Genomic DNA, 328,319 nt, shown 5'->3' on the forward strand with positions numbered 1-328,319 from the left:
ATCGACAGCCACCATGATCGCGCTCAGACGGTTGGCACAAATGACTTCGCCAATCGCCTGTTTGGAGTCGAAGAATTTGTAGATATACGCCTTGGAAAAGCCGATCGCCTTCGCCAGATCGGAGACGGTCGTTTTTTCATAGCCGTAAAGACCGAAATACTCGGTCGCTGCCTCGACGATTTGATCTCGGACATCATGATCCGAAGGCCCCCGAAGTTGGGGCGCGGGAGAAGGTGTCTTAGTCATTGCATCAGCTTACTGCGAGGACAGAAGATTGACAACAAGTGACCATTTGGTATTATGGTCACAGCAAATCGCAACCCCAAGGATCATCATGCCTCCCCGTCGCTTTCTCGTTCTTTTGCTATTGGCCGGCGTGACGGCCGGTTGCGCGGTGGGCCCTGACTATCGCCGACCGGCTGCGCCTCTCCCGAGCCACTACATCGGGCAAGCGTCACCCGGACAAGGCCGCAGCATGTCTGCGGCCGAGTTAGCTGCATGGTGGCAAGGATTCGACGATCCGTTGCTGACGCGATTCGTGTCGTTGGCACTTGAACAGAACCTGGATCTGGCGCAGGCAGCTGCTCGCGTCACCCAGGCACGTGCAGGCCTTGGGGCAGCCAATGCGACCCTATTTCCGTCTGGCGTAGCCAGTGGCTCGGCCGCTCGTGCCCAGCAGTCAGTAGAAGCCCCGTTGGGACAGGTGCTCAATGCGACGCCTGGATATAACAGATGGGGAAATGCCTATGAGATCAATCTGGGTGCAAGCTGGGAAGCCGATGTATTCGGGGGGCTGCGGCGCGGTCAAGAAGCAGCGCAGGCGGACTACCAAGCCTCACAAGCCGGCGCCGTGGCGACACGGCTGTCGGTAGCCGCACAGACGGCGGACATCTACATCACCATCCGGGGCCTGCAGACCCGCCTCGACATTGCCCGGCGGCAGGTTAAAACCCAGCAAGACTTGCTGGAGAAAGTCGGCCTACTCTACGGGAAGGGACTGGCTGCCGAGTATCAAGTGCGACAGACGGAAGGTGCGCTGTCGCAGGTTCAAGCAACTGTTCCCGTTCTCCAGGCTGGCCTCGATGCGGCGATGAACGCATTGGATGTGATGCTGGGTGTTGCACCAGGCACGCATCGAATTGAACTCGAAGCTGCCGCACCGATTCCAGTGATGCCACCGATCACCGATATGGGGTCTCCCGCCGACTTGCTCCAACGTCGCCCTGACCTCATCGTAGCCGAACGCCGGTTAGCGGCGACCAACGCCCGGATCGGCGAGGCGGTCGCAGAGTATTACCCCAAGTTCTCGCTGAGTGGATTGTTGGGAAGCGCTACGACGATTTCCAGCGGCAATCTGTTCACTAGCGGCGCGAGCCAAGCAGTGGGCATCTTGGGATTGCGGTGGCGGCTTTTCGACTTCGGCCGCATCAATGCACAGATCGATCTCGCGAAGGGAAAGGAGGCCGAGGCATTGGCCGCATACCGTCAAGCCGTTCTGCGTGCGACCGAGGATGTGGAGAACGCTTTTTCGGCATTGACGAATCGCGGGGAACAAGCCACGACCTTGACACAAGGAGAGGTATCGTTTTCCCGTGCAAGGGGGGCCTCATTCGCGGCTTATCAACGTGGCGCCGCGAGCCTGATCGACATGCTGTACGCCGACGCGTCTCTTTTGCAGGCTTCGGACGCGAAGGCTCAGGCACAAACTGAATTGGCGCGTGCTGCCGTCGCCGCGTTCAGAGCGCTTGGTGGTGGCTGGCAGCCACCACCATCCGAAACCATGGCGGCCCGTTGATTATCCCTTGAACACGCAACCCGACGCTGCGCGTTCTTTGAGGCGCCATTACGCGTACATCGACGACGAGCAATCAATCCCCACGGCCCCGACCGCCGCGGTCTTCGCCACCCCGGTGGCCACCACGGTCGCCTCCCCGCTGACGTGATTCCTGAGAATGCCGCGCCTGCTGTTGCCGGGCCTGTTGCTGGCGCTGGGCTTGCTGTTGCTGCTGGCGCTGCTCGTGCTGCTGCTGTTGACGAGCTTGCTGCTGGCGCTGCTCGTGCTGCTGCTGTTGACGAGCTTGCTGCTGGCGCTGCTCGTGCTGTTGCTGTTGACGGGCTTGCTGCTGGCGCTGCTCGTGCTGTTGCTGTTGACGGGCTTGCTGCTGGCGCTGCTCGTGCTGTTGCTGTTGACGGGCTTGCTGCTGGCGCTGCTCGTGCTGCTGCTGTTGACGAGCTTGTTGCTGGCGCTGCTCGTGCTGTTGCTGTTGACGGGCTTGCTGCTGGCGCTGCTCGTGCTGCTGCTGTTGACGGGCTTGCTGCTGGCGCTGCTCGTGCTGCTGCTGTTGACGAGCTTGTTGCTGACGCTGCTCGTGTTGCTTCTCCTGACGAGCTTGTTGCTCGCGTCTGTCCGATCGCTGGTGTTCCTGATTGCGTCGACCGCCGTCACGATGGTTTGCGTCAGAATGTTCTCGCTGATCTGCACGGTCGTTCGGACGGCCGTCATGTGACGGACGGTCGTAGGCGGCGTCTCGGCGACGGTCTTTGTGATCGCGTGCCTCGGCGGCCCGACGATACTCGCGGTCGACCCTCATTTCCCGGTCAGTGGGGCGACGTTGAACACCGTCCCGGCCGCCGTAATAGCTGATGCGGCGGTTGTCGACGTGATGGACGACCTTGCGGTGGTAGACGTGTTTGACACGCCGTGTGTCGATACGGTTGTACTCGCGGTTGTAGTGGAAGTGTCGGTCCTTCCAGTAGCCGCCCGAATATCCCGAGCCGATATAGCCGAACCCATAGTTGATGCCGCCGTAATAGCCGACGTGCTGGCCCCAGTAGCCGGGATACCAACGATAGACGTTATTGACATAGCCCCAGTAGCCGGGGGTCCACAGCGCCCCCATAAAGGGCGGCAGACTCCAGGCGCCGGGCACCCAGTAATAGCCCCCCCGGTTTAGGGCCCAGTAGCCGGGCGTCCAGATATAGTCCGGACCCGGAATCATCGGCTGCTCGTAGATGGGCAGCGGTGGCGGTGGTTCGTTCCAGGCGTTGACGCCAATACTAATAGAAACGTCGGCGGCCGCTGCGGGTAGCGGGGCAAGTAATGCGACGGCCAGTGAGCCCGATATCAACACACTGGCAGATAGGCGTTTGAATGTCTTCATAGCGATCTCCCGTAGGGAAAATCTTTAGCGATAGTGGCGATAACGAGAACCGTGATGTCCCGAGTAATGTCCGCCGTGGTGGTGGCTCGGTTGTGCGTAGCCGTACCCGCCGTGGCCACGGCCGCCGTGACCGTGCGGAACCACAATGCATCCAGCCAAGGTCGTGGCGGTGATAAGCAATATGGCAAGGGTTTTCATGATGTCGCTCCTTCAGCAACGTACGGGTTGCTCCGTACAGACGCGCCTATTTAGGCATACGGCAAGGGGCTACATCGATTTCTGTAATCGTTTAGAAATCGTTTAATCGTGACGAATGCGCATATTCGTGACCATCTGTATAACGACCGTGACAATCGCCCGCGAGCGTGGTCGCACTCTCGATATGAGTGTAAGTGGACGTAAACAACCGATGGACTCAGGCGGGCTTTTTCGGGATTTTTCTTGCGCCGCTGTGGGTCTTTTTTGTGCTTTTCGTGGCTTTTGTGCCCTTCGCCCCTTTGCTTGCACGCTCTTTAGGGGCTGGGCTATTGGCGATTTGTAGCTGTTCTACCCAGCCCAGCGTGTCCAGATAGGACAAAAACTGATGCAGATAGCCCGGCGACACGTCGCGCATCATTGATAACGTACGGTGCACCAGATGATTCGAGTTGAGCGGGCCGGCGTTTTCGTGGACTTGCTCTTCGGATTGCCTGACTTGCCGGTTAGCACTGACGCGAGACCACGTGGCGCGAAATTCGTCCAGCACCGGCAGTTCGGGATAGCGCTCGCGCAGATTATTGACGCGACTTGCGAAGAGGTGATTGGTGCCTGGGGGGACGAGCGTCGCCAAGTGATTCACGAGCGTGCTGAGCGTGTCGTCTTGCCGTGCCTTGCGTGGCGTGGTGGCCGATGCGGCGGCGCTGTCCAGGTGCGTTCGATACTGTTGAAGCAATTCGCTCAGGCGCGCATCGAGAACTTTCCTGGCGTGGCCCTCAAGTTTGACGGCGCGCGTGGCCATGGCCTGAATAAACTGAAAGCGCACGGGATCCAGACGATCGGCACCTTGTTCGCGCCAAGCGTCCAGGGCGGCCTGGATGTCGGAATGAGTGGCATCAGTCACGGGCGGCGGCGGCCTCGTTCGAGGTCTTTGGAATGGGGGCGATTTCTACGCGCCGATTGCTGGCGCGGCCGTCGGGGTCGCCGTTTGATGCGACGGGACGTTGTTCACCAAAGGCCGCGGCAAACAAGATATCGGGCGAGATGCCATTACGGATCAATTCACGGGTGACGGTCAATGCGCGCTGGGCGGAGAGCTCCCAGTTATCGGAAAAATGACGGTTGTTTTCGTGGATCGGTTGATTATCGGTAAAGCCGCTGACCATCAATACTTCGTCGTGCGTTTGCAGATATTCCGTCAAGGGGGTGACCAGGCTTTGCAGTACTTTACGGCCTTCGGGCTGTAGCTGGTCGGAATTCAGGGCGAACAGCACGCTGCCGGCGATGCCGATGCGGCCGTCGATGAGCGTGACCTGTCCGGCGGCCAGAGGTACGGCCAGTGCGTGCTCCAGGGCCTCGCGGCGTTGGGTTTCTTCTTGACGCTGCTGGACTTCGGTTTCCAGTTTAGTGGAGAGCGCCAGTCGCTTTTTGACTTCGGATTCCAACTCGGTGGAGAGCTCGAGCTGCATGGCGATGACGCCTACCAGGATCAGCACAAACGCGCCGAGCAGCACCGTCATCAAGTCGCCAAAAACCGCCCACGCCGGGGCGGAGGGTTCTACACCAGCGTCGATTTCGTCTTTCATGACGCGGCTTCGCTATTGGCGCTGGCCTGTTGGTTGGCAAGCTGTTGCAGGTCTTCGATGATTTGCTTTTGCGACATGACGCTCAGGTCCACCACTTCGCGGGCTTGTGCGACGTAGTAGGCCAGTTGCTCGTCGCTGCGGGCCATCGATTTGTCGAGAGCGGTTTCGATGCGCTCGAGGTGCTCGACCAGCTTGTCGTTGGACTGACTGAAAAGCTGCACGGCCGTGCCGAAGGCTTCGCCCAGGCTGGCGACCTCGACGGCGCTGCCCGTAATGTGAGCTGCGGCGTCGGTCAGTTTGACGCTCTCTGTCTGGGCCGTGTTGGTGAATTGCGACCCCACGCGTTCAAAGAGCTCGGAGGAGTTGGCGATCAACGCGTCGACGGCGTCGCGCTGTTGTGTCGAGGCGTGATTTACAGCATCGAGCAGTGTGCTCAGCGTTTCCATCAGGCGACCGCGTTCTTCGAGCAACTCGTTGTCGCGGGCCATGCCATCGGACAAGCGTTGACGCAATTCGGAGATGACCGAGGCGGCTGCCCTGGGTGCCTCTGCGGCGGTTTGCACCAACTGGGCGACTTCTGCGATTGTGTCGCGCGCTTGGGTCTGGGTGTGGGTGGACAGTTCCTGCGCAGTTTGGGTCAGCGTGTCGCAGATTTCTTGCTGACGGAGGGCGGCCTGTGTGCTGGCCTGTTCCCATTCCTGGCGCAATGTAAGGGCGGTGTTTTCCAGGGAGACATTCAACGAGGACGCGATGTCGTCGAACGAGTTATGTAGCGTCGACGCGGTATTTTCCAGCGTGGTGCTTAGCGTGGTGGTAGTGCCTTGCAGTGAGGCGCTCAACGAGGCCGCCGTGTCTTCCATCGAGGCGTTCAATGAGTTGGCAGTGGTTTCGATCGATGTATTCCACGTGGACGCGATGTGATCGAGCGATGCCTTCCAGTTGTCCAGGCGTTGTTGGTCTTGTGCGATCAGTTGCGCTTGCAGGTCGGCGTGCGACTGACGGAGTTCGGCGATGACGCTGGCCGCGGCCTTGGGTGCCTCGGATACCGTGTGCAGCAACTGAGACACTTCGGTGATGGTGTCGCGGGCTTGCGCCTGGGTCTGCGACGACAATTCTTGTGCGGTTTTCGCCAAGGTGTCGCAGATGGTTTGCTGGCGCTCGGTGGCATGTGTGCTGGCCTGCGCCCATTCCTGGCGCAAGGTTGAGGCGGTGTCCGTCAGCGCGGTACTTAGTGACGATGTGGTGCCTGCTAAGGACGCACTCAAGGAAGACGCCGTGTTCTCCATCGACGTGTGCAGTGTACTGGCGGTGGCTTCCAGGTTGGTATTGAGCGCGCTGGCCGTGGTTTCGAGCGAGGTATTCCAATTCGACGCGATGTGATCGAGCGAGGCTTTCCAGTTGTCCAGGCGCTGTTGGTCTTGTGCGATCAGTTGGGCTTGCAGGTCTGCGTGTGACTGGCGGAGTTCGGCGATGACGCTGGCCGCGGCCTTGGGCGCCTCGGATACCGTGTGCAGCAACTGAGACACTTCGGTGATGGTGTCACGGGCTTGCGCCTGGGTCTGCGACGACAATTCTTGTGCGGTTTTCGCCAAGGTGTCGCAGATGGTCTGCTGGCACTCGGTGGCGTGCGTGCTGGCCTGCGCCCATTCTTGGCGCAGGGTCGACGCGGTGTCTGTCAGCGCGGCACTCAGGGACGATGTGGTGCCTGCCAGTGTGGTGTTCAGGGACGAAGTGGTGCCTTCCAGCGCGGCACTCAAGGACGATATCGTACTTTCCAGCGACGTGTTCAATCCGGTAGCGATGTGATCCAAAGCCCCTTTCCAGGTGTCCAGGCGTTGTTGATCATGCTCGGCGAGCTTGTTTTGCAACGCAGTGTGAGATTGATCGACACTGCGCAGCAGGGACGTGGCGTGTTGTTCCAGACCGGCGGTCGCGGCGATCAGTACACGTTGATTTTCCTCGGTCAGCTTGGCGTTGGTCCGCTCTTGTTGAGCGAGTGCCTGATTCCATATGTCGGCCACTGATGAGGTGGTGGCTTCGAAACGGCCGGACAGGCTTTCCAGTTGTTGGCGTATGGCGATGGCGAGGGTGTCTTGCCAGGCGCTGGTTTCGCGTGCCAGACCGGCCAGCGTGGATTGCACGGCAGGTTGGATGGCGTCGCCTGCTACGCGGGCGCTATCCATCACGCTTTGCTTGAGTGATTGCTCGATGGCGGTGGCCAGTCCGGTATAGGCCATCTCGGTTTTGCCGTAAAAGGCATCCTGGCTGGCGGCCAGGCGTTCGTGCAGCGTCTGGCTTTGCTTTTCCATGGCCGTCATCATGGCTTGTAGCCGTTCGACCAGAACGGGCATGGCCTCGGCCTGTTGCTGCATCAATTTGTACGTCTGCTCGCCCTGGTGGTTTTGCGAGTAAGGGCGCAGTGTGGTCGCGATCAGGACGTCCAGTTGTTGTGCGGCCTCGACGCGCGAGCGGCGGCAGAGCGCCGCCAGCATGCCCAGGGCAGCTGATGTTGCGACCCCTGCGACCGAGGTGCCAAAAGCAAAACCCAGGCCCTGGACGGGCGCTGCCAACGAGGCGCGGATGGCTTGCAGATCGACGGCGCTTTCAAGGGCGGCGCCAGTGCCTCGCAAGGTGGCGACCATGCCGAGGAAGGTGCCGAGCATCCCCAGCAACACCAGCAATCCCACTAAGTAGGGTGTCAGGCCGGGACCGGGCAGGGCGACACGCTGGCCCTCGATGCGCAGGCGCGTCGCGCCGCGCAAGCTGGGATGCAATTGGCTGAGCCAGCTATCCAGGCTGGAGGGGGCAACCGTCAGGCCGGACACGGCGCCTGACAGCGTATTTGTCCCGCGTTGATAGCGTTGCAGTTCAACCGCCCCGATCACATAGACCAGGCCGATCAGGAGGATGATCGCCAGCGCGAGCGGGTTGGTACCCAGGTAACCGGTACCGATCCAGCCTACAACGGCCAGACCGGCCAGGAAAACGACAAGGGAGAGAATGTTTCGGGTCATAGGGTACGGGTGGCACGGTCAACTGGTGCGCAGCGCGGCCAGCAAGCCTTCGATCGGTTGTAAACGGATGTCCAGTTCGGCCAGCAGCACACTACGCATATCTTTGCGAAAGGTGGCGAGCCAGAGGGGAATGACCGGCGCGACCGGTTTGCTGGCGCGAGGGTTCGCGCTAACACGGGTATTGGCCAATGGGACGGCGCGGGTCAGAGTCTGGACGGCGGGAGAGGGGGCAGCGAGCGCCGCCGCCTGTACCTCGCTGGATGGCGAGGCCGGGATAGTTGTTGCCGAGGCCTCGGCAGCCTTGACTGCGCGTTCTTGGGCCTCTTGCTCGGCTTTTTGGGCCGCTTGTTTCATGCGGTTGAAGTGTCTTTCCAGCAACTGCGGCACCGTGGCCAGTAGTTGGCGTTCCTGGATGCTCAACGAGCGCTCGACGATGGCGTCAACCATGGCCAGTCGCGCCCGCTCTGGCGTCTGGGCCGCGAGGATGGCGCGCAAGCTGCCTCGCAACTTGGCGATACTGGCCTCCATCGCTTGCTGGATCGTCTGATACCGTTTCCGGTAAATCGTGTAGTCGACGGGAATCTCTGGCACCGGGCCAGCGGTAACGGTCTTCGCGTCGCGTTGCGAGGGGACGAACACGTCCGCCGTGAACGCTTTTTCGTCCGCGATGGCATAGGCCAGCGCGGCGCGCATGCGTTCGTATTCCTGGAGCTCAGTGCTGTCCAGGGTGTTGGGGTTGGCGGCGACAGCCAATGGGCCTCGTTCCAGCACGGTGGAAAGGGCGATCGCATCCGTCCAGCCTAACCATAGGCTGAGCCGTTCTGAGAGAGGTTGGCGGGATTCAGAAACGTCAGCGTCCGTCAGACGAGCAAGCAGACGGATAAGCGTGGGGCCGCTGACACCTGTGCGCCGGGGTACTTGCACCATACGTGCCAGAGTCAAAATGCGCCAGTTTACAAGGTGTGCGGCGCACGGGCACGTTTTGCAACCGGTTTGCTGGTTTTTAGCCCCTGTCGGACTGAAAAAATCGATAAATTACGCATAATCGTGTCGGATGTATTGGGTTCTAGAGTTGCTGCTGCGCTTGGTCCTGCAGACATTGTTGTAGGTAACGCGCCGCATCGCTGAGCGCCCGATCGTGCGCCCAGACCAGGGCGAGCACAGGGTCGGACAGGGTCAGTAAATGCCGTGCCAACAGCCCTTGCCGCTGCGCGTAGCGCGCACCCAGGGTTTCGACAATCGCAATTCCCAGTCCTTCGCTGGCCAATGCGCAGGCGGTGGACGACTGGGCAACTTCGATGATCGGTTGAAAAACCAACCCTTGTCCTTCGGTGGCCTGCCGGGTGGCGCGGCCGGCGGGCAACGCGGTCGCCAGGACCACAGGCGAGGCGGCCGCCACCATATCGAGCGTCAATGCTGATCGTCCCGCCCAGGTATGGTCGGGACGCATTACGGCGTACAAGCTCAATGGACTGAGGGTTTGGCTGCCGACCCGGGTCAGATCCGCAGGCGATCCGATGATGATGCCCAAATCAATGCGGTGATCCACGGCCATTTCAATAATTTCCAGTGCGGTGCCCGCGCGTACGGTCGTGGTGACCGACGGATGTCGCTGGCGCATGGCGGCCAACGCGGGGGGCAGCAGGCTGGAGGCCGCTATTGCGACGGCGCCGACGGCCAGACGGGACAGCGCGCCCTGGCGGATATCGCCCGCCAAGCGGTCGACGGCTTCGATACCCGCCAGCGCGTTGAGGACTTCGGGGATCAGGGTGCGTCCCTGACTGGTGAGTTGCAGGCGACGGCTTTCGCGACTGAACAGCGCAAAGCCCAGACGAATTTCCATGTCGCGCAACAGGGCGCTCGCGGCAGGCTGGGTCATGTTGGATGCCGCCGCGGCCGCCGTCACGGTGCCGCGCTGGTACATGGCACGCAACAAGGTCAGTTCGCGTCGATTAAACATATGAAATTTGTATGAACTCAGTCTATCTATCTATTTGACCATATGATTGAGAGGTGACCACAATTCAGGCTGTCTTGTTTTCTGTGGCGGTGCGTGTCGCAAGCGATTGACGCATCGTTACGCTGAGTCTGGATGCCATGAGTGCCAATACGATTGTCTCTGTAACCTGCATCCCGATGCGGTTGCCTTTTTTTCACTGGAGTCCTCCCCCCTTGTTTGCGGGTCGTCCGCGCGACAAGCTCGATAGTGCGTTGGTGCGGGTGCAGACCCAGGATGGGATGGTGGCGTGGGGCGAGTCGTATTGCGTGGAGCCGCGTGCGCTGGAGGCGGTTTTCGATACCCTGATTGCGCCGCTGGCTTGCGGCAAAGACGCCGCAGATCAGACCTTATTGCCGGTTATGCAGCGCACGCTGCATAACCTGGGGCGCTCGGGGCCGGTCGTGCATGCCTTGGCAGGGCTGGACATCGCCCTGTGGGATTTACGTGCCAAACGCGAAAAGGTCCCGCTTTATAGTTTGCTGGGCGGCAAGCGTCGCGAGCGGGTGCGTGTCTATGCCTCGTTGCTGCAGTATTACGGTGACGCACAACGTCTGGACGATGTCGTGACGCGCGCGCTGGGCGAGGGATATACCGCAATCAAACTGCACGAACGCACGGCCGCGGCCTTGGGGGCGGCGCGCGTTGCGGCGGGTCCGCAGATCCCCATCATGGTGGATACGAATTGCGCATGGCTACCGGACGAAGCCCCCGACGCCATTGCCGCCATGATGCCGCATGACCCTTATTGGATCGAAGAACCCCTGTGGCCACCCGAGGACGACCAGGCGCTGATGCGATTGAAGCGAGCGTGTGCCGTGCCTTTGGCGGTCGGGGAGAACGCCAGTAGTGTTTATGCTTTGGCGCGTTTGATCGAGCAGCAGGCGGTGCAGTATGTCCAGCCCAGTGTGATCAAGCTGGGCTTGAGCGCGGCGTGGGCCTTGGCGCAGCAATGCCAGGCGACGACCGTATGCTGCGCACCGCAGGTGGCCTTTTTTGGGCCGGGATACTTGGCGAGCCTGCATCTGATCGCGGCCCAGCAGCAAGAGGTCTCGCTGGAGCGCCTGTACGTCGAACTGGCGCACGTACCCTATGGTGAAACGGTGCCGATCGAGGCGGGCTGGGTGAACGTGCCCGATACGCCAGGGCTGGGAGCGGATCCCGAGCCGGCGCTCATGCAGGGCAAGTACCGACAGTAAACGCATATATATAAAGCGGAATACCAATAACCGGATACGCAAAACAGGAGACACGATGAAATCATCACGCAGAACATTTATGGTGGGCGGCGCGGCACTCGGGCTTGGCGTGATCGCCGCCACCAGAGGGCGGCCCGCAGTGGCCGCGGACTATCCGGCTGATGCCGTGCGCATGATCGTTCCTTATCCTCCCGGTGGCGCGACGGATGTGCTGGGGCGCATGGCGGCCCAGACCTATACAGAGGCATTTGGACAATCGTTTGTCGTGGAAAACCGTGGGGGAGGCGGCACGACGATCGGGACGCGCGCGTTGGCGACAGCCAAGCCCGATGGCTACACGATCGGGATGGTGGACTCTACGTTTACGATCAATCCCGGCCTGTTGGGCGATCGTGTGCCTTATGACACCCTGAAAGACTTCTTGCCGATTTCCCTGATGGCGACAGCGACATTTGTCCTGGTGGTGCATCCGTCGGTGCATGCGCAGGATTTGGCGCAATTCATTCGCCTGGCCAAATCCAAACCAGCGAGTTTGTCCTATGGATCGGCGGGGGTGGGCAGCGGCCCGCACCTGGCAGGTGAGCAACTGCGGCAAGAGGCCGCGATCGATATCTTGCATGTCCCGTATCGAGGCGGTGGTACGGTCTTTACCGATTTGCTTGGGGGGCAGATACAGTTTGCGTTTGCCACGGTGCCGAGCATGCGCGCACATATTCAGGCGGGCAAGCTGCGGGCGTTGGCGGTGACCAGCGAGCAACGCTCATCACTATTGCCTGATGTACCGACTTTTAGCGAGCAGGGGCTGCCAGGCGTGAATCTTTCCCCATTGTTCGGTTTGATCGCACCTGCAGGCGTACCTTCTGCGGTGATCGATAAATTGTCGTCGACCGTGAGTACCTCAATCCGGTCGGGCAGCTTGCACAAGGCGTTGCTGGAAAAGGGCTTTAATCCGGTAGGGAGTACGCCGGCCGAGTTCGAGCAGCGTATCCAGGCCGACGTGGCCAAGTGGATCGAGTTAATTCAGCGTGGCGGGATCAAGGTAGAGTGAACGCAGCACGACCTGCTGCGTTCACCGATGTCCCTTCCCTGTGACGTTACTGATTGCCCGTTGCCTCACAGGCTGCCCTGTGCCCACAACTGCAGTTTGTTGGCGAAGATCTGCCGTACCCGAGCCGCGTTGCCGTCCGAAAACCCGGCGCTGTGAGGGGAGGCAATCACATTTTTCAAGCCCCAGATCGGGGAGTCGGCAGGCAGGGGTTCGTGATAGAACACATCGAGAAAAGCCCCGCCCAGTCGGCCGTCTTGTAGTGCGTGAACGAGTGCGGGCTCGTCGATGACATGGCCGCGCGCGACATTGATCACGCAAGCATGCGCCGGCAGGAGCGTCAGCAAGTCCGCACTGATCAACCCCCGTGTAGCGTCAGTCAGAGGGCAAGCCAGGATGAGCCAGGATGCCGTGGGCAATACCTCATGCAACTGGTCATAGCGCACGGTGCGCAAGTCCGGACCTGCGGGCTCCCCGCTGTGCCGGGCGACGGAGACCTCCAGGCCCAATACTTGCAGCAACTGCCCAATACGCTGTCCGATGCCTCCCCAGCCGACGACGACCGCATGTTGTCCCTGCAGGTCGCGCGGGGTCTTGCCTTCGCCCAGCAGGGGTTCCCATGAGTGCTGTTGCTGCGCCTGCAGGATCTGCGGGAGCTTGCGTGCCAGAGCCAGCAGACCCGTCAACGCGGATTGGGCGACGACCGCATCTGACGCACCGTGCGAGGCGGTCACACGCACCCCGCGCTGCTGTTGCTGTTGGTAAAAATCGCGATCGATCCCTGCGGAATGAACGTGCAGCCATTGCAGATTTGGCGCGGCACGCAGCGCCGTATAAAAACGCTCCGTATCGGGCATGATCTCGAACTTGGTCGAACGGCCTGTGACGTCCCGGGAAATAAAAGCGGCCTCGATGTGAGCCGCGATTTCGTCCCCGGGGTGGCACAACTTGATGGCGCGTTCCAGCGTCGGGAGCAAGGGCGCCAGGAGCGGCGCTTCCCGCTCTGAGCATAGGATATGCAGTGGCGCGGTATCGCTCACTGTGCCGCTACGTCCGCTTGCTCGACGATCTTCTTCCATTTTTCGTATTCGACATGAGTGAATTTATCAAAATCTTCTGGTGTGCCGCCCACGGCGATCGCACCTTCGCTCAGCATGTTGTCCTTGAGGCCGGATAGCGCATCATTGACGCCTTTGTTGATTTTTGCGATGACATCCGGCGGGGTGTCCTTGGGCGCGAAGAAACCAAACCATGAGCCCGCGTCAAAGTCTTTAAAGCCCTTTTCCTGGACGGCGGGCAGGTCAGGCAGCGAAGCCAGTCTCTTGTCCGTACTGACTGCCAGGGCACGCAGCTTACCGGCGCGGATTTGCCCCATGACCGAGGGCGCGGTCGCGAACATAAAGTCCAGTCGGCCGGCGATCAGATCGTTGATGGCATCGGCGCCCTTATAGGGAACGTGGGTTGCATTGGCCCCCAGGTGCTGCATCAGCAGATAGCTGGACAGATGCGAGGAGGTGCCGACGCCGGTCGAGCCATAGTTCAGGTCTTTTTTCGATTTGGCGTACTTGATGAAATCATCGAAATTCTTGATCGGCAGCTCTGGCGGTACAACCAGTACGTTGGGAACCGTCGCAATCTGGACGATGGGGGTCAAGTCGGTCAGCGGGTCGTAACTCAGCTTTTTCAGAGAGGGATTCACCGCGATCGGGCCGACCGAGTCGACGATCAGGGTGTACCCGTCAGGTTCCGAGCGCACCACATATTCGGTGCCGATATTGCCGCCCGCGCCAGGGCGGTTTTCTACGATGAACGACTGTTTCAGTGATTGAGCCAGTTTCTCGCTCGTGGCGCGCGTGAGCTTGTCGGTGGTGCCGCCTGCCGTGAATGCCACGATGACTTTGACGGGCCGATCGGGATACTCGGCGTGCGCGGGCAGGGCCGTGCCCAGGGCCAGGATACCGGCGCTCAGCAGGGAAATGCAGCTTTTCTTCATAAGGAGTCTCCTCGTTATTTTCTTTGTATTGCGTGGCGTCTACTGGAGAACCAGCGCCCACCGCTGTCGTACATCAGCCGCATCGGATGATGCGGCTGTGCTTGATGGCAAATCAGACCTTGCGTAAAAAAAACTGCATGCGAGCGCCCGACCCGCGGGGGACCGCTTAGTTGCGATAGCTGTTGTCCATCCGGTCCAGCTTGCGCAACAACGCCGGCCACTCCATGACGCCGTACGGGCGACGCGTGCCAGGCTGGTAGTTATTCCAGGTTTCTTCGAGGACCTCGGGCGAAATGGTCTGTAGGGGTTGTTGCGTCGCTTGGGCCGCCAGTTGTGCCCGGCAGGAGAGTTCCAGGCGATGCATCCAGTTGAAGGCCTCGCCCACGGTGCGGCCCACCGTCAAGGCGCCGTGGTTGCGCAGGATCAGGGCTTCCCCGTTGCCCAAGTCCTCAATCAACGAGGCTTGTTCTTTGGTATCCAGCACCACGCCTTGATAGTCGTGATAACCGATTTTCAGAAAGCGCATGGCGGTTTGCGTGGCCGGTACCAAGCCACAAGCCAGGGACGAGACGGCCATCGAGGCCCAGCTGTGCGTGTGAATGACGCAATCGACCTCATGGCGGGCGGCGTGTACGGCACTGTGGATGACGTAGCCGGCCTTGTTGATACCGTAGTCCAGATCACCAAAGTCGGGTTTGGACAGAATATTGCCGGCCAGGTCGACCTTGATCAGGCAGGATGCGGTGATTTCCTCGTACATCATGCCGTACGGGTTGATCAGAAAGGCGCCGTCTTCGTCGGGCACCCGAGAGGAGATGTGGTTGGCCATCATGTCGGCCATGCCATAGATTTCCACCAGCCGATAACAGGCGGCCAGATCGACACGTGCTTTCCATTCTGCTTCTGAACATTGATCCCGCATGGAAGGGATTTGCAGTACGCCGGTGTGACTCATGGTGATCTCTGGTTTTTCTGTGGCTTGAGGTGATCGCTGGCCGAAGGTAATGGCTTGTCTCGGGAATAAGTTACTACTGTAATGGTGATTGCCGGCTTGCGATATTGAAGATACCTAAAGAGGGCTTCACGGATGGTGAAGTGCGCGGGCGTGCCGTCGCGAATGGCGGCGCGTCCGAGCGCCAGGGCCGAGGCTGGGCAAAATGGGAGGGGCGCGGTACTCTGTATCATCCCGCAGGCTTGTATCAGTTTGCCCAATTTCCACGAAGGAATAGCCTCATGAAATACCGTCGTCTCGGTACCAGCAATTTGCGTGTTTCCCCATTGTGCCTGGGAACCATGATGTTTGGTGAGCAAACCCCGTTTGATGAGGCAGAGCGTATCGTTGCCTCGGCACGCGAGGCCGGGATCAACTTTATCGATACGGCGGACGTCTATAACGGCGGCCGGTCAGAAGAGGTCGTGGGAAAGCTGCTGGGCGGCCAACGCCATGATTGGGTGTTGGCGACCAAACTCGGTAACGCCGTTGCCAAGGCCCCCAACCATTCGCATTACTCCCGTCAGTGGGTGGTGCAAAGTGTGGAGACCAGTTTGGCCCGACTGGCGACGGATTACATCGATATCCTGTACATGCATCGCGATTTTCACGAAGAAAATCTCGAAGAGGCAATTCGTGCCTTGGGGGATTTGATTCGCGCGGGCAAGCTGCGCAGTTTTGGTCTTTCCAATTTCCGCGGCTGGCGGATCGCGGAGGTCGTGCGTTTGTGCCGTGAGTTGAACGTGCCGCAACCGGTGGTGTGCCAGCCGTACTACAACATGTTGAACCGGGGCCCCGAGGTCGAGATTTTGCCGGCTTGCGGCCATTATGGCCTGGGCGTGGTGCCCTACAGCCCCATCGCCCGAGGGGTGTTGACGGGGAAGTATGCGCCCGGACAGGCGCCGGCGGCCGACACCCGTGCAGGCCGCGGCGACAAGCGCATTCTGGATACCGAATTCCGCGAAGAGTCCCTGCGAATCGCCGCCGAGCTGACGGCGTATAGCGAAGGGCGCGGTGTCAAACCCGGTCATTTTGCGACGGCCTGGGTGTTGGCCAACCCGCTGATTTCCTCGGTGATCGCCGGGCCGCGTACGCTGGCGCAAATGCAGGACTACTATGCGGCCGTGGATGTACAGATCACGCCCGAGGAAGAAACCATGGTCAACGGATGGGTAACGCCGGGTCATGCCTCGACGCCGGGGTATAACGATCCTAGTTACCCATTTTATGGTCGGCCAGTGGCCATAGCCGGGTAAACCGCGACATCGCGGCCGGCACAAGCGGGGCCGGTGACGCCTTCGGCCCCGCATCTGGTCCCGTTACACTGATATCAGACGTCCTACATCACGCGGCTAGCTCGCGATTTGCCCCATCGGCTTGAAATACGCCAACTCGCCGCTATATACGTAGCATGGTTATGAGGGCAAGCTCATGAGATCGCGAGATTTTTCATCCTGGATCTGGGGCGATGCACAATCGCTGCTGGAGCACGCCGAGCGCCTGCATCGACAGTTGCTGCGCGCAGGACCCGCGGATGCACCCCACTGGGAACCCCCGGTGGACATTATCGAGACCGCTACCGCTGTTTTGGTTTATGTCGCGCTGCCTGGCGTACCGTCCGAGCGGCTGGTCGTGGCGTTCGATCCTGGCGGTATCACGGTTTCGGGGGTACGCCCCATGCCGTGTGCGGCCAATGCCCGCATTCACCGATTTGAAATTCCCTATGGCCGTTTCCGCCGCCGCATTGCGTTGCCGTTGCACGCGCTTGAGCCGGAATCCTCTACGCTGGCAGACGGCTGCCTGGTGTTGACGCTGACTAAAGTAAGGGAGGCTCCATGAGCGATACCCGTGTTTTGCCCGATGACGCACGCATCATCATTCCGTTGCGCGATGCGGTGTTGTTTCCGGGCGTGTTGTCGCCCGTGACGGTGCGACGGGAATCCTCTGTCGCGGCCGCGCAAGAGGCCGTCAAGACCGAGCGTCCCGTCGGTTTTCTGTTGCAGCGTGATCCGTCTAAAGACGAGGTGGGACCCAATGACCTGTGCTGGGTTGGGACCGAAGGTCCGATCGCCCGCTACATCACCGGGCAAGAGGGCGCCCATCACTTGCTGGTGCAGGGGCAGTCGCGCTTTCGTGTCCTGGAGTTCCTGACGGGTTGGCCGTTCATGGTGGCTCGCGTCGCCGAGGTCGAGGCGAGCGACACGCAGGACAGCCAGATCGAGGCGCGTTTTCTGCAACTGAAAGAGCAGGCGACTGACGCCATCACCCTGTTGCCCAATGTGCCTGACGAGCTCATCGGCGTCGTACGCGGTATCGAGTCGCCCGGCCTGTTGGCCGACATGGTGACGCACATGATCGACATCAAGCCAGAGCAAAAGCAGGACATTCTGGAAACGTTCGACTTGCCGACTCGTCTGGACAAGTCCATCGAACTGTTGGCCGGGCGCGTCGAAGTTCTGCGACTGTCCAAGGAAATCGGTGACCGTACCCGGGCGCAATTTGATGAGCGGCAGCGCGAGACCGTGCTGCGCGAACAATTACGTCAGATCCAGAAAGAACTCGGCGAAGTCGATGACAGCGCCGTCGAGATTGCGCGCCTGAAAGACGCCATCGAAGCGTCGGGCATGCCCGACGAGGTGCTGAGCCATGCCCGCAAAGAATTGGGCCGTTTGCAACGCATGGGCGAGACCAGCGGCGAGTCGGCCATGTTGCGCACCTACGTCGAGTGGCTGACGGAGCTGCCCTGGAAACAGACGCTGCAGCCGCCGATTGATTTGGCAGAAGCCCGCAAAGTGCTGGACGATGATCACTTTGGCCTGGACAAGATCAAGCGCCGTATCCTGGAATATCTGGCGGTGCGCAAGCTCAACCCGCAGGGGCGTAGCCCGATTCTGTGCTTTGCCGGACCACCTGGGGTAGGCAAGACCTCGCTGGGGCAATCCATTGCGCGGGCGACCGGGCGCGCCTTTCAGCGCGTGGCCTTGGGTGGCGTCCATGACGAAGCCGAGATTCGCGGTCACCGGCGCACATATCTGGGCGCATTGCCAGGCAATATCATTCAGGCGATGCGGCGTGCCGGGACGAATAATGTCGTGCTGATGCTCGACGAGATCGACAAGCTCGGCGCCGGCGGTTTTCATGGCGACCCGGGCAGTGCCTTGCTCGAGGTGCTGGATCCCGAGCAAAACCATAAATTCCGCGACAATTACTTAGGCGTGGATTTCGATTTGTCGCACGTGATGTTCATCTGCACGGCCAATATGCTGGACACGATTCCGGGGCCGTTGCGCGACCGGATGGAGATTATTCAACTGCCCGGTTACACGGAAGAAGAAAAAATCCAGATCGCGCGCCGCTATCTGGTCGCGCGTCAATTCGAGGCCAACGGCCTCAAGCCAGAGCAAGCTGAGCTGACCGATGCGGCCTTGTCATCCATCGTGGCCGATTACACCCGCGAGGCGGGCGTACGTCAGCTCGAGCGCGAGGTGGGTGCGGTGTTGCGCCATGCCGCCATGCAGGTGGCCGAAGGCAAGACCGAGCACATCGTCATTGATGCTGCGGACTTGCCCGATATCCTGGGCGCTCATCGTTTCGAAAACGAGGTCGCGCTGCGTACCAGTGTGCCCGGCGTGGCGACTGGGTTGGCCTGGACCCCCGTGGGCGGAGATATCCTCTTTATCGAGGCGAGCAAGACGCCGGGTGGCGGTCGTTTGATTTTGACCGGCCAACTCGGCGATGTGATGAAAGAGTCGGCGCAGACGGCGTTGACGCTGGCCAAAATCTGGAGCGGAGATGCGCTGGAGAAAACCGACGTGCACATACACGTTCCCGCCGGTGCCACGCCCAAGGATGGGCCTAGCGCCGGGGTCGCCATGTTCCTGGCGCTCGCGTCATTGCTGTCTGGGCGTCCGGTGCGTTCGGATGTGGCGATGACGGGTGAGGTCAGCCTGCGCGGTCTGGTGCTGCCGATCGGCGGTCTCAAGGAAAAAACCCTGGCGGCGCTGCGGGCGGGCATCACCACGGTGATGATCCCGCGGCGCAATGAGAAGGATATCGACGATGTCCCTGCCGAGGCGCGACAGAAGCTGAAGTTCCTGCTGCTCGATCGGATCGAAGACGCGATTCGCTATGCGATCGACGGGCAGGAAACCCCGGCGGCGGCCACCCCTGTGGCCGCTGCCCCCGTGGCCCAGGCCTAGTAGAGGGTAGGGGCTGGCAATGCAATCAGGGTGATGCCGCTGTTATTTCGGGATCACCCCGCACGCGATGCGGCCCGCCCCGCCGCCCAGCGGTTTGGGATGATCGCTGTGATTGTCGCCACCCGCATGCACCATCAATGCCCGTCCCTGGACGCCGGATAACTTCAGGCGCGGGGCAAGCACCGGCGTCGTAGCGGTGCCGTCCGCACCGACATACAGCGCTGGCAGGTCGCCACGATGGGCATCGTCATCCCAGGGTGTGCCGTGTTTTTTGGTGCCATCCGGGTCGTAATGGCCACCGGCACCGCCCGCTGGGACTGTCTTGCCGTCCTTTTGGGTGGCATCGCAACTACCGTTTTCATGGACGTGGAATCCGTGCACACCGGGTGGCAGATCCTTCAGGTTGGGTGTCAGCACCAGGCCGTACTTGCTCTCGGCCAGGCTGACCGAGCCGATTTCCTGGCCTGGGCCTTTGTCCGTGGTCAAGTGCACCGGCACCGTGACATCGGCATAGGCGTTTGCAGCCAGGCCAAGCAATCCGGCTAACAACGTGTTTTTCAGATGACGCTTCATAAGTTCCTCCAGCAAAGCACATAGGGCAGCGGCGAACGGCGAACACCCCTGTTGAAACTCGCAAGCAAGTATTTAGGGTACACACGCCAACCAATCCCCGGCAAGAAAATCGCCTGAGAATTTCAAGAAAAATAACGACAAAGCGTGACTAGGGAACGGTTGGCTGCGGTGGTTCAATATCCGGTATCAACCGTTTCCCCAGGCTGACGACCTCATCTTGCTGGAATGCCAGCTTTTTGTAAAACGCCACGACGGCGGCATTGCCGCTGCGCACTAACAGACTGATTTTTGGACAACCCATGGCCAGCAGTCGATGTTCGACTTCCTGCATCAATGCGCCGGCATAACCGCGTCGCTGATATGCCGGTGCCACCGCCAGATAGTTGACCCATCCCCGGTGTCCATCGTAGCCCGCCATGACGGCAGCCACGACATTGCTCCCCACTGTTCCGACCAGAAACATCTCGGGTTGTACCGTCATTTTGCGGGCAATGTCCTTGTAAGGGTCGTTCCAGGGGCGCGTCAGTTGGCAGTCGTGCCACAGTTGTACGACGGCATCAGCATCCGCAGGTTGAAAGGGCCGGATAGAAAACTCGGGGGCATGCATGCGTTGTTCCTTTAAGTTTCTACAATAATAGCCATATCGACAAAACGTAGAGAACGGAGACTTTGGATGGATGCGGATTTTTGGCTGGAACGTTGGCGTGATGGGCGCACGCATTTTCATCAGGCACGCGTGACACCGCTGTTGGCGAAATACTGGCCCACGCTGGAGGTGCCTGCGGGCGGCAAAGTGCTGGTGCCGCTGTGTGGCAAGTCGCTGGATATGGTGTGGCTGGCAGAGCAAGGGCATCAGGTGCTGGGCGTCGAGCTGTCGGCCCTGGCGGTGGAGCAGTTTTTCGCTGAAAACGACCTGCAGCCCGTCGCTCGCGATGCCGACCAGGGGCGTTATTTCATCGCGGGAAACATCGAAATTTTTTGCGGCGATATTTTCGCTTTGGGGGCGGACGTATTGGGGAATTGCGTGGGAGCCTACGATCGTGCCGCGTTAGTGGCGTTGCCCACGGAAATGCGCGAGCGGTATGCCAAGCATGTCTATGGTCAGTTATCCGACGCTTACCGGGGGCTGCTGATCACCCTGGATTATGAGCAAAGCCAGATGGAGGGGCCGCCGTTTTCTGTGCGCGACGACGAGGTGCAGGCGATATACGCGGCCCATTCGGATGCGATATTGATCGACCGGCGGGATATCCTGACAAAAGAACCGAAGTTTATAGAGCGGGGGTTAAAGCAACTGGATACGTTGGTGTTTAGACTGCAGCGACACATCGGCTAGCGTGCCGTATCGGAGAGGCCATGAGCGTTCGCATCGTAAGATTGGGATCACCACGTGCTGACCACGAGGGTCTGCGCATTGGCACGGTGCGGCGTCCGCCGCGCGGCGTGCCCAAGGCCGAATTCGCCAGTCGAAATTATTACGATGTCTGGCTCCCCATCTTGTCGCCTAGCCCCGAGCTAGTGACACAGGCGCTGGCCGTCACTAACGATACCCAATGGCGAGGCGTCGCTCGCAAAATGCAAGCCGAGCTCAATCACGGCGACGCAGCCAAAGTGCTGGATATGCTGGCGGCGTTGTCCGCCACCACGGATTTTTCTGTGGGTTGCTACTGCGAAGACGAAAATCGCTGCCATCGCAGCGTGCTACGCCAATTGCTGGCCGATCGCGGTGCCGTTCTGGCGTGACGCGTTGCCCCTCCCGGGGGCGTATCGAGCCATAGGTTGATTTTTATCAACGATTGAACATCGTTGCGCCCGGATGGGCGCGGGGCAGGCTTTATCGTCATGACTTGCTCGTGGACGAGCCTGTTGGGTGCTGGTGACGATGATTTGTGTCGATTATTGCGAATATTGACGCAATGTGCCGCGTGCAGTAATGTACCCAAGCTTTGCCTGTAAGTTGATCGTCGACAAGGACACCCTCGATGACATCTCTTTCGCGCAATCTTGTCAGGCCGCCTCCGTAGCGCCTAAGCATCTTGTAGCCCTCTACAAATGCCACCAGGAGCCTGACAATGAGTTATTTCCTCGATCGCCTCAAATACTTTACCCGCGCCAAAGAGTCTTTCTCTGATGGGCACGGTAGTGTGGTTCAAGAAGATCGGGGGTGGGAAAAAGCCTATCGCGATCGTTGGCAGCACGACAAGATCGTACGATCAACGCATGGCGTGAATTGCACAGGTTCCTGTTCCTGGAAAATCTACGTCAAGGGTGGGATCGTCACCTGGGAAACCCAGCAGACGGATTATCCCCGCACACGTCCCGGCATGCCGAATCACGAACCCCGCGGCTGTTCGCGTGGCGCGTCGTATTCCTGGTATTTGTATAGCGCCAATCGCGTCAAATATCCGATGCTGCGTGGCCGATTGGCCCGTCTGTGGCGCGAGGCCCGCAAGACGATGACGCCGCTGGCCGCGTGGGAACACATCTGTACGACACCGGGTCTATCGGATGACTACAAGCGCGTGCGCGGTATGGGCGGATTTGTACGGGCGACCTGGAACGAGGTCAATGAGCTGATTGCCGCCGCCAACGTCTACACCATCAAGCGCTATGGGCCCGATCGTGTCATCGGCTTTTCGCCGATTCCCGCGATGTCCATGGTGTCGTTCTCCGCCGGCAGTCGGTATCTGTCGTTGCTGGGCGGCACGATCCTCAGTTTTTACGACTGGTACTGCGACTTGCCGCCCTCTAGCCCGCAAACCTGGGGCGAGCAAACCGACGTTGCCGAGTCCGCGGATTGGTACAACTCGAGCTTTATCGTGATGTGGGGCTCGAATGTGCCACAGACGCGTACGCCGGATGCCCATTTCATGGTCGAGGCACGGTATCGTGGCGCCAAAGTCGTGTCGATTTTCCCTGACTATGCCGAGGGCGCGAAGTTCGGCGACGTGTGGCTGCATCCCAAGCAGGGCACCGATGCCGCCTTGGCGCTGGCGATGGGACATGTGATCCTCAAAGAGTTTCACCTGGAGGGCAAGAGCGACTATTTTCGTGAGTACTGCAGGCAGTATTCGGATATGCCATTCCTGGTGCGCCTGATACGCCAGGGCACACATTACGTACCCGAGCGCATGCTGCGCGCGTCGGACTTCCCCGACGGACTGGGACAAACAAACAACCCCGAATGGAAGACCGTGGCCTGTCGTGACGGGTCCGGCGAATTGGTCGTGCCGGGTGGGTCTATAGGCTTTCGGTGGGGGCAACAAGAAGGCGGCGATCTCGGCAAATGGAATCTGGATGCCAAGGATGCCGATGGCAATCCCCTGACGCTGGGCTTGTCCCTGGTCGGTCAGCATGACGAGGTGGTGCCGGTGGCATTCCCCTATTTTGGTGGCCGCCAACATGATTATTTCCAGGGTACCGACCACGCAGATGTCCTGGAGCGCAACATGGCGGTGCGGCGCATCCAGACCGTGGAGGGTGACGTCCTGGCCGTGACGGTGTATGACCTGTTGATGGCCAACTACGGATTGGATCGTGGTTTGGGCGGCGCCAATGTCGCCACGTCATACGACGATGACGTGCCCTATACCCCCGCCTGGCAGGAACGCATCACTGGCGTCAAGCGCAACGATGTCATTACGGTTGCGCGCCAGTTTGCGGAAAATGCCGACAAGACGCAGGGCAAGTCCTCGGTGATTCTGGGCGCGGGCCTGAATCACTGGTATCACATGGATATGGCTTATCGCGGCATCATTAATCTGGTCGTGATGTGCGGCTGTGTCGGCAAGTCGGGCGGTGGCTGGTGCCACTATGTCGGCCAGGAAAAGCTGCGCCCGCAGACGGGATGGACCACACTGGCCTTTGGCCTGGACTGGTGCCGCCCGCCGCGTCACATGAACGGCACGTCGTTTTTCTATGCCCATACCGATCAATGGCGCTATGAAAAGCTGAAGGTGTCCGAAATTCTTTCGCCGTTGGCCGATAGCGAGGCATTCAAAGGGGAATTGATCGATTTCAACGTGCGCGCCGAACGAATGGGCTGGTTGCCCTCGGCCCCGCAATTGCAGACGAACCCGTTGCAGGTCGTGCGCGACGCGCAGCAGGCGGGTCAGGTGCCGGCGGACTATGTGGTGCAGGCTTTGCGCGATGGCCGTCTCAAGCTGTCGTGCGAAGACCCCGATCATCCCGACAACTACCCGCGCAATATGTTTGTGTGGCGCTCGAATCTGCTGGGTTCGTCAGGCAAGGGGCACGAGTATTTTCTCAAGCATCTGCTCGGTACCGATCATGGCGTCCAGGGCAAAGACCTGGGTGAGACCGGCGAGGACAAACCGCAAGAAGTCGCGTGGCATGACGAGGCGCCCAAAGGCAAGCTCGATCTGCTGGTGACTCTGGATTTCCGCATGTCGACGACGTGCGTGTATTCCGATGTGGTGTTGCCTACGGCCACCTGGTATGAAAAAAATGATCTGAATACGTCGGATATGCATCCGTTTATTCACCCTTTGTCGGCGGCCGTGGACCCTGTATGGGAATCGCGTAGCGATTGGGAAATCTACAAAGGAATTGCCAAGGCGTTCTCCGATATTGCACAGACTGAGCTGCCCGCAGCGCAGGACCTGGTGCTGACACCCTTGCAACACGATAGCCCGTCGGAATTGGGCAACGCTTTTGGCGTGCGCGATTGGAAGCAGGGGCAAGTCGAGATGATCCCCGGCAAGACGATGCCCGCGATAGCCGTAGTCGAGCGCAACTATCCGGATTTGTACAAGCAGTACACCTCGTTGGGACCGCTGACGCGCAAACTTGGCGTGGGAGGCAAAGGGATCAATTGGGCGGCGGGCGAGGAATGCGACCTGCTGGGTCAGTTGAACTATCAGGTGACCGAGGAAGGGATCAGCCAGGGCTTGCCGCGCCTGGACACAGATATCGATGCCGCCGAAACCATTCTGACGCTGGCGCCCGAGACCAATGGCGAAGTGGCCGTCAAGGCATGGAACGCATTGTCCAAGATCACGGGGCGTGACCATGCACACCTTGCGCTGCCTCGCGAACACGAGAAAATCCGCTATCGCGATTTGCAGGCACAGCCTCGCAAGATCATCTCATCGCCGACGTGGTCGGGTGTGGAGTCGGATCACGTGAGCTACACCGCGGGCTATACCAACGTGCACGAGTTGATCCCCTGGCGCACGTTGTCGGGCCGCCAGCAGCTCTATCAGGATCACCTCTGGATGCGCGCCTTTGGCGAGGCGTTGTGTGTGTATCGCCCGCCTGTGGATACCAAATCCATCGGGGCCATGAGGGATGGCCGCCACGATAACGGGAATCCCGAGATCGTCCTGAACTTTATTACCCCTCATCAAAAATGGGGGATCCACTCCACGTATACCGACAATCTGATCATGTTGACCTTGTCGCGTGGCGGGCCGATTTTGTGGATTTCGGAGAAAGACGCCGTCAAGGCCGGCCTGGTGGATAACGACTGGATCGAGGCCTATAACGAAAATGGCGCACTCGTGGCCCGCGTAGTGGTGAGTCAGCGGGTGCCCGAAGGCCTGACGATGATGTACCACGCGCAGGAAAAAATCGTGAACATGCCGGGTTCCGAGATCACCGGTGCTCGCGGCGGTATTCACAACTCGGTGACGCGCATCGTGCTCAAGCCCACGCACATGATCGGTGGCTATGCCCAACTGTCCTACGGATTGAATTACTACGGGACGGTAGGCTCGAACCGGGATGAATTTGTGGTTGTACGCAAGATGCGCAAGATCGATTGGCTCGAAGGGCAGCGCGCCGCGCAGCCCGCACCCTCACAAGCCTGAGCACCGGAGACGATGATGAAAGTACGCGCGCAAATTGCAATGGTGCTGAACCTGGACAAATGCATCGGCTGTCATACCTGTTCGGTGACCTGTAAGAACGTCTGGACGTCACGCAGCGGCATGGAATATGCCTGGTTCAACAACGTTGAGACCAAGCCCGGCATCGGCTACCCCAAGGATTGGGAAAACCAGAAACGCTGGAATGGGGGATGGAAACGTACCGCATCGGGCAAGATCGAGCCGCGTCAGGGGGGGAAGTTGCGTCTGCTGGCCAATATCTTTGCCAACCCCAATTTGCCCGAGATCGATGACTACTACGAGCCCTTTACGTTCGACTACGACCATCTGCAGAGCGCGCCAGAGTTACAGGCGGCGCCCACGGCGCGCCCGCGTTCGCTGATCACCGGCAAGCGCATGGAAAAAATCGAATGGGGCCCCAACTGGGAGGAAATCCTGGGAGGAGAGTTTGCCAAACGATCGCAGGACTACAACTTCGAGGACATCCAGAAGGACATCTACGGTCAGTTTGAAAACACCTTCATGATGTACTTGCCGCGACTGTGCGAACACTGCCTGAATCCCAGTTGTGTGGCGAGCTGTCCCTCGGGATCCATTTACAAGCGCGAAGAAGACGGCATCGTGTTGGTGGACCAGGACAAGTGCCGCGGGTGGCGGATGTGCGTATCCGGCTGTCCGTATAAAAAGATCTACTACAACTGGCAAAGCGGCAAGGCCGAGAAATGCATTTTTTGCTATCCGCGTATTGAGGCGGGGCAGCCGACGGTATGCTCGGAAACCTGTGTCGGCCGCATCCGCTATCTGGGTGTATTGCTCTATGACGCCGATCGTATTGAACAAGCCGCTTCCGTCCAGGACGAAAAGGACTTGTATGAGGCGCAACTGGATCTGTTCCTGGACCCCGAAGACCCTGCGGTGATTGCGCAGGCGTTGGCCGATGGCGTGCCGCAGGGTTGGCTGGACGCGGCGCGTCAGTCCCCGACGTACAAGATGGCTGTGCAATGGCGTATCGCTTTTCCCTTGCATCCGGAATATCGCACGCTACCCATGGTGTGGTACGTGCCGCCCCTATCGCCGATCCAGGCAGCGGCCAATAGCGGCCACATCGGGGCCTTTGGCGAGATTCCTGATGTGAAGTCGCTGCGGATTCCCTTGCGTTATCTGGCCAATTTGTTGACCGCCGGCGACGAGGCGCCCGTCGCGCTGGCTCTCGAGCGTTTGTTGGCGATGCGCGCGTTCATGCGGGCACGTACCGTCGATGGCGAGGAGCGTCCGGACATTCTGCAGCAAGTCGGCCTGAGCACCAGCCAGATTGAGGAGATGTACCGCTATCTGGCGATTGCGAACTACGAAGACCGATTCGTCATTCCCACTTCGCATCGCGAGTATGCCGAAGATGCGTTTGATACGAAGGGCAGTTGTGGGTTTTCGTTTGGCAATGGCTGCTCTGGCGGTGCATCTGAAGGCAGCTTATTCGGGAGTAAGCCACGCGGCGATGCACAGCAGGTGGTGTTTATGGAAATACAGCGCAACAAGGTATCGGGATAAGGAAGGACGATGCGTACTCAGTCTATGGAAACCCCTATGCCCCCGGCGAGAGACGTGTCCGTCTACAGCGTGTTGTCGGCCTTGTTGACCTATCCCGACGAAGCACTGTTGCAGGCCATGCCCGAGTTGCAGTCCTGTCTGAGCGCCTCGCATCAGGTGCAATTGGCACCTCTGTTCGCCGTGCTGAGCGAGGCTGATGATCTGATCAGTGTGCAGGAGCAGTATGTGGCGACGTTTGATCGGCGCCCCGTGCATTCCTTGCATTTGTTTGAGCACATTCACGGCGAGTCGCGAGATCGCGGGCAGGCAATGGTGGATTTGCGCGAAGAGTATTTCCGTCACGGATTGGTGCTGGATACGTCCGAGCTGCCGGACTATGTGCCATTGTTCCTGGAGTTCCTGGGCCAGATTCCACCAGACAGCGCCGCAGCACTATTAGGCGACGCGATTCATGTGCTGGCGCGCATTGGCGACAAGCTGTCGGAGTCCGGCAACCCGTACGCCACGGTGTTTGCGGTGCTGCGTGAGTTGACGCCGATCGCGCCGCAGCCTTTGCCAGAGCCACCCGAGGGCGATATGGAGGAATCCATGGTGACCTTTGGACCGCAAGCGGATGGGACGGAGCCCGCGTTGCGTGCCCGCACACAAACGTCGCAGCCCATTCATTTTTACGAAACGGATCCCCGGCATATGCCGGCCGCGTCCGGTTCCACTTCGTCGTAAGGAGATCCGCATGTCTGCCTATGTGCACGATTTCTTTTTCGGGGTGTATCCCTACATTGCGCTGGCCATTTTTTTGTTCGGCAGTCTGGCGCGTTTCGAGCGCGAGCAATACACCTGGAAGAGCGACTCTAGCCAGTTGCTCAAGCGTGGGGCGTTACGGTGGGGCAGCAATCTTTTCCATATCGGGATTCTTTCGCTGTTCTTTACGCATTTGTTTGGCTTATTAACGCCTCCGGCGGTCTATCACGCGATGGGCGTGTCGACCGAATTCAAGCAGTTGTTGGCCGTGGTGGTGGGTGCGATTCTGGGGGTGGTCTGTCTGGCGGGGCTGTTGATTTTGATCTACCGCCGCATCTCCGAGCCGCGCTTGCACGCAACGTCGCGCTTTTCAGATTGGCTGACGTTGTTCTGGATACTGATGGTGCTTTCGCTCGGGCTGTTGTCGATATTCACGTCGGCGCAGCACAAGGATGGTTCCTTGATGCTGGTGCTCGGCGAATGGGCGCAACGCATCGTGACTTTTCGTTCGGGTGCCGCAGAAGTGATGGCCGGTGTGCCCTGGGTCTATCAATGGCATATGGTGCTGGGAATGACTTTGTTCCTGATTTTTCCGTTCACCCGGTTGGTCCACGTGTGGAGCGGTTTTGCCTCGGTGGGTTATCTCGGCCGGGCCTGGCAATTAGTGCGTTCACGCTGAGAGGATGCGGACATGATTGTGGTGAACGGTGTTTCCATTGACGACACGCAGGTGCAGGCCGAAATGGCGCGACATCAGAGCGAGAGCGACCCTCAGCAAAGCGCTGGCCACGAGTTGGTGTTGCGCGAGTTGTTGTTGCAACGGGCCCGTGAGCTTGGGGTCGCGCAGCACGACGATGATGCGTCGATACAGGCCGTATTGGCGGCAGAGGTGCAAACGCCTACCGCAGACGAGGCCAGTTGCCGTCGATACTACGAGCAGCATCCCGATCGGTTTTTGAGTGGCGCGTTGGTCGAGGTGTGGCACATTTTGTTCCAGCTTACGCCACGCGTCGATCCACCGCGTTTGCGTGCCCGAGCGGGCGAAGTCTTGCAAGAAGTGCACCAGGCGCCCGCACAAGCTTTTGCGGACTATGCACGCCAATACTCCAATTGTCTTTCGGCACAAGAGGGCGGTCGCTTAGGCGACATTGGCCGTGGCGAGACGCTGCCGGAGTTTGAGGAAACTGTGTTTGCCATGCCCGCGCATACCTTGCTGAACAAATTGGTGCAGACCCGCCACGGCTTTCATATTGTGCGCACGGGCCGCAAGGCAGAGGGCTCGCTGATGACCTTTGACGCGGTGCACGCGCGCATCGCATCCTGGCTGAGCCAGACGTCCGAACGTCGCGCGACGCATCAGTATCTGCAATGGCTGGTCGGGCAGGCCCGCATCGAAGGCGTGGATATTTCGGGCGCGGATTCCCCATTGTTGCAGTGAGTGCCTCTGAGTCCGTGTTGATGTGAATCCGTTTGTCTATCGATCAGGAAGACCACAATGAGCACCCATCCTCGTGCCTATTCGGTGTTGTACAGCAGCACATTTGCGTTCATGGTGTGTTTTGTCGTGTGGATGATGTTCGGCGTGCTGGGCATCCGCATCCGGGAAGAACTCGGGCTCAATGCCTTCCAGTTCGGACTGCTGACGTCTACGCCGGTGCTGACGGGCGCCATTTTCCGACTGCCGTTGGGAATATGGACGGACCGCTTTGGGGGCCGCATCGTCATGACCGTGCTGTTGGTGGGGTGTGCGGTGCCGGTGTATCTGGTCAGCTATGCGCAGGTCTTGTGGCAGTTCTTGTTGATCGGCTTGTGCCTGGGATTGGTGGGTGCCTCGTTTGCGGTGGGTACGCCTTATGTCTCGCGCTTTTTCTCCGCAGAGCGCAAGGGCTTTGCCATGGGATTTTTTGGTGCGGGCACGGTCGGCGCGGCCGTCAATTTGTTTGTGACACCGGTATTGCTCGAGGCCTACGGATGGCGCATGGTGCCCAAGATCTACGCCGTTGCCTTGCTGGTGACCGCCGCCATCTTCTGGTTTGCCTCGGCCCCGGATCCCGGTGCGGGCAAGACAGGCGGCAAGCTGGCGGATCAGTTCAAGGTACTGAAAAATCCCAAGGTGTGGCGTTATTGCCAATACTATTCCATCACATTCGGGGGCTTTACGGCGCTATCGCTATGGATTCCCCAGTATTTCCAGGCCGAATACGGTTTGGCGCTAGTCGCCGCATCGGCGCTGGCCGCCGGGTTTTCCTTGCCGGGCGCGGTGTTGCGTGCGGTAGGCGGGGGTCTGGCAGATCGCGTTGGTGCTCACAAGATGACGTGGTGGTGTTTGTGGGTGGCATGGATATGCTTGTTTGTGCTGTCCTATCCCGACACGACGTTGACGGTCAAGACGCTGGATGGGGCCTCGTCGTTCCATCTTTATCTGCCGGTATGGCTGTTTACGCTTGTTCTGTTCGTGCTTGGCGCGATGTTTGCTTTTGGCATGGCATCTACGTTCAAGTACGTGGCTGATGATTTTCCTGAAAACATGGGTGTCGTGACGGGGATTGTCGGTTTGGCAGGGGGGCTGGGCGGATTCTTGCTGCCTTTGATGTTTGGCGCGCTGGCAGACCTGCTGCAGATTCGGTCCAGCTGCTTCATGCTGCTTTATGGCGTGGTGTGGGTGTCGTTGATCGTGATGTACTTCTCCGAGGTCAAAAAAGTACAGATTTCCGGAGAGCTGGCGGCCACGAAAGGTTAGCCAGGGCTAACCAGGGGTAGGGAATCCTACTAACTTGACCCCCGATCTACTGGTAGGTAACAATGGCGAGATGAATACCGCCACCACCCGCGAACAACTTTTAGAACACGCTGAGCTCCTGATGAGGCAGCGCGGCTGTAACGGCTTTAGCTATCGGGATCTGGCCGAACGGGTGGGCGTGAAAACCGCCAGTATTCATTATTACTTTCCCGCCAAAGACGATCTGTTGACCGAGGTCATGGACAAGTACACGGTCCACGTTCGCGCCGTCCTGCAGGGCATTGACCCATCCCTGCCCGCCAACGAAAAACTGGCGACCTATGCGTCGTTGTTTCGGAATGCTCCGACCGACAAAATTTGCCTCGGCGGCATGCTGGCCTCGAATGTCGCCTCGTTGTCGGATCGCGCGCGCGAATCGGTACTCGCCTTTTTTCGTTTGCACGAAAAATGGCTGTCCCACGTGGTTGCCGAGGGGATGAAAGACGGCACGCTAACGTTTTCTGGTGATCCCGAAGCCGATGGCCGCTGGCTGTTTGCCATGCTTCAGGGGGCAATCATCAGCGCGCGCCTGTTTCAGGATCCACAACGTCTGTGCGACGTCGTGGCGGCAGTGCAGTGCAGGGCACGCGCAACGCACTGAGCGTGTCTAGGCCGCGATGGCGGGAAACAGCTCGGCGACGCGCTCGCTCTCATTAAACAGACGTGCCCCCATCAGGCTGCCTTGCAGCGCGGAGTACAACGCACGTGCCGAGGCATGTAGATCACCAGGCACACGCAGGCTACCCTCGCGAGCGCCTTGTTCCAGCAGCTTGACGAGCCAGGCCTCATTGGCGGCATAAAAGTCCCGTAGCGCTCGCCGGGCACAGCCGGGCAACGAACCGAGCTCCGCCGAGAGCGCGGTACCCAGGCAGATACGTTCGGTCCCACAGAAGGCACGACGGTGCACGTCGACATAAGCACGCAGTTTGTCATCGGCCCTCAGGCCAGGATCGATACGTTGTATCGCTTCGTTCCAGTTCGTCTGGTATCGCTGGATGACTGCCAACAGCAAATCTTCTTTTTGCGGGAAATAGTAATGAATGCTGGATGTCTTGATGCCGATCAGAGCGGCCAAATCTCGGTAGCTAAAACCGTTGTAGCCGCCTGTCTGAATCAGGTTTTGAGCATGCTGCACAATTTTTTCGCGGGTAGTTTCTGTATTCATGATCGGGGCTATCGGTGGGGTTTCAGGGTGAAAGGACTGAAAGGGAGGGTGAACTCCTAAACGAGTGAAAGAAAGGCGGGCCGCCCTGGGTGGCGGCTCCGCAGGTTCGAACATGTGGTGACCTTAGATGTGTGAGGATGAAGTCACGTCATAGCTGGCTTGGTAGTCCAATTCGCCGAATGCATCCGATCCGTTGTCACGGGCGGCCTGAGCCTCGGCCCGAACTTCAGCGCGGGTGCGGGCGGGGCTCGCAGCGTAAGCGGCGGGCTGCTCCAGTTCACCGAAGGTCACTTGGCCGGCGGCCTTTGCGGCTTGTAATTCAGCCTGGACCTGAGCGCGGGTGACCGAGCTGGCTGCCGTGTTGACGGGCGGGTAATCCAGTTCGCCCGAAGGTTCGCCGGCATACGCGGCACCCATCATGGTCATCGACAACATCACAGCGGATACGAAGGTTTTCATGGTGCTTCTCCAAAGCGTTAAGTTTGATATTCAGCTATCTATGTATAGATAGGTTTCAAGTGAAATAAAAAGAGTTCAGGAAAAGAAACTTAGGCGCCGGTGTTGGGATAGCCGCGGCCGTCAAACGCGACAGAACCGTTGGGGCTTTGGTTGGCTTCTACGGCCTCGGCGTGAACCTGAGCGCGGGTCACCGTGCTGGAGGCGGTTTGCGTAGCAGGTTCGTCGATGTCGCCGAAGGTGACTTGACCGGCAGCTTTCGCAGCTTGCAGTTCAGCGATGACTTGAGCGCGCGTCAGGCTGCTGGTTTGGACGACTTCGGGCGGATAGTCCAATTCGCCGGAGGGTTCTTGTGCATAAGCAGCGGTGCCAACCAGGGAGGCGGAGATCAGGACGAGGGAAGCGAGGGTTTTCATGGTGAGTTCTCTTTAATAAAGTAAAAGTAGGTTTGTTAAATTATCTATGTGTAGATAGATTTCGAGTGAAATAAAAAGAGGGTTAGGAAAGACGCTCAGGCGCCAGTGTTGGGATAGCCGCGGCCGTCAAACGCGACAGAACCGTTGGGGCTTTGGTTGGCTTCTACGGCTTCGGCGTGAACCTGAGCGCGGGTCACCGTGCTGGAGGCGGTTTGTGTGGCGGGCTCATCGATGTCGCCGAAGGTGACTTGGCCGGCGGCTTTCGCAGCTTGCAGTTCGGCGATGACTTGAGCGCGCGTCAGGCTGCTGGTTTGGACGACTTCGGGCGGATAGTCCAATTCGCCGGAGGGTTCTTGTGCATAAGCAGCGGTGCCAACCAGGGAGGCGGAGATCAGGACGAGGGAAGCGAGGGTTTTCATGGTGAGTTCTCTTTAATGAAGTGAAAGTAAGTTTGTTAAACTATCTACTTATAGATAGATGAAGCGGGAAATAAAAAAGCGCTTGGATAAAAACCTGTTGCGCGGTGGCTGGATCGCTTTGTTCACCAACCATGGAACGAATATTACCTATCAGTAGATAGACTGGTCAAACGGAAAATTGTATCTAATTGTTTAAGGTGTGATTTGCTTCGGTAGTTCTCTTCGCTGGCAGGGAGAAGATTTGAAATGGGTTAGCCGCGCGATGCGTGCCAACCCAACGAGCTGTCAGGCGAATGCGCGAGGACGGAGTCCGGTATGGAACCAGGTGATCATCGAGTAAATGTCGTACACGGGCAGCCCAAGCTCTGCTTGCAATGCGGCGGCATAGGGGGGCATGTTGGTGCATTCCAGGACGATGGCGCCGACTTCGGGGTGTCGCCTGACCAAGTCCCGCCCAGCGTCCAAGATGTCTTGCTCCGCCAAGTCGATGTCCATGTCCTCTTTTTCGGCCTTGATCAGGACGCGAAAAAATTCTTTGCCGTTTTCGGTGCCGGCACTGGGAATGTCGGCAGGGACATTCACCGCTGCCAAGTGAGCGGGCGATAACGTCGATCCGCTGACGGTGACGATGCCAACGCGCTTACTGGGCGGTAGTGTGGCCTGTACCCAGGGCACTTGCATCAGGGAAGAGGTGGCCACGGGTACGCCCAGTGCTTGTGAAAATTCTTCCTGAAAAAGCGCCAGAAAGCCGCAGTTCGTCGTGATCGCTTCGGCGCCCAGGTCGACGAGTTCCCGGCCCGCGTCAATAAAGGCGTCTAGTGTGCCCGCTGCGCCTTGCAAGACGACTTTCTCTGGCGTCGCGCCGCGCACCACGCGATAGAGCACGGGGAAGGGCCAGGTTTGGCCATTACCCATGTCCCCGAGGATGCGGGGAAAGCGGGCGTCCAGCATCAAAATTCCTAGTGGAGCGCCATAAAGCGACTTGCCACCGCGAGCGATGCGGCCAGACGAGGAAGGCGTAGACATGGCGGGTTTCCTACAGAATGAGTGAGGTGAGCTCAGGCGAACCGACGGGGGCTGAATGGTTCGAGCGAAATCGTCGGGCTATGGTTTTGAAGAAGCTGTACAACGAGCTCTCCTGTGCGAGCCGATCCGACGAGGCCGACGTGTCCGTGGCCATAGGCGTGCACAATATCTTTGCTGGCCGATGCGGGGCCAATGCAGGGCAAGCCGTCCGGCATGCTGGGGCGAGAACCTTGCCAGTAATCGACGCGGTCTTCTGCGGGTTTGGCGGGGAGAGCCGGGTAAATCGAGACGAGCAGGTCTCGCAGGATATGTGCTCGCTGCCAATTCGGTGCGGCGTCAATATCGGCGATTTCGACTTGGCCTGCCACGCGCAGACCGGTTTCCATGTTGTTGACCACGACCCTGCAGTCGGCCAGCATCGTGGAAACACGCGGCGCGCCTTCGGGTTGCGTAATGACGGCGTGATAGCCACGTTCGGCGGCAAGCGGTACGCGGTCGCCTGCCTGGCGAGCCAGCTCGCGCGAGCGCATCCCGGTCGCGATAACGGCTTTATCGCAGGGGATATCGCCGTCGAGCGTATGCACAGCGCGTAGCTTTCCCGCCCGAATGTCGAAGCCCGTCGCGCGCGTGCGACGGAGATCGGCCCCTAATGACTGGGCCAGTTGAACCAGAGCGGCGACGTAGGCACCGGGGTTCCGGCAGTGGCCCGTTTCGGGCACGAGGACACCAAAGGTATAGCGAGGATGTAAATCGGGCTCCAGTGCATGAAGTGCGTCGTTATCCAGCTCTTCCCATTGAATCCCTTCGTTGCGGCGAATCTCCCAGGCACGACTGTCGGCACGAAAGTGTTGCTCCGATAGATAGGCGTGCAGCAAGCCGCGTTGTTCGATCAGATGGGGTACTCCGGCTTGCGCCGCTAGTGCCTGATGCAGGGCTGGGGCGCCCGCCAAGAGTGAACGCAGGGCGTGGGCGGTGTGTTCGACACGAGGCCAAGTCCAGGCCGAGGCTAGATAACGAACGAGCCAGGGAATGGCCCGCGGCAGATAGTTCCAGCGGATAGCCAAAGGTCCTAGAGGATCCTTCAGCCACCTTGGCAGGTTTTTCCAGACACCCGGCGAGGCCGGCGGCAGAACAGAGTGTGAAGATAGCCAGCCGGCATTCCCATAACTGGAGGCCTGAGGGCCGCCTGGGGAGTCTGGCTCGATCAATGTGACGCGTAACCCTGCGTTTAGCGCCTGAACGGCGGTAGCGGCGCCGACTGCGCCTGCCCCAATGATAACGATATGCTGGTCTGTGCTCATTGTGTTGCTAGCGTGAAATCGTGCACATGGGATGGGCCCCTAAGGCCGTTATAGGGCGCGTATGCGGCGCAAGGTCATGGATATCCCTGATGCCAATGCGTCATTTTCGGGTAATAAAAGCATAGCACTTGACTGTATACAAGATAATATTCAATATGTGTATGCCAATCAGTGTGCAGATAGGCATGGGGTTGCCTCGCCCATCCGCATGGCATGTCTTTGCCTGCAGTGGTGGCAGCGTGATTTTATTGATATTGATGTATGACCTCTGAAATTTCCGGTGCTCGTTCTCTTCCCGCCAGCCATGTCTACGATCGGATCAAGGCCATGGCGACGACTTTTCGTTTGCGGCCGGGAGACAAGGTCAGTGAGCTTGAGTTGGCGCGTCAGCTGGGGGTGAGCCGTACGCCGGTGCGCGAGGCGTTGAATCGCATCGCGGCCGAGGGTTTTCTGGTGGCGACGCCCAACCGTGGCTATACCGTCAGGGCGCTGGATGCCAAGCAATTAATGGCCTTGTATGAGTACCGGGCAACGGTTGAACTGGGCGTGGTGCGACTCGTCTGTGCGCGGGCGACCGATCAAGAGTTGGCGGATCTGGCCCGATTGGTCGACGATAGCCGCGATGAGCCGGATACCGATGCGCAGGCGTTGAAATTGTTGTCGCGTGATGAGGCGTTTCATGAGCACTTGGCAGGGCTGACGGGCAATCCGGAGTTCCTGCGATCTGTACGTTCGATCAACGAGCGCCTGCGTTTTCCACGCTGGATCGATCTGAGAGTGCGTCGCACTGAGACGCGCAATGATCACCCTGAAATCGTGCGTGCTTTGCAGACTCGTGATCAAGCCATCGTACATGCGTTGATGAGCCAGCATATCGAGAAACACCTGGATCATGTGGTCGAGCTGACGCGTGCAGGCTACGCCGAGATTTATACGGGCAATGCCTTGGCCGAGTATGCCGAGTCCCGCTTTACAGAGGCGGACGGGGACTCTGCGGTCTTGTGAGTTTTTATCTTTGTTCTTATTTCTGATTGTCGATTTAACGCTTACTTAGGATGTTTTTCTCATGAAAGCTATTTTTGTTGATGCGAATCCCACTTTGGCGGCTGTGGCCGAGCGCTTGCACCGCGCCGATGATCTGGAGTTGATCATCAACCGCCAACCCGATATCACGTCCGATCAATTGCCGGCCGTGTTGGGCGATGCGGAGATCGTCATTATTGACCATACCCATTTGCCTACCGATATCGCGCGTCAATGCAAAGGCTTGAAGCATGTGGTGTTTCTGGGCACGGGACCGCGTTCGTATATGAACCCGGAGGAGTTGGCCGAGATCGGCATCGATGTACACATCATCAAGGGCTATGGCGATACGGCCGTGGCCGAATGCGCATTTGCGCTGATGTGGGCGTCGGCCAAGAGCTTTGGCCATATGGATCGTGAGATGCGTGCCGGCAACTGGTTGCGCAGCGATGCGCTGCAATTGACAGGCAAAACCTTGGGCTTGATCGGTTTTGGCGGTATCGCGGCTGAAGTCGCGCGACTGGCCAAAGGCGTTGGCATGGAGGTCATTGCCTGGAACCGCACCCCGAAAACGCACCCGGGCGTACGTTTCGTGGCGTTGGAAGAGGTGTTGGCCAACAGCCATGTGGTGTCGCTGCATCTGTTGTTGACGGACGAGACGCGTGGCATGATCTCGCGCGAACGGATTGCTGGTATGCGTGACGGCGCGATTCTCATCAACACGGCGCGCGGTGCGGTGGTGGATGAAGACGCCATGATCGAAGCCCTGCAATCGGGCAAATTGGCTCACGCGGGCCTGGACGTGTTCGTGACCGAGCCGATGCCCAAGGATCATCCGTTGACCAAGCTGGAAAACGTGACGCTGTCGGCGCATTCGGCATTTCGCACACCGGAGGCCAGCGACAATTTGATTCAATCCGCATTGAATCATTGCCGCCGCATCTCGGGCAAAGGGGTGCAACAATGAGCGCCACGATTACCCGTCTGGACCAGAATGCGCGTCGTTCGCGCGCAGTGATCCATAACGGCACGGTTTATCTGGCAGGTCATACCGCCGATGACCGCAGCGCCGATGCCGCCGGACAGACACGCCAAGTGTTGGCCAAGGTTGATGAGATGCTGGCGGCTTCGGGCACGGACAAGTCCAAGCTATTGAATGTCACGATCTGGCTGCAGCATATGACGGATTTTCAGGCGATGAACGAGGTCTATGATGCCTGGATCGTGCAGGGTCAGGCGCCAGCGCGCTGTTGCGGGGCGATTGAGCTGGCCGCACCGGATATCCTGGTTGAAATCATGGTCACCGCAGCCGTATAAATCGATTTTTTAAGGTTAAAGAATCAGTATGTCTACCGATCATTCTCAGGCGCCGGCGTTTCGCCGTGCCAGTCGTATCTCTCGAATTGCGGTGTCAGGCATCTTGCGTATTGGGGCGCGTGCCGCACAACTCAAGCGCGAAGGGCGCGACGTCATTGTGTTGGGGGCAGGGGAGCCCGATTTTGATACGCCGGATAACGTGAAAGAGGCGGCGATTCGCGCGATTCATGCCGGTCAGACAAAATACACGTTGCTCGATGGCACGGTGGAGCTCAAGGCGGCCATTGCGCGCAAGTTCGAGCGTGAAAACGGTTTGACCTATGGCCCGGACGAAATCAATGCGGGCGCCGGCGCCAAGCAGGTGATTCACAATGCGTTGATGGCGACGCTGGACGAGGGCGATGAGGTCATCGTGGGCGTACCGTACTGGACGTCTTACGCCGACATGATTGCCATCGCTGGCGGCAAGACGGTCGAGGTCGCGTGTCGGGAGGCGAACGGTTTTCGTATGACCGCGGCCGATCTCGAGCGTGCGATTACGCCGCGTACGCGCTGGGTGATGTTGAACTCGCCGTCCAATCCGACGGGCGCGGCCTATGGCGAGGCGGATTTGCTGGCCTTGGCCGAGGTGTTGCTGCGCCACCCACACGTATGGGTAATGGCCGACGATATTTACGAGCATCTGGTTTATGGCGATTTCGTCTTCAAGACAATGGCGCAGGTCGAGCCGCGCCTGAAGCCACGCACCCTGACGATTAATGGGCTATCGAAAGCCTATGCGATGACCGGTTGGCGGTTGGGCTATGCCGGTGGACCGAAGGAATTGATCGGCGCCATGGCCGTGGTGCAAAGCCAAAGCACGTCGAACCCGTGCTCCATCAGCCAGGCCGCGGCGATCGAGGCGTTGGATGGACCGCAAGACGTGTTGGCTGAGCGCCAACAGTCGTTCCAGGTTCGTCGAGATCTGGTTGTGGACGGATTGAATGCCATCGAGGGCTTGAGTTGCCGTCGTCCCGAAGGGGCTTTTTATACGTACGCCAGTTGCGCGGGCGTGATCGGGCGGACCACGCCCAAGGGCAAGCGCCTGGAGACGGATGAGGATTTTTGCGAATACTTGTTGCAGGACCATGATGTGGCGGTGGTGCCGGGCACGATCTTTGGCTTGGCGCCGTATTTCCGTATTAGCTATGCCACCTCACAAGCTCAGTTGCAGACAGCATTGCAACGCATTGCCAAGGCTGTTGAACAACTGAATTAATGTTTCACCGTACGCACTTCACAAGGGGAATAATCATGAGGCGTATTTTGAGTATGACCGCGCTGGCGGCCGCGACATTGGCGGCCGCGATGCCGGCGATGGCGCAAGACACTAAATGGCCCACACGCGCCATTACGATCGTTGGCGGGTTTCCGACTGGCGCAGGGACAGACTTGTACACCCGCAAGTTGGGACAAGGCCTGACGGAAACATTGGGTGTGCCCATCGTGGCGGAAAACCGCACCGGGGCCGGTGGCAATGTGGCCTCGGATGCCGTCGCCCGATCGGCGCCGGATGGCTATACTTTTTTGTTCGGCACGGCCGGGACGCATGCCATCAACGCCTCGCTATACAAAACGCTGTCCTTTGATGTCTGGAACGACTTTACGCACATTGCGTTGCTGGGAGATGTGCCCAACGTCTTGCTGATCAATCCGAAAAAGCATCCCGACATCAAAACCTGCAAAGACCTGCTGGCGCTGGCTCGCAAAAATCCGGGAAAGATGAATTACTCATCGACCGGGAATGGGGCGTCAGGTCACTTGGCGGGGGCGCTGTTTACGCAGATGGCCGACGTCGACATCGTGCATGTGCCATACCGTGGGCAAGGGCCGGCGATGACGGCGTTGCTGTCGGGTGAAGTCGATTTTTTCTTTAATCAAAGCGCGCCCAGTATCGCAGCCGTGAACTCGGGTCAGGTGCGCGCGCTCGGGGTGACGGTCTCCAAACCGATCGAAGCGCTGCCGGGTGTGCCGTCGGTAGCCGAAGGTTGTGGATTGGCCGGCTATGAGAGCAGCACGTGGTATGGGCTGTTTGGGCCGGCCAAGTTGCCCGCTGACATCCAAAAGCGCATGAGTGACGCGGTGATCACGGAGATCACCAAGCCCGAATTCAAGCGCTGGCTGATCGATACGCAAGGCATCACGCCGCCGGCAGATCCTAGCCCGGCCGCGTTCGAGCGTGTGCACAAGGCGGATATCGCGCGTTGGGCCAAGGTTGTCGAAATGTCAGGCGCGAAGGTGGACTAAACGCCCGATGTATTGACCGGTCGATGACAGAGCCTGTCCGTGATGTCGCGGACAGGCTTTGTGCATTGAGATGGGTCGTTTTCAGCCCAGCACGATAAGAGCGATGGTCAGCAAGCCCAGTGCCAGATTAATAATCACCCAGGTTTTGATGGATGCCACGGCGGCACCGCCCGCGGGCCATTCACTGGCTTGTACTGCGCGGCGCAGGCGCGGGTAGAGCGCAAAGCGGATGTGTCCAAAAATGGCCGCCATGACGACACCCAGCACTGTCATGCCGATCCAGGCGTGGGGCATTTGAAAGGTGCCACCGGATTCCGAGACTTGGCGGGCGGCGCCACCGATCATCCACGCGCCGCTGACAATCACGATCAATACTGCACCGAGCACGGCGTTCAGAAAGCGGCCCAGCACGTCTTGCATCAGACGCAGCCGTTGGGGAGGCTCGAGGGCGGCGACGGCGGGCCGCAGAAAACAGTGTGCAAAAATCATTCCGCCCACCCACAGCACGATGGCCAGAATGTGCACGAGCTTTAGAACGCTGTAAAACATGGCAGAATTTCCTGTAGTGTGGTGTCGGAGAGGCACCGTTCAATAGGCATCATATCGCCGTGAATCGACTTACACTGCATACTCTGTACGGATGGCGGACCTTTTATGGATTCGGCTACCCTTGATTGACTCTTTTTTCATAGGTTTTGACCATGCCCAGTTTTGACGTGGTTTCCGAAGTAGACAAGCACGAACTCAGCAACGCGTTGGATCAAGCCAACCGCGAATTGGCGACCCGCTTTGATTTCAAGGGCACTGACGCCAAGTTTGAGCTCGAAGGTTTTGTGGTCACGCAGATCGCGCCCAGTGCGTTCCAGTTAAAGCAGATGCTGGACATTTTGCGTGGCCGTTTATCGGCGCGCAGTATTGATGTACGTTGCCTGGAGGTCGCAGACCCCCTCGAAAACCTGGGTGGCGCCCGTCAGAAAGTCACCGTACGCGAAGGGATCGAGCAGCCCATTGCCAAGAAACTGATCGCCGCGATCAAGGCCGCAAAGCTCAAGGTCGAGTGCCAGATCAACGGCGACAAACTGCGCATCAGCGGCAAAAAGCGAGATGATCTGCAAGAGGCCATTGCACTGCTGCGCAAGACGGATGTGGACTTGCCGCTGCAGTATCAGAACTTCCGGGACTGACTTTTTCGCTTGCTGGGCTTTTTGATTGAGGGGCGATTGCCAAAGGTGATGCCGGCGGATGCCGCGACGATGGCAATAATCGCCGCGTATTGCGTCAGCGACAGCGTCTCGCCCAGAAACATCAGCCCCGAAATGGCGCCAAAGACGGGCTCCAGGCTGAGTAGCGTGCCGAACACCCGGACCGGCATGCGGCGCAACACGCTGATTTCCAGCGCATATGGTAAGGCGCTGGAGAGCACCGCGACGCCAATCGCCCAGGGCAGGATGTCCAGGGAAAACAGGGCCGTGCCGGCGTGCGCCAGTCCGATGGGCAACACGAACAGGGCGGCGACGCTCGTCGCCAGCGCGATGGTCTGTGTGCCCAGGTGCATACCTGCCCGGCGACCCAACACGATATACAGCGCCCAGCATAGCCCGGCCGCCAGTGCAAACAATACGCCGACGGGGTCCAGGGTGTCGACGTCGGCACCATGCGGGATGAGCAGCAAAATGCCTGCCACCGCCAGGGTGATCCAGGCAAAATCAATCAGTCGGCGTGATGACAGCAGCGCCACCGCCAGTGGGCCGGTGAATTCCAGCGCGACTGCGATCCCTAGCGGGATGGTGTTTAGCGCCATATAAAACAGCAAGTTCATGGTGCCAAGCGATACCCCGTAGGCCGCTACGAGACGCCACCCTGACGCGGTCATGCGTACGCGCCACGGCCGGAAATAGACCAGCAGGAGCAACGCCGAGAGAAAGAGCCGCAGCGCGGCGGTGCCCTGTGCCCCGACCGCGGGGAACAACGTCTTGGCCAGGGCGGCTCCTCCTTGCAACGACAGCATGGCCACTATCAGCAGCAAGACGGGATAGAACGAGATGGCGGGCGATTGCGCGGTGGGCGTAGACATAAACTGCGTGAGATCAGGCGCTGGACGGCCAGCAGGCGCCCATTCTACGGTACCTCGCGCTCTTACCTGCACGCGCCTTTTTGGAGGAGCAGGAGGCCTTCGATCGGCTTAGGCGGTATTCGGTCGGCCCTGAATGCCAACGGCGCCGCGAGGTCATGACCTCGCGGCGCCGTTGGGGTGAGCCTGGCTCTTACTCTACGAGGCGCTTGGTGCTGTACAGCTCGACCGGCAGACGCTTCAGAACCGGCAGGTTCGTGTTGACGTCCTTGGTTTGCATGTCGATGTAGGTTTGCAGCACGTCGGCATCCAGCACGCCAATGTCTTGGCGGCGGTCGGCGGGTACGTTGGCCAGTGTGGTGTAGCCATCGCCACCCGTCGCATTGAAGCTCAGGACAAAGAGCTTGTAGCTGCGGGCAGGATTCAGGGCTTGCCAGCTGTTGGTGGCGGAATCGAACACTTCCACGTTGGAGACGCGATTGCCTTTGGATGCCAGGCTGTCCACCTCAAAACGCAAGCCGCCGGCGTAGGGGTACGGACCCGTCGAGCCGGTTGGACCGTAGACGGCTTCCAGGCCGTCTTCCAGCATGCCGAGGACTTCTTCGCCCGTGATGTCCAGGCGCCACAGCATGTTGCCGAAGGGCAAGACTTCGATGACGTTGGCTGCCGTCACGTTGCCTTGCAGCGGGATACGCACACCGCCGCCACTTTGCAGCGAGATGTCCGCGCCACCGTACTGGGCATTGGCGACCTCGAGATAGGCTTGGGCGACCAGTTGCTGAATGTCTCCACCGCGGGCGTTAACGCTGCCTTCGGCATTGCATTGGGCGCTGGAGCGACCATAGTCCACCGAGCCGGGACCGCCCGGGACACGTCGCGAGCAGAGTTCTTGCGGTACGGATGCCACAACGCTGCGGCTGTAGACGTCCACTTGTTCTTTGAACGGTTCCAGGGTGGCGACGGCGTTGGCATCGGGGGCCTGCACGCGCAGCGTGCTGCTTGCCTCGATGTCGGCCTGCATGGCGGCTTCGTCGGCAGGGTTGGGCGCGGTGCCGCCCACGGTCAGCGTCTCGCCGATCAGCACATGCGGGCGACCCTCGCAAGCGGTGACGTCACCATTTTCGTCAAAGCTGACTTTCAGTTCCCCGACGACTTGGGCGTATTCCCAGGCCTGCACGACGCAGACGCGCTTGCCGTCTTTATCGGTCAGCCTGGTGGGATAGGCTCCCGCCGGCGTGCCGATGCCGTAGTCGGCCATCGAGTCGGGGCCCAGCAAGCTGTGCGAGTCGCCGCCAACGATAACGTCTACGCCGCTCAGGTTGGCGGCTACTTCCTGGTCGTACCCATAGCCGATATGGCTCATCACAACGATTTTGTTGACGCCTTGGTCGCGTAACGCATCAATCTGCTGTTGAGCGGCTTCGGTTTCGTCGGAAAACGTCGTGCCCGGCGTGGGGCTGGAGGACTGCTGGGTTTTGTCCGCGATCGTCAAACCGATCAGGCCGATGGACTGGCCATCGCGCTGGACCGTGATCGAGGGCTGTACCCAGTCCGGTGCCTTGGCGGGGTTCAACGCAGAGTCGGGGCCAAAGCTGACGTTCGCGCTGAGCAGCGGGGTTTGGCAGGACCCGGCGTGCAGGAACTCGATGAACTGATACAGGCCGTCGTCGCCCTTGTCGAACTCGTGGTTGCCGAGCGTCATGGCGTCAAAGCACACCGTATTCATCATGGCGGCATCGGCTTCGCCTGCCTCGCCTGCGCGGTTGAAGTACAGCGTGCCCGTCATGGCGTCGCCCGCGTGCAGTTTGAGCACGTTGGGGGATTCCGCGGCCAATTCGTTGATGGCCGCGGTCACACGAGGGAAGCCTCCGGCGTCAACCGCAACATCGGTCGCTGTCCCGCTGGCATTCTTGAGCTGCAGGGTTTTGCTCTTGCTGTCGAGATTCGAGTGGTGATCGTTGACGTGCAGAATCGTCAAATCCATTGCCCGGCTGACGGCGGGCGGGGGAGGTGAGTCGTCATCGTCATCGTCGTTGCTATTACTACAACCGGCTAGCAGCGCCAAGCTGCTGAGCACTAGTACTTGGGTATTCCTCTTCCAGTTTTTCATAGCGTTTCATAATATGTCACCAGGAAACGGCATGATTGAGGATGCAGATGACCGTGGAATGAATACTCTATGACGATGCGATGACTCGTTTGTCAGTTGGCGATGGCAAGTCGCCACAACGAGGTGATTTCCGCGGCTCGTGCCATGTGCAACGGGTCAGTCGGATCCGTGGCACGGCCGTGTGTCGGACGTGCGTCGAGCCGATCGATGACGCGCAGGCCGGCCTGCGCGATGTGAGATGCCAGTTCACCGGGCTGGCGTAACCCAAGGTGCTCGGCCAGATCCGACAAGATCAACCAGCCTTCGCCGTCTGACAGCAGGTGTGCACGCAGGCCTTGCAAGAACCCGCGCAGCATGCGGCTGTCCGGGTCGTAGATGGCGTATTCCACGGGTGCGCTGGGGCGCGCGGGGAGCCAGGGCGGGTTGCAGACGATCAGGGGGGACTGTCCGTCCGGGAAAAGGTCAGCCTGACGTAGTTCGACATGGGCTTGCAGGCCCAGGCGGTTCAGGTTTTCCTGTGCGCAATGGAGGGCGCGCGGATCCTGGTCTGTCGCAATGACATGATCGACGCCGCGCTGCGCCAACACGGCCGCCAGGACGCCGGTGCCTGTGCCAATGTCGTAGGCCAACGCCGGGTGGCCCCCCGGCAAGGGCGCGCGCGCGACCAGATCGATGTATTCCCCTCGTACCGGCGAAAACACGCCATAGTGCGGATGAATACGCGCATTCAACGCGGGGATCTGCACCCCTTTTTTGCGCCATTCGTGCGCGCCGATAATGCCCTGCAGTTCCCGTAATGAGGCAAGGTAGGGACCGGATGACGGCCCATAGGCCTCGAGGCAGGCTTGTTGCACGTCAGGTGCCCGACGCAACGTCACTTGATGATCTGAATCAAAGGGGACCAGGACGCTGCCCAACAGGCGTGCGCGTTGCGATTGCGCCTGCCGATGACGATTAAAGGCGTCCAGTGGTGTAGCGGCGGGTTTGCGAGGTTTTTTATCAATCCGCCGAGCCAGCGCCTGCAATAACTGCCGTGCGTTATGAAAATCTCCGCGCCAGAGCAACTGCGTACCCTCGCAGATCAGCCGATACGCGGCATCCGCCGATAGCTTGTCGTCGGCAATCTGAATGCGCCCCGGCGGCGGGGCTGCGGATTCAGAGCGCCAGAGGGCACTGTGCGGCTGGCCGGATTCGGTCCAATGAACGAGGGGTAAAGCAGGCATGGGCATAGCAAAGAGTGAATGCCTCGCAATGTAGCAGTTTCCAGGACAAGCAGGGTCTCGAGACGCTTGGCCCGAATAACGCGGCGAGCGTGGGCAACTAATCTATCTGGGCACCAGATTGTTTAACGAGCTCTGCCCATTTGACGATTTCATCCTGGGAGAATTTGTTCAAGTCGGTGGTGGCCAGATCGCGTTGTTCTACCCCTTGGCTACTGAGCTTCGTCTTGACGGCCTGGGTGGAAAGCGCTGTGTGAAGAGCCTTTTGCAATGCGTTGACCGCCGGTGCGGGCGTGGAGGCCGGCGCGTAAATCATGAACCAGGCGACCAAATCGAACTCTCCGTCTATTTGCTCGGCAATCGTTGGTGTCTCGGGGGTGGAGGTGCTTCGCGTCGCGCTTGAGACGCCCAGTGCTCTGAGCTTGCCAGACTTGATATGGGGCAGGGTTGCGGCTGGGTGATAGAACATGAACTGCGTTTGTCCTGAGATGACGTCTGTGACGGCCATGCCTCCTTCTTTATAGGGGACATGTGTCATCTCGCCACCCAGACGCGCTTTCAATAGTTCACCGGCGAGATGCCCCGATGTACCATTTCCGGCAGATCCAAAGCTGATACCTCCAGGCTTTGAGGCAGCGACGGCAAGATCCTCGAGCGATTGAAACGGCGAATCCGCTTTGACGATCAGTAGCGTAGGGGTCTGGCCTACCAGTCCGATGGGCACAAAATCTTTTATCGGGTCGTAGCCGAGTTTCTTGTAAAGGGTCTTGTTGATCGCATGGGTACCGACGGTTCCCATCAGGATGGTATAGCCGTCCGCAGGGGAACGAGCCACCTGTTCCGTGCCGATCGTGCCACCCGCGCCGGCTTTGTTTTCAACGATGATGGATTGCCCCAGCGACTCAGACATCGCATTGGCCATGACACGTGCGACGGTGTCGGTGGATGTCCCGGGGCCAAAGGGGACGATCATTCTGATGGATTGCGTGGGGTAGTCCTGGGCGTGAACGGGACTGGAGAACATGCTAAACAGGCAAACGCCTACTGTCAGCGCCGCCGCTTTGCATCGCAATGTCATGAATCGAGTCTGATGGAAAATAGTTGGCATGATGTCTCATCCTGGGTTTTTGTTATAAGTGGTGTTTACGATTGATCTGAACCAAAGCCAGCGGGGAATTCTCCGTCGTACTTCAGTTCCCGAGTCGCCTGATAGGACAGCGCAAATCCGATGGACTGTTGTAGTTCTTCGTTGAGATGCGCGATCAAGCCCGCTGTCCTAGCCAGAATCGGAACGCCCTTTAATGCTGCAAGCGGAAAGCCCACGCCCAAGAGCACGGCGGGGATCGCCGCGGAGACGTTGAGCCGAAGATCCTTGCCGATGATGGCGGGTATTTGTTTTTCTATTTCTTCCGCAATAGCAATGTAGCTGAGATCGGCGCCACTGATCCGGGCGACGTCGAGTAGTCTCGCGACGCGTGGATCTCGCGTTTTATGTAGTGGATGCCCATAGCCTGGAATGGCTTTGCGGGCAGCGTGAAGCGCTTGCAGCTCTGCCTGTACGGCGGCCTCCAGCGTCGCGCCGCTAGCCTGGCGATCTTGAATGTCGACGAAAAGTCGCCCGGCATTCTCCGACGCGCCAAGAATGACGGAGCCACATCCTAGGATGCCGGCCGCAACGGCGCCTTGGAGCGCATCCGGGGCCGCGGCAAGTGTCATCCTGCTGGCCTGGACGCTAGGGACAAGGCCATGTTCCGCGATGGCGACAAGTGTGGCGTTCAGTACGGCGGTTGCCGCTGGGGAGGGGCGTTTGCCTGTGACTAATAAATGGAAATAGTCCGTGAAGGAAATCTTGCCGATGAGGTCCTTGCACAGGTCTTCGCCACGTACGACGATGGTGTGTTCGTCGGAGGTGCAGATTGCACTATGAGGGATAGTTGCTTTGCCGATTTTCATGAGGCTACCTTAGGTTGGGCATCGTTCCGGAAGGGAATAGAGCGCTCGGAACTCAGGTTCGCGCAGGTGCGAGACAAAAATCGAATTCCGCGCACCAATAAGGAGTCGCCATTTCCCGACCGTCAGGCGCGGCGCCAGGGTTTTGATAATGGAAATCGACGATCAGGCTGTCACGCACGCCGAATACCACATCGGAGTCGATATAAGGACTATTCGCGACGAATAAATGGGTGGTGATATCGACGTAGCCAGGCGCTGAAAGCTTGAAATGGATGTGGCCGGGACGATTCGGGTGTTGGCCAATTTTCTTGATCATTACGCCGACGGGGCCGTCCATGGGGATGGGATAGTAGCTGGGTCGGATCGACCAGAACGCATAGCGTCCGTCCGCATCGGTCACGAAGCGTGCTCGCGCCAGCATTTCCGTTTGTCCCTCGACTTGCATGTCGTAGACTCCTTCGCCGTCACCCGACCATACGTCCAGGACCACGCCGGACATCGGGTTGCCTTGTGGGTCGGTGACTCGGCCAGCGTAATACGCCGGCTCACCCGCAACGTCCTGTGCAATGTTGCTGCCCATTTCTCTCTGAGGCGCACCGGCCCAATAATAGGGGCCCTGGACGGTGGCTTCTGTCGCGGCAGCGGCCACCACCGGTGTGGCCGAGGCACGGGCTTGCGCGGCCATGACAACCTGCATAGACGCGCCGAGCGTGTCGGACAGCAAAATGAATTCTTGGCGTTTCTCCGTACACGTTTGGCCTGTTTTTGTTAGAAACTCGATCGCGGCCATCCATTCGTCCGGTGTTAAATCGACTTCGCGGATGAATTCATGCAGTTTGGTGATCAGTACAGTCATCAAGACCTTGAATCTTGGGTCCTGCGTGTCGGCCAATCGCTCGATGACCGTCTGGGTCAGTTGTAGGCTTTCTTGTTGATGCATCGATATTCTCCTGATGTTTTTTCTTACCGGGTCATGTGAATCATGATTGCCTGTCCAGGCGCGCACTATTGACCCAACGCACGCGCATGGGTTTGAGCACAAACAGAGCGAGCAGCGCGGCGAGAATATCCAGTCCGGCAATGCAATAAAAAATCAGATCCCAGGATTGAGTTTTCTCGTACAGCAGTGCTGCGAACGGCCCGCCCAGGATAGACCCCACGGCGGTAGCGATCAGGAGATAGCCAAAGTTTTTTGCTGCATGTTTTGTTCCGAACGCGTCGGCCTGTAGCGACGGAAACAAGGAGTAGATTTCGCCCCATCCAAAGAAAACGACGGCAGAAAGCACGACGAAAGCGACTGGGTTTGATCCAAACTTCAGTAGCAGCAGGATGGATGCCGCCTCCATCAGAAATGCGATCAACATGGTCGGCTCCCGACCGATTCTGTCGGAGATCCAGCCAAAAAAAGGCCGCGTCAAGCCGTTGGCGGCTCGATCCAGGGTCAGGGCGAGAGGAAGCGCGGCCATCCCCAACACAAGTGTGGTGTCGGATATGCCGAAGTGTGTCGCCAGTGCCCCCAGTTGAGATATGGCCATGAGTCCACCCGTGGCAACCATGGCCATGATGAAAAACATGAGCCAAAAAAGTGGGGTGCGCAACATCTCACGCGAGTTGAAGTGTGCCGCCGATGTTGTCGTGGGTGAGGCGTTTTCCTCGGATAGGTTCGTGGCCGTTACGCGTTTCATGCCCAACGATGCCAACACGATGATGGCTGACAGCACGACGCCGAAGACTACTAGCGTGGTTTGCAGACCGTGATTCCGAATGCTTGACGCGATGGGAAAGGTGGTGACAATTGCGCCCAGCCCATAACAGCCGGCCGCCATGCCGACGGCGAACCCTCTACGACGCGGAAACCACTGCACCATGAGTTCGATCACGGCGACATAAACCCATCCCGTACCGATGCCGGAGAGCACGCCGTATGTGATGTACAAGAGCGGAAGCGAGGTGACGTAGGCCGAACTAATCCAGCTGAGTCCCACAAGCAGGCCGCCCGCGGCGGCAAAGGTGCGCGATGAGAATCGGCTGGCGAGTTCGCCATGTAGTGGACCGATTCCGCATTGAAAGATGCTGAATAATGCGAACGTGACCTGCAGCGCCGAGAGAGAAACGTCAAGCGAGCTTCTGAACGGTTGGACGAATAGCGCCCAGACATACTGAGGGCTGGAGATTGCCATCATGGCAATCATGCCGAGTACGAGCTGGATCCATGGTTGTCTTGTCCTGATTTGATCCAGCCCGGCTGGGCTGGCAGGGGTCGGGGCGAGTGTAGACGTCGAGGCGTGAGTCACTGTTGTCTCCAATAATTATTTTGTCAGGAACATCAACTCAGGGTTTGCGTGTTTTCTGCTCCGTTAGCAGCGATGCGCGGATGTCGGCGCTGTGTTCACCCAGTAAAGGGGGAGGGATGACTTCCAAGGGTCTTTGCCCATCGAAACTCACCGGGGAACGAACGGTTTTCCACGCGCCGAGGGTGGGGTGCGTACCTTGAATCTCCAATTGCATATGCTTGGCCTGCGGGTCTTGCAGGGCTTCACTGGTGTCATAAATGGGCGCATGGGGGACATCCTCCGCTGCGAGGCGCTCGCACCATTGCGCTCGTGTGCGGGTGATGAAAAGGGAGCCCAACAACTCAATCAATATCGCTTGGTGATGAATACGCGCCTCACGCGTTGCGAATCGCTCATCCTTGAAAATGTCGGGGCGCTCGATCGCTCTGGCTAGACCTTGCCAGAACTTTTCTGGCGACGACATGTGTAGCGCCACCCATTTGTCGTCCGCGCATTTCAAGGCATAAGATTGTGAGACGCTTGGACGACTATAGGGGCCCATGACCTCGTTTTCAGCGAAGAAATGCGTGAAGGCATCCAGGTTGAAGTGGCTCATCGCCTCTAACATCGAGACTTCTACGGATCGGCCAACACCGGTGTGGTTTCTTTCTACCAACGCCCCCAGAATCCCGTAGGCAGCGTAAAAACCGGTAAGCGCATCTGCGATAGCGGGGCCGACAACGCGGGGATTTTCTGGGTTAATCAGCAAGTTCAGAAAGCCACTCGCCGCTTGCGCCACCGTATCGTAGGCCGGGCGCCCCGATGCCGGCCCTGTTTGTCCAAAACCGCTGATTGCGCAGTAAATCAGTCTGGGATTGAGCTGGCGTAACCGCTCCTCACTGACACCAAGGCGTGCGGTGGTACCCGGGCGAAAGTTCTGTATATAGACATCCGCTTTTCGGATCAGCGCATCGAATACCTCGGCGTCGTCCGCCTGTTTTGTATTCAACGTGATGCTGCGTTTATTGCGGTTATACGTTTGGAAGTGCGGGCTATAGAGTCCGCCTTTGAATGCCCGGAATGGATCGCCCGTTTCGGGTTGCTCGACCTTGATGACATTGGCGCCCAGGTCGGCCAGCAGCATTCCCGCCGCAGGTCCTGTGATGAACGTGCCTTGTTCTATGACGGTAATGCCATCCAATACTTTCGCCATGCGTGTGATCCTCATTCGTGACGGGAAGCGCACCGTCGGACCGCTGAGAGCGTCGTTTTCTCAGCCATTCCCCGCTTATGGGGAGTGAGCGCAAGACTAAATGACCCGGACGAAAGATGAAAATGATGATTTTCTTCCGTTATCATTGATGCCATCGATTAATGGGAGGTCGTGTGGAGCTGCGCCACCTCAGGTATTTCATTGCCTTGGCCGGCACGTTGAACTTCACTCGCGCTGCCGAGAGTGTTCATGTGACGCAATCGACGCTGTCTCACCAGATTCGCCGGCTTGAGGACGAGATTGGTCAACCTCTCTTTGCTCGGGTCGGGAAACGGGTTTTCATCACGGAGGCGGGCGAGGCCTTTTTGACCTATGCCTCTCGTGCGTTATCGGAGATCGATCAAGGCCTGGGTGAGTTAAAGGCGCGGGACGTGTCAATGTCTGGCGTGGTTCGCGTCGGGACGACCCATACGTTTAATCTTGGGTTCATCCCCGAGTGCGTGGCTCAGTTTCTGTTGCGCAACATCACCGTGAAAGTCGTGATTGAAGAGTTGCCCGCTGACGCGATCGCAGCCAGCCTGGATGCTGGCCAATTAGATATCGGCGTGGCCTATCGCCCTGAGTTGCGTTCTGGGTTGCGTTTTGAACCCTTATTTAACGAGGAGCTTGTCCTGGTCGTTGCCAACTCGCATCCCTGGGCCGGCAGGAAACGTATCCGCATGATCGAGCTGCATCGAGAACCTCTGGTCATGTTGCCCAGTAGTTTCTCCACTCGGCGCATGCTGGACGAATTCTTGACTGCGGCAGGGGCTTCACCGAACATCATTGCGGAGATGAACACGGTAAGTGCCATGCTTGGACTTGTCTCCCGGATTCAAGTCGGCGCGATTGTGGCCTCTAGTGCGATTAACGAAAACAGCGGATTGTGCGCCTTACCGATCGAGGGGCCAACGCCTATGCGAACGCCAGGGTTGCTGTTCAAGGAGGGTCAGGCTCAGTCAAAGCCCGTGCGGGCATTTGCCTCATTAATTCGAAAAACGGCAATGATTTCGACGCTACGGCCCAGGAAATCAAAGAGATGATTTTGTTTGTTGCGTGATCGCGTATGCAACGAAATCACTGACGTCCACGATAAGATGCCGTCAAAAGAACAGGAACGTCCAGGAAAATCCCAGACGTCCCCATTGGCGCCAATGCCGAGGCACCGTTAGAACAACACAGCCGTCTTTTGCAGCGTTATCCAGATCCCCCAGATCAGCGGGATCCCGACGCAAGCCCAAGCAAACCACACCACCGCGAGGGGTGTTTTGAACGTGGAACTGGAGAACCCGTGGACCTCGGCCGCGGCGGCACGCTCATGGGCGAGTGCCTTCTCGCGTGAGAGTTCTTCCTCGCCCATGAAATACTTGGGGTTCACCGGCCGTATCGCCAAGTTGCACAGGAAACCCAGTACGAGCATGCCGGCCAGCACATACATGGTGATGTCGTATACCTGCGCACGGGGCACACCGATAGAGAGCTGATATTCGCGAATGTAGTTCACGAGTACCGGACCAAAAATCCCTGCCGCCGACCATGCCGTCAGAATCCGCCCGTGGATGGCGCCTACCATCTGTGTGCCAAACAAGTCTGCCAAATAGGCCGGCACCGTTGAAAACCCGCCGCCATACATCGAAATGATGACGCAGAACGCGCCGACAAACAGCGCCAGTGCGCCTAGGTGGGCCGACCAGGGGACCGACGAATACAGCACAAAACCCAGTACCAGGAAGACAAAATACGTCATCTTGCGCCCGAGCTTGTCCGATAGCGTAGCCCAGAAAAAACGTCCCCCGATATTGAACAGGCTCAGCAGTCCGGTAAATCCGGCAGCGGTGGCGGCGATGACGGCCAGTTGCGTCTTGTCCAATTGGCCATAGAGCAACTCGGGCTGCCCGAGCAGCGTGCCGCCGAATACTTCTTGCAACAGCGGCGAGGCCATGCCGAGAATCCCGATGCCTGCTGTCACGTTCAAGCACAGCACCAGCCATACCAGCCAGAACTGGGGGATACCCCACACACGCTTCACGTGCACATGGCCCTTGGTGATCATGGCATTGTTGGCGTGCTTGACGGGTTCCTTCCAGCCTTCGGGTTTCCAGCCGGTAGGCGGGACACGGTAGCCTAGCGCGCCCGACACCATGAACACAAAATAGATGATGGCCAATGCGATGAATGTTTGCGCGACACCCAGACCGTCCGGCGTGGCAAAGTGGCGCATCAACATGTCTGCCAAGGGGGCACCGATCATGGCACCTCCGCCGAAACCCATGATGGCCATCCCGGTCGCCATGCCGCGCCGATCAGGAAACCATTTGATCAGGGTGCTCACGGGCGAGATGTAGCCCAACCCCAGCCCGATGCCGCCGATCACTCCGGAGCCTAGCCACAGCATCCACATCTGGTGTAGATGAATGCCTAGTGCAGAAATGAGGAGACCGCCGCACCAGCATACCGCCGCGACGATGCCGGCTTTGCGCGGACCTGCACGTTCCAGCCAGCCACCCCACAATGCCGCGGCGCAACCCAGCAACACGAAAAAGAGAGTAAACATCCACCCCATTGTCGAAATGCGCCAGTTGCACTGTGTGGTGAACAACTCTGCAATCAGGCCGACATCTGCCGAGCAGGTTGCGACGGACGTACCCAATGCCTTGGATAGGGGCAGCCAGAATACCGAGAATCCGTAGGCCATCCCGATACATAAATGGATGGCCAAGGCCGCGGGCGGCACTAACCAGCGATTGAAATTTGGTCCTGCAATCGTGCGCTCTTTATCTAAAAATCCCGGGCGCATGCCCGGCAAATCCAGTGTGGCAGTGTTGCTCATAGTGTCTCCTCTCAGGGGGAACGGCTCACGGGCCGATAGGGACGCTCGCGGATGAGTGCGGCGCCTCTGGGTGTTGTTATGGGGTAAGACGGGGTCGAGCGGTCTTGCGTTAAGCAGGTTGGGCCGGTGTCAAACGAGCGCGGTTGCGGGTAATGGCTTCGAGCATCAGCGCGTGCAAGCGGACGTCGTCGGCCTGGCCGTCCGCGTGTTGATCCAGAAAGCCCAGCAAGGCGATACGCATGCGAGGTTCCCAGGATTTCTGAATATGCGTGGCGGCGCTGTCCAGCGCTTCTTCGCGGTCGGGCAGCGCATCGAAATACTCGCCGATGCGATTGGCCATGCGGATAAGATTGGCGATGTCCATGACGGTTAGCTCTGAATGCGTTCAGCGTGTGAGTAAATGGTGGCGTCGGCATGGCGTACAAAACCGAGCAGCGCCACATTGGTGTTCTGCGCGAGGCGGATCGCGAGCGCAGTGGGGGCCGAGACCGCTGCCAGGATGCCGATACCGGCGGCGGCGCATTTTTGCACCATTTCAAAGCTGGCGCGGCTCGATACCAGTACCAGGCCGTTTTGCAGAGCTTCATCGCGTCGGGTCAGGGCGCCGATCAGTTTGTCCAGGGCGTTGTGGCGCCCAACGTCTTCGCGCACAACCTGCACCTGTCCACTGGCGTTGGCCCAGGCGGCGCCATGGGTGGCGCCCGTCATGTCGTGCAGGGTCTGGCGCGCGCGCATGGCGCGCATGGCGTGCAGAATGGCAGGGAGTGAAATCGGCGTGGCATCGGGCACGGCGGCGACTTGGCGCAGGACCTCCGGTAGCGTCTCGACGCCGCATAGTCCGCAGCCGGTGCGGCCCGCCATGGCGCGTCGACGCGCTTTCAGCCGGGCTTCGCACGCGCTGGAGATTTCAAGTTGCACCACGATGCCGTTGTGCTGCGGCACGATGTCAATGCCGCGTAGATCCGAGGGCCGATCAATAATGCCTTCGGTCAGAGAAAAACCCAGTGCGTAATCTTCGAGATCGCTGGGCGAAGCCAGCATCGTGGCGTGGCTAATCCCGTTGTATTCCAGCGCGATAGGCGTTTCTTCTGCAACGCGGTCGGTTTGCGTACTGGCTTCGAGCGCTCCTCCGCGCACGCGCAAGACGGCCGCCTCGGCGTAGTCCGAGCGGTGTTGGGTGAAATCGGGAAGATGATCCATAACGTTATTGGATTGTGTCGACGTTACTTACTGACGAGGGTGGCTTCGGTTTCACGGGCGCGTTCGCGCAGCAGTTTTTGCTGGATGTCGCTAAAGCGCGACCATTGCCGTTGCCACTCGGAGGGTTGCGAGACCCGCATCACTTGCACGGCGGTGACCTTGTATTCCGGGCAGTTGGTGGCCCAGTCGGAGTTATCCGTCGTGACCACGTTGGCACCGGACTCGGGAAAATGGAACGTGGTGTAAACCACGCCCGGTTGTACCCGGTCCGTCAGCGTGGCGCGCAGCACGGTTTCACCCGCACGGCTTTGCACCCCCACCCAATCGCCTTCGGCGACGCCGCGGTCTTCGGCGTCTTGCGGGTGGATTTCCAGGACATCCTCGTTATGCCAGGCGACGTTGGGGGTACGGCGGGTCTGCGCGCCGACGTTGTACTGAGACAGGATGCGCCCCGTCGTCAACAACAGCGGGAACTTGCGCGTGCTGCGCTCATCCGATGGGACGTATTTCGTGATCATGAACTTCCCCTTGCCGCGTACGAATTCGTCAATATGCATAATGGGGGTGCCCTCGGGCGCCTCATCGTTGCAGGGCCATTGCAGGCTGCCCATGCGATCGAGTTTTTCGTAAGAGACTCCGTTAAACGTTGGCGTAAGCCGGGCGATCTCATCCATGATTTCGCGGGGATGACGGTAGTTCATGGGGTAGCCCAGCGCGTTAGACAGTGCGACCGTGACTTCCCAGTCGGCCATGCCGTTGCGGGGTTCCATGACCTTGCGCACGCGTGAAATGCGTCGTTCGGCGTTGGTAAAGGTGCCGTCTTTTTCCAGGAACGATGAGCCGGGCAAGAACACGTGAGCGTACTTGGCGGTTTCGTTCAGGAAAAGGTCCTGGACCACGATGCACTCCATGGCCGCCAGCGAGGCGGCGACGTGCTGGGTGTTGGGGTCGGACTGGACAATGTCTTCGCCTTGGCAGTACAGGCCCTTGAAGCTGCCCGCCAAGGCCGCCTCGAACATATTGGGAATGCGCAAGCCGGGTTCGGACTGCAGGGTGACGCCCCAGTCTGCTTCGAACTGGGCCCGTGTCGCGTTATCGGAAACGTGACGATAGCCCGGCAACTCGTGGGGAAACGAGCCCATGTCGCAGGAGCCTTGCACGTTGTTCTGGCCGCGCATGGGGTTCACACCCACGCCTTCGCGACCAATGTTGCCCGTCGCCATGGCCAAATTGGCAATCGCCATGACGGCCGTTGAGCCCTGGCTGTGTTCGGTGACGCCCAAGCCGTAGTAGATCGAGCCATTGTCGCCGGTGGCATACAGGCGCGCCGCGCCGCGTACATCGTCCGCCGGGACGCCGGTGTCTTCTGCAGTGGCTTCAGGAGAGTTTTCGGGGCGGGCGACAAAGTCGCGCCATTGATTGAATGCTTTGGTTTCGCAGCGCTGGGCGACGAAGTCTTCGGCGACCAGGTCTTCGGTCACGATCACGTGGGCCAGCGCGGTGAGCAGCGCGACGTTGGTGCCGGGACGCACGGGCAGATGATAGTCCGCCTTGACGTGAGGCGAGTTGACCAACTCGATACGGCGCGGATCGATGACGATCAGCTTGGCGCCCTCGCGCAGCCGGCGTTTGAGGCGAGACCCGAATACCGGGTGGGCGCTGCTGGGGTTGGATCCCATCAGCACGACGACGTCTGTGTGCATGACGGAGTCAAAGGTCTGCGTGCCGGCGGATTCGCCCAGGGTTTGCTTCAGGCCGTAGCCGGTAGGCGAATGGCAGACGCGTGCGCAGGTGTCGACGTTGTTGGTGCCAAAGGCCGCGCGCACCAGTTTTTGCACCAACCAGGTTTCTTCGTTGGTGCAACGCGAAGAGGTGATGCCACCAATGGAATCGCGGCCGTACTTGTCCTGCAGGCGGCGGAACTCAGAAGCGGTATAGGCGAGGGCTTCGTCCCATGAGACTTCGCGCCAGGGGTCGGTGATGTGCTGGCGAATCATGGGCTTGAGCACGCGCTCTTTGTGCGTGGTGTAGCCCCAGGCAAAGCGACCCTTGACGCAGGCGTGGCCGCGATTGGCCTGGCCGTCTTTCCAGGGCGTCATACGCACGACTTCTTGGCCCTTCATCTCGGCCTTGAATCCGCAGCCCACGCCGCAGTAGGCGCAGGTGGTGATGACCGAGTGCTCGGCCTGACCCATCATGATGACGGATTTTTCTTGCAGGGTGGAGGTGGGGCAGGCCTGCACACAGGCACCGCAGGACACGCACTCACTGTCGAGGAAGGACTGATCCTGGCCGGCCGCGACGCGCGAGGCGAAGCCCTTGCCCGAAATCGTCAACGCGAATGTCCCCTGGGTTTCTTCGCAGGCCCGGACACAGCGGTTGCAGACAATGCACTTGGATGGGTCGTATGAAAAGTAGGGGTTCGAGTCGTCGGTTTTATCTTTCAGGTGATTGGCGCCATCATAGCCATAGCGCACGGCGCGTAACCCCACCACGCCGGCCATGTCCTGCAGTTCGCAGTCGCCGTTGGCGGGGCAGGTCAGGCAGTCCAGCGGATGGTCGGAGATATACAGCTCCATGACGCCGCGTCGCAGTTCATGCAGTTTGGGGGTTTCGGTGTAGACCACCATGCCGTCTTCGACCGGCGTGGTGCACGACGCGGGATAGCCGCGACGCCCGTCGATCTGCACCAGGCATAGCCGGCAGGACCCAAAGGGCTCCAGGCTGTCGGTGGCACAGAGCTTGGGGATATTGATGCCGGCTTCGGCCGCGGCACGCATGACGGAGGTGCCTTCGGGGACGGACATTTCCTGGCCATCAATGGTCAGGGTGACAAGGCGGGCGTTGGTGTCGCGGGCGGGAGTGCCCAGGTCGCGGTCGCGCTTGATAACGGTTTCGAGCATGGCAGGTCCCGTTCGAATCAGGTCGGTTGAGAGGCGGCTTGGGCGCCAGCCGTGGCGGATGTGTTCAGGCCGAAGTCTTCTGGGAAGTGCTCTAACGCTGAGAGGACGGGATAGGGCGTCATGCCGCCCAGCGCACAGAGCGAGCCGCCCAGCATGGTGTCGCACAAGTCGCGCAGCAGATGGATGTGCTGCTCGTGTTGCGGCCCGCCGGCACGGATCTTGTCCAGGGTTTCCGTCCCGCGCACCGCGCCGATGCGGCACGGCGTGCATTTGCCACAGGATTCGACGGCACAGAATTCCATGGCATAGCGGGCCATGCGGCTCATATCGACCGTGTCGTCAAAGGCAACGATACCGCCATGGCCTACCATGGCCGAGATCTTGAGGTAGGACTCGTAGTCCAGCGGCACATCCCACTGCGATTCGGGCAGGTAGGCGCCCAGCGGACCACCGACCTGTACGGCACGCAGGGGACGCCCCGATGCGCTGCCGCCGCCATAGTCGTACAGCAGCTCGCGCAATGTCACGCCAAAGGCGGCCTCGACCAAGCCGCCATGTTTGAGATTGCCAGCGAGTTGAAAGGGGAGCGTACCTTGGGAACGGCCCATCCCGTAGTCGCGATAGTATGCGGCGCCGCGCGCCAGAATGATGGGGATCGATGCCAGCGAAATCACGTTGTTGATGACGGTGGGCTGGCCGAACAGGCCGGCAATGGCGGGTAGCGGCGGTTTGGCGCGCACCACACCGCGCTTGCCCTCCAGGCTTTCCAGAAGCGAGGTTTCTTCGCCGCAGATGTAGGCGCCCGCGCCTTTACGGACCTCGAGATCAAAGCGCTGGCCACTGCCTTGAATATCGTCGCCAAGCCAGCCCGCCTGACGCGCCTGGTCGATGGCTGCGTTCAACGTCGCGATGGCTTGCGGGTACTCTGAGCGAACGTAGATATAGCCATAGGTGGCGCCCACAGCCAGGCCGGCGATCGCCATGCCTTCGATGAGAACAAAGGGGTCGCCTTCCATGATGAGACGATCGGAGAACGTCCCGGAGTCGCCTTCATCCGCGTTGCAGACGATGTACTTCTGCGTGGCGGGCGTGGTCAACACGGTTTTCCACTTGATCCCGGTGGGAAAGGCTGCACCGCCGCGGCCGCGTAAACCCGATGCGGTGACTTCGTCGACGATCTGTTCGGGCGTGAGGGCCAGCGCGCGCTGTAAGCCCTGCAAGCCCTCGTGCGCGAGGTAATCCACTGTTGACACCGGGTCGGTGATGCCGACACGCGCGAAGGTCAGCCGTTGTTGATTTTTTAAATACGGAATTGCCTCGGTCAGTCCGAGATGCAGCGGGTGGTTGCCGCCATGCAGCCAGTCTGCGTCGAATAGGCCGGGCACATCGTCGACCTGTACGGGGCCGTAGGCAACGCGTCCCGCGGGGGTGACGATTTCGGCGAGCGGTTCCAGCCAGAGCAGGCCCCGCGATCCGTTACGTACCAACCGGATAGCCAGGTGACGGCGTTGCGCTTCTTGCTCGATCGCTAGAGCGACATCATCGGCGTCGACCGCGAGGGCCGCCGCATCGCGGGGCAGATAGATCGTGACGGGGGCGTTCATGGTTGCACCGCCCGATCGTGTTCGGTGGCTCGCTGCAGAATGCGGGTGAGCTTGTCAGGGGTGACGCGCGCATGTGGCTTGCCGTCCAGCATCACGGCCGGTGATTGGGCGCACAGGCCCAGGCAATATACGGGCTCAAGGGTGACGGCGCCGTCGGCTGTGGTGTGATGGAAATCGCAGCCGAGTGTGTGGCGCGCATGTTCGGCAAGATGCTCCCCGCCCATCGCCTGGCAGGATTCGGCACGGCAAACCTCCAGCACATGCCGGCCCGCGGGCTCGGTGCGAAAGTGCGGATAGAAACTCAACACGCCGTGGACTTCGGCGCGGGACAGGTTCAGGGCCTCGGCGATGGTGGGCACCGCGTCGGCCGGAATACAGCCCAGTTCATCCTGTATCTCGTGCAGCAGAGGCAGCAGCGCGCCAGGTTGATCCTGCCATTGCGTGGCGGCCTGTGCCGCAGCCGCCACCGTGGGGGTGGTGGACTGACGCGCGGCCGATAAGGCCATATCGCCGCCGCGTGCACCGCCGCCGCCGGGCGGATTGGGCTTTGCCTGCGAAATAGGCATGCTTGTCTCCTGGTGACGACCCTCGCGTAAAGATGGGGCCGCATTGTTCTCTAGTTGTTGCCAGCCGATTGCATTGATAATATGTTTTTTAAAACATATAAAACTGTGCTATCTATCTGATGTGCGTACTCTAATCGCCAAATCTGCCACGTTCAATAGGAAATAAATGACATATAAATTTCGTATCGGACTGCGCCCCCAATGGCTGCTGGAGGGCGATGCGGAACATCCCGGTCAGGCGTTGCATGACATGTTGGCGCTGTTGGCGGCCATTGATGCGACGGGCAATATCGCCGGCGCATGCCGGGCCTGTGGCCTGTCGTATCGGCATGCCTGGGGGGTGCTGCGGCGTTTTGAGGGGCTGTTCGGTACGCCGTTGTTGATTACCAAGCGGCGTCAAGGCACGCAGTTATCGCCCTTTGCACAACGTTTGTTGTGGGCAAATCGCCGCATCGAGGCGCGTTTGATGCCGACGCTGGAAAGCATGGCGTCCGAGTTGCAAGAGGAACTGGAAAAGCTGCTGCCCGAGACAATTCCGCATTTGCGTTTGCACGCGAGCCATGGCTTTGCGGTCGAGGCATTGATGCAACATATGAGCGATCGCGAGCCGGGTCTGGAGCTTCGCTATCGCACGGCGATCGAGGCACTGGCCGCACTGGAACGCCACGAATGTGATCTGGCGGGCTTTCAGGTGCCGAGCGGCACGTTTGAGGCACCGATCATGGCGCGTTATGCGCAATGGTTGTCGCCAGACGATTATCTGCTGATCCACCTGGCCGTACGTAATACGGGCCTGTTTGTCGTGCCGGGCAATCCGAAGCACATTCGCGGCATGGCGGATTTGTCGCGCAAGGATGTGCGGTTCGTGAATCGGCAAATTGGGTCCAGTACGCGTTATCTGGTAAGTCTGATGCTAGAGCAGGCGGGCGTGTCGATCAGCGATGTGCAGGGCTATGAAACCAACGAGTTCACCCATATGGCGATCGCGGCGCATATTGCCAGCGGGATGGCGGACACCGGGGTGGGCGTCGAGACAGCAGCCTGGCGTTTTGGCTTGGACTTTATTCCGCTGGTGCATGAGCGTTATTTCTTTGCGATTCGCCGCGCGTCGCTGGATACCCCTGCCATGCAAGACCTGTTGAACATCATGCGGGGCCATGAATATCTGGGGTATGTGCATCAACTGGTGGGCTACGACGCCACGGATACGGGCAAGTTGCAGACGCTGGAGGAAGCCTTTGGGTGACGTCGACATCCGCATGCAGACCTCAATAATCGGAGGCGGGCTAGTGAGGGCCGACTCATTGCGCGATATGATGCTCAGATGAGTAAAGTTATTTACCTGACCGATCATTCTGCGCAGCATCTGCCGCCGCTGCCGCAGTCGGCGCTGCCGCCCGCTGGGCAACCGGTGCAGGATGCGTTTGCGCGGCCGATGCGTGATCTGCGGATTTCGGTCACGGATCGCTGTAATTTTCGATGTACGTACTGCATGCCGCGCGAGGTGTTCGACGGCAACTATGCCTTTTTGCCGCATTCGGCACTGTTGTCGTTCGAAGAGATCACGCGCATCGCCCGCTTGGGCGCCCAACTGGGGGTTGAGAAAATCCGCCTGACGGGCGGTGAGCCGCTACTGCGCAAGAATATTGAAGCCTTGATCGGTATGCTGGCCGAATTGCGCACGCCTGACGGTCGTCCGCTGGAGCTGGCGCTGACCACTAACGGCACGTTGTTGACGCGTAAGGCCGTGGCCTTGAAACAGGCAGGTTTGACGCGGGTGACGGTCAGTCTGGACACGCTGGACGCGGAGATGTTTGCCCGCATGAGCGACAGCACGTTTACTCCCGACGATGTGTTGCGCGGCATTGATGCTGCGGCCGACGCGGGGCTGGCGCCTGTCAAGATCAACATGGTCGTGCGTCGCGGCCTGAACGATGGTCAGATAGTGCCGATGGCCGGGCACTTTCGCCATACCGGCCATGTGCTGCGTTTTATCGAGTACATGGACGTGGGCACCACCAACGGCTGGAATTTGAAAGAGGTCGTGCCGAGTGCCGAAGTCGTCCAACGGATCGGCGAGGCCTACCCCTTGCGGGCCATCGACGCGCAGATCATGGGGCGTGTGGCCCAACGTTGGTCTTATGGAGACGGCGCGGGCGAGGTCGGCGTGATTTCGAGCGTGACCGAGGCGTTTTGCGGCGGCTGTACGCGTGCACGCCTCTCGCCGGAAGGCAAAATTTTCCTGTGCCTGTTTGGGTCTCATGGCCATGACCTGCGCGGGCTCCTGCGCAGCGCAGCAGACGATGATCAGGTCGCGCGCGCCATCGCCGGTATCTGGACGCAACGTGACGACCGGTATTCCGAGTTGCGAGGCCGGGGTGCGGCGCTCGCCCATCAAGGCGAGCGCAAGATCGAGATGAGTTATATCGGCGGGTGACAGCGCCGTGGCGCTACGCCAGCCAGTGCGCCAGATCGTAATATGCCACGATGTCCCCGTCATTTACCGTGACCCCGGCGGGGGTACGCGCCAGCCCGGTGGCCCAGGGCAGGGAACTGATGACCGAAGAGTCCTGGTTCCCATAAGGCACCAGCTCTGGTGCGCCGTCGGGATTGGGACGCCACTGGACACGCAGAAATTCTTCGCGCTTGTCATGGTGGGGGCGCGGCGTGCGCAGCGGGGCGGCGCTGACGGCCGGAAAGACGGCTGTGCGTCCCTGCATGCGGCGCACCAGGGGCGACACCAGCACGGCGTAGACGGCATAGACTGAGACGGGATTGCCCGGCAGGCACACAATGGGTTTGCCGTCGATATGCGCTAGGGCGACGGGCTTGCCCGGTTTCATGCGGACTCGCCATAGCGCCAGTGTGCCGCCCAGGGACTCCAGGACCGGCTTGACCAGGTCCTTTTCGCCCACCGAGACGCCGCCGATGCTAAGCAGGAGATCGCAGTCGGCCAGCATTGTGCCGATGGCAGCGCGCAATTCCGGTTCATTGTCACGTGCGTGCAGCACGTGCACCGCTTGGGCGCCAGCCTTTTGGACCAGGGCGGCCAGCATGACGCCATTGCAGTTGTAGATTTGTTGCGTCGCGCGCTCGGCACCAGGGGGCACCAATTCATCGCCCGTTGTCAGGATGCCAATACGCAGCGGCGCGTAGACCTGCACATGCGTCAAGCCCTGCGAAGCCAATGACGCGATATGTGCGGCATCCAGCAAGGTGCCCGCGGAGAATAGGGGTTGGCCCGCCGACGTGTCCATGCCGCGCTTGCGTACGAATTCGCCGGCCTTGGGGGCTTGCAGGATTTGCACCTGGCCGTTGGCCTCGCGGGTGTTTTCCTGAATGACGATGGTGTCAGCGCCTTCGGGAATCAAGCTACCCGTAAACAGGCGCGTGGCCTGGCCCGGGATCAGCGCGGCGGGCATGTCGCCAGCATAACTGCGCTGTTGAATGGGCAGGGTGACGTCAGGCCGGTAGTCTGCAAAGCGAATGGCGTAGCCATCCATGGCGCTGTTGTCGGCGGGGGGCAAGTCCAGCGTGGCGGTCAGGTCGGTGGCCAGCACGCGGCCGATTGCGTGTGCCAACGACACCTCTTCCCGGCGACCAATCGGGTCGGCGGCACGGGCCAACAGTTCTTGAGCGCGTTCAAAATCGAGCAGGTCGTTGTTCATCGATGATGGGTATGAGAGGTGGATTGCGCAGCGGCATCGCCCGCATCCCAGGCGTGGGTGCGGTCGTGATCGGTCTGGCGTTGTTCGACCCAGAAGCTGTTGCCATCGGACAGAGTCTCGCGTTTCCAGAAGGGCGCGCGGGTTTTTAGCGCATCGATCATGTATTCACACCCTCGAAACGCATCGCCGCGATGCGCACTCGCGGCCGCGACGAAGACGATCTGGGCGTTGCGGGGCAAGGCGCCGACGCGATGGGCGATGACGGTGCCGGCCAGTTGCCAGCGTTGGCGGGCGGTGTCGGCGACGTCTTGCAACTCGCGTTCACACATGCCGGGGTAGTGTTCCAGGAACAGGGTTTGTGTCGCCTGATTCGGGGCGAAGTCGCGCACATAGCCGGTAAACGTGACAATGGCGCCTGCCTGGGCGCCGACCCGTTCGCGCAGATCGGCGAGCAAGGTGGCGCCGTCAAAGTCGGCTTCTTGAACGATAACCATATTGTCAGCCTCCGGTAACCGGCTCGAAAACCGCGATTTCGTCACCCGGTGCAATGATGGCGGATGGCTTGGCATGCGTCTGGTTGATCGCCAGCTTCAGACGTGCGGCGGGCGCAAGTTGCGGATAGCGGGCTTGCAGGGCCTCTAGCAGTTGGGTACCTGTCGAGGGTTCGGCCAGCGGCCAAGCTTCGCTGCGTTTGCCGACGAGCTCGGCGACACGGGCAAAGTACAGAATATTAAGGGTTGCGCCACTCACCGCTTTTACCTCCCGCCTTATATTCAAGACGTATTTGTTCAATCACAATGCCCTTGTCGGCCGCCTTGCACATGTCGTAAATGGTCAGCGCGGCGACGCTGCAGGCGGTCATCGCCTCCATTTCGACACCCGTTTTATAGCGGGTCCGGCACGTCGTCCTGATGTCGACGGTATGCGTGTCGTCGTCTAACGAAAACTCAACGCCGACAAAGGCCAGGGGCAGGCTGTGGCAGAGCGGAATCAGCTCTGCGCAGCGTTTGGCCGCCAGGACGGCTGCTACGCGTGCGGTATTGAGCACTTCGCCTTTGCCTTGGCCGGGTTGGGTCAACAAGTCATAGGCTACCGCGTTCATTCGTACACTGCCACGGGCGATGGCAATGCGGTCCGTTTCGGTCTTGGCGCCGACGTCAACCATGCGGATTTGGCCAGATTCGTCCAGGTGGCTAAGCGTAGGGGCAGAGGATGGCATGATAGGAAAAGTGTTAACGATTGAAAACGAGCGCGGCTTTTTGCTAAAGTGGGCCACGCTTGCGTCCTATCATAGACGAGCTCTGGCTACGCGTGAAATTACCGTCGCCGCTGCTCCGCTATCCGAACCAGGAGACTACGCATGGCCCTTACGATGCCCAGGTTGAGATTCACTCGGCGTCTTGGAAAAATTCTCCTGGCGATCATAGCCACGATCCTGATTCTATTCGGGGTGGCCGCGTGGCAGGTTCCGAACCTGTTGCGGTCGGTGTTGACCGAGGATGTCGCTGAGCTGCTGGGCCGTCCGGTGCAGGTGGGCGAGATCAGTTTTAATCCTTTTACCCTGTCGGTGCGCGCGCAGGATCTCGTGATCGAGCAGCCCGGCGGCGAGGCGCCCTTGCTGAATGTCGGCCAGATGGACGTCAGCGCGTCGTGGAAGTCATTGTTCTGGTTTGCGCCCGTGGTCGATTCGGTACGCTTGCAGCGTCCGCAGATCGCGTTGGTTCGCGAGGACACCACGACATTCAATTTCTCGGATATCCAGAAAAGACTCGCGGACAGGGCGGCGGCTCAGCCCGCGCCCGAGCCAGGCGAAAAGGACGACGATGCCCTGCCGCGGTTTTCGTTGAACAACCTTGTGCTGGAGGGCGGGGCCATTACGCTGGATGACAAGGTGACGGGCCGCAAGCAGGAAATCGACGAGATCGCGCTGGGCGTTCCCTTTATTTCGTCGTTTGGCTATGCCACCGACATCGATGTGGAACCGCTGGTGCATCTGCGCGTCAATGGCAGTCCCTTCGATATGAGAGGCGTGGCGAGGCCATTTGATGTCGTGCCGTCGTCGACCTTGAATCTGGATTTTCGCGGGCTGGAACTCGAAAAATGGGCCGATATTTGGCCCATCGCGATACCCATCAAAGTCGAACGCGCCTTGCTGGATTCGAATCTGAAGCTGGTGTTTGAGCAGCCACGCGATGCGGATGCCAAGATCTTGGTGACCGGCGACGTGGGCTTGCGAGAGTTGAATCTGCGCGAGACGTCGGGCGCGCCCTTGATCCAGTGGAACACCCTGGAGATTCAGCGGGTCAAGCTGGACATGCTGGCCCGCCAGTTCTCGATTGGCCAGGTCGAGATGTGGTCGCCCGTGTTGCAGGCGAGCAGGGATGCCAAGCAGCAACTGAATTGGTTGCGGGTGATCGACAAGCTCAAGGCCATCGGAGGGGCAGAGGGCGGTAGCAAACAGACCGCCAAAGCGCCAGTCTCAGCCAAGGCAGCGGCGGCCGAGGCAAGCAAGACAACCGCCAGTGAGCCGCTCGTTGCGCAAGCCGATGCCGGCACGAACGGCAAGACGCCTGACAAGGCGGTCGACGACAAAGCCACAGACAAAGTAGCCACAGACAAAGCTGCCGCGGCCCTCCAGGCGACATTGCCGAAAGCATCGTCTGACGAAGCCGCCTCCGCCGTCGCGCCGAAGTCAAAGACCCCTGATGAATGGCAGGTCGCGGTGGACGCGATCAACATTCATGACGCCCGGCTGCACGTACAAGACGCGGCCACCAAGCTGGACACCACGTTGGCCGGCCTGGCGATGACGGCGGAGAACGTGCAGTTCCCGCAGCCGGCGGATCAGCCGATCAACCTGTGGCTCGACATGGATAACCTTGTCGACGATAGCTGGATACGCGCCAAAGGGCCGTTGATACTTAGCCCGCTGGCGTTGACGCTGGAGTTGCGCGCCGGCCATCTGGGCTTGGCCCCGTACGCGTCCGCAGTACGTAGCCAGGCGCCGATTCAGTTGCTCGACGGTTTTCTGGGCCTGGAAGCCAACGTCAAGGTCGCCCAGCAGGCAGGTGCCACGCAAGTCGTGGCGACTGGCGTCAAGCTCGATGTCTCGCAATTGGCGGCACGCGACGAGTCGCAGAAACCGGCGGTGGATTTGAATATTGGCCAGTTGGCACTGGCAGCGGACCGTGTGGCACTGGATGCCACGCCCACGCCATTTACGTTGCAAGCCAAGAGTATTCAGGGTGATGGCAGTCTCGCGCTGCAAGGATCCTTGACGACGCAGCCTCTGGCGGTGCAAACCCAGGTCGACTTGCAAAACTTGAACCTGGCCTCGTTGGCACCATATGTCGCGTCCAGTCTGAATGCGACCGTGCGTTCCTTGAGCGTGGGCGCACGCGGCGAAGCCGTGTTTTCGGCGGCGGCGGGTGAGTCGCCGATGAAAGGCAGTTGGAAAGGCGGCGTCGACGTCCTCGATTTGCATCTCGCTGATCGCGTGAACCAGAATGACTTCCTGAAGTGGAAGCAACTGAATCTCAGCGGCATGCAGGTGTCTGTGGACGGTGATCAGTTTGCAGCCAACCTGGGCGACATTACGCTGGATGATTTTTATGGCCGGGTCTTGCTCAGCGCGGAGGGCCGCCTGAATGTGATGGACTTGCTGGCCGAGCCTGGTCAGGCGGGCGGGTCTATCACCGAGGATACGCAAACCCGCGGTCGTTCAGCCCGCGCGGCCAAGGCCGAGAAGACAGGCCAGATGCCTGATGTTGCCTTGAACAGCGTCACGCTGAAAAACGGCCGCATGACGTTCACCGATCACTTCGTCAAGCCGAACTATACCGCCGAGCTGTCGCGTATCGAGGGGGGCCTGTCTGCGGTGTCCTCGCGTAACCCGAAACCTGCGAAGGTCAACGTGAAGGGTCGCGTCTACGGCACGGCCCCGCTGTCTATTGACGGGACGGTACAGCCCTTTGCCGAGTTCATGTCGCTGGACCTGAAGGTGTTGGCCAAAGGCGTGGATCTGCCGCGTTTTACAACGTATTCCGCCAAGTACGTGGGCTATCCGATCAAGCGAGGCAAACTGTCGGTCGAGTTGGCCTACAAGCTGGAAGACCGCGCCTTACAGGCCTCCAACCACGTTGTGCTTAATCAACTGACGTTTGGCGAGAAGACCAACAGTCCGGATGCCACGACCTTGCCGGTGATGCTGGCCGTGTCGCTGCTGAAAGACAGCAAGGGCAATATCGATATCAACCTGCCGATTTCCGGTTCGCTGGATGACCCCGAGTTTTCGGTAGGAGGCATCATTTTGCGGGTGCTGGGCAACTTGCTGGTGAAAGCTGTGACCTCGCCGTTTTCTTTGCTGGCCTCGGCATTCGGCAGTGGCGAAGAGCTGTCATATATCAATTTTGAGCCGGGAAGTGCCGAACTGGCGGCGCAGGCCGATGAAAGTATCACTACCCTGGCCCAGGCCCTGAATGACCGGCCCGCGCTGAAGCTGGATATCATCGGCCGCGCCGATCCGGTCACCGATGGCGAGGGTTTGCGCCAGGCATGGCTCGAACGCCAGATTCGCCGCGCCAAGGTGGAGGACACGTCAGGCAAGGATAAAAAGACCGATTTGTCCCGCGTCACCCTCACCGATGCAGAGCGCGCGGAATACCTCGAAGAGGTTTATGACGATACCGACATCGAGGAAAAACCGCGTAATTTCATTGGCTTCGCCAAGTCGGTCCCCACCGATCAAATGACTGCCATGCTGCTAAAGGCCGCGCCTGTGAATGAGGAATCGTTGCAGAAACTGGCCGAAGCACGCGCAGACGCCATTTACGAGAAGCTGCAAAAAATCGGCCCCGCCGACCGGATTTTCATCGTGGCGCCGGCGATCGACGGTGAGGCAGGCGAGGGGGACGCAAAACCCTCGCGGGTGGATTTCGCGCTGCAGTGACCGTGGTGGCGTGCCGCCGATCGAGGATGTGGCGCATGGGCAACGCACCGCGATGCGCTACCGTCCTGCGGCGAGCAAACAAATAGGGGATAGCCCTAGGTTGGCACTATGATGAGGGTTTGCCGGGCGACTCACGCCCGGACGCCTTTGCGTTTACCTGGAGATGCATATGACCATCAAAGTCGGCGACCGTGTACCGGACGGCACCCTGAGCGAGTTTTTTGAATCCGAAGCCAATGGTTGCTCCCTCGGGCCCAATGCATTCCAGGTCGCCGATCTGGTCAAGGGCAAGACCATTGCCCTGTTCGCGGTCCCGGGCGCTTTCACATCGACCTGCTCGACCAAGCACCTGCCGGGCTACGTGGCACAAGCTCAGGCCCTGAAAGACAAGGGTGCGGACGAAGTTTGGTGCGTATCCGTCAACGATGCCCATGTCATGGGCGCGTGGGGGCGTGATCAACAGACCGCAGGCAAAGTACGCATGCTGGCCGATGGTTCGGCTCTCTGGACGCGCGCCCTGGGTCTGGAACTGGACCTGATCGAGCGCGGCATGGGTGTGCGTTCACAGCGCTACTCGGCAATCTTGAAAGACGGCGTCGTCACGCATCTCAACATCGAGCAGCCCGGCAAATTCGAAGTCAGCGACGCTGCCACCCTGTTGTCACAGATCTAACTTATTTTGTCGTTCCCGCCGTGGGCGCATCGTGCGCCCACGGCGTTTCCTAGTGTGACGGCTGCCAGCCGTATCCCATGTTAACCACGATTTACTCTTTCTCGTCGCTCTACATTGCGACGCTGCTAATGCTGGTTGGCATTGGCTTGTACAACACTTTCATGGGGTTGCGGCTGACCGCCCTATCGGTCAGCGAGATCTGGATCGGTGCGCTGATCGCCGTTTATTACCTGGGATTGGTCTGTGGCGCGCGGCTGGGTCACAAACTGATCATTCGCGTCGGCCATATCCGGGCATTTGTCGCCTGTGCCGCCTTGTCCACCAGCATGATCCTGGCGCAGATGGTGGTCGACTCCATGCCCGTCTGGCTGGTATTTCGACTGGTGTCGGGCATCGTGATGGTGACCGAGCTGATGGTCATCGAGAGCTGGCTCAACGAACAAACTGAAAACCACCAGCGCGGCCGCGTGTTCTCCGTATACATGGTGGTGTCGGGTCTGGGCACGGTAATGGGCCAACTGGTGCTGACAGTCTATGGCTCGCTGAGCCAGGAGCCCCTGATCCTGGTGGCCGCCTGTCTGGTGCTATGCCTCGTGCCTATCGCGCTGACCGCGCGTACCCACCCCCCAACGCCGCTGCCCGCGCCGCTGGACCTGCGCTTTTTCGTCCAGCGCGTCCCGTTGTCCCTGACTGTGCTCTTCGTCGCCGGCAATTTGTCCGGGGCATTTTATGGCCTGGCCCCGGTGTTTGCCGCTAAATACGGCCTGACAACCTCGCAGTCGGCCGTCTTCGTCGCGGCTGGCGCGACCGCAGGTTTGCTATCGCAATGGCCCATCGGCTGGCTGTCCGACCGCATCAACCGCGCGGGTCTCATCCGCTTTAATGCCTGTCTGCTTGTGCTGCTGCCCGCCATCCTGTGGGGATGGATCGTCCTGCCATTCTGGGCACTGGTCCTGTTGTCGTGCATATTGGGCGTACTGCAGTTCACCCTGTATCCCCTGGGCGCCGCATTTGCCAACGATCACGTTGCCTCAGAACGTCGAGTCAGCCTGAGCGCCATCCTGCTCATGACCTACGGCGTCGGGGCGTGCCTGGGCCCCATGGTGGCAGGTATCCTGATGTCGCTGGCAGGCCCCAACATGTACTACGTCTTCGTCTCCGGATGCGCCTTGATCCTCGTATGGCAAGTACGTCCGGCACGTGTGACCGGCGCGCACCAGGTCGACGAGGCACCAGTGCACTTCGTGCCCATGCCCGACAACCTGCAAAGCTCTCCGGCCTCGGTTGCACTCGATCCACGGGTCGATGCAGAAGGCGATTCGGCAGTGGAGATGGTTTCGCCGGAGCCGGACGTTGTGCAAGTGCCGGAGTCCGCGATTGAGGCGGAAACGGTTGTGGAGGGTGATACGGCGTCTGCTGATGCCGTCGATGAGGTGAGCTCGGGTGCAGGCGCGGATCGGGGGCATACCGTAGGTTAAGGTTCTTGAGGCGCAGGAGGCTGCCGTGTAAAAGCCCCGGCGGCCCTATCGCCGCGGCTCGGCCCAACCAGGGGCCTCGGCCCGCGCTGCGCGCGGGCTGCCCTTGCTCAACGGGCCGCCGGGGCTTTTACACGGCAGCCTCCTGCTCGCACAGTTTCCCATTTACGGATGCTATTGGTGCGTTGGGCGTGGCAAGCTAAAGCAGCCTGCGTATGCCACGATTGTGAGCCCCTGTCCGGCATCTGAGAGCCCAGGCGGTCCGTTGAGGCGCGGGAAGCCTCGCGCAGCGAGGCCGAGGCCCCTGGTTGGGCCGAGCCGTGGCGATAGGACCGCCTGGGCTCTCAGATGCCAGACAGGGGCGCCTCAATAGAGACACCCTTCGCGCCACGCATTGAACGTCTACTTCACGCTGATCATCCAATTCGCAAAGAGGCTGAATGGCAATGTGGCTGCGCGTGCCGGATGGCTGACGAGGTAGTAGCCGTCGCCGCTGCGGGCGCTGTGCGCTAGCGGTTGCACCAACTGACCGGTGGCGAAGTCCTGAGTGACATAGGCGCGCTGCGTCACGGCGATGCCGAGGCCCTCGGCGGCTGCCTGCAGGCAGAGCACGGCGTTCGCTAGCGGGAGGAAGCGCGTGTCGCTGTTCGCGGTTAACCCGGTCGACAGCAGCCAGCGATCCCAGAAGTCTGGTGCAATCATCGAATTCAATAGCGTTTCGCCCAATACGTCCTCGGGCGTGTGTAGGCGTTTGGCCACTGACGGCGCGCAGGCGAGCACGAGTTCATCGGGGAACAGCAGGTCGGCGCGCAGCCCCGGCCAATCGCCGTTGCCGCGGCGTACGACGAAATCGGCGTTGTGCAGATCGGTGTCATCGGCGCGGGCGACGGTGGCGACTTCGAGGTCGATGTCGCTGTGCTGCGCGTACAGCGAACCCAGTCGGGGCATGAGCCATTTGATAGCGAGGCTGGGAATGACTTTGACCCGGATACGGCGATTGGCGCCGGCCTCGGATGCTTTGGACAGCACCGACTCGAGCTGGTCGAACAACTGAGCGGCTTGTACGGCCAGCTCCGTGCCCGCTGCGGTGAAGCCAATGTCGCGGCCGTCTTTTTGCACCAATTGCACACCCAGTTCGGCCTCCAGCCGGCGCAACTGATGGCTGACAGCGCTTGGCGTGATATGCAGGAGGTCGGCGGCTCGGCCGACGCCGCCACTGCGGTGCACGGCATCCAGTACGCGTAGCGGGCCGAGGCGGTTTCTCAGTTTGTGCATTGTTGAAATCGATTCAATGATTGACGAATAAGTTTCCACAGACATACAGAAGGAAGCGGCCTACAGTCTGTCTTATCCAATAAAACCAAATCATGTGTCGGGTCAATGACCGCGTTGCGGTATTGCTGTCAGTCATCCTGACACGAGGAGACATAATGACCAAGCTATATCGACGCAAGGCGATAGCCTGCGCGCTGTTTTCGCTCGCCTCCGTAGCCATGTGGGGCGCGCGCGCCGAAGCGGCGTATCCCGATCGGCCCGTCAAACTCATCGTGCCCTATGCCGCTGGTAGCGCGGCCGATACGTTGACGCGGGTGGTCGCCTCAGCATTGGCCGAGCAACTCGGTCAGCCTGTCGTGGTGGAAAACAAGGGCGGGGCAGGTGGCACCATCGGCACGACGGACATCGCCCGCGCCAAGCCCGATGGCTACGCCCTGGGTATTGCCGCGCAGGGTACCTTTGTCAACAACCAAGCGCTCTACAAGTCGCCCGGGTACGACTCGATCAAAGACTTCACTTTCATCAGTGAGATCGCCGATGTACAGAACCTGTTGGTTGTGTCCGATAAGTCGCCTTACCAAAGCGCGCCGGCGTTGCTGGAGGCGATCAAAGCCCAGCCGCCGGAGACCTTCCGCTACTCATCCAGCGGCGTGGGCACCAGCCACCATATCGCCGGCGCCACCGTGGCGAAGTATCTCGACAAGCCGATCATGCACGTGCCCTATACCGGCGCCCAACAGGGCCTGGCCGCCATCATCAGCGGCGACGTGGACATGGGCCTCTACAACATGCCCGCGGCCATGGGGCTGGTGACGTCTGGCAAACTCCGGCCGCTGGCGGTCACCGGACCCAAGCGCTCCAGTTTGCTACCGGATGTCCCTACCCTGGACGAGAGCGGCTTGAAGGATTACTCGGTCACGCTCTGGTGGGGTCTGGTGGGACCAGCCGGTCTACCGGCCGATGTTTCCACGCGCCTCTATACCGCGCTAAACAAGGTCATGAGCACTCAAGCGCTGCGTGACAAGCTGATCAGCTTGGGCTTTACCTTGCCCGATACACCGATCCCCCAGCCGGCCGCCTTTCAGGATCTGGTGCGCCGAGACCTCGCCCAATGGGTCCCGGTCCTTAAACAACTGGGTACGGCGGCGCAGTGACACGACAATAACCCATTCACGAAGGAACTCCTGACGTGCAATCCTCTTTAGTGACGCTGCCTTTGGCGCGTCAATTGGCCGACTTCGTCACGTCCACCCGTGACTGCGACCTCCCGGCATTGACGCTCGAGCATGCCAAGATGAGCTTGGCCAGCACGCTTGCCAGTGCCGCCGTGGGATACGGTATTGAATCGGCTCGCATTATTCGCGAGCTTGAACTCGCCGATGGCGGCACACCGGAGGCAACTGTGTGGTTCGACGGCGGCAGACTACCGCTGGCGAGCGCCGCACGCGTCAATGCGGTGGCAAGCGATGCCGCTGCGTCGGATGACAGCGACATGCGCAGCATTGCACACATCGGCACCATCGTCTCCAGCGTGGCGCTGGCGGTGGGCGAGCATGAAGGATCGAGCGGCCAGCATGTGTTGGCCGCCATGGTGCTGGGTTATGAAGTCGCCGGACGTATTGATGAGTCACTGACGCCGGGACGCATGCAGCGTGGTTTCCATGGGTCGTACTCCACGGTGTTCGGTGCCTGCGTTGCCGCCGGCGTGCTGCTGCGGCTGGACGCGCTACGGTTGGCGCACGCGATCGCGCTCTCGGCAACGTCAATCGGCGGCATGGCGATCGCGGCTGACACGAGTTGCGCGAGGGAATATCACGCTGGCCTGGCCGCCAGCACGGGTATACGCGCCGCGCTGGCGGCGCAGCGCGGTTTCGAGGGCGAACTGGGTGTGCTGGAGCAGCCTCGCGGTTTTCTGGATGCGCTCGGCGGCCAATCGCGCGACGACATCGTGCGCGACTGGGGGGGGTCTTGGGACATTGTGACCGATATGGCCATCAAGCTCATGCCGGGGGCGCATCCCTTTCATGCGACGGCTGAGGCCGCGGCCGATGCCGCACGCGTCGAGGGGCGTATCAAACCCGACGATATTGCGCGCATCGTTGTGTCGGCGGCAGTGCAGTGGACCGACTTCAAGGGCGAGCCCCATCCGCGCAACCTGGTTGACGCGGCCCACAGTCTGCATTATTTCGTCGCGGCGGCGATCGCCGATGACGGCTTTTCCTGGCAACACATGGACGTGGCCAAGATGACCGACCCTGTCATTGCCATGCTGCAAGACAAGGTCGAGTTCGATCTCAATCCGGCGCCATTGCCCGATCGCTTTCCCCATCGGCATGGCGGCACGGTCACGATACATATGAAAGATGGCGCCGTGCATCGAGGCACCTGTGTCACACCGCGTGGTGCTGGCGCGCGCGGTATCGACCGTCGGGATGTGGAAAACAAGTTTTTGCATTTATTCCCGCGGGCGGGATTGCCGGCGGACACGACCGCAGCTTGTCTGGAAGCCGTCATGCATTTGGAGCATGTCGATTCTATTGGTTCGCTGGTACGCTTGCTGAGTAGGCGTTGACCGGCGTTTTTTGCTAACTCAATGACCAAAGCGGGACCGGTCATCACGCAGGGAGACAACATGAAACGACGCATCGCATCCGCGCTTGCCGGCATGGCTTTGTGCCTGGGTTTGAATCATACGGCCGCAGCCGCCGACGACAGCTTTCCGTCCAAGCCCGTCACCATCATCGTGGGCGTGGCGCCCGGTGGTAGTCTGGATGCGCTGGCCCGCTTGTTGGCGAACGAACTGGGAAAGGTCACGAATAATACCTTCGTGGTGGAGAATGTGACGGGTGCGGGCGGACTATTGGGTTTTCAGCGTCTGACCCGGTCCGCGCCAGACGGTTACACCCTGATGTTTAGCAACCAGTCCATGGTGTTGATTCCGCTGCTTTATCCCAAGGCCGACCTGAACATTGTCAAGGACACGACGGCAATCGGTACGGTTGCCAACGTTCCCATGGTGCTCAGCGTGAGCAACAAGAGCGGTATCCAGGATCTGCCTTCTATGCTGGCAGGTATGCGTAGTGGCGAACTCAAACTGTATTTCGGTTCGGGGGGCCCCGGTACCACCGCTCACTTGGCCGAAGCACTGTTTCTACGCATGGCCAATGTACAGGCTGAACTGCTTCAGTACCGCGGCTCGGGTCCCGCCATTACCGACCTGATGGGGGGCACCATCCAAGCGGTGCTCGATCAGACCGTCACCATGCTGCCCCTGCACAAGGGCAAGCAAATCAAGGCCATCGCGGTAGCCTCTAAGGAGCGCCTGCCGCAGATGCCGGACGTGCCGACTTTCGCCGAGGGGGGGCTGCCGCAGTTTGACCTGCAGATATGGAATGGTTTGGTCGGGCCCAAGGATATGCCCAAGGAGGTGGTCGACAAATTGGCCGAGGCAGTGACCAAGGCGATCCAGACCCCCGCGTTTCGCGAACGTATCGACACGCTGGCCGCGCGGATTCCCTCGCCCGAGGAGCGCAGCCCCGCAGGCTTTGCGAGCACGCTGCAGCGCGACCAGAAACAATTCGCTGAGTTGGCTAAGCAGATCGGCCTGAAGCCCCGCTGAACCCCTGCCGCGCTCAGGCGCGGCTCTTCTTTTTAGTCGAGGATGGAAATGAGCGAGACGATTTACGGATTCATTGGGTTGGGTAACATGGGTGGGCCCATGGCGGGACGCCTGCTTGACGCGGGCCATGTGCTCCATGTGACCGATAGCGACCCGGCGGTGATGCAGCGCTTGGTGGCGCGTGGCGCGGTGGCTCACGATAGCGCGCAGAGCGTGGGCGACTCGGCCGATGTCGTATTTCTGAGCCTGCCCGATGGCAAAGTGGTGCAGAGCGTGCTGAGCGGTGAGCACGGTTTGGCACGGTCTAGCCGTGCGAAGTGCGTGGTGGACTTGTCGACCATTGGTCCCGCAGCAGCGCAGCGCGCGTTTGAAATTCTTGCCGAGCAAGGCATCGAATATGTCGATGCGCCTGTCAGTGGTGGCGTGACCGGGGCCGAGCGTGGCACGTTGGCAGTCATGGTTGCGTGCCTGCCGGCGCGTTACGAGGCGCTGACACAGGTGCTGGGAAATTTCGGCAAACTTTTTTATCTCGGCGCGCAAGCCGGCCAAGCTCAGGTGATGAAGCTGGCGAACAATCTTCTATCGGCGACTGCCGTGGCCATTACGTCGGAAGCCATGGCACTCGGTGTCAAGGCCGGGTTGGATGCGAGCGTCATGATCGACGTCATCAACGCGGGTTCGGGTCGCAATTCCGCCACCATGGAAAAGTTCCCCCGGGCAGTGCTGACCGGCACATTCGATGTGGGCTTCGCCGCCCGCTTGGCACACAAGGATGTGCGCTTGTGTCTGGAGGAGGCCGAGCGCAATGGTGTGCCGATGGTAGTGGGCTCGTCGGTGCGCGAAATGTTGGTGATGACCACTGCCATCCGCGGCCAGAACGCGGACTATTCCGATGTGGCCCGAGTCGTGGAAGACTGGGCGGGTGTGAAAGTGCGCGCCAAGTCATAGATGGATGCGTGGCGCACGCCAAAGGCGTTCAGCCCGGGGGCGGCGTTTCGTTGGCGCCGCGTAAGATACGAATCGCGACGGCGGCGGCGTTGCGTACATGCAGACAGCCCGCCGCGCGCGCGGCCGCACCATCGCGCAGTTCGAGTTGCGTCATGAGTTCGGCCAGTTCGGCCAAGCTCTGGGGCGCCCGGCCCGGCGCCTGTATCGATGTGGAACGCAGCAGCATGACACGCGAGTTCAGCAAGCGCAGCGTCGTGGTCAGCGCTTCATTGCCGGCCCCTTCAAGCAGGCATTGGTAGAAGAAATTTTTGGCCGTCAATTGCTCCAGTGGGCTGCCATGGGTGAAGGCATGTTTGAGGCTCTGGAAGGCTTTTTTCAAGTCCTTGAGTGCTTGGGCCGAGGCATGTTCGGCAAAGAGCTGGCAGGCTAAACCCTCGAGTTCCTCGCGAACCTGATAGATGCCTTCGGCCTGGTCCGGGAGCACTCGGTCCACGACCGGGCCGCGATAGGGGATGACGTGGATCAACCCTTCGGATTCCAATTGCCGCAAGGCCTCTCGCACCAGCGTGCGGCTCACTCCCGTCATCTCGCACAGTTCCCTTTCGGGCAAGCGTTCGCCGGGTCGAAAACGTCCCAACAGAATGGCGTTGCGGATGCTCTCGGTCACGCTGTGCCGCAACACGGAAGCGGCGCGCTGCACTTTGAAGTCTGCCGACGGGGGAAGGGCTGCTTTCATTGATGTCCTGAGTGGTGATTCCTCTCGGTGATTTTAGCTTTCATCTTTTTTCAAGCCTGGCCAACGTGATCGGGATTCCGCTTGCACGATTCAGGGTAAATCCTTAAGCAAAACCATAATTCATTTGACATTCAATCATACAATCAGTCTATAGTACACACATACAAAATATCTACAACGCCGACACATCGATAACGCAGCGATCAGGAGCGGGAAAAGGAGACGGTATGGGAGTGCTGGAAGGAAAAGTCGCCATCATCACCGGAGGTGCCGGGGGCATTGGTCGAGAGATTGCGCGAGCCTATGTCCGCGAGGGCGCCAAGGTGGGGTTGCTGGATATCAATGCGGAGCTGCTGGCCGAGGCCGAGCGCGAGTTTCCGGGTGCCCAGGCACTACCCTGCGATGTGTCTGATCGCGAGCAAGTACGGCGCGTGATCGACGCCTATGCGAACCAATCGGGCGGGTTGGATATTTTGGTGAACAACGCGGCCTATTTCTATTACGCACCCCTGGTGGACATGCCCGAGGACAAGGTCTCGAAGATGATCGACGTGGGACTCAAGGGCGCGTTATGGTCGTTGCAGGCCGCCACGCCGCACTTGATCGCACGTGGGGGTGGCGCGATCATCAATCTGTCATCGGTAGCCGTGTCGGTGTCTATCAAGAACGCGGCGGTCTACAGCGCCATCAAAGGCGCGCTAGACACGCTGACCCGACAACAGGCGGTCGAGCTGGGTGGGTATGGCATTCGTGTCAATGCTTTGGCACCGGGACCTGTGGTCACGCCGGGCGCGAGTTCTGTGATTTCCGAGGAAGGCTGGGCCACGCGCCGTCGCCGTACGCCGCTAGACCGGTTGTCCACTGGGGCCGATATCGCCGAGGTTGCCGTGTTTTTGGCGTCGGCGGCGAGCTCGACGGTGGCGGGTGTGACGCTCAAGGTGGACGGCGCGATGACCGTTCTTGGTTACTGACGCGGCTTCGCGCGTTCCCTGGAGAGCAGGATCATGCATCCTGACAGACAAGACGTAAGCACGGCGCGGGAAATCGTGCGTAGGGCGTTGAGCGAGATCCCGCAAACGGAAGCAGTCACGGCGCGGGCCAAGCAATGCCTGCTTGATTATCTTTCATGCGCCTTTGAGGCGCGGTCATTGCCATGGAGCGAGCAGGCCGCTCAGTTGGCCGCGTCCAACGAGGGCGGCGCGCATATTGTCGGCCGTTCCGGAACGTATGTCCTGGCGGATGCGGCTTTTGCCAATGCCGTCGCGGGTCACGGCCTAGTGCGGGAAGATATGCACGCAGCAAGCGTGGCGCACCTGGGGGTGGTGGTATGGCCCACGGTGCTGGCGTTGGCCGAGCGCCACGAGGTGCCGGGCGCGCGGGCGTTGAGCGCGGCCGTGGTCGGTTATGAGGTTGGCGCGCGCATCGGCCGCGCGCTGATCACCCCGTCGTTGGCGCGTTTATTCCGGCCCACCGGATTGGTGGGACCTTTCGCGAGCGCGATGGCGGGTGCGCGTCTCTTGGGTCTGGACGAGGGCCAGGCGTTGAACGCTTTCGCATTGGCTGGCAATGCCTGCGCAGGACTGAACGAGTGGGCGCATACGGGTGGCAGCGAGATGTACTTTCACCCGGGCTTCGTGGTCCGCAATGCGATCGCCTGCCTGGATCTGGCGCGTCAAGGTGCACAGGCGTCGCCGTCCATCCTGGAGGGAGAGGCAGGTTTATTCCGGGCCTATGCGCGTGCGCCCATGCCTGGGCCTATCGCCTTATTCCCACAGGGCGACGCCGACATCCTGAAGGTTTTCAACAAACCGGCGCCGGCCTGCAATTTTGCTCAGTCACCTTGCCAGGCGGCCTTGCGTGCCTGGCGGCTCGTGCCCTCGGGCCGGCGCATTGTCGCGGTGCGCGTCGAGACCACCCATGCGGCGCTGGCGTATCCAGGGTGTAGCGCCATGGGGCCGTTTGACTATGCATTGCAGGCCAAGATGAGCATCGCATTTGGCGTGGCGGCTGTGCTGGCCCGGGGCGCTATCGAGGAGGAGAACTATCGTCAGCTCGACGATGCTGAAATCGTGCGGTTGATCGCACAGACCGAACTAGTGCCGGATGACGCTTACACGACGGCCTTCCCGGCTCGGCAGGGAGCCCGTGTGATCCTCCGACTGGACGATGGATCGACAGTGCGGGCCGAGCTGGATGATGTGGTGGCGGCCGATGAGGCACTCATCCGTGCGCGATGGCGCCGCGCCGCGCAGGTGGTGCTGGGAGACGAGCAAGCCGAGCGCATCGAGGCCATGGTGGATGGCTACGAACGTGAGCCTGACGCGGGACTGCTGGCGCGTTTGTGCGCCTTGCGGCCGGATACGACACAGACTTGAGACGAGGCCTGACACGATGGACATGACAGAACTGCAAATTCATCTCGAAGCGTTCCTGCAGGCGCTCGCTGCTGGCGTGCTGGTGGGTGGCCTGTATGGATTGATGTGCGTCGGATTGGCAATGATCTTCGGCATTATGCGCGTCATCAATTTCGCCCAAGGCGACTTCATGATGCTCGGGATGTATGTGACGTATTACTTCTTCATCTTGCTGGGCGGGCATTGGCTGGCGGGCTCCGTGTTGGGGCCCTATGTGTCGGTGTTGCTGGCCGTGCCTGTGATGTTCGCGGTGGGGTATCTGGCACATCGGCTCCTGATCTCTCGCGTTACGGGCCGGCGTGGTACCGCGCTCGATGGCGACGGCCATTACGCTCAACTGGTGCTGACGCTGGGCATCGCCTTGATTCTGCAGAACGGCGGCATGATGTTGTTCGGACCGCAATTGGTGTCGTTGCGTACGCCGCTATCGAGCAGCGCCTGGGAGATCGGACCGCTTTGGGGAGACTACGTCAGCGTGTTTGCCAACAAGGGCCGGACAGTGGCCGCGCTGATATCGGTGGCCGCCATCGTGGTGCTGGGCGCGTTGATCGCACGCAGTCGGCTGGGCAAGGCCTTGCGGGCGTCGGCCGACAACCCGATCGCCGCTTCCTACATGGGCATTGACGTCAATCGTTCGTACCGCATCGCCTTTGCCCTCGGTACCTGCGTGACTGCGTTGGCCGGTGGTCTCTTGGCAACTAATTTTCCGTTTCATCCCTTTGTCGGTCTGGAGTACGTGATCATCATGTATGCCGGTGTGGTGCTGGGCGGCATAGGCAGCATCTTCGGCGCGTTCTGGGGAGGCATGGTGATCGGCTTGGTGCAGCAGCTCTCTTCGCTGGTGTTGCCCACGCAGTTGCAGAACGCGGCAATTTTCGTGTTCTTTCTGTTGATCGTGATGTTGCGGCCGCAAGGACTGTTTGGCCGCGTTTCGGAGCGAACCTGATGAAGCGATGGCCGACTTCCCTGACGTTGCTGCTGGTCGCGGTGATCTATCTGGCTGCCGCGTTGCTAGTGAGCAATGCATACCATCAACTGATCTTCACACTTGTGCTGGTGTGGGCATGCTTTGGCCTGTCGTGGAATATGCTGAGCGGCTATACCGGCCTGGTCTCATTCGGTCACGCGGCGTTCTTCGGCCTGGGCGCCTATGCGGCAGTGTTGGGACAGGTCTACCTGGGCTTGTCGCCCTGGGTGATGTTGCCGCTGGCCGCCGTCATCGGCGCCGTGGCCGGGATCTTGGTAGGGTTGCCTACATTCCGCCTGCGTGGGCACTATTTTGCGCTAGCCATGTTGGCGTATCCGCTGGCCCTGCTGTATGTGTTCGAGTGGCTGGGGTTGCAGGAAATGACCTTTCCGATGCAGCGCGAGCATCCGGGGCTGTTCATGCAGTTTTCCGACCGGCGCTATTACATCGTGATTGGCCTGATCATGCTGTTGGTGTTTGCGCAGATCACGCTGTATGTGGAGCGAACGCGTTTCGGCATGGCGCTCATCGCCATCAAGCAAAACGAAGCGGCCGCCGAGGCTGCGGGCATCGATACGCTGCGCTGGAAATTACGGGCTATCGCGTTGAGCGGCGCCATCGCGGGTGCCACGGGTGCGTTCTATGCCGTGGTGTTGCTGGTGGTTACACCGGTGTCGGTGTTTGGCATGCTGGTGTCGGCGCAGGCGCTCACGGTATCCATGTTCGGTGGCGTGGGATCAGTATGGGGGCCCATCATCGGGGCGGCTATTCTCGTGCCGCTGGGCGAGATACTGCATGCCGAGCTAGGTTCGACCTATCCGGGCATTCAGGGCGTGATCCTGGGCATGGCCATCATCGCGGTGATTCTGGTGGCGCCGGAGGGCGTGTTCTGGAAATTGCGCGATGTCCTGCAACGTCGCAAGCGCGCGACGACATCGGCCGCACCGGCGGAACAGACTGAGTCGATAGAGCAGACCCGGTCGACGGTACAGGCCAAGTCGACGCCGATGCCCGCCCATTCGACTCGGCCTGTACGGCCACCGACATCCGCCGACGACATCATCCTGGACGTGCAGTCGGTATCGCGCAGCTTTGGCGGACTCAAGGCTGTGCAGGACGTCAGTTTCTCGGTGCGCCGGGGTATGATCCTGGGCATTATTGGTCCTAACGGCGCCGGCAAGACCACGCTGTTCAACCTGCTCAACGGCTTTTTGCAGCCGGATACAGGCAAGGTGATGGTGAACGGCGTGGACATGGCGGGCCGCAAGCCGCATGTGCTATGTGCAGCAGGTGTGGGGCGCACTTTCCAGATCATGCGACCCTTCATGCGACTGACCGTGGCGCAGAACGTCAAGGTGGGCGCCTATGTGCGCGCCAAAGATGAGGCGCAGGCCGAAGCACTCGCGGCGCAGGCCATCGCGCGGGTTGGCTTGTCCGACTGCGCCAACAAAATCGCCGCGCTGCTTACCACCCGCGAATTGCGCCTGATGGAGCTTGCCCGGGCGGTGGCCGGGCAACCCGAACTGTTGCTATTGGATGAAACTCTGGCTGGTCTGGGACATGGTGAGGTCGACGATATCGTCGACGCGATTCGCGCGCTTTCGGCCGAGGGCATCACCGTTGTCATCATCGAACACACCATGCAGACCATGGTGCGCCTGGTCGATGAGTTCGTGGTGTTGGATCATGGCCAAGTGCTGACGCGAGGCGACCCACAGTCGATCACCCAAGATCCCCAAGTGGTGCAGGCCTATCTGGGTAAGAAGTGGAGCGCGCAACATGCTACTTGAAATCCATCAACTGGAGGCGGGTTATTCCGCGGTGCCCGTTCTGAAAGGTGTCTCGGTAGAGGTCGGAGAGGGGCAGTTCGTCTCCATCGTCGGGCCCAACGGCGCGGGGAAAAGTACCTTGTTCAGGACTATTTCGGGTAGCGTGTCGGCCCGCTCGGGAAGTATCCGCTTCGATGGACAGGATTTGCTGGCTGTGCCCATCGATCGACGGCCACATTTGGGCATTGCCCACGTGCCCGAGGGTCGGCAGGTATTTGCCTCGATGAGCGTATTGGAAAACTTGGAAATGGGGGCTTATACCGAAGCCGGCCGACGCGATTGGACTCGCAATTTAGAACGTATCTATGCATGGTTTCCCATCCTCAAACAGCGCAGCCGGCAATTGGCCGGCACGCTGTCGGGGGGCGAGCAGCAAATGGTGGCCATCGGCCGTGGTCTGGCATCGTCGCCGCGTTTGCTGATGCTCGACGAGCCATCGATGGGGCTGTCGCCGGCTATCGCCGACTTTATCTTTGAACGCCTGATCGACATTCGCCGGGAAGCGGGTCTGACCCTCCTGCTGGTGGAGCAACGGGTGGCGGAGGCGCTGCAATACGCCGATCGGGGTTACGTGTTGGAAACCGGATGCGTGGTGCTGGAAGGCACGCATCAGACGCTGCAGGCGGATGATCGGATTCGCCGCGCATATCTTGGGATGTAGAACATATACCGCCCCGACCAAGGCGGAAAAACCGAGGAGATCAACATGAAAACGAAGTCTGCGGTTGTCAGTCTCATGAGCGTGGCGTTGGGTGCCAGCTTGTTGCTGGGCGGTAGCGCCGTGGCCGAACCCACCCCCGTGAGCGTCGGGCTTATCGCGCCCATGTCAGGTATTTACGCGCGTTATGGCCAAGTGATGCGTATGGGTGCCGAAATGGGGGTCAAGGACATCAACGACCAGGGCGGCATCAAGGCGCTGGGCGGCGCCAAGCTCAAGCTGGTGGTGGTCGATTCGGGCGACTCCACCGAGAAGGCCAAGAGCGCGGCGGAACGGATGGTTGCCGATTACCCCAATCTGGTCATCGCGACGGGCGCCTACCTGAGTTCATTCACCTTGGCCGTTACCGAGGTAACGGAGCGGGCCGCGCTACCGATGCTGACGCTGTCGTATTCCGATCTGATTACGTCGCGGGGGTTCAAGTACGTCTTTCAGACGTCGGCGCCGGCTGGCAAGCAAGCCGATATCGCGCTGCCCAGCATTCTGGCCCTGGCGGAGAAGGCCTCGGGCAAGCGGCCCAAGACCGTGGCCATCGTGACTGACAACACGGCCGCCTCGCTATCCACGGTCAAGGCCCTGAAAGATGGTCTCTTGAAGAAGAACGGGTTGGAGCTGGTCGTCGATGAAACCTTCACGCCGCCGCTGGCGGATGCGTCGTCATTGATTCAGCGCGTGCGTTCGCGACGTCCCGACCTGCTGTTCTTTCTTCCTACTGTGATCTCGGACGCCAAGCTCATCCTCGAGAAGATGAGTGAGACCAATGTGAAGGTGCCGGTGATTTCTTTCGGTATCGCCATCGCCGAACCCGAGGTGCTCAACACGGTCAGCCCGGCGTTGCTCAATGGTGTCATGTCGGCCGTAGGCAACTGGGGCGCCAAGGGACAGGAAGGCCTGATCAAGCGCATGAAGGCAGAATACAACGAGCCTTGGATGACGCAGAACGCCATCTCGACGTATGGTGATATGTGGATCATGAAGGCGGCCTTGGAGAAGGCCGGCAAGGCTGATCGCGAGGCCGTCGGACAGGCGATGCGCGCCCTGGACGAGGGGCCCAGTCCGTATTTCCCTGGCGGTGTGCTCAAGTTCGATGAGGCGGGGCATCGCGTCGACGCGACGCTTACGGTCATTCAATGGCAGAACGGCGTACCCGTGACCGTGTTCCCGGAGGCGCAGGCCGTCGCCCAGCCCATTTGGCCTGGCAAATAAGGGGTGCTCGCGCCGCTGCGGTACGCACTGGCGCAAACCAAGAGGAAACATCAATGGATAAGAAGCGAGTCGGCTTTATCGGCCTAGGCAATATGGGTGGGCGCATGACGCGTCGGTTAGTCGATGCCGGTATCTCGGTGCTGGGATACGACACCGATCCGACGAGAGCGGCCGAGACTGGAGCCCGGGCGGCTGCGACGATAGGCGAGGTTCTCGACGATGTTGATGTCGTACTGCTGTCGCTGCCGGACAGCAAGGTGGTAGAGGCGGTGGTCGAAGGAGACGGTGGTCTTTTGGCGGCCTGCCGGCCCGGCCAGATTGTGGTTGACTTGAGCACAGCGGCGGCAAGCTCTACCGTGCGCCTGAGCGCGCGCTTTGCGCAGCAGGGCGTCCAGTATGTCGACGCGGGCGTATCGGGCGGCGCGGCCGCCGCGGAGAAAGGCAAGTTGACGCTGATGGTAGGCGGGGACGCGGCCACCATCGAGGCCATCGACTGGGTGTTCGCGCCTATCAGCACCAAAGTCGTGACCATGGGCGGCAGCGGCGCGGGACATACCACCAAGCTGCTCAACAATTTCCTGAACGCCGTCAGCCTGGCGGCGACTGCCGAGGTCATGGTGGCAGGCAAGAAAGCCGGGCTGGATCTGCATCGCTTGCTCGAGGTGATCAACAGCAGCAGCGGAGTGAACTTCGCTTCGCTCAACCGCTTCCCGTTCATTGTCGATGGCGACTATCTGGAAGGGGGGTTGACCAGCAAGCTCATGACCAAGGATGTGGTGCTGTATGTGGACATGGTCCGCGAATTGGGCGTGGCGTCGCTGAACGCCGCTGGCCCTGCGGCCTGCTTTGGCCTGGCCACCGCGCTGGGTTATGGTGACCAGATCAGCAATCGTGTGGTGGATGCCATCGGCGACGTGTCGGGCGGCGTTCGTTTGAAAAGCGCTTAAACAAAAGGAGTAAGGTCATGCAAGTATTTCACGGCCGCGACCAGGGCAAGCCGTCGGAGCAACGCGGTGCGACATTCACCGGCGTGGTCTGGGCTGATCCAGTCATGCCCCCCGCGGACAACGTTGGCATCAATCACGTATTTTTTTCTCCGGGCGCGCGCACGTTCTGGCATACCCATGAGTATGGCCAGGTTCTGCACGTGACGTCGGGCCGAGGCTGGATATGTCGCGACGGTGATGAGCCCCAGGAGATCCGCCAGGGCGATGTGGTCTGGATTGGGCCTAATGAACGCCACTGGCACGGTGCGGCGGCCGATACCTTTATGACGCATCTGGCGATCTCGCTGGGCAAGCCCGATTGGCAGGAAGAACTGGCCGAATCCGAATATTCCAAAGCGGGTCGCTGACCCCCTATTTGATACCGCAAGGAGACCCCATGATTATTGAAATGCGTATTTATCATTGCCTTCCCGGCCGCATGCCGGCGCTGAATGAGCGCTTTAGCAAAACGACGCTGGATTTTTTCAAGAAATACGGCATCAAGCCTGTCGGTTTCTGGACGACGCTGATCGGCCCGAGCAACCATGCGCTGACCTACCTGCTGGAGTGGGAAAGCCTGGAAGAACGCGAGCGCAAATGGAATGCTTTCCAGGCTGATCCGGAATGGATCGCCAAGCGGAACGCCAGCGAAGCGGAAAAATCTATCGTGGAGCGCGTCGAGAATATTTTTCTCAGCCCGACCGACTATTCCCCCATGCGTTGAACCGCCGCGTCATTCAAATGGGCATCATCAGCACGATGGCCAACAGTGCTAGCCCTAGTCCAAGCAGGTTTACACGGCTGAGATGCTCTCGAAAGACCAGGGCGCCGACGAGGGTACCCAGGGTGATGACGCCCATGTTCATGGCTGAGAACACCAAGGCGGGGTGGCCGGGCAGGGATTGATGGGCGCGGATGTAGGTGACGATGTTGCCGAAGTTCGCGATGCCCAACACGATACCGGCTAGCAGGTGACGGGCCCGCCACGTGACGCGTTGCCAGAGCAGGTAGCCGGCTATGACGATGCCGGCCAAGATAAAGGCGATCAGGAGCGCGCCGGAGAACGCCGAGCCTGCTTTGGCGATTTGTTTAAACAGGATATCTACAAGACCGTAGGCAATCCATACGCCCAGGGGCCAGCGCCAGGCGTGCGGGTCCAGTGGCGTATGACCGGTGGGTCCGCGCCGTAGCAGGATGCAAAACAGGGCGGTGAAGGCCAGTGCAATCGCCGTGGATTTGCGCCAGGTGAGGCTTTCTCCAAACAGCAGAAACGCGGCCAGCAGGGGTAGCAGTAACGACAAGCGTTGAGCCACGTCGCTGCGGACGATGCCCACCTGACGGACCGATTGCGCCATGGCCATGAACCCTGTGGGTAACAATACGCCCAAGGCCAGTAGCAGGGGCCAGGCCTGGCCGGCGGATACCAGTTGATCGGTAGAGGGCCTCAGCATAAGTCCGCTGAGTACGGCAGTGACGGCGTAATTGGCGGCGATGGCTTGGCGGATGTCGATGTCGTATTGGCGGGCCAGTTTCAGTAGAACGGCGACCGTGACGCTGCAGGCGACGCTGGCTAGCAGGTATAGCAGTCCAGAAGTAGGCTCGGGCATGGGTAGTGAGTGGAGGAACTGAGGGTCAGATGCCAGGAGCGCCAGAAATTCGGCACCCGGTGGGATGTGCCGGGTATTGCGGCGTTGGGCGGGTCAAGTCACTTGGCTTCGGCGTATAAGCCCAGGCGTTTCATCAGGCGTTGATCGGCTTGTACCTGAGGGTTGCTGGTGGTGAGCAGCATCTCGCCGCAGAAAAGCGAATTGGCGCCTGCTAAAAAGCACAGGGCCTGCAACGTGTCGCTCATGGTTTCGCGGCCGGCAGATAGACGGACGTGGGCGCGAGGCATGGTGATGCGGGCGACGGCAATGGTGCGTACAAACTCAAAGGGATCCAAGGCTTCGGTGCCTGCGAGCGGCGTGCCTTGGACTTGCACCAGGTTGTTGATCGGCACGGATTCAGGGTAGGGATCCAGGTTGGCCAGTTGTGCGATCAAGCTTGCGCGCTGGTCGCGTGATTCGCCCAGGCCGACGATGCCGCCGCAGCAGACGTTCAGACCTGCGTTGCGCACGCGGTCCAGCGTGTCCAGCCGTTCTTGGTAGGTACGGGTGGAAATGATCTGGCCATAGAACTCCGGCGAGGTGTCCAAATTGTGGTTGTAGTAATCAAGTCCGGCGGCTTTGAGTTTTTCTGCCTGACCGTCGTGCAACATCCCCAAGGTGACACACGTTTCCATGCCCAGTGCTTTGACGGCACGGATCATTTCGGCGACGGCGTCCAGGTGCCGCGGTTTGGGGCTACGCCAGGCGGCGCCCATGCAGAATCGTTGGGCCCCACCTTTTTGGGCCGCACGGGCGGCCTGCAAGACGTCGTCCAACGGGATCAGTTTGTCTGCCGTCAGGCCGGTGTCGTAATGCGCGGATTGAGGGCAATAGGCGCAGTCCTCGGGACAACCTCCCGTCTTGATCGATAGCAGGCTGGACAGTTGGATGGCATTGGCATCGAAGTGTTGCCGATGGATCTGTTGAGCACGGTAGAGCAGATCCATCAATGGCAGCGCGAATAGCGCTTGGATGTCACTGGAATGCCAGGCGCCAGCGATTGCGGGGGCAGGCCTGACGATATCGGAAACGGGGATGCTGGTGGTATGCATGACGATCCTTTTGCGGCAAATCAGTGCGGCGTCAATGGTCGCGACCGGTTCTGTAGCAGCGGATCGTAAGAACAAGGTTGGAAAATGGCAATGGGCAGATTTTTGCCGAAATTAGGCGTGTCTTACGGGCTATAGCTGAATTTTCGCCACGCGTTGATCTGCGCGGGGCATTAACGTGTGGCGATCTTCCGTGATAAATTTGCTCTTCTTTTTATGTGTCTTGTTGTAACATTAAAGGATCGAGAATAGCCCGCTGCGCATGCGGAGATCGATTCGTCGAGTGTTTCTGCGTATTCGTCGAAAAAATCTGGCCCGCATACAGATCTGGGCATACCGTGACGATGCTCCGTGACACTCAGGCCATGGCGCGGCGCAAACGTTGCGAGGCGGTACGGCCCAATACGATGGGGGCGACATCGTTGATGAATGTGATTTCGGTTTGCTCACCGAGCCGCTGTGAAACGTGGGCGATATGATCCAGATTAATAATCATCGACCGGGATACGGCGTAAAACGGTGGAGAGGGCAATTGGGGCACCAGACGCTTGAGGGTGATATGCATCAACTCATTGGTAGACGTGGCGCCGTGCAGGCGAACATAGTCGCCTTGGGCTTGAGCGATGGTCAGGTCATGGATCTTGATGATGCGCGTGCCGTTTCTGCTGCGGGTAGTCAGATAACTATTGGTGCGCGGTTGCAGGCGCGTCAGGGCCTGGGCCAGTCGGTCGGGGCTGACCGGTTTAAGCAGGTAGTCCACTGCCTCGACATCAAAGGCGCGTGCGCCATAGTCGTCGTGCGCGGTGACAAAGACCACCGCGGGGGCGGGCTCCAGATCTGCCAGCAAGTCAAAGCCCGTGCCGCTGGACAGTTCAATATCCAGAAACAAGACGTCAGGACGGTGTTCGCGGATCATTGCCTGGGCCTGAGCCAGGGTGGCGGCTTCGCCTTCGATTCGTACGGACGGGCTTTGCTCGAGCAATCGACGCAGGTAACGTCGGGCAGGGGCTTCATCGTCAATGATCAGCACGCGTAACATCGGTTCTCCTTGGGTACCAGATGGCGCCGGGCAAGCCGTACGCGAACGGCGACAGCAGGCAGTGAAGGCCGCAAGTTTCGCAGCGACTAAGACTATAAGACAAGTTATAGGACATGTCTGTCCGGCCGTGACGCCGGCGCAGCCAGCAGGGTGAACTGTCGATGGTATTTGCGGAGAGGTATCCATGATTTTCATACCCATCGGTCAAGCGCTGAGCTTGGGAGAGTCCTCGGCTGCGTTTTGGCGCGCACAGGTGGCGGGATGGGTGGTGCTGGCGACCATTGGCTTCTGTTCGCGCTGGGTGGTGTTCGGCAATGGGACGGTGGCGTTTTGGGTCACGATCGGCGTAGAGCCCGTCGCCTTTGCCATGACCAGCGCAGCGGCGGTGTGGCATGGGCGTCATCCCAGACCCTATGCCTCTATCCAGGTGCTGGCGAGTTCTCTGCTCCTGTGCGTGGCGGCGTCGGCCGCTCTGGCGGGCATCGCCTATGCCATTCATCAATTGTTTGAGCCCGGTGCCGTAGCGGTGAGTCCCGGCGAGCAGTATCGGCTAGGTTTCATCTATTACATGGGGCTGTTGTCGATCTGGACACTGATTTATTTTGGCGTGTCGGCCGAGTTGGCGGCGCGTGCCGAGCGTATCTCCAAGATGAAAGCCGAGACGCGCGCCTTGCGGCTAGAGCTGGAATATCTGAAATTACAGATCGAGCCGCATTTTCTTTTTAACGCCCTGAACACGATCGTGGTGGAGATTGCGGATCGACCCACGGTGGCAGAGGAAATGACGCGCGGACTCGCTTCCTATCTGCGTTACTCGCTTGATCGGCGCGGGCGCGGCATGTGTCGGCTGGACGAGGAAATCGAGGCGGCCGAGACCTATATCCGTATTCAGGCGTTGCGTTTTGACAAGCAGCTTGCGTACCGGTGTCACGTTGATCCGGCGTCGCTGGAATTACTGGTCCCGCATATGACCATGCAGGGACTGGTCGAGAATGCGATCAAGCACGGCATGCGGTCCGAGTACGATCAATTTCTGATCAATATCCGGACTCGTGTGCAGGGCGACGAGTTGATTATCGAGGTCGATAATCCCGGCGAGTTGCATGCCCCCTATGATTTGGCCCGCAGTGGAGGCGGGCTGGGAAATCTGTGCCGTCGCTTGGCCCTGCGTTATCCCGAGCGGCACACGTTTTCACTCGAACAGCGCGACGACAAGATCGTTGCGGAGGTTCGCATCAAAGGTGAGCCGCTCTCGCTGCTTTAGATCCCGAATGCTTCGCCTTTTTCAACGATGCGCTGTGCCTGCTTGACGACAGGCGCGTCGACCATGCGGCCTTCGAAAGTGCAGGCCGAGCGCCCTTTGGCTTCTTCTTCCTTGAAGGCCGCGATGAGCTTGCGGGCGCGTTCGACCTCGGTGCGCGAGGGGGAAAATGCGGCATTCGCGATGGCGACTTGCGCGGGGTGAATGCAAAACGCGCCTTCAAAGCCCAATGCCGCGCCACGCTCGACGGTTTTCTGAAACGCCTCGCGATCCGCAAAATCCGCGACCGAGCCTACGAACCCGATCGGCGCAATGCCCGCGCGTCGACACGCCGCCACCGCCAGGACATTGGGCATGTAGAGCGTGTCGGCGGTGACGGCCATCTGCAGGGACACCGCCAGATCTTCTGCGCCCACGATCAGGCCGCATAGACGCGGGTGCGCGGCCGCGATTTCGTTCATGTTGTGCAGACCCTCGGCATCCTCGACCATGGCAATCAGGCGCGTCGTGCCGGGCGCCATGCCTTGTTCGATCTCCAGTTCGTCAATGATTTCGGCCACGGCCTGGACAAAGGCGGCGTTCGGGACTTTGGGCAGTGTCAGCGCTTTGACATGCGGGCCGACGCTGGCTTCGATATCGCGCACCAGATGCCGCCAAGGGCGATTGATGCGCACGATGACATCCTTGCCTTGCTCGTGGCACAGCGCCGCGACGCTGGCGACAAGCTCGCGCGCCTGGGTTTTTTGTTCCAGGGCGATGCTGTCTTCCAGATCCAGCTGAATCGCGTCGGCGGGCTGTCGCAAGGCGCTTTGGACGAATCGGTCGTTGATGATCGGGACGAAGAGCATTGAGCGCCATGCAAAAACCTGACTCATGGGGTTTCCTTGGGAAGTAGGCAATGTCAGAGAGGTGATTAGGATCGTACCGCGATGCGGAGCAAGCTGCGCCTAGTCCAGCGAGACCTGTTCCAGTTCTGCCAGAATATCGACGGTATGCTCGCCTAACTTGGGCGCGGGCCGACGGAATCCTCCGGGACTGGACGACAGGCGGGGAATGATGTTGTGCATGGGCACGCTACCCATCTCCGCATCAGGCAGGTTGACGATGGCCTGGCGCCCGGTGACATAGGGGTGATCGACCAGATCCGCCACGGAATAGACGGGGCCGGCCGTGACGCCCGCCTGTTCAAACAAGGCCAGGTTGTCTTCCTGCGTGCGGCTCCCCACAAAACCCTGGATGATCTCGTCCAGTAGATCTTTGTTTTTCACGCGCACGTCGTTGTTTTCAAAACGCGGATCGGTCTTGAGTTCGGGCATGCCGATGGTGTCGAAAATCCGCATGGCCATCGATTGCATGGAGCCCGACATCGCGATGTGTTTGCCGTCTTTGCAGACGTAGACGTTGCGCGGTGCGGTGTGTGTGGATTGATTGCCGGCGCGCAGCGTAGGCGTGCCCGTTGCCTGGAATTTCCCGGCCTCGGATGAGATTAGCGAAAAAATCGGTTCGAACAGTGACAGATCTACGATCTGGCCTACACCCGTTTTCTCTGCCGAACGCAGCGCAGTCAGCACCCCTGCCGCGCCGTAGATGCCCGCGATCATGTCCGCCATGGCCAAGGGGGGCAGGGCAGGTGGCTTGTCGGGGAACCCATTCAGATAGGCGTAACCGGACATGGCCTCAACCAGCGTACCAAATCCCGGCTTGTGGCTGTAGGGCCCCGTCTGGCCCCAGCCGGACACGCGAGCGATGACGAGCGCGGGATTCAAAGCGTGCAGGACCTCGGGTGACAGGCCCATTTTTTCCAGGCCACCGGGGACAAAATTTTCGATGAGTACGTGTGAACATTTGATCAGCTTTTTGAGCTGTATCAGTCCGTCTTCGGATTTAATGTCCAGCGCCAACGAACGCTTGTTGCGGCCATAGACTTTCCAGTACACGGCCTGGCCGCCTTCACGCCAATGCCGCAGATCGTCGCCTTTTTCGGGGCGTTCGACCTTGATGACGTCGGCGCCAAAGTCAGCCAGAAATACCGACAGCATGTTCCCCGCTACCAGGCGCGACATGTCGACGACTTTGATGTCTTTGAGCGGGCCTTCTTGCTCGGGGGTAAAGGCTTGAGTATTCATGGCGTGCTCTGTGTGGCGGAGGATGTCCAGGGGGCGTACACGGTGCGGGTCGCCCCGTTAGTCGATCGGAAACGGCGTAACTCAGTTGGCTTTCGCACCGGAGGATTTGACGATGCCGCTCCAGAGTTTCAAGTCGTCGTTCAGGCGTTGCGCCAGTTGCTCCGGATTGTCGCTCAATGGCTCGACCCCCAATTCCGCGTACTTCTTTGTGACGTCGGCATCGGCCAGCGCGATCTCCGTGGCTTTGTAGAGCGTGTCGATAACGTCTTTAGGCGTGTTTTGAGGCACGTACATGGCGATCCAGAGTTCGCCGCTATAGCCGGGGATTTGTTCACCGATGGCTGGGACATCCGGCAGCGCCGGGTTGCGTTCTTTGGTGCTGACGCCCAAGGCCCGGAGTTTGCCGGCTTTGATCGTGGCGATTGATGAGGGCAAACTGGCGAACAGCATGGGGACTTGTCCGCCCAACACGTCGGTCATGCCAGGGGCGACACCGCGGTAGGGGATGTGTTCCAGTTTCAGGCCGCCTTTTTCGTCCAGCATGGCGCCCAGCAGGTGATTGAGCGAGCCATTGCCGGCCGAGGCATATTGATATTTGCCAGGATTCGCTTTGACCAGAGTAATGAATTCGGCGAGCGTATTTGCCGGGAATGACGGGTGGACGCAGAGCACGTTGGGAACGCTGCCGACCGCTGCGACGGGGGCGAAATCTTTCACCGGGTCAAAGCCGGGGTCCTTGAAAATGGCCGGGCTGATCGCCTGGGCGCTGCTGACGGTGAACAAAATGGTATAGCCGTCCGCGGCCTCGCGCGCGACCTGGGCAGTACCGATGTTGCCGCCCGCGCCGGGCTTGTTTTGTACGACGAAGGGCTGGCCGAGTTGTTGAGCCAGCTTGTCAGAAATGAGGCGCGCCACGATGTCGTTGGTGCCGCCCGGCGATTGCGGGACGACCACGGTGACAGGTTTATCGGGATAGGCGGCGAGGGCATTTGTGCTGGTTACGCCGAGGCCTGCCACAACAGCCAGGCCGGCTGCCAGTTGCTTGAAGAACATGATGGGTGTCTCCTGAATATTTTTCCATATTCTTCACGCAAAATTTATATAGGTAAAATAGTATAAAAATATGGTTTACATACATTTTTATATATAGTTGGTTTTGTCGACTCGCGTGCTGTACTCCGCCTTGCTTTACTTAAGGGTAATGGGGGTAATCGCGTATCACGCGATTGGATACAACGATCTTGCCTGAACGAGAAACCCATGACGCTGACCCAACTGCGGTATTTTCTGGCGGTGATTCGCTGTGGCAGTATTTCAGGCGCGGCGGTCCAAATTCATGTGGCGCAGCCGGCGATTTCACAGCGCTTGCGGCAGCTCGAAGAGGAACTGGGCCAGACGCTCTACAAGCGACTCCCCCGCGGCATTGAACTGACGCCCGCAGGTCATCATTTAAAGGCCCATGCGCTGGAGATACTGCGCCGAGTGGACTCAGTACAGGATGATTTCAAATCCTCGGACGTGAATCCCATCGGTCGTGTGACACTGGGCATGTCGACCGCGATCAACAGCAAGTTTTGTGTCGCGGTGCTCGAACACGCCAGCCGTAGCTATCCCAACATCAAACTCACGTTGACCGAACATATGAGCGGCACCCTGCTGGAGTGGGCGGAGACTGGGCGAGTGGATCTAGCCGTGGTGTACGACGTGCCCAGCAATACACCTTTGTCCACGCATAGCCTGGGCAAAGAAAATCTTTATTTGGTGACTGACCTGGCGTTCAAACAGCGCCTGCCCGAGACGGTATCGTTGGTCGATATCCTGGAAATGGCGTTGATCCTGCCGGCGTTCCCGCAAACGCTGCGCTTAATGATCGAACGGATTTTTTCAGAACGCGTGGGCAGAGCGCCCAAGGTGTTGCTCGACGTCGATTCTACGTACGCCATCAAAAAACTGGTGGCTGCCCGTAAAGGCCAAAGCATTTTGTCCATTCACTCGGTTGGCGACGAGCTTCGACATGGGGAATTGGCGATTACGCCGATCGCGGACCCTCCCGTTAGCCGCACCATTAACCTCGTTACGTATCGCCCGCGCGCCAACGATGCAGCGGTGAGAGCGGTGCATCGCGTGGTGGAGAGCGTGTTGGCGGGGTAGGCAGGCCGGGGGTATTGCAGATCGGATTCGCGATTGCCACGAGATTGGTGAAAGCGGGGTATCGCGTTGGGCTGGAAATACTGGAAAGCCAGTAAGATGCAGTGATTGTTGTTTGCTTTTCACCATGCCTCATGCCCCTGTCTGAATCCCAGTCCACAGATGCTCCCTCAGGGCAGCCCCAACTGCGACGGACGCGCGATGCGCTCTTAATGCAGTTCGCTGGGTCCGCTTCGGTGCAAAGCAGCATGTCCCTGCTTAACCCGTATTCTCTCGACCTCGAGTACACACGGTTGATGATGGGTTTCCTGTTGTTTGACAGCGGCCCTCGGCGTCTGTTGATGATTGGTTTGGGCGGTGGGTCGTTACCGAAATTTTGCCATCGCTATCTACCGCAAACGTCGATCGATGTGGTTGAGATCGATCCTGATGTCATTGCGTTGAGAGACGATTTTCATGTTCCGCCCGATGATGCGCGCTTTCGTGTGATCGCGGCCGATGGAAGAAACTATCTACAAGCCGACCCCGACCCAGTAGATGTTTTGTTGATCGACGCCTACGACGGGCAGGGCATGCCGACGGCATTGTGTGAACAGACGTTCTTCGAGGATTGCCTGGCGACCCTGTTGCCTGACGGCATCCTGGTGGTGAACCTGCATCTCGAGAGCGTTTCGTATCCGGTTTGCCTGGCACATCTGCGCGAGGTATTCGGTACGTCGTTGTTTGAAGTCATCGACGACGACATGACCAACAGCATTGTGTTTGCCTGTAACGGCGAGCGTTTTGGCCATACGGATCTGCGCAGGGCCTTGCGAAAGCCAGAAAATCTCAGTAAAGACGCCTGGCGACAATTGCAGCCGACGTTCAAGCTCATTGAGGCCACACTCATCTTGCGTTGACGCAATGCGATGTCTGCACTCAACGCTCACAGCAGGCACATCCCCGGAAATCGTTGCGCGTTTTATCGGACATGACAACATGTCCACAATGAAATCCGACCTTACTTGATCACAGATATGGGCACACGATTTGGCAGCCACCACGAGACCTTTCTACCTATCACGGGCTTACATTGCGGACACGCTTTCCTTGATTCTGTTCTTTACCACGACGGGCGTATTGAATGAACGCCTGATTGCCGGGATGACATGGGATCAGGTGTTGCACGCGCGCCTGATCGGCGCGGCGTTGATGATCCCGGTCGGGCGGCCTTATGGGATGTGGCGCGACTGGATGATGGGTCACGCCAAGGAAACGCGCGCATCCCGGGTGCTTTGGGACAGCCTGGCCCTGATGAGCTTTCAGGTGCCTATTTATGCCGCGATCATTGCGTTCAGCGGCGCGACGGGCGATGGCTTGGTGTTTGGCGTGCTGGGGGCAGCGGTGATGATGCTTTGCCTGGGTCGTCCCTACGGCGCATTTCTCAACGGAATCAGACGCCTGTTTGGTCTGCCGCCGGGGGGTGAGAAGCCGATGTCACTTAACGATTCACGGAAAAGCACCTGATTGGTGTGGGCAGAACGACGTTGTATAAGTGCAGACACCAGTCGCTTGACGAAGGGCCACCTGTATCAAGGGGCCACGTGGTTCACGGTGTATTGAGTTTGCATTGCGGCAACTGCGCATGGACGTAAGTATTCACTGGCACTGACGTCCGTTCGCTCTTGGGCCGATAGTAGAGGGCTCGCTTAACAGCCCTCACGAAATGCTTTATGGCCCAACGCCCGGACTACGATAGTGCCTGGAAAGACACATTGTCTGCGTATTTCCCCGAATTCATGCAGATGCTGCGCCCAGACACGCACGCCCATATCGACTGGGCATATCCGCCGAAGTTCATGGACAAGGAGCTGCAGGCGCTTATGCGCAGCACCGCGCGTGGGCGTCGGCATGTCGATAAGTTGGTTTCCGTGCGCATGCTGGACGGCCAGGACAAGATGCTGTTGATTCACGTCGAGATTCAAACGCGATGCGATTCGACGTTTTCGGCACGTATGTTTGATTATCACATTCGGCTGAAATCGAAATATCCTGGTGATCGGCTGCTCAACCTGGCCGTGCTCACCGGACAAGGCGGCAGCCGGGATGAGGATAGCGCCGAGCGGGTATCAAACCTGATGTCTTACGCTTATCAGGACGAGGACTGTGGTTTGTGTTTTACCTTTCCGGTCATCTGGCTGGAAGGTTGGCGCCCGCGCATGGTCGAGCTGCAGAAACTCGCTCCGTGCAACCCCTTTGCGGTGATCGTGCTCGTCCAACTGGAGGCCAGCGCGCTGCGCCTTGGCCCCGACCGTCTGGCACGCAAGATCGAGCTCGTTCGGCATTTGGAACAATGGGGATTCACGCGCGATAATAGGCGTACGCTATTTCGGGTCATTGATGCCATGCTGTATCTGCCAGATGACCTAGAACCCGTATTCGAAGCCGCCGTCATTCAAATCGAAGAGGAACACCAGATGACTTACGTGACCAGTATCGAGCGCGTGCGGCTCAAGCGCGAACGCGCTGAGGGCTTGGAAGAAGGTCTGGAACAAGGTCGAGAACAAGGTCGAGAACAAGGCCTGCAGAAAGGCAAAATTACAGGCGCTGCCGAATTGCTGACGACGCAAATCACCAGTAAATTTGGCATGCTGCCGGATTGGGCGCACGCTCGCATCGTCGAGGCTGATGAAGTCACGCTGAACCAGTGGGCACTGCGTATTCTGCAAGCTGAACGTCTCGAAGACGTGTTTGCCTGAGTCGAGATTACGTCGTTTGGTGGTGGTTTGGATGCCATCGCATATAGGCGCACCGTAAAGCATCAAGGACATCATGGCTAGCTCTTCTCGTAGCCAAGCCCGTTTGCGGCACCTTATGGATGCCGACAAGCCGGGCGTTTGCAGGAAAATGCGAGAGACAGACTTGCTTGACTTGCATATAAATTTGAACAAAAAAAGCGCTTACTTTTCGTAAGCGCTTTTTTGATCGAATTCTTTGGCGGAGCGGACGGGACTCGAACCCGCGACCCCCGGCGTGACAGGCCGGTATTCTAACCAACTGAACTACCGCTCCGCAGCGGTTTATTACCTTACTACTGCCAACTAAAAAAGCTGGCGTCCCCTAGGGGATTCGAACCCCTGTACTCACCGTGAAAGGGTGATGTCCTAGGCCTCTAGACGAAGGGGACTTGGATCTGCTGTACTGCAACTTCGCTATCGACTGGTGGAGGTAAGCGGGATCGAACCGCTGACCTCTTGCATGCCATGCAAGCGCTCTCCCAGCTGAGCTATACCCCCAAACGTCCTGTCACTGTGGTCTGCAACTCGGGTCAACGTGACCTGTTTTGCCGACACGGTTTCCGTATATCGTTTAGCGAACGGGGCCGAATTATGCACCATTTTTTGTCGCGTGTGTGGCGACTGTGGAAATTAATGCATAAACCAGCGATTTTTTAAATTGTGCGCTGAAAACTGAAAAGGCCAGCGATAATAAGCGCTGACCTTTGGAATTCTTTGGCGGAGCGGACGGGACTCGAACCCGCGACCCCCGGCGTGACAGGCCGGTATTCTAACCAACTGAACTACCGCTCCGCAGCGGTTTATTACCTTACTACTGCCAACTAAAAAAGCTGGCGTCCCCTAGGGGATTCGAACCCCTGTACTCACCGTGAAAGGGTGATGTCCTAGGCCTCTAGACGAAGGGGACTTGGACCTGCTGTACTGCAACTTCGCTATCGACTGGTGGAGGTAAGCGGGATCGAACCGCTGACCTCTTGCATGCCATGCAAGCGCTCTCCCAGCTGAGCTATACCCCCGTTTCCCTAAAACAAGCTCGCAATTTCCGGTGTTTTATGCCCGTCGTTGCCAGTTTTTTAGTGCCGTTGGCGAAGAAACGAGATTATGCACGAGTTTTTTTCGACGTGCAAGTCGACGGCGGAAAATGTTGGTGCAACGTCCATGTTTCCTCCCGACAGGTCTAGCGCCTGCCTTTTTTACGCCCTAGTGCCGCTGCCGCAATGAGCAGCAGGGCAATGATGACGAGTACTGGTTTGTCGCCGAAACGGGCGTAGGGGGTCAGGCCTGTCATGCCCTGCACGGAGACGGGAAGGATGCCTGCCTGGAGGGCCGGCAATTGGGCGGCGACGCGGCCCTTGGCATCGATGGCGGCGGTGATCCCGGTGTTGGTCGCGGCCAGCATGGGACGGGCGGTTTCCTGGGTGCGCAAGCGGCCGATTTGCAGGTGCTGACGCAGTGCCCAGGTGTCGCCGAACCAGCCCAGATTGCTGACATTGACCAGAATCGTGGCGCCAGGCTCACCGTTGGCGCCGGGCCGCAGGGCGGGCAGGAGCTCGATGCCGAACAGGTCTTCGTAGCAGATGTTGAAGGCGACGTACTGGTCCTTCACGTGAAAGGGCGTTTGCCGTTGTTCGCCGCGATCGAAATCGCCTAGCGGGATGCTGAGCATGTCGACGAACCAGCGAAAGCCCGGAGGCACGTACTCGCCCCAGGGGACGAGGTGGTGTTTGTCGTAGCGTTGTGCCGTGGTGCCTAGCCGTAGTTGTTCCAGCGGGGTCTCGGCGTTAAAGCCGATGACGCTGTTGGTATAACTGTCGTTGCCGTCGCTGCCCTGCGTGCGCAGGGGGACGCCCATGGCGATGGTGGCGGCGTTGCGTGCCGCGAGGTTGCGCCAGGCTGTCCAAACGACGGGATCTAGCTTGTCTTGAAAGATGGGTAAGACGGTTTCGGGCAGGATGATCAGATCGGCGGGCGGCGCGGGCAGGGCGGCCAATTCCAAGTGGCGGCGTATGCCGAACTCCAATAACTTGGGATCGAATTTTTGTGATTGCTCGACATTGCCCTGTATCAAGCGGACCTGTAGCGGCTGGCCGCTGGGCTGTGACCAGGAGATGCTGCGTAGTGGCCAGCCTGCGATGACCAGCAACAGCGCCAGTGCGCAGGCTAGATTGCGGCGTGCGTTGGCCTGTTTGCCCAGCCCGCCGGGTGCGCGCATGGCCTGCCATAGGCCGGCCAGCGCGGCGGCGGCAAAGGCCGACAGCAGGGCGATGCCGTGGACGCCCAGCACGGGTGCCCAGCCGGCCAATGGACTATCGACGTGGGCGTAGCCGATATTCAGCCAGGGAAATCCGGTGAGCAAGGTAGCGCGCAACCATTCGAACAGCGCCCAGGCGGCCGCCCAGGCCAGCGCCGTGATCAACATGCGCCGGGCGGGCGATGGATTGGGTTCGCCATCGGTCGCGGGAGGGCACAACCAGCGCGCCAGTACGCAGGCAGCAGCGGGATAGAGCGCCAGGAAGGCCGATAGCGCCAGGACGCCGGCCACGGCCAAGGGGGCTGCGAGGCCGCCGTAGTAATGAAGGCTGACGAAAATCCAGGAGAGACCCAGCGAGTAACTCGCAAAGTTGAACAGCCAGCCGCGCCAAAATGCCCGGCCCAGGCCGGGCGCGCGCAGCGTTGCATGTGCGACGCAGGCTAATGCGAGGATCTGTACCAGGGCCAAAGCCCAAGCGGGCAGTGGACCCGGCGCGAAGCTCAGCGCGTGGACGGCGCCCGCGAGCACCAGGCCCAGCGTTGCCCAGGGCAGGGTACGGCCGAACCTCATGAGGCGGATGGGCCCGCGTCTGCTGCGGTATCGGTATCGGCGTTAGTGTCAGGGGTGCGCTTGGCGCGCAGCCAGAGTGCGCGCCGTGCATCGGCCCGTATGACTTCGATGGTCAGGTCGCGATGCGATGCGCTGTCGCCGCGACGGGGAATACGCCCCAACTGGCCACCCAGCCACCCGCCGACACTGTCGTATTCGTCGTCGGGCAAATCGGTGGCAAAGGCTTCATTGAAATGGCTGATTTCAGTCGTCGCCATCAGGCGCCATTCGTTTTCGTTTTCGGGGAAGATGCTCTGTTCGTCGTTGTCGTCGAATTCGTCTTCGATGTCGCCAACGATTTGTTCGAGCACGTCTTCCATGCTGACCAGACCCGAGATGCCGCCGTGCTCGTCAATGACGATGGCCAGGTGATTGTGGCTGGCGCGAAACTCGCGCAGCAGCACGTTCAAGCGTTTGGCTTCGGGGATGAAAACCGCGGGGCGGATCAGAGAGCGCAGTTCAATATCGGGCTCTAGCATGCCGCGCAGCAGATCTTTGGCCAGCAAGATGCCAATGATGTTGTCGCGGTCGTCTTCGTAGACGGGAAAGCGAGAGTGTGCCGTGTCGATGATGAACGCGAGCTGCTGCGGCAAGGGCAACGACACATCGAGCAAATCCATGCGCGAGCGCGGCACCATGATGTCGGAGACGGTACGTTCGGAGACGGAGAGTGCGCCCTTGATCATGCCGTACGCCTCGACGTCCAGCAGGTCGCGGTCGTGGGCGGCATCAAGCACGGCTTTGATACCTTCGCGGTCTTCGGGCTCGCGCCGTACAAGGGCCAGAATGCGGTCCAGCAGGGATTTGGTGGGTTTGGGCGTGCGCGTGGCAGTCGCCTCGGTAGTAGGGTAAGGGTCGGACATCGTCCTAGCGGACAAGTTAGAGAACAATCAGCATAACCGAATATCGGCTGCGAATTTGTTACGAGTCAGTCGGAGAGCGGGGCATTTCACCGCGCGGCGGGGCCCTCAAGCGTACGGGTCGGCGATGCGCATGTCGGCCAGGACGGCCGTTTCCAGGGTTTCCATGCGACGTGCGTCGCGCGCTTTGAGGTGGTCGTAGCCTAGCGCGTGCAGCACGCCGTGGATGGTCAAATGGGCCGCATGGTCGAGCAGGGTCTTGCCTTGCTCGCGGGCTTCGCGCACCAATACGGGAATGCAGATGACGATATCCCCGCGGGCGGTGCCCAGTGGATCCGTGCCGTATTCAAAGGTGAGAACATTGGTGGCGTAGTCGCGTTCGCGATACGCGCGATTGAGTTTACGACCCTCGGCTTGCCCGACTAAGCGCAGGCTGAATTCGGCACGCGTGCAATCCACCAGGCCGTCTTGTGCCGCGGCATCGAGTGCGCGCCGCGCCCAGCGACGCAGTCGCCAGCGCGGCAGGCGGGGTTCGGCAACGCCGTACTGCACCGCCAGGGAAAGTTCGGGCGGCGAGGGCTCAGGCTTCATCTTCGGCGGCTTTGTCATAGGCGTCGACAATACGGGCGACCAGCGGATGACGCACCACGTCGCGGCTCGTGAAACGGGTGGTTGCGATGCCCTGAACGTCTTCGAGGACGCCAACCGCATGCGCCAGGCCGCTTTGCTGACCGCGGGGCAGGTCGACCTGCGAGGGGTCGCCCGTAATCACGGCCTTGCTGCCAAAGCCAATGCGGGTCAGGAACATCTTCATCTGTTCGGGCGTGGTGTTTTGCGCCTCGTCCAGGATCACAAAGGCGTGATTCAGCGTACGGCCGCGCATGTAGGCCAAGGGGGCGATTTCGATGGTCTGTTTTTCGAACAGGCGCTGGACTTTGTCAAAGCCCATCAAGTCGTACAGGGCGTCATAGAGTGGACGCAGATAGGGGTCGACCTTTTGCGCCAGATCGCCGGGCAAAAAGCCCAAACGCTCGCCCGCCTCGACGGCAGGACGGGTCAATACCAGGCGTTGTACCGAGTCGCGCTCCATGGCATCGATGGCGCAGGCTACCGCTAACCAGGTCTTGCCTGTGCCCGCCGGGCCGACGCCGAATGTAATGTCGTGCTTGAGGATATTTTCGAGGTATTCGCGCTGGCGTGGGGTACGCGGGCGCAAATCGTTGCGCCGTGTGCGCAGGGTAATGCCCTCATCGTCGCCGGCCGTGGGGATCGCTTGGGTATCAATGGCGCGCGGATCGGCGGGGGGAGAATCATTGCGTCCCACGCCCATCTCGACCAGACCGAGCTGAATGTCGTCGACGGACAGCGGGCGGTGCACGGCCTGATCATGAAAGCGCAGCAAGGCGCGACCCGCCAGATCGGCGCGTTCGCCTTCGATGGTGACACGACTGCCACGACGACCCAGGCTCACCTCCATGCCGTCGGCCAACTGACGCAGGTTTTCGTCCAGCGGGCCACAGAGATTGGCCAGGTGGGTGTTGTCGCCCTCCAGATTGACGATGGTGGGCATCGTGCGGCGGGTGCGGCTGCGAGCTGCGGTCATTCGTTGCCTTGTGTGGAGTCTTGCAATACGGCGGTGGGAGCATCAAATTCCGCGCCATCGACATCGACGTCGGCCACGCGGGCACGCAGCGAGTTGGGATAGGCGTCGGTAATGATCACGTCCACCATCTGCCCGATCAATCGGGTCGGGGCAGGGAAGTTGACGATACGGTTGTTTTCAGTGCGGCCCATCATGTCGTTGGGGTCGCGTCGCGACGGGCTTTCGACCAGTAGACGCTGACGCGTGCCCACCATCGATTTGGCAATCTCGGCCGCCTGCTGATTGATCAGTGCCTGAAGTTGTTGCAGGCGACGCAGCTTGACGTCTTGCGGGGTGTCGTCGGTCAAGTCGGCCGCGGGCGTGCCCGGACGGCGCGAGTAGACAAACGAGAACGAGGTATCAAAACCTACCTCTTCGATCAGCTTGAGTGTTTTTTGGAAATCCTCTTCAGTTTCGCCGGGGAAGCCCACGATAAAGTCCGAGGACAAGGTCAGGCCGGGGCGCGCCGCGCGCAGGCGCCGCACGACGGATTTGAATTCCAGCGTGGTGTAGCCGCGCTTCATGGCGGCGAGCACGCGGTCGCTGCCGGCTTGGACAGGCAAGTGCAGGAACGACACCAGCTTGGGCAGGCGCGCGTAGGCATCCACCATCCGTTGGGTCATTTCCTTGGGGTGCGACGTGGTGTAGCGAATGCGTTCGATGCCTGGAATTTCATGTACGTATTCCAGCAACATGGCAAAGTCGGCGATTTCGCCGGTGTCGCCCATGGTGCCTAGATAGGCGTTGACGTTCTGGCCCAGCAGGGTGACTTCTTTGACGCCCTGGTCGGCCAAGTCAGCGACTTCGACCAGCACGTCGTCAAACGGACGCGAGACTTCGGCGCCGCGCGTATACGGCACGACGCAGAAGCTGCAGTATTTGCTGCAGCCTTCCATGATGGAGACGAACGCCGTGGCGCCGTCGACGCGGGGCGGGGGCATGGCGTCGAATTTCTCGATCTCGGGAAAACTGATGTCGACCTGCGAACGGCCCGATGCACGGCGGCGGCTGATGAGATCGGGCAGGCGGTGCAGCGTTTGCGGGCCGAAAACGACGTCGACGTAGGGCGCGCGCTTGACGATGGCTTCGCCTTCCTGGCTGGCCACGCAGCCCCCTACACCGATCACGAGATTCGGGTTGAGCTTTTTCAGGTGTTGTACGCGACCCAGGTCCGAGAACACTTTTTCCTGGGCTTTTTCCCGCACCGAACAGGTGTTGAAAAGGATGACGTCGGCGTCTTCGGGGTTAGGGGTGATTTCCAGGCCCTGGTCGCCACGCAGCACGTCGATCATCTTGTCCGAGTCATACTCGTTCATCTGACAGCCAAAGGTGCGGATGTAGAGCTTGCGCACGCCGGTCGTGGCCGTTTTGTCAGATTGGGGCGCAACGGGCTGGGAGGCGGAGGTCGTGGCCGGCGTCGCAGCGGCGCCAGCGCGTTTGAGAGAAGTTTCTTGCATGATATGCGCCGTGACGGGTGTAGATCCCGGGGGCAGAAGGGAAGGAAAACGTGGATTTTAACGCGTGCGGGTATTTCGGTCTTGAGGGACTGTGTTTTCGCCTTGGGGCGGCCCAGCGGCAATGAATACCCCCACGCTGCGCCTTCGGCTTGCTGCCTCCGGGGGGCGTTTTTGCCTTGGGGCGGCCCAGCGGCAATGAATACCCCCACGCTGCGCCTTCGGCTTGCTGCCCCCCGGGGGGGCGTTTTTGCCTTGGGGCGGCCCAGCGGCAAAAAACCGGGCGTCTGAGAAAACTCAGACGCCCGGTTTTTTTTGAGGCCAGCTTGTGGTGATCAGACGATCTCTGGGTCGCCTTCTTTTTTGACTGGCTTGATGAGGTCTTCGCGCTTGACACCCAGCCACATGGCGAGCGCGGCGGCCACGAAGACCGACGAGTAAATACCGAACCAGATGCCGATGGTCAGTGCCAATGCGAAGTAGTGCAGCGAGGGGCCGCCGAAGAACAGCATGGCCAGCACCATCATTTGCGTGGAGCCGTGGGTAATGATGGTCCGCGAGATGGTTTGCGTGATGGCGCTGTTGATGACTTCTTGGACGTCCGCTTTGCGGTACTTGCGGAAGTTTTCACGGATACGGTCCATGATCACCACGGATTCGTTGACCGAGTACCCCAGGACCGCCAATACCCCGGCCAGTACCGACAACGAGAACTCCCACTGAAAGAAGGCAAAAAAGCCCAGAATGATGACCACGTCGTGCAGGTTGGCCAACACCCCGGCGACCGCGAACTTCCATTCGAAGCGGATCCCCAGGTAAACCATGATGCCCACTACCACGACCAGCAACGCCATCAGCCCGTTATGCAGCAGCTCTTGGCCGACTTGGGGTCCGACGAATTCGACGCGGCGCAGATTCGCCGAGGGATCGGCAGCTGTCAGGGCGGTCATCACGGATTCGCTTTGCGTGGCCGAGGTCTGACCCTCGGTCAGAGGCAAGCGGATCATGATGTCGCGCGAGGTGCCGAAGTTTTGTACCTGAAAGTCGGTATAACCGAGTCCCGATACGGCAGTACGCACGCTGTCCAATTGCGCGGTTTGCGCGTAATTGACCTCCATGACCGTGCCGCCCGTGAACTCGATCGACAGGTGAAAGCCGCGAAGAATGATGAAGACCACCGCCGCCAGGAACGTGACCAGGCTGATGATGTTCAGCACCAGCGCGTGGCGCATGAACGGGATGGTGCGGTGGATACGGAAAAATTCCATGTTTCGCCTTGCTTATGCTTGTTAGGTCAGTTTGCCTTGGGTTTCCAGATGGTGCCGATGGACAGACTGGCGAGCTTTTTCTTGCGGCCATACCACAGGTTGGCCAGTGCACGCACGCCGACGACTGACGAGAACATCGAGGTCAAAATACCCAGGCAGTGCACCACGGCAAAGCCGCGAATGGGGCCGGAGCCGAACGCCAGTAGCGCCAGGCCCACGATCAGGGTGGTCAGGTTCGAGTCCAGAATCGTGCCCCAGGCGCGTTCGAAGCCCTGATGAATGGCCTGTTGCGGCGAAGCACCATTGCGCAGCTCTTCGCGGATCCGTTCGTTGATCAGCACGTTCGAGTCGATGGCCATACCCAGGGTGAGTGCGATAGCGGCGATCCCGGGTAGCGTGAGCGTGGCTTGCAGCATCGAGAGCAGCGCCAGCAACAGCAGCACGTTCATCGTCAGGCCGATGGCCGAGAACACCCCGAACAAATGGTAGTACAGGACGATGAACACCACGATGGCCAGGAAGCCGTACAGCGTGGAATGGAAACCCTTGGAAATGTTGTCGGCACCCAGACTCGGCCCGATGGTGCGCTCTTCGATGATAGACATGGGCGCGGCCAGGGCGCCGGCGCGCAGCAGTAGCGCAGTATCGGCCGCCTCTTCGGCGCTCATGCTGCCCGAAATTTGCACTTGGCCACCCGCGATCTCGCTGCGGATGACCGGCGCCGTGACGACTTCGCCTTTGCCGTTTTCGAACAGCAGGATCGCCATGCGCTTGCCGACGTTGTCGCGGGTGACGTCGCGGAAAATACGGGCGCCCTTGCCATCGAGCGTCAGGTGAACGGCGGCTTGCTGAGTTTGCGAGTCGCGGCCGGGTTGAGCGTCTTGCAGATTTTCGCCGGTCAGGACGACCTGGCGGCGAACCAGCAGCGGACGTCCATCGCGCTCGGTGTAGCGTTCGAGTCCGAAGGGCACCGTACCGCCGGCCAGGGCAGTTTGCGCTGCGGGAGAGTCGTCCACCAGACGGATTTCCAGCGTCGCGGTACGGCCGAGGAGTTCCTTGGCCTTGGCGACATCCTGGACGCCAGGCAACTGGACCACGATGCGATCGGTGCCCTGTTGTTGAATCACCGGCTCGGCGACGCCCAACTCGTTAATACGATTGTGAAGCGTGTTGATGTTTTGCTTGAGGGCAGAGTCCTGGACGCGGGTGACCGCGGCGGGGCTGAGCATGCCGGTCAGCGTCGCGCGGTTGCCGTCTTCGCCGGTGGTGAACTCCAGGTCGGGCAGTCGGCTGCGCAGGATGCTTTGGGCGCGGTCACGGTCGTCGGCGTTGCTAAAGGTGGCGACGACCGATGAGCCGGCGCGTTCGACGCCCTGGCTGGGGGCTTTTTCGTCGCGCAGCGTGGTCCGGACGTCCGCTGCCAATGAATCATAGCGGGCCTGCAGGGCGCCCTGCATATCGACTTGCAGCAGGAAGTGCACGCCACCGCGCAAGTCCAGGCCCAGGTACATGGGCTTGGGCTCGAACCAGCCCAGGGCGCGCATCCAGGGAGGCGAAGCGGGCAGCAGGTTCAGCGCGACGGTGTACTGCGGGTCGCCCGGCGTGGTGTTCAGGGATCTTTCAAGTAGATCGCGTGCTTGTAGTTGCACGTCGGTGGACGGGAAGCGGGCACGGATGGTGCCCAGCGTGCCGTTTTGCTCGTAGTACAGGCTTGAGGCGGGGACGTTGGCCGCCGTCAGAATTTGTTCGACGCGGCCGAGCATGGCCTGGTCGACTTTGATCGTGGCTTTGGCGCTGGATACCTGCACGGCAGGAGACTCGCCGTAGAAATTGGGCAGGGTATAAAGCAGGCCAATAATGACCGCGACCAGCACCGTGATGTACTTCCAGAGGGGATAGCGGTTCATTGGCAGCTAGTTCATGCGAAATAACGGAAAAAACCCTCTTTGGGTAAAGAGGGTCAGGTAAGACGCTTACAGGGCCTTGATGGTTCCCTTGGGCAGCACGGTCGAGACTGCAGTTTTCTGCATTTGCACTTCGACGGGCTTGTCGGCCAGTTCGGAGACTTCGACGGTGATGTAGGTATCAGTGACCTTGGAAACTTTGCCCAGTATGCCGCCGGACGTCAGGATTTCGTCGCCTTTGGCGAGATTGGCCACCAGATTACGGTGTTCTTTTTGGCGCTTCATCTGCGGACGGATCATCAGGAAATAGAGGATCACAAACATCAGCACGATGGGTAGCATACCCATCAGCGCGCTGCCTCCCTCGGGCGCAGCCTGGGCCAGAACAATGCTGGCGGTGTCGATAACGGACATGGAAAATCTCCTGAATGAATAGTTCGGGTCGAGTTATACAGGGTTGTAGTCTGCGCCCGTCCCCGCGCGAGCCTTGGACAGGGCAAGCCGACTATTGTAGCGAGGTTATCGCGCGCCGCATCTATTCGATGCCGCGAGCCCGGTCAGCGGCAAACTTGGCCCGCCAGGCCTGGAACGTCCCCGAGGCGATTGCTTCGCGCATCTCTGCCATGATGGTCAGGTAGAAATGCAGATTGTGCAAGGTGTTCAGGCGCGCGCCAGTAATCTCATTGGCGCGTTGCAAATGGTGCAGGTAGGCGCGCGAGAAGTGGGCACAGGTGTGGCACGTGCAGCTTGGGTCCAGCGGCCGGGTGTCGTCCCGGTACTTGGCATTGCGGATCTTGATGTCGCCGTAGCGTGTGAATAGCCACCCGTTGCGGGCGTTGCGGGTGGGCATGACGCAGTCGAACATGTCGATACCGCGGGACACGCCCTCGACCAGGTCTTCGGGAGTGCCCACGCCCATCAGGTAGCGCGGCGCCTGCGTGGGCAGGCGCGGCGTGACGTGCGCCAGGATGCGCATCATGTCCTCTTTGGGCTCGCCGACGGACAGGCCGCCGATCGCATAGCCATGAAAACCGATATCTGTCAGGCCTGCCACGGACTCGTCGCGCAGCGATTCGTACATGCCGCCCTGGACGATGCCAAACAAGGCATTAGGGTTAGCGAGGCGATCGAATTCCTCGCGCGAGCGACGGGCCCAGCGCAATGACATGCGCATCGAGCGGGCGGCTTCTTCAGTGGTGGCGGGGCGGCCATCGATCTGGTAGGGCGTGCACTCGTCGAACACCATCACAATGTCGGAATTCAGCGAGCGCTGGATGCGCATGGATTCCTCGGGCGTCAAAAAGAGCTTGGCGCCGTCGATCGGGGACGCAAATTTCACGCCTTCTTCGGTGATTTTGCGCATACCCTGCAGGCTAAATACCTGAAAACCGCCGGAGTCGGTCAGGATGGGCTTGTCCCATTGCATGAATCCATGCAGACCGCCGTGACGATCCAGGATTTCCGTGCCCGGGCGCAGCCACAAATGAAAAGTATTGCCCAGCACGATCTGCGAGCCGATTTCCTTGAGCTCGTGCGGCAGCATGGCCTTGACGCTGCCATAGGTACCAACGGGCATGAAAATGGGGGTTTCGACCACGCCGTGGTTCAGGGTGACGCGGCCCCGGCGGGCTTGCCCGTCGGTGGCCAGGAGTTCGAAATTCAGTCCGGTCATGGTCAAGAATGGGAAGATTCGATAAACATCGCGTCACCGTAGCTGAAAAAGCGGTAGCGTTCGGCGACAGCGTGTGCGTAGGCGCGGCGGATGGGGTCGACACCGGCCAGGGCCGATACCAGCATCAGGAGCGTGGATTGCGGCAAATGAAAGTTGGTGATGAGCGCGTCAACCACTTGATAGCGGTAGCCGGGCGTGATGAATAGACGCGTGTCGCCCTGTACGGGCATCAATGGGGCATCGGCGCCCGCCGGGTTTTGCGCGGCGGCCGATTCCAGGGCGCGTACGCTGGTGGTGCCGACGGCGATAACCCGCCCGCCCCGAACGCGTGTGCGCGCGATGGCGTCGATCACGGATTGGCCGACGGTATACCACTCGGCGTGCATGATGTGATCCGCCAGATTGTCGACGCGCACCGGTTGAAAGGTGCCGGCTCCCACGTGCAGGGTGACAAAAGCGCGTTCCACGCCCAGGTCCGCGACGCGATCCAGCATGGCCTGGTCAAAGTGCAGGCCCGCCGTGGGCGCGGCAACCGCGCCCGGCTCGCGTGCGTAGACGGTCTGGTAGCGCGACTCGTCGGTGGCATCCGCCGCATGAGTGATGTAGGGCGGCAACGGTGTGGCGCCATGGGCGTCCAGCAGATCCAGTACGGGGGCCGGGAAACGCAGGTCAAAAAGCTCGCCCTCCCGGCCTAGCACGGTGACGTCGAATGCCTCGGCCAGGTGCAGTGTCATGCCGGGGCCGGGCGATTTGCTGGCGCGTACATGGGCCAATGCGCGGTCGGATTCGATGATGCGCTCGACCAGGACTTCGACCTTGCCGCCGGTGGCCTTTTGGCCGCTGAGGCGGGCCTTGATGACGCGCGTATCGTTAAAAACAAGCAGATCACCCGGGCGCAGTAGATTTGTCAGATCGGGGAACACCCGATCGTGCAAAGCGCCCGTGGCATCCAGGTGCAGCAAGCGGCTGCCGTCGCGCTGTGCCGCAGGGGTCTGGGCAATGAGCTCGGGGGGCAGGAAATAGTCGAAATCGGAAACAGAAAAGGTCGAGGACACGCGGTGCAATTCAAGTAAGGCGCCAGGGAATGCCCGGGGAATCAGCCAAGGGCAGGCGCGAATAGGGCCATATTGTAAGTGCTGATCGCGAAACGCCCATGTTTCGGTATGCTTGCGTCTTTGATTGGATGGGTATCGTGGCGAGCGGAGCATGACAAGGCGGGCGGACAAGCGAAACGGATGGGTGAGGCGATGGTTGGCGGCGTGCGCCCTGTTGGGGGCCGCTGTGGCGGTGCAGGCTCAGGGCGTGATGCCCGATGAGTTGAGCCGCGCCTGGCGGGCCTCGGGATTGCCGGACGAGTCCTTGTCTTTAATCGTCCAGGAGCTTGGCGGGCCGCGCATGATGGCCATCAACGCGACGGAGCCGCGTAACCCCGCCTCGGTGATGAAGCTAGTGACCACGTGGTCCGCCCTGGCGGAACTAGGGCCCAACTATGTATGGCGTACCGATTTTCTGGTTGCGCCGGGCGTGCGACCCGACGCGCATGGCGCGCTGTCGGGGCCGTTGTACCTGCGAGCGGGCGGTGATCCCTATTTGTTGATGCAAGACATGTGGACTCTGTTGCGTGAGCTACGGCTGCGCGGGGTCAAGAAAATCGGTGATCTCGTTATCGACCGCAGTATTTTTGGCCAGGTCGCGACTGACCCCGGGGCGTTTGATGGCGCGCCGGACCGGGCTTACAACGCGAGCCCGGATGCCTTGATGGTGGGGTTTGGCGCGCTACGCCTACTCTTCACGCCTGACCAGGTTGCACAAAAATGGGTGCCGATCGTTGATCCTCCTCTACCGGGCTTGCGGCTGGAGGGGGAGGTGCAATGGAGTTCGGCGCGCTGCCCCGGTCCGCCGATCGTGACCACCGATCCGGTGCTGACGCAGCAAGGAGTGACGATCCGCCTGGGAGGCACCGTGGCGGGCTCTTGCGGCGAGTTCAGTCTGTATCGGTTGGCGCTGTCGCAGCCGGAGTTTGCGGAGTCCCTGTTCCGGATGTTGTGGAGAGAGCTGGGCGGTACGTTCACGGGCAAGATTCGGGCAGGAAAAGTGCCTTCTGACGCCGTGGTGCTAGCGTCGCACGAGTCTGCCCCGTTGGGCGAGGCGATCCGTCAGATCAACAAGCGAAGTAATAACGTCATGGCCCGTACGGTGCTGTTGACATTGGGCGCCGAGCGCGGTGCGCGGCCGGCGACCACGCAGACGAGCGAGGCCGTGGCCAAGTCGGTGCTGTCCTCGCAAGGGCTGAATATGCCCGAACTGATCATGGATAACGGGGCGGGTTTGTCGCGCGACGCGCGTGTGTCGGCGGAAAGCCTGGCATCGATGTTGACGCTGGCCTGGCACTCGCCGCTGATGCCCGAGTTTATATCGTCGCTATCGATCGCTGGCGTAGACGGGACGATGCGGCGGCGCTTGAAAGGGGACGAGACGGTCGGGATGGCTCACCTCAAGACCGGTTCGCTGCGTGACGTCCGTGCGGTGGCGGGCTATGTAATGGGCGTCAGTGGCAAGCGCTACGTGGTCGTCAGCATGGTCAACGATCCGAACGCGGGTAAGGTGCGCGCCTTTGATGACGCGCTGATCGCCTGGCTGGCGGCTCAGTAAAATCTCAACAAGGGGTCGCCTGGCGCATGGAGGCCGCGTAAATGACCGGCATCAAGCCGGCAAACGGTTTACGATTGCGCTATCTGGCAACCGGGCGGCATGGCCGTGATAAGGGCAGGACACAATACTCCCGTATATTGCCCCGCTCCGACCCGCTTGAATTGCTGCCCTTTGTTTCCTGGAGATTTCCGCTCATGCCCGTGCATGAAATCCGTCATCCGCTGATTCGCCACAAGCTTGGCATCATGCGCCGCGCTGACCTCAGCACCAAAAGTTTCCGTGAATTGTCCCAAGAAGTCGGAGCGCTGCTGACGTATGAGGCCTCGAAAGATCTGCCTCTGGCGGCGTCTACCGTTGAAGGCTGGTGCGGCACCGTCGCGGTCGAGAAAATCGCGGGCAAGAAAGTGACCGTGGTTCCTATCCTTCGGGCAGGGATTGGCATGCTGGATGGCGTGCTAAGTTTGATCCCCGGCGCCAAAGTGAGTGTCGTCGGCGTGGCCCGCAATGAAGAAACCCTGCAGGCCCATACATATCTGGAGCGTTTGGTGGGCGAGCTGGATCAGCGCCTGGCGCTGATCGTTGACCCCATGTTGGCCACGGGCGGTTCGATGGTCGCCACCATCGATATGCTCAAGCGCGCCGGCTGTCGCGAGATTCGGGCGCTGGTGCTGGTGGCAGCACCACGGGGTATTCAGGCCGTGTTGGACCTCCACCCGGACGTCCATATCTATACCGCTTCGATAGATGAAGGCCTGAACGAACACGGCTACATCATTCCCGGCTTGGGCGATGCTGGCGACCGCATCTTCGGCACGAAGCAAAAAACCGAGTAGGGCTGCGCAGGCAGTAAAGGAGGGCGGGTGCCCGATGTCGCGTCTGCGCCAGAAAGCACCCGTTTGTCAGCCTGGCCTCGGCCCAGTGTCTCAGCTCATCACCGTCGGCGCGTCGCCCTCAGCACGTCACCCTCAGGCGGCGAGCGCCTCACGCTGGCCTTGTTCGTAGCGGCCAAACCAGTGGAGTTGCCGAGCGAGGCCGGCGACTTCGCCCACGATCAACAGGGCCGGAGAACGCACCTCGTGGCTGCGCGCCACCGCGGCAAGTTCGGCCAGTTGGCCGGCCACGACGCGCTGTTCGGGACGGCTGCCGTTCTCGATCAGGGCAAAGGGGGTATCGCCCGCGCGGCCATGGCTGATCAGGCGGTGGGATAGGGTTTCCAGTTGCCCCACCCCCATATAGAACGCCAGTGTTTGATGCTCGCGCGCCAATCCGGCCCAGTCGAGCGTGTCTTCGTCTTCGCGGCAATGCGCGGTGACCAGACGCACGGATTGCGCATGATCGCGATGGGTCAGTGGGATACCCGCATAGGCGGCACAGGCCAGGGCGGCCGTAATGCCGGGCACGACTTCGTAGGGCACACGGTGCGCGCGCAGATACTCGAGTTCTTCGCCGCCACGGCCAAAAATAAACGCGTCGCCGCCTTTGAGGCGCACCACGCGGCGACCCGCTTGAGCGTGTTCGATCAGCAAGGCGTGAATGCGCGCCTGGGTGGCGTTGTGGTCTTCGCCCGGAAGTTTGCCCACGGAGACGCGGTCGGCATCGCGGCGGGCCAGCGCCAGCACGGCGGAGCTGACCAGTCGGTCGTACAGGATGATGTCGGCCTCATTCAATGCGCGCAAGGCTTTCAGTGTCAGCAACCCGGGATCGCCTGGCCCGGCACCCACTAGCACCACACTGCCACGGCTGGTGGCTTGCGGGGCGTCGAGTTCGGTTTTCAATACGCGTTCGGCTTCGGCGGGTTGCTGTTGGCGCAGCAAACTCGCCACAGGGCCATCGAGCAGCCAGTCGTAAAAATGACGACGCTGTTTCAGGTCTGGCCGACGCTCGCGGATGCGAGGGCGGTAACGCGCGGCGAGTGCGGCCAAAGATCCCAATGAATGATCAAAGAGGGATTCAATTCGCTCGCGCATTCGTCGCGCCAGCACTGGCGCGACGCCCGATGACGAAATCGCCACGATCAGGGGTGAGCGATCGACGATGGAGGGCACTTGAAACGACGATAGCTCAGCATCATCGACCACATTACTGAAAATGCGACGAGCTTGTGCCGCTTCGGAGACTGCGGCATTGACTGCCCGGTCATCGGTGGCCGCGACGACCAGCCAGGCGTCATCCAGCCATTCCGGCTGAAACGCGCCCGCCAGGACATGGATGCGGCCTTGTGCGGCCCACTGCGCCAACGCGGGCGTCAGCTCGGGTGCGCCGACCTGCACCTCGGCCGAGGCTTCAAGCAGCACTTGAACCTTGCGTTCGGCGACGTCTCCGCCGCCGACGACCAGTACGCGTCGACCCTGCAAGTCAGCAAATAAGGGGAAAAGCTTCATGAAGTGATCAGCCTGGCGGGACGTACCCGCATACATCAACGATCATAGGGACAGCATTACATCTCTACAACTTTTGATTTATTGGATTGATATAACGACAAGTGATTAAGCGACGCCTCCCGGCTTGCCGCCCAGCCATTGCGCCATGTCGACGACTTCGCGCGCCACATCGCCCAGACGCCGTTGGCTTTGCATGGCGCGTTCACGCAGCAGCCGGTGCGCTTGTTCTTCGGAAACGCCGCGTAACTCCATCAGCAATCCCTTGGCACGCTCGATGGATTGGCGATCCGCCAGCCGCAGGCGCGCGTCGGCCAGTTCGCTGCGGCGCGCGCGTTCGACCGCACCGCGTTCGATGGCCACAGTCAATAGCAGTTGGATGCGTTCGGGGGGCACGGCGCCCACCACATAGGCGGCCACGCCGGCTTTCAAGGCGGCACGGATCGTCTCACGGTTGCCGTCATCGGTAAACATGACAACGGGTCGCGCGCTGTATTCGCTGGCGACACAGACGTCTTCCAGCGTATCTCGGGCCGGGGCATCGGCGTCAATGAGCACCACATCGGGTTCAAGTTGATTAATGGTCTCGGCCAGATCCATGCCCGCGGGACGCTCGGCGACGACGCGCACGCCGGCCGCCGCCAGCGTTTCTCGCAAGGACGCGGTGCGCCCGTCTCCGTCGGTGAGAAGCATGACCTTAAGCATGATGACTCCTGTTCATCCGGATAGATGCAAGATCCGTGCCATCAGGTGACCGTTGTCCAGTCGGTGCGTTCTACGCGCGTCGAAAACACCCCAGTCGGGTAAAGGCACTGCGGTCGACGCGTGTGTTTGCCCACAGATGGGGCGGTGGGCACGGAAACGGTGAGTTGCGCTGCGGTTTATGCGCCAGTGTGGTGCATGAGCGAGTCCATGCTCGAAGCCTGCTCGCGAAAACCGCAGTTGGCATGATGTTTGCTTCTTGATGCCTGGAGGCCAATGGCGGTCTCCGATCGTTGGCGCGAGACCTTCCGCTGGTCTGTCGCGCGGCGACTCAATATGAACAATGGCGTTCTGCACATCCCGTCAGGTGGTTACCTGCGGGTGCAGGACGCTTTTTTTTGGAGTCCCCAATGACCGGCATGCCCCGCAAGATTGATCTGGCTACCGCCCCCATTGAGCAGGTAGGCGCTGCGAATGCGCAGCGTCGCAAATGGTTGGGCAATACGGCCAAGGCCGTGGCGGGTGCGGGGCTGCTGAACATGGTCGACCCATTGGTGCGGGCGGGGGCGTGGGCGGCTGGTACGGACGCACCCGAGAAAACCGAGGTGCGCATTGGCTTTATCCCCCTGACGGATTGCGCGTCTGTGGTGATGGCGTCGGTATTGGGTATTGATCAAAAGTACGGCGTGAAGATTGTTCCCACCAAAGAAGCCTCATGGGCGGGCGTGCGCGACAAACTGATCAATGGTGAATTGGATTTCGCACACGTGCTGTATGGCTTGGTGTATGGCGTGCATCTGGGCATTGGCGGTCCAAAGAAAGAGATGGCGGTCCTGATGAGCCTGAGCCAGAACGGCCAGGGCATCACGCTGTCATCCAAACTTCACGAGGCGGGGGTGACAGATGGCGAGTCGCTGCGACAGCTGATGCAGACCGACAAGCGCACCTATACCTACGCGCAGACGTTTCCCACGGGCACGCATGCCATGTGGCTGTACTACTGGCTGGCGGCCAATGGAATTAATCCGATGCAGGATGCGCGTGCGATCACGGTGCCGCCTCCGCAGATGGTGGCCAATATGCGCGTGGGCAATATGGATGGCTTTTGTGTGGGCGAGCCTTGGGGCGCACGCGCCATCATGGATCGCATCGGTTTTACGGCGGCGACGACGCAGCAGATCTGGGCCGATCATCCCGAGAAAGTGTTGGGCACGACATCAGCGTTTGTCAGCACGAATCCAAATACCGCTCGCGCCGTGACGGCCGCCGTGATCGAGGCGGGAAAGTGGATTGATGCTTCCCCTGACAATCGTCGCAAGACGGCCGAAACGATTGCGGCAAAGTCCTATGTCAATACGGCTGTCGATGCCATCGTTGATCGCATGCTGGGTCGATATACCAATGGCCTGGGCAAGACGTGGGATGACGCGCATGCGATGCGCTTTTACGGCGACGGTGAGGCGTCCTTTCCCTATCTGAGCGATGGCATGTGGTTCCTGACGCAGCACAAGCGCTGGGGTTTGCTAAAGGCGCATCCGGACTATCAAACGGTGGCGCAGGCGATCAATCGCATCGATGTGTATAAGCAAGCCGCGACGGCCTCGGGGGCGTCGCTGCCCGATAGCGAGTCGCGCGTGTCTGTCTTGATGGACGGTGTGCGATGGGATGGCAGCAATCCGGTGGCTTACGCCGATAGTTTCCAGATCAAAGCTTGATAAGGGGCATGTGATGTCGACGACTTTGGCCACCGAGATGTCGTCTCGCCAGATCGCCTGGCGTGCGGCGATGGAGCGTCTGTTGCGTGTGGCGGTTGGACCGCTGGCGGGTTTCGCGTTGCTAGTGCTGATCTGGCAGGCCATTGCCATGTCGATCCCGGAGATTCCCACACCCGGTGTGACCTGGGATGCCGCGCGGGACCTGTTTGCGGATCCGTTCTATGACAACGGTCCCAACGATCAAGGCATCGGTTGGAACGTATTGGCGTCGTTGCAGCGCGTCGCGATTGGCTTTGGCCTGGCGGCGCTGGTGGGGATTCCCGCGGGATTCGTGATGGGACGCTACGCGGCGGCCAGCGCCATGTTTTCGCCGATTGTCAGTCTGTTGAGACCCGTATCGCCATTGGCGTGGTTGCCGCTGGGGTTGTTGTTGTTCAAAGGGGCAAATCCCGCCGCGATCTGGGCGATTTTTATCTGTTCGATCTGGCCCATGGTGATCAACACCGCGGCGGGCGTGGCACGTGTTCCTCAGGACTACTTGAACGTCGCGCGCGTGTTGAATCTGTCGGAATGGCAGGTGGTGACCAAAGTTCTGCTGCCGTCGGTGTTGCCGCACATCTTGACCGGCGTGCGTCTATCGATTGGCACGGCCTGGTTGGTGATCGTGGCCGCCGAAATGTTGACAGGCGGCACGGGGATTGGCTTTTGGTTATGGGACGAGTGGAACAACCTGAAGGTCGAACACATCGTCATCGCCATTTTCGTGATCGGCATTGTCGGGTTGCTGCTGGAGACCGCGTTGGTGCGGCTGGCGCGTCGTTTTGCTTACACCGAGGAGTGACATGATGGAAAAGTTTGTGCGTATCGAAAACGTCGGCCAGACTTTTGTGACGTCTCGTGGGACGTTCGTCGCGCTACGCGATGTCAATCTGACTGTGGCGCAAGGCGAGTTTATTTCCCTGATTGGCCATTCGGGCTGCGGTAAATCCACGCTGTTGAATCTAGTTGCGGGTCTGACGCGGCCGACATCAGGCGTGTTGCTGTGTGCCGAGCGCGAAATCGCCGGGCCTGGCCCGGATCGCGCGGTCGTGTTCCAGAATCATTCGTTGTTGCCATGGCTGACCTGTTTTCAAAACGTGCATCTGGCGGTGCAGCGTGTCTTCGGCGCGATCGAAACCAAAGCTCAGCTCGCGCAACGCACCCATGCCGCCCTGGAACTAGTGGGCCTGGCGCATGCGCAAGCCAAATTGCCTGGCGAAATATCGGGGGGGATGAAGCAGCGCGTGGGCATTGCCCGCGCGTTGGCCATTGAGCCAAAAGTCTTGTTGATGGATGAGCCTTTTGGCGCGCTGGATGCCTTGACCCGCGCCCATTTACAGGACGAGTTGCAGAAGATCGTGGCGGCCACGCGCAGCACCACCATCATGGTGACGCACGATGTCGACGAGGCAGTCCTGCTGTCCGATCGTATTGTCATGTTGACGAATGGACCGGCAGCCACGATCGGCGAGGTCTTGACGGTGCCGCTCGCGCGCCCGCGTGATCGCGTGGCCCTGTCGGGTGATCCGGCGTATCTGGCTTGCCGTACCGCGGTGGTGGATTTTCTGCATCGCCGCTACGGCAATCCGACTTTGTCACACAAGTCCACCGTGGTGGCGAGCGTAAGCGAGCCTGACGAAACCCTCGAAATCGCCAGCGGTTGAGGCCGCAACGCAAAACAAGCAACGACGCAATACGAGTAACACGAGAGACATCATGGAAAAGAAACTGAAACTGGTGATGGTGGGCAATGGAATGGCCGGCGTACGTACGCTGGAAGAACTGCTGAAAATTGCCCCTGATCTGTACGACATCACGGTGTTCGGCTCCGAGCCGTATCCCAATTACAACCGCATTCTGCTCTCGCCGGTATTGACGGGTGAGCAGACCTTGAAAGATATCGTACTCAATGATGTGGACTGGTACCAATCCAATGGGATCGATCTGCGCATGAACTGCAAGGTTGAACGCATCAATCGCGCGCGCCGCATCGTGATTGGAGAAGACGGCAGCGAGGTGCCCTACGATCGCCTGTTGCTGGCGACGGGCTCGAATCCGTTCATCTTGCCCGTGCCCGGAAAGGATCTGGAGGGCGTGGTGACGTTTCGCGATATCCGTGATGTCAACTTGATGATCGAAGCCGCCCGCACACATAAGCGCGCGGTGGTGATCGGCGGCGGGTTGCTAGGCCTGGAGGCGGCCAGCGGTCTGGCCGCGCGCGGTATGGATGTGTCGGTGGTGCACTTGGGACCAGGCTTGCTGGATCGTCAGTTGGATCCGCAGGCGGCTTTGCTGTTGCAGCGGAGTCTGGAGTCTCGTGGTTTGAAATTCTTGATGCCGCGCCAGACCGAAGCCCTGCTCGGCAGTGACGACGGTCGTGTGCGCGCCGTGCGCTTTGCCAACGGTGAAGAGATTGAGTCGGATCTGGTGGTGATGGCCGTCGGTATCCGTCCTAACACCGAGCTGGCCGAGAGTTGCGGGCTGTATGTGAATCGTGGCGTCGTGGTCAGCGACACCCTGCAAACCTATGACCCTTTGATTTATGCGGTGGGCGAGTGCGTCAGCCATCGCGGCACGGCCTATGGTCTGGTGGCACCCTTGTTCGAGCAGGCCAAAGTCGCGGCCAACCATCTGGCGTTGTATGGCATTGGCCGATACGAAGGCAGCGTGACCTCGACCAAACTGAAAGTCACCGGGATCGATGTGTTCTCGGCGGGAGATTTTTTGGGTGGCCAGGGGACGGAAGAAATCACCCTGGCCGATCCTGTGGGCGGCGTCTACAAGAAATTGGTGCTGAAAGACGACAAGCTCGTCGGGGCCTGCCTATACGGCGACACGGCCGACGGCGCGTGGTATTTCCGGTTGATACGCGAAGGCAAGCAACTGGAGTCGATGCGCGATCAACTGATGTTTGGAGAGAGCGCGATCGGTGGCGATACGGGTCATTCCGGCGAAAACCGTGCGATCGGCATGGCCGATACGGCGGAAGTCTGCGGCTGCAATGGCGTATGCAAGGGCACTATCGTCAAGGCGATCCGTGACAAAGGTCTGTTTACAGTGGATGAGGTGAAAAAGCACACCAAAGCGGCCAGTTCTTGCGGGTCGTGCACGGGGTTGGTCGAGCAGATCCTGATCAATTGCGTGGGTGGCGCGGCCGACGTCAAACCCAAATCCGCCAAGCCCATTTGCGGTTGCACGGATTTGACCCACGGCGAGATACGCAAAGCCATCCGCGACCATCATCTCGTGACGATTCCCAACGCCATGCATTTCATGGATTGGCGTACGCCCGATGGCTGCACGACATGCCGCCCGGCGCTGAACTACTACTTGTTGTCCACCTGGCCCGGCGAGGCCCGCGACGATAGTCAGTCGCGATTGGCCAACGAACGTATGCACGCCAACATCCAGAAAGATGGCACGTATTCGGTGGTGCCACGCATGTGGGGCGGGGTGACCAACCCGTCCGAACTGCGGCGCATTGCCGACGTCGCCGACAAATATTCGATCCCGATGGTCAAGGTCACGGGCGGTCAACGCATCGACTTGCTGGGCGTGAAAAAAGAGGACCTGCCCAAGGTCTGGGCCGACCTCGACATGCCTTCTGGCCACGCGTACGGCAAGAGTTTACGTACCGTGAAAACGTGCGTGGGCAGCGAATTTTGCCGTTTCGGCACGCAAGACTCCACTGGCATGGGCATTGCGCTGGAAAAAGACCTGGTAGGCATGTGGAGTCCGCACAAGGTCAAACTGGCGGTCTCCGGATGTCCGCGTAATTGCGCCGAGTCTGGTATCAAGGACGTCGGCATCATCGCCGTGGACTCCGGTTGGGAGCTCTACGTAGGAGGCAATGGGGGCATCAAGACCGAGGTGGCGCAATTTTTCGTCAAGGTCAAAACGGCCGAAGAAGTCCTGGAATATAGCGGCGCATTTTTGCAGCTGTATCGCGAGGAAGCGTTCTATCTAGAGCGTACCGTGCACTACCTGGCGCGCGTGGGCCTGGAGCACGCGAAGGCTCGCGTGGTCGAAGACGCGGCCAATCGTGCGGAACTCTACTCGCGCTTGAAATTCGCCATTTCCTTCGAGAAGGATCCTTGGGAAGAGCGGCGTGAGACTCAGCCTGCCGCACGCGAATTCCAGTCGCTGACTGTCTAACTTTTTCCTGGATGACTGACATCATGTCGCAAGCCGCTACCTGCCAATGGCGCAGCATTTGCCATATTAATGACATCCCTCCGTTGGGCGCACGCGTCGTCCAGCGGCCCGGCCAAGAGAACGTGGCGATTTTTCGCACGAGTGACGATCAGGTTTTTGCTGTGGTCGATCGGTGCCCGCATAAGGGAGGCCCGTTATCGGCGGGCCTGGTGCATGGCCATTCGGTGGCTTGCCCTCTGCATGGATGGGTGCTGGACCTGACCAGTGGTCAGGCCCAGGCGCCTGATGAGGGCTGTGTACAGACCTTGCCGATCAAGATCGATGGCGGTGCGATTTCTCTCGCGCTGGACGAGGACTGAGGCGCATGGATACGGTGTCGCTGCATCTGGGGACGCGCGCGGGGGCGACGGGCGAGCGCACCGTGAGTTCGGTTTGCTGCTATTGCGGCACGGGTTGTGGGGTACGTGTGACGGCGCAGGACGCGCGCGTGTTGCGTGTCGAGGGAGATCCCGATCACCCGGCGAATCGCGGAAAACTGTGCAGCAAGGGCCTGATGCTGGCCGATACCGTTCGGCGTGACGAGGCCCGCGTGCTGCGTGCGCAATGGCGCCCCGAGCGCGGTCGCGAGCGCTCGCCGGTCCCATTGTCGGATGCCCTGGATCTCGCGGCAGGCAAGCTGGCGACTGCCATTCAGTTGTACGGGCCCGACTCGGTGGGGTTTTATCTGTCGGGTCAATTGCTCACCGAGGACTACGCGGTTTTCAATAAGTTGGCGCGCGCATTGGTCGGTACGAACAACATCGATACCAACTCACGTTTATGCATGTCCAGCGCGGTCTCGGGCTACAAATTGACGCTGGGCGCTGATGCGCCGCCTGCCTGCTATGACGACCTGGAGTTGGCCGACACGGTGCTGATTGCGGGTTCCAATATGGCCTATGCCCACCCGGTGCTGTTTCGCCGGCTCGAGGTCGCCAAGGCTGCGCGCCCAGAGATGAAGATCATCGTGATCGATCCACGTCGCACCGATACCACGGCGCTGGCCGATCTGCATTTACCTATCGTGCCAGGCACGGATGTCGCGCTGTTCCATGCCATGTTGAATGTCATGGTGTGGGACGGGTTGATTGATGCGGCGTATATCGCCGCGCACACGGCAGGTTTTGATGCCCTGAAATCCCGCGTGCAGGAGTTCACGCCGCGGGCAGCACAGGACGTGTGCGGCGTGCCCGCGGCCGATATCGCGCTGGCGGCGCGCTGGTTTGGTCAGGCGGGTGCGGCGCTGTCGCTGTATACGATGGGACTGAATCAATCCAGTAGCGGCACGGCCAAAAACGGCGCGTTAATCAATCTGCATCTGGCGACGGGGCAGATTGGCCGTCCGGGGGCGGGCCCATTTTCCCTGACGGGGCAACCCAATGCCATGGGAGGGCGAGAGGCCGGCGGGATGGCGACGTTGCTGCCAGGTCATCGAGACCCGGGTATATCGGCGCATCGCCAGGAGGTCGCCGCGTTGTGGGGCGTAGACCAATTACCCGAGACGGCCGGCAAGCCCGCATTGGAAATGTTCGACGCGGTACTCGACGGGCAGATCAAGGTGCTGTGGATCGCGGCCACCAATCCAGCCCAGTCACTGCCTGATCAAGCCAAGGTGCGCGCGGCGCTGCAAAGGGCCGAGTTCGTGATCGTTCAGGAGGCCTATGCGGGCACTGAAACGCTGGCCTATGCTGATCTGGTGCTGCCTGCGGCGACCTGGCCGGAAAAATCCGGCACGTTGACGAATTCCGAGCGTCGTATCAGTCGCGTGCGCAGCGCCGTGCCGCCGCCCGGTGATGCCCGGCCGGATTGGCAATTGGCCGTGGGGGTGGCGCAACGTTTGGCGCGATTGATCGCGCCCGGTAAGGGAGCTTTGTTCGATTATGCCGATGAAAGCGCGGTGTTTGCCGAGCATGCGCGTACGACGGCAGGGCGCGATCTGGATTACAGCGCGGTGGACTACGCCTTGCTGGATCGCACGGGACCCGTGCAGTGGCCGTATCGCGATGGCGTATCGACGGCGCGTTTGTACACCGATGGGCAGTTTGCGACAGCGGATGGACGCGCGCGCTTTTACGATACGGGCTATATGCCCGTCGCCGAGGCAGTGTCGGCGCCTTTCCCTTTGCGATTAACGACGGGCCGATTACGCGATCACTGGCACACCATGACGCGAACAGGCTTGTCCGCGGCGCTGACGCGGCATGTCGAGGAGCCCTGGTTATCGCTGCATCCGATTGACCTGGAGCGCGCCAAGTTGCAAGCAGGTAGCCTGGCGCGCGTGAAGTCGCGTCGCGGTTCGATGGTGTTGCCGGTGCGTGCCGACGATGCGCTCAGACCAGGCCATGTTTTCTTGCCGATGCACTGGGGCAGTGCCTTTATGGCCGGCCTGGGCGTGAATGCATTGACGAATCCCGCTCGCGATCCCGTATCTCGCCAGCCCGAGCTCAAGCATGCGGCGGTGGCCATCGCGCCCGCGCATTTGCCATGGCAGGTCATGGGATGGCTGGCGGGAGACCCATCGGTGTTGCGAGCGCAATTGGCGCCCTGGTTGCGTCGTTTCGATTATGCCGTGGTGCTGCCCTGCGCCGTCGGACCGGGGGTTCGATTGCGTTTGGCAGCCGATTCGCCGCCGCCCGACCATGTGCTGGATGCCCTGGCCCAGGCGCTGGGACTGGAGAAGCCCGACGCGGCATTTGACGACCCGTCGCGTGGCGTCCTGCGACGGGTGCGGTTGCAGGATGGCCTGCCGACGGCATTTTTGCTGGCGGGCGATGTGCGCGCCCATGATGGCTTGCTGGCCTGGGCCGAAGGAGGCGCGGCACCGGCCAGCGTGGCCATGCTGCTGATGGGACGTAACCAGGCGGTGCCGCGTTCGCGTACGGTGTGCGCCTGCGTCGGTGTGACGGAGCAGGAGATCCTGGCGGGCACGCAATCCGGCCTGGATGCCGAGGGCCTCACGGCCAAATTGGGGTGTGGCACGGGTTGCGGCTCGTGCATGCCGGAAGTTCGTCGTCTTGCTGCATTGCATACCGCCTGAATTACACACGGCTTGAAACGTGAAACATGCGTAAACGGTGTAGCATCAATCCGTCTGGTATTGGTGCCACGACTTTTTTTTGCGTTTCCTGGAGTCTTGCGTAGTGACACGAAATTTTTCTTTTTGGGTCTTGGCGGGATGCGCCAGTCTGGTCACGCCGGCCGCGATGGCCGGGGTATGCGATGCCCGCTTTATGCATGACGGGGGCGCCGTACAGCTCACCGGATCGGGCAATCTCAAGCTGGGGGCCGATCTGGGGTTTACAGAGGTCTCCAAGACGGACTCGGCAAACTGCCGCGCGCGGGTACAGGGGACGGCCATGTTCAGCTATGCCGGTTTGCCGGCCAGCCAGTCCAAGCTCGATTATCTGATGACGATCAAGCAAGGGCAAGCCACCTTTGTGCGATATGCCCAGGCGGGCGAGCAGCCGCGGTCCGAGGGGCAATTTGATTTACGGATGCTGGGGTTGTTTGCCTACGACCGGCAGATCACGGGGCAGGGGCAACGCATGCCCGGCGCCACCTATCGGCTCAATATCGGTAAAGAGGCGCCCGTAGGCGGGCAGCCCAGTACCGTGGTGCGCATCGGCGAGAAAACCGTCGGCGCAAAGGCCTCGCTGGATACGGCATTGGGGCGCCAATCGTGCTGGCCGATTCGTTATAGCCGTGATACCGATCCCACGATGGCCACATTCAAGGGATTGACACTACCCATTCCCGGTATGAAGACGACGGTAACCGACTGGTATTGCCCGGACGTGAGCCTGGTGATGCGCCAGGACATTGACCAGAGTGGCGTGAAGTCTGCCGTGGAAATTACGCAGGTCAGATAGCGCAAGATTGAAGGGGGGCTTGTGATTGGCGAGGGTGCCCCTATGTACAAGGTGGAAGGTTGGACGTCATATTTGTCTTGCAGCGAGCGCGCTGGCAGGCTGGTATGATGAACTCATCGCGACATACTCAGAGGAGCTTTTATGACTACACGACGTTCAGACGAAGCCGCTAAAGAAAAACTCATCGACAGCGTGAAAAGCAGCCTGAGCGATGCAGAAGACCTGCTGCGCGAGGCCGCCTCCAGTTCTGGCGACAAAGCATCCGAGTTGCGTGATCGGGCGATGGTGTCGCTCAAACGTACCCGCGAAGCCCTATACGATGCGCAAGACGCCGTGCTGGAACGTGGTCGCAAGGCGGCGCGTGCCACCGATGATTACGTGCACGACAATCCCTGGCAGGCGATTGGCGCCGCCGGTATGGCGGGCCTGTTGCTCGGCCTGTTGATCGCTCGCCGTTAAAGACATGGGCCGGCCTTGATCGGCTGGCCTGGTCTTGTCTATTTATGGGATTGCGTACCTCTATTTCTGGCGTAGGGAGCACCCTGCTTGGGTTGCTGCGCACGCGTCTGGAATTACTCTCTCTTGAGGCCGCCGAAGAAAAAACGCGGCTGATCAAGTTGCTGGGTATGGCGTTTGCCTCCTTGCTCTTTGTGACCTTGGCCGTGTTGGTGTTCACGGTCACGATCGCGGTGGCGTTTTGGCCCACCGAGGACCGTTATGTGGCGCTGGGCCTGCTGGCGGGGGTGTATGCCCTGATCGGCATCGTGCTGTTATGGCTGATACGCCGCGAGCTGTTGTTCGGTGCCACGCCGTTTTCGGCCACTATTGAAGAACTGGGCCGCGATGCCGATCTGCTGGACCGTGTGCGGGCTGCTCAGGCCGAGGCGGATCACGCCGAGCAGGCCGAAAAAGCCGAACAAGAAGCACAAGACGAACGCGAGTTGCAGGCTCGTCGCGTGACCTCTCGACGAGGGCGGAGCTAAACGATGGCAAAATCTCCGACCGCCATGGATCGCGCTGTCCGTATTGAATTGCTGCGCGCGCGTGCAGCCTTAGAGCGAGAGTCCCTGGCACAAGATATCGCCGCGGCGAGTCGCTCGGTCCGGCCGGGCAGTTTGCTCAAGCGCTGGCTGCCGAGCCTGGCCAAAGGCAATGTGTCGCGTCTGATGTGGCAAGGCTTTACGCTGGCGCGGCGCTATCCTTTTGTCAGCTCTACGTTATCCGCCTTGATCATGGGGCGCGGTAAACGTGCGGGCTTGTTCAAATTGGCAGGCGGCGCCTTACTGGGTTGGCAGGCCTTCAAGGCTTGGCGCGGCAGCAAGCTTGAGGCCGGGGCCCACGCCGACCGCGACGCCTAGTGGCACTAAAGTAGGCCCTTATAAAGCAGGCCGTTGTCAATCAGGCCACTACAGCCCCAGTTCTCCCCACATCGCATCCACGCGTTGTTTGACGTCTGCGTCCATGGTGATGGGGCGACCCCATTCGCGGTCGGTTTCACCTGGCCATTTGTTGGTCGCGTCCAGCCCCATCTTGCCGCCCAGGCCGGATACCGGCGAGGCGAAATCCAGGTAATCAATCGGGGTGCGTTCCACCATGACGGTGTCGCGCACCGGATCCATGCGCGTAGTGATGGCCCAGATGACTTCTTTCCAGTCCCGGGCGTCGATGTCTTCGTCCACGACGACGATGAATTTCGTGTACATGAACTGGCGCAAGATACTCCATACGCCGAACATCACCCGCTTGGCATGGCCCGCGTATTGTTTGCGGATCGACACTACTGCCATTCGGTAACTGCAGCCCTCGGGCGGCAGATAGAAATCCACGATCTCGGGTAATTGACGACGCAAGAGCGGCACGAACACCTCGTTGAGCGCGACTCCCAGTACCGCCGGTTCATCGGGCGGCTTGCCCGTGTAGGTCGAGTGATAGACCGGGTTGCGGCGCAGGGTGATGCGATCCACTGTAAAGACGGGAAACCAATCCTGTTCGTTGTAATAACCCGTGTGGTCGCCGTAGGGGCCTTCGAGGGCCATTTCGTAGCCGGTCTGCGGCGGGGGCGTGACCCCTTCGGGGACAGTCGGCGCGACCGCGCGCGGATCGGTCGTGGGGAGCAGATGGCCTTCGAGCACGATCTCGGCCCAGGCGGGCACGGAAAGCTCGCTGCCCAGGGCCTGGGCGACTTCGGTGCGAGAGCCTCGCAACAAGCCGGCAAACTGGTATTCGGACAGACTGTCGGGGACGGGTGTGACGGCTCCCAGAATGGTGGCGGGATCGGTGCCCAGCGCCACGGCAACTGGAAACGGTGTGCCCGGATAGGCGCGTGCATGTTCGCGAAAATCGAGCGCGCCGCCACGATGCGACAGCCAGCGCATGATCAGCTTGTTGGGCGCAATCGGCTGTTGGCGATAAATCCCCAGATTCTGGCGGCGGGCATGAGGGCCGCGCGTGATGACCAGGCCCCACGTCAAGAGGGGCGCGACGTCACCGGGCCAGCAGGTCTGGATGGGCAGTCGGCTCAGATCGACATCGTTGCCTTCCCAGACGATCTCCTGGCAGGCGGGGCTGCGTATGCGCTTGGGGGCCATGTCCCAGAGCGCGGATTTCAGCATGGAGATTTTCCCGAAGGCGTCGCGCAGATTGCGCGGTGCCTCGGGTTCGCGCAGCGAGGCCAGTAGTTCCCCAGTTTCACGGAGCGCGCTGACGTCTTCGGCACCCATTCCCCAGGCAACACGCTTGGGCGTGCCAAACAGGTTGGCCAGCACGGGCATGCCGGCGGGCGCGCCATGGTGCGTGGCGTTTTCGAACAGCAGGGCGGGGCCCTCGGCACGCAGGACACGGTCGGCGATCTCGGTCATTTCGAGGTGCGTCGAGACCCGCGTGGCGATGCGTTTGAGTTCGCCCCGTTGCTCTAATTGCCGTAAAAAGTCTCTCAAGTCGCGGTATTTCACTACAGATCCAGGTCAATTCGTTACATTTTCGAGCGTAAACAGAGGTTAACATCCAACGTTCTTCTCTTTACGCGGGAGGCCTTCATGCCCGATGCGTCAGTGGCCGGCATCTTTCATCAGCCGGCCCAAGGAGTGCACCACCGTATTGCTGAATGGTTGCGTATCTGCTGTACCTATTTGGGTATTGCGGTCATTGTGACTGTCAGTATGAGTCTTGCTGTGCCCGGTTTGCGCGACCAGGCCTTGCAGGTGCACAAAGCCTTGTTGACCGCCCTAGCGCCTACATCCATGCCGTCCGGCTCGCTTGTCGATGCCAGTGGCGATCCCCTTGTCTATGACACCCCTTCGGCGATTGTCATGGCGATTCCTGCTGCGCCGTCCAGTAACGCCACTGGTTTTCTGGGTCCGCTACGCACGGATTTTCCCCCGGCTCCATCCAAAAAGGTGGCACGTAATACGGTGTCCAGTCCGCAGGCGGAGGCATTGCGCAACTATATCTCGCGCAAGTACCGCGTGGCGTATGACGCGACAGGTGTTTTGATCAATACCACCTACAAGGTGGCGCGCGAAAAAGAGCTGGATCCGCTGCTGCTGTTGGCGGTGATCGCGATCGAGTCTCGCTACAACCCCTTTGCGGAAAGCTCCGTAGGGGCTCAGGGCCTGATGCAGGTCATGACGCGTGTGCACAAGGACAAATTCGAGAAACTGGGTGAGGGCGCGACTGCGCTTGATCCTACGTCGAATATCCGGGTCGGCAGTACCATTTTGAAAGACTGCATCACGCGACGTGGTTCGGTCGACGCTGGTCTGGCCTGCTATGTCGGCGCGACCGGCCCCAGTGATGGCGGCTATGGTGCCAAGGTGCAGGCAGAACGTCGCCGGCTGGCGTTGGCGGCCGGTATTGCCCTGGCGCGTGATTGATCACGCGCTTTGAATCTGGTTTGCACCAGATTCAAAGCGAGCACTTTTTACGCGTTTTCCCTGCGTTTCAGAGCACGGTGCCGATGCGGCGCACGGCTTCCTGCAAACGGTCCAGTCCGGTAGCGTACGAGAATCGCATCGTGTGGTTGCCGTGAGCCGGACCGAAGTCCAGTCCGGGGACCGCCGCGACGCCGGCCTCGTGCAGCAATCGCTTTGCGAAGATCACGCTATCGACACCTTGCGCGGCAATATCTGCATAGATGTAGAACGCGCCGTCGGGTTTGACGGGGACATGCAGCCCCATGCGCTCGAATTCGGGCAGCAGATAGTCGCGACGCTGTTTGAACGCCTCGCGACGATGTTCGTAAATCTTGAGTGTGTCGGGCGCAAAGCACGCCACGGCGGCGTGCTGTGCCAGTGTTGGTGCGCAAATCGCCAGACTGGCGGCCATTTTTTCGATGGGTCCGGCCAGGCGCTCGGGAACGATCATCCAGCCCAGGCGCCATCCCGTCATGTGAAAGTACTTTGAGAAACTGTTGATGACGATGATGTCATCGTCCAGCGTCAAGGCAGAACGCGCCTGGTTTTCATAGCTGAGCCCCAGATAAATCTCATCGACGATGGCAAAACCCTGGCGTTCGCGTACGGCGTGCAGCAAATCGGCCAACTCATCGCGCGCGATGCTGGTGCCGGTGGGATTGCTGGGCGAGGCCACCAGGACGCCGCGTGTCTCGGGTGTCCAATGGTCTCGCACGTCTTGTGCCGATAACTGGAACCGCTTTTCCGCGGTACTGGGGATCAGGCGCGGGCGACCACCCGCGGCCAGAATGAAATTGCTGTTGGCCGGATACGAGGGGTCAGGCATGAGGACTTCCGCCCCGGTGTCGACCAATGCTGCGCAGGCGAGCGACAATGCGCCCGAGGCCCCGGCGGTGACAATGATGCGCGCGGGGTCGACCTTGGCGCCGAATTCCGTTGCGTAGAATTGGGCAATGGCCTCGCGCAACGCGGCCAGACCGGCCGGGGCACTGTATCCGCTCAGGCCGGCTTGTGCCGCACGCTCCAGGGCTTCCACGACTTGTGGGGGCGCGGTAAAGTCCGGTTCACCAATCCCGAGGCTGATGATGTCTTTTCCCATGGCTTGCAGCGCCTGGGCTTCTTTAAAGACCTCGACGGCGTGAAAGGTGAGGAATTGTTGGACGCGTGATGCAAGGCGCGACATGGTAGTTCTCGTAACGAAAAAGGAATTGTAGATGCAGCCATCGCGGCGCGCATTTTTGTTTGGCCGGCAAACGCCGCTGACGCCCTGGCAAGCCTTTCGCGAGCGTCTGGCGCGCGGGGTGCAGGGGCGGGTGCAGAGCCTGGGGAATGAATCGGCGTGCCGTCTCCGGCTGGTACCGGCCTGGCTCGATGATGTACGCCATGCACGAGCGCTGTGCGCCGAGTATGGCGTGACATTGTTACTGGACGGCCTTGATGACGCCGGCGCCGCGCTCGCATCTACGGTCCCGGGTCCTATATTTGTCGATCCCGCACGCACCGCTCCCGCGTTTACTGATCTCACACCCGAAGATCCCGCCTCTGCTGACTCCCCTTCTGCTGATCCCGCTCCGTTGGATCCTGTTCTTGACACGCAAGACGGCTCCCCGGTGCTATACGTCGATCCATCATTGTTGAACACGCTGACGTCCGAGTCCGACGCCGGTCAGTGGCTTGCGCAGCCCGGATGCCGATTAGGCGATCTCGCCGACGCCGGCTTGTCTCAGTTCCGCGGCGCGCCTGCCGAATTGACCCTGGCGGCCTGGCTGGCGCATGCTCATGGTTGGGTGCCTGGCAGGACGGCCGCGAGCGGTCTGGTGGGCGTCGATGTGCTGTTGTCGGACGGTACGACCGAAAGGCTGGGACCGTTTGGTGCGTCCGATTTGCGTCCCCTGCGTTCAGCAACCGTGCAGCGTTTGGTACCGGCGCTGTTTCAGCTCTCGAACTCGCCGGATAGTGTGACTTGTCGCAATGCATCCCGTTGGCCCTGCCGCTATCGGCTGGATGCATTACTGCCTGCCGAGTCCGCTGAGGTCAACTTGGCGCATTTGCTGTTGGGGCACGGTGGGTCGCTGGCCTGGGTGGAGTCGCTGGTATTGACGCCGGGCGAGGCGTGGGCAGGGCCAGCCGCTGGCCAGGGGACGGCATTACCTCCCGTGCCAGCCGACGCCGTCGGGCCGGCCCGCCGGCTGGAAAGACGCATCAAGACCGCGTTCGATCCCCTGGATTTGTATGGGGATTGACGGTTGCGCTGCGGGTTCGCGCGACGGGAGAGTAAGATTGTTGCCTACTAAGCTAGAATCCCCCACTCCCGTGGATTAACCGAGTAGCCCTGCCTTATGGATGCCAATTTTCGCAAAGCCGCACTTGAATATCATGAGTCTGGCCGCCCCGGCAAAATCTCCGTCACCCCGACCAAGCAGTTGTCCAACCAGAGAGATCTGGCTTTGGCCTACTCGCCTGGTGTCGCGGCGGCGTGCGAAGAGATCGTCGCCGACCCCGTTAATGCCGTGCGTTACACCGCACGCGGTAACCTGGTTGGTGTGATTACCAACGGTACCGCAGTGCTGGGCCTGGGCAACATCGGCGCGCTGGCTTCCAAGCCCGTCATGGAAGGCAAGGCCGTCCTGTTCAAAAAATTTGCCGGCCTGGACGTATTCGATATCGAAATCAACGAAACCGACCCCGATAAACTAGTCGAAATCATCGCCGGCCTGGAGCCGACGTTTGGCGGGATCAACCTCGAAGACATCAAAGCACCGGAGTGTTTTATCGTTGAGCGCAAACTGCGCGAACGCATGAAAATCCCGGTATTCCACGATGACCAACACGGAACCGCCATCTGTGTGTCGGCCGCCTTTATCAACGGTCTGAAGGTTGTGGGCAAAGATCTCGACAAAGTCAAAGTCGTGACCTCTGGCGCCGGCGCGGCCGCGCTGGCGTGTCTGGACCTGATCGTCGATCTGGGCGTGCCCGTCGAAAACATCTGGGTGACTGACCTTGAGGGCGTGGTGTATCAGGGTCGCGTTGCCTTGATGGACCCCGACAAAGAGCGTTTCGCGCAAAAAACCGATTTGCGCAAGCTGTCCGAGGTCATCGAGGGCGCCGACGTGTTTCTGGGCCTGTCGGCAGGCGGTGTGCTCAAGCCCGACATGGTAGCGGCCATGGCCGCTCGCCCGGTCATTCTGGCGCTGGCCAACCCCAACCCGGAAATCATGCCCGAAGATGCGCATGCCGTGCGCGATGACATCATCATGGCGACTGGCCGTTCCGATTACCCGAACCAGGTCAATAACGTCCTGTGCTTCCCGTATATCTTCCGTGGCGCGCTGGACGTCGGGGCCACCACGATTACGCGTGAAATGGAAATGGCGGCCGTGTACGCCATTGCCAAACTCGCCCAAGAAGAGCAAAACGAAGTGGTCGCGGCGGCCTATGGCATGTACGACGTCAGCTTCGGTCGTGAATACCTGATTCCCAAACCCTTCGATCCGCGCCTGATTACCCGCATCGCACCTGCCGTGGCCAAGGCCGCTATGGATGGTGGTGTGGCGACCCGCCCGCTGGCCGACCTGGAAGCGTACGTCGAGCAATTGCAGCAGTTTGTGTACCACTCGGGCGCATTCATGAAGCCCCTGTATTCGACCGCCAAGAGTCTGGTGCGCGATGGCGGCAAGGCTCGCGTGGTCTACACCGAGGGCGAAGACGAGCGCGTGTTGCGAGCCGTCCAGGTCGTGGTCGACGAAGGCCTGGCTAAGCCCATCCTAGTGGGTCGTCCGGCCGTGCTGGCCGCCCGCATCGAAAAATTCGGCCTGCGTTTGCGCCTGGGTGAGGACGTCGAGGTCACCAACCCCGAATATGACGAGCGATTCCACCAGTACTGGACGACTTATTGGGAAATGATGTGTCGTCAGGGCATCAGCAAGGAAATGGCGCGCGTCGAAATGCGTCGCCGCCTGACCCTGATAGGGGCGATGATGCTGCATCGGGGCGAAGTCGACGGCATGATCTGCGGGACGGTCAGCACCTATGCCGAGCACTTGCGTTTCATCGATCAAGTCATCGGCAAGCGCCCCGGCGCCAAGGTCTATGCCGCCATGAATATCGTGCTGCTTGATGAGCGTGTGGTCGCGTTGGTCGACACACATGTCAATGACGATCCGACGGCTGAACAAATCGCTGAAATCACGATTGCAGCCGCAGAAAAAATGAAGTGCCTGAACCTGGCGCCCAAGATCGCCCTGCTGTCACGTTCCAACTTCGGTACCAGCAGCTCGTCCTCCGGCACCAAGATGCGCGAGGCGCTGGCCCTGGTGCGCGAGGCCGCGCCGGATCTGGAAATCGACGGTGAAATGCATGGCGATTGCGCGTTGGACGAAGCCCTGCGCATGCGCGTCCTGCCGTCGTCCACGCTGAAGGGTTCCGCCAACCTGTTGGTGTGTCCCAACGTGGATTCCGGGAATATTGCATACAACCTGCTCAAGACGGCGGCCGGCGGTAACGTGGCCGTGGGGCCGTTCTTGCTGGGAGCCAATGCGCCCGTGCATATTCTGACATCCAGCTCCACCGTGCGCCGTATCGTCAACATGACCGCCCTGGTCGTCGTTGATGCGAACGTCGTCAAATAGCAGTCAGCAAGCTCTCTGTCAGCCCAGTTCCCCGACTGGACTGGTGCTGACGGGCGGTGGCGCCCGCGCGGCCTATCAGGTAGGCGCGCTGGTCGCCATCATGGACATTCTCGATCCAGAATACCGCCCGGGTTTTCGTAATCCCTTTCCCATCATCTGCGGTACCTCCGCCGGCTCCATCAACGCGGCAGCCTTGGCTTGCCGCGCCGATCGGCCTCACCTGGCCGTCCGTCGTATCCGACGCCTATGGGAATCTCTGCGCACCGACATGGTGTATCGAGCCGACGCACCGGGCCTGATCAAAACCGGGGTTCGCTGGCTGGGCCTGCTGACCCTGGGCTGGATGTTTTCCGGACTGGGCCGTGAGCGCCCCCGTTCCTTGCTGGACAACCGTCCTTTGGCCGACTTGCTCACCCGGACACTGGATTTCAACCGCCTGCAGGCCAATCTGCAATACAACGCCCTGACCTCGCTGGCGATCACCGCCTCGGGCTTCACGAGCGGCGAGCACTTGACGTTTTACCAATCCAACCACAGCATTGATCCCTGGCATCGCTCGCTACGGCGTGCCCTGCCGGTACGCCTCGGCGTCGACCATCTGATGGCATCGTCATCCATTCCGCTCGTGTTTCCGGCGCAATCTATCAACGTGCAGGGCCAGTGGGAATGGTGCGGCGACGGCTCCATGCGGCAATTGGCGCCGATCAGCCCGGCGATCCACTTAGGCGCCGAACGGGTGTTGGTTATTGGCACTAGTTTTCGTGATGACACCCATCCCGAAAAACGCGAGCAGGCCCCCCCTTATCCGAGCCTGGCGCAGGTCGGGGGGCACGTGATGTCCAGTCTTTTTCTGGACGGCCTGTCGATGGATGTCGAGCGTCTGGAACGCATTAACGAATTGGTCACGTACATCGGGCACGATCCCGCAGTGGCAGGAGGACTTCGACGGGTAGACGTGCTGACGTTGACCCCTAGCCAGTCGCTGGATTTGCTGGCGCTCGATTATTTGACAGAAATGCCCCTTGAGGCCCGTACCCTTTTTCGCGTACTCGGTGTATCGTCCGACCCAGATCGTTCAGGTGGTGGAGCGCTGATGTCATATTTGTTGTTCGAAGGTGCTTACACTCGGAGATTGATTGATCTGGGGTATGCCGATACGATGCGGCGTAGCGAGGAAGTTGAGGCTTTTTTCAAGGAGGGCCAGGCATGACGCGAAATGGCCAGTCTACGTTGCAGCGCCAACTGAGCAGTGGTGGCGCGATCGATCATGACGGTGTGCAGAAAGAGGCCCTGGTGGAGGCTGCGCGTGAACGCGGACTTGCGTTCATGGCGGCCGATTGCGACCGCGCTCGTAGCCGCTCAGCGGTAATGCGAGCCATCGCCAAGGCAGTGGATTTTCCCGTCTATTTCGGCGGTAATTTTGATGCGCTGTATGACTGCCTGTGTGACACCGTGCTGGACCAAAAAGTCGGCATCGTGTTGTGGCTGGTCAAGTTGCATTCGGGCGATCCGGCATTGGCCGACGACGCCGCACAGATCGAGTCCGTGTGCTCGGACGTGGTGACATTTGCCGAAGAAAACGGGCGAGTTTTCTGCTACATCATCGAGCATGCGGGCAAGCATCCTGATCCGGAGCCGGGGGTTGCCGCGGCGCGCTACGGAGAAGGGTGAGTTTTTTTGCGTGGCGTTGGAGGGCATGCGGTCTCAGAGGTCCTTGAGGCGTCCCGGTCGTGTGCGTGTGGGTCGCGCCGGCCAGATCGCGACGGCTCGGCCCATAAGCACGGGCCGAGGTCCCGCTGCGCGGGACTACCCGCCGCTCTAACTGGCCGGCGCGACCCATACGCACACGACCGGGACTCACAACAATGGCATGCCCAGGTCGTCAGGCCGTCGCTGTTCCAGGTATATGCCTTTTGATACATGCCCCCCTGGCCCTGGACATCGCAAGTTAACCATCACTACGCCAGCAACGCACACCAGCATCCGTAAGTTGTACATAACACGAGCCGAGCGGCGCCGGTGTATAGCCACCGCCGGCCAGATCGCAACGGCTCGGCCCATAAGCACGGGCCGAGGTCCCGCTGCGCGGGACTACCCGTCGCTCTAACTGGCCGGCGGTGGCTATACACCGGCGCCGCTCGGCGTCTTAAGTACCCAACACTACGCCAGCAACGCCCCCGAGATGCTTCACCACTGAAGTAACGCCGTCACCGCGGAGATCAACGCAATGCCCGCGGTCTCGGTGCGCAGAACACGCGGCCCGAAGCGTACGGGTTGGACGTTGTGTTGGGCGGCGAGGGTGAGTTCTGCGTCGGACCAGCCGCCTTCGGGGCCGACGAGTAAACAGATGGCCTCGTGTGGCGGCCTGCCGGGCAGTGTGCTGATGGCGTCGGCGAGCGTCGGGGTGGCGTCGGGATGGCAGAGCAGGCGTAGGCCGGTGGGGGCCTGGGTGAGCCAGTCGCGCAGGGTGAGCGGGGCGTCGACGGGCATGAGGCGGTTGCGGCCGCATTGTTCGGCGGCGGCTTGGGCGATACGGGACCAGTGGGCGACGCGCTTGTCCAGGCGGGGGCCGCTTAGTTGCAAGACACTGCGCTGGGCGGCGATGGGACAGACGCGGCTCGCGCCGAGTTCGACGGCTTTCTCTACGACCCAGTCCATTTTGTCGCCTGAGGGCAGGCCCTGTACCAGCGTGACGTTGCCGGCGAGCTCGGCCTCGCGTGGGTCATAGGCGCCGAGCTGGGCCCAGGCGCTTTTGCCGTCGATGCTGAGCGTGGCGGGGTACTCGCCGCCGGTGCCGTCAAATAGGGTCATGGCGGCGCCATCACGCAGGCGTAAGACGCGGACGGCGTGGTGGGCCAGGGCATCGGGCAGGCAGACGTGGGCGCCGGGAGAAAGCGGGGTATCACAGAAAAAGCGCGGTAAGGGCATGGGGTGGGACGAACAGGGCGCGTTCTGGCGCGGGCGAGCACAAAAACGTAGCCTACCATTCTGATGGGGCGAGCGCTGATGGGGTGAGCGGCAGGGCGCCGGTGAGGCATTAACGGAGGGGTGGGTTCATGGCCGCCTCAGCTAGGGTTATCCTCAGGTGCTAAAATCATGACCTTCTCAAACCCTCTCACCTGGCCCCGTTTTTCGGCCGGCCGGAGTCTACGAGCCTTTTCCGCATGAGCCCATCCACTGCCCAACCCTTGGCCCTTGCCGATGCCATTCGCGCACTCGCCATGGATGCTGTCCAACAAGCAAATTCGGGGCATCCCGGCGCTCCCATGGGGATGGCGGAAATCGCCCAGGCGTTGTGGTTGGGCCATTTGCGTCACAATCCCGTCGATCCCGCCTGGGCCAACCGTGACCGCTTTGTGCTGTCCAATGGTCACGGCTCGATGTTGGTCTACGCGTTATTGCACCTGACCGGCTACGATTTGCCTATCGAGGAACTCAAGCAGTTCCGCCAATTGCATTCGCGTACACCGGGTCATCCCGAGGTCGGTATTACCGCCGGCGTTGAGACGACCACGGGTCCATTGGGTCAGGGCTTGGCCAATGCGGTGGGCATGGCACTTGCCGAGGCCTTGTTGGCCGCCGAGTTCAACAAACCGGGCTTGTCCATCGTTGACCACCACACCTACGCGTTCGCGGGCGATGGATGTCTGATGGAAGGCATCTCGCACGAGGCCTGCTCGTTGGCGGGGACACTGAAATTGTCCAAGCTGGTTGTGCTGTATGACGACAATGGTATTTCCATTGATGGTCATGTCGAACATTGGTTTGGCGAAGACACCGCGACGCGTTTCGACGGCTATGGCTGGAATGTGATCCGTGGCGTCGATGGCCATGATGTAGCGGCGGTGGATGCGGCGATTGCCCAGGCGCGTGCACAGTCAGACAAGCCCACGCTGATCGTTTGCCGCACCGTGATTGGCAAGGGCGCGCCTACGATGGCGGGTACGCACAACGTCCACGGCGCCCCGTTGGGTGCCGACGAGATCGCTGCGACGCGTGCCGCGCTGGGTTGGACGGCAGCGCCGTTCGAGATCCCGCAAGCGGTGCGCGAGGGCTGGGATTCGCGCGAGGCGGGCGCTCAGGCACAGTCTGCCTGGCAGACGGTATTTGACGCCTATGCGGCGCAGTACCCCGCCGAGGCGGCCGAGTTTACCCGTCGTATGAAGGGCGAGTTGCCGGCGGATTTCGCCGACACGCTGCAGGCCTTTATTCAGACGACCGACAGCAAGGCCGAGACGGTCGCGACTCGCAAGGCATCGCAATTCGCCATCACGGCGTTGGCGGCCGCTCTGCCCGAGTTGCTGGGCGGTTCGGCCGACCTGACCGGTTCCAATTACACCGACTGGAAGGGCGTGGCCCCGGTCCGTGCTGGCGAGCAGGGCATCCAGTTCGGTCGTCACATCAATTACGGCGTCCGGGAATTCGGGATGTCGGCAATCATGAACGGTATCGCCTTGCATGGGGGTTACCTGCCGTTTGGGGGGACGTTCCTGACGTTCTCCGATTATTCGCGCAATGCCATTCGCATGGCGGCGTTGATGAAGCAGCGCGTGGTGCATGTGTTTACGCACGACTCGATCGGGTTGGGCGAAGACGGTCCCACGCACCAGTCCATCGAGCATGCGTCGAGCCTGCGCCTGATTCCCAATCTGTCGTTGTGGCGTCCCTGCGATACCGCTGAAACCGCGGTGGCGTGGGGATTCGCCGTGTCGCGTCCGGCCAGCATTGGCATGGATGTGCACGAGGGTGGCCCTACGGCGTTGTTGCTGTCGCGCCAAAACCTGCCGTTCGTGCAGCGCGATGCCGATACGCTGAAAGCGATTGTCCGCGGTGGTTACGTTCTGCGAGACGCAGAAGGCGCTCGTGCCGTTATCATCGCCACGGGCTCCGAAGTCGCCATTGCGTTGGCGGCTCAAGAACAGCTCGCCGGGCAGGGGATCGCCGTGCGAGTGGTGTCTATGCCCAGCACTGACGTATTCGACAGCCAGGATACCAACTGGAAGCGCTCCGTACTGCCCCCGGGCTTGCCGCGTGTGGCGGTCGAGGCCGGTACGACGGCACTGTGGCACAAATACGTAGGCCTGGACGGCGCCGTGGTCGGTATCGACCGTTACGGCGAATCCGCGCCTGCCGGGGCCTTGTTCAAGTTCTTCGGTCTGACTGCCGACAAGGTAGCCGAGACTGTCAAGCAAGTTTTGTAAAAGGAGCTCTAGTCATGACCATTCGTGTCGCCATCAACGGATACGGCCGCATCGGCCGCAACATTCTGCGCGCCCACTACGAGGCCGGTAAAAAGCACGATATCGAAATCGTCGCGATCAACGATCTGGGTGATCCCAAGACGAATGCGCACCTCACGCGCTACGACACTGCCCACGGCAAGTTCCCCGGCACGGTCGAGGTCGATGGCGAATACATGGTCGTCAACGGCGACAAGATCCGCGTGTTGGCCAACCGTAACCCGGCCGAACTGCCCTGGGGCGAGCTGAACGTCGACGTCGTGCTGGAATGCACGGGCTTTTTCACCTCGAAAGAAAAGGCCGGCGCGCACCTGAAAGGCGGCGCCAAGAAAGTCATCATCTCGGCTCCCGGCGGCAAAGACGTCGACGCAACCATTGTTTACGGCGTGAACCACGGCGTGCTCAAGGCCACCGATACTGTCATCTCGAACGCATCGTGCACCACCAACTGCCTGGCTCCGTTGGTCAAGCCGCTGCACGACAAACTGGGCCTCGAAAGCGGCCTGATGACCACGATACACTCTTACACCAACGATCAAGTCTTGACCGACGTCTACCACGAAGACCTGCGTCGCGCCCGTTCGGCCACCATGAGCATGATCCCCACCAAGACCGGCGCTGCCGCGGCCGTGGGCCTGGTGTTGCCCGAGTTGAATGGCAAGCTCGACGGCTTTGCGATCCGTGTCCCGACCATCAACGTGTCTCTCGTTGACCTGTCGTTTGTGGCCAAGCGCGACACCACGGTTGACGAAGTCAACAGTATCCTCAAGGCGGCCTCCGAAGGCGATCTGAAGGGCATCCTGGACTACAACACCGAGCCCCTGGTCTCCGTCGACTTCAACCACAACGCAGCCTCCAGCACCTACGACTCGACGTTGACCAAGGTGTCGGGCAAGCTGGTCAAGGTGTCGTCCTGGTACGACAACGAGTGGGGTTTCTCGAACCGTATGCTCGACACCACTGTCGCGCTGATGTCGGCGAAGTAATCCGCCATGGCCAAGGTCAATACCCTGTCCGCGCTGGCCGAGGCTGGCGCGTTGCATGGCAAGCGCGTGTTTATCCGTGCCGATCTCAACGTGCCGTTTGACGACGCGGGCCAGATCAGCGAAGACACGCGCATTCGCGCCTCGGTGCCGGGCATCCGCCTGGCACTGGATAGCGGTGCGGCTGTCATGGTGACCTCGCACTTGGGTCGCCCCACCGAAGGCGTACTGACCGACGCTGACTCGCTGGCCCGTGTGGGCCAGCGTTTGTCGCAACTGCTGGGCATGCCTGTCCAGTTGGTCAAGGACTGGGTCGACGGTGTGACGGTCAATCCCGGCCAAGTGGTGTTGCTGGAAAACTGCCGCGTCAATCCGGGCGAAAAGAAGAACGACGAAACCTTGTCGCGCAAGATGGCGGCGCTGTGCGACGTCTACGTCAACGACGCTTTTGGTACGGCGCATCGCGCCGAGGCCACCACGCATGGCATCGCGCGTTTTGCGCCCGTTGCTTGCGCGGGTCCGTTGCTGGCGGCCGAGCTGGATGCCCTGGGCCGTGCTTTGCATGAACCCAAGCGTCCGTTGGTGGCGATCGTGGGGGGCTCAAAGGTCTCGACCAAGCTGTCCATCCTGCAATCGCTGGCCGACAAGGTCGATCAACTGGTGGTGGGCGGCGGTATCGCCAATACCTTCATGTTGGCGGCCGGCTTGTCCATCGGTAAATCGTTGGCCGAACCCGATCAGGTTGATCAGGCTCGTACGGTGATCGACATCATGAAACAGCGTGGTGCAGAGGTCCCCATCCCGACGGATGTGGTGTGCGCCAAGTCGTTTTCGGCCGACGCCGAAGCTACCGTCAAGGCGGCCGATGCGGTGGCCGATGATGATCTGATTTTGGACATTGGCCCCCAAACGGCGCAGCGGCTGGCAGGTATCTTGCAACAGGCAGGCACCATCGTCTGGAACGGCCCGGTGGGCGTGTTCGAGTTCGACGCGTTTGCCAACGGCACAGAGACCCTGGCGAAAGCCATCGCCGAATCGCCCGCGTTTTCGATCGCGGGTGGCGGTGACACGCTGGCAGCTATCGCCAAGTACTCGATCGCTGACAAGGTCGGTTATATCTCGACCGGTGGCGGCGCTTTCCTGGAGTTCCTGGAAGGCAAGTCCTTGCCGGCCGTGGCCATCCTGGAAGAACGCGCTAGCTAATCGCTGATCGTGTAAAGCCGCTCAAATCAGGGCGTCAGGCGCTTTTGCCTGACGCCCTGATTGTCTTATGTCAGTACTGTTTGTACGGCAGAAATTTTCCGCTCATCACGATGCGTACGCGATCGCCTGCGGGGTCGTTCTCGCGCTCCAGGTCCATCTTGAAATCGATGGCGCTCATGATGCCATCGCCAAACTCTTCGTGGATCAGCGATTTGAAGGTGGTGCCGTAGATGTTCACCAATTCATAAAAACGGTAGATCAACGGATCTGTCGGGATCGCGCTTGGCAATGACCCCTTATAAGGCGTGACTTGCAACTGCAGCACTGCGTCTTCAGGTAACTCAAGCAGCTCACCCGCCGCTTGAGCTTGCTGCGTCGTCAACGTCATCTGTCCTAACAATGCCGCAGCCGTCCATTCTTTGCTTTGCCCCACGACTTTGGCAATATCCGGCCATTTCAGGCCTTTTTTGAGCTTCTGGGTAACGACAAGTTCGGTAACTTCAGCGCGGGTCATCATGGACAAGTCCCATTCTGGATGCAGATCGTTGAGAAGCGGATGCGTCGTACGTGGGTCACTTCGCCGTGGATCGTCTGCGCGACGTGGGTGAACGAGGCGTTGCGGCCTGGGTCGTCGATTTCGTGACGACGCGTTTAGTGGTGGTGCCTTTGGTGGCCGAGCGCTTGATCGCCGGTTTAGCAGGCGACAGCGTCGTGGACGCTGCCGCGATCGTCTTTGTCGCTGATTTCGTGGCAGATGTCGTAGCCGGTGCGGAAGTGCGCTTAGCAGTGGACGTCGTCGCGGGCTTCACCAAGGATTTGCCAGCCGATTTCCGTACCGGTTTAGCGGCCGTCTTGCTTGCCACGGGACGAGTGGGTTTTTCATCCTGACCATCTTGCTCACGCGCGACGGCCTGCTTAGCCGCGTCGCGGAAAATGGTTTCGACCTCCTCCAGGCAGGCGTGGGCACGCGTATTCAAGGGGCCAGTCGCCTCCAGGACGTGCCGCATCGTGCCAAAGGCCTGCCGGATTTCATCTGACGATGCGCTCTCTAGCAGTTTGGGCATGGCTTGCAGTGCACCTTGGCGATCCAGCTGCATCATCAGTGCTTGATCGCGTGCGACGTCCTTGAACTCCTGCAAGGCGAGATTGGCGTCCGCATCCGCGCGCATCTTGCGCAGCATGGCAAAGCTGCGTTCATCGATGCTGCCTTCGGCGCTTGCGACGTACAACAGCATGCGGATCGCGGCTTCGCGCACACCACCCTGATCGATCTGGCTACGCAGTTCAGCGGTGCGCTCATCCATGAAATGGCGGTGCTCGGGTGAGACGCCGGGATGCTTGCGAGGCGCGTGCTCCCTCTGCGCGCCTAGACCCGCCCAGTCTTGCACCAGGCGCGAGCCGTAGATATTCATGAATAATTGCTCGCCGGCGGCGTCACGCAACTCTTGCCACATATTCAATCCGGCCTCGATGTTTTTCGAGACCATGCGTTCCATCATGGCAAAGGGGTTGTCCGCAGAAACGGGACGGCGATGTTCACGCGCTTGCTCGGCCACTTGCGCGATGGGTGCGATCCAGGGGTTGCGGTCGGAGAGCAGCTCATAAGGCAAGCGCAGGGGATGCATGCGTTGCATCCATTCTGCTACTTGCGGGGTGACGGCGGCGCGCACCCAAGGCTGTACAAAGCTCCGGTACAGGCCCAGATTGATGTCCGAAATCCGCGCGACGGCGGCAAATCGCCGGTCGTCTTCTTCGTTACGCGCCACAATGGTACGCACGTCATCGAGCTTACGACGCGCGAACGACACGACATAGTCGCCATCGGCCAGATCCGCGTTGAGCGTCTCCGGGGTTTTATCTGCGATTTCGGCTTGGTAAATGCCGGCAGGCAGCACATCGATCAGGTCAATGTTGTCCGTGAACTCCTGGTGCTCTTTTCGGGCGACGGAGCCCGACACAAAAATGCCCAGATGGCCAATGCTTTCGTGCACGGCATAGACGATAGTCTGGCCGTGGGCGAGCACCTCGGCATCATTCTGGTAGAGGTCCGGGATCCAGCCCAGTGCCTGCGGCGGCGGGGTGATGTTGTCGCCCTTGGAGCAAAACACAATGATCGGCGAACGAATATTGCGCAGATCGATACGGATGCCGTCGGACGTGACCAGGCCGGCCGTTGCCAGGCGATTGCCGATAAACAGGTTATCGACGATGTATTGGATTTCCGGCTCGTTCAGAAAGACGTGGCCTCCCCACCATTTTTCAAACTCCAGGTAGCGAGAGGCTTCGGTATCGACTTTGGCGTACAGGTTGTACTGCTTGCTCCAGAGCGTATTGGCGGGGTTCAGACTCTCGAAATTCTGCACCAGCCAGGCACCATCAAAACGGCCCTGACCCAAGTCGCTCGCCATGGCGGTCAGCCAACTGCCGCCGAGTAATCCGCCGCTGTAGCGCATAGGGTTCATCCCACGCCAGCCGGCCCAATACGACAGCGGCGCACCCGCGACGATGATGGGGCCAAACAGCTCGGGCCGCATGGCGGCCGTCATCATTATTTGCCATCCAGCCTGGCAATTGCCGACCACCACCGGCTTGCCCTCCGACTCTGGATGGAGAGCGATGATTTCTTCCAGGAAACGCGCCTCGGCGCGCATCACGTCTTCCACCGTTTGAGTATCGGTGGGGCGTGGCAAAAACGTCGCAAAGTAGCAGGGATGGCCGGCACGCACAGCGACGCCGATTTCGCTTTCGGGCTTGAAGCCCCCAATGCCCGGACCATGCCCGGCGCGGGGATCTACCACTAAAAACGGGCGCTTTTTGGGATCTACGGCGACATCGGACGACGGCAGAATACGCAGCAATCCATAGTTGACCGGACGATCGAACTCGCGGCCATCCATGATCAGCTCGGATTTCATGCTGAGGACATTCGGGGCGCGCTTGGCCATATGCCGGTGATACTGGTTGCCGCGCTGGCGCATCACGTCCGAATACAGGGCGCCGCGCTGCAGCGTGTCAACCGTGTAATCGTAGGCCGCCGTCCAAGGGGTGGATGGCAGGGTGGCAGGGGCGTTGCGATCGTTGGCAGGTTTGGCCACTGCGATCTCCGGTAAAGCGACTGTCCGCCGGGCAGCAGGCGCTGATGGGTTTGGTGATGCTCTAAACCCCATTACAGCGCATTAAATGTTGCAATGCAACATTGCTTTGTATGAAATTGCAGACGCGCGTTGGGTCTGCCTAGGCGCGCGCGTCCTGATTGAACTGCAGCCAGGTCTGAACGACAGCGCGTTGCCATTGTGTGTCAGCGTAGGCACGCAGGGCCTCGGGTAGCTCGTCAGGCCCCGCCAAGCGGCGCAGCATCAAGGCCAGTTCGGTATCGGCGATGCACCAACTGTCGAATAGTTGGGGCCGAGCGTCGGGCAGCAGAGCTTGTGCCACGCGTACGAGCTTGGCGGCTGCCGCCAGAGCTGCGTCGCCCAGGGGCGCAGGCTGTGTTTCATGGAACACGACTTCGGTGGGGCGTTCCTCGCGCAACGCGGCCAGATCGCTGCGTAGCCAGGCTTGAACCTGGCGGGCGTGTGCGCGTTGTTGCAGCGCTGACGGATATAGAGCAGGGTAGTCAGGCGCAGGGAAGGCGTCTTCGAGATACTCGATGATGGCGCTGGATTCGGACAGGTGAAAGGTGTCGTGAGTCAGGGCCGGGACACGACTGGTGAGGGCGCGGCTGGCAAAGGGCCGCATGCGTTGTTCGCCGGCGGCCAAGTCAACCAGCCGCAATTCGACCGGCAGCCCCTTTTCCGTCAGCGCAACATAAGCCGACATCGCATAGGGGCTCACGAATCGCGCGTCGACGTAGAGCGTCAGGGGAGAGGCAAGCGTGTCGGCCAAGATAATCTTTTCCTGATGAGGGCAAAGGCAAATTTTGCCACTAAATTTCGTGTCAGTCGACGATGAACAGGCGCGCGCCCGTCGATGTGGATGACCGGTGGGCTTCGGCTTGGTCGGCCACCTGGTAGCTCATTCCGGGAGTCAAGACGAAGTTGCGACCGTCCTCGAGCTCAGTGTGCAGTTCGCCTTCCAGGCAAAACAGGATGTGGCCTTTGCTGCACCAGTGGTCGGCCAAATAGCCCGGTGAATACTCGACCAACCGTACGCGGATGTCGCCGAATTGGCGCGTGCGCCAATAGGCGATGCCGGTGTCTCCCGGGTGTTCGGTGGGGGCGATCGTTTGCCAATCGGTGGTGCCGAAAGGAATGTCGTGCATTTTCATGGGCGATTCCGTTGCTGGTGCGTTGCTGTTGTTGTTGTTGCGCTAAGCCGTCATTTTCTTTTGCCAAAACATCGCCTGACCCATTTCACTGGCCAATTCGTAGCCTTGATAGCCTACCTTGCGATATAGGGCGCGCGCGGGTTCATTGCCCTGCAGGACTTCGAGAGTTATCTTGCAACAACCGCGTTGTCGCGCCACCTCGTCCAGCGCAGTCAATAATTGTTGCGCAACCCCCTGACCGCGAAAGCGCGCAGCCACCATGAAATCATGCAGATTTAATAGCGGCTGGCAGGCAAAGGTCGAGAAGCCTTCGAAGTAGATCGCCAATCCTGCGGGCACGCCGTCTAGCAAGGCGATCAAGGCGCCTGCCGTGGGGCGCTGCGATAGCGCAGAGATCAGATGGCGACGCGTGTGAGGGGACAGCGGCGCGCCTCCCCCCATGGGGTCCTGGGCGTATTCGTCCAGCAGCGCGACAATCATGTCGCCGTGAGCGGGGTTGTGAAAATCGGCGTTGATAATAGTTAACACAGTGATGTCCGTTTTGGGTGCCCGCCAGAGGGCGTTGCAGCTCGAATGTGAATACAAAGAGGTATTATGCCGCGCGTTGACGTGTCAAGACTGGAGTGTGCCCATGAGTCGTCCATCCGTTTCCGAACCCCATCTGGCTTTGCCGGCGGGGGCGAGCTGGGCGGGCTTGAGGGCGTGTCTGCCGGTCATGATCGGGTATTTCCCCGTGGCCATGACATTCGGGATCGCGGGCTTGTCCACGGGGTTGTCGCCCCTGCAGGTGGTACTGATTTCGGTGCTGGTCTATGCCGGTGCCAGTCAATTTTTGCTGTTGGCCTCCATCAAGGCAGGCACACCATGGCTATGGGTTGTCGCGCTCTGTTCGCTACTGAACGCCCGCCACCTGCTGTACGGACCGCTGTTGTCGCGCTTTTTGCCAGAGCCGTTGGGTGCACGACTCAAGTTGGCTTTTCTATTGACCGACGAAGTGTTTGCCACGGCCTTTCAGCGCATTGAACACGTCGACCCTGCCTATCGAAATCGCTGGATGATGCTGCTGGGATTGGGTGCATGGGTCACCTGGATCGCCGGCACGGCCGTCGGTGTTTATGCTGGCGATGGCCTGGAACGCCATTTTCCCATGCTGTCCCAGGTCATGCGTTTTGCGTTGCCCGCGTTATTTCTAGCGCTCGTTTGTCAAAGCGCGACGCGCACCCTGCGTGGCGCCATTGTTGCCGCCCTTGTTGTAGGGGCTGTCTGCGCGGCGCTCGGGCAGACCACGCTGGCCATCCTGGCTGCGGCGGTCGTCGGCTGCGCCTTTCAGCGTCTGCGGAGCACATCATGATCGGCGGCGAACTGGGTTTTTGGGGCGCCGTTATCGCGATGGCGGTCATCACCTATCTGACGCGCGCCCTGCCGTTCATGCTGTCAAACCGCAGCCGACTGCGGCGGCGATTGGCCGAAGGGGCGTCGCTGGCGGCGCTGGGACCGGCCCTGTTAGCGGGCATTGCGGCGGCCGTGATCGTGCCTGACATCCTTGCCCTGCAGGGCCTGTCTCAGTTTTTGCCTTATGCCGGTGGGCTGCTAGCAACCGCCTTGAGCGTTCGGCGGTGGGGCAATTCGGGCTTGGCCGTGATTATCGGCGTGGTCGTGTACGGCGGGTTGTTGATGCTGGCGGGTGTGGGAGGCTAGGGACCCGTGTTGGTCCGCTGCGCGCTATCCACCACCTGCACCATATCCACCCCATATGCACCAAGCCACTAATCGCCCGGCCCACGCACGTCGCAGCGTGCCTACGGCACGATGTCGCTGGCGGACTCGGTATCCAGGTGGGCGATGTCGCCCCATTCGAGGACTTGCCATTGACGATCGTCGATACCGATGCGGTTGATGCTGGCGTTCAACAGCGGCACGGGACGCGGACCGTCCAGGGCGACGCCGGATGCCCGGCGCCAGATGATGTCCAGCACGCCGCCGTGGGTGACCGCCAGGATGCGCTCATCAGCGTGGCGCTGCGCGAGATCACTCACCGTGGCAATGACGCGCGCCTGGAATTGGCCTAGCGATTCACCGCCCTCGATGGGCAGATGCGGGTCGCGGCTTTTGCGTGCCGCTGCGGCTTCGGGCGCGAGTTCGTCGATGCGATGAAGATCCAGGCCCTCGAGAATGCCGAAACTGCGTTCGCGTATGCCCGGCTCTGCGCGGATGCGCAAGTCCAGCCCGGCGCCAAGGGGAATGGCGGTGGCGTGGGCGCGTTGCAGGTCGCTGCTGTAGAGAGCGGTGAAGGTATGCTCGCCGGCGGCCAGACGTGCTGCCAGGTGCGTGGCTTGGTCGCGTCCGGCGGTATTGAGCTCGATGTCTTGCCAGCCCTGCAGGCGGCCTTCGCGGTTCCAGGGCGTTTCGCCATGGCGGATAAACCAGATTTCAGTCATGCTTGTGGTGGGTGAGGGGATTGGGTCAGCGTTTGCTGTGGCCTACAGGATATACCGGAGGCCGGCGGACGCGGTTTGGCATCACGGTCCGTCATGATAAAGCCAGCGGCGGCATCGGCGCGGGCATCACCGGATTGCCGGCGGGCGTGCTCGCCCCTACACTTCGCCCGCCGACTAATTATTCCTGTCTGAATACAGGGGACTTCATGCCCAACTCTTATTTCCCGCGCTGGAAGCTGGCCGATGATTCGGTACCCGGCGTCGTGATCGCGCCCGATGAGCGCCTGTCCGCGTCCAAGAACATTGCCATGGGCGCGCAGCACGTGGTGGCGATGTTTGGCTCCACGGTATTGGCGCCGTTGATCATGGGCTTTGATCCGAACGTCGCCATCCTGATGTCCGGGATCGGTACGCTGATTTTCTTCCTGTTCGTGGGTGGCCGAGTGCCGAGTTATTTGGGCTCGAGCTTTGCATTCATTGGCGGGGTAGTGGCGGTGACGGGTTATGCAGGGTCCGGTGCCAATGCGAATATCGGTGTCGCCTTGGGGGGCATCATCGCCTGCGGCTTGGTCTATACCTTGATAGGTGTTGTCGTGGCGGCCGCGAATGCACGTGGAGACGGTGGCGCAGCCTGGATCGAACGTCTCATGCCGCCGGTGGTGACCGGTGCGGTGGTGGCGGTGATCGGGCTGAATCTGGCGCCTATCGCCGTCAAGGGAGCGATGGGCGGCTCGGGCTTTGATACGGGCATGGCCATCGTGACGGTGTTGTGCGTGGGCGGCATTGCCGTCTATACCCGCGGTACGGTCCAGCGGTTATTGATCCTGGTAGGGTTGTTGTTGGCGTGCGTCATTTATGCCATTTGCGCCAATGGCCTGCAGCTTGGCAAACCCATCGATTTTTCCGGCGTGGCCGCGGCAGCATGGTTTGGGTTGCCGCAGTTTGTGGCGCCGGTCTTCAAGGCCGATGCGATCGGCTTGATCGTGCCTGTCGCGATCATTCTGGTGGCGGAGAACCTTGGCCACATCAAGGCCGTCGGCGCGATGACGGGCCAGAATCTAGATCGTTATATGGGGCGAGCCTTCATTGGCGATGGGGTGGCGACGATGCTGTCCGGTGCCGTGGGTGGTACGGGCGTGACCACGTATGCCGAAAACATCGGTGTGATGGCGGTCACGCGTATTTATTCGACCCTGGTGTTTGTGGTGGCGGCGATTATCGCTATTTTTCTGGGCTTTTCCCCCAAATTCGGTGCGCTGATTCAAACCATCCCAGGCCCGGTGCTGGGTGGCATGTCCGTTGTGGTGTTTGGACTGATTGCCGTGGCCGGGGCGCGGATCTGGGTGGTGAATCAGGTTGATTTCAGCGATAACCGCAATTTGATTGTGGCCGCTGTCACACTGGTTCTGGGCGCAGGGGATTTCACTGTCAAACTGGGCGATTTCACGTTGGGCGGCATTGGGACGGCAACGTTTGGCGCCATCATCTTGTATGCCTTGTTGCAACGCAGCGGGCGCCAAGTGGTGTAGGTCATGGTTCAAGGGTAGGATTGGCCACGGTTGATCGCGTTATTGATATCTTCACGGGGCATTGATCATTCCACGGTTGGGCCCTTTCTAACGCCCGTTATATTGCCTCTACTACGCGGAATTGCAGCGAAATGACTGGTTTCTGAATGACTTGCAATTCCCGTCGATTTTGACCACAATAATGACTTGCTTACCCCGGTTCTGACCCGAGCCGGGGTTTTGTTTTGCCGCCGGGCCGCCCCAAGGCAAAAGCGCCCCCTTGGGGGCAGCAAGCCGAAGGCGCCGCGTGGGGGCTTTATCTTTGGTCGCCACCCTTGTCCCGTCGGGTGCGGGGGCGATCAACACAAGTCGCCAGGAACGCTAGCCAACACTGATAACCGGGTCCAGATCGTTGCGGCTTGTTTGATCTTTATTGGTATCACCCGCTAGCCCCGCTTGGGCGGCGCTGGCAAAAATCTAACTGTGTTTTGACCGAAACGCTCCAATTCGGGGCGTTTTCTACTTTTTGTTTGGGAAACGACATGCCTGCCATTCCTCTGACCGCGCGCGGAGCCGAGCGTTTGCAAGCCGAATTGCATCGGCTCAAGACCATCGAGCGCCCCGAAGTGATCAACGCTATCGCCGAGGCTCGTGCCCAGGGCGATCTGTCGGAAAATGCCGAGTACGATGCCGCCCGCGAGCGCCAAGGCTTCATCGAAGCCCGTATTTCTGACCTTGAAGGGACGCTTTCCAATGCGCACATCATCGATCCCAGCACGCTGGATGCCGAGGGACGCGCGGTGTTCGGCGCCACGGTAGATATCGAAGAGTTGGATTCGGGGAACCGTCTGTCGTACCAGATCGTGGGCGACATCGAGGCCGACATCAAGTCCAACCTGATCTCGGTTTCCAGCCCCGTGGCACGTGCGCTGATTGGCAAATCCGAAGGCGACGTGGTCGAGGTGAAGGCCCCCTCGGGCGTCCGCGAGTACGAAGTCCTGGGTGTGCGTTACTTGTGATCTGACGGGTGACCACTCGAAAAAAAGGCCCCCACGCGGCGCCTTCGGCTTGCTGCCCCCCAAGGGGGCATTTTTGCCTTGAGGCGGCCCGGCGGCAAAAAGGCCCCCACGCGGCGCCTTCGGCTTGCTGCCCCCCAAGGGGGCGTTTTTGCCTTGGGGCGGCCCGGCGGCAAAAAGGCCCCCACGCGGCGCCTTCGGCTTGCTGCCCCCCAAGGGGGCATTTTTGCCTTGGGGCGGCCCGGCGGCAAAAAGGCCTCCACGCGGCGCCTTCGGCTTGCTGCCCTCCCATGGGGCACCTTTCTGCCTTGGGGCGGCTCAGCGGCAAAAAAAACGCCAAGTCCGTAGGGATTGGCGTTTTGTTGATTCTGGGTCTGGCCATTGGCCATACCGTTTTATTTTTTATTTATCGCTTGGTGCTCTTGCGCCCGGCTGATGCGCGCATGCCACTACGGGTACCGGCGCGCAGGCTGAGCGCGCTGCCTGAACGGCGCGGAATACCATGCGGCGACGCTGACGCGGGTTTTTTGGTGGATGGGCGAGTCGGGCGGTCCGTGGTGCTGAACATCATGTCTGTGCGCGAGCGGGCCTTGGGCTCGACGGGCGCCGATTTGCGGGCACGGGCGGGACGCGCTTTGGACAAGGTCTTGCCTTCAGCTGCCAGCTTTTTGGGCGTATGCGGCTCAGATGGCTTGCGTCGGACGGGGGTGGTGTCTTCGTCGGGTGCGGCGGCAACATTGCCGGCCAGCGGGCGGAACAAGATCAGCATCTTGCCCAAATGGTGCACCGCCGCGCACGATAGCGTCTCGCAGATCGTCGCCAGCATGGCCTCGCGCTCGTTGCGGTCGCTGCCGCCGGCGCGTACCTTGATCAGCCCATGGGACGTCAAGGCGCGATCAATTTCTTTCAAGACCGCGTCGGTCAGCCCGTTGTCGCCGATCAGGACGACCGGGCTCAGCGGGTGGGCGGCCGAGCGCAATTCGCTGCGCTCGCGTGAGGTGAGTTCTAATATAGGCATGTGTGGAATTGTACGGTAATGGCCAAAAAGAAATTCTCTAAAGACTGGATCCACCAGCACATCAACGACCCTTATGTGAAGATGGCGCAACAAAAGGGCTATCGGGCGCGTGCTGCCTTTAAGCTAATCGAGATCCTCGACACGGAAAAGCTCATGCACCGTGGCGACGTGGTGGTCGACCTCGGGTCTGCGCCGGGCAGCTGGTCGCAGGTGGCGCGTGAGCGCCTGGCCGGCCCCGGCGGGGTGGTCGATGGTCGTATTATCGCGCTGGACTTCCTGCCGATGGAGCCCGTCGCGGGCGTCGAGTTCATCCTGGGGGATTTTCGTGACGACGCAGTCTTGAAACAGTTACAAGAAATCGTCGGCGGCCAACCGGTAGACCTTGTGATTTCCGACATGGCCCCCAACTTGTCTGGTGTGAGTTCTGCTGATTCCGCGCGCATTCAACATGTCTGCGAGTTGGCGATGGAGTTCGCCCGCAACCACCTCAAGCCTGATGGTGCGCTGATCGTCAAGGCTTTTCACGGCAGCGGTTTTTCGCAGATCGTGCAAACCTTCAAACAGCACTTCAAGCGCGTGGTGGAACGCAAACCAAAAGCTTCCCGGGACAAGTCCTCGGAGACCTTCCTGGTGGCGCGCGACCTGAAGCACTAATTTTTACCGTTGTATACAGCTACCCGTGGGACGGCCGGGCGGAATCGGCGCCGACAGGGTAGAATGAACTATTGACATACTTGTGACTGTGCCATATACGCGGGGGCACAGTTGCCGGTCGGAATCAAAGGGCAGGAGATCTACCTTGAACAACTCATTTTCTAAAGTCGCGGTCTGGATGGTGATCGCACTGGTCCTGTTCACGGTATTCAAACAGTTCGACGGTCGTGCTCAAACGCAAGATGGCGTGAGCTACACCCAGTTCATGGAGGATGCCAAGGCAGGCCGTATTCGCAAGGTAGATGTGCAGGCGGACGTTCTGTATGTCACCCCTGATACGGGCCGTTCGTACACCTTGACGTCGCCGGGCGACATCTGGATGGTGTCCGATTTGCTCAAGTACGGTGTCGACGTCTCGGGCAAGGCCCGCGAAGAACCCTCCTTACTCATGAGCATCTTCGTGTCGTGGTTCCCGATGCTGCTGCTGATTGGGGTCTGGGTGTTCTTTATGCGCCAGATGCAAGGCGGCGGCCGTGGCGGTGCGTTCAGCTTTGGCAAGTCGCGTGCACGCATGCTCGACGAAAACACGAACCAGATCACGTTTGCTGATGTGGCAGGCTGCGACGAGGCCAAAGAAGACGTTCAGGAACTGGTTGATTTCCTGCGTGACCCCAGCAGGTTCCAAAAGCTTGGCGGCCGTATCCCGCGTGGCGTCCTGATGGTGGGCTCGCCCGGTACCGGTAAAACCCTCTTGGCCAAAGCCATTGCCGGCGAAGCCAAAGTCCCGTTTTTCAGTATTTCGGGTTCGGATTTCGTTGAAATGTTCGTCGGTGTGGGTGCTGCCCGCGTGCGCGACATGTTCGAAAACGCGAAAAAGCAGTCGCCTTGCATTATCTTTATCGATGAAATCGATGCCGTGGGTCGCCAGCGCGGCGCCGGTCTGGGCGGCGGTAACGACGAGCGCGAGCAGACGCTGAACCAAATGCTGGTTGAAATGGACGGCTTTGAGTCGGGCCAGGGCGTGATCGTCATCGCTGCCACCAACCGTCCCGACGTGCTGGATCCCGCGTTGCTGCGTCCGGGTCGTTTCGACCGACAAGTCGTGGTGCCGCTGCCCGATATCCGTGGCCGCGAGCAGATTCTGCGTGTTCATATGCGTAAAGTGCCGCTGTCGACCAACATCGATGCCAACATCCTGGCGCGCGGTACACCTGGTTTCTCCGGCGCTGATCTGGCCAACCTGGTGAACGAAGCCGCCTTGTTCGCGGCGCGTCGCAATGGTCGCACCGTCGACATGACCGACTTCGAAAAAGCCAAAGACAAGATCATCATGGGCGCCGAGCGTCGTTCGATCGTCATGCCCGAAGAAGAGCGCAGAAACACGGCTTACCACGAGTCTGGCCATGCCATCGTGGCGCGTATGCTGCCCAAGACCGATCCTGTTCACAAGGTCACCATTATCCCGCGCGGTCGTGCGCTGGGCGTGACCATGCAGTTGCCTGAAGGCGACCGCTACAGCATGGACAAGGAGCGCCTGCTCAATACCATCGCTGTGTTGTTCGGTGGCCGTATTGCCGAAGAACTCTTCATGAATCAGATGACCACGGGCGCCTCGAACGACTTCGAACGCGCCACGGCGATCGCCCGCGACATCGTGACCCGCTACGGGATGACGGATGAGTTGGGCCCCATGGTCTATGCCGAGAACGAAGGCGAGGTCTTCCTGGGTCGTAGCGTGACCAAGACCACCCATATGTCCGAAGCCACCATGCAAAAGGTGGATTTCGAGATTCGCCGCATCATCGATGAGCAATACGGCGTGGCGCGCAAGATCCTCGAAGACAACCGCGATAAGGTCGAAGCCATGACCCGCGCGTTGCTCGAGTGGGAAACCATCGACGCCGATCAGATCTTGGATATCACGTCGGGTCGTCCTCCGCGTCCTCCCAAAACACCGCAAGGCCCGTCCGACACGGCCGACACGCCGCCGCCCACCGGGCTGGCAACGGACGGCAATGGCACACCGGCTGCGGTCTAAGCTGCTGTTTCAGGTCTCTGTCGTTTTATATGGGTGACACCTTCCTATGCGGGCGCTTCGAGTTTGATCTCGAGCGCCCGCTCGTCATGGGCATCGTCAATGTCACGCCCGATTCTTTTTCCGATGGTGGCGAACACGCCGATACGGACAGTGCGGTCAGTCATGCACGCCGCTTGATCGACCAGGGCGCGCATATCCTGGATCTGGGAGGCGAGTCCACGCGGCCGGGCGCTGCGCCCGTTTCGGTGCAGGATGAACTGGCGCGCCTGTTGCCGGTCATCGACGCATTGCGTGATAGTGGCGTGCCGTTATCCATTGACACTTTCAAACCCGAGGTCATGCGCGCCGTGCTGGATGCTGGCGCTGACATGATCAACGACATCTATGCATTTCGTCAGCCGGGAGCGATCGACGCCGTGGCGCAGTCGCGTTGCGGATTGTGTGTGATGCACATGCAGGGCGAGCCGGGCACCATGCAGCGGGCACCGGAATACACTGATCTGCTGGGTGAGGTCGATGTGTTTCTCGCCGACCGTGTGCAACAACTGCGCGCCGCCGGGGTCGATCCGCAGCGCATCGTGCTGGATCCAGGGTTTGGATTTGGCAAGACGGCAAGTCACAACTATCAACTATTGCGCGGGCTCTCCAGCCTGCGAGCCTCCGGTTATCCATTGCTGACCGGGTTGTCACGCAAGACCATGATAGGCGACGCTACCGGCAAACCCGTGGCGAATCGTCTAGCGGGCAGTATTGCCGGCGCGTTGGCTTGCGTGGCACGGGGGGCTTTTATCGTGCGTGTTCATGATGTTGCAGAGACGGTTGACGCACTCAAGGTCTGGCAAGCATCCGAGCAAGGAGCTATACAACTATGACGCAACGCAAGTATTTTGGAACCGATGGGGTGCGTGGCGAGGTGGGCGGCGAGGTTATCAACGCCGCTTTTGCTCTACGTCTGGGCTATGCGGCGGGACGCGTGTTGTTCCGTCGGCATACGGAACGCGGGCATAACCGCCCTCAAGTCATTATCGGTAAAGACACCCGTATCTCGGGCTATATGCTCGAGTCGGCACTCGAAGCCGGTCTATCCGCCGCAGGTATCGATGTGTTGCTGGCGGGCCCGGTGCCGACGCCGGCAGTGGCCTACCTGACCCGGGCCTTGCGTTTGGTGGCGGGTATCGTGATCAGCGCATCACATAATCCGTATCAAGACAACGGGATCAAGTTCTTCTCGGCGCAAGGGATGAAGCTGCCCGACGAAGTCGAGGCCGAGATCGAAGCCGCACTCGACGAGCCGCTGGACTGCGTGAGCTCCAAGGCATTGGGACGCGCGCGTCGCATGCAAGACTCAGGGGGGCGTTATATCGAATTCTGCAAAAGCACGTTTCCCAACGAGCTTGACCTCAATGGCCTGAAAATCGTCGTCGACGCCGCCCATGGCGCGGCCTATAACGTGGCTCCGCACGTGTTTCGTGAGCTGGGGGCTGATGTGCACGCCATTGGCGTCTCGCCCGATGGTTTCAACATTAACGACGGGGTCGGCGCCTTGCATCCCGAAGCGCTGGCCAAGGTCGTCAAGGCGCGCGGTGCTCACCTGGGTATTGCCCTGGACGGCGACGCCGACCGACTGCAGATGGTCGATGGCGAGGGGCGTGTCTATAACGGTGACGAACTGCTGTACGCCATCATCCGAGAGCGCATGACACAAGGGCCGGTCGACGGCGTGGTCGGTACGCTGATGACGAACTACGGGTTCGAATTGCAGATGCAACGCCTGGGTATCGGGTTCGAACGCGCCAAGGTCGGCGACCGCTACGTCCTGGAGCAAATGCAGGCGCGCGGCTGGCTGTACGGGGGCGAGAGCTCCGGGCACCTGCTGTGTCTGGATTGTCACACTACGGGCGACGGCATCATCGCCGCGCTACAGGTGTTGACAGCCTTGCAGCGCAGCGGCGAAAGCCTGGCCCAATGGATCAGCGAACTGCGCATGTATCCGCAAAAGATGATCAATGTGCCCTGGGTGCCCGGGACTGATTGGAAATCTCACGCCGGCCTGATGGCGGCGCAAAGTGCTGTGGAGGCCGAACTCGCCGGGCGTGGCCGGGTATTGATTCGTGCGTCGGGGACTGAACCCAAATTACGCTTGATGGTCGAAGCCGAAGACGCGGATCTGGCTCAGGCGAGCGCTGAAAAACTGGCGGCCAGCCTGAACTGATCGGTTCGGCGTACAACAGGCAGCATGTATGGGCCGGACCCCGCGGAACCGGCCCTTTTTTTGTTCCATCGTCGCGTTTATTGTGTTTAGATGCATTTTGTTTTTATTTCACACAATTTTGATCGGCGTAAACTTCATAGTCATGTCATTTTTTTGTCAGAAGCCTGACATATCCGGCCTCCACACTGTCTGCACATCAAGGAGTCCTGTGCAATGCTCGAACTAGCACGTATCGATGCCAGGCGTGAAAACGCCGAACCCTGGGTCGCAGGATCGGCCGGGCATGTCCTGGTCGTGGGCTTGGCGCGCACGGCCGACGAGGTCGAGCAGATCCAGCGCTTGAGATACTCGGTCTTTACCCAAGACATGGGGGTCGTTTTTCCCGATGCGCATGATGGCATCGAGCAAGACCGTTTTGATCCCTGGTGCGAACACCTAATGGTACGAGAGCTCGATACCGGCCGGGTCGTGGGGACATACCGTATCCTGACCCCTGAAAAGGCCCGCGAAGCGGGTGGCTACTATTCCGAATCCGAATTTGATCTGACTCCGCTCGGAACGTTGCGCAGTGAGTTGGTCGAGGTAGGGCGTTCATGTACCCACGCCGATCATCGCAGCGGCGCGGCGATCATGCTGTTGTGGTCCGGTTTGGCCGAGTTCATGCGACGTGGCGGTTATCGTTACATGCTGGGGTGTGCCAGCGTGAGTTTGCGCGACGACGGCGTCACTGCCGCCGAGGTCTGGCGCAATGTCTCGGGTAGTCTGCAAGACGCCAGCTTGCCCCGCGTCAAACCCCTGCATCGCTATCCGGTAGAGCGCCTGAACAGCACGCTGCCCGCTCGCGTACCGCCGCTCATCAAGGGCTATCTCAAGCTCGGCGCGCGTATCTGTGGCGAGCCCGCCTGGGATCCCGATTTCAATGCGGCCGATTTTCCGGTGCTGTTGGACATGACCTGCATGGATACCCGTTATCGGCGTCATTTCGGGTTGGACCCCGCGACTTCCGAGGTGCTTTGATTATGCGCCGGCTGCTCAAGCGATTGCGCATCCGGCTCATTCGCAAGGCCACGCGCTCATTTCGCCTAGAACTCAAGCAACTCGAAAGAGAAACCGACTTTTCGCCATTCTGACTCTTCGGCACGCAGAGTAAAGTCGCTGAGTGGATGCTTGGTCAACCAAGCCTGATTCCCCCGCACTACGATAGACTCGTCCCGTACCGACACGCTCAGGGGCAGTTGGGGGATATCGGTACGACGGCGCATCAGCAGCACCGCCAGACGCAGACACAAAATAGCAATCCACTGGCTGCGGTTGCGCACCATGGATTCGAGCTTGGTCAGTTTGCCTTGGTGTCCCAGCGTCAGTAACGCTAGCAACTGCTGATCGGCGCGGGAAAAGCCTGGCATGTCCGCATTGTCCAGCACATACGCCGTATGTTTGTAATAGGCGTTGTGAGCGATAGACAAACCCACTTCGTGCAGATTGGCTGCCCAGCCTAGCGCGTTACGCAGGTCGGCATGCTCTTTATCAGATGCGTAAATCGAATCAAAAAACGCGAGTGCCGCCTCACGTACACGCTGGGCCTGATTATTGTCGATGTGATAGCGCTTCATGAATTGATGTACCGACTCATCGCGCGTGTCATGCGCTGCGTCACGGCCCAGCAAATCGTACAGTACGCCCACCCGCAATGCACCGTCGCCGGTGTGCATGACTTCAATGCCCAGTTCGTCGAAGAGGGCGATCATGATCGCCAAACCGCCTGGAAGCACGTCGGCGCGATGCACTTTAATGCCCGGCAATTCATCGGGAATGACTTGGCCCGACTTGATGATGCGGTCTTTCAGTTTGCCCAGGCCTGCCCGGGTAATGCCGATATCGGAAAAGCCGCATTCGGTCAGGATGGCGTATAGGGCTTTGGCGGTACCCGAAGAGCCATAGGCTTCTTTCCAGCCCATTTTTCGATATTGCTTGGCGATGACTTCGATTTCGCGGCGAGCGGTCAGCTCGGCCTGCTTCATCTGGTGCGCATCAACGATCCTGTCGGGGAAAAAATCACGGCTATAACTGACGCATCCCATATAGAGGGATGACATTAACGCGGGCTCGAAATCCTTGCCGATGATGACTTCGGTCGACCCGCCGCCGATGTCGATGACCAGGCGTTTGTTGGTCGAAGGGGGCAGGGAGTGCACTACACCGGAAAAAATCAGTCGGGCTTCTTCGCGTCCGGCGATGACTTCGATAGGAAAACCCAGCGCCGCCTCCGCACGCGGCAGGAATTCCTCGGTATTGCGCGCGACGCGAAAGGTGTTCGTCGCCACCGCACGCACCCGACTGGGGTGAAAACTCTGCAAACGCTCGCCAAAGCGTTCCAGTACAGCGACGGCACGGTCGATGGCAGCGTCGTCCAGTCGTCGGTTCTGATCCAGTCCGGCCGCCAGCCGCACGGTTTCTTTCAGGGCGTCGACCTGGTAAATCTGTTGTCCGTTTTCGTCTTGGACAACTCGTCCGATAGACAGGCGAAAACTGTTCGAACCGAGGTCTACGGCTGCCAGGAGATGATCCATGCTGGAGGTCGTTAAGGCTGTAAGAAGCTGCAATTATAGAGAACGGAGATGAATGTGCCTGATCGGATCGCCAGAATCTCGGGTTTTGACGTACGCTAGCGGGCTATCACCATTTCGTCATGGAATGGTCACATTACTGTAGTAAAACGCAGCTTTTGCTCCTGAATCTTGGGATGGAACCCCGTATGTCCACATCGCTAGTTGAGTCCCCGTTTCTAAACCGTGAACTTTCTTTGCTGAAATTCAATGAACGGGTCTTGGCGATGGCGGAGCACCCGCAGGTCCCCTTGCTGGAGCGTTTGCGCTACGTCTGTATTGTCAGCTCGAATCTGGACGAATTCTTTGAAATTCGTATGTCCAGCCTGAAAGAGCAGTTGCGCCAGAACCCGACGCTGCACGGCGACGATGGCAGGACGCCCGGCGAAGCCTTTGACCGGGTACAGAATCACGCTCACAAACTGGTAGAGCGCCAATATAGTCTGCTGAACGACGAAATTTTGCCTCGTCTGGACGCCGAGGGGATTGCGTTGCTGCACGCGTCGGAATGGAATCCCGAGCAGCAGCAGTGGGCGCATGAAGTCTTCAAGCGCGACGTCATGCCGTTGCTGACGCCCATCGGCCTGGATCCCGCCCACCCGTTTCCCAGGGTCTACAACAAGAGTCTTAACTTTATCGTGGCCTTGTCAGGGGTGGACGCCTATGGCCGCCAAGCATCGATTGCCATTGTGCAGGCGCCGCGAGCATTGCCTCGTCTGATCAAAATGCCCGTCAAGCTGTCTGGCAAGCCCGAGGGATACGTGCTGCTGACCTCGCTGATGCGGGCGTTCGTGGGTGAGCTCTTTCCGGGGCTGGAAATGCTGGGTTGCTACCAGTGGCGGGTGACGCGCAACAGCGACCTGTTTGTCGACGAAGAAGAAGTTACCAATCTGCGCCAAGCCTTGCAGGGCGAGCTGTCGCAGCGCAACTTCGGGGCGGCGGTGCGTCTGGAGATTGACCGGTTGACGCCAGCAGACCTGGAAACCTACCTGCAGAATGAATTCTCGCTGGCTCCCGAAGACACTTATCGCGTCAATGGTCCGGTGAACCTGTCTCGCCTGATGCAACTGTGCAATGACGAGACGCGTCCTGATCTGCTATTTGAACCCTACCACGGCAGCATGCCGTCACCCTTTGACCGGGTCTCGGACAAGCCGGCCGAGTTGTTTGCGGCGGTCGCAAAGGCGGATCAACTGCTGCATCACCCGTATCAGTCATTCCAGCCGGTGATCGATTTTCTGACAGCGGCGGCGCTGGATCCGGACGTGATGGCGATCAAGCAAACTATTTACCGGACTGGCGAAGATTCCGAGTTGATGCAGATCCTGTTGGCGGCGGCACGGGCGGGCAAAGAAGTCACCGTCGTCGTGGAACTGATGGCGCGCTTTGACGAGCAGACCAACATTAACTGGGCCGCCCGTCTCGAAGAGGTGGGAGCACATGTCGTGTATGGCGTGGTTGCCCATAAAACGCACGCCAAAATGGCCTTGGTACTGCGTCGTGAAAAGGGCAAATTGCGCCGCTATGCTCACCTGGGCACAGGCAACTACCACCCGCGTACGGCCAGGCTGTATACCGATTTTGGCTTGCTTACGGCCGATCCCCGCTTGTGCGAAGACATGGACAAGGTTTTCGCGCAGTTGACGGGGCTGGGTGCGCGACGCACGTTGAAATCCCTCTTGCAGTCCCCCTTTACGATGCACGAGACCATGATCGGCTTGATTCAGGCCGAAATCCGCGCCGCCAAGGCGGGGCGGCGCGCCCGGATCATGGCGAAGATGAATTCCCTGCTCGAGAAACAGATCATCGCCGAGCTCTACAAGGCCAGTCAGGCCGGCGTCAAGGTCGATCTGCTGGTCCGGGGGGTATGCGCCCTGCGGGCGGGCGTGCCGGGCTTGTCGGAAAATATCCGGGTTCGGTCGATTATCGGGCGCTTTCTGGAGCATTCCCGGGTGTTCTATTTTTACGCCGACGGCGAAGAGCCCGTTTACCTGTCATCGGCCGACTGGATGGACCGCAATTTCTTCCGCCGCGTCGAAGTCGCGTTCCCGGTCACTGACAAGGCGCTGAAAAAGCGTGTCATCGACGAGGCGTTTACCTTTGCCTTGCGGGACAATCAGCTGGCCTGGGAACAGCAGACCGATGGCACATACACTCGGGTGCGCAATCGCCGGGCACCCTTTAATTTGCACGAATTCCTCATGGAGCGCCTGGGATGAGACCGCAGGGCTCGGCTGTCACATTTCTCGTATATGACTGTCATAGTCTTGTCATCTTGGCCTTCTAACATTCTTTCTGTCGATGATCGGACGGGCGGAAACAGCCCGCCGCGACCTCCTAAACGAACACAGAAGGAATTCGAATGTTCAACCGCGTATTTAAGCAAATTACCGTTGGCGTTGCCCTGGGCAGCGCCGTTTTCGCTGTGCAGGCGGCCAATGTAACCGGCGCCGGCGCCTCGTTCCCATACCCGGTGTATGCCAAGTGGGCCTCCGAATACAAGGCCGCGACTGACACGGCCGTCAACTACCAATCGATCGGTTCGGGCGGTGGTCAGCAACAGATCAAGGCCAAGACCGTTGATTTCGGTGCTTCGGACGATCCTTTGAAGGCCGACGACCTGGAAAAGAGCAATCTGCTGCAATTCCCGGCTGTGATCGGTGGCACCGTGCCCGTGATCAACGTCGACGGCATCAAGCCGGGCGAACTGAAGCTGTCGGGCGCCGTGCTGGCCGATATCTTCCTGGGCAAGATCAAGAAGTGGGACGACGCTGCCGTCAAGTCGCTGAACCCCGATCTGAAGCTGCCCTCGGCTGACATCATCGTGGTTCACCGCTCGGATGGTTCGGGCACGACCTTTGGCTGGACCAACTACCTGTCGAAAGTGTCGCCTGAATGGAAAGAAAAGGTCGGCGAAGGCAAGGCTGTCAAGTGGCCCACCGGCCAAGGTGGCAAGGGTAACGAAGGCGTTGCCGCCTACGTTGGCCAGCTGAAGAACTCGATCGGCTATGTTGAGTACGCCTACGCCAAGCAAAACAATCTGTCCTGGACCCAACTGCAGAACAAAGACGGCAAATTCGTGCAACCTGAGCAAACCGCTTTCGCGGCTGCCGCAGCTAACGCCGACTGGAAGAGTGCGCCTGGCATGGGCGTGGTGCTGACCAACGAACCGGGTGCTGACTCCTGGCCCGTGACGGCTGCCACCTTCATTCTGATGCAAAAGGTTCAAGACAAGCCCGAGCAAGGCCGTGCGGTTCTGGAATTCTTTGACTGGGCCTTCAAGAACGGCGACAAGACCGCCGCAGCGCTGGACTACGTGCCGCTGCCCGACAACGTGACGGACGCTATTCGCGCCAGCTGGAGCGAAATCAAGACGGCTGATGGCAAGCCGGTCTGGACCAAGTAAGCGTCTTAACGAGTAAGACCTAAACTGACGCGCGGACCTTATTGGCCCGCGCGTCAGTCTGCGCCGCCAGCCCTGTCTCTCCCTCAGCGTATTTCAAGGAAACCCTATCCATGAGCGCGGTATTGGATAATGGTGTGCCACGCCAGTCTCGACCGACGGATTCCGTCACTACCGGTACGCCTTCACCTATGAAGAAAAACAATAGCGCCCTGATGGATGTGTTCTTCAAGAATGCAACCCGGCTGTTCGCCTTTTTGGTGTTCATCCTGTTGGCAGCCATCATGCTGTCCCTTATTTATGGCAGTCGCGAAACGCTGGCCAAATACGGCCTGTCGTTCTTGTGGCAAAACGACTGGGATCCGGTCCAGCAGAACTACGGCGCGATCGTACCCATTGTCGGTACCTTGCTGACGTCGGCCATCGCCCTGATCATCGCCGTGCCGGTGTCCTTCGGTATCGCCATCTTTTTGACCGAATTGTCTCCGGCCTGGCTGCGTCGCCCGCTCGGCACAGCGATCGAAATGCTAGCCGCCATCCCGTCCATTATTTATGGGATGTGGGGCTTGTTTGTTTTCGTTCCGATTTTCCAGCAGTACGTGCAGCCGGGGTTGATCTCTGTGCTGGGTAGCATGCCCGTGATCGGCGGGATATTTGCTGGTCCGCCCTTCGGTATCGGTATTTTCACCGCCGGCCTGATCTTGTCCATCATGATCATCCCGTTCATCACCGCGGTGATGCGCGACGTGTTCGAGTTGGTGCCGACCCTGCTAAAAGAATCCGCCTACGGTCTGGGCAGCACGACTTGGGAAGTCATGTGGCGCGTGGTGCTGCCGTTCACTAAAACGGGGGTGATCGGCGGCGTTATGCTCGGGTTGGGTCGCGCATTAGGTGAGACCATGGCGGTGACGTTTGTCATCGGCAACGCCTTTCGGTATCCGGATTCCCTGTTCTCGCCGGGTAACTCCATTGCCTCGGCGCTGGCTAACGAATTCAACGAAGCGGGCGGCCTCCAAAAATCGGCGCTCCTGGAACTGGGTCTGATCCTGTTCCTGATTACCACTGTCGTGTTGGCACTGTCCAAGATCCTGCTGGTACGCGCTGTTGCCTCCGAAGGCAAAAAGACCTGATCGGCTCACCGGACGTTTACGGGAAGAAAAACATGGTTGAATCTCCAATCAACATGAGCAACGGCATTTATCGCCGTCGCAATCTGTTCAATAAGGTCATGCTGACCGTTTCATTGGGCACACTGATATTTGGGCTGTTCTGGTTATTCTGGATCATTCTGACCCTGCTGTTCAAGGGTGCGCCGGCTTTGTCGCTGACCCTGTTTACAGATATCACCCCTCCTCCAGGCGAGACGGGGGGACTGGTAAACGCCATTGTCGGCAGCGTCTTGATGGCTGTCGTGGGGACGATCATCGGCACGCCGATCGGCGTGCTGGCCGGCACCTATCTCGCCGAATACGGCCAGCGAGGTTGGTTGGCACCTGCAACACGCTTTCTGAACGACGTATTGCTGTCCGCCCCATCGATTATCATTGGCTTGTTCATCTACGCCGTCTACGTGGCGCAGGTCGGACACTATTCGGGCTGGGCCGGCGCGTTGGCCTTGTCCATCCTGGTGATTCCCGTGGTCGTGCGTACCACCGACACCATGCTGCTGTTGGTGCCCAATAGTTTGCGTGAGGCGACTGCGGCGCTGGGCTGTCCCAAATGGCGCATGATCACCCTGGTCTGCTACCGCGCTGCCAAGAGCGGCATCATCACCGGGATTTTATTGGCCATTGCCCGTATTTCGGGTGAAACCGCGCCGCTGCTGTTCACCGCGTTGTCGAATCAATTTATGTCGTGGGACATGAATGCGCCCATGTCCAACCTGCCGGTCGTGATCTATCAATACGCGGCCAGCCCGTTCCAGGATTGGAATGATCTGGCTTGGGCGGGCGCCACGCTGATTACCTTGTTGGTGCTGGGTATCAACATCATGGCTCGTAGTCTGTTCCGCAAATCGTGATTGCCACGCTGGCGCCCTGAGAGGCGCCGGCTACAGGAAAACTCATGGAAAATACTGTCACCGCTGGCCAAACTGCTGCTCCGGTTGCGCCCATCCTCAAATCCAAGCTTGAAGTCAAAGACCTGAATTTTTACTACGGCAAATTCCATGCGATCCGCAACGTGAACATGTCGATTCGTGAAAACAAGGTCACGGCGTTTATCGGCCCGTCGGGTTGTGGCAAGTCCACGTTGCTGCGTACCTTTAACCGGATGTTCGAGCTGTATCCTGGCCAGCGCGCCGAGGGTCAAATCATCCTCGACGGCGAAAATCTTCTGACTTCCAAGACCGATATCTCTTTGATTCGGGCCAAGGTCGGCATGGTCTTCCAAAAGCCCACGCCGTTTCCCATGAGCATCTACGACAACATCGCGTTTGGCGTAAAGCTGTTCGAGCGCTTGTCCAAGGGCGAGATGGACGAGCGTGTGGAGTGGGCGTTGTCCAAGGCCGCCTTGTGGAACGAAGTCAAGGACAAGCTCCATCAAAGCGGCAACAGTCTGTCAGGTGGTCAGCAGCAACGTTTGTGTATCGCCCGCGGCGTGGCGATCAAACCCGAAGTGCTGCTGCTAGACGAGCCTTGCTCCGCATTGGACCCGATCTCGACCGCCAAAATCGAAGAGCTGATTGCCGAGCTGAAAAGCGACTACACCGTCGTCATCGTGACCCACAACATGCAGCAAGCTGCGCGTTGTTCGGACTACACCGCCTACATGTACCTGGGCGAGTTGATGGAATACGGCGAGACCGATCAGATCTTTGTGAAACCGGCACGCAAGGAAACTGAAGACTACATCACCGGACGTTTCGGTTAAGCCTGTACTCCTCGCTGGGGTCGGTAAAAACAAGGGCCGGGCATCCTGTGGATGCCCGGCCCTTGTTTTGAGGTGTCAGGGGTCGGTTTGACCGCCTGGGGCAAGGCGATGCACACATCGCCTGCCCGCCCGTCGGAACGTGATCAGTACGTGACCGTCATCGTGGCGTAGTACGCGCGACCCGGTTCGTTGTAGGTGGCCGCGCCTGCCGAGGTGGCATTGCCCTCGCGGTATAACTGCTTGTCAAACAGGTTGCTGACGCCCACGCGGAAACGCAGATGGCTGTTCGGCTCGTAACCCACGCTCAGACCGACAAGGGCGTAGGGGCTGACGGTCTGACGACCTTCACCGATGATCTCTTCGCCCGTACGCACGTTGGTGTCAGGACCCTTTTGCTTACCGTAGTACGTCACGTTCGCCTGGAACGACCATTCGGGGGTATAGAACCAGTCCAGCGTACTGTTGATGGTGTACTCGGGAATGATACTCAGCGGTTCGCCCGTGTCCTTGTTCTTGGATTGCAGCATGTACGTGAAATTGGTGTTCCAGTCCAGCGTCGGGCTCAACGGGATGAACAGATTGCCTTCGATGCCTTCGACGATGGCCTTGCCGCTGTTGGTCCATTGCAGCACGCGCGCGCCATTGCCCAGGCGATAAACATATTCCGTGTCGGCAACGATCTTGTTCTTGTAATCGTTGCGAAAATACGCCGCGCTGGTGCGCCAGGTGCCCGGGTCGTACTCGAAGCCGATTTCCTTGTTGATGCTGATTTCCGGCTTCAGGTTATCGTTACCCACCAGGTAGCAACCGCCCGAATTGGGCTCCACGGCGTTGCAGCCGTTGCCTCGGCTATATAGCAGGTAGTTGGGGTTCGACTGATACAGGTTGGGCGCCTTGTAGGCGCGGGCAATCCCCCCTTTCAGGCGCAACGTATCGGTGGCCTTGAAGGACATGTTCAGGCTGGGACTCAGGTTGCCGCCATACTCACTGTTGTGGTCGTAACGCAGGCCCGGGGTCAGGATCGTGCGCATGCCCGCCTGAATATTGTCCTCGACAAAGAGGGCATAGCTGTCCTGGCTCGTTTTGCTTGCACGGCCATCCGTTGGGGTTCCGTCGATGCCAGTGCCCGTGGTGCCGGTGTCATAGGTCTGGCGCAATCCCGACGGATCGTCCAGCGATTCATGCAGGTATTCCACGCCCATGGTGGCGACCTGTTGCCAGCCCAGCGTAAAGGGAATGCTGGCTTCACTCGTGGCCCGCAGCGAACGCAGGCGCGCGGTATCGCGACCCAGGTCCGTGGGTGCGCCCTCGGGGCCACCAGCCAACCCTTCTGCCTGGCGGGCGTTACGCGTGTACTCGTACGACAAGCCCGAGCGGGATGTGCCCCAGTCGTAGTTGCCCCGATGTGTCAGGCCAAAGTTCTCGCGGTACATGGCGTTGGTCTCTTTGCCATACAGGCTGTCCGAGAACGCGTTGTTCGCGTTGTTCATGGTGTCGCCCGCAAACAGGTTGCCCTGGCGGCTATAGCCCATTTCGAATTCCAACGTATTGCGCGTGTCGGGACGCCAGGCGAATAGCGCGTTGATGTCCTGATTGATGACCCCTTCGCGACCGGCGGTCGTGGACACACCATTTTCATCGAGGGCGGCATGGTCCGCGTTAATGTCTCGGGAGTCAGGGTTGGTCTTGCTGTAGTTGGCGTAGACACGCATGCTTAGCGTGTCGGAGATCGGTGTCGACAGGCGCGCATTGACGCGATTCGTGTTGCCTTCGTCGCTGTCTTGCGGCTGATTGATGTAGTACGTCGCCGATGCGGTCGGCTTGTCGCTGGGTTGCTTGGTGATGATGTTCACCACGCCACCCATGGCGCCCGAGCCATAACGGGCTGCGGCCGGGCCGCGGATCACTTCAATACGTTCGACTTCTTCGGCCGGTACCCAGTTGGTGTCACCGCGCGTGTCGCGATCGCCGTTCCAGCCATAGCGCACCGCGTTGCGCGATTCGACGGGCTTGCCGTCAATCAGGATCAGGGTGTTCTCCGGGCCCATGCCGCGGATGTCGATCTGGCGGCTATTGCCGCGAGCACCGCTGGCGCTGTTGCCAGTCAGGTTGACGCCCGGTTCGCGGCGGATGATGTCCGATAAATCATTGGACGGCGGGCGGCGCTGGATCTCTTCAGCGGTGATCACCGACACGCCCAGCGATTCTTTGACCTCCTCTTCGGCCGTCCCGAGGACTTCGACGGCGGACAACTCCTGCACGATCGCGGGATCGTTAGGCAGTGGAGCGTCTGCCTGGCTTTGGGCGAGGGCGGTGCCAGACAAGGCAAGAGTGATCAGAGCGCCTAAATACTGGCGCTTGAACGGGGGCGTAGACATGCCGGATTCTCCGAGTGCGCAATAAATAGCGCGCCACCGGTTGCATATAGTGACGCGCTGAATATGAGTTATTGGGAATGATTTACAATAGCATTCCGCTGACAGGATTATGTCAGCGAAGCTTTGGCCCAAACTTTGCTTGCACACTCGTTTTTTTTGCTAAATCCTCATTTTTCTTGATTTCTAGCCATGACCTCGGTACCGCTCGGCCGTAACGCTTGCCTTCAGAGTGACGCTGCGCCTTTGCTGGATGAACTCGCCTTGCAGCAACGCGCATGCCGTAGCGCGGAGAATTACGCTGTCGTGGCACCTCGTGCCAATCAGCCCGTGTTTGAGGGGCTCGTGGATACGGTGCGGTTGGCGGAGGGGTTGAGTCTGCATCGTGTGGATGCGCGCGATTTGCTCGGTGTTGCTATCCATGCGGATTTACAACCCGGCTTGCGTATTGCGTTGACCGTGGGTGGCAAGGCTGATGTGAGTTATGGCGGCTATCGACTGCTGTTGGGCCCCCGGCCCGGCGGGCGGGCATACGGGGCCATGGTGGCATTGACCGAGTCCACGCCGTTTATGCGGCAGTCCCGTCGCGGAGATATCGAACGCAGCGTTTGCCTGACGCTTAGCGAGTCGTGGTTGCGGCAGCGCCTGGGTGACGCGTTACCTTCGTGCCTGGCCTTTGCGCGTCAACATTTGTCCGTCTATCCCTGGACGGCGCCCGCACAAACGGTCGCATTGGTTCAGCAGATGCTGACCCCGCCCGAACTCGATGAGGCGTTGTGGCGCATGTATCTGGAGTCGCGCTCGCTAGATTTTGTCATTCAGGCATTGACCAGCCTGAGCGGTGCCGTACTGGCGCCTGGCGCCAACGGATTACGTCGGCGCGAGCGCACGCGCATGGAACAAGTGCGCGATCTGCTGGAGAGCGGCCAGGCCGATGAGATGAGCCTGGTGGACATTGCGCGCCATGCGTGCGTCAGCGTCAACACGCTGCAGCGCCATTTCCGGGCCGTTTGGGGCAAGACGGTATTTGCCTATCTGCGTGACGCGCGTCTGGCCCGAGCGCGGATGGCACTCGAGCGCGACGCGATCAGCGTGACACAAGCGGCATTGATGGCGGGCTATTCCAGCCCGGCGAACTTTGCCACGGCGTTCCGGCAGCAGTACGGCATACCGCCGGGACACGCGGGGCGCCGGCGGGCGACGGATTAGCCGGCGACGCGAAAGCGCTCGGCGTCGTCCATGAAGGTTTTTTCACCAAATCCGCCTTCGTTCGAGCCAAAGGGCATCTGCGCACGCAGTTTCCAACTGGCCGGGACGTTCCATTCGGCGGCGACGGCGGCGTCGATCAGCGGATTGTAGTGTTGCAGGCTGGCGCCGACGTCATTCGTGGCGAGCGCTGTCCATACTGCCAACTGGGCCATGCCACTCGCTTGTTCCGACCAGACCGGAAAATTGTCGGCGTACAGCGCGAATTTTTCTTGCAGGCTGCGCACGACGTCCTGATCTTCGTAGAACAAGACCGTACCTACTCCGGCGGCGAAGCTATTGAGCTTGGCTTCGGTGTTTTCAAAGCCCTCGGCGGGCGCAACCTTACGCACTTCATCGATCGCGATTTGCCACACTTTCTGACTTTCGGCGCCAAACAGAATGACCGCTCGCGAGCTCTGTGAGTTAAACGAGGAGGGGGTCTGTTTGATCGCTGCCTGGATCAGGGCGGTCAGTTCTTCTGGCGAGGCGGACAGATTCCGGCCCAACGCATATTGCGTGCGGCGTTGTTTCAGCGTATCGATAAAAGCGTGGTTCATGAGTATGGCTTCCGATGAGTAGATAGATGGATTCAAGTACGAGGAAATTCTACTGTTGCATTGCATCAAAGTCACCGATTCAGGGCCCGAAAAGTGCCTTTTCGGGCGGAACAGATTGTTCTGTTTATGGTGTTAATCGTTTGTTTTTAGTTCTAAATAAAACGATATCGGCCGTGGGCTTCCCGTAAAATGGCGCCTGATATGGACAAAATGCGACTCGACAAATGGCTGTGGGCGGCGCGCTTTTACAAGACCCGCAGCTTGGCCTCTCAGGAAATTGGCAAAGGGCGGGTCCTGGTCAATGACCAGACCGCCAAGCCGGCACGCGAGATCACCGTGGGTGATCGGGTGAGCGTGCGCAAAGAAGACCCGTCTATTCAGGTACAGGTACGAGCCGTCAGCGCTGTTCGCGGCCCCGCGCCCGTGGCGCGCTTGCTGTACGAGGAAACTCCCGAAAGCATTGCCGCGCGCGAACGGGCGGTGGAAATGCGCCGTCTGGCGCCCGAGCCCGCGCAGGACATCGCAGCGGGCCGCCCCACCAAACGTGATCGCCGCCTGATTGATCAGATGCGTGGCAAATAAAGCGCAGGGGCAAAAGACCGTTTGACCAAAAAGTTTAAGTAATGGCCCGGATCGGAGCGCCGGTTATGGTAGCATTCGAATCCCTGACGAGAACGGCTCTTTTTTCGGCGGTTTATGGTCAGGCACAAGCAGTACATTTCGGGGCGTAGCGCAGCCTGGTAGCGCATCTGCTTTGGGAGCAGAGGGTCGCGAGTTCGAATCCCGCCGCCCCGACCAATGAAAGCAAAGGGCTTACAGATTTCGGTCTGTAGGCCTTTTTTATTTATTTGTGGATGGCGATGCAGATGTCGTGCTCGCGCAGATGTTTGCCTCGTCGTGGCCACTGCCAGGCGCAGGTAAAAATCGGCTTTGCGTATTTGATCACGATGCCGCCTCGGCAATGCTGGCGATGAACGCCTTGGCGGCGTCTGGCATGATGCGTCCCGCCAGCGTCTGTACTTCGAAGTGACGTTCGTTCATTTCGCGGTCTCGTAGCGGCACCGCGACGATCCTGCCCCATCGAAGCCGGTCTCGGATCGCCAGTTCGCCACAGAAGGCGATGCCACCGCCGACGCTGGCAAAACCGACCAGCGCGTCGATGCTGCGGCTGGTGAAGGCCGGTTCGCAATGCAGTTGCTGACGGCTACAGCTGATGTCGATCAGTTGGCGCAGCGTGGAATCGGGGCTGGGCAGAGCCAGGGGATGGGCGATCAGCTGGCGCAGCGACAGGTCGCGTCGACCTGCCAGCGAATGATCGACGGCAAGTATCGCCCGGACCGGCGCCGGGACGCGGACTTCTACCCGAATGTCCCGCTGCGACGTCAGGCTGAGTGTCACGCCGATGTCGGCCGAACCGTCGCGGATCCGCTGAGGGATCTCTTGTTGCGAACACACGTCGAGCGAAAAGCGGATGCCCGAAAAATGATGTCGGAACCGGGCGATGGCAGCGGGGACGAATTCCGACGCATAGCCTTCCGTGCTGACGATGCGCACATGGCCATGTCGCAGGCCGCGCAGCGCCAGGATGTCTCCTGCCACGCGTTCGACGTCCTGCTGCATGTGCTTGGCGTGCGCGGCCAGCAGTTCGCCGGCGGCATTAGGCGTCATGCCTCGGGCTTGTCGTTCGAACAACAGCGTATCGAGCTCGCGCTCCATCCGGGCGATCTGGCGGCTCACGGCCGATGGGGCGACGTCCAGGCGAGCCGCGGCCGCGCTGACCGAGCCGGTGCGCACCACTTCTAAAAAGTAGCGTAGCGAGATTTCCTGCAGGACGCGGAGATTCATGGTGGGCGTATAGGTTTGCGGAAAACGCAACGAAGCATTCTATTCGTTGATATTGCTAGAAAGCGAGGACGAAGTCTAGGATGTGGGCATTTCGTGCGCCGACGGTGATTACCACAGCCATGTTTCGATGCAACGATTCCTGAGCCGCGGGCGCGTCTCGCGGCCGGTTCCCAGGCGCCGCCAGACGCGCCCGTTTTCCACCATCTCACATTGAGCACCGCCATGAAAACCTCGTTTCTTGCAGTCAGTCTCGCCCTTGCCAGCGCTGTCGGTGTTGTTGCTCCCACTGCGGCCCAAGACGCCTATCCCAGCCGCCCGTTGACGCTGGTCGTGCCCTTTCCGCCAGGAGGAGCTACGGATGTGCTGGGCCGCATGGTGGCGCAGAAGCTGGGGCAGGAGTTGGGCGGCACGGTAGTGGTGGAAAACCGCGCCGGCGCGGGCACGGTGATCGGCGCCAGCTTCGTCGCCAAGGCTGCGCCGGACGGCTATACGCTGCTGGTCAGTTCGGGCACCACCTTTACGGTGAATCCGGCGATCCGGAGCAACCTGCCGTATGACCCCGTCAAGAGCTTCGAACCCATCGGCATCGTGGCCCGCACCGGGCTGGCGCTGCTGGCCAATCCCAAGGTGCCGGTCAAGGACCTGAAGGAGTTCGTGGCCTATGCCAACGATCCCGCGAACAACCAGCCGCCCTATGGCTCCTTCGGCACCGGCACCACGGCGCACTTCGTGGGCGAAGCCTTCATGGCGGCCGCGAAGCTGAAGATGACGCACGTACCCTACAAGGGCAGTTCGCCCGCGATGACCGACCTGATTGGTGGCCAGATTCCGTTCTCGGTGGACACGGTGGCCGCCGCGCTGCCGCAGAGCAAGCAGGGCAAGGTGCGCGTGCTGGCCGTTTCCAGCCCCAAGCGCTCGGGTTTCCTGCCGGATGTGCCGACGTTCGCCGAGCAGGGCTATCCCTCGGTAGCGATGGATACGTGGCTGATGGTGGCCGCGCCGCGCGGCCTGCCGGCCCATGTAAAGAGCCGGCTGGAGCAGGCGCTGCGCGCCACCGTCGAATCGCCCGAAGTGAAGAAGAGCCTGGAAGCCCAGGGCTTCGAGGCGGCCTTTACGAGCGCCGCCGACGGCGAGGCGCTGATCCAGCAGGAATTGCCGCTGATGAGAGAGGTCGCGCAGCGCGCGAATATCAAGATCGATTGAAGGAAAGGAGAACGACGATGGCATTGGACGACACCCTGGTATCCCTGACGGCCGTGGAGTTGCGGCGCATGATAGGCGCGCGGCAGCTTTCGCCGGTGGAGTTGCTGGAGGCCTGCATCGCACGTATCGATGCCGTCAATCCGTATGTGAACGCGGTGACTGCCACTGCCTACGAGCGAGCCAGGGCAGAGGCGCGAGCCGCGGAACGCGCCGTGATGGCGGGCGAGCCGCTCGGGTTGCTGCATGGTTTGCCGATGGGCGTGAAGGACCTGGAGCCCACGGCCGGCGTGCTGACGACCTACGGCTCGGCGCTGTATCGCGGCTACGTGCCCGAAGAGGATGTCGAGCTGGTGGCGCGCCTGCGGCGTGCCGGGGCCATCGTTACCGCCAAGACCAACGTGCCGGAGATGGGCGCGGGCGCCAATTCACGCAATACGGTGTGGGGCGCAACAGGAAATCCTTTCGACCCCAACCTGAACGCCGGCGGCTCGTCGGGGGGCTCCGCCGCCGCTCTGGCCTGCGACATGCTGCCCATATGTACCGGGTCCGACACTGGCGGTTCGCTACGCATCCCCGCATCCAAGTGCGGCGTGGTGGGCTTCCGGCCGTCGCCTGGTATCGTGCCCAGTGCGCGCAAGCCGTTGGGCTGGACACCGATCTCCGTGGTCGGGCCGATGGGACGCACGGTGGCGGACGCTTGCCTGCAGATGGCCGCGTCGGCCGGGCCGCATGCCGGCGATCCTCTCAGCTATCCGCTGGATCCGCTGCAGTTCCTGCATCCGGGCGTAGCGGACTTGGGGTCGCTGCGGGTGGCCTACACCGAAGACTTTGGTTGCTGCGCCGTGGATGATGGCATTCGTACCGTGTTCAAGGAGAAGATCGCCGCTATGCGGCATCTGTTCGCGGCTTGCGATCCGATCGAGCTGGACCTGGGCGACGCCCATCGCTGCTTTGACGTGCTGCGGGCGGAGGCTTTCGTGGCGGGCATGCGCGATGCCTACGAAAAGGATCCTTCAAGCTTGGGGCCCAACACCCGGGCCAATTTCGAAATGGGCGCGGCCATGAGCCTGAAGGACTGCGCCTGGGCGCAGGCTGAGCAGACCCGCCTGATCAAGCGCTTCCAGCGTGCCTATGACGACTACGACCTGATTCTCTCGCCTACCACGCCGGTCTCGCCATTCCCCTGGACGCAGTTGTATGCCGACACTATCAACGGCGTCGCGCAGGAGAACTACTACCGCTGGCTGGCGCTCACGTACGTTGTCACGCTGACGACGCATCCGGCGTTGACACTGCCCTGCGGGCGCGATGCGCAGGGCAAGCCTTTCGGCCTGCAAATCGTGGGGTGCTTCCGGGGCGACCGGGACGTGCTGGCGGCGGCCCAGGCGATGGAGCAGGCCTTTGCCGGTATAGAAGCCCTGCGGCGTCCGCGCCCGGATCTGGCCGCCCTGCGAGCGGCGGAACCTGCCTTGACCTCTATCGTGACCACCCCGCCGCAATGGCAGGGCAGCGGTCGGGCGGGGATGGTGTCGGCCGTGTAGCAGGCGTCGGTTTGTTGCACCCGGGTCGCGCACTGCGGTGTTTCGCAATTTATTCTCACACCGCGAGTACCCTGCCGGGCGCTTCAGAGCGGTTAGTCAGATTGCTCCCTCACTCAGCTTCGATGCCTGCTGTCTTTATGATTTGTCCCCAGCGTTCCAGTTCGGACAACTGAAAAGCTTGCAATTGTTCGGGCGTCGATAGTTCGACTTCCATTCCCGCCTGCTCTACAACCTGGCGTACGGAAGGCTTTTCCAATGCGTGCTTTACCAGTTCGTTCAGGCGCTTGATGACGGGCTCGGGCGTGTTCGCCGGTGCGTATAACGCGTTCCAGAACCCGAACTCGTAGCCTGGCAGCGAGTCCGCGATGACAGGCACCTCGGGAACGAGGGCCAAGCTTGTCGGGCTGCTGACGCCCAACGCTCGCAACTTCTCGCCTTTCACTTGCGGCAGGCTTGTGGCTAGATCAACGATCATCAGATCGGTTTGTCCCGCTACCAAGTCCAGAACCGCAGGCGGATTGGCCCTATAGGGCACATAGTTGAAACGCGTGCCGGTCATTTGTTGGAAGAGTTCTGTGGCGACGCGGGCCGACGAGCTGCCCGAACCGTAGTTCAGCTTGCCCGGCTCTTTTTTGGCCAGTGCTATCAGCTCCGCCATGGTGTTGGCCTTGACCTGGGGGTTAACGACGAGAAGCTGGTACCCCTTGGTCAACATCGAGACTGGCGCAAAGTCCTTCATGGGGTCATAAGAGAGCTTCTTCATTAAGTGCGGATTGGCCGACTGCGTGGTGTTCGTCGTGATGAAGACCGTATAGCCGTCCGGCTGCGAACGCGCTACATACTGGGCCGCGATGCTACCGAATGCGCCCGCGCGATTTTCCACCACGACCGCTTCTCCGGTCTCTTGAGTTATTTCCTGAGCGATGGCGCGAGCTAGCCCATCTGTAGCGCTGCCGGCGGACGAACCCACCACAATGTTGATGGGCTGAGTGGGAAAGCTCTCGGCGTGTACGGTAGCAGCAAGCGCGAGGCAGGTGGCGAGACCCAGGAGGGGGCGACGAATAAGCATAATTTGTCTCGATTTTTTGTAGAAAAAATAAATAAGCGATAGCTGATTACGAGACCAGCGACCATCCTTGCATTAGGGCGTCAAGTTGATGGCGCTGTGCATCTTGCAGCGGCCAAGCCGACGGCGCACGGGTGGCGCCGCAGTCATTACCCATGATCTGAAGCGCGGTCTTGACGACGGTGACGTTAGTTCCGTTATTTTCTTGCGCACGCAATTCTTCGAAAGGCAGCATTTCCTCGATGAGGCGCATGGCTTGGCCGTAGTCGGACTTCTCCAGCGCGTTGTAGATGGCTACAGAGCGTTCCGGCATGACGTTGATCAGCCCAGACGTGAACCCTCGCGCACCTACCGCGCACAATGGCGGCGCCCATACTTCAGCCAGGCCACCCACCCAGGCAAGCCCGAGGTCAGCGGTGCGGCGTATGGCTTCGGCGAGAATCAGCGGGGTTGGCGAGGCCCATTTCACACCGATAACTTCTGGAATACGGCACAGTTCCTCTACCGCGGCCAGGCCGATGTTCTCGTTGCGAAGATAGAGCACCAGCGGTAGGCCCTCGGCTGCGTCGGCAATCTGACGCACGTAGCGCACCACGCCGCGAGGGGCGACAAAGGGATCCGGCGGCTGGTGCACCATCAATGCATCCGCGCCCGCTTTACGAGAGGCGCGAGCCAACGAGCAGGCCTCATGCACGCTGCGGCCAACGCCGGCAAGCAACGGCACCCGGCGATCGACGGTCTCGGCAGCGATGTTGACCATCTGCTCGGCCTCTATTGCCTGCAGGCCATAAAATTCACTGGTGTTGCCGTTGGCGACTAAGACATGTACGCCCGCTTCGACGGCCCGATCCACAATAGGTTTTAGCGGCGCCCCAATGATGCGGTCGTCAGCGTCGAAAGGTGTTACCAAAATACCCGAAATGCCGTTCAGGGCCGTGCGTAACGCGGCACCTTGAAAATGGCTCATGCTTCTCTCCAGAGGAACGAGTGTCAGAACCTGCTACTCTAAAAGTCGCTTAAGCTCGCGTCCAATCCGAACATAGAATCACGCAATTCAAAATCCGCATCGCCATGTTTCAACTGACCCATCTCCGCTGTTTCGTTGCGGTCGCTACCGAATTACATTTTGGACGAGCGGCCAAACTTCTGAACATGACCCAGCCACCGCTGACTCGGCAAATTCAACTCTTGGAGCATGAGTTGGGTGTCACGCTCTTGGAGCGTGCTGGTGGAACAGTTCGGTTGACACATGCCGGGACCGTGTTTCAACGGGAAGCCGAGGACATCCTGCGACGCAGCCAGGCAGCCACTCTCGCCGCCCGTCGTGCGCTGCGTGCAGACGCCGGTAGTGTGACCGTCGGCTTCATTCCGGCGGCGTGTTTTACGCTGCTGCCACGGTTATTCAGTGCGATCAAATCTGCGCTACCGTGCATCCATGTTCTTTTGCGAGAGATGCAGACTGCGGACCAAATTGAGGCCATTGGCGCGGACCGCATCGAACTAGGGATAGTCCGACCATTTGCCCCACGCAGCTTCACGGACAGCAGCGTACTGATCCGTGAGCCTTTTGTTCTCGCATTACACCGTCATCATCCATTTGCACAAGCAAAAACGGTTCCCCTCGCGTCCCTGGAAGGCCAGCCCTTCATCGAGTTTTGCCCTTCTGAGTCTCGTTACCTGTACGAGGTGGTTGCTGGACGCTTGCGCACTCAAGGCGTGGTGCCGCTGACCGTACAGATATTGAGTCATACGCACTCCATCCTCTCGCTGGTAGATGCCGGAATAGGGTTGGCTCTCGTTCCACAGTCCTCAATGCGGTTAGGGTATCAAGATGTTGTTTTCAGGCCATTGGACGACGCCACGGGGCTCACTGTGGAGCTCCACTTAGCGTGGCGGGCTGGCTCACAGCATCCCGTAACGAATGAGCTTCGGTCAGTGATTCAAGGTACGTTTCACGTCGACTGACGATCAGATTTGTCACGGTCGCCGCGAAGAACAATCGTGCTTTGGGTGCCGGGACCGATTCGACGACGAGGCACAACTGTTGCGCACGCCATACGACAACGAAAAATTAAGATGGCTCACCGAGCGGCTAAGTGTCGCGAATCGCGCGGCATGGGACTTGCTAGCGTCCGATGCTCTGATGAACCTACCGTCCTATTATCTGTGCCGAACCATTCCGAAACTGATCGATCGTCCCTATCCACCCGATTTTTGAGATCGGCGGAGAAATGTCGAACGATCATCGAGGCTGACGCCGTTCGGCTGTCTTTGCAGACGGTCGTTGCGGTGGTGCTCGTTTATGTGTGGATGCGATGGCAGGCGCTGCCCGAGATCGCCTGGGGTGCGTTCTCAGCGCTATTCGTTGTGCGAGCCAGCGTCGAAGGAACCATCGGAGAAGCCTCGGCACGTATTCTTGGTGCTTTGATCGGGGTGGTGCTCGGTGTGTCCCTGGTACTCGTGGCTAATGCCGCCGGGGTTGGCCCGACATGGCGTATCACGGCAGGCGTAGGGGCAGCAGCCTATCTGTCGATGCGGTGGCCCATGCTGAGCTACAGTCTGGTCACGGTTACCATATTGACCGTGATGCCTGACAACGACATTTTGGGCGGTGCTATTCACAAGGGCGTAGCCATTCTCATCGGATCTGCCTCGGGCATTCTGGCCGCCGCCGCCGTTCTGCCGCTGTCGGCCCGGCGCAGCGTACGCATGAACCTGGCGGCGTCAATCGAGGCCTATGGCGAAATGCTCGTCGACTGGGTGTCCACATTCAACGACGCACGTGAGCATCCGCCGCTGCACGAGCCTCCGGTTATGAAGCGGACACGTGGACAGGCGCGCGACATGGCCGCGCAAGCGTGTTCTTTCCCGCTGGACATGGTGTATTCACATGCGTCGGTTGATCGCTTGCAGAATCGGATTGAAAGCCTTTGGCGTACCGCGCCGCTGATGGAGCGAACGGGAAACTTCGTGCTCTCGCACCGTCTTTGTGCTTGCCTCAGTCCTGCGCTGGAGGAAGTGGCGCAGGCGCTCAAGCAGCAGCTCGGCGACTTGGCGGACGCGCTGCGAAAGCGGGATGCTGCGCCATCGCGTCACAGACTGGACGCCTCTCTGAAGGGGTTGGACGACGCTATTGAAGAAGCCGTGCGCACTAGGGGCTGTGATGCGTCCGAAAGGGACGCGATCGGCGTGATTCGCTGGGTATGGCACGAGGTAGCACGGGAAGTGCACGCGCTGGACGACTACCTGAATCAAGGTCGCACCGGTTCTGGTCCGGCACGGTAAAGGCGTAGCGGGCGTGAGGGGCACATCGCGTATAACCTCCCCCGACGTCCTATTTCGTTGGTCCCGTGACCAGCAAGCCTACGGCTGTAGGCCGCTTTGACGCGCTAAGAAGTGCTCCACGATTGCGCACAAAGCGAATTCGGCGCTCGCCTCGCGGATGCGGTTGCGGTCGCCGCTGAAGCGTTTTGTCGCCGTGTATACAGTAGGGTGGGCATCGGCAGGTCCATTTTTAAAAACCCACGCATAGCACTGCGTGCCGCTTGGAACGCTGCCGTCTGTGTCATCGGTAACTCCCGTATTCGCAACGGCGACATTGGCAGGGCTTTTACGAGCCGCGCCAAGTGCCATCTCGCGTGCCACGGCTTCGCTAGTCAGATTATGGGCCGCTAGCGTCGACTGAGGCACGCCGAGACAGCGTTTCTTTGCATCGACGGAGTACACGACGAATGCACAGTCCAATAGGCTGCCCGCACCAGGTACGTCGGCGAGCGTCGCGGATATCAGACCAGCGGTGCATGACTCGGCCGTCACCAGCGTCAGATTGTGCTCACGCATGAATGTAGCGACTTGTTCGATGGCGTTCATCTGGGTTCTCCCATGTGTGGTACGCAGCCAGCAAGTTTCGGACCTACGGCGCGTGGCGTTGCGCGAGGCGGCAGGCGCCGGTCAGGCTTGGGTCGGGTACACTTTTTTCCTTCGTAACAATCAAGCGCCGATATTCAACGCGCATTTTTGGGGTCCGCCATGTTGTCGTTCAAATTTAAGTCGATCTCTTTTGGAAAACCAGTGGCGCTTGTCATGGGGTCGGTCTTGGCGATGGGTGCGGGGCTAGCCTGCGCGCAACAGAATTCCGCCGCGCTGGTTGGATTCAGCGGTCAGATGCACGCTGCCGCCGAATTTTGCGGGGATTACACCGCGACTCAGCTCGACGAAATGAAAGCCCAACAAAAGGCCACGTCCGCCGGCATGGGGGTTGCCTCGGCCGAGTTCGATACCGTTTTTTCCTCGGCCTACGACGGTGCCAAAAAGAAACTCGCTCAACTCAGCGCCGCAGAGAAGGAAAAGACCTGCGCGGAATTGAAAGCGATGTCCGCGGCTCGATAGCCGTCTTGGCGGGGGCCGAAGGCTCCCCCGGGGAATCCTGTCCCGAGGGGCCCGGATTTCCCCTATTTGTTGTCCTCCAGCTCAGGTGTCTGACTGGTCATTTCAAAATCGACCGGCGGCTTGTGCTAATCTGCTTTTTGCCAGACGCGTAGCATTACCCCCGCGCGCGATCCGGTGGCAGTCAAGTGCGCGGTTACCTCCTGCATTTGGCTTTTGCAAAGCAAGAACGCAAGACACAATCAAGCGTGGAGACAAACATCATGAGCCAGTATGGCCCACTAAAACTGCATGTCCCCGAGCCCACCGGGCGTCCGGGTTGCAAGACTGATTTCTCGTACCTGTCCCTTTCGCCTGCCGGCGAAGTCCCCAAACCCCCTATTGATGTGACCGCTATCGATACCGGCGATCTGGCGTATCGGCTGGTACGCGTGATCGACGACGAAGGGCAGGCGCGTGGTCCCTGGGCGCCGCAGTTGGACGCCGACACGTTGCATGCCGGGATGCGCGCGATGTTGAAGACGCGCATTTTCGACGCCCGCATGCTGACGGCACAGCGGCAAAAGAAGATCTCCTTCTATATGCAAAGCCTGGGCGAAGAGGCCATCGGTACGGCGCATGCACTGGCCCTGGAGCAGGGCGACATGTGTTTCCCGACCTATCGCCAGCAGAGCATTTTGCTCACGCGCGACGTGTCGCTGGTCGAGCTGATGTGCCAGTTGATGTCCAATGAGCGTGACCCGCTCAAGGGGCGCCAGTTACCTGTGATGTACTCCAAGCGTGAGGCGGGTTTTTTCACAATCTCGGGCAACCTGGCGACGCAGTTTATTCAGGCGGTGGGCTGGGCGATGGCGTCGGCGATCAAGGGTGATACGCGGATCGCTTCCGCGTGGATCGGCGACGGCGCAACAGCTGAGGCGGATTTTCATACGGCCTTGACCTTTGCCCATGTATATCGCGCGCCGGTGATTTTGAACGTGGTGAATAACCAGTGGGCGATTTCGACGTTTCAGGCGATTGCCGGCGGCGAGGGTACGACGTTTGCGGGGCGTGGCGTCGGCTGCGGGATTGCGTCGTTGCGTGTGGATGGCAATGATTTCCTGGCCGTCTACGCCGCGTCGCACTGGGCGGCCGAGCGTGCGCGCCGCAATCTGGGGCCGACCTTGATCGAGTGGGTGACGTATCGGGCAGGCCCGCACTCTACGTCGGACGATCCCACCAAATACCGGCCTGGCGATGACTGGAGTCATTTCCCCTTGGGCGATCCGATTGCCCGGTTCAAAAAACATTTGATCAGTCTGGGGATCTGGTCGGACGCTCAGCATGATGCGTTGAAAGCCGAGCTCGAAGCTGAAATCCTGGCCGCCCAAAAAGAGGCCGAGAATTTTGGCACGATGGTCGGTGGGCATGTGCCGAGTGCCGCCAGTATTTTTGAAGATGTCTACGAAGACATGCCGGAACATTTGCGCCGGCAGCGCCAAGAGCTGGGGGTCTGATCTTGACGAACGATAAACATATGGGTCCGGCGACGACGTCGATGACCATGATTCAGGCATTGCGCTCCGCCATGGATGTCATGCTGGAACGCGACGACAACGTGGTGGTGTTCGGCCAGGACGTAGGCTATTTTGGGGGTGTGTTTCGCTGCACTGAGGGCCTGCAGACCAAGTATGGAGCTTCCCGCGTTTTTGACGCGCCGATTTCCGAAGGCGGTATTGTGGGTGTTGCGGTCGGCATGGGGGCCTATGGCCTGCGGCCCATCTGCGAGATTCAGTTTGCCGATTATTTCTATCCGGCATCGGATCAGATCGTCTCAGAGGCCGCGCGGCTGCGTTACCGTTCCGTGGGCGAGTTTATTGCGCCGATGACGATCCGCATGCCCTGCGGCGGCGGGATCTACGGTGGACAAACGCACAGCCAAAGCCCCGAGGCGATGTTCACGCAGGTTTGCGGTTTGCGTACCGTGTTGCCGTCCAATCCGTACGACGCCAAGGGCTTGTTGATCGCGGCGATCGAAAGCAATGATCCCGTGATCTTTCTGGAGCCCAAGCGTTTGTATAACGGCCCCTTTGATGGCCATCATGATCGTCCCGTGACGCCTTGGACCAAGCATCCTGCCAGCCAGGTGCCCACGGGCTATTACACGGTGCCACTCGGGGCGGCCTCGATTGTGCGGCCGGGTGACGCGCTGACGGTATTGACCTACGGCACCACAGTGCACGTGTCGCTGGCCGCCGCCGAGGAAACCGGGCTGGATGCCGAGGTCATCGACCTGCGCACGCTGTGGCCGCTGGATCTCGACACGATCGTGGACTCGGTGCGCAAGACGGGACGCTGCGTCGTGGTGCACGAAGCCACGCGTACTTGCGGCTTTGGGGCCGAGTTGATTTCGTTGGTGCAAGAGCATTGCTTTCATCATCTGGAAGCACCTATCGAGCGTGTGACGGGTTGGGATACACCCTATCCGCATGCACAAGAGTGGGCGTATTTTCCAGGGCCAGCCCGCGTGGGCGCGGCGTTCCGACGCGTGATGGAGGCATGACATGGGAATTCATATCATCAAGATGCCCGACATCGGCGAAGGGATTGCCGAAGTCGAATTAGTCGCCTGGCATGTCAAGGTGGGCGACACCGTGGCCGAGGATCAACCCTTGGCCGACGTCATGACCGACAAGGCGACGGTCGAGATTCCATCACCCGTGGTGGGTAAAGTGATGGCGCTGGGCGGTAATGTCGGCGACGTCATGGCCGTCGGTGGCGAGTTGATTCGGCTAGAGGTCGAGGGTGCGGGTAATTACAAAGGTGATGTCGCATCGGGGCCGCCAGGTCAGCCGACTGCCGCCACGACGGGCGCCGCATCTGCATCGACGGCCGAGGCGCTGACAGAGGGCGGGGCCTCCCCGGCAATTGCCGGCACGCGTGCGGCGGATCCGGTCGCGAAAGACGTCGACGCAAATGCGAAGGCAGGTGCTGCAAACCCGGATACGCGCAGTGGCGCCGCCACATCGGCACCGGGCCAGTCAAACGCCACGCATTCGTATGCTGCAACGAGATCGGCTGCGCGGCAGCCCGCGCAGCCACGCCAGCCTGGCGAGCGGCCCTTGGCCTCGCCCGCCGTACGCAAACGTGCCTGGGACCTGGGTATCGAATTGCGCTATGTGCAGGGCTCGGGCCCCGCGGGCCGCATCCTGCATGAGGACCTGGACGCCTATGTGCAAGGGCAAGGCGCCGCGCCGTCGACGCTGTCATCCGGTTATCGCGAACGTCACGACGAGGAGCAAATCCCCGTGGTGGGCTTGCGTCGCAAGATCGCGCAAAAGATGCAAGAGTCCAAGCGCCGTATTCCGCATTTCAGTTACGTCGAGGAAATCGACGTTACCGAGATCGAGGACCTGCGTGCGCAACTCAATCGCAAGTTTGGCGAATCGCGTGGCAAGCTGACATTACTGCCGTTGCTCGCGCGCGCGATGGTCATTGCCTTACGCGACTTTCCGCAAATCAACGCGCGCTATGACGACGACGCAGGCGTGGTAACTCGTTATGGGGCCGTGCATCTGGGCGTGGCCACGCAGACGGACGCGGGTTTGATCGTGCCTGTGTTGCGTCATGCCGAGACGCTCGATATCTGGTCGATCGCACAAGAGATCGCACGCCTGGCTCAAGCTGTGCGCAGTGGCAAGGCCGAGCGCGATGCGTTGAGTGGATCGACGATCACGCTAACGAGCCTGGGCGCCCTGGGCGGGATTGTCAGTACGCCCGTCATCAATCATCCCGAGGTGGGGATCGTGGGCGTCAACCGTATCGTTGAACGACCGGCGATCCGGCAAGGGGTCGTCGTCCCTCGTAAATTGATGAATCTTTCCTCGTCGTTCGATCACCGCGTGGTAGACGGCATGGATGCGGCCCAGTTTATTCAGGCGGTGCGTGCGCTGCTCGAACAGCCCGCATTACTCTTCGTGGAGACGCCATGAGCGAGACGTTGAATACAACCCTGTTGGTGATCGGTGGCGGGCCGGGTGGCTACGTGGCCGCGATCCGCGCAGGTCAATTGGGGGTGCCCACGATTATCGTCGAGGGCGATCAACCCGGTGGTACGTGCTTGAACATTGGCTGCATTCCGTCCAAGGCGTTGATTCATGCCGCTGGCGAATTCGAGCGGGCACGCGAGTATGCCGACGCGTCGCCACTGGGTATTTCGGTACAAGCGCCAGCCATCGATATCAGCCAGACCGTGGCCTGGAAAGATGGCATCGTCAGCCGATTGACGGGCGGCGTGACAGCCTTGCTCAAGAAAAACGGCGTGCAGCTGGTACGCGGCTGGGCGCGTGTGCTCGACGGTAAAACCGTTGAGGTCGATACCGAACAAGGCGTTCAGCGTATCGAGTGCGAACATCTCCTGTTGGCCGCTGGATCAGAGCCCATGCCGTTGCCATCGATGCCGTTTGGCGGCCGGGTGATTTCGTCGACGCAGGCCTTGTCCCCATCTCGAATTCCCGACCGATTGGTCGTCGTCGGGGGCGGTTATATCGGGCTGGAGCTTGGCACCGTTTATCGCAAATTGGGCGCCGAGGTGACGGTGGTCGAGGCCCAGGATCGCATTTTGCCAACCTACGATGCCGAATTGACCAAGCCGGTGGCCACCGCGTTGACCCGCATGGGGATTGTGCTGTCTCTGGAACGTAAAGTCCTCGGGCTCACGGCGGCCGGAGATGGCGTGCGCGTGCAGGATGCCTCGGGGCTCGAGACGGTGTTGCCGGCAGACCAAGTATTGCTGGCCATTGGGCGTCGGCCCCGTACACAAGGGTGGGGCCTGGAAAGCCTGCACCTGGATCGTGCCGGCAATGCGCTGCGGATTGACGATCAGTGCCGCACCTCAATGCGTAATGTCTGGGCGATTGGCGATATCGCCGGCGAGCCTATGCTGGCACATCGTGCGATGGCGCAAGGCGAAATGGTCGCGGAAGTAGTGGCGGGGCAACGACGTCGTTTTACGCCCGCCGCGATTCCCGCCGTGTGCTTTACCGACCCGGAGATTGTTACCGCCGGACTGGCTCCCCAGCAGGCTCAGGGGGCGGGGCTGGATTGCCTGGTAGGTCTGTTTCCGTTCGCCGCCAATGGTCGTGCCATGACGCTGGAGTCCACCGAGGGGTTTGTACGTGTAGTGGCGCGCCGTGACAATCATCTGATCGTGGGTTGGCAAGCGGTGGGACGTGGCGTATCCGAGCTGTCGGCGGCGTTTGGGCAGTCACTGGAAATGGGTGCGCGGCTGGAAGATGTCGCGGGGTCGATTCATGCGCATCCCACTCTCGGCGAAGCCATACAAGAAGCCGCATTGCGCGCGTTGGGTCACGCCCTGCATATTTAAGGGCATGTCACCCGGCGCGTCGCTTCAGATGATCGTCGACAATGTCGCGGGCACGGTGGGTAATGCCGTCCCGTGGCGCGGTGGGCGGCAGGCCTTGGCCTGCCGCTCGAGGCAGGTTTGGGCGGACGGCGCAACTAAGGGATTTTTCATGCAGTCTTTTCTTGATCATATTGCCGTCGCGGCGGCAGACCTGGATAGCGGCGTTCGTTTTGTTGAACAGGCCTTGGGCGTGACGCTACAGCCCGGCGGACAGCATCCGCGGATGGGCACACACAACAGATTGCTGCGGCTGGGACCCGACATCTATCTGGAAGTCATCGCGGTCGACCCCGATGCAGCCACGCCGCAACGAGCACGCTGGTTTGAACTGGATCAGATCACGCCGCAATCGCCGCCGCGCCTGGCGACGTGGGTTGTGCGCACTGACGATATCATTGCCGCTCAGGCGGCGTGTCCCTGGGACACGGGTCCGATCGAGGCCATGACGCGAGGGGCGTTGGCCTGGCGCATTACGATCCCTGATGATGGCAGTCTGCCGGACGGTGGCGCGACACCGACCTTGATTCAATGGGATGCCACACCGCATCCGGCGACGGTGCTTGAGGATATGGGCTGCCAGCTTCAGGCGCTGGAGGTCTTTCACCCCCATGTCGACCAGATGCGCAGCGCACTGGATACGTTGAATTTTGCCGGCAACGTGCAGCTGCATGCTTTGCCAGCCGGCGCGCCACCGCACTTGTTGGCGCACATTCGTACGCCGCAGGGGCTACGGACGTTGCCGGCTGGTTTTTCGTATTAGGTGTTGCCGGTCTCGCGCAGCACAGCGTTGCACAGATCGGCACACGCGATCACTTGGCTTGGATATTGGCGTTTTTGACGATCGTTTCGTAGGTCTTGAGGTCGGCAGCGATTTGCTTGCCGAATTCCTCCGGCGTATTGCCGGATGCGGTAATGCCTAGCCCGGCCAGTCGCTCTTGCGTGTCGGGCGCATGCACAACCTCATTGATCGCGCCTTGCAACTTGGCGATGATGTCCGTCGGAGTTTTGGCGGGAGCCAGGATCCCGACCCACGAGTTGACGACGAAATCCTTGACGCCGGATTCCGCGGCGGTAGGCACATCGGGGAGCGAGGCGAGTCGTTTGTCCGTGCTGACAATGATCGCTTTGAGTTGCTTGCGTTCGACATAGGGATAGGCACCCGCGACTGCGGTGTACAACAGTGGCAGCGTGCCACCCACGACATCGGCCATGGCCTGACCGCCACCCTTGTAGGGGATGTGCACCAAATTGATTCCCGTACGCTCGCGCAGCAGTTCGCCCGCCAGGTGAGGCGTACTGCCTACCCCGGCGCTGCCATACGACACACCGTTGGGTTGTGTTTTGGAGTAGGCGATCAACTCTTCAAATGTATTGACGGGAAGCTTCGGATTGGCCACGAGGATCAACGCGGCATCGCCGATTTTGCTAACCGGTGCCAGATCTTTCAACGTGTCAAAAGGAATATTCTTGCTCACGTGCGGGTTGATGACCAATGTGCCATCAAAGCCCACGACCAGGGTGTACCCATCCGGTTCGGCCTGGGCCGCCATTTGCGTGCCGATGTTGCCCGAGGCACCCGGCTTGTTGTCGACGATGATTTGCTGGCCCAGTTTTTGACCGAGCTTGTCGGCAACGATGCGAGCCCCCGTATCCGTGACGCCGCCGGGCGAGAACGGCACAATGAGACGGATGGGTTTCGACGGATATTGCGCGGCGGTTTCTGCGGCATGCGTTGCCGGGCTGATGAACGCGAGCGCGGCGCATAGGGGGGCCAGGGCGCGGCGCAGCAGACGCGAATGCATCGAGGCGGGGTGAGAGTGGGGCATGGTCAATGTCTCCTGCTTTATGTTGTTTTGAGTCGTGTTTTATTGGTTGTCTTACAGGGTGCTTCGCTTGGCGTGTTGGCGCCTTAACCAGGCGATACTGCGTCCGCCCAGCGCCTTGCCTAGTTGTGCTTCGGCAAAATCGATCGCCTGCAACAAGCCAGGGATCGAAATGTTTGTTTTGAAACCGCTACGCTCGGCCATCAGTACCAGGTCTTCGGTGGCCGCATTGCCTGCCGCACCGGGGGCAAAGGGACAGCCGCCGATGCCTCCCACGCTGGCATCAAAGCGTCGAACACCTGCCTGTATCGCGGCCCAGGCATTGGCGCTGGCCATGCCGCGCGTGTCATGAAAATGTGCAGCCAGTTTATGCAGGGGCAGTGTCTTGCCCAATGCTTCAAAATGGCTCTTGACCATGCCCGGCGAAGCAGAGCCGATGGTGTCGGCGATGACGATTTCTTGGGCGCCCGCCCGGTTCATGCGCTCGGCCAGATCCACTACGGTTTCCAACCGCGTCGGCCCTTCGAAGGGGCAGTCAAAGGCCACGGCCACGTAGGCGCGCGTACGCAGGCCGAGTTCATGTGCGGCGTGCAGGGTTTCTTCGCAGACGGCCGTCGCACGTGCCAGGTCCATATTGATGTTCTTTTCGTTCATCGTTTGGGTGGCTGACAAGACGACCGCTACTTCGCGCGCGCCGGCAGCGTGTGCGCGTTCCAGGCCCTTTTGATTGGGAACCAGGGCCGACACGCGCAGTTCGGGGTGTTGGCGATTGACGCCGGCAATCACGTCGGCGGCGTCCGCCATTTGCGGGACGGCTTTGGGCGACACAAAACTGGTGGCCTCGATGCTGGCGACGCCCGCTTCGTGCAATAACTGGATCAGTTTCAGTTTGGCCTCGGTCGACACCGGAACCTGCTGGTTTTGCAGGCCATCACGCGGGGCGACATCCGTAATGATCAGGGTATCCGTGGACATGATGGGCTCCTGATCAGGCAATCGCGCCGGCATCGCGCAGGGCGGCGAGGCGTTCGCTGTCGTAGCCGGCCAGCTCGCCCAGTACGCTGTCCGTGTGTTCCCCCAACGTGGGCGGGGCGCTAAAGGTTTCGGGGGACGCGGCAGAGAGTTTGATGGGATTGCCGGGCATCTGGATCGTCTCTCCGGATTTCAGTGGGACGTCTACAACCATGTCGCGTGCGCGCACTTGCGTGTCGTTCAGCGCTTGCTCGAAATTGTTGACGGGGCCGCACGGTATGCGCGCCGCGGACAGTTTCTCCAACCAATATGCCGTGGGCTGTTTGCGGAACTCGGCACTGATCGTGGCGTCAATTTCCGCTTTCGCTGCGAAACGACCGGGTTGCCGGTCGTATTCGGGTTTGCGCAGGCTGGGCTGGTCGATAAATTCCAGAAAACGCTGCCAGAAGGGATCGCCGATGCATGCCACGATGACGTAGCCGTCCTGCGTCGGATAGCTGTTATAAGGCACGTGCACAAAATGGCCGTTGCCGATGCCCTCGGGCACGATGCCCGACATCAGTTGCATGGTCGCCATGTAGTTCAGGAGCGAGATCTGGCAGTCGAGCATCGAGACGTCGACATGCTGACCGCGTCCGGTGCGCGTACGCTCGGCCAGCGCCGCCAGGACCCCCATGGCGCCAAACACGCCACCGCCCAGATCCCCGATCGGAATTCCGCTGCGAGTGGGGCCGGTTTCGGGGGTGCCGGTGATTGACATGCCGCCCCCCATCGCCTGCACGACCTGATCAAAGGCGGGGCGTTTCGTGTTGGGCCCCGTACTGCCAAAGCCCGTGACCGAGCACGTGATAATGCCCGGGTTGATTTCCGACAGCGCGGCATAATCGATGCCCAGTCGTTGTGTGACACCGACGCCGAAGTTATCGAACACCACATCGGCGTTGCGCACCAAGTCTTTAAACACCGCGAGGCCGTCGGCGCTTTTCAGGTCGATGCATACGCTGTGCTTATTACGGTTTAGCGTGAGGTAATAGGCGCCCATGCCGTCGCGGGAATAGTCGGGATCATGTTCCAGCAAGCGGCGCGTGCCCTCGCCACTGACGGGTGGCTCGATTTTGATGGTGCGTGCGCCCATGTCGGCCAGCAGCATGGTGCCGTAGGGGCCCGAGAGCATGTGAGTCAAATCCAGCACGGTAATGTGTTCGAGCGCCAAGGCGAGTCTCCGAGGTATGGCGTAAAACTTCTTATATAGCAAACTACGTGCCAGATGTTCCGGGTTTATAAGTTATTGAATTTAATAGAGGTTTATTTCCTTTGTTTGATATTTTCGTTTCATGAGACATAATTGAAACGTTCTGATGTCTCGCTGAAACGTTATCAACTGCCATGAGCTACCCCAACTCGACTCCCCGCGCCGATTTACCGCGTTTGTGTTTTGTCAGCTACCGAAAGATCCGGGAGTTCGCCATGCCGGTCGTGGCCGAGTACACCGGCCGTGCCCAGATCGAGGTCGTGGATGGCACCTTTGGAGGGGCGCTTGCCATTGCCCAGGATCGACTCGACCGCGGCTTGGTGGATGCGTTTGTCAGTGCCGGGTCTAACGCCAGCATTCTGCGGGCGGGCCTGCAGGCGCCGGTGGCCACGATCCAGTTGGGCGGCTTTGACATTCTGCAGGCCCTGATTCAGGCACGGCGGATCGCGGATCGGGTGGGTGTGGTGATGTACGGGCGCACGATTCCAGAGTTGGACGCCGTGAAAGACCTGCTGAATATCGAGATTGTGCAGCAGGCCTATCAAACGCCCGACGACGCGCGCCAGCGATTCGAGCAACTCCGCCGCGAGAACTTCCAGGTCATCGTGGGCTCCAGTCTGGTGGTCGAGCTGGCGGAGCAGGCCGGTTTGCACGGTTTGCTGGCATATTCGCTGACCAGTGTGCGCAAAGGCATTGACGATGCGATCGAACTGGCCCGGGTTGCGCGTCTGGAGGCCGGCCGCTACGAGCAGCTCAATGGCGTGTTGCATAGCTTGCAAGACGCCGTGCTTGCCGTGGACCGCGAGCATCGCATTATTGCTCTGAATCCGCCGATGCAGCGATTGCTGGAGTTGGATACCGATGCGTTGAAAGAAAAACCGCTGGATCAATTGCGCCCAGAGCTGACACTGCGTGCCACGCTGGACACCGGTCAGCAAGAAAGCGCCGGCTTGCAGCGCTTGGGCGGGAGAGACTGGGTGGTCAACCGTACGGCCATTCGCGAGCGCGGCGTCATTGTGGGGGCGGCGCTCACGCTCTATGACGCAGGCCGTATCCATGAGGCCGACACAAGCCTGCGGGTGCAACAGCGTCGTCGGCAAAACACGGCGAAATACCAGTTTGATGAACTGATCGGCCAAAGCCCGGACTTTTTACGGGCGGTACAGGCCGCGCGCCGTTACGCACAGACCGACTTAACGGTGTTGATCGCGGGCGAGAGCGGTGTGGGCAAAGAGCTCTTTGCACAAGCAATCCATAACGAAAGCCGGCGTGCGGATCGGCCGTTTGTGGCGGTGAACTGCGCCTCTTTCCCCGAGTCCTTGCTGGAAAGCGAGCTGTTTGGCTACGAAGAGGGCGCGTTTACGGGCTCTCGACGTGGCGGTAAACACGGCTTGTTCGAGGCCGCGCATACCGGGACGTTGTTCCTGGATGAAATCGGCGATATGCCATTGCCCTTGCAAAGCCGCCTGCTGCGCGTGCTGCAAGAACGCGAAATCACGCGTGTCGGTGCGACCTCGGCCATCCCCGTTGACGTGCGCATCATCGCTGCCACGCATCAACCGCTGCACGACATGATTGGCCAGCGACGCTTTCGGCAAGACCTGTATTACCGCATTAATACCTTGCGTCTGGCGTTGCCTGCGCTGCGTGACCGGGTCGAGGATATCGGGCCGCTTTTGCAGGCCCTGGTGAGCCGTTGCCTTGAGCGCCTGGGGGCAAACATCGACGGCCACACTGCCGACCTCATTGCGCCGTGGTTGCCGCAAATCAAGCGCTATCGTTGGCCAGGGAATGTACGCGAACTGGAAAACATCAGCGAACGAATCGCCGTGTTTCTATCGCAGTATGCGCATCCCGACGAGATCGATTATCACGCGTTGCGGCATGACTGCCCGGAGCTTTTTAGCGATGCATCGATGGTGGACGCCGATACGGACGGAGCATCATTGCATACGCGTGCCATGCAGGCGCTGGAGGCGTGCGGTGGCAATCGTCAACAGGCGGCGCGCCGCCTGGGCGTCAGTCGCTCGACCCTGTGGCGCTGGATGAACGGTCCGCTCAATGCGCCAGCTTCGGTGTCGCCATCAACGTGAAACCTTGCACGGGCAAGCGCAGCGCAATAACGGCAGCCGCCAGCAAAATAGCCCCCGAGGTACCAAAGGCCACCCAGTGCGTGCCGAAGGTTTCGTAACCCCACCCACCCAGCCAAGAGCTGATCATCGCCCCGACCTGATGGCCCAGATAGGCGCTGCCATACAGCACGCCGACGATGCGCACGCCATAGATGTCAGCCAGAATGGCCGATGACATTGCGATACTGCCTGCCCACACCAGGCCGCCGATGGCGGCCGTGATATAGAGCTCCCAATGAGAGCCGACCACCATGAGCGCAAAAAAACCCAGGCCGCGGATCAAATAAATCACGGCCAAAATTTTTCGTCGTGGCAGCACGTCCGAGAGACGGCCCATCACCAGGGTGCTGAAAATCGCGACTAATCCAATCAAACCGATGCCCAGCGAACTCGTCTTGGCGTCATACCCGTGGTCCATCAGCATGGGCATGCCGTGTGTGCCAAGCAGGTTCATGCTAAAGCCGCAGGCAAAGAGTCCCAGGGTGATCTTCCAGAAGGGCGCCGTGCGGATGGCCTCGCGAAAGCTCAGGCTTTGAGCCGGCGCGGCGCGGCGGTTGCTGGGTTTGGATGCGATATCTTCGGGCCTCAGGTCCGCATGTTCAGGCGCCTGGTCACGAATCACGTATAGCGCAATAGGAACCGTGATCGCCGTAAACACCACCGCAAAGCCCAGCAGCGTCGTTTGCCAACTGGTCGCTTCGATGGCGAAGGTCAGTACCGGGGTCATGATGGCGATCCCGGCCATGGATCCGGTCGACAAAAAGAACAACGCCATGCCGCGTTGTCGTGTGAACCACTGGGTCAATACCGGCGTCAGGGTGACAGGACTGGTAAAGCCCAATCCGATAGACAGCAGCACACCGAAAGAGAAAAAGAAGCTGATCGGGTCGCGCGCATTGACGCTCCAGATGATCGACCCGATCACGATGGCGGTGCCCAGAAGCAAGACAAAACGCGTACTGAAGCGGGCCACCATCATGCCGGCCAGTGGCATGGCCAGTCCGTAACACAGCATGCCGATGGCCACGATGCCCGACAGCAGGCTGCGGCTAAAACCCAAGTCTTGCGCAATGGGCAGAAAAAATGGGCCTACGCCCATGCGCATGCCCACTGTCAGCAAAGTCAGCAGGGTGGCCGCCGCAACGATGTTCCACCCAAAATACCAACTTCCTATCTGTGTCCTGGCCAACATCGTCTCCGTATTCTGTCAGTGGCCCGCCTTAAAGGCGATTAGCCTGAACGGGATTGTCGACGATTTCAGGCAAGCGTGCTTGAAGGCGTACGAATATCGAACTTTTCGAGCGTCGTGGTTCCAGTGGCGAGCCAACAGCAGTTAGCCCGCCATCGCCATGTCAAGGCACCAGTGACAAGCCAATGCGGAATTGCGACTCATTGCGCTGGTTGTAGCCCAACAACGTTTCCCCATACCCGTTGAAATACTGCAGGTGCAAGTAGCCGTTCATATTTAGCCACGTGCGCTTGAGCGGCCAGGCAAAATCGATCTGCGTCGCGCGATGACGGCTCGCGCCCTGGCGATACATGGCGGAGACGACGGCGCCGTTATCTTGCGCCCAGCGTAGATTCCAGTCCACGTTCCCGGCATAGTCCCGGTAGTCCGAGTTCTCGTCCTCGACTGCAAAATAGGCTTTTATCTTGGGTGCGAATGTCAGCGTGCTGCCGCTTGCAAAGCGGTAGTTGAGGGCCGGCTGCACATACGCATCATTGAGTGAACGCGAATCTTCGCCGTCCTTGCCGTTTGACATATGCTCAATCCCGGTATTGAGCCCCACGCGCCACTGTTGGTCATCCGAGCTCCAGATATTCTCGGACAGCCAGAACAGACTAGGATTGAACGTCGTGTCGATGAACGGCATCGAGTCGTCTTCCAGATCCCATAAGGACTGTTGTGTATAGCCAATGTAGAAATTCTGCCCAAAGGTGGGCGCGCGGCCGCTCGTCGGGTTGAACAAGCGATATTTGGCGCTGATCTGAAAGCGCGCCGTGGTGGTGCCACGCGTGCCGATATCAAAGTAGATCGGCTGGTACTCAGAGAGCGCGCCGCGGAACGCATCGAACGCGGTCGGCTGATTTCCCAGGTGCGCAGTGGCCGCCGCGTCAGGCGACGGCCCCCCATCGGGCATTGCGCCGGTCGCGGTGACGGCGGCCACGGGTAGCGGTTCGCCCGTGCTGGCGTCGACCACCGGACTCTGCGCGGGGGTGCTGGCCAGCGTGCCGGTTTCCCGGCCGGTGACATCCAGCGCCATCATGGTGGGCTCGCCCTCGACGGACAGCGCTTGCAGACCCATGGCGTCACGCGGCACCACCGTGCTCCAGGCCACGCGGGCAAAATTGTTCACGGGAACGTTCAGGGGCGCCTGCTCGCTGGCCAGGGTCGCCACGCTGCGGATGACCGAACCGTTTGCGCTGCGCCACTGTACGACTAGTTGATTAGGCGGCCGCCAGTGGGTGGCCACATTTCCATCGTTGAATAGGACAGCCTGGATTTGGACTGTTTCGCCCGGCGCGGCCGAAGGCCGTTCCAGTTGATAGGTAATCCCTGCTGTCGCCGGCATGGCGGCGGCGAGCAAGGTTGCCAAAACCAGGGGGCGTAGCACGGGAGACAACGGGGTAGGGATATCCGGGAACATGATCGAGAAACGATATAACGACGAGGCACTGTAGCATTGCAGCCGCGACCTACTGCAACCGCATGTAAATTGTAAGGGTTGTGTCTTTATTAAAAGGTGTGTTGTGCCTGATTTTGGCCCAGGCGGGGCTGAATCGGCGCGGGCTACTTGCCGACGTGTCCGAAGTGCCGCATGGGCACAGTTCCGATGGCAGACACGCTACAATTGCCGCGCGTTATCATACGCACGGCAAAAGTCCCCGCCCTTAGCTCAGTTGGATAGAGCACTCGCCTTCTAAGCGAGCGGTCACACGTTCGAATCGTGTAGGGCGGACCAGATTTGGCACGGGCTCTTCCCGTAATCGGCGCAGGGGCATTCATCAGCGATGATCGATTACCCCGTTCCGGCTGCGTAAGGGGCCTAGCCCTTCAGCGCCACCAGCACTTCATCGAGCATCTTCTTGGCATCACCAAACAGCATGGCGTTGTTCTCCTTGTAGAACAGCGGATTGTCCACGCCCGCATAACCCGAGGCCATTGAGCGTTTCATCACGATCGAGTTCTTGGCCTTCCAGACTTCAAGGACCGGCATGCCGGCGATCGGGCTGGCGGGATCTTCGGCGGCACTGGGGTTGACGATGTCATTAGCGCCAATGACGATCGCGACGTCGGTGTCGGGGAAATCGTCATTGATCTCGTCCATCTCCATCACGATGTCGTAGGGCACTCTGGCCTCGGCCAGCAAGACGTTCATATGGCCCGGCATGCGGCCCGCAACGGGGTGAATGGCAAAACGAACGTTCACGCCTTTTTCGCGCAGGGTCTGCGTGATCTCGTTCACGGTGTGTTGCGCTTGCGCCACCGCCATGCCGTAGCCCGGCACGATGACGACATTCTTGGCGTCGCGCAACAGATCAGCGGTCTCGGCGGAACTGATCGGCGCCACTTCGCCTTGCGGTTGCGCGGCATCGCTCTTTTTGGCGGGCGTGCCACTGCCCGAGCCAAAACCGCCGGCGATCACGCTGATAAAGTTACGGTTCATCGCCTGGCACATGATGTACGACAGGATGGCGCCCGACGAGCCTACCAGCGCACCCGTGACGATCAGCAGGTCATTGCTCAGCATGAAGCCGGTCGCGGCCGCTGCCCAACCCGAGTAGCTGTTGAGCATGGAGACCACCACGGGCATGTCGGCGCCGCCAATGGCCATGACCATATGTATGCCGAAGAGGAGGGCAATGACGGTCATCACGATCAGCGGCAGCATGCCGGCCTGGACATCGGGGGCCGCCAGAAACTCGCGGCCGAACCAGATCACGACCAGCAGCGCAATGAGATTGAGCCAGTGGCGCGCGGGCAGCAGCAGCGGCTTGCCGCCAATCCGGCCGGCGAGCTTGCCGAACGCGATCAGGGACCCGGAGAACGTGACTGCGCCAATCAGGATGCCGATGTAAATCTCCACCTCGTGGATGATTTTCTCTGCGCCTTGATACTGCATGGTGGGGTCGATGTAGCTGGCAAAACCGACGATGCACGCAGCTAGACCGACCAGGCTGTGCATCAGCGCGACCAGCTCCGGCATCTGCGTCATTTTCACGACTTTGGCGGCATACAGGCCGATACCGCCGCCGACGACCAGGGCGATGACAATCCAGGCGATCCCTGACGGGCTGACGCTTGGGCCAAAGATGGTCGCCAGCACGGCCAGCGCCATGCCGATCATGCCGAACAGATTGCCGCGACGGGAGGTTTCTGGATTAGATAGACCACTCAGACTGAGGATGAATAAGATGGCGGCCCCAAGATAGGCGACCGTGGCGAGGCTTTGGGACATGGAAGGTGTCTCTCTTCTTTGTTGTTATTTGCGGAACATCGCGAGCATGCGACGCGTGACGGCAAAGCCGCCGAACATGTTGATGGCCGTCAGGACAAGGGCAGCAAATGCCAGCCAATGAATCAGGCTATCGGGCCGGTCGTTCACGCCCGCCGTAGGGGGCGCGATCTGCACCAGCGCACCGATGGCAATAATGCTGGAAATGGCATTGGTCACGCTCATTAACGGGGTATGCAGGGCGGGCGTGACGTTCCACACCACCATGTAGCCAATGAAGCACGCCAGGACAAATACCGTAAAGTGTCCGAGGAAGGCCGTCGGGGCATAAGCGCCGATAAACCAAAACGCCACCGCGGCGACCGCGAAAATAATGGCAAGCGTCTTGGCGGGTAAGGGTCCGCTCTTGCCATGGCCATGAGCGCCCTTTTTTTCGGGAGCCGGCATCGCCGGTTTGGCGGCCGGCGCCGGCGCGGCCGTCTTGAGGGGCGGGGCCGGCCAAGTGATGGCACCTTGGTGAACCACGGTCAGCCCCCGGATCGCATCATCGTCCATGTTGATGACGGCTTGCCCGTCTTTGGCCTTGCACAACTCTTCGGTCAGGCGCAGTAGATTCGTCGCATACAGGGTGGACGATTGTTTCGCCAGCCGCGAGGCCAGGTCCGTGTAGCCGACGATGGTGACACCATGGCGCACCACGGCCTCGCCCGGAACCGTCAGTTCGCAGTTGCCGCCCTGTTCGGCAGCCATATCCACGATGACGCTGCCGGGCTTCATCGATTGCACCATCTCGGCGGTGATCAGCTTGGGCGCGGGTTTGCCCGGGATCAGCGCCGTGGTGATGATGATGTCCGCCTCTTTCGCCTGCTGGGCGTACATCTCGCGCTGCGCGGCCTGGAAGCCTTCGCTCATGACTTTGGCATAGCCACCGCCGCCCGCGCCTTCTTCTTCGTAATCAACTTTGACGAACTCGCCGCCTAGCGATTTGACTTGGTCGGCGACCTCGGCACGGGTGTCGTTAGCGCGTACGACCGCGCCCAGGCTGGCCGCTGTACCAATGGCGGCCAAGCCTGCTACACCTGCACCCGCAATAAACACTTTGGCCGGCGGGACTTTGCCCGCTGCCGTGATCTGCCCATTGAAATAGCGTCCAAAAGCGTTCGCCGCCTCGATGACTGCGCGGTAGCCGCTGACGCCCGCCATGGACGTGAGTGCGTCCATTTTCTGGGCGCGCGATAGCGTACGCGGCAGGCAGTCGATGGCGAGCACGGTGGCTTTTTTGGCGGCCAGTCGCTGCATCAGATCCGGATGCTGGGCCGGCCAGACAAAACCGATCAAAATCCCGCCTTCGCGCATCAGGGCGACTTCGTCAAGGCTGGGTGGACGCGTCTTGAGGATAATGTCGGACGTGGCCCAGAGTGCTGTGGCATCCTCAATGATGTCTGCCCCGGCGGCACGGTAGGTCTCGTCGCTGAAGTTGGCCGCGTCGCCCGCGCCGGACTCGACGGCGACCTGGAAACCGAGTTTGATCAGTTTTTCCACCACATCGGGCACCGTCGCGACACGCTTTTCGCCTGGAAAAGTCTCGCGAGGAATACCAATCTGCTGCACGGAAGAAGCCGAGTCTGTCTGCATGCGGAACCTTTGGGAACAGGAGCTACGAATAGGAGAAACTATAAATAGAGAAAGCTACAAATACGGTGACGCGAGCCAAATAACTTTGTTGCGCAGACGCTTGAGAAAGGGCTGTCGATTCAGGTCTTCCAGCGTTACTTGTCGGGCGCCCACGATATGTTCGTCGATGCGAGAGCCGATCCATTGCGCCAAATCGTGATCGTAGACTTCGGTATCCAATTCGAAATTCAGCCGCAGGCTGCGGGGATCCATATTGGATGACCCGATATAAGACCACGCACCGTCGACGGTCATTAATTTGGAATGATCAAAGGGCCCGACGGCGCGCCATACCCGGCAGCCCGTACGTACGATCTGATCCAGTTGGGCCATCATGGCATAGTTGATCAGGCGCAGATTGTTGCGGGCGGGGATCACGACATCGACGGTAATGCCGCGTCGCGCGGCCGTCGCCAACGCAAGAATCAGGGGTTGGTCTGGCAGAAAATAAGGCGACTGAATACGAATGTGTCGCTGGGCCACCGCGAGTGCGCCAAGCAGCATGTTGCGGGTGGCGACCACGGCACGATCGGGCCCCGAAGGAACGCAACGCATGGGGACGCTGCCCACCGCTTGGGAGGCGGGCGCGGGAAACCACGGATCCCCCTTCAGCAATTCGTGCGTGGTGAAATTCCAGTCGTGGGTAAAGACCGCCATCAACTGCGCCACGACGGGGCCTTCCAACTGGAAATGAACATCGCGATTGGTTTTGTCGCCTTCCAGGGCACGCACAAAAGCCGCGCGTACGTTCATGCCTCCGGTAAACCCGAACGTCCCGTCGACGACCAGGACTTTGCGGTGGCTACGCAAATTGGCGTAGGGCATACGCAACACGCCCAGCGGGTTCGTCATGAACAGGGCGACACGCACGCCTGCGCGGTGCAACATGCGCGCGATGGGCGGCCGAGAATATTTACTGCCGATCGCATCGATCAATACGCGCACCTGCACGCCGCGCTCGTGGGCCTCGATCAGGGCTTGCGCCATTTCGCGGCCGATCGGATCGCTATCGAAGATATAGCTTTGCATGGCGATGCAATGGCGCGCCTGACGGATGGCCTGCATCATGGCGGGATAGGCTTCATCGCCACCGGCCAGGGGCCGCACGCTATTGCCGCCTACGACGGAGAATTGGCTGATCTGGTCACCCAGGGTTCGCAGCGAGGCAAATTGCGCGCTGGAATAGGGCACCACATCGTGCAGGGATTCTTGTTCGGGGCTGTGGTAGTTCAGGCGCGCTTCGTCGCGTTGTTGCGACACGCGCGTATGGCGGATGCGGTTGATCCCGGCCACAAAATAAAACATGGCGCCAAACAAGGGGGAAAACAATGCCACCCCTACCCAGCCAATGGCCGCGCGCACGTCTTGTTTCGTCATGGCGGCATGAATAGCAGCACCCGCGCCGGCCACCAAGCTCACCCCGAAAAAAATGTGGGGCCAATATTCTTGCCAAAGCTCGTCGAAGCGGTCCATATAGACTTGGAAAACTCCCTTGTGATGCCATGCGCGCCACGCATAGCGAGTGCGTAAGGATACCAAGCCTCGACGCTGAACGGGCTTAAAGCTTCTACGTTAGATGACGACGGGTAACCGCGCGAGCGATTGAAGGTGGTGACGGTGTGCAATGGCGTGCGCGTTTTCATTTTGTGCGCAGCAACAGAAAGGCTCCGACGCTGCGCCTTTGGCTTGTTGCCGCCCCGAAAGGGGGGCTTTGTCTGGGTGCGATCCGGCAACAAAAAAGCCCCGTTTCTGACCGAAACCGGGGCTGGAATGCGTGCAAGGGAGTGGGGTGGCTGATGGGGCTCGAACCCACGACAACCGGAATCACAATCCGGGACTCTACCAACTGAGCTACAGCCACCACTGTCCTGCAAAGAGGCCGAATGTTAGCACAGAAGAAAATGGTCAGGCAAATCCGTCACGTACCGCTCAGATGCCACGATCCCGGCGGCCCGAATAACCCAATCGCAACGATAACTCGTGGGCGGCTTCGCGCAGGGCGTTGGGAACGGGGCCATCCCAGTCCGGGCTGAGCCGGTCGGATTCGCAGGTGGTGGAGATTGCCAGTGTCATGTTTCCCCGCGCATCATAGACGGGCGCGCTAAAGGCATTGACCGTGATCTTGTGACGTGGGGACGAGGCGGAGCCGACGGCACGCGCGAGCCCGTAGCGTTGGGCGTCGGCCAGGTGTTGAGAAAATTTGCCGTTATCCTGTTGGCCGCTGCGCATCCGCGATTGGAGTTCTTGCTCGATGGCGGTTTGCGTTTGGTCTGGCGGCATGAATGCGGCAAACGCCCGGCCGGTGGCGGATTGGGTCAAGCTGACGACCACCCCGGCTTGCAGGTAAGGACTGACCGGCTGCTTTGAGGGTTCCCAACGTACGATTGTCGCGCCCTGGTTTCCCCAGACTGCCAGGCCGACGGTACGCTGGCCGATGCGTTCACAGATTTCCGGCAAGGCCGCCGTCGCGATGCGCTGTGTTTCTAGCGCCGCCAGTCCGCCGGTTCCGATTTCCGCGTGGCCGACTTCGCCCAGATCGTGGGCATATGTCATCAAGTATTTCCCATCGGCAAAGGCCAGGGAGCGATGGCTGCTGCGGGAAATTTTCTCGACTTGACCGATATAGACGACATGGTCGCCGCCGGGATAGGCGGCGATTTTCACACACTCCAGATGGGCGGCACAGTCTTGAATAATCGGCACTTCTCCCAGCCCCGGCGTAATCGGGACTTCGCGGAACTTGTCGGGGCCGGATTTGGCGAACTGATTCGAGACGTGAATCTGGTGGTCCGCCAGGATATTGACCACAAAGCGTTCGCAATCCCGAAAGACGGGATAACTGCTGGAGGTGGTGGACTGGCTCCACAGAATCAACGGTGGATCGAGTGATACCGAGCTAAAGGAATTCGCGGTGACGCCGAAGGTCTCACCTTGCGCATTGCGTGTGGTAATGACGGTAACGCCGGTAGGAAAGGCGCCTAACGCGCGGCGAAACTCACGGCTATCGAATGGTGTCATGCTGGCATCCTGTCTCAGGGAACGCCCGGGGAAGGTCGATGGTCATTGTCGACCTGATTGTTTTGTCCTGGGCAACGAGACACAGTCTAGGGATGCCGGTACGGGCTCACAAATTGCGTTCCCGTATGGATTTATTCCCAATCATTATGAGTGGGGTGCGTGGGCGAGTTGTTCCCGAAAGTGCTTGCGCAGGTAGTCCTTGAAGGCGACCGCCGCCGTGGAGAGATCGGCCCGACGGGAAATGACACAACCCCAGTGACGGGTGGCGTCCAGATCCGTGACATCAATGAGTGCGCGTCGGGATTGGCCGTCGCGTTGAACCATGGTGCGAGGCAGAAAAGCGACGCAATTGCCGGCGTCAATCATCCCGAGCAGCATGGGCAAGGTCGACGCCGTCGTGGGCTCGAAGGCCAGGCCCAGCTTTGCGAACTCGTCTGTCAGGTGTTTGCGCAGCGACAGGTAGCGGTCCAGAAACATGACGCGATAGGGCGCAATCATAGACAGCGTGACGTTGGGGATCTGGGTGAGTGGGTGCCCGGCGGGCACGACCAGCAGCACCTTTTCTTCGGCCAGTGATTGAAAGCGCAGGCCACGGTGCTTGCTGTCGAGCGCCGTCACGCCGAAATCGGCCGAATCCTGGGCGACGGCCTGCATGACTTGCGCATAGGGCAAGTCACGTAGCACGACGTGGACGTCCGGATAGCGTTCTTGGTAGTCATGAATCAACGGGGGCAGGACCGTGGCCGCCAGCATGGGTGTGCTGGCGATGACGATGCGGTTTCGCTGCGCGACCGCGCTGTGTTGAAAGTGGCGCATGACATCCCGCAGACCAGAAAGCGCCTGCTCGGCGGCGTCTCGCAGACGTACGCCGTCCGGCGTAGGGGCGACCTGGCGCGTCGTTCTTTGCAGCAGCTTGACGTTCAGCTTGTCTTCCAGGCGCTTGATCCGGTTGGTTACGGCCGGCTGAGAAAGATGAAGCTTGCGGGCAGCATCACTAAAGCTGCCTTCCTGGACGACCCAAAGGAAAGTTTCCAGCTCCGACAGGTCCAGTCGCGTCAGTGAGGGACGGTCAATTGATTTATTCATGATGGTTATAGATGTATCACGCGGCGGAAATTGTGCATATCAGCGTTGACACCAATACTGGCTGCACTTCGCACGCTTTCTGAATGATTTCACATCGGACGCACTATGAGCACATCTGAACGGCAAATGGCCCTGGTTGCATTTCTGCAAGCCCAGAATTGTTCCAACTACGTTGGTTCGTGGCGCAACCCGTCGAGCATGACGGACTACCTGACGCCGGAGTACTACCAACGGATTGCGCGTACGCTGGAAGAGGGGCGGTTCGACATGGCCTTCTTTGATGACCGCCTGGCGATGCCGGACATCTACGGTGGCGATCACCTCGAAACGGTTCGTCATGGTGTACGGGCGATCAAACTGGAGCCGACCTCGGTGCTCATGGCAATGGCGATGGCGACGAGCCACCTGGGCCTGGGCGCGACCTATTCGACGACCTACTACGAGCCATTTCATGTCGCTCGTTTATTTGCGACGCTGGATCTGATGACGAAAGGCCGTGTGGCCTGGAACGTGGTGACATCGATGAACAACTCGGAGGCGGCCAACTTTGGGCACACCGAGCATCTTGAGCATGACCTGCGTTATGACCGCGCCGACGAATTCATGGAAGTCGTCATGGGGCACTGGGATACCTGGGAAGACGACATCATTGTCGCCGACAAGGCCGCCAATTTCTTTGCGGACCCGGAGAAGGTGCGTCGCTTGAACCATGAAGGGCGATTCTTTCACTCACGTGGGCCCTTGACCGTGCCCCGTTCGCCGCAGGGCCATCCGGTGATCCTGCAAGCAGGCCAGAGCGGTCGAGGATTGGCCTTTGCCGCGCGTTGGGCAGAAATTGTTTTTGCCAAGTACCCCACCCTGGAAGGAGGCGTCAAGCAATACCAGGCCCTCAAGGAAGGCGTGGTCAAGGCGGGGCGCAATCGCGATGACCTGAAGGTTGCCGCCGAAGTGAAGATCATTGCGGCGGAAACGGAAAGTCTGGCCAACGAAAAGCGCGAGATGATCGCCAGTTTGTCCAAGCCGATTGACGGCCTGACCATGATTGGCGAAACCATGAATATTGACTTTTCCGGTCGCCCATACGATCAGCCCTTTACGGATGAGGAACTGGCTGTCATGTCGTGGCAGAGCCTGCGCGACAAGGTCGTTCAGGTCAGCGGCAAGAAAAACCCCTCGGTGCGGGATTTTGTCGAGGCCTCCGGTCGCGGCACGTTGAACGACGGGCCGGTGTTCTGCGGAACGGGCGAACAAGTGGCGGACATGATGGAGGAGTGGTTCAGCAAGGCCTGCGACGGCTTTGTCTTGTCAGCGACGTCGGTGCCCGGCACCTATGAGGAAATCGTGCGTCTCGTTATCCCCCACTTGCAGAAGCGCGGTCTGGTACGCAAGGAATATGGCGCCAGCACCTTGCGCGGGCACTTGAATCTGCGTCGCCCGCGTGCCGGCGACTGGAAAACCAATAGTCGTTAAGAGGCCACGAGTGATGACAACAGACAGTGTGCGGATGATGTCGGCCAGTGGCATTCTGGGCTATGGATTCCCGGAGGCTTCCATTCAGGCCGCAATGAAACTCAAGCCGCATATGGTGGGGGTGGATGGCGGGTCCAGCGATCCCGGCCCGCATTATCTGGGATCGGGCAAGACGCTCAACTCACGTCTGGCCATGAAACGCGATCTGTCGCTGTTGTTGCGCGCGGCGATCGAGAATGGCATTCCGATGATGGTGGGGACCTGCGGGGGCGCAGGCGGCGAGCCGCATCTGCAGGCCTGCGCCGACATCATTCGAGAGATTGCCCGCGAACACGATTTGCACTTCAAGATGGCGTTGATTCATGCCGAGCAAGAGCCTGAGGTGCTGCGCCAGGCGCTCGAGGAAGGGCGCATTCACCCGCTAGGCAATGCGGCGGACCTGACGGCGACCCAGCTTGATTCGGCCGTTCGTGTGGTGGGAATGATGGGGCCGGAACCCTATCGCAAGGCGCTGGCCGACGGGGCGCAGGTCATTTTGGGTGGGCGCGGTACGGACCCGGCACCGTGGGTAGCGTTGGCGATGCACCATGGCATTCCCGCCGCACCGGCCTGGTACGCGGGAAAAATGCTGGAGTGCGCCTGCAACGCGGCAATCCCCAAGAAGCACGACTGCTTGATGGTGACCGTCGGGCAAGACTATGTCGAGGCCGAGCCCCTGAATCCGGAATTGCGTTGCACGCCGTTATCCGTGGCTGTTCAGGCGTTGCACGAGAACGCCAGCCCCGTGTTGCGCTATGAGCCAGGGGGCGTTGTCGATACCCGGGAATGCCAAATTCAGGCCATCTCTGACCGGCGTGTACGTATTACCGGGATGCAGTGGGAGCCCAAGCCGTACACCGTCAAACTGGAGGGAGCCTGCCGCGCCGGTTTCAGCGCCATCACGTTCGCCGCTACCCGTGATCCCGGGCTCATCGGACAGATCGATAGCTTTTTGGATTTTGTGCGCAGTTCGACATCGGTGAAAGTCGCCGCATTAGGAATCTCTGCCGAAGATTGGCGCCTGGTGCTGCGTGTCTATGGGGCAAAGGGCGTGATGGGCGCATGGGAGCCGAACGCTGATTTTTTGCCTCAAGAAGTCAGCATCATCGCCGAGGTCGTCGCGAAGACACAGGACACCGCGAATGCCGCGCTGTCGTTGGCGCGCGTGACGTTGCTGCATTCGGATTTTCCGGGCCGCATGTGTCGCGAGGGGAACATGGCCTTCCCGTTTTCCCCTTCAGATATCGAGCGTGGCGAGATCTACGAATTTTTCCTGCAACACGTGATGGATGTGTCGGATCCGCTCAGTCTATTTCCCATTGAATACGAAGTCGTTTGATCTGTAGAGAAACAACATGCCCAAGCTTAAAGATATTGCGAAGGCCTGCAAAAGCAAGAACGCAGGACCTTTCGCTGTCACGCTCGACATCATGTTCGACGACGTTGCATTGTTCGAGCGGGTGCGCTCGACCGGCGTGATCAGCGCATCGCTGATCGCGAAGCTGTATGGCGTGCAAGAGTCGGACGTGTTGTTTACCGAGTATCCGCCCGCCATGGCCTGGAAGGCTACGCTGCCCAGGCCCGTCGCGTCCGGCGCGGTGGGTGATGTCGATGTGTATGGCGCTCAGCAACATGCTCCCTTGTTGGATATAGAAATTCCCCTGTAGTGCTGGGCCGACGCTACCCGGTTTACCGGGGTAGTGGAGGGTCCAGCAGGGCTTTGTTGTTTCGAAAACGTGATAAGAATCAGGAGACAAAAAGTGATACGTCTATTAAAAGTACTGCTGCCGGTGGCTGTGATGTTGCCGGGCGCCGTGATGGCGCAAGACACGTTGAAAATCGGGGGGCTCGTGACCCTGTCTGGCGCGGGGGCGGCCTGGGGACAAGCGTTGCTGTATGGCGCCGAACTGGCCGCTGATGATGTGAATGCGCAGGGTGGCCTGGAGGTCAATGGCAAAAAATACAAGGTCGAGATCATCCCCTACGACGACAAGTACCAGGCGGCCGAGGCGGTCACGGCGGCGAACAGGCTGGTCAGCGATGACAAGGTGAAATACATCATCGGCCCGATGGGCTCGGCGCCGGCACTGGCCGTGCAGCCGATTACCGAGCGTGAGAAGGTCATCGTCATGACATTGGGGTTCACCCGCAAGGCGTTGAGTCCTGAAAAGCCTTACTCATTTCGGCCTAATCTGACGACTGAAGAAACGTCGTATCCGATCATCGCCTGGCTGGTCAAGCGCTTTAACCTCAAGAAAGTCGGTGGCTTGTTCCCCAACGATGAGTCCGGCCAGCAGATTGCCGGCGACCTGGCCAAAGCCTACGAGCAAGCGGGCGCCGCACTATCAAGCAAGGAGTTCTTCGAGCGCCAGCGTGTTGATATGGTGCCCTTGTTGACCCGGATGTTAAGTGCGGGTATCGATGCGATTGAACTCGATGGCAACTCGCCCGCCACCGCAGGCATGATCGTCAAACAGGCGCGTGAATTGGGGTTCGAAGGACCTATCGTTCGCAACGGAGGCCCGGCAACACCCGAGATTGTGGCGGTCGCGGGCAAGGCGGCAACCGAGGGCATGATGGTGACGTCGCTGCAAGATCCCGACAATAAAGCGGTCGCGGATTATGCCAAGCGCTATGCGGAAAAGTACAACAAAAAGATGAATGGCTTTAGCCCCGCGTTCTATGACGGCACGCATATGTTGTTCAAGGCCATGCAAAACGCCGGGACCGTGACCGATAGCACCAAGGTGCGCGACGAACTTGAAAAGCTCAACGGCTATGAGGGTATCCAGGGCAAGCTGACCTGGAGCGGAAAAGCGCGCTACGGCATCGACCACCAAGTCGCATCGCCGTTCTTCATTTCTGAGGTGAAAGACGGCCAGGAAGTGACGGTAGCGCGCTGCGACGTCAATCAGTGCGTTGATATCAAAAAATAATTCCGCGGAGCAAATTCCATGTCCAACCTGCTTGCTCAGGCACTGGTCAATGGCGTGATCATCGGCTTGCTTTATATGCTGATGGCGGTGGGCTTCACCCTGGTTTTTGGGGTGATGCGCATCGTGAACTTCGCGCATGGCGAGTTTTATATGGTGGGGGCCTTTGCGACCTATGTCTTGATGGCCCATTGGGAGTTCCCGTTTTTGGTGGCCATGTTGGGGGCGTTCGTGGTGACGATGGCCTTCGGCTGGATCGTCGAGTGGACGGTGCTCAAGCCGTTCAGGCACGATGAGTTGAACGGCATGATTGCCACGATAGGGGTGGCCATGATTCTGCAATCGGTCGCCTTGCTGGTGTTCGGGCCGGATGCGCAGATCATGCCTCAGGTGGCCGAAGGCGTCTATCGCCTGGGGCCGGTCATCATCCCGGCGTCCCGCCTGTACGTGGCCGTGTGTTCCGTGATTGTGTTGGCGGTCTTATATGTCTTTCTCATCCATACCCGGCAGGGCAAGGCGTTGCGAGCCGTGGTCCAGGATATGGAGATCGCCATGGCGCAGGGGATCAAGGCCAAGTTCATGTATCCCCTGGGCTTCAGTCTGGGGGTAGGCTTGGCCGCGATCGCGGGCGCGTTGATGGCGCCGCTCTTTTCCGTGTCGCCCTTCATCGGCAGTACACCGCTGCTCAAGGCGTTCATTGTGGTCATTCTCGGCGGGCTGGGCAGCATTCCGGGGGCGGCGTTGGCCAGCCTGCTGCTAGGGATAACGGAAAGCCTGGCGAGTTCTTTGATCAGTAACAGCCTGGCGGAGATTTTGATTTTCGTTGTGGTGATGGCCATCCTGGTGGCGCGCCCCGCCGGATTGCTGGGCAAATCGGAGGCATGAAATGACCATGAGCAAGACGCTATTGTCGCCGATGCCGCCGTCTGCGGGGGCCATGCTGATCCGCGGCGCTGCCGCGCCCCGAGCACTCGGTCTGCCCGCCTTGGGTGCGCTGGCACTACTGATTTGTATACCGTTTATCTTGAATCAGGCCTTTAGTTATCACCTCGCGATCTTCATTTGTATTAACGCCATTGTGGTGACTTCATTGTCTGTCCTGGCGCGCTCGGGGCAGATTTCGCTATGTCACGGCGCATTGGTGGGCATTGGCGCTTATGCGTCGGTGGCCTGTGTGAAAGGCTTGGGGTTGCCCTTCTTGGTGGGCGTGTTTGCCGCAATGATTGCGGCGGGGGGCGTTGCGTACCTGCTGGGTCGTATCGTCCTGCGCCTGCAGGGAGTGTATTTCGTGCTGGTGACCTTTGCGTTCAGCGAGCTGGTCCGGCTGGTTTTGCTTGAGTGGGGTGATGTGACGGGCGGCGCCAACGGCGTCACCGGTATCCCCGCCGCCAGTATTGCCGGCTACGTGTTTAACGAGAAACCCGCGTTCTATGCCCTGGCGGTCGTCGCGACCATTGGTGCGTTGGTATTTTTCCGGTTCTTCTACGCTTCGCCGGCAGGCGAGGCGGTAGATGCCGTCGGCGAGAACCCCGCGTTGGCCGAGGCAAGCGGTGTGGGCGTGCGTCGTACGCAGTTGTATGCGTTCACGCTGGCGAGTGCCTTTGCGGGCCTGGGCGGCGCGTTATTGGCGCATTACCTGGGTTATATCTCGCCCGAGTCATTCAATATGCATTATTCGATCGCCTTGATCATCATGATGGTGGTCGGTGGACGGCGGTTTCTATTCGGTGGACTGATCGGGGCGTTGGTGATGACACCGCTACCTGAATTTTTCCGAGGTGCAGTCGAGTCGCAGGATATTTTCTACGGTGTGGCATTGATTTTGATACTGCGCTTTATGCCACAAGGCCTAGCCGGCGTGCGTCTGCCGTTCATGAAAAGGAGGCCGGTATGACATCCGCTACCAATCAGCAACCGCTGTTGCAGGTGCGGGGCTTGAGCAAGCGGTTCGGCGGCTTGCACGCCGTCAGCGATTTGTCCCTGGACGTTGGGCACAATGAAGTGGTGGGCTTGATCGGCCCCAACGGTGCGGGCAAGAGTACGGCCTTTAACCTCATCAGTGGCACATTGAGCCCGACAGCAGGTCAAGTGCTATTGGCAGGCGAGGACATCACTGGCAGGGCGCCCAGCACCGTGGTGCGTCGTGGTCTGGCCCGGACGTTTCAGTCTACGTCTGTCTACCCGAACTGCACTGTGATACAGAATTTATTTCGTGGGGCGCTGTCGACCTTGCCGGGGTCGATCTGGACGCAAGTCGTGAGTACACGGGCACGCAAGGCGGCGCTGCGGCGCGTGGCAAGCGACGTTGACGAGGTTCTTGAGTTGACCGGATTGGCCGCCTATCGCGATGTCTTGGCAGGTGGGCTGCCTTATGGTCACCAGAAACTGTTGGGTGTGGCCATAGGCTTTGCGACACAGCCCAAGATCCTGCTGCTGGACGAGCCGGCGGCAGGATTGAACGGCGAGGAGTGCGCGGAACTCGGCCGGTTGCTGCAACGCTTGCAGGCGCATCGAGGGATTTCCGTGCTGTTTGTAGAGCATCATATGGCCGTGGTGATGGCTCTATGCCAGCGCATCTATGTACTCGTGCAGGGGCGCAAGATTGCCGAAGGCACGCCACAGCAGATCCAGTCCGATCCCGCGGTGATCGAAGCCTATCTCGGAGCGCCCGACTATGCCCACGCTTGAAGCGAAGTCCATTTCCGTCAGCTACGCAAGCGTGAAGGCGGTGCACGATGTGTCGTTTCGCGTCGATGAGGGCGAGGTGGTTGCCCTCGTCGGTTCCAACGGAGCGGGTAAGTCCACCATTCTGAAGGCGATGATGGGACTCAAGCAGTTGGCAGGGGGCGACTTATGGTGGCGGGATCATTCCATCGCGCGCATTCCGGCGGCTAATCGCGTCTCCAGTGGCATAGCCCTGTCACCCGAAGGCCGGCGCCTCTTCCCCAGAATGACGGTATTGGACAACCTGGAGGTCGGCGCGCACACCGTGAAAAGTGTCGCCAGCCGCCGCAGAACCCTGGACCTGATCTACGGACTCTTTCCCCGTGTGCATGAGCGGCGTAGCCAGCTCGCGGGGTCGCTATCAGGCGGAGAGCAGCAGATGGTCGCGATCGGCCGGGCGTTGATGGCGCAACCCAAGTTGCTGTTGCTGGATGAGCCCTCGTTGGGACTCGCGCCTAAAGTGATCGCCGAGATTGCCCGAGTGGTCGAAACGTTGAATCGCGAGACCGGGCTATCAATTGTCCTGGTGGAACAGAACGCCAGGCTGGCATTGCGTTTGTCGCATCGTGCCTATGTGCTGGAACGCGGCGAAGTGGTGCGTACGGGCACAGGACAGGAATTACTGGACGACGATTTCGTCAGACAGGCTTATCTGGGTGTGTAAGGGCGCAGGAGGAGGCGTCCCATTATGAGTGAATCGCTACCGATGTACGAAGTGTATGCGCTGCGTTATGCGCGTATGACCCGCCCGGCATCCCATAACTTCATCCTTCACGACGCCCATGATGGGACCGTGGATATGGATTTTTATGTCTGGTTGATCAAAGGGCAGGGCAGAACGATTTTGGTCGATACAGGATTTGGCGAGCGAGGCGCGACGCAGCGTGGTCGTCCGCTAGACTGTTGTCCAATTGACGCGCTCAAGCATTTGGGTATCGAGGCCGGTGAGATTCACGATGTGATCTTGACCCATTTACATTGGGATCATGCGGGCAATCTGGATAAGCTGCCCAATGCCATCTTCCATCTCCAGGAGACAGAGGCGGCGTTCGCGACAGGTCGATGCATGTGCCAGGCTGTGTTACGCAAGCCGTTTTCAGCCGACGATGTCTGCGATTTTGTGCGACGTTTGTACGAGGATCGCGTTGCGTTTCATGATGGAGACGATACGTTGTTTCCCGGGGTCGAGGTCTTGCATATCGGCGGCCACACCAAGGGCCTGCAGGCGGTTCGTGTCCATACGGCGCGCGGCTGGATCGTGCTGGCTTCCGATGCGGCGCACTATTACGACAACGCTACGTTGAAAATCCCGTTTCCGGTCGTGGTGGATGTCGAACAGATGCTGTTCGGCCACCAGCGCCTGCTTAAGCTGGCCGGCTCTGTGAGCCATTTTGTGCCGGGGCATGATCCTCTGGTGCTGCAGCGTTACCCCAATCTCCCTGACGTTCCCGTGCCCATTGCCGTCTTGCACGAGTCTCCGAACGCCTAGTTTCCTGATCAACAGGCGTACCCTCTACGGCTACGCTGCTCCTTACGATGGACGAATCGCATCATGCACGCTGCTTCGAATTTGCGGGCCCCCTCTTCCAGTCTGGCGTTGGGTCTGACGCGCTTTGCGCGCGGCCTGACCCTGGATGCGTTGCCAGACTCAGTACGCGAGAAATCGTTGCTGCACATTATCGATGCGATTGGGCTGGGTATTGCCGCGCATCAGTTTGATTTCTCGGGTCCGGGATTGGCCGGCATACGGGCGGCGGGCGCACCGGGCGAGGCGACGGTGATCGGTGGGGGGGCGGCATTGCAGGCCCGGGATGCGGCCATGGCGAATGGCTATTTGATGCACGGCCTGGATTTTGACGATACGCATCCGGGCGCGATTGTTCATCCGTCGGTGGCGTGTTTACCTGCGGCGTTGGCCCTGGGCGAGACGCTGAATCTGCGCTGGGGCGACGTGTTGGTCGCCTATGTGATCGGTATGGAGGCAGCTATCCGTCTGGGTCGATCGGTCAATGGCGGTTTTCACCATGGTGGATTTCATGCTACCGGCCTGGTGTCGCACTTTAGTTCGGCGCTCGTGGCCGGAAAATTGTTAGGATTGAGTGAAGAGGCGCTAGTGGCCGCTCAGGGGATCGCCGCCAGTACCGCGGCGGGCCTACAGGTTTTTCTGGAAGACGGTGCCTGGACAAAGCGGTTGCATCCGGGGTGGGGAGCATTCTCCGGGATTACCGCAGCGCAGATGGCCAACGCCGGATTTCATGGTCCACGTAGGCCCTATGAGGGAAAATTCGGCTTGTACGAAAGCCACATGCAAGACCGCGCCGATCAGGTGGACGCGGACTCCGTGATTGCGGCGCTGGGCCATGAATGGACGTTGCTGGAAACATCGATCAAGCCCTATCCCGTATGCCATTTCATCCATGGTTGTGCAGAGGCCGCGCTGCGTATTCGCGATCGGATCGGCGAGCATGCCGAGATTCGTGCCATTGAATGCGAATTGCCTGCGGCCACCTTGCCGATTGTGGCGGAACCGGTCCATATCAAATTGAATCCGCGCAGCGACTATGACGCAAAATTCAGTGCGCAGTTTGTCGTGGCGGCGTGCCTGGTACGGGGTCGCTTTACTTTGCATGAATTGCATTCGGACCAATTGACTGCCCCGGATATTTTGGCGTTGGCAGCACGCAGCACATGCCGCGCACAGGAAGAAACCGCTTTTCCCAAATATTTTTCGGGTGCAGTGACCGTGACCATGCAAGACGGCACATCTGTGCATGAGGCGGTGCCGGTGAATTTGGGAAGCGGCGAGCGTGCATTGGGTCAGGCTGATATTGTTCAGAAGTTCACGGCGAACGCCAGTCTGACGTTACCGCCAGTACGGACGGCCTTGATTCTGGATGCGTTCCTGTCGGCCGACGCATCGACACCTGTACGCGATTTGATGAAACTGTTAGGCTGAAGATCTTCATTACAGAAAAAAAACACACTATGGATATGCGCCAACTGCGCTATTTCGTCACGGTTGCGGAGGAGCTTAGTTTTCGGCGCGCCGCCGAACGTCTGCATATCTCGCAGCCCCCATTGTCGCTACACATCAAGACACTGGAGGATGAGATAGGCGTGCAGCTTTTGCACCGCACGCGTCGCGAAGTCAAGCTGACGGAATCGGGACAGGCGTTTCTGCGTGAAACGCGGGTTTTGCTGGACCAGATGCAACTGGCGGTGAACGCCGCGGTGCGTGCGGAACAGTCAGACGTTGGCGTATTGCGAGTCGGATTGGCGACGTCGGCGCTTTTTCATGTGATGTCGCAGGTCAAGCGACTGATCGAGACACGATTTCCGCAAGTGACCTTGTCGATGGTGGATATGGCGTCGGCGGATCAGGTCAAAGAGGTGTCTCTCGGTCTGCTGGATCTGGGGATCGTGCATGCACGATCCGTCCGCTCGGAGGTGCAGCGTCAGTTGATCTATCAGGAGCCCCTGGTTGCTGTATTGCCCAGTCAACATGCATTGGCGCATACGCCCGGCTTTAAGCTCGCCATGCTGGCCGACGAGCCTATGGTGGCGTTGCGACGCGACTGCGGGCCGGCGATCTATGATTCCATCGTGGCCTGTTGTCACGAGGCGGGATTCAGCCCCGACATCAAGCATATCGCACGCAGTCCGTTGACCATTTTTCAAATGGTCAAGTTGGGGCTGGGGGTCTCGATTGCGCCCGCCTCCTATGCCAACACCGGATTTTCCGGTGTGATCTTTCGAGAGTTTCCACAAACCGCGGGTCAAGTCCGCCTGGAGATGATCTGGAGCGACAAACACGCCAGCGATCTGACACGCAGGGTGGTCAGTGATGTGGTGCCGCGTCTGGCAATCGGCACCACACCGTAATCGACACGAGGTCGTTGTTCACACCTGAGCGGGCAAATCCACTTTGACGCGGCCGTCAATCAATTGAATGACGGCAGGGTGGTAGTTCTGCGCAAAACCCGCGTCGCGTGCTTGGCACATGACGTTGTAGGTATACGTGCCGATCCGTGGCACGAATGCGCCTTCTTTTGCCAGATCCAGAGCGAGCGCGCAGTCCTTGATCGCGTAGGTCATGGGAAAGGTTTTTTCCGGGAACGTATCTTTGGCGAGCGACTTCATCCCGTGGTTGCGTAATGCAAAACTGTCAGCGGATCCTTGGGACAGCAAGTCCAACAATTTATCGGCATCCATGCCCGCGCGCCGACCGATCGTGATGGCTTCGGATAGTGCGTTCACTGTCATGAACACCATATAGTTGTTCAGAATCTTGATGATTTGGCCATTGCCGATATCGCCACAATGCAAGACGTCAGAGCCCATGCACTGCAAATAGGGCCGAACGTGCTCGAAATCCGTCTCCGATCCGCCGACGCTGATGAATAGCTTGCCGTCAATGGCGGCCTGTTTGGTGCGGGCGACGGGCGCATCGACGAAATGGACGCCCGCGTCGTTGACGAGCTTGGCCAAGGCGCGTGTGCGCGCGACGTTACTCGTACTCATGTCGACGATCATCGCCGGTTTTCGTGGCGCGGCCAGAATGGCGTTGGCCACGGTTTCCACTTGGTCGATGGACGGCAACGATAGAAAGATGATGTCCGCTTTTCCAGCGACCTCGCCGACATCTTGGGCGACGCTGGCGCCATGAGATGATGCGTCTTGCAGGGCGGCTGCCGAGGTGTCGAAGACGACAACCGGCTTACCACCCTTTTTCAGCAGATTGGCGCACATGGGTCCGCCCATCACGCCCAGTCCAATAAAACCTAATGTGTTGATTTTCTGGTCACTCATGCCTGGCTCCTTCGTTATCAGGTACGGGGGTCTCGTTGCTTGCATTCTTGGTGTTGTCACGTGCTTTGATGATCTTGATGACTTTGTCGTAGGTCTGGTATTCGTTGGCCTGGAACGCGGTGAATTCCTCTGGTGTCGAACCGACGAGCATGAACGAAATAGCGTCCAGCCTGGCTTTGACCTCGGGGTCTTTCAATGCGGTTTTCGTTGCCTCGTAAACCTTTTGAATGGCTTGCTTAGGTGTGCCGGCGGGGGCCCAGATACCGTACCAGCTAGGCATGTCGAATCCCGCGTAGCCTGCCTCGGCGACGGTGGGCACGTCCGGGATGACCGGCACGCGCGTATTGCTGGTCACGGCCAGGACGCGGAGCTTTCCGCTTTTGACATGGGGATAGGCCGATGCCATGGGTTCAGTCATGGCCGTCACTTGTCCGCCGATCAAGTCGATGAGGGCAGGCCCGCCTCCCTTGTAGGGAATGATCTGCATGTTGATGTCCGCCTGATCGTTGACGAGCTCGCAGGCCAGGTGGCCCGCCGCGCCAAAGGCGGCGATGGCCCAGGTCAATTCGCCGGGCTTTTGTTTCGCGGCGGTCACGAGGTCTTTAAGTGTTCGGTACGGACTGTCTTGCCGCACCAGAATCAATTGAGGCTGTGCGCCGATTTCGGTGATGGGCGAGAAATCCTTGAGGGCGTCATAGGTCACGGTGTCCAGCAGCAACGGGTTGGCGACCTGCAGAGACGCATTGAGCAGCAACGTGTAGCCGTCTGGTTTGGATTCCTTGACGTATCGGGCGCCCAGAACGCTGCTGGCTCCTGGTTTGTTCTCGATGATGACAGGTTGGCCCAGTGATTCCTGCAATGATTTTCCCAGGCTGCGCGCGACGGTATCGACGGATCCGCCAGGCGGGAAGGGTACGACCAGGTGGATGGGGCGGGTTGGCCAGGCATCCGTGGTTTGCCCGGCGTGAACAATGCGGCCAATAGGCAGCGTTGCCGCGAGCGCCAGACCTGTCACCGTGGCTTTCAAGAGATGCCTGCGAACTATCGATCGTGGCGGTGCGGCCGGTTTTAGCGTTTTCAAGTTGTCTCCTTTGGACGAGTGGCTTGAGCTCGATTGGCTCAGGTCCGGATAGCGAAGGGGTCGCGGACCTCTTCGGAAAAATCGATCATGACGTTGCGTGTGGTCAGATATTCGCGTAGCCCGGCTTCGCCGCGTTCGCGGCCAATGCCGGATTGTTTAAAGCCGCCGAAGGGGACTTGTGCGGCGATCGCGCGATAGGTGTTCACCCAGACAGAGCCCGCCTGCATGGCGCGAGAAACGCGTAGCGCGCGTCCCAGGTCCCGAGTCCAGAGTCCGGCTGCCAACCCGTAGCGAGTGCCATTGGCAATGCGGATGGCTTCGTCTTCGGTGTCAAAGGGAATGACGGCCAACACCGGGCCGAAGATTTCTTCCTGAGCCAAGTGGCTGTCGGGAGCGACATTCGCAAAAATAGTGGGTTCTATGAAATAGCCGGACTCAAGACCGCTGCCTTGTGCGCGTTTGCCCCCGGTCATCAGTTGGGCGCCCGCTTGGGTCGCCGCCTCGATGGTGGCCAGGATCCGGTCAAATTGCGGCTTGTTGGCCACGGTGCCCATCTCGGTGCCGGTGTCGAGCGGATTGCCCATGTTGATGCCGCGTGCGCGTTCGATCAGGGGCGTCAACACTTGTTCGAGGACATTGCGTTGGACCAGTAGTCGCGAACCGGCCACGCATGTCTGGCCCGTTGCGCCAAAGATGCCGGCCAGGGCGCCGACAACCGCCTTCTTTAAATCTGCGTCGTCAAAAATGATGTTGGGAGACTTTCCGCCCAATTCGAGCTTGACGGGGGTCAAGCGGCGGCCCGCGAGCGAAGCGATTTCCGCACCCACGCCCGGGCTGCCGGTAAAGCTGATCAGCGAGACGTCGGGGTGATTCACCAGCGCCCGGCCCGTATCGGCGCCCCCCGTAACCACGTTGAATACGCCGTCAGGAAAGCCCGCGGCATGCACGAGTTGGGCGAATTCCAGCGTCGATGCCGAGGCATGTTCACTGGGCTTGACGACGACGCAATTGCCCGCGGCGAACGCGGGCGCCAATTTATTGGCCAGTAACGCCAGCGGGGAATTCCAGGCCGTGATCAGCGCGACGACGCCATAGGGTTCCAGACTGAGATAGTCCAGCGTATCGGGCTGATCCAGTGGGATCTGCTGTCCGTATAGTTTGTCCGCATAGCCCGCGTAATAACGTAGCTGGCGACCTACCCATATCATCTGCGGGCGGGTTTCGCGTACGATTTTGCCGTTATCTGTAGTTTCAATACGAGAAATCCGATCGGCATTTTGCTCGATGAGTTCCGCCAGGCGCAGCATGAGCTGGGCACGTTTGATGCCAGGGGTGGCGCGCCATGTCGTGTCAAAGGCTTGTTGCGCAGCGGTGACGGCGAGCGCGACGTCCTGTTCGCAGGCGTCGGGAATTTCGGCCCATGCATCGCCGGTATAGGGGTTGTAGGTCGGAAACGTGCGGCCCTGACTGGGCGGTACGTTTTGGCCATTGATGAACAAGTCATAGTGCTGCATCCGGGTTGTCTCCACCTTGAGGCATGAATCAAGTCATGCACCAAGTGTGGAATCACCCGTCGGAGGCGTCCAATACCGAATTACGATTTCTGTGATAGCAAAGGGTTGATACAGCTCCTGTTACAAAACTTATCGGGCTTGTCACGATATGCAGGGTATGCTGGCCTTAGAGAGGGCCTTCGAGTGCATCAGAACAATTCGGTTTATAAGGGATATCGGTTGACCGCCAAAGTCATCCGGGGCGTCCAAGACAACGCGGCAAACGGGTCGGGTTCACCTGTCTTTACTGCATCGGTATTTGTGGTGCAGGCTGACTCAGTCCAGGAAACCGGTGATGAATATGCGGTACCCACTTTTGCGGAGGGCAGTTTTGTATTCAGTCCGCGCGAAGCCGTCCATCAGGCGATCAGTCATGGACGCGCTATCGTCGATGCCCTGACTGGAGTGGAAGGATAGGGTTTGCGTGGTCGAGTGCCGGATTTGGCGGCCTGTCTTGGCCGCATATCTTAGTTAGCGAAATCCTTAGTTAGCGAAGATCTCGCTCCAACTGCGAGCCTTGCCTAGCGGCCGGACGATGGCCGATTGCTCCAGGATGGAGACGGCCTTGTTGAATTCCTCGGCGGCGGCGCCGTCTTCGAGGATCACCAGCCGACTATTTTCAGCGTCGACCATTTTGACATCCGACATCTTGCCGTGGGTTTGATAGACCTGCGTCCAGTCGATTTTCTTGCCTGCCTTGAGGGCGATTGGCTCGATAAAGGTCAGGGATGCTCCGGCAGCACTGCGTACGGCATAAGCAAACTCGGCCGTGTGGCCGCTGCTGCTGCTGGCTTTGGCGCCTTGCATCAGGCGGTCGGCGCCAACCGCTTCGGCCAGGGTGCGGCCAACTTCCGCGCGAAATCGCAACCGGCTGAATTTCGGCATCCACTGTCCGCATTGAAAGGTGAGGGCCGTAGTGAGCTTGATGGCATCCCACAGGGCATCCTGCAATTGCGCCAGCGGGCCCGAGGCGGTGATGGCGCCGCTATGGTCGAAGCCGGCAACGCTGAGGCCCGGCGTTTGATTCAATTGATCCAGGCGTTTGGCGTTGAGATCAACACCATAGGTCGCGGCGTGCATCGCGGCTTCGCCGGCATCGGTCAGAAAGAACGATTCGTCGTCGGGATGCGCGATGAGGAAGGAGGCATGTTGGCCGTCCAGTCCCATGGCAACGGGAGTGATCGCGCGTATGGCGCGTTCACCGGCGGGCACGATAGTCCAGCCGGCAGGGGGTAAAAACGCGGTCATATGAGAAATTCGATTTGGCGTCCCTTCAGGGGATGGGCAAAGCCTCCCGCCAGGGTCAGGTTAGCGCGTTGGAGAAAATAAGGAATCAAGGAGGCAATGTCGTTTAACGCGGTCTCGAGCGGCTCGGCGTAGCCTTCGCCCTCGTGGTGCCACTGATGCAAATGGGTGCGATGATTCAGCACGTTGCGATAGAACGGGAGGTCCTTGCCGGCCAGGTTCGTGTGGTAGGCATCGTTGGTATCGACGCCCAGTACACGGTGCGGTCCGACGAACAGGCTGGCCGAGCATGCCTCGGTCACCGTCATGATGGCTTGACCATGAACGGCAGTGCGTGCCGGGCGATACAGTGCGCGAAAAATGATGTCGTCGCGTGTCTCGCCGCGCAGACGGCAGGACGAGACGTACTCCATCCATTGGGCTTGTCCGGGCGACGGGCGAGGCGCCCAGGTCACCGCTTTGGCGGTTTCCTTGGGCTCTGCCAGGATTTCGCGGACTTCCGCCGGGGTAATGAGGGGGGCTTGCTTAGTGGCCATGCACCGGTAGTGGCTGTGTTGTTCAGATGGCGCGCCAACGTGGCGCACCAAGAGGGCCGTAATATTACAAGAACATGGCGATCCCGGCAGGCTGTGGGGGGTTAGAGGCTCTTACTCGAGAACGTATCGCATTGACGCAGGTCGCCGCTGTCCAGGCCGCGCTTGAACCACGTCACGCGTTGTGCCGACGAGCCATGCGTAAAGGCATCCGGCACTACGTGGCCCTGGCTTTTCTTTTGTAGTGTGTCGTCGCCAATGGCCGTGGCCGCGTTCAGGCCTTCTTCGATATCACCTTCTTCGAGGATGTTGCGCGCCTGGTCTGCCTGGCGCGCCCACAGGCCCGCGAAGCAGTCCGCCTGGAGTTCCATGCGTACCGACAAGGCATTGGCCTGGCCGGGGTTGCGTTGACGCAGTTGGTCGACCTGATCGGAAATTCCCAACAGGTGTTGGACGTGATGGCCGACTTCGTGGGCGATCACGTAGGCTTGGGCAAAGTCACCCGGCGCGTTCAATTGACGTGTCATTTCGTCGAAAAAACTTAAATCGATATAGACTTTGCTATCGCCGGGACAATAGAACGGCCCCATGGCGGCTTGGCCGGTGCCGCAGGCGGTTGGTGTTGCTCCCCGGAACAGGACCATTTTTGGGGCGACGTATTGGCGATTGAGGTTTTGCTGGAAAATCGTGCTCCAGACATCCTCTGTCTCGCCCAGGACTTTGGCGACAAAGCGGGTTTGCGGGTCGTCCGCAGGAGGCTGCGTTGAGGTTTGTTGTTGTTGGACTGGCGCTGTGCCGTCGGCCATTTGCAGTACGACCGAAGGATCTACCCCAAAATAAATGGCGACCAGAGCCAGTACGATAGTGCCGATACCGATAGAGCCGCGGCGCCCTCCGAAACGGGGGCCGCTCGAACGGCGATCTTCGATATTTTTACTTTCCCGCGAATCGTCCATGCGCATGTTGTTTCTCCTGAGCGAGCGCTAAGGATGCTAGGATAAACCTATGGCACTATTTTTATCTATTCATCCTGACAATCCGCAACCGCGCCTGCTCAAGCAGGCCGCGCAGTGGCTCAATGAAGGCGGGCTGGTGGCGGTACCTACCGACTCTAGCTATGCAGTGGTTGCCCACCTTGATGACAAGACGGCGGCCGATGCACTGCGCCGGTTGCGCGGGTTGGATGAGCGTCACCATTTGACACTCTTATGTCGTGATCTGGCGGAAATTGGCCATTTTGCGCGCGTTGACAACCGCCAGTACCGGCTGCTCAAGGTCGCGACACCCGGTCCCTGGACTTTCATTCTCGAGGCGACGCGCGAAGTGCCACGCCGGGTCTCTCACCCGTCTCGCAAAACCATCGGTATCCGGGTGCCGGAGCACGCCGTGACGCTGGCCTTGCTGGAGCAGGTCGGTGCGCCGTTGCTATCGACGACGCTGATTCCCCAGGATGAAGACGAGGCGCTCAACGATGCCGAGGAAATTCGCGAGCGTTACGCCCACGAATTGGCCGCGGTCATCGACGCGGGCGCCTGCTTGCAATCTCCGACCACGGTCATTGATTTGACCGGCGACGAGCCCACTGTGCTGCGCCGTGGCCGGGGTGACCCCGCTACGCTGGGCCTGGCCTGATCTAGATAGCTCAAACACGGCGCCTCATGTCCGATCTTATTCAGTCTCTCGCGATCTACGCGATTCCCGTCATTTTTGCGATCACCCTGCACGAAGCCGCCCACGGTTACGTGGCGCGGATGTTCGGTGACCCCACGGCCGAGCAGGCCGGTCGCATTACGCTGAACCCCATACGGCACATTGATCCCGTTGGCACCATTCTGGTTCCGGTCGCGATCCTGCTGATGTCCAAGTTGATGGGCGGGCCGGGTATGTTGTTTGGTTGGGCCAAACCGGTGCCCGTTGATTTCGGGCGTCTGCGCCGGCCCAAGCAGGACATGCTATGGGTCGCCCTGGCCGGTCCCGCCGCCAATTTGTTGATGGCCATTTTGTGGGTCATCTCCATGCGCCTGTTCCTGGCCGCCGGTATTGAGGAAGGTTATTGGTATCAGGTAGGTATGGCGGGCATCAACGTCAATCTGGTACTGATGGCACTGAATCTGTTGCCTATCCTGCCGCTGGATGGCGGGCGCGTCGTATTCAGTCTGCTGCCCAATCGCTGGGCGTGGCAATACGGGCGGATAGAGCCCTACGGATTATTGATCGTGGTGGTGCTGCTGGCCACGGATGTGCTATGGACGCTGATGCGGCCTTTCATGGAATTGGGGACGGCTGTCGTATCTTGGTTCTTGTAATTGCCAATATTCCGGTAAACTCAACGGTTCGATTGATCCAGTTTCTTGTCCGGGGCATACCGCCCCGGGTCCGGAGCCCTTTTCATGGCATCCCCCGATTCCTCAATGATTACTTTTCAGGGCAGTATGGTGGCGCTGGCCACCCCTATGCAGCCCGATGGCAGCCTGGATTACCCGGCGTATCGGTCCCTGATCGATTGGCACGTTGCCGAAGGGACTAGCGCGCTGGTCGTGGTCGGCACCACGGGCGAGTCACCCACCGTGTCGATGGAAGAGCACGCCGAATTGATCCGGGTCGCCGTAGAGCACGCGGCCGGTCGCATCCCGGTGATCGCGGGCGTGGGGGCAAACTCCACCGACGAGGCGATTCATCTGGCCCGGCACGCCAAACGCGTGGGCGCGCAGGCGGGCCTGTCGGTCGTGCCGTACTACAACAAGCCATCTCAGGAAGGGCTCTACCAGCATTTTCGCGCCATTATCGAGGCGGTTGACCTGCCGACGGTGCTGTACAACGTGCCGGGCCGTACCGTGGCTGACATGAGTAACGAAACGGTGCTGCGTTTGGCGCAAATCCCGGGCATCATCGGCATCAAGGACGCCACCGGCGATATCGGCCGCGGGGCGTTGTTGCTGCGCGAGGCGCCTGCTGATTTTCAGATATTCAGCGGGGATGATCCCACGGCGGCCGCGCTCATTCTGCTGGGCGCGCGAGGCAATATTTCCGTGACTGCCAATGTCGCTCCCCGGCTCATGAATGATCTCTGTACCGCTGCCCTGGCGGGCGATGTACCCAAGGTGCGTGAACTTAACGCATACCTGGCTCGTCTTAACAAAGCCTTGTTTGTCGAGGCCAATCCTATTCCTGTGAAATGGGCGCTTGCCCAGATGGGCCGTACTGCGTTGGGTTACCGGTTACCGCTGGTAGCGCTTGGCGCGCAGCATCATGATACGGTTCGCCTCGCACTCCAGGAAACGGGTCTGCTCTAAATTAAGTGAGGATGCGTATGAACCAACGTCATGCCGCTGCGTCGGCATTGATGGCTCTGGCATTGCTGGCGGGTTGCAGCGATGTGAATGAATTTCTCGGCAACGAAGATTCGGTCGACTACAAAAGCACGCGACGCGGCGAGCCGCTGAGCATTCCCCCCGATTTGACTCAAGCGTCTAGCGATCCCCGTTATCGTGCCCCCTCATCGGGCAGCACGACATTTTCGGAGTATCAACAGCAGGGTCAGCAGCAGGTGGCAAGCTCGTCGCAGACCAGCAACGTGCTGCCACAGCGCGACGACATGCGTGTCGAGCGTGATGGGGATTTGCGCTGGCTGGTGGTTGATCGCGCTCCCGAAGACGTCTTCCCCAAAGTCGTCGACTTCTGGACAGATACGGGCTTTAGCGTCGCGACCAATGACCCCAAGGCGGGCCTGATCGTGACCAATTGGGCGGAAAACCGCGCCAAAATCCCCGAAAGCTGGCTACGTCAGGCGCTGGGTGCCGTGCTGGACTCGGTGTGGGATAGCGGCGAACGCGAGAAGTTCCGAACGCGTCTCGAGCGCGTCAATGGACGCACCGAGATTTATATCTCGCATGAGCAAATGCTCGAGAAGCGCGTTGGGGCTGACGAGGGTCAGGTTCAGTGGGAGCACGGCAAAGAAGACCCAGGTCTGAATGCCGCGATGCTGGCTCGCCTGATGGTGTATCTGGGTACCGACGTCGACAGTGCCCGCAAGCTCGTGGCACAGGCCGAGGCTTCGCCTCAGTCGCCGGTGATTCAACAGGACGTGCGCGCCGATGGTGCCATGCTCATCGTTGACGAGTCGTTTGATCGCGCTTGGCGCCGCGTGGGCGTTGCCCTGGACTCGGGTGGCTTCGCTGTCGATGATCGCGATCGCTCCGCAGGTGACTATTTCGTGCGCTATGTGGATACGGATACCGGCGCTCAGCAAGAGGAACCGGGCTTTTTCAGCCGGATGTTCTCGGGCGACAAACCGGCCCAGGCGACGCAATACCGCGTCCATCTGTCCGAATCCGGTGGACAAACCCAGGTCACGGTGCTTAATGCCAACGGTCAGCGTGATAGCAGTTCGACGGCACAGCGCATGTTGGGCGTCCTGAAGGACAAGATGCTCTGATTTCCAGAAGCGTCATCTGCAAATAAAAAGGGCTGCGACATTTGTCGCAGCCCTTTTTATTTGCCCCTGGGGCATGGCGCCCCAGGGGACTGATCGAATGCTATTACGATCCCGGCGTCGTGCTACCGCCCGGAGCGGGCGTGCCCGACTCGGGAGCCGGCGCAGGCGTGCTGGAGCTATCAGGCATCGTCGGTGCAGGCGTAGGCTCGGTGGGAGCCGGGGTAGCCGGTGCCGGCGTCGAGGTCGAGGGCTCGGAGCCCGGTGCTGCGGTGTCTTCTTTCTTGTCGCAAGCGGTCAGCGCGACGGCGAGTACCGAAGCAAGAATCAAGGTTTTGCTGATCATATTCAGACTCCTGTGAAATGACGATGATGCGGACCCTACTGGGAAACCAGAATCCCATTAGGGGAAACCAGTAGTCAGGCTACAGGAATCAGGCTGCCACTTGAGTGTGAAAATTAAAGCGGTAGCATCTAAAACGTAACAATCCTTACTAATACGTGTAGGATATTTCTTGATGTGTCAAAAATGCCGGCGCCTTGGTTTTACGAACGAAACGGATACGATTTGATGTTGGTCTGGCGCAAAAGCAGGCCCTTTACTCTGTACGGCAGTGCCGTTCGTTAAACGGCCTGTTTTGATCGGGGCTTTACCGCTGGTTGGGCCGGTAATGCAGCCAACCTGCGTCCAGCCAATCTGTCAGGCACTCGCGGGTCTCGTCATCGAGTCGGCGGCAGCGAGAATCACCACATTGCAATCGACGGTCATCGGCCAGAGCGCGTAACGCAGGATGTGCGACGACGGTAGCGGTTTCGCCATTGATGAATAGTTGCCGGCCGCGATACAGCATGCGAGTGCGGCGATCCAGTTCCAGGTAGCCGTTCTCGGGCCAGTCCGTGACCAGGTCGACGATATCGTCTGCCGAGGGATCAAAGACGCTCAGATTACTTGGCTCGGTCAGCCAGCATCCCAGAAAGCGCGATGCGAGTGCGTCATCGAAACGTACTTTGGCCAATGTGTCCAGCGTGGCTTGCACCAATCCGTCGGGTAATGCGGCGGGCGTTTTCACGGCGGGTTGACCGGGGTCGCGATAGACGGCGTCCAGTCGCGGGCCGGGCAGCGCGGGTTCGCCGTAGGGGCCGCCGAGCAGGCCCACGCGCGCCATGGCTTGGTCGGCCGCAGCCTCGAGCAGTCCGCGGGCCAGGATGGCTTGCGTCGGTGCACGAAAGCCAATCGAGATCGTCATGCAGTCGCCGCCAATGGCAATGCCGTCATGCGCCACTTGGGGCGGCAGATACAGCATGTCGCCGGGTTCAAGAATAACGTCCTCTTCGGGGGTGAAGTTCTCGAGGATTTTCAGGGGCAGGCCGGCCTGCAGGGTCAGGTCTTTTTGGCGACCATATCGCCAGCGACGACGTCCTGATGCCTGTAGCAAAAACACATCGTAGCTGTCGAAATGCGGACCTACGCCACCGCCGTCCGAGGCCACGCTGATCATCACATCGTCCAGGCGCGCGTCGGGGATAAATCGAAACGCCTGCAAGAGCGCTGAGGCGGCATCGTCGTGCAGATCGACGCTTTGCACCAGCAGCGTCCAGTCGGGCTCGGCAACTTTGGGCAGACGGGCAAAGGGCCCGTCCTCCATTTGCCACACGCCCTGTTCACGCCAGATCAGGCGAGATTGCACATCGTCGCGACGAGACAGTTTCTTGACATTGGCAATGCTGATCGGTGGCTTGAAATGGGGAATAGCCTGGCGTATCAGCAGTGGTTTGCGCTGCCAATAGCGACGCATAAAGTCAGACGCGCTGAGGCCGCCCAGCAGGGTCAAGGGTTCGTCGATATTCATGGCAGGCAGGCTTTCAGGCGATAAAGAGCTTCCAACGCTTCGCGCGGCGTCAGGCTGTCGGGGTCAATATGGGTAAGTTCGTCGCGCAGGGTATCCAGGGCGGCCGAGGTTTCGGATTGGTCGCTCGCTGCGCTGGCTTGCGCATCGGCATCGAGCGCGGCTGCAAATAGACCCAGTTGCGGTGTGGGGGCACCCTGCGCTTCCAGGCGCTCGAGTTCACGCGAGGCGTGGCGGATGACAGCGGCGGGGATCCCTGCACGCTGTGCGACTTGTATTCCATAGCTGCGGCTGGCGGGGCCCTCGTGGACTTCGTGCAAAAACACGATGCCGCCAGCCGATTCGGCCGCGGCCAAGTGCACGTTAGCGGCGGTGGGCTGCTCGGCGGGTAAACGTGTCAATTCAAAGTAATGCGTCGCAAATAGCGTCAGCGCCTGGTTGTGCGTGATCAGACGCAGGGCGATGGCCCAGGCAAGCGCCAGACCGTCATAGGTCGATGTGCCTCGGCCGATCTCGTCCATGAGAACCAAACTGTGCGGTGTGCTCGCCGCCAATATCGCAGCTGCCTCCGTCATTTCCATCATGAAGGTCGAACGCCCGCCCGCCAGATCGTCAGCCGCGCCGATACGCGTAAAGATGCGGTCCAGTTTGCCGATCGTGGCGCGTTGCGCGGGAACAAAGCTACCTGTGCGCGCCAACAGCGCAATCAAGGCTATCTGTCGCATATAGGTCGATTTACCGCCCATGTTGGGACCGGTAATCAACAGCATGCGACGCGTCGCATTCAGCGAGCAACTATTGGGCGTAAAGCGCTCAATCGTGTGCTCGACGACGGGATGACGGCCGGCCTCGATGTCGATATCCGCTTGTTCGGTGAGTTCGGGGGCGACCCAGCCGTGGCGACGCGCATGCTCGGCCAGCGCGGCCAGCGTATCCAGTTCGGCCAAGGCGCCAGCACAATCCGACAGCGGGCGTACGTATTCAGCCAGCACGTCCAGGATTTGCTCGTATAGCCATTTTTCGCGTGCAAGCGAGCGATCTTGCGCCGACAACACCTTGTCTTCCCATGATTTCAGTTCGGGCGTGATGTAGCGCTCGGCATTTTTGAGGGTTTGACGGCGACGGTAATCTTCGGGCACTTTGTCCACTTGGCCCTTGGTGACCTCAATGTAGAAACCATGCACGCGATTGAATTCGACGCGCAGATTACTGATGCCGGTGCGTTCGCGTTCGCGGGCTTCAAGCTGCACGAGAAAGTCGCCGCCATCGGCGGCCAGCGCCCGCAACTCATCCAGATCTGCATCAAAGCCCGTGGCGATCACGCCGCCATCGCGTATCGCGACGGCGGGCTCTTGGGCAATGGCTCGACCGAGCAGGTCCGCGATTTCAGGCGGCAGCGACAAATACGCGGCCAGATCCGCCAGACGCGGTGTACCTGCCATGGGGAGGATCAATTCGCGCAACGCGGGCAGGGCAGCCAATGCGTCTCGCAGGCTGGCCAGTTCGCGAGGGCGCACCGATCGCAGGGCCAAACGTGAGGCAATGCGTTCGACGTCTGGGAAAGCGTCCAGGGCGTCGCGTAGGGTCTCCAGCAAGTCTGCCGCACCGAAGGTTTGTGCGACATCCGGCTGGCCGGCCAGCAGGGCGGTGATGGCCTGTTGCCGTGCTTGTGCCGGCGCGTTGTCGCGCAGTGGATGATGCAGCCAGCGCCGCAGCAGGCGACTGCCCATCGGCGTTTGGCAAGCGTCGAGTAACGAAAACAGAGTGGGCGATTCCTCGCCGCTCAGTGTTTGCGTGAGTTCCAGATTGCGGCGCGTGACGGGGTCCATCAGCACATACTGGCCGGGCCGGTCGACTGCGATACTTTGCACATGCGCCAGTGCCTGCGATTGTGTGCGTGCGGCATAGCGCAGCAACGCACCGGCGGCGCAAATGGCCGCGGGCATGTCGTCCACATCAAAGCCCGACAAGGTATCGGTCTTGAAATGGGCCAATAGATGGGCGCGTGCGCCATCGCTTTCAAAATGCCAATCGGGGACGCGCGTGCGTGCGCCATCGAACGCCAGTGGCAGCTCGGCGCTGTCGGCGTAGACCAATTCGGCGGGGGCGACACGATGCAGTTCGGATTCGATCTGGGCGGGGGCGCATTCGGTCACGCGGAACTCGCCGCTCGCCAGATTCAGCCAGGCCAGGCCCGCCCGCTGATTACGCGCCTTGCCGCTAATGCATACCGCCGCGAGCGCACGATCGGCCTTGGCGGGCAGCAGGGCCTCGTCGGTCAGCGTGCCCGGGGTCACGATGCGCACGATGCGACGCTCGACCGGACCCTTGGCGGCGGCCGGGTCACCGATCTGCTCGCAGATAGCGACGGATTCGCCTTGGGCGACCAGGCGTGCCAGGTATTGCTCCATGGCGTGCACGGGCAGACCCGCCATCGGAATGGGGGTGCCGTTCGATGTGCCTCGCTTGGTCAGTGTCAGGCCCAACAAGCGAGCCCCGCGTTCGGCGTCTTCGTAGAACATCTCATAGAAGTCGCCCATACGATAAAACAGCAGCAAGGGCCCCGCCTCGGCTTTAAGGCGAAGATATTGCTGCATCATCGGGGTGTGGCCGGGCAGTGCGTCGGCGGCGGATTTTTTTGTGGCGGAACTCATGCCGTCATTGTATCGGGAGGGCGAGCGGGTGTGGCGTCGGTAGCGTTTTTAGTCTTGCAGTACGCAGGATTTGAGGGCCGCACTATAATATAGTCCCCTAGGTTATATTTGATTGCTCATTGCCATGGCCCATACCTCCCGCCAGAAAGACAAACTGATCGCCCGTGTGCGCCGTATCAAGGGGCAGTTGGAGGGTATCGAGCGCGCTTTGGAGGCAGACGCGGCATGTGTTGAAGTGCTGCGTCAAATAGCGTCCGTCCGCGGCGCGGTCGGCGGGCTGACGGCGCAGATGATGGAAGACCATCTGCGCGAGCATGTCCTGGTTGCGGAAACGGATAAGGAGCGCCATCAAGGGGGCGAGGACATGATCGAGGTCATTCGGGCCTACATGAAATGAATCGGTTGCTCGCTGGCAGTTTTTTCGAGATACCAGGAACGCCCTGATGACAACTTACAACCCTTCGACCCCCAGTCACGATCACTTCTTTCTTGGCAGCGATCACCAGCGTAATGAGCGCAAGGTGTGGCTGGTGATCATCCTGACGGCCAGCATGATGCTGGTCGAAATCATTGCCGGCACTATCTATGGCTCGATGGCGCTGGTTGCCGACGGCTGGCATATGTCCACCCATGCCGGCGCACTGCTGATTACGGTGCTGGCGTATCGCTTCGCACGCCGAAATGCCCGCAACCCGCGTTTCACCTTTGGTACGGGAAAGCTTGGCGATTTGGCCGGTTTTGCCAGTGCGGTGTTGCTGGCCTTGATTGCATTGCTGATTGGTTGGGAGAGTCTGGTTCGCCTGACTCAGCCTATCCATATTGACTTCGAGCAGGCGATTGCTGTGGCGGCCGTGGGGCTGGTCGTCAATCTGGCCTGCGCCTGGCTATTGAGAGACGACCACGCGCATCATGGTCATCATCACCATCATGGTCACGACCATCACCACCACAGTCACCATGAAGACCATCATGCGCCAGGCAAAGGCCGTGACAACAACCTGCGCGCGGCTTACTTGCATGTGCTGGCTGATGCGCTGACTTCCGTTCTGGCGATCGTCGCGTTGCTGCTGGGTAGGAGCTATGGCTGGTCGTGGGCCGACCCCGCCATGGGCGTGGTCGGCGCGCTGGTGATCGCCCGGTGGTCATGGGGTCTGATCCGGGATTCGGGTAGCGTGCTGCTCGATGCGGGTGACGAGGGGCAGGAGGTGCAGCAAGAGATTCGGGAGGCGATAGCGCGCACGGGAAGCCAAGTTACGGATCTGCATGTCTGGCAGGTTGGCCCCGGTCATTTCGCGGCGATTATCGCGTTGATCGCCGAGGGACCCCAGGAGCCAGCGGATTACAAGGCGCTGCTCGCGCATATTCATGAACTGTCGCATGTCACCGTCGAAGTGCAGCATGGGGCAGCATGAGCATCGGCACGACGTCGAGAACCTGGCCTAGGTGAATCAACCGCGATGGCGTGACGCTGTGATCGCCCTTCCGGTATCATCGCCACGACAATCTCCTAACCGCAGGACGACATCAACGTGGCAGAGCAGAAACCGGTTTCACGCCGTCAAGGGATTCAGTCCGTAGAGATTGGCCTGCGTGTGCTGGCCGCGCTGGCCGCGCAGGACGGGCCTGCTGCGCTCGGGGTGGTTGCCAAGGCTTGCGGTCTGTCTTCGTCGCAAACGCATCGGTATTTGGCCAGCTTGGTGACAACCGGCATGGCGGTCCAGCGTCAGGATTCCGGACGATATGACTTGGGCGATGGCGCGCTGCGGTTGGGGTTGGCCGCGCTATCGCGTACCGATCCGTTTAATAGGGCAAATGAGTCGATCACGGCTTTCGTCCGGGATACTGGGCGAACGGTGTTGTTAGCCGCGTTGGCGCCTACGGGCCCGGTCATTGTGCGCCTTGCGATGGGGTCGCCGCCTGTGATCACCTCTTTAATGGCCGGGTCTCCATTGCCTTTGTTGCGCTCCGCGACGGGGCACGTGTTTCTGGCGTTTCGACCAGAAAGCGTGACGCGCGAAATGGCTCGGCACGAACTCAAGGCCGTTCGCGGCTTGAAAGCGGTTGACGTCAAACGGATCAAGCAGCAAGTCAGAGCAGAGGGCTATGCCTCGGTGAGTGGTTCCTTGATTCCCGGTCTGCGGGCGGCGGCGTTGCCGATTTTTGATATGCAGGGCGAGGCGCTGTTTGTCGCGACGCTGATCGCCAACGAGGCCTTCGAGCCTGATCATGATGCTGCGTTGCGAACGCAGTTGGCGCACGTGTGCCGGCAAATCAGCGATGCCATCGGTGGCCAAGTCCCTGTGTAGTTTCACCGTCTGATTTTCTTTTCTTGCGTGGCACGGTCGCCAACCATGGCGACGCGGCATTGCTTTGCCCATGGATATGATCTATCGTTTTTTGAATGCATATTATGCAATTCATTTGACATTGAGGAATATCGGAAATACAGTGATCTGCTTGGAGACATGCCGTTCGATGAGGCGGTATTCACGCGATCAATCACCGACAGAGGGGCTGCTATGACTGCCTTGTCGTACCCCGCGCAGGCCCGGGCCTGGCCGGCTGACGCCGATGCCGCCGTGCCTTATTGGGTGTATTCGGATCCCGCCATCTATCAGGCGGAATTGCAAAAAATCTGGTACGGACCACATTGGCTTTATGTCGGGCTGGAGTGTGAAATTCCTGACGTCGGCGACTGGAAAACCACGACACTGGGCGAGCGGCCGGTCGTGATGGTGCGTAGCGCAGAAAATGAGATTTCCGTGGTGGAAAATCGCTGTGCGCATCGTGGCGTGAAGTTCTGCCAGTCCCGGTTCGGGCACTCGGAGGAACTGGTCTGTCCGTATCATCAATGGTCCTACGCCTTGAATGGCGACTTGCAAGGGGTGCCGTTTCGTCGGGGCGTGCGGCGCCAGGGAGGCATGCCGGCGGATTTTGATCTGGGCGCCAACGGCCTGAGCAAGCTGCGCGTAGAAGCCGTCAACGGCGTGGTGTGGGCAACATTTTCCGCCGACACGCCCTCGTTTCGCGAATACCTGGGCGAGCGTTTCTGGAAGCACTACACGCGGGTCTATGACGGTCGCAAGCTGCAAGTGCTGGGGTACAACCGCCAGCACATCCCGGGTAATTGGAAGCTGATGCAGGAGAACATCAAGGACCCGTATCACGCGGGTTTGCTGCATGTGTTCTTCGCGACTTTCGGTTTGTTCCGCGCGGATCAAAAATCCGCCGTGGATATGGACGACACGGGACGCCACGGTATTTTGATCAGTCGAAAGGGCGAGCAGCAGGCCAACGATGTCACCGGGGACATGCGCAATTTCCAGGGTGACTTGGCCTTGGCTGATCCGCGCATTCTGGACGTCGTGCAAGAATTCCCCGGCGAAGAGACTGTCGGTATGATCACCGTTTTTCCGAGCGTGATCCTGCAGCAGCAGGTGAATTCGCTGACGACCCGTCAAATCGTGCCCAAGGGGCCTGGTGCTTTCGATTTTCATTGGACGCACTGGTGCTATGCCGACGACACACCGGAAATGCGCTTGCGTCGCACGCGTCAGGCCAATATGTTCGGGCCGGCCGGCTTCGTGTCGGCCGATGATGGCGAGGTGATCGAGATGACGCAGCAGGGCGCGTCGGGGTCGCCCGAGGCGAATATGATTCTGCAGATGGGCGGGCGTGACATCATGCCCACCGATCATCAGGTGACGGAGACCGCCGTCCGAGGCATGTATCGATATTGGCGAGAGGTGATGGGCCTATGACGACGAGCCCTCAAGCGCCGGTTTCCATGATGCCGATCACGCGTGATGCCGTACGCGATTTTTTCGATGACTACTATGCGGCGCTGGACGATGTCAGGTTGCACGACTGGCCGGATTTTTTTACGGCGTCCTGCATATATCGCGTGATCCCGCGCGAGAACTATGAACGTGGCTATCCGCTCTGTACGATGCAGGCCGAGAGTCGCGGCATGTTGCAAGACCGTGTTACCGGCCTGACGCGCACACAGATGTACGCGCCGCGTTACTACCGGCGTTTTCCGACGGCGCCTCGCATCGTGGCCGAGACGGATAACGGGGTGCGTGCGCGGCATAGCCTGCTCATCATCCAGACATTGCTGGATAAGCAATCCGACGTTGTGCTGGCCGGCGTTTGTCATGACCACATTGTGGTGGACGAAGGCCGGCTACGGCTGGCCGAACGCATTGTCGTATTCGATTCCGAAATGATCCCCAACAGCCTGGTGTATCCCGCATGACACACGCTACCCATCTATTCCCACTGACCTGGATACCGACGACGGTGACGCCCGCCGATCTGGAAACCTATGGCGCTGCGCCTGCCGATGTGGGGGGCGTGCGCGTGGCGCTTTATGCGGTCGATGATCAGTTTTACGCCACCGCGGATCTCTGCACGCATGGGCACGGCAGCCTTTCCGAAGGATTTCTGGACGGAGAAATCGTCGAGTGCCCGCTGCATCAGGGCTTGTTCAATGTGAAGACGGGGGAGGCCGTCGGCGCACCGTGTACGGTCGCCGTGAAAACCTACCCCGTCAAATTACAAGACGGGGCGTTGCATGTTGCCCTGCGGTTGGATGACGACGACGCCTCTTAAAGCACCCGGTCCAGCCGTTTGACGGTCTCGTACATGACTTCGACGCCGATGGCTGCCTGCTCGGGCTCCAGCCATTCCTCGGGCGTGTGGCTGCGACCATCCAGGCAGGGGACAAAGATCATGCCGAAAGGACCGAGGTGGGAGACAAACATGCCGTCATGTCCGGCGCCGCTGGGTAGCGAGCAAAATGATTTGCCCAGCGCTTGAGCGGTCTCGGCGATCACTTGTTGCACGGTATTGGCGCACGGCGTGGCCGGTACATGGCTCACGACTTCGGTATCGATTGTCAGGCCGAGTTGTTCGAACTCAGGAGCTAATCGCGTGACGAGATCGTCGCAAAAGGTCGCAACCGCGGCCTCGTCTGCGCTACGGCATTCCAGGAGCAATTCCACATAGGCCGGCACGGCGTTGGCGGCATTGGGACGAATGCGCTCGACCCGACCGATCGTGGCGACTAGCGGCATATCGGGTGTGCTGGCGGCGAGGGCGGCCCGATATGCGCCATCGATCAGGCGGGCGGCGCCGACCAGGGCATCGGCGCGATCGCGCATCGGGGTTTGACCCGCGTGGTCGGCGCGTCCTGTCACGGCGACGCGCGTGCGGCGAATCGCGGCAATGCCCGTCACCACGCCGATATCCAATTGGCGCGTTTCCAGCGTTTTGCCTTGCTCGATGTGGAGTTCCAGAAATCCCGCGATGCTGTTCGGGCCGCGTCGGGCGGCGTCGAGTTGATCGGGATCGCCGCCCACGCCGCGCAATGCCTCGCCCAGCGTCGTGCCGTCCGCGCGGGTGGCTGCCAACATGGTGTCGTCGAGCTTGCCGGCCAGTGCACGGCTGCCGATGCATGACAGGCCGAATTCGCTGGGTTCCTCGGCGAGAAAGTCGATGACCTCAAGGTTGTGTTCCAGCTGTTCGCCGCATTCTTGCAGAGACTGCGCCACTTCCAGTGCCGCGATGACGCCCAGGATGCCGTCAAAGCGGCCGCCCGACGGGACGCTGTCGGAGTGCGATCCGAGCAAAATCGGTGGGAGCGACGGGTTGCGGCCGGCGAGACGACCGATGAGGTTACCGCCGGTGTCGATACTGACGGTCAAGCCGGCCTGCTCGAATTGCTCTGCCAGCCACTGGCGACCGTCGAGAAATGTGGGTGTGAAAGAACGGCGTGTCCAGGGGCGGTCGGGCTCGGTCTTGGTCGCGAGTGTGGTCAGGCGCGACCATAGGCGTTCGGCGTTGGTACTCATGGGTATCTCTAAAATAAAAAGGGTGCGTTGGCACCCTTGGGGTCTTGAATCACTGGCAATAATGAAAGGTTACTGCGTTCTTGGGCCAGGCTGCTCGGGGGTCCGTCGATTTGATTTTTGTGCAGGCATTTATTTCGTAATCGGACCACGCAAAAAAGGGATGGCGCCTCGCGGCGCCATCCCTTTTGACCTGCTATCGCGAGCGTGTTGGCTTAGGCGCCGACAGGCTTGCCGTCTTGGCGACGTACCACGATCGTGGCCGAGCGGGCGTCGCCGCCTTCCGGACGCACGGTGTTCCACGCCATATTGGGGTGCTGAATGTTGATAAAGAATGCGGTCAAGTCCGGCGAGTAAGCAATACCGGTGATTTCGCAGCCGCCAGGGCCTACCAGGAAGCGCTTGGATTCACCCGTTTCTTGGTCAACGTAGTACATGGAGTTGTTGCCGAACCCGGTAGCGCCCGAGTCGGTTTGAACCCACAGGCGGCCCTTGGGGTCAATGCGCAGACCGTCGGGGCTGGAGAACGTGTCGCCGTTGATGTTGCCGGTGACGTTCTCGGGTTGACCTTCGGATTCGGCATGACCCGCCAACAGCAGCATTTCCCATTGGAACGTCGTGGCCAGCGCGGAGTCGCCGGACTCTTGCCAACGGACGATATGACCGTGCGAGTTGTTGATGCGGGGGTTGGCGGCGCTGGTGCGCTTGCGGCTGCTGTTGTTGGTCAGCGTGCAGTAAACGCGCTTGTCCACCCCGACAGTGACCCATTCCGGACGATCCATCAGGGTGCCGCCAGCGACGCGTGCAGCGGCTTTGGTGTTGATGAGTACGTCGGATTGCGTCTTGAAGTCAATGATCGACGATTCGGGCAAGGTGCCCGGGGCAACCTGCGTGAAGTTGCCCGGATCGACGGCGCCGACGGTCAGGCCGTTTTTGCCCGCGGTCAGTTCAACCCAGTTACCCGAGCCGTCATCGTTGAAGCGAGCGACGTACAACGTGCCTTCGTCCAACAGGCTGCTGTTGTTGGCACGGTTGGCGGGGTCGTAGGACTTGCTGGGAATGAACTTGTAAATGCAACCCGGCGTGCCATCATCGCCCATATAGAAGGCGACACGGTTGTCGTCGTTCAGCATGTAGGCGGTGTTTTCGTGGTCGAAACGGCCCATGGCGGTACGTTTGACCGCCGTGGCGTTGGGCGCGTAGGGGTCGATCTCGACGATCCAGCCGTAGCCTTCTTCGGCTTGGGTCGGGTCCCAGTAGTTGTCGGTCGTTTCTTCGCAAGTCAGGTACGTGCCCCAGGGGGTCGGGCCGCTTGCACAGTTGTTCAGTGTGCCGACGACGGTCGAGCCAACCTTGGCGGCAGCGGGGCCGCTGACGTTGTAGACGGTGTTGCCGGAGTAACGCTTGTTGTAGCTCGAATTCGTGTTGACCGACCACTTGCCATCGTCCGAACGCACGATTTCGATGACGGATACACCGACGTTCGACAGGTTGGTCTTGGTGGGCTCAGTGTCCAGGTTCAGCGTGGCGCCGTCGACGTTTTCGTGGTTGAGAACCAGCAAACCGCCCTTGTTCGGGTCTACGCCTTCCAGGGGATAGAAGTGCATTCCGTCGTGTTGACCGCCAGCCTGCGTTTCCGTGACGGGATAGGATTGGGGGGCGCCGGTATAGCCTATCGAGCCGATGGCGCATTTGTCGCCAGCCGAATAGAGGACTTCAACCAGGTAGCCTTCAGGCACCGTGACGGTATCCGCGGTGATCAAATCGTCCAGGGGCTTGAAGGTGACGTCGTATCGGGTGTCGGGTGTTTCGCCGCCGCTACCATTATCGTTGTCGCTGTCGTCATCATCATCGTCACTGCTACTGCCACAGGCGGCCAGCGAGCCACCGAACACGGACAGTAACGACAAACCAATACTGTTCCTCAATAACGTGCGGCGAGCCGGGTTGGCCGCAACGATATCCTCAAGCATCTGACCCGGGACGATGATTTCGCCACGTGCGTCGCGGCTCGGGGCACGCAATTTATCTGTCAAGTACGACATGTAGACCTCGTAGAGTGTGATTTGTTTCTTCAGGGAAACGTCAGGAACGGACGAGAGACTACGGGGGGAGTGTGACGGACGTATTGCGATCGACGAAAAACTTGTGCGGAAGGGCTTAAAAATCGCTAGCTGACACGATCAACGTGATGGAGACAGCCGTCGCCTGGCGAATCTGCTTGTTGAGCATTTCTTTACCAGGCCTTGTAAGTGATTGCAGTGCAAGGACTTTTCGTGCTTGTCCGAAAACTATTCAAGGGGTTGTCCACATTGAACGTGGATAAGCTTGGGGGAGCGATAGTTTATTGTTCTGCCATGTGATGGGAGGGCAAAGCGCATCGCTTTGCCCTCCATCGATATCCCGGCCGGTGGCGTTGCGGTATCAAGCCGCCAATTTATTTACCCAGGCGAGGTAACCGTCGAGCCAACCTTGCAGGAACTTGCGCGTGCCTTCGTTGGTGATGGTGTATTGATCGTCAATGAGTCCATCGGTGGTTTGCAGGAAAACCTCGGGGGTGGTGAACACGCTGACGCCTTCGGCGGCGAGGATGTTGCGCAGATGCTGTTGGGCCATGGCGGTGCCGGCCGCACTGGGCGACGTGCCAACGATGCCGCCGGTTTTACCGACCCACGAGTTTTGTCCCCAGGGACGCGAACCCCAATCGATGGCGTTTTTCAGTGCTGCGGGGATAGAGCGGTTGTGCTCGGGCGTGACGAACAACAGGCCGTCGGCATCTGCGATCAACGCCTTCATCTTGGCGGCGGGCGCCGGCAGGTTGGTTTCCTGGTCTTGGTTGTACAGCGGAATATCGCCCAGGCTGGCGTATTCGAACTGAACATTATCAGGGATCAATTTTTCCAGGGCACGGGCTAGGCGCAGATTGATAGATTCGGCCCGAAGGCTGCCCACGAATACGGCGATTTTGGTGTTGCTCATTGCACATGCTCCAGGGTAAGGGGAGCGCCTAGTGTAGGCCTGAGATTTGGCGGCCTCAAGACAGATATGGATCGGCGGCGATGGCTGAGGCTCATATATAAATAAAAGAACAATATAGGGCGGCGCGTCTGGTGGGGCAGTGGTGTTTGGAATATGGAATGCACCGCAATGGTGCATTTATGCTTCGGATTTGCCCGTAGACGGAGCAAGTCGGTGCTGCGCCAGCGTGATTTCCCAGCCAATGTGACGGACTTACGGCGTCGCAGTCGGGCGAAACTCGAGTTGGCATGCTGTTTGCTAGGGTAATTACTAAGAGGCCGGATGGATGCATACCGACCCGCACGCAGCAAGGAGTTTTCGTATGTCCGCTCATGTTCCCGCCCCTGTCACCATGCTTGTGACGCGCCACATATCACCCGAACGTTATGGGGATTTTCTGAATTGGATGCGGCAGGGGGAAATCCTGGCCGCCGGTTTTCCGGGGTTCCTGGGCTCAGGCGTATTGCAGCCGCCCGAGGGCGGGGACCAATATCAGATTGTGCTGCGTTTCGATGATGCGGCAAGCCTGGCCCGCTGGGAAAATTCATTACCCCGCCGGATGTGGCTCGAGCGGGGCGCCAGCCTGGTACACGCCAGTCGTATTCATCGTGTCAGTGGAATGGATGCCTGGTTTGGGTCCGCGCGTAGCGCGCCGCCTCGTTGGAAACAAGCCATCAGTATTTGGCTGGCGTATTTTCCGATGCTGCTGCTATTCAGTGTGTTGTTGAATGAGGAGTTGAGCACCTTGCCCGTATTTTGGCGGGTGTTTGTCACGACGGTTTGCATGACGCCGGTGCTGTCGTTCATTTGTATTCCGGTCATTACCCGCTTGCTACGAGGATGGTTGCAGCCCGCGGCTCGAGGGATGTCGCGATGACCTGTCAATTCTTACAGGTTCAGGAGAAAATTCTGACACTTGACTGAACCTTAAACGAAAATTGTTTACACTTACGCAGATCCTGTTCGAAAACAAAAAAGGCGCGGCCAAGCGGGGCGCGCCTTTTTCAACAATGGAGATTGTTCCGATGCGTAAGGTGCTTTACGGCATGCTGCTGGTGGCTGCGTTGACGGGAGGCGCCGCCCAGGCGGCGGCTGAGCCCAAGGCGGTGGTAACGACCTATTCCGATATCGCGTTAGCCGGCTACGAAGACTCGCTTGTCTCTGCCAAGGCATTGCGCACTGCCATTGATGCGTTGATCGCGAAACCCGGCACCGAGACGCTGCAAGCCGCGCGCACCGCATGGCTGGCGGCCCGGGTGCCTTATCAGCAAACCGAGGCCTTCCGTTTCGGCAATCCGATTGTGGATGACTGGGAGGGCAGCGTAAACGCCTGGCCGTTGGACGAGGGTCTGATTGATTACGTGGACGCGTCCTACGGGTCGGACAGTGACCAAAATGCGTTTTACGCCGTCAACGTGATTGCCAACGCCAAGCTGTCGGTGGGTGGCAAAACGATCGACGCCACCACGATCACTCCCGAGCTGTTGGCCGAAAATCTGCACGAAGCCGACGGCAACGAGGCTAACGTGGCGACGGGCTACCATGCCATTGAGTTTTTGCTGTGGGGTCAGGATTTGAATGGCACGGGGGCCGCACCCGCCGACCGCACAGGGTCGCCGCAGGAACGCCACTCGGGCAATCGTCCACATACTGATTTTGATCCGGCCCAGTGCACGGGCGGAAACTGCGAACGTCGTATCCAGTATCTGCAGGCCGTAACGGATCTGCTGATTTCCGATCTGGAGGAGATGGTCGACAATTGGAAATCTGACGGAGAGGCGCGCAAGGCGGTCGAAAGCGACCCCAAGGCGGGACTGGTTGCCATGATGACGGGCCTGGGCAGCCTGTCGTATGGCGAGTTGGCGGGCGAGCGCATGAAGCTCGGTCTGATGCTGAACGACCCCGAAGAAGAGCACGATTGCTTCTCCGACAACACGCACAATTCGCATTACTACAACCAGATCGGTATTCGCAACGTCTATCTGGGCGACTACCAGCGCACGGACGGCAAGACCGTCTCGGGCGCGAGCGTGTCCGACCTGATCAGGGCGCGGGATCCCAAGCTGGATACCGAAATGCGCGGCAAGCTCGACGCGACCGTGGCGGCGATGCAGGCAATGCGCGACCGTGCAGACAAGGTCGAAACCTATGACCAGATGATTGCGCCGGGTAACACCGAGGGCAACGCCATCGTGCAAGCCGCGATTGACGCCCTGATCGATCAGACTCGTAGTCTGGAGCGCGTGATTGCCACGCTGGAGCTCGGTGACGTGGCGCTTGAAGGCTCGGATAGTCTGGACAAACCGGAAGCCGTATTTCAGTGAGCAAGATCGTTGTCGTATTAGCGGCGCTGGCAGCGGCCAGCGCCGTTGCCGCCTCTGGCGGACGGGATGACCTGACCGATGAGGATCGCGTCCGGGTGGCCAAGGTCACGGCGCCGACCAAGGACTTTTCGGGTCCGGAGGCGTTCGAGACCTTGCCCGCAGGGGCGGGCACGACGCGCAAGCTGATCAATGCCGACATTTTTTCGCATCCTTCGGCCAACCTGACTTTCGAGGGGCGTCAGCAATTCCTGGTGGGCAATGGCTTGTTCCGCAAAGACTGGGTCTCGTCCCCGTCGTCGACGCAGGCGTCAGACGGTTTGGGTCCCATGTTTAATGCGCGTTCGTGTCAGGGCTGCCATACCAAAGACGGTCGTGGCACGGTGCCGGGTTTTGATCCGCTGGAGCGTGGCGATACCGTGGCGCTGTTGCTGCGCTTGTCGGTGCCGCCCGATACGGACGAGCAGCGCCAGCAGTTGGCCTCGGGCCATTTGCCGTTGGTGCCCGAACCCGTCTACGGTTTGCAGCTACAAAATTTCTCGGTGGCCGGCGTCCCGAGCGAAGGCCGCCTGGAAATCGATTATGCCCCGGTGACGGTGCAGCTCAACGGTGGCGAGAGCGCTACCCTGATGAAACCCACCTATCGCATCGAGGATCTGGGTTACGGACCGATGCGCGAGGATGTGCAGATATCGCCACGCATTGCGCAACCCATGATCGGGCTGGGCCTGCTCGAGGCCATACACCCGGCCGATATTTTGGCCAATGCGAATGCCGATCACGGCGATGGAATCAGCGGCCGGCCGAATTGGGTGCATGACCTGCGCACGGGCAAGCGCACATTGGGTCGGTTTAACTGGAAGGCCAGTCAGCCAACGGTCGAGCAGCAAAGTGCCGCGGCGTTCTCCAACGACATGGGCTTGTCGAACCCATTGTTTCCGGCGCATGACGGTGAGTGTACGCAGGCGCAGCCTGGCTGCCAGAATAAGCCGCACGGTGCCCAGCCGCATCTGGGCGAACACGAGGTCCCGGCCGAATTGATGGATTTCGTGACAACGTATTCGGTCAATTTGGCGGTGCCACAGCGACGCGACGTGAGCGACGCTCGGGTGCTGGCGGGCAAAAAGCTTTTCTATCAGGCAAATTGTGTCGCCTGCCACGTGCCCAAATACGTGACGCGACGCGACGCTGCCCGCCAAGAGCACCGCTTCCAGTTGATCTGGCCCTATACCGACATGTTGTTGCACGATATGGGTGAGGGTCTGGCGGACAAGGTGTCCGAGCATGACGCCAGCGGTAGCGAATGGCGTACTCCGCCGTTGTGGGGCATCGGCCTGACGCGCACCGTGAATCCGAATGCCACCTGGTTGCACGATGGCCGTGCGCGTTCGCTGTTAGAGGCCGTCTTGTGGCATGGTGGCGAGGCCCAGGCTGCGCGAGATCGTGTGGTGGCGATGACGCCCGACGAGCGTGCGGATTTGATTCGATTCCTGGAGTCGCTGTAAGCGATCGACGAGGAGTAAAGATGTTGAAAGCGAAATACGTGTGGTCGGCAGCGATGGTGATGCTGGCGCCCTGGTCTGCCTTGGCCCAACTGCCCACGGATCTGGGGCAGCGCCTGGCCGAGGGCTACGCACGCCCGGCCTTCACTAAGCTGGCGGAGCAGGCGACCCAACTGGAGCAGGCGTTAACGACCTGGTGCCGCAGCGAGGGCCAGGCAGACTCGATGCCGGTCCGGCAAGCCTTTGCCAGCACGGTGCAAGCGTGGGCGGGCGTCGAGTTTTTGCGCTTTGGCCCGCTGGTCCAGGGCAACCGTTACGAAAAGATGGCGTTCTGGCCGGATACGCGTAGCGTCATGCAGCGGCAGTTGCGTGCCTTGTTGGCCACCGAGGATCCTGCCGTGGTGGCGCCTGGGGCATTGGCGTCGCGTAGTGTCGCCACGCAGGGCCTTCCGGCGCTGGAGTATGTGTTGTATGACAAACCCGGCCTCTTGAAATCGCCTTCGGGTAAGGGCTCGACTTATGCCTGCAGCTACGCCGTCGCTGTGGCGGCCAACGTCGTGGCCGTGTCTGGCGAACTGAAGCAGGCATGGAGCGCGCAGGGCGAGTATGGCAAGCACTTTACCGCGCCGTCGCCAGACAACGACTTGTATCGCAGCCAGCAAGAGGTGGCTGGCGAGGCGATCAAGGCGCTGTCCACCGGTTTGCAGTTCGCGCGTGACGTCAAGCTATTACCCGTGCTGGGCGATGCCATGCCGGCTGCGCGCGCGTCGCGCGCGGCATTTTGGCGTAGCGAAATGACGATTCCCACCTTGATCGCCGGCGTGAAAGGGATGCGTGCGTTTTATGACGCCGGTGGCTATCGTTATCCCGATGGCGACGAGTGGATTGGGTCGTCCCTGACGGGCGAGCTGGATCGCGCGGCAGGGGCGCTGGAACAAGAGGACCAGCCGTTGAAACAGGCATTGTCCACCGAGGCAGGGTGGCAGCGACTGACATTGACGGGGCTGATCCTTAAAAATGCCAAAGATATCGTTGACCAGAATTTTGCGCCCGCCATGGGCGTGACGATAGGATTCAATGCGCTTGATGGAGATTGATCGCCGCCGCTTCTTGACGCTGGCCGCATTGGCCGGTTTGTCCCCGGCAGTGCTGCGCGCCGCGCCGCATTTGTCAGAGGACGATGGGCCGTTGTATTTGGCCGCGCGTCGCGCCAACGGTCGCTACGAGGCCGTGGTGCTGAATGCGCAAGGGCGAGCCCAACAGGTCATCCCCATGCCGGATCGTGGCCACAGTTTTGCGCTGGATCCGGCGCGGGGGCGTGCTGTGGCGTTTGGCCGTCAGCCAGGGTTTTTTGCGGTGGCCTTTCGCATTGATGGTTCCCAACCTCCGGTCGCGTTGCAGGCAGCGGATGGACGTCATTTTTTTGGGCATGGCGTGTTCTTGCCCGATGGCCAGCGCATGATCGCCACGGAGAACGACTACGAAGCCGGTCACGGCGTGTTGGGGATTTATGATGCTTCGCCAGGGGGCGATTACCGTCGCATCGGTGAGTTCGAGACGGGAGGCATTGGCCCGCACGAGGTGGTGTTGATGCCGGATGGCAAAACCCTGTGCGTGGCCAATGGCGGCATTCTGACGCATCCGGACTACGGCAAGCTGGCGTTGAATCTGGACACCATGCAGCCGTCGTTGGCCTATATCGATGCGACAAGTGGCCGATTGCTTGAGCGCGTCACGCTGTCGTCGCAATGGCATCGCCTGTCGATTCGTCATTCGGTGTTGGCGGCCGATGGCGCTGTATGGTTTGGTTGCCAGCATATGGGGCCGGCCAGCGAGCAACCGCCGCTGGTGGGACGACATCGCCGGGGACACGAGCCCGAGTTGTTTGCCGGCCCGAGAGACGTGCTGCGCAACTGCCGCAATTACATCGGTTCGGTATCGGCAGATTCGGCAGGGCGGGTGATCGCGACGAGCAGTCCGGTGGGTAATCAGGTGATCTATTGGGATGCAGATAGTGGTCGCTCGCTGGGGGTGACCCATTTGGCGGATGGTTGCGGCGTCGCGCCCCTGGGGCCGTCACGTTTCCTGATCAATAGCGGAATGGGAGCGCTCGTGCAAACGGGCCCCGATGCCCCCGTGCAATCCATTCTGGCGCCGTCGTCCAGCCTATCCTGGGATAATCACTTTCGCCGTTTGTAATGCGTCATCGGTAGGGCCGCGCCTGCAGCCCCCCGATCAGGGTGTGTACCATTTTGGCGGCGAGGCGACGACGTGCGGCAGGGCTGCTGCCCTTTTCCGCTCTGTACCAGATCAGCGACCATTGCAGTCCTCCCAACGCGGTTTTGACGGCAATGGAAGCGTCCACATCGGCCAGTGAGTGATCGGCCTTGGCGGCGTTCATTTGTCGCTTGAATAGCTGCTCGAAACGATCGCGGCTATCGATCAGTTCATCCAGGACCTGGCGCTGCGTCGGCGTCAGCGCGCCAAAACGGTGTAGCTGCACGCCCTGTATTACCACGCTTTCGTACGCGTGGTGTTCGAGCAATGCCATCGCATGCGCCATCAGCATGGCCTCCAGTACGGCCATGCCATTGCCGCGTGTGTGCAGCGCGGGCTCGACCGCGTCAAACAACAGCGACATCCCGTGACGATGCACATCGAAAAACAAGTCGATCTTTGACGCGTAGTAGTGGTAGATGCGGCCCTTGGTGGCACCCATGCGACGCGCGACATCGTCCAGCGTCGTGGCGTGGAAGCCTTGTTCCATGAAGCATTCCGCGGCAGTCCGCAGGATTTCCTGAGTAGATATAGCTCGGCGTTGCATAACAGTCTCGACGGTGCCCGAACGGGTGACTCCAGTTTACCCGCGCGGGGGCGGGATGCTTGATATCCCTGCTTGCACAAAATTAACATACTCAGTAGGATGTTTTTAATCAAAAACAGGAGATACATGATGCGCGTGCTGGTGACCGGAGCGGCAGGCTTTCTGGGGACGAGGCTCACGCTCCAGTTGCTGGCGGCGGGGCAGTTGACCGTGGGCGAGGGCGCGCCCCAGCGTATTACCGAGTTGCTATTGGCGGATCGGCAGGCGGTGACCTTGCCGCCGCATGGCGGTGTGCCCGTGCGCGTCGTACAGGGGGATCTGTCCGATCATGTCTTTGCTCGCGACTTGGCCGCGCAGGGATGCGATTCGATCTTTCATCTGGCGGCGAGCCTGACCTTCGAGGCCGAACAAGATCATGCGCGCGCCTACGCGATCAACGTAGAGGCGGTCCGTCATTTAATCGAGGGAGCCGCTCGCCCGCCACGCTTTGTTTTTGCCAGTTCGATTGCCGTGTTTGGGGGCGCGTTGCCCGATATCGTCGATGACACTGTGCGGGCGGAGCCTGATACGACCTATGGCACACACAAAGCCGTGGTGGAGTTGATGCTGGCCAATTACAGCCGCAAGGGAGCCGCCGATGGTCGCGCGCTGCGACTGCCTATTGTCTTGATCCGACGCGGCGTCGCCAGCCCCGTCGTGTCGGACCGTGTGGCGGCCATCGTGCGCGAGTCGCTGGCGGGCAATGAGGTGGTGTGCGGTTTGGCACCTGACACCCGCATTCCGGTGGCGTCGGTCGGTGCTGTTGCGCGGGCGTTAATTCAACTGCACGATGCGCCGGCGGCCAGCTTGCCTCACGCGCGGGCCATGAATTTTCCTGCCCTGACCGTCAGCGTGGCGGACATGGTGGACAGCGTACCTACTCATGTCGGTGCGGCCGCTGCGGGACCCATTCGCTATCAAGCTGACCCGGCGTTGCAACGCATCGTCGATAGCTGGCCCAAGGTCTTTATATCAAAACATGCGACGTCAATGGGGCTGAGTGCCGATGCGGATTTTGATGCCATTGTTCGGCAGTATCTGGCCGATACGCCTGCAGCCGCGCATTGAGCGCGATGTGCTGAACCTTCGTTGCTCCCCGATAGGTGAAGTTGATGAACGCATCTCGTCATGACGTTTTGCCCGTATGTATTATTGGTGCCGGTTCCTCAGGCGTGACGGTCGCCAAAGCGTTCAAAGCAAAAGGCATCCCGTTTGAGTGCTTTGAGATAGGTTCGAACGTGGGCGGCATGTGGCGGTACGAGAACGACAATGGTTTGTCGTCGGCCTACCGCAGTTTGCATATCGATACCAGCCGCCAGAACCTGGGTTACCCCGACTTTCCCATACCGGATACGTACCCGGACTTTCTCTCTCACACAGAGGTGCTGCAGTACCTCGAAGCCTACGCGGATCATTTTGGTGTACGGCCGCATATTCAATTCAACACGCGTGTGGACCGGATTGAACCCACCGATGACGGCAGTTGGACGGTGACATTACAGGGCGGAACGATCCGGCGGTATCGCGCGGTGGTCGCGGCCAATGGACACTTGTGGGACCCGCGCTGGGCCGAGTTTGAGGGGCAGTTCAACGGTGAGCAGATGCACTCGCACCACTACCGCACGGCTGAGCCGTTTAAGGGCAAGCGCGTGCTAATTGTGGGGATAGGCAATTCGGCCGTGGACGTCACGGTGGATTTGTGCAAAACCGCCGATGCCACTTTCCTGTCGACGCGCCGTAGCGCCTGGGTCATGCCGAAATACATTATGGGCCGACCCCTGGATCGCTGGCTGGGTTTTTTTGCAGGCCGCTTGCGTCTGCCTACACCCGTCGCGCGCACGATCGTGAAATGGCTGGCGTATGGCGTCACCGGCGACCAGGCCCGATTTGGGATCCCGAAGCCAGAACATCCTGTCTGGCGTGAGCACGCGACGTTGAGTCAGGAGTTGATCCCTTATTGTGGTCACGGCTGGATCAAGGTCAAACCCAATATCACTAAGCTCGAGGGTGATACCGTGGTGTTTGATGACGGCTCGCGCGAAGCGATCGATGTGATTATTCATGCGACGGGCTACAAGACAAGCTTTCCCTTTTTGTCGCCAGATATTTTCTCGGTGAATACAGGACGCGTGAATTTATATCGCCGTATGCTGGTGCCGGATTATCCGGGGCTATTTATGCTGGGGCTGGTGCAACCCATTGGGCCCACCATTCCGTTGGTGGAGTTGCAGGGGCGGTGGCTGGCGTCGGTGTTGGCCAACGAAACCATGTTGCCAAATCGTGCCGTCATGCAGCAAGAGATCACGGCGCACCATCATCATCAGGCGAGTCGCTATCTCGACGCCGCGCGATACGCGCTGGAAGTGGACGCACGGGCGTATCGCAAGCAGTTGGTCGGTGATATGGCTCGCAAAGCGTCGCTGGCCTCGTGATGTCCCGACGTGTTGCCGAGATCACCGGAGACAAAAATCCCCCAGCGACACTGGGCATCGTCATGGGGATTTGATACAGTTCTCGACTAGCCAACCCCCGAGTGCACGGGTAACGTGGCGCGCTTTGATCAACACGCTAGGAACGACATGCAAGAGTATTTGGTGAATCTCGAGGCCCTGATGCCACGCCTGACCGAGGCCGCGATCAATATCGCCATGGCCTTGGCGATATTGATTATCGGTTGGTGGATATCGTCATTGCTGGGTGCTTGGGTGCGCCGCGCGGCGACGCGCTCGCCGCGTATCGATGCCACGATTGTGCCGATGTTTCATAGCGTGGTGGTGTGGGCCGTCCGCATTTTTACGGTGATCGCGGTATTGGCGCGTTTTGGCGTCCAGACCGCCAGTTTGATTGCCGTCCTGGGCGCGGCCGGTTTGGCGGTCGGGTTGGCGTTGCAAAATACCCTGCAAAATATCGCCGCCGGCATCATGCTGTTGATCTTGCGTCCGCTACGCACCGGTGAATATGTGGCGCTGAGCAGTGGCGCCGAAGGCACGGTTGAGGAAGTCGGCTTGTTCTTGTGCCGTCTGGTGCAGGTCGACGGCATTCATATTACGCTGCCCAATAGCGTGGTCTGGGGCGCGACCATCACGAATTACAGCCGCAACGTGACGCGTCGTCTGGATATCCCTGTCACGATCCATTATTCGGATGACCTCAATGGGGCACTGGAGAACCTGGCCAAGGTGGCCGCGGCACACCCCATGGTGCTTAAAGACCCGGCACCGTTGATCAAGGTCAGCGAGTACACGGATACTGGCACGGTGATCAACGTGCGCATCTGGTGCGCCGCCGCGCAATACTGGGATCTGCGCTGGGATATGTTCCATCAGATTCGCCAGGCCTTGGCGGCGTCTGGCTTCAAGGCGCCGATCCCGGTACGCGAAATCCAGGGTCAACCCAAAGACGCAAGCGCGGCCTGACCAAGTGACATCCGAAGACACGGGCGCGGACTGCTATTAGAGGCCGCTCAACGAAACAAGAGTAGCCTCATCACACGCCGCCCAAAGAAACAGGAGCGGCTTCATCAGTCGCCGCTCGACGAAACAAACGCGGCTCGATCAGGCGCCGCGTAATGACAGGCTGGCGAGTTCGGCGTGGATCCAGCTTGCGATTTCTCGTTGTCGAAGCGCAGGCATGCGGTCAATGATGGCGGTCACGCTGATCGCCAGCATGGGGTTGCCCTGAGGGTCGAGCAGTGCGCAGCCCACTCCTAGCGCTCCGCGTACGGCGTGATTGCCGACGACGGCATATCCGCGAGAGCGGGTATTCTCGATCAGGCGGAGCATTTCGTGCGGCGTCATCCCACCGTATTCGTCCAGGTACTCCGAATTGCGTTCGACGATGCCGTGCGCCACTGGATTCGGCAGGGCTGCGAGTATCGCCATGCCGCCCGAGCCCACGCCAAGCGGTTGCCGCTTGCCAGCATAAGTCGCCAGGATCTGAACGGGATAGCTGCCTATTTCGCGATGCAGGCTGACCGAATTGTCGCCATCGCGCACCACCAGAAACACCGCGTCGCCGGTGCGTTCCGCCAGTCGTTTCAGGCTGGGCAATGCCTGGCTGACACGCGGGTCGGGTGTGGGCGCATTAGGCCGGGTTGCCCATTGCGCCTGGTATTTCTTGGTGCCGGGAACGGGCAAGACCAGGCCAGCGTCCAGCAGGGCGGCCAGCAATCGGTAGATCGTCGGACGCTGAATAGCGGTCAATCGGGCAATGTCCGTGATGCTGAGGCCGGTCGAGCCATGGTCGCGCAGGGCGGCTAATACGGCCAGCCCGCGACGCAGGGTGCGCGGACCAGAAGAACTCTCTGAAATCGACATACAACGCTCAAAAATAACAATAACGAAAGGCCGGGTTTGCGGTTTGTCAGCATAAGGGTAGCAAACACAGTGTCCGTCCTGTGGACTTTACCTTGGCCGGCGTGTGGCTGCTAGTGGTAAATTGTGGCGGCATTACAGACCATAACGTCCGTTGAACGGACACTCTCACAGGAGACCCGACATGATCAAAGGTCAAAAGCCCCGTTTTATTCGCCATGCCGCGTCGCTACTTGCCGGTGCCCTGGGTTCTATGGCGATCGCCGCCAGCGCCCAAGCCGCCTACCCAGACAAGCCCGTGCACATCGTGGTTGGTTTTTCGGCGGGGGGCACTACCGATGTGATCGCTCGCATCATGGCTAAAGAATTGACTCAAGCGTTAGGTGAGTCCTTCGTCGTTGAAAATAAGCCCGGTGCGGGCAGCAACATTGCCACCGACTATGTAAAGCGCGCAAAGCCCGATGGCTACACGCTGCTCTTCGTCGCGGTGACCAGCACCATCAACCAAACGCTGTACCGGAACGTTTCATTCGACTTGACCAAGGACTTTGACGCCATCGCCCTGGGCGCCAAAGTGCCGAATATCCTGGTCGTGAACCCCAATGTACCGGTCAAGTCGGTGCAAGAGCTGGTTGATTACGCCAAGGCAAATCCGGGCAAATTGGCGTTTGCTTCCTCGGGCAGCGGCACGTCTATTCATATGGCCGGCGAGCTGTTCAAAATGCGTACCGGCCTGGATCTGTTGCACGTCCCGTACAAGGGCAGCGCACCGGCTGTGACCGATTTGATCGGTGGCCAAGTGCAGCTCATGTTCGACAACATGCCGGCGTCATGGCCGCATGTGAAGGCTGGCAAACTGAGAGCCTTGGCCGTCACTACCGCCCAGCGTTCGCCGTCGGCCCCCGATCTGCCCACGATGCAGGAACTGGGTTACGACAAATTTGACGTGTCGTCGTGGTTTGGCTTGATTGCGCCGGCCGGCACGCCGCCCGAAGTCATCGAGAAACTCAACGCCGTCATGGTCAAGGCGCAAGACAACCCCGAAGTGAAAGCAGCTTTTGCGGGCCTTGGGGCTGTGGGTGAAAAAACCACGCCTGAAGAGTTTGGCGCGTTCATCAAGTCGGAAATCGAAAGCTGGGCACCGGTGGTCAAAGCCTCGGGCGCACAAGTCGATTAATCTCCGTGACTGATAAGCCACACCTCGACGGGGGTGGCGCTTAAGTCATCAGGCGGGCCATATTTATGGCCCGCCTGATTGTTTTGAGAAGGTGGCATGATCGCCACTCGCGTGACGGACTATTTATTCTGCGCCGCGGTCTTGCGCAGCATGGCCGTACATACTCCACGCAGCATGTCGACTTCGTCCCGACTGAGCCCGCTGCGGCCGAACAGGTGCCGCATGCGGGGCATCAGTTTTTTGGGATGCGCCGGATCCAGGAATTCGACCTGGATCAGCGCTTGTTCCCAATGGGCCAGGAAGGCCTGCACGGCGTCACTGGTAGCGAGTGCCGAGCCTGGATCGGGCTGTTGCGCGGTCGAGACGGGGAGCAGGGCTGTCCCTTGCTCGATCAGTAAGGCATAGCGCAGTTCCCAAGCGGCGAGTTGCAGCGCCTGGGCGACATTTAGCGAGCTGTATTCGGGGTTGGCGGGGATGTGGCAGATGCGTTGGCACAGGGCAATCTGGGTGTTGGTCAGCCCGGCGCGCTCCGTCCCCAGGACCACGGCCGTGCAGCCGGATCCGGGGCTGGCAAGGTGGTCGCGGGCCAGTTCGGCGGCTTGCCGGATATCGCAAGGAGGAGGACCCAGGTCTCGCACTCGTGCCGTCAGGGCGAATGCCAAGGTGACGGGGGCGAGGGCTTCTTCGAGCGTATTGCAGATCCGGGCTCGTTCGAGGACGTCCACCGCGCCACTGGCCAGCGCCACCGCCTCGGGCTGTGTGGTCATGTCCGGATAGCGAGGGTCGACCAGGACCAGATCCTGGAACCCCATCGTCTTGATGGCGCGCGCCGCCGACCCGACATTTCCGGGGTGGCTGGGCTGTACCATGATGAACTGAACGCGTGAAAATGCTTGAGTCATTTAAAATACCCGGTTTGGCCTAGTGCCATCCTGATTTTTCGGGGTCCGCTGCGCAATTGCAGCAGGGCCACCCATGTGATCGCTCAGGGGCGTTTTCTGGTACAAAACCCCAGACATCCCCTTTGCGTCTTACTGCATACGTACGGAATTTTATGCACCCGATGCTCAATATCGCCATCAAGGCGGCCCGGCGTGCCGGCACCATCATTAATCGTGCCAGCCTGGACTTGGAACGAATCAGCGTAGCTCGAAAGGGGCCGCGCGATTATGTCACGGATGTCGACCGTGCCGCCGAGGAGTCCATCGTCGAAACGCTGCACGCCGCCTATCCCGACCACGCGATCCTGGGTGAGGAGTTCGGTCTGCAGGGCCCTGAACAAGCCGAGTTCCAGTGGATTATCGATCCCCTGGACGGCACGACCAATTTTATCCATGGTTTGCCTAACTACGCCGTCTCGATTGCTCTGACGCAGCGTGGCCAGGTGACGCAGGCCGTGGTTTATGATCCGTCTCGCAACGAGTTGTATACCGCCAGTCGCGGTAGCGGCACGTTTCTGAACGACCGTCGCGTGCGCGTGTCGGGCCGTATACGCTACGCCGAGGCCTTGTTGGGCGCCCACTGGCCCCGTTCGGGCGAGGGAGATACCAACGGTGGCCGTTTTGCCCAAATGACGGAAAACTGCAGCGGCGTGCGCCGCTTGGGGTCGACCGTGCTGGATCTGGCCTATGTCGCGTCAGGTCGTCTGGACGGTTTTTGTGGACTTAAGCTCAAGTCCTGGGATCTGGCCGCCGGCAGCCTGCTGGTCCAGGAGGCCGGTGGACTGGTCGCGGATCTCGACGGCGAGCAAGGCTGGATGGACACCGGCAATGTCCTGGCCGCGAGCCCCAAGATCTTTACGCAGATGCTGGCGGCCCTGCAACCCAAGCAGGGCTAGCCGTTTTCCAGAGCGTGTGGGGCATGTTTTGGCGATGACGCCAACGTGCTGCTTCGCACGCCGCTCGGCGCTGTCGCTGGGGCCTTAGACGCGCCATTTGTGACGCATTTGTCTGTATGTTGCCGGCAAGTGACGCCATTTCCCTGTACGATTGGCAGTTCCGTAATTTTTGGAGCTTTCGATGGAGTGGCTGCAGGATCCTGCCGCGTGGGTCGGCCTGCTTACCCTGGTCGTTCTTGAAATCGTCCTGGGGATTGATAACCTCATTTTCATTGCCATCCTGGCGGACAAGTTGCCTCCGGCGCAGCGCGAGCGCGCGCGCATCGTCGGCCTGTCCCTGGCGCTGCTCATGCGTCTGGGTCTGTTGTCGGTCATGTCATGGCTGGTCACACTGACGGCACCTCTGTTTTCTATTGGGCCACTGACCTTTTCGGGACGGGACCTGATCCTGATGATGGGGGGACTGTTCCTGTTGTTCAAGGGGACACTCGAGCTACACGAACGCATCGAAGGCAAGATCGAGCATGCATCGGGACCACGTGTATATGCCAGCTTTTGGGTTATCGTGACCCAGATCGTCGTGCTGGATGCGGTGTTCTCGCTGGATTCAGTAATTACTGCCGTGGGGATGGTGGATCATTTGGCCATCATGATGATAGCGGTGACCATCGCTATCGGCATCATGCTACTAGCCTCCAAACCGCTGACCCGATTCGTCAATGCACACCCGACCGTGGTCGTGTTGTGCCTGGGTTTTTTGCTGATGATCGGCTTTTCGCTGCTGGCCGAAAGTTTCGGCTTCAAGGTGCCCAAGGGCTATCTCTATGCGGCCATTGGTTTCTCCGTCGCCATCGAGGCGCTCAATCAGGTGGCGCGTCGCAATATATTGCGATTGGACGCGACCCGTCCGATGCGTGACCGCACGGCCGGGGCGGTGCTGCGCATGTTGGGCAAGCGCCCGCCTGCCGACGGGGACGATACGATGACGCTTGGCCCGGATCAGCCCGCTGTGCAGCCCTTCGGCGTCGAAGAGCGCAACATGGTGAGTGGGGTGTTGACACTGGCCGAGCGTCCGATTCAGTCGATCATGACGCCGCGCACCGATGTGTCGTGGATCAATATCGACGACGATGCGCAGACGATCCGTGCCCAGTTGACCGAGGCGCCACACAGCTTTTTTCCGGTGTGCCGAGGTTCGCTGGACGAGGTGATCGGCATCGGGCGCGCCAAGGACCTGGTGGCAGACTTGATCACCGACCGCAGCATTCGTCGTGACCGGCTACGTGATCCGATCATTGTCCACGAGTCCATTGGTATCCTGCGCTTGATGGATACACTGAAACGCTCGCGTGGCCAATTGGTGCTGGTGGCCGATGAGTTTGGCGCGATCGAAGGCCTGGTGACCCCAATCGACGTTTTCGAGGCGATCGCCGGTGAGTTTCCGGACGAGGACGAGTCGCCCGATATCACCCCGCTCGAAGACGATATATGGCGCATCGATGGCGCTGCCGACCTACATCATGTCGAGCAAGTGCTGGAAACCGAAAATTTGCTCGACGACTCGCAAGACTATTCCACGTTGGCGGGCTATTTATTGGCGCGTTTTGGCCATCTGCCCCAACCGGGTGATAGTTGTGACTACGAAGACGCGCACTACCGCTTCCATTTCGAGGTCTTGGCGCTCGATGGGCGTCGTATCTCCTCAGTGCGCGTTAAGCGTGTTTCATTGGTTCCGTCCGAAGACGAGTCCGACGGCGACAATCATTAACCTTTCTTTTTGCTCATACTGTGACCGATAGTACGCTACACCTGATCAAGGCATTCTTCCTCGGCATCATCGAGGGGTTGACCGAATTTATCCCCGTGTCCAGTACGGGGCATCTGATTATCTTCGGTGACTGGATCAGCTTCAGCTCGAGCACGGGCAAGGTATTCGAGGTGGTGATTCAGCTGGGGTCCATCCTGGCGGTGATGTGGGTATTTCGTGCGCGGCTGTGGCAATTGATCCGCGGTACGTTGACCGGCGTACCGACCGAGATGGCCTTTACTCGGAACCTTCTAGTGGCCTTTATTCCGGCCGCCGTCATCGGTGCGATTTTCATCAAGTCCATCAAGCAGGTGTTTTATCATCCGGGCGTCGTTGCCGTGACATTGGTGCTGGGCGGCCTGATCATGTTGTGGGTCGAGCGCAAGACGCACGAGACACCCGGAGACACGCCGGGGGCAGCAGACGACACGGCGTCGGACGAGCGCGCCTCGGCCCGCACGCTGGAGCAGATTACGTGGAAGCAGGCGCTGGGTGTCGGCGTGGCGCAGTGCGTGGCGATGATTCCGGGTACGTCCCGTTCGGGCGCGACGATTATTGGCGGCATGATTGCCGGTATCCAGCGCAAGACGGCGACAGAGTTTTCGTTTTTTCTCGCGATGCCGACGATGCTGGGTGCAGCGGCTTACGACCTGTACCGAAATATCGATTTGTTGAGCCAGCACGATTTGTCCGCCATCGCCGTGGGCTTTTTGGCGGCGTTTCTCAGCGCATTGGTGGTGGTGCGGGCCGTATTGCGCTTTGTGTCAAACCACACGTATCGCGTGTTTGCGTGGTATCGGATTGCGTTAGGGATTGTGGTGGCCGTTTGGCTATCCCTGTTCGCGTAGGCGTCGTCTCAGGTTTCTGGGCGAACGTAAAAACCAAGCACACGTAAAAAAAGCCGGATCGTAATCCGGCTTTTTTTATTGTGCCGACACGACGGACGGCGATCAGGCGTTATCCAGATCGTAGGGAGTCAGTCCGTCGCGGTCGATGATCAGCCAGCCGCCACGGGGCGGGTTGGCGTGATCGCACTCCCAGTCGGGCAATACCCAACGTTCGCAGCGGCGTCCATCGATTTCGAGGACATGCCGGGCGGGGCGATGCGTGTGACCGTGCACGAGAATATTGACCTCTGCCGTCCGAAAAGCCGCTTCGACAGCTTGTGCATTGACGTCCATGATTTCGGCGGACTTCATCTGGTTCGCCGATTGGCTTTCTCCGCGCGCTTGTTGTGCCATGGTCATGCGCTCCGGGATGCTCTTGGCCAGGAATTCTGCCTGCCACCGAGGGTCGCGAACCATCGTCCGAAACTGCTGATAAGCCGTATCGTCCGTACAGTACTCGTCGCCGTGGGTCAGCAGAATGCGGCCGTAGTCCGTCTCCAGCAGTGCAGGTTCAGACAGTAGGTGTGCGCCGAGTGCGTGAGCCAGATCCGTGCCGATCAGGAAATCGCGGTTGCCTCGTCCTAGCCACAGTGGAATGCGCGCAGCGGTACGCTTGAGTCCCTGCAAGGCCGTGGCCAGCCAGGGCGGCGCCACCTGGACGACGTCGTCGCCGATCCAGGCATCAAAGATATCGCCCGGCAAGAGCAGGGCGGCGGCCTCGTCGGCTGCCGCATCCAGAAAGCCCAGAAACGCCTCTGCCGTGGCCGGCGTGGCCGGCCCCAGATGGATATCCGAAGCTAGCCAGACCGGGCCCTGCAACTTGACCTTATTCAATGATTTCGGCCTTCTCGATGATCACGTCTTCAGTGGGGACGTTTTGGTGAAAACCGCTGTTGCCGGTTTTCACTCCCTTGATTTTTTCGACCACGTCGATGCCGTCGGTGACTTCGCCGAACACGGCGTAGCCCCAGCCGTTGGGCGTGGGAGCGGTGAAGTTCAAGAAGTCGTTATTGCCCACATTGATAAAGAACTGGGCAGTCGCCGAGTGCGGATCGCTCGTGCGGGCCATGGCCACGGTGTATTTGTCGTTCTTCAGGCCGTTGTTGGCTTCGTTTTCGATGGGAGCCTGGGTGGGTTTTTGCTTGAGGCCGGCTTCGAAGCCGCCGCCCTGGATCATGAAACCATCGATGACGCGATGGAAAACGGTGCCGTTATAGAAACCGCTCTTGACGTAGCCGAGGAAATTTTCCACTGTCTTGGGCGCTTTTTCCGCATTCAGCGTGATGACGATGTCGCCCTGGTTGGTTTGTAGCTTGACGCGAGGATTGGTGCTCATGGTTTTAGTACCTTCTGTCGTAGAGGGGGTGGATGGGGTTGCGGGCTGAGCGCCGGCAGTGACCGGCACGATCGTGGCCAGGGCAACGCTGCAGGCTGCCAAGCGCAGCAAATGAAGGGGAGAGTAGCGCGAAATCATGGGTGTTGTTTTTCCTTTAGCATGTTTTCGATTTCACGTGCCTTGGTGTCCATGCCAGGCACGCCTTCTTTCGCGGCGTCGCGGTACGTACGTAATGCCATCATGAGCTGAATATCGCCCATGTTGGCCCGCGCAGCCGGATAGTCGGGATTGGCGCGCAACGCCATTTCGAGTGCGTCGTGCGCTTGATCCAGGTCGCCCTGCTGCGCGTACAACGCAGCCAGATTGTTCCAGGGTTCGGGCAATTCTGGAAATTGTGTCGTCATTTCGGTGTAAATATCCACGGCCTCGGTCGTGCGGCCCAGTGCCGCCAGCGCCCGCGCGTGCTGGAACATGAGTTGCACGTCAGTGCCGCGCTGCCCCTCGATCTCGGCCTGGCGTTTCTCGATCATCGACAAGGCTTGCTCAGCGTGGCCATCATTGAGGAGTCGTTCAATATGACTGGTAATCTGCGAGGGCGTGGGATCCAGGCGGGTATCCACACCGGGCTTGAGCGCTTCGAGCAGATTGGCCAGGCCTTTCCAGCCGCCCTCGGGGCGGGGGGGATCCAGTTTTGTGCGTGTCTGGGTGTCGTTGTAGGGCAGATCACCACTACCGCCCATCGCCTGACCCAGGGCAGCGCCGCTTGGCAAGGCAACCAGTACCATGACCAACAATGTCGTACGAGAAAGGCGATTAAAGGTCACGAAGGCATCCGTTTAAAAATGGACCGCGTTGCGCGCGTAACGAGGCCGCTTGCTATACTTGACGACCGCCATTTTAGCCCCGGTTGCGTTCGTGGCTGATCCGCCGATGTTTCTGGCACCGGTGTGGACCGACCCGCGGGACTGACACCGCAAATTATCGAGGCCCATTCAAGCGTCATGCTGCACATCTACAACACGTTATCGCGTACGAAAGAACCTTTCCAGCCGGCTCAGCCGGGCCAGGTGCGCATGTATGTCTGTGGCATGACCGTGTACGACTATTGTCACCTGGGCCACGCGCGCATGCTGGTCGCTTTCGACGTCGTGCAGCGCTGGCTGCGCAGCAGTGGTCTGACGGTCGATTATGTACGCAATATTACCGACATCGACGACAAAATCATCCGCCGCGCGGTGCAGACCCAACGTCGCATTGGCGAGGTCACCGAATACTACATCGCCGCCATGCATGCGGATGAGCGCGCCCTGGGGGTGCAATCGCCCGATCGCGAACCGCGCGCCACACAGTACGTGGGCGAGATGCTGGACATCATCGGCAAGCTCGAGCAAAACGGCCTGGCCTATCGAGCCGACGATGGCGATGTGAACTACGCCGTGCGAGGTTTTGAGGGTTATGGAAAATTGTCGGGCAAGGCATTGGATGATCTGCGCGCCGGCGAGCGCGTAGCTGTCGGTTCGGCCAAGCGCGACCCGCTCGATTTCGTCCTCTGGAAATCCGCAAAGGCCGATGAACCCGAGGACACGAAATGGCCGTCGCCTTATGGCCTGGGTCGTCCCGGCTGGCACATCGAATGTTCCGCGATGAGCAAAGCCCTGCTGGGTTTGCCCCTGGACATCCACGGGGGCGGTCCCGATCTGAAATTTCCGCATCACGAAAACGAAATCGCTCAAACCGAAGGCGCATTTGGCGGCACCCTTGCCAACATCTGGATGCACTGCGGCCCGCTGATGGTCGACTCGGACAAGATGTCCAAGTCCCTGGGCAATTTCCGCACCATCCGGCAGACCATTGCGCAAGGCGAGCCCGCGGCCGATCAGGCGGATTACGCCATCAACCCGCGTGAAGCCGAGATGTTGCGCTTTTTTATCGTGCGCAATCACTATCGCAGCCCGCAAAACTACGCACCGGACAATCTGATCGATGCGCAAAATGCGCTGGATCGCCTGTACCAGGCTTTGCTGAATGTGGCGCCCGACGACAGTCCTGTCGACTGGGAGTCCCCGCAGGCACAGGCCTTCAAGGCCGCGATGGACGACGATTTCAACACTTCGGGGGCGCTTGCCGCCTTGTTCGATCTGGCCTCAGATGCCAACCGCACGCGCAGCACGCACAGTGCCGGTCAGCTCAAAGCGCTGGGCGCCGTGCTGGGGCTGTTGCAACAAGACCCGGCCAGCTACTTTCAGTGCGCCACCCGTTATTCGATGGCCAGTATGAGTCAGGCAGACGCGGCTGCCGACGCGCTGAGCGCCGAGCAAATCGACGCACTGATCGCAGCCCGGGCCGCCGCCAAAGTGGCGCGTGATTACGCCGAGGCTGACCGCATCCGCACGCAGCTACGCGAGGCCGGCATCGAGCTCGATGACAAATCCGGTGGTATCACGCAATGGCGTCGCGCCTGAGGAGCCCCCACTGTCATGTCTACTGCTGATATCGCCATTGCCAAACCCGATTACTGGGAAGAAGCCGTCGCCCATCTCATGCGCCGCGATCGCATTCTGAAAAAAATCATTCCCCAGCATGGCGAGATCTGGTTGACGTCGCGCGGCACGCCCTTTGTGACGCTGGCGCGTGCGATCCTGGGCCAGCAAATCTCCGTCAAGGCCGCTGATACGCTGTGGCAACGGTTTCTGGATACCGTGGGCAAGCGTCCTACCCCCGCGAGCGTACTCAAGGTCGGTGTGTCGGGCATGCGCGAGGCTGGTTTGCCGCAACGCAAGTGCGAATACGTACAAGATTTGGCCGCGCATTTTGGCGAACGTCGCGTGCACCCCGAAAGCTGGGCTGCCATGGAAGACGAAAGCGTGGTCTCTGAGTTGGTCGCCATCCGTGGCATCGGTCGCTGGACGGCCGAAATGTTTTTGATCTTTCACTTGCAGCGCCCCGACGTTCTGCCTCTGGACGATTTGGGGTTGCTTAAAGCGATCTCGTTACACTACTTTAGCGGTGAGCCTGTCTCGCGCTTCGAGGCCCGAGAGGTCTCGTCGGCGTGGCAGCCTTGGCGTACCGTGGCGACCTGGTACCTGTGGCGCAGTCTGGAATCCCAAGCGGTTCAGCACTGATGCAGCACTTGGCACCCAACAACGGAACCCTATTCCATGCGCAATACCTTCCTTGAATTTGAACAACCAATGGCTGAGCTCGAAAACAAAATCGAGCAACTGCGCTATGTCCAGGCTGATTCCGCCGTCGACATTTCCGACGAGATCAGCCGGCTGCAGCAAAAAAGCCAGACGCTGGCCAAGGAAATCTACGGCAAACTGACGCCGTGGCAAACCGCGCTGGTGGCACGCCACCCGCAGCGTCCCTACACCCTCGATTACGTGCGTGAGATCTTCACCGACTACCACGAACTGCACGGCGACCGCATGTATGCGGACGACCAGTCCATCGTCGGCGGGCTCGCGCGGTTCAACGGCGAATCCTGCATGGTCATCGGCCACCAAAAGGGCCGCGACACCAAGGAACGCGCCGCGCGCAACTTCGGCATGCCTCGCCCGGAGGGCTATCGCAAAGCCCTTCGCCTCATGCGCGTTGCCGAAAAATTCAAATTGCCCGTCTTTACCTTCGTCGATACCCCGGGCGCCTACCCCGGCGTCGGTGCCGAAGAGCGCGGGCAATCCGAAGCCATTGGGCACAACATCTACGCTATGGCCGAGCTCAAGGTGCCTGTGATCACCACGATCATCGGCGAGGGCGGCTCGGGCGGCGCCCTGGCCATTGCGGTAGGCAACGCCGTACTGATGCTGCAATACTCCACTTACTCGGTGATTTCTCCCGAGGGCTGCGCATCGATTCTGTGGCGTAGTCCCGACAAGGCATCCGAAGCCGCCGCGGCCTTGGCCATTACGGCCCCTAGTCTGAAAGACCTAGGCTTGGTCGACCGCATCGTCAACGAGCCCGTCGGTGGCGCTCATCGCGACCCGCGCGTCATGGCACGCCTGCTGCGCCGCGCGCTGGGTGACGCTCTGCGTCAATTCCGCGGCATGACTGCCGAGCAACTGGTCGAACAACGCGTACAGCGCCTACTGTCCTACGGAAAATTCCAAGAAGTCCGTAGCTGAGATCGCCGTGTTCCCGTGTCCCGATTTGACCGATGCCCTGCGCAGCCTGTTGCAGGGCGCGGCAAATCCCGTGACACACCTGGCCGTTGCCACCAGCGGCGGCGTTGACTCCGCCATGCTGGCCGCCCACGCCGCCAGCGTCGCGCGAGAGCAGGGCATCCCGCTCGTCCTGTTCCACGTTCACCATGGCTTGCAGCCCGCAGCCGACGGTTGGGCCAACCATGTTCAATCCCTGGGACAGATTCTGAACGTACCTGTCGCTATCACACACGCCCAAGTCGATACCGCTAGTGGCCTGGGCATCGAAGCCGCCGCTCGCGAGGCCCGCTACGCCGCGTTGGCCGCCTTGGCCCGGCAACACGGCGTCCCGCATATCCTGCTCGCTCATCATCAAAACGATCAAGCCGAAACGGTCCTGCTACGCCTGCTACGCGGCACCGGCCCCGACGGCATGGCCGCCATGTCCCCCAGCATGCAACGCGATGGCCTGACTTACCATCGACCCTGGCTAAGCCAACCCCGTGCCCGCATCCTGCAAGCCGCCCAGGCATTCGCCGAGCGCCACGCCTGGCAACCTGTCCAGGACCCCACCAACGCCGACCCTCGCTACACGCGAGCCGCCGTCCGCGAGCTCCTGTCCCCCGTCCTCGACGCCCGCTGGCCCGGCTGGCAATCCCGCCTGGCCAGCCACGCAAGACGCGCCGCCGAGTCCACCAGCATCCTCGATGACGTCGCCGACGATGATCTGGCGACGCTAGACCCCTCCCCAGACGGATTGAGCTTTTCCCTGGCCAAGTGGCGCGAACTCCCGCCCCCTCGCCAGTCCCTGGTCCTGCGCCACTGGCTACGCCGCCACGGCGCCGGCATGCCCACCGAAGCTCGACTGGCAGACCTGCTACGGCAACTCCGCCAACTCCACAGCCTAGGCCACGATCGCCAAATGACTGTCGCCCACGCCCAACATCAAATCCGCTGCCATCGTGGCCGAGTACGACTAGAGCGCCGAAAAAAATAGCGTAAGACACGGCCTGTACGCCAAAATAGCGCCACACTGTCCCCCACAAAACGCCGCTCTCTGCGCAAATCCTAACCACGCGCTAAAATACTAGGCTTTGCCCGCCCTGACGGGGCCGGCTTTCCAGCCAGAGTACGAGATGTCCCTGATCGTTCACAAATATGGCGGTACCTCGATGGGCTCCGTTGAGCGCATCCGCAATGTTGCGCGCCGCGTCGCCAAATGGCATGCCGCCGGCCACCAAGTGGTCGTCGTGCCGTCCGCCATGGCCGGCGAAACCAATCGCCTCTTGAGCTTGGCCCGCGAAATCACGCCTCAGCCGGATCCCCGGGAGCTCGACATGATCGCCGCTACCGGTGAACAAGCCAGCAGTGGGCTGCTCGCCATTGCCTTGCAGACCCAGGGCGTATCTGCTCGCAGCTACACCGGTTGGCAAGTTCCTGTGCGCACCGATTCGTCCTTCACCAAGGCCCGCATCACCGCCATTGACGGCGATCGCATTCGTGCCGACCTTGATGCCGGCCGCGTCGTCATCGTGACCGGCTTTCAGGGCATCGATCCCGACGGACACATCACCACCCTGGGCCGAGGCGGCTCGGACACCTCCGCCGTGGCCGTCGCTGCAGCCCTCGAGGCCCACGAGTGCCTGATTTTCACCGATGTCGATGGCGTCTATACCACTGACCCGCGCGTCGTACCCGAAGCGCGCCGCATGTCGGTAGTATCCTTCGAAGAAATGCTCGAAATGGCCTCGCTGGGCTCCAAGGTGCTGCAAATTCGCGCGGTGGAGTTCGCCGGCAAATACCGTGTCCCCACGCGCGTGTTGTCCTCGCTGACCGACCCGCTCATTCCGCTCGAAGAAGAAATCACTTCGGGCACGCTGATTACTTTTGAGGAAGACGAAAAAATGGAAGCCGCCGTAGTCTCCGGCATCGCCTTCAGCCGCGACGAAGCCAAGATCACCCTGCTGGCCGTGCCTGATACCCCGGGTGTGGCGTACTCCATCCTGGGCCCGGTCGCCGCGGCCAATATCGATGTCGATATGATCGTGCAAAACCAGTCCGTGGCGGGCACCACCGACTTTTCGTTCACGGTCAATCGCAACGAGTTCCAGCGCACCATCGAGTTGCTCAAGCGTGACGTCATCCCGACCGTCAAGGCTCGCGAACTGGTCACCGACGACAAGGTCGCCAAGGTGTCCATTGTCGGTATCGGCATGCGTTCGCACGTGGGCGTGGCCAGCCTGATGTTCCAGACGCTCTCCAAAGAGGGCATCAACATTCAGATGATCAGCACCAGCGAAATCAAGACATCGGTGGTCATCGACGACAAGTACATGGAACTGGCCGTGCGCTCTTTGCACAAGGCTTTTGAACTGGACCAGTCGCCCACCGAAAAGGCCTGATTGCGCGTGAGTTTTGGCATGCGCCATCGGTGCATGTCATAAAAATCATGCTAGAATTGCAAGTTCTGCGGAGACGTGGCCGAGTGGTTGAAGGTACTCCCCTGCTAAGGGAGCATGTGGCTTAAAACTGCATCGAGGGTTCGAATCCCTCCGTCTCCGCCAGAAGAATCAATATTCAGACATTACTCAAAAACCCGCATGAACACTGGTTCTGCGGGTTTTTTGTTGTTTCTTGATAACGCGCCTTTGATACCTGTCAGGGTGTGTCGATTCGGGTACCAGTCTTCTCAAGCGCTGCTTGATGGTACTGCCCGCGCCAGGCGCAGAAACCCCAGCGCTGCGAAACTGATCAGTCCCAGAGCGGCTGTTATCAGAAGCGCATTTACCCCCCATTTTTCGAGACACAAACCGAAGAGCCAGGGGGCCGCCGCCTGAGCAATACGCGCGGGCACCATCAATATCCCTTGCCGCAGGCCATAGCCCTGTGGGCCGAACAGCGCGAGGGGTAATGTGCCTTTTGCAATGGTCAGAATGCCGTTTCCGCCGCCGTGCAAAATGACGAACGCCGAAGCGGCAGGGGCGCCCAATACGAGCAATGTTGCCACGCCCAATGGGTGGCCCAGCGAAGCAAGCCTGGCAGCCAGGAGGGGGTGCATGCGCCGAAGCAACGTGAATTCGAGCGCACGGGCCCCCACCTGTGCAGGGCCCACCAGTGCACCGGCGGCGACCGCGGCCGCCAACGTCGCACCGCTGGCCATCAGGACACCCGGCAAATGGGCTGCCATGGCCGTGCTGGTGAACCAGGTGATAGCAAACACAATGGCCAACAAGATGGACGGCCATAGCGTGGTGGCACCTGCTGTCGATACCGCATCGGCCGTCGTTTTGGGAGTCGTTTCGTCTGGTGCCGGCGCCCGATCGGCGGGATGCGACGGATTGGGTAATAGCGCGTTCAGAGGCAGCGCGACCCCAAGATGCAGCGCCGCCCATGTCAGGCAGGTGCCCCGCCAACCCCAATGCAATTCAAGGTAGGTGGACAATGGCCAGCCCACGGTGCTGGCAAATCCTGCGAGCAGGGTAATGCCGGAGATTGCGCTGCGCGAGTCCTGTCGATAGAGGCGTACCAGGGTGGCAAAGGCGGCCTCGTATAGTCCGCTGCCCATGCCGATACCCAGCAGCGCCCAGGCCAAAAACAGGCTGATTGGCCCCTGAGCGCCTGCCAGGCACGCCAGTCCGCCTGCGAACAGAACATTCGTTGCCATCAATACGGGGCGGCCGCCCCAGCGGTCGATGGCAAGCCCCGCGTAGGGGCCTACCAGTGCCGAAATGAGCAGCGCGACCGAAAATGCGGCAAATACAACCGGCGCATTGATGCCCAACTCACGTGCCATGGGAACGGCGAGCATGGCCGGCAAATAGTAACTCGACGCCCAGGCCAGCGTCTGTGTGACCCCAAGGGCGAGAACAACGTTTCGACGGCCAGCCAGACGCATCAAATTGACCACGGGTTGATTAGGTTGAAGGGCAAAGCATCGCCACTGACTTGTATCACTGTCAAGGCCGTGTCCTGCTCGTGTCCGTCGCACTCACCGAGGTGATCAGAATCACCCAGGGCATTGTTACGCTATTCCTGCGTACGACCGATGCCGTGCAGTTCGCTGTGCAGCGACATGGCGTCCAGCCGATCGAACGGCAGCGATTGGAACAGTTCGATGCGACGCTTCAACATACGCGCCGTGTCGTGAAAGGCCTTCAGACGTTCTTCTTCAGTCCCCTCATGGGCAGCGGGGTCGGGCAGACCCCAATGCGCGGACATCGGGTGTCCTGGCCAGACAGGGCAGACCTCGCCGGCGGCGTTATCGCAGACGGTAAAAATGAAATCGAACTCCGGCGCGCCGGGGGTGGTGAATTCATCCCAGCTCTTGCTGTGATAGCCGTCTGCGGGTAGCGACAACGTTTTCAGCGTGTTCAGGGCCATCGGGTGAACCTCTCCCTTTGGGTGGCTGCCCGCAGAGTAGGCGTGAAATCGCTCACCGGCCAGGCCGTTCATGATGCCTTCGGCCAGGATAGAGCGGGCGGAATTTCCGGTGCAGATGAACAATACGTTGTAAGTCGATTTCGACATGGGTAGTCCCCTAGAAGCAGCGGATAGGTGATTTCGCCTCGCAATGGGTATCGCGTGGCGGTGGGTTGATGGGATTGAAGGTGAGGCAGCAGGCGAAGCGTTTCACGGTTGGTCCTTCGTCAGCAGGAGGGGCGGGTCTTGGAATCGCTGGCTTCGCATGTTTCATCTTGGCAGCAGTGCTCAGTCAGATAGCCCAGCAGCCCATTCATGCGCGAGAAATCGGCGCGATAGATCTGATTGCGGCCTTGCTGTTCGGCGTTGACCAGATTCGCATGCAATAGCTCCTTCAGGTGAAATGACAGCGCATTGCGAGCTACACCTAGCTGGTCCGCCAGGACACTGGGGATAAGTCCTTCTGGGCCCTTCACGACGAGGGCGCGGAATATGCGCAGGCGTTGCGTGTGAGCGAGCGCGCTCAGGGCCGTGATGGTTTGTTCTTCGTTCATAGATCAATAATACAACTGTTATTGAATCAATGGCAACGCTGAAAACGTAATACGGACGGTCGCAAACGGGCGCTGCCTCCTTTGGCACGCAGTCTTGCGCTGCGTGCCTGAGGCCGACACAGTCGGTGTTACCTGTCTGCCTCGGCTTCCTGCGTCGCCTGCCGTTTTCAGCGCGATCCATTCAGGGCGATTTACGGCAGTCAGCGCCTGAGACACGTTCAGACCCAACACGACATGCGATCCGGCACCGGGCGGTACGAATTTCAATGATTTCTGTGTCTGGGCCATCACCACCACCGGTACGTTCAAGGCGGCAGCCATATGCATCGGCCCAGAATCTGGCGTCACCAGGAGGCGCGCCTGAGCCAGCATGGCCGCAAATATTCGCAGAGGCTGAGGCGGGCAAAGCATGCCGTGCGGCAGTACCCCCAGGGCATGCCGCATGTGAGGGACCATCGTCTTTTCTTCGGGGCCAACAAAAACCACGAACCGCTTTCCCATCTGATCCAGGCCTCGTATCAACGCCAGCCAGAAAGAGAGGGGGCAGACTTTGTCTGCATGACCCCCCACAAAAACAGCAACGAACGGCTCTACCTGGCCGTCGCCGTTTGCCACCAGGCCGAGGGCCTGCAATTGGCCGAGCGCGGCCGTCGTTTCCTCATTGGACGCGACCAGTTGGGTCCTGACGGGGCCGATCATTCCCAGCGCTCGCGAGAATGCGGTGCCTGTATCGTAGGCATGGACGATGGGGGCGGTGACCGGAACGTCATACCAGGCAGCGCCGCGTTTTGGCTTGCCCATAACGTAGCGGGCACCGACCAGCCTCGAGGCAACCAGGCCACTCAACGAACTGTTTGCCAACTGCACCGCCAAATCGTAGCGTTGCGCCCGCAAATTGCGCATCATCGAGACGGCACGCCAAGGCCGCAGGATCGCGGACCTGGACATCGCGGCGATGTGATCGACAGGCAGATTCTTGAACAGCACCGCGGTCTTGTCGGTGACGAGGAAGTCTATTGTCGCCCCCGGAAACCGCTCGCGCAGCGGTGCGATGATGGCGGTGCTAAGGATCGCGTTGCCGATGCGGTAGTTAGGACGGATGACAATGATCCTGGAAACGCCTTGTAGCGCTGTAACGGGTATCTCTTGTCTAACCCTGGCAAAGGTACCTAGCAGGCCAAAAACAGTTCTCTTGGCGATTTTTTCTGCCTTCTTGGCAACCCTCTTCATCGCAATTTCCTGCGCCATTGTCAATTTGGCATACAGCACGCGAGAGTGCCCGAGAACTATGACAATAAGAGTGCCGATTCGGGTTCGAACAGCGCAGGTTTTGCAGTACCCTGACAATCGGGATTTGCCTGGTATGCAAAAAGAGTGCTATAGTTTCTTTCTTTGCAGCGCCCGTAGCTCAGTTGGATAGAGTACTTGGCTACGAACCAAGGGGTCGTGGGTTCGAATCCTGCCGGGCGCACCAAATTTAAAAAGGGTCTCCATTGCGAGATCCTTTTTTTTTGGGGGGCTTTCCCCTATGTCTCTACCCACGCAGTAAGTTAGTAAAAAACCCGCCAGACATCGGCGGGTTTTTGCGTCTGGGAGTCAGCGACTGTTACGAGGAGTGGCGTAAACACGCGGACGCCCTCAATTGCGCTAATAATCTCTTCCCATGACTTCGATACGTTCGCCACAAGCCGCTCATTTGCCCCTGGCTGATGGTCATACCGTGCCTGTTTATCGCTGGGTGCCCAATCGGCCCAATGCCTCTAATTTTGGTGATGATCTCGGGCCGATGGTCGTGCGCGCCTTACTTCAGCGGCTTGGGAAACACCATCTACAGGTTATTGATGCGCCACCGAGAGGCCGTTCTAAATTGTTGTCGGTCGGTTCGATTATTCACAATGCGCGCAAGGATGATGTGGTCTGGGGGGCTGGTATCAATGGCAAGTTGTGGCCAACGCATGTGACGGACAACATGGGCATCGTTGTCACCGCAGTGCGTGGCCCCCTTACGCGAGAAGCGCTCAAGGCACGCGGAATCGCATGCCCAGAAATCTATGGCGACCCCGGCCTATTATTTCCTCGTCTGTATGCTGCCGAGATCGAACAGGCCATTGAAAAACGCCGCAGCGCAGGCCCCACCGGGGGAGTCGTCTATATCCCGAACTTGAATGATGAGCGGCTCATATCGACGGATCATCTCGCCCTGACTGCCGATATTCGTATCGTGAGCCCAGGACAGGCGCCCTGCGATGTCGCGGCAGAGATCGCAGTCGCGGATCTCGTGTTGGCCAGTTCGCTGCACGGCCTTGTCCTGGCCGAGGCGCTTGGTATGCCGGTTCGCCCGATTGCCAGTCTGTTTGAACCGGCATTCAAGTATCTGGATTATTTTCTAGGTACAGGCAGACCATCTGCAGTATTTTCGACGTCAATTCCGCAAGCGCTAGAATCCCCCGATCTGGCTGAGCCGGTCTTCGATTCCCGTGCGCTGATGAATGCTTTTCCGCATGACATGCTGGATATCGCTTAGGGTAGGTGACGGGGGCTTCGAATGGCTCGAGCCACATTGGCGCACGACTATCTGGCGCACATTTTTTTTGGGCTAAGCCAACGCCGGATAGCCGGTCCGCAGATACGTCTGTGGCGGTACGCCCAGTGCTCGTCGGAACATGGCGCTGAAGGCGCTGGGGCTGCGGTAGCCGAGTTCGGCGGCGACGCGCGCAATCGGTTGGCCCAGCGATAGGCGATGCAGGGCATCGGCCAGACGCACCTGCTGCACCCATTGCCGATAGTTCAACCCCAGTTCCGCCTGGAATAGCCGGATTACGGTGCGGCCACTGGCACCCACTTCATCTCCCCAATCGTGTACGGTGCGATTCAGGTTGGGTTGCGCCAGAATGGCGCGGCAAACAGTTTGCAGGCGTCGATCATGTGGCCAGGGAATCTGAATCGGAATGACGGGCGCGGCCTGCAGCTCGGTCAGCAGCAGGGTCGCGATTTGGCCGCCGCGGCCCTCGAGGGCGTATTCAACGGGTTCGGCAGCCAGGGCCAGAATCAGCTCGCGCAGCAACCCTGATACCTCGATCACCTGGCAACGGTTCCACAGCGCGTGGGCCGCATCGGCATGCACATACAGGGTGCGCATCAGTACGGTGCCTACCATCTGAATGCCGTGCGTGGTACCCGGCGGCACCCACAGTGCGCGCAGCGGTGGCAGGATCCAGAAGCCGTCGGGCGAACTGACGCGCATCGCGCCTTCAACGGCATAGATCAATTGGCCTCGCGGATGGCTGTGCGGGCCTGTCGTGTCGCTCGGGACAAAGTCCTTGGCCATCGCCGTGACTCTGCGCGGCACATGCTGATAGTCATTGGCATCAAGGCTGCGCGTGGGGTCCAGCGACGGAGGCGGGCGACGAGGCATGTTGACGATGTCACTTTTGCGATAAATATTGGCACTTTCGTGTGTTTCGGACTTTATACACTGTTTGTGGGCACCATTCATTCAGTTGCGCGTTCGCGTGAGAGATCTAGTATTAGGTGCAGGAAGGGCAGGTGTTTCATCGCCTGTCTGGTTGATGGTTGTCTTTCTTTGGTATTTGCTGCTACGTCATGACTTCCCCGCAAGCTGTCAGTTCCGACCCCGTTTCCGTCGTGTCCGCGTCCGTTAAACCGACGTCATCGACCTCGTATAAGGTCCTGGGCGCCATCAGTGTGGCCCACATGATGAATGACATGATCCAGTCGATCTTGTTAGCCATCTATCCCATGCTGAAGGATTCGTTTAACTTGAGCTTTGGAGAGATCGGGCTCATCACGCTGACTTATCAGCTTGCCGCCTCACTGCTTCAACCGTGGATCGGTTTGTATACCGATAAACGACCCACAACGTATTCGCTGCCCGTCGGCATGGCCTTTACGTTGGTGGGCTTGGTGTTGCTGGCGTATGCCCCGTCTTTGCCCTATTTGTTGGTGGCCGCCGCCATGGTCGGCACAGGTTCGTCGATATTCCATCCCGAGTCCTCACGCGTTGCCCGCATGGCGTCGGGCGGTCGACATGGCTTGGCGCAGTCGCTGTTTCAGGTAGGGGGCAATGTGGGCTCGGCGCTTGGCCCCTTGCTCGCCGCGTTGATCATCATTCCGCACGGGCAAACCAGCGTGGCCTGGTTTTCTCTGGCGGCCTTGTTTGGCATTGTCGTGCTGGTCGGTATCGGGCGCTGGTACGGTGCAAATCGCGCGTTGCTCAAACCCAAGGCCCGAACAGCCGGGTCCGTCACGACGCTCAGGCGCGGACAAGTCCTCGGCGCGTTGGGGATTCTGGGGATACTGATCTTCTCCAAGTATTTTTATCTGGCTAGCCTGAACAGCTATTTCACGTTCTACCTGATCGACCGCTTTGATTTGTCGGTACGCAGCGCGCAACTGTATTTGTTCCTGTTCCTGGCGGCGGTCGCCGTGGGGACGGTGGCGGGTGGCCCAGTGGGTGACCGCGTCGGCCGCAAGCTTGTCATTTGGGTCTCGATTTTGGGCGTTGCGCCGTTTACCTTGCTCTTGCCGCACGCCAATTTGTTTTGGACTGGCGTACTGGTGGTGATCATCGGCGTCATTCTGGCCTCGGCGTTTTCGGCTATCGTGGTCTACGCGCAGGAATTGGTCCCCAATCGGGTGGGCATGATTGCAGGCCTGTTCTTCGGGTTGGCCTTCGGCATGGGCGGGCTGGGTGCCGCCGCCTTGGGCAAGCTGGCGGACGTCACGAGTATTACCTACGTCTACCAGGTCTGCGCCTATTTGCCTCTACTGGGACTGGTCGCATTTTGGCTGCCGGATATCGAAGGCAAAAGACGCCCTCGTGTGACTGTTCCCCCCCAAGGTGCATCCCCGAGGTAGAAAACGACGGTACCGACGACGCGCATCGTCTTTCTGGCAGAGACGCCGCCCCAGCGACTCCACTGGACAACTCAAAAATATCAGTTATAATTTCGCCTCTTTATCAGCGCCCGTAGCTCAGTTGGATAGAGTACTTGGCTACGAACCAAGGGGTCGTGGGTTCGAATCCTGCCGGGCGCACCAAATTTAAAAAAGGGTCTCCATTGCGAGGCCCTTTTTTTCGTCTGTTGCACGATGGCGTTGTCGTGAGTATTGTGTCTCAGCCCCTAGAGGCTAAAGAGCCGGCTTTTGAAATAGCGTCAGGCCTTTCGAACAGACCAAGGAGACAACGCGTTCATGCTACCCGATCTGACTTCGCTCGTTTTGCTGCGCCACGCTGTCGATACGCGCAGCTTGTCCAAATCGGCCGAGCGCATGCATATCACGTTGTCGGCTGCCAGTCGTCGTATTTCGTTGTTGGAACATCAGTTTGGCATTGAGTTCTTTGGCCGCCCTCCGGGTGGCGGTATCGAGCCCACGCCCGCGGGCGCCATCGTGGCGAGAGGGGTCGACAAGGTTTTGCAAGAGGTCGACCGGATGCAGCGAGAGCTGGCCGAGTATGTCGGCGGCATACGAGGTAGTGTGCGGCTGTATGTTAATACAACGGCTATGGCGCAAGGCCTGCCGCAAGAGCTGGCACGCTTCAGCGCCTCGCGTCCGAATATCCGGATCGATGTGCGTGAACGACGCAGCGCCAGTATTCCGTCTTTCATCCACGAGGGGGCAGGCGATATCGGTATTGTGATGGAGGGCGCGCTCATCGATGATCTGGCGGTGCGCGAATACAAGGTTGATCGGTTGTGTGTCATCGTTCCCGAGGACCATCCCCTGGATGTCGAGAGCGTCGCGTTCGAGGAGTTGCTGGATTACGACTTCATCGGGCTCGATACCAACGCCTTGCAGACAGAGCGCATGCTGTCGGCCGCTACCGTCCATGGTAAGAACCTGAAGCTGCGCGCGCAGACACAGAGCTTCGAAGCGCTGTGCCGGATGGTCGAAGCCGGTATGGGAATAGGCGTGCTGTCGAGCGCGGCCGCGCGTAGCTATATTCCGAGCCTGCGCATCAGGATGATCGCGCTGGCTGATGCGTGGGCCGAGCGCAAAATCCTGCTGTGCACGCGCCCTGGCGAGCTCGAACGACCCGCCGAGGAATTACTGTCGTTTTTGATCAATTCGCAAGTCGCCAGTGTGTTGCAGGGCGACGGCTGACCTGGCCGGCAACCCGAGGCCACACCTCGGTGCAATAGCCCTTCGAGTTTCGTTAATGGCTATTGATCAAATCGCACTTGTCGCGGGATTAGACGTCGATATACTGCCTGCAGAGACAACGATTTTCGTCATGCCAGATTCAGATTTCTGCAGCGCCCGCAGCGACGGTTGCGGTGTTCGCCGACGAAGATCAAATCACTAACGGACATCCACGGCCGGGAGTCCGATTTCCCCAACGCATATATCAGGTGGCGCATTGCCGCGCCCGCCGTGTGTCGTCTGGAAAAAACGAAAACGATAAATAAGGAGGAGTCATGAAGGTATTGAATGCCCTATTGTTGTCCGTCGGCCTGGCATTGGTGAGCCAGCAGGCTGTCGCTCAAGAGTTTAAATTCCGGTTTTCGGCGGATTCGGCCACCACCAATGTCAAGGTACAAGCCTTTCAGAAATGGGCCGACCTGGTCAAGGAAAAATCCAACGGGCGAATTTCGATTCGCGTATACCCCAGCGCCCAGTTGTACAACGATGTCAACGTGATTCCCGCGGTGGGATCGGGAACAGTGGATATCGGTGCGCCCCCTAGTGGCCTGTTGACGACGGTGATACCCGAGGCGTCGGTCTTTGAATTGCCCTCTATGTGGGGGATCAGCTATGACCAGTATCGTCGGGTGTTGGCGGGCGAGTTTGGCAAGGAACTGTCCCAGCGCTTTGAGGAAAAACTGGGCGTCAAGATCCTGGGCTACTACAACATGGGCGCCTGGGTATGGGGCACTAATAAAAAGTCCACCCTGATTCAGGCGCCTGCGGATTTCAATGGCAAAAAAATCCGTGTGGTGGGAAACCCTCTGGTTGAGCAGACGTTTAAGGCCTTTGGCGCGCAGCCGGTGCAGATGGCGTGGCCCGAAGTGCCAACCGCCTTGTTGCAGGGCGTGATTGACGGCCTGGAGACGACCCTGTCCGGCCTGGACTCGGTAAAGGGGTGGGAATTGGTCGGGAATCTGACCTATGCCAATTACAAGTACACCCCCTACGTTGCGATCATGAACCTGCGTTCCTGGAAAAAATTGCCCGCTGATTTGCAGCAAGTCATGCTCGATACCATGGAGGAATCCGTGCGTTGGCAAGACGCCGAGTTGGAGCGCATCCATAAGGCAGCCCTTGAGCGCTTTCGCGAGAAGGGCGTAAAGGTCAAGGTGCTGCAGCCCGCTGAGGTAAAGGCATTCTCCAAGGCGGCCGACAAGGCGGGGGCGGCCTACATCAAAGCAGAAAATCTCGAGCAGGCTGAGGCGAGTGCGCGCGCTAGCGCAGGCGCGCCGTAACGCACAGCCAGGCGGTGTGCTGCGCACACCGCTTCATCGATATTTTTACCGCCGGGCCGCCCCAAGGTAAAAACGCCCCCTTGGGGGGCAGCAAGCCGAAGGCGCGGCGTGGGGGCATTTTTTATTTTTTGAGGTATGACATGGTGTCGGATACGTTGCGCGATAGAGGTCTGCTGGTGCTTGGCGCGATTGCGCTTGTCGCTACGCTGATGGGCGCGTTGGCGGTGGTGTCCCGTTACTTGTTTTCGTCGGCCGTCAGTTTTTCGGACGAAGTCGTCACGTACTTGATTGTCTGGGGCACGCTGATTGCCTTTGGCATCGGTGAGTTTTTGAATGAGCATCTGCGCGCAACGGTCCTGGTGGAACGATTGCCGCCGTTTTGGCAGAACGTATCGTCGTGGCTGTCATTTGTGCTGACGTTGTTGTTTGTCGCCCTGATCGTGTATTTCGGTGTCGAGGTAGCCTGGCAGCGCCATGTTTTCAACGAGGTCTCGCCGACGGCTTTGCAGTTCCCACAGTGGGTGGCGCGGGCGGCGGTGCCGGTTGGTTTCGCGATTGCGGGTGTTGCCTTGTTTGCTCGCGTGCGCCGCATGACAAAGGGGCTTCGTCGTGATTGACTACTTGCCTGTTGTTTTGTTGATGGTGTTGCTGGCTATCGGTGCCCCCATTTATTTGTCGCTGGGCCTGAGCGCATTACTCGGTTTTTATATCGCCGAACTGCCGCTGGTGGCGTCGGCCGAGATTATCTATAACAGCCTGACACCGTTCACGTTGATGGCGGTGCCTTTTTTTGTGATGACGGCGAACCTGATGACCGCGGGCGGGATTTCAGATGCGCTGGTCAAGTTCGCGCGCGTTTGGGTGGGGCATGTGTGGGGCGGCTTGGGGGTAGCCACTATTTTGGCGTGCGCCATATTCTCGGCCATCTCCGGCTCGAGTGTGGCCACCGCGCTGGCGATTGGCTCAATCGCCATTCCTGCGATGGTGGCCGCGGGCTACGATCGATCCTATGCCATGGGCGTGACGGCCGCCGGCGGCACGCTGGGGATTTTGATTCCGCCCAGCATTCCCCTGATTCTCTACGGCTTTATCACCGATCAGTCGGTGGTGGCGTTGTTCTCTGCCACGTTGATTCCCGGCTTGCTCGCGGTGCTCAGTTTATTGGTGTGCGCGATGACCATCGCGCGACTCAAGAACTATCCCCGCCGGCCCAGAGCATCATTGCCAGAGAGGATGGCCGCGCTAAAGGAAGCGTTGCCCAGCCTGTTGTTGCCGGTGATGATACTAGGGGGCATTTATGGCGGTATCTACACACCCACCGAGGCGGCCATTGTGTCGGTGGTGTACGCCATTCTCGTGAGCCAGATTTTCTACAACAGGATGCGCTTTCTCGAGATCCTGCGCATTATGGGAAAGTCCATGATCGATACGAGCGCGATCATGATCATTCTGGCTGCGGCGATGCTGCTGGGCCATTACCTGAGCATTGTGGATCTGGGCCACAGGGTGGCGGCCATGGTGCAGGACATGGGCCTCAATCCCTGGCAATTCAATCTGGTGATCATGGGCATCCTGTTGGTGCTGGGTATGTTCATGGAAGCCACATCCATGCTGTTGATCATGGTACCGATGCTGTTGCCCGCCATGATTGCGTTGGGCGTGAATCCAGTGCACTTCGCCGTGCTGTTCGTCATCGCTATGGAGATCGGCCTGATCACCCCACCCATCGGGATGAACCTGTATGTCGTTACGCGTTCTGGCCAAGGCACGCTGCAGGAGGCCATTCGTGGCAGCGTTCCCTACGTCGGCATGTTGATCCTGCTGGCGCTGATTGTGCTGGCTTGGCCCACTACTGCGCTGTGGCTGCCGCAGTGGTTTGCCCGCTAATACGAACACGCAGGCTACGGCACACGGGTACGGAGAACCTTTGCGATATGCGAATTGCGCACCGGCGATACCCACCATGCCGAACCCCCAAGCGAATGAGACGGCGGTCCCGAGTGGACTTCAATCCTCTTTTCTATGTGAGTCAATCATATGAAGCACGAAACATCATCCTACCGCAGGAACGAAAATTTCGAGAAAGGTCTGAAGATACGAGAAGAGTTACTCGGTAAGGAGAAAATCGATACGGCGTTGTGGGGCGCTGACGCGTTTAACCAGCCGATGCAGCAATTGGCCACCGAGTACTGCTGGGGCGAGATCTGGAGTCGTCCGGGCCTGCCACGCAAGATTCGCAGCTTGCTGAATATCGCCATGCTAAGCGCGTTAAACCGATCGACGGAACTCGAAATCCACGTGCGTGCAGCGTTGAAAAATGATTGCTCGACCGAGGAAATCCAGGAGGCCTTGCTGCAGGCGGCCGTTTATGCGGGCGTGCCGGCCGGTGTCGAGGGTTTTCGCGTTGCCAGTCGAGTCATCCAGCAAACCCTCGAACAAGCGCCACAGGAGGCGAAAGTATGACGACCCCTCAACCCGTCGGATTTATCGGCCTGGGAAGCATGGGCGGAGAATTGGCTTATCGGCTCGCCAATTCGGGCTTGCCGCTGGTGGTCCATGATGCACAGCCACAAGCGTATTCACGCTTTGAAGGTCTGGATGTTGTGCAGGCGGCGACGCCCGCCGAAGTCGCGTCGCGTTGCGAAATCGTGTGCGTGTGCCTGCCCACGCCGGATGTCGTGCGCCAGGTGGTGACGGGTGCAGATGGCTTGGTGCAGGGCAAGCGGCTGCGCACGTACATCGACATGTCGACGACCGGACCGACTACGGCCAAGAGCATGGCGGCGGCACTGGCTGACGGGGGCGTGCGTTCCATTGATGCCCCGGTCAGTGGTGGCGTGGCGGGCGCGCGTGCAGGCACATTGGTGCTCATGGTCTCGGGCGCGCCTGACGTGGTGGCCGAACTGGACCATATCTTCAAACCACTGGGAAAAATCAGCATCATTGGGCCTGAGGTTGGTCAGGGTCAGAGCATGAAGCTGATCAACAATCTGATGGCGGCTGCCCATCTGGCGCTGGCAGCCGAGGCGACGGTATTGGGCGTGAAAGCAGGCTTGCAGGCCGAGGTCATTCTGAATACGCTGAATTCGGGCTCGGGCAAAAACTCGGCGACCGAAGACCGCTTTCCCAAACATGTGCTGCCGCGTACGTTCGACAATGGTTTTGCCAATGCCCTGATGCGCAAGGATGTCCGCTTGTGCATGGACATGGCCGAGGAACTCCAAGTGCCGCTGTGGGTGGGTACGGCCGTTGATCGTCTGTGGATGCAAACGGTGTTGCAAGTAGGCCCCAAGGAGAACTCCACCACGATTGTGAAAACGCTGGAGCAATGGGTTGGCGTACAAGTTGGTCAGGCCCAAGGCGCGTGAGTCGCAGGGCTGCATGACGTGACGACGACGGGCGATACGCCCGTCCCGCAGTTTCAACTGGAGGAGGACGACAATAATGCTGCTAACCAAATTTTTGCGTGCGGGCCTGACGACGCTGGCGTTGTGCGGGATCATCACGCCGGTATCTGCCGAGGATTGGCCCAAACAATCCATCAATCTGATTGTCGGCTCGCCACCAGGAGGCTCGACGGATTATCTGGCGCGCTTGTTGGCCGAGCCGTTGGGCGCGGAGTTGGGGCGGTCCATCGTCGTGGTGAACAAACCCGGCGGGTCGGGTAATCTGGGTAATGGATTTGTGGCCAATGCGTCCGCCGATGGCTACACGCTGCTGTTTGGCTACAACGGCTATCTGGTCAGCAATCCGCATTTGTTCAAGAACCTGGACCTGGATCCCGTCAAACGGTTTACCTCAATCGCCTTTGTCGCGAACTCTCCCCAACTGCTGGTGATCAGCAACAAGGCGCCGTACAAGGATTTGGCGGGCTTGATCAAGTATGCCAAGGCGAATCCCGGCAAGGTGAACTATGCCTCATCCGGGCACGGTTCGGTTCCGCACGTGGGCGCCGTTATGTTGGAACAGATGGCCGATATCTCCATGACGCATATTCCGTTCAAGGGAGCGGGGGATGCGATGCAGGCGTTGGCGGCCGGTACGGTTGACGTCTATATCACGAGTCCGGCAGGGGCGATGGGACAGGTCAAGTCGGGACTGGTGCGCCCCATCGCGGTATCGGGCAAAAACCGACTGGATGCGTTGCCCGACGTACCGGCGACGGCGGAGCTGGGCTTGCCGGGCTACGATCTGGAGTCGTGGTTCGCTATCTATGGTCCCGCCAACCTGGCGCCGGACATCGTGAACCGCCTGAATACCGCCTTTAATCGCGTCCTGGATACCGATGCTGTCCGCAAGGGGGTGCAAAGCGCCGGAATGTCGGTGGGCACGATGTCGCCCGACGAGTTGCGAGGTTATACGCAGTCGGAGTTTGAGCGTTGGGGCGCCATCATCAAAAAAGCAGACATCAAACTCGATTGAGTTCCGAAGGAGGCAACGATGGCAAAAGTATGTATTGTGGGCTGCGGTGCAATGGGGTCGGTGTACGCCGGCCTGATGGCAGCAGCGGGTCATGAGGTCCATGCCGTGACCCCTTGGCAGGGGCATGTCGACGCGATCAATGCCCATGGGCTGCATGTGTCAGGGTATAGCGGTGACCGGGTCGTGCGCCTGGCCAGTGCGGCGACGACCGTCGAGGGCATCGGTCCGTGCGACGTGGTCATCATCGCGACCAAGGCATTCGATGTCGAAGCGGCTGCCCGTTCGGTGGGGCCGTTGATGGGCGCGGATACCGTGGTGCAAACGATTCAGAACGGCGTGGGCTCGCCCGACATCGTGGCGCGCCATGTGGATCCGTCGCATCTGGCTGTCGGCGTGGTGGGCGGTTATGGCGCGTCGATCCGGGAGTCGGGACATGCGCATCACAATGGCCTGGCCGTGACGTGGTTCGGTGCTTATGCGGGTTTGCCGCGGCGCAGCCTGGAAGCCTCTGCGGAAGTCTGGCGTTCCTCTGGTTTCGACGTGGCGCTGCACGACGACGTCGCCAGTATGGTCTGGAAAAAGGTCATCATGAACGTGGCCTATTCGGGAACGGCGGGCCTGACGGAATTGACCATCGGACAGATCATCAATCATCCTTATGCCTGGGAGGTCGCCTCGGGATGTTCGCGCGAAGCCGTTGCGGTGGCCCAGGCTCTGGGTGTCGATCTGGGCTTGCCCGATCCCATTGCGCATGTGCGCGCCCTGGGCGGAAAAATTCCGGATGCCCGGCCGTCGATGCTGCTGGATTTGCAGGCTGGTCGGCGTTGCGAGGTCGATGCTATCAACGGCGCCATTGTTCGCCTGGGTCGAGAGCTAGGCGTACCCACGCCCGTCAACGATGTGGTCGTGGCGCTGATTCGCGCCAAGGAATCCCTGCAGGTGTCCAGTGACGGTTAGCGAGACGAGGCGTCCGAGAGGGCGTGTGCCCGGCTGCTCTCATTCGGGACGCATCTTTTCACTTTCATTGGCGTACAAGGACTAGGAGATCGTCATGTGTGATAACCCTCATCAGATCGGTACCGGGTGGAAAGGCTGGTGTGCACTGCCGTCATCGCAACCGGCAGTGCCGACGGGTCCGTGGCGTGACCTGACGTACCCGCTAGGGCATGCTGTGCCACGCGCGAGCGTGTTTCCTCAACCGGTGTTTCGGCGTATTAAAAGCTTGCCTGATGACCCCTTGAACGTTACCGAGATGCAGATGGTGGTGCACGTCGGCACGCATGTGGATGCGCCGCGACATTTCTTTGTCGATGGCCCGGCCTTTCACGAGATCGCGCTGGACCGACTATGCGGCCCGGGTGTTGTGCTGCGTATTGATCGTGGTGCGGGCGAGGCCATCACGGTAGAGGACTTGCAGCCCTTTGATGTCGAGGTGCGATCGGGCGATATCGTGGCCATCGATACAGGATGGAGCCAGTACGCGGGCACGCCGCAATATCACGACCATCCGTACCTGGCGCCCGATGCGGCGCGCTGGCTGGTCGATCACGGCGTGAAACTTGCCGCGTTCGATGTGCCTACGCCGGACCTGCCGGTTTCCCGAAGGCCGGATCACTATGATTGGCCGGCCCATCATGTCTTGCTGAGTCACGGCGTGCTCGTTTCTGAGAACGTATGCGGCCTGACCGGCCTGGCGGGGCAGCGACTCGAGTTCGCCTTTGTGGCGCTCAATATCGAAGAGTCCGACGGTGCACCCGCCCGCGTGATGGCGCGGCCTGTCCAGGCATGAATTGCATACGACAAGTCGAATAACGACAAATAACGAAGAGGTGACAATGACATTCCGTAAATTTTTGGTGGGTACGGCGGCGGCATTGGCCTGCGCCCTCTCTGCGGTGCCGGCCTGGTCGGCGAATTACCCCGACCATCCCGTGAAATTGATTGTGCCGCAGTCGCCGGGCGGGGCGTCAGACGCGCTTGGCCGTCTGATTGCCCAGGGGCTGACGGATGCTTGGGGGCAGAGCGTCGTGGTGGAAAACAAAGCCGGCGCGGGGGGCAACATCGGGCTGGACGCGGTGGCCAAGGCACCTGGCGATGGCTACACGCTGTTGCTGACCTATGAGGGTACGCAGGCCATCAACGTGAGCCTGCGCGACCTGCCCTTTGATCCTATCAAGGACTTTACGCCCATCGCGGCGGTGGCGACCGTGCCGTTCATCGTGGCCATCAACAAGGACGTCAAGGCCCAGACGTTTCAGGAGTTCGTCGCACTGGCGCGTGCCAATCCGGGCATGACCTTTGGGTCGGCCGGCAGCGGTACGGTGAATCACTTGCTGGGAGAAATGGTGAATCATGTCGCTGATACCAAGTTGACGCATGTTCCTTACAAGGGGGCCTCGCCTGCCTTGACGGATTTACTGGGAGGGCGGTTGGATGTCGTGTTCAGCAGTGTGCCCTCGATCGCTCAACAGGTGGATGCGGGCGCCCTGCGTGGGATCGCCATTTCCAGCAATACGCGGTCGTCGCGATTCCCGAATATCCCCACGATTGCCGAGTCCGGTTATCCCGATTTCCATGTGGCGCCATGGTTTGCCGTGTTTGGGCCGGCAGGTGTGCCGGACGATATTGTGAGCAAGATCAATCACGATGTCGGGGCCTTGTTGGCAAATCCGGAGTTCAGGAAAACTCTGGCCAAGCACGCTGCCGAGCCGTTGCAAACCACGCCGGAGCAATTGGGAGAGATGCTGCAGTCCGACGTGAACAAGTGGGCGGTGGTGGTGAAACAGTCGGGTGCTCGCGTCGATTGATGGCGGCGGCCAGTCAAGATACGGCCGCCCGGATTGCATCAGAACCGATACGCCGCACTTAGCGTTACCGTGCGGCGCTGGCCGTAAAAGCAATCGCCGCGTTTCAGGCACGTGACCTCGTAGGTTTTGTCCGCGATATTGTTGACGTTCAACGCGTAGCGCCACGGACCGCTATCGTAGGCCAGCATCGCATCAAACAGCGTGACTGAGGGCGTTTCGGGGGCATTGCCATCTGTGAATGAACCGAGGTAGCGCACGCCTGCACCCGCCGAAAACCCGGACAGGTTGGCGACCGCAAAGCGATACTTGCCCCATAGTGACGCCATGTGTTTGGGCACGGGCTCCAACTGGGGATCGATGTCGGTGTAGATGTAGTTGGCGATCACATCGATCTGCTTGGTCACGCTGCCACGTAGTTCTAGTTCGACGCCACGCGTACGGGTTTTGCCGGCCTGGATTTGATTGTTGGGGTTGGAGGGATCCGGTGCCTGGCGGTTCTTCTCGCGCAGGTCATAAGCAGCCGCCGTGAACTGCAGGTCCTGGTTCGGGGGCATGTATTTCAAGCCCAGTTCCCATTGTTTGCCGCGCATGGGTTTCCAGCGATTGCTGTAGAAGTCCGTGCCGCCGATGGGCGTAAAGGATTCGCTGTAGCTGATGTACGGCGAAAGGCCGTTGTCGGCCGCGTAGAGCAGGCCAAAGCGCTTGGTGGTGGCATTGTCGACTTCGCGATCGCTGCCTTCGATGTCCGTTTGCGCCCGATCATGACGGATGCCCGCCAGGAATATCCAGTTGCGATAACGCATCTGGTCCTGCGCGTAAAAACCCATTTGCTGTTGTACGGTCTTGGGCGTATCGGCGAGGTCATACTCGGGGATGTTGCCGTAGATGGGGTGATACACATTCAACGGACTGCCCATGCCCGAGACCTCCTGCCCGGTCTCGCGATAACGGCTGTAGTCAAAGCCGAACAACACCGTGTGCTCGGTCTGCCCCCAGTTCAGTTTGCCTTCCAGGTTTTGATCGACCAACAAGGTGCGCATGCGGGGCTTGTGGACATAAAAGTATCGATTGAGCGTGGTCTGCTCGGGGTCGATGTAGGGGGCTTCGGGATTCCAGTAGGAGTCGGGATAGAGGGATTTGTAGTCGACCTTGCTGATGGTGTTGCGAAAGTTCTGACGTACCGTCCAGCGGTCGTTGAATTGGTGTTCGAACAGCCAGCCCACGCTGAATTGCTCGGTGTCATAGGCATCAAAGCCTGGTTCGCTGACAAAGCGGCGCGTCGGGATCTGGCCGTTGGGGTTGTCGCTGACGGTACCTTGCCAGGGTAAAAATGATTGGGTGGTTCCCGCCTTGTCTTTTTGGAAATAGCCCTGAAATGTCAGCGATGTAGCGGCGCTGGGTTGCCAAGTGAGCGAGGGCGCGAGCAGTAGCCGGTCGTCGGTGGCGTATTGCACTTGTGTATCGCTTTCACGGGCTACGGCAATAATGCGGTACAGCCATTGGCCGTCTTCAGTGACCGGGCCGGTCAGGTCGGCCTGGATTTCTTTGCGATTGTGATTGCCGAGAATCACCCCGATTTCGTGCTGGGCTTCGGGTTGGGGACGTTTGCTCACGAGGTTGAGCACGCCACCGGTGCTGCCCTGGCCATACAGCATCGACGACGGACCGCGCAGCAGTTCCAATCGTTCCAGCGCATAGATTTCGGTGCGGGGGTTGTTGTAGCTGAAAAACTGGCGCAATCCGTCCAGGTACTGAACGGGCTCGACACCTCGCACGCGAACGTAGTCGGCTCGGTTGTCGACCCCATAGGCGTTGGGGCGTACGCCGGCCGCATAGTTCAGGGCATCTTGTACGTTTTGAGCACCTTGGTCGACGAACTGATCGCGCGGGATCACGGTGATAGCTTGCGGGGTTTCGAGCAGGGGCGTGTCGGTTTTGGTGCCAGTGGCGCTACGGGTGGGCACGTAGCCATAAACGGGGCTGGTCGCCGTCGCCTGCGAACCGGTGATGGTCACCGTGGGCAGGGTGGCCGCGGTGTTAGCGTTTTCTTGGGCCTGTGCGGCAAAGGAGGGCAGGCTGGCGGCTACGATTGCCAAAGTAAGGGGGGAGACCTTGCGGGCTGGTACAGCGGGCGAAGGATGTTTCAAGGGGATTCCTAATTTATGCGAATATGTTTGATAATAAAAATGAGTCGCATTTATTTTATAGAATAATATGGCAATTGTCCGGCGCGACAGACGCTTGTTTACCCTGATAGCTCGGGTTGCCGGGTCAGGGCCCGGCGAAGCAATGTGACGGCTATCGCGGCGCCGCAGCGGATGATTGTGTCGCGGCGGGCCGGAGTTCTCGTCTCAGGATTTTGCCCACGGCGCTGCGGGGCAATGCATCCCGAAATTCGACGTGACGCGGCACCTTGTAGCCCGTTAAATGTTGGCGGCAATGGGCGATCAAGGTCTGGGCATCGAGGGCGGGATCATTGCGGATGACGAAGAGCTTGACGGCTTCGCCAGAGCGTTCGTCCGGGACGCCGACGGCGGCGACTTCGCGTACGCCGGGATGCAGAGCGGCGGCGTCTTCGACCTCGTTCGGATAGACGTTGAAGCCCGACACCAGGATGAGATCTTTTTTGCGGTCGACCAGATAGACGTCGCCGCGTTCATCAACGTAGCCGATGTCGCCGGTACGCAGAAAACCGTCGGGATAAAAGACCAGTGCGGTTTCCTCGGGGCGATTCCAGTAGCCGGACATCACCTGTGGGCCGCGCACGCAGAGTTCGCCGGTGTCGCCTTGGGCAAGCTCGCGGCCATCGTCGTCGCGGATGGATAATTCGGTGGACGGCACCGGCAGGCCGATGGAGCCGGTGAAGGTCTCCACATTCAACGGGTTCAGCGTCACGGCGGGAGAGGTCTCTGTCAGTCCATAGGCCTGGCATAGCGAGACACCGGTGACGTCACGCCATTGTTGCGCGACGGCGCGTTGGACAGCTATGCCGCCCGCCAGGGTGATGCGCAACTGAGAGAAATCGAGCTTGGCAAAGTCGGGGTGATTCAGCAGCGCGCGAAACAAAGTGTTGACGCCAGTGATCACGGAAAACGGCGTGTTGCGCAGGGCTTTGATCAGGGCAGGCAGATCGCGTGCGTCCGGAATCAGCAGGTTGCGCGCACCCAGTTTGATGGAGATCAGGCAATTCGCAGTCAGGGCGAACACGTGGTAGAGCGGCAAGGCGGTGACGATGCATTCGACCCCCTCGCGCAGATGGTTGCCTACCCAGGCGTGTGCCTGGTGCAGGTTAGCCAGCATGTTGCCATGGCTCAGTACCGCGGCTTTTGCCACACCCGTCGTCCCGCCGGTGTATTGCAGAAAGGCCGGATCGGCACGCGTCAGCATGGGCGGACGTAAAGGCAGGGGATGACCCTCGGACAGGGCTCGACGTAGACGTACGGCGCCGGGCAAGGACCACGTGGGGACTTTGTGCTTGACATGGCGCACCACCAGATCGATGACACGCCCTTTGAGGGGGCCCAGCAGTTCGCCGATCGAGGTAGTGACAATGTGCCGCAGTGCCGTGTGCGGCAAAGCCTGTTGCAGCGTATGCGCAAAGTTGTCGGCCACGACGATGGCCTGTGCGCCGGCGTCACGGAGTTGATGCGCGAGTTCGTGCGCGGTGTAGAGCGGGTTGCAGTTCACGACGACACAACCCGCGCGCAATGCCCCGAACAGGCAGACGGGATATTGCAGCAGATTGGGCAACATCAGCGCGACACGATCACCTTGTCGCAGACCACGCGATTGCAACCAGGCGGCAAAATCGCGTGACAGGCGATCAAACTGCGCATAGCTCAGGGTCGTGCCCAGGCTGGTATAGGCGGGCCGGTCGGGGAAACGCCGATAACTGTCATCCAGGATCGTGAGCAGCGATGCGCAGTCCGAGATGTCGATGTCGGCGGGTACGCCAGGCGGGTAGTGATCGAGCCAGATGCGTTCCATAGGAGACTAAGCGATGGATCTGGAGGAGAGGGTTATAGCGCCTCGAAAATGCCCGCCGCGCCCATGCCTGTGCCCACGCACATCGTCACCATGCCGTATTTGCCGCCCGTGCGCCGCAGGCCGTGTATGACCGTGGCGGTGCGAATGGCGCCGGTGGCGCCCAAGGGGTGGCCGAGGGCAATGGCGCCACCCAAGGGGTTGACCTTGGCCGGGTCGAGATCCAGATCGCGCATGACGGCCAGTGATTGCGCGGCAAAGGCTTCGTTCAGCTCGATCCAGTCCAGGTCTTGCTGGGCAATGCCAGTCTGGGCCAGCGCCTTGGGGATCGCCATTTTGGGGCCGATGCCCATGATTTGCGGAGGAACGCCCGCGACGGAGAATCCGACAAAACGGGCGAGCGGCGCCACGTTGAGTTCGCGCAAGACGCGTTCGGACACCAGCACGACGGCAGCAGCGCCGTCCGACATCTGCGAGCTGTTGCCCGCAGTGACGGAGCCGCGTGCCGCAAAGACCGGTCGCAGTTTGGCGAGAGCAGCGGCATCGGTGTCAGGGCGGGGACCCTCGTCACGCTCGGCGCGTTTTTCGAGGGTGCGTACAGACCCTGCTTCACCGGGCAGGTGGTGCACTATTTGATAGGGTGTGATCTCGGCATCGAAATGCCCCGCCGCGATGGCGGCGCAGGCTTTTTGATGCGAGGCGAGGGCAAATGCATCCTGATCTTCGCGCGAGACTTTCCATTGCGCGGCGACTTTTTCGCCCGTCAGGCCCATGCCGTAGGCCATGCCCAGGTTTTCATCGTGCGCGAAAATTTCCGGATTGATGGCGACTTTATTGCCCATGATTTGCGGCATGGCGCTCATGGATTCGGTGCCAGCGGCAATCATGACATCGGCAAGGCCCAGGCGGATCCGTGCCGCAGCATCCGCGACGGCCTGCAGGCCCGAGGCGCAAAAACGATTGACGGTGACACCGGGAACATTGTCGGGCAGGCCGGCCAGCAGCAGGCTCATGCGCGCCACGTTCATGCCTTGCTCGGCCTCGGGCATGGCGCAACCGACGATGACGTCTTCGACGCGCGCAGCGTCCAGAGAGGGGACCTGTGCCAACGCAGCGCGCAGGACGGCCGCCAGAAGATCATCGGGACGGGTCGTGGCGTACTGGCCGTTGCGCTTGCCGACAGGCAGGCGGGTGGCGGCGATGATGTAGGCGTCTTGAATCTGTTTGCTCATCAGATGCTCCGATCTTTACGAGGCGATGTGGGTGACGGCGTCAGTTGCGTAGCGGCTTGCCCGTTTCCAGCGTGTGCTGGATGCGGGCCTGCGTTTCGGCGGTGCGAAGCAACGCGACGAACTCGCGGCGTTCAACGGCGAGCAACCAGTCCTCGTTGACACGCGTGCCGGCCTCGACTTCGCCACCGCATAGCGCGACGGCTGCACTGCGTGCGACTTTGTAATCGTGGGCGCTGATCATGCCGCCTTCGCGCATGTTGATCAGCACCATTTCAAAGTTCGCAATGCCTGTGCGGCCGGCGACGGGGATATGGGTCACGGGAAGTGGTGGCGTATGGCCGACATCGGCCGCCGCACGGGCCTGTCGAATGGCGACCCAGAGCAACTCGTCGGGATGAAACACGATCTTGTCGTGCGCTTGTGCGTAACCCAAATCGATCGCTTGCAGCGCGCTTTTGGAGACCTGCGCGGTCGCAATATTCTGGAACACCGGTTGCAAATACGGAAAGACCTCGCTGGGTGTCGCCGTGGTCGCCGCGAGCGCGGCGGCGCGTGCGGCGAGGGCCGCACTTCCGCCGCCTGCGGGGATAAGTCCCACACCGGCCTCAACCAGTCCGATGTAGCTTTCCAGCACCAGGGCGCGATGGCTGCAATGCATCAGGAATTCACAACCGCCGCCGAGTGCCATGCCCTGCACGGCAGCAACGGTCGGGACGCGAGCGTCGCGCAGGGAGAGCGACGCTCGCTGGAATTTTTCTACCGTGGCCTCCAGTACGTCGAACTGGCCCGCGGTGCACGCTTGCACGACTTGGGACAGGTTGGCGCCGACGGCAAAAGGCGCGTCATGCCACAGGACCAGGGCATCCAGGTTTTGTTCGCAGTGGGCGACGGCATGCAGCACCCCATCCAGGACTTCATCACCGATGCTGTGCATTTTGGAGGTGAATGACAGGATGCCGACGCCAGGGTCGAATTCGGGCAGATGCCACAAACGCACGCCCTGGTTTTCCCACAAGGTGGCGCCGCGCGGTGTCGGCATTTCGCCCACCAGCGTTTCGGGAAAGAGCTGGCGTGCATAGACCGGCAGCGTCGAGCGCGGTTGTTGCTTGCCGTCTCGCGCCGAGTACGAGCCTTTTGCGTCGTGCACACCTTGGCGATCGCTTTCTTGTACCCAGTCCGGCAGAGGGGCATCGCTCATGGCCTGTCCGGCGGCGATGTCTGCCGCGACGGCCTCGGCGATGGGACGCCAGCCCGCGGCCTGCCACGTTTCGAAGGGACCTTGTGACCAGCCAAAGCCCCAGCGCATGGCCAGATCCAGATCGCGCGCGTTGTCAGCGATGTGCCCGAGTTGGCAGGCGCTGTAATGAAAGATATCCCGGAACAGGCTCCACAGGAACTGCGCCTGAGGGTGCCTACTGGCGCGCAGCGCGGCAAAGCGTTGTGCGGGGTCGCGCTGTTTCAGGATGGCGTCGACCTCGTCGGCGATAGTGCCCGCCGAGGGGCGATAATCGCCCGCGGCCGGGTCCAGTACCTGAATCTCTTTGTTGACCTTGCGATAGACGCCAACGCCGCTTTTTTGGCCTAGCGCGCCACGTTCGATCAGCGCGTTTAGCCAGGCGGGCAGTTGAAAGTACCGGTGCCAGGGGTCCGACGGGAGTTTGTCGCGCATGGTGGCGACGACATGGGCGAGCGTATCCAGGCCGACGACGTCGGCGGTGCGGTAGGTGGCGCTTTTGGGGCGGCCTATTTTGGGGCCGGTCAATGCATCGACTTCGTCAAAACCCAGGCCCAGGCGTTCGGTATGGTGCAGAGCGGCCAAAATGGAGAAAACACCGATGCGGTTGGCCACAAAGTTCGGTGTGTCCAAGGCGCGGATGACTCCCTTGCCCAGACTCGTGGTCAACCAGCTTTCCAGATGGTCGACCACGTCCGCGCGGGTGTGGCGCGTGGCGATCAGTTCAACCAGACGCATGTAGCGTGGCGGGTTGAAAAAGTGCACGCCGCAGAATCGGGCGCGCAGATTTTCGGGCAGATTATCGGCCAGCTCACCGATCGCCAGGCCGGAGGTATTGGACGCCAGGATCGCATCGGGCGAAACATGCGGTGCGATGCGTTCGTATAGCGCGGTCTTCCAGTCCATGCGCTCTGCAATCGCTTCGATGACCAGGTCGCAATCCGGCAGGTGTGCGAGATGGTCGTCGTAGTTGGCGGGCGTGATCAAGGCCAGGCGGGACGGGCTCGCCAAGGGAGCGGGCTCCAGTTTCTTCAGCCCGGCCAGCGCCTTGTTGGCGATCCCGTTGCGCTCGCCTTCCTTGGCCGTCAAATCGAACAGGATGACGGGAATCCCCGCATTGGCCAAGTGGGCGGCGATCTGTGCGCCCATGACCCCGGCGCCGAGCACGGCGGCGTGTTTGACAATGAACTTGCTGCTCAAAGTTGTCTCCTCGGTAGGCAGCGCGCTGCGCTGCCGGCTTGCAGTTGCGGTCCCGCTACGGCGCACGCGTCGCGGCAATCAGAAGCGAGTCGACACCTGGATGCCCAGGATATTCCCGCTGCTGTTGTACTGCCCCGCGACGCGCCCCTTGGACAGTGCGTCGCCAGAGTCCGTGTCGATGTTGGCATCGCGCAGGTACAGATAGGTATAGCCTACGTCGATTTGCGTGTCTTTGCTTACCGCATACTGTACGCCTGTTGAGAACCACCAGCGATCCGTGTCAGGCAGTGAGGTAGGGCGATCGGCCGGGTTGTGCACGGGCGATTGATCCCAAGCGACACCAAAGCGCCATTTCCATTTCGGGGCAAATTTATAATTCGCGCCCAGGGCGACTCGCCACGTATCGCGAAAATCCAGCGGCAACGTATCGGTCGGCCCGCCGTCATTTTCAATCTTCAACTCGGACAGCGTGCTCCAGCCCGTCCACGAAATATCCCCCAGCAATTCCCAGCGTTCATTCAATTGGTGTACGGCGCTGAGAATCAGCGAGTCCGGCAGGCTGACGTTGGTGCTGGCGTCATAAGACAGAGATCGTCCTGGCGCAAAGCCATCAATGTCGGTATCGCCGTCGGGGCTATGGCGTATCTTGGATCGATACGCGAGCCCGATACGCGTGTCTTCGGTGGGTTGCAGCATCAGGCCAATGTTCCAGCCCCAGGCATCGCCTTTCAGATTCAGGTCGGCATCGCCGGGCAGGTAGAGCGCGCCGGGGACCACGGGCACGACGACTTTCTTTTTGTATTGCGCATCAATGTGTTGCCAGTTCAGGCCTGCCCCTATCGAAAACTGTTCGCTGACCTTGTAGGCAATCGAGGGGTTGATATTGATGGTTTTGATGTCGAATTTGTTGGAGTGATATTGACCTACCCAATCATCATCGTACTCGGTCATCAAGCCAAAGGGTGCACCGACACCGAGTCCGACGAACCACTTCTCGCTGACCTGCCAGGAAAAGTACGCATTGGGAACGATGCCCAGGTTGCCAGCGTCACCACCATTTCCGCCGGTGGGGGCGCCGCCGCCGAGCGCGGTTGGATTGCGGCTATCGCCGTTGTCGCTGAATTCGAACGACGGCAAAATGGCGTTCACACCGGCAGAGATATTGAAGCCTGGCAAATAGGTCATGCCAGCGGGATTGTAGAAAATGGTGCTGGCGTTCTCAGCGATGGCAGCCGAACCGGCATAGGCGTTGCCCAGCCCACTGGCATTTTGTTCCATCAACTGAAAGCCGGCGGCGTGCACGGTGCTCACGCAGCCAGCGGCAATGGCGACAGACAAAGTTTTCAAAGCCCACGGTGTGTTACGCATGATTGACTCCCTCTCCTTTATTCATGGTGAACTTCCTCTCCTCAGGTGTAGCGGTGGGACTGCAAATGGGACCTGTACGTTGGTCTTTTTATGTCGTCGTGTTGCGCAGCTTGCTATCTCGATAATGAAGGGGCCCGCCGGTGAAGGGCGCAAAGCCTGTGCCAAAAATCACACCGGCATCGGCCAGATCGGCATCGGCGATGACGCGCTGGTCGACTTGCTGTTGTGTGCGGGTAATGAGGTGTCCGATCAGTTGTTGAGCCAGGTCGGGCGGCGGAGTGCCCGAGGCATTTTTTTGAGCTTTGCCGTCTTTCCAGAGATAAAAACCGCGGCCCGTTTTGCGGCCCAGGTCGCCGCGGGCAATGCGTTCGGCCAGGCAACGTGGCGGTTCGGCTTGTTGGGTCAATTGCTGACCGGCAGCCATGGCGATGTCCAGGCCGACAGTATCGGCTAGCTCCAGCGGCCCCATGGGCATGCCAAAGTCCGTCATTGTGCGGTCGATGGTTTCGGGCGCGAGGCCCTCATCTACCTTTTGCATCGCGGCCAGCATATAGGGTGCCAAGACGGCATTGACCAGGAATCCCGGGGCATCGCGTACCGGCAGCGGCAGCTTGCCCAATTGCCCGACAAAGGCGCAGGCACGCGCCTGGTTGCCGTGTTCATCGGTGTCCGTCTGTACGACTTCTACCAGGGGCATTTGCGCGACGGGGTTAAAGAAATGAATGCCCACAAGCCGATGGGGCGCGGTCAGCCCCGTGCGCAAGGTGGCGAGTGACAAGCTCGACGTGTTGGTGGCCAGGATGGCGTCGGGCTTTAGCTTCGGCTCCAGGGATCGGTATAGCGCGTGTTTGGCGGCGGCTTGTTCGGTAATCGCCTCGATGACGATGTCCGCGCGTGTGACGCCGTCGCCTGCCGGATCGGGAATTAATCGGTCTGCAGCCTGCTTGGCCGCATACGGGTCTTTGAGCTTGCGCGCGAACAGCGTAGCGGCGCGGCCGATGGCAGGGGCGATACGGGCGGCATCCTGATCTTGTAGCGTCACGGTCATGCCCTTTAGGGCGCACCAGGCCGCAATATCTCCGCCCATGGTACCTGCACCGACAACATGTACATGACGCACGGGTGGCACGCCGTCGACGGCCTTGCCGCAGCCTTTCAGGCGCTCCTGCAAGCGGAAAACACGCAACAAGTTTCGCGCCGTATCCGAGGTCAGGATGCGATCAATGATCTGCGGCGCCTGCAAGGCGTTGCCGTTATGCTCCGACCACAGCGTGACAATTGCCGATGGGGCGGGATAGTGTCCTTGCGGGTCTTTGTCGCGGATCTGTTTATAGGCGCGTTTGGCCACCAGCGATTTGAACGGTCGGCTATTTAGCCAGCCGATGATGCCGCGTGCGCGATGCGCAGGTTGGCCCGACAGCACATGTTGCCGGGCCGCGCGGTTGGCGAGTCGCAGGGGTACCCGGGCATCGACCAATCCCAGTGTTGCCGCCTTGCGCGCGTCGGCAGGGCGCCCCGTCAACATCATGTCTAATGCGGCGGGCGGACCGATCAGGGCGGGCAGCCGCTTCATGCCTCCCCAACCGGGGAAGATGCCCAACATGACCTCAGGCAGCGCCAGGGAGGTCCCGGGCACGTCGACGGCGAGCCGATAGCGGCACGCCATGGCCAGCTCCAGCCCGCCACCGAGGCAGTGGCCCTGAATCAGCGCCAAGGTCGGGTATGGCACCGCAGCCAGTCGATTAAACAAGTGCCAGCCGCGTTCGACCAGCGAGTGGGCATCCTGGGGCGTATTGAGTTCGGCGAATTCGTCCACATCGGCGCCGGCGATAAAACCGGCGGCCTTGCCTGAGTGGATGATCAGACCTTTGGGGGGCGCGGCTTGCAGACGGTCCAGCGCCTGAGCCAATTCCGTCATGACGTCTGCAGACAATGTATTGACGGCGCGGTCGGCGCGATCAAGCCTCAGCCAGGCCAGGCCATCGTCATCGCGTTCCAGGTGCCAATGACGCCATGAGGGCTGCAAAAGAGCCATGGTGGAAGTCATTATCGGGCCTCCGTTTCAAGCAACATGGCGCCGCCTTGCCCGCCGCCAATGCAAATACTTGCCATACCGCGCCGCAAGCCGCGCGCGCGCAGCGATTGCAGCAGGTGCAGGACGATACGCGCGCCAGAGGCGCCGACCGGGTGGCCCAGCGCGATCGCGCCGCCTTCAACGTTGAGCCGTTCCTGATCCAGGACGCCCAGTGCCTCGGTGCCGAAGTGCTCGCGGCAATACGCGTCATCGTTCCAGGCGGCGAGACAGGCCAGGACCTGCGCCGCGAAGGCCTCATTGATTTCCCACAAATCCAGATCATTGAGCCCCAACCCATGTCGCTGCAGGATGGGCGTGGCTGCGTGGACGGGGCCGAGGCCCATCTGCGCGGGGTCCAGTGCGGCCCATTGTGAATCGACGATACGCCCCAGGGGTTGAAGATTCCAGCGTTTCACGGCGTCTTCCGAGGCCAAGAGCAGTAGCGCCGCGCCGTCCGTCACCTGCGAACTGTTGCCGGCGGTGATGTTGCCCCAGGGTTTGTCGAACACCGGGCGCAGTTTGGCCAGACGCTCGGGTGTCGAGTCGTCGCGCACGCCGTCGTCAATGGGATAGAGCGTGCCCCGGGAATCGATCAGCGGCACGATTTCGCTGGCAGTGGCAGTCGTAGCAGCAGTGGGCGTGGTGGTCGCGGATGATTCACGCGATGTATCGAGAGGGACGTCGAGGTCGGGCGCGGGGTTAGTCTGAGACCCCCGGGCGGCGAGCGCGCGGGTATGGCTGCGTGCCGCGTAGGCATCCATTTCGCGACGGCTGATCCCAAAGCGGGTGGCCAGGTTTTCCGCCGTTTGTCCCATTGATAGACCCACGACAGGGTCGGTCAGGCCTTTAAGCAGCCCAATGACCGGCGCCAGTCGCCGAAAAGGAAAACGCCGCAAATTTGCCAGTTTGTCGCCCATGCCACGGGCGCTGGACCAGCTTGCCAGCCAGCGTGTCATCTCGTCGGATACGAGCAGCGGCGCACGCGATAGGGCATCGACACCCCCCGCCAGCACTAACGAGGCTCGGCCCGTTTGAATGTTGGCCATCGCGCTATCCAGCGCCTGCATGCCCGATGCGCAGTTGCGCATGACGGTCCAGCCGGGAACGCGATGGCCGCAACCCAGGCGCAGCGCGATGACTCGGCCGATATTGACTTCGTCGGCCGAGGGTGCGGCGCAACCTACGACAACCTCGTCCAGGTCCGTGGGCGCAAAGGGCTGGCGCAGCAAGAGCGCCTGGCCGGCTTGTACCGCCAGGTCCGCCGCTGAAAAGGGCCCCGGCGCATTGCGTGCCTTGAGAAAGGGAGTACGCGCGCCGTCCACGACGTAAATGGGGGCGTGTGGCATAACAGCTCCTTCGCGTGGTTGTCCTAAGTCGTCTGGCATGGCGCGCCCGTTGTTGTGCGCGGATAGTCGTGCTGAGGGCGGCGTCGTCGCCGCGGGACGTGCGGGCGCGCTACGGAGGCAGCGGCGCGCGCAGGCCCCCAAGCAAAAAACTCATCAAACGCTGCAGCAATCGATCTGGATCGTGTGCCGAATCACTGTCCTCGGCGGCCCAGCCGATGACGGTTCGCAGGACTTCCGTGCCTATGATGGCATACGACGTTGCACCCAACATGAATTGAAAGCGCCAGATGATTTCCGCGCGCGGAACATCGGGCAATGCTTTAAACAGGGCGGCCTGATAGCGCTCCATCACGCTGGCGTATTCCGCCGCGACGAGCGTGCGGATAAAGCCCGTGGGGTCGATCATGGTGCGTTCGAGCAACGGCAGAAAATTTTTGCCGGCGTGATCGGGGCTGGCCGCCAATCGCAGCAGGGTGCCAAAAAAGGCATCCACAATTTGAGAGGGCTTGAGGGGGCTTCCCTGCGCACAGGTTTCCAGTTCATCCAGTTGGCGCAGTCGCTCCTGGTTCAGCACGGCCAGCCTACGCTTGAGGACGGCTTGTACCAGGGATTCTTTGGATCCGAAGTGATAGTTCACAGCGGCCAGATTGACATCGGCCTCGCTAGTGATCTGCCGCATCGAGGTCCCATCGAATCCTTGCTGCACAAACAGTCGTTCTGCCGTATCCAGAATGAGGTTGCGAGTGGAAGGGACACCGGAGTCGGCCATGGTTTGAATGTATTCAAACGTTCGTTTGAAAACAATATATAGGGAGTTCGTCGTCTGATCGAGTCCGCATTAACCCGTAGACGAGTGACAGGCAGAGGAGCCAAAACCCCACCGCGAGGCGGGTCGAGATCAGCAAAACGCGCGCGAGCGGTTACAGTTCATCAATAGTGCGCCGCCGTGGTATGCGACGCCTCCTTTTACAGAGATTCGCCATATGTTTGAATATATACCAGCCGTCATGACCGCAGGATTGCTGCTATGAATGATTCATCTCAAGCCCACTGGAATCTGGACCATATTGTTTCCGGTTTGCGCGATGCCCGTGTCGACTGGCGTGGGCCGCGCGGCCGCTTGCGCGAATCCGGGGGGGATCGCGAGTTTCCGTCGCAGCAAAGCCTGCGCGCCATCGTGCTGCAATTGTGCGGCGCCCTCTTTCCGATGCGACTGGGTCCCATCGATCTGCGTTCGGAAGTCGAGGACTTCTATGTAGGCCACACGATCGGCTCGGCGCTGGACGCCTTGTTGCATCAGGTCTGTCTAGAGTTGCATCACATGGGCCGCAACCAGACAGAACCAGAGTCTGATGAGAGTATGCGCGCGCGCGCGGCGCAGATCGTGCGGCAGTTTGGCGCGGCATTGCCGCAAGTCCGGCGTGCGCTGGATTTGGATGTGACGGCCGCCTACCAGGGAGACCCGGCTGCGCACAGCGTCGACGAGGTATTGCTGTGCTATCCCGGCGTCAGCGCCATGATCCACCATCGTCTGGCCAGCGTGCTGTACAAGCTGGGCGTACCGATGTTGGCGCGTATCGTGGCCGAGATTGCGCATGCCGATACGGGTATCGACATTCACCCCGGCGCCACGATAGGCAAGAGCTTTTTTATCGATCACGGGACGGGGGTGGTGATCGGTGAGACCGCCATCATCGGTGACCGCGTGCGGCTCTATCAGATGGTGACACTGGGCGCCAAACGTTTCCCGCCAGGCGAAAACGGAGAGCTCAAAAAAGGCTTGCCGCGTCACCCGATCATTGAAGACGATGTGGTGATTTATTCGGGCGCGACGATCCTGGGCCGGGTCACTATCGGCCGCGGCTCGGTGATCGGCGGTAACGTCTGGTTGACGCGCAGCGTGCCGGCAGAGAGCAATGTCACCCAGGCCAGTTTGGTCAACAACATGCCCAACTGTGGGCTGGGCGGTGCGTAAAGGGCTGTGGTAACGATGTCAGACCTGGCCGCGCTGGGCGCATTTATCGATCGACATACGCACCTGTTTGTCTTGACCGGGGCTGGCTGCAGTACCGGTTCGGGTATTCCGGATTATCGGGATGACGACGGCCAATGGAAGCGCAGCCCACCCATCGATTTTCAGTCGTTCATGGGCTCGTCGGCCATGCGGGCTCGTTATTGGGCGCGCAGCATGGTGGGCTGGCGCCGGTTTGGCTACGTCCAGCCCAACGCCGCCCATCGTGCCCTGGCCTGGCTGGAGCAACGCGGCAAGATTCGCCTGTTGGTGACACAGAACGTCGATGGCTTGCACCAGGCGGCCGGCAGCACCCGTGTGTTGGATCTGCACGGTCGCCTGGACGAGGTGCGCTGCATGCGCTGTGATTGGCGCGAGCCGCGGGCGGTCTGGCAAGCCCAACTGGACAGCCGCAATCCGGACTGGATGAATTTGGACGCCGCTGATGCGCCCGATGGTGATGCCGATCTCGAGGGTGTCGACTTTTCGCGTTTCGTCATTCCCGATTGCCCCCGGTGCGGCGGCATTGTCAAACCCGATGTCGTATTTTTTGGCGAGAGTATTCCGCCTGATCGCGGCGTGCAAGCACGCACGGCGCTGGAGCACGCCGATGCCGTGCTGGTCGTGGGGTCATCGTTGATGGTGCATTCGGGTTACCGGTATGTGCGGTCGGCGGCGCAGACCGGTCTGCCGATTGCCGCCTTGAACCTCGGGCGCACGCGAGCGGACAGTTTATTCAGTCTGAAAGTGTCGCAACCCTGTGCCGATGTCCTGGACGCCTTGTATGGCCCATTCGGTGCGCAGGCGGCGTTGGCTGCCGGAGAGGTGGCCCCGGATGCCATCTCGAAATGACCCGCACTGGTCAGTCTTTGTCGAAAGTCCTAAGTGCTTGATCACCTTTGTTTTTTTCGTGATGATCCCAAGCTGTCCATAGGGTTGTCCACAGAAACTGGGGATAAATCGCCAGCCTGCGGCTCCACACATCAGGTGGCGGGAAAGTCTTCGCCTAACAGGGCACGGCGCGCGGCGTGCCAACTGCCGACATCGGGCGCGTAGAGTAGCCCTCCGCTGCGATGCGTGGGTTTGTAGGGGCTGGCATCAAAGTGCGCAGAGAAGCCCCCGGCTTCGCGGTGTACCAGCCAACCGGCGGCGTGATCCCACGGGTCGAGCTTGTTGTACAGCATGATGTGGCAATGGCCGTTGGCGGCCAGGCGGTACTCGTGCGCCGCACAGCGCAGCGAGGCGGTTGAGCCCAGCGAGCCCAGATTGCCATTGACGGTGCTGCGCAGCGGCTCGGGTAAAAATCCGGTCGAGATCATGCCATCCATGTCCTGCGGCGGGACGGGGGGCGCGACTTTGAGCGGCGTTTGCGTGCCATTAGCCGTCTCGGACCAGGCGCCTTCGCCGCGCACGGCCATCGTCCACTCGTGGGTCACGGGGTCGTAGATCACGCCCGCCAGCACGTCGCCACGATGACAGACCGCGACCATCATGCCAAACAGCGGCAGGCCCGCCACGAAATTGCGAGTGCCGTCGATGGGATCGATCAGAAACGCCAGGTCGGCGTCGACCAGCATATTCAGCAGGGCGGGATTCCGTGACGCGGCTTCCTCGCCGACCATGACGGCACTGGGTTGTAGCTTGGCTAGACGCGCTGTAATAAAGCGCTCGGCGGCCTCGTCAGCTTCGGTGACCAGGTCTCGCGGTGAGCTTTTGGTCGAGATCGCATCAGCGGACAACCGGCGAAAGCGCGGCATGACTTCGGCTTGGGCGGCGTCGGCCAGGATAGCCGCAATGCGGCGGGTGTCTTCGCGAGTATAGGTGCGGCTCATGCTGGGCTCTGGAGAAGGGTGCACAAATCTAGCATGTTTGACGAGGAAGGATGCAGGTTGTGTCGCGATGTGGCGCATTCATGCGTATGTCCCCTAATGCGCGCCTAGTGCGGCGGCTAAGCCCGTCGCATTGCGCATACCCTGATCTTGATAGTTGGTATTCAGCACGGCGTGCGCCTGACGGACCTGTTGCGCCAGGCGTTTGAGCCGTTGGGCGAGTTCGGCAAGCTCGGCGGGCGAGTATTCGTACTGAAAGCGGCTCGATGAGGCGTTCGAGGCGTTGTTCCAGGTGGTGATATTACGCCCATGCAGGCGCAGCACCGCCAACTCGGGATGTGTGCTTTCCCAGACAGCGGGCACGGTATTGTCAAAGCCCTGAGGGGCGTCGACGACCGTATGCACCATGCCTGCCTCGCGCTCCAGCGCCAGTGTCCAGGCACTGGCCGCGGACGTCTCAAACCAGCTACGATGGCGAAACTCCACTGCCATCAGGTGTTCTTGCATGTAGCGACGGCATTCGTGGAGCCACGCCACGCCGTGCGCGTTCCTGTGTACCCACGGGGCAAACTGAAAGTGCACCGCAGCCAGTTTGCCCGTCATGCGCAAGGGCTCCAGGGCGATCAGAAAACGCCGCCAGAGTTCGCCCCGCAGCTCCGCAGGCAACTGGTGATAGAACACCATGGGGTCGGTCGACATGCCATCCGAATCATCGGCGAGCTCGCGCCGGATATCCATGGGCAACGCTTGCCGTGGCGCAGGATGCCCAGTAAACAGGCGGAAGGCTTTGACATGAAACACGAAATCGTCGGGTGTGCGGGTGGCCCATAAATGGGCCGTCTGGCCGTTCGGCATCCGGTAGTACGTGGCATCGACCTCGACCAGTTTGAATTGCGTCGCGTAGTAGCGCAGACGCGCCTCGGCCGTACGCGCGTGTGGCGGATAAAAGCGCTTGCAAGCGAGCAGCGTCGGGTCGGTCCAGGAGGCAGTGCCGGTCAGGATAGACATAGAGGTGGAGCGCGCAGGTCGGTGCGCGGCGATAGGCGATAGCAGGGAAGTTCCGTTATTATCTGTATAAATATACAGTGATTTTTGAACCTTTGGGGATCGCCGCGCGAGGGCTTTCACGCGTTCGTTCCACCCGTTAATGTTGCCATCATGACCCCCGACACCGATTATCTGTCCGACCTGAATCCGGCCCAGCGCGAGGCTGCCACGTTCGGGGTGGGCAATCCCGAGGCCCCCGCCTTGCTGGTCATCGCGGGCGCCGGATCGGGCAAGACCAGCACGCTGGCGCATCGCGTCGCTCATCTTGTGCTCAACGGCGCCGACCCGCAGCGCATGTTGCTGCTGACATTTTCACGCCGTGCGGCCCAGGAAATGGATCGCCGCGTGGGCCAGGTCCTGCAGCGCGTGATGAAACTGCACGCCACGCAGCAAGCACCTTCGCTGCCATGGGCGGGTACGTTTCATAGTATTGGCGCGCGCTTGCTACGCGACTGCGCGGGTCGCATAGGCCTATCTGAAAACTTCACTATTCATGATCGCAGCGATGCCGAAGACCTGATGGGGATGGTGCGGCACGAGCTCGGTTTGTCCGCGACGGCCGAACGCTTTCCTCTCAAGGGCACCTGCCTGGCGATCTATTCTCGCGTCATCAATAGTCAAGCCCCGGTGGCCGACGTGTTGAAACACGCGTTCCCCTGGTGCGCACAATGGGAGGACGCGCTCAAGCGCCTATTTGCGGCCTACGTCCAGGCCAAGCAGGACCAACAGGTCCTCGACTACGACGATTTGCTGTTGTACTGGTCCGAGATGATGCAAGACAGCGTGCTGGCGCACGATGTGGGCGCGCGTTTCGACCATGTATTGGTCGACGAATATCAGGACACCAATCGTTTGCAATGCGCAATCCTGCTCGCCATGAAACCCGACGGTCGTGGCTTGACCGTGGTGGGCGATGATGCGCAATCGATTTATTCTTTCCGCGCCGCGACCGTACGTAATATTCTGGACTTTCCCACGCAGTTTGCGCACCCTGCTCACGTCGTGACGCTGGAGCGCAACTATCGTTCGACGCAGCCGATTCTGGATGCCTCGAACGCCGTGATCGATCTGGCCAGCGAGCGCTACACCAAAAATCTCTGGACCGACCGCGAATCCTCGAGCCGCCCCGCGCTGGTCACCGTGAGCGACGAGGCCGGCCAGGCGCGTTGGGTGGCCGATCAGGTGCTGGCGCACCGCGAAGCCGGCGCGACCCTGAAATCCCAGGCTGTCCTGTTTCGCGCCTCGAATCACAGTGCCGCGCTCGAGCTCGAGCTCACGCGGCGCAATATCCCGTTCGTGAAGTTCGGCGGCCTGCGTTTTCTTGAGGCCGCGCATATCAAGGACGTATTGTCGATGCTGCGTTGGGCGGAAAATCCGCGTAGCCGTTTGGCGGGCTTTCGGGTAGCGCAGTTGCTACCGGGCATCGGGCCCGCGATCGCAGGTCGCTTGATGCAGGACCTGGCCGATGCGGCCGACCCCATGGCTGTACTGCATGCTTTTAAACCCGGTGCCGCCGCCAAAACCGACTGGAACGCCTTTGTCGAGACCTATGCGGCGCTGCGCAGCGCCGACGCGAGATGGCCCGCTGATCTGGATGTCGCGCTGCGCTGGTATGTGCCGCAACTCGAGCGCCTTTATGACGATGCGCGTGTACGTAAAATCGACCTTGATCAGTTATCGCGCATCGGCGCCGGGTACGGCAGCCGCGAGCGCTTTCTCACCGAATTGACGCTGGACCCGCCCGACGCCACCAGTGCCGAGTCCGGCCCGCCGTTGCGTGACGAGGACTACATGATCTTGTCCACCATCCACTCGGCCAAGGGGCAAGAGTGGAAATCGGTGTTTGTACTGAATGTCGTTGACGGTTGTATCCCCTCTGATATGAGCACGGGCACCGCCGACGAGATCGAAGAAGAACGGCGCCTGTTATATGTGGCGATGACGCGTGCCAAAGAGCAGTTGCAGTTGATCGTGCCGCAGCGCTTTTACGTGCATCAGCAAACCGGGTTGGGGGACCGGCACGTGTATGGGTCGCGCACCCGATTCATACCCGATGCGCTGTTACCGTTGTTCGAGGCGCTGCCCAAGCCGCCGACTTTGGCCGATCTGCCCTTTGGCCGCGGCGTGCTCCCAACGGAGTCGGCGCCGCGCATTGACGTCGCCCAACGGGTTCGCAAGTTGTTTAGCTGAGCTATCATGGCCTGGTTACCCGACGCGCGCCTTGCGCGCTGTCGGGCGTCCGAGCGTGCTATTGCGGAGGCTTGCATGTCGCATAAACACTCCATCCCCGCGTTGCCGCAAAACGAGGTGGTGGCATCGGTAGCGTATGTCCAGGGACAGCGTTCTCATGACGTGCCCATCGATGAGATCAAATTATGTCCCGTCCAAGAAGAAAACCTTCTCTGGATCGGATTGTGCAATCCCGATGCCGATTTGTTGCGGCGCGTAGCGGACGATCTGGGTGTGCGTCCTGGCGCGCGCAACGAAATGCTGGAGACACACCGTCGCCCCAAAATCATTGATTTTGGCCAGTGCGTGCTCGTGGTGGCGATTACGGTCGAGATCAATCAGGGCCGGCCGATTTTCGGCGAAACGCAGGTGGTCATTGGCCGAGGGTTTTTGTTGACCGTGCGGCGCGGCGCCTCGGCGACACATCGCGAATTGCGCGAGCGCCTGGAGTCGGCGCCAGATCTGTTGCGGCGCGGCAGCGACTACATCGCGTCGGAGCTGCTGGATCTGCTGGTCGATCGTTACCTGAGCGCCGCCGCCCAACTCGAAACGGTAGTCGAGGGGGCCGAGCAAAAATTGCTGATCCGGGGCGCCAAAGACTCCGATATTCGCAAGCTCTACCGGCAGCGCCGCGACTTGTTGCGCATCCACGCCGTCATCGCCCCGCTGGCGGAGATCTCGCGCCGGCTGTCCACGATGGAAATGTCGGTGATTGACGCGGACGCGCGGCCCAATTTTTCCGTGGTGGCGGACCGGGTATTGCGTGTCGATGAGTTCGTCAACGGGTTACGCGAGTCATTGGCCTTTGCGTTTGAGGCCAGCCTCATGATTGCGCAGTCTCAGCAAAATGACATTACCCGCCGGCTCGCAGCATGGGCCGCTATTCTGGCAGTGCCCACGGCGGTCGCGGGGATTTACGGCATGAACTTCGAATTCATGCCAGAGTTAAAGACACAATGGGGCTACCCGGTGACCCTGGGAGCGATCGCGACGGTGTGTTCAGTGCTGTATTGGCGGTTCCGTCGGGCGGGCTGGCTATAGGGCAGGGGCTTTTCGCTTCTTGCGCGGCGCTTAGGCGTGTTGTCGCGGGGTGGATGCCATTATCCTGCCAGAGCGCAAGCCCGATGAGACCTTTGAAGCCGGGTATGGCACACTGCGTGTCATCGTTTTTTTCGGAACCCTATATTTTGCGCAGGCAGTTTTCCTTGGGCCGACTCGGCCGCAAATTAGGTAGCGTCCTTGGCATTGCGCTGGTGGCCCTGGTGGTGCATTGGTTCCAGGGGACGTCCGATTCGACATCCCCGGACGTGCCAGCGACGGCAGACCGAGCGGGATCAACGCAGACATCGACGGGCGGGACGGGGCGGGCCAATGCCAATAGCCCGGTGCCGACAGCATCCCGTTCTGTGGCTTCCCCGAACGACAGCCCCGTGCCGCCGGGACGCACGGTCTTGACTGGTACGGTCACTAAAGTCGCCGATGGTGACACCGTGACCTTGCGGGTCAACGGTAAATCGCAACGCGTTCGACTGGACAGCATTGATGCGCCCGAGACGAATCACGGTGCCCAGGAGCCGGGGCAACCGTTTGCCGAGGCCGCTCAGCGGCATCTCGAAAAAATGGTCGGAGGGAAAACCGTGACCGCACAGTGCTACGAGCCCGATCAGTTCTCGCGCGAGCTATGCGCATTGATCTTGCCCGATGGCACGTCGGTGAATCGGGCGCAGGTCGCGGCCGGATATGCGTGGGCTTATACCGCCAGTCGGGGCGATTACCTGACCGACAAGGCGATGCGGGGCATTCAGGACCAGGCGCGTCGTGCCCGAGTGGGATTGTGGGTACAAGACGGGGCGGTCGAACCCTGGAAATGGCGCTACGAATGCTGGCGCAATCAGCGCTGCGGGTCGAAGTAGACCGATTTCGGGCGCCGCCGCTAGCGGGCTTTGCTATGCTGTGCACCAGGCCCGACACGGGACATTACACGGGAACGGTTTATGGGTGCATGGCTGCAGCGGATGTCGATGGTCGTACTGGTGTCGGTGTTGACACTGGCTGGCTGCACACGCGACCCTATCAATAGCCCCTATGAAACCGGTGCGTTGTCCGAGAATGCCCTGTATACGGCCTTCGTCAAGCGATCGCCCAAGTATCTGGACCCCGCCCGCTCGTATTCGACTGACGAAACCCCGTTCACCTACAACATCTACGAGCCGCTTTACGGATATCACTATCTGAAGCGCCCGTACGAATTGATCCCGCGCGCGGCGGCCGCCATCTCGCAACCGCGCTATCTGGATAGCCAGGGTAATACCCTGCCGGCGGATGCCCCGGGCGACCAAATTGCCGAAAGCGTCTACGACATACCGATTCGGTCGGGCATCCAGTTTCAGCCGCATCCCGCCTTTGCGCGTGAGGCCGATGGCCGGGATAGCTATTTTCCTCTGCGGCCCGGCGAGCTCGACGACAAGTTTTATCTGACGGATTTTCCCAAGACGGGGACGCGTGAGTTGACGGCTAGCGACTACGTCTATGCGTTTCGGCGGCTGGCCAGCCCGCGTGTGGCATCGCCGATCTATTCCCTGATGGCCAACTATGTCATCGGTATGCAGGACTACGGCAAGCGCCTGCAGCAGCGCGATGCCGCCCTGCGTAAAGACCTGCCATTTGACCAGCGCGATCTGCCCTGGCTGGATCTGCGCGAGGATGATGGCTTTGACGGCGTGCAGGCGCTCGACGATCACACGCTGCGCATCCGCATCAAGGGCAAGTACCCACAGTTCAAGTATTGGCTGGCCATGACTTTTACCGCGCCCATCCCCTGGGAGGCGGATCGTTTTTACAGCCAGCCGGGCATGGCGGCGCACGATTTGTCGCTCAATACGTGGCCTGTCGGTACGGGCCCATTCATGTTGGTCGAGTCGCTACAAAATCGCCGTCATGTCCTGGCGCGCAACCCTCATTTTCGGGGCGAGCCGTACCCCTGCGAGGGCGAGCCCGCCGACCGTAAGGCGGGCTTATTGGCCGATTGTGGCAAGCCCACGCCTTTCCTGGATCGCGTGGTATTCAACGTCGAAAAAGAAGCCGTCCCCCTGACCGGTAAATTCATGCAGGGCTACTACGATATCCCGCAGGTCGAGCGCGGCGAGTACGGGGTATCCATGCTGGTCGCGGCGGGAGACTCGCCGGACAAGGCCAAGACCTATCGTGATCATGGCATTCAGCTACCCACGGCAATCGAGACATCGACCTGGTATATGGGATTCAACTGGCTCGATCCAGTGGTCGGGCAGGGCGATACCCCTGAGCAACAGGAAAAAAATCGCAAGCTGCGCCAAGCCATCAGCATTGCGTTTAACTGGGAAGAGTACGTCGCCGTCTTCGAAAACGACCAAGCCATGGTGGCCAATGGCCCTGTGCCTCCAGGGGTATTGGGCTATCGCGAGCCTCCCGAGGGGATCAACCCCGTGGTGTACGACGTGCTCGATGGCCGGGCGAAACGCAAGCCGCTCGAGGTGGCCAAGCAATTGCTGGCCGAGGCGGGCTATCCTCACGGGCGCGATGCGCAAACGGGGGCGCCGCTCGTGCTGTATTACGACGCCATGAGCGGCGGCGGGTCAAATCCGCAATTTGACTGGATGCGGCGCCAACTGGCTCAGATCGGTATTCAAATGGACGTGCGATCGACCGACTATGGCCGTTTTCAGGACAAGATGCAGCGCGGTACGGCGCAGTTGTTTTTTTGGGGATGGGTGGCGGATTACCCGGATGCGGAAAATTTCCTGTTCCTGTTGTACGGTCCGAATGGCAAGGCCAAGCATGGTGGCGAAAACGCCGCCAACTATGTGAATCCCGAATTCGATCGGCTGTTCGAGCGTATGAAGTTTCTGGACGACGGCCCTGAAAAAGTCGCGCTGATCGACCAGATGCAGGCCATCGTGCAGCGTGATGCACCCTGGATGTTCGGCTATTTCCCCATGTCGGGCGGTGCCTATCAGCAATGGGTGGGCAATGCCAAGCCGACACAGATGGTGCGCAACACGCTGCAATACATCAAGGTCGACCCGGCACTGCGGGTCAGCAAAATAGACGAGTGGAATACGCCGCGCTGGTGGCCCCTGGCGCTGCTGGCGCTCTTGCTGGGACTGGCCATCTGGCCATCGTATGTCGCCCTCAAGCGACGTGAACGGCAAACCGCGTTTGGATCACGCGCTGACGTTTCCCCTACCTCGACATCGAAGGAGCCCCAGCCATGACCGGCTATGTGATTCGCCGCCTGTTGTATGGGGTGTTGATCCTGATCGGGGTCAACCTGTTTACGTTCATCCTGTTCTTTGCCGTGAACACACCCGACGACATGGCGCGTCTGGCGATCGGCGGTCAGCGGGTCAGCCAGGAGGCCATCGAGCGCTGGAAGGTCGAGCATGGTTATGACAAGCCCTTGTTTCTAAACACGCAGACCGAGGGTGTCGATCAACTGACCGAGACCGTGTTTTACCAACGCTCGGTGCCGCTGTTGACGATGGAGTTCGGCTCGTCCGACGCCGGGCACGATATCAGTCGCGAGATCCGCATGCGTATGGGCCCCAGTCTGGCGCTGGCCATCCCGACGTTTTTTCTGGGCCTGTTTGCCAGTGTGGTCTTCTCGTTGTTATTGGTGTATTTCCGTGCCACCCGGCTGGATTTCTGGGGCGTGGTGTTGTGCGTGATCTTGTTGTCGATATCCAGTCTGTTTTACATCATTGCCGGCCAGTGGTTGTTTGCAAAAGTGCTGCGGCTCGTGCCGTATTCGGGTTTCGCCGGCGGACTGGACGCCATCAAGTTCCTGGCTTTGCCGGTACTGGTGGCGGTGATCGCGAGGTTGGGCCCCGAGGCCCGTTTCTATCGCGCCTTGTTTCTGGAGGAGGTTGGTAAAGACTACGTGCGCACCGCGCGCGCCAAGGGACTGGCCGAACGTACCGTGTTGTTCCGCCATGTGCTGCGTAATGCCATGCTACCGATTCTGACGGGAACGGTATCGGCGATTCCCTTGCTGTTTATGGGAAGCCTGATTGCCGAGTCCTTCTTTGGGATTCCGGGGTTGGGCAGCTATACGATCGACGCCATTAATTCGCAGGATTTTTCGATTGTGCGTGCGATGGTGTTCCTGGGCGCCGCCCTGTATATCGTCGGACTGATCCTGGCCGACATTTCCTATACGCTGGCTGATCCCCGCGTGCGCTTCGAGTAGCCGCTATGCCAAAATTTGTATTCCTGTGGACGGATATTGCGCTGTTTCTCATGGTGGCCGGCGTGTTGGTCTACGTCTGGCACGTGCGCCGCAGCCCAAACCTGCGCGCCACCTGGGCCACGGTAGGCCGCGATGCGCCGGCCATGAGTTCCGCCGTGGTGTTGATGGCATTTGTCGTCATTGGTCTGCTGGACTCTATCCACTATCGACCGCAGTTACCCCCCGCTCCGGGGGCAGCCGCGAATGCGCCGCCGATTTATGCACCGGCGGTGCAATCTGCACTGGACGGCCTGTTGAATGACACAGTGCTGACGCGGCCCGAGAAAACCTATTCTTCACCGTTGGCGGTGCGTCAATTCACCAAAGAGACGGAGCTGATCGACGGTCATCCGATACGCAATTTTCCGCTTCTGCGCAGTGGCGGCGCCCATCTGTCTGATCCCGATAGCGACTGGCGGGGCGATGTCATGCAGCGCTTGGCATGGGGCGTGACCGGCGGCGTGATCGCGGCACTGTTGGGCACGGTGGTCCTGGCGGCAGCCCTGGGACGGTCGCGAGGCGGCTGGCGGCAGGGCCTCGTCGATGTGGTTCGCGGTCATACCGAACTGCCGTGGCGTGCGATGTGGCTGACTTACGCGTTGTTGTGCCTGGTCCTGGCCATCGTTGTGGCCTTGGCGAGTGGCTATCACGTCTTTGGCACGGATCGCACGGGTAATGATGTCTTGTGGCAGGCCCTCAAAAGCGTCCGTACGGCGTTGGTGATCGGCAGCCTGACGACGCTGGCGATGTTGCCGCCAGCGATCGGTTGTGGACTGGCGGCCGGTTACTTTAAAGGGCGGGTCGACGATGCCATCCAGTATGTGTACACGACGCTGACCTCGATTCCCGGGGTGCTATTGGTGGCGGCCTGCGCGTTGATGATGCAGGTGTATATCGACACGCATCCCGATCTGTTTGACACCTCGGCGGCGCGGGCGGATCTGAGATTGTTCTTGTTGTGCATGATCCTGGGGCTGACCGGCTGGTCGGGGTTGTGCCGCCTGCTGCGCGCAGAGACGCTGAAGCTGCGCGAGCTCGAGTACGTGCAGGCGGCACGCGCCTTTGGCGTATCGCACTGGCGCATTATGCGGCGTCATTTGTTGCCTAACGTGATGCACATCGTGTTGATCACGGTCGTGCTGGAGTTCTCCGGTTTGGTGCTTTACGAGGCCGTGTTGTCGTATCTGGGCATCGGTGTAGACCCGAGCATGAATTCGTTCGGTTCCATGATCGACAGCGCCCGGCTCGAAATGTCGCGAGATCCGATGATCTGGTGGAATCTGTTGACCGCCTTCGTTTTTATGTTGGCCTTGGTGCTGGCGGCGAATCTGTTCGCCGACGCCGTGCGTGAGGCCTTTGACCCGCGTGCGCGCCGTTATCGGCCAAAACGATGGCTGAAAAAGAAAGACGTGTCACCGGCCCAGGCCGAAACAGGAGCCGCACCGTGAGCCGCGCGGCGAATGCCTTGTTGACCGTCGCAGATCTGGACGTCGCCATTGTCGGTGATACGGGGCTGACGCACGCCGTCAAACGCCTGCAATTGGCCGTCGAGCGAGGCGAGACCTTTGCTTTGGTTGGCGAGTCTGGTTGCGGCAAAAGCATGACGGCGCTGGCGCTGCTGCGCCTGCTGCCGGATGCGGGGCGTATCGTGGGTGGGCAAATCAGCTTAAACGACCAGGATCTGAATCAGTTGTCGGAAAGCGCGATGCGGGGCGTGCGCGGGGGTCGCATCGGCATTATCTTCCAAGAACCGTCTACCAGTCTGAATCCGGTGATGCGCGTGGGCGACCAGATTCTGGAAACCCTAAAGGCACATACTGCTTTACGTGGTGCCGCTGCGCGGGCGCGTGCCATCGACTGGCTGCGTCGCGTAGGTATTCCGGAACCGGAACGGCGTGTCGATGACTATCCGTTTCAGTTTTCAGGTGGCCAAAAACAACGCGTGATGATCGCCATTGCGTTGGCTGCGGAGCCCGCGCTATTGATCGCCGATGAGCCCACGACCGCGCTGGACGTGACGGTGCAGGCGCAAGTGCTGGAATTGCTAGCGGATATTCAACGCGAAATGGGTATGGCAATTTTGCTGATTACCCATGATTTAGCCGTAGTGCGCAACGTTGCCAAGCATGTCGCGCTGATGCGTGACGGTGAAATCGTCGAGAGCGCGCCGGCGGATGTGTTTTTTGAACACCCGCGCCATCCCTATGCGCGTCAGTTGTTCGATGCCATTCCCACATATGAAAAACGGGGCCGGCCATTGGCAGGGCCTGGCGTATCCGAGGTATCTGCGACGCCTCGGGTTTCCGTGACCGCCGCGACAAGTGTTCTGCCTGATTCGCTGCCCGGCGAGGTGGTGCTGGACGTTCAAGACCTGCTGGTGCATTACCCGATCCGCAAGGGGATTTTGCGGCGTATCGACTCGTGGGTGCAGGCCGTCAATGGCGTCACTTTTTCGTTGCGCGCGGGCGAGACATTGGCGCTGTTGGGTGAGTCGGGTTGCGGCAAGACCACCACGGGCAAGGCCTTGTTGCGCCTGGTCGATGGTGCAAAAGTCGAGGGGCGCGCCTTATTGAACGGGCACGATTTGCTCAACGCCGGTCGCCGTGACTTGCGCCGGTTGAGACAGGATATTCAGATCGTTTTTCAGGATCCTTTTGCCTCGCTGAACCCGCGTATGCGCGTGGGCGACATTCTGGACGAAGGGGTTGCCGCGATGCGACCTGACATGTCCATGTCCAAGCGGCGAAATCGCACGAGGCATCTATTGCAGCGGGTAGGCTTGCCCGTCGATACGGAAGGCCGCTATCCCCATGAGTTTTCGGGGGGGCAACGCCAGCGCATTGCCATCGCGCGCGCGTTGGCGGTGGAGCCCAAGGTCCTGATCTGCGACGAGCCGACGTCCGCATTGGATGTGTCGGTTCAGGCGCAGATACTGGATTTGTTGCGCGAGCTTCAGGCCGAATTGGGGATTGCCTACTTGTTCATCACGCACAATTTTGGCGTGGTCGAGTATCTGGCCGACCGCATTGCGATCATGCACGCTGGACGCATTGTCGAGACGGGAACGGCCGATGCGGTACTGCATGCGCCGGAACACGAAATGACGCGTCGATTGCTCGAGGCTGTGCCGCGCCTGACGTTCGGTGCTACTGCAGCCGATCATCATCCAGAAAATCCGGCACAGCCATGACCTCGATGCCGTCCTCGTTCAGGGCGGCGCGTTCTTCGGGAGTCGCGGTGCCGCGGATGGGGCGTTCGTCCGCGTCGCCCTCATGAATGCGGCGAGCCTCTTCGGCAAAGCGCGGGCCGACATTTTCCGTGTTGCGGATGACGTTGCGTATTTCTTGCAGCACGGCGGCCTGCAGTCGCGCCATGGCGGCGGGATTGGCATGGGCTGCGGTGGCGGTAGAGGTGGCGCCCGTCGGGGCAACGGCCGATGAGGCCGGCGTGCTCGTTGGCGCCGGCGCCCGCAAATGCTTGACGTTCAGGTGGGGTGCCGACAAACGCTTGGTGATGGTCGCGGATGCGCACAGCGGACACGTGAGTAGTCCACGCGCTTGTTGCGTGTCATAGTCGTCGTGCGAGCTGAACCAGCCTTCGAAAAGGTGGCCTTGATCACATTCCAGGTCGAATACTTTAAGTGCCATGGCGAAGATAGGGGTGCAGCAGCAAAACGGCAATGAAACGGCGCCCGCAGGCGCCGTCAGGGAAACTGCTGCAATAGGGCGGGAAAATCCCGCCTGATCGATCAGTTTACGCGACTACGGTATTCGTTGGTGCGTGTATCGATTTCGATCTTGTCGCCAATGGCGCAGAACAGCGGCACGCTCAACTCGTAGCCGGTGTTGATCTTGGCGGGCTTGAGGACTTTGCCCGAGGTATCGCCACGGACGGCGGGTTCGGTGTAAGTGATCTCGCGGACCAGGATGGTGGGCAACTCGATCGAGATGGCACGGCCGTCGTAGAAGACGACTTCGACGGGCATGGCTTCTTCGAGGTAGTTGAGCGCGTCGCCCATGCTTTCGGCTTCAATTTCGTACTGGTTGTACTCTTCGTCCATGAAGACATACATGGGGTCGCCGAAGTACGAGTAGGTGCATTCCTTGCGTTCGAGCACGACGATGTCGAATTTTTCGTCGGCCTTGTAGACCGATTCGCTGCCCGAGCCGGTCAGCAGGTTTTTGAACTTGAGCTTGACGACGGAAGCATTACGGCCAGACTTGTTGTATTCGGCCCTCTGGACCACGAGGGGATCCTTGCCCACCATGACCACGTTGCCGACTCGCAATTCCTGAGCGGTTTTCATTGATTAAAACTCCGGGTGTTATAGCGCGCTCACCGTACTTGCGCGCAGGGGATACCGGCGTGGGCTGGCCCTGCGTGCCCTGGGAGGCTGTCAAAGTCGAGGCCTGGCTCGACGCAACATGCGCGGGCAAAGGGTCTCGGAAAACTCTCTATTCTAGCGTTTCCTGGATAATTCCGTGCAAAAATCAACCAATCTGTCCCCTAAATCGGGAAGCTTCGCCTGAGCAGCATCCCAGGCAAGGGCTGCATTTTGCCAGTCCTGCCAGGTCGCAGGCCGCAGGGCGGCCGCCAAAACAGCCGAGACGGCGTCGGCGCCGGTTGGGTCGATATCGGTGCCGTCGATGGTGTTGCTAACCGCCGAGTCAACCGTGTCAGCGTTGGCCTGATCGCCGCTCGTCGTTTGGCCAGGTCCGGGGGTGTTCCACGCCCGAATGACGGATTGGACCTGGGGCGGCGCTGGATAGCGCGTCAGCCACGCCTCGAGCTTGTTTCGATGCGCGTCGTCGTCCTGCGGATAGATTTGCCAGACTAGCGGGCGCGCGGCCCAGGCTGCCCGGACGAACGAGTCTTCGCCGCGCACGAAATTCAGATCGGCGCACCAGAGCAGGCGATCGAAGTCTGGTTGTGTCACGAACGGCGCCCGGGCGATTTGCACGTGACCGGCAAGCGGATCCGCGACGGCTTGCTCCAGTCCGGGGGCGACGCCCTCGGGCACCCACAGCAGCGTCGGTTGAGTGTCGCGGGCGAGGGCATGGGCCAGCGCTGCCACGGGAGCATGGGGATAGCAGAACAACGAGACCAGGCGGGCGCCGGCCCGCCAGTGGCCCAGGGCGGCATTGGCCAGTCCGAGGCCGCGCAGGAACTGCTCTTGTGTGCCGCGAGACGCTTGAAAGGCATTGCGCTCCTCGCTGATTCCGGGTTCCCGCAGCAGACCACCGGTGGCGGGGGTGAATCCCGGGAAAAAGAAATACTTAAGCAAACCATCCGAGCGGGTGGAGGGCAGACCATGGCAGCCTTCTACCCAGGGCTCGGCACTGAGATATTCCAGGTTGATCCAGAGGGGCGCGCGATCCTGTGTATCGGTCTGTCGGCGTCGCATCGCCTCGATAAAGGAGGCCGGGGGGTCGCACGCAAACGCTTCGATCACGACGTCCCCGGGATCGAGCGCAGGCGGGCTGGGGGTCCAGTGCACAATATCGATACCGCTGTGCACCTGCGGCGTCCCGTCGGTCAGGATGCCAGGTTGAATGCGGGCAAAGGCGCGCAGATCGTCGACCCAGAGACGCACCTGCCAGCCGTGTCCTCCTGACAGGCGCCGGGCCAGTCGCCAGCACACCCCGATATCGCCATAGTTGTCGACGACGCGGCAGAAGATATCGGCTCGCATGCTATCGGTCCGCATGCCCGCACCACTTAGTGGAACTGTGCAGGCGTGGTGTCTGCGTCGTCGGGGAGCTCGGCATGTACCAGCTCGCCCAGCGGACTGGGAAACAACGGCGCGCCACAGTCTTCACAAAATTCCGGCGGCAATATGCCTGGAATATGGCGGACTTCGCTGACACCACTTTCTTTCAGCAAGGCCGCGATTTCGTCGATCACGCTGGGTTGGTCTTCATCATCCAGGATGTTGTCTTCGTGGCCATAAACGGGCCAGACACATCCGTAGTAGACGTCATTGCTATTGCGCAGGGTAAAACCGATACGGTATTCGTCGATACGGTTTTCGCCGCAGCCCGCAATGACCCCGCGCAATTCGGAGGCAGCCAGATTCAGTGTGCCCTCCAGCCAGTGTGTGGCCGCACGCAGCGACAAGGGCCGAACGCGACGGTCGGCCTCCCGGTTGCTGACGTAATACGCATCAGGCAACAGGCACTCCATGCCGCAGCCCGGCAGCATGGTGGCGAGGGTGGGTTGCACCTGTTCCACCCACTGTGCGTGGCAGGCCTCGCGGCTATAGGTGTCGTCGCCGGGGTGCTCTTGCCAGCGGAACACGGCGGCCCGCTCGGGTACGGCGACCGCAGCGACGACGTAGCGCGTGTCCGCCAGCATGTTGGTGAGCTCGGCCTCGCTGTTCAAGGTCGGTTGACCCGCGTCATTGCCCAGTGCCTGGTTGCCCAGTCGTTGCATCCACTGCCACGTTTCCGAAAAAGTGCGCGGCATTTGATCGATGCTGACTAACGTTGGCATCAACGCTGCGCGCACCCCGTCGGCCAGGACGTGACCGTGCAAGTGCGCCAGCAGGGTTTGCTGCGCGGCGGTGGTAATGGGGCCCGTGGGAATCGCATAGCGCGTCCAGGCGACGAGGGGGACGACGATCAGCAGAACGTCAAAGCGTTGACCGTCTTTGTCGATCTGCATCGACTCGGACTGCGTCTCTGCCAGTTCGACCAGGACTTCGTAGGCGCCCACGTCTTTTTGCGACAGGTGATCCAGCGCGGATTCGAGCGGGACGTCCTGGCTGCTGCGCAGCAACTTGGCAATGGCATCGGTCAGCAGGTGTTCCCAATACAGATCCTCCACCCGGCTACCGGAACGATTCAACGATTGGGCAAGCGTCACCAATCGCGACGCGTCGCGATTAAGGCGGGGGGAAGCGGGGCTGCGGGCTCGGGCCATGTGTGATGAGGGGGCGCTAAAAGAGGTTGGAACTCCCTAGTTTAACGCTGGTCCGGCGCGCGATAGCGTTGACCTCGCCCGGGACAGTCGGGATCGGTCGATTCCCCTGGAGGTTTCCGGGAAACACTCCAGGGCGGTCTATCGTCAGGCAGCCAACAACTGGCGCAGCACGAAGGGCAGGATGCCGCCGTGCTGGTAGTAGTCGACCTCGATGGGGGTATCAATGCGCAGCAGGACGGACACGTCTTGTTTGGAGCCATCCGCACGATGGATGGTCAGCGTGACGTCTTGCATGGGTTTGATGCCGTCTTCGAGGCCCGAGACGTCGAAGGTCTCCTGGCCGGTGATGCCCAGCGATTCGACCGTGTCATCGCCCTTGAACTGCAGCGGCAACACACCCATACCGACCAGGTTGCTGCGGTGAATGCGCTCAAAGCTGCGCGCCACCACGGCCTTGACGCCGAGCAGTTGGGTACCCTTGGCCGCCCAGTCACGCGATGAGCCCGTGCCGTACTCTTCGCCGCCGAACACCACCGTGGAGGTGCCTTGAGCTACGTACTTCATGGCGGCGTCATAGATGGAGAGTTGTTCGCCTGTGGGTTGGAACAACGTCTCGCCGCCTTCGAAGCGACTTCCATCGGGTAGCGCCGGAATCATCAGGTTTTTGATGCGCACGTTGGCAAAGGTGCCCCGCATCATGATTTCGTGGTTGCCGCGGCGTGAGCCGTAGCTGTTGAAATCCGCCTTCATGACGCCGTTTTCTTTCAGCCACTTGCCCGCTGGCGAGGTTTCTTTGATAGAGCCCGCCGGAGAAATATGGTCGGTCGTGACAGAGTCGCCAAAAATACCGAGTGCGCGTGCACCCTGGATGGTTGGCATGGCGCCCGGCGTCATGCCGAAGCCTTCAAAGAACGGCGGCTCGGCAATATAGGTCGAGTCGGGCCAATTGTAGGTTTCACCCGTCACGCCCTTGATGTTTTCCCAAAGATCGCCCGGATTGGTCTTGACCTGTCCGTAGTTGTTCCGGAATGCCTTGGGATTGAGCGCGTACTTGAGCAAGGCCTGGACTTCTTCGGTGGTGGGCCAAATGTCGCCCAGCCACACATCGCCCTTTTTGCCTTTGCCCACGGGCTCTGTCATCAGGTCGCGGGTAATGGTGCCTGCCAGTGCGTAGGCCACGACCAGCGGGGGTGAGGCCAGGAAGTTCGCCTTGATGTTCGGGTGAATCCGCGCCTCGAAGTTGCGGTTGCCCGACAGCACAGCCGCGCAGACCAGGTCGTTGCTCAGGATGGCTTCGTTCAGCTCCGGAGCGAGGTCGCCCGCGTTACCGATACACGTGGTGCAGCCATAGGCGGCCACGTCAAAGCCGAGCTGTTCCAGGTAGGGCAGCAGGCCCGTTTTGGTCAGGTACTCCGTGACCACGCGCGATCCTGGTGCCAGCGAGGTCTTGATGTGCTTGGGGACCGTCAGGCCGGCTTTCACCGCCTTTTTGGCTAACAGACCGGCAGCCAGCAGCACGCTGGGGTTGGAGGTGTTGGTGCACGAGGTAATGGCCGCGATCAGGATGTCGCCGTTTTTGATCGGGTCACCCGTACTGGTGGTGAACGTCTGTTCGAGTTTTTCGGCAGGCTGGTTAAAGCCATCTGCGCTGGACTTGGAGAACAGGTCGGCAAAGGTGCTCTTGACGTTGCCGATCTCGATACGGTCTTGCGGGCGCTTGGGGCCGGCCAGCGACGGCGCGACGGTGGACAGGTCCAGCGTCAGCAGCTTGGTGTAGTCGATGTCCTTGGCCTTGGGCACGCCGAACATCTTTTGTGCTTTGAAGTAGGCTTCGAACGCGGCGATTTCTTCGGGGGTGCGGCCCGTGCCCTCGAAATAGTCGATGGTGCGCTCGTCGACCGGGAAAAAGCCCATCGTGGCACCATATTCCGGCGCCATGTTGCCGATCGTGGCGCGCTCGGCCACCGACAGGCTGGCCGTGCCCGGGCCGCAGAATTCCACGAACTTGCCGACGACTTTTTCTCGGCGCAGCATTTCGGTGATGGTCAGCACCAGGTCGGTCGCGGTCACGCCGCCGCGCAATTTGCCCTTGAGCTCAACACCGACCACGTCAGGCGTCAGGAAATAGACGGGTTGGCCCAGCATGCCGGCCTCGGCCTCGATGCCGCCAACCCCCCAGCCCACTACGCCGATACCGTTGATCATGGTGGTGTGGCTGTCGGTCCCGACCAGCGAGTCAGGGTAGTAAATATTGTTTTTCTGGTGAACGCCGCGCGCCAGGTATTCCAGGTTGACCTGGTGAACGATCCCAAAGCCCGGAGGCACCACACCAAAAGTGTCAAACGCCTGCATGCCCCATTTCATGAACTGGTAGCGCTCTTGGTTGCGCTTGAATTCCAGTTTCATGTTCAGGTCCAGCGCGTCTTTGGTGCCGAAATAGTCGATCATGACCGAGTGGTCAACGACCAGGTCGACCGGCACGAGCGGCTCGATGCGCTTGGGGTCTTTGCCCATTTTGTCGGCCACCGACCGCATGGCCGCGATATCGGCCAGCAGCGGTACACCGGTAAAGTCCTGCAGCACAACACGAGCCACCACAAAGGGGATCTCGTCCTCACGTTTGGTATTGGCCTGCCAGCTCGCCAATTGCTTGACGTGCTCTTCGGTTACTTTCTGGCCGTCACAGTTGCGCAGTACCGACTCGAGTACGACGCGAATCGAGATAGGCAGGCGCTGCACGTCTACCCCCAGCGCCTTGCCCAGGGCCGGCAGGGAATATAGCTGACAGGACTTATCGCCGATTTTGAAATTCTTGAGGGTATTAAACGTGTTGTGCGGCATGATGGACTCCGTGGGTGTGGGACCGCGTAAAACTGCCATTTTCTGGCGTTTTGGCGCATTTGTCATTGTATGCCGTGACATTCGCGCGACGGGATGGCATTACGGGGCCTGGATACTTAAATCTTAACTCTTATATAAGACTTCTGTCGCGCATCAAAGTTCCATCAATCAGGTTTGTTGTGCGGCGGACATTTGTCGACGCACCAAATGCGCATAGGCTCCCCCGCGCTGCAGCAGTTCGTCGTGTCCGCCTGATTCGACAATTTGGCCTCCATCCACCACGGCGATAATATCGGCCTGTCGGATGGTCGACAGGCGGTGCGCGATGATCAGGGTGGTGCGATGGCGCATCAGGTCTGCCAGGGCCTGGTGTACCTGCGCCTCGCTGATCGCGTCCAAGTGCGAGGTGGCCTCGTCCAAAATCAAAATCGGGGCGTCACGCAGAAACGCGCGCGCGATGGCGATGCGTTGACGCTGTCCACCAGACAGGGCGACCCCGCGTTCGCCGACACGGGTTTGCAGGCCATCGGGCAGGCCCGCGACAAAATCCGCCAGCGCGGCGCGTGCCACCGCTTGATCCATCTCATCCGGACTGGCATGGGGGCGGGCGAGGCGGATGTTGTCTTCCAGCGTGCCATTGAGCAACCAGGTATCTTGCGCGACGAGCGCAATACGAGCGTACAGGGCATCCAGCGTCATGGCGGGTAAACGTTCGCCGTCAATACGCACCGCGCCTTGTTGCGGGTCCCAAAATCGCAGCAGTAAGCTGGCCAGCGTGCTTTTCCCTGCGCCGGAGGGGCCGACCAGCGCCAGGGTGGCGCCCGCCGGTAGAGCGAGCGTAACGTTGCGCAGGGCAGGCTCCTGCCGGCCCGGATACGTGAACGTGACGTCCTCAAAGGCCAGGGGTAGCCCGGTGCCGTTCAGCGGCGGCGAGAGCGGGCCATCCGTAATCGGTACCGCTTCGTCGTGAACGACACGCAGGCGCCGCGTCGCGGCCAGCGTGTCCGCGAGCTGGCGGCTGACCTGCGCGATCTCGGACACTGGCAAGAACGCGGCGACCGAGAGCAGAATCAGTAAGGGCAGCAGACCCGCGGCCAACGCGCCTTGCGCGACCCACCAGGCGCCGACCGCTGCGACGGTCAGGCCGCCCAGGCCGGTGGCGATTTCCAGCAGGGCTGTTTGCCTGGACAGATCGGCCAACAGGGCCAGTCGTACCCGTTGATAATCCTCGGCGATTGCCAAAAAGCCCGCGCGACGCCGATCAGTGGCGGAAAAGGCCACCAGATCGGAGAGACCCTGGATCGTTTCGGATAGATGGGCGCTTAGCAGCCCGAGTGCTTGCCGGGCACGGCTGCCTTGCGCATCCACGCGTTCGCGATTCAGCCAGGGCGACAGGCCCGCCCACAACAAAAAGGGCAGCAGCGCCAACATCAACGGCCAGGCGGCGATACCCAGGATCGCCAGCACCACCAGTGGAATCAGAACCGCGACAAAGGCCGGCGCGACCGTATGTGCGTAGAAATATTCGACCGTTTCCACGTCCTGTGTCGCCAAACCGACCAAGTCTCCGGAGCGGCGGCGCAACAGATAGGACGGTGCCAGCGCCTCCAGTTTCCGGTAAAGCGAGATACGCATTTCCGCCAAGAGCTGATAGGCAATGGCGTGAGCGAGCCAGGACTCGATCCAATGCAGGGCGGCGGCGGCGATCGCGGCCACAAACAAGCCAATCAACAAGCCATCGAAAGACTCGCCGTTTTTCAGGCGTGCGATGACGAGCGCACCCAATACCGACACTCCGATAAAGGCCGCGACGCGTCCGATGCCACTGGCGACGGTGATCGCAAATTGTTTTTTCCAGGGCTGGATGATTTCTGTCAGCGTTTGCAGTACCTGCCGGGTGGTGACGTGCTGCGCATCGGCTTCGAGGGAGAGGGGGGCAGCACGCTTGTTGTCGTCGGCCGATGCGTCGGCGACGGAGTCAGGCGCCGACACGCGTCCGGCCAGTTCCCCGATCGTCTCGTCAGCCGTGGCGGTGTCGTGTTGCCCACCCATCAGGCGGCGGTAGAGCGTATCGCCCGCCATGAGCGTGTCATGCGTGCCGGTTTCCGTGATGCGTCCACCATCGAGCACCAGGATGCGATCGGCATTGATCACGCTGGACAAGCGGTGCGCCAGCACCAGCGTCGTGCGGCCCTGGCTGAGTCGGTCCAGGGCCTGCTGAATCTCGGCTTCATTCTCCGCATCCACAGAGGACAAGGCCTCGTCCAGGATCAATATCGGCGTGTCGCGCAGCAAGGCCCGGGCAATCGCCAGACGTTGACGTTGTCCGCCGGACAATTGCGTGCCGCGCTCGCCCAGCACGGTCTGATAGCCCTGTGGCAGGGCGGCAATAAAGGCATGGGCATTCGCCGCGGTCGTCGCAGCCAGGATTTGATCCGGCGTGGCATCGGGGCGAGCCAGCAGCAAATTTTGTTCTACAGTTCCGTGGAATAGCGTGCTGTCCTGTGCCACCAAAGAGATGCTGGCCCGCACGTCCTCGGGATCCAGTTCGCGTAGATCGCGACCCTCAATCTGGATCGTCCCCGCCTGGGGATCATGCAGACGCAAGAGCAGTCTGACCAGCGTGGATTTGCCGGATCCGCTGGGGCCGACAATCCCCACTCGCTCGCCCGGGGCAATGTCAAAATCCATGCCCTGATGCGTGATTTGACGACCGCCCGGGTACGAGAAAGCGACTTGCTTGAATGCAATGGACAAGCCGCCTCGACGACCGGAAACGTCGGCGGGTTTGATGCCGGACGACGTGGCGAGATGTCCCCGTACCGCCTGGGGAGCGGACGTGGTGGCATCCAGCAGCGCACGCACGCTCGCCGCCGCTGACTGTCCCATCAGGCCATGGTGAAGCACGGCGCGCATGTCACGTAGCGGCCGGAAAATTTCCGTGCCGGCCATCAATACCACTAGTAGCGCCGCCAAGGTCATTTGCCCATCTGCGACGCGCCAGGCGCCCAGCGCCAGCGCGGCGGCCGCACCAACGGTAATGCCGATGTCAGTAGCAAAGCGTGCGGATACCTCGCGTCCCAGGACCTTGAATGTGTTGTCCGACAGTGCGCGCGCGTGTTGCGCCAGACGCTCTCCCCAAGGGCGGCTTTGACCAAAGGCCTTAAGCGTAGGCAGGCCCTGCATCGCATCCAGGAACTCCTCGCCAAAGGCTTTGAACGCCTGCGCACGTTGGCGAGAGGCATCCTTGTGGCTGCGGTGCGCGATCAGCGGCAGAATCAGCGTCACCAACGCGGCCGCCAACAGCACCAATGCCACGGGCCAATCCCACCACGCGATAAATGCAAAAATCACGAGAGGCGCGCACGCGGCAATGAATAGCTGCGGCAGATAGCGTCCGAAAAACGATTGCAACTGTTCTACGCCGTCGATCACCGCCAGCATGACGCCGCCCGTGCGTTGACCCCCGAACCACGCCGGCCCCAGTTCGACGATCTTGTCGTACAGCCTGGCGCGCAGCTTGTTCTGGATCAGTGCAGCGTTGCGATTGGCCAGCGTGTTCAACGCATGTTCGAACACGCCGCGCAGTACGATCGCTATCGCGGCGCCGGCCAGCGGCCACCAGAGGGCGGCACCGCTTTCGCCTGCAAACAACTGTGCGAGAAATTTTCCCAGCAGTGCAAAGCGGGCTATTCCCGCGGCCAGGCCCAAAAGTCCGAGTAAGGCGCACACCAACATGCGCAGCCTCACGCCGCGCGTCATACCCCAGAGAATGGAATCGAAATACATGCAGCTTCCTTGTCGTGGCCGTCTGGCGTTCAGCCGGCCATTGGCACAGCCGACATTATGGCCATAGCGGCGCGCGCTGTGTGATCGTCAGAGTTAGTCTTTCTCGCAACTGCGATATTGCGCGCCAAAGCGTTCAGCGCGCGCCTGGACTTGCTGTGCCACCCGTTTCAACCAGGCCTTGCTGTCGTAGCTGCGGTTGCGATAGCCCGTCCAGCCCTCGTGATAGTTCAGGTACTGACCATAGGCATCCCATTTGGACACTCCATTGATCTGCTGCGTTTTGCTGATGTACCAGCCCATGAAATCCAGCGAGTCGGCCATGTCATCACGGCTGGATGTCCAGCCGCCAGCTTCTTTCTTGTAGTCCGCCCAGGCTTCATCCTTGGCTTGCGCATAACCATACGCCGAGCTGACACGACCCCATGGAACAAAGCCCAGAAAGTAATAGCGTGGGGGCTGAGCATCGTGCCGGAAGCTGGACTCGTGGTACATCATGGCAAAGGCCACCTGCACAGGCACTCCCCATTTTTCGCGCATATCCAGCGCGGACTCTCGCCAATCGGGTTTTTCACGAAAGATTTCGCAGAGGTTTTCGGGGTTGGACGGCGGGGTGGTCGCGCAGCCGCCCAACAGTATCAAAAGGGTCAGTGCCAGTGGCCCTGGTTTCATTGCCGCGTTCCTTGTTCAGGGGATGGGGCATTCTAAGCGTTATACGCGTATCGCAGGGGAGCTGAGCGTCCTGAGGGGATAGACTGAGTGGTTGTGTGATGCGCACTGCACGTAAAAAGAGAAAGGGGCATCGTCACCAGCGACGACGCCCCATTAGGCAAGCCAGATCCTGTCAATCAAAAATCGACAGACATGGACAGCTTATAAACGCGCCCCATGCCTTGGGTAAGCTGACCAAACGAGTTCCCTACGGTCGCCCAGTATTTCTTGTCTGTGACATTGTCCACGCCGGCACGCCATACCACGTTGTGGCCATCAATCTTGGTGGCATAACGCGCGCCCAGATCGACCCGTGTCCATGCCGGGATTTTGGCGGTATTGTCGATATTGACGTATTGCGAACCGCGGCGTTGTATGTAGGCTTGCAGCGTCAACCCAGTGAGCGCAGGGATATCCCATTCAGCACCGAGCACTGCTTGATAGCGTGGGACGCCAATCGCATCATTGCCGTCTTGTTCGGCGCCTTGGGTGCCACGCAGCTCCGGATCCATGAACGTAATGCCACCTAACAGTCGTACACCCTTGGTGGGTTCGCCGTAGATATTGAATTCCAGTCCACGATTACGTTGCGAGCCCGCCAAGCCAAACACGAGATCCGAGTCCATATAGGCCTGAGGTTTCTCGATCTGAAAAATGCCGATATTGCCGCCGAGATTGCCGAAATCAAATTTGACACCGGCTTCGGTTTGCTTGGTGCGATAGGGGGCGAGCGTGTCGCCAAAATTGCTGGCGTCTCGCGGCGCGGCATCGCCTTTGGTCAACCCCTCAATGTGGTTCACATAAAACGACACCTCCTCCCAAGGCCGTATAACCAAACCATAGGCGGGCGTCCAAACCGATTCATCGTACGTCGTCGTGTGGATACCATTTCCGTCGTAGAGCTTGTCCTTGATCGTTTGACGTCGTACCCCGAGGGTCAGAAAGACGCGATCATCCAAGAACGACAACTGATCCGACAAGGCAAAGCTCGTCAAATGTGTGCGACTGCTGATGTGTGGATCGTCCATGTCACCCGCCCCGTTCACAACATCGGAGGGACGATCAAAATAGTCGGGATTGTAGATGTCGATCGGGCTGGAAGCGCTCCTTTCCCATGCCTGTCGGACGCGAGTCTGCAGCCCGGACACCCCAATATTCACCAAATGGCCGACCGGCCCGGTCTGGAATTTTCCGCGCACTCCAATTTCACCGCTGACGGAGTCGCGGGTGTACGGCACGGTCAATCGGCCCACGGTCCCGATGCCATCGCCGTCGACAGTGGGTTGCCCATAATCGCCACTCTCGCGATCGTGGCTGGTGCCGATGGCCGCGTAGCCCATCCAGTTGTTGGTGAAGTCGTATTCCGCCCGGAGCACACCATAGGTGCTTTCCAGTTCGCTGTACGTCCATGGTTGACCATAGTTCGTATCATTGGATGGTGGCGACGGAACGTCGTCGCCGCTGACTCTAATCGTGGGACGTGGCTGCGAATAACGATACTTTTGATAACCGGCATCCAGCGAAACGCGCAGTTTTTCGCCCAGATAATCCAGGCCGATCGTGCCGACCGTCATCCGTTGGCCCGCATCGTCGACGCTTGTATCGCCATCACGATGGGCGGCATTGACGCGGATTCCAAACTCCTGGTTTTCTCCCCAACGTCGTCCGATATCCACGCCGCCACCCACTTGAGAGTCGCTGGTGTAGTCGATCGTCGCCCGGGTCAACGGATCCACCCCGGCCCGCTTGGGCTGGATGTTGATCGAGCCACCCAACCCGGACCCGCCCGGTGCGGCGCCATTCAAAAAGGCATTGGCCCCTTTCAGGATTTCGACGCGTTCCACCATCTGCGTCGGCAGCACCTGACGCGGCAAAATACCGTACAGCCCGTTGAATGACAGATCGTCGTTATTCAGCGGAAAGCCGCGTATCGAAAACGTCTCGGCCGAGTTTCCAAAGCCATTGCCCACCTGTACCGAGGCATCATTCTTGACGACATCGCCGAGCGTGCGCGCTTGTTGGTCCTCGATCAGCTTGGATGTGTAGCTGGTGACCACAAAGGGCGCGTCCATGTTGTCGATGTTGCCCAGCACGCCCAATTGGCCGCCACGCGCGACTTGCCCGCCCGCATATTCGACGGAGGTGGGGGCGGAGATAGGGGTTTCGCCGGTCACCGTGGTGGATTCGAGGGTGGTGACAGCGCCCTGCACGGTTTGTGACCAAGCAGGCGCGCCAGTCAGCACCCCAGCAGACAACGCTGCGTGAATTGCAAGATTGAGAGGTGTGAGGCGGGCGCAACTGACAGTGGGCAGCACACGACGCAGCGTAAAAGTAGGCATAGCAGAGGGCTCTATCCAGGAAATGGTAATAAGAATGCCTTTTATTATCGTGATCGTACCCAACTTACGCAATGTTTTATGTCTAAGTGCACAACACTATGGGCCGTTGCGCACCGGCCGGCCCCACCGGCTCACGCCGAACAGCGGCGCGTTAAGGGCTCAACATCTCGCTCCCCGAAAAAACACAACTTCCCCCGCAAAAAAAAACGGCCCTGAGAAAACCCTCAGGGCCGTTTCCACTACCGCAGTCAGTAGACCGAGTTACACCTCGATGACCGCCGCTACGTCTTTGTAGTCGTCGATCTGGTCGAAGTTCAGGTACTGATAGATCTGGTCGCTACTCTTGTTGATGACGCCCATATCGGTCATGTACTCGTCCTTGGTCGGAATACGACCCAGGCGCGAGCAGATGGCGGCCAGTTCGGCCGAACCCAGGTACACGTTGGTGTTCTTGCCCAGGCGGTTGGGGAAGTTACGCGTGCTGGTCGACATGACAGTCGCGCCTTCGCGGACTTGTGCCTGGTTACCCATGCACAGCGAGCATCCCGGCATTTCGGTACGCGCGCCCGCCGTACCAAAGACACCGTAGTGGCCTTCTTCGGTCAGTTGTTGCGCATCCATCTTGGTCGGCGGAGCCACCCAGAGCTTGACCGGAATGTCACGCTTGCCTTCGAGCAGCTTCGAGGCGGCACGGAAGTGGCCGATGTTGGTCATGCAGCTACCGATGAAGACTTCGTCGATCTTGGCGCCGGCGACATCGGACAAGGTCTTGACGTCGTCGGGATCGTTCGGGCAGGCCACGATGGGTTCGTGCACGTCGGCCAGGTCGATGTCGATGACGGCGGCGTATTCCGCATCGGCATCGGGTTCCAGCAGCTGGGGATCAGCCAGCCAGGCTTGCATGGCCTTGATGCGGCGGCCCAGCGAGCGTTCGTCTTCGTAGCCGTTGGCGATCATCCACTTCAGCATCACGATGTTGCTGTTGATGTATTCGATGATCGGCTCTTTGTTCAGGCGCACGCTGCAACCTGCGGCAGAGCGTTCGGCCGACGCGTCGGAGAGTTCGAATGCCTGTTCCACCTTCAGATCGGGCAGGCCTTCGATTTCCAGGACGCGACCGGAGAAGATGTTCTTTTTGCCTTGCTTGGCCACGGTCAGCAGGCCTTGCTTGATGGCGTACAGCGGGATGGCGTTGACCAGATCGCGCAGCGTCACGCCAGGCTGCATCTTGCCCTTGAAGCGCACCAGCACCGATTCCGGCATGTCCAGTGGCATCACGCCCGTGGCGGCGGCAAAGGCCACCAGGCCCGAGCCGGCCGGGAACGAAATACCAATCGGGAAACGAGTATGCGAGTCACCGCCCGTACCCACCGTATCCGGCAGCAACATGCGGTTCAGCCACGAGTGGATGACGCCGTCACCCGGGCGCAGCGAGATGCCCCCGCGCGTGCTGATGAACTGCGGCAGCGTGTGGTGCGTCTTGACGTCGACGGGTTTCGGATAGGCGGCGGTGTGGCAGAACGACTGCATGACCAGATCGGCCGAAAAACCCAGGCAGGCCAGGTCTTTCAACTCGTCGCGGGTCATGGGGCCAGTGGTGTCTTGGCTACCCACCGAGGTCATGCGCGGTTCGCAGTAGGTGTTGGGACGCACGCCCTGGCCTTCGGGCAGACCGCAGGCACGGCCGACCATTTTTTGGGCCAGCGTAAAGCCCTTGCCGGAGTCGACGGGGCTCTTGGGCAGGCGGAACAGGGTCGAGGGAGCCAGGCCCAGCGCCTCGCGCGCCTTGGCGGTCAGGCCACGGCCGATGATCAGCGGAATGCGGCCACCGGCGCGCACTTCGTCAAACAGCACTTCGGACTTGACCTGGAATTCGGAGATGACTTCGCCGTCTTTGAGGGCCTTGCCTTCGTAGGGACGCAGTTCCACCACGTCGCCCATTTCCATCTTGGACACGTCCAGCTCGATCGGCAGGGCGCCCGCGTCTTCCATGGTGTTGTAGAAAATGGGAGCAATCTTGCTGCCCAGGCAGACCCCGCCAAAGCGCTTGTTGGGGACGAAGGGGATGTCTTCGCCGGTGAACCACAACACCGAGTTGGTGGCGGACTTACGCGACGAGCCCGTGCCGACCACGTCACCCACATAAGCGACCAGATGGCCTTTTTCTTTCAGCGACTCGATGAACTGCACCGGGCCGCGCTTGCCGTCCTCTTCGGGCTCGAATGCTGCGCCGTCGCGCTTGTTTTTGAGCATTGCCAGGGCGTGCATCGGGATATCAGGACGTGTCGTGGCGTCAGGCGCGGGCGACAGGTCGTCGGTATTGGTTTCGCCAGGTACCTTGAAAACCGTGATCGTCAGGCTTTCGGGAAGCTCGGGGCGACTGGTGAACCACTCGGCATCGGCCCAGCTTTGCAGCACGGCTTTGGCGTTGGTATTGCCCTTGTCGGCCTTTTCCTTGACATCATGGAAGGCGTCAAACATCAACAGGGTCTTTTTCAGCGCGTCGGCCGCGATGGTGCTGACCTCGGCATCGTCCAGCAGCTCGATCAGCGGGCCGATGTTGTAGCCACCCAGCATGGTGCCTAACAATTCCGTTGCTTTGGCCCGGCTGATCAGCGCACACGATTCGGTGCCCAGCGCGACGGCCGCCAAATACGAAGCCTTGACCTTGGCGGCGTCATCCACGCCGGCCGGTACGCGATAAGTCAGTAATTCCAGCAGATTTTCTGCTCCGCCCGCGGGCGGGCTTTTCAGAAGCTCGATCAGGTCGGCAGTTTGTTGAGCCGTGAGCGGCAGCGGGGGGATGCCCAGCGCGGCGCGCTCGGCAACGTGTTTGCGGTACGTTTCCAGCATGGGATGGCCTGAATAAAAGTCGGGTTGCGAGAAGGGTTGTCGAGGCCGATTGTAGAACTGAAGGAGGTTTGGAGCAAGTGTCTTATATCTTATATAAGACTTGCTTCAATATCATTCCGACTTCCGCAGACGGGAAACTATTCCATGGTTTTTGCCTTGGGCCGCCCCAAGGCAAAAAGCACCCCCTCGGGGGGCAGCAAACCGAAGGCGCAGCGTGGGGGCCTTAATTCAAACTGCCTCGTGGCCTACAGCACTTTGGTCTCGTGATGCACCTGTGGTGATTGCGCGAAATGCGGGCCGACCAGCTTGCGCCATTCTTGAAAATCTGCGGACTCCCGGAAATCAACCATATGGTTTTCCACGGTTTCCCAGTCGACGACCAATGTGTATTGCTGAGGGTTTTCAATCGACCGATGCAACGCCACGCCATGACAACCCTTGGCACGCAGGAAGAGCGGTTTGGCCTGCGCCACGCCGTCTTCGAATTGGGCTTCTTGCCCGGCAGTCACGAGAATGCTGGCTATTTCCTGGATCATTGGGATTCCTTGAGTCAGTGAACAACGCGATAAATGAATAATAAGACGGGCAAAACTCACGACAGGTATGATCAAGCTACACCGTGACTTTAGCTCAGGAGCCGCCATGCATTATCTGATGTTCTACGATTTGGTCCCCGACTACTTAGAGCGCCGAGGCGAGTTTCGTGACAAGCATCTGGCCATGGCGCGTGCCGCCGTCGCGCGAGGCGAGTTGGTGTTGGCTGGTGCGCTAGCTGATCCCGCCGACCAGGCGGTGCTGCTATTCAAGGCCGATTCCCCGGCGGTCGCCGAGGCTTTTGCCCAAGCCGACCCCTATGTGCAGGAGGGGTTGGTCAAGCAATGGCGAGTGCGGCCATGGACCACTGTGGTCGGGTACCTGGCGGAGCATTCCGTGCCGAACTGATATTGCGTTCAGCGTATTGTCAGTCTGTTGGTCCGTTGGCCGCGGGGCAATGTGACGGCGTATGATGCCGCCTTTGCCCTGGTTCCTAACGGTGGTCGTTGACCACGCCGCTCATGCCTTTCTCGCACCTGCTGTTGGCGCTGTCCGTCGTTTTCATTTGGGGGACGAACTTCGTCATCATTAAGTGGGGGCTGGCCGAATTTCCCGCTTTTCTGTTCGCGACATTGCGATTTTTGTTGTCGGCATTGCCCTGGGTGTTTGTTATGCGCCGTCCGGCCGTGCCGTGGAGTCTGCTGGTTCGCGCGGGCTTATTGCTGGGAGTCGGACAGTTTGGCCTGGTGTATTGGGCCATGCGCCACGACATCACGCCTGGATTGGCTTCCCTGGTAGTGCAGGCACAGGTGTTCTTCACCATCATTATGTCGATGGTTATTCATGGTGAGCGCTCACGGCCATTACAAATCGTGGCTCTGGTATTGGCGACAGCGGGCTATGCCTTGGTGGCCTGGCGTAGCGCGACAGACCCTGCATCGGCCATCACGCTCATCGGTTTCGGCGTCGTATTGGCCGCCGCCTTTAGCTGGGCATGCACCAATATGGTCATGCGTGCGGCGGGCCGGGTGAATATGGTGGCCTTTACCGCCTGGAGCTCCCTGTTCGCCGTTATCCCCCTGCTGCTGATCAGCCTGGCGCTCGACGGGCCTTCGCAGGTGGTCGACGCGTTGGCTCATGCCAGTATGTGGGGTTGGCTCGCGGCGCTGTGGCAAGCAATCGGCAATACCGTGTTCGCGTTTGGCGCCTGGGGATGGTTGCTCGCCCGGCATCCCGCGATCACGGTGACGCCGCTGGCGTTGCTGGTGCCGGTATTCGGCATTTTGTCGTCGGTCGTGTTGCTAGGCGAATCCTTGCCTCTTTGGAAGGTCGTGGCCACGGGCCTTGTGCTGGGTGGTCTATGCTTAAACGTTTACGCGAGTCGCGCTGGAGGCAAACGGTAGCAGTAGGCGCTTGCGCTCCGGCGCATCGGTAGCAGTTGTCGTATAGAAAATCATGACGTGGGTTGATCATCTTTTATTCCTGGGCAGTGTGGCGCTGGCCACCTATGCACAGACCGTGACGGGGTTTGCATTTGGGTTGGTGCTGTTGGGGCTGACGGGTTTGTTGTCTTTGGCGCCATTGCCTGAGATGTCCAACGTGGTCAATATGCTGATGTTGGTCAACGCGCTCGTCGCCTTGCACGGCACACGCGGGCAGTTGAATTGGTCGCTTATCCGTACGCCCTTATTCGCCAGCCTCGCCGGGGTGGTGGCGGGCGTTATCGCGCTGGACTGGATCAGCGGCAACGCTATCTTGTTGTTGCGCGGCCTGTTGGGCCTGACCATTCTGGCGTGTGCGGTTTTGTTGATTTCAGGCACGCGGCCGTTGACAACAATCTCATCGCGAGGCGCTTTTATCTCGTTTGGTTTGGTGTCCGGTGTGTTGGGCGGATTGTTTTCCAGCGCGGGCCCCCCAATGGTCTATCACTTCTATCGGCAACCGCTGCCGTTGTCCGTTGTGCGTAATAGTTTGCTCGTCTTGTTCGCTGCCAACTCGGTCCTGCGCCTTTCTTTAGTGACGGCACAGGGCAATTTGACGGCCTCGGCGATTTGGCTCGGGGTCGAAGCCTTGCCTGTGGTTGTGGTGCTGACCTGGCTGGTGCGCCGATATGCCTCGGCGGATTCCTTCCGGGCCGTCAAGCGGTTGGTCTTCCTGCTGTTGCTGATTTCAGGCTTGGGGTTGCTTATCCCGGTTTCCCGGGCACTATGGGGATAGGTTGATCGGCGGTGTCGGCGTCGGCGCGGGCTCCGGCACTGAGGCAGAGTCCGGCGTGGTCGTCACCAGCACGGCGGACGGTGTAGACAAGGGCAGTTTCGCTTCTGCGATGCGTTGCAATATGTCGTAGAGCAGCGCACTACGCACACTATAGGCATTACGCGGCGTACTGACATAGCCGCGCGCATTGAACATCAAGTGGCCGTTTTCGATGCCTTCCAGATACACCTCGGGGGCTGGCGTTTCCATAATGCCTTCATTGTCCGTGAATGCGTCCCGCAATAGTTCGCGTAGCTGTTGCGCATCCGTTTCGAGCGGCATCGGCAGTTTGACTTGCACCAGTCCCAGTGGATTGCTGTGCGTCACATTACGCACCGTTTTCGTGATGAACTCCGAGTTCGGCACAATCACGGTGGACCGGTCAGCCATCTGAATTTCCGTGGCGCGCACATTGATCCGTGCGATGTCACCCTCAATGCCACCGAGCGATACCCAATCGCCCACCTTGACGGGGCGCTCGGCGAGCAGGATCAGGCCGGACACAAAATTTTGCACCACGGCCTGTAGCCCGAAACCGATTCCCACCGACAGGGCGCTGGCGATCCAGGCGACTCTCTCCAGCCCCAGTCCCAATGCCGAGAGAGACAGGGCAATGGCAAGCACCACACCCGCATAGCCGAACAAAGTCGCGGCCGATAGCTGCATACCCGGGTCGAGTTCGGTGGTGGGTAAGTATCGATCCGCCAACCAGCGTTTGAGCAAGCGCACGCCGATCAGGCCGAACGCCAGCACCAGGAAGCCTCGCATCAAGGCGCCCGGACGAAGGTGTATTTCGCCGATCTGCAAGCCGCCGAGCAACTGACTCATGCGGTGCAGCAGATCTGATGGCCCTTCCCCAAACGGGGCCAGTAGCAGGGTGGCGGCAACCAGCGCGACCGTTACTCTACCGACGCCTGCCAGCACTACCGCGATTTGACTATGAAGGCGTGCGCGCGACTCGTTTTCGTTGTCGGCGGGCGGCGCCAGCAGGGTGCTGAACCCGTCGGTAATCAGTACAGACAATAGATAGGCGAAACATAAAATCGCCAGCACCCACAAAACCTGTTTGACGATAAAACTGCCAAATGCCACGTAGCCTGCCAGCGCACTGATGACACAACAGGCCAGGACAACCCACATCATATTGCGCAGAACCGAGAGCCAGAGCGGCCGCGGGGGCGGCGGCGACTCTTCGATCTCGTGAGGAACAGGTTTGCGCGACGACGTGGTGCGTCGCAGTCCCCATGCGAGCGTCGCGGCCAGTGCCAGCGTCGCCAGCGAGGTAATCACGATCGTGGTGGTCAGGCTGGCGTTCAGCAAGATAGGCAGTTCGTCACCCAGCCAGGTCAGCACGACCCATATACCCAGCAGCGTGGGCATATGTCGCAGTCCGTGTGCGATATCGTCAGGGATAGACAGCAAGCGCCAACTGGGACGCTCGGGCGATAGCAGGGCATGACCGAGTCCGGTGACGCAGCCGCCAAAGGCCACGACGGCAGCCAGGCTGGACAGTAACTCGCCAGTATCGTCCGACAAGGCGTCATTCCAGTTCAGTCCGGTATAAATCAGGGCGGCAATGATGCCCGGCATGGCCGTCGCCAGCATCACGATGCCAAACGCCAGGAATGAGCGCCGTAATCGGCCCGGCGGCACGCGTGTCGCCGTCAGGCGCAGTAGCAGGCGACTGCATGCCATCCCCAGCACTACCGTGATGCCCGCCACGATCGCTAACCCAATCCAGGCGAGTATCGGCGTGCTCGAGGTCGCCTCGCGCAGTTCGTCAACCAGTTGTCCCAAGCGGCGCGAGTCTCGGGGAAGATCGCCCTTTAACTCCGTCCAAAAGGACTTGCCCAAAATGGAATCACGTCGCTCGCCCAATCGCGCCTGAAACTGTGTACGGCGCATCGTCGAAATCTGTTCGGCTGTCTGCGCGGCCTCGACGGCGAGCAAACGAGCGAGCTTGACTTGCGAGTCCAGTGTCTTGTTGTCTCGTTGCAGTTGTTTGCGCTGAGCGGCGACGTCCGGGGTTTCGCTTGATCCCTCGGGGGGCGTACCCAATTCCGTCAAGCGGGCGGTGACACCGGCCAGCTGAGGCGTCAGCGTTTCGGCCAACCCCTCGGCGCGTGACTGGATCTCCAGCACGTCGGCGCGCCAGCGCGTGAGTTGGGCATCATCACTGTCGTCGTCGTCCAGGCGCTCCAGTATCTGGTCGATCTGCTTACGGGCATCGGACAGAACTGATTCGACATCGGCCGGCCCTTGGGGTGCTTCGGGCTGTGCCGAGACGACCGCCGCGAGCCCTAACCATAGAAATAATGTCAGACCCGCCAGCAGGCGAATCCAATACGCACATCGAGTGCGTGGGAGCTGCATCATAATGGGCGAACCTCATGCTCCGGGTGGCCCCGGGTATTGAGCAAGCATAGCAGCGTGCTGCCTTGCGAGTGCAACAAAACCTGTGCAGATCGATCAGGGGTGATCATGGCGGGCGGAGGGCGTGTCGACAGCGGTGTCGGCATCGCCATTCGCGTCGCAGGATACCAGCGTCTCGCGCGAGCGCTCCAGCTCGTCGTGAATCCATTGGCGCAAGGCGGACAGCGGTGGCCAGTCGCGCAGGCCCGGCGGGTAGACCAGATGATACGTATCGGTCGAATCGAAATCGATGCTGATCGGCGATAGTTTCACCAACCGGCCCGCGTACATCGCATCAGCGGCCAGCAGCTCACGGCTGAGGGCTAGTCCCAAGCCTTGCTCGGCCGCCTGCAACATCAGGCTGAAATCATTGAACGACGCGACGGGGGTGGCATTGACGGTCAGCCCTGCTGCCGCGAACCATTGTCGCCAGAGCTCTTTGTCGCCCAACAACGGCTGGCGTGCCAGCGTTTCCGGGGTGTGGTCGGCTAATTGCCGCGCGGTGTCGGCCGATGCCAGCACTACGAGGGGCATCGGGGTGTCGAACAGCGACTCAGACAGCACGCCCGGCCAGGAGCCACGTCCCGAGCGCAAGCCGGCATGGAATCCCTCGCGCGCAAGATCGGAAACGTGGCTCGAGGTTTCGATTTCCAGCGTCAGATCAGGGTGGCGCTCGCGCCAGCGTGCCATCCGGGGAAGCAGCCAGCGCTGGGCGAACGAGGGCAGCATCGAGACACGTATGCGCTGGTGGGCGCCGCTGCTAACGGAGGCTGCGGCCAATACCCCGTCATCCAGCTGTGCCAGAGCGGTTCGCACGCTGCATAGCAAAGCCCGTCCCGCGGGGTTCAAAATCAGTCGTCGACCCTGCCGCTCAAAGAGGGGAAATCCCAACTGAGTCTCGAGCACGCGGATCTGTTGACTGACGGCGCTGTGCGTCAGGTGCAATTGCTCTGCGGCGGCCCGCAGGTTCTGCAGCTCGGCGACCACGCGGAAGGCGGGCAGGGTATTTAACGGTAGACGGCTCATGCTGGTAAGCATAACCGACCAAAATGGGTAGAACAATGCGATTCACAACCAGGTTTTGTGCTTTTAAGCTAACCAGTATGAAAACCTGAGTGAGGAGGCAAACATGGAATCGCAAGGAAATCTGTCGGCAGTCAATGGCGCTTGCGTCACCACGTCGTCCTGGCGTCTGCCGTTATTCGGGCACGCACGGCTGAGCCAGCACTGGTCTGAATGGTGGACAGCCTGGGAGACGCGCCGAGCCAGTAAGAGAACGGCCATGGCGCTGAGCGAGCTGGATGATGCCATGCTGCAAGACATCGGGGTACAGGGCTGCATGCTGTCTGAAAGCCGTGCAATCCGCCAGGCCCAGCAAGATCGCCGAGCATACTGGCTCTGGTCGTGAGCAACACGTGGGACGGAAGGGGGGGGGCATCGATGCTGTTTCCCCTTCTTCCCTACCCTTTCCTTCCCTAATATCAATATAAAGATCCCCCGCTCACTCTATATCCCCGCCTGCTCGTATATATAGGGGCTGACGTCTATAAAGAGATGAAGAACAGAATGAAGAGCGGACAGCTGTATATAAGGGATGGCTAATGTCTCTCTATATGAAGAAAGCCGCCCGCCTATATCGAGGGAGAAACCTGGCTCCCACATAGATATAAGGCCCGTTCCTGGACCGCTCCCTGAACGTTGGCGCAGGCGCTTATTCCGTCATTCTGGCTGGTTTGCATGCCCTGAATATCCTGTGCTATAGTCTCGCTCCTTCGCTGCTGGAACACGAGTGTTCAGGCGGCGGGGCCGGAG

Annotated in this window: 288 protein-coding genes, 12 tRNA genes and 1 pseudogene (1 of these 301 running past the window's edge); 163 read left to right on the forward strand and 138 right to left on the reverse strand. The window is 60.1% G+C overall.

Annotated elements, in window-relative coordinates:
• Positions 1-246, reverse strand: the beginning of a protein-coding gene (locus tag ACYVDM_RS23515; RefSeq protein ID WP_415790194.1) for a TetR/AcrR family transcriptional regulator. 372 nt of this gene lie to the left of the window's left edge; the window shows 246 of its 618 coding nt (coding positions 1-246); its start codon is at positions 244-246; its stop codon lies beyond the left edge, outside the window.
• Between the two features lie 88 nt (positions 247-334).
• Here ACYVDM_RS23515 and ACYVDM_RS23520 point away from each other — a divergent pair, with 88 nt between their 5' ends.
• Positions 335-1,795 carry an efflux transporter outer membrane subunit gene (locus ACYVDM_RS23520; RefSeq protein WP_415790196.1) on the forward strand — a complete coding sequence of 487 codons (1,461 nt, stop codon included), beginning with the start codon at positions 335-337 and terminating at the stop codon, positions 1,793-1,795.
• 157 nt (positions 1,796-1,952) lie between these two features.
• The gene (locus ACYVDM_RS23525; RefSeq protein WP_460475490.1) at positions 1,953-2,507 is read left to right on the forward strand and encodes a hypothetical protein; all 555 of its coding nucleotides are present in this window, start codon (positions 1,953-1,955) and stop codon (positions 2,505-2,507) included.
• A 417-nt stretch (positions 2,508-2,924) separates the two neighbouring features.
• Here the strand turns inward: ACYVDM_RS23525 and ACYVDM_RS23530 are convergent.
• The 7 genes and pseudogenes from ACYVDM_RS23530 to ACYVDM_RS23560 all read right to left on the reverse strand — a co-directional run.
• Positions 2,925-3,161 (reverse strand): annotated as a pseudogene (locus ACYVDM_RS23530) (YXWGXW repeat-containing protein); the annotation flags it as partial.
• Between the two features lie 24 nt (positions 3,162-3,185).
• A complete protein-coding gene (locus ACYVDM_RS23535) occupies positions 3,186-3,359 on the reverse strand; it encodes a hypothetical protein (RefSeq protein WP_415790198.1) in 174 nt (57 codons plus the stop codon).
• A 217-nt stretch (positions 3,360-3,576) separates the two neighbouring features.
• Positions 3,577-4,260, reverse strand: a complete 684-nt coding sequence (locus ACYVDM_RS23540) for a DUF2894 domain-containing protein (RefSeq protein ID WP_415790200.1) — start codon at positions 4,258-4,260, stop codon at positions 3,577-3,579.
• Positions 4,253-4,942, reverse strand: a complete 690-nt coding sequence (locus ACYVDM_RS23545; RefSeq protein ID WP_415790202.1) for an OmpA family protein — start codon at positions 4,940-4,942, stop codon at positions 4,253-4,255. Before ACYVDM_RS23545 ends, ACYVDM_RS23540 begins: the two co-directional genes overlap by 8 nt.
• Entirely contained in the window at positions 4,939-7,956 is a 3,018-nt protein-coding gene (locus ACYVDM_RS23550) for a DUF802 domain-containing protein (protein WP_415790204.1), read from the reverse strand. Before ACYVDM_RS23550 ends, ACYVDM_RS23545 begins: the two co-directional genes overlap by 4 nt.
• Positions 7,957-7,974: 18 nt before the next feature.
• Positions 7,975-8,883, reverse strand: a complete 909-nt coding sequence (locus tag ACYVDM_RS23555; RefSeq protein WP_415790206.1) for a DUF3348 domain-containing protein — start codon at positions 8,881-8,883, stop codon at positions 7,975-7,977.
• A gap of 139 nt (positions 8,884-9,022) precedes the next feature.
• A complete protein-coding gene (locus tag ACYVDM_RS23560) occupies positions 9,023-9,916 on the reverse strand; it encodes a LysR family transcriptional regulator (protein WP_415790208.1) in 894 nt (297 codons plus the stop codon).
• 137 nt (positions 9,917-10,053) lie between these two features.
• Here ACYVDM_RS23560 and ACYVDM_RS23565 point away from each other — a divergent pair, with 137 nt between their 5' ends.
• Positions 10,054-11,151 carry a mandelate racemase/muconate lactonizing enzyme family protein gene (locus ACYVDM_RS23565; protein ID WP_415790210.1) on the forward strand — a complete coding sequence of 366 codons (1,098 nt, stop codon included), beginning with the start codon at positions 10,054-10,056 and terminating at the stop codon, positions 11,149-11,151.
• A gap of 55 nt (positions 11,152-11,206) precedes the next feature.
• Complete coding sequence (locus ACYVDM_RS23570; RefSeq protein ID WP_415790212.1) at positions 11,207-12,199, forward strand: Bug family tripartite tricarboxylate transporter substrate binding protein; 993 nt, start codon at positions 11,207-11,209, stop codon at positions 12,197-12,199.
• Positions 12,200-12,264: 65 nt separating this feature from the next.
• On the opposite strand, the gene ACYVDM_RS23575 is transcribed toward ACYVDM_RS23570, so the two are convergent.
• The 3 genes from ACYVDM_RS23575 to ACYVDM_RS23585 all read right to left on the reverse strand — a co-directional run bounded on the left by ACYVDM_RS23575 (position 12,265) and on the right by ACYVDM_RS23585 (position 15,144).
• Positions 12,265-13,275 carry a D-2-hydroxyacid dehydrogenase gene (locus ACYVDM_RS23575; RefSeq protein WP_415790214.1) on the reverse strand — a complete coding sequence of 337 codons (1,011 nt, stop codon included), beginning with the start codon at positions 13,273-13,275 and terminating at the stop codon, positions 12,265-12,267.
• A complete protein-coding gene (locus ACYVDM_RS23580) occupies positions 13,233-14,189 on the reverse strand; it encodes a Bug family tripartite tricarboxylate transporter substrate binding protein (RefSeq protein ID WP_415790216.1) in 957 nt (318 codons plus the stop codon). The genes ACYVDM_RS23575 and ACYVDM_RS23580 overlap by 43 nt, the downstream gene beginning before the upstream one ends.
• A gap of 166 nt (positions 14,190-14,355) precedes the next feature.
• On the reverse strand, positions 14,356-15,144 hold the full coding sequence (locus ACYVDM_RS23585; protein WP_415790218.1) for a class II aldolase/adducin family protein: 789 nt from the start codon (positions 15,142-15,144) through the stop codon (positions 14,356-14,358).
• A 278-nt stretch (positions 15,145-15,422) separates the two neighbouring features.
• Here ACYVDM_RS23585 and ACYVDM_RS23590 point away from each other — a divergent pair, with 278 nt between their 5' ends.
• The 3 genes from ACYVDM_RS23590 to lon all read left to right on the forward strand — a co-directional run bounded on the left by ACYVDM_RS23590 (position 15,423) and on the right by lon (position 19,379).
• Positions 15,423-16,436 carry an aldo/keto reductase gene (locus ACYVDM_RS23590; protein WP_415790220.1) on the forward strand — a complete coding sequence of 338 codons (1,014 nt, stop codon included), beginning with the start codon at positions 15,423-15,425 and terminating at the stop codon, positions 16,434-16,436.
• Positions 16,437-16,611: 175 nt separating this feature from the next.
• Positions 16,612-17,019, forward strand: a complete 408-nt coding sequence (locus ACYVDM_RS23595; protein WP_415790222.1) for an Hsp20/alpha crystallin family protein — start codon at positions 16,612-16,614, stop codon at positions 17,017-17,019.
• A complete protein-coding gene (gene lon, locus ACYVDM_RS23600) occupies positions 17,016-19,379 on the forward strand; it encodes an endopeptidase La (RefSeq protein ID WP_460475477.1) in 2,364 nt (787 codons plus the stop codon). Before ACYVDM_RS23595 ends, lon begins: the two co-directional genes overlap by 4 nt.
• A gap of 42 nt (positions 19,380-19,421) precedes the next feature.
• Here the strand turns inward: lon and sodC are convergent, their stop codons facing one another.
• Entirely contained in the window at positions 19,422-19,952 is a 531-nt protein-coding gene (gene sodC, locus ACYVDM_RS23605; protein WP_415790226.1) for a superoxide dismutase [Cu-Zn] SodC, read from the reverse strand.
• Between the two features lie 148 nt (positions 19,953-20,100).
• Positions 20,101-20,559 carry a GNAT family acetyltransferase gene (locus tag ACYVDM_RS23610; RefSeq protein WP_415790228.1) on the reverse strand — a complete coding sequence of 153 codons (459 nt, stop codon included), beginning with the start codon at positions 20,557-20,559 and terminating at the stop codon, positions 20,101-20,103.
• A gap of 66 nt (positions 20,560-20,625) precedes the next feature.
• On the opposite strand from ACYVDM_RS23610, the gene ACYVDM_RS23615 reads away from it, so the two are divergent.
• From ACYVDM_RS23615 to ACYVDM_RS23655, 9 genes are all read left to right on the forward strand, one after another.
• Complete coding sequence (locus tag ACYVDM_RS23615; protein WP_415790230.1) at positions 20,626-21,288, forward strand: thiopurine S-methyltransferase; 663 nt, start codon at positions 20,626-20,628, stop codon at positions 21,286-21,288.
• A 20-nt stretch (positions 21,289-21,308) separates the two neighbouring features.
• Positions 21,309-21,695 carry a DUF488 domain-containing protein gene (locus tag ACYVDM_RS23620; RefSeq protein WP_415790232.1) on the forward strand — a complete coding sequence of 129 codons (387 nt, stop codon included), beginning with the start codon at positions 21,309-21,311 and terminating at the stop codon, positions 21,693-21,695.
• A 329-nt stretch (positions 21,696-22,024) separates the two neighbouring features.
• The gene (locus ACYVDM_RS23625; protein WP_415790234.1) at positions 22,025-25,783 is read left to right on the forward strand and encodes a nitrate reductase subunit alpha; all 3,759 of its coding nucleotides are present in this window, start codon (positions 22,025-22,027) and stop codon (positions 25,781-25,783) included.
• A 15-nt stretch (positions 25,784-25,798) separates the two neighbouring features.
• Positions 25,799-27,349: a nitrate reductase subunit beta gene (narH, locus tag ACYVDM_RS23630; protein WP_415790334.1), complete on the forward strand. Its 1,551-nt coding sequence runs from the start codon at positions 25,799-25,801 to the stop codon at positions 27,347-27,349.
• Positions 27,350-27,385: 36 nt separating this feature from the next.
• On the forward strand, positions 27,386-28,072 hold the full coding sequence (gene narJ, locus ACYVDM_RS23635) for a nitrate reductase molybdenum cofactor assembly chaperone (RefSeq protein WP_415790236.1): 687 nt from the start codon (positions 27,386-27,388) through the stop codon (positions 28,070-28,072).
• A gap of 10 nt (positions 28,073-28,082) precedes the next feature.
• Positions 28,083-28,769 carry a respiratory nitrate reductase subunit gamma gene (gene narI / locus ACYVDM_RS23640; RefSeq protein ID WP_415790238.1) on the forward strand — a complete coding sequence of 229 codons (687 nt, stop codon included), beginning with the start codon at positions 28,083-28,085 and terminating at the stop codon, positions 28,767-28,769.
• Positions 28,770-28,781: 12 nt separating this feature from the next.
• Positions 28,782-29,528, forward strand: a complete 747-nt coding sequence (locus ACYVDM_RS23645) for a peptidylprolyl isomerase (protein WP_415790240.1) — start codon at positions 28,782-28,784, stop codon at positions 29,526-29,528.
• Positions 29,529-29,585: 57 nt separating this feature from the next.
• Positions 29,586-30,830, forward strand: coding sequence for an MFS transporter (locus ACYVDM_RS23650; protein ID WP_415790242.1), 1,245 nt, complete (start codon positions 29,586-29,588; stop codon positions 30,828-30,830).
• Positions 30,831-30,900: 70 nt separating this feature from the next.
• The gene (locus ACYVDM_RS23655; RefSeq protein WP_415790336.1) at positions 30,901-31,470 is read left to right on the forward strand and encodes a TetR/AcrR family transcriptional regulator; all 570 of its coding nucleotides are present in this window, start codon (positions 30,901-30,903) and stop codon (positions 31,468-31,470) included.
• 6 nt (positions 31,471-31,476) lie between these two features.
• Here the strand turns inward: ACYVDM_RS23655 and ACYVDM_RS23660 are convergent, their stop codons facing one another.
• From ACYVDM_RS23660 to ACYVDM_RS23685, 6 genes are all read right to left on the reverse strand, one after another.
• A complete protein-coding gene (locus tag ACYVDM_RS23660) occupies positions 31,477-32,034 on the reverse strand; it encodes a TetR/AcrR family transcriptional regulator (protein WP_415790244.1) in 558 nt (185 codons plus the stop codon).
• 123 nt (positions 32,035-32,157) lie between these two features.
• Positions 32,158-32,493 (reverse strand): DUF4148 domain-containing protein, encoded by a 336-nt coding sequence (locus ACYVDM_RS23665; protein WP_415790246.1) that lies wholly within the window; start codon positions 32,491-32,493, stop codon positions 32,158-32,160.
• Between the two features lie 89 nt (positions 32,494-32,582).
• Positions 32,583-32,906 carry a DUF4148 domain-containing protein gene (locus tag ACYVDM_RS23670; RefSeq protein WP_415790248.1) on the reverse strand — a complete coding sequence of 108 codons (324 nt, stop codon included), beginning with the start codon at positions 32,904-32,906 and terminating at the stop codon, positions 32,583-32,585.
• 95 nt (positions 32,907-33,001) lie between these two features.
• Entirely contained in the window at positions 33,002-33,325 is a 324-nt protein-coding gene (locus ACYVDM_RS23675; RefSeq protein WP_415790248.1) for a DUF4148 domain-containing protein, read from the reverse strand.
• 285 nt (positions 33,326-33,610) lie between these two features.
• Positions 33,611-34,351, reverse strand: coding sequence for an aspartate/glutamate racemase family protein (locus ACYVDM_RS23680; RefSeq protein ID WP_415790250.1), 741 nt, complete (start codon positions 34,349-34,351; stop codon positions 33,611-33,613).
• Between the two features lie 32 nt (positions 34,352-34,383).
• On the reverse strand, positions 34,384-35,652 hold the full coding sequence (locus ACYVDM_RS23685) for an NAD(P)/FAD-dependent oxidoreductase (RefSeq protein WP_415790252.1): 1,269 nt from the start codon (positions 35,650-35,652) through the stop codon (positions 34,384-34,386).
• Between the two features lie 76 nt (positions 35,653-35,728).
• Between ACYVDM_RS23685 and ACYVDM_RS23690 the strand changes: the two genes are divergently transcribed.
• From ACYVDM_RS23690 to ACYVDM_RS23715, 6 genes are all read left to right on the forward strand, one after another.
• Positions 35,729-35,917: a hypothetical protein gene (locus ACYVDM_RS23690; protein WP_415790254.1), complete on the forward strand. Its 189-nt coding sequence runs from the start codon at positions 35,729-35,731 to the stop codon at positions 35,915-35,917.
• Complete coding sequence (locus tag ACYVDM_RS23695; protein ID WP_415790256.1) at positions 35,914-36,657, forward strand: GntR family transcriptional regulator; 744 nt, start codon at positions 35,914-35,916, stop codon at positions 36,655-36,657. The genes ACYVDM_RS23690 and ACYVDM_RS23695 overlap by 4 nt, the downstream gene beginning before the upstream one ends.
• Before the next feature lie 61 nt (positions 36,658-36,718).
• The gene (locus ACYVDM_RS23700) at positions 36,719-37,642 is read left to right on the forward strand and encodes an NAD(P)-dependent oxidoreductase (protein WP_415790258.1); all 924 of its coding nucleotides are present in this window, start codon (positions 36,719-36,721) and stop codon (positions 37,640-37,642) included.
• On the forward strand, positions 37,639-37,992 hold the full coding sequence (locus ACYVDM_RS23705) for a RidA family protein (RefSeq protein WP_415790260.1): 354 nt from the start codon (positions 37,639-37,641) through the stop codon (positions 37,990-37,992). Before ACYVDM_RS23700 ends, ACYVDM_RS23705 begins: the two co-directional genes overlap by 4 nt.
• A gap of 28 nt (positions 37,993-38,020) precedes the next feature.
• A complete protein-coding gene (locus ACYVDM_RS23710; RefSeq protein WP_415790262.1) occupies positions 38,021-39,250 on the forward strand; it encodes a pyridoxal phosphate-dependent aminotransferase in 1,230 nt (409 codons plus the stop codon).
• A 35-nt stretch (positions 39,251-39,285) separates the two neighbouring features.
• Positions 39,286-40,278, forward strand: a complete 993-nt coding sequence (locus ACYVDM_RS23715) for a Bug family tripartite tricarboxylate transporter substrate binding protein (RefSeq protein WP_415790264.1) — start codon at positions 39,286-39,288, stop codon at positions 40,276-40,278.
• An 81-nt stretch (positions 40,279-40,359) separates the two neighbouring features.
• Here ACYVDM_RS23715 and ACYVDM_RS23720 read toward each other — a convergent pair whose 3' ends face one another.
• A complete protein-coding gene (locus ACYVDM_RS23720; protein ID WP_415790266.1) occupies positions 40,360-40,827 on the reverse strand; it encodes a CopD family protein in 468 nt (155 codons plus the stop codon).
• Between the two features lie 152 nt (positions 40,828-40,979).
• On the opposite strand from ACYVDM_RS23720, the gene ACYVDM_RS23725 reads away from it, so the two are divergent.
• Positions 40,980-41,462: a YajQ family cyclic di-GMP-binding protein gene (locus tag ACYVDM_RS23725; RefSeq protein ID WP_415790268.1), complete on the forward strand. Its 483-nt coding sequence runs from the start codon at positions 40,980-40,982 to the stop codon at positions 41,460-41,462.
• On the opposite strand, the gene ACYVDM_RS23730 is transcribed toward ACYVDM_RS23725, so the two are convergent.
• The 8 genes from ACYVDM_RS23730 to ACYVDM_RS23765 form a co-directional block, all read right to left on the reverse strand.
• Complete coding sequence (locus ACYVDM_RS23730) at positions 41,444-42,286, reverse strand: EamA family transporter (protein ID WP_415790340.1); 843 nt, start codon at positions 42,284-42,286, stop codon at positions 41,444-41,446. The genes ACYVDM_RS23725 and ACYVDM_RS23730 overlap by 19 nt on opposite strands.
• Before the next feature lie 256 nt (positions 42,287-42,542).
• Positions 42,543-44,459 (reverse strand): bifunctional metallophosphatase/5'-nucleotidase, encoded by a 1,917-nt coding sequence (locus ACYVDM_RS23735; RefSeq protein ID WP_415790270.1) that lies wholly within the window; start codon positions 44,457-44,459, stop codon positions 42,543-42,545.
• Positions 44,460-44,551: 92 nt separating this feature from the next.
• Positions 44,552-45,682 carry a methyltransferase gene (locus tag ACYVDM_RS23740; protein WP_460475478.1) on the reverse strand — a complete coding sequence of 377 codons (1,131 nt, stop codon included), beginning with the start codon at positions 45,680-45,682 and terminating at the stop codon, positions 44,552-44,554.
• A 97-nt stretch (positions 45,683-45,779) separates the two neighbouring features.
• The gene (locus ACYVDM_RS23745; protein WP_415790272.1) at positions 45,780-46,787 is read right to left on the reverse strand and encodes a Bug family tripartite tricarboxylate transporter substrate binding protein; all 1,008 of its coding nucleotides are present in this window, start codon (positions 46,785-46,787) and stop codon (positions 45,780-45,782) included.
• A 35-nt stretch (positions 46,788-46,822) separates the two neighbouring features.
• Entirely contained in the window at positions 46,823-47,632 is an 810-nt protein-coding gene (locus ACYVDM_RS23750) for a citryl-CoA lyase (protein WP_415790274.1), read from the reverse strand.
• Positions 47,633-47,684: 52 nt separating this feature from the next.
• Entirely contained in the window at positions 47,685-48,572 is an 888-nt protein-coding gene (locus tag ACYVDM_RS23755; protein ID WP_415790276.1) for a dioxygenase family protein, read from the reverse strand.
• 40 nt (positions 48,573-48,612) lie between these two features.
• On the reverse strand, positions 48,613-49,926 hold the full coding sequence (oxlT, locus tag ACYVDM_RS23760) for an oxalate/formate MFS antiporter (protein WP_415790278.1): 1,314 nt from the start codon (positions 49,924-49,926) through the stop codon (positions 48,613-48,615).
• A 37-nt stretch (positions 49,927-49,963) separates the two neighbouring features.
• Positions 49,964-51,118 (reverse strand): CaiB/BaiF CoA transferase family protein, encoded by a 1,155-nt coding sequence (locus ACYVDM_RS23765; RefSeq protein WP_415790280.1) that lies wholly within the window; start codon positions 51,116-51,118, stop codon positions 49,964-49,966.
• A gap of 173 nt (positions 51,119-51,291) precedes the next feature.
• Here ACYVDM_RS23765 and ACYVDM_RS23770 point away from each other — a divergent pair, with 173 nt between their 5' ends.
• Positions 51,292-52,200 carry a LysR substrate-binding domain-containing protein gene (locus tag ACYVDM_RS23770; RefSeq protein ID WP_415790282.1) on the forward strand — a complete coding sequence of 303 codons (909 nt, stop codon included), beginning with the start codon at positions 51,292-51,294 and terminating at the stop codon, positions 52,198-52,200.
• Between the two features lie 125 nt (positions 52,201-52,325).
• Here the strand turns inward: ACYVDM_RS23770 and ACYVDM_RS23775 are convergent, their stop codons facing one another.
• The 6 genes from ACYVDM_RS23775 to ACYVDM_RS23800 all read right to left on the reverse strand — a co-directional run bounded on the left by ACYVDM_RS23775 (position 52,326) and on the right by ACYVDM_RS23800 (position 60,260).
• The gene (locus ACYVDM_RS23775) at positions 52,326-53,987 is read right to left on the reverse strand and encodes an OFA family MFS transporter (protein WP_415790284.1); all 1,662 of its coding nucleotides are present in this window, start codon (positions 53,985-53,987) and stop codon (positions 52,326-52,328) included.
• A gap of 109 nt (positions 53,988-54,096) precedes the next feature.
• Entirely contained in the window at positions 54,097-54,351 is a 255-nt protein-coding gene (locus ACYVDM_RS23780; RefSeq protein ID WP_415790286.1) for a formate dehydrogenase subunit delta, read from the reverse strand.
• A gap of 5 nt (positions 54,352-54,356) precedes the next feature.
• Positions 54,357-55,187, reverse strand: a complete 831-nt coding sequence (gene fdhD / locus ACYVDM_RS23785; protein WP_415790288.1) for a formate dehydrogenase accessory sulfurtransferase FdhD — start codon at positions 55,185-55,187, stop codon at positions 54,357-54,359.
• Between the two features lie 23 nt (positions 55,188-55,210).
• Positions 55,211-58,090, reverse strand: a complete 2,880-nt coding sequence (gene fdhF, locus ACYVDM_RS23790) for a formate dehydrogenase subunit alpha (protein WP_415790290.1) — start codon at positions 58,088-58,090, stop codon at positions 55,211-55,213.
• A gap of 17 nt (positions 58,091-58,107) precedes the next feature.
• Entirely contained in the window at positions 58,108-59,694 is a 1,587-nt protein-coding gene (locus ACYVDM_RS23795; protein WP_415790292.1) for a formate dehydrogenase beta subunit, read from the reverse strand.
• Complete coding sequence (locus tag ACYVDM_RS23800; protein ID WP_415790293.1) at positions 59,691-60,260, reverse strand: formate dehydrogenase subunit gamma; 570 nt, start codon at positions 60,258-60,260, stop codon at positions 59,691-59,693. Before ACYVDM_RS23800 ends, ACYVDM_RS23795 begins: the two co-directional genes overlap by 4 nt.
• A 166-nt stretch (positions 60,261-60,426) precedes the next feature.
• Here ACYVDM_RS23800 and ACYVDM_RS23805 point away from each other — a divergent pair, with 166 nt between their 5' ends.
• Entirely contained in the window at positions 60,427-61,506 is a 1,080-nt protein-coding gene (locus ACYVDM_RS23805) for a substrate-binding domain-containing protein (protein WP_415790295.1), read from the forward strand.
• Positions 61,507-61,584: 78 nt separating this feature from the next.
• Positions 61,585-62,697 carry a GTP 3',8-cyclase MoaA gene (gene moaA / locus ACYVDM_RS23810; RefSeq protein ID WP_460475479.1) on the forward strand — a complete coding sequence of 371 codons (1,113 nt, stop codon included), beginning with the start codon at positions 61,585-61,587 and terminating at the stop codon, positions 62,695-62,697.
• A 13-nt stretch (positions 62,698-62,710) separates the two neighbouring features.
• On the opposite strand, the gene ACYVDM_RS23815 is transcribed toward moaA, so the two are convergent.
• The 4 genes from ACYVDM_RS23815 to moaC are packed head-to-tail and all read right to left on the reverse strand — an operon-like array spanning position 62,711 to position 65,147.
• Positions 62,711-63,916, reverse strand: a complete 1,206-nt coding sequence (locus tag ACYVDM_RS23815; protein ID WP_415790342.1) for a molybdopterin molybdotransferase MoeA — start codon at positions 63,914-63,916, stop codon at positions 62,711-62,713.
• Positions 63,917-63,924: 8 nt separating this feature from the next.
• Positions 63,925-64,422: a molybdenum cofactor biosynthesis protein MoaE gene (locus tag ACYVDM_RS23820; protein ID WP_415790300.1), complete on the reverse strand. Its 498-nt coding sequence runs from the start codon at positions 64,420-64,422 to the stop codon at positions 63,925-63,927.
• Between the two features lie 4 nt (positions 64,423-64,426).
• Complete coding sequence (locus ACYVDM_RS23825) at positions 64,427-64,678, reverse strand: MoaD/ThiS family protein (protein WP_415790302.1); 252 nt, start codon at positions 64,676-64,678, stop codon at positions 64,427-64,429.
• A complete protein-coding gene (moaC, locus tag ACYVDM_RS23830) occupies positions 64,659-65,147 on the reverse strand; it encodes a cyclic pyranopterin monophosphate synthase MoaC (protein ID WP_415790304.1) in 489 nt (162 codons plus the stop codon). The genes ACYVDM_RS23825 and moaC overlap by 20 nt, the downstream gene beginning before the upstream one ends.
• Before the next feature lie 141 nt (positions 65,148-65,288).
• On the opposite strand from moaC, the gene ACYVDM_RS23835 reads away from it, so the two are divergent.
• The 3 genes from ACYVDM_RS23835 to ACYVDM_RS23845 all read left to right on the forward strand — a co-directional run bounded on the left by ACYVDM_RS23835 (position 65,289) and on the right by ACYVDM_RS23845 (position 71,027).
• The gene (locus ACYVDM_RS23835) at positions 65,289-68,876 is read left to right on the forward strand and encodes a DUF748 domain-containing protein (protein ID WP_415790306.1); all 3,588 of its coding nucleotides are present in this window, start codon (positions 65,289-65,291) and stop codon (positions 68,874-68,876) included.
• A gap of 169 nt (positions 68,877-69,045) precedes the next feature.
• Positions 69,046-69,549, forward strand: a complete 504-nt coding sequence (locus ACYVDM_RS23840; protein WP_415790308.1) for a peroxiredoxin — start codon at positions 69,046-69,048, stop codon at positions 69,547-69,549.
• A 77-nt stretch (positions 69,550-69,626) separates the two neighbouring features.
• Positions 69,627-71,027, forward strand: coding sequence for an MFS transporter (locus ACYVDM_RS23845; protein ID WP_415790310.1), 1,401 nt, complete (start codon positions 69,627-69,629; stop codon positions 71,025-71,027).
• A 399-nt stretch (positions 71,028-71,426) separates the two neighbouring features.
• Here the strand turns inward: ACYVDM_RS23845 and ACYVDM_RS23850 are convergent, their stop codons facing one another.
• Entirely contained in the window at positions 71,427-72,299 is an 873-nt protein-coding gene (locus ACYVDM_RS23850) for a LysR family transcriptional regulator (protein ID WP_460475480.1), read from the reverse strand.
• Positions 72,300-72,454: 155 nt separating this feature from the next.
• On the opposite strand from ACYVDM_RS23850, the gene ACYVDM_RS23855 reads away from it, so the two are divergent.
• From ACYVDM_RS23855 to ACYVDM_RS23870, 4 genes are read left to right on the forward strand one after another with little or no spacing between them, the layout of a single operon-like run.
• On the forward strand, positions 72,455-73,453 hold the full coding sequence (locus tag ACYVDM_RS23855) for a Bug family tripartite tricarboxylate transporter substrate binding protein (RefSeq protein WP_415792740.1): 999 nt from the start codon (positions 72,455-72,457) through the stop codon (positions 73,451-73,453).
• 35 nt (positions 73,454-73,488) lie between these two features.
• A complete protein-coding gene (locus tag ACYVDM_RS23860) occupies positions 73,489-74,871 on the forward strand; it encodes an MmgE/PrpD family protein (protein ID WP_415792739.1) in 1,383 nt (460 codons plus the stop codon).
• Positions 74,872-74,931: 60 nt separating this feature from the next.
• On the forward strand, positions 74,932-75,918 hold the full coding sequence (locus ACYVDM_RS23865) for a Bug family tripartite tricarboxylate transporter substrate binding protein (RefSeq protein WP_415792738.1): 987 nt from the start codon (positions 74,932-74,934) through the stop codon (positions 75,916-75,918).
• A 48-nt stretch (positions 75,919-75,966) separates the two neighbouring features.
• Positions 75,967-76,866 (forward strand): NAD(P)-dependent oxidoreductase, encoded by a 900-nt coding sequence (locus ACYVDM_RS23870; protein WP_415792737.1) that lies wholly within the window; start codon positions 75,967-75,969, stop codon positions 76,864-76,866.
• Positions 76,867-76,894: 28 nt separating this feature from the next.
• On the opposite strand, the gene ACYVDM_RS23875 is transcribed toward ACYVDM_RS23870, so the two are convergent.
• The gene (locus ACYVDM_RS23875) at positions 76,895-77,602 is read right to left on the reverse strand and encodes a GntR family transcriptional regulator (protein ID WP_415792736.1); all 708 of its coding nucleotides are present in this window, start codon (positions 77,600-77,602) and stop codon (positions 76,895-76,897) included.
• A gap of 227 nt (positions 77,603-77,829) precedes the next feature.
• Here ACYVDM_RS23875 and ACYVDM_RS23880 point away from each other — a divergent pair, with 227 nt between their 5' ends.
• The 9 genes from ACYVDM_RS23880 to ACYVDM_RS23920 are packed head-to-tail and all read left to right on the forward strand — an operon-like array spanning position 77,830 to position 86,446.
• On the forward strand, positions 77,830-78,573 hold the full coding sequence (locus ACYVDM_RS23880; protein WP_415792735.1) for an SDR family NAD(P)-dependent oxidoreductase: 744 nt from the start codon (positions 77,830-77,832) through the stop codon (positions 78,571-78,573).
• A gap of 33 nt (positions 78,574-78,606) precedes the next feature.
• Entirely contained in the window at positions 78,607-79,977 is a 1,371-nt protein-coding gene (locus tag ACYVDM_RS23885; protein WP_415792734.1) for an MmgE/PrpD family protein, read from the forward strand.
• Between the two features lie 22 nt (positions 79,978-79,999).
• Positions 80,000-80,962, forward strand: coding sequence for a branched-chain amino acid ABC transporter permease (locus ACYVDM_RS23890; protein WP_415792733.1), 963 nt, complete (start codon positions 80,000-80,002; stop codon positions 80,960-80,962).
• The gene (locus tag ACYVDM_RS23895) at positions 80,962-82,773 is read left to right on the forward strand and encodes a branched-chain amino acid ABC transporter ATP-binding protein/permease (RefSeq protein ID WP_415792732.1); all 1,812 of its coding nucleotides are present in this window, start codon (positions 80,962-80,964) and stop codon (positions 82,771-82,773) included. Before ACYVDM_RS23890 ends, ACYVDM_RS23895 begins: the two co-directional genes overlap by 1 nt.
• Positions 82,763-83,473, forward strand: coding sequence for an ABC transporter ATP-binding protein (locus tag ACYVDM_RS23900; RefSeq protein ID WP_415792731.1), 711 nt, complete (start codon positions 82,763-82,765; stop codon positions 83,471-83,473). Before ACYVDM_RS23895 ends, ACYVDM_RS23900 begins: the two co-directional genes overlap by 11 nt.
• A gap of 45 nt (positions 83,474-83,518) precedes the next feature.
• Positions 83,519-84,736, forward strand: coding sequence for an ABC transporter substrate-binding protein (locus ACYVDM_RS23905; protein WP_415792730.1), 1,218 nt, complete (start codon positions 83,519-83,521; stop codon positions 84,734-84,736).
• On the forward strand, positions 84,661-85,683 hold the full coding sequence (locus tag ACYVDM_RS23910; RefSeq protein WP_415792729.1) for an NAD(P)-dependent oxidoreductase: 1,023 nt from the start codon (positions 84,661-84,663) through the stop codon (positions 85,681-85,683). The genes ACYVDM_RS23905 and ACYVDM_RS23910 overlap by 76 nt, the downstream gene beginning before the upstream one ends.
• Positions 85,684-85,700: 17 nt before the next feature.
• Positions 85,701-86,090, forward strand: coding sequence for a cupin domain-containing protein (locus ACYVDM_RS23915; protein WP_415792728.1), 390 nt, complete (start codon positions 85,701-85,703; stop codon positions 86,088-86,090).
• 29 nt (positions 86,091-86,119) lie between these two features.
• Positions 86,120-86,446 (forward strand): NIPSNAP family protein, encoded by a 327-nt coding sequence (locus tag ACYVDM_RS23920; RefSeq protein WP_415792726.1) that lies wholly within the window; start codon positions 86,120-86,122, stop codon positions 86,444-86,446.
• 13 nt (positions 86,447-86,459) lie between these two features.
• Here the strand turns inward: ACYVDM_RS23920 and ACYVDM_RS23925 are convergent, their stop codons facing one another.
• The 3 genes from ACYVDM_RS23925 to ACYVDM_RS23935 all read right to left on the reverse strand — a co-directional run bounded on the left by ACYVDM_RS23925 (position 86,460) and on the right by ACYVDM_RS23935 (position 89,456).
• Complete coding sequence (locus ACYVDM_RS23925; RefSeq protein WP_415792725.1) at positions 86,460-87,329, reverse strand: EamA family transporter; 870 nt, start codon at positions 87,327-87,329, stop codon at positions 86,460-86,462.
• 98 nt (positions 87,330-87,427) lie between these two features.
• Positions 87,428-88,420 carry a biotin synthase BioB gene (bioB, locus tag ACYVDM_RS23930; protein ID WP_415792724.1) on the reverse strand — a complete coding sequence of 331 codons (993 nt, stop codon included), beginning with the start codon at positions 88,418-88,420 and terminating at the stop codon, positions 87,428-87,430.
• 355 nt (positions 88,421-88,775) lie between these two features.
• Positions 88,776-89,456, reverse strand: a complete 681-nt coding sequence (locus tag ACYVDM_RS23935) for a LytR/AlgR family response regulator transcription factor (RefSeq protein ID WP_415792723.1) — start codon at positions 89,454-89,456, stop codon at positions 88,776-88,778.
• Positions 89,457-89,640: 184 nt separating this feature from the next.
• Between ACYVDM_RS23935 and ACYVDM_RS23940 the strand changes: the two genes are divergently transcribed.
• The gene (locus ACYVDM_RS23940) at positions 89,641-90,720 is read left to right on the forward strand and encodes a sensor histidine kinase (protein ID WP_415792722.1); all 1,080 of its coding nucleotides are present in this window, start codon (positions 89,641-89,643) and stop codon (positions 90,718-90,720) included.
• On the opposite strand, the gene ACYVDM_RS23945 is transcribed toward ACYVDM_RS23940, so the two are convergent.
• From ACYVDM_RS23945 to ACYVDM_RS23955, 3 genes are all read right to left on the reverse strand, one after another.
• Positions 90,717-91,592 (reverse strand): HpcH/HpaI aldolase/citrate lyase family protein, encoded by an 876-nt coding sequence (locus tag ACYVDM_RS23945; RefSeq protein ID WP_415792721.1) that lies wholly within the window; start codon positions 91,590-91,592, stop codon positions 90,717-90,719. The genes ACYVDM_RS23940 and ACYVDM_RS23945 overlap by 4 nt on opposite strands.
• A gap of 72 nt (positions 91,593-91,664) precedes the next feature.
• Complete coding sequence (locus ACYVDM_RS23950; protein WP_415792720.1) at positions 91,665-92,843, reverse strand: CaiB/BaiF CoA transferase family protein; 1,179 nt, start codon at positions 92,841-92,843, stop codon at positions 91,665-91,667.
• Between the two features lie 81 nt (positions 92,844-92,924).
• Complete coding sequence (locus ACYVDM_RS23955) at positions 92,925-93,896, reverse strand: Bug family tripartite tricarboxylate transporter substrate binding protein (RefSeq protein WP_415792719.1); 972 nt, start codon at positions 93,894-93,896, stop codon at positions 92,925-92,927.
• A 207-nt stretch (positions 93,897-94,103) separates the two neighbouring features.
• Between ACYVDM_RS23955 and ACYVDM_RS23960 the strand changes: the two genes are divergently transcribed.
• The 4 genes from ACYVDM_RS23960 (at position 94,104) to ACYVDM_RS23975 (ending at position 97,729) form a co-directional block, all read left to right on the forward strand.
• On the forward strand, positions 94,104-94,994 hold the full coding sequence (locus ACYVDM_RS23960; RefSeq protein ID WP_415792718.1) for a LysR family transcriptional regulator: 891 nt from the start codon (positions 94,104-94,106) through the stop codon (positions 94,992-94,994).
• Positions 94,995-95,239: 245 nt separating this feature from the next.
• Complete coding sequence (locus ACYVDM_RS23965) at positions 95,240-95,890, forward strand: fused MFS/spermidine synthase (protein WP_415792717.1); 651 nt, start codon at positions 95,240-95,242, stop codon at positions 95,888-95,890.
• A gap of 130 nt (positions 95,891-96,020) precedes the next feature.
• Positions 96,021-96,497 (forward strand): L-alanine exporter AlaE, encoded by a 477-nt coding sequence (gene alaE / locus ACYVDM_RS23970; RefSeq protein WP_415792716.1) that lies wholly within the window; start codon positions 96,021-96,023, stop codon positions 96,495-96,497.
• Positions 96,498-96,703: 206 nt separating this feature from the next.
• A complete protein-coding gene (locus ACYVDM_RS23975; RefSeq protein ID WP_415792715.1) occupies positions 96,704-97,729 on the forward strand; it encodes an RpnC/YadD family protein in 1,026 nt (341 codons plus the stop codon).
• Between the two features lie 236 nt (positions 97,730-97,965).
• Here ACYVDM_RS23975 and ACYVDM_RS23980 read toward each other — a convergent pair.
• From ACYVDM_RS23980 to queA, 16 genes are all read right to left on the reverse strand, one after another.
• Positions 97,966-98,042 (reverse strand) — tRNA-Asp (locus tag ACYVDM_RS23980).
• Positions 98,043-98,081: 39 nt separating this feature from the next.
• Positions 98,082-98,157 (reverse strand) — tRNA-Glu (locus ACYVDM_RS23985).
• Positions 98,158-98,190: 33 nt separating this feature from the next.
• Positions 98,191-98,266, reverse strand: a tRNA-Ala gene (locus tag ACYVDM_RS23990).
• A 217-nt stretch (positions 98,267-98,483) separates the two neighbouring features.
• Positions 98,484-98,560, reverse strand: a tRNA-Asp gene (locus ACYVDM_RS23995).
• Positions 98,561-98,599: 39 nt separating this feature from the next.
• Positions 98,600-98,675, reverse strand: a tRNA-Glu gene (locus tag ACYVDM_RS24000).
• 33 nt (positions 98,676-98,708) lie between these two features.
• Positions 98,709-98,784 (reverse strand) — tRNA-Ala (locus ACYVDM_RS24005).
• Positions 98,785-98,945: 161 nt separating this feature from the next.
• Complete coding sequence (gene lnt, locus ACYVDM_RS24010; RefSeq protein WP_415792714.1) at positions 98,946-100,589, reverse strand: apolipoprotein N-acyltransferase; 1,644 nt, start codon at positions 100,587-100,589, stop codon at positions 98,946-98,948.
• A complete protein-coding gene (locus tag ACYVDM_RS24015; protein ID WP_415792713.1) occupies positions 100,586-101,491 on the reverse strand; it encodes an HlyC/CorC family transporter in 906 nt (301 codons plus the stop codon). Before ACYVDM_RS24015 ends, lnt begins: the two co-directional genes overlap by 4 nt.
• Before the next feature lie 105 nt (positions 101,492-101,596).
• Positions 101,597-102,079 carry an rRNA maturation RNase YbeY gene (ybeY, locus tag ACYVDM_RS24020; protein ID WP_415792711.1) on the reverse strand — a complete coding sequence of 161 codons (483 nt, stop codon included), beginning with the start codon at positions 102,077-102,079 and terminating at the stop codon, positions 101,597-101,599.
• Positions 102,069-103,091, reverse strand: coding sequence for a PhoH family protein (locus tag ACYVDM_RS24025; RefSeq protein ID WP_415792710.1), 1,023 nt, complete (start codon positions 103,089-103,091; stop codon positions 102,069-102,071). The genes ybeY and ACYVDM_RS24025 overlap by 11 nt, the downstream gene beginning before the upstream one ends.
• Positions 103,088-104,587 (reverse strand): tRNA (N6-isopentenyl adenosine(37)-C2)-methylthiotransferase MiaB, encoded by a 1,500-nt coding sequence (miaB, locus tag ACYVDM_RS24030; RefSeq protein WP_415792709.1) that lies wholly within the window; start codon positions 104,585-104,587, stop codon positions 103,088-103,090. Before miaB ends, ACYVDM_RS24025 begins: the two co-directional genes overlap by 4 nt.
• A gap of 332 nt (positions 104,588-104,919) precedes the next feature.
• Entirely contained in the window at positions 104,920-105,852 is a 933-nt protein-coding gene (secF, locus tag ACYVDM_RS24035) for a protein translocase subunit SecF (protein ID WP_415792708.1), read from the reverse strand.
• A gap of 26 nt (positions 105,853-105,878) precedes the next feature.
• The gene (gene secD / locus ACYVDM_RS24040) at positions 105,879-107,759 is read right to left on the reverse strand and encodes a preprotein translocase subunit SecD (RefSeq protein WP_460475481.1); all 1,881 of its coding nucleotides are present in this window, start codon (positions 107,757-107,759) and stop codon (positions 105,879-105,881) included.
• 66 nt (positions 107,760-107,825) lie between these two features.
• Positions 107,826-108,170, reverse strand: a complete 345-nt coding sequence (yajC, locus tag ACYVDM_RS24045; protein ID WP_415792707.1) for a preprotein translocase subunit YajC — start codon at positions 108,168-108,170, stop codon at positions 107,826-107,828.
• A gap of 121 nt (positions 108,171-108,291) precedes the next feature.
• Positions 108,292-109,428 (reverse strand): tRNA guanosine(34) transglycosylase Tgt, encoded by a 1,137-nt coding sequence (gene tgt / locus ACYVDM_RS24050; RefSeq protein ID WP_415792706.1) that lies wholly within the window; start codon positions 109,426-109,428, stop codon positions 108,292-108,294.
• Between the two features lie 2 nt (positions 109,429-109,430).
• A complete protein-coding gene (gene queA, locus ACYVDM_RS24055; RefSeq protein ID WP_460475482.1) occupies positions 109,431-110,483 on the reverse strand; it encodes an S-adenosylmethionine:tRNA ribosyltransferase-isomerase in 1,053 nt (350 codons plus the stop codon).
• A gap of 151 nt (positions 110,484-110,634) precedes the next feature.
• Here queA and dacB point away from each other — a divergent pair, with 151 nt between their 5' ends.
• Both dacB and upp read left to right on the forward strand, forming a co-directional pair.
• Positions 110,635-112,080 (forward strand): D-alanyl-D-alanine carboxypeptidase/D-alanyl-D-alanine endopeptidase, encoded by a 1,446-nt coding sequence (gene dacB / locus ACYVDM_RS24060; protein WP_415792704.1) that lies wholly within the window; start codon positions 110,635-110,637, stop codon positions 112,078-112,080.
• Between the two features lie 194 nt (positions 112,081-112,274).
• Positions 112,275-112,913 (forward strand): uracil phosphoribosyltransferase, encoded by a 639-nt coding sequence (upp, locus tag ACYVDM_RS24065; protein ID WP_415792703.1) that lies wholly within the window; start codon positions 112,275-112,277, stop codon positions 112,911-112,913.
• A gap of 132 nt (positions 112,914-113,045) precedes the next feature.
• On the opposite strand, the gene cysG is transcribed toward upp, so the two are convergent.
• Entirely contained in the window at positions 113,046-114,461 is a 1,416-nt protein-coding gene (cysG, locus tag ACYVDM_RS24070) for a siroheme synthase CysG (protein ID WP_415792702.1), read from the reverse strand.
• 105 nt (positions 114,462-114,566) lie between these two features.
• On the reverse strand, positions 114,567-115,163 hold the full coding sequence (locus ACYVDM_RS24075; RefSeq protein WP_415792701.1) for an ANTAR domain-containing response regulator: 597 nt from the start codon (positions 115,161-115,163) through the stop codon (positions 114,567-114,569).
• A 416-nt stretch (positions 115,164-115,579) separates the two neighbouring features.
• Here ACYVDM_RS24075 and ACYVDM_RS24080 point away from each other — a divergent pair, with 416 nt between their 5' ends.
• The 10 genes from ACYVDM_RS24080 (at position 115,580) to ACYVDM_RS24125 (ending at position 126,335) form a co-directional block, all read left to right on the forward strand.
• Positions 115,580-116,875, forward strand: coding sequence for a CmpA/NrtA family ABC transporter substrate-binding protein (locus tag ACYVDM_RS24080; protein WP_415792849.1), 1,296 nt, complete (start codon positions 115,580-115,582; stop codon positions 116,873-116,875).
• Positions 116,876-116,945: 70 nt separating this feature from the next.
• The gene (gene ntrB, locus ACYVDM_RS24085; protein WP_415792848.1) at positions 116,946-117,716 is read left to right on the forward strand and encodes a nitrate ABC transporter permease; all 771 of its coding nucleotides are present in this window, start codon (positions 116,946-116,948) and stop codon (positions 117,714-117,716) included.
• A gap of 1 nt (position 117,717) precedes the next feature.
• Entirely contained in the window at positions 117,718-118,578 is an 861-nt protein-coding gene (locus ACYVDM_RS24090; protein ID WP_415792700.1) for an ABC transporter ATP-binding protein, read from the forward strand.
• 52 nt (positions 118,579-118,630) lie between these two features.
• Positions 118,631-121,069 carry a nitrite reductase large subunit NirB gene (nirB, locus tag ACYVDM_RS24095; protein ID WP_415792699.1) on the forward strand — a complete coding sequence of 813 codons (2,439 nt, stop codon included), beginning with the start codon at positions 118,631-118,633 and terminating at the stop codon, positions 121,067-121,069.
• 23 nt (positions 121,070-121,092) lie between these two features.
• Complete coding sequence (nirD, locus tag ACYVDM_RS24100) at positions 121,093-121,428, forward strand: nitrite reductase small subunit NirD (protein WP_415792698.1); 336 nt, start codon at positions 121,093-121,095, stop codon at positions 121,426-121,428.
• A gap of 5 nt (positions 121,429-121,433) precedes the next feature.
• Positions 121,434-124,145: a nitrate reductase gene (locus ACYVDM_RS24105; protein WP_415792697.1), complete on the forward strand. Its 2,712-nt coding sequence runs from the start codon at positions 121,434-121,436 to the stop codon at positions 124,143-124,145.
• A 166-nt stretch (positions 124,146-124,311) separates the two neighbouring features.
• A complete protein-coding gene (locus ACYVDM_RS24110) occupies positions 124,312-124,977 on the forward strand; it encodes a hypothetical protein (protein ID WP_415792847.1) in 666 nt (221 codons plus the stop codon).
• 141 nt (positions 124,978-125,118) lie between these two features.
• Complete coding sequence (locus tag ACYVDM_RS24115) at positions 125,119-125,436, forward strand: ElaB/YgaM/YqjD family protein (RefSeq protein ID WP_415792696.1); 318 nt, start codon at positions 125,119-125,121, stop codon at positions 125,434-125,436.
• Positions 125,437-125,480: 44 nt separating this feature from the next.
• Complete coding sequence (locus tag ACYVDM_RS24120) at positions 125,481-125,960, forward strand: phage holin family protein (protein WP_415792695.1); 480 nt, start codon at positions 125,481-125,483, stop codon at positions 125,958-125,960.
• A gap of 3 nt (positions 125,961-125,963) precedes the next feature.
• Positions 125,964-126,335, forward strand: a complete 372-nt coding sequence (locus ACYVDM_RS24125) for a hypothetical protein (protein ID WP_415792694.1) — start codon at positions 125,964-125,966, stop codon at positions 126,333-126,335.
• 48 nt (positions 126,336-126,383) lie between these two features.
• On the opposite strand, the gene ubiD is transcribed toward ACYVDM_RS24125, so the two are convergent.
• The gene (gene ubiD, locus ACYVDM_RS24130; protein ID WP_415792693.1) at positions 126,384-127,928 is read right to left on the reverse strand and encodes a 4-hydroxy-3-polyprenylbenzoate decarboxylase; all 1,545 of its coding nucleotides are present in this window, start codon (positions 127,926-127,928) and stop codon (positions 126,384-126,386) included.
• Positions 127,929-128,012: 84 nt separating this feature from the next.
• Here ubiD and ACYVDM_RS24135 point away from each other — a divergent pair, with 84 nt between their 5' ends.
• The gene (locus ACYVDM_RS24135) at positions 128,013-128,849 is read left to right on the forward strand and encodes a lytic transglycosylase domain-containing protein (protein WP_415792692.1); all 837 of its coding nucleotides are present in this window, start codon (positions 128,013-128,015) and stop codon (positions 128,847-128,849) included.
• Between the two features lie 67 nt (positions 128,850-128,916).
• On the opposite strand, the gene ACYVDM_RS24140 is transcribed toward ACYVDM_RS24135, so the two are convergent.
• Complete coding sequence (locus ACYVDM_RS24140) at positions 128,917-130,071, reverse strand: pyridoxal phosphate-dependent aminotransferase (RefSeq protein WP_415792691.1); 1,155 nt, start codon at positions 130,069-130,071, stop codon at positions 128,917-128,919.
• A gap of 31 nt (positions 130,072-130,102) precedes the next feature.
• On the opposite strand from ACYVDM_RS24140, the gene ACYVDM_RS24145 reads away from it, so the two are divergent.
• The 4 genes from ACYVDM_RS24145 to ACYVDM_RS24160 all read left to right on the forward strand — a co-directional run bounded on the left by ACYVDM_RS24145 (position 130,103) and on the right by ACYVDM_RS24160 (position 135,187).
• Positions 130,103-131,131: a hypothetical protein gene (locus tag ACYVDM_RS24145; RefSeq protein WP_415792690.1), complete on the forward strand. Its 1,029-nt coding sequence runs from the start codon at positions 130,103-130,105 to the stop codon at positions 131,129-131,131.
• A gap of 96 nt (positions 131,132-131,227) precedes the next feature.
• Positions 131,228-133,516 carry an NADP-dependent malic enzyme gene (locus ACYVDM_RS24150; RefSeq protein ID WP_415792689.1) on the forward strand — a complete coding sequence of 763 codons (2,289 nt, stop codon included), beginning with the start codon at positions 131,228-131,230 and terminating at the stop codon, positions 133,514-133,516.
• Between the two features lie 46 nt (positions 133,517-133,562).
• Positions 133,563-134,726 (forward strand): patatin-like phospholipase family protein, encoded by a 1,164-nt coding sequence (locus tag ACYVDM_RS24155; RefSeq protein ID WP_415792846.1) that lies wholly within the window; start codon positions 133,563-133,565, stop codon positions 134,724-134,726.
• On the forward strand, positions 134,723-135,187 hold the full coding sequence (locus tag ACYVDM_RS24160; protein WP_415792688.1) for a barstar family protein: 465 nt from the start codon (positions 134,723-134,725) through the stop codon (positions 135,185-135,187). Before ACYVDM_RS24155 ends, ACYVDM_RS24160 begins: the two co-directional genes overlap by 4 nt.
• Before the next feature lie 516 nt (positions 135,188-135,703).
• On the opposite strand, the gene ACYVDM_RS24165 is transcribed toward ACYVDM_RS24160, so the two are convergent.
• Positions 135,704-136,444 (reverse strand): 16S rRNA (uracil(1498)-N(3))-methyltransferase, encoded by a 741-nt coding sequence (locus ACYVDM_RS24165; protein WP_415792518.1) that lies wholly within the window; start codon positions 136,442-136,444, stop codon positions 135,704-135,706.
• Positions 136,445-136,680: 236 nt separating this feature from the next.
• Between ACYVDM_RS24165 and tkt the strand changes: the two genes are divergently transcribed.
• Genes tkt through ACYVDM_RS24180 form a run of 3 tightly spaced genes read left to right on the forward strand, consistent with a single transcriptional unit; the run spans position 136,681 to position 140,942 of the window.
• On the forward strand, positions 136,681-138,717 hold the full coding sequence (gene tkt, locus ACYVDM_RS24170; protein ID WP_415792520.1) for a transketolase: 2,037 nt from the start codon (positions 136,681-136,683) through the stop codon (positions 138,715-138,717).
• A 14-nt stretch (positions 138,718-138,731) separates the two neighbouring features.
• The gene (gap, locus tag ACYVDM_RS24175) at positions 138,732-139,742 is read left to right on the forward strand and encodes a type I glyceraldehyde-3-phosphate dehydrogenase (protein WP_415792521.1); all 1,011 of its coding nucleotides are present in this window, start codon (positions 138,732-138,734) and stop codon (positions 139,740-139,742) included.
• A gap of 6 nt (positions 139,743-139,748) precedes the next feature.
• Entirely contained in the window at positions 139,749-140,942 is a 1,194-nt protein-coding gene (locus ACYVDM_RS24180) for a phosphoglycerate kinase (RefSeq protein WP_415792522.1), read from the forward strand.
• Between the two features lie 70 nt (positions 140,943-141,012).
• Here ACYVDM_RS24180 and cynS read toward each other — a convergent pair whose 3' ends face one another.
• The 5 genes from cynS to ACYVDM_RS24205 form a co-directional block, all read right to left on the reverse strand.
• Complete coding sequence (cynS, locus tag ACYVDM_RS24185; RefSeq protein WP_415792680.1) at positions 141,013-141,456, reverse strand: cyanase; 444 nt, start codon at positions 141,454-141,456, stop codon at positions 141,013-141,015.
• A gap of 58 nt (positions 141,457-141,514) precedes the next feature.
• Entirely contained in the window at positions 141,515-144,037 is a 2,523-nt protein-coding gene (locus ACYVDM_RS24190; protein ID WP_415792523.1) for a DUF3141 domain-containing protein, read from the reverse strand.
• A 139-nt stretch (positions 144,038-144,176) separates the two neighbouring features.
• Positions 144,177-144,827 (reverse strand): glutathione transferase, encoded by a 651-nt coding sequence (yfcF, locus tag ACYVDM_RS24195; RefSeq protein ID WP_415792524.1) that lies wholly within the window; start codon positions 144,825-144,827, stop codon positions 144,177-144,179.
• Positions 144,828-144,879: 52 nt separating this feature from the next.
• A complete protein-coding gene (locus ACYVDM_RS24200) occupies positions 144,880-145,209 on the reverse strand; it encodes a DHCW motif cupin fold protein (protein ID WP_415792525.1) in 330 nt (109 codons plus the stop codon).
• 42 nt (positions 145,210-145,251) lie between these two features.
• Positions 145,252-145,737 (reverse strand): GNAT family N-acetyltransferase, encoded by a 486-nt coding sequence (locus ACYVDM_RS24205; RefSeq protein ID WP_415792526.1) that lies wholly within the window; start codon positions 145,735-145,737, stop codon positions 145,252-145,254.
• Between the two features lie 103 nt (positions 145,738-145,840).
• On the opposite strand from ACYVDM_RS24205, the gene ACYVDM_RS24210 reads away from it, so the two are divergent.
• The gene (locus ACYVDM_RS24210) at positions 145,841-146,560 is read left to right on the forward strand and encodes an AzlC family ABC transporter permease (protein ID WP_415792528.1); all 720 of its coding nucleotides are present in this window, start codon (positions 145,841-145,843) and stop codon (positions 146,558-146,560) included.
• Positions 146,557-146,907 carry an AzlD domain-containing protein gene (locus tag ACYVDM_RS24215; RefSeq protein WP_415792529.1) on the forward strand — a complete coding sequence of 117 codons (351 nt, stop codon included), beginning with the start codon at positions 146,557-146,559 and terminating at the stop codon, positions 146,905-146,907. Before ACYVDM_RS24210 ends, ACYVDM_RS24215 begins: the two co-directional genes overlap by 4 nt.
• 101 nt (positions 146,908-147,008) lie before the next feature.
• On the opposite strand, the gene ACYVDM_RS24220 is transcribed toward ACYVDM_RS24215, so the two are convergent.
• On the reverse strand, positions 147,009-147,647 hold the full coding sequence (locus tag ACYVDM_RS24220) for a histidine phosphatase family protein (RefSeq protein WP_415792530.1): 639 nt from the start codon (positions 147,645-147,647) through the stop codon (positions 147,009-147,011).
• Between the two features lie 206 nt (positions 147,648-147,853).
• On the opposite strand from ACYVDM_RS24220, the gene ACYVDM_RS24225 reads away from it, so the two are divergent.
• Complete coding sequence (locus tag ACYVDM_RS24225; RefSeq protein WP_415792531.1) at positions 147,854-149,176, forward strand: solute carrier family 23 protein; 1,323 nt, start codon at positions 147,854-147,856, stop codon at positions 149,174-149,176.
• A gap of 521 nt (positions 149,177-149,697) precedes the next feature.
• Complete coding sequence (greA, locus tag ACYVDM_RS24230) at positions 149,698-150,174, forward strand: transcription elongation factor GreA (RefSeq protein ID WP_415792532.1); 477 nt, start codon at positions 149,698-149,700, stop codon at positions 150,172-150,174.
• A gap of 403 nt (positions 150,175-150,577) precedes the next feature.
• On the opposite strand, the gene ACYVDM_RS24235 is transcribed toward greA, so the two are convergent.
• Positions 150,578-151,189 carry a YhbY family RNA-binding protein gene (locus tag ACYVDM_RS24235; RefSeq protein ID WP_415792533.1) on the reverse strand — a complete coding sequence of 204 codons (612 nt, stop codon included), beginning with the start codon at positions 151,187-151,189 and terminating at the stop codon, positions 150,578-150,580.
• Between the two features lie 18 nt (positions 151,190-151,207).
• Between ACYVDM_RS24235 and ACYVDM_RS24240 the strand changes: the two genes are divergently transcribed.
• The 5 genes from ACYVDM_RS24240 to ACYVDM_RS24260 all read left to right on the forward strand — a co-directional run bounded on the left by ACYVDM_RS24240 (position 151,208) and on the right by ACYVDM_RS24260 (position 157,110).
• The gene (locus ACYVDM_RS24240) at positions 151,208-151,843 is read left to right on the forward strand and encodes an RlmE family RNA methyltransferase (protein ID WP_415792534.1); all 636 of its coding nucleotides are present in this window, start codon (positions 151,208-151,210) and stop codon (positions 151,841-151,843) included.
• A 145-nt stretch (positions 151,844-151,988) separates the two neighbouring features.
• Positions 151,989-153,881, forward strand: a complete 1,893-nt coding sequence (gene ftsH / locus ACYVDM_RS24245; protein WP_415792535.1) for an ATP-dependent zinc metalloprotease FtsH — start codon at positions 151,989-151,991, stop codon at positions 153,879-153,881.
• Positions 153,882-153,910: 29 nt separating this feature from the next.
• Positions 153,911-154,753, forward strand: a complete 843-nt coding sequence (gene folP / locus ACYVDM_RS24250) for a dihydropteroate synthase (protein WP_415792536.1) — start codon at positions 153,911-153,913, stop codon at positions 154,751-154,753.
• A complete protein-coding gene (gene glmM, locus ACYVDM_RS24255) occupies positions 154,750-156,093 on the forward strand; it encodes a phosphoglucosamine mutase (RefSeq protein ID WP_415792537.1) in 1,344 nt (447 codons plus the stop codon). Before folP ends, glmM begins: the two co-directional genes overlap by 4 nt.
• A gap of 213 nt (positions 156,094-156,306) precedes the next feature.
• Entirely contained in the window at positions 156,307-157,110 is an 804-nt protein-coding gene (locus tag ACYVDM_RS24260) for a GNAT family N-acetyltransferase (RefSeq protein ID WP_415792538.1), read from the forward strand.
• A 65-nt stretch (positions 157,111-157,175) separates the two neighbouring features.
• On the opposite strand, the gene ppx is transcribed toward ACYVDM_RS24260, so the two are convergent.
• On the reverse strand, positions 157,176-158,663 hold the full coding sequence (ppx, locus tag ACYVDM_RS24265; RefSeq protein ID WP_415792539.1) for an exopolyphosphatase: 1,488 nt from the start codon (positions 158,661-158,663) through the stop codon (positions 157,176-157,178).
• Positions 158,664-158,848: 185 nt separating this feature from the next.
• Between ppx and ppk1 the strand changes: the two genes are divergently transcribed.
• From ppk1 to pstB, 5 genes are all read left to right on the forward strand, one after another.
• Positions 158,849-160,918: a polyphosphate kinase 1 gene (gene ppk1 / locus ACYVDM_RS24270; RefSeq protein WP_415792540.1), complete on the forward strand. Its 2,070-nt coding sequence runs from the start codon at positions 158,849-158,851 to the stop codon at positions 160,916-160,918.
• A 143-nt stretch (positions 160,919-161,061) separates the two neighbouring features.
• The gene (gene pstS, locus ACYVDM_RS24275) at positions 161,062-162,105 is read left to right on the forward strand and encodes a phosphate ABC transporter substrate-binding protein PstS (protein ID WP_415792541.1); all 1,044 of its coding nucleotides are present in this window, start codon (positions 161,062-161,064) and stop codon (positions 162,103-162,105) included.
• Between the two features lie 110 nt (positions 162,106-162,215).
• Positions 162,216-163,232, forward strand: coding sequence for a phosphate ABC transporter permease subunit PstC (pstC, locus tag ACYVDM_RS24280; protein WP_415792542.1), 1,017 nt, complete (start codon positions 162,216-162,218; stop codon positions 163,230-163,232).
• Between the two features lie 32 nt (positions 163,233-163,264).
• A complete protein-coding gene (gene pstA, locus ACYVDM_RS24285; protein ID WP_415792543.1) occupies positions 163,265-164,122 on the forward strand; it encodes a phosphate ABC transporter permease PstA in 858 nt (285 codons plus the stop codon).
• A 44-nt stretch (positions 164,123-164,166) separates the two neighbouring features.
• The gene (gene pstB, locus ACYVDM_RS24290) at positions 164,167-164,973 is read left to right on the forward strand and encodes a phosphate ABC transporter ATP-binding protein PstB (protein ID WP_415792544.1); all 807 of its coding nucleotides are present in this window, start codon (positions 164,167-164,169) and stop codon (positions 164,971-164,973) included.
• A gap of 143 nt (positions 164,974-165,116) precedes the next feature.
• On the opposite strand, the gene ACYVDM_RS24295 is transcribed toward pstB, so the two are convergent.
• Positions 165,117-167,351, reverse strand: a complete 2,235-nt coding sequence (locus ACYVDM_RS24295) for a FepA family TonB-dependent siderophore receptor (protein ID WP_415792545.1) — start codon at positions 167,349-167,351, stop codon at positions 165,117-165,119.
• Between the two features lie 189 nt (positions 167,352-167,540).
• Here ACYVDM_RS24295 and ACYVDM_RS24300 point away from each other — a divergent pair, with 189 nt between their 5' ends.
• On the forward strand, positions 167,541-168,557 hold the full coding sequence (locus tag ACYVDM_RS24300; RefSeq protein WP_415792546.1) for a helix-turn-helix transcriptional regulator: 1,017 nt from the start codon (positions 167,541-167,543) through the stop codon (positions 168,555-168,557).
• On the opposite strand, the gene ACYVDM_RS24305 is transcribed toward ACYVDM_RS24300, so the two are convergent.
• Positions 168,554-169,153, reverse strand: a complete 600-nt coding sequence (locus tag ACYVDM_RS24305) for a nitroreductase family protein (RefSeq protein ID WP_415792548.1) — start codon at positions 169,151-169,153, stop codon at positions 168,554-168,556. The genes ACYVDM_RS24300 and ACYVDM_RS24305 overlap by 4 nt on opposite strands.
• Before the next feature lie 201 nt (positions 169,154-169,354).
• Here ACYVDM_RS24305 and ACYVDM_RS24310 point away from each other — a divergent pair, with 201 nt between their 5' ends.
• Entirely contained in the window at positions 169,355-169,735 is a 381-nt protein-coding gene (locus ACYVDM_RS24310; RefSeq protein ID WP_415792549.1) for an RNA-binding S4 domain-containing protein, read from the forward strand.
• A gap of 139 nt (positions 169,736-169,874) precedes the next feature.
• Positions 169,875-169,951: transfer RNA gene (locus tag ACYVDM_RS24315), tRNA-Pro, on the forward strand.
• 144 nt (positions 169,952-170,095) lie between these two features.
• Here the strand turns inward: ACYVDM_RS24315 and ACYVDM_RS24320 are convergent.
• The gene (locus ACYVDM_RS24320) at positions 170,096-170,998 is read right to left on the reverse strand and encodes a LysR family transcriptional regulator (protein ID WP_415792550.1); all 903 of its coding nucleotides are present in this window, start codon (positions 170,996-170,998) and stop codon (positions 170,096-170,098) included.
• A gap of 222 nt (positions 170,999-171,220) precedes the next feature.
• On the opposite strand from ACYVDM_RS24320, the gene ACYVDM_RS24325 reads away from it, so the two are divergent.
• Together ACYVDM_RS24325 and ACYVDM_RS24330 are read left to right on the forward strand one after the other, a co-directional pair.
• Complete coding sequence (locus ACYVDM_RS24325) at positions 171,221-172,201, forward strand: Bug family tripartite tricarboxylate transporter substrate binding protein (protein ID WP_415792681.1); 981 nt, start codon at positions 171,221-171,223, stop codon at positions 172,199-172,201.
• Positions 172,202-172,218: 17 nt separating this feature from the next.
• The gene (locus ACYVDM_RS24330; RefSeq protein WP_415792551.1) at positions 172,219-173,742 is read left to right on the forward strand and encodes an amidase; all 1,524 of its coding nucleotides are present in this window, start codon (positions 172,219-172,221) and stop codon (positions 173,740-173,742) included.
• Between the two features lie 109 nt (positions 173,743-173,851).
• Here ACYVDM_RS24330 and ACYVDM_RS24335 read toward each other — a convergent pair whose 3' ends face one another.
• Positions 173,852-174,811, reverse strand: a complete 960-nt coding sequence (locus tag ACYVDM_RS24335; RefSeq protein ID WP_415792552.1) for a Bug family tripartite tricarboxylate transporter substrate binding protein — start codon at positions 174,809-174,811, stop codon at positions 173,852-173,854.
• A gap of 46 nt (positions 174,812-174,857) precedes the next feature.
• Entirely contained in the window at positions 174,858-175,775 is a 918-nt protein-coding gene (locus ACYVDM_RS24340; protein ID WP_415792553.1) for a dihydrodipicolinate synthase family protein, read from the reverse strand.
• Positions 175,776-175,879: 104 nt separating this feature from the next.
• Here ACYVDM_RS24340 and ACYVDM_RS24345 point away from each other — a divergent pair, with 104 nt between their 5' ends.
• The gene (locus tag ACYVDM_RS24345; RefSeq protein WP_415792554.1) at positions 175,880-176,773 is read left to right on the forward strand and encodes a LysR family transcriptional regulator; all 894 of its coding nucleotides are present in this window, start codon (positions 175,880-175,882) and stop codon (positions 176,771-176,773) included.
• Positions 176,774-177,079: 306 nt separating this feature from the next.
• On the forward strand, positions 177,080-178,093 hold the full coding sequence (locus ACYVDM_RS24350) for an FUSC family protein (RefSeq protein ID WP_415792555.1): 1,014 nt from the start codon (positions 177,080-177,082) through the stop codon (positions 178,091-178,093).
• A 78-nt stretch (positions 178,094-178,171) separates the two neighbouring features.
• On the opposite strand, the gene ACYVDM_RS24355 is transcribed toward ACYVDM_RS24350, so the two are convergent.
• Positions 178,172-178,678, reverse strand: a complete 507-nt coding sequence (locus tag ACYVDM_RS24355) for a CinA family protein (protein ID WP_415792556.1) — start codon at positions 178,676-178,678, stop codon at positions 178,172-178,174.
• A gap of 159 nt (positions 178,679-178,837) precedes the next feature.
• On the opposite strand from ACYVDM_RS24355, the gene ACYVDM_RS24360 reads away from it, so the two are divergent.
• From ACYVDM_RS24360 to lpdA, 5 genes are all read left to right on the forward strand, one after another.
• Positions 178,838-179,197: a hypothetical protein gene (locus ACYVDM_RS24360; RefSeq protein WP_415792557.1), complete on the forward strand. Its 360-nt coding sequence runs from the start codon at positions 178,838-178,840 to the stop codon at positions 179,195-179,197.
• A gap of 260 nt (positions 179,198-179,457) precedes the next feature.
• Positions 179,458-180,690 carry a 3-methyl-2-oxobutanoate dehydrogenase (2-methylpropanoyl-transferring) subunit alpha gene (locus ACYVDM_RS24365; RefSeq protein WP_415792558.1) on the forward strand — a complete coding sequence of 411 codons (1,233 nt, stop codon included), beginning with the start codon at positions 179,458-179,460 and terminating at the stop codon, positions 180,688-180,690.
• 20 nt (positions 180,691-180,710) lie between these two features.
• Positions 180,711-181,736 (forward strand): alpha-ketoacid dehydrogenase subunit beta, encoded by a 1,026-nt coding sequence (locus ACYVDM_RS24370; protein WP_415792682.1) that lies wholly within the window; start codon positions 180,711-180,713, stop codon positions 181,734-181,736.
• A 1-nt stretch (position 181,737) separates the two neighbouring features.
• Entirely contained in the window at positions 181,738-183,165 is a 1,428-nt protein-coding gene (locus ACYVDM_RS24375; RefSeq protein WP_460475483.1) for a dihydrolipoamide acetyltransferase family protein, read from the forward strand.
• The gene (gene lpdA, locus ACYVDM_RS24380) at positions 183,162-184,559 is read left to right on the forward strand and encodes a dihydrolipoyl dehydrogenase (protein ID WP_415792560.1); all 1,398 of its coding nucleotides are present in this window, start codon (positions 183,162-183,164) and stop codon (positions 184,557-184,559) included. The genes ACYVDM_RS24375 and lpdA overlap by 4 nt, the downstream gene beginning before the upstream one ends.
• A 24-nt stretch (positions 184,560-184,583) precedes the next feature.
• Here lpdA and ACYVDM_RS24385 read toward each other — a convergent pair whose 3' ends face one another.
• The gene (locus ACYVDM_RS24385) at positions 184,584-184,709 is read right to left on the reverse strand and encodes a hypothetical protein (RefSeq protein ID WP_460475484.1); all 126 of its coding nucleotides are present in this window, start codon (positions 184,707-184,709) and stop codon (positions 184,584-184,586) included.
• On the opposite strand from ACYVDM_RS24385, the gene ACYVDM_RS24390 reads away from it, so the two are divergent.
• Positions 184,708-185,358 carry a VOC family protein gene (locus ACYVDM_RS24390; RefSeq protein ID WP_415792683.1) on the forward strand — a complete coding sequence of 217 codons (651 nt, stop codon included), beginning with the start codon at positions 184,708-184,710 and terminating at the stop codon, positions 185,356-185,358. The genes ACYVDM_RS24385 and ACYVDM_RS24390 overlap by 2 nt on opposite strands.
• A gap of 49 nt (positions 185,359-185,407) precedes the next feature.
• Here ACYVDM_RS24390 and ACYVDM_RS24395 read toward each other — a convergent pair whose 3' ends face one another.
• Genes ACYVDM_RS24395 through ACYVDM_RS24405 form a run of 3 tightly spaced genes read right to left on the reverse strand, consistent with a single transcriptional unit; the run spans position 185,408 to position 188,606 of the window.
• Positions 185,408-186,424, reverse strand: a complete 1,017-nt coding sequence (locus ACYVDM_RS24395; protein ID WP_415792561.1) for a Bug family tripartite tricarboxylate transporter substrate binding protein — start codon at positions 186,422-186,424, stop codon at positions 185,408-185,410.
• 51 nt (positions 186,425-186,475) lie between these two features.
• A complete protein-coding gene (locus tag ACYVDM_RS24400) occupies positions 186,476-187,396 on the reverse strand; it encodes a hydroxymethylglutaryl-CoA lyase (protein WP_415792562.1) in 921 nt (306 codons plus the stop codon).
• A 13-nt stretch (positions 187,397-187,409) separates the two neighbouring features.
• Positions 187,410-188,606, reverse strand: a complete 1,197-nt coding sequence (locus ACYVDM_RS24405; RefSeq protein ID WP_415792563.1) for a CaiB/BaiF CoA transferase family protein — start codon at positions 188,604-188,606, stop codon at positions 187,410-187,412.
• 173 nt (positions 188,607-188,779) lie between these two features.
• On the opposite strand from ACYVDM_RS24405, the gene prpR reads away from it, so the two are divergent.
• Positions 188,780-190,738 (forward strand): propionate catabolism operon regulatory protein PrpR, encoded by a 1,959-nt coding sequence (gene prpR / locus ACYVDM_RS24410; protein ID WP_460475485.1) that lies wholly within the window; start codon positions 188,780-188,782, stop codon positions 190,736-190,738.
• On the opposite strand, the gene ACYVDM_RS24415 is transcribed toward prpR, so the two are convergent.
• Both ACYVDM_RS24415 and ACYVDM_RS24420 read right to left on the reverse strand, forming a co-directional pair.
• Complete coding sequence (locus ACYVDM_RS24415; RefSeq protein WP_415792565.1) at positions 190,704-191,969, reverse strand: MFS transporter; 1,266 nt, start codon at positions 191,967-191,969, stop codon at positions 190,704-190,706. The genes prpR and ACYVDM_RS24415 overlap by 35 nt on opposite strands.
• Before the next feature lie 160 nt (positions 191,970-192,129).
• Positions 192,130-193,425, reverse strand: coding sequence for a phospholipase A (locus ACYVDM_RS24420; protein WP_415792566.1), 1,296 nt, complete (start codon positions 193,423-193,425; stop codon positions 192,130-192,132).
• A gap of 238 nt (positions 193,426-193,663) precedes the next feature.
• Here ACYVDM_RS24420 and ACYVDM_RS24425 point away from each other — a divergent pair.
• Positions 193,664-193,740: transfer RNA gene (locus ACYVDM_RS24425), tRNA-Arg, on the forward strand.
• 84 nt (positions 193,741-193,824) lie between these two features.
• On the opposite strand, the gene pntB is transcribed toward ACYVDM_RS24425, so the two are convergent.
• From pntB to ACYVDM_RS24455, 6 genes are all read right to left on the reverse strand, one after another.
• Entirely contained in the window at positions 193,825-195,237 is a 1,413-nt protein-coding gene (pntB, locus tag ACYVDM_RS24430) for a Re/Si-specific NAD(P)(+) transhydrogenase subunit beta (protein WP_415792567.1), read from the reverse strand.
• A gap of 24 nt (positions 195,238-195,261) precedes the next feature.
• The gene (locus ACYVDM_RS24435; protein WP_415792568.1) at positions 195,262-196,869 is read right to left on the reverse strand and encodes a Re/Si-specific NAD(P)(+) transhydrogenase subunit alpha; all 1,608 of its coding nucleotides are present in this window, start codon (positions 196,867-196,869) and stop codon (positions 195,262-195,264) included.
• Between the two features lie 54 nt (positions 196,870-196,923).
• Complete coding sequence (locus ACYVDM_RS24440) at positions 196,924-198,381, reverse strand: phospholipase D-like domain-containing protein (protein ID WP_415792569.1); 1,458 nt, start codon at positions 198,379-198,381, stop codon at positions 196,924-196,926.
• 312 nt (positions 198,382-198,693) lie between these two features.
• Positions 198,694-198,769, reverse strand: a tRNA-His gene (locus ACYVDM_RS24445).
• Positions 198,770-198,837: 68 nt separating this feature from the next.
• Positions 198,838-199,926: a flavin reductase gene (locus tag ACYVDM_RS24450; protein WP_415792570.1), complete on the reverse strand. Its 1,089-nt coding sequence runs from the start codon at positions 199,924-199,926 to the stop codon at positions 198,838-198,840.
• 144 nt (positions 199,927-200,070) lie between these two features.
• Positions 200,071-201,012 (reverse strand): LysR family transcriptional regulator, encoded by a 942-nt coding sequence (locus ACYVDM_RS24455; RefSeq protein ID WP_415792571.1) that lies wholly within the window; start codon positions 201,010-201,012, stop codon positions 200,071-200,073.
• A 105-nt stretch (positions 201,013-201,117) separates the two neighbouring features.
• On the opposite strand from ACYVDM_RS24455, the gene ACYVDM_RS24460 reads away from it, so the two are divergent.
• From ACYVDM_RS24460 to ACYVDM_RS24510, 11 genes are all read left to right on the forward strand, one after another.
• Positions 201,118-202,482 carry an LLM class flavin-dependent oxidoreductase gene (locus tag ACYVDM_RS24460; RefSeq protein ID WP_415792572.1) on the forward strand — a complete coding sequence of 455 codons (1,365 nt, stop codon included), beginning with the start codon at positions 201,118-201,120 and terminating at the stop codon, positions 202,480-202,482.
• Between the two features lie 13 nt (positions 202,483-202,495).
• Positions 202,496-203,860, forward strand: a complete 1,365-nt coding sequence (locus ACYVDM_RS24465; RefSeq protein WP_415792573.1) for an acyclic terpene utilization AtuA family protein — start codon at positions 202,496-202,498, stop codon at positions 203,858-203,860.
• A gap of 16 nt (positions 203,861-203,876) precedes the next feature.
• Positions 203,877-204,188: a DUF4387 domain-containing protein gene (locus ACYVDM_RS24470; RefSeq protein ID WP_415792574.1), complete on the forward strand. Its 312-nt coding sequence runs from the start codon at positions 203,877-203,879 to the stop codon at positions 204,186-204,188.
• Positions 204,189-204,281: 93 nt separating this feature from the next.
• Positions 204,282-205,457, forward strand: a complete 1,176-nt coding sequence (locus ACYVDM_RS24475) for an ABC transporter substrate-binding protein (RefSeq protein WP_415792575.1) — start codon at positions 204,282-204,284, stop codon at positions 205,455-205,457.
• Between the two features lie 18 nt (positions 205,458-205,475).
• Positions 205,476-206,339: a branched-chain amino acid ABC transporter permease gene (locus ACYVDM_RS24480; RefSeq protein WP_415792576.1), complete on the forward strand. Its 864-nt coding sequence runs from the start codon at positions 205,476-205,478 to the stop codon at positions 206,337-206,339.
• Positions 206,340-206,346: 7 nt separating this feature from the next.
• Positions 206,347-207,348, forward strand: coding sequence for a branched-chain amino acid ABC transporter permease (locus ACYVDM_RS24485; protein WP_415792577.1), 1,002 nt, complete (start codon positions 206,347-206,349; stop codon positions 207,346-207,348).
• Positions 207,345-208,142, forward strand: a complete 798-nt coding sequence (locus ACYVDM_RS24490) for an ABC transporter ATP-binding protein (RefSeq protein WP_415792578.1) — start codon at positions 207,345-207,347, stop codon at positions 208,140-208,142. The genes ACYVDM_RS24485 and ACYVDM_RS24490 overlap by 4 nt, the downstream gene beginning before the upstream one ends.
• The gene (locus ACYVDM_RS24495; RefSeq protein WP_415792579.1) at positions 208,129-208,842 is read left to right on the forward strand and encodes an ABC transporter ATP-binding protein; all 714 of its coding nucleotides are present in this window, start codon (positions 208,129-208,131) and stop codon (positions 208,840-208,842) included. The genes ACYVDM_RS24490 and ACYVDM_RS24495 overlap by 14 nt, the downstream gene beginning before the upstream one ends.
• 24 nt (positions 208,843-208,866) lie before the next feature.
• Entirely contained in the window at positions 208,867-209,667 is an 801-nt protein-coding gene (locus ACYVDM_RS24500) for an N-acyl homoserine lactonase family protein (RefSeq protein WP_415792580.1), read from the forward strand.
• A gap of 63 nt (positions 209,668-209,730) precedes the next feature.
• A complete protein-coding gene (locus tag ACYVDM_RS24505) occupies positions 209,731-211,134 on the forward strand; it encodes an MmgE/PrpD family protein (RefSeq protein ID WP_415792581.1) in 1,404 nt (467 codons plus the stop codon).
• Positions 211,135-211,163: 29 nt separating this feature from the next.
• Positions 211,164-212,060 (forward strand): LysR family transcriptional regulator, encoded by an 897-nt coding sequence (locus ACYVDM_RS24510; RefSeq protein ID WP_415792582.1) that lies wholly within the window; start codon positions 211,164-211,166, stop codon positions 212,058-212,060.
• An 18-nt stretch (positions 212,061-212,078) separates the two neighbouring features.
• Here ACYVDM_RS24510 and ACYVDM_RS24515 read toward each other — a convergent pair whose 3' ends face one another.
• From ACYVDM_RS24515 to ACYVDM_RS24525, 3 genes are read right to left on the reverse strand one after another with little or no spacing between them, the layout of a single operon-like run.
• Positions 212,079-212,987, reverse strand: a complete 909-nt coding sequence (locus ACYVDM_RS24515; protein WP_415792583.1) for an NAD(P)-dependent oxidoreductase — start codon at positions 212,985-212,987, stop codon at positions 212,079-212,081.
• Positions 212,980-214,068 carry a Bug family tripartite tricarboxylate transporter substrate binding protein gene (locus ACYVDM_RS24520; RefSeq protein ID WP_415792584.1) on the reverse strand — a complete coding sequence of 363 codons (1,089 nt, stop codon included), beginning with the start codon at positions 214,066-214,068 and terminating at the stop codon, positions 212,980-212,982. Before ACYVDM_RS24520 ends, ACYVDM_RS24515 begins: the two co-directional genes overlap by 8 nt.
• Before the next feature lie 38 nt (positions 214,069-214,106).
• The gene (locus tag ACYVDM_RS24525; RefSeq protein ID WP_415792585.1) at positions 214,107-215,582 is read right to left on the reverse strand and encodes an aldehyde dehydrogenase; all 1,476 of its coding nucleotides are present in this window, start codon (positions 215,580-215,582) and stop codon (positions 214,107-214,109) included.
• Between the two features lie 183 nt (positions 215,583-215,765).
• Here ACYVDM_RS24525 and ACYVDM_RS24530 point away from each other — a divergent pair, with 183 nt between their 5' ends.
• Positions 215,766-216,038 carry a hypothetical protein gene (locus tag ACYVDM_RS24530; protein WP_415792586.1) on the forward strand — a complete coding sequence of 91 codons (273 nt, stop codon included), beginning with the start codon at positions 215,766-215,768 and terminating at the stop codon, positions 216,036-216,038.
• Positions 216,039-216,104: 66 nt separating this feature from the next.
• Here ACYVDM_RS24530 and ACYVDM_RS24535 read toward each other — a convergent pair whose 3' ends face one another.
• The 3 genes from ACYVDM_RS24535 to ypfJ form a co-directional block, all read right to left on the reverse strand.
• Positions 216,105-216,869, reverse strand: coding sequence for a DUF1828 domain-containing protein (locus ACYVDM_RS24535; protein ID WP_415792587.1), 765 nt, complete (start codon positions 216,867-216,869; stop codon positions 216,105-216,107).
• On the reverse strand, positions 216,866-217,402 hold the full coding sequence (locus ACYVDM_RS24540; RefSeq protein WP_415792588.1) for a hypothetical protein: 537 nt from the start codon (positions 217,400-217,402) through the stop codon (positions 216,866-216,868). The genes ACYVDM_RS24535 and ACYVDM_RS24540 overlap by 4 nt, the downstream gene beginning before the upstream one ends.
• Positions 217,403-217,503: 101 nt before the next feature.
• The gene (gene ypfJ / locus ACYVDM_RS24545) at positions 217,504-218,361 is read right to left on the reverse strand and encodes a KPN_02809 family neutral zinc metallopeptidase (protein WP_415792589.1); all 858 of its coding nucleotides are present in this window, start codon (positions 218,359-218,361) and stop codon (positions 217,504-217,506) included.
• 43 nt (positions 218,362-218,404) lie between these two features.
• Here ypfJ and ACYVDM_RS24550 point away from each other — a divergent pair, with 43 nt between their 5' ends.
• The 4 genes from ACYVDM_RS24550 (at position 218,405) to bamC (ending at position 221,834) form a co-directional block, all read left to right on the forward strand.
• Positions 218,405-219,031, forward strand: coding sequence for an L-threonylcarbamoyladenylate synthase (locus tag ACYVDM_RS24550; protein WP_415792590.1), 627 nt, complete (start codon positions 218,405-218,407; stop codon positions 219,029-219,031).
• A gap of 26 nt (positions 219,032-219,057) precedes the next feature.
• Positions 219,058-219,705, forward strand: a complete 648-nt coding sequence (locus ACYVDM_RS24555) for a site-2 protease family protein (RefSeq protein WP_415792591.1) — start codon at positions 219,058-219,060, stop codon at positions 219,703-219,705.
• 84 nt (positions 219,706-219,789) lie between these two features.
• Complete coding sequence (gene dapA / locus ACYVDM_RS24560; RefSeq protein WP_415792592.1) at positions 219,790-220,692, forward strand: 4-hydroxy-tetrahydrodipicolinate synthase; 903 nt, start codon at positions 219,790-219,792, stop codon at positions 220,690-220,692.
• 11 nt (positions 220,693-220,703) lie between these two features.
• The gene (bamC, locus tag ACYVDM_RS24565; protein ID WP_415792593.1) at positions 220,704-221,834 is read left to right on the forward strand and encodes an outer membrane protein assembly factor BamC; all 1,131 of its coding nucleotides are present in this window, start codon (positions 220,704-220,706) and stop codon (positions 221,832-221,834) included.
• Between the two features lie 103 nt (positions 221,835-221,937).
• On the opposite strand, the gene ACYVDM_RS24570 is transcribed toward bamC, so the two are convergent.
• From ACYVDM_RS24570 to mutS, 3 genes are all read right to left on the reverse strand, one after another.
• The gene (locus ACYVDM_RS24570; RefSeq protein ID WP_415792594.1) at positions 221,938-222,177 is read right to left on the reverse strand and encodes an endopeptidase; all 240 of its coding nucleotides are present in this window, start codon (positions 222,175-222,177) and stop codon (positions 221,938-221,940) included.
• A gap of 304 nt (positions 222,178-222,481) precedes the next feature.
• A complete protein-coding gene (locus ACYVDM_RS24575) occupies positions 222,482-223,681 on the reverse strand; it encodes a JmjC domain-containing protein (RefSeq protein WP_415792595.1) in 1,200 nt (399 codons plus the stop codon).
• Positions 223,678-226,332 carry a DNA mismatch repair protein MutS gene (gene mutS, locus ACYVDM_RS24580; RefSeq protein WP_415792596.1) on the reverse strand — a complete coding sequence of 885 codons (2,655 nt, stop codon included), beginning with the start codon at positions 226,330-226,332 and terminating at the stop codon, positions 223,678-223,680. The genes ACYVDM_RS24575 and mutS overlap by 4 nt, the downstream gene beginning before the upstream one ends.
• 124 nt (positions 226,333-226,456) lie before the next feature.
• Here mutS and ACYVDM_RS24585 point away from each other — a divergent pair, with 124 nt between their 5' ends.
• The 6 genes from ACYVDM_RS24585 (at position 226,457) to ACYVDM_RS24610 (ending at position 230,946) form a co-directional block, all read left to right on the forward strand.
• Positions 226,457-226,729 (forward strand): metal/formaldehyde-sensitive transcriptional repressor, encoded by a 273-nt coding sequence (locus ACYVDM_RS24585; protein WP_415792597.1) that lies wholly within the window; start codon positions 226,457-226,459, stop codon positions 226,727-226,729.
• A gap of 46 nt (positions 226,730-226,775) precedes the next feature.
• Positions 226,776-227,744, forward strand: a complete 969-nt coding sequence (gene dmeF, locus ACYVDM_RS24590; protein ID WP_460475487.1) for a cation diffusion facilitator family transporter — start codon at positions 226,776-226,778, stop codon at positions 227,742-227,744.
• Between the two features lie 117 nt (positions 227,745-227,861).
• Complete coding sequence (locus tag ACYVDM_RS24595) at positions 227,862-228,638, forward strand: IclR family transcriptional regulator (RefSeq protein WP_415792599.1); 777 nt, start codon at positions 227,862-227,864, stop codon at positions 228,636-228,638.
• 213 nt (positions 228,639-228,851) lie between these two features.
• A complete protein-coding gene (locus ACYVDM_RS24600) occupies positions 228,852-230,093 on the forward strand; it encodes an aromatic ring-hydroxylating dioxygenase subunit alpha (RefSeq protein ID WP_415792600.1) in 1,242 nt (413 codons plus the stop codon).
• Complete coding sequence (locus ACYVDM_RS24605) at positions 230,090-230,590, forward strand: aromatic-ring-hydroxylating dioxygenase subunit beta (RefSeq protein ID WP_415792601.1); 501 nt, start codon at positions 230,090-230,092, stop codon at positions 230,588-230,590. The genes ACYVDM_RS24600 and ACYVDM_RS24605 overlap by 4 nt, the downstream gene beginning before the upstream one ends.
• Positions 230,587-230,946 carry a non-heme iron oxygenase ferredoxin subunit gene (locus tag ACYVDM_RS24610; RefSeq protein ID WP_415792602.1) on the forward strand — a complete coding sequence of 120 codons (360 nt, stop codon included), beginning with the start codon at positions 230,587-230,589 and terminating at the stop codon, positions 230,944-230,946. The genes ACYVDM_RS24605 and ACYVDM_RS24610 overlap by 4 nt, the downstream gene beginning before the upstream one ends.
• Here the strand turns inward: ACYVDM_RS24610 and ACYVDM_RS24615 are convergent.
• The 3 genes from ACYVDM_RS24615 to ACYVDM_RS24625 all read right to left on the reverse strand — a co-directional run bounded on the left by ACYVDM_RS24615 (position 230,943) and on the right by ACYVDM_RS24625 (position 235,163).
• Positions 230,943-232,187 (reverse strand): Zn-dependent hydrolase, encoded by a 1,245-nt coding sequence (locus ACYVDM_RS24615; RefSeq protein WP_415792603.1) that lies wholly within the window; start codon positions 232,185-232,187, stop codon positions 230,943-230,945. The two genes, ACYVDM_RS24610 and ACYVDM_RS24615, sit on opposite strands and share 4 nt — an antisense overlap.
• Before the next feature lie 212 nt (positions 232,188-232,399).
• Entirely contained in the window at positions 232,400-234,229 is a 1,830-nt protein-coding gene (locus ACYVDM_RS24620) for a PhoX family protein (protein WP_415792604.1), read from the reverse strand.
• 379 nt (positions 234,230-234,608) lie between these two features.
• Positions 234,609-235,163: an NADPH-dependent FMN reductase gene (locus ACYVDM_RS24625; protein WP_415792605.1), complete on the reverse strand. Its 555-nt coding sequence runs from the start codon at positions 235,161-235,163 to the stop codon at positions 234,609-234,611.
• Between the two features lie 361 nt (positions 235,164-235,524).
• On the opposite strand from ACYVDM_RS24625, the gene ACYVDM_RS24630 reads away from it, so the two are divergent.
• The 5 genes from ACYVDM_RS24630 to ACYVDM_RS24650 all read left to right on the forward strand — a co-directional run bounded on the left by ACYVDM_RS24630 (position 235,525) and on the right by ACYVDM_RS24650 (position 241,224).
• Complete coding sequence (locus ACYVDM_RS24630; RefSeq protein ID WP_415792606.1) at positions 235,525-236,079, forward strand: antibiotic biosynthesis monooxygenase; 555 nt, start codon at positions 235,525-235,527, stop codon at positions 236,077-236,079.
• 148 nt (positions 236,080-236,227) lie between these two features.
• Positions 236,228-237,526 (forward strand): imelysin family protein, encoded by a 1,299-nt coding sequence (locus ACYVDM_RS24635; RefSeq protein ID WP_415792607.1) that lies wholly within the window; start codon positions 236,228-236,230, stop codon positions 237,524-237,526.
• Complete coding sequence (locus ACYVDM_RS24640) at positions 237,517-239,028, forward strand: di-heme oxidoreductase family protein (protein ID WP_415792684.1); 1,512 nt, start codon at positions 237,517-237,519, stop codon at positions 239,026-239,028. The genes ACYVDM_RS24635 and ACYVDM_RS24640 overlap by 10 nt, the downstream gene beginning before the upstream one ends.
• 20 nt (positions 239,029-239,048) lie before the next feature.
• Positions 239,049-240,122, forward strand: coding sequence for an imelysin family protein (locus ACYVDM_RS24645; protein WP_415792608.1), 1,074 nt, complete (start codon positions 239,049-239,051; stop codon positions 240,120-240,122).
• On the forward strand, positions 240,112-241,224 hold the full coding sequence (locus ACYVDM_RS24650) for a DUF1513 domain-containing protein (RefSeq protein ID WP_415792685.1): 1,113 nt from the start codon (positions 240,112-240,114) through the stop codon (positions 241,222-241,224). The genes ACYVDM_RS24645 and ACYVDM_RS24650 overlap by 11 nt, the downstream gene beginning before the upstream one ends.
• A gap of 4 nt (positions 241,225-241,228) precedes the next feature.
• Here ACYVDM_RS24650 and ACYVDM_RS24655 read toward each other — a convergent pair whose 3' ends face one another.
• Complete coding sequence (locus ACYVDM_RS24655; RefSeq protein WP_415792609.1) at positions 241,229-241,849, reverse strand: TetR/AcrR family transcriptional regulator; 621 nt, start codon at positions 241,847-241,849, stop codon at positions 241,229-241,231.
• Positions 241,850-241,975: 126 nt separating this feature from the next.
• Between ACYVDM_RS24655 and ACYVDM_RS24660 the strand changes: the two genes are divergently transcribed.
• The 3 genes from ACYVDM_RS24660 to ACYVDM_RS24670 all read left to right on the forward strand — a co-directional run bounded on the left by ACYVDM_RS24660 (position 241,976) and on the right by ACYVDM_RS24670 (position 245,304).
• Positions 241,976-242,956 (forward strand): NAD-dependent epimerase/dehydratase family protein, encoded by a 981-nt coding sequence (locus ACYVDM_RS24660; RefSeq protein WP_415792610.1) that lies wholly within the window; start codon positions 241,976-241,978, stop codon positions 242,954-242,956.
• A gap of 44 nt (positions 242,957-243,000) precedes the next feature.
• On the forward strand, positions 243,001-244,320 hold the full coding sequence (locus ACYVDM_RS24665) for a flavin-containing monooxygenase (RefSeq protein WP_415792611.1): 1,320 nt from the start codon (positions 243,001-243,003) through the stop codon (positions 244,318-244,320).
• 147 nt (positions 244,321-244,467) lie between these two features.
• Entirely contained in the window at positions 244,468-245,304 is an 837-nt protein-coding gene (locus ACYVDM_RS24670) for a mechanosensitive ion channel family protein (RefSeq protein ID WP_415792612.1), read from the forward strand.
• Positions 245,305-245,442: 138 nt separating this feature from the next.
• Here ACYVDM_RS24670 and ACYVDM_RS24675 read toward each other — a convergent pair whose 3' ends face one another.
• Positions 245,443-246,204: an IclR family transcriptional regulator gene (locus tag ACYVDM_RS24675; RefSeq protein ID WP_415792613.1), complete on the reverse strand. Its 762-nt coding sequence runs from the start codon at positions 246,202-246,204 to the stop codon at positions 245,443-245,445.
• A gap of 181 nt (positions 246,205-246,385) precedes the next feature.
• Between ACYVDM_RS24675 and ACYVDM_RS24680 the strand changes: the two genes are divergently transcribed.
• A complete protein-coding gene (locus tag ACYVDM_RS24680) occupies positions 246,386-247,378 on the forward strand; it encodes a Bug family tripartite tricarboxylate transporter substrate binding protein (protein WP_415792614.1) in 993 nt (330 codons plus the stop codon).
• A 119-nt stretch (positions 247,379-247,497) separates the two neighbouring features.
• On the opposite strand, the gene ACYVDM_RS24685 is transcribed toward ACYVDM_RS24680, so the two are convergent.
• The gene (locus tag ACYVDM_RS24685; RefSeq protein WP_415792615.1) at positions 247,498-248,280 is read right to left on the reverse strand and encodes an RNA methyltransferase; all 783 of its coding nucleotides are present in this window, start codon (positions 248,278-248,280) and stop codon (positions 247,498-247,500) included.
• 152 nt (positions 248,281-248,432) lie between these two features.
• On the opposite strand from ACYVDM_RS24685, the gene ACYVDM_RS24690 reads away from it, so the two are divergent.
• The 3 genes from ACYVDM_RS24690 to ACYVDM_RS24700 all read left to right on the forward strand — a co-directional run bounded on the left by ACYVDM_RS24690 (position 248,433) and on the right by ACYVDM_RS24700 (position 251,870).
• Positions 248,433-249,215, forward strand: coding sequence for an inositol monophosphatase family protein (locus ACYVDM_RS24690; protein ID WP_415792616.1), 783 nt, complete (start codon positions 248,433-248,435; stop codon positions 249,213-249,215).
• Positions 249,216-249,396: 181 nt separating this feature from the next.
• The gene (locus tag ACYVDM_RS24695; protein ID WP_415792617.1) at positions 249,397-250,983 is read left to right on the forward strand and encodes a TerC family protein; all 1,587 of its coding nucleotides are present in this window, start codon (positions 249,397-249,399) and stop codon (positions 250,981-250,983) included.
• 20 nt (positions 250,984-251,003) lie between these two features.
• Positions 251,004-251,870, forward strand: coding sequence for an undecaprenyl-diphosphate phosphatase (locus tag ACYVDM_RS24700; RefSeq protein WP_415792618.1), 867 nt, complete (start codon positions 251,004-251,006; stop codon positions 251,868-251,870).
• A 102-nt stretch (positions 251,871-251,972) separates the two neighbouring features.
• Here ACYVDM_RS24700 and ACYVDM_RS24705 read toward each other — a convergent pair whose 3' ends face one another.
• Genes ACYVDM_RS24705 through ACYVDM_RS24715 form a run of 3 tightly spaced genes read right to left on the reverse strand, consistent with a single transcriptional unit; the run spans position 251,973 to position 254,030 of the window.
• Positions 251,973-252,743 carry a UDP-2,3-diacylglucosamine diphosphatase gene (locus ACYVDM_RS24705; RefSeq protein ID WP_415792619.1) on the reverse strand — a complete coding sequence of 257 codons (771 nt, stop codon included), beginning with the start codon at positions 252,741-252,743 and terminating at the stop codon, positions 251,973-251,975.
• Entirely contained in the window at positions 252,736-253,383 is a 648-nt protein-coding gene (locus ACYVDM_RS24710; RefSeq protein WP_415792620.1) for a peptidylprolyl isomerase, read from the reverse strand. The genes ACYVDM_RS24705 and ACYVDM_RS24710 overlap by 8 nt, the downstream gene beginning before the upstream one ends.
• The gene (locus ACYVDM_RS24715; RefSeq protein WP_415792686.1) at positions 253,380-254,030 is read right to left on the reverse strand and encodes a tetratricopeptide repeat protein; all 651 of its coding nucleotides are present in this window, start codon (positions 254,028-254,030) and stop codon (positions 253,380-253,382) included. Before ACYVDM_RS24715 ends, ACYVDM_RS24710 begins: the two co-directional genes overlap by 4 nt.
• Positions 254,031-254,246: 216 nt before the next feature.
• Between ACYVDM_RS24715 and cysS the strand changes: the two genes are divergently transcribed.
• The 6 genes from cysS to ACYVDM_RS24745 all read left to right on the forward strand — a co-directional run bounded on the left by cysS (position 254,247) and on the right by ACYVDM_RS24745 (position 259,951).
• Positions 254,247-255,707 carry a cysteine--tRNA ligase gene (cysS, locus tag ACYVDM_RS24720; protein WP_415792687.1) on the forward strand — a complete coding sequence of 487 codons (1,461 nt, stop codon included), beginning with the start codon at positions 254,247-254,249 and terminating at the stop codon, positions 255,705-255,707.
• Between the two features lie 15 nt (positions 255,708-255,722).
• A complete protein-coding gene (locus tag ACYVDM_RS24725) occupies positions 255,723-256,367 on the forward strand; it encodes a DNA-3-methyladenine glycosylase family protein (RefSeq protein ID WP_415792621.1) in 645 nt (214 codons plus the stop codon).
• 36 nt (positions 256,368-256,403) lie between these two features.
• Positions 256,404-257,369: an acetyl-CoA carboxylase carboxyltransferase subunit alpha gene (locus ACYVDM_RS24730; RefSeq protein WP_415792622.1), complete on the forward strand. Its 966-nt coding sequence runs from the start codon at positions 256,404-256,406 to the stop codon at positions 257,367-257,369.
• 7 nt (positions 257,370-257,376) lie between these two features.
• A complete protein-coding gene (gene tilS / locus ACYVDM_RS24735) occupies positions 257,377-258,384 on the forward strand; it encodes a tRNA lysidine(34) synthetase TilS (RefSeq protein ID WP_415792623.1) in 1,008 nt (335 codons plus the stop codon).
• Between the two features lie 139 nt (positions 258,385-258,523).
• Complete coding sequence (locus ACYVDM_RS24740) at positions 258,524-259,789, forward strand: aspartate kinase (protein ID WP_415792624.1); 1,266 nt, start codon at positions 258,524-258,526, stop codon at positions 259,787-259,789.
• Between the two features lie 69 nt (positions 259,790-259,858).
• A tRNA-Ser gene (locus ACYVDM_RS24745) sits at positions 259,859-259,951 on the forward strand.
• A 125-nt stretch (positions 259,952-260,076) separates the two neighbouring features.
• On the opposite strand, the gene ACYVDM_RS24750 is transcribed toward ACYVDM_RS24745, so the two are convergent.
• The 4 genes from ACYVDM_RS24750 to ACYVDM_RS24765 all read right to left on the reverse strand — a co-directional run bounded on the left by ACYVDM_RS24750 (position 260,077) and on the right by ACYVDM_RS24765 (position 263,590).
• Positions 260,077-261,282: an MFS transporter gene (locus ACYVDM_RS24750; protein ID WP_415792625.1), complete on the reverse strand. Its 1,206-nt coding sequence runs from the start codon at positions 261,280-261,282 to the stop codon at positions 260,077-260,079.
• Between the two features lie 131 nt (positions 261,283-261,413).
• A complete protein-coding gene (locus tag ACYVDM_RS24755) occupies positions 261,414-261,914 on the reverse strand; it encodes an arsenate reductase ArsC (protein ID WP_415792626.1) in 501 nt (166 codons plus the stop codon).
• Between the two features lie 119 nt (positions 261,915-262,033).
• Positions 262,034-262,360, reverse strand: coding sequence for an ArsR/SmtB family transcription factor (locus ACYVDM_RS24760; protein WP_415792627.1), 327 nt, complete (start codon positions 262,358-262,360; stop codon positions 262,034-262,036).
• An 18-nt stretch (positions 262,361-262,378) separates the two neighbouring features.
• A complete protein-coding gene (locus tag ACYVDM_RS24765) occupies positions 262,379-263,590 on the reverse strand; it encodes a glycosyltransferase family 9 protein (RefSeq protein ID WP_415792628.1) in 1,212 nt (403 codons plus the stop codon).
• A 167-nt stretch (positions 263,591-263,757) separates the two neighbouring features.
• On the opposite strand from ACYVDM_RS24765, the gene ACYVDM_RS24770 reads away from it, so the two are divergent.
• Together ACYVDM_RS24770 and ACYVDM_RS24775 are read left to right on the forward strand one after the other, a co-directional pair.
• Positions 263,758-263,834: transfer RNA gene (locus ACYVDM_RS24770), tRNA-Arg, on the forward strand.
• 189 nt (positions 263,835-264,023) lie between these two features.
• Positions 264,024-264,884, forward strand: a complete 861-nt coding sequence (locus tag ACYVDM_RS24775; RefSeq protein WP_415792629.1) for a polysaccharide pyruvyl transferase family protein — start codon at positions 264,024-264,026, stop codon at positions 264,882-264,884.
• A 72-nt stretch (positions 264,885-264,956) separates the two neighbouring features.
• Here ACYVDM_RS24775 and ACYVDM_RS24780 read toward each other — a convergent pair whose 3' ends face one another.
• On the reverse strand, positions 264,957-265,775 hold the full coding sequence (locus tag ACYVDM_RS24780; RefSeq protein WP_415792630.1) for an AraC family transcriptional regulator: 819 nt from the start codon (positions 265,773-265,775) through the stop codon (positions 264,957-264,959).
• A gap of 188 nt (positions 265,776-265,963) precedes the next feature.
• Here ACYVDM_RS24780 and ACYVDM_RS24785 point away from each other — a divergent pair, with 188 nt between their 5' ends.
• From ACYVDM_RS24785 to ACYVDM_RS24840, 12 genes are all read left to right on the forward strand, one after another.
• Positions 265,964-267,238, forward strand: coding sequence for an MFS transporter (locus ACYVDM_RS24785; protein ID WP_415792631.1), 1,275 nt, complete (start codon positions 265,964-265,966; stop codon positions 267,236-267,238).
• Between the two features lie 106 nt (positions 267,239-267,344).
• Positions 267,345-267,421, forward strand: a tRNA-Arg gene (locus ACYVDM_RS24790).
• A gap of 153 nt (positions 267,422-267,574) precedes the next feature.
• Positions 267,575-268,486 (forward strand): LysR substrate-binding domain-containing protein, encoded by a 912-nt coding sequence (locus tag ACYVDM_RS24795; protein WP_415792632.1) that lies wholly within the window; start codon positions 267,575-267,577, stop codon positions 268,484-268,486.
• A 314-nt stretch (positions 268,487-268,800) separates the two neighbouring features.
• Entirely contained in the window at positions 268,801-269,805 is a 1,005-nt protein-coding gene (locus tag ACYVDM_RS24800) for a TRAP transporter substrate-binding protein (RefSeq protein ID WP_415792633.1), read from the forward strand.
• A 140-nt stretch (positions 269,806-269,945) separates the two neighbouring features.
• A complete protein-coding gene (locus tag ACYVDM_RS24805) occupies positions 269,946-270,422 on the forward strand; it encodes a TRAP transporter small permease (protein WP_415792634.1) in 477 nt (158 codons plus the stop codon).
• The gene (locus tag ACYVDM_RS24810) at positions 270,415-271,692 is read left to right on the forward strand and encodes a TRAP transporter large permease (RefSeq protein WP_415792635.1); all 1,278 of its coding nucleotides are present in this window, start codon (positions 270,415-270,417) and stop codon (positions 271,690-271,692) included. Before ACYVDM_RS24805 ends, ACYVDM_RS24810 begins: the two co-directional genes overlap by 8 nt.
• 150 nt (positions 271,693-271,842) lie before the next feature.
• Positions 271,843-272,268 carry a carboxymuconolactone decarboxylase family protein gene (locus tag ACYVDM_RS24815; protein ID WP_415792636.1) on the forward strand — a complete coding sequence of 142 codons (426 nt, stop codon included), beginning with the start codon at positions 271,843-271,845 and terminating at the stop codon, positions 272,266-272,268.
• Complete coding sequence (locus ACYVDM_RS24820; protein ID WP_415792637.1) at positions 272,265-273,173, forward strand: NAD(P)-dependent oxidoreductase; 909 nt, start codon at positions 272,265-272,267, stop codon at positions 273,171-273,173. Before ACYVDM_RS24815 ends, ACYVDM_RS24820 begins: the two co-directional genes overlap by 4 nt.
• Positions 273,174-273,249: 76 nt before the next feature.
• Positions 273,250-274,227: a Bug family tripartite tricarboxylate transporter substrate binding protein gene (locus ACYVDM_RS24825; protein ID WP_415792638.1), complete on the forward strand. Its 978-nt coding sequence runs from the start codon at positions 273,250-273,252 to the stop codon at positions 274,225-274,227.
• A gap of 18 nt (positions 274,228-274,245) precedes the next feature.
• Complete coding sequence (locus tag ACYVDM_RS24830; protein ID WP_415792639.1) at positions 274,246-275,184, forward strand: ketopantoate reductase family protein; 939 nt, start codon at positions 274,246-274,248, stop codon at positions 275,182-275,184.
• Positions 275,185-275,278: 94 nt separating this feature from the next.
• Positions 275,279-276,016 carry a cyclase family protein gene (locus ACYVDM_RS24835; protein ID WP_415792640.1) on the forward strand — a complete coding sequence of 246 codons (738 nt, stop codon included), beginning with the start codon at positions 275,279-275,281 and terminating at the stop codon, positions 276,014-276,016.
• Between the two features lie 46 nt (positions 276,017-276,062).
• Positions 276,063-277,034: a Bug family tripartite tricarboxylate transporter substrate binding protein gene (locus ACYVDM_RS24840; RefSeq protein ID WP_415792641.1), complete on the forward strand. Its 972-nt coding sequence runs from the start codon at positions 276,063-276,065 to the stop codon at positions 277,032-277,034.
• A gap of 38 nt (positions 277,035-277,072) precedes the next feature.
• On the opposite strand, the gene ACYVDM_RS24845 is transcribed toward ACYVDM_RS24840, so the two are convergent.
• The 8 genes from ACYVDM_RS24845 to ACYVDM_RS24880 form a co-directional block, all read right to left on the reverse strand.
• On the reverse strand, positions 277,073-279,181 hold the full coding sequence (locus ACYVDM_RS24845) for a TonB-dependent siderophore receptor (protein ID WP_415792642.1): 2,109 nt from the start codon (positions 279,179-279,181) through the stop codon (positions 277,073-277,075).
• 151 nt (positions 279,182-279,332) lie between these two features.
• On the reverse strand, positions 279,333-281,021 hold the full coding sequence (locus ACYVDM_RS24850; protein ID WP_415792643.1) for an AMP-binding protein: 1,689 nt from the start codon (positions 281,019-281,021) through the stop codon (positions 279,333-279,335).
• Between the two features lie 32 nt (positions 281,022-281,053).
• Positions 281,054-282,250, reverse strand: coding sequence for an acetyl-CoA C-acyltransferase (locus ACYVDM_RS24855; protein ID WP_415792645.1), 1,197 nt, complete (start codon positions 282,248-282,250; stop codon positions 281,054-281,056).
• A gap of 40 nt (positions 282,251-282,290) precedes the next feature.
• Positions 282,291-284,684 carry a 3-hydroxyacyl-CoA dehydrogenase/enoyl-CoA hydratase family protein gene (locus ACYVDM_RS24860; protein ID WP_460475488.1) on the reverse strand — a complete coding sequence of 798 codons (2,394 nt, stop codon included), beginning with the start codon at positions 284,682-284,684 and terminating at the stop codon, positions 282,291-282,293.
• Positions 284,685-284,762: 78 nt separating this feature from the next.
• Entirely contained in the window at positions 284,763-286,052 is a 1,290-nt protein-coding gene (locus tag ACYVDM_RS24865; RefSeq protein WP_415792646.1) for an OmpP1/FadL family transporter, read from the reverse strand.
• Positions 286,053-286,140: 88 nt separating this feature from the next.
• Positions 286,141-288,099, reverse strand: a complete 1,959-nt coding sequence (locus ACYVDM_RS24870) for a 3-hydroxyacyl-CoA dehydrogenase NAD-binding domain-containing protein (protein ID WP_415792647.1) — start codon at positions 288,097-288,099, stop codon at positions 286,141-286,143.
• The gene (locus ACYVDM_RS24875) at positions 288,099-289,472 is read right to left on the reverse strand and encodes an acetyl-CoA C-acetyltransferase (protein ID WP_415792648.1); all 1,374 of its coding nucleotides are present in this window, start codon (positions 289,470-289,472) and stop codon (positions 288,099-288,101) included. The genes ACYVDM_RS24870 and ACYVDM_RS24875 overlap by 1 nt, the downstream gene beginning before the upstream one ends.
• 109 nt (positions 289,473-289,581) lie before the next feature.
• A complete protein-coding gene (locus tag ACYVDM_RS24880) occupies positions 289,582-290,241 on the reverse strand; it encodes a TetR/AcrR family transcriptional regulator (protein WP_415792649.1) in 660 nt (219 codons plus the stop codon).
• A 258-nt stretch (positions 290,242-290,499) separates the two neighbouring features.
• Between ACYVDM_RS24880 and epsC the strand changes: the two genes are divergently transcribed.
• Both epsC and ACYVDM_RS24890 read left to right on the forward strand, forming a co-directional pair.
• Complete coding sequence (gene epsC / locus ACYVDM_RS24885) at positions 290,500-291,447, forward strand: serine O-acetyltransferase EpsC (RefSeq protein WP_415792650.1); 948 nt, start codon at positions 290,500-290,502, stop codon at positions 291,445-291,447.
• Between the two features lie 15 nt (positions 291,448-291,462).
• Positions 291,463-292,335 (forward strand): NAD-dependent protein deacetylase, encoded by an 873-nt coding sequence (locus ACYVDM_RS24890; RefSeq protein WP_415792651.1) that lies wholly within the window; start codon positions 291,463-291,465, stop codon positions 292,333-292,335.
• Between the two features lie 131 nt (positions 292,336-292,466).
• On the opposite strand, the gene ACYVDM_RS24895 is transcribed toward ACYVDM_RS24890, so the two are convergent.
• Together ACYVDM_RS24895 and ACYVDM_RS24900 are read right to left on the reverse strand one after the other, a co-directional pair.
• Entirely contained in the window at positions 292,467-293,315 is an 849-nt protein-coding gene (locus tag ACYVDM_RS24895) for an inositol monophosphatase family protein (protein WP_415792652.1), read from the reverse strand.
• Between the two features lie 93 nt (positions 293,316-293,408).
• The gene (locus tag ACYVDM_RS24900) at positions 293,409-294,320 is read right to left on the reverse strand and encodes a DUF72 domain-containing protein (protein WP_415792653.1); all 912 of its coding nucleotides are present in this window, start codon (positions 294,318-294,320) and stop codon (positions 293,409-293,411) included.
• Between the two features lie 150 nt (positions 294,321-294,470).
• On the opposite strand from ACYVDM_RS24900, the gene ACYVDM_RS24905 reads away from it, so the two are divergent.
• From ACYVDM_RS24905 to ACYVDM_RS24935, 7 genes are all read left to right on the forward strand, one after another.
• Positions 294,471-296,549, forward strand: coding sequence for an ATP-dependent helicase (locus tag ACYVDM_RS24905; RefSeq protein ID WP_415792654.1), 2,079 nt, complete (start codon positions 294,471-294,473; stop codon positions 296,547-296,549).
• Between the two features lie 75 nt (positions 296,550-296,624).
• Complete coding sequence (locus tag ACYVDM_RS24910) at positions 296,625-297,629, forward strand: magnesium and cobalt transport protein CorA (RefSeq protein ID WP_415792655.1); 1,005 nt, start codon at positions 296,625-296,627, stop codon at positions 297,627-297,629.
• 116 nt (positions 297,630-297,745) lie between these two features.
• On the forward strand, positions 297,746-298,501 hold the full coding sequence (locus tag ACYVDM_RS24915) for a thermonuclease family protein (RefSeq protein ID WP_415792656.1): 756 nt from the start codon (positions 297,746-297,748) through the stop codon (positions 298,499-298,501).
• Positions 298,502-298,582: 81 nt separating this feature from the next.
• A complete protein-coding gene (locus ACYVDM_RS24920; protein ID WP_415792657.1) occupies positions 298,583-300,841 on the forward strand; it encodes an ABC transporter substrate-binding protein in 2,259 nt (752 codons plus the stop codon).
• On the forward strand, positions 300,838-301,815 hold the full coding sequence (locus ACYVDM_RS24925) for an ABC transporter permease (RefSeq protein WP_415792658.1): 978 nt from the start codon (positions 300,838-300,840) through the stop codon (positions 301,813-301,815). The genes ACYVDM_RS24920 and ACYVDM_RS24925 overlap by 4 nt, the downstream gene beginning before the upstream one ends.
• A gap of 5 nt (positions 301,816-301,820) precedes the next feature.
• Positions 301,821-303,302 (forward strand): ABC transporter permease, encoded by a 1,482-nt coding sequence (locus tag ACYVDM_RS24930; RefSeq protein ID WP_415792659.1) that lies wholly within the window; start codon positions 301,821-301,823, stop codon positions 303,300-303,302.
• Positions 303,299-305,044: an ABC transporter ATP-binding protein gene (locus tag ACYVDM_RS24935; protein ID WP_415792660.1), complete on the forward strand. Its 1,746-nt coding sequence runs from the start codon at positions 303,299-303,301 to the stop codon at positions 305,042-305,044. The genes ACYVDM_RS24930 and ACYVDM_RS24935 overlap by 4 nt, the downstream gene beginning before the upstream one ends.
• Here ACYVDM_RS24935 and ACYVDM_RS24940 read toward each other — a convergent pair.
• The 10 genes from ACYVDM_RS24940 to ACYVDM_RS24985 all read right to left on the reverse strand — a co-directional run bounded on the left by ACYVDM_RS24940 (position 305,001) and on the right by ACYVDM_RS24985 (position 321,841).
• Positions 305,001-305,501, reverse strand: a complete 501-nt coding sequence (locus ACYVDM_RS24940) for a DUF1178 family protein (RefSeq protein ID WP_415792661.1) — start codon at positions 305,499-305,501, stop codon at positions 305,001-305,003. The genes ACYVDM_RS24935 and ACYVDM_RS24940 overlap by 44 nt on opposite strands.
• Positions 305,502-305,602: 101 nt before the next feature.
• Positions 305,603-306,160: an elongation factor P gene (efp, locus tag ACYVDM_RS24945; RefSeq protein WP_415792662.1), complete on the reverse strand. Its 558-nt coding sequence runs from the start codon at positions 306,158-306,160 to the stop codon at positions 305,603-305,605.
• A gap of 153 nt (positions 306,161-306,313) precedes the next feature.
• Positions 306,314-307,546: an elongation factor P maturation arginine rhamnosyltransferase EarP gene (earP, locus tag ACYVDM_RS24950; protein WP_415792663.1), complete on the reverse strand. Its 1,233-nt coding sequence runs from the start codon at positions 307,544-307,546 to the stop codon at positions 306,314-306,316.
• Between the two features lie 26 nt (positions 307,547-307,572).
• Complete coding sequence (locus ACYVDM_RS24955; RefSeq protein WP_415792664.1) at positions 307,573-308,775, reverse strand: DUF2863 family protein; 1,203 nt, start codon at positions 308,773-308,775, stop codon at positions 307,573-307,575.
• A 144-nt stretch (positions 308,776-308,919) separates the two neighbouring features.
• Positions 308,920-311,616 (reverse strand): aconitate hydratase AcnA, encoded by a 2,697-nt coding sequence (gene acnA, locus ACYVDM_RS24960; RefSeq protein WP_415792666.1) that lies wholly within the window; start codon positions 311,614-311,616, stop codon positions 308,920-308,922.
• Between the two features lie 168 nt (positions 311,617-311,784).
• Positions 311,785-315,405 carry an ABC transporter ATP-binding protein/permease gene (locus ACYVDM_RS24965; RefSeq protein ID WP_415792667.1) on the reverse strand — a complete coding sequence of 1,207 codons (3,621 nt, stop codon included), beginning with the start codon at positions 315,403-315,405 and terminating at the stop codon, positions 311,785-311,787.
• Positions 315,406-315,498: 93 nt separating this feature from the next.
• Positions 315,499-316,074, reverse strand: a complete 576-nt coding sequence (locus tag ACYVDM_RS24970; protein WP_415792668.1) for a transglycosylase SLT domain-containing protein — start codon at positions 316,072-316,074, stop codon at positions 315,499-315,501.
• 176 nt (positions 316,075-316,250) lie between these two features.
• Complete coding sequence (locus tag ACYVDM_RS24975) at positions 316,251-318,452, reverse strand: TonB-dependent receptor (protein ID WP_415792669.1); 2,202 nt, start codon at positions 318,450-318,452, stop codon at positions 316,251-316,253.
• A gap of 261 nt (positions 318,453-318,713) precedes the next feature.
• The gene (gene acnB, locus ACYVDM_RS24980) at positions 318,714-321,305 is read right to left on the reverse strand and encodes a bifunctional aconitate hydratase 2/2-methylisocitrate dehydratase (protein WP_415792671.1); all 2,592 of its coding nucleotides are present in this window, start codon (positions 321,303-321,305) and stop codon (positions 318,714-318,716) included.
• Positions 321,306-321,550: 245 nt separating this feature from the next.
• Positions 321,551-321,841 (reverse strand): antibiotic biosynthesis monooxygenase family protein, encoded by a 291-nt coding sequence (locus tag ACYVDM_RS24985; RefSeq protein WP_415792672.1) that lies wholly within the window; start codon positions 321,839-321,841, stop codon positions 321,551-321,553.
• A 106-nt stretch (positions 321,842-321,947) separates the two neighbouring features.
• Between ACYVDM_RS24985 and ACYVDM_RS24990 the strand changes: the two genes are divergently transcribed.
• The 3 genes from ACYVDM_RS24990 (at position 321,948) to ACYVDM_RS25000 (ending at position 324,056) form a co-directional block, all read left to right on the forward strand.
• A complete protein-coding gene (locus ACYVDM_RS24990) occupies positions 321,948-322,247 on the forward strand; it encodes a YciI-like protein (protein ID WP_415792673.1) in 300 nt (99 codons plus the stop codon).
• 113 nt (positions 322,248-322,360) lie between these two features.
• A complete protein-coding gene (locus tag ACYVDM_RS24995) occupies positions 322,361-323,242 on the forward strand; it encodes an EamA family transporter (RefSeq protein ID WP_415792674.1) in 882 nt (293 codons plus the stop codon).
• A 52-nt stretch (positions 323,243-323,294) separates the two neighbouring features.
• Positions 323,295-324,056, forward strand: a complete 762-nt coding sequence (locus ACYVDM_RS25000; protein ID WP_415792675.1) for a TSUP family transporter — start codon at positions 323,295-323,297, stop codon at positions 324,054-324,056.
• Here the strand turns inward: ACYVDM_RS25000 and ACYVDM_RS25005 are convergent.
• On the reverse strand, positions 324,045-326,471 hold the full coding sequence (locus ACYVDM_RS25005) for a DUF3772 domain-containing protein (protein ID WP_415792676.1): 2,427 nt from the start codon (positions 326,469-326,471) through the stop codon (positions 324,045-324,047). The two genes, ACYVDM_RS25000 and ACYVDM_RS25005, sit on opposite strands and share 12 nt — an antisense overlap.
• 93 nt (positions 326,472-326,564) lie before the next feature.
• The gene (locus ACYVDM_RS25010) at positions 326,565-327,545 is read right to left on the reverse strand and encodes a LysR substrate-binding domain-containing protein (RefSeq protein ID WP_415792677.1); all 981 of its coding nucleotides are present in this window, start codon (positions 327,543-327,545) and stop codon (positions 326,565-326,567) included.
• 91 nt (positions 327,546-327,636) lie between these two features.
• On the opposite strand from ACYVDM_RS25010, the gene ACYVDM_RS25015 reads away from it, so the two are divergent.
• A complete protein-coding gene (locus ACYVDM_RS25015) occupies positions 327,637-327,915 on the forward strand; it encodes a hypothetical protein (RefSeq protein WP_415792678.1) in 279 nt (92 codons plus the stop codon).
• The last annotated feature ends 404 nt before the right edge of the window (positions 327,916-328,319 follow it).

Source organism: Bordetella tumulicola (assembly GCF_054779135.1).

Coding starts and splice junctions, on each gene's coding strand:
- lpdA (WP_415792560.1), top strand. CDS start 183,162: ATGAGCGAGACGTTGAATACAACCCTGTTGGTGATCGGTGGCGGGCCG.
- ACYVDM_RS23950 (WP_415792720.1), bottom strand. CDS start 92,843: ATGAATACTCAAGCCTTTACCCCCGAGCAAGAAGGCCCGCTCAAAGAC.
- pstB (WP_415792544.1), top strand. CDS start 164,167: ATGGAAAATACTGTCACCGCTGGCCAAACTGCTGCTCCGGTTGCGCCC.
- ACYVDM_RS23700 (WP_415790258.1), top strand. CDS start 36,719: ATGAAAGCTATTTTTGTTGATGCGAATCCCACTTTGGCGGCTGTGGCC.
- ACYVDM_RS24025 (WP_415792710.1), bottom strand. CDS start 103,091: ATGACCGCAGCTCGCAGCCGCACCCGCCGCACGATGCCCACCATCGTC.
- ACYVDM_RS24775 (WP_415792629.1), top strand. CDS start 264,024: ATGACTTCGATACGTTCGCCACAAGCCGCTCATTTGCCCCTGGCTGAT.
- ACYVDM_RS24755 (WP_415792626.1), bottom strand. CDS start 261,914: ATGTCGAAATCGACTTACAACGTATTGTTCATCTGCACCGGAAATTCC.
- ACYVDM_RS24630 (WP_415792606.1), top strand. CDS start 235,525: ATGTCCGCTCATGTTCCCGCCCCTGTCACCATGCTTGTGACGCGCCAC.
- ACYVDM_RS23705 (WP_415790260.1), top strand. CDS start 37,639: ATGAGCGCCACGATTACCCGTCTGGACCAGAATGCGCGTCGTTCGCGC.
- ACYVDM_RS24550 (WP_415792590.1), top strand. CDS start 218,405: ATGGCACTATTTTTATCTATTCATCCTGACAATCCGCAACCGCGCCTG.
- pstA (WP_415792543.1), top strand. CDS start 163,265: ATGGTTGAATCTCCAATCAACATGAGCAACGGCATTTATCGCCGTCGC.
- ACYVDM_RS23900 (WP_415792731.1), top strand. CDS start 82,763: ATGCTACTTGAAATCCATCAACTGGAGGCGGGTTATTCCGCGGTGCCC.
- ACYVDM_RS24895 (WP_415792652.1), bottom strand. CDS start 293,315: ATGAGCCGCACCTATACTCGCGAAGACACCCGCCGCATTGCGGCTATC.
- ACYVDM_RS23615 (WP_415790230.1), top strand. CDS start 20,626: ATGGATGCGGATTTTTGGCTGGAACGTTGGCGTGATGGGCGCACGCAT.
- ACYVDM_RS24080 (WP_415792849.1), top strand. CDS start 115,580: ATGCCCCGCAAGATTGATCTGGCTACCGCCCCCATTGAGCAGGTAGGC.
- ACYVDM_RS23960 (WP_415792718.1), top strand. CDS start 94,104: ATGACGCTGACCCAACTGCGGTATTTTCTGGCGGTGATTCGCTGTGGC.
- ACYVDM_RS24855 (WP_415792645.1), bottom strand. CDS start 282,250: ATGAGCAAACAGATTCAAGACGCCTACATCATCGCCGCCACCCGCCTG.
- ACYVDM_RS23690 (WP_415790254.1), top strand. CDS start 35,729: ATGGATATCCCTGATGCCAATGCGTCATTTTCGGGTAATAAAAGCATA.
- ACYVDM_RS23520 (WP_415790196.1), top strand. CDS start 335: ATGCCTCCCCGTCGCTTTCTCGTTCTTTTGCTATTGGCCGGCGTGACG.
- ACYVDM_RS23835 (WP_415790306.1), top strand. CDS start 65,289: ATGGCCCTTACGATGCCCAGGTTGAGATTCACTCGGCGTCTTGGAAAA.
- ACYVDM_RS24725 (WP_415792621.1), top strand. CDS start 255,723: ATGTCTACTGCTGATATCGCCATTGCCAAACCCGATTACTGGGAAGAA.
- ACYVDM_RS23820 (WP_415790300.1), bottom strand. CDS start 64,422: ATGGTTATCGTTCAAGAAGCCGACTTTGACGGCGCCACCTTGCTCGCC.
- ACYVDM_RS24215 (WP_415792529.1), top strand. CDS start 146,557: ATGATCGGCGGCGAACTGGGTTTTTGGGGCGCCGTTATCGCGATGGCG.
- ACYVDM_RS23625 (WP_415790234.1), top strand. CDS start 22,025: ATGAGTTATTTCCTCGATCGCCTCAAATACTTTACCCGCGCCAAAGAG.
- ACYVDM_RS23800 (WP_415790293.1), bottom strand. CDS start 60,260: ATGCCTATTTCGCAGGCAAAGCCCAATCCGCCCGGCGGCGGCGGTGCA.
- ACYVDM_RS23780 (WP_415790286.1), bottom strand. CDS start 54,351: ATGGACATCGCCAATCTTATCCGCATGGCCAATCGCATCGGCGAGTAT.
- ACYVDM_RS24345 (WP_415792554.1), top strand. CDS start 175,880: ATGTTTCAACTGACCCATCTCCGCTGTTTCGTTGCGGTCGCTACCGAA.
- nirB (WP_415792699.1), top strand. CDS start 118,631: ATGGAAAAGAAACTGAAACTGGTGATGGTGGGCAATGGAATGGCCGGC.
- cysG (WP_415792702.1), bottom strand. CDS start 114,461: ATGAAGCTTTTCCCCTTATTTGCTGACTTGCAGGGTCGACGCGTACTG.
- ACYVDM_RS23560 (WP_415790208.1), bottom strand. CDS start 9,916: ATGTTTAATCGACGCGAACTGACCTTGTTGCGTGCCATGTACCAGCGC.
- ACYVDM_RS24435 (WP_415792568.1), bottom strand. CDS start 196,869: ATGCAGACAGACTCGGCTTCTTCCGTGCAGCAGATTGGTATTCCTCGC.
- ACYVDM_RS24880 (WP_415792649.1), bottom strand. CDS start 290,241: ATGGCCGACTCCGGTGTCCCTTCCACTCGCAACCTCATTCTGGATACG.
- ACYVDM_RS24625 (WP_415792605.1), bottom strand. CDS start 235,163: ATGAGCAACACCAAAATCGCCGTATTCGTGGGCAGCCTTCGGGCCGAA.
- ACYVDM_RS24940 (WP_415792661.1), bottom strand. CDS start 305,501: ATGGCACTTAAAGTATTCGACCTGGAATGTGATCAAGGCCACCTTTTC.
- ACYVDM_RS23715 (WP_415790264.1), top strand. CDS start 39,286: ATGAGGCGTATTTTGAGTATGACCGCGCTGGCGGCCGCGACATTGGCG.
- ACYVDM_RS24905 (WP_415792654.1), top strand. CDS start 294,471: ATGACCCCCGACACCGATTATCTGTCCGACCTGAATCCGGCCCAGCGC.
- ACYVDM_RS23655 (WP_415790336.1), top strand. CDS start 30,901: ATGAATACCGCCACCACCCGCGAACAACTTTTAGAACACGCTGAGCTC.
- ACYVDM_RS23890 (WP_415792733.1), top strand. CDS start 80,000: ATGACAGAACTGCAAATTCATCTCGAAGCGTTCCTGCAGGCGCTCGCT.
- dacB (WP_415792704.1), top strand. CDS start 110,635: ATGACAAGGCGGGCGGACAAGCGAAACGGATGGGTGAGGCGATGGTTG.
- ACYVDM_RS24555 (WP_415792591.1), top strand. CDS start 219,058: ATGTCCGATCTTATTCAGTCTCTCGCGATCTACGCGATTCCCGTCATT.
- ACYVDM_RS23675 (WP_415790248.1), bottom strand. CDS start 33,325: ATGAAAACCCTCGCTTCCCTCGTCCTGATCTCCGCCTCCCTGGTTGGC.
- ACYVDM_RS23915 (WP_415792728.1), top strand. CDS start 85,701: ATGCAAGTATTTCACGGCCGCGACCAGGGCAAGCCGTCGGAGCAACGC.
- yajC (WP_415792707.1), bottom strand. CDS start 108,170: ATGTCCGTTATCGACACCGCCAGCATTGTTCTGGCCCAGGCTGCGCCC.
- ACYVDM_RS24970 (WP_415792668.1), bottom strand. CDS start 316,074: ATGAAACCAGGGCCACTGGCACTGACCCTTTTGATACTGTTGGGCGGC.
- ACYVDM_RS24840 (WP_415792641.1), top strand. CDS start 276,063: ATGACATTCCGTAAATTTTTGGTGGGTACGGCGGCGGCATTGGCCTGC.
- upp (WP_415792703.1), top strand. CDS start 112,275: ATGCCCGTGCATGAAATCCGTCATCCGCTGATTCGCCACAAGCTTGGC.
- ACYVDM_RS24575 (WP_415792595.1), bottom strand. CDS start 223,681: ATGAATATCGACGAACCCTTGACCCTGCTGGGCGGCCTCAGCGCGTCT.
- sodC (WP_415790226.1), bottom strand. CDS start 19,952: ATGAAGCGTCATCTGAAAAACACGTTGTTAGCCGGATTGCTTGGCCTG.
- ACYVDM_RS24760 (WP_415792627.1), bottom strand. CDS start 262,360: ATGAACGAAGAACAAACCATCACGGCCCTGAGCGCGCTCGCTCACACG.
- acnA (WP_415792666.1), bottom strand. CDS start 311,616: ATGCCGCACAACACGTTTAATACCCTCAAGAATTTCAAAATCGGCGAT.
- folP (WP_415792536.1), top strand. CDS start 153,911: ATGGGTGACACCTTCCTATGCGGGCGCTTCGAGTTTGATCTCGAGCGC.
- ACYVDM_RS23775 (WP_415790284.1), bottom strand. CDS start 53,987: ATGAGCAACACTGCCACACTGGATTTGCCGGGCATGCGCCCGGGATTT.
- efp (WP_415792662.1), bottom strand. CDS start 306,160: ATGAAAACCGCTCAGGAATTGCGAGTCGGCAACGTGGTCATGGTGGGC.
- ACYVDM_RS24360 (WP_415792557.1), top strand. CDS start 178,838: ATGTTGTCGTTCAAATTTAAGTCGATCTCTTTTGGAAAACCAGTGGCG.
- ACYVDM_RS24795 (WP_415792632.1), top strand. CDS start 267,575: ATGCTACCCGATCTGACTTCGCTCGTTTTGCTGCGCCACGCTGTCGAT.
- ACYVDM_RS24125 (WP_415792694.1), top strand. CDS start 125,964: ATGGCAAAATCTCCGACCGCCATGGATCGCGCTGTCCGTATTGAATTG.
- cynS (WP_415792680.1), bottom strand. CDS start 141,456: ATGACCCGCGCTGAAGTTACCGAACTTGTCGTTACCCAGAAGCTCAAA.
- ACYVDM_RS24585 (WP_415792597.1), top strand. CDS start 226,457: ATGGCCCATACCTCCCGCCAGAAAGACAAACTGATCGCCCGTGTGCGC.
- ACYVDM_RS23620 (WP_415790232.1), top strand. CDS start 21,309: ATGAGCGTTCGCATCGTAAGATTGGGATCACCACGTGCTGACCACGAG.
- ACYVDM_RS23945 (WP_415792721.1), bottom strand. CDS start 91,592: ATGAGTCAGGTTTTTGCATGGCGCTCAATGCTCTTCGTCCCGATCATC.
- pstC (WP_415792542.1), top strand. CDS start 162,216: ATGAGCGCGGTATTGGATAATGGTGTGCCACGCCAGTCTCGACCGACG.
- ACYVDM_RS23550 (WP_415790204.1), bottom strand. CDS start 7,956: ATGACCCGAAACATTCTCTCCCTTGTCGTTTTCCTGGCCGGTCTGGCC.
- ACYVDM_RS24335 (WP_415792552.1), bottom strand. CDS start 174,811: ATGCTTATTCGTCGCCCCCTCCTGGGTCTCGCCACCTGCCTCGCGCTT.
- fdhF (WP_415790290.1), bottom strand. CDS start 58,090: ATGCTCGAAACCGTTATCAAGCGCGACCGCGACCTGGGCACTCCCGCC.
- ACYVDM_RS24470 (WP_415792574.1), top strand. CDS start 203,877: ATGCCCAAGCTTAAAGATATTGCGAAGGCCTGCAAAAGCAAGAACGCA.
- acnB (WP_415792671.1), bottom strand. CDS start 321,305: ATGCTGGAAACGTACCGCAAACACGTTGCCGAGCGCGCCGCGCTGGGC.
- ACYVDM_RS23695 (WP_415790256.1), top strand. CDS start 35,914: ATGACCTCTGAAATTTCCGGTGCTCGTTCTCTTCCCGCCAGCCATGTC.
- ACYVDM_RS23755 (WP_415790276.1), bottom strand. CDS start 48,572: ATGCATCAACAAGAAAGCCTACAACTGACCCAGACGGTCATCGAGCGA.
- ACYVDM_RS25005 (WP_415792676.1), bottom strand. CDS start 326,471: ATGATGCAGCTCCCACGCACTCGATGTGCGTATTGGATTCGCCTGCTG.
- ACYVDM_RS24865 (WP_415792646.1), bottom strand. CDS start 286,052: ATGCGTAACACACCGTGGGCTTTGAAAACTTTGTCTGTCGCCATTGCC.
- ACYVDM_RS24370 (WP_415792682.1), top strand. CDS start 180,711: ATGGGTCCGGCGACGACGTCGATGACCATGATTCAGGCATTGCGCTCC.
- ACYVDM_RS23805 (WP_415790295.1), top strand. CDS start 60,427: ATGACATATAAATTTCGTATCGGACTGCGCCCCCAATGGCTGCTGGAG.
- glmM (WP_415792537.1), top strand. CDS start 154,750: ATGACGCAACGCAAGTATTTTGGAACCGATGGGGTGCGTGGCGAGGTG.
- ACYVDM_RS24670 (WP_415792612.1), top strand. CDS start 244,468: ATGCAAGAGTATTTGGTGAATCTCGAGGCCCTGATGCCACGCCTGACC.
- ACYVDM_RS24890 (WP_415792651.1), top strand. CDS start 291,463: ATGTCAGACCTGGCCGCGCTGGGCGCATTTATCGATCGACATACGCAC.
- ACYVDM_RS24645 (WP_415792608.1), top strand. CDS start 239,049: ATGTTGAAAGCGAAATACGTGTGGTCGGCAGCGATGGTGATGCTGGCG.
- ACYVDM_RS24995 (WP_415792674.1), top strand. CDS start 322,361: ATGCCTTTCTCGCACCTGCTGTTGGCGCTGTCCGTCGTTTTCATTTGG.
- ACYVDM_RS24750 (WP_415792625.1), bottom strand. CDS start 261,282: ATGCGTCTGGCTGGCCGTCGAAACGTTGTTCTCGCCCTTGGGGTCACA.
- ACYVDM_RS24105 (WP_415792697.1), top strand. CDS start 121,434: ATGGATACGGTGTCGCTGCATCTGGGGACGCGCGCGGGGGCGACGGGC.
- ACYVDM_RS24635 (WP_415792607.1), top strand. CDS start 236,228: ATGCGTAAGGTGCTTTACGGCATGCTGCTGGTGGCTGCGTTGACGGGA.
- ACYVDM_RS24870 (WP_415792647.1), bottom strand. CDS start 288,099: ATGACTTCCACCATGGCTCTTTTGCAGCCCTCATGGCGTCATTGGCAC.
- tkt (WP_415792520.1), top strand. CDS start 136,681: ATGAGCCCATCCACTGCCCAACCCTTGGCCCTTGCCGATGCCATTCGC.
- ACYVDM_RS24820 (WP_415792637.1), top strand. CDS start 272,265: ATGACGACCCCTCAACCCGTCGGATTTATCGGCCTGGGAAGCATGGGC.
- ACYVDM_RS24460 (WP_415792572.1), top strand. CDS start 201,118: ATGAGCACATCTGAACGGCAAATGGCCCTGGTTGCATTTCTGCAAGCC.
- moaC (WP_415790304.1), bottom strand. CDS start 65,147: ATGCCATCCTCTGCCCCTACGCTTAGCCACCTGGACGAATCTGGCCAA.
- ACYVDM_RS24485 (WP_415792577.1), top strand. CDS start 206,347: ATGAGCAAGACGCTATTGTCGCCGATGCCGCCGTCTGCGGGGGCCATG.
- ACYVDM_RS24710 (WP_415792620.1), bottom strand. CDS start 253,383: ATGATTTCGCGCTACTCTCCCCTTCATTTGCTGCGCTTGGCAGCCTGC.
- ACYVDM_RS24825 (WP_415792638.1), top strand. CDS start 273,250: ATGCTGCTAACCAAATTTTTGCGTGCGGGCCTGACGACGCTGGCGTTG.
- ACYVDM_RS23870 (WP_415792737.1), top strand. CDS start 75,967: ATGAGCGAGACGATTTACGGATTCATTGGGTTGGGTAACATGGGTGGG.
- narI (WP_415790238.1), top strand. CDS start 28,083: ATGTCTGCCTATGTGCACGATTTCTTTTTCGGGGTGTATCCCTACATT.
- ACYVDM_RS23680 (WP_415790250.1), bottom strand. CDS start 34,351: ATGTCTACGCCTTCCTCGTCTGGCCGCATCGCTCGCGGTGGCAAGTCG.
- ACYVDM_RS24655 (WP_415792609.1), bottom strand. CDS start 241,849: ATGCAACGCCGAGCTATATCTACTCAGGAAATCCTGCGGACTGCCGCG.
- ACYVDM_RS23895 (WP_415792732.1), top strand. CDS start 80,962: ATGAAGCGATGGCCGACTTCCCTGACGTTGCTGCTGGTCGCGGTGATC.
- ACYVDM_RS24920 (WP_415792657.1), top strand. CDS start 298,583: ATGGGTGCATGGCTGCAGCGGATGTCGATGGTCGTACTGGTGTCGGTG.
- ACYVDM_RS24850 (WP_415792643.1), bottom strand. CDS start 281,021: ATGGAACGCATCTGGCTCGATCACTACCCGCCTGGCGTACCCGCCGAC.
- ACYVDM_RS24075 (WP_415792701.1), bottom strand. CDS start 115,163: ATGCTTAAGGTCATGCTTCTCACCGACGGAGACGGGCGCACCGCGTCC.
- ACYVDM_RS23645 (WP_415790240.1), top strand. CDS start 28,782: ATGATTGTGGTGAACGGTGTTTCCATTGACGACACGCAGGTGCAGGCC.
- ACYVDM_RS24875 (WP_415792648.1), bottom strand. CDS start 289,472: ATGCCACACGCCCCCATTTACGTCGTGGACGGCGCGCGTACTCCCTTT.
- ACYVDM_RS23875 (WP_415792736.1), bottom strand. CDS start 77,602: ATGAAAGCAGCCCTTCCCCCGTCGGCAGACTTCAAAGTGCAGCGCGCC.
- ACYVDM_RS23935 (WP_415792723.1), bottom strand. CDS start 89,456: ATGTTACGCGTGCTGATCATTGACGATGAAGCCCCTGCCCGACGTTAC.
- ACYVDM_RS23955 (WP_415792719.1), bottom strand. CDS start 93,896: ATGTTCTTCAAGCAACTGGCAGCCGGCCTGGCTGTTGTGGCAGGCCTC.
- ACYVDM_RS24715 (WP_415792686.1), bottom strand. CDS start 254,030: ATGGTACTGGTTGCCTTGCCAAGCGGCGCTGCCCTGGGTCAGGCGATG.
- ACYVDM_RS24925 (WP_415792658.1), top strand. CDS start 300,838: ATGACCGGCTATGTGATTCGCCGCCTGTTGTATGGGGTGTTGATCCTG.
- ACYVDM_RS24620 (WP_415792604.1), bottom strand. CDS start 234,229: ATGTCGTACTTGACAGATAAATTGCGTGCCCCGAGCCGCGACGCACGT.
- ACYVDM_RS24365 (WP_415792558.1), top strand. CDS start 179,458: ATGAGCCAGTATGGCCCACTAAAACTGCATGTCCCCGAGCCCACCGGG.
- greA (WP_415792532.1), top strand. CDS start 149,698: ATGCCTGCCATTCCTCTGACCGCGCGCGGAGCCGAGCGTTTGCAAGCC.
- ACYVDM_RS23660 (WP_415790244.1), bottom strand. CDS start 32,034: ATGAATACAGAAACTACCCGCGAAAAAATTGTGCAGCATGCTCAAAAC.
- ACYVDM_RS23865 (WP_415792738.1), top strand. CDS start 74,932: ATGAAACGACGCATCGCATCCGCGCTTGCCGGCATGGCTTTGTGCCTG.
- ACYVDM_RS23710 (WP_415790262.1), top strand. CDS start 38,021: ATGTCTACCGATCATTCTCAGGCGCCGGCGTTTCGCCGTGCCAGTCGT.
- ACYVDM_RS24145 (WP_415792690.1), top strand. CDS start 130,103: ATGCAGCCATCGCGGCGCGCATTTTTGTTTGGCCGGCAAACGCCGCTG.
- ACYVDM_RS24660 (WP_415792610.1), top strand. CDS start 241,976: ATGATGCGCGTGCTGGTGACCGGAGCGGCAGGCTTTCTGGGGACGAGG.
- ACYVDM_RS24930 (WP_415792659.1), top strand. CDS start 301,821: ATGCCAAAATTTGTATTCCTGTGGACGGATATTGCGCTGTTTCTCATG.
- pstS (WP_415792541.1), top strand. CDS start 161,062: ATGTTCAACCGCGTATTTAAGCAAATTACCGTTGGCGTTGCCCTGGGC.
- ACYVDM_RS23720 (WP_415790266.1), bottom strand. CDS start 40,827: ATGTTTTACAGCGTTCTAAAGCTCGTGCACATTCTGGCCATCGTGCTG.
- ACYVDM_RS24165 (WP_415792518.1), bottom strand. CDS start 136,444: ATGCCCTTACCGCGCTTTTTCTGTGATACCCCGCTTTCTCCCGGCGCC.
- ACYVDM_RS24330 (WP_415792551.1), top strand. CDS start 172,219: ATGGCATTGGACGACACCCTGGTATCCCTGACGGCCGTGGAGTTGCGG.
- ACYVDM_RS24665 (WP_415792611.1), top strand. CDS start 243,001: ATGAACGCATCTCGTCATGACGTTTTGCCCGTATGTATTATTGGTGCC.
- ACYVDM_RS23855 (WP_415792740.1), top strand. CDS start 72,455: ATGACCAAGCTATATCGACGCAAGGCGATAGCCTGCGCGCTGTTTTCG.
- ACYVDM_RS24975 (WP_415792669.1), bottom strand. CDS start 318,452: ATGCCTACTTTTACGCTGCGTCGTGTGCTGCCCACTGTCAGTTGCGCC.
- ACYVDM_RS24955 (WP_415792664.1), bottom strand. CDS start 308,775: ATGGCCCGAGCCCGCAGCCCCGCTTCCCCCCGCCTTAATCGCGACGCG.
- ACYVDM_RS24390 (WP_415792683.1), top strand. CDS start 184,708: ATGCAGTCTTTTCTTGATCATATTGCCGTCGCGGCGGCAGACCTGGAT.
- ACYVDM_RS24090 (WP_415792700.1), top strand. CDS start 117,718: ATGATGGAAAAGTTTGTGCGTATCGAAAACGTCGGCCAGACTTTTGTG.
- ACYVDM_RS24295 (WP_415792545.1), bottom strand. CDS start 167,351: ATGTCTACGCCCCCGTTCAAGCGCCAGTATTTAGGCGCTCTGATCACT.
- ypfJ (WP_415792589.1), bottom strand. CDS start 218,361: ATGCGCATGGACGATTCGCGGGAAAGTAAAAATATCGAAGATCGCCGT.
- ACYVDM_RS24420 (WP_415792566.1), bottom strand. CDS start 193,425: ATGTTCCCGGATATCCCTACCCCGTTGTCTCCCGTGCTACGCCCCCTG.
- ACYVDM_RS24115 (WP_415792696.1), top strand. CDS start 125,119: ATGACTACACGACGTTCAGACGAAGCCGCTAAAGAAAAACTCATCGAC.
- ACYVDM_RS24780 (WP_415792630.1), bottom strand. CDS start 265,775: ATGCCTCGTCGCCCGCCTCCGTCGCTGGACCCCACGCGCAGCCTTGAT.
- ACYVDM_RS24240 (WP_415792534.1), top strand. CDS start 151,208: ATGGCCAAAAAGAAATTCTCTAAAGACTGGATCCACCAGCACATCAAC.
- ppx (WP_415792539.1), bottom strand. CDS start 158,663: ATGGATCATCTCCTGGCAGCCGTAGACCTCGGTTCGAACAGTTTTCGC.
- ACYVDM_RS23885 (WP_415792734.1), top strand. CDS start 78,607: ATGCATCCTGACAGACAAGACGTAAGCACGGCGCGGGAAATCGTGCGT.
- ACYVDM_RS24220 (WP_415792530.1), bottom strand. CDS start 147,647: ATGACTGAAATCTGGTTTATCCGCCATGGCGAAACGCCCTGGAACCGC.
- ppk1 (WP_415792540.1), top strand. CDS start 158,849: ATGTCCACATCGCTAGTTGAGTCCCCGTTTCTAAACCGTGAACTTTCT.
- ACYVDM_RS24180 (WP_415792522.1), top strand. CDS start 139,749: ATGGCCAAGGTCAATACCCTGTCCGCGCTGGCCGAGGCTGGCGCGTTG.
- ACYVDM_RS24965 (WP_415792667.1), bottom strand. CDS start 315,405: ATGTATTTCGATTCCATTCTCTGGGGTATGACGCGCGGCGTGAGGCTG.
- ACYVDM_RS23580 (WP_415790216.1), bottom strand. CDS start 14,189: ATGAAGAAAAGCTGCATTTCCCTGCTGAGCGCCGGTATCCTGGCCCTG.
- fdhD (WP_415790288.1), bottom strand. CDS start 55,187: ATGGATCATCTTCCCGATTTCACCCAACACCGCTCGGACTACGCCGAG.
- ACYVDM_RS23650 (WP_415790242.1), top strand. CDS start 29,586: ATGAGCACCCATCCTCGTGCCTATTCGGTGTTGTACAGCAGCACATTT.
- ACYVDM_RS23665 (WP_415790246.1), bottom strand. CDS start 32,493: ATGAAAACCTTCGTATCCGCTGTGATGTTGTCGATGACCATGATGGGT.
- ACYVDM_RS23765 (WP_415790280.1), bottom strand. CDS start 51,118: ATGGCGAAAGTATTGGATGGCATTACCGTCATAGAACAAGGCACGTTC.
- ACYVDM_RS24310 (WP_415792549.1), top strand. CDS start 169,355: ATGGACAAAATGCGACTCGACAAATGGCTGTGGGCGGCGCGCTTTTAC.
- ACYVDM_RS24830 (WP_415792639.1), top strand. CDS start 274,246: ATGGCAAAAGTATGTATTGTGGGCTGCGGTGCAATGGGGTCGGTGTAC.
- ACYVDM_RS24785 (WP_415792631.1), top strand. CDS start 265,964: ATGACTTCCCCGCAAGCTGTCAGTTCCGACCCCGTTTCCGTCGTGTCC.
- ACYVDM_RS24490 (WP_415792578.1), top strand. CDS start 207,345: ATGACATCCGCTACCAATCAGCAACCGCTGTTGCAGGTGCGGGGCTTG.
- ACYVDM_RS24210 (WP_415792528.1), top strand. CDS start 145,841: ATGAGTCGTCCATCCGTTTCCGAACCCCATCTGGCTTTGCCGGCGGGG.
- tgt (WP_415792706.1), bottom strand. CDS start 109,428: ATGACCGGACTGAATTTCGAACTCCTGGCCACCGACGGGCAAGCCCGC.
- earP (WP_415792663.1), bottom strand. CDS start 307,546: ATGCGAGCCGATATCTTCTGCCGCGTCGTCGACAACTATGGCGATATC.
- ACYVDM_RS23920 (WP_415792726.1), top strand. CDS start 86,120: ATGATTATTGAAATGCGTATTTATCATTGCCTTCCCGGCCGCATGCCG.
- ACYVDM_RS23565 (WP_415790210.1), top strand. CDS start 10,054: ATGAGTGCCAATACGATTGTCTCTGTAACCTGCATCCCGATGCGGTTG.
- ACYVDM_RS24615 (WP_415792603.1), bottom strand. CDS start 232,187: ATGAGTACCAACGCCGAACGCCTATGGTCGCGCCTGACCACACTCGCG.
- ACYVDM_RS25000 (WP_415792675.1), top strand. CDS start 323,295: ATGACGTGGGTTGATCATCTTTTATTCCTGGGCAGTGTGGCGCTGGCC.
- ACYVDM_RS23525 (WP_460475490.1), top strand. CDS start 1,953: ATGCCGCGCCTGCTGTTGCCGGGCCTGTTGCTGGCGCTGGGCTTGCTG.
- ACYVDM_RS23735 (WP_415790270.1), bottom strand. CDS start 44,459: ATGAAAAACTGGAAGAGGAATACCCAAGTACTAGTGCTCAGCAGCTTG.
- ACYVDM_RS25010 (WP_415792677.1), bottom strand. CDS start 327,545: ATGCTTACCAGCATGAGCCGTCTACCGTTAAATACCCTGCCCGCCTTC.
- ACYVDM_RS23940 (WP_415792722.1), top strand. CDS start 89,641: ATGATTTTCATACCCATCGGTCAAGCGCTGAGCTTGGGAGAGTCCTCG.
- ACYVDM_RS24690 (WP_415792616.1), top strand. CDS start 248,433: ATGCACCCGATGCTCAATATCGCCATCAAGGCGGCCCGGCGTGCCGGC.
- ACYVDM_RS23585 (WP_415790218.1), bottom strand. CDS start 15,144: ATGAGTCACACCGGCGTACTGCAAATCCCTTCCATGCGGGATCAATGT.
- ACYVDM_RS23730 (WP_415790340.1), bottom strand. CDS start 42,286: ATGCTGTCGTTGCAAGGAGGAGCCGCCCTGGCCAAGACGTTGTTCCCC.
- ACYVDM_RS24495 (WP_415792579.1), top strand. CDS start 208,129: ATGCCCACGCTTGAAGCGAAGTCCATTTCCGTCAGCTACGCAAGCGTG.
- ACYVDM_RS24800 (WP_415792633.1), top strand. CDS start 268,801: ATGAAGGTATTGAATGCCCTATTGTTGTCCGTCGGCCTGGCATTGGTG.
- dmeF (WP_460475487.1), top strand. CDS start 226,776: ATGACAACTTACAACCCTTCGACCCCCAGTCACGATCACTTCTTTCTT.
- ACYVDM_RS23845 (WP_415790310.1), top strand. CDS start 69,627: ATGTTAACCACGATTTACTCTTTCTCGTCGCTCTACATTGCGACGCTG.
- ACYVDM_RS24540 (WP_415792588.1), bottom strand. CDS start 217,402: ATGGCCACTAAGCAAGCCCCCCTCATTACCCCGGCGGAAGTCCGCGAA.
- ACYVDM_RS24765 (WP_415792628.1), bottom strand. CDS start 263,590: ATGAAGAGGGTTGCCAAGAAGGCAGAAAAAATCGCCAAGAGAACTGTT.
- ACYVDM_RS24300 (WP_415792546.1), top strand. CDS start 167,541: ATGACCTCGGTACCGCTCGGCCGTAACGCTTGCCTTCAGAGTGACGCT.
- ACYVDM_RS24355 (WP_415792556.1), bottom strand. CDS start 178,678: ATGAACGCCATCGAACAAGTCGCTACATTCATGCGTGAGCACAATCTG.
- ACYVDM_RS23925 (WP_415792725.1), bottom strand. CDS start 87,329: ATGCCCGAGCCTACTTCTGGACTGCTATACCTGCTAGCCAGCGTCGCC.
- ACYVDM_RS24455 (WP_415792571.1), bottom strand. CDS start 201,012: ATGAATAAATCAATTGACCGTCCCTCACTGACGCGACTGGACCTGTCG.
- ACYVDM_RS24340 (WP_415792553.1), bottom strand. CDS start 175,775: ATGAGCCATTTTCAAGGTGCCGCGTTACGCACGGCCCTGAACGGCATT.
- ACYVDM_RS23610 (WP_415790228.1), bottom strand. CDS start 20,559: ATGCATGCCCCCGAGTTTTCTATCCGGCCCTTTCAACCTGCGGATGCT.
- ACYVDM_RS23965 (WP_415792717.1), top strand. CDS start 95,240: ATGTCCCTGCTTAACCCGTATTCTCTCGACCTCGAGTACACACGGTTG.
- ACYVDM_RS23670 (WP_415790248.1), bottom strand. CDS start 32,906: ATGAAAACCCTCGCTTCCCTCGTCCTGATCTCCGCCTCCCTGGTTGGC.
- ACYVDM_RS24375 (WP_460475483.1), top strand. CDS start 181,738: ATGGGAATTCATATCATCAAGATGCCCGACATCGGCGAAGGGATTGCC.
- ACYVDM_RS24450 (WP_415792570.1), bottom strand. CDS start 199,926: ATGACACCATTCGATAGCCGTGAGTTTCGCCGCGCGTTAGGCGCCTTT.
- bamC (WP_415792593.1), top strand. CDS start 220,704: ATGCGTATGAACCAACGTCATGCCGCTGCGTCGGCATTGATGGCTCTG.
- ACYVDM_RS24815 (WP_415792636.1), top strand. CDS start 271,843: ATGAAGCACGAAACATCATCCTACCGCAGGAACGAAAATTTCGAGAAA.
- pntB (WP_415792567.1), bottom strand. CDS start 195,237: ATGTCCCAAAGCCTCGCCACGGTCGCCTATCTTGGGGCCGCCATCTTA.
- ACYVDM_RS24480 (WP_415792576.1), top strand. CDS start 205,476: ATGTCCAACCTGCTTGCTCAGGCACTGGTCAATGGCGTGATCATCGGC.
- ACYVDM_RS24510 (WP_415792582.1), top strand. CDS start 211,164: ATGGATATGCGCCAACTGCGCTATTTCGTCACGGTTGCGGAGGAGCTT.
- lon (WP_460475477.1), top strand. CDS start 17,016: ATGAGCGATACCCGTGTTTTGCCCGATGACGCACGCATCATCATTCCG.
- ACYVDM_RS23555 (WP_415790206.1), bottom strand. CDS start 8,883: ATGGTGCAAGTACCCCGGCGCACAGGTGTCAGCGGCCCCACGCTTATC.
- mutS (WP_415792596.1), bottom strand. CDS start 226,332: ATGAGTTCCGCCACAAAAAAATCCGCCGCCGACGCACTGCCCGGCCAC.
- ACYVDM_RS24910 (WP_415792655.1), top strand. CDS start 296,625: ATGTCGCATAAACACTCCATCCCCGCGTTGCCGCAAAACGAGGTGGTG.
- ACYVDM_RS24440 (WP_415792569.1), bottom strand. CDS start 198,381: ATGGACCGCTTCGACGAGCTTTGGCAAGAATATTGGCCCCACATTTTT.
- ACYVDM_RS23740 (WP_460475478.1), bottom strand. CDS start 45,682: ATGCCTGCTTTACCCCTCGTTCATTGGACCGAATCCGGCCAGCCGCAC.
- ntrB (WP_415792848.1), top strand. CDS start 116,946: ATGGAGCGTCTGTTGCGTGTGGCGGTTGGACCGCTGGCGGGTTTCGCG.
- ACYVDM_RS24120 (WP_415792695.1), top strand. CDS start 125,481: ATGGGATTGCGTACCTCTATTTCTGGCGTAGGGAGCACCCTGCTTGGG.
- ACYVDM_RS23850 (WP_460475480.1), bottom strand. CDS start 72,299: ATGCACAAACTGAGAAACCGCCTCGGCCCGCTACGCGTACTGGATGCC.
- ACYVDM_RS24225 (WP_415792531.1), top strand. CDS start 147,854: ATGCCCAACTCTTATTTCCCGCGCTGGAAGCTGGCCGATGATTCGGTA.
- ACYVDM_RS24695 (WP_415792617.1), top strand. CDS start 249,397: ATGGAGTGGCTGCAGGATCCTGCCGCGTGGGTCGGCCTGCTTACCCTG.
- ACYVDM_RS23840 (WP_415790308.1), top strand. CDS start 69,046: ATGACCATCAAAGTCGGCGACCGTGTACCGGACGGCACCCTGAGCGAG.
- ACYVDM_RS24985 (WP_415792672.1), bottom strand. CDS start 321,841: ATGATCCAGGAAATAGCCAGCATTCTCGTGACTGCCGGGCAAGAAGCC.
- ACYVDM_RS24135 (WP_415792692.1), top strand. CDS start 128,013: ATGCCCGATGCGTCAGTGGCCGGCATCTTTCATCAGCCGGCCCAAGGA.
- ACYVDM_RS23575 (WP_415790214.1), bottom strand. CDS start 13,275: ATGGAAGAAGATCGTCGAGCAAGCGGACGTAGCGGCACAGTGAGCGAT.
- narJ (WP_415790236.1), top strand. CDS start 27,386: ATGCCCCCGGCGAGAGACGTGTCCGTCTACAGCGTGTTGTCGGCCTTG.
- ACYVDM_RS24610 (WP_415792602.1), top strand. CDS start 230,587: ATGACACACGCTACCCATCTATTCCCACTGACCTGGATACCGACGACG.
- ACYVDM_RS24600 (WP_415792600.1), top strand. CDS start 228,852: ATGACTGCCTTGTCGTACCCCGCGCAGGCCCGGGCCTGGCCGGCTGAC.
- ACYVDM_RS24650 (WP_415792685.1), top strand. CDS start 240,112: ATGGAGATTGATCGCCGCCGCTTCTTGACGCTGGCCGCATTGGCCGGT.
- ACYVDM_RS24525 (WP_415792585.1), bottom strand. CDS start 215,582: ATGCAGCACTATGACTTGTTCATCAATGGCCAAAACGTACCGCCCAGT.
- ACYVDM_RS23975 (WP_415792715.1), top strand. CDS start 96,704: ATGGCCCAACGCCCGGACTACGATAGTGCCTGGAAAGACACATTGTCT.
- dapA (WP_415792592.1), top strand. CDS start 219,790: ATGGCATCCCCCGATTCCTCAATGATTACTTTTCAGGGCAGTATGGTG.
- ACYVDM_RS24260 (WP_415792538.1), top strand. CDS start 156,307: ATGCTCGAACTAGCACGTATCGATGCCAGGCGTGAAAACGCCGAACCC.
- ACYVDM_RS23590 (WP_415790220.1), top strand. CDS start 15,423: ATGAAATACCGTCGTCTCGGTACCAGCAATTTGCGTGTTTCCCCATTG.
- ACYVDM_RS23795 (WP_415790292.1), bottom strand. CDS start 59,694: ATGAACGCCCCCGTCACGATCTATCTGCCCCGCGATGCGGCGGCCCTC.
- ACYVDM_RS25015 (WP_415792678.1), top strand. CDS start 327,637: ATGGAATCGCAAGGAAATCTGTCGGCAGTCAATGGCGCTTGCGTCACC.
- ybeY (WP_415792711.1), bottom strand. CDS start 102,079: ATGAAGCCTGAGCCCTCGCCGCCCGAACTTTCCCTGGCGGTGCAGTAC.
- ACYVDM_RS24535 (WP_415792587.1), bottom strand. CDS start 216,869: ATGACCGCGTTTTTACCCCCTGCCGGCTGGACTATCGTGCCCGCCGGT.
- prpR (WP_460475485.1), top strand. CDS start 188,780: ATGAGCTACCCCAACTCGACTCCCCGCGCCGATTTACCGCGTTTGTGT.
- ACYVDM_RS24675 (WP_415792613.1), bottom strand. CDS start 246,204: ATGTCGATTTCAGAGAGTTCTTCTGGTCCGCGCACCCTGCGTCGCGGG.
- nirD (WP_415792698.1), top strand. CDS start 121,093: ATGTCGCAAGCCGCTACCTGCCAATGGCGCAGCATTTGCCATATTAAT.
- ACYVDM_RS24500 (WP_415792580.1), top strand. CDS start 208,867: ATGAGTGAATCGCTACCGATGTACGAAGTGTATGCGCTGCGTTATGCG.
- ACYVDM_RS23750 (WP_415790274.1), bottom strand. CDS start 47,632: ATGAAAATCGGCAAAGCAACTATCCCTCATAGTGCAATCTGCACCTCC.
- ACYVDM_RS24680 (WP_415792614.1), top strand. CDS start 246,386: ATGATCAAAGGTCAAAAGCCCCGTTTTATTCGCCATGCCGCGTCGCTA.
- ACYVDM_RS24730 (WP_415792622.1), top strand. CDS start 256,404: ATGCGCAATACCTTCCTTGAATTTGAACAACCAATGGCTGAGCTCGAA.
- bioB (WP_415792724.1), bottom strand. CDS start 88,420: ATGCATACCACCAGCATCCCCGTTTCCGATATCGTCAGGCCTGCCCCC.
- secF (WP_415792708.1), bottom strand. CDS start 105,852: ATGGAATTTTTCCGTATCCACCGCACCATCCCGTTCATGCGCCACGCG.
- ACYVDM_RS24835 (WP_415792640.1), top strand. CDS start 275,279: ATGTGTGATAACCCTCATCAGATCGGTACCGGGTGGAAAGGCTGGTGT.
- ACYVDM_RS23570 (WP_415790212.1), top strand. CDS start 11,207: ATGAAATCATCACGCAGAACATTTATGGTGGGCGGCGCGGCACTCGGG.
- ACYVDM_RS24740 (WP_415792624.1), top strand. CDS start 258,524: ATGTCCCTGATCGTTCACAAATATGGCGGTACCTCGATGGGCTCCGTT.
- ACYVDM_RS23910 (WP_415792729.1), top strand. CDS start 84,661: ATGGCAGAACGGCGTACCCGTGACCGTGTTCCCGGAGGCGCAGGCCGT.
- ACYVDM_RS23905 (WP_415792730.1), top strand. CDS start 83,519: ATGAAAACGAAGTCTGCGGTTGTCAGTCTCATGAGCGTGGCGTTGGGT.
- ACYVDM_RS24015 (WP_415792713.1), bottom strand. CDS start 101,491: ATGTCCGACCCTTACCCTACTACCGAGGCGACTGCCACGCGCACGCCC.
- ACYVDM_RS24570 (WP_415792594.1), bottom strand. CDS start 222,177: ATGATCAGCAAAACCTTGATTCTTGCTTCGGTACTCGCCGTCGCGCTG.
- lnt (WP_415792714.1), bottom strand. CDS start 100,589: ATGAGGTTCGGCCGTACCCTGCCCTGGGCAACGCTGGGCCTGGTGCTC.
- ACYVDM_RS24325 (WP_415792681.1), top strand. CDS start 171,221: ATGAAAACCTCGTTTCTTGCAGTCAGTCTCGCCCTTGCCAGCGCTGTC.
- ACYVDM_RS24505 (WP_415792581.1), top strand. CDS start 209,731: ATGCACGCTGCTTCGAATTTGCGGGCCCCCTCTTCCAGTCTGGCGTTG.
- ACYVDM_RS23685 (WP_415790252.1), bottom strand. CDS start 35,652: ATGAGCACAGACCAGCATATCGTTATCATTGGGGCAGGCGCAGTCGGC.
- ACYVDM_RS24140 (WP_415792691.1), bottom strand. CDS start 130,071: ATGTCGCGCCTTGCATCACGCGTCCAACAATTCCTCACCTTTCACGCC.
- ACYVDM_RS24515 (WP_415792583.1), bottom strand. CDS start 212,987: ATGAGTGACCAGAAAATCAACACATTAGGTTTTATTGGACTGGGCGTG.
- ACYVDM_RS23535 (WP_415790198.1), bottom strand. CDS start 3,359: ATGAAAACCCTTGCCATATTGCTTATCACCGCCACGACCTTGGCTGGA.
- ACYVDM_RS23745 (WP_415790272.1), bottom strand. CDS start 46,787: ATGCCAACTATTTTCCATCAGACTCGATTCATGACATTGCGATGCAAA.
- narH (WP_415790334.1), top strand. CDS start 25,799: ATGAAAGTACGCGCGCAAATTGCAATGGTGCTGAACCTGGACAAATGC.
- epsC (WP_415792650.1), top strand. CDS start 290,500: ATGAATGATTCATCTCAAGCCCACTGGAATCTGGACCATATTGTTTCC.
- ACYVDM_RS24110 (WP_415792847.1), top strand. CDS start 124,312: ATGGCCGGGGTATGCGATGCCCGCTTTATGCATGACGGGGGCGCCGTA.
- ACYVDM_RS23880 (WP_415792735.1), top strand. CDS start 77,830: ATGGGAGTGCTGGAAGGAAAAGTCGCCATCATCACCGGAGGTGCCGGG.
- ACYVDM_RS23545 (WP_415790202.1), bottom strand. CDS start 4,942: ATGAAAGACGAAATCGACGCTGGTGTAGAACCCTCCGCCCCGGCGTGG.
- ACYVDM_RS24990 (WP_415792673.1), top strand. CDS start 321,948: ATGCATTATCTGATGTTCTACGATTTGGTCCCCGACTACTTAGAGCGC.
- ACYVDM_RS24415 (WP_415792565.1), bottom strand. CDS start 191,969: ATGTTGGCCAGGACACAGATAGGAAGTTGGTATTTTGGGTGGAACATC.
- ACYVDM_RS24385 (WP_460475484.1), bottom strand. CDS start 184,709: ATGAAAAATCCCTTAGTTGCGCCGTCCGCCCAAACCTGCCTCGAGCGG.
- ACYVDM_RS24235 (WP_415792533.1), bottom strand. CDS start 151,189: ATGCCTATATTAGAACTCACCTCACGCGAGCGCAGCGAATTGCGCTCG.
- ACYVDM_RS24395 (WP_415792561.1), bottom strand. CDS start 186,424: ATGCCCCACTCTCACCCCGCCTCGATGCATTCGCGTCTGCTGCGCCGC.
- moaA (WP_460475479.1), top strand. CDS start 61,585: ATGAGTAAAGTTATTTACCTGACCGATCATTCTGCGCAGCATCTGCCG.
- ACYVDM_RS24160 (WP_415792688.1), top strand. CDS start 134,723: ATGACGCGAAATGGCCAGTCTACGTTGCAGCGCCAACTGAGCAGTGGT.
- ACYVDM_RS24200 (WP_415792525.1), bottom strand. CDS start 145,209: ATGAAAATGCACGACATTCCTTTCGGCACCACCGATTGGCAAACGATC.
- ACYVDM_RS24400 (WP_415792562.1), bottom strand. CDS start 187,396: ATGTCCACGGATACCCTGATCATTACGGATGTCGCCCCGCGTGATGGC.
- ACYVDM_RS23725 (WP_415790268.1), top strand. CDS start 40,980: ATGCCCAGTTTTGACGTGGTTTCCGAAGTAGACAAGCACGAACTCAGC.
- ACYVDM_RS24805 (WP_415792634.1), top strand. CDS start 269,946: ATGGTGTCGGATACGTTGCGCGATAGAGGTCTGCTGGTGCTTGGCGCG.
- ACYVDM_RS24305 (WP_415792548.1), bottom strand. CDS start 169,153: ATGAACCACGCTTTTATCGATACGCTGAAACAACGCCGCACGCAATAT.
- ACYVDM_RS24320 (WP_415792550.1), bottom strand. CDS start 170,998: ATGAATCTCCGCGTCCTGCAGGAAATCTCGCTACGCTACTTTTTAGAA.
- gap (WP_415792521.1), top strand. CDS start 138,732: ATGACCATTCGTGTCGCCATCAACGGATACGGCCGCATCGGCCGCAAC.
- miaB (WP_415792709.1), bottom strand. CDS start 104,587: ATGCAAGAAACTTCTCTCAAACGCGCTGGCGCCGCTGCGACGCCGGCC.
- ACYVDM_RS24900 (WP_415792653.1), bottom strand. CDS start 294,320: ATGTCTATCCTGACCGGCACTGCCTCCTGGACCGACCCGACGCTGCTC.
- ACYVDM_RS23595 (WP_415790222.1), top strand. CDS start 16,612: ATGAGATCGCGAGATTTTTCATCCTGGATCTGGGGCGATGCACAATCG.
- ACYVDM_RS24605 (WP_415792601.1), top strand. CDS start 230,090: ATGACGACGAGCCCTCAAGCGCCGGTTTCCATGATGCCGATCACGCGT.
- secD (WP_460475481.1), bottom strand. CDS start 107,759: ATGAACCGCTATCCCCTCTGGAAGTACATCACGGTGCTGGTCGCGGTC.
- ACYVDM_RS24685 (WP_415792615.1), bottom strand. CDS start 248,280: ATGACTCAAGCATTTTCACGCGTTCAGTTCATCATGGTACAGCCCAGC.
- ACYVDM_RS24150 (WP_415792689.1), top strand. CDS start 131,228: ATGGATGCCAATTTTCGCAAAGCCGCACTTGAATATCATGAGTCTGGC.
- cysS (WP_415792687.1), top strand. CDS start 254,247: ATGCTGCACATCTACAACACGTTATCGCGTACGAAAGAACCTTTCCAG.
- ACYVDM_RS24465 (WP_415792573.1), top strand. CDS start 202,496: ATGACAACAGACAGTGTGCGGATGATGTCGGCCAGTGGCATTCTGGGC.